Source organism: Gimesia aquarii, assembly GCF_007748195.1.
Classification (GTDB): Bacteria; Planctomycetota; Planctomycetia; order Planctomycetales; family Planctomycetaceae; genus Gimesia; species Gimesia aquarii.
Window position 1 is genome coordinate 1 of sequence record NZ_CP037920.1, and the last position, 461373, is coordinate 461373.

Genomic DNA, 461373 nt, shown 5'->3' on the forward strand with positions numbered 1-461373 from the left:
ATGTCAAGAGCCGTAAAACAACAGCAATCCATGTCTGTTAAACCATTTAAAATCTTAAAAGAATACCAATACGCGCACACAGCGATTAGCGAATTATTACACGCAATTGATACCCCCGATCCGCAATTAGTTTATCTCTATGGACCTTCCGGGTGTGGAAAAACAGCTCTGATTACAAGCATTTTACCGGAATTCAACGAACTTCATCCTGGATTATCGCTCAAACTAATTACTGCCAGCGAGTTTGCCGCTAAGTTTGCTGCTGCTTCTACGAACAATCGTATTCCTGAATTCCAAAGAAAATTCCGTTCGCTTGACCTGCTCATTCTTGAAGATATCCAAAGTTTAGCAAATCGCGTTCAAACTCAGCGGGAATTATTGAGTTTGTTAGACGAAATTATGAAACAGGGTGGAAGAGTCCTGATTTCTTCTACGAATCCACCGGGAGAACTGCTTCATTTTCAAAAGAAACTTGTGAACCGATTTCATGGGGGAGTCTGTGCATTAATCAGTCCCTTAAAATATCAAAGCCGCCTGGAATTATTGACCTTCTGGGCTAACTTCGAACAGATTCATATTCAGAAAAAAGAGCTTTCCTCAATTGCCCATAAAAAAGCGATCTCTCCACGCGAGTTATACGCACTATTAACTCAACTCCAGACCGTGAGTCATATTAATCAAGAACCAATCAACTCACAGTTTGTGAAACAGTATCTGGAAGGAAACATAGAGCCCCCCAAAACGAGCATCTCAAAAATATCAAAGGCCGTTTGTCGTGAATTTAAAACCAGCTTGCAAGAAATTCGCTCCGCAAATCGCTCTCAACAAATCGTTATTCCCAGACAGTGCGCCATGTTCTTGTCGAGAGAGCTGACAAAGGAATCCTTAGCAAAAATTGCTGATTATTTTAATCGAAAAAACCACAGCACGGTTATTCATGCTTACCGTCAAATTCAACGCGATCTTAAAAAATCACCAGGATTACGACAACAAGTATCTCGCATCAAGCAACGACTTGGGATATACCTTTTTTAACAGTCAAACAAAATTCAAAAACAAGACCGATCAGATTGCCTTTTCTTCTCTCATTTCTCCTGATTTGATTATTCCATCTTGTGGATAACGTGTTCAATCACAGTTGATATTTATCAGTAACTCAGGTGTTTATTCACAGCACCTATTGCCACTTTCACAAGGGCTATCAAAACTCACCATTCATTCCACTCTTCTTCACTGATAAACGAACAAGTTATCCACATCGACACATAGAACACATGTATTCATAAGTTGTTTAGTATCAATTAGATATGCTGCTTATCTTTTCAATATCCACATTGAAATTCCCCTTCTGATACTACTACTACTAAATAAAATCTTTTAATAGTAAAACAAGGTTGAAAATCAACTCTGTTGTCGAGATTCGATGCCCCCAGATGATTGTGAAATTCAAAGAAATTCAATAAAATAAAATCATCTCAAAATTCGCTATTTCTGCCTGTCAAAAGAGCTTTCTAAAATGACATTGGCATTCACATATTTCCAACTCGCAACCTTACAAAAGTTGATTCAAACATGAAGCTCAGTTGCTCACGGTCCACACTGCTCTCTGGTTTCCAAATGATTGGAAGCGTCATTAGTTCCCGTTCGCCGAAAGAAATCTTAAAGTGTGCTAAACTCGAAGCAGGCGATGGTAAAGCAACCTTAAGTGGAACTGACTTGGAGGTCAGCATTCGGTTTGACTTTGAAGAAGTCGAAGTGATGGTACCCGGTGAGATTTTACTGTCCGTACACGAATTGGTTGCTATCTTACGCGAAGCATCAACCGATTCTGTAGAAATTGAGCTGAAAAAGGATGATGGTGCAGATCAGGATTACATCTTGATTCAGGCAGGAAAAAGTGAATTTCGCCTTTCAGTGAATGATCCTTCTGAGTTCCCCTCTGTTGAATCATTTAGCGAATCGAACTTTTTCGAACTTCCTATTCAATCATTTCGTGAAATGATTCGACGCACGGTATTTGCCACGGATCCGGAAAGCACCAGATATGCCCTGGGAGGCGTATTATTTGATGTTGAAAATGATAAATTAACGCTCGCTGCTACCGATGGTCGGCGATTAGCCATGGTAGAGTCGGCGTGTACTTATCAAGGAGAAGAAGCATACCAGAATAATCGTCCTGTCATTCCCGCTAAGGCGATGTCACTGATTGAGAAAACCTTAATTGGTGATGAGGGAAGTATTCAGATTGCCATTCGTGCCAATGATGTCATCGTAAAAAGTGGCCGTTCTACTATTTTTGGCAGACTCGTTGAAGGAAGATTTCCCAAATACCGTGATGTCATTCCACCCGAGCCAACCTACAATATTGATCTGGAAGTGGGGACATTTTATGGGGCCGCACGTCAGGCTCAGATCGTAACGGATGTGGAAACACGGGGCGTAGATTTCATTTTTGCTAATGGTTTGTTGACGTTGAAAAGTGTTGCCGCTTCTGTGGGAGAATCAAAGGTTGAAATTCCAATTCCTTTCGAAGGTGATGAAATCGTGATTACGTTTGATGTGCGTTATCTCGCTGATTTCCTCAAAATCTTAGATTCGGCAGCACATATTCGATTGCAATTGATCGATTCAGACAGCGCTGCTGTTCTTAAGACAGACGACGGTTACACATATGTTATCATGCCTCTATCACAAGCACGGTAATTTATGTCACAACAGTATGAATTCAAATCGACTCATGCGATTCCCAAAGCGGTTCCTCTATCTAAAGCGTTATCAGAGCTGATTGCGTTAAAGGGTTTAGGTCGTATCCAGGGGGACCAGCGCTTAAAGGCTGCCTGGGAACAGGCGGCGGGTGAAAAGATTGCCGGTCAAACTGTGGTTCTTGGGATTAAAAATCGAGTCGTACAGATTGGTGTCGAAAACTCAGCTTTATTAAATGAACTCAATTCATTTCATAAGACATCATTGCTGCAAAAATTACAGACAGAGTATGGAAAACAGGATGTCCGCGATCTTCGATTTCGGTTGAAATCAAAGGCAAAAAAATAATTCAAATTAGTTCGATTCAAGGAATAAGAAAGAACTGATTGAAGCCGACAATTAATCGGTCAACGTTTCTCAGAGTAGAAACAATTTTATTAATTCACGGGAGTGATTTAGCGTGAGTGAGACAGAAGAAAATCAAGTAGATACAAATCAAACAGACTATGATGAGTCTAATATTCGTGCTTTAGAAGGTGTAGAAGGAATTCGCACACGACCGGCAATGTACATTGGTGATACGACATTGCGAGGACTGCACCACCTCGTCTATGAAGTTGTTGATAATTCGATCGATGAATGTGTTAACAAATATGCCTCAGTAATTAATGTAAAAATCAATGCTGATGGCAGTGTCAGTTGTAGCGATGATGGTCGTGGCATTCCAATTGGTGTGATGCCGGATATGAATAATCGTCCTGCACTTGAAGTTGTTTTGACAGAGATTCACGCCGGAGGAAAATTCGATCGAGAAGGGGGATATAAAACAGGAACCGGTGGTTTACATGGTGTTGGTATTACAGCCGTCAATGCACTTAGCGAGTGGTTGGAAGCTGAAGTCCGTCGCGAAGGGCATGTTTGGACGATGTCATTCGCACAAGGTGCTCTCAAAACGCCGTTACAAAAGTTGGGAAAAACCGACAAACATGGTACAAAAATTACATTCAAGCCTGATGGAACGATTTTTCCAGATACTAAATTTCTTTATGACACTCTCACTAAACGACTTCAGGAACTCGCATTCTTAAATGCCGGAGTCAAAATTCGGATTACTGATGAACGCTCTGGTCAGTCCGACGAGTTCCATTATGAAGAGGGCCTGGTTGAGTTTGTAAGACACCTGAACCGCACAGAAAATTCTCTTTACGAAGAAATCATTCATATTGAAGGAGAACAGGAAGCAGTTCAGGTCGATATTGCTGTCCAGCATAATGATGGCTCTCATGAGAATGTCCGTTGTTTTGCAAATAACATCTATAACCTTGAGGGGGGAACCCACTTTTCCGGTTTTCGTGGTGCGTTGACACGAACGATTAATGCATATGGTAAAAAAACAAATTTGTTCAAAGATTATACACCCAGTGGTGACGATTTCCGTGAAGGGTTAACGGCTGTCATTACCGTCCGTGTGCCTGATCCCCAATTTGAAGGCCAGACAAAAACAAAACTGGGTAACAGTGAAGTTGAAGGCATCGTGCAGACTGTCGTTAATGAAAACTTGACAAAATTCTTCGAAGAAAATCCTGCAGTTGCTAAGAAAATCGCTCTTAAAGGACTATTGGCTGCCGAAGCACGAGAAGCGGCAAAAAAAGCGCGTGAGATGGTTCGTCGAAAAGGGGCACTCACTACGGGAGGTTTGCCGGAGAAACTGCGTGACTGTCGTAGTCGTGAACTCGATATTACCGAGCTGTACCTGGTGGAAGGTGACTCCGCGGGAGGGTCTGCCGATACAGGTCGGGATTCTAACATACAAGCTATTTTGCCACTCCGTGGTAAGATTTTAAATGTCGAAAAAGCACAATTAGTCAAGATTTTAGACAACCAGGAAATCTCTAATATTTTCAAAGCCGTTGGCGTGCCTCCCGGAGCAGCTCTGGAAGACGTCACAAAACGTCGCTACGGCAAGATTATTCTGATGACCGATGCCGATGTTGACGGCAGTCACATTCGGACATTGCTGTTAACATTCTTCTTTCGCCACATGCGGGAATTGGTAAATCATGGCTGTGTGTATGTGGCACAACCACCATTGTATCGTGTGACTCAAGGCAAAAAAGTGCGGTATGTTCAGACTCAAGAGGAGATGATGAGTCAGCTGGTTGATTTAGCTCTTGGTGGTTCGAATTTAGAACACGAAGATGGAACCATCTTTGAAGGTGAGATGTTAGAGAAACTGGTCGACTTAATCTCTGAACTGGAAGAGCCACTAGACACCCTTGATCGGCGTGGAATCGATTTGAAATTCATGGCAAATAATTTTGCCACTGAAGAAGGATTACTTCCTCAATATCGAATCTTTCTGGGTAAGGAACAGTTCTGGTTTTCAACTCAAGAGGAAATGTCTGAATTTCTCAAAGAAGAAGAAGCGAAGCGAGGCGATGAATTGCAGATTGCCGATGACAACGGCAATGGTGAAACGTCAGAAGCAGAGCCAGCTAAAGAGAATGGTGAAGAAGAGTTCGAAAAAGAAGGCGCGCTGCAAGTCACTGACTTACATGAAATCCGTACTATTAACGAACTGCTGAAAAAACTGAGAGGATACGGAATCAAATTGAAAGACCTCTACTCTCCGGGAAATCGGAATGGCGAACCAATCTTCCCTTTTTGTATTCATAGTGGAAGCAGCGACGTTCGTCTCACCAACCTCAGACAATTACTTCCTTCTCTCAGAGATATCGGCGAAAAAGGTCTAAAATTAACCCGCTTCAAAGGACTGGGCGAGATGAATTCGGAGGAACTCTGGGAAACCAGTATGGACCCCGAAAAAAGAGTATTACTCCAGGTGGGAATGCAAGACGCCGCTGCTGCCGATGAAATCTTCCGTGTGTTGATGGGCGATATCGTTGAACCACGGCGGGACTTTATTGAAAAGCATGCATTGGATGTGAAAAACCTCGATGTCTGATATCGTGAGCGACTGAACCGGATCAAACTAAATCTGAGCCTTCTAAAGAAGCAATAAATGGCAAGTGTCGGTACTCATTGTTAAAGTCCAGGCCATAACCGACAACGAAATGGTTGGGGATTTTAAAACAGTGATAATCGGGAGTGAGATCGACTTCGGTCGCTTCTTCTTTCCAGAGAAGCACTGCAGATTTCAGTGAGAGTGGTTCGCGTTGACTGACTTGTTCCAACAGTGTTTCCATTGTTCTTCCGGTATCAAAGATATCGTCAACGAGTAACACATCTCTCCCGGTGATGTCAGGCAAGTAATCTAAATTGATTTTCAGCGAACCAGCCGTCATCTTATCTCGATAACTGGATGCTTGAATCAGACCGACCTGATGAGGCACATCGATCGCGCGAATCAAGTCTGCCAGTAAGACCAGACTACCAGTTAAAATACCAATAATAGTCAGTTGTCTGTTTTGATATTCATTAGCGAGTTCACGTCCCAGGTTAACGACGCGTGAGTTGATCTGATCTTGATCAATGAGAACTTTCACAGGAAAAAACCTTTCAAAGCGAATCACTGGATGGCAATACGGAACTTTCCTGTTTCATAAATTCCCTCAATAACATCGTCGCATACACGCCAGAGGGCAGAACAAACTGGAATAAAATGCCATCGTCTGTCTGCTCTATTTTAAGTTGATCGGGCCAGATAAGAAATGGTCGGCGGGCACCGGAAGTCAGTTTTTTATAACGCGAAAAATGAGAGAGTTCGAGAGAAAATTCATCAAGAATCTTCTGCTCGCGTTCTAGAACTCCGTGCGTAGGCTGTTTCATCTTAGGGCCCATAATGGGCCCGGTGATGACGGTCTCATGAAGTGAAAACCGTTCTTGTTCCCGTTCCACATCATCTTCCACAACGAAAATGCCGCCCGACTCACAAACCTGCATCACGTCTCCCAGCAAAACCATGTGCAACATGTGATCGGAAATACGATCAGAGAGAACGCGATTAAACAGACAAGACTGCGCCGCCGACAATGCAAGACGTTTTAAAGATTTGTTGCGAACATATTTCCCGGGTACACGTTCATTTCTTAATAGCTTCAACCCCATCAGCAGAGTTTCGTTTTCGCGGCCCATTCGTTGGTTACCATAATAATTGGGGAAACCCTCTTGTTGAATTTTCTCTTGAATGGCTTTTGCTTTCGGGAATGCCTCTTCACAAGGGTTTCTGATCAGAATCGAAAAGCGATTTCCTCTAAGATGACCAGTTTTCAGCTTCCGTTCATGTCGCTGAGTCTCCAGAATCGTGATACCTTCAAAGGCAAATTCAGACAGCAGCGGTTCACATTCCGCCGGCACGGAGACCCATTGGCGTGTCACCGCATAACGATCCTTCATCCCCGCCACGCCAATGTCGCGAGAATTGATTTGTAATTGCCGGGCTAATGTCTGTACGAGGAATTGTGCAGAGTGATTGCGTTTTTCAATCCAGAGAAAAAGATGATCGCCCTTTCCTGACGGAGCATAAACAGGGATTTCCTCAACAATAAAGTCTTCCGCAATACTTTTTAATATTCCACCTATTCCCGGTAAGCCTGCTGTGAGGTAAGGCAGCACTTCGCTGTTGAATTCAGACATATCGGACTTCGGGTTCTGTTAACGGTTTGCAATTGCTAATGAAATGAGCCGTATAAAACCTTCACCCAATTCCAGATTGAGACTGGCTCGATTGGCTGTGATTTTAGGGTAAAACGTCATCAAGTCGCCACCCGGGGCGAACGCGACTTTCGCAGATTCAATAAATTCCCGGTTTTTAGCAGTGTCCTCGACGAGAGGAATGATCGAGGCGAATTTTAATGAAAGTAGAAAAGAGGCCCCCGGTTTCTTATCACCGGAATGATTTTTTCGATCAGAAATATTTTTCTTTAACAGATCCAGAGACTCTTCTTCTCCCATTGCCAGCCAGCATTCATCAGGACCACAGCCAATAAATATGACAGGGTTTTCTCCAAAGAAGTCTTTTGCGTTTTTCTTTAAATCCTTGGGAGCAACTTTGTGAATGGTGACTCCTTCCACTTCAGCAACATTACCTTCCATTCCATTTGTATCTTCTGCTTGTGCAATCAGTTCAAAAAAGTCCTGTACGCCTTTTTTGAACACATCTCCTTCGGAGAGCTTTACGCTGGCAATCAGAGCCGGCTTTTCTTTTGAGGTCTGTAACATCTGAATCTGACTATCAAGCTTTCCCGAACGAATGGTGGCTTTGACCGATTCCATGATTTTGTAAACAGGTCCCGGGTTCGATTCATCGCCCAGTAAAACCGGAGGAATATTGACTTGCGATTGTTCTAATAAATCAAGGATCGTTTTCTGTTCGACATCTTTTCTCAATGGAAGTAGACTGTACCCCAGAAAGTCCGCTGATTTTGCATTCAAATAAGAATACTGACTGGATGCCTGAGAAAGTGCTTTTAATTCATTGCTTAGCTTAGAGCCCGGCTTTGCATCGACTCCCATATTGAGCAGAATCTGCTTTTTATCTTTCGAAAGCGTATACCCTATAGTCAGGTTATCACCATCTTGGGCAATCATTTCGAATTGTTTTAAGAGAAACAACGTCGTTTCTTTGCGGCCGCGGTATTGAATGTCATTTTCACCTGGCTTACGAGGTAAACTCTCATCCATTTTGGCGTTCAAGAGATCTACGGCCATCATTCGCATCGGTTCAGGAACGTTGCTCAACAACAGTGATCCCGCGATGTCGTACTCTTTTGCTAAAGCACGTGTGTAATCATCGGGATTATAAAAATCACGATCCAGAGCCTCGCTTTTCAGTTGGAAGAACGCATATCCGTGAGCCATTTTGAGATGTACCGAGAAATTCGGTAATGCCAGTGTGTAACGATCTTTGCTTCCCTCAACAGGTGCCAATACAAAACCGACTTCGTCGAGTGTTGCCGTTAATTCATCCAGATTTTTAATCGGAACGAATCCGACCACCGTGGGTTGTGGGGAAACACCCTCGTTGAGAAATACAAAGACTCCCAGCGGCTTGGTTTTGTCCAAACCTTCCAGGTCTCGATATTGAGCAAGAAACCCCTTGATCATGGCAGGGTATTCTGGCTTATCCACGGTTCCAAACAAATAATCGATGTCTTCCAGTACCCGGTCTATGCTGGCAATCGAAGCCACGGCGATCGGCTTGTTCCAATCCAGTTTTGCTTTGCGGGGTTCTTCAGCAGAACTTGACTGCAAACAGGCAAATGTGCCTGTCACCAGAACGCAGAGTGTGAGTATCGAACGCTTTAGATAGGAATTGAAAATTATGGTCTGCACGAAAAATCCCCTTCGACTGGAATTTAAGAACGAGTGTTCGTATTACTTGATTGAAGATTGGCAAAGTCAGTGTACCAATATTTTACCCGGTATATCAGGTTTACCTGTCTGAGAGTCATCAAGTTGCAAAATTTTTCAAAATTGACACAAACAATGAAACGGCAATTGTGTTCAGCACAGACGATGCCAGTTTGATGAGATTACAGCAAACCTCCTTGTTTCCAGGTGTTATTAAAAAAATCCGTCATCATTCCCATCCCGATTTTACCACTGAAAAAACACCCCTTGACGTCAACACGCCACTCGCGAAACTCTCTGATCTGCGTCGCGCGCGCGTAGGAAATTTTTCTTATCGGTGAATACTTTCTCTCCTGTCGATCCTGTCACTATAAAACCCTCTCGTTTGAGCAAGGTTTCAACCGGCAACACAGAAACCGGTTCCCAATCATCACTACTTTGGGTACTCAATCTGACCCTGCCAGAGCCTGATTTCGCAATCTCCCCGTCACGAAAATGCCAACCCTCAGACAAAACTGCGCAAAACTCAAACTTGACCACCTCCCGCCATTCACGATGATGATGACACCACAAATAACATGCCTTAATCAAAAGAAACAATTTAAGAACCAGACACCGCATCGCAAACGTCCTCCCCTCAAATGCAATCGAAAAATACAGGCACCCATTCAGCAACCAAACCAAAGCAGTCAAAAATGAGCGGCACGGCGCTAGCCGCCATTAGTATTCTGAGCAGACACACAAAAGGGTAGACGACGCAAGGTACATCCAAAACGATTTTACCTAATATCACCTACTTACTGGAGATGAAAATCTGGCTGTAGTGAAAAGGACACTAATTGCTTTGAAAATGTGATTTGTCCTAGGATACAATTGGCAATGAAGTGGATTTATTTTCGATGGATCTTATGCTCATCCTTATCACTAAAATATGATGAACTAATCAATGTCCCGAACTATCACAGAATCTGTTGATGATGCTTTGAAAGAGATTGGTTCCACTAAGAGCATGCCTCCGTGGTTAGAACGTGATCACCATTTGCTACCTTTTTCCAAATTGACTGGTGACGAGTTTGAGGTTCTTTGTTTCTTATTACTAAAAGCAAAACATCCTCATGACCGTATTTATTACTACGGTAAGACCTCAGACATGGGGCGGGATATCATCCATACTTCAGTAAGCGGTCACATCAGACTAATCCAATGTAAGAACTTTGCTAAAAATGTGAATCTTTCTGATATCAGTTCAGAAATGACAAAAGTTTATGTCAATGTTTTATCAGGTAAGATTCCTAAGAAGCCAGATGAGGTCATATTCTTTGTAGCGAGTGATCTGTCCGCTACCGTCCAAGATTTACTTGAGAATCAATCTGAATGGATCAAAATAGCAGACGAACGACTCGAAAAATATTTAAAAAAACCTCCTTCTGAAGAGTTAAAACAATTTGCACGGGACTGGTGGCCCTTTGGAGATCGGCAGACTGGAATTGCGATTACTGAAGATGTCAAAAAATATTGTCCAGAATTGATTGAGGAATTTTTTAGTGTTCATAAAGTGATAGATGCAAATCGGGCAGACGTCCGTCAAGATGTTCATGAAGAAATATATTCTGCTTTTGATCACTTCTTGCCTTCATCTAATGACGGTGAGCCAGAGAACTCTCTTTTTTCACCACCCTCACTTTCAAATGATCAAATCCGTTCGCAATTTGTATTAGCCTCGAAGTCCCTCACAAATTGGCCAAGAACTTTGGCTGATTCACAGTGGATTGAACGGCCAGAGATTAATACTCTTTTGAATCTCATTGAATCAAATCCTTGCTATAACTGTGTTCTGCTTGGCGAGCCTGGTAGTGGCAAATCAGCATTACTTGCGCATCTGGCTAATTGCGTTCATGAAAAAGGGGTAGTCTGTTTGGGAATCAAGGCTGATACCCTTGATGTAAATATTGATTCTTTAGGAAAACTTGCCGAACGTCTCCAACTCCGCGCGACTGTAGCAGACTGTGTAAAGACAATAGCTCATGAGCATAAGGTTGTCATGTTGATAGACCAGCTTGATGCCCTTGCCGATCTAGTGGATTTGCACTCGGAACGGCTTAACGTCTTGCTGAATCTGATTCATGAACTAGCGGAAACTCCTAATGTCTACATTATTGCATCTAGTCGAGTATTTGAATTTAATCATGATACAAGATTCCAAACGATTCAAGCAGAAAAATTTCAATTGGAATTACCATCTTGGGAGTCAGTAAATGAAGTCCTCAAACAATTGAAAATAGATGGATCGAACTGGTCTGATAGTTTCAAGGAAATTTTACGCACACCTCAGAATCTGAAAATCTTCGTCGAACACCTTAATGGTACGACCGAACAAAAAGTATTTGCCTCATACCAGGAAATGCTAGAAGAGTTATGGAATCAAAAAGTAATTCGTTCCACAGAAGCTGTCGTAAAGAAGGAATTACTTGGAATGGTTTCTGAAGAAATGTCAGACAAAGAAGTACTTTGGCTTCCAGTTGCTCGTTTTGATGACCATCGTTGTGTGCTTGATCAACTGGTTGCCGATGGCATTTTTAAACTGTCGGAAAATGGGTTGAAATTCGGCTTCCAGCATCAGACTCTTTTCAGTCATGCACGAGCTCGCGCTGTTGTACAAGGCGATATTGACCTCTGTGATTTTGTAATTGCAAGACAGCATGCTTTATTTGTACGTCCTACTCTCTGGAGCACACTTGGGTATCTCCGTGAGGCTTCAAGAGAAACATATACTGACCAAATGAGGAGATTGTGTACGGAACCATTACGGCTTCATATTCAGCATCTTCTACTGGACTTTCTTGGAAGACTTGAAGATCCTGATGATCTCGAAGAAGTGTGGTTGGTGAAATGGCTGGAAGACGATGACTTTAAAAAACGCGCAATAAATTCGATCTCAAACAGCACTGGTTGGTTTCTAAGGCTTAAGGACAGTCAGATTACTGCACTGATGCAAGACCCAACAGGAATAGAATGGCAGTTAGTTGGTCTACTATCAGTCATGATTAGTCGAATCCCAGACGATACACTAGCGTTACTGAAACAGAATTGGTTTAACGACTCCGATAAAGATCTATTCACATTTCGTATATTTGATCAATTTACTCATTGGTCTATGGATACAGTTGATACCATTTGTCAGATAATTGAAAGATCGCAAATCGAAGAGTGGTACATCACGGATATTGCGACTAATGTCGCAAAACACAAACCTGAATTGGCCCCCTGTATCTTAGCAACGGAATTTAGGAAACAATTGAAGATTGCCCAATCATCAGTTGATTCTTCAAGGGAAGAATTATCACCAGAAGCTAGCTCTGAAGAGCAAATATTCGCTCAGTGGAGGTACGAATCTAATAATCCATATAGACAGATAATAGAGAATAGTTCTGATCGCTATGGAATGGATGCGATTGCTGAAGCTGCACCATTTGAATTTCTCAATGAGATGTGGTCGTTATTCTTAGAAGCACTGGAACCAACACTTGACTTACCACATTATATTGTTAATGAGTTCCGTGATTCCAGCATTCTTCATTATGAGTTTGACCGTGAGTATTCTTCTAAGAGACCTCTGATTGAAGCGATACGAATAGCACTTAGGGAACTGGGAAACAACGATCCAACTGCATTTGAAGAATTTGTCCGTAGTACTATGGATGTTGATGCTATGTTAGTGCAGCGATTGATCTGCCACTCACTTATTGAACTAGATATTACGTTAGTCAAATTGTCGATGGATTTTTTGACAAGTGACCCACGAAGACTTCTGATTGGTGATTTTGATGATTACCACAAGGAGTCACGTAAATTGATTACCAAGCTTACTCCGAACCTAAGCACTGAGCAGCTTCAACAACTGGAGCAATTTATCAATAATTGGACAAAATACCATGCAAATATTTCGGATGAAACGGTAGAACTAAGACGCGATAGAATAAAGTGGGACCGAGAAAGTCGACTTCGATTACTTATGGCGATCCCGAAGCATCTGCTTTCAGAAAAATCAAAATCGATCATGGAAGCGGAAGAACTTGCCTTACCAACGGTAAAAGCTCGATTAAACTCCAGTGATTCACGCATCGAGATGACGGAAGTCAAAAGTCCGATGTCAACAGAACAAATGAAGAAAGCCAAGGACTCTGACATTCTCAATCTGTTTGATGAACTCACTGATGACACTGATTGGGATCATCCCAGACGAGCATTCAAGGGAGGAACTATTGAAGGCTCTCGCGCTTTAGCTGAACTTGCCAAAGAATATCCTGATCGTGCAGTTGGACTGGTCAAACAATTTCGCAACACTGATCAGCAAACTCCCGTATACCACATCATAAATGCAATTAGTAAGAGCGATTATTCTACCGACAAACTATTTGATTTGATTCGTGACCTTGCCAAGCTTGGTTTCAATTCTCACCATTTTCAGGATTCTGTTGCCAGTGCCTGTTCGAGTAGAGTCGATCAACTAGATGGGTTACCTGATGATATCTGCGATCTGTTAAAATCATGGCTTGATAACTGGAAGTTTCCAACTAAAAACAATTCCGATGAGGAACAAATTGAAGAATCGAAAAAGGATAATGAAAAACATAGCATTCTATTTGATCAGCAAGGATTAATTCAAATCCCTCACGGAACCTATTCGATCTTGTCCGCAATTGCCTTCGGTTTGATCAGAAAGAAACCGCCGGCGGCAGAAGACTGGCTCTCAGTTCTTGAACGACACCTGGAACGCCCAGAAAAACAAAAAACTTGGCAAGTTTTTTGTCGTGAATTACGAATGTTGCATTACTGTGATCAAACTCAGGCCGTCGACTTTCTTGAAAGACTATTTTCAAAATATCCAACGGTTCGTGATTCTTTTCATGGTGTGCATTTAATTGTATCTCTTCGTAAATTTATTGGAGAAGAAACGTTTACAAACTTCAGTGATCAGATTGCAAATAGCAACTGGCCATTTGCACATCAAGTCAAAGGTGAACTCTATGGAAGTAGCTATCTCGCTAATGATGGTTTTAATTCAGTTAATAAATATGTCGAAAATTTTAGCTCTCCAGAAACTGAAGTTGATAGTCAGTTACTAAAAGGATTTGCTTATGCTATTGCCAACCTCTGGAAAGAGAGTGATAGTCAGCTATTGGCAACCGAATCCTTCGAGAAATTAGTAAAGCGAGAGATCACACAAATTAATGAAGCTCTCGCTGGTGTGTTCTTGTCTAATAGATTCGTTCCAAACAGGAACTCCAAGAGAATTCTGAGCGCAACAGCCGAATATCCCACAATACTTCAAAATGTCAGTGTCTATCATTTTGCCGAAATGCTGGAATTGTTCATAACTTCAGAGCCTGAGTTAGTTTTGAAACTTTCAAACTTACTTCTGGATCATTTGGAGTTAAATCCTAAAAATGAGTCATCTAGAGACTATTACTTATCTGATCCTGCATTGACGAGTATTGCTATGACCCTACAGCGCATGGGGTCAGATTTTAGAAGTGCAGGCCTTGATCTATTCGAACGTCTTTTACGATTAGGTTTTTCATCAACGGTTCAAACCATGAATGAATTGGACAATCGACCGCTCAATATTATTCATCGTGCTCGACGAAGAAAACGACGGAGGAAACAGTGAGTGGGTTTGCTCCTATCTATTCTTCCTACACCAGACTTCATATAAAAAATAAAATTTCAGCTATTTTAACTCCAAAGGCTCACCAATCACTTGAATACTCAACAGGTGATGCGAGGGCATTTTTGTGCCGCGTTCTACAATGGGGACTTTGCCGTCTTTCTCAAGATCGTCTTTCGTTAAGGTCCAGAGTACTTTCTTTTGGCGGTTGATTTCAAAAGCCTGTACGTCGTTATTCATTCCTTTTTTATGATGATAGTCGGAGTTGATGACAACCAGGTTTCCATTTTTGCGCACGTGAACTCCGACGGGGTACAAGAGTTGAAAGCCCAGATCGTCTTTCGTATTTAACTCCCAGGTGATCTTGCCCTCCGGGTCGATTTCAATAATCCGGTATGACGTAATGCAGGGCACCAGAGTGCGACCATTCTCTAAACGTATGGCTGTGAAGGGGCGGTCGTTTTCCTGAAGCGCGTATTGCCAGATGATTTTGCCTTTCGCATTCAGTTCGAGGATTTTCTTGTTGTCACGGTAAGAGATCAGATATGTGCCTTGTGGCGTTTTGCGTGCCTGCATATAGCGGTTGTGGGGGTTCTTGCCTCCGTCGGGCAAATCAATGGCTAAGGTTACCTGCTGCCTGCGGTTGACTTCCAACAGCCTTTGATTGCCGCAGTCGAGAATTAGTACCTTACCGTCCTCCAGAGGTTGGCAGGAGTTGATTTCCTGCTTCCCTTTCTCCCGGGGAACGTTGAACTCCCAGACCGTTTGTTTGGCGGGATTGACTTCCCGCGCGCCGAATCGATGGGAAAAGAGGATGTTTCCGTTCTCTAATTTCCAGGCATCATAGACGAGCTCGATTTCGGGATCCTGATAATGCCAGACGATATTGTTCGCTTGGTCCAACTCCATCAAACCTTCACCATATCCGATGAGCAGTCGATGCCCGGGACTTTTATTCGCGGGTGTCTTCGAGAGACTTTTGTCTTTCAGCAATGTTCCGGCACGGCCGGCGAGTTTGAGATAGTGGTCGCTCGGCAGACCTTCAAACGTACTAAATTGGGCTCCGTTGGCGGTCGGCGGAGTGTTAGTGCATTTGAAGATCGCGGTGCCTTCATCGACTTCGTCGAACATGGCGACGTAAATCATCTTACATCCGACGCGCTTCGCGGCACTGACCTGTGACCAGAAGAATTCGCCCTTGAGCCGTGGAATCTGATTCAGTTTCCCGCCGTGCAGGTTGTGCCAGCTGAATCCGGGAAACACCACAGGCAGAAAGTCGAGTTCTCTCTGTTCGCACCACCGTTGATCGGGTTGCCAGACTCTGGTCGCGTGACGAACCGCTTCCTCGGGACTTCGATAACGACCAATCGTCCACGGGCTGATGACATCAGCGGTTTGAACGATTTCATGCAGTAACGGATCGTTGACGGCATCGCGGGTCCCTTCACGCCAGAACGAAGGCACACCCAGCATCACTGCACAGCCACTGGATTTCAGCCACTTCACCAGTTCAAAACATTCCTCCAGTGAATAGGGGCGATTGTCACTGAAGCCGATTCCCCAGACCGCTACCAGCGGTTTGCCTTCGTGATGCAGGTAGGTTGTATCGCCAGTGATCTTCTTCTGTTCGCGGAGCCGAGTCCAGTCTTCGCGCACGCGCTTGACCTGCCCGGCTTTCAGGCCGCTGAGGTCATACATCACTGCAAACGCCCGTCCCAACTGGTTTGCTCCCGCGCGGACATGAGACAATACGGTGTTATTGTTTCGTAACAGGGCCGGTGCCGACAACCCCAACGCAAATCGCTGCAAAAACGCACCATCGATTCCGTAATCACGCATCCAGCGAAAATGTCGCTGAACCGTTTTACGGTTCGCACTGCTGAAGACTTCCGCCGTGCTGCCATCGGCGTGTTTGAATCCTGTCGCAAATCGTTCATCGGGATCCAACTCCGACACATCGGGCCACAAATCGACGGTGACGTTTCCTGATGCGAATGGTTTCCTGCGATTTCGCGCCCAGTGTTTCCAGCCCAGATTGGCTCCATCGTCTGCGCAGTTGAACCAGCCCTGATATCCCACCATGACTTTGCCGGTAAGCGTGCTGCAATCAACGGGATCTGACGCAGCCTCTGTTTGTGCGACAGCGGGCTGAGCAAAAAACACCGATACAATGATGATGAGCAGCGTGAATATAAAAGTGGTTCTTTTCATGGATTGATTCCGCGATGGTGATGTCGTCAAAGTGAGTTAGGTCTCGGGGACCAGCTTCACCGGATAGGTGTTTCCGGAAGCAAATTGTGGTACATAGATCGCGCCGTCGGAGGCAACCACCAGATCGTGCGGGTGACGGAAAAAGCCCCCTTGCTGTTGCATGGGTTGCAGCTTGCCGTTCACATAGCGGGGTGCGGAGCCGCCGATGTTGGATACGATTTGATAATCGCGATCCAACACAGAGATATAACCGCGGCTTTGACGGTCTTTGGGCCAGTTGTCTGCCAGATGTGGCACGAAAATATAGTCGCCGACAATCTGGATCATACGCGGATTCGAGCCTGGCAGCGAAATTTCTTCCATCAGTTTGCCATCCAGAGTGAGACGCTTGATCGTCTGCTGATCGCTCATCGCAATGACCAGCTCAGGTTCACCGGGGCCGCGGACGTCGATGATGCCTCCATGCGGTCCCCAGTGCGCGATGCCTCCCTCTGGGCCGCCAAAGTAATTTAAAAGCTTGCCGTCTCGGTTATAACGCATGATGTAGTCTTTGCCATAACCATCGAGAACGAAGAAGTCACCATTGGGTAAGTGCAGCGTCCATGAAGGACGAAACTCTTTCTCGCTGGCATATTTTCCGATGGATTTGGGATAGGTCAGCTCCATCAGGATCTCACCGTCGAGTGTGGTCTTAAAAACCCGATGCCGGTTGAGGTCTGTGATAAACAGGACCTCACGATTCTCTTCTTGTACGATCTCCAGACCGTGTGCGCTGGGAAATTGAGTGCCCCACTTATTCAAAAGCTGACCGTCTTTGTTATAAATGATCACATTGTTCTTGAGATGATCGGTTAACAGGAAGATCCGGCCTTTGGAGTCGACAACCATCGCGCTGCAGTTCTTCACAGGCGTTTTGGCATCCAGCACACCCCAACCCGCGACGAGATGATACTGAAATTTACCCTGTCCCAACACAGGCAAATTCTTTTCCTGTGCTACCAACTCACGGGCTCCCAGCGCGCAAGCTCCAGTGAGCAGCGATTGATATAAAAAGTCGCGTCGATGAAGCCAGTGGTCTGACATGGAATTTTTCCTGCGAAATAGTGATTGGGATTTATTTGCCTGCAGCGCGCCAACGCTTCATCAGTTTAATATTCGCTTCCAGGATAGCAGCCTGATCGGGGTTTCTTTTGCGGGACTTCTCGAAGTAGGGAGCCATATCGCTATCGTACATTGCTTCCGATTCGGGGAAGCGGCCGCGGTCGTCTGTTTCGAGTTCCCAGTTCGCGAGCAGGCCTCGAAATTCGGTGAGTTGCTTATCGTAGGCAGGATCGCCGGCCAGGTTATGAATTTCCCAGGGATCTCTGGTGAGGTCATAAAGTTCTTCTTCGGGCCGTGTCTCAGCGAGATGCAATGATTGGGCGGCATTCAGTTTTCCAGCAGCATGTAATTCGCGCAATACGGGCATAAAGGGTTTCGCGTCCTTGTACTTGCAGGGCTGTAGATAAGGACGTTCGGGGAGGTAGTTGCGAATGTACTTGAAGTGACCCTTGCGGACGCTACGGATATGATCGACGGTTTCATCGCAACGGTCGCGGGCCGAGACCACATATTTACGGGGTTTGGCCTGCGGTCCGAACAGGGGGCGTCCCTGCATGTTGGCAGGAATCTTTATCCCGGCGAGTGCCAGACTCGTAGCAGAGAGATCAATGTGTGAGATCAATTCATCTCGCACTGATCCCGCAGGTTCATACTTCAGACCCCAGACGACGAACGGAATCTTCAGTCCCTCTTCGTAGAGAAACTGTTTGCCGCGCGCGTGGCTGATTCCATGGTCGGTCAGAAAAAAAACGACTGTGTTCTCGAGCACATTTTCTGCTTTCAAGCGGGCAATGATCTGCCCGACCTGCCTGTCGGTGTACATGACAGAATTGAGGTATTCGGCCCAGTCTGTGCGAATCACGGGATGATCCGGGTAGTAAGGGGGCAGCGTTACTTCCTCTGCCGTGACCAAATCATCCAGTTCGGCCTTTACTCTTTCGTAAGCCTTTTTCGAATTACGCAGCTTTCCCCCTGACAGTTGGTATTGCGCGAAGAACGGTTGGCCAGCGGCACGTTGAGTCCAGTCAACACCGTCATAGAGGTCCCCTCTTTGATAAACGAAGTTGTAATCCTCTTTTCCGGGTCGGGTCCCATCCGCGTTCGCGTTGGTTGTAAAATAACCTGCTTCACGAAACAGTTCGGGGATGGTGCGGATTCCATCAGGTAAGTGAATTTTTAACGCCCCGCGGGAACTGCGATGATGGTGTGCTCCGATTGTGGTCTGATACATGCCGGTAATCACGGCCGAACGAAATGTAGAACAGACCGGTGCCGTCACGTAGGCGTTGCTGAACGCGACACCCTCCCGCGCGAGTTGATCCACGTGGGGTGTCTTGACGAGTTTCTCTCCCTGATAGCCGAAGTGGCACGACATATCGTCGACAACAATCCAGACAATGTTCGGTCGCTGCTTTGTGCTCGCAGATGTCTCTGCTGCCTGTACCTCTGCGGAAAGAACCAGCGCCATGGCTGACAAGAGGGCTACTATTTTCAAATGTGTCTTGTTCACGTTCTCTTCTTTCTAATCCGATGTTCGGGACGAAGGCTAATCGTTGGGATTCACGATATTTTTCCAGTCCGGATAAACGGGGCGTATTTTTTTATCTTTACCACCTTGTACCGGTGGGGCAGGGGGGACTAAATTAAACGTCTGCTGCAGCATTCTCCGGGCCTGTTCGCCGCTGTTACCGGCTTGTCCCTCAGCCAAATTCTGGCTCTCTTTGAGATCCTTTGTTACGTTGATAAATCGACCGTCACGATACAGTTTGAATTGAGCCTCGCGTACAAATTGACTGCCTTTAAAGCGTCCCCAATAGGGTTGGTAGTGGCAGAGTACCCAGTCGCGTGGATGGCCTTTTTCCCCATTCAGTTGAGGTAGAAAGCTGCGGCCATCGATGGGATCGTCTTTTCCCAGGCTCACACCTGCCATCGCAGCGAACGTGGGATAGAAATCGGTGAAGTCAATCAGGTCATCCAGTACCACGCCTTGAGGTGTGTGCCCTTTCCAGTAGGCAACCAGTGGCACGTGTGTGCCCATGTCGGTGGTGGAACCTTTGCCCCCACGAATCTTTTGTCCGTTCCATAGCGATGTGATGCCAACATTCGTGCCATTGTCGGCGGTAAACAGAATGAGCGTGTTATCCAACTGTCCCGCCTGTTCCACTCGTTTCACAATTTTGCCGATGATCTTATCCAGATAGTTGACCATCGCGACAAAGTTGGCTTTCCTGGCTTTTTTACTTTTTGGCTGTTTGTTCGCATCGTGAGTTCGCGACGCGGAACCGATGGTGTCGGGCGTCGGTACAAAAGGATTGTGCACCAGTGTCGTCGGATAGTAAACGAAAAAAGGTTGATCCCGATTCCGGTCGATAAAGTCGCAGAGAAAGTCAGACATGATATCCGGACCATATTTCCCCTGGTTGTGTTCGATCGACAGGAACTTACCATTTTGCTCCAGAGCCGGACTCCAGAAACGCTCGCCGCTACCATCTTTCATGTTCTTGCCGCGGGTCACCTGCCAGAGGCAATATTCATCAAATCCCGCTTTGAAGGGGCGCGTGTTGTCCAGGTATCCTTCCGCTTTGTGATAAATTCCGTTGAGCTGCCACTTGCCGGCGACGGCGGTTTTGTAACCCGCGGCCTGCAGCATCTGGCCGAATGTTTTCTCTTTCGGATCGAGATAGCCGAAATGCGTGTAGTTGCGGAAATTGTATTTCCCCGTCATCAGCTTCACCCGCGAAGGGGTACAGATGGGGGTCGAGAAACAGTTTTTAAATCGTATGCCCTGTTTTGCCAGCGCGTCGATGTTTGGTGTTTTATAGTCTTCTGCACCATAGGCGCCGAAACATTCCCAGCTCACATCGTCGGCCATGATCAGGATGATGTTGGGCTTGCGGGTCTCTTTTGTTGTTTTCGTTGCGGCATCGGCCTGAACCATACATGCCGAGAAAACGATTAACAGAATCAATCGTGGAATCATAATTGCTTCTTCCTGTTCTTTTTCTTCTTGCCGCCTCTGGTATGTTTATCAGCATCAATTTCGGTCTGCTGCCCTTTGTCGCCGCAGTGTTTCATCCAGGCATCCAGTTTCGCTTTCAGCTCAGCCTGCACTTTTGCGTATTCCGGTTTGTTGGCCAGGTTATTCCACTCGGTCGGATCTTTAGTGATGTCGTAAAGTTCGATTGCAGGTCGATTTTTATAGCGGCGTACCTTCTCGGCAGCGTCCGCATCACCGGCGGCCGCTTTTGCTTCCCAACTCTTGAACTCGGGCGATTTCATGCAGATGTTGCGAAATTCGATTTCCGGCGTAAAGTTCCAGATGTACTTGAAGTTTTTGGAACGCACAGAACGGATGCCAAAGGTATCGGAGCCGTTGATGATTCCACGTGTTGTCATTTCACCAAATACAAATTCCTTGTGTTCCTGTTTCCCGGCGAAAACAGGCAGCAAGCTCTTGCCGTCGAGTACCGGATCGGGCGTGCCACCCGCGGCCTCGACATAAGTGGGAACCAGGTCGACGTATTCAATCATGGCGTGGTTGATGCTTCCTGGCTGGATCTTACCGGGCCAGCGAGCAATCAAGGCAGACTGCAGACCGGAATCATAGCAGGTCCATTTGGCAAAGGGCATACTGCTGCCCTGTTCGCTGACGACGATAACGAGCGTATTTTCGCGGAGACCGTTTTTATCAAGTGCGGCAAGAATACCGCCGACCTCACCGTCGAAATAAGTAATTTCCGCCAGGTATTGTGTCATGACTTCGCGCGTTTTGGGAGTATCAACAAAGTAAGCCGGTAACTTTAGTTGACTCGCATCGTAGCGCGATGGATCGCCTTTGTTCCAGGGTGTGTGTGGTTCTCTTGAACAAAAGAAAATACAGAAAGAATCGTCGTCTGCCTTGCAATCGGAAAAAAAGGATTCAGCTGCTTCGACGAGGTCTGCCCCTTTTGGTTTTTCAAAGGGAAACACCGACCTGGAGCCCACATGACTTTTGCCACTGAGTGCCACGCGATAGCCCAGCGGTTTGAGATAATGCACAATACTTTTGACACCGGGGTTGGCATTCGTGTGATTGGGATAAGCGCCGATCTTAACGGGATACTGACCAGTATAAATGTTATGACGTGTGGGGGAGCACATCGGCGCCGCCTGAAAGCAGCGCGTAAAACGCATTCCCTCTGTAGCCAGCCGATCGATGTGTGGTGTGTGCGCCTGACCGCCGTAACAACCAATGTCGCGGAACGTACAGTCGTCTGCCATGATAAACACGAAGTTGGGCTGCTTCGCTTCCATCCATCCACAATGGATAAAACAAACGATGACTATCACTAAGAAAGTAAAAAGTCGGACAACCATGAGGTTTCTCCTGACCATCAATGCAATTTGGATTATGGAACGAACGACATTGGACTTGGACGAATTGGGGTTAATACTGTTTATGCTACCTTGATGAGCATCTCACGAACAGCAAAATATTCGATGCGTCCACATTTCTCTGTGATCACATGTCTGGTGTGACTTAGTTAAAAAGGTTCTTCAACTAGGAAGACAGTTAAAGATCTCGCGCCGTGGGCTCCGATGACTAGAGATTGTTCGATGTCGGCGGTTTTAGATGGTCCCGCCATGAAGGTGCCAAAGCTCCGGTTTTCGAAACGGAGTTTTTCATAGGCGGCATGCATGTGCGGTACGACTTCTGAAGCGGGTACCAGCAAGGCCACGTGTTGCGACAGGAAATAAAGGGTCCGCAAAGGGCCGCCATCATTGGTGATCCAGGTCGCACCATTTTCGGCTACGCAGAATTCACCGGGTAAAATGGCAAAGTCGATGTCCTTGAAATCGTGTGGATCAGTGATGTCATTCACATTGACCGTCGGTTGACCACAATCAGGAATCAGTGAGCAGATATTGTTTGACTTTTGATAGACGGGCAGTTCTGCCAGTCGCTGATTGACTTCTTCGACATTCTTTACCTGCAGACAGAGACCTTTGATCGAAGCCAACAGGTCAGAAAACTGCTGACTTGGATCGGGGTAGGTGATCCATTGTTGCGTCAACTCTGGCTGTTGCAGGTCGGGCAATTCGGTTTCTGGAATGGATTGTTTCCGGAGTTTGTTTAAAATATGCTCTCTACTTGCGGTCATGATTTTGCTTCATCCACTCTCGGAAACTCTGTTTAGGCATGTCAGGCAGTTCGCGCTGTTTCCCCCAGGCATTAAAGGGATTGTAAACTAAAAACCGTGGTAAATAGGGCACAATCTTGCGAGCCATCTTTCCTACGAACTGGTACAGTCGCGGTGCCTGCATCATCCAGCTCATCATTTTCATTGAAAGACGTTTTGAAAGCGGAAGGAGACCTTTCAGACGAATTTCCTTCCGCCAAGTCAACAACTGATGATGCAGATCGATTTTGACAGGACATACATCGGTGCAGGAAGCACACAAACTGCAGGCAAACGGCAAACTGGAATTAGCTTTCGTATCATGTGCGGCCCCCAGGATCGATCCAATAGGCCCGGGAACAGTGTTGCTGTAACTATAACCGCCGCTGCGTCGATATACGGGGCAGGTATTCATGCAGGCGCCACAACGTATGCAGTTCAGAGAACGACGGAATTCATCGCTGTCTGCAATTTCACTGCGACCATTATCCAGCAGAACAATATGTAATTCGCTATCAGGGGCGGGACCATGAAAGTGGGAGGAATACGTGGTGATTGGTTGCCCTGTTGCCGAGCGTGCCAGGAGTCGCAGGAAGACACTCAGATCAGAGGCGCGGGGAATAAGTTTTTCAATTCCCATGCAGGCAATATGCAGTTTGTTGAGCGACGTTCCCAGGTCGGCATTGCCTTCGTTCGTGCAAACCACAAATCCGCCCGTTTCAGCAATCGCAAAATTCACACCTGTGATGCCGGCATCCGCTTCGATAAATTTTTGCCGTAAGCGTTGCCGGGCAGATTCCGTCAGGTATTGCGGGTCGGAAGCTCCTTTTTCGGTGCCCAGTTTCTCATGAAACAGCTCGCCAATTTCTTCTTTTTTGATATGAATGGCGGGCATCACAATATGACTGGGGGGTTTGTCCTGCAGTTGAACAATCCATTCGCCGAGGTCGGTGTCAACAATTTCAATTCCATGCCGCTCCAGATACGGATTGAGATGACATTCTTCAGTGAGCATCGACTTGCTCTTGACGACGCGCTTAACCTGATGTTTCTCTAAAATGCTGTGCACGATTTCGTTATGCTCTTTGGCATCCCGTGCCCAGTGAACGTGAACGCCTTTGGCTTTCGCATTCTTTTCGAATTCTTCCAGCAGATCGGGTAAATGCGAAACGACATACGATTTGATCTTCGAGGCTTGCTCTCGCAGCAATTCCCATTCTGGTAATTGGTGGACGGCTTTATCACGTTTCGAACGTACGAACCAGAGTGACTGGTCATGCCACTTGGCGCGCTCTTTATCTTTGATAAATTCATCGGCTAATTTTGGATGTGAAGGCATGTTATAAACACTCAGCAAAAATTTCGGAGATATGCATCACCCGAATCGGTTTCTTTTGTCTGCGGATGATTCCATCCAGATGCATTAAGCAGGACATATCGAGGGCAGTCAACACTTCTGTTCCCGCTTGTTCATGGTCATGAACGCGGTCTTCTCCCATCATACAGGAGACGGCTTCCTCAGCGACGGCAAAGGTGCCACCAAAACCACAACATTCATCGGCTCTTTGAAGCTGGGTCACTTCAAGTCCTTCAATACTCTCGAGTAATTCCCGTGCGGGACCAAATGGTTCTTTTACAAGTTCGCTGGAACTGGCCAATCTGAGTTCACGAAGACCGTGGCAGCTTTGATGTAATCCTACTTTGTGCGGAAAGCGTCCAGCGAGTGTCTTGATCTCCAGAACAGTGGTCAGATAGTCGCAAAGTTCATAGGTCTTTGCTTTGAGTTCGTCGTATTCCTTGTTTTCAGAGAAATATTCATCGTAATGGTGTTTCACCATGGAAACACAACTACCCGATGGACAAACAACGGCATCATAGGACTTGAAAATTTCCAGAAAGCGCTTGGCCAGGGGTGCGACTTCATTCGTGCAACCGGTGTTTGCCATGGGTTGTCCACAACAGGTTTGGCTTTCGGGATATTCAACATCGATGCCAAAGTGTTCCAGAATCTTCAGCGAGGCAATGCCTACCTGCGGGTAGAGCTGATCAACGTAACAGGGAATAAACAGACCGACTTGGGGTGCCATTTTCAGAACTCAAACGGGGTATCAGGGGAGGTATAGAAAAATTGTTATGAACTCTTCTCCTTTATAGTCCGATCAGTTCCGATTGCCAAGCCGACGCCGATAGAAGAGGCATTGATGTGCACCTAAATGAGTCAGATCCCTAAAAATAGGAATCGATCATAATACTAAAGTTTGTTGATTTATTGTCGTCTTCTTGGAGAAGCGGCGGTCGATAGCCTTTCTGGATCTACCAAACCGGAATCGATCTTGTAAACCGCGAAGACGCACAGATTACGCGGCAGGTCTGACAGAAGCAGCGGTATGCCAGTTCGTCTGAATATGCTTCAGACTGAGCCCGCCTACGACCAGATTACTGACTCCGGGGTTACTGAGCACAAATGGAATGGCTTCTTCTGCTGGCAGCTGTCCTGAAGCAAGTCCTTTTTTGATAATGACGCCGATTCCCTGTTGGGCTGCCTGACGAATGACATCTTCGAGAGAACGATCCTCAAGATGATACTCAAGCATTAAAACATCCGCCCAGGTAAGTGCCGATGTGACTCCGGAAACGGTTTTTCCTGAAAGACCAATCCAGCGAATCTGGCCCGCTTGTTTTGCCGTTTGTAAGACTTCGACGGCATCCGTTTCTGTTAATATCGATTCATCATCGCCGTTGGAATGGATCAGTACGATGTCGAGTACGTCAGTCTTTAATCGCTGCAGACTTCTCTCGATACTGGACTGCAAGCTGGCACGAGAAAAGTCGTAAGTAGATTGCCCGTTTTCGAATGTTTCACCGATTTTGGTGGAAAGCAAAAATTCTTTGCGACGATGCGCAAGAAACCGACCAATTCGTTCTTCACTGATTCCATAAGCGGGAGCGGTATCGATATGATTGATTCCGAGATCAAGAATGGAATTCAACAAATGGTCGGTTGTTGCATCATCGGGCAGATCGTAGGACTGGCTATATTTGATTTGCTGGTTTCGGCCAATCTTGAAAGCGCCGAAACCCAACGCGCTGATTGAAAAACCCGTGTTTCCTAAAGGTCGATATTGCATGGTTCTCGGAGTTTCATTGTGTCGATGGAAAAATCAGGCTACATCTTCTAGAAGGTTAAGATTGCCAAGCGTCACCCAGTTTTCTGCTGTTTCCCAGAGAGGCTGGGCAACCAGTGGTCGAGGTAACGCGGAAAAGGATTCCTTCCAGGATGAATCCTCAAGCGTGGGTTTCACATTCATCTCATCCAAATGTTGAAAGATGTCTGTCGCCAGACGGGGCGCCAATGCTAATTTTGTCGGCCAGGAGGTCAACAAGTTGCCTTCTTTCAGTATCTGTGGTGTCTCAGGCCTTAAGCCTGATTTCGTTGCGCCTTCTGCCCGGTCTACGGAGTATGTATTCCATTCCAGACCGGATAGATTAATACCGGGGATCGAAGCTGACAGTTCTCGGGCTGCGTGCTGGATCAATTCAAGGCGATTCAGTTTAACACCTGTTTCAGAAACTTGACCGCCTAGCTGCCAGACAGTTCGGCCTTGTGAATCCGTATCCGATGTGATTGTGATTCTCGTCTTCGCGCCATCGACGCAGTGTCCGTTAAATTGAGGAAGCGCGCCACGCACCAGTATCATATGAAGTGGGCGTTTTTGCATGACCTGATTCTCAGAACCCGGTTGCTGTCTCGCCAGAGTTCTGAGCGGCTCGTTTCCCCTGCCTGCCGTCAATAAGACAGCCGCCGTTTTAATTGTCAGGGGGTCACCGTCTGGACTTGGAATCTGAATCGAAGAGATCTGTTTGTCTTCATCCAAAAGAAACGAAAGCTGCTCCGGGTCATATTTAATAATCTGATCTCTCAGAGTAGCAGACAAATTGACGACGAGACTTTGTGGCGAGATGACTTGCTCTTCCATTACAGCGATGGAACCGGGACATTGAGCGAGTAATTCGGGAGTCTCTTCCGCAGAGAGCTTTTGGGGCGCAACCCGTAATCCCATTTTGGCCCCAAACATTCCCAATCGGGAGGAAACAGAATCGGTGCGCCAGAGATAACAATGATGGGATCGTATCTCAGTGTCCGATAAGTCAGGCTGCGCTTCGCCCTTTAACGCGTTTCTCCAGATGAGAGGCATCTCTCGAATTCCGCGCGCGGATCCGGTCATCATTCCCTGAAGCGTATATTTCAAACCTCCGTGAATGATTCCTTGAGAGGCAATGGTCTGGCCGCTTCCCAGTTCGAACGCTTCAAGAAGAATGCAACGATATCCCCGCCGGCTGGCCTCGTTTAAAGTCCAGAGTCCGGCAACGCCGCCTCCAAAAATAATCAAATCGACTTTAGGCACTGGGAGAATCCTTCCTCTGATAAAGATACATGCAAATCTTTATCACCCATACATCAAAAAGTAATTCCGAATGACCTCCGGTTTTACTATGTCTGACTCGATTCGAATAGACGAATCCGGCCTAAAATACTGATCAGAGTAGCAGTGTTGAAAAAAATGGCCGAAACAGTCTGTTTTCCGTATATTGTCGCATGATGACAGCGAAGACCGTGTGCGAAGCAATCTTCCCTCTAATCAGCTTTTGATTTGAACGATTGCCTCAACTTCGACGGCGATGTTTCCGGGAAGCGAGCCCATGCCAACAGCACTTCGAGCGGCACGACCGTTTTCTCCCAGGATCTGAACGATCAGATTACTAAAACCGTTAATCACTTGTGGGTGTCGTTGAAAATCTGGTGCTGCATTCACCATGCCGAGGACTTTGACAAATCGTTCAATACGATCGAGATCGCCCAGATACTGCTTGAGTGTAGCCAGCATCGTCAGTCCGACCGCTTCGGCGGCTTCAACACCTTGTTCTTCGGTTAAATCGTCGCCAACACGTCCGGTGTGCATGGTGCCATCCAATTTGACTGGTCCATGCCCGGAGACATACAGCATGTCATCTACTTGAACCACAGGATTATAAATGCCACCTGGTTTTGGAGCTTCGGGAAGTTCCAACTGCAGTTCCTGAATTTTTGCTTCAACGCTCATGATTATTTCCTGATTCTTTTATAGTTTCAAAACAACATTGAGGGCAGGTCACCAGAAGTCTTGTTGTTACAAGGCATTTTTGTATTGGAAGGCGAAAAAACGTTCCCATTTAGCAGCAAAACGTATTTAGTGGGCTTTTCGAACCAACATGACAACTAGAATAAATACAGGAAATGTGATTTCCAATCGTGGGAACAACTCTCTTTTGAAAAACAGAATGATCCAAACCGAGACTCATTTCGTTTTCCTGATATAATCACAGTGAAAAAATACGAAAAGCAGACAAAAATACTTTCGGTTTTTAGCCCGAGGTAGTTATGATATTTGAGAGGCATTCGTCTCAAAACAAATACTCGTAAGGGAGTTAAGAAGAATATGGATGAGCTTTGGCCAGTTGCGGCGTTTGCGATCGGCGGGATCTGTGTCTTATTAGGCATTGTCTTTCTTGCACTATTCGCCCGGTATTTCAAACTATGGATTCAGGCGTTTAGTTCGCGTGCCCGAATCGGCCCTTTTTCCCTGGTATTTATGTCACTGAGAAAAGTGAAGCCCTCGGTAATCGTCGACTCGAAGATCATGGCTGTTCAAGCAGGTCTTACAGATGTCCACACACAAGCACTCGAAGCTCATTATCTGGCAGGAGGTAACGTCCATCGTGTTGTGCATGCCCTGATTGTCGCGCATCGTGCGAGCATCGACCTGGATTGGGATACCGCATCAGCCATCGACCTGGCTGGACGTAACATTATTACCGCCGTCGAAACAAGCGTGGATCCCAAGGTCATTGATTGTCCCGATCCGAAGAAAAGTGGTCGACCAACGCTGGATGGTGTCGCAAAAGACGGAATTCAACTCAAAGCACGCGCGAGAGTCACGGTAAGAACCAACTTGAAACAATTAGTCGGGGGTGCGACAGAGGACACCATTATTGCTCGGGTGGGTGAAGGAATTGTCTCTGCCATAGGTTCGTGTGAAAGCCATAAACAGGTGCTGGCGAATCCCTCAGTCATTGCGCGGGAGGTATTGAATCGAGGTTTGGACTCACAAACCGCTTTTTCCATTGTATCGATTGATATTGCTGACATTGATGTGGGCGAGAATGTAGGAGCCCGTTTGAGAGCAGATCAGGCGGAAGCCGATGTGCGTGTTGCCCAGGCCCGAGCAGAAGAACGAAGAGCGGAAGCCGTGGCGTCAGAGCAGGAAATGTTAGCCAGAACTCAGGAAAACCAGGCAAAAGTTGTTTTGGCCGAAGCAGAGATTCCGCTGGCAATGGCAGAAGCCTTCTCAGAAGGAAGCCTCCGGGCAGCAAAGTAACGAGGCTTATGTTCAGTGTTAAGAAGGCATAGCGATCGAGTCAATCAATCCGTCTGTAAGGGATTGAACAGCATCAGAAATGCTGTCAAAGCTAATTTGTAGCGTCAGTCGATGATAAAAAAAGCCAGACAGGATGTGTTTTTGTAAATACTGGTTGAAATTTTGGTTGGTGATTGACTAATATTATGTCAGTAACAGCAGCAGGAGGTTGTTGTGGACTGAATTCTCCGGACCACCTCGAGAGAGTTTTTGTTTACTTATGAGTGACTTAGCAACAATAAATATTACGGAAAAACAACTAAACCTCCTGTTATCAGGTTTGAAATACGTACGTAGTGCGGAAAAGTTACGAGTCGAAGAGCCTACTCCCGAATACGTTCGGAGTCGCACAGAGAAGCTCAGCGAGATTGAATCCCTGGTTGACACTCTGAAAGCTTCACCCCGCAAACAAAGTGCTTCTCAGGTTTAATATTTTAGAGCACTTAGGTTGAGTTTGCTTCCCTGATTCAATTCAATAGGTATTTCTTTCTGCGCGCAGATGATTCATTGTCTGTCGACCGCTTAGTTAATGTACCTGTTGAATGGAAATATCACGCCGTCTATGCGTTATGAGCATGTTTGTGTTGAAGGTGTTAGTTGTACTCTGCCTCCCAACATCGTTACTTCTGATGAAATCGAAGCGCGGTTAGCTCCCGTCTATGAACGGCTCGGTTTACCCGCCGGTCGATTGGAATTGATGACGGGGATTCAGGAGCGGCGGTTTTTTGATCCCGGAACTCTACCGGGTACGGTCAGCGCGCGAACCGTCAACCAATTACTGGAAGAAAGCCAGCTGGATCGTAAATATCTGGGTGCATTGATTCACGGTTCTGTATGTCGAGATCAGTTGGAACCAGCTACTGCCAGTGGTGTGCATCATAGAGCGGGTCTGCCCCATGACGCTTTAGTACTCGACATCAGCAATGCCTGCCTTGGTTTATTGAACGGTATGGTTTTTCTGGCAAATATGATCGAAATGGGCCAAATTCGTGCTGGAGTAGTGGTCGGTACGGAAGTCGGTCGCGATTTGGTCGAAGGAACAATCGACGATCTGTTACATGACACGACTTTGACCCGCAAGTCCATTAAAAACGATTTCGCTTCTCTCACGATTGGTAGTGGATCGGCTGCGATTCTGCTCTGTGATCGCAGTCTGAGTAAAACAGGCCATCGCTTATTAGGTGGAACTTTTCGAACGGAAACTTCCAGTCACGAACTCTGTGCGGGAGGTGTCGAAGCACAAAAGCATGGGGATCATCGTCCCCGGATGCAGACAGACTCAGAGTCACTCTTAGTTGCTGGTGTGAATCTGGCGATCCCCACCTGGGAAGCGACAAAAAAAACACTGGGATGGAAAAATGAGGACGTCGACCGCGTTTTCACACATCAGGTTGGAAAAGCCCATCGTAAGTTACTGCTGGAAAAGCTGGGGCTTGATCCGGGTCTGGATTATCCAACGGTCGAAACGCTTGGCAACACAGGAGCTGCCGCCTTGCCAATGGCCTGGGCGCTGGGAATTCAAAACCAGAAGTTGCAGAAAGATGACCATGTTGCCTTATTGGGAATCGGCAGTGGACTCAATTCTTTAATGCTGGGTGTCCAGTGGTAATTTTGGGATAGACTAAAAAAGTTTATCTCTGAAGCACTCTCTTATTTCCAACATTTACTCCTAAGTCAAGGCTTGATTAGGGAGACTTTGTCGATTGGGTGTTTTGGTGAAAAAGATTGGCTTGCGTTGTCAATTTGGATTTCGACTTAGTTATCACTCTCTAATTCCTAAGTTCAACCAGTTACTTCAAAACCGAACAAACGGGATGATTATTCTGAACGCTATGATCCGATCCAAAGGAAAGGTTATCCATCAAGAGGAGGATTTATTGCGCGCGGTTCAGAAATTTCTGGTGATTCATTCCAACAATTGATAGAACCTCAAATTCTTCAACTCACTACGTATCAGCAAGGAATGCGAAATGCGTCCAAGCGTCATTTTATCTCTGAGTCTTGTTACTTTGTCTGTGACAACAGGAACGGTATCAGCAGAACCAGTTCAAGCTGAGCTTCCACCATCTCCGAACGCGCAAGCGAAATACGATGGAATTGATGCGGAAATCAAAGAACCTGAAGAGGTCTTTCAACCAGTTTCACAAGATGAACCGAAAGTAGATGTAACAGAGACAGAAGAAGAGATCATCGAAAATGATCCCCTGCCACCGAAGCCTGCAACGAATCCTTACAAGGCACTTTTTTTTGATAACACGTTTGAGGCTTATATTAATAATCCGTCGAGTCCCCCACTGTTAGGGGAGAGACTGAAAATGATGTGCTTTGGTGACGAATGTGCGCCCCACATCGTATCAGTGGGAGGTGAGATACGGCATCGTTGGATGCACGAGCAAAACCGTCTCAGACCGGGTGGCCCCGCTTTAACGGATTATAATCTCTGGCGTTGGCGTCAATATGTGGATTTGCATCTCAACGATACATTACGGTTTTATGTTGAGCTGTTGGATGGTTCTATCTTTGACAATGACATTGCACCAACACCCATTGATATCAATCGCTGGAATCTACAAAATGCTTTTGTTGATATTAAACTGAATGAGTGGGGTGGGGACCCTGCCTATTTCCGTTATGGTCGACAGGAATTGCTTTATGGTGCGCAGCGGCTCGTCTCTCCTCTGGACTGGTCAAACACGCGGCGCAACTTTGAAGGCTTTAAATATTTTCATCATTCTGATTCCTTGCATATCGATGCATTTGTGACGAACCCTGTAAATAGTGCAGCAGGAAATGGTCCCTTTACCGAGCTCGACAGCGGAAGAGATAAGCCGGATACCTCGGTCACTTTCAGTGGAGTCTATCTCACATTTTTATCAGACTCACCACAGTTACTCGATCTTTATTACCTCTGGTTGCGCGATGAAACGGTAACACCAAATCGTCCCGATGGTTCGCGGCATACTATCGGAACCAGATTTAGAACCACGTCTGAAATTCAGAATGAGTACTGTGAAGTTAGCCGAATCTGGGAATTCGAAACAGAAACCGCCTACCAGTTTGGAAACGACAATGGTCAAAGAGTGTCTGCAGGATTCTTTACCTCGGTTTTAGGACATACATGGAAAACACTACCCTGGCAGCCACGTTTGAGCGGACTCTTCTACTGGGGGTCAGGTAACCAGAATCCGAATGGTGGCACCAACAACACCTTCAATACACTCTTTCCATTAGGACATGCTTATTGGGGGATTATCGACAATCTCTCAGGACAGAACCTCTATGATTACAGCTTACAGATGAATTTGAAACCAGCAAAAAAATTAGACTTTGTGGGTGCGTTTCACTGGTTCGAAAAAGCCACCTCCAACGATTTTCTTTATAACGTGGCTGGTGCTCCTGTTGGAACTTTGGGTGGAAGTCGGGATATCGGTCAGGAACTCGATATGATCGCGACATATACTTTTAACCCGAATTTCAATATTCAGGCCGGATATTCCTGGTTCTGGTATGGGTCATTTGTGGGTACGAACATTCCGCCACGAAATACGGCAACACAGTTTTATGTGCAGACCACTTTGAGATTTTAGGATGCGAATTTTCAAAGTGAATCACTCAAAGTGAATGGATCAATGTTCGATTATTTTAATTGTTCATCGATCCAGTTCGCCATTTTTTCTACCTCTTCATGAATGGTCGGCCAGGGGTGGCCACCCCCTTCTTTAACGATTAACGTGACGGGGACATTAGCCTTCTCCAGTGCGGCGACCATGGTTCGAGATTGCTGAATGGGAACCATAAAATCGGCTGTTCCATGAATGAAGAGAAAGGGAGGTAATCCGGGTTTGACGAGTCTCGCGGGCGAAAAGGCTGTCCGCAATTCATCAAGCTTATCTTCGGCGATGGTCTCAGAGCCTTTGGGTGTGATCAGCCGCCGAATGGAATTTGCGAGTGGGTCGTTACCCCGAATATCGATTTTCAAGCCACCATAATTCATCAGATCGGTTGGCGGGAAAAAGACACCCACTGCTTTCACACGGGTTTTTGCATGTGGATCATTGGCGGAGACTGCCGCCATACATGCCAGATGCCCTCCTGCTGAAGCTCCCAGTAATGCCAGCTTGTTGGGATCGATTTGGTATTCTTTGGCATGTTCTTTGACCCAGAGAATGCCTCTATTCAGATTCTCCAGCATTTCGGGGCCATTGAATTTTTTGATCGAACCGGGCCGCACAGCAAAGACCGTGTACCCTCGACTGCAAAAAATATCGAACATTTTGGCCCGCTTGTGGTCTCGGATTTTCCCGCGATCAGAATGGTAGGCGCCCGATGCCACATCAACAATGGCTAATCCGTTTGGCTGACTTTGAGGAGTGAAAATATCCAATAAGAGACCCACGCCATGTACTTCCGCATACACTACGTTTTTTTGTTGTTGGTAGGGAAGGTTAGATGCCTCATTTGCCGTAACGGTTTTGATGGAAAGGGTTAAGAGGAACAGGCAAATAAGCGGAAATCTACAGCCAGTCTGCGGAGTCAACATGATGTCACACCTGATCTTAGGTTGAAATCGGCAAAAAAACGATACGAATCGGAATTCATTAAAAAAATCACAAGCCTGATGGTATCTTAACGAATAGTTTTCATGAACTGAAATAAAAAAGGAGAGCGACATGATCATAGTAGGCTTTGATCATGGATTCTTACCAGAAAACTCTCGCAATTGTTTCAAAAATCCATCTAAAATAGGAATAGAGGCACATTTCTTTAGGGACGCCCGTCATGAGTCGAATAAATAAAAATCGAAATCTATCCCGGCGTGATTTCATGCAGCTTTCTGCATTAGGAGTTCTCGGTTCGGGGATGTCCGGCTGGTTACAACGCCTGGCGGCGGAAACAGCCGATGATCCGCAGAGAAAGCGTGCCTGCATCCTGCTTTGGATGTCGGGGGGGCCCAGTCAGTGCGATACGTTTGACTTAAAGCCCGAGCATGAAAACGGGGGACCGTTCAAACCCATTGATACCGATGTGCCGGGCATTCAAATTTCGGAGCACCTGCCCAAATTGGCGAGCGTGATGAAACACCTGGTTCCTATTCGCTCGATGAGTACCAAAGAGGGGGACCATACCCGTGCGACTTATTTACTGCGCACCGGTTATTTGCCTTCCGGTCCTCTCAGCTATCCCACGATGGGATCACTGTTGAGTAAAGAGTTGGGCGCTTCCCATTCGGAGCTACCCAATTTTGTCAGCATTGCCCCGAACAGCACATTGAGTCCGAATGCCTATGGTCCCGGCTTTCTCGGACCACAATATGCGCCTCTGGTCGTGGGGGAAGGGACCGGCCTGATCCAAACAGATGACCAAAATGTAGACACCGCTTTGAAAGTGAAGAATCTGGCCTTGCCGCAGGGAATCACACGCAAGCAGGCTGATAGCCGGTTATCGATCCTGAAAGATCTGGAAAATGATTTTATTGCCACGCATCCGGGCATTCCCACTAACAGTCATCGCAGTGCTTACGAAGCAGCTGTAAGGATGATGCGTTCCAAAGCCATCGAAGCGTTTCAACTTGATCAGGAACCGGATACGCTGCGGGATGCCTACGGCCGGAATCGGTTTGGTCAAGGTTGCCTTTTGGCACGGCGTTTAATTCAGCAGGGAGTTCCTTTTGTTGAAGTTTCATTAAATGGAGTGCAGGGAACGAATGCCTTTGGTTGGGATACCCATCAGCAAAACTTTGAAGCGGTCAAAAGTTTAAGTGAAGTCCTGGACCCTGCCTGGGGAACATTGATGACCGATCTCGAACAAAGGGGACTTTTAGATTCAACGTTGATTGTCTGGATGGGTGAATTCGGGCGTACCCCGAAAATCAATCAGAACACAGGCCGCGATCATTTTCCAGCCGCCTGGACGACCGTTTTAGGAGGGGGCGGTATTCGCGGCGGACAAGTCATCGGAAAAACAAGCGAAGACGGCATGAAAGTCACCGATCAACCCGTTGCGGTTCCCGATTTGATGGCGACCATATGTAAGGCATTGGGCGTTGATCCGGAAAAACAGAATATGTCCAACATCGGGCGGCCCATTCCTCTCGCCGATCATGGTGCTAAGCCGATTGATCAGATATTGAAAAGCTAAATCAAAAATCAAAAGACGCTGTAAATCACAATTTGAATTGCCAGCGCCAGACAAGCCCAGATTTTCAGATTCTGATACCAGTGGGTCGCATTCTCCGGTGTCGTTGTTTCCCGTGGTAACTGTAAGACCCACAATAAAACAGCAACCAGCGTTCCGATAAAGAGCACTCTTACGCACCATAGCGGAACCTGAAGTACAAGGTCGCGAATGAAATTACCAATGTGATGTAAGGGCGTCATGCTTGCCTCTTTTGTGATTTGGTTCCGAAGACCAGGCCTTCAATTTTTTCTACCGGCTCTGGCTTCGTTAAGAAACTGATAATGACAATCAGAGAGAACGCGACCACAAAAGCCCAGATCGAGAAATAGAGGAATGGTTCTGAAATCTGGAACAGAGGGTCGATCCCCAGAGAGGTATAGACGACCTCATGGTTCAGTGTGAATAAGGTAATCGAAAAACAAACGCCGACTACGAAGCCGACAAAGGCGGCAATTCCCGTCGCCCGTTTCCATAAGAGTCCTGTGAGTAGAATGGCAAAGGCGGGTCCCTGGAAGAACGCCATCAAAGTCTGGAAAATCGTGTAGATCCCTTCACTCCGCGTCATCAGAAAGAAGGAAAAACCAATGGCCCAGAGCACGAGAATGAAAGTAACGATTCGCCCAATTTTCAGTAAGGATTCATCACTGGCATCTCTGCGAAAAAAACGTTTGTAAAAGTCGTTGGTTACAATTGTTGATGCCGAATTCAGATAGGAATCGATGCTGGACATTAAGGCTGCCAGAAACGCTGCCAGAAATAACCCCTTCAAACCGATGGGGAGCAAATGTGAAATGAGTTCAGGAAACGCCTGATCTCCGTCGGTCAGCTCAGGAAATTTCACAAACGCAATGAGTCCCGGCACAGCTACGACGACCGGTATCAAATTCTTTAATAACGCGCCCCATACATAAGCGGCTTTGGCATCAAATTCCGTTTTTGCGCCCAATGATCTCTGCACAATGGCCTGATTACCAATCCAATAAGCGGGGCTCAAAATCAAAGCCAGTCCGAAGAAGATTCCCGTCCAGGGGAAGGGCGTATCCGCGTCGGCAGGTAAAATCAAAGAAGTATGTAGCTCATCTTGTGCGGCATCAAGTGTTTGCTCTTCAGCAGCGACTTCTGCTTGTTTCGCTCTTTGGACTTGTTCCTGCTTTTTAATTTCCGCATGGAACTGTTCAACCCCTCCGATGTCAATGATGCCTAAGACCAGCACCAGTAAACAACCACCAATCATGATGACGCATTGAATCATGTCGGTATAGACGACGGCTGCCAGGCCACCTGAAATCGTATAAACGCCCACCAGCAATGCAGTCAGATAAATGCAATAGTTCTTGTCGATTTCCAGGAGAGGATGCATCATTTCTGCAGAAGCGAGTAACATGATGCCCAGGTTGCAGGCCATAAACAAAAGCCAGCAGATTGCCAACGCAGAGCGAACGGCGACATTAAATCGGCGTTCCATATATTCGGGAATCGTATAAACACCACTCCGCCAGAAGAAGGGAATGAAAATAAACGCCCCGATGATCATAGCCGGTACACAGCCGATCCACTCGAAATTACCGACAGCCAGCCCATGCGAAAAAGCAGCACCTCCGGTCCCCACAATATCAACGGCACCGATGTCGGTTGCCACCAATGACATGCCGATTGCCCACCAGGGAAGTCGCCGTCCAGCCAGAAAGTAATCGGCACCGGTCTTGATTTTAGAACCGATATAAAGCCCCAGGGCCAACGTCCCGACCAGATAAGCTACAATGACGGCATAATCGAGGGATGCCAAAGTCTGCATAGTTGATTCACCCTTGAATGCATCTGAGATCACGAAAGACCGAGAGATCTCTGACAGAAAATAACCAGAATGTCAGAGAGAATTTTCCCTACGATACAATCAATGAATCAATAAATCGACTCTTCCCGTCTCGAAATCAAGCCAGACACACGTTTCAGCGATGAGAATGCTACGCATATTCAGATATGGACAATCATTTTTTCTTTTCGATCAGAATCATTTTTATTCGCGGGATCAGCAGGTCAGCCACCATTTTCTGACCTGCCGTATTGGGATGCACACCATCCAAAAGGAGATCGTGGGCGGAATGTCCTTCCGCTTTTGCATAGTTTTCAAAGGCAGCATAGACATCGATCAGTGGCACCTTTTCTTCTTTTGCAATGGTTCTGACGATCGCCGCATACGATTTGAGAAACACGTTGAATCCATGAGGATCGTTGGGATCATAGGGCGGCTTGCCATAGAGTGTTTTCATTTTTTCGTTCCAGCGCATCGAATTGGGTGTCATCAGAATCACTTCGATACTTTTATTCCGAAGTTGTTTGATGAGAGATCGCAGGTTGGCTTCGTACTTTGCTTTTGAGACACGCGACTGCGTTGCCGGTGGTGTTCGCCAGACATCAACAGAGGAATCATTGATACCATACTGAATGATCACCAAGTCGGGTTGGTGCTGCAATACATCTTTTTCGAAACGGGCCATCGCCTGTGAAGTCGTGTTTCCCCCAATTCCGGAATTGATCACTTTGACGGGAAACCCTGACTGAGGAAGTTCCCTGGCAAGTATCTTCGAATACACAACCAGTGGTCCCCGGGGCGCGGTTGTAGAATCACCGAAGGTCACAATAGTAGTCGTGTTCGATTTGGTTTGCTTCGCTGACGGCTTTTGATCCGCACTGAGACTCAATTGAGAAAAGAAAGCACAGGTCAGAATACAGACGAATTTACAGAGCAGGCAAGACGTGCGGTCTTTCATCTGGAATCGCTTTCTCTGATGAAGTTCTTGTCAACTGATTTAAGAGACCGTTAAAGTTCAGGGATGGGATCTCCGTCCTTGATATCGACTTCTTCCCAGTTTGCTTTCCCGTTTTCATAACGCAGGATGCGATGCTTACTGCCGGGGGCAGGTTTTTCATTGATGGTAGGTAACCAGGCACGGTGTTCTTTGATTAACGCAGCGAACTTGGGATCGTTACTGAGATTCTTCCATTCATTGGGGTCCTGTTTCATGTCATAGAATTCTTCCGTACCATCAGCATAACGGATGTAGCGATAGTTCTCGGAACGCACCGCCGTATTGTTACGATTGTGTGAGGTAATGGCGGGCCACTTGCGGGGTGTGTTCGCGTCTTTTAATTGAGGGACCAATGAGTGGCCTTCCAACCCTGCTTTGGGAGGTAACTTACATAGCTGCAACAATGTGGGATAGATGTCCAACAGTTCGACTGGCTTGCTGCAAACAGCGCCTTCCGTAATGCCTGGTCCGGCAAAAATTAAGGGTACGCGAGTGGAACGATCCCACAGTGTGTTCTTGCCGGTGATCAGCTTCTCGCCGAGATGCCAACCATGATCGGACCAAATGACGATGATTGTGTTTTCAGCGAGATTGTTTTTCTCCAGTGCGTCCACCACACGGCCAACCTGGCTATCGACAAAACTGGTCGATGCGAGATAGGAACGAACCAGATTTTTCCACTGATTGGCTTCCTGCAGAAACTTGAATCGAGGTTCGGGGAGTTTCCAATGCAGGTACCAGGAAAAGCGAGGTGTGTCATCGCGGTCGTTTTCCAGGAGTGGTGGCAATTGCAAGGTCTCTTCAGGGTAGAGATCAAACCATTTTTGAGTCGCGTAGCAGGGAACGTGAGGCAGGAAAAAACCAGCCGAAAGAAAGAACGGTTCTTGAGGTTTTTTGTTTAACTGATCGACGGCCCAGGTTGCGACTTTCCAGTCTCCTTTGTCTTCATCTTTATGAGGAAAGGTACCCCAATCGACAAGCGGATGTGGGTTCGGCGTCTTGACCAGTTTTTTCGGAGGTTTGACACCAACTCCCGCGGGTGGACCCAGCACATTAAATTCCTGGTCTTTTTTCTTCCGTCCATAACCGCCATGATAAATCTTTCCTGTGCTATATGTTTTATAGCCATGCTGCTGAAGGTATTGAGGGAGCGTGACATGGTCTTTGAATTTATCAATCGTGCGGAACCAGGGGGCCAGTCCATACACTCCGGTTGTAGAAGGACGTAGCCCTGTCATCAGGCTGGTGCGCGAGGGATTACAAAGCGGTGATTGACAGTGTGCGTTATTAAACAAGGTACCTCTCGCCGCCACCCGATCAATATGCGGGGTTTTGATTTGAGGATGTCCCTTCAGACAACCAATCCAGTCGTTCTGGTCATCAATGGCAATAAACAGAATATTCGGCTTCTGTGCCGCCCAGAGCGGCGAACAAACAGACCAGATTACAACCATCGTCAGTAGCCATCGCATCAGAAGTACCTTTCAATGAACCTTCGAATATTCAACGCAATTTACTCATTTTCATCATACTGTGTCCCGTAGGAGAATGAAATCACCAGATTTATTTTCCATTCGGAGATCGTTTCAACGGGAAATTTTATCTGGATAACATAAACAAATATTGATATATTGGACGATAATCAAAGCAGACAATATCCTCAGGCTCAGGTAAAATGATGCTTTCGTTCACCGACCACCACAAGATTCATGGTCGACGCGAGTTCCTCCGGGTGGGAGGCTTAGCGTTGGGGGGGCTGACGCTGCCGGAGATCCTGTCGGCAAAAGCGCATGCTGCCGGTTCGGGGACGTTGCTGAAAAATAAATCGGTCATCTTCCTGTTTATGCATGGCGGACCCAGCCAGATCGAGACGTTTGATCCGAAGATGGATGCCCCCGCAAATATCCGCAGTGCCACTGGTGAAGTGACAACCAAAATTCCTGGTGTGACCTTTGGCGGGACTTTTCAGAAGCTGTCTCAACTGGCGGATCGAATGTCAATCGTGCGTTCTTATCGCACGGGCGACAGTCGCCATGACATCAAGCCGATTGTGCATAAAGACACGCTCGATGCAAATCTTGGTTCACTCTACTCGCGAGTGGTTGGTGCGAATCATCCCAAGAATGGAATGCCGACCAACGCAGTACTCTTCCCGCGGGCCATTGATGAGAAGATGATGCCCGCCATCACGAAGTTCGGTAAATTTGATTCACATGGTTCGATGGGCAGCGCTTATACGCCATTCGTTCCCGGTGCAGGTGGTGACCTGCAATCGAACATGAGTCTTTCCATTCCTCAAAATCGGCTCGATGATCGTAAATTGTTATTGTCAAACCTGGATCGTGCTCGCTGGGCAGCAGACAAAAGTGAATCCTTTACCGCGTCTTCGCATCTACAGCAACAGGCCTTCGATGTGATTATGGGAGGTGTTTCCAAAGCCTTCGATTTATCTAAGGAAGATCCCAAAGTCGTCGCACGTTATGATACCGCACCACTGGTCAAGCCAGATCAAATTGACAAACGCTGGAAGAATTATGAACGCTATGTCGTTAATGCGCAATCACTGGGAAAACTGCTATTAATGGCACGTCGCCTTTGCGAAGCCGGTTGTGGTTTTGTAACGATCACGACGAATTTTGTGTGGGACATGCATGGAGACAAAAATAATGCTGGTGTTGCAGAAGGTATGGACTACATGGGAGTTCCCTTCGATCATGCCGTTTCTGCTTTCATGGAAGATGTACATGACCGCGGGCTCAGTGATGACATTCTGTTGGTCTGTTCTGGAGAAATGGGGCGCACTCCGAAGTTGAATAAAAATGGCGGCCGCGATCACTGGGGAAATTTATCACCTTTGATGCTGTCAGGCGGTGGTTTAAATATGGGGCAGGTCATCGGACAGTCCACACGTCATGCCAGCGAACCACAGACCGAACCGATCGAACGTAAAGATCTCGTCACGAGTATCATGCATACTCTGTTCGATCTGGGTGAACTTCGCATTACCCGTGGCGTACCAAGCGAAATTATCCAGGTTGCCTCTGCTGGTAAGGTTATTCCAGGACTTTTTTAGTAGCCGTGCTATTTTTTGAGTGCGGCACTCAACTTTTCTTTCATGCCCAGCCATTTTGTATCCGAAGCGACAAGCAGACCATCAGGGCCGATGAGGAAATACGTGGGAACCGAGCTGATCGCCAGTTGGCGTGCCATGTCAGATTCGTCACCAAGGTAGTTTTGCGACCAGTTCCAACCACCTTGCTCTACGAGGGTCTTTGCTTTAGAAGGATCTTTATCGATATTCAATCCTACGAGTGTAATCGGCTTATCTGAGAGACTGTTTATGGTGGCCTGAATATCTGGCATCGTTTGGAGACAGGGTACGCACCAACTAGCCCAGACATGCATCAAGACGTAGCGTCCTTCCATATCTTTGATAATATGTTCTCGACCGGTTGTGTCTGAGAATTTGTAAATCTGCATGTTCGCACCTACGCGTGGACCGACCCGACACGCCACTTCAATATTGCCAAGATCTTTCATTCCCGAAGCAATATCGGATGAAGTAACGTTGATCGTGACAACTTTTTCACCAACCGTTTCAACAAGGCACCCCGCGGGCTGTTCGTATAATCGCAACACAAGGTCATAAACTCCCGGGGGTACTCCATTGATTTGGAGCCGACCATTGGGTGCTAACTTTACAAAGTAATAAGGCCGAGTTCTCAACCAATCGTAACGGTTTGGATCCAGGAACCAGGATGCCTGGACGGGTCCAGTCGGGTTAAAGCTCAGATTTAGAAAATCTTTTGGTAATTTGAGACCACCATCGCGTCGAATCAGATAATTAAGTGACCAGTTCTTATTCAGAACTGCTTCGCCACGGCCTGTTGCTACAACTTTGCCAGTGACGGTAGTTCCCTTTCCACCTAGAGTGAGCGTTTTATTTTCGCCCGGTTGTAGGTCCAGAGGAATTGCCTGACTGGATGTTAATAGTGAATCTCTCCAGGGACCGAGATATGCTTGTATGCTTCCCGCGATTGGGGGCAGACGTTTGAATTCAAATCGGCCATCTGCATCTGTACGAGCACTATAGGAATCCTGGAATCGGGGTTCCCCCAGCTTTCCATCCCGCACTGGACGAAAATAGATCCATTGTTCGGGGACAGGCTTCCCATCTTGCAATAACCTGCCCGAAACTTTGGCCCAGGGTTGCAACTGAATCGTGCCGATTTTCTCATCTGGTTTTCGAAGCACTTCAGCGAAACCAATGTCGTGAATGACGCGAACGCGGATTGGTTCGAATGTAGCCGCCAGTTGAAATCGCCCCTCGTTGGATGTCTTGATTTGTTGTCCACTCCATTCGAGCTTGTTGTTGTTTATATGCGGCACGATGCTAGGTGTGCCCTGGACCACGATCGCAGAAGGTACAGGATTTCCATTCTTGTCTACAACATAACCTTTGCGTGCTTTAGCTGGTTCCAGAGAAAAGTTTTGCGTAACGCGACTATCTCCCAGAGCGAACGAGTTTTCACTCATCGCCGAACGATAACCGTCGGCATCAATTCGAATTTGGTGACGACGATCATACATACCATCATTCAGCTTGATTTCATAAAGGCCATTATCACCTGGAACCGAGCGATCAAACGAGGTAGATAAAAATTGGGGACGGAAGACGATCACAGGAACAGCACGAAATTCTTTGATTGGTTTTCCAGTTTCAGCATCTGTGACTTTACCGGAAGCGATCAGGAGCGGAGCGAGTTTGATAACATGTTCTGCTTCCGTGGCAGCTAATGTCACAGTTTTTGAAGCATTTTTCTTTGCATAAATCTCATAAGTTACAGCATCGTCGGGAGCCCAGTCCCACTCATACACACCCTTCTCATCAGAATGAACGGGTATCCGAGAATTGAGAACATTGGGGTGTCGGTGATTATAAAGCGATTCGACACCGCGCCACTTCCCCAGGCTGATCCTGGCCTTGGGAACGGGTTTTCCGTTGGAGTCCACGATCTTCAGTGTAAGACGTTTTCCAGGTTTCATTTCGAAAGAAAGTGGTTCCATCGATTTGGTGGCATTGACGATTTGGCGTACCGGCATAAATCCCGGAGCGACGACTGTGATGGGATGTTTTCCTGGTGGGAGCGGAATGGTTTCGAAATGTCCTTTGTTATCAATCTCAACTTCATGAACTGTGGAGCCATAGTAGGGTTCGTCGTGCCAGATAATCAATCCCTTTGTCACCGGATCACCGGCAGTGTCGATGACAGCACCACGAATCGAAACGCCAGGAGACAGCACTATTTTGGCACTTCCGTCTCGCAGCATTGCCGATGTCAATTTTTGCTGGTCCTGCAATTCTCCCCATTCTGAATCACTAATGTAATCTTGATGTGTAAATTTGAGGCGGAACTCATGGTCTTCACCGGCAGGTTTAACTGGAGCATTTCTGATGTTCCATTTTCCCATTTTATCTGTGATCGCCGTTGTCTCTTTGTAATCGTTATCAGTCAAATATGTACTAATGATGGGTTTTGGGTTTACCGTCCACTTTGGTTCGGGTGATGTTACTTTGACATCGACGAGCACATCAGGAATTGGCTGATTATTTTCGTCGACAACGGTGCCACTTAATTCGGTTCCTCGAGCCAGTTGAAATTCAAAATGGCTGGGAATCCGCTTGCCTTGATCATGAGTGCCTTGAGCGAAATTAACAAATTCAGGTACATGACCAAACTGACCAGCCCACAGTCGAAGGATGTGTAGCCGACGTGGAATATTGAGATTCACAACACCGTCTGAATTCGTAACATGGTCTGAGTTGGGTGAACGTGCCCCCTTAAAATCATCGAGATACCAGAGAGACCTATGTAACTTGGCGCCTTTAAGTGGTTTGCCATTTTCGTCACGAATCGAAATGGTCATTGTGCGGGTTTCTTTATCAGTGCTTTCTTGTGGAACGACTTTCTCAGAAACCGATTTTGACTCGTCTGGTTCGATTTTTGCTACTTCTGCCACTTCGATTGACGTTTCGTTGTCCACGACGAGGGAATTCTTTGATGGCTCATCCTGAGATCGCAGACGCATTGATCCAATGATCGCGACAATGACCATTGCCGCTACCAAAAGTCTGCGCGCTGCGTTTGGTGAAAGTGAAATATGACTGCGCGCAAGATCAAGGAGTGCTAAAATGCGATGTTCTACGTGGGCACGGTGTGACATCCCAATAGCTGTAGTGCAGTTTTGATGCTGATAAGATCTTGCGACATCTAACAAAACATCGGCATAGTCCGTCGGTCGCTGTCCACTGGCAACCACAAGGTCATCGCAGGCCAGCTCCTGGAGTTTACGCATTTGAAGCAGGCCAATCCAGCAAATGGGGTTAAACCAGAATAATGCACAGACGAAGCCCGCGATGGATTGAGTCAGTATGTCATGTCTTTTCGCGTGTGCTAATTCATGTAACAAAACGAGTTGGCAACGCGCCGAGTTCCAAAGAACGGCATCTTTTGGCAGTAAAACAATCGTGCGAAAGATGCCGGTCACCATTGGTGATTGTGTACCGTCGAGTCTTCGTAGTTCAATACTTCTGTGGAATCCGAGAGATTGCGCAGCATCCGCCGCGGCGCGTGTCCACTCTAGCTTGTCAACCAGAGTGCTACGACGCAGGGTACGCGCCAGTAACCATTGAAGCCAGACAGTTCTCAACAGACAGAAAAAAATACCGCCAACCCAAACGAGGATCATGACTAGATTCCAGGAAATTTCAAACGTACCAGGTTCTTTTACCGGTATGGAATGATTTACGTGTTGCAATTCGGTTGAAATTACTGCTTTCTGTGGACGAACCGGTTCCCACTCCGATGGAGTTGGTGCAGCATGAGAAAATTGAAAATTGTGCGGCTTCATCGGTTCATCAGAAAGCACAGTGGTGTCTCCACTGGCTGGATTTACGTTACGATTGAAATTCGCGGTGTTGCTGGTCGCGGTTCCATCATAATTCAACTGAGCAACCCAGGAACGCGGCAGAATGGCTAATGACCATGATGGTGAAAAAACAGTGATGATGGGAATCACAAGGCATCCGCAAAATGCCAACGTCCATAGTCGATGGAGTACCGCTGCGGATCGTGTTTTCATCAGGCAAGCAAATACCAAAGTCGCCATGAGTAACACAAAACACTTGATAGTCGTATCAATCAGCAAGAACGAAATCACGTTGTCGGTGAGACCGAAAATAGAAAAACCATTACTGCTCATTAGAAATAGACCGTGATTCATATTATCTGCCTTCTTTACGGGCGCGTTTGATGGCCTGCTCTAATCGATCCAGGTCTTCCTCAGTCAGAGTTTTTGCTGAATCGTCAATGAGTGCCGCTAAGGCATTGCCAGGCGACTTCGGAAAGAATGTTTCCATTACACTCCGTAGTGCAGAACGGCTGGCTGTGCGCTTGGACTTTACAGGAGAATAGATATGCTTCACACCACTGCGATCACGGCGTACGAAGCCTTTACGTTCAAGTTGCCCGATCATGGTTCTGACGGCTGAATAACTTGGAGGGTCTGTCAGTTTTTCGCGTACTTCAGCCACAGATGCCTTTTCGAGTTGATATAAAACATCCATGATTTGTTGTTCGCGCGCTGCCAATTCGCGTTTTCTCTTCTTTTCCATAAGCTCGAATTACCTCAGAATTTTAGTGCCAATTCATTAACATGTGTTATTTTATTGACACTAATTTCGTTTGTCAAGAAAAAATTAGCATGAAGTGCATGTTAGAGATCATTACATGGCTAAGCAGTACCTCAGACTTAGAATAAGACCTAATTAGCAGGGGATTAAATTGTCATACCAGTTGCTAATTCAACAGGCAGACACAAAAATCGAAATATGATCTGCTAATTTATTCAAATGAAATGAGACGCATTTGGAAATGGAAACATCATGGCGGAAATGATAGATATTTTGCACGCAGCCTGCTATTCCTCAACCACAATTTCTACACCTGATAACAGAGTTCTTCCCTTGATCGCTTTCAGTTCGATATCCAGGCTGTTAGAGGCCAGAACGCCTTTGAATTCACGAACAATGGCGCGGTTAGCACCATTGGCTTCTTTGACGATATCCAATTCTCGCAGTACTGGTTTGCCTTGCAAGCTAACATCGAATACACGTTCACCCGGTTGTTTCTCATCTGGTTCCAGGAAGTAGAGGCGGACAGAATAGGCTTTTTCTTTTGTTGGTGTTGAAGAGAGCGTGGTTTTCAGAGAAGAGGCCCCTTCAGCTCCCGAAGCGGCGACCCACTTCAGGTCGCCTTCTTCCACGAATGCTGAATGCTTGTGGAAGTAGCTTGGGCTCTTGCCACTCAATTTTATTGAGACCACCGGCGATGAGCCTCCCACGTTGGGATGGTCGAGCCAGAGTGTGCCGTTCTCTGCTTGTCTGTCACCAGGGGCCCCCAGGTTAACCCCCAGTTTTTGCACTTGATCTTTCTTTGCGTTAAGAGCCAGTGCGCTGTAACTCCAGACTTCGGATTCCGGCACGTGTGTCAGTGCCATCGATGTGAAGAGTGAATAACCACAACTGCAACCATGGGCCATGTTGGGTGAGTTGAGTACACCGTTCGCGGGAATCAGACTGTTTCGGCACCCACTGCGGAAACCTTCCAGCCGGGAAGTATTGGTACTGTCAATGTCACAGAATCCCGCGGAGGCCGCACGGAAGGTCATCAAGTGTGGACTGGCAATGGCATAGTTACAGTGATGTCCATCCTTTGTAAATTCCCAGGGAATCGGTTTTCCCGTGATGGGATTGGTGCGGAGAATCGGTTCACCAGTTTCCAGATCGTATGACATACCTGGACCTCTCTGATCCAGAATACGATCGTTCCAAACGATGATCTTGTCCCACAATGTTTCAGGGTGTCCGCGAAAGCCTCGGCCTTTGGCGTACTTTTTCCAAAGTTCTGAGCCATCTTTGCCTCGGAATGCAGAAATACTGTCACGATTTGTAATGAGCAGCACATCTTTCTTGTCGCTATATGATAACCAGGTACCCACAACGTCGGTCTGGTGTTTCCATAATTCTTTCCCCGTTTTTACGTCAATGGCTTTGATGTATCGCTCTGACAGTGCTTCGGGAATTTCGCCTCGTCGCTTCCAGTCGGTATAGAGGTCTTTCAGGGCGCCATCAAAGACATAGATGCGGTCGCCACTCAATGAGACCACAGGAAAACTTAGATCGGCCTTGTGTGTCCAGACGACCTTACCGGTGTGGCGATTCATCGCTACTAATTCCAGTGGTAGCTTACCGTATTTCTCGCCAATTTTTTTGGAAATTCGAAAGGCGGAAGTCAACATGAGATCTTTATGGATACGAATCCGTCCCCATTTGTCTTCCGGGTTGGGTAGTTTCATCACAGTTAAAGTTTTACCGGTTGCCGGATCGATTCGCCGACACGTATTCTGGCTTGTCACCAGATAGAGACCGTCTTTGATGGCAATAAAATGATGGCCGACCACTTTTTTATTGTAACCTTGTCCACGACGTCCGGGGTTATCTTCGGATGTTTCTTCCAACGGAATTTGCCAGAGAATGCGACCGGTATAGACATCAACGGCCGTTAATTTTCCGGGACCCTGTAGAAACATGCGGCCTTCGATCACCGCCATACTGGGCCCCCAGTCATGACGATTGTAAAACAAATCTCCATGCCCGGCAGGTCCACCGAACCAAAGCACTCCCAGCGGCGCTTTGACCAGCTCATCGCGCGACATCAGCGTGTTAGATGCATCGCCGTACTCGTGTGTCCAATTAGCGGCTCCGGGCAATGCGCCGATACGCGACAGGAGCGCGAACCCATTAGCTCGTTTCAGGTCCGCTTGTGGTAGTTGTTTGTTGGTAACCATTGTCGAAAGTTGAGTGTAGGCGTTGTCAGCCAACTCAAGACACGCTTTACCACCATAGGGGCGTAGCGATTTAAAGATCGTTTGCCAAACTTTTGAGTCTGGTGTTTTGCCAAGTATGGATAAATCCTCTGAAAGGATTAATTCAGCCATATAGGCAGGCAGTTCAAACTTTAGAGGATCCCCGTGATGCACAACGACGCGCGATCCATAAACGCCCACGGAATCAAATTTGGTTCGTAATTGTTCGACTTTGGTTTTGTCTGGTTCGACGGCAATGATGGTCAGCTTTGATTGCTGAATCAGTTCCTCTATCAATTGCCCGCTTCCGGTTCCCAGCACGAGGCAATATCCGTTATCGGGTTTCGTCAGTTGCAGTAACTGTTTGGTTTTGTCTGTCCAATCGCTTTGTTTCGTAGCCAACTCATGATTGTCTTTAGGGAAGGATTGTGGTTCAGCCTGCTTGTCACTGAAACAGATCAGGTTTCCCCCTTGAGTGACAACCACCAGTTTACCGTTGGCAGCAATCATCGTTGCGGGTTTGCCTTTCACAGTCTGACTCCAGCTGACCGTAGCCCCTTTGCCATCCTCAGACAGATCAAGGGCAAAAACCTTGTCGGCTTGATGACCGTAGAGTCGATTACCGGCTTTCAAATCGAGCTGCGCTGGGTGTGTTTTGATCCATTCAGCGTATTGTTCTTTGGGGATCTCATGCAGCTTTTGTAGAGGCAGATTCCAAAGTTGATTGAGTACGGTGTTGGTGACATCCTTTCCCCGTCGGTCTTTCGATTTTACAATCTTCGGGTTTTTTAAATCATAAGCGACGATATTTCCACCAGTACCAAAATATACAAAATCGTCAGTCAACACCGGATGACGGGCAGAAACTTTATACTCTTTTTTGGTGTCCATCTGGAATGTGGAACCGCCATGAAAAATGTAGGGGCCAATGGAGGAAACATGATAATTAGTGGCACGGCTGCCATATGAATGTGAGATAAATTGATCGGTCTTAAGATCGAGGCAGGCTGCGATGGAGCGTCCACAGGGGATCAACAGTCGATCTTGATTCTTGACAAGATACCCCTGAGGTGTGAGATCCTTAAGTGTTTTGATTTCCGGTTGAGGTGCTTTGATTGCTTTGCCGGTTTGTGCGTCCAATGTGTAAAGGAAGGTGCCTTCGAAAGGCCAGACACCACAAGTGAAATAAATCTTACCGTCTGACAGTACGGCACCACCGCGGATAGGCCAGACGGAAGAGAGACGTTCGTTTGCCAGAGCTTTTCGATTGTTGGGCGCCGCACGAAACTTCCATTTCAACGTGCCATCATCTGCATTGAGACAATAAAAATGACCATCGTCGGCGGCAAAGTACACATTCTTTCCGGAAACGATGGGGGCGAATCGAACCGGGCCGTTGGCGTAGAACAGCCACTTCTGCTTTCCGGTAGCAAGGTCAAAGGCTCTTACGGAATCATTTCGAGATGATCCGACGAACAATGTCTGACCGACGATGACTGGTTCATAGTGTGCGTCAAATTGAATGCGCGGATCTTCCGGCCAGGCCGGCTTGAGCGGTCCCAGATCCCGTGACCATTGCAGATGCAAGGCATCTGGTAGTTGTTCGGAAGTCACCGCTGTACGCTGCGCGTTTTTCCGCCAGGTGGGCCAGTCTTCGGCTTGTACCGGAGCTGTGGTGACGAGAATACTCAAAAAGCAGAACCATACAGAATGAGTCACACGCAAAACAGTAGCAGACATCCACAAACTCCCTGGAAGAAATAATTCGGTCTGTCGATTTAAAAACAGTTTGAAACACACACGGCGGGAATGCAGTTGAAATTGTGGGATACAAAGCCTGATTAGGTCATTACCCATCAGTGGTCTCTGATCTATTAGACTACCTGACAAAGTACCGTTTTAACAGGGAAGTTTGCCAACTTAATCATAAATTCATGAGCACAGGCAAACCTAATCATCTCGCCGGTTTTGGACATCATCAAACCAACTAACCTGATCTTCCATTTACGTAGGCATCAGTTAAAGCTTCTTGTGGGGTATCAAAAATTTGATTGCTCGGGCCGTGTTCGACTAATTGTCCGGTGCCGTTTTTCATCCAGAAGAAGGCCGCATAATCTGAGATGCGCCGTGCTTGTGCGAGATTATGGGTGACAACAATGATTGTAAAACGACCGCTGAAGCTGGAGATGAGCTTTTCGATGACTTCGGTTGCCATAGGGTCCAATGCGCTACACGGTTCGTCCAGCAACAGAACCTGTGGTTGCAATGCCAGGGCACGCGCAATACACAGACGCTGCTGTTGACCACCGGAAAGTGAAAGGGCTGGTGCATCGAGCCGGTCTTTGACCTCATCCCATAACCCGGTGTCCTGCAGTACCGATTCCACAACTGCGTTACGTTGTCTGCGATTGCGCATGCCTTGCTCGCGCAGTGGCAACTCAATATTTCGTTGGATCGAGAGAGGAAACGGGTTCGGTTTTTGAGAAATCATACCGACTTGCAAGCGAAGTGCCATCACATCAGTAGAAGACGCATACACGTCAAGAGAGCCGATCTTGATACTTCCTTCGACATGACAGTTGGGAACCAAATCCGACAAACGATTCAAACTGCTCAGGAAGCTCGTCTTCCCACAACCGGAGGGTCCGATCAAAGCGGTGATACAACCACGATTGATGATGAGCGAAACATCTTCTAAAACTCGCTGATTACCGTAGCTCAGAGATAGATTGTTAACGTAGATGAATGGCTCCGGGACACAACAGGGGGGGCCAGCCTGGAGAGGACTCACTGTAAACGCACTCCGATCACACGTGTGTTCCTTTTTGTCTCGCTCTCTGGAATCATTCATATGGTGAATATTCTCCTGTGCAACCATCGACTTGCTGTCCAAGATGCAACAACATTAATCACGATCAGCATGATGATGAGAATTAACGCAGAGGCATAAGCGTTGGGATCTCCGCCGGCGACATTCATGGAAAGATCGAAAATGTGAATCGACAGCGAACGGCCTGAGTCCATCAGTGAACTTGGCATGCGATCCACATATCCGCTTGTAAAGATCAATGCCGCCGTTTCAGCGAGTGCTCGCCCGATGCCCAGGACCAGACCCACAATCAATCCCGGCATGGCTGCTGGCAAAAGTAAGTGAATCAGTGTTGTAGTGCGCGAAATTCCAAGCGCTGCCGCTCCCAGACGATATTCATGGGGAACAGATCGCAGTCCTTCTTCAGTCGAGCGAATCAATATCGGTAGCACCATGCAGGCTAAAGTAAGTCCGCCAGAGAGGATTGAAAACCCCATCCCTAAATAGACACAAAAGAATGCGTTGCCAAACAGGCCGAACACAATCGAAGGCACGCCAGCCAGTACGTCAAGACTGCGACGAACCATACGACCGAACAGATTTTCTATCGGCGTGAACTCCGCCAGGAAGACAGCAGTACCGACTCCCAGTGGCAAGGCTGCTGCCATGCAAACAGTAAGAATCAGCAATGTCGAAACAATGATGGGGCCAATTCCACCAGCTCGCCCGGCATTGCGAGGTGGTTCTGTCAAAAACCCCCAGGAGAGTTGGCCAATCCCGTGCCAGAGAATGTCGCCGAGCAGCCACACAAACAGGCTGCTGACGAGACCCGCCATCAACCAGACAACCACGGTTGCGCACTGATTCTGAAGACGTGACTGTGGTCTGAAAAGGGGCTGGTCTGGCGTTTCAATCATAAACATGCCCTTTGCTGATGAATTCAGCTATAGCGACAAGGGCCACGATCATTGCCATCAGTACCAATCCGCTGACGAACAATGCCGAACGATGGTCGTCCATAGCATAAGCCATTTCTAGCGCGATATTTGCTGTCAACGTACGAATCGGATCAAAAATGCTGTTTGGGATTTGAACCACGTTACCACACACCATCAGTACTGCCATCGTCTCACCGATGGCACGTCCCGTTCCTAAAATTACGCTGGTAAAGATTCCCGATTTGGCAGCGGGGAATACAACGCCTCGGATGGTTCCCCAGCGTGAAAGCCCGAGCGCCGCAGCGCCTTGAAGATATTCTTTAGGTACGTTCGACAACGTGGCGTCAGTCAACAGGGCGATTGTTGGCAAGATCATGATACTGAGAATAATAGTTCCCGCCAGTAGACTGGGACCCGGCGGATGGAAGTCGCCAATAATGGGAACAAGCACGACAAGCCCCCAAAGTCCATAGACCACTGAGGGAATACCAGCAAGCAGTTCAACCAACTTACGATAGGGACCGGCAATCGTAGAGGGTGCGTAGAAGTGACAAAACAAAGCCGATCCGATCCCCAGCGGCGTCGCTACCAGAACGGCACCAGTCGTGACGAACAGCGTGCCCCACAGCATGGGAGTCAAGTTGAACTGTCCTTGGGCTGCACCCTCTGCCGGATGCCAGGATTTATCTCCAAAGAACCGGGAGGGGCCCACATCGCGCAATGCCGGTAGGGCTTCGTTAACGAGAAAGACGAGGATCAGCAAAACAATTATGCCCGCCAATGCCGCGCATGCTCGTAATGCCCAGACGAGTAATGTGTCACTTTGTAGTCGGAACAAAATACTGCTCCTTGACAAGGTCGTGAACCTGGTCTGATTGGGCAAAGTCAATGAATTCTTTAATCAGTCCTTCAGGTTCTGTTTTCGTAACGAAGTTGAGTGGACGTGAGATGGGAAATGTGCCCTTGGCAAGGTTGTCTGTCGTTGCTTTCACACCACCAGCTGGCAGCAGCTTAATTGGAACCCCGTTCTGTGAACCGAACTCTGCTGTTCCGATCGATACGTACCCAATCGCGTTGCGGTTGCCGGAGATGGTTTTGATGCCTTGTTCGTTGTCGCCGATGACCACATCTGCTTTGATTTCCGAATTCTTTAATTTGAAATATTTCAGGAACACTTCCAGTGTGGCCCGTCCTTCCGATTTGTTTACGACGGTAATTGGCGCATCCTGACCTCCCACTTCCTTCCAGTTATTAATCTTGTCAGAAAAGATGCCTGCAATCTGTTCATCACTCAGTTCATTAACACTATTATCGCCATGTATAATCACGCAGACACCGTCTTGCGCTATGGTGAACCCGAGTAAATCCTCTTCTTCCGGCTTGAGAGCCCGCGATGCCATACCGATATCAGCCAACCCCCGCCGGGCATCGGCAGTGCCCCGCGATGAACCACCGGTCTGCACATCAATTCGTATGCCTGGATGGAGTGACTCGAATCGTTTGCCGATCTCGACCGCTAAAGGAGCTACAGTACTGGAGCCTGTCAGAACGAGTTGCTCTGACTTCGATGTTGGCCCACTTCCAGCGTTCCCGGACGATGAGCAAGAGTATCCAGCGCATGTCGATATAAGAGACACGAAGAATATGATAAGTATATTTTTCTGTGGCATGTGTCGGACTTTCAAGTAGTCAGTTTCTGAATTCGAATCGTGATGTTTGTTGGGAATTCAAGATTCAAACGAAATCAAGCAGCATCCGAGATTAATCGCATCTTTCATACGAGAACCTTTGAATTCAGGTGCAAGGGAATAAAGCACCGCCTTTCCATCACGATCACCGATCACGAGACCTGCTTCACGCAGCGTTTTCAGGTGGTGCGAGAGCAAACTTTGTTCAAGCCCCAGTGATTCGTTGATCTCGCCAACGTGTTTGGGGCCATCCATCAATTGCCTGACTACTGCCAGTCGGGTTTCATCCGCTAATACTTTGAGCAGGTTCGCACATGAGATCTGCTCATGATCATTTTCCACCATCTTTGAATCCTCTATTGAGCCTTTATTTTGAGTTGAATCAATATTGACATGAATGAATATCCATGTCAATGTCCAGGGCAAATTCAAAAATGTGATTCAGCGAGTACGGAGGCCCTGGATCTCAAATGGTTGAGACATTCAGTGAAATTGAAAGCACAAGACGACAGATTCGTCAATCGATTATGGTGTCAATGCTGAGAGCTTCTTGCGCACCATGGCAGATTGACTGTCATCGAGAATCTGCCAGCAAGCGAGACCATTGCCCACCAGATCGTACTCATCAAATTCCCAGACGATCTTCTTGTTGCCATCGAGCTCAAAAATCTGTGGATTGTCTGGCCCTGCATGGCAGTTACCAATGATCATGTTGCCGTTATCCAGCTCCTGCAAGCATGTGGTCCATTTTAATTGGACATCAGTCTTCGGTACCCGGCCCCTGATTTCCCAAACAACCTTTTTGTCCGGAGACACTTCTACCACACTATTGCCGCTACCCGAGGCGATGAGCGTATTCCCGTTTTTTAAGCGGATCGCACCGTAAACACGCGTCTTAATCAAGTAGTCCCAGACGACCTCACCTTTGCGATTATATTCGGTGACAACGCCAGGTTGTTCTGAGCAAACGAGGTAATTGCCTTGCGGCGTAATGCGAACCAGCCGTGTCGACTGTGTGCCTCCTTTTTTCAGCGGGAATTGATGCATGATCTTTCCGTCCCGATCCACTTCGATAATTCGTCCGACCCCACTCTCTGTAATCATGGTGTTACCGTTGGGTAATCTTGCAAACGCGTGGACATCGACGCGTTTTCCGTTGTTCCCATTCATGGTTGCCGAATCGTAGCTCCAGACGACCTGCTTGTCCAAAGTCATCTCAGTGGTTTTAGTCCAGCTGTCGTGATAAAGGATGTTCCCATTGGGCAGCAGGTGGATGTCATGATGACCTGCATGGCCCTTGGAGGGACCAGCGGTTTTTTGAGACCAGATCACGTTGCCTTGCTGATCGCAGATGGCGATGATATTTTTTCCATAGGATGCACTCACCAGTACCAGCCGTTCGGCGTATGCAGATGCATTGACAAACAGGCACGTGAGGATCATTGCGAAACAGGTAAAGCGCTTCATAGTTTGTTCAAATTTCTAATAGAAGTGAATTCGATTGTGAAAGGACACCGATCTCTGACATTAGTAACATGATATCGTCGGGTTTCGTTGGATGAAACTTAAAAACGTGTGTTAGTTACGGTGATAGACGTGTATCGCGCAACGTGATATTATGATGGAGTGGCATATTGAGTTGTTTTCCTTTAATCGTCTGCCCTTAGAGACTCCCCCCTGATTCACGAACTGAGCGACAATAGACATTGGTCGGCAGTTTTATTTCCACCGAGGTTTGACATCGATGAAACTGAAGACCGTACTATTCGAATTGTTGTTACTGCTCCTGATCGGTTCATCTGCCAGCGCTCAAAATCAACCAGAGCCTGAAGTTCAAGCCAACACAGAAGTCACCTTCTATGTTATGGGAGACGTACCCTACAAACCGCATGAAGATGCACGGCTTCCTCAACAGATTGCCGCCATTCCGAAAGATGCCGAGTTTGTGGTTCACCTGGGCGACATTAAAGGGGGGAGTGCTCCTTGTGACGAAGCCGTTTATAACAAAGTGTTTGGCATGCTAAGCCAGTCTGTTGTGCCGGTATTTATCATTCCCGGGGATAATGAGTGGAACGACTGCACACATCCGGAGCAAGCCTGGAAGCTTTGGGAAAAATATTTTATGCGATTTGATCGTCGCTGGCAGCATTCCCTGCCTGTTTTCCGACAACTGAAACGCGAAGAGAACTTTTCATTTGTGAAAAGTAATGTCCTGTTTATCGGATTGAATATCGTCGGTGGCCGCGTTCATGATCCAAAAGAGTGGAAACAACGACACGTAGACAACCTCGATTGGGTCCGTCGTAACCTGCGTCGCTTCGGTGCGGATGTGAATAGTCTGGTTATTTTTGGACATGCTAAGCCGATTGCAGTTCACAACGATTTTTTTGGCCCCTTCAGTGAAATAGCGAACGGTTTCAAAAAACCGATTCTTTACATTCACGGCGACGGACATGTTTGGATCTATGATCGGCCCTTTAAAGCGAAGAACATTTTGCGAGTCGAAGTCGATCAGGGCGGCATTGCTCCGCCACTGCAGGTCACCGTTACGAATGACAAAACGATGCCGTTCCAATTTGATCGACGCAACGGTAAGCCTTTGAAATAACAGTCGCCCCAAAGAAATCTGACAATCGTTTTAATAAACAAGCTTGTGTCGGTTCTCATTATTCGGAGTTCATTAAAAAAATGATCCTTCACCGAAGTACCAGGCGATGATAAACATCACAACTGCAAGGATTCCAGCACCAATTCCGATTTTGCCAATCATTTTGAATGCGATTGCTTTTGACTCTTTCTTCTTGAATACTTGATCTTCGTGAATCTGGCACAACGTATCGATCGCCAATTCTAGTTTTCCAGAGTCAAACTGACGTAATGAAAACTCCAAAGCTTCTTGTACTTTTTCTGTAAGCATCGCTGGAGTACTTTCGTTCTTTGTTAATTCTTTGATTGCTTTTGCATCCTTCGCATGCATAAATGCTTCGCAATGTCCTTGTTGGTCGATAACAACTCGCGATGAATAGAATTGCGATGGTATCCACTCTTGAAGTATGCGTGGCTTGGCATGAGGTAGAAAGAGCTCTAAATGCCGATTAGTCAATTGGTAGTCGCGAATCAACCAGTGACTCCCAAGGAATTTCGCGAATTGTTCCAGCTTTGATCGGCTGAATTCATGTTGATCATCCATTTTCGTTTCAATGATCGACAATCCATCCGTGGCAGCCCTCAGAAACAAATTATAATCCATTCGAAAAGGCATTGAGTCACTTGCTCGATAAAGCACCAGATTGGCTAAAGTCATCGCCGCAAGGAATGTGACGAAATGGAATTGGAAAAAGCCAATGAGAAAAAAAGCGAGTAGCTGAAGCGCTGGAACGATTACTTGTGCCTGAGCATATTCGGAGCGGTTGACTTTCAATAGTTGAAGTCCTTGCCACACTCCAAACAGACACAATAAGCAGAGCAATTGAAATAAAGTATGGAAACTGAAACCTTGTAGAATCATGAGAGCAACGACAAGATTGATAATGATAAATAGCAGAAAGACATTCAGAGGATGTTGCAATATAATTTTTCGTCGAAAGTCGTGCTCTTTGCCATCTTGATAAGTTTCCGCCTGCCGTTTGGAGTAATGGTACATGAGGAAAAAGAAAGGTATCGAAGAGAGTAAATTCAACCATGCAAATGCACCGAGTTTTGTCAGATACCCTGAGGTCTTTCCAAGTGTGGCAAGTTTTGTAGTGGCACCCAGTGGGGCTGCTGTTGGAAGACCACTCATGACCAGAGGCACGAGGCTGTGCGCAGGAGTGAGATCATCGAGTGTATTGCCCATTCGTTTTTCAAGTTCCCCGCGCAATGCTTTCCGGGCACGACTCAAACGGGTCTTGACTGCCGATTCGCTTAGTGCAAGCGTCGCCGAGAGTTCCTTGATATTGCGGCCTTCAAGATAAAACAGTGTTAAAATTTGTCGATGATCGTTTTTAAGATCACCAAATGTTTCGCGTAGTTCATGTTTAAGATCGGGAAGTTCGTTAGAACTGTTTTCTTCTTTTTCAGCAGGGAGCAGGTCCCAGCGATCGCTGTTGCTGAGTTCCTTGGATCGTTTCCTGCCCAGCGACACGCTAATATTTCGCGCGATTTGTGCTAGCCAGGGACGAAACTTATTCGTATCGCGCAATGTGGCCAGATAACAGTAGGCTTTGACGAATGTCTGCTGAGCGGCCTCCTCAGCCAAATCCCTATTGCCTAGTTGACTCCAGGCAACACCATAAACCATTTTTTGGTACCGCTCTACAAGTTCCGCGAAACGACTCTGTTCGCCACCAAGAATTGCGACGACAAGTGTAGAATCAGAATCTGCTGGTATGTCTGAGGAAGCGTGCATGAGGGTACTCGTCATAAAAATAAATGGTGCCTATAGCTTATGACGCGATAATTCGAAAAGGTTACCGAAAAAATTCCGGACTTTGGTAATTTCACTTAATTAACAAGGTAAGACATCAAATTTCTACTTGTTATTGTAGTGAACGTTAACCACCGAACCACTGTAACCCTCTACCAGTTAGTAGTTCTGACGCAGTCTGTCGCTCACTGTTTACTTTTCTTGATGTGCGGAATGGAAGGTTCGATTTTCGATACAGCAGCCAAAGAAACCTTGACTTACATACTATGTCACACATAGTATTGTGATAGACGAGTGATTGGTTGATAAGATCTGTTGAAAGGAACTGCGATGCGTGTCGAACGAGAATTGATGAGAGGCGCCGGTCCGGTAGCTGTTCTGAAACTGCTCGAAGAGAGTGCGAAATACGGCTATGAACTCGTGGAAGCCCTGTCAGAACAGACGGGCGGCGTGCTTGATATGGGACAATCGACACTCTATCCGCTACTTTATAACCTGCAGTCTCAAGGGTTGATCCGCCCCAGTTGGCAGGAATCGGACAGTGGCCGCAAGCGGAAGTATTACTCACTCACAGCAAAAGGCAAGAAGCGTTTGGCAAGTGATACCGCCCAGTGGATGGCTGTGGCAACCGCGATGCAGAGCCTGGGAGTTCTACCGACTGCACCACCGAGGTTAAGAGGAGGTGAGGTATGAAGACTCCTCAATCTCGATGGAAGAAAATGTTGCGCACACCGGTCTCGCATCTTCTGCGCGGGCGGATTACTGGCCCACAAAACCCGCTAGAAAAACTGGATACTTCATCATTTTCCCACAGTCTGGTGGAAGCGATTCGCGCTGTTACACAACAATTGAGTGGGCACTTTCAAATAAAGGTCACTCGGCAGCTCGTGAACTCATGCAGAACACTCCTGCAAGAAGGCTGTGATGAGAGGTAACTGATTGAACAACTTAGTGAACCGGAATGCATAGCTTCACTCATTCGAGTGACGCGAAAAACAGATTGGGTTCTGAATTCTCCACTTCCAGCCAGCTTGTGGCCGACCGTGAAAACTATAGTCGGGCAAAGTCGAGTTCAAACGGGTGCTGCTCGGAAAATGCTCAGTCGTGTTTGTCGGAGCCTGCGATGGCAGTTGGATGCTGGTTCGACTCCGGAAGAACTGGCGTCAAAATACGGCAACACAATTGCGATGGGTGGATTAATCTACGAAACGCAATCGCTGGAGTTGCTACAAGATTATAATCTACCTGAGAGTCTTACTTCTGTCGTGCGCAATGTGGTGCACCGGACGCATCTTTGGCCTGATGAGAAATTAGACACAGCACGGGAATTAAGTGCACATTTTGCGGATGGCCTGGAGAAAGGTAGCACACCGGAAGAACTGATTAAGTTGTTCGGCTCACCGAAGACAGCAGCGCGACTGATTCGCCGGGCCTCTCTCAGAAATCGCCCCTTCGCTTGGCGAGCGACGAGAAGGATAAGGCAGGCAACGATTTTTCTCATGGTTGTTTTAATACCGTCGTGGATAGTTCTCAATATGAGATTCATGCGCGCTATACCAACCGTCAAGTTCGATTTGGTCCAGGAGATTGATGATCAGAGCCGCGCGATTCCCAAGCAGGAACGCGCATGGCCCCTCTATCGTCAAGGTCTGGTAGAATTGAATCCTGATGTGAAGAAAAATTATTCTCCAATCCAAGATGGATTGAACAAGGGGCCTAAGAGTAAGCATTGGACTGAAGCGAAAGCATTTCTGGCAAAGCATTCGGACATACTGACGATCTTCCTCGAAGCAACAAGTCGCCCTAAATTGGGATTTATTAATCGCGATCCGGGAAATAGCGTCTGGTTGCTGAGTTACCATCACGATAAATGGTTTGACTTAAATCCACCTAGTCTGACTGAAACTGGTTTTAGCATTCTTATACCACAGATGCAGGACCTGGGCTCTTATGTCTTGCCGATGTTAACCGGAGCACTTCACCTCGCGGTTGAGCAAGGAGACAGTGATCGTTATTTGCAACTTCTGCGCGCACGACTCAGATTAGCGGAACATTATAGACAGATTGGCCCCTTTCCATTCTGTCAGATCAACGCCAACGGTATCACTGGCCACATGGCACAAGAGGTTGGAAAGCTGGTCATTGAACATCCTGACCTTTTCGATGAGGAACAGCTCGCAATGCTCCTTCAGAGCCTGGCTGACGCACAGATAAGAAAGCCCGATTTCCGGCAAGATGAAAGAATTTTTATCAACGACTTTTTGCAAAAAACTTATACTGATGATGGAACAGGAAACGGTCGGTTCACTCCACATGGTTTCCAGCTTCTAGAGGGTTTGGCAGAACATTCGAAACAGAGCCGGTCTTTGTTTGCGTCGACATTTGCTGTTCCCGCTGATCCCAGGGAACAGCAAACTCATGTGACACAGGCTAATACTTTTCATCTGTTAGCAGCTCCCGTGGCAACAATGATTGCAGGCAGAAAAGAGATGCAGGCCGAACTGATCCATTTGAATAAATTGCTGTGGAAGCAACGAACAAATGCGCTCACTGCCGACCCTTCGGTTGATTCTGAATACATCACTGAATATCGGCGGCTCTTGGATTCACCAAGCCTGCGACTGAAGTATCTACCGGCATTGATTATGATGCCAAATGAGGAGGCACCGACCTTCTGGTCACAGACACCCAGACATCAGGTTCAACGTGATGCGGCTCTGATCATGATCGCGGCAGAACGCTATCGACAACAGCATGGACAATTTCCGAAAACGGCAGAAGAACTGGTTCCTGCGTTTCTACCTGCGGTGCCAATCGATCCCTACACCAACAAGCCGCTACGTTATTCCATCAAAGAGGGACATCCGATGATTAACTCTTTCGGACTTAATTCTCTTGAAGAAGAAGTGCACTGAGTATATTAGAGAGTGATTCACCTGTCACTGCGCAAGTTTGTTGTCAGAGAAGTCATTTCATCGTGCCAAGATTTGCCAAGATGTTCTCTTGCAGTACAGCAGTACCAGCCATGATCAATTCCCACTCGGTACTGTTGCGTCCTTATTAGTCGTACATTACTATTGGCCAACCACTCTCATCAACCATAAGTTTTACAGGAGGTACTTGAGCCATGATTACTGTCGGCATGAACTATCACGTCATTGAGGGCAAGCAACAATCATTCGAAGACAAATTTGCTGGCGTGATTGATGCGTTAAAAGCAGCCGAAGGTCATGACAGTTCGACTTTGTGGAAAGATGTCAGCGATGGCGCCTCGTATTTGATCACCAGCGAATGGTCCGATGAGCAAGCCTTTAAAGACTTCATCCAAAGCGACGCCTTCCGCGCCGTCACCAACTGGGGAAAAGAAGAGATTCTCTCTGGCCGCCCACAGCACAAAGTTTACAAGCATTAGGGTTCGGGGTATTCCGCTACAGACGATGTCGTTAGCGAAATATTTTACGCTCCGGTTTCCTCAATATAGTTAAATGGTTTGCAACCTATTTTTCCTATCGCTTTTCGCTGCGCGCTTTCTCCAGTACATGTTGGTGCAGCAGGTAACCGAAGCCGGCGTTTTCCAGACGGAAAATGAATTCGTTTCTGGTACAGTTAAGTTCCTTTGCACAGGCTTCGAGAGACCAGTTAGTGTTTGCCAGTTGCATTAGCAGGTAAGCGCGAAGACATTGTGCTGCTGACAACCGATAGGATTTTAAATACTCCAGCGTACCATTTTTTCTGACGATGGCCTCGCCAATATGGTTTTCTGCTTTCGGATTCAACTCCGTCATAAAACGGTGTAGCTGAAAGGGACCCATATTGTAAACCATCTCCGAGCGAACGGGGCACTCCAGCAGATTGTTCGACATCAGAGAATGCAATTTTGACCAGTCAGAGCGCACACGAGTCACTTCCGCGCGCAGATCTTTCAGCGAATGAACGGCATTGGGATCAATCGAATCCGGAAGAATCGTGTTTTCCTGCGCGTACAAACCGTAGTAATAAAGTAATTCACCATAGTCATCGGTCAGAAGTGTTGCATGTAACGCACGATAGTCATCTGGATGAGGTACGATAAATGCTGAAGCCAGTGCATCGGCGACAAAAACCAGTGAGCCCACTTGCGTAGAATGGATTTCAAAAACTCGTAATGCGTCTTCCAGCCCTTTAATCCATCGACCTGGGATAGAGCTTTCGCTACGCGGACTCAATCCATCACGGATGGCTGCCCGCGAATACTCCTCCCATGCAACATCCGGGCCGCCAAAATGCAGAGAGAGGAATCCTTCCATAGAAACATCCATCGGCAGGAATCGCAGACGATTTTTGTCTTCGCGCGCTCGCATTTTTTTCATCACTCGGGCGGTCATAAATCCAAGATCATGGACTTTGCCGTCACTCGTTTTTGTCGACTTGTTTGAACGAACTTGCGTACCATAGGCGACCGCTGGCGATCCGTCGTTGGACCAGTCTGCGATGAAGGCGTGTGGGATATAGGAATAATAGGCAGTATTACTGCTGAGCTGTACTGCTGCCAGATCTTCATCGTAAGATCGCCTGGTCAGACGCAAATCTTCGCGTACGTCTTTGCGCAGCACAGGTACCAGCCGCACGCCACCAAACACTTGAGAGGGTGCTAAAGTGAGGCCTTTGAGAGCGATGTTCTCCAATCGTGGTTTTGATTTTGAATGGTTATGTCTCATCTGAATTTAACATCCTGTTCACGCGAATGGCGAGATACTGTTCCAGATCAGCCAACGTTGCTGTTCCGGCAGTGAATCTGGCAAACCCGAGCATCGTCGGAATATCTTCCGCATCGCGCAGGCCGACCGTGGCGATGGTAGGTCCCAATCGACGTGGGGCGAAATGATCGGCATCAAAGACCGGATTCATGTGAACGATTTCAGGTGTGCTTTCTTTACCAATTTGTTCTCGATAAATCTGCGCGACCTGATCTACAATCATGGGCGGATCATTTTCGTAGCCATCGGAGACAATGACGATCAAATCGGGTTGCCACTCCAGGGCATCAATCAATGGATTCGCCAGTGTCGTCTGTCCTGCCGGTTGGGTTAAGAATTCAAACGCATCGTTGTCGATGGATGGAGTCCAGAACGCCCGATATTCGGTAGCCGCTCCGCGCAGCAGGTAACTGGATGCGAGTGCCACGGCCAGAGGACGGTTCCGCTTTTCACGACTGCCCATCGTTGATCGACTACGGTCGAATACTGCGGCAACTCGGTTGAGTGACAAAGGTGATCGGGCAAGTGTCTGCTGTGTAGCCCGCTCAAATGCGGCATGCAGTTCATCGGCTCGTTCGAGACGTTCGTTTTTGTGCAATGACAACACATACAACGCAAGTCGAGTCAGTGATGCACGGCCCAAATCGAAGTCCAGTTTTGCTCCTTTAGTGCGCGCAGCCGAGCTTTGGTAACGCAGCTTTTCCGCTGCTGTCATCTTGTGTTCGATCTTTCGCAGGAACACATCGCGGGGGACATCGTGCTTTTGAGCAAGTGATTCCGCAACGGTAAACGGTAGTTCGTAAATCGCAGTCGCACTGTAGTGTGCCTGGCGATACTTGTCCAACAGTGGTGTCTGATACTTGTTATGCTTTTTGAGATCGAACAGAAACATTCCCAGCTCGTCATCAAGTTTTGTGTGTGCGTGAGCCGACGCAGCCCGATATTTGTTGCGATACTTGATCGCATCGAAAGCTGGTTCGCTTCGCCATTCTAAATAACGTTTGATAACGGCGCGGGTTCGTCGATTGTTCACGTGATTTTTCTGTAAGCGTTCAAAAAGTGCATAAACCCGGTTAGCCGGTAGTGCGCGCAGTGCAGCGGCAATCAATGCTCCCTCTTCAGAGCGCTGAGTAAGATCAGCTGGAGAACCTGCCTGCAGCAGATTGAAGATAATCTGTAGCTGATTAAAATGATTGATCCCCGCGGCAATCGTGCGAGCGTAGAGGCGTCGGTAATTGATCATCACATATTGATGTAGAAATTCAATCGAGACCGACGTTTTATACTGGTCCGTGTAATACTCATTCTGACGCGTCGCGGCAAAACAGGCATTCACAAACATTACCAGGTCTTCGCGCTCACAATGTTCGCGAAGCTGTTTTTTGTCGTCATTCAGTGATTCCGGAATTCGATGTGTCACAGCAGAACTTATAACCAGAAGAAGAAAAGTCCGTTCGGGGAATACAAGCAGCGATAGGCTGTTAAGCTTCATAAACTCACGCGGAAATCACTCCAAAGTCCCACGAACGGATATAAGAGTATCGCTAACTAAATCGTCTATAACAAGCCTTCTTTGAAAGACAATTTTGCGGAAACAAAGTTCGCACTCGATTTCAATAGAGATTTTTTTCTTGAAATGGCGTTTGATGAAGATGGTTTTATTTAAGAGGATTTTGCAGTGAAGTCAATTATCAACTTACACATCCGGTTGATTGTTGCGTCAGTCATTTCGGGGTAGCAAGGGAGAAACACAGTTCGACTCAACAGTTCCGTTGCCGTGGGACTGCTGAGTTCTGGACGATCAGAAGGTGGCGAGACAATCTCCATTCGTCCTCGCTGTGTCGTGTCAAAGCCATGCTCCTTTAAGAATTTGATGAGTGCTTCAGGTCGATCAGTGATATAGGGGAACAACCAGAAAGAGTGTTGGCTGTAGAGTAGTTCCGGTTGTAAGTTCTCGAGTCCCAGCTTTGCGATGATAAGTTGCGCGTGTTTGATACGTCGAGCGATGCGTTGAGAATCGTAGGTTTCCAGGCGACGTTTTAGTAATCTGAGAGTTCCGATATTTGGTTGCTTTCGTAACTGAAGTAACAGACTATCACCAGAGAAGCCGCGCGTCATTCCGCCGAGAATGTCATCGACACTGTTTCCAAATTGTTTGCCAAAGTTAACGATGACACCAAACAGAATTCTAGTAGAAATGATTTTGAGAAAAGTAATCTTGAAACAATGCAATGCCAACTTCCTGGCAGGACTTACAGGCTCTTGGCTTTGAATGTCGCGCATCCGTGTCAGAAATTTCAAGTCTTTCACGCGGCAGAGCGCGCCTCCCAATGCGGTGGCTGTTTTAATGGTTCCGAAGCTGAACAGACTGGCGTCTGCCTGTTCATTACCCCGCCAATGTGGTTCACACCAGGCTTGTGCGCAGTCTTCAACTACAAACAAATTGTGCTCGTGAGCAAAGTCCAGCACTTCCTGCATGTCGGGACGCGCACCAAACAGATGAGCGACTACTAGAATTCGCGACTTGGTAGTGACTGCTTGCTGCAAAGAAGCCATGTCAATGTGGTAGTCGCTGCCACAGACATCGACGGGCACAGGAACAAGGCCATGCGCTTCTGCAATTTGCGGCATATCTCGAATTGTGACGGCAGAGAACAGAACCTCCGATCCTTCAGGTAGCGCGAGCGCCTGAAGCAACAGGTCAAATCCGCTGCGGACGGAGAGACAAGCCAAAGTGTCATATCGTTGCTCTGACCAGAACGATTCCAACTGTTGCTGTGTTGTTTCTCTCTTGTCAGGCGCGATCGAGCCGAAGAATCCATAACATAAATCTCGCCACCCGATGTCAAGCCTTAACCGTATCCACATTTCTTTACCTTACTCAGGCCGGACAACTCTGCATTGATGATCAAAGTGAAACTCATCGCTTCTCACTCTACTCCGCAGAATCAGGAAGTCTACCATATTTGAGATAAAATTGATTCTGAAACAATTCCTGAGGATCGTAAGTTCTCTTTAATGTAAAGAACTGTTTCGCTTGAGGGTAGGCAATGTGAAACTGTTCGGTCGTCGCATGCAGTCTGTAGGGAAGGTAGTACCGACCACCTGCCTGGAGCACTGCATCAATGAGTTCTACGGTCATGGCTTGCATCTGAGTATCACCTTCCTCTGACCGCGGTTGATGAAACAGCATGACAAATGCAAACAGGGGCTGGTCAGCATAACGTAGAAACGTGTCTTCGTCTGTATCAATACTACCAATGGTGACGTTTAACAAGTCTTGCTTGTGGCGTGGAACGATCGTGCGAAGATCTTCGACAAACGGGACAAGACCTTGTCGCGGTACAAAGTACTCATGCAGGATGTCTGTATAATCAGCGGAGCGATTCTCGAAGACTTCCACTCCTTCGTTAAGCAGTTGATTTCTTGAAAAGTATCGTTGAATCAAGCGCGGCTGCAGTTTTGTCTTGGCATCCCAACGTAGTTTTTTTCCATAGGCACTGTCGGTAGAGCCTCGAAACAGGATGGCATTTGGCGTTGAGTCCTGACGACCTACATCAACTGGACCTCAAGAATGCTACATTCCTGGCACTCAACTGCAAGCCGACCGTCTCTTAGTCGCTCACTCGTTCCAGCAGGCAAGGATCATCACCGTCTTATTCAGGCGTCGTACATTGCTCGACAATTGTGGCATAAACTGAAACAATTCTCTCAGTCATCCGGTGTTGCGCCATCATTCGCGTGGTCGGGCGCGCTGATAATACAAGCCAATGTTGATCTGTTGTTGAACGTGCATGTAGGGTCAAAAAACTCAGCCGACATGTATAATTGCATAACTATTCGGTACTTGCTCCTCGTCTAATTTACGGATCTCGGTTGTTTGAGGTTCCACGAACCCATACCAATTCTGGGATTTCGATTTAATCACCGTTATGCGGCGATTCGTAATTCGACTTTTTTGAGTCACGGCTGCTACAATCGATTCACCATATCTATCGCGATCCAGCCTTTACGCCCTTTGTTGAGTATCCAGTATCCTGAGTTGCCGGATGTGTCTCCGTCGTTGATATTACTGGGGACAAATCTTGGATCATTTTGATAAAAATCGCTTGCGAAAGCCGAGCAGTTTTTGGCGACATTGATTGTTCCATCGAAGACTTCCAGTTCTCCCAATCCACCACCAAGCCCCACAAATCTTGTAATATCAACGCGGATCTGATCGAAACGCACATCCGGCGGGTGCACTATTCGAGAGGATGGTGCATCAGACTTCCAGGGAACCTGTACGACCTGGCGCCAGACTGATTTTCCACTGTACAGCAGAGCCACTCTACAGGTAATAGTTCCATAGTTGAAATGAGGTCCATTATGCTGGTTCCAGATTACAATTTTGTTGGCTATTAAAGGGATTTGCTGCAAGCGTTTGTCAAAATTCAATCGCATCGCGAGTGTTAAATTAGGACGTGCCAGGAGATACCAGTACCGTCCGCGCAACTGACAGGCTTTACGAAACGGTCCCATCGTTCCGTCAGCCAGTTTCCACCAGACATCAGCCAATTTCACACGTTCAGAGTGATCCACGGGCCGTTTCAGATCAGTGCGGGCAGTCCGTTGAATCGTGACATTTTTCGCCCGAGAAAGTAGCTGCAGGCCTATTCCCCAGTCCCCTTTTACGGCACAATAAAATATGCCAACCTGTTCGTTCGCCTGGGGATCCTTTGGATTTTTTTTGAGAGTTTCATAATATTTCCGAACATTGTCAAATTCCAGTTTCAGTCGATTCACTTCTTTTTTGACAACCAGAACTTCCTCAAGAAGAATTCGGTTTTTGACTCTCACCGCTAAAGCATGCTTCTTGGACAGCCGTTTTTCTGCCAGATCATAATCATCCTTTTTCATTGCCTGATAAATTTCAGCAAATTCTACAGAGACGTCAACATCAAACGGATCGGTCTGAGACTGCGTTTGTGCGGCGATTTCTGGTAGGCAAAGAAAAAGTGCAAAAGACATCACCAGTATCTCTGCAGACAATCGAAACAGAGCATGTTTATCAGTAGATTGAGTTTCATCGGACGCAGACATCAGCGAGCCATTCTTTCATCAGGACAATTTAGTTTGAGTAAATTTGTAATCAGTTAATGAATCTGTTTTCGCTTCCCCGATTTTGACAAAAATGAAAATGATAGAGTGTCCTTAAATGCTAATGAATAAAGCGCACAAAAGTCAATTCTCCTGTGTTAAGAATCACTACTGCTCAGAAGTTTCAACGCAGATATCCAGTAATTCGACCCAAAACGCGGACTCTATATGTGTGCATAGAAGCCATAAGTATTCACGGATTCATCGGGAAACAGAAAACTCTGGTCAGAAAGGCTCTTGGAGTGTTAGATAAAACCAATATTAAAACGGATACTGTGTCTCTGCGGAAAACTCATACCTTTTCGTGAAATCGAGAACTTCCAGACGAAGTTAAGAAATTGTCACGGGATGAAATCTAAGTAATTTCACACATCGGTGGCTTGGTAAAATCATTTAAGCGGAAAGTGGCTTGAAGTGGCCGGGAACGAGGTTTCAATTGTTCAACCATACGCTTCGTAGTGCGCGATGCCTGACATTTTTGTGACCGCTGATAGTGAATCGCAACATGCGACAGTTTTAGACAACTGAAATCCATTGACCTGATACATGGAAAACTCAGGAAAAGTATGAGAACCCATGAAAACAAGCCAATAATCCATCAGTCGAGACTATGATTAATCAAGCTTCACTTCGATGTCTCGCATTTCATATCGCTCTCCAGGTTGGAGGACGAACTCATGGGTTATATTAGGATGGCCATCGACAATCGTTACGTTCCGGTAGATTGCTCCGGGGATCAGTGCCGGAAAAGTCATTTCTCCCTTTGTGTTAGTTGTGTACGATGAAGGCGATCTATAATTGACGCGATCAAGATTAACCACGAGCCCTTCATCCGCAAGAATATCTCCGCGTTGAATTGCCTTCCAATCGTATTTGGGCTTACCAGGTGTAACAACCAGATACAAGCCGACTAGCATTTGGTTTGCAATTGGTTTTCCGTCCGGATCAACGAATCTTGCTTTGGCAGAGCTGCAGGGTTTGAGTACGATCTTTGGCGAAGGATTTTGTGTACTGATGATGGCTTTGGCTCCCAGCCGATTGTGAGGGTCGAGGAAAAAGACAGGATATTCTTCACCTTCACGAAGTCCATGGAGTTCAAACTTTCCGTTGATCGCTTCGTCAGGAAAACCACGCCATTCTGGTGATGATGGTTGTATTTTCAGTCGCGAGATTACATATGTGCGATTGGTGATAGGAATGCCTTTTTCATCTACAAGAGTACCGGCGACGGTTGCTCCTGACTGTAGCTTAATTTTTATTGGCTCCAGCATTTCTCCAATCACCGGATTGATTTTTTGAAAAGCGTGAGCATAGGTTCGCGTTCCACCCGGTCTTCCAGCGTTTAGTTCTTCCGAATCCACTTCTTGCAGGATGTAGTTTCTTTCGGCTGCATGCACGAGTAATGTACCCGGACCAGGTAACACGGGAATGCTGAACTTGCCTGCGGCGTCGGTTCTTTTAATGCCTTGCCATCCAGTGATCATCTTATCTGCCAGGTTTTTGTTATTGGCTCTGTCCGGGTAATACTGAATCGAAGCACCACGGAGCGGTTTTTCCGTCTCGGCATCCAAAATGGTGCCTTGTGCGAGCACCACTTTGTTGAGCTTGATCTCAATATTGTTCGATTCTGCTCCCGTGCTCCAGCGAATGTCTTTCAATTCTTGAGGTTGATAGGGGGCGCCTTCCGGCGGATAGGCGATGATGCCAAAACGGACTCCCGGTCTCGGATTCAACCGAAATCGTCCTGCATGATCTGTCTGACCTTCGATTGAGACCATTGAGCCCCAGCGTTCCTGCTGACTGGCCCACATCGTGATTCGTGCGTTTGCAGCAGGCTTCCCGCTGTCTCCAAGTAATACTCTTCCTTCAAAGAACTGAGCCGGTGCAAGCACAATGGTCCCGACTTCTCCCGGTTTGATGTTCTTGATAATAGGACGATAGGTTCCATCGTGTTTGCCACGTACTTCGGGCATACCAGAATTGAGGATCAGTGTCTGAGGCGCGAATTTCTCCGTGCCAGCGATCTTCAGGATGACTCTTTCCCTGGGATTGAAATTCATCAGTTTCAATAATCCTTGATCATCAGTCTTGAATGATCTAGACAAGTTGAGTGCTGTGACTGAATCCGTTGATGTAATCACAAATCCCCCAACTCGTTTTAACTTCTCATTCGGCAAATTAATCATGTCCACATCGACAACTGGTAACTGAGCCACGGGCTGCCCTTCGGGATCGACCAACCGCACTTGAATGAGTTGCGGTGGTTTAAGCTGAAGGTCTATAGTGGTTTGGCCATCGTCCAAATATAGTCGCTCCCAGCCGGTCCCTGAATTTTCTGTTCGAGCGGTGAGGTTCATGTACGTATAGATTTTCGATGAGTCACCATCCAACGACAGTTTGTATCGGCCAGTTTTGTCTGCGATCGTTTCTCCCAAAAGTTCCTTTGGTTGTAGCATATTGTCTACAGTTTTCGACCCAGAGACTACCACTATTGCACCTGCTGCCGGGGTCCCATTGGATTTTGTAATTGTGCCACGAATCATAATTTTGTTTGCTGATATATCGGATTTTGTCTTCGTTGATTCCATTTGATTTTTATCTTCCATTCGATTCTGCTTTGGGAGATCATTTGGTTTTGCTTTGTCTTCGTTCGTTGCTGAGTTGTTGTCAGTTTGTGCGACGGCTAACGTCATTGTTCCGAAGGCAATGATTGTGGTCATGAGCAATGACAGTGTGAGAACAAAAGTCATCCCTTTGATTGAAAGATGAACCATATGACTGCGTTTTTCATCAAGCAGTCCGGCTATACGATGTTCGAGCTTCCAGCGAGATGTGAACAAGCCGATGGCGCCTGGTAAATGATGTTCCGCTTGCGTCAGTTCGGCAAGTACGAGTAACGTTCGGCTATATGATGAAGCGTTCGTAGCAGCTAACACGTAGTTATCGCAAACTTCTTCACGTGCTTGAGCAAGTTGGTAGTTCACCGCTTTTACAAAAGGATGTAGCCAAAATAATGCGGCAACCAAGTTTTGCATCAGCAGAACGACTTGATCTCGTCGAACAATATGCGCTACTTCGTGAATGAAGAGATCTCGTAGCTGTTTGGGAGTGACTTGGTCAATGATCTGTTCTGGTAAAATCACTCGCGGCCGAATCAAACCAGTAGAAACCGGTCCTGATATGTGTTTAGACAGAACCAATTCTGGCATTCGGGTCAGTTGCAGCACTCGCCGCACTTCTTCATATGATTCTGTAAGAACAGGATTGGTGTTGGGCGTTGCCAAATGTAGGATTGTTCTGAGCCGATACCAACCCATTGAGAGTCGTATCAGGCAGACCACAGATCCAGAAAGCCAAATAAATAGCAATGCAGACGTAGCGATATGCAGAAAGTCTCTAATCGAAGCTGTTATCGTTTTTGGTGTCAGAAGAGCAACAGTTCCATCTGCTTGTGGTGAAGTCAGTTGATGTAACGATCCAGCGTGAAGTTTGCTTTCCAGTGCGCTGCGTTCTGTCAGATCGGGAATCTCGACAGCTACTTGCCCGGCGGTATCTTGTGTTTCTATGAATTTTTCGAACGAGTCATGTTGCCAGGAAAATGGTATTTCTGCTGGTGGCTCTGTTAAGGTAGCGTCAGAGGTGGAAGTGGACGTTTCACCGATGTTTGGTAGTATCAGTATGCTTTTTCCCGACAACTGCATGAAGACCGTAATCGCGGGGCTCAGTAGTACCAATATTAATGAAGAACACAAAAGGCCATATCGAACGACCGAGTTACGGCGCAGGAACATGGCCGTCACCAACACGATCCCCAATACCAAACTGACTTGCAGGAGAATATTGACTCCCCAAACCAGGATCTGGTCAGTGGGATTCCAGAAAGAGAGTAGAATCATGGTGATTTCCTCCGCTACTTGGAATTACGTTTCTGTTTTGTTTCCGCTTTGTCGATCATTGCTCGAATGCGTTCGATTTCTTCAGGCGAAATGTCTCTGTAGTCCAGCAACGCAGTGACCAGTTCTTCTGGTGAACCGGCAAAGAGACGGTCGACCATCTGCGAAACCTTGGCCCCGAGTGACACCGTTCGCGGTCGTTTTGCTGAGTAGACGAAGGTCCTTCCCTGCTCGCGGTGTTTCAGCCAGCCTTTTTCTTCGAGCCGTACAATCATGGTTTGTACAGTGTTGCGGGCCAGTTCGCGTTGTTTCGCTAGTGCGTCGCGTACTTCGCTAACGGTGACTTCACCGCGTTCCCACACGATTTCCATAATCTCCCGCTGCGATTCTGTCAGCGGTGAAGAATCTGCTTTCGCCATCTTGAACTCCTGAAAATTCTATTGCCTACAAAGTGTCGGCAAATTATGCCTACAAAACGTAGGTATGTCAAGGGGAGCTTTTAGATTCAAACGGAAGACGGCTTTGAGTCGGTAGAACTGAACTCATACATCAGTATTGTGAGACTGACGGAGAGCATAAACTGCGGTTGCTGAAGCCTTTTAACCAGGTCAAAATTCTCCGATGAGTTCTCCGCCGTTGGGAGTACTGAGTGCTTTTAGTACTTTAGGGTCGATCTTATCTGAAAGAAAGCGGGCGCTGCCATCAGAGAATAAAATGTTTGCACCTCCTTTATATGGTCCGCCAAATCCCTGCTGGCTCTGGTTGATGCCTAATGCCGGGTCGCGAAAGTTACGCGGATCTCCCCAGGGTTTAATGTTGGATTTGATTTCGCCTGCCAGGATCGTGTTTGATGCTCCATCTTTGATCTGGCTCAAACTGATTTTCGAATTATTGGATAACAACCGACTGTTGGCAGCATAATGGGTGGGTTGATATCCTTTGGAATTTTCTTTGTCGCTTTTTCCATTATCATATTGGAAGTGTAAACCCGGATTCATAAACATCGACAGCACTGTTTCAAAAGGCCTTCGATTCACTTCTGCATTCCAGGGTTGATTAAAATCGATCTCCTTATAAAGAATAGGTTGATCCAGATAAGGCAACATGTGAGAAATCCAACTGTGTTGTGGCTGCCCTATTTCATTAATAATTCCTCCGCTGGGAAGTTGGTTAAACGAGTCATGGTAATGATGCAATGCAAGACCAATCTGCTTGAGATTGTTCTTCGATGTACTATTCCTGGCAGCCTGACGCAAATCATGATTAATCAGAACGTCATCGGTGGTCGCCATCCAGTAAGCTTGATGTGTCATACTAATCACACAAATGCCACTCACCAACAACATCAACAACATGGCGACCAGGGTCAGTGTCCAGCGTTTTTGCCAGAGAATATCTGGCTGTGCAGATACCGTTTCAGTATGCGTCTGATGATTTCGCTGGTACCATTTTCGACATGCGAAGTGAATTCCCACTGTGAATACAATCAACGCGCCCAGAAACCAGGTTGTACGTTCCATAGAAATGGTTAAGCCTGATAACAATCGGCTCAGATGGCTTATCCAGCCTGCCAACAGATAAAATATAACTTTGAATGGCAATACAAGACCCAGGAAAAAAGTGAAGACACACAACACGAGAACGGCAATCAGATCTATCGTCTTATTAGGCTTCTCTGGTTCATTGGGGATACTGGATTGTGTGGTCATCGATCTGCCTGGTTTATTGAATGCATTTTAAAATTCATTTACAGTTTCACCGCCGGCGGGAGTACTGAGTGCCTTGAGCACTTCCGGGTCGATCTCCTCTGAAATAAAGCGGACGCTGCCATCGCCAATTAAAAAGTGTGCCCCGCCAGTGAATGGACTCCCAAACCCGTGTCGGCTTTGGTTAATGCCTAATGTCGGGTCGCGAAAGTTACGTGGATCGCCCCAGGGTTTGATATTCGATTGAATTTCGCCTGCCAGGATTGTGTTTGATGTGCCATCACTGATTTGTTTAAAATTCATGTTTGAATTCGCGTTTAACACCAGACTATTAGCGGCATAATGGGCTGGCTGGTATCCTTTGGCATTTTGTTCGTTCGTTTTTCCATTGTCAAAAAGAAATTTCATCCCGGGATTCTCTAATGCGGGTATTTTAGTCTCGAAGACTTTACGATTTGTCTCCGCGTCCCAAGATTGTTTGAAATCGATCTCATTATAGAGAGCAGTATGATCCAGATACGGTAACACTTGCGAAGTCCAGCTATGTAGCGGTTGGCCGGATTGACTAAAGATTCCACCATTGGGAAGTTGGTTGAACGTCTCATGATAGTTGTGCATTGCCAGACCAATCTGTTTGAGATTATTCTTGGACGTACTACGTCTGGCAGCACCGAATCCACTTTTGTAAATGAGAGCGTCGTCGCTGGTTACCAGCCAGGACGTCTGGTGGGCAATTCCCACAACGGCAAAGCCACCGGTAAAAGAGATACCAACTATAACGATCAACGCGAACGTCCAGCGCGTCTGCCAGTGTTTCGGAGAAACAGTTGTGTTATGAGTTTGCAAACGTCGGACAATAAAAGCACCCAGGAGTTGAATGACAACAGCCATCAAGATGAGTAGAACCAAAGCGCTCACAAGACCCGAAACGGAAACCGTCATTTGTGGAATCACGCGTTTTAAAAACGGGAACCAACCCAGAGAAAGATAGTAGAGGGATTGAAGGGGAAAGAGTATTCCGGCACACCCCAGTACAAATGCGAAAATCACACAAAGTGTCAACCAACCCACTATGGTGTACTTTTTCTGTTTTGGTGGTTCCCCGGGTTCATTTTCCATCTAGCAACTCCTTTGCTTTGTCTAGAGGGAGTGCCTTGATGGATCCATCAACGAACAAAACAAGCTGTTGCCCATCCTCATAGATAGCCTGTTCAAATGCGAGAGGTTTTGAGGTATCGCTTGGTTTTTGACCGTCGATGTATCCGTATTTCGCATTCATGTGACCGGGTTGAATCCAGAACTCTTCAGCAAAAGTCGCAGCTTCCGGATTTTCAGGCAGTGTACCTTGATGTGACGCCACATGCATGAACAGCGCAGAGCGTAAATCACTCAATTTTGCTCGACGTTCATCCAGCGAAAATTCAGGAGTTTCTACCTGTTTCGGTTCGGAATCGACCAGCTGATAAGTGCGCCCTGTTTTTTTCCAGGCACCAGGTGTTAATAGTTCACGGGCTCCTGAAATCATAGTCAGCACAAACAGGAACATGATTCCCCAGAGCACAGTTCCCGCCAAAGCTGCTTTGTAAGAGAGCACTGGCATTTTAGGAAAATCACGCGCCAATACATTCCAGAGCAGTTTAAATATCAAAGCACTTCCCAGAAGGATCAGCAGGAAAAACGAAATGCTCTCTAATCGCAGGGTGGCGGTTTCTGTCAGGTCCAGAGAGGCACTGGGCATTCCCGCTTGTGTCACTTGATTTGTTGAACAGAGAATGAAACTGGAAATCAAAAAAATACGAACTTGCATGGATATGTACTCCGCTTAAAAGAAGAGTGAATGAATACTCTCTATAATACACGAGTTTGTGTAGTACGCGAATCTAATATTCGTAATCCAAGTCGTTTCGTCACATCAGAAATGAAGGTTAGAAAGGGAACCTATTTTAGAGAGACCCAGGCCATATAAATTTGTGCGAAGATCTTCTGAGAAATCCAAGTTTCTCAAAAAAAAGACATTCTAATGTTAAACAGGTAAGGCATTAAGCGCAGCGATGGTGCGTAAATTATGGAAGCTTCAAATGAAATGACTCACTATTTCAGTCGCTTAATGATATCCTGGGCTCTGGTTTCAAAAATGGCCTGCCATTCGGGGGCCAGCATGCAGTCGCTGTCTTCCTGGGCGCCGCCCACATTTTTGAGTTGTGCGGCGGTGGGGGCGTAGTAGATGTAGCCGTTGGTGTAGCCGGCTACGAACGTATTTTCGTGTGGTGATTTTTTCTTGATGTTGAGGCCGATCCCGACAGTCAGTTCAGCCGGGAAGGTAATCATCCGGAAATCACCCACTTTGATGCCCAGCACTTCGACGTCCACCGTTTTCTTCTTAGCGGTGGTATTGCGAGCCTGATGTTTATTTAACAATCTCAAGTTGGTCTGACTGATGGAGAGTTTTTCCATCGTGTAGATGTTGCGAATGTATCGTTCCAGATTGGTGCGGTTTTCTGCATCGAGTTGCTTCAGATCATCGCGGCCCAGCTTTTCTTCCAGCAGATAGCGATGTGAATAATAGGAGGGAAAATCTTTGTGCAGATTGTATTTCACAACCAATGGAATAAAGGTTTTCAGGTTGAGACTGGTTCCCCCTAATGATTTCATCAATTTTTCCTGTTCGACTTTAATCGCGGCGATACGTTTCGCGTTATTGGAACGGGGTAATGCCAGTGTTTCGTTGATGACTTTCAAATCTCCTACATCAGTGCATTTGATTTTTCGTAGTGCCTTCAATGTGCTGAGGCCGAGCATATTTCCCAACGTTTCGGCATCACGGGGGTTGTCGACATCTTTATACATCACCGGGTTAATATCACCACCACAGCCTTGCACGAACAGGGCGATTGTGCCGTTGCTCAGATTGTCTTCAATCACTTGTGAAGCAAAGCCAGACATGTCGGCAGTGTTTCCCTTATTGGGAACGCCCTGTATAGGATGGCAGGCGAAGTTATACACAACGGCCAGAGTCTCTCCATTTTTTTTGTCGAGTTTTAAAATGCCGATTTCCGGATCAATGGGACCAACTTTGGCGACTTCTTCATCGGGCGGTAGTGAATAAGCATGACGCACGTCCGCTTCTTTGCCGCTTTTCAAGATGAGTCTGCGGTTCTCCATGACACGATCTTCATGTCCGGTACCTACGCCGACATTGACGGGTACCAGTTTTTTTGCGGCTTCTTTTACAGCTTGAACAGTCCGTTGCTCCACGTCAGCACAGACGACTCCATGACAGTGGCTGGCATTGATCATGACGTTGGCGGGTTTGATCTTGAGGTCTTTTTCCAGTTGAGTTCGCACATTGTCCAGATATTCGTTACGGATCGAACCAATTTCGGCGATGGCCACAGCGTCGACTGTTACGATCACGGCAGTGGTATCACCCTCTTTGATGACCAATGCTTTCACATACAAGGGGTCATTCACCAGTTTGACATCGCGATTCGTAATATCTACTTTCGCAGCTCCCGCCATCAGTTGGCCTGCGTAGGCAGTCGTTTGATGTAATGTACCGACGACAGTGAGCAAGAGCATGCAACCTGCCAGTTTGAAAATCGATCGAGTATTTGTTGAGTCAGCTAAGAGTGAGTTCATGGTGTTTGATCTTTGTATATCTGGTAATCGTTGTCGCGGAATATGTTGTACCTCAGACGGTGAAAAGATTTCTTATGATCGTTTCAGTTTACCTGAGGCAGTGATGTTCAAGCATCTGTTCTTTTGGAAAAAAGTCGGATAAAGATAAAACTTCCCAAGTGACGGTCGAGAATAGCTTGTGAGAATATCTATGGTCTGTGCCGGTGGTTGAACACTATTTTAAATCGAAATTATATTCGCTCTCGCCTTCTTTGACTTTCGCGGTGAGACCACTGGTTGCTTCGCCACGGTACTTTGCCGGCACACTGGTCAAGCCGCTTTTGGCCTGGGCTTTGGCAGGAGTGAAATCGCTGGGGGGCGTGATGAATAGTATGTAATCACCGACAGGAAGAGAACCTTCCAGGGTATAAGAACCATCTTCTTTCAAGTCTCCTCCAGCACCGACTCCGGTTTTAGCGGAATTAAAATTGATGCGACAATCGGCTAGCGGTTTTCCATTGAGCGTAATTTTTCCAGAGGCGGTACCCATTTTGGGGGTATCGGCATTACTGCCTGTACAGCCGGCGAAGGTAGTCAATGCGAATAGAGTGAGAAAGCAGGGTTTCCAGCAACAGAATCGGGTTAATGCAATATCAGAACTGCGAATCATAGGCAACATGTAAGCTTCTCCTGGTGGTTCATAACGTTAACATGAACACAGTCTCTAGTTTAAAAGCAGACACACACAATCGGTCGTTATCCGACTGTGTGTATCTGGGTTGAAACAACATCGTTTAGAACTCACCGACAACCAGTCCGTCATTCAATGTGCCCAATGAGAGCAGGGTCGTGAAATTGAGGTTATCCGAAATGAATCGCACCGCTCCATCAGCCAGCAGCACATGCACGCCTCCTACGTGATATGACGTTAGAGGACCGTTATTAAATCCTGCGCCCGTATAGGCAGGTGCAGTTTTGGGATTCGATGCATAGCGGATCGTAACGATTCCCCCACCTCCGTAACCATTGCCTCCGGAGGTTCCCGGGAATCTCATGCCGGACCAGCCACCGGATAAATTCTTTCGGCGGTCGTCTCCTGCAATAGAGCCAGAGTCTTCGCCCACGATAATTGTGTTTGATGTTCCATCGGTACAGTCTCGGATCCGCACGACGTTTCCGATTTGTAACATACCATTCTGAGCCATCGTTCCATAAAACGTATTAACCTGAGCCCTGGTATTGCTGGCCGCATCGAAAGGAACAATGGTCTCGCTAAACGCACCTCCGATACCCACGTAATCCATTGTCATTCCGACTTGCGAGCCGCTTGGAGTTGGATGCCGGCCTCCTACTGTTCCCACATAAAAAGAATCTAATGGACTGGAAGGGCATTTATACACATTCACGAATGCTTTATCTAACGCTTCATTGGATCCCGGTCCGGTTCCATATCCACCGCCACCGGTCCAGGTATTTGTTGTGTTGTAGCCGCGACCATCGGCGGGAGTCTGAGTCAGTTGATTGTAAAGGGGAGCCTGGTCGATGTATGGCAGGATGCATGATCTCCAGTTCGCTTGCCACATGTTGTATTGAGAACCGATCGGGAATGTCGTAAATGCATCATGGTAATTATGCATTGCCAAACCGATTTGTTTCATGTTGTTCTTGCAGGCACTCCGTCGCGCAGCTTCACGTGCTTGTTGAACGGCGGGAAGCAGTAATGCGATGAGAATGGCTATGATCGCTATCACAACCAGTAATTCTATCAATGTGAAAGCTTTACGCTTCATGAGGGATTTCCTTTTACTTAAGCTAAGAAAACAATTAATCGATTAAAAAATATATGGTCCACAAGCCGTTTTTAGAGCACATGGCTTGGAGAATTTTTTTGTTCGTCGCTGGTGAGCGATTGAGTTTGGTTTGTCCTATCTGGAAACCAGTTCTGGCCAAAGTTTTCGACGGTCATCTCTACTCGTATGGTATTCAGGAAGGGATTTGTGTTTTTGGTATTGAAAAGACAAACTCGATAAACCTCTAATTTACAAGTAGTTATCGAATCAGAAATGCCTTATCAGACCTAAATTCAGCACTATCGGACATTCTGCGAGTAAAGCTGGTATTATGACTTAAGGAATCGATGTCATATTTTTAACGTGGATGAGTCAAGGTCAGCGTGTTCAAAAAGTCACGTTCTGTTTTTAGATGTCCGCTGATCTGAGATCAGTAAGAAACTTGAAGCTTAATGAGAACGCGCTCGTGAAATATAAAAACCAAAATTTTCAAGCCGATCAAAAATGAGTCGTAAAACCTCACTCAATCAACAAGAAGAGTCGGACCATCTCATCCATCCTGTGAATAACGTGGATGCCAATAAGATCGATCTCTCATACTATTTGCCCTCTTCCCAACCTCAGAAGACTTCTTCGCTGAAACAGAGCTGGAACTATCTCTCTTATTATCATCCCACGCCGGGACCGTTTGCCCGGTTTACTTCCGGACATTTTCCTCCTGGAACTCGCACTCAGAAGCACAACCATTCTGTCATTGCCATGCATGGTAGTTTGCAGGGGCCGATGACGTTGTTGACGCCCGAGGGAGGGTTTGAGTTAGATTCCGGAGACTTTTGTATGATTGGACCGGGAGTAGATCATCATTGGTCCAACAAAGGTCCGCATACAGCATCGACGATTGCATTTGTCGTCGATCTGGATCGTTTAGGTCACTGGCCTGAAGAATCTGGGATCGCCGACGCGTGCCATGAATTGCAGACGTTGGTTAAAGGAGTGCAGCGTGTCAGCTCAGCAGAAAATCCGGATCTGCAACATGCCTTTTGGAGAATGGCAGACCAGTTGATCTCAGAACATCCCCATCGCATGCTGGATGTAACGAGTCGGCTATTAGTATTTCTCACACTGGTACTTGATCATCTGGCCCCGGTTTCGAAGACCAGCGAACAAGATGATCTGGCACTGCAAATTCGCCGCTTGCTCCTCAATCGTGTGAATGACCGTTTAACAATTACGGAAGTCGCCCGAGAAGTCCACGTTAGCCCGACGCTTGCCAAATCGGCGTTCCGCAAAACATATGGTTGTGGGATTATGGCTTATTTCAACGAAATCAAAATCTGGCAAGCCAAGCGGATGTTAGGCGATCCCACAATGACCGTTGATCAGGTGAGTCGTAAGTTAGGGTTTTCATCACCCGCTTATTTCACGCGCACGTTTCGCAAACTGACAGGCGAAACTCCCAGCAGTTTTCGGAGTAAACGGTCGCAACCTGCATAGTTCATAGCACTTCAGATTCACTCTGTTTAAACGATTCGACTCTACCAGCAGAGACTTTTCTTACTCAATGACAGTTAACGGAATGACTTGTTTGGCGAACTGATCATAGGTGGTAGTCAAAATTCCTCGTGCCTCGTAAATCAGGCCATTATGCGTTCCCTGTTGAATGGTTACCATGCGTTTCGGAATGCCAGTAGACGACGTGGGCAACGCAGCCTCAAATAATTTTTCCCCCAGGGCATAGGGAACGATGTGATCTGCCGTCCCGTGAATCACCAACAGTGGGCATTGAATTTCCGGTATGACTTTCAGGCTGGGGTATTGATCCCACAAGAGCCAGGAGACCGGAACCCACGGATAATGATGTGAGGCGGCATCGACCATCGAACTGAACGTAGATCGCAGAATCAAACCCGCGGGCGGTGTTTTTTTCTGACAGAGTTCGCTGGCGAGTAGCGTTGCCACACCTCCGCCCAGGGATTCACCCATAAGAATAATTCGCTGTGGGTCAATTTTGCGATCTCTGACAGCATATTTCCAGAAAGCGCGGGCATCGTTGAGTAAACCTGTTTGACTGGGGCTGCCCGGGTTTTCGGCATAGCCTCGATAATCGAAGGCGAAGACATGCATATTCAGGCTGGCCAACAACCGACAGGTTTCAGTCCGGTGCAGACGATTTCCCCCGTTACCATGCAAGAGAATCACAACAGGCCGTCCTTTGGCAAGTTCAATATCACAGGCAGCGCGGTCAGTACAGCCAACCTGACCAGCGAGAAAATGCCAGCCCTTTAGATCCAGACCATCGTCGGTTCGTGTAGAAATGTCATGTACCACTCCAAACGGTGCACCGGCTTGGTCTACAGACAAAGTAGAAACGCGCGTAGGTTGATAGATAAGCCAGCGTTGAAGCACCATTAGCAGAATCAGCAACAGAATATAGAATGCGAATATCCGACAAAGGTAATAAACCAGAATCTGTTTTCCCGTTTGAGGTTTGTCAAATATCCCGCGCGGAAGGGGAACCAGCCACGGCAACACACGTTTTAGTAGTGATTTGGATTCCACATTCATGAGTTTTTGAGTGGGTTCAGATAAAGTGAGACAGGGCCGTTTCTCTCATTCTATACGAGGAACTGACAAATACCAGAGGAGAAAATTCTCTGATAATACTTTCGGAACGATAAGGATCGAGAACGATCTGTCATGTTCAATTTCGTGATTCCTATTTGGAATCAGAATCATTAAAATCAAAACTTCACACGACACTTTGTCTTAGATATCAGAGGCTTATAATGGTAAATCGTCGAGGGAAATGGAAATTGCTAAGCGTGCGGATTGTTTTATTGCTATTTTTCAGTGTAGCGATATCGATTTCCAGCCGGTTACAAGCCGAAGAGTCTCCTCAATTTTACGATCCCGTTGAAAAACAAATCGAAGGTTGGACTGTGGCCGTCGATCCCTTGCTGCTTTCCCAAGAACATGCTGAGACGGGAAAACGCGCATTAGAGGCCTTGGCGAACCATCTGCAAAGAGTCAAGTATATTGTTCCGGAAGAGCGCGTCACAGATTTGCAAAAATTGCGGATCTGGGTCGAGTGGAATAACAAGAAACTGAACACAATGGCTTATCATCCGAGCAAAGCCTGGTTGATCGCACATGGGCATGATCCACGTCTCGCCAAGCACATTCATATCTCCTCTGTTCAAAAACTGCTGGATCGAAAGATGTGGGCCAAGCACCCTTACTGTGTCTTGCACGAACTGGCGCATGCGTATCACGATCAGGTCTTAAGTTTCGATCATGCCGATATCGTGACCACGTACAATGCAGCAAAAGAAAAAGGGATCTATGAGAAAGTATTGGTACACACTGGTAAAGAAGCCCGGCACTATGGCCTGAACAACCACAAAGAATACTTTGCAGAGTCGACCGAGGCGTATTTTGGCGTCAACGATTTCTACCCGTTTGTACGGGCAGAACTCAAAGCCCACGATCCAGCGATGTACGCATTGATGGTCAAGCTTTGGGGCCCGATTCCTTGATGGTCTCAGTGGTGAATCTCAGATTGAAACTATACGTTGCTGTCTTTCAAAGTCCTCTCAAGGAGCAGATCGTAAACGGGTCTGCTGCCGATTGACTGGGCAACAACACTCGCCGTCATGCAGGTGACGATCATTGCTGGCAGTAAATTGAAGCTGGCGGTCATCTCTGCCACGAGCACAATTCCAGTCAGCGGTGCCCGAACCGTCGCTGCGAACAAGGCCCCCATAGCAGCGATGGCGCAGCTGCCAGGATGAATATTTGCGTGGGGCATCAAATCTTGAGCCAGATAACCGAAGCTGGTTCCAATCAAGGCGCCCAATGCCAGCATGGGTGCAAAAATGCCTCCCGGGACTCCCATCGAATAGCTCAAAAACGTCAACGCCGCACGCACGACGAGCAAAGCCAACAGGAAACTAAGCATGGGAGATTTGTCGAATAGTTCTTTCACCAGGGCTTCGCCGCCTCCCGCAAATTCCGGCGCGATCAGCATCAGCACTCCGACGACAGCACCAACAGAACACACAATCATCAACATCGTGCGTCGACTCAGTCCGTCAGAAATGCGCAAGCACTTGAGCAACACTGTGTTGAAACCACCACCCAGGACACCAATCAGTGCTCCCAGCGTCAGATAAAAGGGTAAAGAAATCAGCAGATTCCCCGGCGGAGGAAACCTCGGTAGCCAGGTCTGGAGCTGAACCGGCAATTGAGGTAGCGTTCCGAATACCTGATCGTTCACAGTATTTGCGGTAATGCTGGCTAGAATCACTGCGTGCAGAGAAACGAAGTTGTAATTGAACCGCCGCCGCATCTCTTCGATCATAAACAAAATCGCCCCGAGCGGTGCACTGAAGGCGACGCTTAATCCTGCGGTAGCCCCCGCTGCCAGCAGCGTATTCATTGTGGCCTCATTCGATCGTGCTTTTTCACCTACGATCTGACCGATACAGCCACCCAAATGAATGGTTGGTCCTTCACGCCCCAGAACCAGCCCCGCGCCCATCGACAGGATACCGCCAATAAACTTAATGGGGAGCAGACTGCGCCAACGCAGCGGCCGCAATCCTGACATAATGCCTTCAATTTCCTGGATACCGCTTCCCGCTGCTTCCGGTGCGTAGCGCCGAACCAATTCAGCCGCAGTTCCCACCATCACAGCCCCGACAACCGCGGCGATGACAATTGCCAGCGTTCCATTATCGGAGAACACGGAACCGATCACGTTAAATAGCTTAGTCGTTTTTTGCACCGTGTAATGAAACGCTGACCCCACCGTTCCCACGCCCAGTCCAATGATCAGCGCCAACAGGTAAACCCACATCGCATTTCGAAGTTCTGACCGCCGACTCAGCTCCGATTCATCCATTTCGATATCCATTCTCCTGGTTTCAATGAATTTCGTGCACCGCCATGTTCACGATTGAGAAAGATAACAGGTTTCAGCCTCGAATGGTAGCTTTTCCAGCAACTCTTTAATAGAGCCATGTAATGGGAATTCCTCTTCCGAAGACGATATACCCCACCGTCAGTGCGTAGCAAGCGAAAGCTCCAGCGATGATTCCCCAAGGAGTTTGTTTCAATAAGGTGCCGACAACCAAGATCAATAAACCAGAGACAATCCCCAAACCAAAAGCCCATTGAATGAGACCGAATGGCAAATGAAGATCTAGCGCACTGACATAAAGATGACACATCGCTGCGACGAAAATACTGCCAAAGCACAGAAACGCAGGGATGGCGAATTTCTTTGTCACTAGTTTAGTCATGTGATCCATGTTTCATCTCGAATCCAGATGTGAATCGCATTCCATTTTATAACACCAGCATTCCTACATTTTATAATGTCGTTGAAGCCATTCAATCGATTCATTAGCGATAGAGGAAACCGTACCAATACCAGGGCAAGTTTCAATGGTGAGAAAGTTATGAAGCATCTGTTATGGTAGGAAGTGGGTCTTCTTGCGTCGAAGTAGGCACTATGACACAAAACAAGGCAACTCCCGCACAGAAAAATCCCAGTAACGAACCAATGCCCAGCGTCGCTTTGTCTGAAAACAGAGCCACGCAAATGCCGATACCAATCCAGATTACCCCGAAAATGGAAGTCACCCATCCGGCGAACCAGGGTATCGCAAACTGCCTGGAATTTTGCATGAGTTGTATCACATTGGCAGAAATTGCGATACCTACGATAAACCAGATTGGTGATTTGAATAAGAAGGTAATGGTTCCATTGACTCCGGTCACGTTCAATTGACCAATGGGCAAGTGAACCGAATTCCCTAAGCCGGAAAGAAGCAGTGGTTCACGAATCGTCATCCACGTGAGTGGAATCGAGATCAGCCCGGTGAGAATGGCAAACACGGAAGCCGTATTTTTTTGCTGTTGTGTGATCGTCATACTCAAATCTCATCCCTTACGAAGTTCAGTGAACGCGCTCTGCATCGCGTGCTGCAGCATCAAACCATCGTTGGCATACACGACGAGCCGGGCACCCTGCCGCATGGTGCGAAGTGCCTGCTTCGCTGTACCGAACCAGCAGCCAGCAGCGACATGCTGTTTGTTGGCTGTGTCGATCACCTTTTGAATCGCGGCGATCAATTCCGGGTGATCATATTCGCGGGGGATTCCCATATTGGCCGTCAAGTCGCCTGGCCCTACAAACACGGCATGGACTCCCGGAATCGAACAGATCTTTTCCAGATTCTCAATCGCGGGCACTGATTCGATCATCGGAATAAACAGGGTTTCTTCGTTTCGCTTTTCAATATAGTCTTCGGTCTTTTTGCTGGGCCACTTGCCAGTCTCTAAGACCCGATCCAATACCATTCCTTTCAATGGGCGATACACGGCGGCCGCCGCCAGTTGCTGGGCCTGTTCGTATTCCTCCACATAAGGCACGACCACACCATCAAAGGTATCACAAACGCGGGCCACATCCGCAGGGTCACGACTATGTGTGCGTGCCAGACAGACAATGCCCTTCGACTTCAGGGCATATCGCAGTGGCAGGAATTCCGCCAGATCCAGGGTCGTATGTTCGGGCGTGACGATCACAAAATCGAGTGAGTTATCAGGAATCGACTCCACCATCGCCGGCACCACCGCATGCTGGAACAATGAACCATACACGGTTTCGCCTTTGATCAGTTTGTCCTTCAGCTTTTTAACATGCATAGCCGCCTCACAATATCAGATAAAACAAGAAAGTTTTCTCATAAGCCAACATGTTCCATCATGCCCACCCATCGCAAAGAAGTAAAGAAAAACTGACTGATTATGAGGGTTCATAAGCTCGAAACGCTTTGTAGTCTGGCTTTTTAATCCAAAGATCCAACAGTTTTTTTAACTCAACATCATCCAAAGACCTTGTTGTTCCGAACTGACTAAATCCAATACTCCAGCCGCCAACTAATTCATCAAGATAAATAGAGTGCTCCCAACCTTGAATGTCTGTGCTTGATTCGACGGGGATCGAACCGACTAAAACACAGATTGTTTCTGAGTCTTGAGAGGCACCAAACTTTCTCAAAACGACATTTGCACCTCTGGCAGTTACATATTCAATAATCTCAGATTGGTTCATTCTTTTACATGATTTCAAAAAATGTCGTAATTAGAAAAGGATTTCGAATGTACCTACGCCTCAAGTACCGAAATTTACTTACTACCTGTGATGCTCCAATTTGAGAGACAATTCTTGATAAGCGTCTCTGGCCTCTCTGATATTTGTTCCTTTATTCAAGTTACGAAAGATCTTTATTGCATCGACTTCTTTTTTTTCTTGAACGGCCTGTATGAGTTCTATGGTTACTAATTTGCCAGATTCGAGCCCTATATTCGGTATCTCTGGTGACCAATGCCCCCAGTCAAGTGTTTTGCCATAAGCCCCCCATACATCAGCGTCTTCATGACAACGAAACCCCAAAATCGTATGGTACTCCAGGAATGGACATTTTACGCATTTCGCAGGTACATACACCTTGCTTTTAACAAACTGATCTTCGACTAGAACGGGATTGCAGTCACCGGTTTTTCGACATGCACCATAGTCCAGAGACAGGTAGTCCTCAACCTGTTCCATCGCGCGTACGCATTCACCTTCAAACAAATTAGAGCATTCATAGCACTTGTGAGGTATATTTTTTACATACCCACCATGATTGAATTCGATCGGATCTAACGGTCCTGCAACTTCACATTTTGGAAATGCTTTGCGATACATTTTGCAATCACCACATTTAGGATACATTGATTCCAGGGCTTCTTCGCGTAGTTACTTTAGCTAATGCGAACCCCCATAAACACTAGACACAAAATAATCGATGAGGATACACAAAGGTCCTGGTTCACAATCATCAAAGACTCCCTGAAAAGCAAAAATTGCTTCTTCACATGTTGGAAACAGCCACGTCTAAGGCAGGAACCCCTGATTCTTTAAAAACGATTCCACCTCGTTCGTGCTTGGTTCCATGAATGCGGGTTGCAGCATGAAGCTGTGGCCGGCTCCTTTGAATATTTTCAGTTCGAAGTTTTGGCCTTGTGCTTTTGCTTTTTCAACGAACGCTTTCTGGTGTTGAAAAAGATGGTCTCGATCGCCAAACATGATCAGGGTGGGCGGAAGTGGTTCCTTGGTTAGAATTCGAGAAGCGGACATTTTCAGCGCATCTTCGACGGGATGCAGCAACTGCCAGTCCCGCTGATTAAACAGTTTGAGAATCTCCTGAAAGTGCTTGATTTCAGATTCGTCAATCTTCTGCTCTTTGCCCAACTTTGCTGCGAGTTCAATCAGTTTCGCGCGATGATCCAGGGGCGTCGCGTAGTCGTCGGTTGTATTCTTGATGAACTGTAAAAGGTGAGGAGTAAACGAAGGGGCTTTGGCTTTGGTATTGTTCAACAGCGTTTCCATTTTGACATACCAGATGTCGATCCCGTCAAAGGCAGGGCAATACAGGACCAGCGCATTAGGACGATGCGAAACCGAGCGATCATCATTAGGGTCTTCAAATGCAGAATTGAGGTAAGACTGCAGTGCGAGATCTCCACCACCGGAAGTTCCTGTCGCGACAATGCGTTGCGGATTCACACCAAGTTGAGAGGCATTTTTTCTCACGAAGCGGATGACACTTTTGGTGTCTTCCACTTGAAGTCGTGGCTTCGGCAATTTCGCGATCTCGTTTAAACTTAAACCAGGCAGCTTCCCCGAGTTCACACCGGCGAGCTGCGGCTTGATGATCACCATTCCCCGCTGCCTGAAATACTCACGTTGTTCTGGAATACGACAACGAAAAATCACCAACGCCGACCGTTTATCTGTTGGTTTCCAACCGTCCGGATAATAAACCGTAAGCGACCGCCGCGGCTCCTTTTTGTAGACCATGCTGATGGTTTTAACTTGCGCACTTTTTGTGTTCGCTTTCAAGTCTTCGTTTCCGAAAGCTTGAGATATTCCAAAGCCAGGAACGCAGAACAAAAAGAAATACAAGAAAAAGCGAACCATCGAATGTTCCTCAAAACAGGAAAAGATACCATAGACATTTTCAAATCGTGTCGAAGAATTGACACAAAATCATTTTCATTCTGTCGAACAGATGAGAGATCGGCAAGGAAAAATATGAAATGAAACTTCATTTCACTGTGATCACTCCATATCTACAGGTACAGAATAAACGGCGAAGATGCGAGACGGTCCGGGTTCGCAGTTATCAAAGACTCCCTGCGTCAAGAGAGACTTTGCCTCTTCAAATGTGGGGATTAAACAATGCCGATTCACACTGATTTCGGCTGCCATGTTATTGCAGGATAAATATGAGCATCCTGGAGCAGGGGATATAAAGATGGATACAACATCGTAACCTTCCAGCGTCTTTTCTTCAGGAATTTGTACGTCGGTGACCATTAACGGCTCTGGTTCGAAGGGTTCCCAGTTGGAACGAATTTCATCGTACTGATACTCGTATACTTCATAGTAAAACAGCTTCGTGTCTGACAGATTGATATTGTGCTCTTTCGCCAGCACACTGATAATTTCGGGAGAATCAAAGAACCAGTGGCCATTGTGTTTCCAAAAAAAATATAATCTGCGAAGTCTTCTGACATACAACTACTGACAGAGTAAATATCTCCAACCAGATCGTTTTGGATCCAATCACATTTCCGCATCACACGTTTTGCCATATAACCTACGGAAATCATTTGATATCCTCAATTCGGCAAGAAACGACTCGTTAAACATTATTTGCAGTACAGCTCGTTTTTGACGCCTGCTATTCTCAAGGGTTCGACCTATGTTCGTCATTTCCAGAAGAACGAATGAATCGGTTTTCATCGATGAACTCGAAGTTACGGTCGGCTGGATTCGATTCAATAAAGTACAACTCATCATTGGCTTTGATGATGAAATCGCACCCCTGGAAGACATTTTGTATGAGAATACGAAAATGGAAATTAGCGATGAGATCTCAATCATCGCGGTTCGCATCACCGAAGACAAAGTTCGCCTTGGTATTGACGCACCAAGGGGAACGCGCATTGATCGCAGTAAAGGCCCTGAGCCATAGATACTTCTATTTACGACTCCTGACACCTGATAATTCCCCCCAGTATCTTAATGCCCTAAACCGCCCCGTTGTTTCCAGGCCGAGCTGAAACAAGGGTATTGAGGCCCCAATTCAATATTTCGAATACCAAAACGAGGATTTCTCGATTTCAGGTAGCCACTAGAAAATTCCACACAATCGGCTCCCTTTTGTGAATTTTTGTTGCTATTCATGGTTTTTGATTTTTAAAATGGGCAACATGGGCAATATTTAACGTTGATTGAAACAGGATGTTAGCGGCTCAATCTGCCCGAAATCAAAACCATCCCACATCAATTGAGGTGAGCCAAATGTTTGTCCTGGCAACATTAAGCAGCATCTGTCTGCTGAGCTTTGCGCTGCTATATGTGTATTGGGGGCAGCGATGCATCCGCTTATACCAAAACCAGACTTCCAATCCTGACTACACGCCTGTTGCGAGCGTTATTTTATCAGTCCGAGGAAATGACCCATTTCTCACAGATTGTTTAGAAGGATTGTTGAATCAGGATTATCCAAACTACACTGTTAAGATTGTCGTCGATCACATCACTGATCCGGCTTGGAAGCTTGTCGATCAATACTTACAAAACCAGAGGCACTCGCACTGCGAGGTGACTGTTCGTGAGAACCATTCCGGAGGCTGCGGCTTAAAAAATGCCTCGCTCGTCCAGGCATTGAGCGAATTGGATGACGATGTGGAAGTGGTCGCCTGGTTGGATTCCGATGTGGTGCCGCATCAAAGCTGGCTGAGAGATTTAGTGGCACCACTTCAAGATCCACAAGTTGGCGTGACATCAGGAATCCGCTGGTATGCACCCCGTGATACAAATATAGGAACTCTAGTCCGGCACGCCTGGAATGCGGCAGCAGTGATTCAAGTGTTGTCACTGGAGATCGCCTGGGGAGGCTCGATTGCACTCAGCCGTGCGGTTTTCAAAAATCCACACCTGCAAAATTCCTTCTCAAAAATGATGTGGGAGGACTCTGGTTTGAAATCCATTGCTTCCGAATTAAACAAAGAATTAGCCTTCGCGCCTGCCGCCACAATGGTCAATGCAGAATCGACCTCCTTTTCCTCCTGCTTTCAGTTTATCACACGGCAATTATTAAATGCCCGATTCTACCACGCCAAGTGGTCGTTCATTGCAACCGTCGGTTTGACGACTGCCATTGCACAGACGATGCTCATACTGCTGGCAATGCTTTTTCTAACTCAGGGAAATTTACTCTGGGCAGGAATTTCAGCAGGTGTGTTGGTTTTTACCGGCGTTTGTGTGACTGCGATTATTTATCGCATGAGTTCGCTGATTCATCAACTCGTGCGCGACCGGGGAGAAGAATTTCAACGCCGTCCTCTCCGCACGGCGGCCGTACTGTGGTTAACGATTTACGTGTATTGCGCTGCATTGATTACAGCCATCAGAACCAAAACAATCGACTGGCGCGGCGTGAGCTACCATGTGCCTTCCCCATTCGAAGTTCAGATTACACATTACGAACCGTATCGGAAACCCATTGCGTTGACGGAACAGCTCGAACTGGAAAATATCTCGCTCTAAACATCAAGACTTCGCAGCTTATCATTTGGTTCCGAAGACCATACTTCTAACAAACAAGTTGCTTTTCTGTGATTTTGTTGGTGTTTTAAAATGGTTTGTAGTCAAATGTGTTCTTGGTGTTAATTTCGATCTTACATCTGCTATTCCAGAAAGTAGGGAAGTCATCATGGCAGCACCCGATTTTCCACGATCGTTCCAATTCGATCTACCATTATTTGCGAACGATTCCGGTCCTGTGAGCCCCTGGAACCAAAACGTCAAGGAAAAGAAGCCTGTCGAAATCAGTGACCCGCAGGCTCGTGCCGCTTATGATATTTTTCGAAATTTCAGCGAAGACCAACTAAATAAAGACCGGGCACGACTCCAAACTATGATTGACAATGGCGAGCAGGGAACACCCGCTTTTGAAAAACTTCAAAACAGCATCACTAAACAGGAAAAGACATTTGAAAACGGTGGTGGAGGAGGGGCTCAATTTCCTTTTGTTAACCACGACGAGTTCTCCTTTCCGATTTACAAAGTGAAACGGAATATGAATGGGAAACTTCCTACCAAGGAGGTTTCTTGTTTACCTTATGAAATCTGTCCGTTTCCGCCGCCTTGGTTTCCTCGAAAAGGAAACAAAAAAAACGGGTTCACTGCTTTAGAAGTGCCAACTTCTGAGGGGCAAATCCGTCCATCCGGACCCACAGATCTTGGCTCTGATGGAGCTGTTATCCTCTACGATGTAGAGACAAAAACCGAGTACGATTTTTGGCAAGTCACTACACATCTCGATGCGCAAGGAAAGTCCACTGGAGGGGGAATTGCAGGAGATGAAATTTTGAGCACAGGAACTGTTTCTCGGTTCGATGTAGCCGGTATTGGGGCGCGTCATCCAGAGGTCGATCCCAGTGGCAGCTCGCGTGCATCAGGTCTCCCTTATTTAGGCGGTCTCTTGTTACCGGAAGACTTTGCGGATGGGATCAAATCGAAAATTAAACATGCTCTGATATTTGCCATGCCACAACTTCGTTATTTCCCCGATCGGCATCCAGATCATCCTCCAAATTGGGTTTATCCGGCTACTCGAACAGAGTTTTCAAATAGCATTGCCAACCCCAATGCACTCGCTGCCGGACAGCGTATACTTCTGGGAGACGTCTTACATGGTCGTGGTCATTTCAAGGATACGACATCTGATCTCATCGAGGATGAAAGCCTGCCACCCATTGTCCGTATCTTTCTGGAAGTGCTCCACAATTTCGGCGCCTATCTTGTTGACGGCGCTGGTGGCTTTGCCTTCGCCGCAGAAGATATTCACACCGCAAATATGAAAGAACAGCAAGCGAAAGATTTAATATCTCCCCATAAGCTCGACGAACAGGCAACACCCTGGCAGAATGTCATTGAGATACTAAATCACTATCTGTGTTGCAAATTACTCGATGGAGCAGGGCTGGCTTTTGCCTATTTCGACGAAACAAACGGATTCCGTCCGAATTTCGCCGTCGCCGAAGATCTCACTTCGTTTTACCGTGAACAATGCTAATTGAATGATAGATGACCGAACAAGACGCCATTGAAATTGCCTCTGAATACGCACAGGAACAGGGTTGGACATGGAGAGAGCCCGTTAGCTGCAAACGGCATGTACCCTGGTTTCGAACAACTTATTACTCCGTTTACACCAATTCAAATCGCAGAGGTTGTAATATTCGCATCAGTATTGATGAAGCTTCCGGAACGATTAAATCAGCATGTTTCCTTCCGCGGTAGAGCATATTTAAAACAATGTACCACTACCCATTAATCAACGGCAGTAACAGTTTCACAGCTGTTCTGAGAGCCAAAAAGACAGACGAGATCAGGCCCACAAAGCCCAAAATTTTCATCCAGGCGGGAATCGCGTTTTTGCCTTTCATATCGGCGCGAGTCGCCAACCAGAGCATCGCAATTGCTAACATGGGAATTCCTAAGACCGTTAGAGACTGAGCGAAGATAATTAGGCCGACCGGTTTTTGTCCCATTGTTTTTGTATAAATGGCAACAGCCATTCCCACCAGCAAAGCGAACACGGTGAATAACTTGGGCCACTTTTGATCAATGTAGCCACCCAATCCGAAACCATCGGCCAGAATCGAGCCACCAATCATGGCGTTCACCAGAAAGGAACTGAAGGCACCCGCGAAAATCCCCAGCGAGAAAATGATCATAGCCGATTTACCAAACGCGGGCTCCAGACTCTTCGCCACGTCAGAGACAGAACTCAAAGCAGTCACATCCGGATTTTGATACAAAACTTTCGCAGCCGTGATTAGCACCATCATCGTAATCAATCCCAACATACTAATACCGAGTGTCGAATCGATTAAACCCTGTTTCAGGTTGTCTCTGGTCCAGCCCTTTTGTCGTACCAGATACGATTGATAAAAGGCACCCGCTACAGAAAAAGTCGTTGCATACAAGGCGACCAGGGGTGTCATTTGATCGGTAACTTTATCGGCTCCCGCATCCCACTTTGGTAGAATCGTATCAAATGTCCCTTCAGGAATTGATGGAATGAAACCCGACAGTGCCGCCATCCAGTCCGGCTTGACCTGAAACAGATTAATGGCAAAAGCAACCATCATGATGCCGACTAACAACTTCATCAGTTTTTCAATCAGACCGTACAGATGTTTGAAGCCATATAGTGCCATGATAATGAAGGCATTCATGCCGACGATAATTCCTAATGAGAGATTACTGCCATCGTCAATGAAGGGCTCCACCGCGGCCAGTACACCCAGGTTATTACTGAATTGGAAACAGGCGGCAATCAAAAATAGAATAATGCCCGTCGCTATCGCAATCGGGCGACCGGCGCGCTTTGCCAGTTCGTCACAAATGGTCCCTTCCAGTTGGATACCCAATCGGGCCGACAGCGCCGTCATCGCAATCATCATGATCACTGCGATTACCAACACCCAGATCATTTGATAAGCGTAGGTATGGCCAATCTTCGAGGCAGAGAGAATACTTCCCGGCCCCAGAACTACCGAAGCAGTAATAATCGCCGGACCGAGACTTCTGAGAATGCGCTTGAAGGGATTAATGGGCTGTTGATCGTTCATAAATGGCCTGCGTATTTTCTAAACATAAGTTAGTAATACGCGCCATCTTAACAAACATGGACTCAAAAGAGAGGTTCCGTAGCGAAAATTTACTCAAATCGATCGTAAATCGGGTGGTAGACATGGAAGGGGGAGCAACACTAAGATGAGTCAAATCAGACCACACTATATTCAAATCGAACAGGCAAAACGTAAATGCAAAATGTTACTATTATCGCGACCAGTTTAAATCCCAAATCGAAATCTCAAATTCTTGCGCGTCAAATGGAGTCACATCTCATTGCCGACGGGGTCGAGTGCCAGTTATTTGATCTACGTGATTTGAATATCGAAATGTGCGGTACGAATGAGAGTTGGGGAAATGAGGACATTGCCAAGATCGCTGAGTCGGTGAAGCAGGCTTCCCACGTTGTATTTGCCGTACCGATCTATTGTTATGACGTGAACTCCGCAGCCAAAAATATCATAGAATTGACGGGCCGTTCGTTCACAAACAAGGTCATCAGCTTCCTCTGTTCTGCCGGTGGCGGCGGGAGTTATATGTCGGTGATGTCATTTGCCAATCACTTGATGCTCGATTTCCGTTCGGTGATTGTACCTCGTTTTCTGTATACACAAGACTCAGACTGGTCAGAGGAGGGAACGCTCGATGAATCAATCCAGGAACGGTTTGAATTATTGATCAACGACATGCGGATGATTCAAGTCGACGCGTCACTCGCGGAATGATCTATTTGAAATCATCAAAAGTGGTATAATCCAAAAATTTACGAAACATGATAAGCTGACAGCCATCCATTGACATTCGCTTATATAGAATTGAATACCGAAATGGATTATTGACAGGGTGATAAACCACTATTTCAGGGAACGAACGTCCAATCTTGCTGGAAATCACGTTGTCGCTGTATGAAAAACTCCATATAGTTATTTGTGGGCTCACCGATGACAAACAGGGATGAGAATTTGTTTCCTGCACAAAGGAATTGAAACCGGAGAATTAAAACCGGAAATTGAAAACAGGATTTGCTATGGCCCAGTCAAACACAACTAAGCAGCAAGCTTCCCCCAAAAATGAAAAGGCGCAGCGAGGCTCGTCAGGCCGTATTCTATTTGTCCTGTTTCTCGGTCTGTGTGTGTTGATCTGGTTCGCCCCTCTGATTGTTTCGCGCACCTCACTCAAAAATTCGATTCTGCCGCGGATTCTCAAACGCTATCCTGGAGAGATCAGTACAGGAGAAGTCTCTCTAGGCTGGACGCAACCTGCTATCTTTCAAAATGTGGCCTTACAGGATTTTGAAGGTCGGGACATTGCGCGAATTCGTCAAATCAAAACACAAAAAACACTTTGGGATCTTGCCCTGGACCGTAAGCATGTTGGCGAGATTGACATTGAGGGCGTAACCAGTCTGACTTATGTCGACGATCAGGGGATTGCCAATCGTGACTTGCTCACCGCGATTCTGAATAAAGGAACGAAAGAGCACCCTGAAGGCGAACCGGGACAGGAAGACTCAACATCAGCGGGTAATCAACAATCATTGAAACTGCGTCTGACCGATCTGGATCTGATTGTCGTCAAGCCAGATTCAGAGGAAGTCCCTTATCTCACAGGGATGGAAGTTACAGTCACCAAACCTGAGCTCCGCACAGAACCGGTTTTGGTAGAAGGAAACTGGGATCAACCGTCTGCCGAAAATAAAGAGCTGAAAAATCCTGCAGAGATTGCTTTCATAGTCAGCTTCGTTAACGCGGGTGAGGTTGACCAGTCACGGTCAGGATCATTGAAGTTCAAAACACGATTTTTTGACCTGAATCATTTAACGCCACTCGTAAGTGCTCTCTCACCAGGAGCAAAGATTAACGGCATTTCAAACTCCAATCTGCAGGTGAAATGGTCGGGAACAAAAGAAGAACCCCGGTTCGCTGTGAAAGGGGACTGGGAAGCGGCTCCCTTCCAATTCAGTGCCCCCGAGTGGATTGGTGATGATGAAATCGATACCGAATACGCCAAAGGAAATATCGACGCGTTAGCTGCAAACGGCGTATTGCATTTCAAAGACGCCCACGCGCATTCTCAGTTAGGGGATCTGACATTAAAAGGCAGTCTGAACTGGGCCGACCTGCAAAACGAAAGCAAGCGAGAGAAACTGGCGGGGTTCCTCAATTCGCGCATGAAGTTCTCCGGCAATCTGGATCTGGCAGAAGCAGCGCGGCAGTTACCACAAACGATCCATTTAAAACCGGGAATGGAGATTACATCGGGTACCATCGACTTTGAAATCTCCAACCACGACCCAGATCAAGCTGAAAAGACAGCGGAAACCATCTGGATGGTCGGACTGAAGACATCCGATTTAACGGGCCGAAATCAGGGACGTGAAATTCGCTGGGAACAGCCGATGTCATTGTTGATGCAGATTGCGAAGGAACCGGAGTCCTATGAAATTCAATCCTTACGATGTCAGTCAGACTTTTTGAAATTATCCGGAACGGGGAATGCCAATCATCTGGCAATCAATCTGGAAGCGAATCTGGATCAGCTCTCCCGTCATCTCGATCAGTTTTTCGATCTGCAGGCCGTTTCCTTGCAAGGAAAAATGAATGGGGAAATTGGGTTTGAGATTAAGGATCAGGCATGGGAAACGCGATCTTATTTAAACTTCGACAATCTGCAGATGGCATTACCAGACCGGCGTGATTGGCGGGAACCCAATCTCAAACTGACCGTAGAGGGAGCGGGTAAGAACGACCCTGAACAAATTCACGTCGATCGTTTCATCGTCACTTTGATTGCTGCTGAAGATGCTTTCCAGGCGAAACTGGAACAGCCTACGACAATCAACAGAAATCGGGAAGCTTCCATTGAAGAACAATTGCTGCCGTTCAAAATTCAATTGAAGGGCAAACTTGCTTCCTGGGCAGATCGTGTACGTCCTTTATCAAAACAAGATCTGCAACTCGGCGGTGAAGTTCAATTTGCCTCTTCAGTTTCAATCAGCGACCAATATATCGTTCACGAAGATACGAACATCAATCTCACAGACGCCCGTATTTATACTCCTACCCTCTGGATTGATGAACCACGGGCCGCAATTACAACCTCGGGTAGCTGGAATCGATTACAACGAACACTCAAGGCATCTTTGTTTTCTTATCGTAGTACGACGATTAATGTGAATGGAAAAGAACTGGAAGTCCAATTACCGAATGCAGAAATCGAAACACCTTCGTTCATGGGCTCCCTTGCGTTTAATGGTAATTTACATCAAATTTCCCAATGGTTTCAAAATCCTGCTGAGCCTCCGGCTCAGAAATATTATGGTGCTCTTACCGGTCAGGCAAATGTGGTCGTCACCGAAGAGGCACGCCTGGCAAACTGGCGCACCACTATCTCCGACTTTGCCATCGAAGCACCGGCTAAAGAAAATTCGAATCCACAGAAAAAAGTGGTTCTCAGCCAGCGCAATCCGGGTTGGGCCATCAGTTGGCAGGAACCGGAAGTGCGCATTGAGGGCGACACGCTGCAGGATCTGAAATCAGACACGCTCACGTTGAATCAGATGTCGGTGCAATCAGAAATGTTAGATCTGGCAGCAAAAGGTGAAATTCGAGAATTCTCGACTCGAAAACAAGTTCGTCTTACAGGTGAAGTTACTTATGACTGGCAAAATTTAACCCCGCTCCTACGCAGCAAATTAGGACCCGATGTCGATATCGTCGGCCGTGAAACTCGACCGTTTACTTTAAACGGGCCTTTGGGAAGTTCTGAGTCTGATCAGCTGCGAAATGTTTCTTTCAATGTACGACCGCGGCCTTTACTGCCTGACACACGACCGTTATTTACTCCGACAGACCAGTACAACGATCTGAGAGGGGAAGCCGGTATCGGCTGGGACAAAGCGAATATTCGTGGTCTCACCAGTGGAAAAACCAATATCGAAGCCCGTATTGAAAATGGTCAAATCCGATTTTCACCTCTTAACATGCAAGTGAGTGGTGGACAATTCACGCTGGCTCCCGTGATACGCCTGGATGTCAAACCTGCAGCGCTCGTACTCGAACGAGGAGCCGTCATTCAGAATTTTCAATTCACGCCTGAGATGACTCGCAATTCCCTACGCTTCGTCGCACCGATGCTGGCCAATAGCACGAGTATCCAAGGACAGTTTTCCCTGAATCAGGACTTCGCCATCATTCCAATCAACAACCCTTCAGAAGGAGAAGCCAGAGGCACATTCATCGTAAAGTCAGCTCGTGTACGACCAGGCCCACTGCTTGATGAGCTCTCGGAGAAGATCACTCAGATTCTTGCCATTGTCAAACTCAATCGACCTGGAGGTATTCTCGCCCCGGATTCGGTACTGGTCCAGGTTGACAATCAAGTGGTTCAATATCACATGGTTGAAGGTCGCGTTTATCATTCCCCATTCGAAGTTCATATGAAAGGTGTGACTGTCAAGACGACTGGTTCGGTGGGACTGGATGAATCGCTCGACTTGATTGCCGAAGTTGGATTTACAAATCTGCTTAGAGAAGACAGTGGAAAACCAGTCCTCAAATCGCTTCTCGGTCGCCCTTTACGATTGCCCATTAAAGGGACTTTGAAGAAGCCGAAGATCGATATGCGTCAGGTCGGTAACTATGCCAAACAGATGGGTGTGAATGCGCTCGATGCTGTTTTAGGAAGCGGATTTGGACAACAGCTTCAAGGTCTGTTTCCCGAACGAACGCCGGAAGAAATGGAGCGAATTCAAAAAGAACGCGAAGCGCGCAAAAAAGAACGGGATAAACGTCGCGAACTAAAACGACTGGAACGCCTCAAACGCAAACAGGGCTTATGATTCCCTCTGATTCACACAATATCTAAGCGGTATGGCGCTAGCCACCGGTTACAAATATGATTCGCAACACCGGCGGCTAGCGCCGTACCGCTCACGTATTTGGTAGTGAGTTGAATGATGAATGGCCCATTCACGTATTTCATTACATGGACTACCTACGGGACATGGCTTCCCGGGGATCAACGTGGATGGAGAAAAACGAGTAAAGGCAATCAACAACCTCAGCCTTTGCTTGAAGAATGGAGTCGAAATCAAATGAACGAACCACCCGTTCTATTGAATCAACTCCAGCGTAACAAAGTAGAAACTGTTTGTTATGAACATGCCCAAATTCGTGGCTGGCTGGTACATGCTATCAATGTACGTTCCAATCATATTCATGTAGTTGTTACTGCTAATTTGCCACCGAAAAAAATTCGTGATCAATTCAAGGCAAATGCAACACGTGTCTTACGTCAACATCCGGACCCTATAAAAAGTGGAAAAGTATGGACGCGAGGAGGAGACATTCAGATTGTAGATGCAGGAGAAAACAGCCTGGAACGTGTAATAGCCTACATCGATGAAGCACAAGACCGAAAAAATCGAGACAAATGAGTGTCAGGGTGATTGCCTCGTAAATTTGATAAGCCAGTATCTAAGCGGCACGGCGCTAGCCGCCGGTGTTGTGGTTTTGGATCCTGGTTGTGACCGGTGGCTAGCGCCGTACTGCTCAAAGTGATAAAAAAGTTTCTAGAACGATTGCACGTCTCTTTTTTACCGAGTCAGCACCTCGTTCAGTTCGCCCATCATTTCTTTCGAGCGGGTATTGACTGTGTGCATGGCTCGATTGACTTTGGATTTTGCCAGTTTTGGTTTGGCGTCGATTTTTAACAGCGCTGTTGTGAATTGTGACGCGGGGTCAGCGTCGATATCGAATAACCATTCGGAGAGGCCGATGTCGCGAAACATCCAACGTTTCAGGCCGTGGCGGGGGCTGGCCAGATGCATTGTCGGTGTGCCCATGGCGAGGGCTATGATGCAGGAATGAGGTTCCATCGAGACGACGGCGATGGCCTGGGAATAAACTGAGGCGGCTTCGTCAACATTCCAGAAAGGATCGCGGTTGACAACATATGGCTTCACGTCTTCGGGAAGTTTGTCCAGAATCATCGTTTTGGCATGGATGATTTCTTTATTGACTTCAGGGGCCAGAAGTACTTTCTTACCGCTCTTGCGAACCCAGTCGGTGATGAGTTCACGCAGCTTTTTTGTCCAGAGTTCATTCTGAGCGAGGTCTGCTTTGCTCGGTTTGGTGGGGTTCATCACAGTTCCCTTCTTCGCCCCAATTTTGGGCGTATTGCTGCGGAGAGTGACAGTGATGAATTCTTTGGGAGCCAGGTCGTGGGCTTTGAGGTAGGCGTTGGCTTTTTCATCGTCGCGGACATCAATGCCAAAACAGCCGTCCGGCCCGAACGCAAGCGATGGGGATGTGACACCAATTTTACGAAGGTAATAGAACGATTCCACATCGCGAGTATAGATTGCCGCGGCGCGGGATAGAAGCTTACTCATTTCGTCTTCCTGTTCGGGAGCAAAGCCATCGAAGGATTGACCGTACAGACAGAATGGCTTGTTCGTCGCGGTGCAGGCTTCAATCACATAGGTCGGGGGTTTCCAGAATTGGTTGAAGTGCATGCCGGAATTGTAGAGAAAGAGGTCGCTTTCATCGAAGGCTTTCTGAAATTCCGGATTGTTGGCTTTGCCGCGTGAGTTGAGTCTGCCTTGTACGATTTGCACATTAGGAAAACGTTTCTGGAGCATGGCAGTGACATCGTCAGTTGTCTTATGTAACCAGAGAATGACTTTGACGTCTGGCAAATATGTTTCCAGGTAACGGAGTGTGCCGGGTGTGTGCCCGATATCTCCGATGTTGACAGTTTGCCATCCGGAGCGGATCAGAATGGTTTTTTGTTTGGGTTCGGCTGCCTGGGTTGATGAGAACGATAGCAGGAGTGCGAACAGAGTATAAAAGAGACGACGATGGATTGCAGTCAGGTCAAACACGGGAAGGATACTCCAGGTGGGACATCTTTGGTGAAGAACTTTGAAGTCAGCGTATATAATTATCATATCTGGTATGTTGACCTGTGAAAAATCATTCTCACTTTTTTAAGTTTGTTTTTTAGGAGATAAACGCTACCTGAATTATTGGATTGCGTGTTGCATGTTCATCTCAGCAGACTTAGTTATATGGCATACAATATCTCTGAGTTTGTACGGAGATTTTTTCATACTAATTGGGTAATACGGGATCGCAGGGTATGAATATTCTACTACTTCTTTACTTGTTCCAGATTGGCTTACCCCATGATGCTAATCGGCGTGAGGCAGTCAAGCGGTCTTCAAATGACTTTTGCGCATTATTGTCTCGAAGATGGTATTTGCGTGACGAGACATGTATTAAAACGATGCAAATCAAAGGGTGAAAAGTAGTGCTCAAGGAGAATCAATGTCAGCAGCGATGTGTGAAATACGGTTATTTCGCTTGATTTTTGTAGTGCAAAAATCAACAGGGGGTCGATGAGTTCAGATAATAAAAAAATGCCCTCGCGCGCGCGACGCAGATCTCAGAGTTTTGCGAAGTGCGACAGGCAGTCTAGTTCATTTTATTCATTGATGAGAAAAGTATCGTAATGAAGATGTAGAACTAACTGATGCCATATTTTTTGAGCTTGCTGAAATAAGTACTGCGCGGCATACCCAGCATGCGGGCAGCCTGTGCTTTGTTGCCTCGACATTCTGATAATGCCATTCTCAATTTTTCAGGTTCGGTTAGGTTGTCATCAAGCTGGTTTTGACTGCCGGGGAAGGTGATGACTTCCACGTCAGACAAGGGGAGTCGGCGCGTTGTTTCTGATACCACTGGTTTGGTTTCGATGACGCGGGTTGGTAACCGTTTTTTCCCTTCTATTAAATCTGCGGGCAAGTCTTTGAGCGTGATGACTTCTTCTTCAGCAAGAACGACAGCACGCTCGATGACATTTTCCAACTGACGAATATTTCCAGGCCAGTGGGCACGTTCGAGGACTTCAATGGCGTCAGGATCGATGTGAGTAATCCGTTTGCCGATACGATGTGCAGTGCGTTGGAGAAAGTAAAACGCGAGTTCAAAAATATCTTCACGTCGTTCCCTTAAAGGGGGAAGCGTGATACTGATGACGTTGAGACGATAATACAAATCTTCTCTAAACAAGCCGTCAGTAATTCGTTTTTCCAGATTTTGGTGAGTTGCGGTAATGAGACGAACATCTACGTGGATTGTTTCCGATCCACCAACTCGTTCGAATGCACGTTCCTGCAACACACGTAAGAGTTTGACCTGGGTATCGAGTGAAATATCACCAATCTCATCAAGGAACAGCGTCCCTCCATGCGCCATTTCAAAGCGACCGATTCGATCTTCGTGTGCGCCGGTAAAAGCACCTTTTTTATGCCCGAATAATTCACTTTCTAACAAACTGGGAGAAAGTGCGGCACAATTAACCCGCACAAGCGGGCTTTCGCGCCTGCCACTATTTTCATGAACGGCTTGTGCCAGGAGTTCCTTACCGGTTCCACTTTCGCCTCGGATGAAAACCGTTGATTCAGAATTAGCCACTTTGCGGACGGTTTCCATGACCGCGCGAATGGCCGGACTGTTGCCTTTAATCAGCCCACGCTGGATATCGTGAGTCGTAGCGCTACGCTCGGAAATCTCTTGTGAATTGGTTAACTCGGATTGCAAGATCGATACGAGCCTGCGTTGATCATCAATCTTTTCGACTTTGATTCTCATTTCTTCATTAAGACGTCGCAAGTCTTGATGGATTTTTGTGCTGTGTAGCGCGATGCTGGTTATCTGCCCCATGGCATTTAGAAATGTCAGGTCTTCAGCAGAGTAGGGACTACCTGATACTCGTTGGCCCAGCGCTACGAATCCGGCAAATTCTCCATCTAACTCAAGATTGTATATGAAATCAAAGCCCAGCAAACGCAACAAATGTTGCGCTGGAGAGACTTCTTTTAAAAGACCAGTTGCGATGCGCTGGAAAGCGAGTTCGCCCTCCAGAGCTTCCAACAGCTCAGAATTACAGGGGACCGATGAAGGTGCATTTTCGATTTGAAAACCGGTCAGTAACTCGAACTGTGTACGATCGGGGTTGAGTAAATAAATGGCAGCGTTTTTTACCTGGAGCACTTCACGGCAGGAGGTGAGCATTCGATCGGCAATGGATCGTTGATCGCCTAGCCGTCCGACTGCGCGATTCATGCGTTTTAACGCTTTATCAAGCTGATATTTCTGTCGGAAGAAACGTCGGTCGATGAAACGTTGAATTCGGTCGCGAGACCATAACAATAGTGAAATGGCAAGTAACATCACCAGGAAAACAGACACAGCTTGATTCGTACTGGGGGCTCGATTCAATTGTGTGCCTAGAAGTGAACCGAGAGAGATCACAGTGGCGTAGACGATTGAGATACCCGCACTCACCACATAAAACAACATGCCCCGGCTGATAATCTGTTCGATCAACATGAGTCGATATCGAATGATTCCCACGACGAAGGCAACCATAAAGGAAACGCTTGCCAGAAACATCGGAATTCCCGCACCACCCAAAGCAAATTGAGTGCGGTCAAATTCAGCCAGGTAAAGTGAATATCCTACGGGGATTGTTGAGATCAATCCGGCCAAGGCGATCCATTTCAACTGGTTCCGTTCGTAGGCATTTTGGCTTTTGAGATAACCATAAAATAATGCTGCAAGAGTGGCGAGGTAATAGAGCCCGGCGATACTGATATACGCATAAACGGTCCAACGCAGAACATAAACGACTTGAATCACATGTTGCGGATATTCGATGGGAGTCGATTCATTGTCGCCAATATTCGAAGTACTCCACAAATATGTCAGGCATCCTACGAGCAAGAGGGTTGTGGCAACCGGGATTGAATAAACAGTGCGGAGTAAACCGACAGGATGTTGTGCTAACCATGGGATCACACGGGGATATGTAATAAAAAAGTGAAGTGTAATTGCAGGGATCAAAACCGCTGCAATTACAAAAGGAACATTGAGAGCCAGAGTTCCAGCAATAATCCACCAGTTGTAACCTCCGATGAAGGCGACGAGTGTGGTGGTTCCCATGATAAAAAAGATACGTGTTGTTCGGTCAAAAGGGCGCATCCAAAATGCAAACGCACCAATTGCCAGAATCACAATTTCCAGCGAAAACCAAAGTAGTGAAATGGCAACATCCGCTGCAGGGATGGATTGGATTTTTATCCAGGCAGACTTGCCCAACTTCTGTTCGGTGCTCCAGTAGTCAATTTTGATATACCGGCCACTATCTTGAATTTCGACCATAAAAGGAACATCGAGTTCGGAAGGGTCTGAATTGGGTCGTAACTGACCGCCTGGAGGAAGGTCAATACTCCTTAGTTCGTTAAGTGTTTGCGAGAAATCAAGAAACGTACGGATAGGTTCATTACCGATTTTGGTAAGTATGTCTGTCGGTCTTGGAGCAGGTGCAGAACCGGTCTTTTCAATTCCCGGGGTCGCTTTGATTTCGATTCCTGCAGGAACGGATTGTCCTGGTCCAGCTTCGACACTATCCAACATGGCTCGCAGACGAAGATCAGGACTGGTGGTTACGAAGCCCAAAACGATCACGCTGTAGATGATGGCCAAAATACCGCATGTGAATAAAACAGCTCGTTCTAGAATCCCTTGTTTGTTCATTGCTCTTCATTCCAGAACCGAATTTCGCTGTCTCTAAACGAAATAACGGAAAGTGTTGAACTCCAGAACAGCGCCGATTTTTCGGCGCTGATACGCATTGGCTATCAACAATAGAGCATTTCGGCGCCGAAATTTCAAGTATGAGTATAAAAATCGTCGAAACCGAACACATCCTATATTATCTAAGTTCTTAAAAACAAAGATGAATCTGAGAGTTCAACGTTTTATCCAACATATTTGAACAAAAATTTGAAGATATGAGGGCAAGAGCTTAAAACGACAGGGATTGGCACAGAGTATGCTACAGCTATCTATAGAAAGTGTTATTTCAATCAAAAAACGGAGTTTACAGGTTCATTCAGAACCGTTGATTGTGAATGCTTTCTGAACCCAGCCTGGCCCTTAAAAAGGAATTTGGTCTGGACGGACATTCTCCAGATGGTCCCCCTGATTAGCTAGTTCTGACCCAGCCTGCTTATCAGTTTCTGTGAAGTGCATAAAATAATTTTTTTCCGTCCACAATTCACCGCCTTTTTAAGGGCTTTCTTTATGCGCTGAATTATTCCTGCGCGTGATTTTATAGATGGTTGCAAGTTCTCAACCTGGTGGAAATGTCCACTTGAGTTGAATGAGATCGTTCTTCTTTAAGGAGGACGAAGAGTCTTGAGGTCCCCAAACTCCATCACTTATTTAACATGGCCGAAATACAAAGTTGTTTTGTATTCGAACATGATTTTTCCTTCGGTTTGATTTTCCTCAAAAATTTCCTGCAGGCGTTTCATAATCTCTTCATAACCCGCTTCTCCGAGATTCGGGCAATAGGAAGAAGAGAGCAGACGTCCTTTGAGAGCAGGGAAATCGAAGATTTGGTGATTGGGAAATGTCCGATGTTCAATCGGATGTGGATCAAAGAACTGTTCAAGTTCAGCCAGGGTTATGTTTGTGTGGTTGATTTGCTGATAATCAGTAGCAAATTCAAGAAGCATCTTTTCGTATGCGATCAGAAAGGGAGTTGTGTCAACAAGCCTTTCGTTCCAGATTAATACGACCCAACCCTGGGGTTTGAGAATTCGTTGAAATTCCTGTTTTGTTCGATCATGTTGGAACCAATGAAACGCCTGGCCTGCGATGATGAAATCAATAATGTCAGCTGGCAAATGAGTTTGTTCTGCAGTTGCGTCGATGCTGTGAAATTGAGGATAGTCTTTTAAAAATGCTTCTGCCGCCGCTCGCATTTCTGCATTTGGTTCCACGCCATAGACGGTATTGTGATGGTCGAGAAAAAGCCTGGTTGAAATTCCGGTACCTGATCCGATGTCTGCAATCAGCGAATCTGGAGTGAGTCCACATTCTGTTTTTAACAGCTCCAGTACCTGTGGGGGATATCCAGGTCGATATTTGGTGTAATTTTCAACACGGTCAGAAAAGCGGGTTTTTGAGTCTTTCATGCCGTTACCCTGAGCGGAGAGAGGGGATGATACAAAATACTTGCGATAGTATAACGCCTGAGTTTTCAATCACACGAAAAATCGCTGTATTCAAAGGCTGGTTGAGCGGACTTTTTTGATTTCAGGTGGTTCTTTATCAAAGGTCCAGTAGTTCATACCAAGATAGCTTTTAGAAATGAGCCATTTTCGATTTGAGGCCGAAGTATCTTGTTTGATCAGTGAGAAGAGGTCGCTTAATACAGCGCGGTTACTGCCGTAATAGGAGTGACTCATAAAGCTGGTATCAACTGCAGAGACATCAATCGTTTCGATGCCATCCATAACGAGCGGCTCACGGGAATCTCCTGCCCTCCGCTCCTGGTTGACTGCTTTGGACGCTACCAGCGCGACATCCCCGGAGCCTGAATAGAGTGTGACACGGTTTGATTGCGCGATAATGGTAGGGGCCAGTTCTTTGAATTCAGAAACACCGACGTCAGGCGCGGCTAAGATTACATTTTGAAATGGTTTTATTTTTGTGAAGTGTTCTGGTAAACGGTTCAAGGCGCGCATCACAACACGGTTTCCCATACTGTGCACCATGAGATTGATTTTTGTTCCCGGTGGTACCGAATTCACTAATGATTCCAAAAAATGAGCCATCGGTTCAACGCTTGCGTTGGCGACCTCTCCGTCGAGTAGATATTTTTCTACCCCTCCCTGTGAAGGCCAACTGTAACAGATAATAGCGCCATTGAAGGGGAGATCATTGGCAATTTGAGCGGCACGCGTGATAGAACTTGAAAAGTTGACGTTAAATCCGTGGACGAACAGGAAGACATCTTTTTGGGGCGAACGTTCTATCAGCGTGTTTAAATTTTCAAAAAAAGGCGCTTCATTTGCGGGAGTTAATGAAGCGATTTCGACTTGCCCTTCCGGAGCAGGTGCTCCCTGCCATAATGTTTGAATGACTTTGGTTTTCAGGTCACTCTTATTCGTTCGAGATATTTGCACATGGCCTGTACCGTATGCCAACTCAGTCCCGTATTCATTTGCGTAACGTGTCATGCCTTCTGAATTTGTTTCGGGTAACCGATTTGTAGCATACAGGATTTTCCAGCTCGTAAATTCATCTGTTTTTTCCGCGGCGATTGGATCTTTGAGAGAATCAGCATAGGTTTCTACCAGTTGTTGGGACAAAGCCCCCGTTACTTTTCCGGTATAGATCAAATCCATTTTGGACCGCATTGTTTGACAGGAAAAGCAGAGACTTGCGCAGAGACAGAACAATACCACCAAACTTATAGGGGAAGGTTTCATTTCAAATGTCTTTGAAGGGCTGGGATAGGAAAGAGTTGAGAGAGTGAGGAAGAATAGCTGGTTTTCGAAATCAGGTGAACCCCAATGAAAAAAGTGGTCATTTGGCCATGTTTTTGTCTTAGGCGATGTTAGCTGGGACTTTGCTGATTTGCCAAAGCAAACGCAAGATTGATTCCATTAAATAGAGCATGCGTCATAACAATGGAAGCATAGCTCCGACGGTAATAAAAAAGTGTTCCCAGTATGAAAGCTAATGGAAATAAGGGTATGCAATCAGGGAAGCCATGTACAAAACTGAAGACCATTGAACTGATTGAGATGGCAACGATTGGATGTAGAAAATTTTCAAGCCAGCTTTGAAGGATGATGCGATAGATCAATTCCTCAAATAAAGGCGCTACGACAACGGCGGAGATAGAAATCCATGCGATGGTTGAAAATTCCGGGTGTTCTTTCAGCAGGAGTAAGAAGGGATGCATTGTCTCTTCCGTTCGAAATGAATGGGTCACCAGGAGAAGTGACATGACGGGTATCAATAATAGTAGAAACCCGATTGATCCATCGCGAAGCTGGCCCCTTTTATCATTCGCACGAAATCCTAATTTTTGCAGGGAGTGATGGTGGGATACTGCCAGAGTGCATAAGATTACCACCCCAAAGAAAAACGTGATCATGCAGGATGCAATGACCGTTTCCAGAGAAATGACGTTCGGTTTAATGCTTGTTGTCTGCCATTGACTCCATTCTCTGGTGATCGAATTGATAAACTGAAAGGAAATCCAGAGAAGTGCAAGCATAACCGGCAATGAGATTTCCAGTTGGCAACGATCTGGGTTTAACTGAAAAAGGGCCGTCACACTCTTTGCTCTCAAGAGCAGAAACCAGTAGCGCATGCTCAGCAACGTCAGTAGTAAAGTCAACAGGATTAGCGATGTAGAAATCAACCTGAGGAGCCTTAAATAACACATGAAAAACGGTTAAGGGACCATCGTCGTAATCGGAAACAAGAATTACAAGCCGAATCAGCATTGGTTTTGCCGACTCTGTGGTACTTCGTGTCTTTGGTGGTTATGCTACGTGTTAGATCATTGAGCTATTGAAACCGCTTTCTAAGGTACGAAATCACAGTCGTGGATAATATTCTCGAAGAAATTATTGCCACAAAACAGATAGAAGTCAGTCAGGCAAAAGCGAGACTGCCTTTCGAGCAATTGGCAGAGCAATTGACAGATGCGCCCTCCATACGGGATTTTGTGAACTCATTGAAAATACATGCTCCTGTGGGAATGATTGCGGAAGTAAAAAAGGCTTCCCCTTCAGCAGGTTTGATTCGCAAAGATTTTCATCCAGTGGACATAGCCCGGACCTATGAGGCATCGGGAGCTGCCTGTATCAGTGTGCTAACAGACGAACATTATTTTCAAGGCCATCTTGATTACTTGAAAGCAGTGCGCAGGGCTGTTTCGATTCCGGTGTTAAGAAAAGAATTTATCATTGATCGTTATCAGATTCTGGAAGCCCGGGTTGCAGGTGCTGACTCTGTTCTCCTGATTGCTGAATGTCTAGATGACAGCCAGTTGGAAGATTTGTATGCTTACGCGATGGAACTGGGGATGTCAGCTTTGGTGGAAATTTATGATCCACAGAATTTGGAACGAGTATTGAAATTGTCTCCTCCGATGTTGGGCATTAATAATCGTAATTTAAAGACGTTCGTCACAACGCTCGACCACTCGATTCAATTTAGTTCTGAAATCCCTCAAAATTGTTTACTTATTAGTGAAAGCGGAATCCAAAACCGGCAGGATGTTCTTCGCCTGCAAAATTCAGGAGTAGGAGGTATCCTGGTCGGAGAAACTCTCATGCGCGCTCCTGATATCGGAGAAAAAGTGAGCGAACTGCTCGGCACCAATGTCTAAATCAGCTTCATTTTCAGCAATTAATCAACCTGTCAACAAAGCATAGAAGGATCAGCCATGTCAAATACGGAACAACAAGTGGAGCACGTAATGGTCGTTCCCACACTTCTCTTCCATGAAGTTGGTTATTTTCAAGGGTTTAATGGTCAGGTGGATTCTTATCTCAAAACCTTATTCGATCCTACTTACATCAGTTTCAGACCTCGCGATACAGTTGAAGAAGACCCCAGTTTCAAACAGTTAATTCCGTACTGTATTTTTCGGCATGAAGGAGAGATCTTTTATTATACGCGTGGTTCCAAAGGAGGCGAACAACGGTTGCATGCTAAGCGTTCAATAGGAATTGGCGGGCATATTTCTTCAGAAGACGATGCGAAAGCGGGATCTACTTACCGAGAGGGGATGGAACGTGAGATTGATGAAGAAGTCGTAATGGAAACTGGATATACAGAACAGTGTGTAGGCCTGATTAATGACGATGAAACGGAGGTCGGAAAGGTCCACTTGGGAATAGTTCACATATTTGACCTAGAGTTGCCCAAAGTTCTACCCCGTGAAGAGTCGATTATAAAGACAGGGTTTGACTCACCGGAAAAATTGTTACAAGAGTTAGATCAGTTCGAAACATGGTCTCAGATCTGCCTCAAGGGGTTATTTGAGCCATCTTAACTCTTCTCGGCAAGAACTGCCGGTAGAAACGTAAATTTGACTCAACAGTGAAATCAACCATTGCAGGGCTGCTGTCTAATACGCGGTGCAGTCCAGTTTGCTCAACGAAGGAATGTGGGCAGATAGTGCGTATACAAATGTTATAATGAGACTTTCAAAGTGACAAAGGAGTGTCTTCAAATGAAAATCACGTTTCGTGGATGGATCGTCATTGGCTGTTTTATGGCTGTGTTATCAGTGATGGCAATCCTGGGAGCCGGAGTGCAAGCTCAGCAACCAGCATCAAAAAAAACAGCGATGACAACCAGCCAGAAAAACCCAGGACAAATCTCTGAAGCGCAGCTGGGAAATCTACTGAAAGCGATGGGTTTAAACACAACCAAGAAGAAAAAACGTTACGACTTTCAGTTCAAAGCAAATCAGAATAAGGAAGAGTGGGAACTCTCGATGTCTGCTGTTCTCAGTGAGAATGGCGAATGGGTTTGGGTGATGGCTTGGCTGGACCCACTTCCCAGAAGTGCAGCTGATGTGCCTCGTACGGCAATGCTGCGGTTGTTGTCTGATAATGACCGCATGGGGAATGGCAAATTTTTCGCTTACATTGCCAGCAATCGACGATTTGTTTTGCAGCGAGTGATTCCCAATCAGAATATGACAACGAAAAGATTCCATGGTATTCTGAGTGATTTGGGGAGCAGTGTAGTTCAGTATTACCCACACTGGTCAACCGATAACTGGAAACGTTCTTCTGCTCCACAGTCTCAAGGCACTGCTCAGAAGTCTGTGGTTCGTCCGACTCAGACGGCATCGGGGGCTTCTAATTTTACTCCAAAGAAGCAGAATTAACTTTATCTTTTTAGAGTCACTTAATTCGATTCGAATTTGATTTTGAAGAACAACTAACAATCCTTGCTACCTTGATGGCGGCAAGGATTGTTTTATATATAGCAGAACGAAAATTCTGCTTGAATGTTGTTTTCTGGGCTGCTTGCTTGTCCTGTCTACGACCTGCTAAACTCTCAGTTCAACGATGCCCTCCGAAAAGTGAAAGAGACAGTTTATGCGAGCGATTCGCTTTGAACAATTTGGTGAACCAGCTGAAGTTCTTAAAGTTTGTGAGGTTGAAGAACCAATTGCTCAGGAAGGAGAGGTCCTGGTTCGAATGTTGGCGAGTCCTTTGAATCCCTCTGATTTATTAAATATCAGAGGTGGTTACTCAACTCGACCTGACTTGCCTGCTACTCCAGGATTTGAAGGTGTTGGAATTGTAGAGGCGAGTGGGGGTGGCTTGCGCGGGACCCTTTTGAAAGGGCGGCGGGTGGTTGTGTTAAATCGAAAAACTGGTAACTGGGCTGATAAAATTGTGATATCTAATCAGTTCGTTATTCCTGTTTCTTCAAAATTATCATTGGAAGAATCCGCCACTTTCTTTGTTAATCCAGCAACGGCTTATATTTTAGTGAAGCAAATTCTTCGTATGCCGAAAAATCAATGGTTACTTCAAACGGCGGCAGCATCCGCAGTTGGCAAGATGGTCATTCGACTGGGAAATTATTATGGCTTCCAGACACTCAATGTGGTCAGGCGTCATGGACAGGCTGAGCAGTTGAAAAAGCTGGGAGCCAAACATGTGATTGTTTACAATTCAGAACATGACAACGAGCGTATATTAATAGATCAAATTCGTAAAACTCTGGGGAGCAGTGAAATTCACTTTGCCATCGATCCTATTGGAGGTCCGACGGCTTCATCTATTGTCAAGGTGCTCGGAGAGCGGTCGAAATTCGTTCTTTATGGTTCTTTGGGAAATGCACCTTTAGAATTTCTGTCACGGGAATTAATTAGAAATGGCGGGAGCATTGAAGGATTCTGGTTGGCCCGTCAGATGGAATTAATATCTTTACCAGCAAAAATAAAACTAGTTGCCAATCTGACCACACTGATTCGTAAAGGAGTGTTGTCTACAGAAATTGGAAATATATTCCCTCTTGAGCAAATCAGTCTGGCAGTTGAGGAAGCCGAGAAGACGGGAAAATCTGGAAAGGTATTACTTTCTATGCAACAGAAGACCTGAGTTTACTAAAAAAGAGTCTTAAAACATGGTTCTTGTTTGATTGTAGATTTTTCGAATGTTCAATAATCTTTTTTTTCTGGCCATCAGCTTTGAACTGAGTTTGTATCTTATTACGCTGTTTGCACTCAGTCGTATTCAAGTAGAGTCTCGAGAAGAAACAGTATTGCTACGTTTCAAATCTTCATTGCCTATGTCAGCAATTTTGTTCTCTGGCGTTATCTTGTTATCTGCCTCTATCGGATCAACTAACTTAAGTGTGATTCATGAATCACTGCAAAGAATGGGCCAGGAAAGTGATTTGTCATTGAATCTCTCCGCTCCGGCGCTAGGAATTTTTCTAATTATGACTGGTGCCGCTTTTCGAATGGGAACTGTTCCGACCAATTTTTGTGTGAGATTTATCCAAAAGGAGATGCCGTATTGGGTTTCAATTTTATCTGCTCTTGCTTTTATCTGTTTGGGGCTGATATTTTTAGTTCTGTTTGTCAATAAAATCACTGTAATTTCTTTCGTAGATGCAGAACAGATTCTGTCTTTACTTGCTTTAATTGTGCTTACTACAACAGCGGGGCTTTTGTTAATTGAGAAAGAACTGAAGGCCATTTTGGTTTTATTCATGATGCAATTCACTGGTGTTTTCCTTGCACAACTTTCATCAACTTGTTGGAAGTGGCGCCATGATTCAAGTGAATTCGAAGCGAGTTCTATTCTTGATGCTATAAAAGAGTTTTTTCCTGAATTGCTATTATCTTATCTGGCAATTTTGGGGCTGGCCTGCTTGCTGGATAGTTTGAGTGATCGTCAATCAGAAGTTAATTATCCGAATCAGATACAAGGCCTGATTGGTGATCAACGTTTTTTGGGAAGTGCAGCGATTTTTTTGTTAGCGATACTGATAGGATTTCCAGGTTTGTCTGTGTTTCGAATGCGATGGCAGACTTTAATTTCACTGTTTGAAATTCACCAGGAATCACCGGTGGGAATGATACCAACAGTGCATTTAGGATATCTGGGGCTAGGGACGGTGATCGTCATTTCATCAATGATAGTAAGTTTTGTCTGTGCTAAATTGATGATACAGATTTGCTTTGTAAAACCTTTGGCCCGCTACCGTCAAATTGCGCATAAAGGTATGGCATTGATATGTTTTTGTAGCGTGATCAGTCTGTTGATTTTGAATCTGAGGATGATCGTTAAGTTTTAAACAAGCTTCAAAAGAATAGAAAATTTTAAGAAGCTCTTTTGTCTTCCTGATAGACCTTATAGATAAAAACATGCTTACAGTGTGGGCAATCAACAGAACAACCAAGCCGTTTGGATTGATATTCCAGAGAAGCTTGCTGTCTGAACTGATTGATTCCGTATTTTGGTGTGATTTTCTTTTCACAGGCCGGACATATTACTGCGGATTCGTTATGAATCATCTGATTATTTCCCCATACATCGAATTTTGTACAAAAACCAAGCTCTGTACTCTATTATTCTCAGGTTTTAAAGTCAAAACGAATCTGATGCTTTATACGAAACAATCATACTTAGCAGTTAAACCCCTTCAAATATTCTCAGCTTAGTGAATGCTATTTTCAGATGGCTTGCTATGGTGTAAACTCGTACTCTGATGATGAATAAATACAGAGGGGCGGCAGTTCCATGCAGGCAACCCCGTTCAACTCCATCTCAGTCCCTGAACGGGCTAGACGAAACTGCCGCCACCTGTTTTAAATTATTCAATCATAGATAAATGATATGTTTATATAATACTATTTTAAAAAATGGGTATGACAACTGTTTGGCACACCACACAATTTTATCAAAAATAAATAAAGATTCAGGCCAGCATTTTATCGTATTTTTTAACTCACAGAAATAGCACACAACACCACGTCACTTATGACCACTGTTTCGCTTGAAACAGTAAATGCACTTACTACTTTTAGACAGATGCTGGAATGATTCAACAGACCAAGGTAAGCTAAATACAGAATTTTGTCCAATAATTTTTTCTGTATAGCAACGAAGGTTTAGTGTGAGAGTCGTTACTTTTGGTGAAGTCATGTTGAGACTGGCCCCTCAAAATTCTTTGCGAGTCAGGCAATCAATACCCGGTACTTTAGAATCTACATTCGGTGGTGGTGAACTCAATGTCGCTGTTTCTATTGCTCTTCAAGGAGGAAACTCAGCCTTTGTTACTGCTTCTCCTGATAACCTAATAACAGATTCGCTCGTTCAGGAAATGGGGAAAATAGGAGTAGACTGCAATCTGATCCACCGGAGTAAAACAGGTCGATTTGGTATTTACTTTGTCGAAACGGGGGCCAATCAGCGGGGAGGTACGGTAACTTATGATCGCGAGTTTAGTTCGATTGCTTTGGCCTCTCCTGAGACGTTTGACTGGGATCAAATATTCGAGGGAGCAACCTGGTTTCATATCACAGGGATTACCCCCGCAATTAGTGAATCTGCGGCACGCTTATCTCTGAAGGCTTTAGAGGCGGCTCGTCAGCGCAATGTGATGGTCTCTTGCGATTTAAATTTCCGAAAGAAACTCTGGAACTGGAAAGCAAATACCAAACCACAAGAGTTAGCGAGAGAGACGATGCATTCTCTGGTTCAATATGTCGATTTCATTATCGCCAATGAAGAAGATGCAGATTTGTCACTGGGCATCAGGGCGCCTGAGTCAGATGTCGAATCGGGAGAATTAAGTATTAAAGGTTATATTTCGGTTGCAAAACAAATCACCGAAAAATATCCCAATGTAAAACAGGTTGCAATCACATTGCGTGAAAGCATTTCAGCCAGTCATAATAACTGGGGAGCGATGTTATATAATCAGTCACAGCAGCAAGCTTACTTTGCTCCATGTGATGCACATGGGCAATATACCAGTTATCAAATTCATAACATCATCGATCGGGTTGGTGCCGGTGATTCCTTTGCAGGCGCTTTGATTTTTGCTCTGAATACACCAGAGCTTTCTTCTGCAGAGACTGCAATCCGTTATGCTGTTGCCGCCAGTTGCCTGAAGCATAGTATTCAGGGAGATTTTAACTATTCAACTCGTGCAGAAATTGAAGCACTGATGAATGGTAGTGGATCAGGCCGTGTTCAAAGATAGATGGCAGAAGTATTTTGAGTTGTGTTGGACGATTCTTTCAATGAAGTGTATTCCGTAGACAGATTGAGATCATACGGGAGGTGCTGATAAGTATGAAAAAAGGAACAGGACGCCATACTCGTCTGGAAACTCGTTTAAGTTCTCTCGATACGCCTTTGTTTCTGATTGATGCTTCACGAAAAGTTCTGTTCTTTAACCAGGGTTGTGAAAAAATATTGGAATGGTCAGCAGATGATATTATTGGACAGACTTGCGATTATGCGGTAGACACCGATCCCGATGAGTGCGAATCTGTTTGTAATTTGCTGTGCCCTCCTCCCGAAGTATTTCAGGGAAACAGGTCTGAAGTGCCCCGTTATCTACTAACGCATGGCGGCAAAACGTTGCCTTGTGTAATTCATTACAACCCCTTGCTTGATGAACATAGTCAAACGAAGCTGGTACTGGGAATCATAGACCAAATCGAAGAGCCTCATACTCTGCCGATTGCATCTCCATCTCAACAATTACATGCGGAATTAGCGGCGCTACGCCTGTCTTTAAGAAATCGGTTTCGTTTTTCGACGGTCGTTGCACAAAACGATGCCATGCAGCGTACTCTGCGGCAATTGGAACTGGCAATACACAGCAATCAACCAATCCATTTTTGCGGGGAGTCGGGTACCGGGAAAGAACACTTGGCGAGAGTCATTCATTTTGAAAGCGATCAAAGGAGAAAAATATTTATCCCTTTGGAATGCGATAAATTACCACCACGCGAATTGAAGCAAACGATAGGGAAAATTTTTGAAAGAGACTATGAAGAGACAATGCCCTTAGAACCAGGTGTGCTTTTTCTTTCTCATGTTGAGTCCCTGGCGCGAGACATTCAAGAATTGATATTATCAAAATTTCAATCGACAACTGTCAAAGACAACGTTCGGTTAGTAACTGCTAGTTCTTTTTCATTGTCTGAACTCTTAGATCAGGAATTGATCCTTCCTGAATTTTACTATTTAGTTACAACGATGGAGATCCATGTGCCTCCCTTACGAGAGAGAAAAGAAGATCTGGAACTCTTGGCGCAGCATTTCCTGGAAAATGAAAATCGATATCAAGAAAAACAGGTGAGCGGATTTGCTCCCGGGGTGCTGTCTTTATTTCATAATTACTTTTGGCCTGCGAATCTGGACGAGCTAACAAAGATCATTCAATCAGCATTCCAATCGACATCAGAAGTAGTGATTACCCAGGAATCGTTACCTTTGCGACTTAAAACGGGGATTGATGCTCGTCGGCTCGGGCCTTCTTTGTCACCCGTCATCAAATCACTGGAAGAGACTCTTCATCAGGTAGAAGTGGAGCATATTCTTCGGGCTTTGGAGCAATCTAAAAATAACCGAACTGAAGCGGCTAGACTACTTGGGTTAACCAGGGCAAAACTGTACCGTCGTATGGATGCACTAGACATTAGTTGTGGTGAGGAACTTCAGTCGTAGCTGTTTTCCCAGTTTTGTTAAATATAGGTAGTTTACGATAAATGGTGGCGATGAAAAAACTGACTTTCTGGGCTTGATTGCGTGTCTGAGAATTGGGATTTGCATAGATCAGAACATGACTACAATTCGCAGTTCTACAATGTTCAATAGCATACGCAGCACAGGAGTAATCGGTTGAAAATTCGGAGTCGAACTTTATTAAGCGTTCTCAATTCTTTTATTGTCATCATAATTCGATTGATCTTCAAGACCACGCGTCTTGAATTCGTCGGTGATAGTATTGATCGTTGTCCATTTGCTGATACAGGGAGCGACCGGTACTTATACAGCGTCTGGCACGACTCTGTCATTCCACCACTTTTTTGTGCTGTGGAACATAACAGTGTGGCGCTTATCAGTCAGCACCGTGATGCTGATACGATTGAAGCAATGTTGAAGGCCGCTGGAATGGGAGCAATCCGTGGCTCCACAACTCGGGGGGGAGCCAGTGCGATCAAAAAATTAATCAAGTTGGCAGAGGGGAAACATATTGTCATTACCCCTGATGGCCCACGAGGACCTCATCATAAGATGAAGCCTGGTATTATTTTTTTAGCGTCTCATTCAGGGCGATCAGTCATTCCGACTGCATTTACAGCGACACGCTATTGGAAATTCCAGGGAAGTTGGACAAGTATCTGGATTCCTAAACCATTTTCAAAAGTCTATTATCTTGTAGGACAACCCATCCCAGTTCCGCAAAACATTTCGCGTGAAGAGATGAACTACTACACAGAACTAGTTCAGACAAAAATGGAAGATCTGGAACGCGAACTAAATCAGCTTTTTTCAGACAAGAAAGATGATGAAGACTGCGAAACCGTTTCTTTCAAGAAAGCTGCCTGAGCCATTCTTTTTGGGGCAGCTTTTCTAAGTATTTTCTGCATTTATAACTGTTTCCGAGCATCAAAATTGCATTCGCTTACCTTAGCAGTATAACATTCGAATTGCTTGACATGATCTCGCGTCTTGCTTCCGCGTTTGTTTGATTCCGGTTTCAGTTCTATGTCACTTAAAGTAACTAATATTCGTTTGCCAGTAGAAATACCCGAAATAGAGCTTGCCACTCATGTTGCTCAAAAATTGGGGATCAATACTTCAGATGTCCAGAGCTACCGAATCATTAGAAAAAGCCTGGATGCGCGTTCGAGTCACGATTTGTGTTTCGTGTATTCTGCAGAAGTGAGTGTGCCAGACGAATTAGGAATACTCAGAAATCTTCGTGAAGATTCATCGATTCAAAAATATTCAGCAGTTGAATTTGATGATCCCCTCTGTGGCAAGCAGCCTTTTTCTGAACGGCCTGTTATTGTCGGTTCTGGTCCTGCCGGGTTACTTGCGGGATATTTTTTAGCTTTAAAGGGGTATCGCCCGTTAATTATTGAGCGTGGTTTTCCTGTCAAAGAACGTGTACCTGAAATCAGACGTTTTGATAAAGGGGGCGATTTTCAGAACGAAAATAACTACCTCTTTGGAGAAGGTGGGGCAGGTTGTTTCAGTGATGGCAAACTGACCTGTCGGCTTAGTGGGCCTGATGTCCAGTGGGTTCTCGAACGTTTTGTAGACTGTGGAGCGCGGTCTTCAATCATTTATGAACACCGCCCTCACTTAGGAAGTAATAAGCTTCCAATGATATGTCGAAACTTTCGTCGTAAAATAGACGAGATGGGAGGAGAGTTTCGATTTGAATGTCGTTTGGAAGGAGTCGATGTTGTTGATGGCCAAGTACAGGGGGTGATGACATCTTCAGGTTATCTTAAAACAGCTCATGTGATTTTAGGAATCGGCCATAGTGCCCGCGATACTTATCAGATGCTATACGATCTTGGAGTTCCCATGTTTCGTAAAGCATTTCAGTTGGGGCTCAGAATCGAACAGCCTCAAAATCAAGTAAATGAACACAAATACGGTCGCCAGGAGTACTTTTCACTTTTGGGGGCTGCTGACTATACGATGATTACGAAAGGAAAACGTGATCTTTATACTTTTTGCATGTGCGCTGGCGGAATTGTAATGCCCAGTGTTTCAGAACCAAATATGTTTTGTACAAATGGAATGAGTAATTCAAGGCATGATACCGGATATGCTAATAGTGGGATCATGACGACCATCTATCCCGAGGAATTCGGGAGCGACCATCCTCTGGCAGGTGTAGAACTCCAGAGAAAATATGAATCGATTGCTTTCGAGTTGGGAGAAAAAAATTATTTATGTCCCATTCAAAGTACGCGTGATTTTCTTAATCAGCGAAAAACAGAATCAGGTTTTCGATATCAGGGTACATATCAACGGGGAGTGGTCACTGCGAACTTGAATTCAGTACTACCCCCGATTGTGATTTCGCAAATTCAGAATGGATTGCCGATTATGGATCAGAAATGGCGTGGTGCATTTCTGAAAAATGCCGTTTTAGCTGGTCCTGAAATGCGCGGCAGTTCTCCTATTCGAATTGATCGTGACCGTCAGACGTATCAGGCTCCAGAGTTCCGAGGTTTATACCCTGTAGGCGAAGGGGCAGGATATGCCGGCGGTATTGTATCTGCGGCAGTCGATGGCCTTTTGAGTGCTAAAAAAATAGTGGAAGAGTTCGAGCCTTTGGAACTGAAAGCTTCATAATAATGGGGAAGAAACTTATTCGCCACTAATGATCTGGCTCACAGATTCATCAATGGCTTTCAGATATTCATCCAATTTTTCGAAAAGTTCTTGCGTAAAATTCTCGCTTTTCAATAAATCTGCAGCTTGATTGCGTACACTGACATCTTCCACGCGTCGTTTTTCTATCCCATCAGGCACAACCCGAACCAAGCGAATTAATTGCTCATTCATGGGTATAAATCCCAAATCCAAATGTTCGATTAGTTCAGAGGCAAGTCGCTCGGTATCAGAAAACATTTCTCTTAATGTGAGTTGCCCTGGAGCGCGTTTCACGATTCCTGTCTCCCTTCCAAAGATCAAAGAACATTGATATTAGACAGGCTAATCTAGCAGAGGGTCAAGAGTTTTTTTCATTCAGCTTTCATTAAGATTGAACCAAATTATTTTGTGTTCAAATAGGCGCTGAACAAAGATCTGAAAGTGCTCGTTTTCAGAGTAACGAAGAAACAAGAGACCAGATTTCGTCTCCTATCTCTTCAATGGATCGCAGTTGATTTTCATTCAAGCTATTAATTTTTCGCCAATGCTGATTTACTTCAGCCAGGTGCAGGTAGACCTGTCTGACGTTTGCTAAGTACGATTGATCAGCTTCCTGTAGGTCGGCGACTTTTTCGGTATAAGAGCGAGCCTGCTTTTCCGCTACGAGTTTTTGAGCGTAGTCTGCGGGCAAATCCAAAAGAATCGCCAAATCCAATCGAGGCAAACCAAAAATCTGATATTCGATTTGTTCAATCCATTGAATAAATTCGCTCCGCTCTTTGCCAGAGAGCTTTGCCCCCTGATGTGCGATATTAGAAGGTATGTAGCGGTCAAATATAACGACCTGCGTGGATTCAATCATTTTGAGAATATGGTCTCGAGATTCAAAACGATCTCCGGCATACAGCAGTGATGCAAGGAACGGATTAACTTCATCAAGTTCTCCGAAACGTCCATTTAAAAAATCTCCAATGGACTTACCAAATAGTGTTTGATCGTAGCGGGGAAAACCGACCAGGCTTGCAGCGATTCCTTCTTGCTTTAATTTTGCAAGCAGTCTCTCTGCCTGTGTTCCTTTGCCTGAACCATCAATGCCTTCTATCGCAATTAACAATGACACTCAAAATCTTTCTTTTTTATAATCGTTGATGGTTATTAAACAAACGGAATTCAATTTGATGGAGGGTTTCGGCCACAAATTCAAATCAATCTTCTTAGAAAATTCGTTCTGCTTCGAGGTATTCACGATGCGCTCTGGCACCACATGCATTCACAAATTTGCCAATGTCAACCTTAGAGCCACGGCATTCTACGGGAGCATACCAGCGGTCAGTACCACGCACCCATCCTGAACGGTCTTCAGATTCTCGTTCAACAAGGACTTGTAGATTTTGATCGATTAACGTTTGATAGAAATTTTTTGCTAAGCTCCGTTCGACTTCTGCTAATTGTTGACAGCGGTCCTGGCGAACTTCAGGAGAAATTTGATTTTCATAAGTCGCAGCAGGAGTTCCCTTTCTTGCACTGAAAGGAAAAATATGGATTTTCATGAACGCTGCTTCCTGACAGGCGTGAATGGTTTGCTCGAATTCTGCATCTGTTTCACCAGGAAATCCTACAATCACGTCAGTCGTGAACGACGGATTATCTAAGCGTTCGCGCATCATTTGCAATTTTTCCAGAAATCGACTGACATGGTATCGCCGTTTCATACGACGCAGGACTGTGTCTGATCCGCTTTGAAGTGAAGGATGAAACTGGGGGCAAAGGTGTTCACAATCAGCGGCTGCTGAAATGAAGTCATCATTGATTTCCGCGGTTTCTACACTGGAAAGTCGCATTCTCCAATCACCAGGAATTTGGTCAAGCTTTCGAAACAGGTGCCAAAGTCGAAATGGTGGCAAACCTGATTTTCCACGTGTTGTGTCTACACCAAAATGACCAACGTGGATACCCGTGAGAACTATTTCTCGGAAACCATTTCCCACCAGACGTCGAACTTCTTCTTCGATATCTTGTGGAGAACGACTTTGCAAACCGGGCCGTACTTTGGGAATGATGCAATAAGTGCAACGTAAAATGCATCCGTCCTGAACTTTTACATAAGCTCGCTTTCGCCCTTCGAATTCAGAGATACCTGTTGGCATATCGACAATCCCATGCCGTTCAAGGACATCTGGCAGCTCTCGTTTGTCGGTGACGACTTCAAATACATCTGGTAATTCTGAGACCGTTTTTGGATCTCGAGTTGCATAACAACCCATAACCAGAATTTTCGTCCCAGGATTATTCTTTGAGAGCTGACGAATTAACTTACGTCCTTTGGAATCCCCTGTTGCCGTAACGGTACACGTATTAACAACGCAGAGATCTGCTGTTTCGTTTTCTGATGCTTCGCGATAGCCATTTTTTTCCAGAGTTTCTTTTACCAGCTGAGTTTCGTATTGGTTCACCTTGCAGCCAAGAGTTACCAATTGGCATGTTTTATCAGCTTTTGGAGTTGTGAGTGTCATGAATAATCAGCTGTTACTTGGGAAAAGGGATTCTTATATGTGATTAGATTGATCTTCACTGTGACGATAGATATTTTAAGAGTGTTTGTTCAGAGACTTTCAAAATAAAATTCGTATTAATTACCGACTGAAAAGATGTTCCAAGGTTCAATCTGGAATTCAATCAGGTCAGATCGCATAGTATAATCAGAGTGAAACCAGACTTCGAGTGGCAGTACTAGATTGTCTGCATCGTTTATTACAATTACTACCCCACTGCGAATAGATGCTCAAAGGGTATTACATGTTTATAAAATTCTACGGTCGTAAATCTTTTACGAATATCATGTTAAGTTTTACTTTGATCATTGCTGTTTTCTGCAATCCTCAACTCGGATTTTCAGAAACTCCAACTACAGATCAACAGGAACGAGTATATCAAAAGGCGGTTGTCGCCGCAGATCATCCTTTGGCGAGTGCGGCTGGTATTGCCATTCTTAAAGCAGGTGGCAATGTTGTGGATGCAGCCGTTGCTACTTCTTTTGCGCTTTCTGTTCTCAGACCGGCCAGTTGTGGTTTGGGGGGAGGCGGCTTTATGGTGATCTGGGATGAAAAGCAGCAGAAGTCTATCGTCATTGATTATCGGGAACGAGCTCCTGCTGCCGCGACTCCAGACATGTATGCTAACCTACCAGGCAGTGATGAGCAGCGTAAATTAGCCAGCCGTCAGGGACCTTTGGCAGTGGCAGTCCCAGGCACAGTGGCCGGATTATGTTATGCCGTCAAACAATATGGCACATTAGATTTAAAGACCGTGATACAGCCAGCAATTTTGATGGCGAGAAAAGGAGTACCTATCAATGATCACATGAGGTCAATTCAAAATACCATGTTAAGGCGAGTTAAAAATGGAACTTTGAATCCTAAACGATTTCAAATACTGTTTGATGAGTATTTGAATCAAGGTAAGCCCTGGAAAGAAAACGATCGTTTTTTCAGTCCGCAGTTAAAGTCACTCGAATTAATTGCAGAAAAAGGTTGGTTTGGTTTTTACGAGGGCCCCGTTGCTGATGCCATGGTTAAAGCTTGTGGAAAGCAGCATGGAGGCATATTGACGCTTGAGGATTTGATGAAAACTCAGCCAGTCATTCGAAAACCTCTTACTACAAACTTCAATGGATATACAATCTTAACAATGCCTCCACCTTCCAGCGGAGGCATTGCCATAATAGAGTCTTTCAACATGATCAAATCTTTAGAAAAGGAGTTATTAGGGCATTCGTTTGGAAAACTACAAATTCACTCTCCTGAGCAAATTCATTTATTGACAGAAGTTATGAAACATGCCTATGCAGACCGTGCAGAGTACTTGGGAGATGCTGATTTTGTTCCCGTGCCAATTCAACGATTAACAAACCAGAACTATGCAAATCAGCTAGCTTCACGCATCAATGCTCAGCGAACCAAGCCATTGAAAGAGTATGGTCGCTATATTCCACCCCAAGATGCTGGGACCAGTCATTTTTCGGTGATGGATGCAGCTGGAAATGCGGTGGCTTGTACCGAGACAATTAACTTGACATTTGGTAGTAAAGTGGTGATTCCAGAATATGGAATCGTGATGAATAACGAGATGGATGATTTTGCAGCGATTTCTGGCAAGCCCAATGCCTTTGGGTTGATTCAAAGTAAAGCAAATGAAATCGAACCTGGAAAAAAACCACTTTCCAGTATGTCACCTACAATTGTAACTAAGGATGGGAAAGCAGTATTTTCAGCGGGTGCCTCTGGAGGCCCCAGAATTATTTCCAGTACACTTCAGGTTTTACTGAACATGATCGTATATGGATTACCCCCGGAACAGGCCGTCGAATTTCCGCGCATCCACCACCAATGGATGCCAAATGATTTAGTGCTCGAATCAAAACTTTTTAATCAGAATAGTTCCAAGTTGAAGCGATTCGGACATCGTATTAAAGAGAGTTCCGGAATTGCCGCCACTCAAGCAGTATCGCGTCAATCAGATGGTCTACGTGGCCAGAGCGACTCTAGAAAACATGGTGCCGCTGCCGGCTATTGAATCGCCTCACTTTTCTGGATTTGATAATTTCGTTTGAATGCCAGCTTGCGTTTCTGACAGGAGCTGTTTGACGACGTTGGACTCTTCAACTTCAGCGCGTATTTTAAGAGCTTCGACTGCTTCCTGAGTGCCTATGGATTGCAGTATTTTGCAAGCTTCAATCCTCAGTGAGGAGTCGGGGTGGTTCAATAACCGAATTACCGGTTTTTCTGCAATTTGCCCCATGATTTTAAGAGCCTGCCGAGCATCTTTCAAATCTTCTCGATTTGAGAGCCGGCCTGCGAGAACTTCAGCAGTCGTTTCCGAGTTAATTTTTGGTAGAAGTTCGATGATTTCTTCACGTACCAGTACTGATTTTTCATCAGCGAGTAGAACTGCAAATGCCATTGTTGCTTCTTTGGTGTACCAGACAGCCATGGCATTGACGTGCTCCTTCATCCGAAAACCTTCTTTGGCTAAAGGTAATGTCGCAGCTAAGACAGATGAAACACGCTGAAGTTGACTATCGTCTGGTTTCATTCTAGCCAGTTCTTTGCAGGCAGTATCGTGTGCAAACGGGCTGGAACCGGCAATCACACGCAAAGCCCAGTCGATAGTCTCTTCACCAGGGCGAGGTTTTAAGTCACGATCATTAGAATTCGTAGGCTTCTTTTCAGGAGTTTTCATAGTCGGTTTACTAGGATTTTCTGCTGCATTACTTTTTAAGGAATTCGTGTTCGCAGATATCTTGACTGGAGGCTCTGACTGCATAGGAGCCGTTTTTTTCTTAAGTGCTGTAGAATTGAGCTGCTGAAGTTGTGTCTCCACGGTAATAATTCGATTTTGTAAATCGATATCTTTCACCTTTCCCCAGTTGAGCTTCTGAGCAAATGCAAATAGATCATTTGGAACGGGACGTACAACCACAACGAGTTGTTTGTTAAAAACAAAATTCTCAAAATCTTGTTGAGAGGACTCTGTAAGAGCGCCCTGTTTTTGTAAGTTGTTAGTTGACGGGTTCAAAATCGATGAGCGAATCTCTTTTTGAAGAATTGGCAATGCCACAGGCTCGTCTCCACTAACACCACGTACAATGATGGCAACTCCCGGGCTATTACTATCTAAAGTTCGCTTACTAGTCTCTGTAATAATATTAGTTTGATTTGAAGTCCCGTTGACTTCCGGTTTGGAAGTTTTTTTAACAGTATCCGTTTTGTGCTTCGAAATGGTGTTGCTGTTCTTGCTTGGAGATTGTTGCCCCTGTTTGGTTTTTGGCCGCTTTATTGACTGCGGTCGTGCCGGTGCAAAATTACCATTTGAAGGGGCAAATGGATTCGATTTAGCCGAACGTTGGTTATTCGAATTGGATCCGCCACATCCCGATAGAATGAGTGTAAAGCTAATTAGGAAAGTAAAAAAAATTGCTTGATGAGGTAAGGCGAGCATAGGCGTTTTATTCTGTTTCTTCAAAGAATCAATACGTTTGTGGACTACTGCTATAGTATAGCGTGCACTTAATAGGTAGAAGATCAGGTGGGCAAGGTAAATTTGTCTGGTTAAGTAGAGAGATTATTATTAAATTTTAATCATAACTTAGTCCAGATGTATATACGATATCTATGTTTTATCGTAGATGCAACGCTGATTGGGCTCTCTATTTTACCGAAATTTTCTATTTGCTGGTGTAATTGATACTATCCCCAATATTGAGACACTTTTGCCCTGAGAAAAGTTGCACTTTTTTGCAATTCTTTTATTCCATTGATTCCATCTTCGATACTAATCCAACTGTCAAAACCGACTTCCTTCAGTTGGGAGAAGATTGCATCATAATCATTGAGTCCTTGACCAATGACACCATGGCTCAATCGGCTTGCATATCCCAGGCTATTTTCTTCTTTTCGTAAATCTTTAATAGTGCCCTCAATTAAGTAACGGTCGCTTGCATGCATGGTGACTATCCGATGTTTCACTCGCGCAAGTAACTCTAATGGATCTTCTCCTGCCAGGATGGTATTACTTGGGTCGTAATTGACGCCGAAATATGGAGAATCAATACGGGACACAAGCTCACAGAAAACATCGGCCATTTGTGCAAATTCTGGATACTCCCAATAATTGTCTTTGTAGTGATTTTCAATAATTAATATGATCCCCAATTTTTCAGCCAAAGGAAGACAAGCTTCAATTGAAGAAACCGCATACTGAATGCCTGCTTCACGCGAGACTTCCGGACGTCTTTGACCTGAAAGGACTCGGCAATATTTCCCTCCCAAGGCTGCCGTCATTTCCATCCAGAATTTTTCAGCTTCGATTTGTTCGTTTCGAAATGATTCATCGGGATGAGTAAAGTCGGGTGAGCAACACATCATGGGGATTTCTAACCCTTGATCCATCGCCATTTTTTTCGCTTCCGACCAAAATTTCTGGTCCTTCATTTCCAGGAAGCCGGCATAAAATTCCAGTCCATCAATATCAAGAGTGGCTGCCAGATCAATCCACTGCCGAAGTGTCATTTCTCCGGAAATGCATAATTCATCCATAAAGGCTTTAGGAAACGCAGCTAATTTTGGCATGAAATATTCAATCGAGTCAAAGTTGAAGAAACAAGAAATAGATGGAGGTACTTTTCCTGAGATAACGTAAGTCGTATAAACTCTCTCATTAGTTTATGGTGTTAGTACTGCTTTCACAATTTCACCGGAATGCATGGTTTCAAAGGCGGTGTGCCATTCATTTAATGACCAGGTTCCACCAATGATCGGCTCTATGTTTAACTGGCCGGTTGTCAGTAATCGAATGACGCGTTCCCAAATGGGCCAATTATGGCTGAAGCTGCCTTGCAGCCGGATGTTTTTTTGTACTAAGGGATCTAAAGAAAAACCCAGGGGTTGAGGACCCCAACCCACTTTGCTGATCCAGCCACCCGGTCGCACAATGTCCAAAGACTTTTTTAGTGTTATAGAGACACCGGCTGCATCGACTACACCGTTCACGCCTAGGCCATCTGTTTCCATAGCCCACTCATCGAGTCCGTCAACGATGGGTTGGCAACCGTAGAAGCGTTCGGCAATTTCCAAGCGTCCTTTGTCTCGTTCCAAACCAACAACAGCAACTTCAGCTCCCTGCAATCGTGCCATGGCGGCACAAAGTAAACCAATAGGCCCAGGTCCAAACACGACAACACGGTCGCCCGGTTGAATCTCTCCATTCAACACCACGGCATTAAAGGCGACACAGCAGGGTTCAGTAAGTGCCGCTCTTTCTAATGGTAAAGGTTCGGGGACGCGATGAAGACAACGTGCTGGAACGCGTACAAATCGAGTCATTGCACCGTTAACACCATATCCAAAGCCTTTTCGTGTTGGGTCCAGATTATAGCGACCTTCTCGAGACATAGGATTATCCAGATCAATCACCGCTGCTGTCTCACTGACGACGCGATCTCCTTCTGACCAATTTTTAATCAGGCTCCCTGTTTTATGAACGGTCCCTGCAAATTCATGTCCGAGTACAACAGGATAATTCACAGGCCAACTATGATCGGCCGTCCATTGATGGAGATCGCTGCCACAGACTCCAACGGCAGAAACTTCCAGCAACACTTCATCTGCTCCGAAATCAGGAATTGGAATCTCCTGTAACTCAACCGAATTTGCCTCAGGGGCAAAATTAACAACCGCTGTTTGTGTCACTTCTGCCTGACTCATTTTTGTACTCCAATCGGAATATCACCATAAGCATGTACTCTTTCGCAGATCAATTTTAATGAGTCTTCCAGATTACCGGAGGCAGTTTTGAACGAATCGGCGTCAATGGTAAGCGGTGCTCCCAATACAACAAGTGGGGCACCGTATTCTGGTGTTGTGATGGCTTGTTCCAATGAGAGCCCTCCTACTGCCTGGACAGGAATATTGGTGGCTTCCACGACTTCTTTTAATTGATCCAATGGGCTTGGCATTCGTTCTCCCTTTGCAGCAATTCCACGACGTTCATCGTAGCCGACATGATGAACCACATAGTCACAGCCCAGGTCTTCCAACTTCCTGGCTGCTGAGACCATGTCATCAGCCAAGTTGTCTCCCATGACTTTTACACCATGATCTTTACCGGCTTTCACGACACAATGTATGGTTTCTTCATGAGCACGCGACATCACAACAACATGTGTTGCACCTGCCTGTGCCATCATTTCTGCTTCAAGATAACCACCATCCATTGTTTTTAAATCTGCAACTATGGGCGTTTCAGGAAATTGTGCTCTGAGTTCCCGAACACAATTCAAACCTTCGGCAAGAATTAAGGGAGTTCCTGCTTCCAGCCAATCTACGCCAGCTCGTATCGCCATCGCCGCTGTTTCCAGGGCTTCATGTATATTTGTCAGATCTAATGAGATTTGTACGATCGGCTTCATGAATCCTATTTCACTTTCGTTACCATTGTGTTTATAAGTACTTGTTTTATTAACAATTTGACAATTACTAAAAAACGGTTACGAATCATCCTAACGGAAGAATTCTGGAATTGCGACCACATAAACATTGTTGTTACTGAACTTGATGATTGCCTTATTCAAAGTTCAAAGAGTGACTAATAAATCAACTTCAATTGATGGAATCCAATCTGATGAGGAATTCTTACTAGATGGATAATGAACCATTCTGACAGTTTTGCGATGCTCAAGAAATCTGAGAATGTATACAGATGGCAACTTTCCTTGGGTGGTTGATTACACCACAAATTTCGTAGGCGTTAAAGTTTAACAGAAATGTCTAGGGGAGGATGTATTTTGCTGGATTTGAGGTAAATTCTGGTTGCTTAGTATCCGATTCGATAAATGGCGTATTGTGTAGCGCGAGCGATACCACTGAATAAATCTGGATGATTTTAGGACAGCCAGAAATGCCTTCTGAATTATTGGATGACTATCAAGTTCAAAATGATTTGCACGAACATTCCTCTTCATTTGGGCTTCGGGCATTGATTATTTTAATGCTTGCATTGGCTGGAGGAATCTGGTGCTCACAATGGGTGAAAGGTGTTCGCGTTGAAACCTATATTGGCTCTTTGCAAGCTCCAAAAACGATCATCACAGCTAAAAATGACGCAGTAATTCAGGAGATCTATGTTACGGAGGGGCAGGCAATCTCCAGTGGAGAACGGATTCTGTCTCTCTTTGATCATTCTTTAGATAGAAGCTGGAACCGAAAACAGCAGGAATTAATTACACTTGAAGCCGAGCTTGAGCAATCGAAGGCAAAATCAGAAGTAGAATTAGCATTGCGAAATAAGGACATTGAATCTGAAGTATTTAATGCCAAGTTGAAATCTTCCCAGTATCTTAAAGAGCAATACATCCACCAGATAACCAATTTGGCATGGCAGGATTTTTTACAAGATTATAACTCCGTTTCCAGCAACGGTTCCAAGGAAGAAGTTTTTCGGTCATTGGTTTATGAGAGCCGATTACCTGATGAAAACCGAATCACGGCGATGTTACGTCAGGAGTCTGCTCGTAACTCTGCGGAAGTGTTTGCTGCTCGGGTCAAACTCTGTGAAGAGCAGATGGAAGAGTTGAAGGCGATTCAGAAAAAACTTCCCAAACAGATCCGGCTGGCAATGGGGGTTGAAGTTATCATGAATCGATTGGACCGAGTCAAAAGTGAGCTGAAAAACTTGGAATCACAACGGGATGCGTTACAACTGAATGCGGACCGATTTGGCATCGTTGGAATCTTCAAAAAAGAAATCGGAGACTCCGTACAGAAAGGTACTCCGATCGTAGAACTATTCGATAAAGAACGCCCATTTTTGCTTGTGGATGTTCCTTCTCGTAAGCTAAGTCTCTTCAAGGAAGGGACGGAAGTCAAAATCGTCTTTTCTGGAAACATTAAAGGAAAAGGAACTGTTAGCAAAATTTCAGAGCAAGCAGTTTCAAAGCCGGGATTTCGTGAAAGCGTTGTTATGGTTTACATTGAGCCATCAGGACGCCTTTGGCCCGATTTGCCTATGGGTAGTACAGTCGATGTCTCTTTAGCAAAATAAAGAGGTCTATGGGCAGAAAACATTATTAGACTTTAACGGCGCCGAAACTCTAACTCTAATTATAATTTGATCTTCGGTCATTAATGTTCTTTGTTACTGAATTTCGGCTTGAAATTATGGCAGATTAGATACAATATGTGACAAATCTGGTGACGAATTTCAGGATTGGTCTTCACCGGAAACCTGAATCACTCTCTCACAGCCTGATGGAACCAAATGAGGGCTTTCCTTAGTTTGAGAGATCATTCAGGCTTGTTCTTTAACAAATAGGGTCTCGCGGCTGCAGGAAGCTGGTTCGACGAGTTTCATTCTCAAGATTATGTGTGAGGAGTAGACCGTTGGGTATTTCAGCTACGATTTCTTTTTCGGCACAAGAAACAAACAGACTTTCAGTCGATGCCATTGAGGAGATGCGGCTGCGCACCTGGGCTAGAAAGAATTACACAGAGCAATCGCAGCGCGACGATCTCTGGCACCCTGTCATATTAGATGAAATGCTTCGTATAGATCAGGAATAACAAAGATCAAGATAACTTGCACGAGTTTCGTTAATACTCGCTCAAGATTGATAGAATCTTTGTTTGACGCTCTCCTGCAGTTACGTGAACTATATTTTGTCCATCAATATAGACATTCACTTCGCTTCGAACGCCAAATTCTGGAAGATAAATTCCTGGCTCAATTGAGAAACAGGTTTGAGGTAGGATTAGGCGCTCTTCGTGTGTTTCAAGGTTGTCCATGTTGGCGCCATTGCCGTGCGTCTCCTGTCCGATGCTATGGCCAGTACGATGCACAAAATACTGGCCGTAACCTGCTTCTTGAATAACATCTCTACAAGCCTGATCGACTTCCCAACCTTGAAGTGGAGTGCCTGATTGAAACGCCTTTTCAACTAAAGTGATTGCCGCGTCCCGGGCGTTGGTAACAACTTGAAAAATTTGAGAATATCTTTCGGGAACCTGTTGGCCGACAAAGCCGACACGAGTCATATCGCTGTAAACGCCTCGCGGAACGTCCAATTTGGCCCACAAGTCAATTAGTACAAAGTCGCCTTCTCGGATGTCAGTATTCGAACCGGTTCCCGTTTCGTAATGGGGGTCACCGCTGTGTGACTCACGTGCTACAATCGGAGGGTGATAGGTTGTTAATCCACTCTGCTTAAAATGTTCCATAATCACATCTGAAACGGATTGCTCTTCAACGCTTCCTTGTTTTCGAATTTGAGTCGCTATGAATGACCAGGCGATTTCAAAAGCTTTGTCTGTTTCTACACCCGCTTTTTGATGTAATTCCCATTGCTCGATATCCCACACTGCTTCGAAGAGTTGAACTAAATCTCCGGAAGGAACGATGGACTCAACTGATTCACGAACCAGTTCTACAGTTCCCGCATCGACACGAGAAATGTAAGGATTCGAATTCCGAGGTGAATATTCCATAGCGATTCGATTTGCATTGCGCAAGATTGTTTCAATCCCCGCTTCCAATTCCTGCCATTTTAGATAGACAACTTTTTCCCCCGGGAGGTGGTCCAGTGCTTCTGATTCAATTCGGTGAACCAGTTTCGTAGGCAGGCCTGACTTAGGGACAAAGTAGAAAAAGCGTCGTGATCCCATCGCATCTTCAGGGATATCGAGGATTCGTCTCGCCAGAACATTACTCCCTCGAAAATCATAGAATAACCAACCATCAAGCGAGAATTGTTCTAATGCTGCTTGCACCTTTGTGAGCTCGAACATATCGAAAGCACCTGAATAAAAAGAGGGAACTGTGTTAGGAGAAATCGTCGTTAAACAAATCAATGTAAGAGGTTAGAATCGCAAATTCAAGACGAGGTGTGTAACGTATTCCTTCAAATTAAGGTGTTCTCCAGGAAAAACAGTTTGAATCAATCAGCTTTCAGTTGCGATTCCTTGTGAGTGTCTAGACAATGAATTCCTAGTTCACTGATTTTAAATCTTCAATGATCTAACAAATGAGAAAAATAGAGGAGAAACTACGATTTCCACTGTATCGACTGAAATTGCTTATCAAAAGTGCATTTCACCCTGTTGCCAGTCAACTTATTCACTAAATGAAGTTTTAACAAGCTGCCCTAAATGTGGCGAGCTCCTGGATATTTCTTATGACTGGGATCAGGTTCCAGTCCCTCAGTCATTACGAGATTTTGAAAAACGCTGGGGGAATCGTAATCGTCCTATCGACTTCAGTGGTGTGTGGCGGTTTCGTGAACTCTTGCCTTTCGCTGAAGATGATCAGATTATTACGATTGGTGAAGGGCAGACGATGCTAAAAGCTTCTCAGCCTGTCGCTCGATATGCAGGGCTGAATGATGACTGTCTTTTTCTACAATATGAGGGGCTGAATCCCTCTGGTAGCTTCAAAGATAATGGTATGACGGCTGCGTCGACGCATGCTGTGATGGTGGGGGCTAAGGTTGCCGCATGTGCCTCTACTGGTAATACCAGCGCTTCCTTAGCAATTTATGCAAGTGTGGCCCAGAAATTCAAAGTGGTTGTTTTTGTAGGCAGTGGAAAGATTGCATTTGGGAAATTATCACAAGCACTCGACTATGGCGCAAAAACCGTTCAAATTCAGGGAGATTTTGATGATGCGTTGGCGCGTGTTCGAGAAGTATGTGCCTCAGAAGGAATTTACCTGTGTAATAGTGTGAACCCATTTCGACTGGAAGGGCAGAAATCAATCATGTTTCGTGTCCTTGAAAGTCTGAATTGGGAAGTACCCGATTGGATTGTGGTTCCGGGTGGAAATTTGGGAAATTCCAGCGCGTTTGGTAAAGCATTTATGGAATTGAAAGCGCTGGGACTCATTGACCGAATTCCCCGTTTGGCAATCATCAACGCGCAGGGAGCAAACACGCTTTATCAACTTTACGAACAACAAGGGCTGCGATGGAACGGTGGCCATTACGATAAATCTAATTCTTCAGAATTCTTTTCTCAGATGGATAAAGAAGATCGGCGGGCATCAACTCTAGCAAGCGCGATTGAAATAAACCGTCCGGTCAATTTTTCTAAGTCCTTGAGAGCACTTGATGTATGTAACGGTGTTGTACGCGAAGTCAACGACCAGGAGATCCTTGATGCGAAGGCACAGATTGGGGCAGGCGGATTTGGATGTGAACCAGCGAGTGCAGCAAGTGTGGCTGGAGCAAAGCGATTAAGAAACGAAGGGGTCATTGCCTCCAGTGATCGCGTTGTTTGTATTTTAACCGGTCATCAGTTAAAAGATCCTAATGCTACAGTGGCTTATCATTCTGCAACTAATGAACATATGGACGAAAAACTAACAAGCCACGGCGTAAGCGAAGCCCTTTTTTCAAACGGACCTATTGTCGTTGAGAATGATTTAGATAAAATAATAAGAGTGATTCATTCTTTTTAACTATGATTTCTAAAGTTGTATTTCTTGTTACAAATCACAAAACATTACGGTTTTTCAACCTCAAAATTAAAAATATTATGATTGCAGCGTCGGTTGGAATTGAGAAAAGGGGCAGGGAATGAGTACACCCTTTGAAGAATTGGAATATCTAGCTGATTTTCTTCCTGATGAAGGAGAGTCAGTTATAGTTTCACGCAGTCATGGCGAATTGACTTGTGAAAATTTCCAGAAAGAACGGTCACTTGATGAGATGGCGAGCCCGGAATTTTATGGGCACTTAGTTCATGCGAATGAGAGGCTAAATTCATTGATCGCGCGGCCAGTCTGGATCTCTACTCTTGCTTGGTTCTGGGCTTGTGTTTTAATTCACAACTACTTTGGCTTGGGTTGGGAAAGCTGGTATTTAGACCTGGGGCTAGCACTTGTTGCAATGGCAGCTAGCTTTGTGGCAATACGACTTCGTCAGGATTTTTATTTCAAGAAAGAAGTTCGTCCGACATTGAATCGGCAAATGTACGGCAGCAATTTGAGTAAGTATGCACTTGTAGGAGTGATTAGACAACGCCCCGAGCTGCGAACACTGCTTGATACACTTTCTCGCTCATTGCATTAAGTCTTTAAAATCTATATCAAGTCAAAATTATCTCTCATAATTTAACAGGCCATGTACATAGATATCTGAGTCCAGTAATTGAATCTGGTGTTCAATGATATTTTGAAATTGTGGAATCATTTCTAATCCTTGTCCTGCAATAGGAGTAATTGCTGTTTTTCCTCCTATAATTTTTGGGGCGATGAAAGCGTGAACCTCATCGATAAGTTGTGCATCAAAACAGGATCCCAGTAAACTCCCTCCGCCTTCGATGAAGATATTGGTCATTTCCTTGTGTCCTAGTTCCAGCAGACATTTCTCGAGGTCAGGATGGGCTGTGTTTGATCCTGGGGCACTTTGAATCTGCAAGACTTCGACACCCGCGTTTTCAAGACCTTTGATGTTTTTGCTGGGAGCCGATTTGTGTGCGATGACAATGACAGGCGCATCATTAATGGATTGGACTAATTTTGATTCACTTGAAAGTCTTGCCTGCGAGTCGATAACAATTCGTGCGGGGGTTCTTGGTCCTGCAGGACGAGCGGTTAGAAGCGGGTTATCTTTTTCTGCAGTGAGATGACCAACCATAATCGCGTCCATGCGACCACGAAGCTGATGTACCAGCTCGCGCGAACGTTCGTTGGAAATCCATTGTGAATCACCTGTTTTTGTAGCAATCTTTCCATCAAGTGTCATTGCCCACTTAGCATGGATCCAGGGCAACCCTTTAGTGACTCGCTTTACAAAAGGACGAACCAATTTTTGTGCATCAGATTCCAGTAGTCCAACTTCAACTTCAATTCCGGCCTGTTCCAACTCAGCAATTCCACCTCCATCAACGTGCGGTGCAGGATCACGCATTGCGATGACTGCTTTCTTGATATCAGCTTGAATAATTGCTTGGGAACAGGGGCCTGTTTTGCCTTGGTGACAGCATGGTTCCAGAGTAACATAAATGGTCGCGCCGTTCGCTTTTTCTCCGGCGCCGTTCAAAGCATGAATTTCAGCATGAGGTCCGCCATATTTTTGGTGATAACCTTCACCAATGAGGTTCAGGTTGTTGTCAACAATCACTGAACCTACAGCTGGATTAGGTTCAACAAATCCTTGCCCTCGACTGGCTAATTCGAGGGCTCGTTGCATCACAGCTTCTGAATTGAAAAACTGCTTGGTCGTATCCACTGACTGAAGTACTTTCCTGAACGGGCATGCCCGAGAGTGGTAGTTCTTAATTAAAAACAGCGAGTTCAACGCGAGGAAAATTCATTATTACAATTATTCACCTGGAAGCCAGAGTTTCTGTCCTGAGCTGGAACTATCGTCAGGTGTTGTATCCCCAGGAGACCAAATGCCTTCCCCGGAAGAATTGCCTAGCTCTCCTAAAGTTGATTCGGTCATCCAGGATACATCAAGATCAAATGCCTGCGCGAAAGCTTTGAGATAGTCTTTGATTTGTGGGGTCTTTTTACCATACTGATCCCAAATCTGTTTCATAAATCCTGAAAGTCCGGGATCGGATGTATCTTCCAATCGAAATGAGAGTTCTCGCATTTTCCATTGCAGCTCACTTTCAAAAGCGTTGGTTGGTTGTGATTGAGCATTTTCCTGACCTTTATGAATCCAGGAGAGTGTCTCATTTCGATGGTTACGTTTATGGCAAATTTCAGTCAATGTCGAATATACCCGGTCTAGGTCGACTTCTTTTTTACATTCTTCACGCCCCAAGATTTCAAGTAAAACATCATACAGAAAACGTGGATGCCTTATGAGTAATGCGCGGTTGAATATATACATCAATTGCGCATCGCTTAGCTCTTTCGCTGGAATTCTGTTTTGAGTCATAGATGAGCAGGTGTTAAAGCGGGAGGACTCATCAACATCAAAATGGGGAAGTTCTGAAATGCCGAGTTTGGGATCGAGCTCGGCAAACTGCAGGAAATGACCTAATGAAAGTGATTGTGCATCGAGTACATAAGCCGCCGCAGTTAAAGCGACTTTCAGATCATCTTCACTCGCAGCTTCCCAAGGAGTTTTTTCATTTAGGCCTGCTAACTTTGTATTAGACCAGACTTCAGAGAGAAGTTTTTTCCATTGTTGTGCTTCAAGTTCTCTACGTTTGATAATAGGCATTTTCTGTGGAAAACTCCACCGAAAAAAGAGAGGCCATTGTTCTGAAGGGATGGGAGAGAGCGGGTTACTGGACGCTTCGTGATCTTGATCTAATAATTTTAGACCACAGTCTTTTTTGCCTTGTTCATCTAAGGCTTCATCAAGAATTTTTTCTGCTAAAGAGATTTGCTCCCCTTCGTAAGCATACAGTCGAACGATCGCAGGTTGATCCATCTGTCGGTCAGCATCAAAGACATCAATATCGCCAATCACGACCGGCACATTATCAATGTGAATCTCTTCTCCCTTTGATTCTGCATTGACGGGAGAGCTTACAATTTGAAAGTATGCGGTAGGTATATTTTCATCCGAATCCTGGTCTTGTTCTGAGGGAACATTTCCTCGCAGTATCTGATGGTGTTTTTCTAATAATGTGAGGAACTTGGAAAGCGAATCAACTTCGTAAACTTTTTCTATGGAATCAATGACTTCATCTGTGTTGTTTAAATCAAGCAATTGTGCCAGAGTTTCGAGTTCTACTGCTTCAGCAAAGTCGTTCTCTAGTTTCGCAGCTTCATGAAATAGTTCAGCTGATTGTGTTTCATCGGTTGCCCAGGCGTAACAGAATGCGGCATTTTTCCATAAAGTTACCTGACCCGTTGCTTCTGCAAGTTGTTTGAACAAGCCAGCTGCTAATCGGTAACATCCCAAATTAGCAAGTCGTTGTGCGCGTTCAAATGTTTCTTGATGTTCAGAATTTTCAATAGGGCATCGTTCCAGGACATGTACTCCGCGGAACTGATAAGGAATTTGATCGTCACCGTCAAATTCTAACAGATTCATAAACAAGTTCTGTTGATACTCTTGTGAAGCAACGCGCATTGCCAACGCGAAATGCTCACGTGCTGCTAAATAAAAACCGCGCATTTGTAACGCGATCGCGATGCTGATCGCCAACGGTGTTGCCAAACTAACATCGACGGCAGCGCACTTTTGCAACGCGGAGTAAATAGTTTTTTGTGCTTGCTTGTAGCCTTGAGCAAGAAAAGTTGAGGTGGCCAATAAGGAATGGGCGGCGGGATGATCCGGGTCACGTTCCAAACATTCTTCCAGAGGCTTGCAGGCATCTTCAAACCGTCTTTCAGCCATTAAAATTTGGGCTTCTGTTATGAAACTCAAAGGTTGTTCAGGGTGATTCTTCTTGAGTCGATCCAGCAACTGCAGTGCAGTTGCTGTCTGGTGCGTTTCATGCAGGTGTGAAATTTTACTGATTTCTTCGCCAATCGAATGACAACAGAATTTGTATTTCTTTCCGCTATTGCAGGGGCAAGGATCGTAAGAATCGATACTCATAACCTCGGCCTTCTTTGTTTTCAGGAGGTTGTATTGTGGAATTGTATCTCTAAGTGAAAACAGAGTTCTCTTGTAGAATCGAAGCAGCATTACGCTTTTTTGAATTACAATAGAGTTCAACAAAACATCATATCATAAAAGAAACGTAGATTGCACGCGCTTAACGATTCCATCTGAGAGAAATTACATACTCCCTTACCAAGATTAACATTTTGTTCAATCAGGCGGGTTTATTCTACAAATCGATGGGAGTGCGATGGTGGTCAGATTAGCTATCCAAGGCTTGCTTCATGTCAGCAATCAGGTCATCACTGTTTTCGATTCCAACTGAGACTCGAACTGTTTTTTCAGTAATTCCCGCCGCGCGCCTTGCTTCCAGAGTCATTGAGGCATGGCTCATGCTTTCCGGGTATTCAATCAATGATTCCACTCCCCCCAGTGATTCTGCCAGGAGAAACAATTTTGTATTTAACATGACTTTTTCAGCAGCAGGTCGGCCTTCTTTCACATCAAAACTCAGCATCCCTCCGAAGCCATCTTGCTGACTCTTTGCTAATTCATGATCTGGGTGTGACTCCAAGCCCGGATAGTAAACATGTTCTACTTTGGGATGTGTTTCCAGCATTCGAGCTAAAGCCATTGCCCCATGCTGATGCGCTTCCATACGAGGCCCCAGAGTTTTGATGCCACGTAAGACCAGCCAAGCATCGAAGGGAGAGCACCCCAGTCCGAGTGAATTCGAATTATAAGCGACTCGTTCGGCGAGTTCTTCAGTACGTGATATGACACAACCACCGACGACGTCTGAATGCCCATTCAAGTATTTTGTTGTCGAATGTATAACAATATCGACACCATATTCAATCGGTCGTTGAAGATAAGGAGAACAAAATGTATTGTCAGCGATTGTGGTAATATCGGTATCTGCATCAGAGGCAACTTTGACTACGGCTTGAATATCGACAAGGTTCATTAAAGGATTACTGGGAGTTTCGATCCAGATCGCTTTGGTTTCTGGTGTCAATGCTGATTTGACATTCTCAATATCTCCCATTTTTACAAATGAGAATTTGATTCCCCATTTTGTAAAAACATCTGCAAACAAACGATACGTTCCACCATAAATGTCATCTCCTGCGATGATATGGTCACCAGGTTTAAATAAATGCATAACCAGAGTGATCGCAGACATTCCAGTTGAAGTAGCACGGCAAGACACGCCACATTCTAATGCAGCAATGTTTTCCTCCATGGCACTTCGAGTTGGATTTCCACTACGTGTGTAATCGAAGCCCTTGTGGTTTTCCAAGCTATCCCAGTAAAAGGTTGATGTTGTATAAATGGGGGTTGTACAGCTGTTAAATGTACCGTCTTTGTCGACTCCAGTATGAACACACTTCGTTTCAAAACGCATGGCAATACAATCCAAATGTTAGTTGGTTACTCGAGAAATCCCCGTTCTTGTCTGGAGACTCACACACTTCTTCAGGAGACACGAGACAGAACTTGGGGTTCTACATTATTTTATGTAGTGAAGAATACAGTCACCGGATACTGGTCGCTACTGTTCTGAGTTCAGATTTTACACTAAAGGTGATTCTGCATCTCATTCATGTCGATACAGTTTTCTGAACTTGTGATTTTGTAATAACTTGTGGCGTTATAGTATGGTCAGCGCGCATCATCAAACAGCGGTGTTGACAAGTAACGCTCTCCCGAGTCAGGTAGAACGACCACGATTGTTTTTCCTTCTGCTTCCGGGCGTTTAGCAATATCCATGGCAGCGTGCATCGCTGCACCACAGCTAATTCCACAAGTGATTCCTTCCTGGCGAGCGATTTTTCCTGCCATTTCAAATGCTTCGTCATCTGTAACCTGAATAACTTCATCAATGAGTGATGTGTCACAGTTCTTCGGGATGAATCCCGCGCCGATTCCCTGAATCTTGTGCTTGCCTGGTTCTCCCCCTGAGAGAACAGGACTGCTCGTTGGCTCGACAGCGACGGACTTGATGTTAAGGCCTTTTTCTTGTTTTAAATAACGTGACACTCCTGTAATGGTACCACCAGTCCCAACGCCAGCTACAAAGTAATCAATGTTGCCTTCTGTATCGTTAAAAATTTCGGGGCCAGTGGTCTTAAAATGGATTTCCGGATTCGCAGGGTTTTCAAATTGCTGAGCCATGAAATATTCAGGGCTGGCAGCTAATTCTTCTGCTTTTTGGATTGCTCCTTTCATGCCATCAGCGCCTGGAGTAAGTACCAGATTGGCACCAAAGCCTTTCAACATCAAACGACGTTCTACAGACATCGAGTCTGGCATCGTTAGTGTTAACTTATATCCTCGAGCAGCACATACGAACGCGAGTGCAATTCCAGTGTTACCGCTGGTCGGTTCTACAACCTGCATACCTGGTTTCAGTTTACCGCTTTTTTCTGCGTCCCAAATCATATTCGCACCGATTCGGCACTTCACGCTGTATGCGGGATTCCGTCCTTCAATTTTGGCAAGTATTGTTGAACTAAGCCCCTCAGTTAAATGATTGACTTTCACTAAAGGAGTTTGACCGATTGTTTCCGAGTTGTCTTTGTATATTGACATGTCTCTTTCTTTCAGCGAGAGGTAATTCTGGGAGAATCATCAAAGTATAGCCAAAGGCTTGATGAGTATGTTATGTGGTAAAGACGACTAAAGGGCTAAATCTCAACACCTCTTCGTCAGATTACCAGTATTATGTAAAATCATTGAGAAAGTGGCAATCCCTTTATTGAGCTGTAAAAAAGTGGCATGCATCAATGTGAATCGATATTAGTGCCTATTTTAACATGCTGAAAGTTGTCTAAATTGAGGGATTTGTTTAAGAGATTTGATGATTTAAAATTCAAATCAAATTTTCAAAATGGATTCAAAATAAGGAATAATTTGTACTTGAAAAGCCTGTAAACTGAAATAACCGAAGAAAGCGGCAGCCCAAACCATTAAAACAAATCTCAAGGGACTGGTGCTGATGCTACGGCTCAGTATTTTCGTATTCATATACAACAATATCATTGAATAGAGAAACATCACTCCACCGTTCATGGCGGCGGAAGTTTCAATCAGAAATAATGGTTGCTTGAATAGAGGGTTAATTGAGCCATAAAGCAGGATTGCAGAACCCAGCAAAATTTCGCCCCAAAGAAAGACGTAATAAAGTTTACTCAATGACCAATTTTCATTTTCTCTTAAATAGTTCACTTTCAGGATATCAGCAGAGATACGGGCAGTTACGTCAAGGACTCCCAATTCAGTTGTGAGCAGTATGGCAGTACCCATAAGGAGGAAAAGCAATTTAAAGGTTCCGCCGAGCTGGTCTTCAAGAAGAGTTGCCTGTCCCCAGATAAAATTAAGGCCGGAACTAAACTGGGCCATGCCTTCTTTCAGTTGTCCATTTGCGTCATAAAACAAAGAATAAGAAATAAGTGATAGTAAAACCAAACAAGCCAGACAGGTTAGAAAAAAGCTTAAGAAGTGTTCAATATTGGCGGCACGCCACCATTGTTGCCAGCGATTTCGATTTTCATCAGTATGTTTAAAGTGATATCCGGCTTCACTGGCAGCTTCATCTTGTCCGGTTATCGGGCTGGTAATTCGACCGATGTACTTGCCCATTCCATAGCCTTTATCTTTGATGAAATTACTTTGGCCAAGGTTCATGGTTCCGCCAGCGCCGGCAAATGCTAATGCCCCGAGAAGTGCCATAGTTGACAGACCACTGGATTCGTCAGGCATCTGCCCAATACTCACAGCTCCTTGCATCATTGATGTAATGGCATATGGCTTAATGAGATAGATACCGAGAATCACTGCGATGATAAAGATTGACCCGACCAGAAAAATCTGTATTTTTTCAACGGTGTTATAAACCACTGGGCCAGTCGTTAAGACAATGCCTACTAAGAGTAAGCCAGCAATTCCCAGAAACGAACTATACTTGGCCTCATATTGCAGGTCGTATCCTTGATTAATTTTGTTGAACAGTTCATTTGAACGATCTGTGCTCTGATTCTTAGTGAAAGCGCTACTTAAGCTATTTCGTTCAGATTCATCCATGGATCCACGCCACTTCAAAGTGCTTGTTTTGGGAGAGTAAGAGGCTTTGCTAGGTAAATCTTGAAGTGAGAATTGAGACGCAGTTGGTTCTACTCGAACACTGGCGATGGTTTCTGGACCAAAAAAAGTCCAGCTTAGCATGGTGCCAGCACCGGTTGCCCAGCCCGGCCATGCCCACGGAATGATATTTAACAGTAGCATGATCCAGGCCCAGTGTTTGTTCATGCGACAGAAACCGATAATAGCAGTTTCTCCTGTTGCTAAAGTCCAACGCTCAATTTCCATATTCAAAAAAAACTGAGTGATCACACCCAGTAGGCAAGCCCAGAAAAATAAAAATCCAGCTTTGTAAGTTATGTAAGGCCAAAGGACAAATTCACCTGAACCGAGTGAGAGACCTGCCAACATAATGCTGGGACCGATCATTTTTTTCCAGGAGATGGCTGGTGGTAGGTCTTTGTACTTCAGAGGTGGTAGCGATTGGTGTGGAATCACCTCATCAGGGACTAATTCTTCATTGAGATCAGAGTGGATTTGATCTGCCATGGAAACCTCTTTTATGAACGGCGAGCTGAATTCAGAATGGTTTCATTCTAAGTCTGGAACATTCTATCCGCCACTCAACTTAAGACAGGATTGAGGGGAATAAGGAAATGCTTCTTGGTTGATGATAACTCGAAAATTAGTCAGAATGGATTTTCTTAATCCAGGAGACTTGTGTGATCAAATGATTTAATGAGGCAAACGAAATATGCGCATTTGTTGCATATTTCGGTGAAGAGTTGGCAGGAAATGTGGCGAGGCTTGCATCACCTACCAGGAATACATTGAAATCGCGTGAGAGGTTTTCATAGCCGGCAGTGGTTTTACAGAAGCACATATCTGTTGCATATCCTGTTAAGAGGACATGTCGAATGCCCTCTTTTTTCAAAAATTTCTTTAGTGGCTCATATCCCTCTTGGTCAAAGATCAAGACATCATCATCATGAACAGTAACATCGCTTGTAACGGGAACAGGTACATTCCAGAAACCTTTACCATTAAATCGATCACCTGCGCTCAGGCCAGAAAATTGTTTGAAATAATCGATCACTGGCTGTTCTTTGGAAAGTGTCAAGCGATTCGGTAATGGCTCTCCTTGATAAGGTAAGCTCTTTAATTGTTTTGCGAGATCCTTTCGAGCCTGTTCTCGCTCCGTTTTTGTAGGATTATAGTCAAACGTGCGGTATAATTTTTTTCTGATAGGATCCACTTTACCGATAAGACTATACATAACCAGGGCAACATCTTTTCTGGAACGCTTTAAAAATGGATCAATGACCTCGCGTGTATGCCGTCCTGCAAGATGATTTTTTTCGGGCGTACAAAAGTCAGCAGCGCCAGCAGGTTCAGGAGTTTTCCAGCCTTGACCATCATCAATTCCCCAGGGATGGACCATGATCACGGCAGTTTTGTCAGCGCGAATTTTATTAGGAATTTCAATGATGCCTCGTGCATTATATGAAAATCTCCAGGCCCTTACACTCAAGTCTGCCCCTTCGTCATCAACTAACAATGGTGCTTCAAATCGTCTAAGCTCTTCAATAGGTTGAATAAATTCGGGGTGATCAGCCAATAATGGAGAGGGAGCTTTCAGTTTTTTTAATGTATTATGATAAACGCGTATTTCTTCACCAGCATTAGTGAGTTGTGAATTTAAAATTAAAGAGAATGTAAAGAACAAGCCAAAAAGTAAATCACGTGAACCAAACATCTTTACTGTAGCTCCCTTGATCTCTAAAGAATTGTGATATGGGTGGATTAGTTCTGATTCTAAGAAACGCGTTTTGCAATGTCGCTCACGCCCACAATTTCAGCTTTGTCCTTTTCTTGGTTAACAAGATTACAAATCAATTTGATAGTTTCAAATTTTGGGTCTTCGACATACATAATGGATGGATGACACAGAAAATCAAATACACCCCCTTGTTTTATTGCCTGTTGCACGCATAGTTCAACAGATTTGAGAAAGTATTTTAATTTCCAGTATCCAGATCGAAAGGCCCCTACATCACTAATGGGACTCATTGGAATTTCAATCAGGCCAGTTGGATAGACGTAAGGTTGTGCTTCTTGTTGTGCGAGTAAGATCGATTGATAAATTTCCTCTGTGGGCTTTTCCTTAGGTTGGCTGTATTTATGTTTTGGGTACTTCGAGCTGACCCATTTAAACCCCTCCACAAGCAACATTTTTTGCAAATCTGCTCGATTGTTAAGTGCATTGCTCGAGCCACCGGGCGTTCTGAATCCATCAGGCACGATTCCTAATCGTTGTTTCATTGCTTCCGTGGTCAATCGAATATTTTGACGAATGACTTCTTCTGCCGATTTCCCACCGAGTAACCAGGGAGAACGTTGAAAACGAAATTGTGTTTTTTGAGGTTCATTAGCCCATACATTGACATGGTCATAAGTATGATTTCCGATGGGATGGCTCATTTCTGAGATACTTTTAAGCCAGGTAATATCTTTTTGTTCCAGGACACGACCCACACAAAAAAAATGAATCAACCCGCTTGATTGCTTCGCAATCTCAGCTGCTTTCAATGAATAGTCTTTAGTTTCTTTGTTTAGATTACCTTTTTGAAAGTCCCATTCGAATATATTCCTCTGCGGATATTGGCGGCTCATTTCCAGATCAAAGGTAATCGCAATTTGTGCTTTTTTCGGAGCATGAGTTTCTGCAGATTGTGCGAATACTGTTTGTATTCCTAAGGCCGAGCCTGTTAGTGAAGTCAGGAATGACCGGCGAGAAATTACAGCTTTTGAGTCTGACATCAGCGTTTTTCCAATGCTATAAGTGATTTCAGCCGAGCAAAAAATCAAATCTAGTGGCTTTTTTAAGCTTATTATATAAAAATCTATCGATGTTTCATCTGGTATCACTCGAGGCAATCATCAAATTAAAGGCCGGATTGGCATTGCCCTGCAAATAAAGGGTTTTTGACAGAAGTTGGAATGAATAAATTTCAGAAAAAACAAAAATGTATATTGCTTTGTTCACTGTTTGGCGTTAAGATGATTTCTGTTGTTTTGGGGTGGTTTTGCCACAATTCCACATCTGCCAGGAGGCAGCCGCGTAGTGACCGCTGTAGGTGTCACTGAACTTTTTCTCGCGTTGTTTCTTTCCAAATCTAAATAAACATCGGACATCTTTGCATCCGATTTAATCAGTCTGAAGTAATTTTCCTGATGATGAATTGCGCACAGTGTGCGCGCTTTATAGAGATTTGAAAAACGGTGCTTGAAAAATTCTGGTAAGGTTTGGTCTCATGACGGAATCAAACAAATACATTGAGTCAGATAAATTTGCATTTGATCTTGTTGCAAATATTGTAAGTTCTCCGGGTGCTTTTCCTCAGACAGGAAAATACAGTAGTAAAATTTGGGCGCAGCTGTTTGGAATGACAGAAAAAAATTTTAAGGAACTTTTAAAAGAATCTGGCATCCCTTATTTTAAATTTGGGAGCAATGTTATTGTTGATGCACAAGATTTTTGGAAAAATCAGGGGCAGAAGGAATCATGAACGAGCTCAGATCGTTTGATGGAGCGGGACAGATGGTAAATAGAATTTGATTTACGCTTAGAAAATGAGCATGATTTACTCAGTTGTCGAAAAGGCGTTTAAAGATAAGAAATACTAAAAAATTTCTGATCTTAGCTCACTATCTATTATGCCCCAAGCTAGAATTATTGGAGACCTTTAGTGATGTTTAATTATCAGTAAAGTACTTTTTTCTCTTGATAGAAATTATATAATTGAGAAGCTATGGCAAAGTGTGATCAAGGTTATCTCTGCGTTGTGTGTGGTCGAGAGGTCGAGAAGATCGAAGACAGCGCGCTCTATCTGCGTTATATTATTGGAGAAGTAGACGAAGATGAATTGAACTCGCAACCCGAGCATCATATTCGATGCAATCCTATTTTAGCTCAATTCATTACCGATGATCACTTTGAACCGGTTTTTGTAGAGGGACCATTTGATAAACGTGAACTTGATTCGTCTGAGGCTTTGCTAAGAGAGAAGTTAATCACTGATGGCTGGAGAAGACTATGCGAGGTAAAAAGCAAAAATATCACAATCAGTGAATTTCCATTAAAAGAATAAAGAATCCTACGATGATTAGTAGCTAAGTCGATTCCTGTCGCCGACTGTCTTTGAGACTAAATTTATCTGGTTCTATTTAAGCACCTGTCGTTCTGTGCAACGACAGGTGCTTTTTTTTGCAAAATAACGTTGTGCGACTCACGCCATTAACGAGTATTAGTGATTACAAATGTTGCATCCTACTTCTGCTGATTACCGAGATCATAATGCCTGAAACAATACGCAAAGGAATTTTTATTCCAGCATGGGTGATTGCATGTGTTTTTTCTCCCATTATTGCTGGAGGTGTTGGAGCTGTTACGTGGACTGCCAAAACATTGATCGAACATAGTCAGCGACTAATAGAAATTGATGAAAAGCTCGATTCCAATAAAGAGTTACTCATCGAAATGGTGAATTCGCATGAGAGGCGGATCAGTCGATTAGAAGACAAGGCTTTTGGAGAAAATTGATGATTGAAATCACGACTGACGATCTGCCAGCCAAGCTTATCCAACTAATGGAAGGTCCCACACCTCCCGTTTATTTTGTTTCGAATGGTTGTAGTTTCTCTCCAGATCGGTGGGGAGGTGTTGACATCAGGGCAGCCTGCCACTGGCATGATTACGCCTATCAAATAGGCGGTTGCAAGCAGGATCGCCAAATAGCTGATTCGTCATTTTATCGAAATCTCAGACGCTGCGACTTAGGAAAGTTCATGGCGAATATTTATTACCGCCGTGTGCGGTTGTTTGGAGTTGCCGCTTTTAACTGGGCTGAAGGGAAAGTCCCTTTGAATCCCTGGCATTACTGTTTACTGTTTTTTGAAAGGTACATTCAATGGTGAGGGTAATCACTATTATCGTTGTGCTGATATTGGCCACTATTGTGCAGGCTCAGGCATTGGTTCTCCGAACGGTGGGAAAGCAATGTACTGCTTATGGTTGCCACCAAATCATTGGTACGGGAGCTTGTGCCTACATCGGAAACATTGATGACAGGTCGATTTATTTGACAGCTGCTCATAACCTGGAAGGGAACCCGGCAGTGTTTGTTGGCTATGCAGGCAGGTGGTGGCAAGCCAAAGTCATCCATAAGCGATATCAAAAAAATATCGATTATGCTGTGATCGAAACACAGAAAATATCAGCCAATAGATGTTTTAAAATAGCAGAGCATCAACCCGACAATGGTGTTGATGCAGTGGCTTATGGCTATGCAAATGGTATCTATAACATGAAGACCATCAGAGCAAAAATTCGAGTGAACAGAAATGGGAGATTCTTTTCGAAGCTCGTTGCCAAGGGCGATTCAGGTGGACCAATTGTCGTGAATGATCGCATTGTGGGAATAATTAAAGGTCACGATTACAAGAACACACTCTATACAGAATCGGACCTGATTAGAGTTGAGTTATTCAGAATTTATGGAAGGTTGCCTGCGTGTGGGGGATCAGTGATTATTGCGGAAAACCCACCAAAGCCTGATACTCCCGTTCCAAAATATGATGAAGAAATCGCCATATTGGAGGGGGAAATTTCAAAATTACGAGGGCAGTTAGATCAGCTTTCAAAAACAAAAATACCAGTTCAAATCATAGGTTCAAACAATAAGGTCTTAAGCGAGCAAAAATACCTGCTTGGCGACCCTATTAAACTACGTTTTAAAGCCGTTAAAAAGTGAGGCCTCATAATGCCAGGCGGCGAGATTTTAGATGTTGAAATCCCTATTGAGGATGAAGGAGAAAAGGAGATGGCTGCTGTGGATTTATCGGAAAACGTTGCGAATCACATGTTGACGCAACTCATGCAAACCGGGACTGTGGCACAGAATAACTTTGTGACCGTTCAAAAAATTGTTGATTATGACTATTTGGAAAACAAGCGAATGGTAACCCTTGATGAAGCGGTTGGTATTCGTGAGGTTCAATCCAAAGTCAATCCAGGTGGGCCGGCTGCTGCATAATGGACGATCCTCTGGAAGAATTGATCAGGCAAAACAATGAGTTTCATAACAGCTTGATTGAACAGAACAACGAGTTAGACCGAGCGTTTCAAAACGGAACGTTCGGTCAACTTGTACAATTATGGAGCGAAAAAAATGATGGAGGAGACCCAACCGAAGACGTGGCAGGAGAAGGTAGCGAAACAGTTTTGGTCAATCAAAGCAGGGGAGAGAGCGGAGAATTTGCGGCAAGCGAGCCGCCGATTTAACAATGTCGAATCGTTGGTGATGTCCACACGAGAAAAACTACTCGGGAAAGAGATCACAAACAATAATCGCCCAGAGGGTGAGGATATGCATATCGGAGACGACAATAGTGTGATTCATCAGTATCTGTCAGCAGAGAAGAAAGGAACTGCAGGTACAATCGCCAAGCTAACATTGGGTGCGGGAATGCTCGCTATGGGTGCAGGTGTGCCGATTGGTGGTTGGTTGATTGCAGAGGCTTTGAAAAACAATTCCGTTAAAGAGGTCGTAATACCCATTGATAGCGATACTTTATTTGATTTAGAGCTGGTGAAGTAAGAATATAAATTGTTGTTCTGTTTGAGCACTCATGCTTAAATGCACCTCATGACAGCGCTGGGCTTTCCTTTAGAATGAGCATTGAACTTCGTTTAAGACTCATGTATCCCCGCTTGAAAAGGACTGTGACAATGCCTCATTTTATTGTTTATCTTGCTCGTGAAAAAAATCAACGTCCTGTAAAACGTCTTGATTGTGAAGCGCAAACACATGTATTGGCGGCGAAATTGATGGAAGCTGAATATCCTGATTTGGTAGTCAATTCTGTACTGGTAAAGCATGAACCGATTTCGTCTTGTTCACGATGCGGAGCACCAATTTTTAAAGGCGATTATCACAAAGATCAGATACGCCAGCGCTATGGAGCCAATCGCTGTTTGGACTGTATGTAATAGAACTTAAAACGAGTGATTATGTAAAATGAAAGACCGCGTAAAAAGCTTCCGGCGTATTAAAGCTTCACAACTCAAACGCAATGTGAAAAACTGGCGCGTTCATCCTCCATCACAAAAGTCAGCATTAAGTACAATTCTAAGAGATGTAGGGTTTGCTTCGGCTTGCCTTGTAAGAGATTGTAACAATGGGACGTTCGAATTAATTGATGGTCATTTACGCGCTGATCTCGCTGAAGATGAAAAAGTCCCATGCCTGATTTTGGATGTGACAAAATCTGAAGCCGATAAAATATTGGCAACATTTGATATGGTTACATCCATGGCAGACGCTGATCAGATTGCATTAGATAAATTGATTTCTTCGATTTCTACCGAATCAAAGGAACTACAGAATTTACTGAATACTCTGATAAGTCATGATTCTGAATTGTTGGAAATGGTAACCGGTAAAGACGAGTCACATCTCTTAACAGACTCTTTCAGTATTTTGATTGATTGCAAAGATGAATCCGAACAGGTAATGCTTTTACAGCGACTGAAAAAAGAAGGTCTGACATGTCGCGCGTGGATATTATAAAGGAAAGTAATATCGTACGGACTCCTCGTGTCATGCAACTAGAGGGGATATTTGGCATTGCAGTTGAAAAAAAGAGCCGTGTTGAGTTTTCTGTAGAACTACCTCTAAATGATCACACATGGAACATTGGTTTAATTGTCGGTCCTTCTGGATGTGGAAAGACTACCATTGCCAAAACGCTTTTCCATAAAGAGTTGATTAGAGACTTCAAATGGTTTGAAAACAAAAGTATTCTGGACTCTTTTCCTAAGGATATGGGAATTAAAGAAATCACAGGCCTCCTTTCTTCAGTTGGTTTTTCTTCACCTCCCAGTTGGTTAAGACCATTTCGTGTACTTTCCAATGGCGAACAGTTTCGTGTGACGATAGCACGGGCTTTAGCCGAGCAACCAGAATTTGTGGTCATCGATGAGTTTACGTCAGCCGTTGATCGGACTGTTGCCCAAATCGGAAGTAGTGCCATTGCAAAATCAGTTCGGAGAAGGCAGCAAAAATTTATCGCCGTTACGTGCCATTACGACATTATCGACTGGCTTAATCCTGACTGGATTTATCAACCAGCGTCTGAGGAATTTCAATGGAGGTATGAAAGGCAGTCGCGACCCCCGATTTCCCTCAAAATTATTAACGTGCATCGAAGTGCGTGGTCACTATTCCGGAAACATCACTATTTAGATTCAACAATTCATAAGTCTGCTAACTGTTTTATAGCATTAGTCGACGATAAGCCAGCAGCTTTCACTGCAGTGATTCATTTTCCACACAAAACAACCCCATCATTCAGAGAGCATCGAACAGTCTGTCTCCCTGACTTTCAAGGAGTTGGTATTGGAAATGCCATGAGTGAGTATGTGGCATCTCTTTACGTTTGCAAGAAACCGTACACAAGTGTCACAGGACACCCTGCCATGATTCGCCATCGAGCGAGGTCAAGTTTATGGAGAATGACTCGCAAACCATCTACAGTTCAGCATCAATATGGCTTAGAGCGAATCAGAAAAAGTCGAGTTTCTGGCAGTGCGGGAAGAATTACCGCCAGCTTTCAATTTATCGGCGCGGGACGAAAGAAAGAAGCAATGAAATTTGGCCTGATTTGAATAGAGCGAAAGCCTTCTGCCTCACAAGTATTACCATGCAGAACAGCGTTTCCAGGCGATATGGCATTGAAAGGCCTCTGCAGACGGGACACCCGACTGAGTGCCACGAACCCTGCATTGCTGGAGCATAAGGTCTTGAAGAGGTGAGAAGCTCGAGTCCTTGCCGCGTTGTAATTGGCTTTGGTGGCAGTTGAGCATGTCCAGTTTTGTGCTAACATATTCACTTATATCGATGTATAAGTGTGGCTCAAATTGTGTCATGTTAACAGTATCCATCCACCAGAGAACAGGTGGCTGGTTCAAAGCCGATGACTGTGTCTGGTTTCCAGTAGAGGCACTGAACCACGTAGCCGCTTCCGTGATAGCTGAGGCTGCACGGTGGTCGGCGTGATAGTCTGTTTGTGAATGTGCCAATACAAGCGTCGGTGAAAACTGCCGCATGATCTCTGTCAAATTACGGCGCTGTTCTAAGCTGTCAAATAGGGCGCCATCCGGATTTTCACCAAAGAAGAGATCTGCACCAAGTAGTTTCGCTGCTGTTTGCATTTCTTGACGTCGTACTTCGGCTAGTTTCTCGATAGGTGGTTCTGGCTGTCCTTTGTCTCCTTGACAGAGTACGCATATTCCAACGGTAGCGCCTTCATGATGGGCACGCGCCAAAGTACCCGCGCATAATAATTCTGCATCATCGGGGTGAGCTACAACAGCGAGAATGCGTTCTTGTAGGAAGTTTAATTTCATTTTGCTCAACAGAGTTCATTGCAAGTGGATTAAAATATAAAATTAGCGTAGCCGAATGTCGGGGAGATCAGCAACGTATTCCGCAACTGTGAGAGAAACATCAGTATGCGTTCGCAAAAGCGAAGCCGGGCAGTCGCCAGTAATGGGGCCTTGAAGGACTCTGCGAATGACCGAACTTTGCCAGATGCGGTTACAATAGAAATGCTGTTCTTTAGCAGCAAGAATTTCTTTCATTCCAATCGTAACAGCGCGCCAGGGGATTATGGAAATTTCACCACCTACGGTTACAGAGTTAATAGTCCTTGTTTCCCGGGTTAAATTGAGGTTACGGGTAGGGAGCTGTAAGAATTCTTCCGTTGGGATCTTATGCCCTGGTTCGGGTGGTTCATTGAAGGCGATATGACCATTAATCCCAATTCCACCAAAGCAGGCATCCACTCCTTCCCGTTGATCAATCAATTGTTGGATAGCACCAACATTATTTGGATCGGGACAGATGCGATTTTCGGGTAAAGGTGACAATTCCGGATTCAATAAGTCGTAGAATTTACGATTCATATAGCCGCGAAAGCTGAGTGGGTGGGAGATATCGACCCATTGATCGTCGTCTGTCAGATATTCATCCATATTGATCAGCATGACATCTCTAATTGAGTATTGGTTTTGATTCAACATGTCAGCCAATATAGGGTATTGATCGACGGGGCCAACAGGAACGATCAATGTGGCAGGGTGACCATTTTGCTCTGCCACTTTGATAGCCTTAAACATTGCCGTTGCCATATGTTGAGCAATCTCAGACATATCTTTAACTATAGAAAGTTTAACTGCCGTTCCTTTAGCTAAAGCGTCACGATTGATTTTAAGGTAATCAGGAAATTCAGTCGTCATTGTATTGAGAGTACTTTTGCTTTGAGGCATGATTTAGCTTTGATAACTTATTTCGGTGTGAAATATTCATGGAATAAAATCGCAGGATAGAATTATCAAATCAGATGAACTTATAATAAATGTATTAGAACACAACAGGTCTTCGCGACCAATTGATTTCAAAAGTTTATGTTACGATTTTCAAATCATTTTTCTCTTGAGTAATGGAATTCACAATGAAATTGTTTCTGGATAGTGCAATCACAGATGAGATTAAGCACAGCCTTGAATATTGGGACTTGGATGGACTTACAACAAACCCCAAGCATATCAATAATTCTGGTAAGCCTTTTTTGAAAGTAATTGAAGAGATCGCAGAATTGTTCACTGGCACTGATAAACCTGTGAGTGTGGAAGTGGATCCACATGTTACAGATTGGGAACAGATCGTAGAACAAGGAATCCAGCTTTCCAAAATGTCTCCTAATTTTGTAGTGAAAGTGGGCGCCAGCGAAGAAGGGTTTAAAGCGATTCGCGAGCTGACTAAGCAGGGAATTCGGACGAATGCCACTTTAATTTTTTCAGTTGCTCAGGCATGGCATGCGGCTCGAGCGGGAGCGTACTTTATCAGCCCCTTTATTGGATGGAAAGAAAATTATGGCGATTCGACAACAGAATTTATTCTGGAAGTCGCCGAAATGCTGGAACGACATCAATATGATTCACAAATTATTGCGGCTGCGATTCGTAATGCTCGGCAGATTGCAGATGTTGCTCTTGCGGGAGCCCATTGTGTGACTGCAGGTCTTGTTGTGTATCAGGATAGCATGCAAAACCCTTACACAGTCCATGGAGAGAAAGTATTCCAGAATGCATGGGACGCGACGCCAAAAAGTTAGCTTTAGGCATTTTTAAATTCATGAATCTCTTCGCTTCAATGTTTCGATCAAGTCAGGACTTAGTATGTTCATTATCAGTGGTATTTGCTCTGGAATAACGCGGTTTGGTTTTCTCTTATATTTTTTGAGTGTGTATCTATGCTTAGTATTATTTTCTACCAACAAGGCGTGTGCATCAGAGCGTTCAGAAAAACCGAATGTAATTATTATTTTTACAGATGATCAGGGATCTATTGATCTCAATTGTTATGGAGCGAAAGACTTGATTACACCCCATATGGATTCGATTGCCAATAGGGGAATTCGGTTTACACAGTTTTATGCCGCGGCACCTGTTTGCTCCCCTTCTCGTGCAGGTTTGTTGACAGGTAAGTTTCCTCAGCGAGCGGGTGTTCCCGGAAATGTTTCATCGCAACATGGCAAAAGTGGAATGCCTGCCGAGCAGGTTACGATTGCCGAAATGTTAAAAGATGCAGGATATCGAACAGGGCATGTGGGTAAGTGGCACTTGGGTTATACAAAAGAAACAATGCCAAATGGACAAGGATTTGATGAATCGTTTGGCCATATGGGAGGCTGCATCGATAACTATTCCCACTTCTTTTACTGGAATGGTCCCAATCGACACGATTTGTGGAAAAACGGAAAAGAAGTATGGCATGATGGTACATATTTTCCTGATCTGATGGTTCGGCAATGTCAAAACTATATCAAAGAACACAGAGATGAACCGTTTTTTTTATATTGGGCGATCAATGTTCCTCATTACCCCTTGCAGGCAACTGATAAGTGGCGAAAGAAATATGCACATCTTCCTAGTCCACGAAATAAGTATGCTGCGTTTGTTTCTACGATGGATGACTGTATCGGCGAAGTATTAAAAACACTTGATGAGTTCAAACTTCGTGAAAATACAATCGTCATTTTTCAATCTGATCATGGGCATTCACAGGAAGAAAGAACATTCGGGGGGGGAGGTAGTGCAGGACCTTTCCGTGGCGCCAAGTTTAGTTTATTTGAAGGAGGAATTCGTGTCCCTGCCATGATTTCCTGGCCTGGAACAATTGCAAAGGGAGAAAAACGTCATCAAATGGCAACAGGCTGTGACTGGCTACCGACCATCGCAGAACTAACTGGTACACCTCTTCCACAACAAAAACTAAACGGGAAAAGTCTAAAAACAGTCATTGATTCATCAGAAGCGCAGAGCCCCCATCGTGATTTCTATTGGCAAATTGGTAAAAGCTGGGCCATTCGAGAAGGTGATTGGAAGTTATTGGGGAATCCCCGTGATACGAGTCAGCAAGGTCAACTTACCAAGCAGGATCAACTTTTTCTGGTAGACTTATCGAATGATCCTGGCGAAAAACGCAATCTTGCTGCCAGCAATCCTGCGAAACTAGAACGCCTTAAGCAAATTTATCGTCGCTACCAAACATCGCTCTCGAAATAAAACTGATCCTTCTAAAAGCAAAAATAAGATACGAACTATGAACCAGCCAAATAAACGACCTCGAACAAAAATTAGCTCGTTGGGTTGGACAGTTACAGTGGTTCTTTTTCTGATTATCTACTTAGTGATACAGGGCGAGAGAAACCATACGAATGATCAATCGGTTTTAAATTCTGAAGAGTCGAGAGCACAAAACGTTCTTGATCCTTTTAAAGAAGCAAGTCGTCAATCAAATCTTGAAAAAGAGTTAGAGGCTCAACAATCGGATCTGGTTCAGCAAAATGAAACTGATATTTCAAAATCAAAGAACTATCCGGTTACCTCTTCACAAGTATCTAAAAAACAGACTCCAGCGAATTCGAACCGACCACCACCACGAAACTCTTCAAAACAATCAAAAACTGCAAAGCCCAGTCTAGAATTAGGACAGCTTCGAGATTTAGGCAGTAAAGTCTGGGAGTCAGCTGCCGGCTTAAAATATGGCCCCGGTAGCCGAGAAAAACATCGGCTACTTCATGTTATGCGTCATGCTGAAGATCAGCCTAACCGTCCAGGGAAACATGGAGTTTTTGCTGGGGAGGGCAATAGAAAAAAGGTACTTGTATTAATTGATGAGGCCTATCTTCAAGCGAACAAGGGGGGAAAGAACGTAGAGAAAAAAAAGGAAAGGAATCGAATCGTCTATACTGTAGACATGGGGCGTCGTATTGGATTTGTTGGAGGTCAGGTTGGGAACAAACAGGGGAAACCTCCTGCCTTCAAAATACGATTAATACTCGAAGGAACCAATGTGATCACAGCATTTCCTTTGTGATGTTTTGAGGGCAAGGTCAAAATTTATGTACTACGTTGGGACTTGTCCCTTTTGTGAACAAGGGAACTTAGGAATCCGCATCTGTAGCAAAGAAAGTGACGTGCTGATTTTGTGCGATGAATGCGACGCGGTTTGGCTTTCAACTAATTTAGACAGTAAGCCTCTGTTTCCTGAGCAACCACTTCTTCCTTGTCCTTATTGTCAAGGAAATCTTTCCGAAGGCTCTGCACACTGGGCCAACTTTGGGGAGATTTATATGAACGATTGGATTCATATTATCAAGGGAGAGGCCGATGAGTTTTAGAGTGAATTATTTTAAAAGACAATTTCTAATGTGTGTTTCTCTTTAAGAATTTTAGACTCGATTTTAATAGTGTCACGAGTTGCAGGAATTTTTGAGCCTGGGACTTTTACGATTAATTGTGAGACTCGCTTCTTTACTGGTAAGTAACCCCCTTTTTTGACAGGCCTGACTTGGCCTTTGAGCTGGGGTGTAAAGGTCGAGTTTGGCCAACGGACGTCCCAGGGTATTGATTGGCGGTGCTTATCTGTTCCAAGTACAATTCCCGATAAATCTGAAGCGCGATAACGGGTTGATTTGTAACTATAGGGTAGTTTGACCTGAATAATAATCAAGTAATCTTCGTTGAGGTCTGGATCCTTGGGGACTGTCCAGGCTGTAAAGCTTCCTACAGTAACGGCATTTCCCATGGGTTTGAATTTAAAATCGCCTCCCCCATTTCCTTTTCCGTCTCCGTCTTCTTCTCCTTCACCTTTTCCGAGATGCATAGAGAAATCTTCTTCAATTTCCTTTAGTGTCGAATCATTCTCACCTGTCAACGTTTTTACCGGCTGCATAACATTGAATTCGGTCGTTTTTCCACCTGCTTCTTCATCAATGCGTGTGTCCAATGGGTCGTTTAAGCCAAAGTTATCTTTGTCATCGAGGCTGGCAAGTGTCGAGAAATCATCATTTCCCTGGATGCCACCCACAATGACTATCGCCATGATTGTCAGAGCGGTCGAATGAAAAAGAAATGAAATTAAGTATCCCGTCGCTGTGAAACTGGCAATCCAAATAACTGCCTTTTCTTTAAATGAAAGGACAGGCTCATCATCCTCTTTGGCTAGTGACTGAGGTTGAGCAGAAAAACTCTGTCTCTTCATTTGTGATGACTGAGATAAATTCATCACATCTTGAGTTGCAGAATTAGTTTGATTCGACATGGAAATCGTAGCCGACTGGGAGAAAACTGTCTGGAGATTCTGAGAGAGTTCTTTACCAGACATTTCTGTTTTGTTTAAATTCATTGGACGCGATCTCACATCAAACTGCATTGAACAATGGGAGATGGCCCGACCGATAGATCTTAGATTTGAATATACTCCTAATTGTAATTATATATCGGACCGATTAGAATTGAATTCTTTTTTTCTTAAGAAGTAAGAGATAATCGGCAAAACCGGAAGCAGAATGCAAAAAATCCTTTTTTACTGTACAAACAGGTCGAGTTAGACCTCGAAATTCTAAATGGATGCTACTTTTAGTCGGTTAGACTAAACAAGAACACGATGAAGTTCTTGTACGGTCGTAACTCCTTCAAGTATTTTTGCTTTACCAGAGTCTTCCATGGTGGTCATTCCCGAGCCAATTGCCATCTTTTGGATTTCTGTTTGTGATGCTCCTCTAAGAATGGCATCTCGCAATTCACCTTGAATTCCAAGCGTTTCAAAAATACCTGTACGACCTACGTAACCAGTCTGAAAACAATGCTCGCAACCAGCCCCTTTTGCTATTTTAGAGTCTGGCAATTGATCTGAGTTGGTTCCAAGATATTCACAGGCTCCCGCATCTAATTGATCAGGTATTCGGCATTTTTCACAGATACATCTAATTAAACGTTGAGAAATGATGCCTTGGAGACTATCCGTAATGAACATTGAAGGTATTCCAAATTCTCTGAATACGTCAATTGCAGCAACGGCATCATTGGAGTGAAGAGTCGAGAGCACACGGATACCAGTGAGTCCTGCTCTGACGGCAATATGTGCCGTTTCAGAATCACGGATTTCTCCTACCATGATTACGTTAGGATCTTGTCGAAGAACTCCCCTTAAGGCTTCGGCAAAACTAAACCCAATTTTGGGGTCTATTTGAATTTGATTGACACCTTCGATCCGACGTTCAACTGGGTCTTCAATCGTTGACAGACTCATTTCGGGTTGGTTTAGGTAGTCGAGACAACTATAAATGGTTGTGCTCTTTCCCGAACCTACGGGCCCAACACTTAAGATCATTCCGTAGGGAGCATGGCAGTACCCGGTAATCTCGGATATCTGATGATCGCTAAGTCCTAATTCGTTAAATTCTGTAAAACGCTTATGGTCTGGCATTAGTCGCAAGACAAGTCGTTCACCGTGAATAGTTGGCCCTGAACCAACTCGAATATCACGGCGATTTTGAAGTGTCTCATTATTAATGTGACCATCCTGAGCAAGGCGTCTCTCAGTGATATCCATATTTGCAGCTAGTTTGAGCCGTGAGATGACTGAGGCAGCGGCTTCTTTGGGAAGCTGTATAATATCATGCAACATACCATCCACTCTCAAACGAAGTCGCAGACCATCCTCGAGAGGGTCCAAGTGGATATCAGTCGCCTGTAACTGAAAAGCTCTTTCCATCAATAGATCAACGAGTGGTCCTGGACCTACGACATCGACTAGTTCTCTTAGCTCTGCCTGTAGTGCCTGCTGGCGTCCCTCTTTCTTGTTTGCATTATCTGGTTTCTCTGACATCACTTTGACTCTTTCTGTCCTAACATTAATCGCTGAATTGGGTTTATCGAATCTAGAAATCGTTTATCATCAACATTTAGATAAGTTTGACTAAACCGATTCCTCCTAAGATGATGCTACAAATCAGAACTACCACTCCCATAATTCTCAAATTTTTTCTTCGGTCTTTCAGAGCGGTTGCTCCAAGAAGTACTCCCGCAACTGAGAAGGAGATCGTAGCAATTAATGTGGATTTTGGATTGAGATTTAGGGAGTCACTTATATAAAGAGCAAAACAAGCAGCGGCAGACAAGAGTGCAACAATGCCCAAGAGTATCGGCATAGAGAAAATACGTCGCCTTTCAATCCGTTCTTGTTTTAAAGCCTGACTTAAATGCGCAATTGCTTCTTCTTCATTAGAGTAAATACGCCAAACTTTTTGGAGCCCGGAAATCTTAAGCACCTCTTCTACCATATCACTGGTGTTGAGAATCGCCGTTTTTCCACCTTGTTCATCAACCAGTTTCCACACTTGAATAACAACAGCAACCAACGAACTGCTGATGTAAGTCAGTTTTGTTAAATCAATGATAACTGATGGACTCTTTTGGTTTTTGAGTTCCAGAAGGAGTAGGTCCCCTAAAGCCTCCAATTCGTTCCAGGCAGATTCATTAAGTTCTGGAAGGAGTTGAACCTTGAGGTGGTCTTTGACAGTGGTAATGAGGTAAGGAACTTCTTGGGTAGCCATAAACCAATCTCCAACTAATCTCGATACAGACTGTATCGGGGCCCTGCATTAGCTCAATGTTTCATCATTGCATACTGGTTTTGTGTCACTGCTTTAGTGATAGCAATAAATTTCTGAATCTGATTCAAAATAGCAATGCAGTTAGATTTTACCTATCTCAATTCGGACCAAAGTACAAGATTTAATAAGTATTTCTAGAGAAACGAGTTTGCTTAATTACATATTAACAAATGCGAATTACAATTTTTATATAGTGTGAGTGCATAAGGGTTCAATTGATCACTTTAAGGCTGTGTAGACTGAGTTGAGATGATGATTTCAACACAAATTGCGATATATCCATTAACAATGTCATCCTGAAAGCCACTTTGACAGTCTGGATATTATGTCAAGTTTTCTGAAGGTAGGGATTGTATCTGCCAGCCAAGTTAGAAAGGTCAAACAGTTAAATACCAAACAGTTAGCTGAAATTCAGTTTGACTATGGTTTTTAGGCGTACTTATAATCAAAGAATGACCGATTTCACAAAATAGGTTGTTTTTGCGCACAAGTTGTGGGTAGTATTTTACATTACACGTCTGAAGAATCGTGATGAATTCTGAATATTGGCTTCTATTTAAAGCCAAGCGATGATGAAAACGGATTCATTTCAAGCTTTTATTCAATGAAAACAATTATTATCTCGAGCTTAGATCGAAGTAGATAGATAAAAGTCAAATTATAAATCATAATTAGTTTGAACCAGTTAATAAGATAAAGGTCTCTTTAGAGATCCAGGAATGAATCAATGACCCGTTTTAGTAAAATCCTGTTAGTACTAGTGCTCTTTGCTAGTATCGCTTTTATGGGATTTGCCGCAGTTAGTTCAGTGGGAGGCCCCAACTGGCAAAAAGAGGCAGCGAAAATGACGGACTACCTGTTTGAACCTCAGCCAGGCGAGATATTGACATGGTCAGTTAAAACCAGACGGGGGGGCGAGCAAATTTCAACGTCTCCTGTTTTAGCAAAAGTGATCGTTGCTGCTCAGAAGCATAAGATTCAACAGCAAAACGAAAAAATTGATCAAATCACAAAGACAATACCACCCTTAGAAAAAGCAAAAGCGAATTGGAAAAAGATCAATAAATTAGATCGTGAGGCAATGGACTTAATGGCAGCAGAGTTGAGTCAAAAAATTGCTACCTTGGATACTAAGATCACTCAACTTGCCAATGACGGCATTAAAATCAGCCAACAGACATTAGAAGTAAATCAAGAAGCAGCGGAACGAAGGTCTGATATTTTTCGGTTACAAGATCAGATTGATGAAATTCGGAATGAAAACTATTTAGCACAAGAGCAACAAAAAACGCTACGTGATTATATTGCCAGGATCCAAGGTAAAGTACAGCGTCTTCAAAGGCAGAAAAAATTGCTGCAGAAGGCAGTTAAGGGTACTAACTATGAAGAAAATAGTATCTCACAAAAATAACGGAATTTTAACTCAAGTGCTATCAAAACAAACTCGTCATTAAAATAAGTATTTAGGAGCGATTAGATGTCGTTTGTCGGCAAAATACTGGTCGTCGTTCAAGTTATTCTCAGTGTCTGTTTCATGGGCTTTGCAGGGGCTGTCTATACAGCCCAAAATAATTGGCGCGCAGAGAGTAAAAAACTTGAAGGTAATTTAAAAAACGTACAGACAAGTATGGCTGAATTAGAATCTGAGTACAGTAATTATAAAACTGAAACGACTCAGAAAGTAAATGATGCTCTTAGTGAAGCACAAAAAGCTAAGGCTGCGAATAAGCTCCTAGAGCAACAGAGTAAGTCTTACCAAAATCAGTTAGAAACAGTACGTGCTGAACGAGATACTTCGGTGGCACAGGCAGAAACGACTGGTGAGGAAGCAAAGTTTCGACGTCAGGAATCAGGCAGACAACGAGTTGTCAATAAGACACTTCACAATACCGTCAACGACCTGCGAGCAAAGATCAAAAATTTAGAAGATACAATTTTTACTCAATCGATTCGAGAAAAGAATTTGGTCGCTAAGCAAAATAAGCTGCTGAATGAACTCAAATACTTAAATAAAATAGTTTCTAATCTTGGAGTCGACCCTAAGGATCCGGCGATTGCTGGTATGCAATCACCTCCACCTGCTGTGGAAGGTTTGATTCTCAATACCAAAAAGGATAAACGAAATGGAACTAAGTTTGTCGAAGTTTCATTAGGAAGTGATGATGGTCTCAGCAAAGGGCATCAATTGTTCGTTTATCGTTTTGGTACTGAGGCCAATGGAAATCGTCCTAAATATCTTGGTAAGATTGAACTTGTATATGTAGATCCTGATAAAGCTGTCGGGACTGTTATTGACGCTGCTAAGAATGGCGTAATTGAGAAAGGTGACCATGTCAACTCGAAGCTCTAAATCAAAAGGAAAAGCTGCCTCAGGTGAGTCGGGGGGGCCCAATATCTACGTAGGACTGCTTTTTGTTTCATTGGCTGCCTTGTTATTTGGGATCTTGTTTCTTGTAATGGAATTAAGCAGCTATAATTGGGAGTTAGGCGGCTAAAATTATTCAAAAAATCGACGATAAAAAGCACTGTGCCTAGTAAGGCACAGTGCTTTTTTAGTGTGATTCAATATTATTAATAGAATCATTATTTAATTCCAATGATTGGCATTTGAGAGGTGATATTTACGCTTCAGTTTCAATTTCAAATCCCGCGGCTTTCCAGCCGCTAAATCCTCCATCCATAGAAATGACTTGTGTATAGCCCATTTTCTGCAGATTGTCTGCCGCCAGAGCAGAACGAAAACCACCTCCACAGTAGAGTATCAAAAGTGAGGATGTGTCTGGTATCATCTGTTCTACATCTCGTTCAATGATTCCTTTACCAAGATGTTTGGCATTTGGTATTCTTCCTGCACTAAACTCATGATCCTCTCTTACGTCGATGAGATGAAACGCTTCACCTTGTTCTCCACGCCTTTTTACATCATGAACTGTGCATTCAAGAATGCGTGATTTTGCATCCGCAACGATGTCCAGAAAACGTTTAGAATGATCTTTAGCCATCTCATGCCTCTAAATTTAGGGAGTAGTTATATTATTTTGAGCATAAGAGTCTTAGTAAAGACTCAAATTTATTATGTCATATCTCTGTTTAAAAAGCTGGTGAAAAATTGATTCACTCAAAGACTTGCATATTAACAGGAATTTAAAAAATCTTCTATTCCCTGATTCACAGCGCAAGGTGCTTCCATCGGTGCCATATGACCCGCATTAGGTATTTCAAGATATGTTGCAAATGGTATTTGAGCATACATTGATTTCATAACGTCTGGTGGCGTTAATTGGTCTTCACTTCCGACGATGACTAAAGTAGGAACTTGTATCTCGGACATCATATGAGTGTAATCTTTTCGTTCTGCCATTCCACGTTGGCTGGCAGCAATTCCTTCACGGTCCGTCGATTCAATCGTCTCAATAAGACTTTTGGCTATCTCAGGTTGATCACGTTGAGAAGACTCGCTAATTAGATTTGGAACCATAGACGATGCAATTGATTTTGATCCGTGTTTCAGCACAAGGTCAACCATTTTTAATCGATTGTTGATGCCTTCCTCTGAGTCCGAACCCGGACGTGTATCACAAAGAATGAATGCACGTAAACGCTGCGGGAATTTTTTCCAAAATTCCCAGGCGATATACCCTCCCATGGAAAGACCACAAAAAATGATTGGCTCTGCAAAGTTCAGCTGATTCAGTAAAGTATTCAAGTCCTCAGCATGTTGTTCCATTGTGACAGTTCCATAAGTCACTTCGGAATGTCCAAAACCACGTAAGTCAGGAGCGAGTACTGTGAAGTCCTTTTTAAAATATTCTGTTTGTGCCTGCCACATTTTGTGATCTAATGGAAATCCATGAACAAAGAGCAGCGGGGGGCCTGCCCCCTCCTTGAGTACATTCATTTTGATCGTATTGACATTTATCTCAACGAACTGGTGACGCATTCGTCTATCCTTTTGTATGCATCGAGAAAAAATTGATTTGTAATAATCAACAAAGAACGAAGATAAGCTTTTTGAATTAACTGCTTATTGAACCTGAGTCAAAGCACGGGTGATACCCTGTTCTAAGGATTCTTTAGGCTCAGAATCAACATTCCATACGATTTTCCCATCAGGTCCGATCACCCATACTTGCGGAATAAAATCTGCATTGAAAGCAATGAGCGTATCGAGAGCTCCGTATCCGTTTGACCAAGTAATCCCGGTTTCTTCGAGCCACTGTTGAATTGCAGGGAGCATTTCTTCACCTTCAGCAGTGAGCCCAATGAAGACGACATCCTGGTCTTTGAATTTTTGGTACGTTTCGACGATGTGAGGCGCTTGTAGTCGACAAGGTAAACACCAGGTTGCCCAGGCATCTACGACGATGACTTTGCCTTTCAGATTGCCTTTTTGATAAGGGTCGCCGTTTACCCAGCCTGCGGCTTGAATGGGAGGAGCGGTTTTTCCTACCTTTAATTCCGCACGGTTACTCGTTGCTTGAGGTGTACCTAGTATTTTGAAACCAAACCAAGCAGAAAATAAAATTGTTCCAGCAACGACAAGTGCAAGAGCCAGTAAGAAATCTTTTTTAACACTTTGATTGGCCATAATAGCACTTTCTGCAAATATGATTCGTTTCTGAATTAGATATTATAAATTGTAGAGTTCACTGTATTTGCTTTGTAATTGACTAATTAAGGGCTTATGAGAGAGTGATTCACCTGCAACGACTTCAACTAAGCGATTTGCCCGATACAGTTTGCCTCGTCGATGAATATTTTCGTTTAGCCAATCTTTTAAAGGTGAAAAGGAACCTTTTCTAATGAGCTGAGTGATGTCCCCCAGCTCTTTTTCTGCCGCGTTGAAAAAATGAGCGGCGTACATGTTGCCCAAAGCGTAAGTAGGGAAATAACCAATCAATCCAGCACTCCAATGAACATCTTGTAGACACCCGTTTGAGGAACTATCAGGAGTGATTCCAAAATATTCTGTGAATTTCTCATTCCAGACAGCCTCCAGATCGACTGGTTTGAGGTCACCTGAAATTAATGACTTTTCTAACTCAAAGCGTAACATAATATGCAAATTATAGGTCACTTCATCTGCTTCTACGCGAATAAATGAAGGGCGGACATCGTTAATAGCTCGATAAAAATCTTCTTGATCAATGTCCGAAAGTGCTTCTGAAAATAGATTCTGGGCGGGTTTATAAAAATAGTCCCAGAATGCACGACTTCGCCCGATAAGATTTTCCCACATTCTTGATTGTGATTCATGAATACCAAGCGATGTTGAACTGCCCACCGGAGTTCCAAAATGCTCCTGGCAAAGCCCTTGCTCATAAATTCCATGTCCTGCTTCGTGAAGAGTTCCAAAGAAAGCTCCGGGGAAATGGTATTCGTCATAACGTGTTGTTAATCGACAATCCCCTGGTCCGAAACCGCTACAGAAAGGATGAGCCGCAATATCGAGCCGGCCAGCATTGAAATTAAAGCCAATTGCTTTGGCTGCTGAAATGCTAAATTCACGTTGCTTCTCAACGGGATACTTTCTCGTCAGGATTGAGATATCAGGGGTAATTCCAGAATCTTTGATCGCCGAAACCAAAGAAACCAATTCATTGCGTAAAGGAATAAAAGCCTGCTCTATCATTTCAGAAGTGGCACCAGGTTCATAACCATCAAGAAGAGCGTCATAGGCGGTCGTCCCCTGATAGCCTATCGCGGATGCCTGTTCTCGTTTGAGGTCTATCATTTGCTCTAGCCAAGGCAAAAAATCCTGAAATCGATTTTTTTTGCGTGCTTCAACCCAAGCATGATGTGATAGAGTAGCTACTTTCGAAAGTTCTTCGACCAGCCGCCGTGGTAGCTTCGTGGCCCGGTCATATTCATGACGAGCTTCTCGAATGTTAGCGCTTTCCATGGACTCTTGATCAAAGATCGAATCTGCTTCCAACTTATGAAGCAGAGCCCCTATTTCGGGATCTGTGGCCTGCTCATGAATTATACCAGCCAGCAACGCAAGCTGATCAGCTCGATGTGAAGTTCCATCAGGAGGTAGATAAGTTTGCTCGTCCCATTCCAAAACGGCGGAACTGGAAGCCAATAAAGCAGTCTGCTTTAGTCGTGTAACTAATTCATCGTATGCTTTGATTGAAGCATTCATTGGTTGGTTCTTTCTTAGGGAAATGACTGATTAAAACAGTCATCGTTTTCAGTGTGATATTTTGATTATTGTGAAATGCAAACTATATCACAGTGTGATGTACAGGATGTGAAAAAATAAATCAATTTGATCAGCGAATGCAACAATTTTTGATTCTATTGTTTCTGCTTTGTTTAATCTTCATATCGGCCTCCCATTTGATAGAGAGGTAAAAAACGATAATAGACTTCAAGGCAGAGGGTGCTTAACGTCGTTGAGTAGAGTCGCCCTCCATATAGTCCCCACGGTGGTCTTGGATCCCAACTTCCTGCATTTTCTCCATGTGTAATTTGTTCAGAAATTAGTAATTCACGCAAATCTTCGTTCCATTCTCTCCAGGGAGTACCACCGTACTGATACATTGCTAATGTGCCATAGTACCAATAATAGAGATTGTATTCTGAACGGCGTGGAGGACGCTCTGCGATAAACTGGATGGCTTCCTTACAGGATGGATTATCTCTTCTGATTCCCAGCATCTGTTTACAAAATAATGATTCCGCGGTCATAGCTGGTGTTGGTGGCGTCGGAGGCTCAACCATCCTGTATGTTGCAAGACCATTGTTTTTACCCAAACTTCGATCTTTCAAAAACTTAACCATTAGTTGCTTCGTATTTGCTGGAATTGGAATGCCTGCAATTTCTGCACTTTTGAGAGCCATTAATTGCCATCCGAACATGCTCATGTCACTTTTCTGACCTTTTACGTACCGCCAACCACCGTCATAGGGATTCTGGTTTTCTACGATATACGAAATAGCCCGCGCAATCGCCTCACGCAACTTTGGGTTTAATTTGGGATTGTTTTGTAAACCATACGCTTCGGCTAAAGAATAGGTTGCCATCGCGTGTGAGTACATACGGGCATAGTGAGTTGCTTCACCTCCAAGGAATCCGTCGGGCCTTTGATGATCTATCATCCACTGGATGGCGCGATTGATATTATCGGAATATTGTCCTTCTTCCTGGGTATAACCTGCGCCTAGAAATGCCAGAATTGCTAAAGAGGTCAATCCAGCATCGGCTTGAGCACCCGCATTCCGTCGGTCGATTCCCTGTTCATCAATTCTCACTTTTCCTGCACCAAACCGATCTGCATCCCAAAAACCGGCTTGATCCTGATGAGTTGCCAACCATTTCAAGCTGGCTTCAACAGCTCTCTCAGATTCTTGTGTACCTCCAAACCGCTGAGCGATCTCTTTACGCTTGGAGAGGTTTCTTAGTCGATATGTCGCTGGAATATTTGCTTTCGTTCGATTTGAGACTGCGTCGAAGTTTGGGCGAAATGCATCAGGCTGAGGCCCTTGCCTACTCATTGAGAGTGGAAGACGGCTTCGCTCAGCCAGTAAACGCTCTGAATTCGGATTTGCTTTTCCTGATGGAGTTTGCGGCGCAGAACGCTGAATTACGCCCTCAGACGCAGACCGCATTGTTTTAGTTTTCCTCCTCGTAAAACGTGGTTTGGTTGGTGCCACATTCGAATTACTTGATGTTGAGCTCCCTGACTCAACCCCGGTTGTATTCAACTTCAAATTGGAAGGAGCAGGGCCTGTTCTTTTTCGGAGCATACTACCTTGGGTTCTACGTTCCAATGTAGACTTGGGATCAGATTGTGCATTGAGTGCAAGAGTTTTCTGTTCGTTTTTAAATGTAGGTTGTATTCGATCAACGGTGCCAAGGGCCGATTGTCGTTCAACATTCTGATTTTTTTGGCCTGTACGTACCATTTTGCTTCGAATTGTTGACGTTGAAGGAACAGAAACCTCAGCACGTGATTCAGCTGTAATGTCTGTAATTTCGAGTGGGGCCTGAGATTGAATTCGTTTTTGGCTTATACTTTCGGCTTTAACTTTCGAAGGGGTAATGGGTAGCTCAGTTTTAGAAACGACATCGGGAATTGGTGACTCAGAGATTTCCTGAGGACGTTTTTTTTCAGGCGGAGCCATTAAAGGAGTGAATTCTGGTCTTGTTAGATCGATTCGTGACAGTTCCTGTTTTTTAGGATTGGTAATCTTCTCCCAGACCGGTGTGTTTCCAGTTTGTTTACTTTCTGTGGTTTCTGTACTCTCTGCCAGAATTTGTTTAATTTCAATTTCCTCTTGTTCTGGTTGAGTTTCTGCCAAAGATTTTGGTGCATAATCAGGCCATAATGTTACAACGCCCAAAGATAATGACAGATGAACAATAATTGAAAAGAGTAGCGCTTTTGACGATGCATTTTTGTCTCCCCATCGTGTTACCAGCATGGATAATAAATGAATCGAGGCGAAGATTGCCGCCAAAATTAAGACGCCCCAAAGAACCTGGTCAAAAGAAACGTTTCGACCAGCTAGAATTTTCTCTATTAGGTTGTCGATTCGATTATTCATAGTACTACTTACTCGTCACTCAAACGATTTGCCAAAGAGACAGAACGTATTTTTACACGGTGACAAATCTCTAGAATATTCATTACGTTCTGATAAGGTCCTGTTGCATCACCTCTGATCACAACAGCTTGACCTGGAAAATTTTGTCTTGCTGTTTTTAAGGTAACTTCTAATTCCGAAAGAGTTTTATTTTCACCATTTACGGAAACTTCTCCATCCTGTTGTACATTTACTACAATATCATCAGGCAGGTTCGTTAATGGTTTAGCATCAGTTACCGTTGGTAGTTTGATATCGTATTGACGTTCCATTTCCGTAAATTGAGTTCCAACCATAAAAAAAATGATCAGTAAAAAAACAATATCAATCATGGGTGTTAAATCGAGCTTAGGCTCTTCAACAGTACCCGTTTTTAACGGCATGCTTACACTCCTGAAATGTGCTATAGTAGTCCGCAAAAGTTCTTTTGTTCTTTTTATGTAACTTGACCGGGGCGTATACTGTATGCGAAGTTTTGTATGTGATTCAATAGGTGAATTTTATGCAGTAGACGACTGGTTTCGATGTATTATATCACTATTATAGCTAAGAGGCTGCCAACAAGAATCGTTCATTAGAACACAACGATATTAGAATATAACAATCATGTTGCTAATTTCTTATAAGGTTCAATCAATTAAAATAGACAAAAGTTGTTTAGGTTGTTGATGTTAAGTAAAATGTATTACAGAATGTTTGGGAATTCCTCAGCGATAGATGTTTCATACTCAGATGCAGGTGCACATTCAGAAAGTGGCTTTCGAGAATTCTCAAAAAGGGCAATTCTGCTCATTAATTCAACAAGTTTTGATGCTCCTTTTGTGGGAGTAGTCTGGCTTTGGTGTTTTTCCTCTATATACTCAGTTGATATCCACTTCCATCATTATTTGATCTTATTTAGTGTCACCTGGTTATCTTATTCTGGTGATCGCCTGCTAGACAGTCTTCGGATGCCTGCTGTTTATTGTAAACTACCGCGACACCAATTTGCCACAACTCATTTTAAACCATTGATATGTATCTGGGCATTGATTGCTACTTTTTCAGTCCTGTTTTTATTTCATGCCTTGAGTCTCACTGAAATCGTGTGGGGCTTTTGTTTATTGGGGTTATTATCAATTTATTTCCTGGGTTGTTTTTGTTTTCCACGCCAAATAAGAGGGATAGTTCCTAGAGAATTTCTAGTGGGGTTGTTCTTTACCTCGGCCTGCCATTTTTTTGTACTACTTCAAATAGGTTACTGGAGTTTGAATTCAGTCTGGACTTTTTTTTGTTTTTTGGGTCTGTGTAGTTTGAACTGTCTTTCAATTTCTCGCTGGGAGTATTCAGCGGATGAACAAGTGGGAGAAGTCTCTTTTTTTACAAGAAACCCAAGACAAATTCATCACTTTCAGTCTATTTTACTTTGGTTTGTTTGGTTCCAAGTCATTGTCTGTTGTTTTGTGGTATTAATGGGTCGAACTCCAGTATTTGAGTTCTCGGTATTGTTGAGCGCATTTTTATTATTAATGCTTGACCGACGCTCACTAAGCACTCACATAAAACCTGTTTTGGCAGATTTTTCGATGCTCACACCGTGTATTTTTTTGAGTTTTTCGTGATGAGTTTCAATCGGATTGCTCCTTATTTTGAACGGCTGGAAAAAATAGCCTTTAACAACCAAATGCAATGTTGTAGGACAGCATTCCTTTCTGAATTACCCTGTGTAAAAAAAGTTGCATTAATTGGTGAAGGGGATGGTCGATTCTTAGTAGAGTTGCTCAAAGAGAACAAATTCGAAAAAATTCATTATATTGATTCCAGCGAGAAGATGTTGGAACTCGCCCGAAAACGGCTACAGAAATTTTCATCGAATGAGTTGAGCCTTGTTGAATTTTTTCATTGTGATTTAATGTCTGAGTCAATGCCTTGTCAGAATTATGATTTGGTTGTGACCAACTTTTTTTTAGATCTTTTTAATGAACAGGGATTGAAAAAAAGTATCTCTAAAATTGCGGCAGCCTGTGAAGAGACCGCTATTTGGTTATATGCTGACTTTCAGATCTCCAGTGGATTACTTCCACGAGTAAGGTCACTCGCATGGATGAAGGTTATGTATGTATTTTTTAGAGTTGTAGCTAAAATTCAATCGCGCAGTTTGATCGATCCAGCTGAAATTCTTGAAAGCAAAGGCTTTCAACTGAGAGCGCTAAGAGAGTTCCAAAGAGGTTTGATGAAGGCTGAATTAAGGCAACGGATTTAAGCAATGGCTAAGCAGTTTTTAACCTATGCTGATAATTTATTTAAAAAAGAATAATCGATCGTACATACTAGAAGAAACACGATTTGAAAGAGAGATGCAAGTCCTTCGAGGTGAGTATCTGTGACTTCTTCGTCATGGTCAACTAGTTTTCTCATAATCCAATACAATAGTAAGCCAGAGACTAAGAGTGCTGGGAATAAACGATTCAACGAAGCCCAGGTTCCCAGCAGAAGCAATCCGATTAAGAATGAACTGCCGTAGATCAGTTGTTTCTTAGATAATGGACGGTTGGGATTAACCCATCTGGCTGATTCGTCGTGAGATATGGTAAAGCTGATAGAAAAAGGGATAATCCAGGTTCCTAAAGAAATCGAAGTTAGAATCAGGATACAAGCTGTGAGCATCGAACTAAAATCAACAATAAGCTGATAAATGAGGCCCATCCGCAATAGCATGAAAATGATAGTCAGAACAAAAATGTTGCCAGATGAAATAGATGATTTTTGAGGAGCTAACAGCTCACGGCATTGAGGGATCGCTTCAGGAACGAAAGTACGCAGAAATAGCAGCTCTAGTGAGCCAAGTAACAAAACAGCAATTCCTAAAGGCCAAAAAAACTGTAAGACAGCCAATAGCAAAGTTAGTAACAAAGCTAAACTAGTACCTGCTAAAGGTAAAAAAAGAGTGCTTCTTTTTTCGATGGTTTCTTTTCGATCAGCCTGAAGATGTAACAGTGGGATTCGAAAAAATCGTTGCAATGCCACGATATAGGCGACAATATAATCTACCCAATCGGTTTCGTTAAAAGCATTTGGGGCATGCTTATTAAAGTGCGATTCGTCTTTCTCAGGCATGGAAGAATTCATCGTATGATCAAATTACCCAGAACGAATTATAAATATTAATGAGTTATATTACTTCGTGTTTGCTTACAGAAGAGATGGTTAATCTATTTCTATTCCTTTGCGCAAAAACAAGGCCCTCAATTTATATGAGGGCCTTGAATCTAAAACGGTTTAATGTCTCTCCTATTTTGTTGCATACCGCAGGTCCATCAACATTTGGGTGATGCGAACAGCTGTTTCTTGAAGTTGATATTTTTCACGAGTTTCACAACGGGAAATTTTTTCATGTACTCGGAACCAAATTTCAAATAGCTCAGAACTCTTAGTTCGCATGAGTGCCATTGGAACTGGTTGTCTTAAGGAAATTCGATGAAGTTCATGTGCAATTGCGCTGAATTCACGAATGGCATCTTGGGTTGATCTCCTGAAAGAAGGTGATTCTGTTGCCAACCATTGCTCAGCAACTATAGAAAGTTGAGCACTCTGTGCTTCAAGTCCAACAATTAATTTGACGGTATTAATGCTGTCTGATGGTTGTTCGATACGGAGTGAAATTCGTAAAGCGTCAATTGAATCATTCACCTTATCTAGCAATTGTAAAGCAGCTGGGCTCTCTACACTGTGAAATAAGGTGGAAAATTCTTTCCATGACTGATCAATGTACGAGAAGGAAGTAATGAGATCCTGAGTAGATTCATTATGATTCACTGTATCAATTAGATTTTCTACAGTCCCATAAAATTCGTCGGAGGTTGAAATATAATTTGCAGGAGGCAAACTGATCAAAAGACGAAGTGTCGCTCTGCGGTAAAATTCATCCACATCTCTTTTTAAAGCTTCGGTCAAGTGGGCAATTTCCGGCAGATTTACTCCATCTTGAGGCAACCACAAAAGTTCTTGTATCGAACGGTCTTGTTGTACGATGCGTTGGATTCCACGGCTTAAAATGCGATTATGATATGGACGCAGTCGAGTCGCAAAAGAATTCCAGGAATCACGAAAACTCAAATACTCACGTTTAATGGAATTGTAACTTTGCCGATCAATAAGCAGATTAGAAACCTGAATAATTCTTTGTTCAACTCTTTGTCCTTCTCGCAATAGTTCAAATTTTTTGGGTTCTCGCGAGAGTTCGATATCAATATCTTCCAGCAAAATGCTCATTGCATTGGTCATGGCTGAAGTTTGTCTTAATAGATCAATTCTCTTAAGTTGAGGGCCCGTTTGCAGCAATTCGACTAACTTTCGATCGAGTTGTTTCATACGTGCAATCAAGTTTTTTGATTCTCGATCTAAGCCACGTACTTGGTCTAACTGATGAGAGACGACTCTCCATAATTGATCAATTTCACCATACTCTGCTGCAATCAAAGCAAAGTCACTATCTCTACGAACTTTGTCAGCAAGGATTGATGAACGAGCTCTTACTTTTAACACATCAGCGATATAGCTTCTAACCCCAGGGATTTGATACATTACGCGATTGAGATTTGTTGCGAGCGAAGAGCTGTCTCTAGAAAATTTATCAAGAGTGTCTCTTACTTCGCTGATCTTATTCCTCGAAATCTCTAATTGTGGCGTCGGAGGAAGTTCTAAGCCTGATGGTTTGTATTCACGATCGCGTGTTGCTAGTTCCGACTTTTCCAACAGATGAAGTAAATCATTAATTAACTTGCTGTTACTATCGTTAGGTGATTGTGCTTGTATATTTGCGCTAAAACAAATAGTTGCTAACCCAGAAATCAAAAGCGCGATGAGAAATTTTGGGGAAGAGGACGAGAAGTTCCTCTGATTTTGGGAATAACAAATGGTGTGGCTGGAGCGGGAATACATTCACACAATCCTTTCTTGTGAATTCTACGGCTTGAATAACCAGTGTTTTCAATAACGCGCACGCTGTTAAGTAACAGAATGAGCAGTAAACTATGATTGATACATTAGGCCCGTTTTAAGTAGCTAACACGTCTTAAGTTTCAAGAGTGATGAGGGAGTATCGTCTTTCCATAAACAGAACTTCCACTTTTAAACTTATCATACAGGCGGCGAAGTTTACTCGTTTTGCAAACTACGTCAAGACCATGCTTACGGTCGTTTTATGCAAGGTCATCTGATCTCTGTAAAAATGCCTGTCATCGAAATGAGTAAATAATTTTCCAAGGACAAACAGATAACACGTCTGTTGGTTTGGGCTACCAGCGTTGAATTGATGGTTTGCGGCGAGATTAACGATTTTTCTAGGTTGTTGAATCATTTATGTGTAATCATAAAATGGACGATTGGTCGTTTGATCCATTGTAAAATTGGGGACGTTAATAGAGATGTTGTCAATGTTACACTCAATAAAGTGATTCCCGGATCGATCAAAAATTTTTTAAAAAGACGGAAGTCATTTTAAAACAGTAAGATACATTTTAAAAAAATGTTGTCATATTTAATTGGCACAGTGAATGCTAAGTATCTCTTTCAGCCACTTAACAATAACAAAATGACATCAATATGATTGTTTTGAAGAAGAAATATTGATGGCCAGTGATAACAGGAGATGTTGTGATGTTAGTTTTAACTCGAAAACGAGATGAAGTGATTCAAATTGGTGACAATATTGTCATTAAAATTTTAAAAACCGGCAAAGGGGCTATCAAAATTGGCGTCGATGCGCCGGGAAATATTCGAGTGATACGAGGAGAACTACTCGAAGAAGAAGCGCAACCAGATTCGATTGACACTGCCACCTCGACTCAAATTGAACAAGCATTAAATACTCAGTGTGCTTAATTCTCGAACGTGGAACGGGACATAATATGTGATCCGTTAATTATTTCATTCACTAGTTTCCGTTGAGCCATCACAGAGGAAGTTGATTGGCCGGACTTAGGAGTCGCCAGGCGACTTATATCGGAGGGGATCATGAACCGATCACAATTTAAAAATAGTCAAAACGAAACCGTAAATTCTGCTCGACTTTTTGTTTGGGGAATGGTTGTACTGATGACAGCTGTGTTCTTGTCTGGATGTGCGACCCTTTCACATGCAGCAGAGAACGAGTCATACCAAGAGGATGTCTATCAATGCATTAACAATCGATCTTTTGATCGTAACTTCGGTCATTCATCTGAAGGGTTTCTGCCAGCTTCCTATTCCGAAGATCGTCGTTATCAAAGACAGCACCCAGTGGGAAGTAGTTCTCGGTTTGATGAATATGAGATCAAATTGCGACGGTTATTGTCTGGAAATGATCAGCGGTTTGACCAATCGCACGATCGTTATCCTCGAGAAAGAAGTGATTTTAGATCAAGAAGGCAGCCTCGAAATTCTTTTGAAGACAACAGCAACAGTCAGAAACTAAGAGAACTGATTCGGGAATTACGAGAACGCGTCTTGCCTCAGTATGATCGTGAGCAATATGAAACCGAATTTCCGAATAATTATCCAATCGATCCTAACCAAGAACTAAAAAATAAGTTATCGCAACGGTACTCTAGTGCTTCGGTTGTAGGAACTCTACAGAATCTTGACCCTCAGAGAGCTTACGCATTCTATCTGGAAGTAAACCGGATGATAGATTCACGTCATGTTCAGCCCCCATCTTATGATGTAAGAACTAAGAAAGGTCTACAGAATTTGATATTTGCTGTGGAAAACAGAAAATTTCTGAGTGTCAATCGTATTTCGGCATCGCCCGAACAAATTAGGATGGCACAGCAAAAGTGGCAGCAATTGATAGATCAACATCCAGCGCGTTCACCTCAAGATGCTGTAGTAGTACTACGTCAAGCAGCCGACATCGCTGGGAGTCATCTACGAATGCAGGCGACGGGAGTGATTTATGAGTTTGCCTATGGTTCATTGTATGCTCTCGATAAACATTCACGATTTGAATTTACCCCCAGTGTTTCTGGCCCACGAGTCGATGTAGGAGGCGAAAGCGTAGTAGGTGTCGGAGTACAACTCAAAGTACATCGCGAAGGTGCTGTGATTCTACGTACTCTCAATGGGGGTTCTGCACAAAGAGCAGGGCTTCAACGAGGAGACTTGATCGTGGGTATTAATCAGCGTACTTTAGCTGGACTTTCTCTCGATGAAATTGCAAATATGATTACAGGGCCTCTTGGTTCAACCGTTTCTCTTGAAGTTCGAAGGGGAAGTAGGAATGCCAGGATCAATCTAAGTCGTCAATCTGTTCGAATCACAAATATCAGTGAAGTGAAGATCGTTGATATGCAACAAAAAGTAGGTTTGATTCGATTGGAAAAATTTGGCGAGGGAGCAGTCCAGGAGATAGACCAGGCATTGTGGAGCCTGCATCGACAAGGTATGAAGTCCCTGATTTTCGATTTACGTGGAAACCCAGGAGGTTTATTAACTGAAGCTATTTCAATCTCGAATCGGTTTGTTCCCTCTGGTCAAATCGTTTCTACGAGAGGAAGAAACCAAAGTGATAACACCGTTGAATCAGCTACTCATGAACGAACTTGGAAGTTACCTCTTGTTGTATTAGTTGATGGAGATAGTGCCAGCGCTAGTGAGATATTCGCTGCTGCTATTCAAGAGAATCGACGAGGGTTGGTTGTCGGTAGAAAGACCTATGGAAAGGGAACTGTTCAAACACATTTTCCTTTACAATCAGTCTCTGGAACGTTTTGGCTTACGACTGCCAAGTTTTATTCACCGACAGGTCGCGAAATGGCAGGAGTGGGTGTGAAACCCAATGTTCCAGTAAATATGTCAGAGCAAGAATTGGAAGAGGTTGGTCCTGTTGATCGAGATCTTGAGGCAGGTATAAATACGATTTTAAGTCAAAAACCTGCCGAACTCGTAAATAATTTCGCATCACAACAGCAGGTAACTCCTCTGAGATTCAATTTTTCAGGATAAATGAAACCCCTTCGATAACCAAGTTTTCACTTGGTCATGATAAAATCAAGACTCTTGCTTTCTTACCAGTTTCGATACTAAGCAGTGTGCTTTTCCGGTTGCCCCGGGTATTGAGGTTGGTATGATGCGAGAGTCTTTTTTTAATCTTTCCAGGGACTCATTCGCTAATGAATTTGGGAAGTGACGATTTTTGTTTGTTAATTTCTTAAGATGTAAAATGAAGTGCGTAATCAGCCAGGATATCAAAGCCGGCGCAAAGTTGATTCGTGATGGTGAGCTTGTTGCATTTGCAACGGAGACGGTTTATGGTCTCGGAGCAAATGCCCTCAATCCAGAAGCAGTGGCTCAGATATTTGAAGTGAAACAAAGGCCTTACTTTGATCCATTAATCGTTCATATTTCTAATGTCGCTCAGCTTGAAAATATAACTTTAGGGTTGTCAGAGCACGCTAGAAAACTGGCAGACCGATTTTGGCCTGGACCTTTGACGCTGGTACTTCCTAAGAAGAAAGTGATTCCAGATCTTGTCACAGCAGGTTTAGAATCAGTTGCTGTTCGTATTCCTGCCCATCCCGTCGCTCGAGAGCTATTAGAAACGACAAACTTACCTATTGCAGCACCCAGTGCTAATAAGTTTGGCAATCTTAGTCCCACTCAAGCCAAGCATGTAGAAGAACAACTTGGAAGCGAAATTAAACTCATTTTAGACGGAGGTCCGTGTTCTGTGGGAGTTGAATCTACAGTAATTCAATGTGCCGAGGGCTCGCCTATTTTACTCCGACCAGGAGGAGTTTCGCTTGAAGAAATTGAATCGTGTATCGGGGAGGTGCAAATTGCAAGGATCGAAGATCATGCAGAGACGAACTCTCCTCTCAGCCCTGGCATGCTGCCTAAGCATTATGCCCCAAAGACTCGCTTATTCATCGTGAATAATTCGGATGAGATCCCTAAAACTGGTAGAAATGGATTGTTAAGTTTATACCCAATAGAGGAAACATGCTTGCGAGGATACCAATTTTCAGCTAAGGAAATACTCTCTCCAGCAGGTGATTTGAAACTTGCTGCGTGCAAATTTTTTACAGCGCTGAGAAATCTTGATAAAGCAGAAATTGATAATATTATTGCATTACGTATGCCAGAAAAAGGATTGGGAAGAACGATCAACAACCGTTTGGAGCGTGCGTCGTCGTCCTGATCAATGCGTCGTTCCCATATGTTCTCGATACTCTGTGATACTTTTCTGAATTGTTGTAAAGAATTGGGTACGATTAATGGGCTTAGTCGCATAATGATTGCATCCTGCTGCGATGCATTCTTCTTTTGCTCCGTTTGTTGAATGGGCCGTTAAAGCAATAATCGGATACTCAAAGCCTTTTGATCGAAGTACTTTTGTAGCAGCATACCCATCTAGTTCCGGCATTTGCATATCCATTAATATTACGTCGAAAGGATTGCCTTTCTCTATTGCCTCTAGTGCTAAATTGACTGCGATTTGACCATTCTCAGCTAAAGTGACTTTTGCTCCTGATTTCTTAAGTAAAAAGCTAATTAATTTCTGATTATCCAAGCCATCCTCGGCCAATAATATGTTGTAGTTCATCTCGAAGTCAGATGTAGTGCCAGTTTTGCTTAATGCCTTTTTGACTTCGTTTTTGAAAATCTGATCATCAAAAGATTCTTTATCAGAAATCGGTCTCATTTTTATAGTCACAGTAAATGTTGTTCCAATTCCGTATTCACTGTTGATATAAATCTCCCCACCCAAAATATTGGAAAGGCGTTTGCATATAGTTAAGCCTAAACCTGTTCCCCCGTACTTACGAGTTGTAGATGAATCTGCTTGAGCAAATGGTTGAAAAAGTCGAGAAATTTGTTCTTCTGTCATGCCGATTCCAGTGTCTATGACATCAAACTGTAAGCACGGACTTTTAGAATCTTCTTCAATGGTTCTGATAACAAGCTGAACACTTCCTTGTTTAGTAAATTTAATCGCATTACTCAGCAGATTTATAAGAATTTGACGAAGCCTAATAGGATCACTAAGAATAAATCTTGGGACTTTTCCATCGATTCTTACGAGAAGTTTGAGTCCTTTGTCGATTGCTCGAATTTCCATCAATGTTTTAACATCTTCAATTAGTTCTATAAGTGAACATTCGATTTCTTCTACTTCAAGTTTATCTGCTTCAATTTTTGAAACGTCTAGAATATCATTGATCAATTCAAGTAGATACTCACCATTCTTTTTAATGGTATCAATATGCCGAATTGTTTCCGGGTCTTCATTTCTTTGTCGCATAATTTCTGCAAAACCCAAGATTGCAGTCATAGGTGTGCGAATCTCATGGCTCATGTTAGCCAGAAAAGCGCTTTTGATGTGGCTGGCTTGTTCGGCCTCCTGGTGAGCAATCACAAGGTCATCTACCATATGGTTAAATGTTTTTGACAGGCGTCCTATTTCATCCTGAGAATCAACTTCTATACGATGTTCAACTTTACCAGCTGCGATAAGTTCTGCGCTCTCTGAAAGTTCTAGTATCGGAGACACAATTCCACGTGAGATTATCCAAGCTGAAAACAAGCCAAAGACAGTACCAATGATGGCTAATAAGCTGATTACTATTTTAGCTGATCGAATTGAAGAATCTGCATCATGGGTTGCTTGTACTGTTTTAGCATAGATCAAGGGATGTGCTTGATTATGCAGCAACTCGTCAATTGAATCCAGATTCTGCTCGAAACTAGCAAGTAGCTGGTCCAATTCAATCGTGATTTTCATGACTTGATTGCCTTGAACGCTTGCTTTTTCGAACTCATTACCAATGTCTTTTATCCGTTGTTTCTCAATGTGATCAGACATCGAATTTAGATATTTTCGCTCAAAAAATTTGAATTTTTGTTCTGCATCAAAAATACGAGATAATAAACTGTGATTTCGCTGAACGATATATTCCTCAACTGAGCCAAAAGCAATATTGAGATATTTTTCCATATTGTGAGAAGCATCGGCTCTTACAATCTCACCATCAGGCGTATCGACGTTTGTTTCCAGTCTTTCACTTTCAATGAGCTTATTGATATGCTTTACTTGCTTCATAAATTGAGCTAAGGCAGCATCTCTTTGGTCGACCAAACTGGTAATTGAAGTCGCCATTTGGTTATAGTTCGAGTATCTTGTACCAATTTTTTGGCTCAAGATTTTTTCTTGTTTCGTTGATGCGAGGTTTTGGTATTGGATATGACTTTTCGTAAAACCATTTCTAGAAATATTCAGTTTACTGAGGTCCTTTGGGTTCCGATCCCGCACATAATCTAGAACAGCTCGCGCAATTTCTCCTGCTTTAATTTCCATCTCAAGAATTGATTCTTCGAGTGGTTCTTCGACATTCACAAGCCGTGAAATATCTTGATTTATATTTGAGATCTGATAGAAAGTCACCAAGCCACTTACAACTTGTACTAACACCAGTAATCCAAAGGCAATTTTAAGCCGATTTGAGATAGGCCACTTTCTCAATTTTGTTGTGAGGTGGTGAAAAGGTCTTTGCTTTTGAATGGATTGATTGTTCAATTGATTCTGTTTCATGAAATCTGGTGTGTTCAAAAATGAGATGTTTTCACTGAACAGGGGAATCTACTGCTGCAAGGATAGGGCATATACCTCCTGCAAACTATATCTTTCAAAAGGATAGTGATTGATGTGGTTGTGGTAATCGTTTAAAGATTATGAGAATGATTTAAGGGAAATGTTGAGGGTAGGGAATGCAGCGATCATAGCAGGCAAAAGCTGTCTCATTATTAACAACTGAGAATTAACGAAATGTTGTCGTTAATATTAAGGTAGGGATAATTCTTAATTTGAGATTGAAACTAATAAAAAACGCCAGCACCGTTCAGAGGGGGGTGAACGATACTGGCGATCAACAAAAATCTGGTTTTCTAATTGAAAAACTAGGGCGATCTAAAAGCTACTTTTTCAATTCGGCATGGATGAAATCTAAGTAGAAGATCGTGTAAGCTTCACATCCAACCAGACAGATTCAAAGCTGCAATCTCTTGAGTGGGTAATATAGTCGTGAATCTGATAAGTTTTGGCTAACACTAAATATGAAATAGCCTTTATCAGGTCATTTTAGAGTATCGTAATGCTCATGAGTATCACACTAGGTGAATCTGAAAATCGACTTTTAAAGCGATTTTCTTAGATTGCCGGGTCATTACAGGATTATCGATTGTGACGATATTATTCTCTTGAGAAAAGCTCTTTTTAGATCGAGGCGTAATTATGCTCGGATTAAACACTGTGACTTTATTTCTGCTGCAATTTGAGAAAGGGGTAAGATTTTATCAGCTAACCCAGCCCCAGCGACTGCTGCTGGCATACCCCATACAACACTACTTGCCTCGTCTTGCGCAATAATTGTACCGCCTGCACGAGCAATATCATGGGTACCTTCAATCCCATCTTCACCCATTCCAGTTAACATCACGGCTAAGGTTGTGTTTCCAAAGTGCTCCGCAGCAGATCGAAACAAGGGATTCACAGAAGGTCTACAGAAATGCTCGGGAGGTGCTTGGTTTATTAGAGTTACCTTTTGACCATTTTGTTCACCGATCAGGAGATGGCTGCCTCCTGGTGCAACGTAAGTTTTATGGGATTCCAGCGGTTCATTATGCTTAGCTTCTACGGTCGTTCGTCCAGTATCTGTTTGGATATGAGACGCCAGCATTTCTGTAAATCCTGGTGGCATATGCTGGACGATCAGAATTGGAATTGGGAAATCAATTGGTATTTGAGGCAATAATTCTGCAAGCGCTTTAGGCCCACCTGTACTTGTACCGATTACTAAAACTTCAGGTTGTTTATAGAACTTTAAGTTTTTGTTATATACATCCTTGTTTTGTGAGTCAGAATGAGCCAATTGTGATTGATGACTTGAGCGATTTTGCTTTAGATCACTAGATGAAGAAGGCGTTGTTTTCTTAGATCCGACAGCTTTTATCATCATTACCAGTTCGCGTGAGAGTACACGAATACTCTCAGCAGCACTACTTGTCTGTGGCTTCGCAACACAACCAACTGCACCTAACGAAAGGGCCTTAACAGTGGTTTCTGCTCCTTTACTAGTCAATCCACTGGCCATGATTACTGGTACACCTGGGTAATCTTTTTGGATCTCTTGTAAAGCAGTCAACCCGTCCATAACCGGCATTTCGACGTCAAGAATTACAACGTCAACAGGATTGGAACTCATCCAGCTTAACGCACGCTCACCGTTCATAGCAGTGCCTACAACAACAATTTCAGTCTCTTGTTCGAGGGATTTCGAAACCAAACCTCTAATTACAGCTGAATCGTCGACTACTAAGACGCGAATGGGATTGGGACTCATTTTTAAACTTCCCTGTGTGAATTGCATTTTTGGATGAATAGATTTTCAACTGTATGTTTAAAATTTGACAAAAAAACCTACAGACTTCACTATGATTACTATAGTTCAAAAAAACGTCCGTTGCCGAGAGCGCTTTTTTTTGAAACGAATTCTATTAGACCATTATCGGGATAATAGATGTATTTGTTATAATTGGCATGTCACGTATTCAACTATTGATAATTAAAAGATACTTACTTAGTGAATCAAGCAGATAAATCCCTCCAAGGAATTTCAAATGTCGGTCCACCCTCAGGTTAGTAGATACCTTGATGAGATTTCAAAAGTAGACATACCTCCATTTGAAACGATCACTCCAGAGTTTATACGGTCCACCCTAACTCCCTCCCCTGAAGCTCACATTCCAGCCAAAAAGATTGAAAATCGAGTGCTCTTGGTCAATGACACAGAAATACCAATCCGAATTTACACACCTGCAAGTATCTCGGAAGTTTCTAATTCCAAAGCTCCTGCTCTTGTTTACTTTCATGGTGGTGGTTGGGTAATGGGAACATTGGACGCTTATGATGGATTGTGCCAGGATCTAGCAGGTACGGGAGATTGTAAGGTTATCTCAGTCGATTATAGAATGGCTCCAGAAAATCCCTATCCACTGCCATTCAAAGATGCATATTCTGCAACAGAATGGGTTTCAAGTAATGCCAATGATCTAGACATCGATCAAAATAGAATCGCGGTTGGTGGTGATAGTGCTGGAGGGAATCTGGCAGCTGCGGTTGCTCTTAAAGCAAGACAGTCGCAACAGCTGAATTTATCCTTTCAAATGTTGGTTTATCCTGTCACCAACTATCGGTTTGATACAGAATCATACCAAAAGTATGGAATCAATTACTTTTTAACTAAACGCGCTATGCAGTGGTTTTGGGAGCAGTATCTTCCTGATGAATCCGCTGGCCGCGAAGTTTACGCTTCTCCATTGCGTTGTAAAGACTTAACCGGGTTACCTGATACGATAGTAATTACAGCGGGATACGATCCCCTTTATTCTGAAGCGGTACAATATGTAGAACAAATGCTGCATTTCGGAAACAACGTTGAGCACATTAATTATGAAGATATGATCCATGGTTTCTTTAGACGTTCGGACCTATATGATCGGGCATTTGAAGCGGTTCAGTTAGCTGGTCTTAAATTAAAGCAGGCTTTCTTATAAAAGTAAGCTCAGCATATGTAACTTGTTATTCTTCTGAAGCAATCTGATTCAAACGCTTTCCAATCAATATTTGTAATACAAAGCAACTCAAGAGACTTAAATAGAATAAAGGCAAGAGAAAACCCGTTTCGCCAAAAACCTTACCAAATAGAAGATACGTTATTTGTAAAAACGGTGTCGCACAAGATGCCATCAAAATCATAGTGCCAGCTGCAAATGCAAGAGCCCCCCAACGCACAACGATAGAAAAGTAAGTCAGGAAATGCAGGAATAGAACTAACTGGATTAAAAAGACAATAAATAGAGAGTGATATCCTGAGTCAAAAAGATTAAATGCGCTATCTGGTGAAATAAGTACAATGATACAAATCCCAATACAAACTGGCATCAAAGCAAGTAAGTAGCCCCCTATTTTTTCATAAGCAATACGCATTATTGACAGGGGGAGAATCGAGAGCAACGGGATCATTTTTTGTGTTCTTTCTTCACGAAAGATTCTGGAAAAATAGATAGTGCATTCTACTACAAAGCCAGAAACTAATAATATTAGGGATGTATTCATTAACTCCTTCCATGAATATGAAAAAACAAAAGTAGGACTGGAGTATTGGTCCAAGATCATTCCCCCTCCTACGATCGTCAGAATACCAGACAAGTAAAGGGTCGACTTGAGCTGTAATGCTCTATTACCCCCAGATAAAAAGTGAAATTCCCTCCAGGAAATAGCCAGTCGTCCCGGTCTCGATTTTCTTCTTTTTCGTTTATACCATTTTATCCTGCTTCGTTTTTCTAAAACCGGTTTCGTTTCTGTGCAACGCTCAAAGATTAACCAGGCGATGAAAAAACAACTCAATCCAATCAATAAATTATTGATGACCTGAGTAGTCATCACTGATTCTGAATAACCTGTCGTCAGAATTGTATTGAGACTATTGGTCACCGAAATTTCTTTACAATAATTAACACAAAATAGGATGCCCTGATAAAGAGAATCATTCGTTGTCACATATCCTCGTGACTGAAGGTCTGTTAAGAATTCTGTCATTAGGAAGGGGAAGAAGAAAAAGAGGAAAAATGCAGTCAATACAAGAGCAATTGCTGTTCCAGAACGTTTTGCGTAAACAGAACAAAGTAAGGAAAAATTGGCTACTAGTAAGACATAAGCAACCATCGCTCCAATTGCGGCATAAATCTGGTGAGATGTAATTCCTCCCAAAGCAACGGCGATCATCAAGAAAGGGAGTTGTCCAATCAACAACAAGATCACTCTAGAGACTCTGACGGTTGATTTCCCCAAAAGTAATGCGAGTGTATTAATACCAGCTAATTTCAACAATGGAAGTGTTTCTTCTTCTTTTTCCTCAGTGATGGCCGTTGAAAAAAAACCAATTCCCGTCAGTGTAACCAGCCAGAAGTTAAGCCAAACAATTTTTGTGAAAAAATCGAGTCCTGGAGAACTTGTACTTGAGCTGGTTAACCAAGAAGAAAATAGAATTAAAAAAACAAGCCCAACACACGCAAAACGAAGAATGTGTGTTTTTTTGAGAAGGATATCCTTTTTTAATGAGAAGCTGCAAAAAATCAAAGATCCTCGAAACATATTCAGCGACTTTCAAAAAAATAAGACTCTCAACCAGCTTGGCCTGTCAGTGGAACATCGAGACAATAGAGCACCAGACCCTCTTTTCGAGAAAGGTCAGGAGATTCAGGAAACAATTTATCGGGAATTGAACTGAAAACCAAAAGCTTTCCATGGTTACTAGTAAGTTGAAAATTAAGTCCTTGTTTTCTTGATGAAAGTTTCAACGCACGTTGCAGTAAAATTGGGGCTAAGTGTTTTATAGAGAGACTATTTTGCAGGTCTTGTGGTTTGACAAAAGAGCTAATTCCCTTTGGAGTGAAACGATACTCATCATGGAGAGGGTTTACGCTGAGAACTGAACGCAGATTTCGGGAAGTACCTCGATATTTTAACTGATCCTTTTCTTTCTTTAGCTCGTATAACTTTGCACCATACAGGAAATGGATCTGGTCAATCTCCTGGGGAAAATCGTTATCAATTCCCAGTGAAAGCACTTCTATTCCGAGGTCATTCGTTAGAAATGAATTGATTTTTACACCAAAAATGGTTTCTGTAGTTTTCCCTCGATGAAAGAAGGTGCGAGATGAGTTTGTCGGAATATCAACCTGTATTCTCCCTTCCCTTCCACTGATGGCAATACCATTCACTTTTGAGTATTGTTGACATGTAGAATAGATGTGTGAGTCACCGAGATGGGATATTGTAAAATTCCCCCCCGATGCAATCCCCAGGCTCGACCATTCTGTGATATCGATTTCATTTTCTGGCAATATATTTGCGATGATTAGCGAATGTATTTTGGATGTGCGATTTGCGCTGTATTGTCCAATTATCAAGAAAATGAAACAAAAAATAGCTGTGCTTAATAAGTAGACACCATAAAAAGTGAAGTGGTTATTTGAAATTTTTGTAATCAAATAATAGCCTGGTCCAGCAACAATTAAGTAAATGAACGAGAGCAAAAAAATGAAGTACCAAATTTGTTTTGGTTTACTTAAATCATTCAATGTCGCTAAAATTTCTTCGTCATTCGTTGGTGGATTGTATGAGACCGCAGAAAATTCATCATAAGAGAAATTCGAATTTTGCGAAGAGGTAGCTCTCTCTCCTTTCATGAATTGGCTTTCTAAGGAACGATTGTTTCTCATAATTAATTGCTTAAGTTCCAGCGATGGTAAGTCATCCAAACGATTCTGATGACGGTAGATAATTCCATTCCCAAAATGAACAGTTGATGTAGTACTGTTTAAAGGTAAAAAGGAATCGGGAAACGTAAGTGGGTTCCCATTCGAATTTTGGAAAAGATGTACGGTCCCTCCGGTAAATATCCATTGCATAAACGCTGTTCTGCGAGATTTTTCCCACTTGGGAACATGGTCCAAAATAATTGTGTCTAATGAATCAATTGCCCCTAAAAAAGGTGGAAACAGGTCTTCAGGATACTGTTTAATTCCTGGAATGGCTTTGCTTAAACTATTTGGTGTTACTAATTGAACCGTTATGAGTTCTTTCGAAACCTGAGGTGACAAAAAAGACTGAGAATGTTGCTTATTACCACTTTGCCAGCTTAGGTTCCAATGACTGTTAGACTCCATGAGATAGGGATAGAACTGGAGCCATTTTTTTTCAAAAGGCGCGATATAAGTTGAAGTCGAAAGTGTGATATCAATTTGCTGTCCACGAAAGGTCTCTTGGTGAAAAATGAAGTCACTCTCAAATGGTACCGGGTCAGTATTTTCAACTAAGATCGTAACGGGGTTAATTTTAAAAGCCACTGGACTGCCATTAAATCCCCAGCGGATATCATGAATCTCAATTGCTTCAACAAACTGAGGAAACAAAAATGTGGCCATCAAAAAAAAGATGCTCCACGCTAATCCAAAATTTGCTAGCTTCATCTTCAGGAGGGAAATGTTAATACTCTCCAATCAAGTTGCTATCGTGACGATTGGCAAGATTCCTTAGAATTTCAAAATCAGTTTTTTGTCCAATATATCTTACCGAACCATCTCCCATGCAAAAGTGAGCTCCTTCCGCATGAAAGCTTGAAAATCCACCTACTTGAAGCAAAAGCTGTCGTTGTTTGGGTGTCAGGGGTACTTTCTCTTTTTTGATGTCTAAGTCGTCTGATGGTGAATCAGACATCTCATATTCTTCGTCATACAGTTCTTTTTCGAAAGAAAAACCACCAGCTCTTCCAAATGGAGAGCTTTGCTTGAAAATATTTCCATTTGACATGACAGTGTTAATTTTAGTTCCCATATTGCGGAGTGTAGATGAAGTTCCAGAAGTCCAACTCAAAAAACCTCCATCACAGGCTTCTCCGACAAAAATCGTATGTGAACGTCCATCTTTAAGATCTTTTTCACGAATGCTGCTGTTTAAAAATAAGGCTCCGTTATTGCCAGTGTCAATTGGTACTTTTGTGTCATTGTGGCAGCCGACATAATTGTATGCTTGATTAGAGCTGGATGGGCATATAAAGCCGGAGAGACGATAATTTGCCGTTGTTCGATTGATGGGGGCATAAACGCCATAACGAAAGTCATAACTATGAAAAGCGGCTCTTTCATCTAAAAATGGTAGAATCTGAATGACCCAACTTACATGATAGCCTTTTGGATGATTGAGAATAGGTCCTTTTGAATTGACAGATCCCGAAGGAAGGACTAAGTGAGCCATTTGATAATGATTGAGTGCTATACCAATCTGCATCAAGTTGTTTTTGCAATTTGTGCATCGTGCTGCTTCACGAGCCTGCTGAACTGCGGGAAGTAAAAGCGCAATTAAAATTGCAATAATGGTAATAACTACAACTAGCTCAATCAGTACAAATCCGGATTGAACCTGGGAAGCTCTATGCTTAGAAAACATAATATTAAGTTTTTTCATGATTGATCGTTTAATACTCGGAGATTAGTTGTCCATCGTGTCGATTAGCTAGCGCTTGATAAGTTTTGGTATTGATATTCTCACTTAGAAAACGTACTGAGCCATCACCTGACCCGAAGTGAGCCCCACCAGTGTGGTAACTGGAAAATCCGCCAACTATCAGTGCTTCATTTTCATTGCCGGAAGATTCAGGACTTTTTTCTTCATTCTCAGTGTCTTCTTCAACATCTTCCGAGTCAAAACGTTGTTCAAAGGAAGTTTGTCCCGCAAAAAAATTAGGAGAATTAGAATTAATAGGTTCACCCGCGTTTCTCAGCGTTGATCGAGTTCCCGAAACCCAGCCCAGCTCATTTCCTTGTGTAATTTCTCCCACAAAAATTGTTTTTGAGCTTCCGTCTAAAATCTCATCATAGCGAACACTGCTATTCAAGAATAAAACACCGTTATTATTGACATCAATGGGTGTTTCTATATCGTTCTGCATTCCAGCGTAACAATGCCCACGATTGGGGTTTGAAGGACAGCGTAAAGTCGAAATACGGTAGTCGGCCACTTCTTTATTAATGGGGTCATAAACGCTTTGGTTAAAGTCGAACTTATTAAAAGCAGTCTGTTCATCTAGATACGGTAGAATTTGTATAATCCAACTCACATGGTATCCCTTAGCCTCGTTTCGAATCGGGCCTGTTGGATTAACCGTGCCAGAAGGTAAAACGTTATGAGCCATCTCATAATTTTGGAGAGCAACGCCAATCTGCATCAGATTATTTTTACAAGAAGAGCGTCGTGCTGCTTCTCTTGCCTGCTGAACTGCCGGCAGGAGCAAAGCAATTAAGATTGCAATAATGGCGATGACAACTAGCAATTCAATGAGCGTAAATCCACGACGGGATCTCATTTCTGTCAATTGAAAATGGGAATGTGACATAATGATTCTTTCGATGTAATATTGTTATAATCAGAAAAAGAATTTAATTATTAGTTGCGATAATTCTTAACTGAAATGGCCATTCACGTATGACACGGACCCGTTCTGTCGACTTTGCAGGATAACTGGCTGTGGTTCGAATTGTGATCGAATTGTTTTTTTGAATGGAACGATCAATTTCGATCAGAACTTCGCCGGGAAATTCTCCACCAATGTCTTCAGGTGAAAGCGACCACATTTCTCCATCATAGTCGGTTTGATTATTAAGTTTTGTGATTGCGCGCTGTGCCGCAGCATCTGCTAACCAAATAGATTGAAGACGGTATTGCTCTTTTTTTAACTGCTTGATTTCGGTGGATGATTGCTTCAGTAGTTCTCCAATGATTGTCAAAGACAGTATGAGACAAATCATGGGGATCAGAGCAACTGAACCGCCCCGATTCGTTTTACCTCCTTGTCGCTTTTCCGAAATGTTTGACCTTGAATGATCCGTTATTTGTTTCATCATTTTCTTCAATTCTATTTTATTTTGGAATTCTTTTTTGAATTGAAAATTTACGGTTTACTTGAGACTCTACTTTGAAGGAGTTACCAGGTTTGTTGAGCGTTTGGTTTTCATGTAGTACTTCTGGAAGTATTCTAAAATTCATAGAGACCATTAGGATTGGGTTTTGTTTTTCAATTTCAAAGTAAAGCGTATCTTCAGAGATCGGATATTCAGTTCGAGTAATGGTTTTATTTGATTGCTTTTTTACACGCAGAATCCCATTTCCCTGGTTATTTTCTGAATAAAGAATTGAAGTTTCGGGTTTCATCTCGAATTTGAGAATTGTAGCTTTTTTGTTATCCTCAGGAACAATTTCTACACTTTGAGCGCTTCTTGCATCCTCTCGAAATTGATAAGAAAGTCTTTGCAGGTTGAAAGTCTTTTGAATCCGATTTGTACCTTCCATTTCCACTCGCATCAGAAATGCTAGAATCGAAGCACCTAAAGTAAAAATAACGGATATCAGAGCCATAGCCAGCAACATCTCGATTAATGAAACTCCTTTAGGTAACACACTTGTACTGTTTAATGTGGAATTTGTTCGTACCGTCTTAATCATTCTTAGCTTATTCATTGCTATCTCTCCTGCCGTGGAACCAGAGAGAAAGTAGAATCGGATCAACCTTTTGACCATGGGGGTTTTTCCACGAAAGCTGGAGACGCACTTGTCGAATATTCAGGTCAGATTCTTTTTCAACAAGAGCTACTTTTAATTGAGGTTCTTTTAGATCAACTTGATTAATCAGTTTTGATTTGTATTGATTCAATCTCTCTAGATTAAGACTATTCCAATTATTTTCAGCTGTGATCCTCTCCCCCAGATTCGCTAATGCTGTTGTGGCCAACAATCGCTCGTCAATTGATCTTCTTTGTAGATTAACAACTCTAAATGCGGGAATAGAAATAGCTAGAGTAGCACTTACGAGAATCATTGATATGAAAGCCTCGAAAATCGTAAAACCTTTTCGCTTCTTAATAAAAGAGGCTGATCGAGATTTGATGAGATGGTATTGCTTCATTTTTCATGTAACTTAAATGAGGTCACGTAGTATCTTGATGAGTGGCATAAATATTGCAATCACGAATAAGCCTACAAATATACCCAACAGACTAATTAATACTGGTTTGATTATTTCCGTGAGGTATCGTAATTTTCTTGCTCTACGTTGTTCTATGGTGTCTGCCAAAGTCCTTAATACATAAGGTAGGTTGCCCATCTTCTCAGCAGTTGCACATAGCGATGCTTCTGCGCTGTTAATCACTTTATTTTGTCTTAGAGCGATCCAAATATTTTCACCCTGATTAATATTATTATTAATCAAGTGTGTTCGCACTCTTACATCTGACCAGCGATGAAATTCAGATACAGTCTCCAGTGCTAGTAAGGGAGGTGCTTCGACTGAGACTGACTGAGCTATTTGCCTGAGACAGTGAGGTGTGTTTAAGCGAGGGAACCATTCAGTGATAAAGGGAATCCGAAGATTAAACCATCCATAATAATTTCCAAAATACATTAGGAACAGCACAATAAATGGCAAGGAGCAAAACGGTAAGAACAAGTAAAAATAGGATATAACAAAATCACTTGTATCCATTAGAGACAACGTCAATGGTGGAAGTTCAACACCGAAGTCCAAAAAGATTTTTTTGAATTTCGGAATAATCCAATACATGATAAAGCCGGTAATCAGGAATTGAATTGAAACGACGATAGATAAATAAAGGATAAGATTTGCGATATTTGATCTATCAGATAACTGTTTTAAATTTTTTGTAGTCTGGACGGCTGCATCACGTAGAGCAATTCCCAGACTGTTACTCTTTTCTCCAATGCGCGCTGCAACGATAGTTGATTGTGGCACCAGTCCTGGGGTGGCTGACAGAGCTTCTGTAAGGGAGAAACCTGAATGGAGGAAACTACTTAGTTCTTGAATTTTTTCTCGATATTTACCAGACAATGTCTTGGAATATGTGTCAAGTTCGGTTGCGAGGGGAATATTTTTTTCTACACAAACAGTGAGTAACCAGAGTAATTCAGATTCGTTTGCTTTTTTATTTACAAACGCGATTCTTAAAAGGGATACAATTATCGTAAAACCCAAAAATAAGATTGCAAATAGAACTAAAGAGACGATTAGTGACAAAGAGGCTGTAATTGCCACGGGGGCAAAAATCAACACGGGAACAAATAACATGAGAGGAGTTCCCAATGATATCCATCCTAATGCCTGGATTTTCTGTGTCAGATTTCGTAGAGATTCAGGTAGAACATATTCGGCACCTTTGTTCAGAGCAGAAGCGGCTCGATAGCAGTTTATTTCTAGAATAATTGGAATTGGGAAAAAGAGAATGACCGGTAGTATCAGAAATAGAGAGCCAAGAATGGAATGATGATGAGTGATTACCAGAAGAAGATAACATACCAGAAAAGCTAAACTCATAAAAATCATAATCATAGTAAAAAGGAGCCAGAACGATTTTATCAATGGGTTCACAGCTTGATGACCATAGTCTTTAATCCTGCGCGCAAGGAGAATGGAAGAGATTCCAGCAATAGGGAAATAGACAAAAAATGCCAAACAATAAATGAGTCCAAGTATTTCCACAGATTCGATGACTTTCCTGCACAATATTATGAAAGGTCGTTCAGTAATTTGATTAAGGGCATAACAAGAGCAAAAATCAGCATGCCTATGGTGAGCATGACACCTGCTAAAACAAGGGGCTTAAGTGCGAAAACGAGGGAGCCTGTTTTCATATTTGCTTTCGCTTGAAATATATTGCTACTGGCACGCAGAGAATCAATAAATATTTCGGGTTGATCTTGCCAGCGAAATAAATGCGCAAAACTTTTATTGAAGTTAGGAATTTCTGAGGTTGCTTGAGTCAGGTTAGACCCATCTGCCATTCGTTTTTTTAATATTTGGCAGCCTGCAATGAGATTAGGATCTCTAGTCGAATCTGCAGCTAATTCTATTGCCTTAGGCAGTTTGATGTTGGCTTCGATAATCGAGGCTAGCATACGACAAAATTGAGCAATTGAAGTATAGTTTAAAATGCTTCCAAAAATAGGTATCAGGTTGAGTAGCCTTCTGCGTGTTGCTTGCAACTTGAGTAGATCAAAGCTAAACCAGAATCCCAAAGCAAAGACGATGGGGTATGCAACAATTGGAAATCCAAATTGGGAAAAAAAGTCAGAAATGCTAAATGCTAAGATGGTGATGCCAGGGAGTTCTGTTCCGAAGTCCAAGAAAATGGATTTAAAATTACTAACAACTGTCACTAGCAGAAAGTAAAAGAGCAAGAACGAACCAAAGACTAAAACACTTGTATAAAAGACAGAGATCAAAATTCTATGTCGAGTTTGAGCCATAAGCCTTTGGCTTTCGATATAATCTTCAATAATGGATTCCAATTTTCCGGTTTGTGCGCCAGCTCTGATAAGCGATTCTAAATTTTGAGGAACATTTTTTAAATGTTGTTCAAAACTATCTTCCGGCGTTTTACCATGCTCTAAATCTTCAGCAATTTTTTGTAACTCACGCGTAAGTTTTTTAGAAGGAGTTTCTTCTGCTAAAGTGCGTAAACTCGCTGAAAGTGGTATTCCATATATTTGAAATTCCGAATCTCTAGCAACGAGATCAATAAATTCCGGCTCAGTATTCCAGGCAGCTTTTCCATATTCGGAAAGGTGATTACTTTGAAAATCGATGATTTCCAAAGGTTCGCCTGCGACGGAAGTTTCTTCGATAGTCGATGATGTATCACTGGAACAGTGATCCACACGAATAATCTTAAGCCCTTGCTCCATGAGTTTTATGCGTGCAGATTCATCATTAACTGCTTCCAGGAAACCTCTCGTTTCCTGGCCATCATGGTTAATACAAACATAGGAATACCGGTTCATTATAGGGTAGGACTCCCTAGCATTTTCAAAATTTCTACAAACGGTAGAAATACGATGATTGTATAGCAGGCGGTAATTCCTCCTGCGACAATGATCAACAATACAACAGGAATGATGTTTTTAAGCCAATCAATTCGATTTAAAATGCGGGTTCGATAAACTCGCGAAATTTCGGACAGAATATTGGGGAGATGATTTTGGTAAGTTTTTTCCATGATCATCGTTTTGATAAAAACCGGAAAATGACGGCAAGATTGGATTCCTTCTTCCAGTGATACTCCTTGTTCCAGCAAATTGGTAAGTGATTTGGTGTCGGCTATGACTTTAGAACTCCCCGTTGATTCAGCAGCAAGCGTAAACGCTTCAGTAAGAGGTACATTATAGGAAAGAAGCAAGCTGGTCATTTCAGTAAAAGTAGAATAATTCATTTCCCGAATCAAATTCCGATAGCCGGGTATCCAGCCATAAGCGATTGTAGAAATTATTTTACCTCCCAAGGGGCGTTTCTGATCTCGAGGTACAAGAAACAAGGAGCGACTGGATTTCCAACAAAAGAGTAAAAAGCAAAACGCAAAAGGGATGATGAGATACCAGATTTGGTAGAATTCGAACAATCGATAGACAAATTGCAGTAAAGGAGTCGTTTCGAGTTGAAACATTTTGTGAACAGTAAGCAATTCTGGAAATATCACAAAGCACACGAAAAGTGAAAGCAAAAAGGCCATGATTAATACAAAGGCTGGGTATAACAACGCATTACCTATTTCCTGGCGTAATTCGATTCGAGAACGAGAGAACGAAGTATACGCTGTGAGTGCTTCTGGGAGACGTCCCATCCGTAGGCCTGACTTAATCAGTGATAGGTAGGCTAAAGGCAATTTCTTCGATTCTAATTCGATTGCTTCTTCAAGCGTGGATCCTTGTTCGGTTCTATTAATGAGTCGTTCAACGAAATCACGAGAATCTTTTCTCAAATGTTTGGCTGCATTTCGTAAGCCTTCGTCTAAGGGAATTCCTGCATTAATCATTGCTGAAAGCTCATCATTCAAGTCTGAAAGACTTGCAGTTGATATTTTCTGGCGTGAAGAGATATCTACTTTAGCCATTTGTGTGTTCCATAGGTTTATCTATAAAATATGTGGGCGCATGGCCACTTTTTGTTGAAGTGAATGATTGGTTATTTTCTGTTTGACAACTTTAATTTAGGTATAGAGTGAGAGGCTAAGATGAATGATTAATGAAAAAATCTCCTATTCTATAGTCTCAAATTAGACCACTTATCATAGCCCTTTTGTTTAAAAGATCTAAAAGAAAGTTATTTTCGGAATTTCTACTTTAGATATGACCGCGGTATCATGTCACGGTTATTTTATGGTGTTTAACATGTTTGCACGATTACAGTTTACAGAATCAAAGTTGCACATTACAAAAGAAAATCTTTTCATAATCAATTGCGTTTTCATTCAAGTAAAAATTTCTTAAATAGAGTTTGACCTACAGTTAAGATAGTGTTCTGTACTCTGATCTCAAAACAGGAAAGTTCCTTTTAATGGTTCGTACAAAAATAAAATCAGCTTTAAGCGCATCTCAGCCAGGAGAAACGATTAAGGTCTGCGGTTGGGTGCGAACTCGTCGTGATTCCAAGAGTGGTTTTTCATTTGTTGAATTAAACGATGGTAGCTGCATGGCCAATTTACAAATAGTGATTGACCAGAGTGTTCCCGATTATGAGTCCACAATCAAAGATGTCACAACAGGTGCCAGTATCACAGTGATTGGAAAAGTGAATGAATCACCTGGGCAAAAGCAACGGGTTGAATTACATGCGGAATCTTTTCAGTTGTACGGTACTGCAGACTCTGAATCTTACCCACTACAAAAAAAAAGACACAGTTTTGAGTTTCTGAGAGATATTGCGCATTTACGTCCTCGAACGAACACATTTGGAGCGATTACACGTGTTCGCAACGAAGCTGCTGCGGCAATTCACCGTTTTTTTCAGACGCGAGAATTTCTTTATATTCAAACTCCCATCATTACTACCAGTGATTGTGAGGGAGCGGGTGAGATGTTTCAGGTCACAACCCTGAATTTGGAACATCTTGCGCAAATTCAAACAAAGCTTGATTTTTCACAGGACTTTTTTGGTAAGCCTGCATCATTAACAGTTAGTGGGCAATTAGAGGCTGAGATATTTGCCACATCGATTGGAGAATGTTATACGTTTGGCCCCACATTTCGAGCAGAAAATTCAAATACATCCCGTCACTTAGCTGAATTTTGGATGGTTGAACCTGAAATGCCATTCTACGATCTTAATGATAATATGGCTTTAGCAGAAAGCTTTGTCAGAACTGTGATTGAAGATGTCCTTGAAAATTGTTCGGAGGACATGGAATTCTTCAATCAGCGGATTGACAAAACGACCCTTGAGACATTGAGAAATATTACAGAAAATGAGTTCATACGTGTTCCTTATACAGAGGCGATTGAAATCATTAAATCCAGTGGAAAGAAATTCGATTTTCCCATTGATTGGGGAAGTGATATGCAATCGGAACATGAGCGATTTTTAACTGAAGAACATTTTAAACAACCAGTTATTGTTTATAATTATCCAAGAACAATCAAGCCGTTTTATATGAGATGCAATGACGATGACAAAACAGTATGTGCCATGGATGTGCTTGTTCCGGGGGTTGGTGAAATTATCGGTGGAAGCCAGCGTGAAGAACGTTATGATGTGCTGATTGATCGCATGAAAGAGGGGAAATTAAATCCGGATGATTATTGGTGGTACACTGACTTACGCAAATATGGAACAGTTCCTCATTCGGGATTTGGACTAGGGTTTGAACGTCTGATACAGTTAATTACATCGATGACTAATATTCGTGATTGCATACCATTCCCAAGAACTCCCAAAAATGCAGAGTTTTAATGAAAAATCAGATACATTATGGTTCCTTTCATTATTTCAATAAATGCAGTTTGAACCATTTCACGACAGCTTGGCTCGCGCGAATTTTATCTTCTCCTTGAAATCCATGAGCTGCATCTTTGATAATTAACAATTCTGCTTTAACTTTTTGCTCTTTAAATTGTTTCATGATTTTTTTGCTGTGACTAATTGGAACGAGTTTGTCCTGATCTCCATGAATTAATAATGTTGGGGGATCATCTTGTGTTACATGTAGTACTGGAGAAAAATCATCTGCGAGGTCGGTATTAAATTGTAGAGCGGGAAAACGGTGATAATAAGGGGACTTCTCGTTAACAAATTCCCTTAGATCTGTCGGAGGATAGTAGGCAACTACAGCAGCCACGCGGTCGCTGCTTCGCAATACCACGTCTTTTTCTTTAGGACTTCCTTCATCAGAAGTTGTTCCTAGAACAAGTGATAAATGACCGCCGGCACTTCCACCCCAAACACCTAACTGATTAGGACTCACTACATAATCTTTAGAATGCAGTCGGATAAATCGGACACTCCGTCGAACATCCTTAACCACTTCTGGGATTAAGAATTTGGGACTGCTTCCATGCCTAACAGAAAAAACTGTAAACCCTTCTTCAAGAAGTGGCTTAAACATATCCAGCATGTTGTTTGGGTCAGTCCATCTAGAATACCAGCCTCCACTTACCATAAATAGAATACCTGCTCCATTAGGCTCCTTTGGTGGTTGAAAAACATCAAAAGTGAGCGCCATTCCAAACTTATGGCCATAGACGACGTCTGGAATAATTTTCACATTTTCATTTGCACTAGAAGTTTGTACTGATATCAAAACAGAAACAAGCATAATTACAGCGAAAGCAAACCTCATAATATATCTCCCAGATCGTGTAACGACTATTTTCTTTCAACAAAACTGTGATATGAGTTAGTAGTACCGGAGGGTGGGGTTGAGTAAATCTTGATCAGTCATAGGGTGTTTCTCAATGAATAAGTTTACTACTGCATTCTGATACGATGTTATCAGAAAAATCAAGTACAAATTGATCATCAAGAAAGCTCTGTTGTCAACAAATCACTGTGGCATTCTATGATTTGGCTTGGTCATTATTAATTCACGATAAATTTTGAAACAAAGAATTTGATGCAGTTAGTAAAATCAAATATGTAATTATTGTTTATCTTGACTTATAGGTGCCAGTTACAAAGATACTATACTGGTTTCTTGAGCTGGGTTTTGGAAATCAAAGTGGTTTTAAGGGCAAGAGTTCGAATTAAAAATAAGTTCTGAGAAAATTTTCCAGCAAAAGGATACAGAGTAATTTTCTTATATTTGACACATATCTGAATGGTGATGAGTTTGAATCCATCTACAATAACCTCACTAATCACTATTGGACGAGAACAGAGATTTCGAACTCAGCAAATAATTAAGGCGGAACTGAATACGGTAATTGGACAGGCACGTCTTGGAAACATTCGCCCATTTATCAAACTTCAGTGGCCGACAGTTCATTTAGATGATTGGCAGTGGGATATTCTTGAGTCGTTATTTGATCCAACGATTCGCCGGGTATTTGTAAAAGGAAACACCGGTTGTGGAAAAGGAGCTGCCGCCGGGATTGCCTGTTGCATTTATTACCATATTTGGAAGGATGCCAAAATAATCATTACCCGCGATTCCATGAAAATGGCACAGAAGATTGCCTTCGGAGAAGTTGATAAATGGTGGCGTCAAATGTCTATTAAGCCTCCAGGAAATCTTCTAGTTTCTGGAGTATATGAAAACAAGCAGCACTCTATTTCTCTCGCAAATCCAAAGCATATAGAAGGATTTCGTGGGTCTCATTCACCACATGTCTTTTTTTGGTTTGATGAAGCAACAGCACCGAATCTTGAAGATAAATATAAGTTAGCAAATACCCAGGCGAAAAAATTTCTTGCACTTTCAAATCCATCCACACTAGCTGGTACATTTCGGGATTCATTTCCAATCGAAGGTCCTGACAAAACGCAGACGATTGTTGATCAATACGGTAAAACACGTTGCATTACAATTAGCGGTTGGGACTGTACTAACGTTAAACAAAAGTGTCTTGAGCAACCGGTTTCACCGATAGGTGGAATCAAAATCGCGGGAACATTTTATCCGCACGGCGCTCCAATTTCGAAAGAACATTTTAAACAATGCCAGCAAATTATCCCGGGACAGACATGCTATGATGAATTTATAGCATTACTAAACGATTCTGATCCACTGATTCGGAATGTTTATGCACTTGGTAAGTTTCCTGATCAGGATCCCAATAAGCAGATTATTTTACCAGAATGGCTCGTCGCACCTACAAAATTTTGGAATCGCTGGCATCATCTATGGATACGTGCTAATCAGGATAGACACCAGTTAGCATTGAAATTATTAGAGCGTGTTTTACCAGTGGAAGGGTTTGGTCTTGATGTAGCAGCTTCTCGATATGGAGATACTTCAGTACTGGCTGTAGGAGGGCGTAATGGAATTCGCGCAATACATGAATGTCAGTTTTCTGATACTCAGCAAACCATGTGGTGGGTTTTAGAGACTGCGCTTTCTTACGGAATCGATTTGAAGCAAGGGCATGTTCCAATTGCCATAGACTGGGGAGGCGGATATGGCAATGCTGTCGGAGATCCATTAAAGCGACTTAATGTGCATGTGATCGAAGTTCACGGAAATACAACAAGTAATCTCAACCCGCAAAAATATGCAAATAAACGGGCAGAACTCTATGGTGAAGCTGGAAGACGTCTTGACCCAGCGGGTGACTTTCGCATGATCCCTTTTAGCTTACCCGATAACCAAACTTTAAGAGCAGAATTAATTGCTCCGATAAAAATATATTCAGGTCATGATGGAGAAAAGTACTACATTACTCCCAAGGATCGTCGTGGGGCTGATGAAAATTATATGGGAAAAACCTTGCGTGAGATATTAGGGAGATCACCGGATCGCGCCGATGCAGTCGTATACTGCTTATACGCTTTGAGAGATCAGCGTCGGCGTCGATTGATTGTTGCATAATAATGTTAATTGAGGCTAAAGATCAATTAAAATATTTCGATGGAATAGGAATGACCAATAATGTGGAACCCTTTTCGGCAGCTTGCCACACTTTTTAAATCCAATCGTTTTGCCGTAGCACTTCGAACGGCTCTTGGGTCAGGACAACCTGGATCATGGAGTACTGACCATCGTCAGGAATCAGAACAATTTATCGGTTGGACTTTCGTCGCAGTTAAAGCGATTTGTCTCCAGGCAATGCAAGCATCTGTCTTTGTTTATGATGATTCGTTAAACGGGTCAAAACAAAAAAGAATGAAGCAACGAGCTCAAAAGGAATTTGAATATATTCAAATAAAGAGTTTATATGCAGGAGAAAACGGAGACTCAATTCCACTACCAAACAATCATAGTTTATGTATGATCTTAAAACGACCTAACCCAACTCAATCGGGAGCATCTTTTCGTTATGAGCGTGTTTTACAGTTGCAGCTTACAGGTACAAGTATCGTATGGAATGTGCCTAATAAATTTGGTAAAACCGTCCAACGATATGTGATTCCCACAGCCATTGCTTCACCAGTTTCTCCAACTGAGGATTTGCCAGAAGGAGGATATAAAATACAACCTGCCTTGTTACGTTACAATCATGCAGCTCATGGTAGCAGGTTTTTAGAGTCTGGAACTTTTCATCAGATTGCTGGAAAAATTATTCCTCTCGCACAGTTACAAATTACGCGCTGGCCACATCCTGTTTACAAGGACGATGGTCAATCTCCTGTAAGTGCTGGTGCTAAATGGATTGATTCAGCAAATCAAATTGATGCAGCACGATGGTCTCAAATGAACAATGGAGCCGATCCCTCAATTGTTGTTACATGTGGGAAAGAGATGAATCCAACTCGAGAAGAGCTCGAAGCAGCTGCTGCTATGTTTGAACAAAAATATGGTGGTACTGAAAATACTGGCAAAGCGATATTTACAACAGGCGAACAGGTCGTTTCATTGACGGCGACTCCCAAAGACATGGATTACAATCAGTCGTTCCTTCAATTTAGAGACGCAATTCTTGCTTTACATGGTGTGCCAGGAATTGCCGCTGGTATTTCAGATGGAGGAAGTTATGCCGCTTTTTATGCTAGTTTAAAGCAATTTATTTCCCTTACGGTACAGCCAATTCTGGACCTGTTGGCGGAAGATGATACAGAACATTTAGCCCCTCAATTCGGTGAGAATTTGACGATTGAAATAGAAGCAGCTCACATAGATGATCCTGATATCCTCGAAAAACGTCTGGCAACAGATATACGAGCACAAATAATAAAAGTGGATGAATTACGCGCAATTAGAGGATTACCTCCTCTAGGGTCGGAACGAGGAGGAGATCAATTAGTGATGCAAGAATCAAAACAACCGATTTTTTCTGAGGAGCAGGAATCAAACGGTTCCAGTCCTCCTACTTTACCAACAAGTAAAGTTTTTCAGAATCCATCGAAGCTGCAATCGCTAAATCGTTTCGTCAGGTGCTCACACAAATAAAACTTTTCATGTTCGAGTTCGATTTTTTTCAGCACAGGCAATCAAATAACTTACTAGACTACCACTTGCAATGTTCACCGTGACTGCTGCAGTGGGAATCCATTGAAAACTAATTGGGTCTAAGTCATTCGAATTAAAATTGGGAACAAAAATTGGTCCAGAAAAAGCAATCAAAACAGCGGTTGTCGTTCCAAGTATTGCACCTATCAGAACGCCCATCGGTCTGGCAAAGGGAATGAATAGAGCAAAAAAGAACAAACAGAAGATTGGGGTTGTTAACAAATTTGCTGTTTTATTTGTGACCGCAGTAATATTTCCTGGTATTTCTCCCATTACCGAGCTTGCTAGTACAACGAACGCTCCTATACCTAATGCAAGAAATCTTGCAGTAAGAACATGCCCTTTTTCTGTTTTGGGTGTTCGGCCAAAACGGTCTAGAAAGTCTGTCATTACAACAGCGGTAATTGAGTTAACTCCAGAATCAATGCTTGACATAGCGGCCGCAAACATGGCAGACACGACACAGCCAGAAACTCCTACCGGGAGATGGTATGCAATAAAATGTGGAAAGAATTTATCGGCGTCTTTTTTAAGGTCTATGCCCGCTGGGATCTCATTAGGAAATTCTTTGAAATATCCTAATAATGCAAATCCAACTAGTGCTAATGTGATTGAAACAACTACCGACACAATTAACTGAATCGCTAATGACTTTCGAGCTGTTTTTGCATCTTTCGTAGACATAAATCGTTGTACAGAAACCTGGTCCCCGCATGAAGTGGCTATATACCAGATTAAAACAGACAAAAACGTACCGACATAGGTGATACGGGTTGATGGATCAAAACTAATAAAAGGTTGTGTATCCCAATTCGTATCCCACTCTGTCGGAAACCAGCTAATACCACCCAAGTGGTAAGATATCGTTGCAATTACTAACCATGCACCTCCAAATAAGAGAATCGTCTGGATTACATCGGTGATTACCACGGCCCGTAACCCACCTAAAGATGTATAAATGATGGCTACAGAACCCGTTCCTAATACGATGAACGGGATCCAATCTTCGCCCACGTTAAGCATAGTGGTAATTGCACTAGCAGTTAAATAGACTAATAGTGACATCCATACTAAGCGAAGGCAAATGAACATAATCGCTCCGAGTAGGCGAATACCCAACCCTAATTTTTCTTCCAGAAGCTCGTAGGCGCTTGTTACGCGCTGTTTCATATAAACTGGCAACATTACAAATCCTACGATGATAAAGATGAAGGGCATAGCTAAATCTTTGACTAGATACACTGGCCCTTTACCGAGGATTTCTCCAGGAGTAGAGAGATACGTTATTGTGCTGAGTAGTGTAGCGAATAAAGAGACACCGATCAAAATCGGGTTCATTTGGCCGCTTCCTATGAAATATTCCGAAGTGTCATTTTGCCTTCTACTAAAATACCATCCCAAAAAAATCGTTGAAACCGCATAAAATGCAATGATGACCCAGTCTATGTAATGCAATCCTTTATTCAGGGTGAGAGGTTCTGGATGAAGTGAGGATTGTGATTCCGCCGCTGAGAGAGGGGTAAGTAAAAAAAGAAAGACTAACAGAGAAAAATAGAATAGTATCGATTTCAAAATACGTTTTCCTGTTTGGTTTAAATAATTAAAGCGATATGCTGGTATTTGTGACTGAAAGTTGTATTCAGTATGCTCACTTCAGATCATGATTTCAATTCTGTTGTTCCAAAGTTAGAGAAAACAAAATCATTCGTGTTCAACATAGCTATAATATGGTCAAGATTCTTGTTTGAAGTGCTTTGATTTCTAGTAAGGCAATTATCTAGGAACACGTTGTGGTCTTGAATTTTTTGAAAAAAGTAAATCGAACTCAATTTTATATAATGTGTCATTCACAATGAATCAAAGTCTGTGATAAGTCCAAGCTCGATTATATGATTAGATGGTCAACGTTAGTGTCCGTTCCATTCGTGATTTGAAAGATTGTAAATATCATGCCGATGAATAGTAAAATTCGCTTCAGTAAAAAAAGGGCATGGAGTCACGACTTACCGATCAGTTTTCTGATGCAACAAGGCGTAGAAAATCCAGGCGTCCTATCCTTAGCTGCTGGACTAGTTGACCAGAACAGTCTACCGGTTGAACTGACCAAGAAATCGTTCGATCACCTTTTTTCCAATCCAAAGGCTGCTAGAGCAGCCTTGCAGTATGGCACTACTGCCGGCTCGTTATCATTAAGGTCCCTGCTACTTTCACATGTGTCTAATTTAGAGGAAAAGTCAGCCAGAGAATTAGGGATAACGGTTGATAATATTATCGTAACGACTGGTTCTCAGCAGTATTTATCACTGCTTGGTGAAGTACTACTTGATCCAGGTGATATTTGTCTGGTTGCTGCTCCTACATATTTTGTATTTTTAGGAGTCTTACAAGGATTAGGTGCAAGAATTGTATCAATTGAAACGGATGAATTTGGAATGCGTATGGATTCTCTTGAATCGACCCTCGGCATACTAGAGTCTCAAGGGCAATTAGAGAGAGTTAAGATGATCTATCTGGTGAGTGATTATGAAAATCCATCTGGTATTTCTCTTTCTCAAGATCGTCGTGGACAGGTTGTAGAAATCGCGCAAACATGGTCAAAGCAACAGAAAATTTTCATCTTAGAAGACTTGGCTTATCGTGAACTTTGTTATGACGGACCTGTAGTACCCAGCATCAGAAGTTTTGATTCCACCGGTGAAACAGTGATTCTGACTCAAACATTTTCCAAAAGTTTTTCTCCAGGGTTAAGAGTTGGGTTTGGAGTTGCTCCAAAAGAAGTCTGTGCCGCAATTTGTGATAAAAAAGGTAACGATGATTTTGGTTCTACGAATATGAGTCAACAGGTTCTTGCTACTGCCTTGCGCGAAAATTTTTACTACGAGCACGTGGAAAATTTAAGAGAAGTATACCGTGAAAAAAGGAATTGTATGTTAGAGGCCGCTGACACATATTTTTCGAACATACCGGGCGTTCGTTGGGTTCATCCAAATGGCGGACTGTATGTTTGGATGACATTACCTAACAACATAGAAACAGGCTTTGCTAGTCCCTTGTTTCAAAAAGCAATTCACGAGGATAAAGTAATGTATGTGCCGGGAGAATTATGTTACGCAACCGATCAAAAACTTGACTTTGATAAGCAGCCTCCCATTCAAAAAAATCATATGCGTCTTACATTTGGTGTACAAAACCACGAAGGAATTCAAGAAGGAATGAAGAGACTGGCAAAGGCGGTTAAATCTTTCATTTAATAAAGGTTAGATCGACATGTGTCAGAACCAAAATATAGAATGCTTCGTATTTGAAGAATCGATTAAAGAGAGTTTGGCGATTGTGACGATAGGGCAGATAGGGTTTGGTGGTTCGATTTTCCAATAAAGAAAGGCTGATTTCTGGTCGCCGATCTAAGTTTTAAATCGCCAAACAATAACGACTGTCTTCCCTCTCATAGTAAGAATCGTAATGGGCATTTGTGATTCATGCCATTCAGGATGTTGCCGATCATTCGCAGTTCCTATTTCTGGTGCAGACATTCATCGATTTACTCATCATCAGAATAAGTCTTTCTGGGACTTTGCCTGTAGGTGGGAAGATTCAGAGGGACTTATTTCGCGAAATCTTGCGCCACATTTCTTCTTTGCAGACGATCCGACAATTCCTTTCGTGGTCTGTTTAAAGCATGTTCCCAGTCACTCATTCCCAGGAACTACTAAGTGCCGTTTTCTGATGGAGTGCCTTCCAGATGAAGAATATCCCAAAGGGCTAGGGCGTTGTAGTATTTATGGCGATCGTCCGCATACTTGTCGCAGTTTTCCTGCAAAACTAAACGATTCGAATGAGCTGGCAATTCTTTACGAGATTCCAAGTAATGGACGCGATGGTGAACCAGCTTACGACTTATGTCCGCGACAGTGGAGTGCTTCAGATTTAGAACCGAATGATACAATTCAGAGTTTAGTGATCGCTCAATATGAAATGACTTTCTTTAAGAAAATTGCAGCGATTTGGAATCAAGATCCGGGAGAATGGAATAATTTCCCAGAGTTCATTGATATCATCTATTCAAATCGAATTTCTTCAGAATCAAAAAATCACTCTGAGCCGATTCCACATGAAATCGAAGAAAAAGAATCACATTCGGATCAGGACTCTGGAAAATTTCGCAAAGCGGCTTAATTAAGGGGCCAATAGAGAAATTCGATTCTATTGTTGTAGTTATGAATTACAGCATTGTGCTAAAAAAGCTTGATTTAGACGTATTGTTTCTTATCGATTCCTATTGAGTTTTCTGATTCAAAGTTTGATAGGTAGGGTATGAAATTTCTATTTCAGACTTGGTGATAATCTATTGCAAAGTAAAGCACAATAGATAAATTGCCACATTCCTGATAATACTCGCTTACAAGAGTATTAAATTTCTCAATAAGTCTTACAGACTTGAAATCCCAGAAATTCATTTTCTTTCGATACGCTTTATCATACCGCTAACCCGATGGCTTTCTGAGATTCAGGCATATGAGTCTGGGATTTCTAGCAGACTCTTTAGATTGTATGATTTAATAAATCAATTCCTGAATTGTGTGCATGCTATACTTCCATTGCCACTAAGTGGCCGATGCTTGATGATGAAAAAATCTGCAGTACTTCACGTATTAAAACGTAGAAAATAATTTCCAATCAGCTTGACCTGTATGTGCCGAATCTTAAAACACTGCCCTGTCACAAACATTAAATGTTTCCTTTAGGGGTAAAAAGTGAAAACAAAAACAACAGATTCGCTTCAGGACATTCTCAAAAACCGAACAAAAAAATTCGGTACTTTTTCTAGAGTTGCTGAAAAGTCATCTGATCTTTCTTTGACATGCCAGTCACAACCGATGATTGATGAACGGTTAATGTCTGCACGTGCAACCATTAATACTTCACGAGAGGATCGTGAAGGTGATATTATCGTACCAAAGGGAGTACACCTCGAAAATTTCAGTAAAAATCCAGTTGTGCTTTGGGAGCATGGTTTGGGAGAGATAACTCGTCCCATTGCCAAATGCCAGCATCCCGATGGAAAAATAGCTTTGTCAGTTGAAGAGGATCAAATAACAGCAACTTCCTACTTTACTGATAAAAGTTTAGAGTCTTTACAGATTTTTCATCTCATTGCTGAAGGGCTAGTTAGGGCAACATCAGTTCGCGCTGTTCCAATCAAATCATTTACCAGAAAAACATCAAATGATGGAATAGGAATTGTTCTTGAGGAATGGGAATTGATTGAATGGTCTTGGGGGGCGTTAGGTGTAAATCCTGATGCGATTGCACGAACTCTAAATCAAGGGATAATTGAAGGAAAAAAAATTTCGGACACACTTCTAAAATCTCTCAAAGCCGTGCTTCCTCCGACGAAATCTCTGACAATACCAGGGTGGACACAATCAGATAATAATTTACTACACGAAAATCATGAAGTAGGGATAAAAGAAGATCAAGTTAGTCCTAACAAAAATTCCATTCTTAAGACTAAAGCCACAAACGCGGTGCCATTTGATTTAAATGATTTTATTCGTTTAGAAAAGCTATCTCAAGCAAGTAATTTAACTCTTCCTCAGCGCCAAATTTTGACTGGCATTTTAAAGCAATTAAATCCAATTCCGTGCAGTCAATTCTCTCACGATGAAAAAAAACTCGAACAGAATGTTGAAGAACTTACACATGCCGTAGAGGAACTTCAACAGAAGATATCTGATCTACTACCTGCTTGAATGAAATCATTACGGGTTATTCTCAGAGCTCTAACTAGAAAATTCCAAAGTCGCTGGACAAATCGTAGGTCTATCGAAATATCAAGTTCAATTTTTAGAAAGAATATTTTTATGTCTGAGTTACTAGAAGAGAAAGTAAAGTCTTTGTCATCAAACATCGAAGATTTAGTGAAAAGTGTCGACCAGTTAAACAGCCCTGATATGAGTGGAATTCATCATGACACACAGGGCAGACTTACTAGTTACTGGGAAGCCGAAGATAATCAAACACCGCAATTTTCATTAAGTAAATCCCACGTTAAAAACTTCCGAACTTTTCCAACTGGGTATAAGCCTTTTTCTCAATTCAACTCTTTTGGAGAATTTATTCGATGTGGTTTTAAGGACCGAAGTGAAGTGATTGCGAAGACAAAAAAATCTTGGGGTATGTGTAAGGCGATTCAAGGTATGTCAGAAATTGTAGGCGCTGATGGAGGTATCTCTGTTTTACCAGAATTTCATCAGGAGATACTGACTCGCATCTATCAAAATGACATTTTCAGCCGGACAGACCATTATCAAGTGGCTGGGAATAATATGACATTCCCGACTGATTCTGAAACCAGTCGTGCCAATGGATCACGCGCTGGAGGTTTACGTGCTTATTGGGTTGGAGAAGGTGATCCACTAACTGGAAATTCACCGAAACTAGGCGAAGCGACACTAAAACTACATAAATTAGCAGTGTTAGTTTATTTGACTGAAGAATTAATAAATGACAATGGAATGGCACTCGAATCCTATGTCAATAAAAAAGTAACTGAAGAAATAGAGTTTACTTTGGGTGAGTCGATCTTTAATGGAAACGGAGTGGGGAAACCTTTAGGGGTTATGCAGTCAGCGGCACGTGTAACAGTTCCAAAAGAAGCAGGGCAAGCAGCCAATACGATTGTAGCTGAAAATGTCCTGAATATGTGGAGTAGACTAAAAGCTTCTTCGAGACTGAATGCAGCCTGGTTTATTAACCAGGACACAGAACCTCAACTCCATCAAATGAGTTTGGGAGTATCTACAGCTGGTGGTCAATTAGTTTATATGCCACCAACAGGTTTGTCAGGTGCTCCCTATGCAACTTTGATGGGGCGTCCAGTAATTCCAACGGAGTTTAACGAAACATTGGGAACAGAAGGAGATATTCTACTAGCTAGTCTCGATGATTATATCACTATCAGTAAGGGGGGAATCGAACAGGCAGAGTCAATGCATGTCGAGTTTCTTACTGATCAGTTAGCTTTACGTTTCATCATGCGTATTGATGGAAAACCTTGGGAAACTCAACCATTAACACCTTATAAAGGCACTGCCACTCAGTCTAGTTTTGTCACTCTGGCTACCCGTGCATAGTGACCAATAGCGGAGAGCAGCTATTCGCGCTTTATTTTTTCTTCCCAGAAGTTTAACCAAAAATGATAAGGAGATTATCCTATGTTCAATAAAGAATTCCTCGAAAGTCACGATATCATACCTGCTTTGATGCCCGCTGATTTATCAGCGGCAGCAAATACAGGGGATCGAGTAAATTTACAGAACTATGATCGATGTGTTTTTGTCTTATTGGCTTCGATTGGAACTGCAGGTGATGATCCCGTGATTTCCGCACAACAGCACGATGCCGCATCTTCTGGTAATTCGAAGGCGCTCAATTTTACGCGCATACGGCATAAAGTTGGGGCAACGGGAATCGATGCAGTTGGGCAATTTACTTTGGTAGAACAATCGGAATCGGATAGTTATGACACTACTACCGTCGATGGCGCAGAAAATGAAGCCATGATTGTCATTGAAGTCCTAGCTGAAGACTTAGATTCAGAAAACGGTTACACATTTGTTTCATTTAATGTTTCTGATGTTGGCTTGAACTCACAGTTGGGAGCAGGATTTTATATTTTACAAGGAGCAGGTTATGTAAATGAAATCAAACAGTCGGCCCTCACGTAGAACAGTTGTATTTTCTGTTCCCCATTTTTTATCAGGAATCAATATGATGAATCAGAGAATAAAACAATCAGGAAAAACAGCACAAATTAATTCGATGGCAGAACAGATATTCCTCCGAATGTGTACCACAGCACAGCATGGTTTTGATGCATCGCACTACGTAAGAAGATCTTACGAACTTGCAAAAGCCTTCTATCAAAATATTGATAAAGTAAAAACATCATCAGATAGCGGTGAAAAAAAATAGACAAAAAATAATCCAGACCAAGCTTTGATTATTAAGAATTGGTTCACATCGTAAGCGATAGTTAGAACTCGTATGGAGAAACTGATTGAAGATGGCACTCACTTCTAGAGCGAACATCAAAACAATGATTGGCGTTGGTGATACTTCACTCGATAACGTGATCGATTTGTTGATACCTCAGGCTGATGCCATTATCAAAGGATATCTTCAGCGAGATGTTGAACAGGTGACTTATACTGAATTTTATAATGGGACAGGTAATCAGGCCCTCATCTTAAACCAAGCACCCGTCCAAGAGATCATTTCGGTTCACGAAGATCGAGATGGTTATTATGGGGATGGCATGGATGCTTTCCCCGCGTCTGCAGCTTTGACTCAGGGGATCGACTTTGTGTTAAGAAAAGACGAAATCACAGTGGCTACAGTAAGTAAGAGTGGCATTCTCTATCGTATTGGTAAGACCTGGTTTCGGCCTCGTTATCGACAACACAGACAGCTTTCCAATGCTCCCGGAATAGGAATCGGTAATATTAAAGTCTCATACATTGCGGGTTGGTCTGTTGTACCTACAGATATTCAGTTTGCGGCAAACAAACTTGTGATCTCCATGCTTGAGTCCCGTAGTAAAGCAGGACGATTACAGTCTGAGAACATTGAGGATTACTCATACAGACTTGCAAATGGAGAAGATGAAGTACAAGCATTAGATTCAGTCAAAACATCACTGGCTCGATATAAGAGGATTGTGATCTGATGGTAATAGTAGAGCAGCTAAAAAACTTGTATTTGAAAATGCCAGGTACAGAGCCCGTGACTGTAACGACCAAACGAGGTGTGAATCAGGATATTACTGAGACTCAATCAGTTTCCCACGCTTGGCAGAGAGCAATCTCTCGTGATGATGTGACAAATGGCGTGGTAAATTCAGTTGTAGAATCCATTGTGTGGAATATTCCCGACATTTTACTGGTTGGAAAAAAAATTGAAACAGGAGACACGATTACAGATTCAAATAGTGCGGTTTGGACCGTGTTGTCTATTGATCTAGTGCGGCTGCGAACTCATTGGCGTTGTATTTGTCGGAGAGAAAAATAATGCCTGCGATTCTTGAGAATATTCTGACAACAGTACAAGCCGAGATTCAGGCTCTCAATCTGACAGATATACCGGATAGTCACATATATTTACAGAAGGTACCGACTACCAGAGATTTTACAAGTAATGACTTTCCGGCAATTTTAATTACTCCGATGGGGGTGCCAAAAATAAACCCACAAGAAGGTACGAATTTACGAGATCAAATCGAATACCCGATCGGGGTTTTTATGGTGGATAACGATAATCAGAACCAAACAATCAACCGGGATAAATACCTGACCTGGTATGAACAGATAATGAAAAAATTCCGCACACCACGATTGGCTGGTGTGAGTTCAATCGTAAACAGTTTTGTTGCACCTGGGACCGTCGTCGATCAGGACTGGTTTCAAGTCGGAGAATATCATGCTGGTTTAACCCTGTGGTTTATTAGTTGGGAGACGAGATAAATGAATAAAGAAGAAAAACAGGAAATCTCAATATATGAAGTGCCCGTCATTTCGGTGCACACGGCTTATGGTCGGTTAATGTTCAAGACGGAGGATGAAGAGAAAGCGCTTGAGTTGTATGCTGAGTCTATGGGCTGGAGCCTCGATAAATTGAAGATTTTAAAACCCACGGTCAAAGCAGAGAAAGTTGTTCGGCCATGCCTAAAGAAATCAGAATCGAGGAATTATCCAGATTCCTCAACGAAACAGTCAACGTTACCAAGCAGCCCCAAAGCAAGCATGTGATGACTGAGATTATTGAGCAGTCGAAAGAGCAAATCAGGATCGGTTTTGAATCTGGAACAGCTCCTGATGGTTCGAAATGGTTGCCGTTAAAGTATCCCAGACCGCCACACAGGAATCAGAACAATAAGCCGTTGATTGATACGGAGACTTTGATGGATAGTGTGACGGTCAACCACGAGGAACACGTTGAAGGAGTCACAAATGAGGCACTGACATTGGGAACTTATGTTGAATATGCGGGAGTTCATCAGGAAGGCTCAGGGAATATTCCTCAGCGTCAATTCTTGGGATTCAATAAAAAAGTAATGGATCATGCCACGGAAACGGTGGCTGATCATGTAATCAACCAAATCGATATCATATGAGGTTTTAATCATGACAACTCCATCTATCGGAACACTGGGTGTAATGGCCTTCGATACTGCACTGCCCTTCGACGGGAGCTCTATTGCACTTGAGATTATTCTTCCAGAATCCTTAAAAGAGACTGCCGAAATCATCCAGACAAGTGGATTGACTGGTACGGTGGAGCAAAACAAGGAACGCACACGTGAAGGTCTCAAACGAATTAGTGGTTCGGTCAAGTTAGCTTGCTCTCGACTCATGTTGGATACTCTGCTTCCTTACATCTGTGGTACCGCTGAGGCTGCGAATGTATTCATCCTGGCTGATACGATACCTGAGTTTTACCTTATGATTGATCGAGGGGCGAAAGTCTTTACCTATTCAGGGTGTCGGATAGCGAAAGCAACGTTCTCAGGTACAAAAGGTGATTTTCTCTTTCTAGACCTCGAGATCGAGGCGGAAACGGAAACAGTTGGAAATGCTGGGACTTATCCTGCATTGACGGTACCCACTGAGAAACCGTACCTGTTTGCCGATGGTATTCTGACTCTTCAAGGCAGTACTCGTGTGTTTGAAAACTTCAGTTTGACGATTGAGAATCAACTCAATACGGAATTGTTCGGTAACAATCTCACTCGATACGACATCCCACTGGTCAATCGAGTGATCACGTTAGCCACCGATCATCCGTGGGATACGGACAACACAGACCTGATCAAGCAGGATCTTAATGGAGCAGCCGGCACGCTGGTCTTTACCAATTCTACGGTAGTGACAGATGTGTTGACTTTCGCAATGGCGGCCATTCAGTATGCAAATGTGTCACCAACACTACCAGGCAAAGATGTAGTGAACTTACCGCTCGAAGGAATGGTAAAAAGTTCTGGTACTACAAAACCGTTGATCATCACCAACGCTCACGCGGTTTGAAGGAAATCTTATTTTCGTTTAGATCTGCCGCTTGATTGGGTAGAGCATTTTTTTAAGTGACTGATTCGGGTTTACCCTATTGACGAATAGTGCGGAATTTACACATGTCAGTTTTATCAATTACTGTTTTTAAAAAGGAATTATGATGGCAACACGAGCATACATTGAAGACGGGTATACTGAAGAAGGTTTTATAAAAGAAGTGCCAGGTATTCATGAGGAGGTACGATTCAAATTTCGTCCAGTACTGGCTTCGAAACAGAGAGAAACTCTCGATCGTTGGCATGAAATTAAATCTGAAGTTAAATCGGAACGGATTAACAATTTGATTAAAGAGCAACTAGTCGAATGGGATCTGACCTTCAATAAGAAATTGCTTCCTATAGAAACTAAGATACTCGAACGATTGAAACAGCCTGTTGTAGATAGGATTTTTAACATCATCACATCCACCGATAAGAGTGATGAGGAATTAAAGAAAGTACTCAAACAAAGAGAGGAAGATGCAAAAAACTAGCGGATGGGGTGGAACTGATTTTGTTCCACCCCGCGGTTGCGTTTCGCGATTGTAATCACTGCCTAAAATACATCTACGATGAAAAAACGGGGAAACCGAGGGAACGTCATGGAGAGTATTTTGAACGATTACAAACGGTGCCAGCTCCCTGCCAGAGAGGAGGCTGCCCGAAAGGAACTCCCGAGAATCCTAAGGTACTCAATTGTAAAAACTTGTTGGCTTACCAACATTGGAAAGAGTGTAAAGCAGTGAATCAGTTCCCAGATGATTCGATTGTGAGGCAGAACGCAGCAATCATTCAGGAGATTCATGATCTCGCAGCAGATCGAAAACAGGCGATGCTATTTTCAGCATTAGCGGGAGTAGGAGTCATAAGATAGATCCGATTAGGAGCCCGGTCAGAATGTACTCGGTAGTTATCAAGAGAATAACAAGAAGCAGTGCGATGTTATCAGTCAGGGTCACATACTTGGCCAGTTTAATTTTTTGTTTAATCATATTGATGCCTTCGGCTCATTTAACCGCTTTCCTGTAGATAAAAGCGATAGGACTGATCATGTTAGAAAGACCAAAATAAAATACGAGATATCTGATAGCGCCATCTAACATCATTGAATAGATGGTTCTGGTGTTATTTTTTCTTAGCCTATTTTTCAGACACTTGATGAAGTAAATATTGTTCGGGAGTCATCTTTGCATATTTATTAGCATCTTCGAATTCTTTGCGTTGCCTGGTTTTTTAAGAGTCTCGACAAGGACGAATCTGAAAACAAGAAAAGCTCCGCTTGATGAGGTGGTTGTCAAAGTAATCGCACTACCCGGAGCATAAAACTCGAAGCAAACAAATTAGGAAGATCACACTTTAGGAATATTTCATAATGGCAACCGAAGCAGAACGCAGTGTAATCATTGCACTCAAACTGGTACCAGATCCAAAAAATCAGGCCACTGCAAGCCTGGTCTCAAGTCAAGCACTATCGGTTTCTAAAGCTGGAGAAGGTGCTTATGAGAAACTATTAACAATTGCGGGCCAGTCTCAAAAACAGATCTCTGAGATTCAAAAGATCCAAGCTGGTAACAGAAATGAAATCGATCAACTGGAACAAAGTGAGCGAATCAAGCTAATGGAGGAAGCAGTTTCACATCTGGCTAGGATTGATGAGAACTTAACGAAAAAGGCTGAAATTGAATCCGAAAAACGAGAAAAACAACGACTGTCAGATCATGATAAACAGATAAAAGAAGCACAGGAACTTGCTGAAAGAATTCAGGAAGCAGAACAGACGCGGATTGAAAGTTATCAGAAGGCAGGAGAATCAGCGATTGGAGCGGTTCAAGGACTGGCGGACATGGTCGAAGGTGCAGCCAAGCTCGGTCTGGTCTCAGAAGAAAACGCTGAAAAGTTCGCAAAAAAATTCAGCTTGATTAAGGACGGTATTAGCGTTTTTAAAGGTTTTAGTGATGTGATCTGGAAAGGTCGTGAAGCGCTAATCGCCCTCAGTACAGCGAGTAAAGCCCAAACCATGGCAAATGAGCTAATGGCGGCGTCACAGGCAAAAGTGGCGACGACTTCAACGGTCGCCAGAGTCGCGGGAGCAAGTTCCGTAGGTACGACTACTCTCGCTGCTGGTGGCGGTGCGGCGGCAACGGGTGGAACTGCTGCTGGTGGAGGGTCAGTTGTTGCCGGTACAGTTGTTTTGGCGAAAATCACTGCTGTAATGACTTTACTCGTTGCAGCGGGTTTAGCGTTACATGAAGGGTTTACTTTTCTTTTACGAAGCTTTGGTCTCGTTACAGACTCAACAGAAAGTGCGACAGGAGCGCTTTGGGGGATGTGGGAGGCTCAGGAGAATTTGGCAAAATCAGAAGAGAAGCTTGCTAAAGCTGAAAAGGCACGTCAGCGGCTTCTAGATGCACGAACACGTTTCGAAGAGGAGGAAGCCCAAAAATCTCAGTTTGAGACAGACCTGCGTAATGCTCAAACTGATGTGGATGATGTAAAGCGAATCGTCGAAGGTGGAGGAAATCAGTCTGAATTGGAACGAGATAGGCAGAAAGCCTTAAAAGAGATTCGTGTTGCTGAGTTGGCGATACTTGAGGATCGTAGGGTTCAGGAAGAACGCATCGCAGCAGGTCATTTTATGAGTGTGAAAAATCGTGAGCGGGTGATGAAGAGTCTTGAGGAAGCACAAGGCAGATTGCTCGACCTTGAAAAGAACCGATTGAAAGTCATCACCGATCAGAAAAAACAGATTGCCGAGCAGCTTAAATCTGAGCAGGAAAAGCTTCAGGTAGCAAAGGATGCCCTAAAATCCGAAGAGCAACGACTGCTTGAAAGATTCGGCCGTCTAAGTAGAGTTCAACGTCATCGAGTTGAAGCGGTCGCAGGTAAACGAGCAGCGGGTCAGCGATTAACTAAACAGGATATCAAGGATCTTGAGGACGCTGGTTTAGCAGGAGATATCGCTTCTCAGTTTTTTGTGCAACGGGGAATTCAGGCTGGTGGGATCTCAAGGATCAAAGAACTTGGATTGTTGACTCAACGACAATCAGCAGTCGATAAATTCGGAGTGGCTCAAGAAAAAGAACAGCGAAAATTGGCACGACTATCGAGCCCAGAGGATCAGATCCGGGCAGCACTTTTGGCAACCGCAGAACGACGACAACAAATCGTGAATGCACGTGTGAAAGAGAGTATTGATTTGACGAATGTCCGCTCGGAAGATGTCAAAGGATTTCAGCAAGACCAAAAGCTGTTTATTAATGCAGTCCAACAAGTCACCGCTGATGGAAACGACAACATTACTCAGCAGTCGATGGAAGTCGTCAAGGCATTGGGGACGAATCTAAGAGCAATGACTGAAGGCCTTGAAGACATGAAAAAAGAAATTCAGGAAAACCGTTTTAAAAAGGATTTGTACAAATAGTGACTAAGCTGTTCTACGGTGATTATTCACATGATGAAAACGAATGCAATGTCTCAATCAGCAGACAGGGGCTGATTGCTGATGATGGTTTCGTGTATGGCTTTACAGAGCGGTGGCAAGTCACTGGAATTCTTCATGGTGACACGAACACAGATCTCATAAAAGCAATGAAAGGTCTCGAGGCTGCTTATGCGGTTCAGGGAAAAGACCTCATATTCTTAAAGGGGCAAGACCCGATGCACTCACTGATTGATGATTTATCACTCAGTGGAACACGTGTTACAGCTCTCCCTCAATTCTCAGTCAGTGGCAATGGGGAATTAACTACATTTCGAACTTATTCGCTCGTTGTCGAAGCCGATTATGCTTTGTCAAACATGACCTATCGTCTGGCAGATGGTGCAAATCCCGAAGATGATAATTCAGAAATCATCATTCTTAAATACGAGGAATCTATTGATTTCACAGGAACTGGAGGCCCTCGGTTCGGATTTTTGCCCACACTCAAAGGGGCTTATCAACGACAGCAACTTTCAGAGAAAAGTCTCGTCGAAGCAACTCAGACCGGCATGGCGGTTGGACTAGGTAAAAGACCATTATTACCTGATCCACTGTGGCCACTCGATGAGCATTTAGAACGTCGTATTGTTAGAAAACCTCAGCCGCGAAAGCGTGGAGGTTATCAAATTGAATACCCAATTCATTGGTCATACACATTCGAGAGGAACGATGTGTTTCCCGTACCCAAACAGCAGTAGTCACTTAGGAGAAATTTATCATGGCGTCACATATATGGATTGGCGGGGCTCCTGCCGTAGCACAAATCGATTCTGTCACGTTTCCTTCGGACGCAGCAGCGGGACAGATCGTCAACTTTGTAATCGGTGTAAAAACCCTCTCAGTTACACTGACTGGTGCGAATCAATCGGAGATCATTACTGAGGTTGTCGCAGCCTGGAATGCATCCACGATTCCGGAATATGCAGAGATTACTGCATCAGTTGGACTTGATTCAAACGATATTGAAGATGGCACGATGAAATTAACTGCGGACACCGCTGGTAAACCGTTTGCCGTTACAGTTTCAATTGGATCTGGTAACAACGAAATCCAAGTTATTACTTTGGGTGGTACTACTGCAACCGGGGGCACGTTTACACTGACTTATGATGGTCAGACAACCGGTAACATTGCTTATAATGCGGACGCTACCACAGTTGATACGGTTTTGGAAGCTCTCAGTAATATTGGTGTAGGTGATGTCACCGTGACAGGATCAGCAGGAGGTCCGTGGACTGTCGAATTTACGGGAACCTTAGCAGGCACTAATGTCGCTCTGATGACCATCAACGTCGAGAATCTGACAGGTGGCGTAAATGAAGTTCAAACAATTTCGAGTCCCAGCAATCCGACAGGTGGTACATTCACTCTCAGTTTTGGTGGTCAGGCTACTACAGGAATTGCCTACAACGCATCGGCTGCGACTGTCCAAGCTGCTCTGGAAGCATTGAGTACTATCCCCACAGGTTCAGTCGCTTGTGCAGGAGGATCATTGCCAGACACTCCTATTACGGTCACATTTCAGGATGAACTTGCCTCAATGGATGTTGCTCTTCTAGAGGCTGATGCGAGTGGTCTGACGGGAGTGACCGGCTCTGCTGTTGAAACGCAAACAGGGGGAAGTGATATTGCAGATAAAGCAGTCAACTCGTGGAAGTTCGAAAGTGGCACTCAAAACGGAACTTCATACGATGTAACTGATACAATTAATAGTAAAGTTTTAACCGGTGGTTCTTTTTTTGTAATAAATAATCAATTAGTCGCTGGTGGAATCGATGGTAAATGCGTATCAGCAGGCCAATTTGGTTTTTCCATGGATGATTCTGCGGTCGCATCTTTTGATGAGAACGAGCCATTTTCAATTGCACTATGGGTTAAACCATCCTCATCAGGGGAACGCAGTGTGCTAGCAATTCGTCATTCGAACAAGAATGAAAGTAGTGACGCATCTACATACCCTTCTACTCTTAATTCCGATTATGATTATGCCCTAACTATGGAGCCAGGGTCTGTTGTTAAATTTGATGTAAAGAAGCAAGTAGGATTCCATACATTAACAACTATTGGAACATTAACTACGAATGCTTGGAATTTAGTCGTAGCGATCTGGGACCCTGCTAACACGACTCTAAGTATCGGAATCAATGGTGGTGCACTAGAAAATGCAGGCGGATTAACCGTGGGGACAGCCACATCAAGTAATAACCGCTATCTATCAGTATTAAGCCAAAACGTGCAAACACTTTCTGGATTTCTAGATGAAATAACGATTTTCAGAGAGGCTTTGACGCTTGCCAATTCACAGACGATTTACAACAGTGGAAATGGAGACTTCTACCCCTTCCCCACTGATGGAAACAACGAAATTCAAACACTCACTCTCACAGGTTCACCCACTGCGGGAAGTGTCACAGTTCGATATCAAGGTGAAGGAGTAAATGTTCCCCATAACTCCACAGCAGCAGCAGCAGAGGCCCTGCTGGACACGGTTTCAACCATCGGGTCAGGTAACACGAACGTTACTGGAGGTCCGTGGCCTGGTACTCCTTTAGTCGTGGAATTCATCAATGACTTAGCTTTGACCAATGTCGAACTATTGGAAATAGACACATCAGCATTAACGATGTTTGTGTCTGAAACAACTCCTGGAGTGACAGCACCGACAGGAAAAGTAGAGACCACAGTGTCGCCTTTAACCAAGTCAACAATAACTGCCAGTGAGGGACCGAATCATTGGAACATACCGGCGAATTGGAATACTAATACGGTTCCAGTTACGAGTGATACGGTTTACATTTCAGATTCTGAGATCAGCATTCTTTACGGTTTAGATCAAAGTGCCGTCACATTGGCCGCTTTACACATTGAGCAAACCTTCTCCGGATTTATTGGACTGCCTCGTACCAACAGTGATGGATTGTCCTACTTTGAATACCGTGATCTGTATCTCAAGATCGGAGCTACTAATCTGTTTATTGGGGACAAAGAGGGTGATGGTTCAGACCGGATTAAAATTGATCTGGGATCGGTACAAAGTACGGTCCTGATTACCGACTCCGGTGATGGCGAAGATGCCAACACGCCTGCCATCCTTTTATTGGGCGCACATGTCAGTAACGTGATCAACATCAACCGCGGTAGTCTGGGAGTTGCTTTTTATCCTACCGAAGAATCGACGATTGCTACATTAAGGCAGGCGTTCTTCGATGACGCAGCAGATGACACGACTGTCTATTTAGGTGATGGAGTGACGATTAATGACATCATCAAAAGTGGCGGTGTCTTAGATATTAATTCAAACACAGCATCATTAGAGCAAACAGCGGGAACTACCACGATTCACGCAGGAACTCATACCCTCTTGAATATTCTGGATGGATCATTGAATTATAACTCCGTTGGAACTGCATCTGAGATTAATCTCTCCGGTGCATCCGTCCTGATATTTGATCAGGACCGCAGGCCAAAAAATGTCATCGTTATTAATAAGCTCAGCGATGAGTCTGAAATCTTTGACGAATCTGGAAGTATTGCGAATCCCGTAATCGATATGGAAAACACGGGAGATTTGAGCACACTCAATATGGGTAAGAACTTCAAACTCACCTTTGGAGCGACTACATAAAATGGACGAAAAAGACAACGATTTTGATCTTGGAATTGGCTCGGTATTCTATCCCGGAATTTTAAAAATTCAGAGTGCCGAGTATATCCGATCGCATGGCATAGCTCCCGATGTCTGTACCATCGATATGGTTCCGCAGTCACTCAATCCGAAAGATAAAGATTATGTAAAAATCGAACCGGAGGGCTATCTGATCTTTCAGTTTGATACTGAAAAACTGGAAAAGGATGGAATCACTGTAACAAAAAAACGCAGACAAATTGTATTGCAAGGATGTCGTGTTGACCTCGCCGCTGTAAGTCGGTCTGAGAATTCTGAAGTATGGAAGATTCCTGTTTTTGATCGTCGTTGGCGATGGAAATTTGGTAGTTATTCAGGGCACTGGAACATTAAGAAAAATGGGATCATCGAAAAGAGAAAAGAGAAAACTGTTCGCGAATTGGCAGACATGTGTCTGGAAGCAATGGGGGAAGTAAAATATGAAACCAAAGCACTCGACGAGTTAGAGAAGAATAAAAAACTCCCCTACCGCAAGAAAGTGCGGCCAGAAGTCCATTGGGATCGAATACCTCCTGCCCAAGCCCTTCATGACTTGTTGACACCTCTGGGATATCGCATTTGTTTAGGTTGGGATGAGGTGGTGCGAATATGCAAATTTGGCGAAGGTGCCTTACTTCCTATCACCGACGATCTGATGACCGGTAGTTTTGAATTGAATCTGCCAGAGACACCTTCATCTATTTCGGTTATCGGTAATATTACAATGCATGAAGCGGCTTGGGAACTTGAAGCGGTTGGTCTTGACATCGATGGTGAATGGAAGCCGATCAACCATCTTAGTTATATACCTATTGATCAATTCAAAAATGTTGGATGGCATCTTACGCGGCCTCCAAATTTTGGAGGACTTGAGACTACGCTTGATGAGATCATCAATAACAAAACGATAAAGCCAGAAGTCAAAGAGCGAAGAAAGGAACAGCTCAAACTAGCGAGAGAAACCGTATTCCGCTGCTATCGACTTAAATATCCAGTTGGTACTAAAGAAGATAAAAAGCAACGATTGGTGTACGATAGACTCGGGTTCCGAGTTGGTGTTGGACTTACAAATGGAAAGCGGCGCGGAGAAGATAAGGCGTTTGACAAACTACTTGAAAAGTATGAAGCAGCAGGTCGTAAATTATATGAGAAACAAAAACCGATTCTGCCTGGCCCCAAACAGAAAAACCCTAAAACAGGGAAACTAGAAGACTATGAACTCAAAGAATTCGAGCAGGTACTTCCCTGTTTTGAAACGAGAGCAGAATTGGGGATTGATCCTTTTACTGGAATGCTTGCTCGTAAACCGACCATTATGACGGGTTCATTTTACTCTGGGCGAAAAGAGTATAACACGTTGATCACTGAGTTCATTCAGCGTGATTTGTATGAGATCATACCTGAGTTTGGGATCATTAAATTTCAACAACCCATGATGCGAATGGGGCAAGCAAAGCTCAAAGTAGGGAAAAAAAATAGGGAGCCTGAAACTTGCTTGCCATTTCCAGCCGATCTCAGAATTCTGATCGCTGTTCCTCTCAAGTCTGTTGAAGGGGAAATTTCCCGTTTCGTTTATGAACATGAGATTCCAAAGAAATTTCGAAACAAGCCAATTTCTATTCCGTCTGGACTTGAGGATAATCCCAGAAAGATTGATCTCAACGTCGGCACTAAGGTGGTCGTTGATGAGCAAATCACCCTTGCATATCAGGCAAAATATAAATTTCAGAAAAATACAAAAACAGACAAAATAGAGATCGTGCAGACAGACGTTCTCACGAATTTTAAAACCGAAGAACTCGAGAAACTTGCATTAGCTCAGGCGGACGTGGAACTAATCAATCTGGAACTTGAGGATGGTGGGTCAGGAACCTATGCCGGTCTAATAAAGGTAAACTTGGACGGTGCTCTCCAGCAGGTGGCTATCAGGTTAGACACACAGGGAGGGATGAAAACAACGCTGTCCCTCAATCGTGAAGTCAACATAACCGTTCCTGATTTCAATGAGCGGCAAAGAAATCAGCACCTCAAAGAGATGATCAAAATATATAATCAAACTGTGGACAAAACGAAAAAAGTGAAACCAAAGGGGTAGCCATGTCAAACATGTTTAATGATGCTTTGGATAGCCCTGGCGAATGGTTTGATTGTTTGAATGTGGGTGACGATCAAACCCAAGAAAAGGACGACCGACGAAAGGATGAAGATCTGGTGATCCCCGGTTTTTCATTAGTGGAAATCGTCGGTATTAGAAAGCTCAACGATGATCATTTTGTGCATGAAGTGAGGTTGCCACTTAAAAAAGGTGCAATAGAAAGTACTACGACAGAGAAAAATGGAGATCAAACAGTAGATTATTTCGTAGGCTCTGATACAAATTTTGCATTCACTGGCCCGGGTGATTTATTGAAAGATTACATAGGGCGTATGAAGTTCCCTCCTGCTCTCTGTCGCTATGCCGGTGATGAAGACGACACGGCCAAAATCTTCGGAAGATATAAAGCTCCCGAGAGACAATTGGGCGGTAAGTTCACTGATGTGGAATATGAAGCTTTTAAAAGACAAGAACAATTATTTGGCCGTGGTGTAAAACAACAATTATTGGGAGATCCTGCAGGACATCTGAAGCTACCAAAAGAAGGTAGTAACAGAGCTCAGTTTTCCGAAACGGGATGGGATGTCTTAGGGATTTATAAATATAATACGGGTGAAAAAACCAAAGGTAAGAAAGACGATGAGGATTCCACCAAGAATTTGCTAGCTTACGTTGCTCCTCCCTCTCCATCAGCTCCTCCCAGTGTTGTATTCTTGACGAAAGAAGATATCACAAATCAGGTGTTTCAAACGGGTTCCGTTGCTGTGGATTTACTGGAGTTTGTTGACCCCAGATCTGATGCGTGGAATCATAAGTTTCTGATTGATTTCTCAGGGGTATTTGGCCATGAATACGAATTCGAAATCATAGACAATTTTGGACTATCGATTGGTCCGTTTCTCATCTCTACAGATGGACAAGACATCAAGGCTGCTTTTGAAAATTTGTTCTGGGTTGGAAAAGGGAATGTCGAAGTTTATACACCCGGACCAAGAACAGGTCGATTTATTATTGAATTTGTAGGAGATCTTGCAGGAACTCGTGTTGGCCCACTTTACTGGCAAAGAATTATTCGGGTTGATCCCAATCCTCCTGGTAACATTCTTAGTACACCGGAAGTACCACCAATCGTTCAATACGAAGTCTTTGAATACGATTATAAGCCACTATCGGGGGGATACAGAGTTCAGATTACACCTGCTTCAAGGCCGTTGAGTCCATACCAAAGGTGGTTCGGCTCTACTGGATTTATTCCGGACTTTGATGGTTCCGACTGGAATTATGGCTACGGTTATTATCCCGGTGGTGATTACGGGTTCTTTGGTGGCTGGGGGGGCGGTCCTCTCGGGTATTTCGGCGGGAATTATTACGGCGGAGTGGGATATGGCTTTTTTGGTGGAGATGGTTTCTATGGTCCGAGTGGTGTGCTTGCTGGTCTTTTGGTAGGTCCGTATGACTATGACGCCGATGGCAATCCCTCACCAACAGGGCCTTTCAACATACATGGCTACAACGTAAATGGCTTCAATAAAGATGGATTTGATCCCGGTGGTTTTGATGTCAACGGACTAGATAAGGATGGCAAAACCTGGGCCTATTATGGTGTGTGGGGGCACCTGCACTATGGAACCGTAGCTCATCAATCGGAGCACAAAAACGATCATGGGATCGTGAACTGGTTTGCGAATAATATCTTTCAGCATACGGCGGCGGGTTCATTTGGAATTGCCAATTGGAATGAGGGAGGTGGCTATGTCGTAGTTGAATTAGAGCAGCGCGAATTCTGGATGCATGTGACCGAAGAAGAACCTACAAGAATTGTTACTTATTAATTTTACTAGATCATATATAAATGCAAAAACAAAAAAATGACTTGTCGCACTGTATTAAACAGTTTAAGAAATTCGATCCTTCTGAAGTCGACCTAACTCAGTTTCAACAACGAATTTCAATTTGTAATTCTTGCCAGTTTAGATCAAACATGCATTGCCGAAAGCATGCAGGTATTTGTGCTAATTTAGCGAAGAAAAAAGATTATTGGTGTGAAGAGTGGAACGAAACAAAACCGGAAAGTTTTATCGAGTTCCCCAAACCTCAACATGAAAAACAGCCGGTAGCAAAATCACAACAGAACAGACATCCTTCTACATCCGCTAGAACGGTTCTCAGAGTGGCAGTCGTCATCACGAGCCATAACTACGGTAGATTCCTCGGAGTTTGTTTAGAGAGTGTGCTGAGCCAGTCTCATCAAGCCTCAGAGATTATCGTCGTCGACGATTCCAGCACAGACAACACAAAGGAAGTGACGGAAGAGTTTGCCAGCAAAGGTGTGAAGTATTTGCGAGTCGAAAATCGGAGTGCTCTGTTCTCTCGGCGCGATGGATATAAGCAGACTGAATCCGGAGTCGTGTTGTTTGTCGATGCTGATGACATTCTACCTTCTAATTATATCGAGTTGGGAATGAAAGAGTTTACTGATCAAGATATAGGTGTAGTTTATGCCGATCACCAGCACTTTGGCGAATCGACGCGAAGCACAAACTTTCCTGAGTATTCACAAAACAGGCTGTTTCAGGGAGAGAATTTTGTGAGTACCTGCTCTTTCGTGCGACGAGAAGCACTCAATTTGTGTGACGCCTGGGACAGAACGTTTGATGAATCCTTCATGCCGGAAGATTACTGGATGTTTCAGCGAATCTCTCTGGATGGGTGGGACTTTAAAAAGTCAAAGGCGGTCCTGAATTATCGCAGACACCCAACACAGATGAGTCAAAACAGAGTCCCAATTGATCCTAAAGAGGTATATTACCATTCACATGGTCTGGAGTACCAGACGGTGACTCTGTTTATTCCGCTTGCTGGGAGAGTCTGGGCTTGGGAGCGTTTGAAAATGTTCCTCGATCGCCAGAACTGGCCTCACAATCAAATCAAGCTGATCCTCTGTGACACCAGTCAGGATGATCGATTTTCGACGATGGTTAAATACTGGATTGGTGATTGTAACTATTCGGACGTGAGACACTTTAAATTGAACGTCGGATTGAAGGGGCTCGCAGAAAAGAATCGTCGTGATCGTGAGGTACAACTGAAAGTCAAGCAATCAATCTGCAAGATCTATAATCAGCTCCGGTTGATGCTGGAAACGCCGTACTGCTGGATTCTGGAAGACGATGTACTCCCTCCTGATGACGTGCTTGAAAGGCTGATGAAGCACTTCAACGTTGACGTTGGAGCTGTCACAGCCCCCTATCAATCGCGATTCGATGGTAAACCTGTAGTCTGGCTCGAAGAAGGGATCAGAAATATTAAATCTATCGTCAAGGCGGTTCCACCTAAACTGGATGAGCCACAGGTCACAGAGATGCGAGGTTCTGGATTTGGCTGTTTAGTGGCTAGGTCAGAGGTAATCAAGCAGCATGTTCTAGCATTACCGAAAACAGAAGATGATCTCGATCCATACTTCTTTAAGTCGATGGGAGACCAATGGCGACGTCTGTGTGATTGGTCATGTAGGGTTGCGCATTGGGAAGAAGATCAGGTGTTTTTAATAGAAGAATCCAAGCATGAAACCGTCAGAAGTTCTTAAAAAGCGAAATGGTGATTTTAGAGGGCTTTGTGGATGTGCTGAGCACGAACTACTAGCAGAATTATGTTGTGAGCAATTAGCCGAGAACGGCGATCGATCGGATATCTGCATTGACTTCGATACGTTAAAACAGGAGTTTGATCCGTCTGGTTTAGAAGATCACATATTCAATTCCCACATGGAACATGACCACTCAATTTTTACTGGAGAAATAGACGAATACGGGGAATTGGTTTATGAATCGCATCCTCACTTTTTTCAAGACTTCCACATCAGAAAGGGGAAATTGAGGGATAAGCTAATTGCAAAGCTTCAGAATATATCAGCGAGTTAGTTACAATCATGACCAGCACGAAAATCCTTAAGTGTATTTGCTTTTAGAACCTGCGTCACATTATTATCAAGTTATGACGGGCTATCACTTGGAGCCTGTGTTTTTGGGGGAGCAAATATGATTGATATTGAGCCAGAAACTAGTCAGGTGGATCTTGGTAAAATTGTAGGAGAGTGCAGTTATGGATTTGAGTGATAGTTCGTCAGTACCTCGCCTAGTACTTCGGTCGAACGTTTCCGAACTTGAAAGATCGGACGACCGTATTTCGTGCCTCAAAGGAATCTTCGGGACTACGATCGGTGTCAATGAAGACTCTTTCGAATGGTGCCCGGATGATAGACCACCAAGCCCCCAAGAGTTGCTTGGATGGCTGTGGTTTTTAGAGCCAAACATAGACGTCAACTTGAAATCGAAGGCATCAGGGCAATTATCAAAACTTATGATTGCATATGATGAAGGGAGCCTAGACTCCTGGTGGAAGCAATTAATCGAGGAAATGCAATCACTACAGTGAATTGGGAATTAGTTTGGTAAGTCCTAATGAATAACGTAGAACCAAATTGGGACGTTTACAACTACGTGCTACTCGCATTCGAAGGATGGCAAAGAGACGGCCATCGCAAAAACGAGTACTACCAGCAACTCTGTTAATTGGCAGATAAGCTCGAGTTGCCGGCAGATTCACCAGCTCACAAGATCCTTGCCACCGCAAAAGATCCCACCACAGATCAGGCTAAGCTAGTAGCTAAAGTGCTGGGGAAAAGAGCATTATTGAGGCACTTTGAGTTGGGGTGAAGGTGCCGTACAATCTCTCCAAACATCTTATTTTTCTTTTGGAGTCAGCCACTTATACTCAATAAGAAATGGTATCACCCAAGCAGAACTCGACACCAAGATTGCATTTACAGTCAAGAATGCAATTATTTCCCAATCCCAAAACGAATTATAACCACGAAAATTTCGGATGTATGTTGAATAGATCAGAATTCCAATTATGATTCCAATATCTATGGCAGAAACTATCGTAATCTTTCTCTTAACACTTTTTATGTTGAGGTAGTAGACTGTTATGGATGCAAAGCAAAACCCAATGAATAACAAAAAAAGACCCATGTATGACGAAATTCCGCATAGCAAACCCCATAAAAATCCGAGAACAAAAAGGACTCCCGTGGTTTGTAGTTGTCTTATGAGCATCTCAAGTACCTGTATCCAATAGAGATTATATGCATCTCTAGCGTACCATAATTTTCAATCTGCTCAAAATAGTGCAATAAAAAACGCCAGCGGTCCTGGGGCATGAATCCTAGACCTGTGTGCTGGCGTGGGCCGAAGGTGAAAACCAACGGGGTGGTAAAAGCCCCACAGTTAATCAGTTCTGAAGCCGGCGAATCATCAACTGGTCAGCTTGCATGACGTTTCCTGGTTCAGTGACGACATAGATTTTGGTCTGCAACTTATCTTGCCTAGAGAGTATCTCGTCAAAGTCTTCTTGAGAAACTGTTTCCGTCGAGGTCCAAAGGCTCTGCTTCATCGGCAAAAAAGCAACAATCCAGTGACTCACTTTACCATCAACATCTTTGTAGCCTTCTTTGAATTGGATTGCCCTGAAGCTTGTTAATGAGGATGAACCATTTTCAAAAAAGCCCCCCAAAAGTATAGGCATACGAAGATTTTGAAGATAAGAAGGAGTTGGCTGACTCAGGATATCATCGTATACCCCATTCATTAAGTCGTCTGGGAATGTTTCAGATAACAAAACTCTCCAACTCATATTATGTTCAAGAGCAGAATCAAAGACCGAATTTCCCTTTATTTGCTCGTAGTTAAAAAAGTTTACAGATATATATTTAAGCTTGCCCCTGGCAGCCGAAATGAGTACTTCCCGGCGGGTTTCTCGAATTTCGGTGACAATAACAAAAGTAATGAAGAGTGTGAGAAACCCCAAAATGATGTATACTTTAAAACGCTTCATAAATAGTCCCATCTGGGTTGCACCCATAAGGCGATGCTCCTAACGTTGCCACTAGATAAGCCACCCTAATCAGGGCGGCATTGTTTATTGGGGAGGTGGGGCTTCTGAGTTGTCGTCTTTGCCATCTCGTCTTTCCTTGCACCATCCACGACAACACTGCCACTTCATGTACGGAACTTTGTCGCCATTCGCTGAGACAAACAGGACACGTTTTTTGCTTCTGCGGCGTTCGTACAATTCGCCGCATCGGCATCTGAAGTAACCGAACTCTCCTTCGTGTTGTTCTGGCTCAATGTCACCAAAGTCTGCAAGCAGTCCGCTCCTGCAATTCCCGCTTCTGCACGGCGGCAGGTACGGGATTCCATCTTTGACGACCCCCTCCAGCAGAGCAAACAGAGCAATCAGCCCATACAGGACAGCAAAGGCTATAGCGCAACCCGCAGGGAACCCTGCGAGATAGCCCAACAAGCCGAATCGTTCTCCACAAACCATGGTAAACACCAAACCTGCCAACAACACAGTCAGGACGAGAAGCAATTCAAATCCCGTTGCACCCGTGCGTTTATTCCTCCAACCGGGAGTTCCCATATGGGTTGAGCCTGGGACCGATCCATAATCGTCATTGATAAAGGCGAAAATAATCATCAATTAACCAGCCTACCAAATCTATCCTCGTGTTCAACCATCAAGTGTAAAAGCGAATCTCTTAACGGGGAATTAATACTAATAAAAAAGCCGTCCAGAATAGGACGGTTTTGTGCGATATTTCTCTAAACGTCGGTATTTTCACTTAGAAAAATAAGATCGAACAATCGATTCCAAGGCACTCACGCTATGAAATCGAAATTTTCAGATATGCTCGTAATTGTACAACGGATTGCATTTCCATTTGATCTTTTGTATTGTCAGCGACATTCGTTATCTTAGTATTAGTAGCTGATCATTGAATGAGCCACTGACATCGGCCGCCCATCGGTAACTCAAGGCGGACACCAGGATGAAAACGACGATTCGCGTTTTCCAAGCCAGCCCAAGTTTATGTCGAGTCGTGTTAAACAGATTATCAAGAATCGCACTTGAAAGAGTATCAATGATATATAGTTACAAAAGTCGGAAACAGTTGGAGCGACGAAGCGGATTCACATTGATTGAACTTCTCGTCGTCATCGCGATTATCGGAATCCTTGTCGCACTGATTTTACCTGCGGTTCAACAGGCACGCGGAGCCGCGAGACGGGCTCAGTGCAAAAATCATCTGAAGCAATTAGGGTTGGCATTACACAATTTTGCGTCGACGTACGACGGCGACTTTCCACTGATTGGAATTCACGCCGGTGACCCAGGTGAGTATCGCTCGTGGGCGATCACGCTGCTGCCGTACCTCGAACAGAAAAACATTTATGAATCCTTGAAGCAAGACCCGGCATTCGATTTGAGCAACGTCACAATCCCTGTTTACACGTGTCCCGATGACGGCTCGGCATCAGGTATGCCGGGCGAATTGACATATGTGGTCAATTTTGGCTACACGGGACGCAGTTCGATCAACTCGGCCCCAATCGGAGTCGGATTCATTCAAAAACCTAGTTTTGTTCATCCCAGTGTCCCGTTTAGTGTCATCGCGACAAATCGCCATAATACGGAGACGGCCGATGGCGGATGGGTGACTGGAATGTTCTGGTCTGACAAGCATGTGAACCTCTCGCATGTCAACGTTGGTGATGGTACCTCAAACACGGTTGCGATGACAGAAAATATTTACGCTGGTAGTTTTGCGCACAATGTGATCTATTCCGGCAGCAGTCTCCCAGTTTCCGGGAGTCCCGGCTTGTGCAATGTCGCGTTCGGTATTGGTGACGACGGCATCCAGCTGCAAGGTGAATCTTCTGCCGGTAACGACACGGCATTTCCAACCTCGCTACAAATCATCTCAACCAATCTTGAACGCTATGGAATCAACGCGGCTGTTTCGCATTCCGCTGGCGGATCGCACGGTTTAATGCCAGCCCCCAATTCAAGGCACACCGGCGGTGTGAACATGCTGTGGGTCGATGGCCGGGTGACTTTCGTTAGTGAGAACATTAACCAGGAAGTTTATGCGATGTCACTGACCTGGAATGGTGCTAGCCAGGGCGAAGGACATTCCAGGGAATATTGATCCACCTCTTTGCTTTCCATAGATCAAGATCAATCACACGTTGAACCAGTTTTATCAAACAGACTTTTTCAACACGCCCAATGCTCAAAAGCATTGAAAATCGCGAAACTATGGTCGTAAAAAACAGCCGGGGAGGAGAAGTATACCACCGGCTGTTTATGTGTAAGACACCAATAAGCAATTAGTGTCAGGGATTCGATTTCAAAGCAACTTTAAGGCACCGTTTCAGCTGCCTTGATTGCCTGCTTCGTAAAATCTTTATCGACATAAAATTCTTAAAACATTGCACATAAAACCAGTGCTGGAAAAGACTGTAAAGTTTACCCAAGTTGTCGCTGGCTCTACGTGCATTTGCTGTAGAGTAGTAATATCTCAGTTCTCAAATTCTTCAGTTGACGATTACGTGTGACCCGCTGTAGGTGGTCACAATTGAACGCTTTGATTCTTCATAGCCTTTCGGCTATACGGGCCTCGCTAAATCCACGGAGAATTTAACTGTCTCATTATAAGCGTGGATTCATGCGAGTACTCAATCCAAGAAGGGAGAAAGAGGACGAGTGAGTTTCCTGACATTAAGTTGTTGACAGGTAGTAACCCTGGGAATATCTAACCATTCCATCATTTTGTTTGCTGATGGAGTTAAAGGGGTTCGAAAAGTCTTAGCAAGCATCTTTCCCTGCAAGCAGAATTTCGGCAACTCTTTTCCATGGGTTTGATTCTTTTAGAGTGAGAGATGAATCACTTATGGATGATCGGGCCCAGGCTGCTGATGAACTCAAATAACTGGCGATATCTTCATGTTCCCATCCTGTTGAATGGTGTATATCCGCCGGTTCAAATAACTCATTCGTGTCTTCGACTTGTTTATCAAAAGAGAGCGCTTCCAGGAATTCAATAAAAGAAACTTCGTCAAACACCATTCCCTGTAAGTATTCTAAATGTCGCGATCCATGCATATTCAGTAACCACTTTATCTATTTTCAAAGAAATATATCACTGGAAACATCAAAGCGGTTTAGTATACGAAATGAGCACACGTGTCAAGTGGTGATTAAATGCAGGCTACTGACTATGTCTATATGCTTGTTGAGAAACAACATAATTTTATTTGACCAGAGCCTGACTTTATGTTCCAAGTAGGATCCTCTAAATCAATTTCCAACCTTTGCGGTATTCGCGGCGGATATATTGATCGGATTCAGGAGCATTCGTCGCGCGCATGGCTTGGGTGTCCCAGTGTAGTTTTTTGCCTGTGCGATAAGCTACATTACCAAGATGGTTAGCTTCTGTTAACAGACCTGCGTACTCGAAGTTGCACGTAGTAGGTTCGCCTGTTTTGCTGGCGTGAATCCACTCGGCATGATGTCCCAATGACTTGGGAATCGAAGGTGCTGGAGGAGTGAAGTCAGCGAATTCGTTTTCTGGCAGTAAAACATGTTTTCGGTAATCAGAAAGTAACATGCCTTTCTCACCGACAAACAGCACGCCGTTGCCCCACTGAGGAATTTTCTTTTCCAGCCACAGCTTCGGTTTATTCGTACCTTGATACCAGCCGACCGTCACAGGGGGTAAATCGCCGCGTTGTCCGTATTCATAAACTGCCTGCATCGATGCTGGTGCGATTTCTTTTTGAATTGGAGGCCCTTTCGCTTCGATGGTAAGCGGGTGATCGAGTTTTAAAGCCCAGAAGGGTAAATCGATCCAATGGCTGCCTAAGTCAGACATTGTTCCATTTCCAAAATCCCACCAACGGTACCATTTTGGTCCCGGGAAATAAATGTTGTTAAAGGGACGTTCTGGTGCGGGGCCCAGCCAGAGATCCCAGTCAACTCCTTTGGGCACAGGATCAGAATGACTCGGACGTTTAGGGGAATACACGATGTCTTTGGCAGCTTTCGCTTCTGTTTCTGAAGGATGCCAGCCCCAGGCACGGGAAACCCACACATGTGCTTCCTGTACGGGACCAATGGCCCCTGATTGAACGAGTTCGACCACTCGGCGGTAATTATCACCCGCATGAATTTGTGTGCCCATCTGCGTCGCGACATTGGCTTTCCGGGCTGCTTCTCGAATCACGCGGGCTTCCCACACACTGTGTGTCAAAGGTTTTTCACAATAGACATGTTTTTTGAATTGAAGAGCAGGTAGCGTGGCGAATGCATGAGTATGTTCGCAAGTACTAACGACAACCGCATCAAATTTATCAGGATGGTCGTAGACTTTACGGAAGTCCTTGAATTTTTCTGCCTTGGGATGGCTCTGCCCAGCGCGGAACAGGTTCTGTTCGTTAACATCACAGAGCACGGTAATATTTTCAGAAGAGACAGATCTCAAATTACTGCCGCCACGGCCTCCGGAACCGATTATGGCGATATTCAGTTTTTCATTTAGGTTCCTGCCACGAACAAAGGCAGGAGCACCGAAGCCAATCGCGGCAGCAGAGGCGGAAGCAGCCAAAAATTTTCTGCGGTTCAAAGAAGAATGAGTCTTGTCTGTTTTATTGGTTTTGTCTTGCACAGTGCGCCTCCGCTCCTGAAGAAGAATTAAGTTGCATCAAGTCATGATTCTACATTATCAACTATGGCAAGATTGGAAGGGCTTGGCAAGACAAAATGCATGACTCCTGCAAAATCTTAGCTGATCCTAGGTTGCTTTAATCGTTAGATGCACTAAAACATTGAGCGCAAAGCTCCACATGACTATCATTGTCGGGAAGATAATGAGAATGGCATTCGCTACAGACAGATAACTGTCCTGGATACTCTTCAAGCAGATTTAGATAATCTAAAATCTGGCTTTCAATTTCAACCACGCCGATGATTCCCTGGCTGAGATAAATGACTTCATTGAGTAATGCCGCTGCCTCAGAGGGATAGGCCATCTGTTGCTGGTCTGGCTGTCTGCTTCCACGTGAGAGTTGTTTTGTCTGTGAGTTCGTAATGACCGACCAGAGATGTCCGGCGCGCCAGTGACCATCACTGTTTTGTTGTAGATACACTTCAACTCGATTTGTCTCTGGTGGCGTCAGAGGAATGCGGACGAGTTGAATTGGCCCATCTGAGTCACTAGCCTGTGATGTGCGTTGATTTTCCTGGATCGTGTGAGAGGGAGAAGCTTCAATTGTAGATTCTGATTCCGATTCCATCTTTTGTGAAAGTTTTTCTTCCTGTGGATAAACAGCGAATGTGTCTGTCTTAGAACGAATCGATTTGCATAACTGATGAATTAGTTGTGATTGTTGTTGAATAAACGCTTTTCTTTGACGTTTCATTTTTTTCTTTTTATGGTGCAGTTTTTTTAGAGAGTGTTCTGTCTGGTTTAATTGTGGAAATAATCGAGTTAACTGTTGAGTAATGTCTGTAATTGAATGACAGTGGTCACCTTCCTGCGAATTCGAGATACTTTCGTTTGTGAAATCGAGGGATTCGCCATGGTGCCAATGACTATAAGCTTTTCTCCAGAGGTGCCAGGCAGTGGTGTCAAATAGATAGGGATTATTAGTAATAGGGATTTCAGCTTCATAGGCATTGATGGCTTGTTCGACAATGAATTCTTGAGGTTCAGCGGACACTTCTCCACTCATTTCAAGCAATTCATTTTCCATAAACTCCGGCAGACTGGCGAACTCGGCTTGGTAAGTTCCGTCCGCATCTACACCCTTATTAATCCAGTCTTGCAGTTGGCGCTGTTGATTTATGGATAGTTGCGCCACACGGTCTTGACTGAATTCGATGCCCCATTCGGCGAGTTGGCCACTGATGGTTCGGTGTGTATTGGAATTAAGTTTCGATTGTTCTGTTTGATTTTGCATGGACGTAAAACCCTTGTGAATTTGAAGTAATATGTAAGAGATTTGACTTATAAACGCTGGACATCAACACTGTGATTGACTGCGAACGGTGTAAGTTGCATTTCCCCGCATGCAGTGCTTTAAACAGAGCTGGGCTCCTTCGGTCAAAATAGTAACTGGCAGATAATCGCCGAGAATTTCAATCGAAACTTCATCGGGGAGCAGTGACTCTGGTTTCTGGACAGACATTGATCCAAAAGAAGCATGAATTACGTCTTTTGTGGTTGTACTTTCCAACTCCATTAGAGCTTGCTGTTCTACAAGTTTCAGATCTTTCCAGGCTTCTTCCGCCATAGAGAAAGGAACTTGAGATTTAATTGTTGAGATATATAGCGATTCAAGCGATTCAATGGTTTGCCGCCAACCTGTGATGGCCGCTTCAAAAGATTGAGCCATGGAAAGACAGACTTCTGCCTCTTCTAGGTCGCCGTTTAATTTTTCTAGTTTTGATTTCTCCTGATTTATTTTTTTATTTAAACTACTGATTTCATTTTCCTTGTCGCGCACACTCTCATTGCAATGGGCGATGTCTGTCATCGCTTCGTCAGAAGTGAGTCCTTCATACTCGTCCTCAATTGTTAATAAATTGCAATAGCTGCCTTTTAATACTTTCGGAAAATCGAGCTGCGACATCTCAGAAGGACGTTTCAGTTCCGAAGTACCTTCCAACTTCTTGGAAAATGGTAAAACATGTTGCTTTCCATTGCTTTCAGGTATGTGATCCATTTCTGGTGTTTCCGATTTTGATGAGTCAATATTTGTATTACATTTTCAAATTGAGAGCACATGAGACTTCGTGAATTCCCTTTTATGTATCTTTGCGTATTTCTCCCATCGTATCGGGAGCGATCACTTCCAGTGTCACGCTTCTGTCTTGTGCGTTGACACAGCCGACGTAGATGTCGCCTAAACAAGCCGCTTCACCGGGGGTGAGTGTAAGAAGCTGAGTAATGGGCTCCGTAATCAAAGTGATGCCTCTCGAAAGATAATGATCCCGCTTGATCCAGCCCTTACGTTCCAATGCTCTTAGATGACACATGACGCCATTTGAAGATCGGATTCCGAACTGTTCGCCTATTTCCCGTACTGTGGGAGAAAGGCGTTGCTCGATAATTTCCTGCTTAATGAACGAGTAGATCGCCTCTTGTTTTTCTGTCAAAATTTGTCTGGTTGGTGTTTCTGTTGTTTTCATTTCTTTTGTCTCCGTAAAGTTGTGACTGATGTGCGTTACGTGGGAATTATAACGGTGAAAACGTGCTCTCTTTTTTTCAGAAGTGGTCTTAAAACAGTGAAAAGAGGAACGCCGCCGTATACCGACAGTTGACGATTTTTGGTGACAGGTTCCGCTGATTCGCTCCAGGAAAAGATGTAAAAATTTTCTTTTTTTGGTGTGCGACAATCAGATCTCAACACGACATGGAAAAACTCAATGATTGTGTGCTGATCGAACTGTTCTTGTAGAATCAAGAAATGAAGCTTTTGAATTTCATAGGCCAAACTTCAGGTCAGGAAATCGTGAAATCTGTGATTTGCCGTTTGTGAACTTTATTTACTTTGTTTACAATGTAAGATTCTCAGGTTCCGACGGCTTATTTGCTGTGGTCATACGAACTGTTTCTTCCTTCCTGTAAAGGTACTTGCCGTGAATCACCAATCGCCTCGCATATCCTCTTTAGGCTGCTCGATTATCTGTCTACTTTTATGTATTTCTCATGTTGGGTTTGCCCAAGCAGAAAATTTGCCGCGTGTTCCCAAAGGCTTCAGCATCGAGCGCGTGACTGATAGTGATCTGACCAAATATCCCATGATGGCTGGATTTGATGATCGAGGTCGCTTATTCATTGCCGAAAGTTCAGGAGAAAACACACGCGCTCCTCAACTGATGAAGGAGCCCAAAAGTTTTATCCGCATGTTGGAAGATCAAGATGGAGATGGTCGGTTTGATAAAAGCACTATTTTTGCAGACAAGATGACGCTTCCGATGGGGGCGTTGTGGCATGATGGTTCTTTGTATGTTGCGAGTCCTCCTAATATCTGGCGCTTAACTGATCACGATGATGATGGTGTGGCTGATGAACGGAAAATTATCGTTGATCACTTTGGGTTTTCCGGAAATGCGGCCAGCATTCATGGTTGCTTTCGTGGACCAGAGGGGCGCCTTTACTGGTCTGATGGGCGACATGGTCACGAATTTAAAGACAAATCAGGAAAAGTGACTAGCAAGGGTCTGGCGGCTCGGATTTTCTCATGTAAGCCCGATGGTTCGGACATTGAAGTTTTCTGTGGTGGCGGCATGGATAACCCGGTCGAAATTGATTTCACACCGGAAGGAGAAATGATTGGCTCGGTGAATATCTTAATGACGCGGCCGCGCGTAGATTGTCTGGTTCACTGGATGGAAGGGGGCGTGTACCCACACTTCGAAGATTGTGTCGCGGAATTTAAACGAACTGGCGATTTACTGGGGCCGATTACACGCTTTGGCCATGTTGCTGTCTCTGGTATGTTGTGTTATCGGTCCTCACAGTTTGGTTCCGGGTACCAAGGCAATATTTTTACGACCATTTTCAATACACACAAAGTGATTCGTTCTCAATTAGTGCGCAACGGTGCGACATTTGAAACCAAGGAAGAAGATTTCCTGGTTTCAGAGAATCCCGATTTTCATCCCACCGATGTAATTGAAGACGCCGATGGTAGTTTGCTTGTGATTGATACCGGCGGGTGGTTTCGGATTGGATGCCCACAGTCTCAAATTTCGAAGCCGGAGATTCATGGTGCCATTTATCGGATTCGCAAAACAGATACGCCGACGTTATCAGATCCGTATGGTTTAGCCTTGGACTGGAAAGGGCTCTCTCCAAATCGTTTAATACAGCTTTTGAATGATTCCCGTCCTGTTGTTCAACAAAAAGCGATTCATGAGTTAGCCAAAGCAGGTGATCTTGCGGTGCCTTTGCTTGGCAAAGTCGTTGCTGCTCCCTCCGGTTCATTTTACAACGATACCAGTAAACGAAACGCAGTCTGGACACTTTCACGCATCGCTAGTAAAAAAGCGCGCACAGCAATTCAGGGGGGACTCAATTCTTCTGAGACAGTGCAAATGACAGCCGCGCGGTGCTTAGGGACACTACGCGACACGAATTCCATTGCACAATTATCGCGAATTGTTAAAGAAGGGAAGCCCCCCGCGCAACGTACTGCGGCGACTGCTTTAGGTCGCATCTGTGAAACTGGTCGAAGTGGCTCCATTTCAGAACGTGAATTACAAACTGTAGTAGAAGCACTGTTTCATGCAATGAAAACAGGGGCTTCCGATCGTACATTGGAGCACGCATTGATTTTCGCCATGATTCGCATCGACCAGCGTGATCTGATGTTGGCGGGTTTGAACGATTCCAGTCCTGCCGTGCGCCGGGCTGCTTTGGTTGCTTTAGATCAGATGGATTCAGGGAATCTGACGCGTGAATTAGTGACACCTTTATTAGATACGGATGATCCCGCACTCCAGAAAGAAGCGTTGACGATTATCGGTGAACACGACGGTTGGGCCGGTGAAACGCTCACATTATTAAAAACATGGTTGAATGAAGAGAGTCTGAGTGAAGAACGGGCCGCCGTGCTGAGAGGTTTTTTGATTGCCCAGTCGTCTGACCCAAATGTTCAAGCATTGATTGCGCAGGCATTGACCAGTGACAAAACTTCGCAGTCAGCGAAGAATATTTTATTAGAAGTGATTCAACGTTCTTCTTTGAAAGAATTTCCTGTTGTCTGGCGAACCGCGTTAGAACAGACTTTGAAAAAATCGAACCCTGAATTACAAATTCTAGTCGTTCGAATTGCCCAGACTCATGATTTGCCTGATTTGAATGAATTATTAAAATTACTGGCTCTGGATAAGAAGCAGCCCGCCAACTTGCGGATTGAATCCTTATCGGCCATCGGTTCGGAATTAAAAGAAGTCGATCAAGAAACATTTGATTTTTTGATGTCGCGGATGAATGAAGAGTATCCACCACTGAATCGCTTGTCGGCAGCGCGGGCACTCGCGGGATTACCACACTCGGAAGATCAACTGATCCAGTTATCCAAAGAGTTAGATGCACCAGGGCCTCTCGCTTTACCAGTGTTGTTGAGAGCATATTCAAAAAGTAACGATTCACAAGTAGGGCACGCTTTAATCAAAGGTCTCAATCGTTCCTCTGCAGCGACAAATTTATCTGCTGATGAGTTAGCGGGATTATTGAAAAAGTATCCTGAATCCGTCCAGAAAGCCGCGACACCGTTGTTGAAAAAGTTGGGAGTTGACTTGGCACAACAGAAAGCACACTTGGAATCACTCAAGCCATTATTAACCGAAGGTCGGTTTGAAGAGGGAAAAAAGATTTTCTTTGGTAAGAAAGCGGCCTGTTCAGGCTGTCATGCTGTAGAGAATTTGGGAGGTAAAGTGGGACCCGATTTGACGCGCATTGGCGCGATTCGCACGGGGACCGATTTATTGGAAGCCATCGCATTACCGAGTGCCAGTTTTGCCCGTGGGTATCGATCCTATCTGGTAGTAACGGATGCGGGAAAAATCTACACTGGCGTAATTAGCCGTGAATCGACAGACACGGTTTACCTGAGAACAGCCGATTTATCAGAAGTGCGCATCGCCCGAGATGAGATCGAGGTGATGAAAGAATCACCTACGTCCATCATGCCGAAGGGTCTTGAGCAACGATTGACTCCTCAGGAAATCCGGGATTTGCTTGCTTACCTTCAACACCGTAAGTAAAGTAGAGTGAGAGGATCATTCTGTATTTCACTCACCGAGTTAAGGGTTGCGCTATGCTTGCTGCTCACAATGTTTTACGTACTACGTTTATTTTCTTATTATCGGTCGCGTTCTTTTTACCATCTTTTGAAACTCAGGCTGCAGAAAAAAAACAGCGTCCTAATATCCTGTTTGCGATAGCCGACGACTGGGGTTGGCCTCATGCGGGTGCCTATGGTGATCCTGTTGTCAAAACACCGACCTTTGATCGTCTGGCACGGGAAGGCGTTTTGTTTCAGCATGCTTATATTTCATCCCCTTCCTGTACTCCCTCACGGGGGGCAATCCTGACGGGTAAATATCATTGGCAGTTGGAAGCGGGAGCGAATCTGCATTGCATTTTTCCGGACAAGTTTCAAACGTATCCTGAAGTTTTAAACGAGCACGGTTATAGCGTTGGACATACAGGAAAAGCCTGGGGGCCGGGGCGAACGGAAACTCGCGGCAGAGAAATTGCAGGGAAACGGTTTAAAAGCTTTCAAGACTTTCTGAAACAACAAGAAGAGGGAACTCCTTTTTGCTTCTGGTTAGGCAGTAGTGATCCTCATCGCCCTTATGAACTCGGTTCGGGAGCAAAAAGCGGGATGGATCTTTCCAAGATCAAGTTACCGGCCTGTTTTCCTGATGCACCTGAAGTTCGCAGTGATGTGGCCGACTATTATTGGGAAGTACAACGCTTTGACAAACTGGTGGGAGATGCACTTGCATTGTTAGAGCAAAAAGGCGAACTGGATAACACAATCATTTTTATGACCGGCGATCACGGTATGCCTTTCCCTCGTAGTAAAAGTTGCCTCTATGATACCGGAGCAAGGGTTCCTCTGGCCGCCCGTTGGCCTGCTAAAATTCAAGCGGGACGGAATGTGACTGATTTTGTCAGCCTGATTGATCTGGCTCCTACTTTTTTTGAGGCTGCTGGAGTTGCTATTCCTGCTGACATCACGGGTCGCAGTTTGACGAATGTTCTATCAGACTCAAAATCGGGCCGAGTGGATACCAGTCGAGGACAGATTTATTTTGGAAAAGAACGGCATGTACCTTCGCAGGAAGCTCCCGATATGGGCGGTTATCCCTGTCGGGCGATTCGCACAGATGATTTTCTCTATATCCATAATTATCGACCCGATCGCTGGCCCGCCGGAACGCCGCATTACCAAAAGGCGGCGTTCCCGGGAACCTGGTATGGTGATTGTGACAATGGGCCGACTAAGACGTACATGATTAAGAACAAAGATAAAGATGAGAACCACCGCCGACTCTATGAACTATCCTTTGGCAAATTACCCGCTGAAGAATTATATGACCTGAGGAGTGACCCTGATCAATTGAAGAATGTTGCTCAGGGAGCCATGTATCAAACCATTAAACGGCAGCTTGCTGAAAAATTGCAAAAGCAGCTCGTAGCCACACATGATCCGCGCGCGATGGGGCAGGGGGCTGAACTGGAAAAGCATCCCTATTTAGGTGGTGGTCCTAAACATCCGAGCCTGGAAGTTAAAAGAAAAAAACGAGCCAAGAAGAAGCAGTAAAATTAAACTCGCTATGTTTCGTCTTGAAGCCATGATTGCAATTTAAATTGTATTGAACTCAACTCTTTTGACTTAGTTGTAATATGAAGAGCAGTACCACCAGCAGAGCGGAATGCGTTACAGTTTTCTTCCGTGTCATCCAGCAACAAGGCGTTTTGAAAGTCAAGTGACCTTTTATGCAACCAATCTCCAAAAAAACGCATCGGTTTTTCTCTTTTGAGGACCCCCAGCTTACTAGAGCAGAGCACGTCATCGAATAGTTTGACCGTTGACGCGAATGTCGGAAGTACCTCTTTAAAAACAGGGTTTAATTCGTGGGGACTCGTTCTTCGGCACTTAACGCGTTGAATCTGCTCAAAGAAGCAATCCATATTATCAGTTGCGAGTACTATCAAGGCTCCATTTTGTGCTTCCTGTAGAATCTTGTGCATACGCACATCTGAATGCATCAGTCGGCAATCATCGACGAGCTTACGAGCTAAGTAATCGGAGTGAAATCGCTTATCTAGTACGATTTCCATTGAATCAATAACTTCGTTTGCCTTGACATTACCCCGCATCCAATCGTGGATGAGCCCCTCATTTTGTGTAAATAAACATTTGACAGCATCAGATAGTTGTTGGTGAAGGGGATGTTGTGGATTTTGTAGAATCGAAATCCAAAACGGATCACGTGACAGAACACCATGCCAATCGACAAAGATCACCTTGTTCCACAGCGGCAACAAACGATGACTCAATATATTGTCTCCTGTCTTTCGCTCTGTTATTAATCCAGGTTTTTGGGCTTCTGGTTGGGTGGCACATCTGTTTGGGCCGACTGGTAGAGTTGCTCGATGAATTCGTCGCTCATGCCTGTTTGCTTGCGTCCTTCACGGTTAAACGTATCTCCTACGGAAAGGGCAGCACGTACCGGCCAGTGCAGGTGTTGTTCGTAGGTTTCCCAGTCCGAGAGATGATCGGGTTTCAATTGACGTAGCCAATGCAGGCCGAAAGCGACGTGTTGAATTTCGTCGTGATAGACCACCTTCATTAATGCGGCACTGCGCTGGTCTCCTGCCTCGAGAAAGTATTGTTCGAATTCGAGTGTATGATCGAGATTACGTCCTTCAAACGTGAGGGGCAGTCCTGCTAAATAGTCAAGAATACTTTCGTAGCTAAGCGCTTTTTTCCAGATATAACAATTCACAGGCAAGCTGCCGAACTCCAGTCCCAGTACAGAAGCGCGCTCTTTATGCATGCGGGTATGGCGTTGTTCGTCAGCCATGATTTTACACATCCCCAGACGAAACTCGGCTGGAGCATCAGGGAACGCACACAAAATATATGCCATCACTTCCAAGGCTTGCAGTTCATGATTCGCCATAATATGATGCGCGAGTGCCCGTTTTTCCTGCTCGACAAACGCAGATGGTTTTGGCATGGCAGGCGCGGTGCGGGGAGCTGCAAACTGTAAATTTGCAGGACGCGTTGGTTCTTTAATCTGCAAGGGTTTGCCCGGTTGTTGGTCTGTGAATATTTCTGTGGCCGCAGTCAGTTTTTCTTCGAGTGACTCGCTGAGTAGTATTCGTTCGGCAAATTTACGAATTTCCATAATGGTTTTGGTTCGCTAATGGGGATTACTGTGTGCTCGAAAGAGAGCAACGCAGCCAATGACTTCGAGTTCTACATCAGTATAACGACTTGAAAGCTGAGATTGTAACGCATCCAGATTATCAGAGACATTGCTGAAGATCTGCTTTTGATTGTAAACGTGCATTAAACGTTTGGCGACGAAGCTCCTGGGCACTCCCGCTTGTAATATAGTAGAGCCAGATATCGTAGCTCCCGGATTCAACCAGGGGGCAAGATGATCAAACAGTGTGGCTTTGGTTTCGAGATTTCCGGGTAGACAATGCAGGAGGTAGTTCAGACTGACCGAATCAAATTTCTGTGATTGCTCTGGTAGCGGTTGTAAAATATCGGCTTGATACACTTCGGGTGTATAACGGCTCGCTCGTTTGGCCGTCACTTCCAGACTGTTCGCGTTTAAATCGAGTAAGCCAAGTCTGACTTCAGTAGCGGGAAAAGTGCAATGCTCCAGATAAAAGCCGGTTCCGACACCCACATCCAGATGATTGGCGGTGAGACTCTGATTCATCCAATGTAAGATTTTTTTTGTTCTACATTTCCAGATCAAGGAGTTAGAAATACCAAGTACCCAGAAATCGTAAAAAGATAAAATTTTTTTTGAGTAAACGGCTTGGCCCGCGATACTTTTGTCAGAGGCAGTGTTCATTTTGATGGCAAATTATTTTTGGTTGTTTTTTCAGAGACTGATTAGCTTGTGGCTCTCACCAGGAATCCTCCTGGCAATCGTTTGACAACCTTTCGCATTTCCAGAATCGTAAGTGTGGAAAGGATGCGTGAGGAGTCCAGATGGCTTGATTGTACAATATCGTTTAAATGCTGTGGCTCAAGAGTGACAAGATTTAAGATGTTTTGTTCAAAATCACTCAATGACAGTTCACGGGGAGTATGAATTTCTCGGTGTTGTGTTGTGACTACGGGCGCCATCAGAGGACCGAGCCCTTCCAGAATATCTTCGATATCGCGCACGAGCATTGCTCCATCGCGAATCAGATCATGGCAGCCTGCACTCGCAGGGTGGTCAATGCGACCAGGAACTGCAAACACATCACGACCTTGTTCATAAGCATGTCGTGCGGTGTGAAGTGCGCCGCTTTTACGACCTGCTTCAATGAGAACAACACCCATTGAGAGACCGCTAATGATGCGATTGCGTTGTGGAAACAGACCGGCAACCGGAGCCTGATCGAGGGGGAACTCCGTAACCAGTGCGCCCTGGTTGGCAACTTCCTCTGATAATTCCTGATGTTCAGGAGGGTAAATATGGGAGAGCCCGGTTGCCATCACGGCGATTGTTCGCCCACCAGCTTTGAGGGCACCCCTGTGCGCGGCCTGGTCGATTCCTCGCGCAAGTCCACTCACAACGGTGATGCCGGCACGTGCCAGCGCGCCTGCGAGTTTTTCAGCCTGTTGTAATCCATAAGTCGTACACTTTCGAGATCCGACAATGGCAACGGCTAACTCGTCTTCTGGTAGCAGGGTCCCGTTACAGTACAGCAGCGATGGTGGGTCGGGCATTTCTCTTAACAGAGAAGGATAATTCTGTGTTTCTTCAGTGAGGATCTGAAATTCCGATTCTCGACAGCGTTTTAGTTCCTCCTCGGCACTTGATTTGGCAGAACGATAGATGATGGCGTTTGCCAGTTTGATTCCGATACCGGGTACATTGAGAAGCTCCTGCCGAGGCGCATTCAAGATGCGGGAGGCCGAACCAAATTGTTCCAATAAAGCATGCCGAATGCGCGGACCAACCCCCTGAATCAGATTCAGTTGAATCTGTTCGAGAAGTCTTTGATCCGATTCTGGGAGCCTTTCATCCATCTTCACAAGTACCTCTGAGCACAAAATTAAATTTGTAATTCACGAACGTACATGTTCTCATAATAGTTGTGAAAAAACAACTAAGATCGATACCAATCTCAGTGATGCTGGTGCTCACGCTTGACAGCAACCGTGTTCAGGCTCTAAACACGAAACACAACACCTAAAACTCTGCAAAGGTCAAGCATATGCTGGACAAGTTATTTTTTATTTTCGCCTGCATCATCATCCCCGTTCTCTGGGGAGTGATCGTCAATTGGATTTTTAACCAATGGCGTGATCGCTCTGATGATCGATCAGATGATGATTACATTTTCCCCGACTATCAAATCTGAGGCGAATTGAGTATGGGCTTCGGATTGATCGATTTTTTTGCGATTTCTTTAGCGGGAGGCCTGATTGGTTTCCTGGCTGGAATGTTTGGTGTCGGTGGCGGATTTCTATTAGTTCCCATCTTACATATTGTATTGGGCATTCCCATGGAATTAGCAGTGGGTGCCAGTGCCTGTCAAGTCTTGGGGCCGGCGACTACTTCGTTACTGGCACGAAAAATACGATTCCGTGACTTATTTTTCCCATTGGTGATTACTGGCGGATTGCTGTTTGGCGTCATCGCGGGAACAGGAATTCTGGAACATGCGAAAGAGTTGGCCCCAATCGGTGTCAATGGAAAGACAATTCGCATGGCCGATTTAGTTGTATTAGTTGCGTATTTTGTGATGCTGCTGGGGCTGGGAATCATTTCTTTGAAAAGTGCCCGTCGTTCTGATGACGAGCTTTCTGGAGCGCTTTTGAAAAAGTACTTTCAGATTCCTCCCCTGGCACAATTTCCAGGATTATTTGACGGAAGACTTTCGATTCCCCTCATTGCCTGGTTTGGACTCGGACTGGGTTTGGTTTCGGGGTTATTAGGGATTAGTGGTGGGATCCTGTTGATGCCGACATTGATTTTCGGGTTTGGGATTCCCACACATCGTGCGATCTCCTGTAGCCTGGTGATTGTGTGGATTGTGGCATTTCAATCGACGATTGCGCATGCCTTGCATGGGAATATCAGCATCATCATCGTAATCGCGTTACTTGTGGGGGGGACTGTCGGGGCACGCTTAGGCTCTGATTTGAATGCTCGACTCAAAGGCTTGCAGTTAAGACGACAGTTTGGCTGGTTATTACTGTCAGTGGCTTTTATGATTGGGGCGCGTCTGGTCTTTCTGTTGGCTGGATGAAAAACATAATAACAGGGAGAATATTCAATGGCTGATAAATCAATTTTGTTTCTCACAGGTGATTTTGTAGAGGACTATGAAATCATGGTTCCTTTTCAAGCACTACAGATGGTCGGTTATCAAGTTGACGTAGTTTGTCCTGATAAAAAAGCAGGAGAAATCATTCGGACGGCGGTTCATGATTTCGAAGGCGATCAGACCTATACTGAAAAACCGGGACACAATTTTGCATTGAACGCTTCATTTGCTGAGATCAATCCCGATGATTATGCAGCACTTTTGATTCCCGGTGGCAGGGCTCCTGAATATATTCGTCTCAATGAACGTGTTTTGGAGATCACACGTCATTTTTCAGAAACCGGTAAACCGATTGCCGCCATTTGTCACGGTTTACAACTCCTGGCGGCTGCAGGTGCTCTTAAAGGCAAAAGTTGTACGGCGTATCCTGCCTGCTCATCAGAAGTGAATCTTTCAGGGGGAACTTATGTGGAGACCTCCATTGATGGTGTTCACACCGATGGGAATTTAGTAACAGCACCGGCATGGCCTGCGCACCCGCAGTGGTTAGCTGCCTTTTTAGATGTACTGGGAACCAAAATCGAACTTTAGTTTTTGATGATCCAAATACGAGGAAATACTGATGTCTTGTTGTCCTTTCAACTGGTCTATGATCGGGGCGGTTCTGGCAGGATTGGCTGTGATTCTGGGAGCATTTGCTGCTCATGGAATCGACGGTTATTTCGCCGAGAAATATGATGGTCAGGTAAAGTCCATCGCCGGGAGCGAAGTTCCAGCGGCTCAGAAGTATCTGAAAGATTTTAAAACTGGTGCAGAATACCAAATGTATCATGCATTGGCTTTGATTCTGGTCGGTTTTGCGGGACTCACTTCGCAGAAGAAAAAATTATTGAACTGTGCTGGCTGGTGTTTTCTCCTGGGGATCATTTTTTTCTCAGGTAGTCTTTACGTTTTAACTCTGAGCGGTCAAACTTTCTGGGGAGCGATTGCTCCGATTGGCGGTACACTTTTCATTGTTGGTTGGTTTACGTTTGCGGCAGGAATCTGTTGTTGTGGCAGTGATTCCAACTCTGAAGTTCTCAGCGCGCCCGAAACTCCTTCCTCAACGTGATCCCAGCTATGCTGGTTTTTATTTAATCAACTGATTCTCAGGAATCAGCCCCACCTTATTTCAGGAATGATTTACTCATGCTGATTTTTGATGCACACCTCGATATGGCCTGGAACGCTTGCGAATGGAATCGGAACCTGGAATTACCAGTCAGTGAAATTCGCAAGTTCGAAAGGCAGTTTGAAAATATTATTCCTGGAGAAGCCACTGTTTCCTGGCATGCGTTGAGAAAAGGGGGAGTGGGGGTCACCATTTCTACTCTGCTACCGCGGCTACATCGTAAAGATGCAGCTTTGACCCATTATCAGTCAAGAGAAGCCTCCTATGGTGTGGCGATGGGACAATTGGCCTATTACCGGGCGTTGACAGAAGCAGGTGTATTAAGAGAAATTCCTGACAGTAACACTTTACAGAGCCACGTTGCGGAATGGGAAACAAACGAAGCCGAAGCACGTGCGGAAGGGAGTAAAATTCCGATCGGTTTTATTTTGAGTATGGAAGGCTCACCGCCGATTCTGTCTCCTGAGCAGATTGAACATTGGTTTGATGCGGGGCTGCGAATCCTGGGGCCCGCGCATTATGGTCCGGCGCCTTATTGCTATGGAACGGGCAGTGAAGGAGGGCTCAAAGAACAAGGACCGGCTTTATTGAAAGAGATGGATCGGGTTGGGATGCTTTTAGATGTCACTCATTTGGCAGATCAATCTTTCTGGGAAGCATTGGAGATTTATCAAGGTCCTGTTCTCGCCAGCCACCACAATTGTCGGGCTCTCGTCGATGCAGACCGTCAGTTGACTGATGAGCAAATCAAAGCACTCATTGAACGCGGCGCAGTCATTGGTTGTGCCTTTGATAACTGGATGATCAAGCCCGGTTGGACGATAGGTGTTTCTGATCCAGCGACGACCTCTGTAGAAGATATCGCCAATCATACCGATCACATCTGTCAGCTCGCCGGGAATGCGAAACATTGTGGTTTGGGAACAGACCTTGATGGCGGCTTTGGTAAGGAACAAACGCCTCACGATTTAGATACTATTGCCGATCTGGAAATGTACGCAGGGATTCTGGAGAAACGTGGTTATCGCCAGGAAGACATCAAAGGCATTATGTCCCAGAATTTTATTGACTTCTTTCTGAAAGCGCTGCCAGCATAATCAAAGTATGATCTAATTATAAATTGTCAAGTCAAAAACGCTGTATCCCCATATAAAACAAGGGGATACAGCGTTTTTGTGTTTTTGACCGAATTCTTTTTGAAAATGTTTCAAGAATTGAACAGGCTGTGCGAATAACTCTGTGTGACGTGGCCGATCGGTTTGGCCTACGGTTCCGAATCGAACATTTGTGAGGGAGTTTGGACAATGGCTTTTTTCTGTAAAAAATTTGTAATAGGTGCGGCAGTGTTGGCCACTCTGGGTACCTTCCTGTTTGGCCGTGATGTCGTGAGCTATGTGAAAACAGCTGGCACCTCCGTACGCGAAGCGGTCAAAGCGGAAGTTCCCGTTGATTTTGAAGTTGAGCGGGCACGAAAAATGGTAGAGGATCTGGTTCCCGATATCCGTCGATGTATGCATGTGATTGCAGAGCAGCAGGTTGATGTGGAAACGCTGCAAGGTGAAATCCAAGAAGCGGAATTGGCGATGAAACAACAAAAGGAAGCGATGTTTACACTACGATCTGATTTGGAGTCGAATGATACCGAATTTGTGTATGCAAGTCGAACCTACTCCAAAGATGAGATCCGCAACGATCTGGCGCAGCGTTTTGATCGTTTCAAAATTGCTTCTGACACAGTCAAACGCAATGCGCAGATTTTAAGAGCACGCGAAAAGGCCTTGGATGCCAACCGTGAAAAGCTGGAAAACATGCTTTCTGCCAAGATGGATATGGAAGTGCAAATCGAACAACTGGAGGCACGCTTAAAATCAGTACAAGCCGCTGAGACTGTGAGTAATCTGGAAATTGATAGTTCACAGTTAACACGAGCCAAGAGTTTGATTCGTGACTTGAACAAACAGCTCGATGTCAAAGAAAAACTGCTTGATGCAGAAGGAAAATTTTCTGGCTTGATTCCCGTTGATACTAAAACAAAGGAAAAGCGGGATGTGGTTAAGCAGATGGATGAGTACTTCAAATTGAACGTCGGCGATCGAGTTGCGATTCAGCTGAAATAGTAGTTCAAGTATAAAAAGGATGCATTGGCGCGAGTGGTGGCAGGTAGTTTTTGTTCTCGAGCGAAACTGCCTGCCCCATGCCAATTTTGTCAGAAAAAACGAAAAAACAGTCTGTTAATCAGCGAAAAATTGTTTTCTGTTAGACCATTTCCTGAAATCATACGTTAAAATAAGCGGTCAGTGTCTGGTGGTTTGTTTTCTGATAAAGCAACCGGCAGAAGGGCGTAGCATATCATGTTTTCACGGGGGGAATCACTTTGGGCTTCTTCACTTCCACATCAAAAGACGAGCAGCAGAATCGACCGGAAAATTCCGTTGCCGGTTCGAGCTATTTGTTGTGGATTGATGGAGCAGGGACCTTTCTAGTCTATTTACAAGAGACGTTAAGAATTGGTGGTCCGGGGGACCCGGGCACTGTGACTGGCTTTGATTCGACCTGGGCTGATTTATCATTGCTGGCCAACTTGTCGCGACACCATATTTCTCTGACCCGATCTGGCGAAAGCTATTATGTGGAAGCGAAAGCGCCCGTATATTGTAATCGACGTCCAGTCAATGATCGCGTCTTGCTGTCTGATCCATCAGAACTTAGACTGAATGAAGAAGTGTTAATCACGTTCAGGCAACCAACGGTGCTTAGTGCTTCGGCTTGTCTCGAATTGACAAGTCAGCATCAACCACAGCAACGCCTGGATGGAATTGTATTAATGGCCGATACCTGTTTGCTTGGTTCTTCATCCGAGAATCATGTGGTCTGTGATCGTTGGCCGGGTTCGGTGATCTTATATCGACAGGGGGATCAGATCCTGTGTCGTTCCAAACTGAAAATTCATGTGAATCAGGTCTCAGCATCAGAAGGAGCCGTCTTAACCCCAGGCTCTGTTGTGAGTGGTCCAGATCTTCGCTTTCGTTGGGAGGTTGTTGCTTAAACAAGTTGGGGTTTTACTCGCGCTAGTCAGAAATTAATTATTATGGAAGTTGGAATCATGTTCACGCTTGTTGCCTTGGTCGTTTGGTTGGTCTGTTTTGCGATCTCCTGTTTGGCATTTGTATTTTGGATTTGGATGCTCATTGATTGTCTTAAATACGAATCGTCTACCGGCAATGATAAGATTATCTGGGCACTTGTGATTGTATTCCTCAATGGGATTGGCGCCTTAGTATATTACTTTGTACGACGTCCCGAGAGAATTAAACAATTTGGACAGTAGATTTGAAGAAATAAAAAGATCCGGCACGATGTTTCGAACGTTAAGATAGAGATAGAGTAGAGAGCAGCAAATTGTTGCATGTATGAAGTTATATGTGTTGAGGAACCTTACCTCAAGTCATTAACCGTACGACAAACACGTTGTTCAGCGGATGGAATAAACGAATGAAATTCACCTTTGCACCTGAATCGAAACCTTTAGAAGGATTTACGATCAAACGCGCCATCGATCGGGGCGGATTTGGTGAGGTGTATTATGCACTGAGTGATTCCGGAAAAGAGGTTGCCCTAAAACTCCTCCAGCAAAATATGGATATCGAGCTACGAGGGGTTACTCAATGTATGAACTTGAAGCACCCCAATTTGGTTACGATCTTTGATGTCAAAACCGACCAGGATGGCGACCATTGGGTGGTGATGGAGTATGTTTCTGGTCAGGGACTCGATAAAGCTTTGCATCAGTATCCGAATGGAATGCCGATGGAGCAGGTTCGCTATTGGCTCTCGGGTATTTCTGAAGGGTTGGCTTACTTACATAGTCGGGGATTGGTTCATCGTGATTTAAAGCCTTCGAATGTGTTTCGTGATGGTGAAATCATCAAAGTGGGTGATGTCGGACTATCCAAGTTCATCACTCATAGTCGTCGCAGCGCAAATACACAGAGTGTGGGTACCGTCTACTATATGGCGCCGGAAGTGGCAAAAGGCCGTTATGGTAAAGAAGTAGATGTTTACGCTGCCGGTGTCCTGGTTTATGAAATGATTACAGGCGTAGTTCCCTTCGATGGGGAATCGACGGCTGAAATTTTGATGAAACATCTTTCCGAAAAACCGGACCTGAGTCGTTTACCTGTTCATTTACGTGCCGTTTTAGGGCGTGCATTGGAAAAGGATCCTCAGAAGCGAATTTCTGATATCAGAGAGTTTAAGCAGCAGTTTGAACGTGCATTGTTTCAGCGAGATACACACACGGAGATCCCCGAAGATTCCTTTGAAGAGACACATTTTTCAAATCGACAAACCGGTCAAAACGTTGACTCAGATCTGGCACAAACAGCGTATATTCAAAAAAGCCCTGATGGTTCTGCTTCTTCGACAGGTTTGAATGGCGTTACCACTTTCGTGTTTATATTCATTGGATTGTTCCTTTTTCTGTGTACGATTGGAAGACCTGGTTTCCTGGAATTACTGATTGTCGGTTTTCTGAGCGCGATCCTCGCAGGTATTTTTTCTGTGTTCAGCAGGTCCGGGCGCGCTTTGCTAGCTAGAGGAGCAACTGCTGTTGTGAACGGGCCTCCTCCCATCTCAATGATTTCCAAGTGTAAAAAAGCGATCGTAAAAGGCCCGCCTCCCCTGAGTGATCTTCTGGGAAAAGGACAAAACTCTAATGGACAACCCGCAACGGAAGATTATCGACAACAGAAACTGGAAGAGGCTCGTATTTTTCGAGAAAAGCAACAGAAAGAAGTGGAAGCGCATCAGAGATATGTCCGAGAGCAGCATCGACGAAAACAATGTTTTCCGCGACGTTTGACTCCCAAATCACGTCGGTCTATTTCTCTGCGAAGTCGGTTATACGATTTGTCAATCTCTATGATCAAAGCTGTTGTTTGTACGTTAGTGATCGTGGCTGGGATATTGTTTTTTACCGATGGAGCGATTTCAAAAGGTTTTTGGACAGGTTCTGACCTCACTCCCTTTGCGCTACTGACGTTTGGTTCTTTGATCGCTACCTGGAGTGTCTTATTGGTGGCCAAGATGACCGAGGGTAAATCATTCGATAACAGTACACGTCGCTTAATGTGGTTAGGAGTCGGTGCAGTGGTGGGAGCGATGATTTACCTGCTTCAAGTTGATATCTTAATGACAACGAAAAATGCCTCATTAGTATTGCATAGTGATCAGAATCCGATCTTTAATACTGTTGGTCCTTACTCGTTAGTCTTATCAGATCAGCAGCCAAGCCTGATCGGCTATGTTGTCTTTTTCAGTATGTTGTTCTGCTTCCGTCGTTGGTGGTGGCACGCCGATTCATTTCGTCCCAAGAAGTTCCGAGTTTCATCGGTCTTGTTGACAGTCTTTGCCGCTTATGTCATCACAGCAATCTGGGCATTTCCAATGACGGCTGCTCTCTGCTGGGCTGCGATTATTTCGAGTGTAGTTCAGTTGTCTGCCACTTGGATACCAGATGAAGAACGCGTCGCAGCGCTGAAAGGAGAGAGCAATGGCTGTTAGTTTTGGTTTGATATTCATTTTTATGTTACTGATCGTCTTGCCATTGGTCATTCTGGCAGGAAGCATCGTGATTCGCAGCTTATTAAAAGGGAATTATGTTCCTGTGCTGGTAACCTTTGCGATGGCAGGAGTTGCATTCCTGTTTTTGACCATTTTCTATTTGCGAGCATCACATGTGACAGTATCTCAAGAAGCTGTGAGAGAAGAAATGAATACAATGCAGTCTGTCTCAGCTCGAAGGATAAATAGAGAGCAGTTAAAACCTAATGCTGTCAAAGCTTCTACACCGGTATTCATTCCTGTTTCAGATGAACCATTGGTGGCCAATAAACCTGCTCTGCCTGATTTGAATATTCCAACAAAAGGGAACACGCCAGAAAGAATACCCGAGCAGTTACCAGAATGGGTTCTTAGCGGGCTAGAAGAAGGTATGAAGAATCGATACCCGGTATCAGGTAAAATGGTGTTTCGCTCCGGGCTCTTTGCGACACGTGATGGGGCGCTGGAGAATGCATTGGCCAAAGCAACTCAAAAACTACAATCCAATTTAAATTCCAGCAGTCCGCAGTACCGTCTTTCTGGCTGGAGACTCACCCCGGAATTGGCACGCCAAACGGCATATCGCAGAGTCTATTATCAGACTGTTGAACACGATTTTGGTTATATTCTCAAATCAGGAGAGCCATTCAAACAGGAGATGTATCGCGCTTATCTGGAAGTAGAAGATACGACTCCGGTTCGCGAGAAGATTCTTCAAAAATGGAGAAAGGATACCGGTAATCAACGGGTTGCCTGGTTGGGAGGGGGCTTTGGTCTGATTACATTACTTTGTATGGGGGTTGCCGTTTATTTGCGAGCCACGCATGCCCCGGCTACAATCAAGACAAATCCCTAATTTCCTTTCTTTAAGCAGCTGACGACTCGATCATGCCCATTGACGAAGCCGACCAACTTCTCGTGTCTCAAATTAAGGCAGGTGATCCCGATGCCTGGGCTGAGTTAATTGCGCGGTTTGAAGGTCGCTTGCTGGCATTTGTGAATAGCCGATTACGAAATGCGGCGACCAGCGAGGATGTTGTTCAGGAAACATTTATGGGATTCCTGATCAGTATTCCCAATTATGATCCTGCAACCCCTTTGGAGTCATTTCTATTCGCGATAGCCTCTCATAAATTAACAGACCTTCTGCGGAAGCAGGGCAGGCGCCCCACGATTCCCCTTTTCCCCGATGAAGGTGGTGAGCGAGAAACGCATCGGGAACCAGCCGGCCATGCACGTGTGGCCTCCAGCCTGGCACGGAGCAAAGAGCGAAAATCAAGAGAAGAGCAAATCATCAGTGAGAGTTTGCAGACATTGATCTTATCTTGGATCAAAAATGGAGAGTTCGAACGGCTACAGTGCATCGAGCAGCTATTTGTTTCGGGTAAGGCGAATAAAGAAGTTGCGTTACAGTTACAAATTTCAGAACAAGCCGTTGCCAACCATAAGCATTTTGTGGTGGGCAAATTAAAGGACGCTATCAAAACAGCTCAGATTCACGATGCAGATTTAGTCGGATTGGGATTGTCCGAGTAGTCAGTCAACTTTGATCTCATCTCAGATAAAGAGCAGCAAAAAACCTCGCAATCAAACTGATGTGCGAGGTGATTTTAATGATTTCAAATTTTAGCAAACAGAAGCAAGCTGCCCCATCAAGATTAGAACTTGATGTGCTTGCGTTTTTGCTTACGTGCTTTCGCACTCGCAGGTCGACGACCGTGGTTTGCTTTTTTCAATTTTCGTTGTGTTTTGGCCATGACGATATCCTTTAATGGTCTTCAATTTTTGCAATCAAGACCACACGTTGACTGATGAGGTCTGCAAATTGTTATCGGTACAGGGTCGAGCATTCTAGTCGAACGTCGTCCTGAAAAAAAGCCAATCAGCCAAAAATCGCTTTTTCGAGCGGAATTCTCTGAAATCAGCTTGGATTTTGGGCCAAAAGTTTGTTTGTCAGACCCTCAGTATGTGGACTGTTGTTCTTGCTCTGGTTAGCATGGTGAGGAATCTATGAATACTGGACAAATTTAAACACGAACCTGAATTGTGCTAAAGAAATTCCTCATGCTAGCCAAACTATTTACTTATTCGTTATTGGGAATTGATGCCAAACCGGTTGAAGTTGAGGTAGATATCTCTCCCGGAGCGATGCCGAAAACCATTCTGGTGGGATTAGCAGAAGCGGCCGTTAAGGAGAGTACGCATCGTATAGAACGGGCTCTAGTCAACAGTGGTTACAATCGTCCCATTGATCGGATTGTTATCAACCTTTCACCAGCTGACCTCCCCAAGGATGCGGCTTCGTTTGATCTGCCGATTGCTTTAGGTCTGCTGATTGCGAGTGGGCAATTGGCCTCAGATCGATTTCAGGATTTTGCTGTGGTAGGAGAGCTGGCGTTGGATGGTACGATTCGTCCGGTGCGTGGCGCGTTATCGATGGCACTAGCGGCACGTGAGCAGGGGAAGCAGGGGTTGTTAGTTCCGGTTCAGAACGCAGAAGAGGCTGCTGTCGTAGAAGGTCTGGATGTGTTCGCCGTGGGTACTTTGGCAGAAGCCGTTGGTTTTTATACGGGAAATTTACCCATCGAAGCAGTTGAGTTTTGCTGGGAAGATGCTCTGGAAGAACATGCCCAATACGATATTGATTACAGTGATGTCAAGGGGCAGGAATATTCAAAGCGTGCGATCACTGTGGCAGCGGCCGGTATGCATCATTTACTGATGATTGGTTCTCCCGGTACAGGCAAGACACTCTTGGCCTCACGGCTCAGTACCATTCTTCCTCGGCTTTCGCAGGAAGAAAGCTTGGAGACGACACGCATTTATAGTGCGATGGGGCGCTTACAGAGCAATCAATCACTAGTCATGTTGCGGCAGTTTCGCATGCCCCACCATACGATTAGTGAAGCAGGTTTGGTGGGAGGAGGGTCGACACCGGCGCCTGGTGAGATCAGTTTGGCGCATAACGGGCTCTTATTTCTCGATGAACTTCCTGAGTTTAATCGACGTACCTTAGAGGTATTGAGGCAACCATTAGAAGGAGGCAATGTCACGATCTCCCGTGTGATGGGTAGCGTAACTTTTCCTGCGAACGTGATGTTAATTGCCGCCATGAATCCCTGCCCCTGTGGCTATCTTTCTGACACGCGTCGAAAATGTTCCTGCAATCCGGTCCAGATCGAACGTTATCTTTCTAAAATCAGTGGCCCGTTACTGGATCGAATTGACATTCATATTGAAGTGCCTCCTGTTCCTTTTCGCGAACTTTCAAATCAATCATCGGGAACAAACAGTGCCACTATGCGCGAACAGGTATTGGAAGCGCGGGAGATTCAGGCCCGCCGATTTAAACATGAATCGAATTCCCACAACGGTCGCATGACGCCGCGGCAATTGCGAAAATATAGTCAATTGGCTGCAGACGCAGAAGCATTATTGAAATCAGCGATGGAAGAAATGGGCCTCTCAGCGCGGGCACACGATAAAATTTTGCGCATCAGCCGCACGATTGCTGACCTTGAACCTTGCGATCAAATCACGGCGGCTCATGTAAGTGAAGCCATCAATTATCGTACCCTGGATCGGCAATTCTGGTCATAAGAGCGCAGCCCATTCTACTGGTATAAGGCTTAGCCTTGATGTGATTCCAGTTCTTGTGTCATCAGTTGAGCGATGATGTTCATCAGCTTTTTTTTCTGAATGGGTTTGGTTGCGTAAGCGTCACAACCGGCATCAAGACATTTTTCCATGTCGTGTTTCATTGCATGGGCGGTTAAAGCAATAATCGGGCTTAAATATCCTGCATCGCGTAGTTTCCTGGTAGCCGTATAACCATCCATCACTGGCATTTGCATATCCATCAAAATGAAATCATAAGGCGCTCCATTTTCGAACTTTACGATTGCCTGCTCATAACCAATTTTACCATTCTCAGCGAGATCCACATCGATACCTTCCTTTTTTAACAGGAAAGAGATGAGTCGCTGATTATCCACACCATCTTCAACAATTAGTGCCTTGCGCGTTGAATTCGAGACACTTGTTTCAAGCAATTGATGAGAATTTATTTCGCTGGAAGATTTTGTGATTGAGTTTTCATCTAATTGCAAAAGAGGGACTGCCTCAAGAGATCCTGTATTCACAGTTACTGTAAAAGTACTACCTTGATTTACAGTACTTTTTACTTGAATCATACCACCCAGCATTTCAACCAGCCGTTTTGTGATCGTCAAACCGAGTCCCGTACCTCCAAATTTCCTTGTAGTTGAGTTGTCAGCTTGTGTGAAAGGTTGGTAGATCTGTGAAATCGCTTCTTCAGAAAGGCCGATTCCTGTATCGATGATATCAAATTGAAGTTGTGGTGAAGCATCTTTGGACTGAATGAGTTGTGTTCGTAATTCAACAGAACCCGATTTAGTAAATTTGATCGCATTTCCGAGCAGGTTGATCAGAATTTGTCGAAGTCGAGTCGGGTCTGAAGTAATTGTTTCTGGTATGGGATTTTGAAAAGAAATGATGAAATTCAAACCTTTCGAGTCTGCCTTAAATTGCATTAATGATGCAATATCACTCACAATTTCTCGAGTGTTGATTTGCATGTTTTCGAGAGTGATTTTCCCAGCTTCAATTTTTGATAAATCAAGAATATCATTGATGATTTCGATGAGGTGTTCACCGTTTCGCTTTACGATGGTTGCAGATTCAATGTTTTCTTCATCGTTTAGATTACCAAGTAGTATATCTGCGAAACCCAAAATGGAATTCATAGGAGTACGGATTTCATGACTCATATTTGCTAGAAATTCACTCTTTGCTTGATTTGCTGCTTCCGCTTTGTAGCGTGCTTCATTCAGTGACTTTTCATACTCTTTACGTTTGCTGATATCTTGAATAATTCCAGTGAAAATGTTCCGATCAGCCAGTACGACTGAGCTGAGCGCAAGTTCTGCTGGAAATGTAGAACCATCTTTTCTTTGGGCGATAATTTCTTGTCTCCCTCCGATGGCTTTTCGCAGTTCTGGATTGAGAGCATCAATCGTATTTTTATCTTGCCGTTGCTCCTGTTTTAGAGGAATTAATAAATCGATGTTTTTTCCTATGGCTTCATGATTTTGATAACCGAATAACTGCTCCGCTCCGAGATTAAACTCTTCAATGAACCCCCGGGGATTGATTGTGATTACGGCATCAATCACATTATCCATGATAGATCGGTATCGCGTCTCGCGATCTTTCACATTTGCTAACAACATTTCCTGGGCATCCAATACCCGGTTGTATTGATAACCAACAATACCCGCTTCCGAAAACGAATCGATATCAGCTCTTAACGCGTTTTCTCCTTTTTCGTTGGCGACCATTGTCTTCAGGAGTTGATGCAGCTCTGTTGAAGCTCCATGTTCTACTACATTGAGTCCTATTTTTTCTTCTTCCACAGTCACGCGGATGGGCTTGAATCGATTGAGAAATGACATGCAAATCCAGATCACCCCAAAACTCCACAGGAAACAGGTGACAACACCTAAGGCTTGAATTCCAAACTGTTGTACGCGAGAAACTCCATTTTGAAAGTGTTCTATATCAGCGAAAATGGCAACCGCCAATGTTCCCCAGGCTCCGGCAAATCCATGCACGGGAATGGCTCCGACAACATCATCCACCTGGAATCGCTTTTCCAGGAGATGGAGTGAAGCCAGCATGACCACCCCAGCAATGGCGCCAATCAGGATCGCACTTGTGTAAGAGACGGCGTTACAAGATGCGGTGATAGCCACGAGCCCTGCTAGTGATCCATTAAAGACTTTTTCGACGGAGATTTGTTTCGAGGTCATCATTACCCAAAATAACGCACACAATCCTCCTGAGATGCCCGCTAAGATCGTGTTTAAGAATATGACTGGAACTTCGCTATTCAAAGCCAGTGTGCTACCACCATTAAATCCAAACCATCCCAGCCAGATTAATAAAACACCCAGTCCTGCTAACGGAAGATTACTTGATGAAAAGTGAGTCTGGTTCGACTTTTGAGAAAAACGTCCGGTACGCGGGCCAAGAATCAGAACCGTTGCCATTGCAGACCAGGCTCCTACGGAATGCACAACCGTCGAACCTGCAAAGTCAATGAAGCCCAATTTTCCTAACCATCCTGAAGGATCACCGGCTAAGGTTTTTGCCCAAGCCCAATGGCCAAACAGGGGGTAAACAATGGCACCAATCGCACATGCCAGGAACAGGTATGATCGAAATTTCATACGTTCTGCGACGGCTCCCGATGAAATCGTCATTGCCGTACCGCAAAAAACGAGTTGGAAAAGAAATACAACCGTCATCCAGTGAGTGTTGCTTGAGTCTTCAAAAGCGAAATGAGATGTTCCCAATAATCCGTGAAAGGAATTACCGAACATCAGGCCGTAGCCCAGGAGCCAGAACAGTAAGGCGCCTATGAAAAAATCGACAATGTTCTTGAGTACAACATTAATGCTGTTTTTTGATCGGGAGAGTCCAGATTCAAGGCAGCAAAAACCAGCCTGCATCAGGAAGACCAGGCTGGTACATGTTAGCACCCAAATGATGTTAGTCGTTAACTCATAGGACATTAAAAAAGTGAGCCTTCGATTTCTGACTGAACGACCATAGTGCGCGCGTATGATCGTTGGAGATTTGGAGGACCTTGAAACTTTACGTTGGTTTTGACGACAGTCAAAAAGAAACTGAGGGAAAGTCCTCACTTGGTACACGATTTCATAGCAGAATAATCGATGCAGTCGTTTTATTCGGACTGGACTAAGATGAATCCAAGTACTATTGAGAAAGTCTCAAACTCAACGATTAAGTTGGTGCCTCTAGAGACAAGGGATTCGGTTCCTTAACAGGTGGGAATTCTCCTGGGCTGTTGTTTCCATACCACTGCTTTAAAACCTCTAACCACTGTTTTGCCGTTTTGACGGCAATAAATGCGTCACGAACTGCTTTTCGTTGTGGATGAAGTTCTGAATAAAAGATTCCGAATTTTCTCATCGTGTTACAGACTTTTCTCTCTCCATAGAAATCGTAAGCAATCTGAAAATGCTCTGTAATGACAGCGCGCTGCTCATAGATATCTGGTGGAGAAATCAAATGACCTTTGAGTAACTCAGCTGTTTGCTGAAAGATCCAGGGATTTCCGATCGCACCTCGCGCGATGGAAACACCGTCTACGTGAGTCACGCGCAGCATATCGATGCAGGCTTGAGGAGAGAACAGGTCACCGCTTCCAATGACCGTTTTCGTTCCCGCATGCTGTTTGACTTTTTTGAGAAATTCCCAGTTACTGGGGCCGACATATTTTTGATGCACCGTTCGTCCATGCACAGTGATTGCTGCCAGACCCCGTTCGTAAGCACCATCAAAAATATGAAAGAAGTTGTCTTCCGATTCTGCTGTATCATCAATGCCACGCCTCATTTTTAGTGTGACGGGAATGTGGTCTGGAACAACATCTCGAACGCGGGAAACAATTTCCAGTGCCACTTCTGGTTGACCCAAGTGATAGCCACCACGACACCGGCTCATCACTTTTTTAACGGGACAACCGAAATTAATGTCGATGACATCAAAGCCAGCTTCTACTAATCGCTGTGCGGCAGGGCCAAATTCTTCCGGTTCTGAGCCCATCAGTTGACCACCAACAGGGAATTCATCCTGATGGCAATACATCATTGTGTGCTGCTTACCTTGTTTGGATTGAACAATCATGCGGTCAATCATCACTTCGCAAAGTGTGTACGCTGCACCTAACTTTGCCGCGATGACCCGCATGGGGTAATCGCTATAACCGCTCAAAGCAGCTTGAAACAAGGGAGATTCTAATTGATAAGAGCCAATAGAGACCGGGGTTATCTGATGGACTAACATGATTTTGTTAAACTTATTTCTTTGTAAGATGAAAAATCAGCTTGAGAATTGTTCCAGTAATTTTTTGGTAATCTGGCCAGGCTGTTCATGACCGCAAATAGCACTACTGACAGCCACGCGTTGCGCACCAGCTTGGAGTGTCTGCTCTAGGTTGTCTCCATTAATACCACCGATTGCAAACCAGGGGAGCGTAATTTCTGCTGCGACCTGTTGAATAAACTTCAAACCAGCGTATTCATGTGCTTCAAATAATTTAGTTGTAGTCGGGAAAGTGGGGCCAACTCCCAGATAATCGGCTCCGTCCAAGACTGCTTTGCGGGCCTGTTCGATATTATGTGTAGATACACCGATCATACGACGTGGTCCCACAATTTGTCTTACTTCTCGTACTGGTAACTCATTCTGCCCGACGTGCACACCATCGGCGTCAATGGCAACGGCGAGATCCGGCCGGTCATTCATAATCAGGATCGCGCCAGTTTCTCTTGTCCACTCGCGAACACGTTTGCCATGTTCCAGCAGTTGCCGATCCGTCATTTCTTTTTCACGGATCTGCACAATTTCTATTCCTGCTGCTAATGATTCTCGAATGGCGGGACCTGAACCATGATGGCATAAGGATTCGGAGACCAGCAAATAGAGCTGACAGCCTTTCAGTTTTTGTTGGTTGTTTAGGCAACCCAGAACACTTTTTTCCAAAGTGTAAAACGAATAGCGCATTTGCTTGAAAATGGAAGCCGCTTCGACCGATATTAATTTGCTAAACTCTTCCAATGTTCGAGTTGCTTCCTGAACACGTTTTAAATTTGCCTGCAGCAAATGTTCCAGCGTTTGTCGATCAAACTCGGAAGTGGTACTGATAGCAGTACCCACATCGTTAAGTGTATCGCGACTGGCAATCAGTGATTCCTGTCCAATAAATTTCAGCGCATCTGCCAGTTGGTGACGGGTAGTTTTGAGAATACCCATCAGATGCGCATCGTCTAAAGTGAAACGGAGGTAGTCTTCTACCACACGCAGTCCTTCCCGAAGTCGATTAGCTGCGGCGTCGATGGTTCTCAAGATATGCGTCTGATCGTTGATTGTCGTAGGAACTGTCCGAAACGCAAAATCCACGTCGATTGGATCTGCCTGATGGTGCTGCTGAGCATGGATAGCTTGTCTTAGTGATTGCGCAGAAAGATTTCCTTGAGTATTCAGCCATTGAGTGTGTTTACCTTCGACGTTTAATAAACCCCACAACAGATGCTCACTTCCAATTTCGGTAGAGACATCCGCTTGACTGGCATGCTCAAGTGCGCTATTCAAAATCTCCTTGAGTGCAGGGTAATCGCGCAGCGCCTCCGATAGCTCTAGCGGCTGGTTCTCTTCCGCGTCGGAGGATGATTCATCAGGTATTTGAAGTTGGAATTCAGCTAGAATCATGACCGGCTCAATCTTATGAGTGAGCAGTATTTCTGCTGCCCGTGATTCTTCGTTGGCAAGTGCCGCCAGCAAGTGAATCGCATCCAAGTTGGTTTGGGCTGAAGTATGCGCGATTAGTTCAGCCTGATTTAGTGCGCGCTGGGCTCCTGCTGTCAGTAAGTGTTGCATGAGGATCTTTTTTAGAGGAACTAGATGATAAATGAATAAATCAATGCTGTTTCTGGAAAGAGCGTGCACAAATAGATTAACCGATCAAAGGCTTATCTTGCTACATTGAGCGTAGGGGACTAGAATTGAAATGCAGGTTTTGTCGGTCGTGTCGAATTTATGGCATTTGCGGGGTGGTGGTTTCCCCTACTTTCCTGTATGAATCTGGGTGTAGTGTTAAGAGGTGAAAGTCCCTTAAAAATCTGGCATGTTAAAATAGGTAATATATTTTGATAAGTGGTGTGTTTTCAGTGACTTCCTAGCATGGTGTTAGTGTTGTTTTTGGAAATTACTCGACGTTTTTTCGTGAGTAACGTATTATTCTTGAGAGCCCTTCTTTTTTGAATGCGATTCGATTCAAATCTGTCCATTGATACTAGAAGACACCTACTAACATCAGATAGCAAGTTTTAAGTAAAAAAGATAAAGTTACGCGATTCAATTTTAATATTGGTTTTAATATTGGTTTGAGAGAAATTGATTACTGCATTTGGGATATTTCATTTCAAGGCATAATCATACTGTTCATCCAAAAGTGCCCGACAGTAAACAGGGCCAGAGGAGAAACGAGTTATGTACGAGCGGTTTACAGATCGAGCTCGAAAAGTGATGCAGTTGGCAAATCAAGAAGCCCAACGGTTTAATCATGAATATATCGGGACCGAACATATCCTACTGGGATTAGTCAAAGAAGGTTCAGGCGTAGCAGCAAATGTGCTGAAAAATCTGGACGTGGACTTGAGAAAGATCCGCCTGGAAGTCGAAAAGATTGTGCAATCCGGCCCCGACATGGTCACCATGGGCAAGCTGCCTCAAACACCGCGTGCCAAAAAAGTCATCGAATATGCGATGGAAGAAGCGCGGAATTTGAATCACAATTATGTCGGAACTGAGCATCTCCTGTTAGGATTATTGCGAGAACAAGATGGAGTTGCCGCCCAGGTCTTAATGAATCTTGGCTTGAAACTGGAAGAAGTGCGTGAAGAAGTATTGAATCTTCTGGGCCATGGGTTGGAAGGTGGCGAAGCAGGAGAACGAACACCTGGTACTGGAAGTCAAAAAGCGGGTAAAAGTAAAACACCTGCTTTAGACAGCTTTGGTCGCGACTTAACCGAACTCGCCAAACAGAAAAAACTCGATCCCGTCATTGGGCGTTCGAAAGAAATTGAACGTGTCATTCAGATTCTCTGTCGTCGGCAAAAAAATAATCCGGTTCTGTTAGGTGAAGCCGGTGTTGGTAAAACGGCAATTGTCGAAGGTTTTGCGCAGATGGTTGTGAATGGAGAGGTTCCTGACCTGCTTCGCGACCGTCGCATTGTTGTGCTGGACCTGGCCATGATGGTTGCTGGCACCAAATATCGTGGTCAGTTTGAAGAACGCATTAAAGCCGTCATGAACGAAGTGCGTCGTGCAAAAAATACGATTTTGTTCATCGACGAATTGCATACGCTGGTTGGAGCCGGTGGCGCTGAAGGTGCCATCGATGCTTCTAATGTATTGAAGCCAGCATTAAGCCGTGGTGAATTACAGTGTATCGGTGCGACCACTTTGGACGAATACCGAAAATATATTGAAAAAGACAGTGCTCTGGAGCGACGTTTCCAGAATGTTATGGTTGAACCACCGACCGATTCACAAACGGTCGAAATTTTGCGCGGTTTACGGGAACGTTATGAAGAGCATCATAAAGTACAAATTACCGATGATGCCTTAGAAAAAGCTGTTGAGTTGTCCTCGCGATACATTACCGGTCGTTGTTTACCTGATAAGGCCATCGATGTGATTGACGAAGCAGGTGCCCGGATTCGTTTGAAATCAATGGTTCGTCCTCCCGATCTGAAAGAACTGGAAGAGGAATCAGAGCGTTTGAACCAATCGAAGGAAGAAGCTGTTGCCAATCAGGACTTCGAATTGGCTGCCAATCTTCGTGATCAGGCCGATAAATTAAAGAAACGCAAAGAGTCTTTGACTCAGGAATGGCGTGAAAAGTCCAAAGAAGTAGATGGCGTGGTCGATGCTGAAGTTGTCGCTGAAGTAGTTGCCAAAATTACCGGCGTGCCGTTGACAAGACTTTCTAGCGAAGACACCGTACGTTTGCTGAATATGGAAGATGAATTGCATGAGCGGGTCATCAGTCAGGACGAAGCCATCAAACAGGTTTCTAAAGCAGTACGCCGCAGTCGTAGTGGACTGAAAGATCCGAAACGACCGATGGGTGCCTTCTTATTCTCTGGCCCGACTGGGGTTGGAAAAACATTATTGGCCAAAACACTGGCTGAATTCATGTTCGGTGATGAAGACGCTTTGATTCAAATTGACATGAGTGAGTACATGGAGAAGCACAACGTCAGTCGTCTGATTGGTGCGCCTCCGGGATATGTAGGCTTTGAAGAAGGGGGACAGTTGACGGAGAAAATTCGTCGTCGTCCTTATGCTGTTGTTTTGCTTGATGAAATTGAAAAAGCACACCCTGATGTGTTCAACATGTTGCTTCAAATTATGGAAGAAGGTCATCTCACCGATAGCTTTGGACGTAAGGTGGACTTCAAAAATGTTGTTCTGATTATGACAACCAATGCGGGTGCTCAGGGTATGGCTCATGGAGATGCTTTCGGATTCCGGAAAGCCGACGATGATACCAGCTACGATGCCATGAAACGCAACCTGATGCATGACCTTCAGAAAGAATTCAAACCTGAATTTTTGGGACGTCTTGATGAAGTGGTTGTGTTCCGTAAACTGACTCGTGAAGAGTTAAAGCAAATTGTGGATATCGAACTCAGCAAGGTTCGCAGTCGCCTGAAAGAGCAGGGCGTTACTTTGGAGCTTACCGACGATACACGCGAGTTCATTATCGATAAAGGTTCTGAAGGTGGCGAACTCGACTACGGTGCTCGTCCATTACGTCGTTCTGTAGAACGGTACATCGAAGATCCATTGGCCGAAGAACTGCTACGTGGTAGTTTTGAGGGCAAAAACAAGGTGCTCGTCGAAGTCAGAGAAGTCGATGGCGAAAAACAACTCGGCTTTGAAGGTTCTTATGAAGCTGAGACTGAAGAACTGGAAACAGTTGGCTCAGTAGAAGGCGCTGAAGGAGACGCGTAACCTTTAATCGCGTTCTGTTTCGCTAAATGAAACTTTTATTTGTAGCCCTCATCATCCAGATGAGGGCTACTTTTTTTCTAAGTACGATGAGATTTCGATCACTTCAGAAGGGCAAGAACGATGATTCCTCGACAGCTTGAGCCGGAAGTCATGGATACTCGAGAGGAAGCTGTCGACTATAATGCAATGCATCACGGCGAAGTCAACCGTTTATTTGTGGATGACTTACTGGAATTTGTCCTTAATGGTCAGAACGCTCTTGGAAATTCTGCCAGGTCGGTATCGATAACCGTGCTTGATCTCGGAACAGGAACTGCCTTGATTCCAATTGAACTGTGTAACCGCATTGATCGAATCAAAGTGGTTGCGGTCGATATGGCTCAAGAGATGTTGAAACTGGCACAGGAGAATATCAAACAGGTTAACTTGGAGCACAGAATTGTTCTGGAGATTGTTGATGCCAAAAAACTGTCTTTTTCAGATCAGACCTTTGACATCGTGATCTCCAACAGTCTGATTCACCATATCCCCGACCCCATCACAGTGTTTCGTGAGGTCATTCGCGTACTCAAACCAGGAGGTTTTCTGTTCATGCGCGATCTGGTTCGACCAGATTTTGTTGACCAGGTGGATCATCTGGTTGAAGCCTATGCGGGGCAGGAGAACCATCATCAACAGCAACTGTTGAGAGATTCTTTACATGCGGCACTGACATTCAAGGAAGTTCAGGGATTGTTGGAGGAACTTTCCTTACCCAAAAATGCGGCACGCATGTCATCCGATCGACACTGGACCGTTTCTTTAACTCTGCCCCGTTCAACATGAGCGACCACAAAGACAAACAGGGGGAGTTGACTTCTTGCCAATCTCTCCCCCTGTTGGAGTTTCAATTAATCTTTAATTGAAAGTTGGTCATATCCTGTCTAGCGAACGTCTTCGTCGTTCAGGATGATCGCTCGCCGGCATTTTTGGAAGGCGATTGAGGTGAGGGACGGTGCTCACCCGATTCTTTGAGTGCGTTTTCTCGCTGAATCGCATCGTACACTTCCTGACGGTGTACTGGAATTTCTGTTGGGGCTTGAATTCCTAACCGTACTTTATCACCTCGGATATCGACAATTGTAATGACAATATTGTCACCGATGATGATGCTCTCGTCGCGTTGTCTCGACAAAACAAGCATCGTAGTTACTCCTTCCGTAGATCTTCGTGTTTTGGGTCAATGAGGTGATATCTGAAGAGGCGACAAACCTCTTATTTCATCTAATGTAAAATTTGTCACCCGTTGTCTATTCGTAAGTATGTAAAACAAATCAGTCCGGAATCCAAAGTGCCCTGCTTGCTGGTGACTCTCTTTCAATACGATCACGAGACATCAAATGCTGGAACACTTTGATAACGGCAATGACCCACATCCCTGTTTTCAAAAACGAGTTTCTCGTGGGTACTAACTACATCGACGTTTTGCTAATCTTTATTATATTTAAAATGGGTTAAATAAGGGCGTTGCAGGGAGATGTGGTGCAATTTTCTGAATGAGTTGGATTTGTCGATTGTGCCGGATGTGGCTTCCTGACAGTGCTTTTTGGGTTGTTTATGTATAGTTGTGGTTGTTGTTATGTTGGTTCTGAGCGATGCCTTAATTGCGAATCACAAGAGAGATGTTTAATCTGTAAATAGTATTTGGTTCATAATGTCAGGCTCATGTTACATTGATGTGAAGAAGGCCTAATCTAAGAATTAGGGCATTAATCAACCTTGGTCCGACTTGTTATAGAGAAAAATACAACCAGAAAGTTTGGTTGTTTGAAGCGTACTGGAGTGAAGAATAAATGGTCACATTGCTGATCGCTGCGGGAGCCTTCGTAGGTTACATTATTGCCTACCACACTTATGGTAAGTGGCTTTCACAAAAAATATTTAATGTCGATGCCAAGGCTGAAGTGCCCAGTAAGCAACTTCAGGACGATGTTGATTTTGTTCCTACAAAAAAAGAAGTCATTTTTGGTCATCATTTCACCAGCATCGCAGGGACAGGACCCATCGTAGGTCCGGCGATTGCCGTCTTCTGGGGCTGGTTGCCCGCACTGTTGTGGGTTTTATTTGGATCCATATTCATTGGAGCGGTCCACGATTTTGGGGCGCTCGTCGTTTCGTTGCGGAATCGTGGTCAGACGGTGGGGGAAGTCGCAGGTCGATTAATTGCCCCGCGGACGCGCATCTTATTTCTGTTGATTCTGTTGTTAGCCCTTACGGTTGTTCTGGCGATCTTTGGTCTGGTGATCGCCATCATCTTTGCCCTTTATCCGGAAACAGTGCTGCCGGTCTGGATCACGATGCCGATTGCGATTGTAATCGGGCTTATGGTGTATAAACAAAATGCGTCTTTATTAGGTCCTTCTATTATTGCTTTGGCAATTGTGTATGCGTCGGTTTATATCGGGGCTTACTATTTACCGATTAATATTTCGACGTTGTTCGATATTCCCATTATGGGCGCGTTCCCAAATACCGTCATACTATGGACTTTCGTATTGCTGGCCTATTGTGCGATTGCTTCAGTGTTGCCCGTCTGGTTGTTACTGCAACCTCGTGATTTTATTAACAGTCATCAGTTAGTATTGGCATTGGGTTTATTGCTCATCGGTGCCATTTTTGCCGGCGCCACTGGTCAAGCCGATTTAGTGGGGAGCGCACCTGCGGTTGCCTCGAATATTCCCGCTGATGCACCACCGATCTGGCCGTTTTTATTTATTACGATCGCTTGTGGTGCCTGTAGCGGATTTCACTGTCTGGTCAGTAGTGGTACAAGCAGTAAGCAGGTCGAGTCTGAACTTGATGCACAATATGTCGGCTATGGTGCGATGCTACTCGAAGGGGGGTTGGCAGTCATCGTGATTTTGGCATGTTGTGCCGGTGTAGGAATGGGAGAATTCTCACGTGTCGGAAAAGGAGCCGCTTATAACTATCAACCCACCATGGTCGAAGGCACGGATACCCAACTGGCAGGAGTTGCTGCCTGGGAAACGCGTTACAACGCCAGTAAAGGATGGGCTGCTTTCAAATTGAAAGATAAAATCGGTGCGTTTATTCATGGCGGAGCGAACTTTCTAGGCTCCATTGGAATTCCTTTAAAATTAGGCATCAGCATCATTGCTGTGCTGGTTGCCAGTTTTGCGGCGACCACATTAGATACCGCAACGCGATTACAACGCTATGTGATTCAAGAGCTTGCCGCCACGGTTCACATTAAGCCTTTAACGAACAAATATGCCGCTACAGCTCTGGCAGTCATTCTCGGTGGGATGGTAGCCATGCTGCCGGCCAGTGCCTCGCAGGGGCCAGGTAGTGGTGGTTTGATTCTCTGGCCTCTGTTTGGAGCGACCAACCAGTTATTGGCAGGGTTGGCGTTTATGGTAATCGTGTTTTACCTCCGCCGCCGTAATAAACCGATCATCTTCGCGCTGGTTCCGATGATTGTGATGTTAATCATGCCAGCCTGGGCGATGCTCTGGAACATGTTCAATAGCGAATCAGGCTGGGCCGCCAATCCTGATAAACAACACCTGTTCCTGTTTGGTATTGCCGTCATTGCCTTACAGGTTTGGATGATGGTCGAAGGCTTACTCGTCTGGTCAAAATCAAAAGGATGCCTGGAAGAGCCACTCCCCGAACTTTCCACAGTCCGACCAGCAGTTGCTACAAGCACCGCTGCCGGGGGATCGAATTAGGTTCGGGCCGGTTCATTTACCGATCGTTTCTTTTTGTTTTCTTCAAATGAGTCCCCATCTCCATAAATCTCATAGGGCGAATTAGGTTTCTCTCTGGTTAACGCTTCTAGTGCGGAGTGAATTTTAATATGTGTTTCCTGCTTTAGATTCTTTTTTTGTTGAGCCCACCTCAAGTATTCTCTCAAATCGTGAGAAATTTCAGTTTCTCCCTCAAGTATCATCATGCGATTCATCGAGACGCCGGAGCATTTTTTACCTTTGCCCAGTGAGAGCTGGTAGATCGTCTCGATAAATTCATCAACCCTATCTTGTTCTTTCAAATCGTGGAGGATGGCTTCTCGTACTTCTGCTACAGGATCGTTCAGCAAACTCTGATTAACCACTTTGGTTGACTCCTCGTCACCGATGCTCAGTAATGCTTCGTTCATATGATAACGGTCGTCCCAGTCTGATAGCTGATTGATGCTTTGGATAATAAATGCTTTGTAACCTGCAAGGTGAGTTTTTTTGTCTGCACAATATAACTGAGTGTAGGCTTCAAAGCGAAGTCCGGCATCGATCTGTTTGTCTGCTAGTAGTTTTCCCAGAAACACCTTGTACTCTGTCTGGCCTGACTCGATTGGTGGTAGATAACGGAGCAATAAGGGATCCTCATATTGCTGATACAGACTGGCAACCATGGGGCCGCTTAAACCTCTCCCTTTAAGTGTCCAGAGTACCAGATTGTCTAGCCCCATTTTAGCATGATAAACCTTCAAAAAGTCCTCTGGATTTTCAATTTTGATTTTCCTATAAAGGAATTCTTTCAATATAAATTGAATGATGGCAAACAGTAGCGGATCTTCTGTTCGTTGATAGGTTTCGACATCTAAAAAGGAAACATAACGTTTATAGCTGAGTGGTTGCTTGGGTATGCCGTAACGTCTTTTTTCTGACAGGGTCAGGTAACTGTATGTCCGGATCGAGTATGGACTGAGCCAGCCATGAACGTCTTCCCGTCTTCCCATGCTGTAAACCTGCCCTGGATTTCCGTTGTCATAATACTTTTTCGTCAGTTTGTTGACAGGAAATGCGCCCAGTTCGTACAACGTCTCTTCATAAGATTGAGGTCTGGTGCTCTGCTTGTTTGTTGCAGATTCAGCATTCGCATGTTCTTTAGGTTGTGCATGCGTAGTACAACCCATGCATAAGAGAAGAACGAGCAAGTGGATGTAACAGAGCTTGAGCATTTTAGTTCTCTTATTAATTATTTGAGGCCTGGTGCGGAATCACTTTGCCATTGGTAGCCTGAGTATAACAAATAGCATTGAGACAAAGTATATTTATTTCTAGATCGTGTTTTCGATGATTGGTGAAATTCATTATCATGTGCAGAGAATATTTGATGGATTTTGTATAAATCTAAGTGCCTCAATGAGAAAATGGCCATGTCTGACCTCAAAAGTAAAAAACTGATTTACCTCAAAGGGTTTTTGTTTTTCGTCATACTCATCTTTTCCGTGGGATTGATTATTTATCAGACACGTTCCTGGCAGATTACCATACTGCTTTTATTGGCTGTGTGGGCTTCTGCCAGACTGTATTACTTCATGTTTTATGTGATCGAAAAATATGTCGACCGCGATTATCAGTTCGCCAGTATTTATTCATTTCTTCTGTATCTATTCTCGAACAAACAAAAATAATAAATTGGTAAGACATGTTGTGTTTTATATATCAAGATTAAATACAAATATGAGGTGCTTTTCTTTAGTAATCATGGCTTGTTTTTTGCTTCCGGGATGTAGTTCGCCTGAGTATGTAACTCCTGTAAAATCAAAGCCTCAAGAAGCCAAGGGTTCTACTAAAATGCTGGATTCAGAAGTTATAGAAGAAATGTCCTGGTACGTTCGTTCTGGGTTTTATGACAAGCAGGATTTGACTCGAATATTTTGTGAAGAGATGTATGCGCCCGGTGATCTTGATGAGGCTTTGGTTTCTACCGCCATTGATTCTGAGTTGGCAAAATGGGAAGAGGAGAAGAAGTCCTGGCCGACGGTTACTGACTGTGATCGTCTCGACTCTGCTTTTACAGCTTTGAATAAAAGAGGAATTATCTCGCTACAAAATGCTGGTAATACACAGACCGATGGATTTGAGATCTTTCAAGTTTACCTGGAGGAACATCCCCAGCCGGCAACTGTCATGGGATACTGTTTTTATCATAAGCAAGACCTGGAGCGCGTTGTGGCCGGCCATGATTTGTATCTGTCTTTCGGCCCCATTGATCCAAAAGAGGAAAAAACAAAGGGGATTAAAGTGGGGCAGGTCGTCTTCGAAGAACTAGAACGTGTAGGCTTTAAGGTTGAATGGGATGGTACCTTTAATGAGCGATTGAAAGTAGTAGGCTTGGTTTGGCAGAAACGATAGTTATATAGAAAAGAACCAGTTGCTACTAGAAAAATTCTGGTGAGTCCATAACCGGTATGATCGATTTGTGTAGGAGAATTGGTTATGTGATGAATTTGAAGGAAGGACACTTGGAACAGGCCATCGTGGCTAGAAACGAATATCAGGGCAGTTTTAGCTTCAAGGCAAATCAAAAATAAACGAAGCTTGAATTCGATGTGCGTCACCTGTAGCGCCATTCACGTTTTTGCGTATGCCATATAAGTATTCGACACCGACCTGGACGCGTTCTAAGGGAGACCAGATTAAATTAGCGGCCAGATACGTGGTTTCGTCTACGTCGTTCGGATTTTGAAAGGGAGTTGTACCTAGGCTGTTTTCAGCATAGGTGAAGTTTGAACTCAGATCCTCGTTCCAGTCATGTGTCATACCGACCATCCAACCGAAGAGAGACAGCAATCCACTACGGTCTGTTGCAGTGGGAGCAGCGTCCGGCAGATCACGGTAACTCCCGATTCCTTTACCAAACACAATTTGTGAATATGCTTTGATTGAATCCGAAAGCAGGTAAACTCCCGTAAAATTGAATCCCCAGGCAGATCTGGTAATCACAGCTTGCCCTGTTGGTTGGAAACCCACGATGCGATAAAGCCCAGCTGCCTGAAACTGGCCTCGTTCCCGCATCAGGCGCAAATGCCCAACGAAGTCAGGTGATGGGTTGCGTGGTTCTCCTGTGATTCCTGTAGGAGTATCAATAATGAATCGCGTATCTTCGACTGCCAGTGCCAAACTTAAGTCATCATGAAAAATCGTTCGTGTCCATCTGGCTTGCGCTTGTCGCCGATTGACGTTGGACACTGAGCCTTCAAAATCAAGTGTTGCAGGAGCGGCTGCCACATCTGTAAATGTGGTCCATGTTTGTCCCACCAGTAGAGAACCAACTTCGCCGTAGGCATGTCGAAGTCGAAATTGATCATCTGCGCTGAAAAAGTCACCTTCCACATAAATACGAATGACTTGCTCATCAGAGATCCAGCGGGTGTCAAAACTTAAACGAGATTGTCTGGCGTGAAATCGTGTATTTGTTCGTGGCGGTGCGCCGACCGGTATGTCGGTGGTAATGAAAGAGTCGGTCGAGTCGATAGGATTGAAATCGTGAATAAAGTCCGCTTTCACGAAGCCACCAAACTTCATGGCGACATTGGGACCAAATACAATCAAACCCCCTTCGAATGCAGGAGGGGCATACAGATTGAGGCCAAGATTTTCATAAGCAAGTGACCGGGAAGTATAAGGTCCCACAAACCGTTGCTCGTCGATTTGATCAAGATTGACGTAACCAGTTTCTCCAAATTCCGGAGCAGGCTGTGTAGCAGAGTTCCTGTTTTCCGTTGCTGGAGCAGGTGGTATAAATTCAGTTTGTATTACCTGCTGACTACCGTCGATTGTACTGTGCGCAATCGCTAACTCCGGGTCGGAAAACAGGTTGTCCTGTGCCCACCCGTCAACGGGAACCAGAATGACAATCAGGATTATGATCAATCCTGTAAAGGATCGCATTGGATTGTTTTGTAAGAAGAGAATTCAGAAAAGAGAGGATTGAGAGGAAGAGAATTTTAGCAAAATGTATAGAACGAGAAAACCTCAGTCCCGAGTGATACATAGACTACAGGAAATTGTATCAGGCTGTCATTCTTGCCTTAAACTGATGAGGCTCAGGACGAGGAACCTATATTCCTGGTTGGAGTTATGTTAAATTTCGCAGCTTTTCTGGCTAGAATTTTGAGCCAAGATTACTTATTATAGCCGGTCCTTCATTGGAGTTTCTAAGAGGACTGCGAATTGAGTTCTTAAGCCATTTTTTATAGCTCATTCAGCATAACTCATTGAAATTTGATGAGATAGTAAAGAATACTCAAGCCCAAGTGGCGGAATTGGCAGACGCGCTAGATTCAGGTTCTAGTGTCCTTAACGGACGTGGAGGTTCGAATCCTCTCTTGGGTATTTTGATATCAAACGACTTACGAGCAGTCAGTAAGTTCGAATGCAAAAAAGTGATTCTAGTCACATTCATGTGACCAAGAAAAAGAGAAGTAGGGTTTTGATTGATGTTCTAAGTAAGCCCCTTGATTTTTCATCAACGAAAATTGTCACTTACTTTTCTCAATCACATTAACGCAAAAATTCATCCGAATTGTCTGCTTGGTTGTGGGTAGCGGTAACGCCCCTAATTAAAGATAGCGATGCTTTTTTTAATGGCCAGCCATGAAGACAAAAAGGCGGTTCGTCTCACCCTTTTTTGGGAGTGAGACGGCCGTCTTTTTTTCAAGGTAATAGTGCCTGCTATTACAACGCTCGCTTTACTTCATCGGCTACCTGAAGTGTTTCGCATCAATTTATTTCGAATACGAAATGAATCGTTTTTTAAATTCTTGGTTGACAAATCTGTTTCCCCCGTTAGTATCTCCGGTGCCATTAAAAATTAAGCATCGCCACGCAGTCTCTTGTGAGTCTGTTTTCCACATTTAGGAATCGATATATTTTCGTTTCTGCCGTGGGTGGCGATCGAAACAAATTCGACCGTCGCCCTACTCCATTGATGCTGAGGAGTTATGGCCGGCAAATAAACGGGGATTTTTTTATGCGCTGCCTCGTCCCGACGCGCGTATATTTGCGGACGCCCTTGGTGAATTTCCTTATTTTCACCAAGGGCGCCTTTGCGCGCATATATTCCCACACCGCCTCTATCAATTGTTGCGATCGGTCACCAGCGATGATGAGCTACGGAGAGTTATGAGTTCATCGCTGTTTGTTTTTCGAAGGAGAAAAGCATGCAGCAAATCCGCAAAGATGAATTGTACTGGCCCGTTTACCGTGACATGTATCTTCAGCGCTTGCAAGTGCATAACAAAGATAAAACGTACGTTGACAATGTTCGCCGGACCCTCGATCGATTTGGTACTTATAGCAATTTAACGATGCGCCTTCTGGTCGATGTGACTAATCACGACCTGGAATTATATTTGAAACGACGACAGGATGATAGCTGGCGCGGCAAGCCCTTGAGTAACGTCACATTGAATAATGAACTGGGTCATATTTGCACTTGTCTGGCCAAAGCCGGCCCACGTGAAAACCGAGGACCAAATCGTGGCAACTATGGGTTTCTAGAATGTCCGCCTTATATCGATCTATTAGAAGTTGATGAAACTGACCCGGAAGTCATTACAGAGGATCAAATCAAACGTTTCAGCAACGCGACGAGATACGCCCGGTCTCCAAGGGTGACGGGCTGCACGCCAGCGGAATTCTGGCAAGCGGTTCTTTTGCTGGGGTTAGTTACAGGGCTGCGCCGGCGTGGATTACTTTTGATTGAACGTCCCTCTGACGAAATGTTGATCGAAAAACGTGAATTGTTTCTACCCGCAAAATATCACAAGACGCGGAACTCGCTACGGATCCCACTCGGATCGGCGGAAGTAGTCAGCATTTTAGCAAAACTGCCATCCAAAGAGGGGGAGCCGTTGCTTCCCTGGAAGGATGAAAAAACCGGACGCAGTCTCTCGTTGGCTTATTTTTCAAACACGATGACCCGAATTCAACGTGAAGCGGGAATATCTGAAGGAGATCGGATCAAGACAAAGAATCTCCGATCTACAGCAGCGACGATCATTGCTGAACAACACGGCGATGATGTGGCGAAAAAGCGATTGGGGCATTCTCCGAACTCAAAAACGCTGTTGACAAATTACAAAGCAAAACGAGTTTCTGACGCAGATCGACAAGCTAGCGAAATGCTTGGCGAGCTTGTATTACCCCATATGACTGATCATGGATTAAAAATTTTTGGAGCATGAAATGAGATATCACGACGCGAAAGCCGTTCTGCTTTTTGCCACATGTATTAATCAGGTTAGCTCATCAATTTTCTGCATGTGGCCGCGTCGTGTTTCAACCAACGTAGGCACGTTGTCCCTAACTAACGCCCGCCGACCGTGTACTCGATCGGCGGGTGTGTTGCGTTTGTATGTTTCTTTTTCAAAGGAGAAATCATGAAAACATTCAACGTTTTGCTCTGCCAAAGAACAGATCTCGAAAACGAAAAAGCGTTTACAGAACTTGAAGATCTGAAAACACTCGAAATCAAAGCCGTGAACTATGAAGCCGCTGTCATGATTGTTCATCAAGAACACAGTCCTGAAGGCTGGGCGATCTTGACTTGTGAAGAACAGCATATTGTCGAGGGCGCTCAAAAATTTGTGGTTACTGAATGAGGTCATGTGATGGCTGATTTACTCGCAATCGAATTTTATCGAAAAAAACGAGCGAAAGCTCTGAAAGCCGTTCAGGAATTCAACACGTATCATCCCCCTGGTACGGAAGTCTTTTATTGGTCCGAGGGACGTGATCTCAAAGCGGATCCGGACGGACTGAGTAAGACGACATGGAAAGCGATCGCGTTTCTGGAAGTGGCGGCGGTCTTCGTTGAAGGTGAACAATGGCCGGTCCCGCTTTCACGAATCGAAGTGGTTTCAAAATGATTTTTATCAACCGTTTGAAAGGAGTCTGAAATGTTAGTTTTGAGTCGAAAGGTAAATCAAAAAATATTAATTGGAGAGAACATCGAAATTCTGGTTACGGAATTAAAACCAGGTAAGGTCAAGATCGGAATTGTCGCGCCTTCTGAAGTCCCCATTGTTCGAGAGGAACTGAAAGAATCGACCGAAGAGGCACCACAACCACAAGTCGCCTAAAGGCGCGAACAAGGAATGTTCGGATGAGTCGCAAACAGCTGGATCTCGATTTTAATCGAGGCCGGAAACTTTGGATTTTACATCAGGTATCGCCCCTCATGCCGTTTTCCCGTATGGCACGAGTCCTCCGGGCAATCGATGATGTCGCCCGTAATGAATCCAAAGTCTCGCTCACACATCGTGAAATCAGCGCTTATGACGGCATGAGTGTCCCCACCGTTCGCCGGGGAATCGAAGATCTCTGTCGTTACGGATTGTTAATCAAAGACTCGACTATCAATGCACGTGGCCAGCAAGCGAACTCCTATCGCATTGTATGGCCGAATCTTGATGCGATTGCCAACGGTGAACCGCTCGATGATCCGGCTCCTGTTCCGGAAAAATCGACGCAAGTCCTTAAAGCAGGGGGTGATCACCATGAGCACCCCCCTGATCACAGTGACTACCCCCCTGCTCACCATGATCAGGCCCCCCCTGATCACAGTGATCAGGCCCTCCTATATCCGCCGTTAAAACCGATTAATACTCCTCCCCCCTCCCACCAGGCGCTCGTTACCAGTGCGCCCGCCTGGTCGGTGGTGGAGGAAGTTTTAATTTCAGAAGGTGTGGGCCGGGCGTCACCTGCCGTTGAGTCAGCCAGGTCTCGTGGTTGTGTTCCCGCAGAGATTTTGCAGTTGATCGAATTTGCTCGATCGAAACCGGGAGCCTATGGGCCCGGAGCGATTTACACGCGAATTCGAAACGCCCTGCCTGGCGAAGATCCCGCCGCGGGCTGGCCTCCGGAGGATGAAAAATACCACAAGAACCAGAGGCAAGCGCAGGCAGATCGAGAATGTCGGCGATCGGCACAAGAAACAGCAGATCGCCGGGCAAAACGAAAAGTGAATCAACGCGCCCGGCAAGAGCTGGAGCGTGAATACGGGCCCCAGCTGGATCGACTGAAACGAGATGAGCTCCTCGACTTTGTGCGAGTTCATTGTGAACCGGTTATCGTCCGGGCACTGGCCCAAAATCCGGACATACATCGCTCAGCTGGTTTCTATCGCGTCACTTTGCTGGAGGCGCTTCGAGACCAGGCAACCGGATTGCCTGGTGAAGTTTAATCCGCGATCGCTGACGGAATGGCGATCGCGGATTCCTTTTTCAACCGATACGAATTAGATTTTTTAATGAAGGAAAGTTCATGACCACGTTAAACATCAAAAAGGAATATCCGGGCGAAATCAAAACCATTACATCTTCCGAAGGTGAAGTCTTTATTCGTGCCAAAGATCTCATTGCATTATCCCGGCATATGGAAATCGAAAGCCAAAAGATGAATGAGGGATTTCAAAACGTCGAGTACAAACGACAAGCCTACGTTTACCAACAGGTTCATTGCAAATACGCATTAACGCTGGAAAAGATCGAAGGCGTTCAACAACGTAAGTGGTCACAAAATCAAAAGAAACACGACCTAAATAGCAGCTCCGGTTCGGTACATAATCCAACACCATTCAAAGAAATGATCATTCCGTTTCTGGTACTTCTCTTGCTCTCGATCGCACTTGGAACTCTTGCTGATCTCATGCTTTCTTAGGACGCGAATCGCATGTCACAAGTTCAACTCGACTTTTTTAATACCCCCGACGAGCCTGCTTTGAATTCTGTTTATGTGGATCCGATGTTAGGCTGTGCTAGAAATCCAAACTGGAGATACAACGAGGCCTGCCATATGTTTGTTTCTCCGGAAACGTCTCTCGACATGCTACATGACTTCGCGACTCGCATCGGATTGATGAGAGACTGGTTTCAAAATCAATCAACGATTCCTCATTATGACTTGACAAATTCAAAACGTCGCCTGGCTATCAAAAAAGGCGCAGTTAGTGTCGATCATCGATTTACGAATGCGAAGCTCAAAGCCTGGTGTTTACCTGGGATTTCGTTTTCGATCACGACTGATCAAACCAGGATGAAACGCAAAGACGTAACCCGTCGCCTCGGTTGGCACGATTTACAGCCAGGCACGTTGCTGAAGGCCTGCGTGAAATGCATGGGACTGAAACGCGGTGAAAAGCGAGAAGTTATTTGTGTGATCCGTGTTGTTTCTGACCGCAAGGAACCGTTGAGCAGACTGGTTTTTGATCGTGAATACGGAAATCAGGAAGCGACGCGTGAAGGCTTTCCGGAAATGTCCGGTGAAGAGTTTGTCTCCATGTTTTGTAAAACGATGCGTGTCGTTCCCTCGACCAAAGTCACACGCATTGAATTTTCTTATGTTTGATTATGGTGTTGATGAGGAGAGTGGCACGTGTTTTGTAATTTATTTTCAAAGAAAAAAGTCAAAGCTCCTGTTGAGTTCGGGATTCTTGAAGATTCAACCGTTTCCAATTTTGAACGAATCGAGTTAACCGAGGGGCCGGTTGTTTTGATCTGGCCGAAAGATCTTAGTTCAGAAAGTCTCGGGCAGATGTTTAGTTGGCTCGCATTTATGGAGAGTCATCAGGAATTAAAACGTTATCACAAGTTGAATAAAGACAAACCTGGAGAAGCCAGGCTTGCAACCTACAAAAGAACTGTCAGTTGACCAGTAAAAGACTGTTTACCAGACAACATTTTAAACTCAGTTTAGAAAGGTTAAAGAGATGCAATTACTCCCACCAAAGGAAGGCACCTGCCCTGTATGTGCTGTCGATCATGAACCTGAAATGCCGCACAATCAGCAATCGCTCTACTATCAATATCGGTTCAAATTGGTGAGAGGTCGATGGCCAACATGGGCAGACGCAATTGCACATTGCGATGACGAAATGCGTGTTTACTGGAAAGAACAACTCGTGAAACTTGGGCATTGGAGTGAGCCAGAGGATGGAGATCCGATAGCTGATCCTCCTGAAGAGTCGTTTCGACAAGTCGTTGAGAACAATTCGGAATAATGTCTGGTAAAAGGTTGTTTCCCACCCATCATTTTTAATCACATTAAGAAAGTCAGAGTTATGGTTCTATTGGATAATGCTCATGCTGAGCAGACCCGAGATCTCGAGGCGCGGTCGTTACGTAAGCTGCTATGAACGTGACGCAGTTGAAGAGTCCGCTCCAGCACCTAATTGAGTTTTTTCTGGATGTCGTTTATTCATGATGAAGCGTGCCGTAAATTGAATCAGGGCATGAATTAAGCCGATCGCCAAAATCTCAATAACACCTTTGTGTACCTCCCCGCGTGAAATGGCCACCGTTCCTGGATTAAGAAGATGCAGCACTATCATTGGGAGCCAGAAGATAAATGCGATCAACCCGTTCCAAATGGGAGACCGTTCGAAGCCAAGGAGCGCTAGAAACATGAGGAGAAATATAACCGCCACCAGTCCAATCCACGGCACGCCAGCAATGCCCTTCGGCATGAGCACGGTGATCATTGTGTATATTGGTGCCGTCGTTCCAAGTACCCATAGCAGATGACTTTTGTGAAATGCATTCATTCTTTGAGCCAAACTTTTTAATAATGCAAAAATTCTACAAATAGTAACAGATACAATTCATATGCTCTTAGCTTGTAACAATCGTACTGAATTGAAATAACGCGTCAACAGACTGTTTCACACATTAGAGTCCGGGTAACCGTTGTTTCCAAGACATTATTTTTAGGGACTTTTACAAATGCGAAAGTTTGAAATAGTAGAAAGTCGAAAGAGCGATCGCCCGGAGCCAGAGTTTGAAGTTCCTCTGATCGGTGGTCCTTTAGATGGCGGTTCTGTAGTGATTGAGGGAAATAGGTTTCGAGACATCTTTATTGTTTACAAGAAGTTATTTCGGACTCATGTTTACCAACTCATGAGCGGAGTTTATCGGTATCGACACGCGCTGGTTTTAGAAAGGAAGTCGTATGAATGGAAATCCAAGCTATCAAGAGTTCATGGAGCACTTTAACAAGGTGAAAGAATTCCTAAGTTGTAAAGGTGAATGGGACCTGTTGTCACTTGGACAAAAACAGTTTTTAGTAAGCCAATTCCGTGAATTGAGAAAATCATTTTGTGAAACAAGTGATAGTATGTCATTGCTCGGTTTACCGTGGGTGTCTGGAGAGTCCGTGGATAATTTCGGTGATGGGGAAAAGTTCTTGGTTGCTATTCGTAGCTGCACTGGTGAGGGCAACGATTATTGTGAATGGTGGGACTACTCACTAATTCGTTCCCGTTGGGATTCTGATGAATCTGTTTGGTTTGAAGAGTTAAATGGTGAAAATGCAGACTTCGAATGGGAATCTGTAAGCTGGTTTATTCCTTGGGGAGATCTAGAAAACACCTTACCTGTATTGTCCGGTAAAGGGTAATTACCCGGTCAGATAACCAAAGTAACTTAAGCATATCAAGGGAGAGTGATGAATATAGTTACTTCTTATTCCTTAAAATATAAAGTGGAAGGAAACAGCCAAGTCCGCCACCCGCTAGCATACCTATTGGAATGGTAAGAAAAAGATAAAGCCAACCAACTTGCTCGAGACCATTACCAATGAATACACAAAAATAATAAGTACCAAATAATCCAATAGCTCCACCAAGTAAGATTCCAGTAATTGTAAAAAATACGGCTATGATTGGTTTCGTTACTGTCAAGAGTTCGTCTTCTGTTTCGTTTTCTTCAGACACGATAATACCTCAGGTTTCAGTCTATTCGAATAGGAATGACTCGTTTTCTCATACATTCTAAAGGCGTAGAGAGTAATCGAATCTCACGCATTTATCGAAAATAATCTTGAAAATCATCAGATAGAAGACTTAATTACAAAATCGTATTTAGCGGTCTCGAACAAGATATAAAGCATCTTACCCAGTTGAGATCAAATAAAGCTAAGTGACCGGTTAACCGTAATTTACCAGACACTTTCCAGCCCCTTCACTCAATACTGGCTCTCCAAATGTTCAATTCTTGATTTAGTTTGTTGGCACAATTTATCTCTGGGCAAACTTCATGAGCAGTCTATAGTTCTAATGCAAAAAAAATGCTTTAGGAAGTGGAGATCAATCATCGAAGATCTGGAAATTTTCAAGTTTGGGGTAATTGTATTTGCTATTGTGTTCATAGCAGCTTTCTGCATAGCCATCTCGACAGATAACCAAAGCAATTAGCCAAGAACCTCTGAGCAATTTCATTCATTTTAAAGGTAAAGGGTATTGTGAAACGAAGAAAATTAGGAAAACTCTTATTTGTTTTTGCGGCATTCATCTCATTCGTCTTTTCAGTGGCATTGTGGTTTACTGGGCAGAGAGAAGAAGGGCTATTCGTTGGGATTTGGGTACCCTCTATTCTTGCTTTTGGATGCCTCATGCTTCAAGGTAAAGGCGAAGCTAAATGACTACGATTGGAATCTTCTTACTAGGAATTATCGTAACGGGTTTAACATTTACTGCTGTCATATTAGTGGGAATACAGGAAGCTGCTGACGATTCGAATGTTCGAGTCGATGACATAAATGAAATTATAAAATAAAGATTTGTATTTTAAGATTCATTTCAAAACTAGTAACTAAACTATCGTATTCGCAATATTGAAATTTAGCTTGCAACCAATATAAACTTAAAGTGTCCGGTAAATCATGGATTTACCGGGCACTTTTCATTTTATGGGATCACTGTGATTTGTCCGGGTAACGCTTATTACCCGGACATTAATTTCGGTAGTCAGAGACCCCATGTTGACTGGCTGTTTCAGCTTGATACCATTTTTACAGATCTTATAGTGACTTGCATTTTAAAAGATCCATCAGTGCTTATGTCACCACATTAGAAGAATAAATATTTTTTGCACGTTTTGATACCTCGCGGGCATCATATTCAGTCTCGTGCAGGTGAATAACAAGTTGTGCAGCAAACGTAAGAATATACGAAGGAATAAATGTTAATGTCGATTCCACGGAAAGGTCGCCGATCACTCACTGTTGATACTGTAGAATACCACTACAAGATTGCTCTTGAGCGTTCCGAACGCGCTGTTGTACAGCTTGCGGATGGTTCTGGGCCTTGTCTGTTTGTGTTCCCCTTCGCCATCATGAAACCATCCCACGTGGCAGACGCTGTTCGCTTTGCAATTTCATGTGGTTGGACTCCAACACATGATGCCAATGACTGCTGGCTCGCATTTGATGTTGATGGCGAAGATCATTCGCTCTTCGAGTATATTCCAAACAACGATTTCCGCGTCGTAACCTTTCCGACGAACGGACGCATCCCAAAAAGTATGGACGCCTCACAATTCGAAGATACTCGCCCGTGGTATCACAGACCAAGGCCAACCACGTATACTAAATAGCTGTTACTGACCGGGAAATGATGTTTTCCCAGTCATTGAGCTTTTCTATGCGCCAGGTAATAATAAAAGTGACCGGGTAACACGTATTACCTGGTCACATTCAGCAATTGGTTGTTTAAATTAGAAAATAGTATGACAGGAAATAATTCTGCGACTCTGATTGTTGGTACTCCCGCAGCAAAATTGTGTTTTGAGTGGGGAGAATATGATCGTGACGATTGTTTCAATCGATATCTCGTTCAATATCTGGAATCAGACGAAATCATAGAGCAATTTCAATTTGGGTCATGTTCGACTCATATCATTCGAAAGATCGAATCATTTCTCAAAGGAGAGACAGATACGGTTGAATCTGGTTTTCGCATTCCACAAATCATCTATTGTGATTTGAATCGTGTTGGAGAATCATTCAACTTTCATGCATATTCGACCGAACTTTCACTCGATAAGAAAGTCGAAGTAAAATTCGAGATCATTGAATTCAAAAAGTCATTTCGCAAGTTCTACGATCAGAAATGAATTATGATTTGTATTAGTGTCCGGGTAATTATTGTTTACCAGACATACTAATTAACTATTATCTAGAAATACTCTAATGTGACCAATTTTTCAAAATTGGGTGATTGTCCTACTTGCGACAAAATTCCTTATACCTGCATCAATTGGGATTATGCCTGCGTGGGGAAAAACCCTGATACAGCCCTAATTGCTTCTAAATTACAACACAATCGTGCTCTCAAATTTGGCCATCTCTACCAATGCTCGGAGTGCAAACTACATTGGTTCCTTGATGATGATGGACTGAATATGCATGGTGTCACACTTGATAAAATAGATTTACTGTTCGAATGGTCCGACAGTAAATACATACCAACAGTTAACCAATTCAAGATACTAAATGAAATTGGAGCTACAGGTGCAGATCAATATGGTAACGGTAGGGGGACACTTTATATTCCTTGTCGCATTGATACTGTATCTGGTAATTCAATTGACAAAGCACTGGTCTTAATCACAAAAAAACCACCAATTGACGATTGGAGACAAACAATCATTTTGGGCAACGCCGTTAGCGATATAGAGCCATCGGATTATGCTTTACCATTAACTGTCCGTCTTGCTAATTTGAATGCTGATGAAATAAGAATGGGATTTGCACCAACAGCTGTACAATCTAAAGATGATAGATATTTTATTTTAAATTGGACTCCCTATTTCTTTTTCTATGGTCCATTGCTGGGCAAAGACATTTCACTTTGTAATGCAGAATTTTGTTACTCATCCGATATTCCGATATATCAAGGAATAGAATCAGATCAGATTGCTTTCGTTTATTATGATTGGTTCAATGGTTGTGAATCGTTAGACCGAAGCAGTCAATAATACAAAAATCGCTCTGAGTTTATATATGTCGATCGTCTTAAAAAATGATTATCAAATCGTCAATGAAAAGATCATTAAGTGTTTCTACGAGTCAAATAAGAATGAAAGTGTCTTGTAAATGCTAATTTACCAGACACTTTTAACGTTAACTCAAAAGGCCATATACGTATTATCCGCATATTTTTTCTCTAAGCTTGTTTCTTCTCACGCAAGAGTTCGATCTCGGCAATTAATCTATTGGCTATCGCTCGCATCAAATCCTCGCGAGAATCAAAACCTTGTTTGATGCGTTGGACTACGTGCTGTTCATGATCCTTTGCGAGTCTGAGTTGCAATTCACGGATGACAATACGTTGGCGTAAGTTCGTTGCCGACGCAAGTTGGGCATCAAGTAATTCTCGTTCCGCGGCAAACACTAAGTTTAGAGAGGAATTTCCCTGATTGTATTTTTCCTTGACGATGTCAACGAGTTTTTGGAGTATCTGCTCACGTTCTTTCATCAGTTGTTGAATCGATGTGCCTTTATTTTCAGGTTTCTGCTGCGTGGCGTCCAAGGAGGTTGTAATGAGAACCGCTACGATCAGTATCAATAAGACGTTTTTGATAAGCATTTGCATCACTTTCTCTTGTTTGTGGATCGGTTGTTATAAACTTGCACGGCCTTGCGCTGATTTGAACTTGATCGAGAACAAATATGCGCAAGATCAACGGTTTTTGTTCTCATCTAATACCAGGCCTAATTTTTCTGTTCGAGGTTTAACCTCCTTGAGATTATGTATTTACGATATTCATCTGAGAATATGAAAAACAGAAAACGTTTGATTTTCGAAAAGCTTACAGCGACTCTAATTTTTACCCGAACTTGGGACTAATATGTTTAATAAGCTTATCTCGAAAATCAAAATTTACTTAACTCATTTATTCAGTCGTTTTTAATACGATTGAGACGAGCAAATGAAAAATATCAATGACCGGGTAACGGTTGTTACCCAGACATTAATCTAATGAGTACCTTTTAAAAAAGTCAAGAATCGGCACAGTCAAGAATTCAAAGCAGGTTTCCGACGAGTTTCGGAGAAGGAGACTCGTTAACTTTCGACTTCGGTTTTAATCCCGATACGAGCTGGAGTTGATGCCAATTACAGTCGGTTTTGGTGACAGGTATTATACTGTCATTACGGATAAGCGTGCTTGGTCGTAGAACCTGCTACTCGCTGCTTCACATGGCAATGTGGGAGTATGGATCTTAGGTCTGCGATACCGCGTTCTGTGACCCGTGTGTATTTTACATAGAGAACCCGAAGCGTCGAGAATCGTGATAGTCGACAAATACCAATGTCACTCAAGTCAGTTAATGTCAGCACAAGACGCTGAATTCGCGGCATTTCCGGCAACTGAGCTATACAATCATCAGTGATTGCGGTCCGTGACAGATCCAAAAATGATGCATGTAGTGTTCGCGTGCGGGTGAAATGAATGCCTGTGATTTGACTGTCATAGAGTGAAAGCCAGTCGAGTGATTGGTGATTTTCTAAATTTGGCAGGTGCGCTGCATCTCCAGGATATGCATTAAGGGAAAGCCGTGTCACGGACGTCGTGCGTTCTAAAGCAGCAACAGCGGCACTCGTAGGAGGACAGTGGGGGACAGCCAGATGATCAAATTCACCAAACGGTGTCAATGAATGATTCCGGGGGAACAAATCTGGGGGCGTCAGTGCCCTTAGATCGTTTAGCGCCGATTCTGAGATCGAAGATTTTGCAAGCTTATTCCAAGCCTCTGCCACACGTCGTTGGTGTGGGTTTGGCTCGTTGGGAGATTGATTTGTGCTCGTAGCCACAGCTGAACCTGCAGATGCATGTGATCTAACTATTGATAGACAGAATTTGATTCTATCTAAATCTATCAGAATTTCTGACTCTTATCAATTTACGCTATGTGCTCTAGTGCTATCTGTTAGAATTATTCATCTGGAGAATCAAAACTCAATTAAGAAGTGGACGTCTTCTCCCCGCTTCGCATAAAAAGTGTCCGGCAAATGCCTATTTATCGGTCAATATTACAGAGTTTTTTTAGAACGGTCATTTGATCAAGCATTTTTGAAAGCGTTTGAGTATTTCGAACGAAGTCAAGAGTAACTCCTAACTGAGTTATCCTAATGGAGCATGGAGCGAAGCGAGCCAGCCCGGCAGTTCTGGCTCATTCGTTTGTTATCCGACGTTGTCGCCATCGGATGTTGTTTCTGTGGCGTATTTTGCCAATAATTGGTTAGCGAGTTTCCAGATGTCTTCTACTTCGTCGGCGTCAAAGTCGTCGGCTTTGAATTCATCGTATTTCTGCGCAAGCTCAGGATCTCTTGGTCGCTTGTCGAGCGTACATTGTTCGCAGAAGCTGTGGACATCGTCATCGACGCATTTTTGTTGTGAGCAGTATGCGAGGCAGTTCAAAATGTCGGATTTTGAAAGATAATCGTACATGTCAAGATATTCATTCAACGAGAGTGTGTACCAAAGAGTTTGTGCTACGTTTGCGCATGTTAGTCGCGTCCCATCAATTCGTGGGGAACCTGAATTCGTTGTCTTTGTGCTAACGATGATGCGCATGATGGTGTAACAAATGTTAGTCGGATAACGGTGGCAACGCTAGAAAGTGGTGACGATTGATAGACAGAATTTGATCCTGACTAAATCTATCAGGAATTCTATCTATTATCAATTGGCGCACAGTTAGCTGGCGATCACTTTTATAGTGATGGCCGGGAAATATGTATTACCCGGTCACTTTTCGTTAAGGGGTGTTTTGTAAAACGATGGTCCGGAAACCATTCGCGAATACTTTTGAGTAGATAGGAAAGGAGAGAACGCTGAGTTCAGCTGCGTGCGAGCGACACAGTAACAGCTTGAATCATCGAGCCACTCTCCATCTTCAGTATCGGTCGAATGATAATATGGGAAGCACGTCGGCTGCAACGACCTGGTTATGCGTCATTACCGCGATTGGTCAACCTTTTTGAGAATAGGTGTGCCCTATTCTCAAAACCGAGGCCTTCATAGAACTGATGCGCATCCGTGCGGTGTAATGCCGAATCCAATTCGATACGCTCACACCCCATGTCCCTAGCTGAATTCTCAACTTGTTTGAGGAGTTGGGTGCCGATCCCTTGCCCTCGAAATTGAGTGTCAACAATTATCTCGTCAACGTGCGCGATCGATCCCTGGCACCACAGGCTATGTTTCGTGCTCATCGAGCAATAGCCGACAATTCGTTCGTCGACTGTCGCGCAGAAGTGGCGATGCGATCCAGATCTTGCTGACTTGCAGAATGTCGCCTTCGCCTTATTACGATCAATCGCCAAATCTGGCCAAAGTTGAGGTAAGAGCTTGACAACGATATCAGCATCCGCTTCGACGCATTGACGTATTGCCGCGGTTGTAGGCATCAACTATACCTTGATTGCATAACTTGTTATTAACCTGCAAGGACTTGTTCTGATATGACACTGATATAGAACAAATACGCGCAAAATTACCAGTATTTGTTCTGATATGATGCCAACATACTGAGTATGATACTAGGCATAATTAGAATTACAAGTCGTAACTCTTTTAACATTGTTTGTTTACAAAACACATACTGTTATTGAAAAAAGAAAACAGAACTAGATGAAATTAGAATCTATTTCAGCAGAAAGTGGCTAAGAATTAGATTTCGATTGTTCAACCACACGTTTCCTAAAGCGCGATTAGTTCGAAAGTTTTGTGTCCGAAGACGATGAGTCACGACGTACAATAGTCTCAGATACTTGGAGCGCGATATAACGTGTTTTTCTAGAATAATTTTAATATCCAAACACTTTTTGAATCGAACAGGAGTAGACAGTTTTGTTTCTCAGATGCTCAAAACGGAATTTTTAACATTGATTCCGATTCAACAAAAAGACCTACTCCCCTCTAATCATCGAAGGGAATAGGTTTGGCATTTGGGTTTTTCTCTTAGCGTTCCCATGATTACGAGCGCCGTGGATTACTACTGGTTTTGGGTCACGGAGCGATTCCCCTTTTGCAGCGCGGTTTCCTGACCGAAGCGATCCAGGTTCATCACCTTGTTCCAGGCAGCTACGAAGTCGTGAATAAACTTCTTTTCAGCATCCCGGCTGGCATATACTTCTGCGATGGCCCGCAACTGGGAGTTGGAGCCAAAGACCAGATCAACAGAACTGGCAGTCCATTTAACGTCGCCCAATTTGCGGTCGCGTCCTTCGAAGAAGTGATCGCACATGGGTGACTTCTGCCACTTCGTGTTCATATCGAGCAGGTTAACGAAGAAGTCATTACTCAGAGTTCCGGGACGTTTAGTGAAGGCACCCATTCCCGGTACACCGACATTCGTATCGAGCACCCGCATACCACCGATGAGGGCAGTCATTTCAGGCGCGGTCAGAGTAAGCAGGTTGGCTTTATCCACCAGCAGTTCTTCAGCCGGCCGATCAAGCCCATGCGAATAGTAATTGCGGAAGCCGTCTGCCTTGGGTTCCAGAACCGCGAAAGAATCGACGTCGGTCATTTGCGGTGTGGCATCAGTACGTCCTGGTGTGAAAGGCACTTTGACGGTGTGTCCACCTTTTTTGGTAGCTTCTTCGACAGCAGCACAGCCCCCGAGTACGATGACATCGGCCAGTGACACTTTGGTGCTGTCGGCCTGTGCGTCGTTGAATTTTTGCTGTATTGTCTCAAGAGTCTTCAAAACTTTCGCCAGTACTTCGGGCTGGTTGACTTCCCAGTTCTTTTGGGGCGCCAGTCGGATGCGGGCACCATTGGCACCGCCCCGCTTGTCACTGCCACGGAAAGTGGAAGCGGAAGCCCAAGCCGTGGAAACCAGTTGAGGAATCGTCAGCTCTGAGGCGAGGATTTCACTTTTGAGTGCAGCGATATCCTTTTTGTCAATGAGCCTATGATCGACTTCGGGGACGGGGTCCTGCCAGATCTGCGCTTCCGGCACTAGCGGTCCGAGACAGCGCGAGACCGGTCCCATGTCGCGGTGGGTCAGTTTATACCAGGCTTTTGCGAAGGCTTCGGCGAATTCGTCTGGGTTTTCATGAAAGCGTTTTGAGATCTTCCCATAAGCTGGATCGACCTTAAGGGCTATGTCTGTAGTAAACATCATCGGCGCATGCGTTTTAGAAGGATCGTGTGCATCGGGAACAGCTCCCTTGGCTGATTCTTCTTTAGGCGTCCACTGCCAGGCACCGGCGGGGCTTTTAACCAGTTTCCACTCGTAACCAAACAAATTGTCAAAGTAGCCGTTGGACCATTGTGTGGGTGTTGAAGTCCAGGCACCTTCCAGACCACTGGTGATGGTATCGTCTGCGTTCCCTTTTCCGAACTTATTGATCCATCCCAGTCCCTGATCAATCAGGCTGGCGCCTTCCGGCTTCGGACCGACATTCCCTTCCGGGCTGGCGGCACCATGTGCTTTACCGAAAGTGTGTCCGCCAGCGATGAGGGCGACGGTCTCTTCATCGTTCATCGCCATCCGACCGAAGGTATCGCGGATTGCATAGGCGGAAGCCTGGGGGTCAGGTTTGCCCGCGGGTCCTTCGGGATTGACGTAGATCAATCCCATTTGCGTGGCTGCAAGCGGATTTTCAAGTTTTTTAGCTTTCCTATAACGTTTGCGGCCCAGCCATTCGGTTTCGGGTCCCCAATTGACATCTTTCTGAGGTTCCCAGACGTCTTCACGTCCACCGGCGAAACCGAAAGTTTTGAAACCCATGGATTCGAGTGCGACGTTTCCGGTCAGAATCATCAGGTCAGCCCAGGAAATTTTGCGACCGTATTTCTGTTTAATGGGCCAGAGCAGGCGGCGGGCTTTATCCAAGTTAGCATTATCAGGCCAACTGTTGAGTGGCGCAAAGCGCTGTGTGCCGTCCGAAGCACCGCCGCGACCGTCAGAGACGCGGTAAGTCCCCGCACTGTGCCAGGCCATGCGGATGAAGAGCGGACCGTAATGTCCGTAGTCGGCAGGCCACCAGTCCTGCGAGTCGGTCATCAGTGCTCTCAGGTCTTTTTTGACGGCTTCGAGATCTAGCTTCTGAAATTCTTCGGCATAGTTGAAGTCTTCCCCCATGGGATTACTCTTCACCGAATTCTGATGCAGGATGTCCAGGTTCAACTGATCGGGCCACCAGTCTCCATTGGTCATTCCACCAGCTGCAGTGTGTCGGGAGGTAACATTCTTGATCATGCCCATAATGGGGCACTTGCCACCGTTTGTCTGGCCGTCTTGTGTTTTGTGGATTTTCTGGGCCGGCTGCTGGTCTGATGTAGACTCTGTGGTCTGTTTCTGAGCGAAGATAGGTGTGCTGATAGATAGAGTCAGCACCGTCCAATTCGTCATCGTGCGTTTGATCCACTTTTTCATGATTTTTCCTCGTGTTTGGCTTGAACTTCGATCTTGACAACCGGGAATCACTGTCCCTGCGACAATACTTTACGCAGGTTTGACGATATATCTAATGCATTTTGTGTATATATATCATGCATCCTATGCATGAATAAAATTAAATCTGAATGAGTTGAACGTTGGTATCAAAAAGATTAGCAGACAGACCGTACGGAATATAATTAAGTGGGAAGGTAGAGATACGGCCTGCGGACGAATCCCGCAATTCAGATTCTAAGGAAACGCAATTCACAATTAAGCTCGACGATTCATTGGTTATTACAACAAAACCCGAGAAGCGCGGTGATTACTACGCTTGGTGTAGCGGAGTGCATACAAATAGAACAGGCGAGATAGTATTCATTTCAGATAGGAATTCACCATTTCAATTTGTTTGCATTTAAAAAGTATTTTAAGAATCTAAATTTAGAGAAAGATTCTTAATGACGTAAAGCGAAGGTAAATTCTTCTTCAGTGAAGCGTTTTGGTTTATTTTCTGGACCTTTTTCAAAATTTAAGAGAACAAAATCTCTTATATTTTGTATGGATCCAGAAACGGGGAGAAGGTCAGTCAGTCTCATATATCGCTGAAGGTCAGTATTCTTTGACTCTTTCAGCTCAAAAAATTTTTTTTTGCAAATATTCTGCTTCCTCAGCTTTCGCAGCGACTATAAAGCCATAGTTTCACTCAGCTCGAGAAAAAAATCGTGTACCTTATTAGTTAAAGTTTCAAAGGAGAATCTAATGTCTGACGCTGAACACACCACAAACTGGAACGATCTGGCGATCGGCCTTTATGACCGTTTAACAGGTCGGAACGCCGAGATTACTTATGAGTTTGATGACATGCATGTCAAAGTTCCAAGCGGCACGGGCACGAACGCTGAGCATGCCGAATGGGCCCTGACCGGTACAATGAAGATACGCACGCGTGACCTTGGCTCATCCCCAAACTAACAATGACCGGCCAGCTGCAAGGGACGCTGTTCGGTCGGCCGGTCGAACTAAATGCAACAGGACGCGAGCTGCTGCTTCAAGTTGCCAACCTGAAATCGGCTTGGCGACTTCGGCGCAGTGCAACAACGAGCATGCTGCCGCTCTTGCGTCTGCTGAGAAGCAATGGAATCGCTTTACGCGTGCGTATCGGCTCTCACCTAAATGTTGAAGTCTTGCCAAGACCTGGCTTCGTACTGCGGGCGTTAGTGCCTGCCCTCCACTTTAATTCCACTGGAGAATAAACCTGACTACCAAAATTTCTCGAGAATCACCAATACTGGTGACTGGGGCAACGGGTTACGTGGGGGGCCGGCTGGTTCCGGAGCTCCTCAAGCGAGGTTATCGTGTTCGCTGCCTTGCGCGCGAACCACGTAAGCTTGAAGAGCGGGTATGGTGCGACAATCCGAATGTAGAGATTGTTCGCAGTGATCTGAGCGATGTATCCGAGCTAACCGCTCAGATTCGAGACTGTTCATCGGCCTATTATTTGATTCATTCGATGATCGCCTCAGGTCGTACATACGCAGATCGCGATTCCCAACTTGCCCATAACTTTGCCAGAGCAGCCGCAGAGGCTCAAGTTGAGAGAATCATCTACCTGGGTGGTTTAGGCGAACTTGGTGAGGGTTTGAGTCAACACCTTAGCTCGCGCCGCGAAGTGGAAGTGGCTTTGGGATCGTGCGGAGTTTCGGTGACAACACTGCGAGCTGCCATGATTATCGGCTCTGGGTCCGCGTCATTCGAGATACTCCGCTATCTGGTCGAACGACTTCCCGTGATGATCACACCCCGTTGGGTACAAACAGAATCTCAACCAGTGTCCATTGTTGATGTATTGTACTGGCTGGTCGAGTGTCTGCATGTTGCCGAGACAAGCGGTCGCAGCCTCGAAATTGGTGGACCCGATGTGATCTCCTATCGCGAGCTAATGCACATCATGGCTCAAGAGCTGGGACTTCGACGACGGCTGATTATCGGTGTCCCCGTGCTAACCCCGCGATTGAGCTCGGCATGGATCAGCCTCATCACGCCAGTTTCATATCGCATCGCTCGCCCGCTCTCCGATGGCCTGCGCAATCGAGTTGTGGTCAATGACGACACTACACAGACACTAATGCCTCATCAATCGCTCGGAGTACGTGAGTCAATTCATCGTGCGATCGCGAAGACCCTGGAGGGGAAGGTACCAACACGGTGGTCCGCAGCCGGACCGATTCCTGGCGATCCAAATTGGGCTGGTGGCAAGGTCTATGTCGATCAAAGGTCGATCGAGATTGAAGCGCAGCCGTCCGATGTGTTTGCCGCGGTCTGCCGTGTTGGCGGCGGTCATGGCTGGTACTCGGGGGACATCTTGTGGCGGATCCGGGGATTGATGGACCAAATCGTCGGAGGTCCTGGGCTTCGACGAGGCCGACGCGATCCTGAGAAAGTAGAATTTGGCGAAGCACTCGACTTCTGGCGCGTGGTCGGGATCGAACGCGGCAAGTCGCTGCTGCTTCATGCCGAAATGAAATTACCAGGAACCGCTCAACTGGAGTTCTGCATGGAACCAGTGAAAGATAACATCCGTTTCACGCGACTCACAATGACTGCACGATTTCGTCCAAGAGGTCTACTAGGTATCCTTTATTGGTATACCGTGGTTCCATTACATAACATTGTTTTTGGCGGTATGTTGAGAGGGATTAAACGTGCCGCCAAGTCTCTTGAGAAGAGTCAAGAGGTATGACCTTTTCACCATTTCTTGATCTATGCAGAATGTGAGAGATTTTATTTTCTTGCATTTTGAGAAAGGTCCAGAAAATGAAAGGAAAACGCTTCACTGAAGAATAGATCGCCTTTGCTTTACATCGGGTAAAATCAGTGGCTCCGATGGCTGAAGTCAGCAGAGTTGATTTGCCTCTCGAGCCCAAGTAGCATTCGACAACTTCATTTTTCTTCAACCACTTTATGGTTTTAACGCAGTCATCCCCGAAATGCACTGGCCTTTCGATTTATACAGTTGGCTGAGAAACAGGTGGATCACTCCGTTTCGTTGAGCGCCTTGCGTCGCGTCTTTCTTACAGCAAGAGTTACAGATGACTTAGGGGCACATGTGGTCAAAGCAAAGGAGCGTGGGATCGATATCGTGCTGTCTTGGCACCTTAAGCACCCAAACTTTTTGATGCACTTTGATTTTCTGAAGGGGGACGTATTGTCAACAAGAGCGGAAACTCTTTTTCGATCTGCTATTTCCAAGAGTCCTCACCGCGATTTCCGGGGTCCAGCCTTGAAAACGGGAAAGACGACGGAAAACAACATGACATGACCGCTGCGGCAATGCACAAATATGCTCAATCATCAACAAGTAACATCGTCGCTCGGTTACGCTGGACGTTACTCTTGCCCTCATTCGATATACTCGAATATTTTTTCGAATACCCTGTTAAACGACACTCCCTAATATAATGTCTGGGTAACAGCCGTTACCCAGACATTTAATTCTCCATTCGAGTCAGGATCCTACCAAAACCCAAGATCGCGATACAGCCACGCTTCGGGCGTCACTTCACTCTCATCAAGATCAAGGCATTCGATTATATCCTGCTTGACTCCTTCAAATATTTCGAGCTTGCATTCTGGATTCTGTTCTGCCACCAGAGTTTCGACCAATGAAACAAAATCAGAAACTCGAATATCCGTCCAGCAGCCTGGGGGAGGATCAGATGTATTTCCGTTTTTGAAAAGCTCAGCAGCTTTCTCCCGCGGGATTCTTATACGAAACCGTTTTTCGACACGAAAATTCAGGTCAAGAAAATCAAGTCCCATCTTTAATTCACTTCAAACAAAATCCCAAAGTGTACCTGCTTCTAAAAATGACCAGGTAACATTTATTACCCAGTCATTAACAGTGATATAATTCCCGCTGCACAGTAACAGGATTTACTGAGTTGCATGGTTTTGTTTTACCACTTTTGGGTGTGCAGGTTCAATTCTATTTTGGGAAGTTCTCGCCCCAGTTTATACAGGGGACAAATTCCAAGAATAGGTCACGCTCAGAAGCATTTGAAAAATACCATTCATTAAACCCAAAGTCATAATCTGTTTTTACAAACCAATTGTAGGTCCACGATCCGATGTGGCAATGAGGAAGGTCCGTCGCACACATTCGGTATTCCGAGTGTTTTTGGAAACATTCGCCGTGGCTGGGACCGAAGTGTTGCCAACACCAACGATTTGCGAAATCGAATTCCGGGAATGCCAATTCGAGCATTAAGGGATATGGGAAACGATCAAGGGTCTGTTGACGTTTCGTTTGTTGGTCAAGTTGTTCTGCGGCTGTGTCGCCACCCGTTTCGAGGTATGCGTCGAAAGTCGAGAGTTTAGCCGTTTGGTGGGTCATGAGTACCTCGTGCTTATAAACCTTTTAACTCTCACATTAATGAAAAATAAGTGATTCATTTTTTCAATATTCAAAAGGATGACCGGGAAACACACATTACCCGGTCATTATTTAGTTCTGTTGCCTCACCAATAGTAATGCCTGAGTAATACAAGTATCCCAGACATGAATCACTTTTTTAAACATTTAGTCAGCATCATCTTTGGAAACATCTATGTCGTTATTCGACATTCGACTTAGATTTCATAACCTCTTCAAGACGTCGATAGGATAAGCCAGACCTTTGCCGATCTTTGCGAATCGTACTGAGGAGTTCTATAATTCGATCTAGGTTATTTTTCTCATGTGCAGGGTGATTTGGCTTTTCCGCAATCAGGTATATTGCTTGATTTATAAGAAGGGGAACGAAAATCCCACGTAAATGAGGCGATTCATGCCACAAACCTTCGATTATTGAAATTCCAATATTTCGTTTTTGTGTTCCCCCCTCAAACCATTGGAATGCTTGAAATATGGCGTTATCTCTATGCTGTTGAGATCTCTCTTTATATCCCAACCATTGCTGAAATCCTGCAAAAAACAATCCCAAGACTCCCACAGAAGCTCCAATAATTGCGGCTATTATTTTTGCATCCATTTTCTCTCCTTAATTCTTTTAGTTTTGGGGAACACGGTGTCTAAATCTAGTTCTACGGAAATATTTAACATTATGAAACCAATCATAATAATGACCGGGTAATAACGTTTATCCAGACAAGTGACCGGTAAGACATCGTTACCCGGTCATCATCGATAGATAAATCCGTCAAGCGTGAATTAATCTCTTTAATGGCGACCCGCTCAGTTCTGACGGAGCAAATTTTGAAGAGGGATTGAGACTATCTCTGATTCAATCTTCTGAATTTTAGAAAACAGACGGACCGATTGGAAGAGGCTCCCATGAATCCGACAGTTTAGGTAAAAACTTCTGAAGTCGAACAAAGCCGGGATCTGTGATTTTTGTTTGATGCCGTCTCAAGTTAGTCAGGTTTTTGAGCCCCTGGAGATGAATCAGACCTGCGTCGCTGACGCTGGTCCCTCTCAGATCCAATTCGAACAGCTGTTTTATTTTCCCTATATGAACCATTCCTGCGTCACTGATTGGAGTGTACGAGAGATCCAGGATCTTTAGATTCTGGTTCCTGACTAAATATTCCAGACCCTGATTGCCTACCTCGGTAACGCTAAGATTCAGAGACTCCAGATTTGGGAGTCCACTCAAAGAAGCCATTCCGCGATCACTGACCCCTGTCGCATCCAGTTGAAGAATCTCCAGTTTCACAAGACCTTTCAAGTGAGCCAGCCCGGCATCACTGATGGCGGTCTCACTTAAATCCATCGATTTCAGTTCTGGCAGGTTTTCCAGATGTCTCAATCCTGCATCACTGACCTCAGTATCCCAAAGTAGGATATGTTTCAGTTTCCTCAACCCCTGCAAATGAACCAGACCGGCATCGCTGATCGAGGTTCTCTCCAGATTCAGGGTTTCCAGGTTGTCCAACCCCTCAAGGAGTGTCAGGTTCTGATCCGTGATTTCTGAACTGCTAAAATCCAGGTATTTCAAACTGTGAATTCTACCGACCGCGGCAAGATCTGCTTTGCTGAACTCGTCATCAGATCCATATTGAACACTGTTTATTGAAACGACTTTCTCGAAAGCGAAACGAATCTGATCTCCCGCGCTATACTTAATCCACGTTTCCCAGGATGAGGGCATCTTGCTCATCAACCAGCCCGGTTCGGTTGAAAGCATGAAACGGTCACTGGACCACAACTGTTGCGCTGCACTTCCTTCATGTAGCGCGGTAACCACAAACACCGCCAGTCCGACAACGACCAGCAGCCCCAAGGTCCGCCAGACCCAGCGGTAGCGGCTAGGGGGTTTGGGAGTCGGTTCTGTCTGGTTCATGATGGATGCCTCTGCAAAGCAGCCGTGTGTCGACGGATTACTTGAGTGGATATTTCCCATATGGATCAGCCTGGAAGCGCTCCAGGCATGGATTGCCGTTGATTGTAAACACTGCGGTTTCCCGTGTCTAAAATGAAGTGACTTTTCTCTGCTTTTTTCGTCCCAATAAAATTTTGATCATATTTCATAAGATCACTTTCTTCAGTGTCCGGTAAATGTTCCGTTACCCGGACGATAAAATGAAGAATATCTATTAAAACGTTCGTTGTTCGCGTCAATACATAAGTGTAGACTTAACGAAAAATGGTGAGAAAACGCCGCGATCTGGGGCATACTGTAGCTTAAGTTTATTCCTAGCAAACAGTGATTTGTTAAATTGATTCTGCATTTGTTCTAATATGCTCATCATTGCTCTTCAATAGTTTTTCTCTGTATTTATTGAATAGCTCATCATTGCAACCACTAACTTTAAGTGCATCTAAACAATTTAAGCCAGCCCATTCATCATTTGTAGCCCAAAGCTCAGTAATATAATTTTCCAAATTCGGAACCCGATGTTTAGCTAACGATTCCAGCGCAAGTCTTTTAGTGTAAACAGCATCCTTTTTGAATAAGCCAATCAGTAGCTCTTCCAAATCTTTGGATAGAGAATCAAATTTATGAAAGCAGTAGGCTAGCTGATAATCACAAAAATCTTCTCCAGATTTAATCGCGTGCTTGCACAACACAATGAAATTTTCGATTGTTAGATCCGCAATATGAGATAAAGGTTTAACATTTGGGTGAAGCCATGCAATGATACGTCCCCCTTCGTCACTACGAGAAATAAGAAAGAGAATGTCGTCTAGACAAGAATCTGCGAGGGCGTGATGGTTTTCGCTCTCAAATACTTTTTTGAGAAGTTTTTCAATCCGATCCCAGTGATCATACCCAATGTCATTTTCGCCATGGAAATTGCCATATGAGTCACCATAAATCTCACGCAGCCATTTATCTAGCTCTATTCTACTTTCACAAATCTCTTGTTCTAGCGTATTCACACAATGCTTATCCTTAAATTTGTCGTTAATATCACAGGTTCGCGACTCCGTGCATTTTTTGTTATTCCACCTTTTTTTCGTCAAAGACATCGGTGTCCCATCCGTCGCGGATTGTAATCAAATCACGATTATCCACGAGTCGATGAATATCCTCAAATGTTCCCCCAGTTTTTATTACCTGTCTACCGGTTGGACGAACATCTAGTGGCCAGCCTACTATGATTTGGAAACAGTCGCCAGACGAAAAGTGGTTTCTGTTTTCCAGTATCCATTTTGCAGTTTTGAGTGCAATGCCTTTAAACAGTGAGGCAGTCTCTTTTATTGAATCGAGTGGATATGTCGTTGTAAAGAAGTTCAACAGGTCGCCATCGAAATGAGGGCGAAAATCGCATCTATGTAGACCGACATTAGACCAGATGGGCTCAGTTTTGTCATCGCGGGCAAGCTCGGTCACAATCATCGTTTTGTCGAGAGACATAATGGATTTCCGCAGAAATAGTGGGCACTGTTTGGTTATGAATCCTGCATAAACGGTTCTACCTAAGACCCTCTTTAACTATCCGGTCAGAAATGATACCGAGGCACGTTCGTTTTTTGAAGAGCTTACACTACTACAAATTATTATCGAAATTTGAGCTTAATGTGAATGAAAGCCTAATCTCGAGAATCAAAATATGCCTAATTCATTTAAACAATGGGTTTTAACACGACCATGCCAAGTAAAATAATAACATCAATGTCCGGGTAATTAGCGTTACCCGGACATTGATTTAAAGAGCATGTCTTAACAAGTCTGCATTCGACACATTTCAAAGTTTTAATCAGTCTCGCTACGAATGTGCCCATGTCTCGATAACCCAACAGTCAGGGTTATTTTCCAGCAATTGCCTATAATAACTGCTCCATTTCTTTTGAGCAGCAGCGTTTGATTCGGCAGCATTCATCATGCTGTAACCGAAATCATGGATATCGTGCCATACGCCGTCTGGTGTCACTATGGCAGCGGCTGAAACGTCAGCACGCAAACGATCCACGCGGGAAATGTAACCCGCGTAATGATGCATCTCCGAAGGAAGTTCGGCATCAGTTTCATCGCATCTTAAAGTCGCTTCAAACAAGCATAAGTAATCAAATTGCCAGTTTGGCTGGCTGGTGTCGTCATGTTTTAGGCGGTATGGAGCGAGAATTGCTTCCATTGCGTCAACAATGCCAAGCAGTGTCGTTGATGTAGGAACAAGGACGTGAAGGTGTGTCTTCATATATGCGAAAGATTCGAGATAACCGTATAACTATTGATAGAACAAGATTTGATGCTATCCAAATCTATCAGGGATTCTGACTTTTATCAATTGTCACAATGTAGTCTTGTACTCACTGTTTGAGCAGTGGGGTTTTAAAACGTCTGAGGCCTCAAGAAACATCAATACCCAAATAATATTGTTACTAGGACAATATCTTCCCCCTTGCTGCAATTAAAGAATGTCTGGGAACTTACGGTTTACCGGACACTTATTTGCCAAATCAATTTACATCTGTAAAATTAATACTGTGAATCCGTTGAAATGTTTCTTTTCAAAGTGCCGACACAAAGTCTGAAATATGACAAAAAAAACATTCAATTGGAAATGTCTACTAGGAAACATTGAGGGCTTGGTCTCGTTACTCTGTCTGTTCATTGTACTGACAGATAAATACGAACTTTACCTGCCCATTGCACTGAGAGATAAAATTGGAATAGCTTATTGGCTAGCGACTATCCTGTTTTCCCTCAGTTTCGGCTTTGGCATTGGTGCTTTGCGATTCGGCAACATATTCGGAAAATTTTGTGGGGCATTTTCAGTTATTGTGCTTTCGCTCATATTATTTCTAACGTTTTTTGTGGGACTTCCCCCAGCAGATTAAGTTTTTGTCCGGTAAATTACCCTTTACAGGACACTCTGTAAAACAAGGCCGCGCATTAAAGTGTTCGGGTAATCATCATTTACCGGACACTTTTTAGTTTGGAGAGAGCAGACGAAGTGCACATAAATAACATCGCGGGTAATGTTCCTCTTCACTACAATGTTTTATAGGCATTCCTAAATGCGGCTCATAACTCCGCTGCTTCACTTTGTTTGCCAGCGCTCTTGGCGATGCACAGGGACAGATCGCGAAACGTGCGAAGCTCACCGAATTTTGCTACATCGAGAGGACATTTACGGATGCAGTTACCATGCATCAATGCTAACAACTGCAGAGTGAAACCAATAGCCAGAACAATCGATGTGAACCTACCAGCGAATAGACCAAGAGCAAGAGTGAATACCGCAAGACATCCAATTGCGTGATTCGCGTCATGTGCGTAAGACTGCACGGAGGCTAGAGGAAGTGCACCAGGCGACAGACGAGAGATTCGAAGTATAAAGGTTTGCCAATGATGGCGGGTATATTCGTCAAGGGACGTCGAAGGGGCAATAGCGCTGACATCAACGTTGTCCGCAGCAAGACAATCTTTGATTGCAAGGAATGCAGCGCCCGGAAGACATGACGTGCCTGCGATCTGTAGAGGCTGAAGTTGCGTGCGCGTAGTGTGACGTCTCGAAGTGTTTTTTCCCGTTCTGGAGTGAGAACATTCCGCCATGCGGCGTCGGGTAGAGACAATGCCCATGACACATTGAGGCCACGACCAAGTTGTTTTGCATGAAGGTAATCCATGGCGTCCCGCCAGTCTGCAACGGTTGAATCAAATGTGAGGTCGATATCAGGATCGCACGCATCGTCGACTTGAACAATCTGGCGATGTTCGTCTTGCAATACCGAGAGAACATATTCGGGAGTAGCGTCGATCTCGCTTGAGTATTTAGTGCTCATTGATTTCCCTTTGCTGCAAAACTTGAATTAGACAGAATCATTTCAGTATAACCTAGTAACAGTAGAACTAATGAAATTTTGTTTAATCAGAGATGAATTATCAAGAGAAGATTGAGGATGTTGAAATGAACAAAGAAATGATTTCACATAAATCTTAGACACTGAGTTTCATCATTCTTTCCTCAAATAATGTCCGGGTAATTTATATTACCCGGACATTATTTGATCTCACAAAAGAAAATATCTGGATCACTCTCATTTCCCTGACACTATTTCGAATAGAATCTCTTTAAAGTGTATTTTGGGTTTTGAGTTCACGACCAAACTCGAGAGCATTCCCCAAGCCATTGATTTAGTGTTGAGACGATTTGTTTACGGTCACGTGATTCAAATACCCGTTCAGGCGAATCTGGCCAAGTGACAGGTGGGTTTAGTTCATAAGAGATTTGGATGTTATCACGTTTTTGTTTAATAGTCCGTTTTGGTGGATGTGAAAAGATGACCGGTTGCGCGTGATAAAGTCGGATGATGAACTGACCATCACGTTTACCCATCGGTGACCACTCAACATCGATGTGATAGCGACCGTCGTTTCGAGTGGACTGCCAGAGCGATGAGTGATCGAAGTAATAGAAGAGCACGTCGCTCCAAGGATCGGTAATCGTTGCTGGATCAAGGTGAAGGAATTGACGACCCGCAAGGTCATCATCAGGATCGAGTTCGTAGAAATGATTGATGATGATGTGCCAGCCGCCGGGAACCTGTAAAGGCTGGAGAGGCAGATTGGCAATTTCTGGCAATTGATGCACGTTCGGTAATCCAAATAAAGTGTCAGTCTTTCGACATAATTTATTGTTACCAGCACGCTCTTTATCAAATAGAATGTTGACCAGGTACGAAAGCGTGCTTAACCGAGCCTTGTTGAGATATGGTACCAGACGCTAAAAACATTTCCAAACAACTTTGTGCACGTTGTCCTGGTAATAGGCGTTACCCGGACACTCTCTTCAACGTCAGCATCAATATTCATTGGTTGTTCGACACAATCTGTTGACAGAAAGTATCCGCTTAGTACGATTTATCGTATCGAGCAAAATATAAAACCATGACAGAATTATTGGAAGTGTCAATCAATATAATCACAAGGTAGCCTAGAAGATGTGTAAAAACATTGATACGGGTCGAAATCCGACAGAGGAAGAGTTTTGTGAAGCTGAAAGGATTCTGAAGCTCCGTCCGGGTAAACAAAAGGATCATCCATCAGCAGTACCTGCTGACCATAAAAAACTGTCTCATATAAACACTTATGGTCGTCTTCCCGAATTTTATTTAGACCAACCATTTACATGTCGTAAGTGTGGCAAACGCGAAATTTGGAAGGCCAAAGACCAAAAGTGGTACTATGAAGAAGCTAAGGGACATATTGATGCAAGAGCTGTTGAATGTCATGCATGTCGCAAGGCTAGAAAATCAGGTTCTTGTGATTAAGTTCACTGAATAGTAGTGAGACAAAAAACAAAATAAATGTCTGGGTAATGACAGTTACCCAGACATCATGAAACAGCAAGTGTCCGGTAAATGCGTATTTACCAGACACTTATCATTAATGGGTGGCCCCAATTACGGGATACGATTTCATTTACACCCAAATTGAAGTCTCTCAGGGCCAAATGTGATCGTTTTTGACGAAATCAATGTACAATTAATGAACATCGTCGATCGACGGGGATTCGTTGACTGGTTGCCGTGGATACCGTCTTTTCAAATCGTCGATCAATGGCATCAACGTTTTTCTTGCGAGCCCTCGAATCGAGATCTTCTCTTTTGCCGCGTAACGACATAGCGGCCACCAGTCATCCCGATCAAGCTCGATCGTAATTGTCTTTTTTCTTCTCATAATCCAACTGCCCTTGACTTTTTTAAACGAGTTAATGCGAAATTGTAACTGCGAAAAGAAACTGGTGTAGAATGATGGATCGCATGAAACGCCAGTCATTTTCAGAGAGCGGTAGGGCATGGATGCATTACCGCTCTTTATATCATTTCTTAATCAGGCAAGGAAGCCGAATCAATGCTCGAATAAACTCCCTCTCAAACCGCTTGATGGTAAGACAACCTATCCCACTGCATTTCTGACAATTGTATTTTCCCTACGTGGATTCCGGACATGATCGATCAAGGTGCGCCAGCTCCCTATAACGGATCGCTCTTTTCTTTAATGAGTACGCTTCACATTGGCAAGAGGGGCCTCAACGGAAACAGATTTCGTTGTCTTCGTTGCCTTATTTACTCTGATCTATCTCGGATTGAAATTGTTGAAAGGAATCAAATATGAAAAGCCACAGCTCAAATGATCGACCAGCTGATAAATTACCGGGAGCTGATCCCATCGTTCAGTCTGATGAAGATCTCGACAAGGCTTTGAATGAGCTGTCATACCTGGACGAGTTTGATCAGTCGACCAACGAAACTTGCACGAGGTACATCGAGCAACTCGAACAGGAATCTGAACAACAAAATAATGGTTTTGATTGAGGGAGAGAAGAAAACCGAATCGTTTCCACACAGTTCGGTAAGCTTTAAAGATCAGCCTGCCGAGTACAAGCCTGGCTGAAAAAATCTCGGGTCCTCCTGTGGGGGGCCCGGGGTCGCGCGCGGTTCCCTAATCGCAATTTTTTCGTCTCAAAACGAATTTTTAAGTCACTTCTTCTTCTTCCTATTAAATTGATGGGCAAAAAATCAACAAAGCGATCGTCCACAAAAGCCAATTCCCCACAAACACCTCAAAATCGAAAAAACCAGTAAGAAAAACGATATCACAAGTCAAACGCAGATAGGGGGAGATAATAGTTTTTTCTCAATATGCTAAAAAGAAATACATTTTAAACATGTCTGGGGGAAGGGTAATTTATCGGTCATTTTGCGTTAAAAACTATATATGGCTTTGAGAATGCGAGATTATTTAGTTTCCAAAGTCAAACAAAAGTGAACCAAAACGATAAAGCAAGAAGAGCTACGAAGCTATAGGAGACATCTTGAAAATTAATGCACTCTGGGTACCATGTACAGTGTTCATTGTATTATATCTAACCATCACCAGTCATTTCGCACGTTTTTGTTACTAATCAGCTTCATTTATGAACAAGAAAATACAATTGAGTGACAAATTAGCCATTAGGAAACTATTACATGCAAATGCCCTCATTCACATTCTGGCAGCTCGTAGTTAGCCTTGGAGTTCCTGGTTTAGCACTTGGTGTATTTTACATGTTGTTTCGCACTTTCAATTGGGACTTTCCCAAAGTACCTCAAAAGTGGGTTGCTCCAATAATCATCCTTTTCATTCTTGCTACTGCAACTGTGATCTTAACTGCTCTTGTATTATGGGCTCCAAAACGGACCATCGAGCCAGATAAGACCTCAAGTAACGAGCCAGAAAAGACTGCAAGCATCGGAAGCGATAAGGCCGAAGCGTCCCTTGATGAATTCATCGAAACACTGACTGTCAAAGCCGAGGTTATTCTCAAAGAATGGAAGCACGAGAAAGAGAAACTTGAAGAAAAGAATGACGAATCTCTCCTGCCACGCATTCAGGCACTTGAAGTTGCGGAATTTCAATTCAAGCGATTGCACGAGGAACATGTGGCTGCGTTGAGAGATCGAAAATTCATGGTTGCACACGAACGATTAGTAGATATACTCCGGTTTTTGACCCTTGTCGACAAACAGATAGATTTTGCAGCAACCATGCACTACGCACAACCTCAGATCTTCTGGTGTGATGCACTGAAGCAGGGTAACAATCTAACTCGGTTTCTCAAAGACTATCCTGGGGATCTTCCCATAGAATTGCTCCCTAAAAATGGTGAAACACCAAAGGAATTAAGTGAAATCGCGCCACCAACTATTGATGAGATTGATGTGATAATGCGCCCTGCCTTTCACCTTCTTAACTCACAGTTAGAAAGACGCAAACAAAGCAGTGCTCCCTTTATTCCTAAAACTCGATATAAATAGTAAGTAACAATCATGCACTACTGAGCGACATTCAACGAGGTTTCTATCATTTACAAATCGGGACTTCGTCTGGATGTTATTACTTATGATTCAAGTCCATCCGTTTTTTGTACAATTTCAATATACAGATCAGTAGCTTAAATTTTTGATTGCTTCTATGTCATTAGCGATGTAAGAAGGTGCTCTCCGCTTTGCATTGCAGCACACAATTCTCTGGTCAGCGTTCAGGCGGGATGTAAAGTGTTGCTTCAAAATGAATTGCATCCGCATTTTGATCTAGTATTCCAACTTGAAATGTTTTCAATTCAAACTTCTTGTTTGGAGAATCTAGAGTAGCATGCTGCATAAATTACATTGACCTTGCTTGATGAACATACCAGGGAGTGCCTGAGCATTGATGTGGACAGGATGTTAAACAGTGAAAATGTTCTGGAACGTCTTAGTGACTTGTTTGTGCTTCGTGGAGTTCCAGACTATCTTCGCAGTGACAATGGACCCGAATTTACAGCAGAGCGGGTTCGTAACTGGCTTCAAAGAGTGGAAGTCAAGACCTTATTTATTGAACCGGGTAGTCACTGGAAAAACAACTACATCGAACTTTCAACGGAAAGCTGAGGGATAAATTGCTCAGTGCAGAGATCTTCGATACGTTATGAGAAGCCAAGGTTCTGATCGAACGTTGGAGAGTAGATTATAATTCCATCAGGCCGCACAGTTCTCTGGGTTACAGAGCACCTGTACCTGAAGCGAAGTTGTGTGAATGGTGTCATTCTCGGGTGCAGATCAGAACATCACTAACGTTTTAGGTCTTTACGTTTAACATCCGAAAATACTACGCACACTCGTGTAGCTCGACTATTGCTATTGATTTCTTCTACTTTGGACATCAGAACATCACGGAGTTCCTTCTCTTCTTTCTCAAACTCTTCATCGATCATCCATTCTGGCTCAATTACAATTATACATGCTTCAGCCTTGAAACGTGGAATTTCTGATTCTTCAGTGCTATCTCCACCGTATTTATCGTTCCACCAAGCTTTACGCTTATTCTCAATTGCTTCATCCATCGACTCGTACACATCACCACCCGTTTCAACGTGGGTCGTTTCCGCGTGACAGAGTACTCCAAAGCAGGAAGCATCCTTTCCTTCAAACTTTCTAAGATTTGCTGGTACGATAAGCCATTCAGCGGGAATCTGCCAATACTGCTTCTTTATATACTCTTCACCGAGAATATCGTGATTAAATACATGTGTCGGAGTAAGTCCTGAAACTCCAATTATAGCATGTTTTACATTGAATTTCCGAGTATCGAATACTGCTTCCTGTCCGACAAATGTCTCATCATCAGATTTATAAATCCCACCTGTAAGGTGGATACGAATCTTATCATTTGTCATAAATGCTTTGACAGCCTTTCGATTGTTCGTCATTACGGTAAACTGGCTTTGCTCTCCGCGGGCCATCTCTTCCGCAACTGCTTCGCATGCGCTTCCACCATCAAGAAAGACAGCTCCAAGAGTACTCATCATGTTATCGTGAATGTGCTTCGCTACCGCTCGCTTCGCTCGTCTTGAGGTACTTTTCCTAGTATCAAAAAATGAGGTATCCTTTGATCGTAACAGTTCTGCCGAGGGGTAGACACGCTGGCCTTCGAGATCTACCAAAGGTATCAGGTGCTGAATCGAGTTAATAATAACTTCACGGTCTACTTTATAACCGAGCAAATTCCTGATCAGGTCACTGATGGTGTCAATTTTCAAGCCAGACCGTTTCGAATTTTCTCTGATGACTTCCAGAACAACACCGGAGATATTAGTGCTGGTTACGTCCAAGTGTCGCAGTGTTTTTCGACGACTCACCGGAACCTTCTTTTTTAGTGATTTTTTCATTGACATCCACTGGCCTTTCGATGTGGGACTTAAATATTCCATCTAAGGTGTTTTTTAAATCGCTGTGAATATTTGGCATATAGTTCGTTATAGGTTTCTATGACATGCTGTTGCGGCTTAAACGTCATTCCCGACTGCTGCATTTTCTTGCTTGCTTCTTCAACTGAATCAAACCACCTTAACCCGGCTGCTGCGCATATGCCACAGCCCACTAGACTGCTATCTGCAAAGTCATTCACACTTACGTTCCGATTAGTAATATTAGATAACAATTGCATAAACTGCTTGCTCTTCGCTGGCCCTCCACCCGCTAGAATAGTATCGAATGCCACATCAGATACCTTCTCGAAATCCTCTATGATTGTACGTACCAAGTAACCAAAAGCTTCGAACAAACCTTTCACGTATTCATCATTTCCAATTCCTATACGGAAACCCGAATACTTACCCCCATCTTCTGAAGGATCATCTGGTAAGGTTCGTCTTCCGCCGTTGATTAACGGCAGCATCTCAAAACCGTTAGCTCCAGGTTTGATCCGACCAATGGCTTCGTCAACGAACTTTAAATCAGGCTTTCCATTGAGATCTAATATGTTGTGTTGTTCGAAAACGTATTCTATCGCACTACCGCATGATGCAAACCCATCAAACAGCATCTGCATACCAGGTATCGGAGTGTCAGGAATAGGACCAGCAGGTGTCACTTTCAGGCGTTTGGAGTTTTTTACAGTGGCCGTCACACCAAGCGAAGTTCCTAATGCTACGGCGATGTTGTTGGTTCTGTTTAATAATCCCAGGCCAATAACTTGAGCGCATGCATCATAAGGAACTGAGAAAATACGAACGTTATTAGGTAAGCCAAATGCGGTTGAAACTCGGTAGTATATCGTGCCGATATCGTCTCCAGCACTCGTTATATTACCTATCAACATCTTGTTTTTGAGCCATGACAAAATGTCCAAATTTTTTGGAGTCATTACTTTGAGATATTGTTGCAATTCCTTGGTGATCAGATTAGTGAATGTTTTATTCCAAGGCATCATTCTGGAATAACCCCATTTGCGTGACACTATAGACTCAGACTGAATGATGTTTCTTGAGAGCCACCAGTTTAAGAATGACCATTGCTCAAGTACAAAAAGGTTTTCATCCTGCAGCTGTTTGTGATGTGTTCTCAATAAAAATACTGCCTTCGCAATACCAGAATCAGCAGAGATCGGATTCATCCACTCACACGTCTTGGCTGATTTACGAAAATCTTCGAGAAGTGCAGCCTCTTCAAGTGCCTGTCGATCGTCCCATCTCATTGGTTTGGGAAGCTGACATATTCTGTTGTTCTTGATAGCTAACAGACTTGATGTGGTTGTTGTTGGAGCGATAGCGACAATTTGTACTTGCTCCTTATCAGCACGGATTACTTCCTCAAAAATATGATCACTAATATGACCGAGAAAATTTTCTGGTTCCCATTCTCGAACTAGGCGTGAGGCCCCGGCTGTGGTTGGGATTTGTGTCTTTATTGACGGTAGAGGAATAATAGTGTCGTTACTTCGGTTTTTAACCAACAATGTCGACTTGATACCGCTTGTACCGCAGTCGATTGCTAAGATAGCTTCATCCATCTGACTAGTACCTGTGGAAGACCAAAATAACATATTTATTGTTTCCTAAATGATAGACAAAATGTCACTTATTCGCAATTAACAAAGGATGAGTAATTTGTGCGGATTATCGAATAGTTTTAGAGTGCCTACACTCGATATAAGTGACTATTAAGTATAAGCTTTTACATATAAAATTAATGTGGTTCTATTTTTTTCAGAGAAGTATCTAACCTGTATAACTTACTGACTACTGGGAAGATTTAGCATCCCAGTAGTCAGTAAGTTGATAGTGTATTAGATTCGTTTATTTTCATGCGCGTTTGGGGTGTCATCTAGCTGCAGTTACGAAATACATATTTCTTGCGACTTTTATGCTTATCCTTATCTGTTTTTTTGAGAACGTCGGGTAAAGCAATGTGGTTTTGCTCATCAATATTATCAATATGTGTCACATAGTGAGCGTTTGGTGAATCACTCATCACAATATTGAGAAGTTTCTTTGCGTAGGTAACTTCCTGTTCATTCGGCTTATAAGGGTAGGCACGTATCTCCCATTTGTCTTGACTTAAAAATTCAAATGAATCATCGTTAAAAAAGTTCGCAGTAACTTCAATTAGTTCACCGTAATGTAATTTTTGGTAAATGACCCTACCAACGCGCCTCTTCGATTTGTTTTGCGACATCTCGTTTCTCCTTCATCTCTTGAATCTAAAAACTTCAAACATTGACAAAATAATATTCCTACAACAGTGAATGTCAATGTCATAAGTTGTTTCACTGAATTCACTTACGGATTATATTTTCGCATTTACGAGTTTTTATTTCACTGATTATCTTGAATTGTTTGTGATGGAGAGTAGTGACTTGTTAGAATCAGTCACTATTTGCTTATTGATTTTGAGAGATATCTATGCAATTAGGGGAAATCAGATCCACTTCCATTTTCGATGAATCTAGAAGCAACGAGTGATTCTCGAATGTCAGTGTTTATTTGAGTGACAAATTGACATAGTTAGTGCATTTTAGATGCAGTTATAAATTTATTTGAAAAATCTGAGAAATTGATCATGTGTGACAAACAGGAAGTCTCAATTGATTTACTGTTAAGTAAATTTCAAGACTATCTCCAGAACCGAACAACTCTCCCAAAAATTGCGCAAGAAATGGGGATCAAGCCTGCAAAGCTACGAGATACCATACGATTGGCGTATCTAGAGGGAGCAATCACGATCCAAACTCCAGAAGTACGGTCACTGAGAGACAAATTGAACGAGAATTGGCCAGGCCCTCGGTATCATGTTTTACGAGCTGACGATCACCGATTCTTCTTCAAAGGTGCAGCTACGGTTTTCCTACGTGAACTGGATGATGTTCTTACGCAACGTGAGGCCGATCCGGTTTTAAATGTTGGAATTGTAAGCGGTCGTACTACTGGTGGCGTAGTAGATAGCTTGTGCTCGCTAGATTGGAGTAAGTACCTGCGTCGTGAAAGGTTTCCCCCTAGAGTAAATGTGTTTGCTCTGAATGTCTCTCAGACGAGTGGGTTCACGGAACTTAGTGGAAATGCGAATGTTCTGGCATTTCAGCTTGCCCGAAAATTCGCAGATGAGTGTTCAACAGGTGCAAAAATTGAGGCATTTGGGCTATCAACAGAATTATTACAAACTCTTGACGAGCGGACTAATAGTGATATTCGGCCGCAAACCCGAAATGTTTTAATGTATACGAATCCAGAGCGATTACGACGGTCACTAGAGCTTCGTGGCGAACAAATATCAAGTGAAGTACCTTCGGAGTCGCAGCTTGATGTAATAATAACTGGTGTTGGAACAATTTGTGACTCGCTGTTTAGAGATTATTGTTCATATTATAAGGTTAATATTGACTATCTGCGAAATGTCCAACACATAGTAGGTGATATTGCATATTGCCCAGTAACACGAGTAGGTGAGCATCGGCAATTGAGCAAAAACGACTCAGAGTACCAGTTCTATAGTGCTGTTTCTCTCGACGTCTTAGGGCAGATTAGTAGTCAAAAGACAAAAAAAGTAATATTGGTAGCACGCAATGCACCTGAACGTGACAAAGTGGATCCGATTCATGCCGCGATTGCTGGTGCGACTCAATACTGTAATGTCTTGATAACGGACCATGAAACAGCTGACAAACTCCACAAGACGATGGCCCTCGGATAAGCATTTGTCGACTCAACTTACAAAGCTGCCCACTTTCTATGCTTATTCTTCTAAAGGTAAAAATTTTTCCGCGTCTTCATCTTCATGACGATCTGAGAAAGCACTGTACGGGATTTCTAGTGCTACGATTCAAATACAATGTGCTCTTTCAAATAACTCCTTTTTTTAATGCTGTCTGAGTTCTCCTGCAAATATATCAGATAATAAAATATCTTGTAATTTCTCTGGATCAGAAAACGGAGTGAAGGTGAATAGAACTATGGAGTCGAAGACATAGTCACTATTATGACATTTTCATTCTGATTGTCCTTCGATTTTAGGAGTTCTTATTCATTTCTTGTTTATACTTTATTTTATGTCTAAATTATCCGATCAGCTTATCCCTAAAATCATTCTTCACATCCTAATTTTGTTGAACATGTTTGAAATTAACGCCTAGTGAAAGTGTCACCAGTTTAACTCAACTAAAGGCCTTAAACGACCGCAAGTCCGGAAGTCGCGAACAATTAATTAACATCGTCGATCGGTGAGGATGCGTTAATCGATTGTCGCGGAAACTTCCGTTTGGCTTCCTGGATCAACGGCATCAATTGCTCTTTTGCGATTCCGCGAATGGATCGTTTCTCTTTGGCTGCATAACGACTTAACGGCAACCACTCCTCAGTATTGAGTTCTACTTGAACAATCTTGCTGTTTCTCTTCATAATCTGCCCTTGACTTTTGCGAGTTGTACCATCCTTAATTAAAACGCAATCGAAAAGCCGGAGCCGAACCATGGAGCGGAGAAGCGACGGTATATTTCAGAGCGGTAGCGCAGGGAAGCAATACCGCTTTTATATCATTTCCTAGCATGGCAAGGAAGCCGGATCGATGCTCGACAAACTCCCTCTCAAAGCGCTTGATGGTAATAAAACGTATCTTACTGCGTTTCTTACCGTTATTTTTTCCCTCAGTGGGATGCTGCTTGGTGAAATTGAGACAGCTGAAGCAATCAAGCTATTACTGGCCGCCTTCGGCCTCGTCGGGATTGGTCACAAATTAGAAAAGAGTGCGCCCCTTCAAATGGAATTGGGAGAAATCGAACCAACCAGGGAGCGGTATCACGATCCACGTCAATCTTTAGATAAGTGATCAATGGGCGGTCTTTTAAGAATCATCGCGGCCCTTTTGGAGCTGTTGCTTTTCTGGACCAGGAAAAAACACAGCAACGAAAACGAGCGTCTGGAAGAAGTGGAAAGGATTCAAAACAATGCGACCTGTCGAGACGAACAGGCGGTTCAGTCGCAGTTTCACCGTATGCGTACTCGTGGTCGTGTTCGGGATGACAACAAACGGCTGTAAAGTCCTTGATCGTTTGAAACCCAAATCGGAACCCAAAGTGATCGCCGTACCAGACAAGATGGTTCCGGACATGCTCGATCAAGGTGAGCCAGCTCCCTATGACGGATGGCTTTTTTCGGATTCTCTTTTTAACGAGTATGCTCCCTATTGGCAAAAGGGACCTTACGGGAGTAACCAAGAATGAGGGCCATTGATTCGGATCCAAACCGACCGGAATCCAAAGTGTTAGATTCCATTTCGATGTTGGTTCACTGGATTCTCGCTTTCCTGGTTCTTTTATTTACATTGCCTGGTTGTCATTCAGACGATCAAAAGCAACAGTATCGACCCTATTACGATCCCCCATCAAAACGAGTTCGGCCCATGGAAAGGATCCGGAAACCGATCCAGGGCGCTGCGGATCGTGTCGATGAGGTATTGGAAAAAACACCAGTACCGGCCGTTGCCGGGCTTCTGGCCGAAGATGCACTCGAGATGATTGAGAAAGTCGAAACGCTCCCCGTTCAGGAACCCGATCCAGAAGTCGTCGAAATCATCGCGCCGAAACCGGATCCGTTGTACGAGGTTCCGGAAGATACAAGCGGCCCGGATCGAATGAACGAGGACCCGTCAAAATCAAACAGTGGGACTGTTTTTGCGGTCTTTATTGCTTTGATGGCGCTGATTTATCTTGGTTTCAAGTTGTTGAAAGGACTCAAACGTGAAAAGCCTCACCGCCAATGATCGACCCACTGCGGAATTGCTGGGAGCGGATCCCCTCATTCAGACGGATGAAGATCTCGACAAGGCTTTAAATGAGCTCTCATTTCTGAACGCCTTTGAGCAGTCGGTGAATGCGACTTGCACCAGGTATATCGAGAAACTCAAACAGGAATCGGAACAGCGCAAATATGTGTTGATTGATGACCAAGATCCTGTCACGATTGAAAACCGGCGAGAACAGCTCAACGAGCGAGTGAATGCGTATTGTAAAGCGAATCGATCGAGTTTGATGGAAGGCAAGAAGAAAACCAAATCGTTTCCACATGGTTCGGTGAGTTTCAAAGATCAACCAGCCAAGGTTGAGTATCGATCAGGCCTGAAAGAAATGGACAGCCTCAGTCTATTAGATAAGCTGATGCAGTCAACGTTGATCGAACAGATCACAGCCTGGTTGATGTCGATTTGTATCTTTGGCAAGAACAAAGAGGCGCGCTTACTTTCCGAAGTGGTCGAGCTCAAACCAAAGCTCAGTGTTTCCAGGATCAAAAAAGCGTTCGAAGAAAAACGTTTGAATGCAAATCATCTGAAACAATTGGGATTGAAATATTCCCCAGGTAAAGAGCAGCTGACGATCAAGCCAGCTGAATACAAGCCTGGCTGAAAAATTCTCGGGTCCTCCCAAGGGGGCCCGGTGCCGCGCGCGGTTCCATAATCGCACTTTTTTTGTCTCAAAACGCAATTTTAAGTCACTTCTTCTTCTTCCTATTAAATTGATGGGCAAAAAATCAGCAAAGCGATCGCCCAAAAGAGCCACTTCAAAAAGCACCACCTCAAAAACGAAAAAAACACCTAAAAAACAAGCTCCAGTGAAAAAAACGGAGCCGGTCAAATGTGTCATTGGATTTACTGCTGCTGCCGAACGATGGGACGTTAGCGACAAGACGATTCAGAACTGGATCAAAAAAGGACTTCCGGTTAGCGGAACTCAACGAAAGAGAGTTTTCGATGTTTCTGAGTGTGATGCGTGGGTGGCATCTTATCGCGATGAGAAAGCAGACAGAGAATCCCAAAAGCTCAACGAAGAACTCAAAAAAGAGAAGCTGCTCCAAGAGAAATTGAAGCGAAAGGACCTGGAGCGTAAAGATTTAATCGCAAATGAGAAGCTGATCAGTCGGGAAGAATACGAGTTGTTTGCCGCGGAATGTGTGATCGAAGCCCGCGACCAGATGTTGACACTACCAAAAGAGATGCGGCGGCATCTCTGCAAAAAGTGCCAGTCAAAAGTGAAAGAGATGCAAACAATGATTGAGCAGACATTGCTGCGGTTATCTGAAATCGAAGAGGGACCAAAAAAATGATCGCTCAAACTCCCAATCCCTGAACTGAAGGAGGTGGCTGCCAATGGCCGAACAGATTAACAAGTCCGATAAAAAGTGTCCGATAAATCATAAAAATCCGCGTCGTGGAGATCCTTGTCCGAAAAAACTGTGCACGGGAAAACTGAGCAGCTACTCACAATCACGTACGGAAAACGGCAGGATTTACTTTCTTTCCTGCGCTCGCTGTAATTTCAAACCCAAAAATAATAAAGAATTCAAAAAAATCGGATAATTATTTTTTGCTTAAATCTGGTAGGACGATGTAGCCAAATCAATCTGGTACGACCCATCCCCCCGATAGCTCCGTCGTGCCGGATCCATTCTGGGAATCCAGCACGATGGATTAAAGCTGTTCAAATTCGAACGGACAACCGTTGTTTAAACAGGATATGAATATAGCCAATTGTATATAGGTATGTTCATCCAGATTATGCCGAATGACTAGCTTGAGGAATGAGTAGACGCGATCCAAATCAAATCTACTGATTGTCCGAATTTATGTGAATTTGGGTCATGTGACTAGATTCAGGTTCTAGTGTCCTTAACGGACGTGGAGGTTCGAATCCTCTCTTGGGTATTTTGATATCAAACGACTTACCTCAACAAGACAGCTACCCCTCTAAGAATCTCTCGATCAGCGACCAAAACGCGAACAGAGTAGTAGTTGCATGACATTTGAAGGTGATGAGATGATTTTTAGAGTCTTATTATCTAATGTTTTTGAGTATGCAGCGAAGATATCAACACCAATTGGCGTGTTGGCATTCGCGATTGCTGCATGGCTTACATGGCAGATTGTAAAAGGTAAGCAGGAAGAGCGTAAACTCAAAGCATCTCCTGAAGAAAAACGATCTCAGCTAGTAGACGAACTCTTAACTCGTTATAAGATTACGGGCGAAGATTTGAGTGGTGCGCAAAGATTTAAGCTGATTCGCGAAGAAATGCAAAAACGCTTTGCATACAGGGTGTTGAGCTTGGTTATCCTTGCAATCACTTTTGTTGTTTGCTTATTCATTGCTAGTGAGTATAGTAGTAAATTACATCAACCTTCAAAAAATAGTAGTGTTGATCACAGCAAGGACATACCTAAAATCAATAAGGTCGAACCTCATACGTCTGTGAATGTAGATTCACCTCAAAATCCTCCTCCTGCTCCCAATACTTATCCCAATGCACCATCTCGAGAAAATAAACTGTCAAAGGATCAGGTCACTGAGCCGCCGAAAGGTCCTAAACAGGAAACTGGAACAATAAAGATTAAGAATCTTACAGATCGCCCTTTGGATGTCTATTTATGGCCCCACATTTATGAAACTGGAGACCCTAAGATTCTTGAGCAATGGTCCTTTCATCCCAACATCAAATCACAGGAAGAAAAACCGTTCAACTATCTTGTCGGTGGCTACTATTACGTGGTTATCCGAGATGCCAGTGCAGAGAAAGACTTCTATATCGGATGGAAAGATTTTTTATGGAAGAAATCTCGAACTATGACGGTCTCACAGAATCTTTTTCGCAATATTGACGTGACATCCGCTGTGGAAATTGATTGATGATCGCAATGCTTTTTTATGTGAAAGCTACGCTTTTTTAGGTGCAGGTTGCAGTACAATCTTCTTTTTTGATGGAACAGAAAAGCGGCCGATTTCCTTAGATGAGCCATCACCCAATTTTAGAATTACTGCATATGTTCCGTGCTTTGATGGTAGTAGCCAGCGTTTTTTATCATTCGGCGCCAGAAACATTGGATATGAAGTAGGTGAATGTTTTAGCCACTTTGTTTCGGCAAAATCATAGACCCAAATCTCCATGATAGTCTTTTCAATGTTTTCAATCTCGAAAATGAATTCTATGTCATTTAATGGGATCCATCCTTTGACAGTTCCCTTGTTGGTTTCCGCTTGAAATAATGCCCAGTCAGGTCGTGAGTCGACTATTGTCAGAATTGTTCCTCGTGCGAGTTTTTCAATTCCTTGTGATAATATTTTCGGATTCTCATTGATTGTAATTGCTAAAACGTTGATTTTTGAAGTTGGAGGTTTCTGTGCGTGTGATAGTGAGCTGCAGAGTAGTGTGCAACAAATGATCGCTGATGTTTTTTGCAAAATATTCATGTGATCGTTTATTTGTGTAAATTATAATATGGGAATAAGTAAACACTACGGTACATAAAATATATTACAGCTATAAAGAAAGAGGTGTCAGTTTGTGCCCTATTCTACCATGAAGTCAGCAATCTATCACCTGATCGTAAATAAAACTCGGTTAAAATTACAGGAAAATCGCTGGCTAGGCGGCTCTTTTCCTACAAACCAATGAATACTCGGCAGACCAGACATCGGGCAACAACTTCTCAAGCCGGTTGATTGGCTGAGTTGGCAGCTTCTGTAAGATATCTCCCAGCTATATAAACGGACCGATGCCATAATGGCGCTTGCAACTGGTAGTCATGCTGAACAGCATACGAGATCGATATACCGATTGGACTCTTGGACAACACTCGCGGTGATTCAGGTTCTAGTGTCCTTAACGGACGTGGAGGTTCGAATCCTCTCTTGGGTAGTTTGATATTAAAGGACTTAGGGTTATTAAGCTCTAAGTATTTTTTTGCTCCAGTACAGGCGGCAACAGTGGGGTGTGCTTTGTATTGCTTTACCATTTAACTCTATAAGTTCCCAAAATCACGCCCCATAACAATTTCTGATTACATTTTCATTGACCGAAAAAATGTTTTAATTTCACGTAAGACAAAAAAGGCTCACTTTTCTACGAAATACGAATGTAGATCATTTTAGTAGTTGTTAACGAAAACAAACGCGAAAGTGAATACCGTACGTGACCTGAGAACTCAAACATTTTCTTGAAATCGTGCTTAGATGAGAGAGAATTTTCCAGATCAGCCTGACACAAAATTTCAGTCTCTAAAGATTAATGAGGGAAGTCAAAATTTGTCTATGGGCTATCGGCGCCAAAAGAAGCTACAATGAAAACTTAAATCAAATCTAATACCCATCATGATTTAGATGATGATAAATTAAGTAGAGGTGAAAATACTGGGCCATTGTATTGAATACTAGAGCAAGTGCATTTACATCATCGAGTTTGCTTTACCGTGTCAAACGTCATGATCAGCAGGCATGGGAGCGGATGGTTAACATCTATAGCCCATTGGTTTTCCATTGGTGCCGAAACGAGTCTGGATGCCCTCAACGCCATCTCTGCAGAATGGAATTCGGGAACCAGCTATCAGACGCGGATTAACAATCTTCTCACCGGAGTCGGTTCGGATTTGGTTACATTGAAAGCCAACGGTCCTGATGTCACCGATATTGACTTACTCGACTTGAGATAATCGCACGTTCGAAACTTCCATCACATTGAACTGCCCCCTGAACGACAACAGTCACAAAACTTAGTGTTCTATTGTTTTGATGCCTGTTTTGTTCCCTCCTGTTCCGAAGACCGTAGTCGCTTTAACCATGCTTTCATCAAGAAAACGTTCTACCTAACAAAGTGACAATTTGGTTGCATCTTGACTACAGCGAGCAGCATTCGAGCTTGTCTTTTACCGGCTACCCGCAATCGTGCGACGAAATAATCCAAGCGATATCATGAAGAAGATGAATCCTATTACGGCGATCATCACGAAAGATTTCCACACAATTTCCACTCCTGCTCCCCGGTAGATAATCGCTTCGGCAAAGGCAGTGAAGTGACGCGATGGTAGGAAGAAGGTAATGTTCTGCAACCATTCAGGTTGACTCTCAATTGGTGATTGGCCTCCTGACAGCATCATGATCACAAAAATTACAAGGATCACCAGCATCGAAAATTGAGCCATCGTTCTCGTGACCGTACCAAGAAAGATTCCTAGCGCGGTGGCAAAGAAGAGATAAACAGAAACCCCGGATAGAAACAGTGGAATGGAGCCCGCAATCGGAACGTTTAACAAATGGCGAATAACAACGATTAATGCAAATGATACAGCAAGTAAAATCAGAAGGCTGTTCGACCAGACTTTCGCTAAAGCGATTTCGAAAGCGCGCAGAGGCATTACCAGTAAATGCTCGATCGTGCCATGTTCTTTTTCTCGTATCAGAGCTGCGCCGGTTAAAATCATTGTTAACATTGAAATCGGTGTCATCAATGCGACAAGTGCACCAAACCAAACAGGGTCACCATTCGGGTTGAATGCACGACGGATGGATAAATTGACCGGTAACGCGGGAGCCTGGTCATGGTCGTTGACGTAGCGACTGACCTCATGATCGATGTAGGCGCTGATATATCTCGCTCCAACTCCAGCTTGAGCCATAGCAGTTGCATCGATGTTAAGTTGAATTTCCGTTGGTCGGCCTTCAGTGACATAACGCTCGAATTTGGGGGGGATGTTCAGGACAAACATAAAACGGCTTTTGTTCATCGTTTCATCGATTTCATCTGCTCTAATATACTCTGGTTCTTGAAAATACGGCGGAAAAAGCGTGTTAACGATTCGGCCAGAGAGTGTGGAACGGTCCTCGTCCACAATTCCCACCGACGCATTATTCACATCAACCGAACTACCGATCGCCTCTGTATAAACTCCATAAGTGAACGAATAGATCAGGAAGATCATCAGTACTTTGTCACCCGCGACCGAGCGTATCTCCTTGATACCAAGCCAGAAAATATTAGACAGTGATTGCATAGTAGGATTTTTCTATATGGTCGTCGTTCGTGTTGCTTCTTGAGGCAGGAAATTAAGTCTTTACCTTTCCTGTTTTTTGAGTGATATGGTGGCAAGCAGCGTTAACACTGGGATAAATATCAATAGTACCAGCAGGTTGCCAGACAATTCAGACAAGCCAAGTCCCTTGGTAAAAGCACCAACACTGGCATGCATGTAATATGTGGTGGGCCATAACAGACCCATGGTTCGGGCCGCCCCTTCTAAAGTGGAGACTGGTTGCATTAATCCGGAAAACTGAACCGTGGGCGTCATTGTTATGATTGTGGTCACAAATACGGCAGCAACTTGGCTGGTTGTAAAAGATGAGATCACCAAGCCGATTCCTGTCGTTGTAATGATATACACGAACGCACAGACCATTAGCGTCAGAGGGCTTCCCTTGATCGGTACATGGAATACAACGTACGACATCAAGGTCAGCAGAAAAAAACTGATCATCCCGATGATCACATAGGGCAGTTGTTTTCCCACTAGAAATTCAAGTTTCGAAGTGGGTGTGACATAGAAGTTGGTAATTGAACCGAGCTCCTTTTCCTTAACGACGCTCACCGCCATCAGGATTGCAGGAATCAGCATCAACAACATAGGAGGCACACTGGGTACTATGGCATAAATGCTTTCGAATGTTGGGTTATATCGGAACCGTTGCTCGATGCGAAACGGTATTGTGGTCAGTTCGGAGCGACCGGTTTCAGTAGCATGCTCATTGAGGTAGGTAGCATGAACGCCTTCTACGTATCCCTCAATAGTGGAAGCTCGTGAAGGATCTGCGCCATCGATCCAAGCTGAGACTTCCGGCTGCGACGAGCGTTTTAGGTCGAGACCAAAACTGGGAGGTATTTCAATTCCCAAGGTAATGCGATTTTCTTTGAGTTGCCTTTCGATATCGTCTTTACCGTGAATAGGAGACTGCTCAACGAAATAGCCTGAACCGACCAATGCCTGAATGTAAGCCGTGCTCTCCGGACTTTGATCCTGATCCAAGATAGCGAACCTGACTTCATTCACATCAGTCGAAATGCCATAACCCAAGACAAACATAAAAACAATCGAACCAATAAATGCGAACGCAAGCCGTACTGAATCTCGTCTGATTTCGAGTCCTTCGCGATAGCTGAATGCCAACATGCGTCGTATGCTAAAAAACGAGCGTTCATTATATTGGGGTACTTTATGATCCAGCGCATTGGTCACAGGATGAGTAAGATCGCTCTCCGATTGCGTTTCTTTCCCTGTGTAATCGACTGTATTTGCTTCATTCGCTTGAGTGATATATTCGATGAAGGCATCCTCAAGTGACGATGTATTTTGGGCACGTACCAATTCAGTTGGTTCGTCATATGCCAGGACATTGCCAGCGTGCATCAACGATATGCGATCGCATCGCATGGCTTCGTTCATGAAGTGAGTTGAAATGAAGATCGTAACCAGGTGTTCCCGCGACAACTTGACCAGTAATTCCCAAAAGCTGTCGCGTGCGACCGGGTCGACGCCCGAGGTTGGCTCGTCGAGAATCAGTAATTCCGGTTCATGAATCACTGCCACCGCTAACGAAAGTCGCTGACGAACACCCAGAGGAAGTTGACTTGCCAATTGATCCATATACTCACTAAGTTCGAATTGCGAAACGAGCTCATCGATACGCTTCTTTTGCTTAGTTTTAGGCAAATGGAACAGTCGGGCATGCAGCCAGAGGTTTTGCGAAACGGTCAATTCACTGTATAGCGAAAAAGACTGAGACATGTAGCCAACGCGTTTTCGCATTTTGAGACTGCCCGCCTTGATCGGTTTGCCAAACAGTTCTGCATGGCCTTCGCTGGCTGGCAAGAGTCCTGTGAGCATCTTCATCGTGGTCGTCTTGCCACAACCGTTCGAACCGAGAAAGCCGAAAATTTCGCCTTGATTGATTTTGAAACTCACATTATTGACGGCGACAAACTTTCCGAACCGTCGCGTCAGGCCAGTAGCCTCGATTGCCACAGTTTCATTGGTCGTTTTGCGCGGTGGAATCTCCAAGCGATGACCATCGCCTCGCGCTTCTGTGGGTAGTAATTGCACGAATGCTTCTTCAAGTGTGTCGGTGTTAGCCTGCTCGCGTAATTCTTGTGGTGAACCGGTCGAAAGAATTTGCCCGTTATGCATTGCAATCAATCGCTCGAACTGATCGGCCTCTTCCATATAAGCAGTCGAAACGAGCACACTCATTTCCGGACGACTATTGCGAATGTCTTCAATGAGTTTCCAGAATTGCCGTCGCGAAAGTGGATCGACGCCCGTAGTTGGTTCATCCAGCAACAATAAATCCGGATCATGAATGAGCGCGCAGCACAGGCCAAGCTTTTGCTTCATACCACCCGAGAGCTTGCCCGCAGGCCGATCTGGAAATGGATCGAGCCCGGTTGCCTTAAGCAAATTTTCGATTCGATAGCGGCGCTCGTCCGAGGGTTGCGCAAAGAGCCGCCCAAAAAAATCAAGGTTCTCAAAAACGCTGAGTTCTGAATAAAGGTTTTTTCCTAATCCTTGTGGCATATACGCGATCTGCGGACAAACATCCTGGCGGTGTCTGCGATTGCCGATGTCGCCGCCCAAAACATGGATCTTGCCTTTTTGAATGATCTTCGCCCCGGAAATCAATCCCATTAGGGTTGACTTGCCCACACCGTCGGGACCAATCAAACCGACCATCTGACCGGGCGACAGTCGGACTGAAACATCATTGAGGGCGCAAGTTTTTTTATAATGATGTGTTACAGACTCGACCGTGACAACCGGCGAATTGGAATCGTTCATTGTTCCAAAACCTGTTCAAGCAGCACGGTGGGATCGTCAGGGTAGATTTTGTTCAAAAATTCTGGCCATTCAACATTGGGCTGAATCCTTACATAGGCCACTCCACGAATTCCCGTTTTAATGTATTCAAGATAGGGTTCAACTCGTTTGGGATCGAACTTGGCCTTGACGCGAAACATAAGCTTGTCACGTTCTTGAGCCGTTTCGACTTGCTTCGGGGTAAACTGAGCTTCCGGCGAAACAAAAGATATGGTAGCGGGTTCGGAGTATCCATATTGAGCATCGACATCGAACACAACCCGAGAGTCGGCACCAATCGATGTTTGTGTGGCATAGCGTGACGGCAAGTAGAACTCGATGTAGATGTCGGTTAGATCAAGAATTGTCATTACTTTGCCGCCGGCAGGCAACACTTCCCCCTTTTCTGCAAGTCGATACAATACGCGACCACGGGTTGGTGATTTCAATATGGCATCGGTGATTTGCGTTTCGATTTCCCAGACACGCGCTTCGGCTGCTTTGACAGCAAACTCTTGGGTTCGCAGAGCGGCTTTATTCGCCCCTAAAGTAGCCCTTGCGACTGCTAGTGCATTCACCGCCGTATCATTCTCTGCTTGTGAGGCTGCTTTGGCTTTCAATAGCCTCTCTACTCGACGAGCTTGCTTCTCGGCGAATGCGATATCACTTTCCGTTTTGGTGATAACAGCTTTTGCTTGATCGACCGATTGCTGAACCTCAGCCAGTCGCGCTTTGGCTTGAGCCAGCGATGCGTCCAATTGTCGCGTGTCCATCCTTGCGACCACTTGCCCAGGCTGAACAAGGTCGCCTTCCTTCGCTGAGACTTCCTCGATTCGACCCGCAAACTTCGTGGCCACATCGACCTGCACAGCCTCAACGCGACCATTGCCAGAAACGATCCCATTTGGTAATGGCTCAGGTTGTTGTGACTTCCACCACAACCAGCCCCCATAAGAAGTAGCAATCAGTGCCACCAAGACCAATAAACGAGTTATCGTTTTCATTGGTTTCTCTTCCGTATAGAAAAAACTGAATCCTCTTATGTGTTGTGCAGGATTGAGCTTAAAATCTAATCGTTACCTATAAATTATAATATACAAATCATAATTGAAGGACAAGTTGACGGGACTCTGTACGAAGCTGTTTCCGGTATATCCAGGCTAAGAATCAACGAGTTCTAGATCGAAGTCATGGTGGCGAAGGTTGGCCCAAACAAATTTGCTGTCTTTCTCACTTCCGAATGAAAGACAAGCTCACTCTATTCAGTATGGATTTTGTATTACTCTTCTTCAGTGCGTATTCGCTTTTCAATACTAATACCCAAATCTTCGATCCTACTACGTAAAGTGCTTCGTGCAATGCCCAGAATCTGTGCTGCTTGAACCTGGCTACCATCAACGTGATTTAGAACACTCGGGAGTAGTATACGATCGATTCCGGCATGTACTTTTCGGTGCAGATCCTCTTCACCGGATGACAGAAGTTCTTCGACATGTTGATGGATCTCTGAAAGAGACCTAGAATTCAATTCACTATTTGCCTTCTCAGCCTCATTTACCAGGTTATTCAAGCAGCTTGAGGGGAGACTTTCTGGTGTGATTAATTCTCCCACAGTTTGTATGAGACAATGTTTAATGACACTTTGAAGTTCTCGCACATTTCCGGGCCAATCATGTTGAATCAGTGCCGTTAAAGCATCATCACTTATCCCACGAACAGAGTTCACAACGTGATTACCTGCCGTTTTAATAAAATGTTCGACCAGAGCAGGTATATCTTCAACCCGTTTCCTGAGTGGAGGTAATTCGATTGAGAACACATTTAATCGATAGTAGAGATCCTGGCGAAACTCGCCTGATTCAACCATCTTATCAAGATCACGATTGGTCGCAGAGATGATTCGCACATCAGCTCGTATTGTTTCATTGCTACCAACACGCTCAAAGCTTCCATCTTGAAGCAACCGTAAAACTTTAGCTTGTGTGGAGGGAGACATGTCTCCGATTTCATCTAGAAACAGTGTCCCACCATCTACTTGCTCGTACTTTCCTATACGTTGCCGATCCGCACCAGTGTATGCGCCGCGCTCATGGCCAAATAGTTCGCTCTCTAATAATGAATCTGGAATCGATGCACAATTGATAGCCATAAAAGGTCCATCCTTGCGCTGGCTATGGTGATAGATTGCCTTGGCTACCATTTCTTTTCCAGTTCCGCTTTCTCCTTGAATGAGAACAGTGACATCTTGGGGTGCCGCACGTCCAATTGCTTTATACACTTTTTGCATAGCTGGTGAGCGACCGATGATGGTATCTGTAGTTGAATCATAATCAACTTCGCCAAAGGTGGTTGGAACATGGCTCATGCGGCTAATTTTGATGGCACGATTAATAATATCCTGTAGCTGATCAAATTGAACTGGCTTGAGTAAATATTCATACGCTCCGCGTTTTGTGGCTTCAATAGCAGTCTCAGTTGTAGAGTGTGCTGTGAATATGATTACTGGTAACTTGGTATCAATTCGTCGAATTTCATTAAAAACATCGAGCCCCGACATATCAGGCAGACGAACATCCAAAATAACGGCATCCGGCTGGAATTCTTTGACTAAATCAATTCCAGCGCAGCCTGTTTCTGCAGTGATGATTTCAAGCTCTTCACTCTGTAAAGTCTTCTGCAACGAGTAAAGTAGATTTGGTTCATCATCAATAATGAGTAGCCTTGCCACGATTCATTTTCCATTCGTAATCAATTTATCAAGTTCGGGTCGATCCTCTTCTACAGAGACTCTACCATTAGTCATTATAGGTAAACGAACAGTTATAATTGCACCTTTCTCAAGTCCATTAGCGATAGACAGCTCTCCCTGGTGTGCTTCAACAATTCGTTTACAAGTAACCAACCCCATTCCGAGTCCCTCATTCTTAGTACTAAAAAATGGCTCAAACGCGCGATTGAGTACTTCCGGTCCTAAACCGTTTCCTTCATCCCGTATGATGAGCAGACAGTATCGTTCATCATGAGGATCGATTGATAAATCCAATTCGATAGTACCTTGTGTGGAGGTAGCATCAATTGAATTGAGTAACAGATTGAGAATCAGTTGTCGTAATTGTTTGTCATCGGCCAGAACGGTAACAGGAGCATTCGGAGTGATTACTTTGATCTCAATGCCGACCTGGGTCGCTTTTGCCAGCAGAAAGTCGGCTGTTTGCTCTGCCAGTTTACGGAGGTCAATTCTTGAAAATTCCATTTTTGCAGGACGCGCAAAGTTTAGAAATTCTTGTAGGAGTCGATCGAGTCTCTGCATTTCATCGTTGAGTACGTGCAGGTCACTCTCATCCAGTGTTCGAGTTTGATCAGTTAATGCGGATTGCACGAGTACCGTCATACACATCAAAGGATTTCTCAGTTCGTGCGCCAAGCCAGCAGACAGCTGACCCAAGGCTGCTAATTGATCAGCACGAATCACTTCACTCTGTCGGTCTTGCAATTGCTGAATTACTGATGCAACTTCATCAGATACAGTATTAAGTGCATTTTCAAGATCTTCAATCTCCGGATTGGCGGACATAGTCACTGGTCCAACAACTTCGTTCAATTGGCCTGCAACATCCTTCAATGGTAAACTTAGTTTTACAATGGATCGACTGATAGTACTTGCCACGCCATAGCCGGTAACCAGCCCGGCAATGGCACCACATGTTCCTAATAGAAGTAGTGCCAGGACTAGACGATCAGCAAACTCTTGATTTTCACGATTGCTTGCTTCCAACTTCTGCTCATTGATATTGAGATAATTTGTTGCAGAAGGCAAGATATTCTTTGACAACTCTTCTTCAACGAGAAATTCGACCTCTTTTCTAAGCTCTTGTGGATCAGATGATGGAGAGAGTTGGTTCAATTTCGTGAACAGTCGCGTCAGACCCTCTTGAATTGATGTAAGTGATTCCTGTTCTTCAGACGAATTTGCCAGCTGGCTGGCTTTGCTAAGCCATTCGTTGACTTTAGGTTTTATTTCCTTAGCATGACCTATTCTGTGGTATTTACCTTCGATCAGAAATTGATTCAATTCAAAACGGACCTGCAATAAGTACAAATTCAGTTCTTCTGCTGCACGAATGCTGGCAACATTCTGGTTCAAGACTTTAGAAGTTTGTCGCTGTAATCTCTGTACGTACCATGCTCCCGACACACCAACAATCAGCAGTAGCAAACTGATGCAAATAATAGGAGCTGCGATTCGGATAGTTGTCCTGAATTTCAACCGATTTTCCTAAAATAAATGTAGGCAGAATATCTCGATACGAACGCTCAAATCTGATCCTTCAAAATAAATATGTCAGGAGTTCATTCTATTTTGGTGACTGGAATCTTACCAGTATCAGTTCTTATCCCTCTGAGACTAAGTGCTGAGATATTATATTATGAATGTCGAATGATATGAAAGTTCGATAATACTTAAAGCAATAGTGTATCTGGGCTATCTCTGGAATCTTGACTTGGAATTATTACGTGGAGAGCCATTGATACGGCGGTGTTCTTCTAAAAAATTGATACAGCCTGTAGTCGTATCATACATTGCACCGACGATCGCTAGTTTTCCTGAATGGACTCGTTCTCTGATTACCTTACTTGATTGCAGTACAGATTCTACGGATAGCAACACATTTTGGTGACTGACCGCATCAACGAATTCGTATCGATCTCTGTCTGATGGGATTCTAGAAGCATGACAATAATCTGGGTTGAGCGACTGCGCGATTTTGTCAACAACATGTTTGAGATGTGCGCAGTCACAATTCGTGTTCGCTGGACTATTTGAACAGATACTATCAATTGTCGCACTAATCGCTCCGCACCGTGTGTGTCCCATTATGACAAGCAACGGAGCCCCCTCAATAACACAACCATATTCAAGGCTTGCCAGAACCTCGGGAGTTATTGCGTTTCCGGAAATTCGAACACTGAATGCATCGCCCAAATCGAGATCAAAAATTAACTCAACCGAGGCACGGGGATCAATACAGCTGAGTACCACAGCTAATGGAGGGGTGCCATTGGTTGTGGTATTAAGCTGCTGTTTCAGATCACGTCTGAGTGTTGATCCTGTACGAAACCTCTCATTCCCTTCACGAAGTAGGCTCAAAACCTTCTGCGGCGTGAGTTGTTCTTGTAGATCTCGTGCCGAATAATCGACATACTGAATTTCATTCTTCAATTGATAATTCAGTTGATATTTCTCGCTAAACCCACGAAGACTTAAGTTGATACCACGAGCAGGAGCCGTGATAGTTTCGAATTCACGTAACATGCTGAGAACATCTGGATCAATGTAGAAAGTGTTACGGCCGTCGATCAGAGCAAAACTACCTCTTGGGATCTCCTGTAATGCCTGCTTGATCACAGCACGATTAAGAAAACAGACTTGGTTGGCAAGTTCAATTTTCATGACTTTGCCACCGATGTGCTTTTCCCAAATGCGAGAGAGCGGGCGTTTCATATTGTTATACAAAATGAAAATGGTGCTGATAACGATGCCAACTAAGAGACCTATCACGACATCTATAAAAACGATTGCCATTACCGTAATGATAAAAGGTGCGAACTGATGCGGTCCCTCACAGTACGTTTTTTTTATCAGGGTTGGGCTAGCAAGTTTAAAGCCGGTAATCAGCAGAATCCCTGCTAGGCAGGAGAGTGGTATCAGATTCAACATTTGGGGCATCAGCAAGAAACAGATGAATAACAGAAAACCATGTAATATTGTTGAAAGCTTTGTTTGCCCACCTGCATTGATATTAACTGAACTGCGGACAATTGTAGAAGCAACTGGAAGTCCTCCAAACATGCCGGCAACGATATTGCCGATTCCCTGCGCAAAGAGTTCACGATTAGGAGGCGATTGCCTCTGCTGTGGATCAATTCGGTCTGCTGCTTCCAGGCTGAATAGCGTTTCCAATGAAGTGACCACGGCAATCAATAAAGCGGCCGTATAGATTTGCGGGTTAGACCATAGTGAGAAATCCGGAAATACGAGAAATTGCTGCAATCCTTGGAGGCCATTCGCTACCGGAACCTGAACCAGATGTGATGTTTGTATGGACCAGTCGCCTCCAAGGCGTTCAAAAAACTGACTCAGCGCGGTTCCTAGAAGAACTACGACCAATGGTACTGGGATGAATGAACGTTTCAAAAAAGATATTTGCTCCCATAAAATTAAAAGCATGATTGAGAGCAATCCAATCGTTGCTGCACCCAGATGCCATTGTCCCTCAAACAGTATGAGCAACTCTGAAAATAGTTTTTGACTGTCAATCTGCACAAAAGATACTTTGCCTTCTGGATTAGTATCATGCCCAAGAAGATGTGGAAGTTGATTCAGTATGAGAATCACACCGATTGCCGTCAAAAACCCTTTAACCACAATCGTGGGGATAAACATTGCAATGAATCCTGCCCGGCAAAGGCCAATAGCTACCTGAATCAGACCGGCAATAATAACCACCAGCAAAAATGCTTCAAACGAGCCAAATTGAGCGATCTGTGCCGCCACGATAATGGTTAATCCAACTGCTGGCCCACTTACACTTGAGTGTGAATGACTAAGCAGCCCCACTACGATACCACCAACAATTCCCGAAATGATTCCTGAAACGAGAGGGGCATTCGAGGCCAGCGCGATTCCTAAGCAAAGGGGTAAGGTTACCAGAAACAGAACCAGACTAGCTTTTACATCATGGCCTACGGTTTCTCTCTTCAGCTTTTGCCGATTCATGATTTAATTCATCTTTTAGTCAAGCAATATTGAAAGAATGAAGGGTTAATCCGAACTGAGAAGCGCTCGCCAAGCCACGTTGTCTGACTGTATATTTCAGTAAAACAGTATCGAGGCCTGTCTAGAACTCGCCAGGATGGCTGATTTTCGACAACCTTATCGCAAAAATTTCGAACATTTCTCTAAGTCTTCCTCTAGAAGTGGATAACTAGCAAACTCCATGCCCTGGAAGTCCAATTACGATCATGTTTCCAAAGACGTTGTCAAACACTATGAGTTAGCTAGCGATGATTGATCTTCTATGCATGTTTTCACAACTTGATTCTCTGATCATATTTGCTGAGAAACGTAAAATTCGTTAGCAGATACTTTCGTCTTGCTGGGAGCTGACTTATCACTTGGAATCATCGCACAAAAACTGCGGCAAAAAGCAAGTTCGACGATATTGCAGTGGGAACACTTATTGGCTTTATTCTGCACGATTGAGAAGTCTATTTACTGGCGATTATTTCGCAGTTTGGCTGAATATTAAACAGCGATTAAGCTGGAATCAGAAAACAAAGGGATGCTGATTAAAAATTTTTAAGAAAGCCAAAACATAACTTACCGCAAAATTGACGCTTAAATTCTCAATGTATTGAGCTACGCACAAGAGCACTGAATTCGGCACACGCTTTGCTTTTGCAAGCATTAGAGTCATCTAATCAAAAACAATCAAAACGCGTCATGATCGGAGTCACTAGTATGATTGCCCCAGAGTCTAATGGAAATACCGTCAATCAACAGATTGTCTTACGAAGTTCTCAGAGAACAACTGATTTGTCTGGGATCGCAAAATTCTCATTGCAGAGCCAGGAAAGACAATTTGATATGCCAGATCAACTTCAGATAACTGGCATAGACACGAAGGCTGATCGCCTTATTCATAACTTATTGATGATGCTCATCGGAGCCTGCCTTACTTCGTCAGTTTTTGTTTGGTCACAGTTACTGTGAAATCAAGAGAACATCATCAAACGATTGTGTTGCATAAATCATCGTCAGGATAATAACTATGCCAGCTCTCGTATATCAAAATAGTGAAAGTATTATGCTGGATTATGCTGGCTGAAATTCGAATGGTCTTCACGATCATCTAGGTTAGTAGGGCTGTTATCGTACCAGACAAAACAGATCGTGACACTTCCTGGCTCCTCCTCCTCATTTCGACTAGAGGGAACTAATGAAGCGGAATCCCATCCTGGTTACTACGAATAGATTTTTTTTACATGGGGTCCAAAAAAGAAATTTTAAAATCGTTTGTTCGACTCAGAAGGACACGAGAATATGAGCATCAACGGATCTAATATCACAATCAACGCCGCTTTTCTTCAGGAAATTAAAGACAATAATTTACGACTCGTTGAATTATTGAAAACTCTTTGGAAACTCTGCTCAGTCGATGACAAAAGAAACCTTGAGCCTACGAAGTTTAGCGAATTGATTAACAAATTACGAGATTTACTAGAAATGCATTTCACGCTTGAGGACACTTTAGGATATTTTGATGACCCTTTACAAATCATTCCTGTGCTCTGTAAGGAGGCAAAGCGTTTGAATGGACAACATGTAGAACTGTATTTAGAAATCAACGCGATTGCAGATCAGGCTGAAGAAAGTTTGCATTTACAAGTCAATGGAATTATTTATACGAAACTCATCAAGCGATTTCGAAAATTTCATGAAGCGCTGCTAAAGCATGAATCGGAAGAATATGATTTGATTATGATTGCCTATTATGAGGATGCCGGATTCAATGCGGACTCTCTATTTATTTCTTAGGAGCCGATCTATTTGAGTTTCACCAATCGTTTACTGTGAAACCAGACGGGCTATCGGACTCAATCCTCTTTTGCAGGAAGGAAGTAGCTTACTCAAAGTAATGTTAGACAATCCTATATCGCAGAATACTCTGTAGCAGTTTCTTAAACTCACTTTTTTCGCAGATGAGGAAATAATGCGAACCTAAATTTGAATTCATAGCCTCTCAAATTGAATGTAGAAGTGAGTTAACCCCGATTGCAACCTGCAAAAATTAAGAAATCGATTTACTGACTGATGTGAGATCTAACACTTCTATTAATCAATCTATGGCATCACAAAACTTTCGGAGAAATCTGTAGCTTTGTAACCAATGGAAGCTGCTTCTTCAGACGCTAATTACGAAAAGGAAACTGGAAATCTATATGATAAACGAACGATTTATCAGACTCACATGGCTAGTAAGTTGTGGTATCTTTCTAGCCGGAATCATGGACAGCAAACCAGTCTGTGGGTCCGATCTGAATTTGAATGATTTTAGACCGACTAACCCGGACTACCTTGCGGATACAGTTCCGCTCTTGAAATACTCACTAGCTTTAGGAGGATACGCAGAACCTGAAGTACATGAACATGACATAGCTCATGTAGAGGTTCCGGAGCCACTACTGTTTGATTTAGTCCGGCCATTAGGGGCTCGTAAAGGCGAAGTGGAGATCAATACACTTTCTATCTTTCCGTGGGCAGAATCAAATACCCAGCCAGAAAATGACGACCCTTTTGGCCCCGGTCCAACAACACTTGACAAAAAAGGAATTGAGTGGGCACCGGAACTGGAATATGCCATCGTAGATAATTTTGCAATCGAGTTTGAATTTCCTTTCGAAAATTCATCACTGGAGGAATATAAGCTGGGCCTTCAGTGGACAATAGGAACTGCTTTTGACAATCACTATATCCATGGTATTCAGATGCTCGTTGAGCCGACGGTGGCCTGGGAGCAATGGAATACCACATTATTGTACCTGGGTGGTATTCGATTCAATGAAACCTGGAGTGTACTCTTTATGATCGGAGGCCGCATGGATCTGGAGGGAGCTCAAAACTCACAAACATTTGAACGAATTCTGAATATCTCACTTTTTGCGGATGTAGCCCCAAATACAAAGCTGGGTGTGGAAACTAACGGCACCTCAAAACTCAATGGAGAGTCTAGCTTCATCGTTGTGCCCCAGATACACTACGACTTGACTGAATCGTTGCAAGTTCAATCCGGGCTCGGCTTGGGAACGTTTTCTGGAGGTTATGAGCAGTCATTCATAATACGAGCCATCGCCAGTTGGTGATACTTTTTGTTTGTGTTACTTGGTCCCGGTTTAGCAGACTCGCGATCTATTCCATAGAGTTAGCATTGGTTTCAGCCCCCCCCATACGTTCTGTTTCTGAATCCAAATCGTAAATTGATCACCAGTCAAAAAAGCAAAATTGACAAATCAACACCCTGCTGTATATTCTATTACTCTAACGTGAGAAATGGCAAACATGCTTGTTTTAAAACGCTAGTAGCCCAAATGCGTAATAACCTCTAACCCAAGAGTTCCAATATTCGCAATCACGATTTTAGCAGATCAAGTTGCATCCAATCATTCGCCAAACATATCAAGAGTTTTCCCATACTCTGCTACTTTTTAGTTGGTGCCTTAAGTTCTTTGTTTAGTCTGATATTTTATCATAGTTATGTTTAGTCGTTATATAAATCTGGCAAAAGTCATTGGGGACTGTTGTGTTTGAATCTTTTCAGCCCGATTACTTAAATTCAATGTTCGAAAAGTACTCTCAACCCGAGGTACTAGGTCGTATTGTTAAAGAGTGCAGTTCCAAAGTGGTAAAATGGCGCTGGGCAACTGACGATATGTCGCGAAATGAACCTTTTCGCGCTGAATTATATAATACGAAAATAAAATGGCTTATTGAAGGAGCTAAACCAAAGCCAGGTAATCTTCGACATGGACTTGACGAGAACGGAAAAATACAAGTAATTGAAGATTACTGGTTCAATAAAACGAGAAAGGAAAAGCCTCGTAAATCTACCTACCTGATATATGGTAAAAATTTCGCTGACGAAATCGAATTGAAAAACTCTGGACCCAAAATAAACTATCTAAGACGTAATGTATTTAAAGAAAAAAAGCTTTTAAAGTCATTCGTAAAACACAATACCATTAATTCAATTACTGAGAGTCATTTCTATTATAAATTTGGACATGTGACAAAAGAAATCTCTATTAATTGGCAAAGGCAAAAAGTTGCCGCACGAACAAAACGAAGTTATGAATATGGTCAATTCGGAGAACTTGAGAAAATCACAAAACATTATCTGAATGAGGATGGAACTATTTGTGAGGAACTCCATCCAATTATCGAATATGAGCGTCCTCAAAAAAAAGAGACACTTTCCCAACTTGCCAAAGAAATCCAATCAATGTTATTGGAGCAAATTCCAGAGACGATTTCCGATTCAAGTGCAAGGGACGTTTATTATTGCTTACTACTTTGCTATTGCGAAGAGGATTTTGGTGCAGGCTGGCCCCCCTTTTTAGTTCTGGGTAGTTTAAACGAGCAGCAGAGAATCTTAAACAGTGAGCAGGAAGAGCTATATTGCCTTTGGTCTCCTGATGAAATGAGAGAAAAAGAGACTAATGTTGAACTTCAACTCAATGATGGCAATTTAAAAAGGATGTGTGCTCTCCACTGTCAGCAGATGGATCAAATCGATAATTACGAATCTGCTAAGAAAGTTCTCCAAAAGGTTTCCAAAAAACTGAACCAATATGATTGGTCACAACACATCGAGGTGACTCCCGATTTTATTGTTGCCGCCATTGATAACACAGGGGAAATTAATCCTTATGTCGACATTAAATCGGCAGTACCCTGGAGTCGATTCAGGTCACTTAAAAAACAAGGCTTACTTTAGAATGAAACCAAAACAGCTCTGTTACCTGTTTATTCTCTATCCAGAATGTGCGTTGGTTTGCCGTCGAGGCTGAGTTGGTTTTTCTTTTTCCAGTACTCAGATACGCCTTCTTCCCCTTGCTTGATGGCCCAGCTTGTTAACAGTTCCCGTTCTTCGACATAGTCATAAAATGGGACACCCATTCCACAAGAGGTCTGGACCAGATCAACGTGCATATCAAAAATCTGTCGTGCGCCGGGCGTGTGAGGAAAGTGAGAAACTAATTCTTCCCACGCTGCATCGTGAGGATGTAGGACTTTCGCCTGTCCATACAGACGCAAGATGAGAGGCTTCCCTGTGAAGGCACAAAACATAATTGTCATTCGCCCGTCTTCCTGAATGTGTGCGGAAGTTTCATTGCCGCTGCCAGTCACGTTCAGCCAGATGACTTGTGTGGGACTCAGAACACGCAGTGAGTCCATGCCTTTGGGAGAGATATTAATCCGGCTGTCAGCCGTTGCTGTCCCGACGAAGAATAACTTTTGCTCTTTGATGAACTCGATTTGTTTTTCTGGCAATTCGGTGAAACGCTGTCCCATACTGAGTCTTTTCTAACAGAGGGTGGTTTTAAAATACTTTTTTTCTGCATTAAGAGTGTGACACTCTAATCCCCAAAAAGTTCAAGGCTGGTGGAGCTTGTGTTGAACTTATCAATATTTCTATTATCGCAGATTAATGAAACAAGACTACTGCTTTTTTGCTTCTATTGGCGGCGATATTCAGTGGGGCTGACTCCCGTATATGCCTTAAAGACTTTGGAGAAATGGCTGTGGTCGTAAAATCCGGTTTGAATCGCGATATGTGATATCGTATCGGTAGTGGAAGTCAGCTTGCGACAGGCAGATTGAATGCGAACGTGATTAATGTAACTGGCGGGACTTGTGTTGAACAGCTTGCGAAACCGGCGCTGAAACTGGCTGGTCGAAAGTTCCACCAGAGATGCCAGTTCTTTCACTGTGATTTCTCGCTGAAAATGATCATCGATATGATCGAACACTTGTTGCATTTCCAAATAGGGGGCAATCGCCAGACCGGCACGCTGATAATCGCGCATCATGCCCACGACACCTGCGACTCTGCGTTGCTTATCGAACAAGGGTTCTTTGATGACCTGAAACCAGGAGGTGGCTCCTTCACCGCCGGTCACGGGATGTACGAGATCAACCAGTGGTTCTTCCGATTTCATGACGCGTTGATCTTCACGTTGATATGCCTCGGCTTGATCTCGTGGATGGATGTCAAAATCGGTCTTGCCGATTAGTTCCTCATCAGAATCGACTTTGAGCCAGTTTAATAATGCCTGGTTGTGTTTAATGAATCGTCCTTCGTCATCTTTCACAACCAGATACACATCGGGCAAATGGGCGAACAGTCGACACGTTTGCTCAATTCCGGGGACTTTTTTGAAGAATTGTTGCTGGAGGGAGACATTCATGGAATTTATTTCTGGTGCAGGAATGCGCTAAATATACACAATTTCGCCTCGAATTTCCAAGACGGGCACTACCTTGAAGATTACAATAAATGAAATTGTGCAAACGTTGATTTGACTGTTCGCCAGGCAAAACATATTGAAAATACAAATTCAACTCACCCCCCAATAGCTTACGAGGAGAATCTGATGACGAACAAAGGTGCTCTTAATCGTCGTGACTTTATGAAAACGGCGGCTGTCGCCAGTACTGTTTTCTCGGCTCCTACAATCATTCCCGGAACTGCGCTGGGATTGAACGGAACCGTGGCTCCCAGCGAACGCATCAATCTGGGAGGTATCGGCATTCGCAGACGTGGTGGGTATGTGTTGAGTCATATGTTGGAACAACCCGATGTGCGATTTGTGGCGATTGCCGATGTTCGTGCTGATCAACGCAAAACTGTCAAAGGCATGGCCGACAAACAGAACGGTGATCAGAAATGCGATACCTATCGTGACTTCCGCGAACTCCTGGCACGGGATGACATTGACGCTGTTTTAATTGCCACGGGCGATCGCTGGCACGCGACCGCGTCGATGATGGCGGCGGAAGCGGGGAAAGATGTGTATTCCGAAAAACCGTGTGCGATTACAATGGAACTCGCCCGTAAATTACAAGAGACAATTCAACGCACGGGTCGTGTTTTTCAGGCAGGCACGCAGCGTCGTAATGTTTCAAACTTTGCGCACGCTTCCAAACTGGCTCAGACAGGACAACTTGGAAAAATTCATACCGTGCATGCTTCCATCTATCAATTGATTGATCGTCACGACTGGCTGCCGGCGGAACCAGAGCCTGATCCTGAAGTAGTGGACTGGAACATGTGGCTCGGCCCTGCACCGTGGCGACCTTATAACCGTGCGTATGTTGATGGCGCCTGGCGTGGACATTACGATTTCGATTCCGGTGCGAAACTACTCGACTGGGGCGCGCATACATTGGATATCTGTCAATGGGCGCTCGACGCAGACCATACCATGCCGGTGACATATGAACCCAAGGATGTTCCGAATGACAACGTCATTGAATGTGTTTACGAAAATGGTGTGAAACTGGTTATGCGTCGCAATGGCTGGATGGGACTGGGGACCTGTCCGGTTCGGTTTGAAGGCGAATCAGGCTGGGTCGAAACCGGTGACTCGGGTCAAACGGCAGTGTCCTCAGACCAACTAAGGGCATCACTTCCCTCACCCAGTTCGATTCCGGGTACATCACCTAAATTTCATGTACGTGATTTCTTTAACTGTGTGAAGACTCGTTCCAAACCCGCGGCCAATGAAGATGTAATGGCTCGTTCCCACATTGCCTGTCATGCGGCAGCGATTGCCTGGAAGCTGGGACGGAAGTTGCAGTTTGATCCGGTGGCAGAAGAATTCGTGAACGACGAGGAAGCCAATCGTATGCGGAGCCGCGCGATGCGAGAACCGTGGACTGTCTAAGCTGCGTTTCACATAGAAATGGTTTTTGATTTTCCCATTACTTTTTACACCTCCTTTCCCTCGAGGAATTCGTGCTCATGTTTGCTTTGAAGTACCCTGTGATCCTTTTGCTTTCTTTTTCTCTGCTGCTTAACGTAACACCCGCCAATGCCGATACGAAAAATGACTCGAAAAAAGAGACGGCACGGTTGGTGAAGGTTCTGAATTCTGATGCAGACACCCATACCAAAGCGATGGCCTGTCGCCGTCTGGCTGCCATAGGTCATAAGTCGGCAATTACTTCCCTCGCGAACTACCTTGGTAATCCAAAACTGGCAACCTATACTCGCTCTGCTCTGGAAAACATTCCCGATCAAGGGGCAGATGATGCGCTGCGAAACGCTCTGACAGAAGTGAAAGGAAATCTACTGGTTGGCGTGATCAATTCGATTGGCAAGCGTAAAGACAAGAAAGCAACCGGAGATCTGACAAAGCTTCTCTCAGATAAAAACACAAAGATTGCCATCGCTGCTGCACATGCTTTGGGTTCAATTGGTACAAAATCCGCAGCGGATGCGTTGCAGGCTGCGATTGGCAAAGGGGATAAGAAGTTACAGCGTGAAGTGGGTTTTGCGTGTTTGATGTGTGCCCGCTCTCTGGCAAAAAAAGGAGACAAACAAACGGCGATCGCCTTGACAGAACTCGTTCACAAAGCCGATTTACCGAAAAATATCAAGGTGGCGGCGATGCAACTGACGATAGTGCTTAAAGGTAAAGCGGGACTCGGATTGCTGGCAGAGGAACTCAAGTCAGAAGACCTTTCCCGGTTTCGTTCTGGTTTACAAGCGGCCCGCGATTTGGGTAAACAGTCCACTTCCACACTCATCAATGTGTTTAACGCGCTCCCTGACGAACGCAAAGCTCTCGTGATCCCCGCTTTGAGTCTTTCACACGATTCGACAGCACTACCTTTGATTCGCAAGGCGGCAACCACAGGGTCGGAACCACTCAAACTACAGGCGGTTTATGCGTTAAGTGAACTGGAGCCTGCCTTGGACGAAAACGCTCAACTTCAGGTTTTGAAAGACCTGTTTGGTCTATTGAAGCAAAACAATTCTGAAATCGTGTCTGCAGCGCAAGCTGTCATCACCCAAATCAGTTCCAGCCAACCTCCTGAAAAAGTGAAAGCTTTGATTGAGTCAAATACACGAAAACTGGTTGAGAGCGAAGGACTCCCACAGCAACTGATGGGGCTGCAATTGGCGGGGGCGTGCCGTATTGATTCTGTAACCCCAACATTGCTTTCATTAGCCAGTCATTCTAATACTGAAGTCAAGCAAGCAGCTATCAAAGCACTGGGGGGTACGACTTCTGCGGCAACTCTTTCTCAGTTAATCACACTGGCATTAAAGAATCCGAATGATAAAACAACCAGCGACGCCCTTAAAGCGGCCTGCTCGCGTTTGCCTTTAGATCAGACCGCACAAGCGCTGGCATCTGCGATGCAGGGCGCTACAACTGAGCAAAAACAGCTCTTGTTGAAGCAACTGGCGGCCATTGGAGGCGAAACGGCACTCAAGACCATTGTCAAAGCAGCGCGTTCGAACAATGACGCTTTACAAAATACCGCCACCGACTTACTGGGGAAATGGGTCAGTATTGATGTCGCTCCTGCATTGTTGGATCTCGCAAAAAATCTGGAGAACCGAAAATACAAAATTCGTTCTCTTCGCGGTTATATTCGCGTTGCTCGCCAGCTCAACATGACGCCGGAACAACGTCTGGAAGTCTGTCGCAATACGCTGGCGAATGCAGAACGGAACGATGAACGAAAACTGGTCTTTGAAGTTTTACGACGCTATCCAAATCCCCTGGCAGTGAACTATACGGTTTCTCTGCTCAAAGACAAACAGCTCAATGTGCCTGCTAGTTCTATAATAGTTTCCTGGGCAGAACGAGGTACGCCCGTTGATGCTGACCTGCTGCAAAACGCCTTGCAACAGGTCATCGCGACCACTTCTAATGCCAACCTGAAAAAACGGGCCACACAGCAACTGGAGCGTGTGCGAGTTCAAGCAGAACAGGACGAACAAGCGGCAGGCTTCCAATCTCTGTTTGATGGAAAGTCATTTGACGGTTGGCATGGCAATGAAAAGATTTTCCGAATCGAGGATGGAGAAATCGTTGGCGGCAGTCTGACTGAGAAAGTGGAGCGCAACGAGTTTTTGCGTTCCAACAAGGAATACGATGATTTTGAACTCAAGCTGGAATTCAAATTACTTGGTGATAAAACCAACGCGGGCGTACAAATTCGAACAGCGGAAATTCCCGATCATCATGAAGTCATCGGATATCAGGCGGACCTAGGTACCGGTTACTGGGGTTGTTTGTATGACGAATCCCGCCGCAAAAAAATTCTGGCTGGACCACCAAAAGACCAGCGAACTTTCCCAATTCGCATGGATGATTGGAACACGTATCGCATCCGCTGTGAAGGTCCACGGATTCAGCTCTGGATTAACGGAGTACAGACGGTCGACTTTACCGAAGACGATCCAAAGATTCCGCTCAAGGGAATTATCGCGTTACAGATTCATGGGAACCTCGTCAATCAGGTGCATTATCGTAATATTCGCCTGCGGGAACTATAAGCGATCGTTTACGGAAGAGGAAAAACAGCCGTTCATCAACAATTTTGAGATCCGCCCCTTGCGATAACTTTCTGCCCGGCGAAAATAGAGAATAAGCAGATATATATGAATTCTTTCGACCGCGGTGGGGCACGGATGTCAGACATTCCAGCAGAACTTGAAAACCTGTTTAAACAGCTCAATCCAGAACAGCAGGCAGCCGCCTGTCACGAGTCTGGTCCACTGCTGATTATTGCGGGGGCTGGTACAGGCAAAACGACGACACTGTCACACCGTGTTGCTTATCTCATTGCGCAAGGCGTCGATCCCAGTCGTATCTTGCTGCTTACATTCTCGCGGCGGGCTGCAAATGAAATGATTCGTCGCGTCGATGCGCTACTACGTACGTTAGGTGATGGTCGAGAGAGATCATCCTCTGCACGGTCGCGCAGCATCTGGGGAGGCACATTTCATTCAACGGCCGCCCGGTTGCTGAGACGTTATGGGCAAGCCATCAATCTGCCGGATGACTTTACCATCATTGATCGTAGCGATGCTGAAGATTTAATGAGCGCGATTCGCAGCGAAATGGAGTTGGGCAACAATGGTAAAAAGTTCCCCCGTAAAGGGACACTGGTGGAGATTTACAGCCGTTGTGTAAACACCTGTTTGAAGCTGGAGCCGATTCTAGAACGACATTATCCATGGTGTCTGGAGCATGTGGATGACCTCAAAAAACTGTTTCAGGCGTTTGTGGATCGCAAAGAAAAACAGAACATACTCGATTACGACGATTTACTACTCTTCTGGCATGCACTTGGAGCAGACCCTGCTGGCGGCAAATTGTTACGCGGCCAGTTCGAAGCGATTCTTGTCGACGAGTATCAGGACACAAATGTTTTGCAGTCAGGCATTTTGAAAAACCTGTCACCCGACGGAAACGGTCTGACAGTCGTGGGCGATGATGCACAGTCGATCTATTCCTTCCGGGCGGCAACCGTGCGGAATATTCTCGACTTTCCGGAAGAATATCCCGGTACAACTGTGGTCACGCTCGAAGAAAATTATCGTAGCACACAACCGATTTTGCAGGCGACGAACCAGATTATCGACGAAGCCCATGAGCGGTTTGAGAAAAATCTCTGGTCAGCGAAAATTGCAGGGGAAGCCCCGTATATCATCGACTGCAGTGATAACAATGAGCAAGCTGATTTTGTTGTACAGCAGGTCCTTGAGCACCGAGAAGCTGGAATGCCCCTGCATCAACAGGCGGTTTTGTTTCGAGCTTCGCACCATAGCCTGTCGCTCGAAGTCGAACTGGCGCGACGTAATATTGCCTATCACAAATATGGTGGTTTGAAATTTATTGAAACGGCGCACGTCAAAGATTTAATGGCCTATTTACGACTGGCAGAAAATCCGCGTGATGCCGTTTCCGGACTGCGGGTTTTGACACTCCTGCCTGGTATCGGTCAGAAGAAAGCACAACAATTATTAAATCTGCTGGCGGATTCCCAGTTTCGATTCGATGCGTGGTCAGAATTCAAACCGCCGGCGGCGACTGTCGAGCATTGGCCTTTGTTTGTGCGATTGATGAAAAACCTGTCTTCGCCTCAGTCGGAAAAGCGAGGTATTTCAGCGGAAGTTCATCAGGTGCGTACCTTTTATGCGCCGTTACTGGATCAACAGTATGATAACGCGACATCCCGTCAACGCGATCTGGAACAATTGGAACAGGTTGCCAGCCGCTTCAGCAGTCGCATGAGTTTTCTGGAAGAGATCACCCTTGATCCTCCCAGTTCCACACAGGACGTCACTGCAGCGTCAGGTCAGGACGATGATGATTTTCTTGTTTTGAGTACGATCCACTCTTCGAAAGGGCTGGAGTGGGATGCCGTGTATGTGTTGCAGGCCGCCGATGGCAGCATTCCTTCCGAAATGTCTTTGGAGAGTAATGACGAAATCGATGAAGAGCGTCGGCTGTTTTATGTAGCACTCACGCGGGCGAAGAACTGGCTCTATGTCTGTTTTCCACATCGTCAGTATTTCCAGAACCGTCGCTGGAATCAGGCACACAGTTATGCACAATTGACGCGGTTTATATCCTCGAAGACGATTCCGTTGTTCCAACGTCGACCCGCTTTCAATGCAGAAGATTTGGACACACCAGAGGACGCCCAGATCGAAACGACGGCGGAAGACATTCGCAAGAATATTCGTAATATGTGGTCTGCCTGAACGAGCAGACTTACGTCTTATTCTTCTTCGTTTACCGTTTCGGTATCGACTGGTTTTTCATCCGGCGATTTTTTACTGGCACTGGTAGCCTGGTCCCAGGGAGTTTTTTTGCGTGGAGGCGGTGGGCCAGGAAATTGGTAGTATGTGCATTCAATGCGACCATTATACAATTTTCGGCGGCGTGCTTTGCGACCAAAGATGCGTTCAAAACCGGGATGAGACGTCAGTACATAAATGGACCACATTTCTAACGGTTCGCACACACGTTTCATTTCGCGATAAATTTTTTCGGCATCTTCTTTCTCACCCAGGCGTTCTCCATATGGAGGATTGGTAATCAGGCAACCATATTTGCGGGGCGTGCTTAATTCAGAAAGCGGTTGTTCTTGAAAGTGTATGTACTCATCCATCCCTGATTGTTGTGCGTGATAACGGGCCATGCGAATCATGGCAGGATCGATGTCGTAGCCCTGCAAACGAAAGGCGATGTCATTACGCACCAGATCATGGGCTTCTTCGCGGGCGGCCTCCCATAGTTCGGTAGAAAGTTGCTGCCAGCCTTCCGAGGTAAAATCGCGATTGATACCGGGTGCGGTATTGGTTCCGATTAAGGCGGCTTCGATGGGAATGGTTCCCGAACCGCAACACGGGTCAATAAAAGGACGTTCACGATTCCAGTAACTTAATTGAATTAACCCGGCGGCTAACGTTTCTTTCAGTTGTGCTCCCGCAGTCAACGTGCGATAGCCGCGCTTGTGCAGGCTGGGGCCTGTGGTGTCGATACAAACCGATGCTTTATCTTTTAATATCGAAACGCTGACCGAATACAGGGGGCCGTCTTCCGGGAACCAGTCTTTAATGTAATGCTGCTTCAAGCGTTCGGCGATTGCTTTCTTGACTACCTTCTGTGAGTTTTTAGCGCTGTTGATCTTCGAACGAACCGTGGATGCTCTGACGGGAAACTGCACAGAAGGAGGCATCCAGCGTTCCCATTCGAGTTCTCGGACCTCCTCAAACAGATCGTCAAAATCAAGGGCCGTGAATTCACCCAGGCAGAGTAACACTCGGTCTGCACTGCGGAGCCAGAGATTACAGCGGCAGATGGCTTTCAGATCGCCTTGAAATGTGACGCGTCCGTTTTCGACCGTCTGATCTTCGTATCCCAGTTGTTTTAATTCGCGCGAAACCACGGCTTCCAGGCCAAAAGCAGAAGTGGCTATGAGAGTTATTGGCTCGGACATACTGGCGGGGTATCACTTTCGAATTCAGTAAAACAAACAATATCCGGTAGAAAAAGGGCAGAGGGATGATCATACTACTATATATGGACCCAAAGGAAATTCTACAAGACAATTGATCATAGAGAAGGTTTTCACCATGCGGAATGCTCTGCCCCCTTATAATCGGCTCCCTCGCCGTGATTTTTTGAAACAGGTCTCCCTGAATGTTTTAGCGGGTACTGCTCTAGTCAATGGCCTGTCTGAACAAAACACATCAAAGGCGGGCGAGCAGCCCAAAGCGAAATCGGGGAATGGGTACCAACTGGGGGCGTTTACAAAAAGCTTTCAGGATATGCCCATTCCCGACGTTTGCCGGGCATTCCAATCGATTGGTCTGGATGGTCTTGATCTGACCGTGCGTCCCAAGGGGCATATTTTACCGGAAAATGTAGAAAAAGAACTGCCAGAGGCATGTAGTGCGGCCAAAGCCGCGGGAGTCAAAATTCTCTTTCTGACCACCATGATTACTGAGCCTGATAAAAACGCAGAGCGGATTCTGGCAACCGCACAAGAGCAGGGGATTGATCGAATCAAAATCGGCTACTACCGTTACAAGCAGTTTGGCACGCTGGCTCAGCAGTTAAAAGCAACAAGCAAGCAAATTAGCAAGGTTGCAAAGCTGGCACAAAAATATAACGTGTTACCGTGCGTGCATGTGCACTCGAATAACTTTCTGCCTTCGCATGGAACGCAGTTGTATCAAATGATTCAAGACTATTCGCCTCAGGAGGTTGGCGCGTATGTCGATATGTTGCATATGGTCAAGGAAGGTAGCGGCGATGGCTGGCGTCAGGGACTCGATCTGTTAGCACCCTGGATTGCTCTCTGTGCCGTTAAGAATTTTGCCTGGGAACGAGGCGAGGGACGAGACAAAAAAGGGCATCAAAAATGGGAAGTCAAGACTGTGCCCGTGGCTGACGGGATTTCACCAATTCCGGATTATGTCGACGCCCTGCGGAAACTAAGTTATGAAGGAATCTTTTCACTCCATAGTGAGTTTAAAGGTCGACATAGTTGGAAACAGCTTTCAACAGAGGAGTGTCTGGCACAAACGGCCGTCGATGCGAAATATTTTCGTTCGCTGTGGTAAGGTGAGACGAACATTTTCTGAGCGGAATGGCGCTAGCCACCGGTAATAGCCAAGTTGTTCAACCGGCGGCTAGCGCCGTGCCGCTCACTTTTGAGGTTGTGACACCATGTACATGAATCGTTTATTTTTTCTAATCTGCCTGCTGAGTTGCCTAATTACGGTAACCGCGGATGCTGCGTCACAAAAACCAAACGTGGTCTTAATCATGTGTGATGATCTCGGTTGGGGAGATACTGGCTTTAACGGGAATAAAATCATCCAAACACCGCATCTGGACAAGATGGCGAAAGCGGGGGTCATCTTGAAACGGTTTTATGCAGGCGCGCCGGTGTGTAGTCCAACGCGTGGCAGTTGTCTGACGGGCCGCAATCCCTTTCGGTATGGGATTGTGACAGCCAACAAGGGGCATATGAAAGCTCAGGAATTCACTCTGGCAGAATTATTAAAAGATCACGGTTATCGTACAGGGCATTTCGGGAAATGGCATCTGGGCACACTAACGAAAACGGTTCGCGAATCGAATCGGGGGGGACCAAAAAATATCAAAGACTTTTCGCCTCCCTGGCAGAACGGATTCGAAGTCTGTTTTTCCACCGAAGCGAAAGTTCCCACCTGGGATCCGATGCTTAAGCCAGCTGGGAAGGCTCCCGGAAAAGGCTGGGCAGCGATTGAAGAGGGCAAACCTACCAAACCCTATGGTACGCATTACTGGAATGCAGCAGGCGAGATCGTCAAAGATAACTTGCGCGGTGATGATTCGAAAATAATTATGGACCGTGCTTTACCGTTTATTGAAAGCAGTACGAAAGCGGACAAACCGTTTTTCTGCGTGATCTGGTTTCATACACCACATCTGCCTGTGGTTGCAGGACCCCGTTATCGAGACATGTATCAGAAGTATGATCTTTATCACAGTAACTATTATGGTTGTATCACTGCGATGGACGAGCAGATAGGACGCTTGCGGGCGCAATTAAAACAACTGAATTCTGCTGAAAATACAATGCTCTGGTTCTGCTCTGACAATGGTCCGGAAGGCAATGCTCGTGCCCCCGGTTCTGCGGGTCCGTTTCGTGGACGCAAGCGTGACTTGTTTGAGGGAGGCATTCGTGTGCCCGCGCTATTGGAATGGCCGGCCAAAATTCGCCCCGGTACTGAAACCCGTTTTCCAATGGTGACCAGTGATTATTTACCGACGATCCTGGCGGCTATGGAGCTGCCAGTTCAAGCGGATCGCCCCATTGATGGAATGAATCTCTGGCCTGTTTTTGCAAACAAGGTAAAACATCGCCAGCAGCCGATTGGCTTTCAATTCCAGAAAAACGCAGCCTGGGTGACCGATCGTTATAAGCTGCTTCGTAAGCAGCAAAGGTCGAAAACAGAGTATCAATTGTTTGACCTGCTTGCTGATCCAGCGGAGAGTAAAGATCTATCCAAAGAATATCCTGAACTCGTTGCACGGTATCAGACAGAATTAGAACGCTGGATGAAATCTTGTGAGCAAAGTAACCAGGGCCGTGATTATCAAACCAAAAAGCAGCCTTAAGTATTATCAAATCACAAAATTAACGATGCATCTATCTGAAAGACCACCATGAATTCTATAAAGTCGCTCTTCTGCTTAGCCTTATTTCTAACTCTATTTACCTCCCGCAGTCTGTATGCAGTTGAGGCATCACGTCCGAATGTCATCCTCATTATGGTCGATGACATGGGGTTCTCAGATATTGGTTGTTACGGCGGTGAAATTGAAACTCCGAATATCGATGCGCTGGCTGCCGGGGGCGTGCGGTTTTCTCAGTTTTATAACTCGGGTCGCTGTTGTCCCACTCGCGCCACCTTGATGACGGGCTTACACCCTCATCAGACAGGCATTGGCTGGATGACCAATCCGCCTGGAAAGAAAAGAGGCGACTCAAAACCGCCCGCTTATCAGGGGTATTTGAACCGCAATTGCGTCACAGTTGCTGAAGTATTGAAGCAGGCGAATTACGCAACTTATATGGCGGGGAAATGGCATCTTGGTTACACCGTACGTGACTGCTGGCCGCTGCAACGTGGCTATGAAAAATATTTCGGTTGTGTCTCGGGCGCCACGCGGTTCTTTCACCCCATTGAACCACGGGGAATGACGTTGGGTAATGAAAATATCAAAACACCACCCAGCACAACCGATCGCCCGTTTTATACTACTGATGCCTTCACCGATTATGCCATTCGCTTTCTGGGAGAACATCAACAGGAGAACTCACAAAAAGAGAAACCGTTTTTCCTATATCTGGCTTATACCGCTCCACATTGGCCACTTCAGGCCCATGAAGAAGACATCGATAAGTACCGTGGGAAATATAAGATCGGCTGGGACAAGTTACGTAAGCAACGTTTCGCACGACAAAAGAAATCGGGTCTGATTTCTGCAGGCACCAAACTCTCTCCGCGTGACAAATCTGTTCCCGCCTGGGATTCGTTAAGTGCGGAAAAGCAAAAAGAGATGGCGCTCAAGATGGCCATCTATGCCGCGATGGTTGATCGCGTTGATCAGAATATCGGTAAGCTCGTCAATTGGCTCAAAGACCATCGGCAATATGAAAACACGTTGATCCTGTTTCTGTCCGACAATGGGGGTTGTGCAGAGGGGGGTAAGTTGGGACGCGGAGAATTTCTCAACATCGAAAAACGAAATCAAGAGACAGCGAACAGCTACGGTACTGCCTGGGCCAATGCGTCGAATACTCCGTTTCGCCTGTATAAGCATTATGCCCACGAAGGCGGAAGCGCGACTCCCTTCATCATGCACTGGCCACAGCAGATCAGACCAAGTCAAAAGTGGTTCCGTGAACCAGCGCAATTAATCGATGTCATGCCCACCATCGTCGATGTTGCCGGTGCATCGTATCCGAAAGAGCATAAAGGCAAATCGATTCATACACTGGATGGTGTTTCTTTAAAACCCGCTATGAAAGGCAAAAGCTTAGACCGCGCTGCTCCGCTTTTCATCGAACATGAAAACAACGCGTTTGTGAGAGCCGGGAACTGGAAACTGGTCGGTCGCGGCGTTTCTCCTGCCAGCGGTCTGAAGCCTGAGAAGTGGGAACTGTATGACGTACAAAAAGACCGTACGGAATTGAATAACCTCGCGAGCAGTCGTCCCGAAAAAGTGAACGAACTATCGGCCCAATGGCAAGCCTGGGCGAAGCGGGTGAATGTATTTCCGAAGCAAAAAAAGTCTGTGAAGAAATTGAGGAAGAATCGGAAGAAAGAGCCTAAAAAGTAAAACTTTACATGAACATAAGGGGGCAAAGAGTACTATCTCATGCAACTCCCTCCATTTGGAAGTTTCGCTTTTTCTAATCAATCCAATGCAGAACGTTACGAATGATGGACCAGCGCGGGGGTGTTCTCTCTTCGTTTTTGCCGAGGATCCAGTAATTATAGAGCGTTTGAAAGGCGCCTTCCTTCTTTTTGAGTTCGAGCCAGACTTCCATGAATTCTTCGAATTCCACGTCGTGTGCTCCCAGGTAATACAAGGGGACGCGAATATCTTTCCGAAAGGGATTCACAACAGAAAACTTCGGATACAAGAGTGTCCAGGCCGAACCGGTCTCGGCACTGGTGACCAGGATACTTGCATCTCCCGCTTCGCCTTCAAAAAATTCCTCTTCAGATTCAATTTGAACAAACGAGGCATTCGGAAAATATTCGTGTGCTTTTTCATCAAAAAAACTATTGGACACAACGGCGATTTTCAAATCTGTAGAATTTCGAAACTCCTCAAAATCCAAAAAGACAGCTTTGCGATAGTCGGGTAAGACGATGGCGAGTGTAACGTCCATATAAGAATCGGCCACAGGGAATGCGGTAGCGCGTTCGATGGTACCTTCCAGACCGGACATCGCCAGATCGAAGTGATCTTCATCAAGCTGTTTGATGAGGGTGTTCGGAGTGAACGGAATGAATTCGATGGCCACACCTAGATCGTCGGCCAGGCGATGTGCCATATCGATATCAAAACCGACCAGTTGATTTTGTTCATTGAAATAGGAAAATGGCAAACGTTTGCCATCAAATCCGAGTCGAATTACCCCGCGGCGTCTAATGCGGTCGATTCTGGTTTCTCCCGGCATGATGGCAACCGGATTTGGTGTTGATTTCTTGAGGATTGTATAAGGAACATCAGGAAACAATAATTGCCGATCCGCAATCATCGCCTTGGATTGATAAAGGTCTTTGAAAGTGTAATTCAAAACGGTATGAATTCCAGCAATGACAATGCCGGCAATGCACAACCAGAGTAGCGAGTAAGAAATAAATCTTTTCCATTGAATTTTGAGGGTTCCCGACAATGAAGCGGCAGCGAGGATGGCAAAGGAAAACAGATAAATCGAACGGAGTGCGTCTCCCAGACGTGTGGTATAGATGCCGACAGCCAGATAGAGTTGAAAAATATCATGGGGAATATGCATCAGGTCGAGTAGCCAGGGGATTGTAACGGCAGGTTTGGCAAAGGAACCGGCCATGCCTAAGGATAAAAATTTGGGGTATTGGTCTGGTAATAAACTCTCACCATAAAACCAGGCCGAAAAGGGAATAAAAATCAATCCGATAATCCGTCCCAGATCGGGAAAGGGGAATACGAGGGGAACTAAAACATCCGGAGAGCCACCGCTATTTTCTTTTTCCAGATGATAGCGGTCCAGAATCTCGCGAGCCGCTTCGACGATTAATGGCAGTACAGCGAAGGTGTTGCCTAACACGAATGCTGCGATGACCGCGGTTTGTGAAACCTTTAATGCGTCCCAGTATCTAACGGGAGTGCAGACTGAAATCAGCATCGGCAGAATTCCGACAGCGAGAAGCAGCGTCGCGGCAGAGAAGGTGATCAGATAAGCCTGAAGCAGTCCGAATTTTTCAAACGGCAGTGTGCCGACAGCGTACGAGACGATTGCAAAGATTCCAAAAGGAGAAATATGAACCACAAAGCGGTTGAGTCTCATTAATGCCTGCACTGCAACCGTTAGTGGATCCAACAAATGATCCCGATTCGAAAGACTGCTTAAAGCGATACCCAGTCCGATGGAGAAGATGACGACGGCAGGAACCGCGTTGTTCGCAAGTGAGAAAAAGGGATTTGCGGGTACGAATAAATCGTACAGGCTTTCGTTTTGTGTGCCCTGGATGATACTGGTGCTGAAAAACGCCCCCTTTTGCCAGAAAGGAAACGCCAGGGACATCAGGCAGACAGAAAACAGGCCAATACACCATAAAATGATCAGGAGAACAATGACCGTCAGAGCCATATTCCGTGTCTGTTTTAATGAGATACGGCCCAAATTCAGAATCAGTGAAAGTGTAATGTAGGGCAGGACGGTCATCTGCAAGAGACCAATGAACACCTCCCCGATTGACTTCAGAGGAGCGCACAGATCACCAAAGAACAGTCCACACAGAATTCCCAGAAACAGACTTGTCAGAATCCAAGTTGTTAATCCGGGTTTGAAATGTTTCTGTGTTACTTCGCCCATTCGCCAAATCCTTACGCATCAACGTGTCAGCAAAGACTTCCTTATCAAGCTCAAAGTGAAATCTGTTACTTGAAATGGATAATTCTTTGCGAAACGTGTATGTTTCCAGTAGATAACGTAACTATGAATGTGAATCGAGACAATCAATGCGTTCGATGGATTGTTGATTCTTAACAGAAAAGACCACTTTTCACCAGACTATTTGAACTTGTATGGCATTTTCTCTCACCTATCAAAGTCACTCATTCACATTCGAAACCGCTCCGGAGTTGTTTTCTCCCAAAAATCTTGACAAGGGAACGGAGGCAATGTTATCGACGGTGACATTCGGACCCGGTCAGCGTGTGTTAGACCTGGGTTGCGGATATGGTGTCGTGGGAATTCTGGCAGCGAAAATAGTGAGACCAGAAAATGTTGTGATGACTGACATTGAGCCGGCAGCGATACAGCTTGCACGGGACAACGCAGAGCAGAATCAGGTTGACGCTGTAAAAATCATGCAGAGTGATGGCCTGAATGATCACCACGAAACCGACTTCGACTGGATTTTATCGAATCCCCCTTATCATACCGATTTTTCAATCGCTAAAAATTTCATTATGAAAGGCTTTAACCGATTAAAAATCGGTGGTCGGATGGTGATGGTCACGCGTCGTCGACTCTGGTATCAGAAAAAACTGACGAGTACTTTTGGAGGCGTCGATCTGAAAGAGATTGACGGCTATTTTGTGTTTCATGCCGAGAAACGACGTGCGACTTATGCTGCTAAGAAACGTAGACGGTGAGTTGAAAGTGCTTTTTTGCTACCACGAAAGAACACAAAATTAACTATGGGTGTTCGGAAACTTAATTCTGAATTTTAGTCTTTTATAGCAGCCTGGCGAAAATTATTAGCATGAAATTGCATAATTTTGAGCCCTTGCTTTTGATAAATTTTCACGGCACTATGTGGTACTTCGAGGACGATGAGTTTTTCAAATGGGATTTTGAGTGAATCCAGGAAGTTCATGTAGGCGAGGTTATTCTCGTAATTGAACCCTTTGGTGCCGACATGAATTAAGATCCGGAGGTCTGGTTCAGGATGTTTTGCATACTCGCGGGCCAGATCGTATGTGTTATAGCCTTTGGCGAAGATTAGATTTGGGTTTTCGCGCCCGTTTTCTTCCGAGATGCGCTTCTCAGTGGCATGGCCGGCTCCCCCCGGCGCTGCAGAACAAAATAATTGTGGATGTTTAAACATGATGCGCGTGGTGCCGCGACCACCTTGCGAAAAGCCTTCGATCCCACGGCCTTTGCGGTCGGCAATGGTACGATAGGTTTTATCAATATGTGGAATCAGCTCTTTCACAAAGACATCTTCCCCCATCGCGTTCTCACGTTTGGGCAGATTATAGTGACTGACCGGTCCTCCGTTTACAAACACATAGATCATTGGTGTGACATCACCGGCTGTCATATGTTTGTTGATGTATTCGGCGAGGCGCACACTTTTTGTTTCACTGCCAGGGCGGCCACCATGCAGGTAGTACACAACGGGAAATCGTCGTTTCTTGTTTTCGGGTGCCTCGTATTGTGGAGGCAGGTAGATGCAGTAGCCGACATCAACTTTCATCGATGGACTATGAAATGTTCCATGCTGCACACCGGGAAGTTTTTGTTTTAGTTCATTCACCCAGCCAAAGGGCTGCGGCTTCTTCTTCCGTTTCTTATTCTGCCCACAAACCGGGTTAGAAATGAGTAACAGCGCCAATGCTATGGCGAAGCTTATGTTAAAAATCTGTTTGAATTGGTGGATTCGAGATGGCATGTTTGATACTTGGTTCCAGGGTTGATGTTTTCGTTTGGATGGTCATTCAATCTGCTGAACAGTTTTGCGAGATAAGAATTCCATATTGTAATCACTTCTGCTTTCCCATGTCTAAACGTATTTCCGAATTTAAAATCTTTCTTTCCAGTGGTCCGGCTTGTTCTATTTAGTACATGCGTTGCTATTGTTCGTGATTTTCAGTTAGAGTTACTGGGCGCTATTTCATATCATCTCTAACCGAATTCAATTTCAGTGACTGGGACTCATTTACATTCCTCAGTCATGCCTGCGTTGTCTGCTTACACAGGAAAGGTTTGTTATGTATGCGTTTCTCTGGTTCAGAATCAGTTTTTCATTGTTGATCTTGTTACATCATGCAAACCGGCGTGAGGCAGTCAAGAAAAACTTTTGCGCATTATTGTCTGAGAAGTGGTCAAAAATTGCGACTTTGTTTCAATTGAATTGGCTGAAAGTGAGCTCAAAAGGAGCAAAACGTTACGAGATAGAATTAACATATTCTCAAGATGCAGGTGATCATCAGCAAAAAAAGGACGTTTTTGTGGTGCGAACATTTTCAGAATTCACAATGTACACCCATCAGAAAAAAGCTCCACGCGCGCGACGCAGATCACAGAGTTTCAAAAACAGCACGCCGGTGTCAAGTACAAAATATTTAGCTAAATTCGACCAGAAAAAAGCGATTCGAAAATTTCCGATAGGGTCAATCGGGTATCCGGTTCAGGCGATGTGTGAGCCGTTTATTCAATGTCAGCCATCCAGTCCTGCAGGGCACGAACTTGAGGTGTGGCGTCTTCTGCTAAAGCCTCCAGAGCCTTGACGACTGCCAAACATCCGGGAATTGTGGTGACACACGTCACACCATACGTAACGGATGCAGAACGGATCTTACCTTCATCGGTGCGCGAACCTTTTCCGCTGGGCGTATTGAAGATAAATTGCACATCTTGATTCGCCATCATGTCTAGCAGATTCGGCCGGCCTTCTTTCAACTTCTTTACGGTGGAGACTTCGATGCCAGCCTCTTGAAGAACGCGTGCGGTTCCTGAAGTCGAGACGATTTTGAATCCCATCTCGATCAAGCGACGTGCGGGTTCAATCATGGTTTCCTTATAGACGTCAGCCATGCTGATAAATACAGTTCCTTCAGAATGCAGAGTCGTATTTGCGGCTAACTGACTTTTGGCAAACGCGAGAGCGAAGCCTTTGGAGATTCCCATCACTTCGCCCGTGGAACGCATTTCCGGGCCGAGGATGATATCGACTCCCAAGAATCGAGAAAAGGGAAAGACACTCTCTTTGACTGAAGTATGTTGGGGTACAATTTCCCTTGTCACGCCTTGTTCCAGCAGTGGAACACCGGCCATGACTTTCGCGGCGACACGCGGTAATGAGAGGCCTGTGGCTTTTGAAACGAACGGTGATGTGCGACTCGCACGGGGATTCACTTCCAGAATATAGACCGTGTATCCGTCTTCAGTCTGTTTGACGGCAAACTGGATATTCATTAAGCCACATACTTTTAATTCTCGTGCGAGCGCGTAAGTGGCGCGTTTGATCTCATCAATCACAGAGTCGGGTAAAGAGTGTGGAGGCAGCACACAGGCAGAGTCACCAGAGTGAACTCCCGCTTCCTCGATGTGCTCCATAACTCCTCCGACCAGGGTGGTGATTCCATCAGAAATGGCATCGACGTCGACCTCAATCGCATCTTCCAGGAACTGATCAACGAGCACCGGGTGATCAGGAGACGCATTGACGGCTTCATGCATATAGCGTACAAGGGATTCTTCATCGTAACAGATTTCCATTGCCCGGCCGCCCAACACATAGCTGGGACGAACCAGAATGGGATAACTGATTTCGTTTGCAACGGCACGTGCACTTTCTGTATCGGTGGCGATTCCATTTGGTGGTTGATGAAGTTCGAGTTTCTCAAGAATAGCCTGAAAGCGTTCCCGATCTTCGGCGGCATCGATCATTTCGGGGCTGGTACCAATAATATTAACACCGGCAGCTTCAAGACCACGGGCGAGATTGAGAGGTGTTTGACCGCCGAATTGTACGATCACCCCATCAGGCTGCATACGGTCGCAGATATTTAAAACATCTTCAGTCGTTAACGGTTCAAAGAATAAATGATCGGACGTGTCGTAATCAGTCGAAACCGTTTCGGGATTCGAATTGACCATGATGCTCTCAATACCTAACTCTCGCAAAGCGAACGAGGCCTGGCAGCAACAATAATCGAACTCAATCCCCTGTCCAATCCGGTTAGGACCGCCTCCCAGAATCATGATTCGCCGATTTTGTTCCGGGTTAGCTGGCGTTTCGTTTTCCTGTTCGTAAGTGGAATAAAAATAGGGAGTATATGCTTCGAATTCCGCCGCACAGGTATCGACTTGCTTGAATGTGGCTTCGATGCCCAAATTTTTACGGTATTGGCGAACATCCATTTCTGTGGAGTCCAACCAGAACGCCAGCTGTTTGTCGGAATAACCATACTGCTTCGCCTTTTTCATGAATGCGAAGTCAAGATCTTCCAGTCGAGAAGAATTACAAATCTCTTCTTCAAACTCAACCAATTGTTTGATGTGGTTCAGGAACCAGGGATCGATATCACTTAATTCATGAATCTGTTCGGAGGTCATGCCGAGTTTGAATGCATAGCGAATGAAGAAAATGCGTTCTTCGTTTGGAATCGACAATCTGGACTCAATGAAATCCTGGGAAGGTTGTTTTGGTGTTCCCCACAGATCTTTATTGCCGCCCCCCAAGCCGAAGTGCCCGATTTCCAGTCCGCGTAAGGCTTTTTGCAGTGATTCTTTAAATGTACGTCCAATGGCCATGGTTTCGCCAACGGATTTCATCTGTACTGTTAACACAGAATCGGCATCGACAAATTTTTCGAATGTCCAGCGTGGAATTTTTGTCACGACATAATCGATCGTAGGTTCGAAACAAGCGAGTGTTTCGCGCGTAATGTCGTTCCTGATTTCATCCAGTCGATACCCGACAGCGAGTTTTGCAGCAATTTTGGCAATTGGAAATCCGGTTGCTTTAGAGGCGAGTGCACTCGAGCGGCTGACGCGAGGATTCATTTCAATAATCGTCATCCGGCCGGTATCGGGGTTAATCGCAAACTGGACATTGGAACCACCCGTTTCGACGCCAATTTCCCTCATACAGGCGATCGTGGCATCACGCATCCGTTGATATTCTTTATCAGTCAAGGTTTGTGCCGGTGCGACAGTAATAGAATCTCCTGTATGAACTCCCATCGGATCGAAGTTTTCGATCGCACAGATAATCACCACATTATCGGCCCGATCACGCATGACCTCCATTTCATACTCTTTCCACCCGAGGATGGATTCTTCGAGTAAGACTTCATTCACCGGAGAAAGAGCCAGCCCGCTACGTACTTTTTCTTCGAATTCCTCACGGTTATAGGCAACTCCCCCTCCCGTGCCCCCTAAGGTATAACTGGCCCGAATGATCATCGGGAGGCTGATGTCTTTTAAGGCGGCGTTTGCCTCTTCCATATTATGGACGACCGCACTTCGAGGGCAGTCGAGCCCAATTTTCATCATGGCTTCTTTGAACTGATCACGGCTTTCGGCTTTAGCAATCACCTCTTCTTTGGCACCGATCAACTCGACTCCCAATTGATCAAGGATTCCCCGTCGTGCCAGGTCCATTGCCGCATTCAAGCCGGTCTGCCCGCCCAAAGTCGGCAGCAGTGCATCTGGTTTTTCGATTTCGATCACTTTTTGAATATATTGCCATGTGATCGGTTCAATATAAGTTCGATGAGCGGTTTCCGGGTCGGTCATAATTGTAGCTGGATTGGAGTTCACCAACACAACCTCATAACCGTCTTCTCTTAATGCTTTACATGCTTGTGTACCGGAATAGTCAAATTCACAAGCCTGGCCAATTACGATGGGACCGGAGCCGATGATTAAAATTTTATGGATATCGTCGCGTCTGGGCACTTTCTTACGTCACCTTAACAGCAAATGTACATTGTTTTTTGGCTGAAATACCTATTTTTGCGCAAATCTTCTCAACGTTAACAATCCATCCAAAATAATCAAGGAATGCAGGCCAGAAAGTCTCAGAACGGACCGGCTTCAGAGGGCTTCATAATGTACGCGGGAGTTGCATCTAAGAGAAAATCCTAGAAATTGTACTAAATTTTACTTAGCGAAACGGAGAATTTCAGATGCATTTCTGAAACAGGAAATCAAATTGACGGCTAGCTGCCTACCCTTAAAATCATCACTCGATCTTGAATTTTGAATCCGAGGTTTGCCTGTCTCAGAGCGGATAACAAAAGAAACATGATTTCCATAATTAATTCACGATATAAGTTCGGACCAGAGGAACTGAAATGATCTGCCGGTCTGTAACAATTTTACTAAGTCGTCCCTGTATCTGATGCGAGTTATAAGTTCTTTTTTATAAACCCTTTTCTAAATAGGAGGGTTTTGCATGATTACCTACGTTCACATAGACAAACTAAACCTTATACCTCCCATTCGATACAGGCTTTTCATGCACTTCGCTTCCTGAAATGAACAGCATGTGAATTTGTTGAGTTAAGGCCCCGTGTTTACTGAAAACGACATAAGCTTTTCTTACATGATGTAATGAGGTGAAATTGCCTCATTCTCTTGATTTTGTTCTTAATGAACAAAAGAGAACAAGTAGAACGTCATGACACTAACACATTTCACCTTAAATCGATCTTCATGATAAATGAGTAGAAGTTACCATGGATCTTCACCAACAAATTGACATTGTCTGGGTTCTTGTTTGCACAATTTTTGTATTGTTTATGCAGGCAGGGTTTTGCTGTCTGGAATCCGGTTTATCTCGGTCAAAAAACAGTATCCACGTTGCAATTAAAAACGTTGTAGATGTGTGTGTGGTCGGCATTCTTTTCTGGATTTTCGGATTCGGATTGATGTTCGGGACAACTACGGGTGGTTTGATAGGAACTTCTCACTTTCCGTATTTGAACCCGGGAACCGATAACTTTCTGTCAGCCTTTTTCCTTTTTCAGCTGATGCTTTGTGTCACTGCTGCCACGATTGCGTCAGGTGCTTCTGCAGAGAGAATGCGATTTACTGCCTACGTGATTCTGGCGGTTGTCCTTGGCGGACTGATTTATCCCGTTTTCGGTCACTGGGCCTGGACTAGTCACTTTGCTGGAAAAGCTCCCGGATGGTTGGAATCTCTCGGATTTAAAGATTTCAGTGGTTCGACAGTCGTTCATTCGATTGGTGCCTGGGCTGCATTGGCTTCTATTGTCATTATCGGACCACGGCTTGGAAGATTTGATAAGACGCAAAGCAAACGCAAGTTCAAAGGGCATAACCTGACATTAGCAACGACCGGTGTATTTATTCTATGGATAGGTTGGTTTGGATTTAACGGTGGGAGCGAATTTGGTTTTACATCTCATGTTCCTCAAATATTGATTAATACATTTATTGCATCAGCCTTTGGTGCCACTACCTTACTGATCTGGCAGTTCTATCAACGTAAGCAGATAGAAATTGAAAATATTCTGAATGGACTCCTGGCGGGTCTCGTAGCCAGTAGTGCCAGTTGTGATGTGATTTCGCCTATATCAGCCGCCGTCATCGGAGTCATCGCTGCGATTGTGATGGAAAGCGGCGTCTGGCTTCTGGAGCGTTGCCAACTGGATGATACGATTGGTGTCATTCCCGTGCATGGTTTTGCTGGTGTCTGGGGAACACTTGCCGTTGCGATTTTTGTTCCGGCAGAATTTCTGACTCATTCGCGATTTGAACAGTTTTTAATCCAATTGCTGGGATGTGTAGTTTGTTTCGTTTGGTGTTTTTCATTTTGTTGGGTCACACTACGAACAGTAAGCAAGTATGTGCGTCTGCGAGCCACATCTGAAGAAGAAGAGATGGGATTGAATATGGCAGATCATGGTACTTCGACAGAAATGTATGATTTACTCAATTCGATGGAGCGACATATTCAGGGTGATTCCAGCCCTATCGAGGACTTGGATGAACATAGCGATGTGGGATTGATAGCCCAACAATATAATCGTGTCTCGGAAAAACGTGATCAGGCACTGAACGAACTTCAGAGTCGAACAAATAATCTCGAATTGGTTCGCACGGAACTGGAAAAGAAAACATCCGAATTGGAAGTAAAAGCCGAACGCCTGAAGAAAGCTAATGAAGATGCAGAGGCAGCATCTCGTGCCAAAAGCGAATTTCTGGCAAATATGAGTCACGAAATCAGAACACCTATGACAGCTGTTCTGGGATACACGGATTTATTAATAGAAGAAAGCTGGGGACGTCCTGGAAGTTTGAAATTACTTGATGTCATCAAAAGAAATGGAAATTATTTACTGGAACTCATTAATGATATTCTTGATCTTTCCAAAATAGAGTCAGGAAATCTCACGGTTGAAACAATTCAATTTTCCCTGATGGAAAAAATGAAAGAAATTCAGTCATTAATGAATATTCGAGCTGAACATCAGGAAATTCGATTCAAGTTAACATTTAACGGAAAAATCCCCGAACGAATTCAGAGCGATCCCACTCGACTCAAGCAGATTCTCATTAACCTGATTGGTAACGCTATTAAATTCACACCTGATGGTGGAAAAGTCTCCGTAGAAACATCATTCCTGGAATCAGAGTCGGGCAAACCAATGTTACAGTTCAAAATTCAGGATACAGGCATTGGGATGACTCAGGAACAAATGAGGAATCTCTATCAACCATTTGTTCAAGCAGACTCTTCGACAACGCGTAAATTCGGAGGAACGGGATTAGGTTTGGCTATCAGTAAACGGCTTTCAGAAATGCTAGGTGGTGATTTGGTTTGTGATAGTGTTCCCGAACAAGGAACTGTTTTCACCTTGACCATCAGTACTGGTGAAATGGAATCCATGTCGTTTCACGATGATCCCATGGCTGCCTTGAAGGCGATTCAAGTTGGCAGCCGAGATAATTTTTCTGCTGACGGATCAGCACAACAAAAACCAAAAGGAACCTGTTCTGTACTTTTGGCTGAAGATGGAGTTGATAATCAACGATTGATTTCTACGCTTCTGAAGAAAGAAGGAGCGAAGGTCATGCTGGCAGAGAATGGAGATATTGCCTATAGATGTGCAATGAATGCGCGTGAGCAAGGTAACCCATTTGATGTCATCTTAATGGACATGTCGATGCCTGTATTAGATGGTTATGGTGCCACTAGAAAATTACGAGAACAGGGATATAATTTGCCCATTGTTGCTTTAACGGCACACGCCATGAGTAGTGATCGTCAAAAATGTCTTGATGCAGGTTGTGATGACTATACTACAAAACCAGTTAATCGGAATAAACTCAGGGAAATTGTAGAGACATATCAGTCACTGATCCCTGAAGAGGAGGTTGTAGAAACAGTGGGTTGATCGGTCTAGATTTTTTGTGCCAGCCGCTCAGAATTTTTTTTCAGAAATTCTGTGGCCCAATAATAACCATCTAACAACTTTGCTGTATCATAGCCCATCAAGTGATAGGCGATAAAAATAGCCTCAATCGTTGCCAAACCTGTTTCTGGATCATCAAACTGCTTGGATACACGTGGGTATGCGGTTTCCCAGACAGGTAAGCTTCGCACGGGCAGTTCTTCGTAAGCAGATTCCATTTTTTCAGCCAGACGCCAGGTCCCATCCAGAACCAGCAATCCTGACGTCGCATCCGCTTTACTAATTTGTGGACCTCCCATTCCCAGACGGACATAGCGTGTTAACTTTTCGGGTTCTTTTCTGGGGAACTTCCAGAAAAGAAAATCATCTCTTGAACGTAATGTCTGAACTGTGCATTTACTTTTTCGTTCTTTAGGATGTACCACTATGATCGTAGGGAGATGAGAAACTAACACGGTGCCCGGCTTTTTGCATACTATTAAAAATTTGCGAGTGTAATAAAAATTTTTGGAAAAAGATGATAACTATTCAGGACTCTTCTTGAATTTTTTTAATTAATGCTTCCTGGTTGGCAATTTCCTGCTCGAGGTTTTTTACTTCCTGAGGGTCATCCATTTGCTCTTTGGCCCCCGTCAAACGCTGACGAAAATTCTGGATTTTTTTGCGTGCGACGTCAATCTGTTTTTTCTGTTTCTTATTCAAACCCATCGTTGTGTGTATTCCCTCTCAGACAAAAAATCATGGTACCTGGAACAGGGGAGTATATCATAAGAGACTTTTTAGTTATAGACTCACATTGACAGTCACCGCAATAAAAACAGGCTCAGGCAAGACAGTAATAGTACAGCCAGAAATGAAAACGCACCGATGGGAAATCGCCATAATAATAGCTGTTCCACTACAATCAATGCTAAGACTATGAATAGAAGACATTCTGATAAACCAACTTGTGAAGTTTGATCTTCAGACAGTTCCGTCAGAATATTTTGAGTGCTAGCCTGTGTGCGGAAATATTGTGGAGGGATGAATTGCGGACCAATATGTCTCAAGTCGCTTTCCAGAGGAGTTACATTGACTGCATACAGGGTTTTTTCAGTAGTTGACGTTCCCCAGTCCAATTCGTAAATTCCTGATAGGAATGTCTGACTAAAAGAGATTGTTCTGGTTTCTGCGTTTTGATCGAGAACGCTTCGTAGCGGAAATTCTTCCTGGTTGGGGGTAATCATGCGGGGAGAAAGCGGAAGTTGATTATCCAGCATAACGACTTCCAACGGTTGTCCGACTAAAGTTTCTCTTGCGCCCCATTTTCCACTAGCAGCATAGAGCACAAACTCATTCATCATTGGAGGAAAGCTCGGCCAGATCGCCCATGTTCCCCATTGACGATCCAAGGATGTCGTGATCAGGATAATTTTTCCTCGCCCTAAAGTACTTTCCACAATGGCCGGATCATTGGTATCATAATTCAAAATCAATCGTGTGTTGGGGCCGGGTAGAATTTCCGCTTGGAAATATTCATAGAGATGGGTTGTTTCCAGACCCGCGTCCGGATTTCCCTTAAAGAGCTCGATAGCTGGATGCTGATATTTCAAAGGATCAAACTCGAAGTACTTCGCTTGTTTTTTGGCATCACCACGTCGATTTAATAATTTCAAAGGCAATAAGCCAACGTTTGGCTGGAATAGTGTTTGATTGTAATTTTCGGCATTGACCTGCTCTCCCAGACTAATAATCAAACCACCACCACGTTTGACGTATCTTTTCAATAAGTCTCGTTCATTTGCCGTGAAAAGTGCTACGTCACAAATTACGACAGCGTCGTATAAACTCAATTCGGTGTTGGCCAGTTCACCTTCATTAATTACTTGAGGTTTTATGATTCCCTGCCAGGGGTGTTCTTTCAAAGACGGTGATAATGCCAATTCAAGGTAATCAGTAGCGCGCCCCATGGATTCTCCAGATTGCCTGCCGTTTACCAGTAGTACATTGATATCCTTTTTGACAGGCATGATTTTCCAGCGATGATTATCTAAAGGCAGACGATCCTCTGCGAGTCTCACTTCCAGTCGATGGTCTCCCACTCTTGTGAATTGATGTGTGAATTCCGTCTGCGTATCTGCATTGGCAGGAAGGTCGACTGATTTCTGGTTAACAAGCTTACCGTCTACGAACAATTGGAGATTGACATTTTCCTTATTCAGAACACCAAAATTATGCAACGTAACTTCGAGTCGAATCGGTTGATTCAGTGAGGCAAATACGGATTTGCTGGAGAAGTCAGTGATTGCGAGGTTCGCTTCATCTGTGAGACCAATGTCTTTTAAAATTAAAGTAGACTTTTTAGAAATGGCTTCGATTAAAGAGAGAATGCGCGCGCTCTCCTGATCCGTTTGCGACGGAGACCAGCTTTGTGCTTGAAAATCGCTGATCACAATCACTTCTTTCTGTGCCAGTTCTTGTGATTGATCCAAAAATTCCAATGCTGTTTGCAATGCCTGACTTACATTGCCATATTCTTCAGTAGTCTGCATTCTTGTGATTTCATCTAAAACAAATGTCTGCTGTCGAGAAGGTCGAGAGATCAGAGCCTGCTGAGAGGAATTGGAAATTTGAATTAGTTGAAAGGCATCGCCCGGATTTGATTGCGAAACCAAAGAACGTGCTAGTTCTCTTGCTGACTCAAAGAGTGGCTGTTCATCTTCGATCCAGCGCATACTGAAAGAGGAGTCGATTACAATAATCCGATGTACGGGGCCAGCTGACTCCAGGAGAGAACCTTGCACGGACCAATAGGGGCGGGAAAAGGCAATGGCCAATAACAACAGAATTAAGCATCGTACCAGTAAGACTAGCAGCTGTTCAATTCTGAAACGCCGCGAATATTTTTTGGTAGCCATCAGCAAAAATTTCATCGCAGCCCAGTCGGTTTCGATGAATTTTCGCTTATGCAGCAAATGGATGAGAATTGGTATACCCGCTGCCAACAACCCCATCAATAGCCAGGGGCTGGCAAATCCGAAAGCGACTACAGGTTGGAAAATTAAATAGTTCATATATTTCGAATTCGGAATATGATTAAGAACCAACCCGCGACCGTCGATTCGACAAAAATGCGGATAACGCGACATCCAGTTGTTGGTCTGTACGTATCAGGGCATAATCCATTTTTAAATCACGACAGCCACGTTGTACCGAATTTAAAAACTTCTCGAATTCTGCCTGATACGCTTTTTTAAGTGAACGAGGTTCAGCCATCTGTTCGGGTAAATTTTCCAGTCCTCGGAAGAGAACTGGCTCTTGAAACGGAAAATCCTGCTCTGCCGGGTCAATTACCTGTAACAGACTTACATCGTGTTTGCGATGGCGGAAATGTTTCAACCCCAACATAACTTTATCAACATCATCAAAGAGATCACTGATGACAATGATGAGACTGCGGCGTGTAATTCTCTCGGCTAATTCATGGAATACATTTCCCAGACCAGACTCACCTGCAGGTTCTGTATGTTCCATCGTGTGATAAATCTGTTTTAAATGATTCGGTTGACTGGAAGGCCTGAGGAATTCGAGTACACGATCATTCATTGTACATAGCCCAGCGGCATCCTGCTGTTTGATAACTACATATGACAATGCTGCCGCCACCAACCTTGCATATTCCCATTTTGAAAGTGCAGCATTTTCAGAGCGGTATCGCATTGACTCACTACAATCGAGCAAAATATAGCAGGTAAAATTGGTCTCGGCTTCATACTGTTTCAGATAATAGCGATCCGACTTGGCAAATACCTTCCAGTCAACGTAACGCAGATCATCTCCGGTTGCATATTCCCGATGCTGCGCGAACTCGGCGGAAAAACCATGAAAAGGGCTCTTATGAGAACCCGAAACATAACCTTCCACAATCTGCCGTGCTGCAAGATCCAGATTCTGAACTTTAGCGAGCGTCTGCGGATCTAAATACTTGCGGTAATCGTCCATCAAGTTTTTCCTGAGAGGAATCGACGGAAATGAGTTCTATTAAGCGGTCCACAATTTTATCGGGAGTCATTCCCTCGGCTTCCGCATTGAAATTAGTGATGATTCGGTGCCTCAATACCGGATGTGCCACGGACTTTACATCATCTGTGCTAACATACATGCGTCCGTGTAGAATTGCTCGCGCTTTTGCGCCCAGTATCAAGTTCTGACTCGCGCGTGGTCCAGCACCCCAACTTACAAACTCGCGTATAAAGTCGGGAATCTCGTTTGAGTTTAAACTATCGCCCTGCCTGATGCGTGTCATGCGTGCAAACTGCATGGCATAGCGAATGATATGATCAGCCACTGGTACTTTTCGAACGAGAGATTGAAACGATAATAACTCTTCTAGTTCCAATACTTTCTTCACGGTATAGGAATCATCAGAAGTCGTTTGCTGCACGATCGCGAATTCCTCTTCTTCACTCGGGTAATCTACTTTGACCTCAAACATGAAGCGGTCTAGTTGGGCTTCGGGAAGAGGATAAGTCCCTTCTTGTTCAATGGGGTTTTGGGTAGCCAGTACAAAGAAGGGGACGGGGAGTTTATGTTTGCGTCCGCCCGCAGTTACCTGATGTTCCTGCATTGCTTCGAGCAAGGCAGCTTGTGTTTTAGGTGGTGTGCGATTGATTTCATCAGCTAGTACTACATTGGAAAACACAGGACCAGCCAGAAATTTAAAATCACGATTGCCAGTACTTTTATCTTCCTGAATGACGTCCGTTCCGGTAATATCAGCGGGCATTAAATCGGGGGTAAACTGCACTCGATTGAACGAGAGATTCAATGTGTCGGCCAAAGTATGTACGATTAACGTCTTCGCCAATCCAGGTACGCCTACCAACAGGCAATGACCACCGGCCAACAGAGAGATCATGAGCTCTTCGACAACCTGCTGTTGCCCGATAATGACTCGGTTGACTTCCTGTTTCAGCTGTTCGTACGCCTGATGTAATTTTTCAACGCCTTCCAAGTCGGAAGATTCCAATGTAGGGTCGCTACTCACGATATTGTCAGTTTCTATAGAGAGAAATGAAAACACTTAGTCATGGTTATTATGTCTATTGTGACGAGCAGGCACCAATCGACGCAAGGGTGTTTGATAGTCTTCTTAACTGTCAGTACCGATTGCTCCCCAAGGGGCAATTTGCGTAAGCTCTTTAGAATCCTTCAGTTCGGCGTAGCAGTCTGGCATATCAAAGTTTGTTAATACATTGGGGATCAGTGTGGATAAAGGCCAGTGATAGTGTTCCGTTTCTGCAATGTCACTGAAGGATGTTAATGCGTTCTTAAGCGTTACCTGTTTCACTTGTGGTGAGAATAAAGCAGCAAAGGTTGCTGGTAACGCTCCCCAGCCTCGGCCAATCAGATGAATTTCGGTATGTCCATTTGCTTTCAACCATTCAAGTACTCGAAGGACGTCAAATGTTTTTTGACCGATGTATGGTTCATCCAACATCACTGCATGGGCGGCATAGAAATAATCACTGCCGTATGGAGTAAAAAAAGAATTCGCATTTGTTGTGTCAGGCAGAGATTCTCCGATACCCCTCACATCACATGTATAGAGTATGGACTCTTTCTCTTTGCTGGCCTTTTTCAAGAGTGGCTCTTCTCGTAACTCGGCATCAGACGAAATATGCGAGACATATAATGTTGCCAATTTTCCTGTGTTTTGTGGAGGTCGTGAATAAAGGCGTTCATCAGAAACTCGGTACACCACAGCTTGAATTCCTGGTTCCGTCTCAACAGCATAGGTGATTGAATATTTCAAAGGGTAATTCTTTCCTCCACGGTTTCGTAATATCCGGTAATCGGGAACGCCGTCTATGTGCTTCAATCTTAATGCCTCAGCCACAACCGATTTCAGTGCCGCGCCGGATTTTGGTTTACGCTGCTTGGCCAGTTCCTGAGATCGTTCTGCAGTAAAGACATGCATTGGTTTGGAACCAGCATCAGCAACAGAACCTTTGGGGGTACACCAGAGTGTTTCATCTTTCTCGATTATCAGTTTTGGTTCTTTCGATTCATTAGAAGCTCCCGTGGCTTGATTAAACCACTCATACATCGCTTCACGATTCTCCTGCGAATACCCATGATAAGTCGGGCCGATAAACAACGAGATGTTTTCTTCTTTGCCAAGCAGTCTGTAAAGCCGCTTGAGTCGTAAATACGCTTCGCGCGCCCCACGAACATCGAAAAAATCCCGCTCCTTACTTAAGATGCGTACGGGGTTAGGAGCTTGTGCTGCTAAAAAGTCGGCATGGTCAAGTTCTAACGCTAACACTTTCGGCGGACATTGCTCTGTATCCGCGGGAAGCTCATTTTCCATGTTTCGTCTAAACGTTGTGACGAAACAACTGGGAGCTGCCATTGTCCATCGTGGCTCCACCCCACACAACCAGGTGGTCATTGTTCCCCCACCAGAATTACCGGTGACTCCCACTTGTTTTGGGTCGACCTCTTTACGCGTTAATAGATAATCCAATGCACGAATGCCATCCCAGGCGCGCCACATCGCAAGGTTTTCCCCAACTAGAAATTGTTGATTGCCACCATGTAGATGTTCGCGAACCCCAACGCCGATGGTCGATTTCAGGTCGTCCCCACTATATTGAATCCGTTCTCCTTGTCCAATCGGATCATAGATTAGCACGACGTACCCTTTTCTCGCCAGCCCTTGTGCAAACGACTGATAGGCAGTTTCGGCTTTTCCATTGTGTGAATGACCACAAGTTCCTACAACACCCGGGATTGGTTTAGTGATCCCCTTGGGAATATAGAGATTGGCTGTGACCAGAAAGCCGGGGCGACTTTCAATGATGATGTTTTCAATTCGATAAGTGTCGCGTTCCGTTGTTTTGGTAATGCGGGCATTTAAGGGAGTACGCTCAGGATTCGGTCCAAATGCTTCACGAATTCGTTTTTGTACGGACTGTACATATTCTTCTGCATCGGCTTTGGTTTTCAAAGAATCCAATCGTTTGATCGTTTTTGCTTCTTGTTCTCTAACGCGGCGAACAAAGTACTCCTGGACCATTCTTGGAAAGCGGTTCAACGTTTCGATTTTTTGATCAGCTGGGGCAGCTACTAATTCCTGTAATACTAAGTTTTCAAATAGACTCAAACTAACCAGACTAATCCCTCCGCTCTGTAAAAAAGTGCGTCGTGAGAGTTTTTCTACCTGGTCAATCGACTGTTTTGAGCCCGACATGCTGAATGATCCTGATGAAAATAATATTAATTATGGAAATTGAAAAAATACTGTGTGATTGTATTTGAACACACTGAAATCAAGCTAAATAGTAAAAATAATGATTGCGACATCCTTTGATTGTTGTCAAATCTTGGTTTTCTTTAGCATCGACTACTCTATAATGAAAGTCATTCACACAATTGTACAGAATTATTTTGTTTGTTTTTCCATAATTCCATATCAACTGTAAACTAGGTAAACTATTGGTTGAAATGAATCACAGGTTTCTGTAACTCTGAACCATTAAAACTAAATTTTTCTCCCCGCTGCTACAGCAAAAATTCCCTTCAGAAATGGATCTTAAATGGAAGTTCGTTCCCAGCAACAAACGGAAAGTCTGGTCAAAACACTTCATGACAATATTTCCCGCGTATTAATTGGCAAACCCGAGGTCGTACAACTTGCGATTGTCACATTATTAGCAGAAGGCCATATCTTGATCGAAGATGCCCCTGGTGTGGGTAAGACTTCTCTGGCAAAAGCAATTGCTAAAAGTTTGGATTGTAATTACACGCGCGTTCAATTTACTCCGGATATGCTCCCATCCGATATTTTGGGTTCAAATGTGTTTTTACCCAATCTGGGTGAATTTGAATTCCGAAAAGGACCAATTTTTTCGAATATCCTTCTGGCAGATGAAATTAATCGGACACCTCCTCGTACGCAGAGCGCTTTGTTAGAAGCGATGAATGAAGGGCAAGTGAGTGTTGAAGGGCAAACCATTCAATTACAGCCTCCCTTCTTCGTCTTGGCCACACAAAATCCGTTCGAATTTGAAGGGACTTACCCTCTGCCTGAAAATCAACTCGACCGCTTCATGATGTGTATCGATATTGGTTATCCCGAGCGTTCGATTGAACGCGATGTGTTGATTCAGCATCGTTCTGGCGAACCTGTCGATACATTAGAGCCGGTACTAACGGTCAAACAATTAAGAGAAATGCAACAAGCTGTGCTCAATGTGCGTGTCGATGATTCTTTGACCGACTACATCCTCGAAATTGTAGAGATTACTCGCAATCATCCGGAGCTCACATTAGGAGTGAGTACACGCGGAGCCATTACATTTTCACAAGCAGCCCAGAGTAAGGCGTTTACCGAAGGACGTGACTATGTGACACCGGATGACATCAAGCAATTGGCTGTTCCGGTGCTCGCTCATCGGGTCATTACCAAATCTCTCGTACGAGAAAGCCAACGTGAACGTGCCACGGAAATTATTCGACAAATTCTACAACAGGCTACGGTTCCGGGATAAAATGGAGAAACCGAGTTCCGTCAAGCTTCATCGCCGTCATGCTGAAATTTTGTGGTTCCGACATTATTAAATAGGCGTCCGTAGTCATATTAGCTAAGATACATGTACTTGATATCTGGCAGTACTGTAGTAGCTCAAAATAATTTAGAGTGGAATGGGGCACTTGTCCTTTCCTGGAGGAATAAAATGGATTTGAAGAAAAACTCAAATTGGTGGTTTGCTTTGCTTCTCACCGCTTTTTTCATCAGTTCGAGTTGGAACCATCAAATGTTATCTGCCGACGACGGATCTGGAAAAATTTCGAAACAAAAATCATCAGTGTCTACCGATAAGCATAAAGAGACGCCCACATTCACAAATCGACTGGCTAAAGAAACCAGTCCCTATCTACTACTTCATAAGCATAACCCGGTGGACTGGTATCCTTGGGGACCGGAAGCATTTGAAAAAGCGAAAAAAGAAAACAAAATTATTTTCCTCTCGGTTGGTTATAGCAGTTGCTATTGGTGCCATGTCATGGAACGACTGGTTTTTGAGAATCCTCAAATTGCCGAGTATATGAACAAGCATTTTGTGAATATCAAGGTGGATCGCGAGGAACGTCCTGATATCGACGACATTTATATGACTTCCTTAAGCGTTTACTTCCATCTGATCGGTGCGCCCTCCAATGGAGGCTGGCCGTTATCGATGTTTCTAACGCCCGATCGAGAACCGTTTGCTGGTGGAACTTATTTCCCTCCTACCGATCAGGGGGGACAAATGAGTTTTCCTCGTGTGCTCCAGCGTGTGCATCAACTCTGGTCCGAGGATAAGAAACAAGTCAGCCAGAGTGCGACGATCATCGCTCGCGAAGTCGCCCGACTACAAAAAGAACAGGCGGCGACAGAAACTATTGCAATCGAAAGTAAATTAGTCACAGCTGGTGTTAGATCGATCAATGCCAGCTATGATGCTGAATTTGGTGGCATTGACTTCTCTGAAGTGAGCCCGAATTCCCCTAAATTTCCGACTTCATCAAAACTGGCACTGTTACAGTACGATATCCAATCTCCGTCCAAAGACTCTACTTCTGTAGAGTCTGCCAAAGTTCTAAATCACACACTCGACGCGATGGCCAACGGTGGCATCTATGATCACCTCGGTGGTGGCTTTCACCGTTATAGTACGGACCGATATTGGCATGTCCCCCATTTTGAGAAAATGCTGTATGATAATGGGCAACTGGCCTCATTGTATGCGAATGCTTTTGAACAAACAGGAAACATTCAATACAAGAGCGTCACCGAAGGCATCGTTGATTTTGTTTTGCGCGAACTCACTGATACTCAAGGTGGTTTTTACTCTGCGCTCGATGCAGAAACCGATGGTGTTGAAGGAAAACATTATGCCTGGTCTCAAGCAGAACTCAAGTCAGCTTTAGGAGACGATTATGATCTGTTTGCTGAATTCTACGGGTTGAATGAACCTGCTCGTTTCGAACACGGTTATGTGTTGCATCGTGTCACTTCGTTGGAGGAACTCGCCACAAAAAAGGACATGACTCCTGAAGCGCTCGAAGGGAAATTGGCTACTCTGCGACAAAAACTACATACGATTCGAAGCAAAAGAAAACCGTTATTAATCGATGATAAAATCCTGACCAGCTGGAATGGATTAATGATTGAAGGCATGGCGACCGCGGGCCGAATTCTGAAACGTCCCGATTACACCGCGGCTGCTGAAAAAGCAGCACAGTTTATTCTCGAACATATGCGAGATGACAAGGGGCACCTGTATCGTAGCTATCGCGCAGATCAAGCACGATTGAATGCCTATCTTGATGACTATGCATTTCTTGTAAAAGGACTGCTTGCATTGCATCAGGCTACCGGCAAACAGCAATGGCTGGACCAAGCGCGTGAATTAACAGACTTGCAAATTGAGTTATTTTGGGATCAGAAAGAGCACGGTTTCTTTTTCACCACGCATGACCATGAGCAGCTAATCGCACGTACCAAAAACGCCTACGATGCAGCAATTCCATCTGGTAACAGTATCAGTACTTTGAATTTGATTGAATTGTCAGAGCGGACTCATCAATCAAGGTACCGCGAATACGCCAATCAGACACTTCAATTGTTCGGCAAAACCATCAAACGATATCCCGGTCGCTGTGCCCAACTCATGCAGGCCGTTGGGGAATATATTGAATCGCCTCTCACTCAAAATCAATCATCGATTTCGATCCCGACTGGCGACTTCGTATTGTTAGAAGACTCTTATGAAAAGGCCGATGAGCAGCTGGCCGCTATGAATCCTGGCTTAGAGTTGCTAATGGCAGCTGGTTTGGGACAAACAAAGGAAAAGAAAAAACTGGTTACCGCTAAAGCTTATCTGTCGGTTGATAGACTTCCAGCAGGTAAAACCTGCCAGGTTGCAATTGTGTTAGCGATTGAGAAGGGGTGGCATATCAACACAAACCCCGCCAGTCCCGATTTCCTGGTTCCCACAACCTTTACCATCAAATCAAACCAGAATGTAAAATTATCCGATGTCAAATATCCAACCGGTCATGCATTCCGCGTAACCGGCTTTGATGAACCACTTCAGGTTTATGAGAAACAGGCTATTATTCGCGGCACACTTGAAGTTCCAGTCAACTCTGCTGGTAAAGAGGAAACTCTGGAACTAAAGATCAAATACCAGGCTTGTAATGATAAAACCTGTATTCGTCCCACTACAATCAGCCTCAAAGGAAAATTTCAAATCGCCAAACCTGGAGAACAAGTTAGACAGATCAATCAGAAGTGGTTCCAACCTACTGCAACAAACTGAATTTGCTACCTTGCTGCAATTTATTGTGCATATGATTTTTTGTTATTGAAAGGAGTCCTTTTACAAGGTTCATTATGACCGAAAAAATCCAATACGAAGAGCAGCCGTTGGTGAAAACGAAAATCATTGCCACAGTCGGGCCAGCCAGTGATTCACGTGATATGCTTCGCCGTTTAATCATTGCCGGCGTTGACTTATTTCGACTGAACTTTGCTCATGGCACACATGATTGGTTATCAGGGATTGTCAATAACATTCATGAACTCTCTGACGAAATGGGAAAACCGGTTGGTATTTTAGGTGATTTATCAGGGCCGAAAATTCGTCTCGGAGTGTTACCTGGAGACGAAATCACTTGTCGGCATGACATGCGTTTTCGCTTCATTCGTGGCATTGAGACCAACAATCCACAAGAGTTGACATGCACTTACGAACCTTTGATCGAAGATTTGCGAGTCGGAGACCCCGTTTTGTTAGCGGATGGCATGGTTGCTATGCGCGTGGTTGAAAAACCGGATGATGGACAGTCTGTTGTTTGTATCGTTGAGCGAGAAGGAATCATTCGTAGCAAACAAGGGGTAAATTTACCTGGGGTTCAACTTAGTACTCCCAGTCTGACGGAAAAAGACATTAAAGATCTTGCCTGGGCTGTTGAGCATCGTCTTGACTATGTTGGTCTCAGTTTTGTACGTTCCGCAGATGATATCACTCATTTAAATGAGGAAATCGATAAGCTGAAACCTGAGGATCGTCCGCATATCGTTGCCAAAATCGAAAAGATTGAAGCGGTCAGTGATATCGAACAGATTCTCAAGCTGACTGATGCTGTTATGGTTGCGCGCGGCGATTTGGGAGTGGAAGTCGACATCGAGCGAGTTCCCATAATTCAGAAACGCATCATACATCTCTGTAATCAATACCGCGTGCCTGTGATCACTGCGACGCAGATGCTCGACAGTATGCAGTTTAATACCTTCCCTACTCGTGCTGAGGCCAGCGATGTGGCAAACGCTGTTCTGGACGGCAGTGACGCTGTCATGCTTTCGGGTGAAACGGCAGTGGGGGTCAGTCCGCTAGCTGCTGTGGAAATGATGAGTCGCATCGTTCGAGAAGCAGCCCGCATTCTTTCTTCCAGTTTGCATTCAGAAGAAACGACGAGCAATCGACGATTACATGCCCGCGAAGTCACGGAAGCGGTCACGCTTGGTGCCGGTATCACAGCAGAAAAACTAGATGCTGATTTGATGGTAACCTGCACGCATGAAGGAAAAACCGCGATGGCACTTTCCAAACAGCGACGGGCTGTGCCCACGGTTGCATTGACCGATCGGCGGGCTACGGCGCGCCGCATTACCCTTTACTGGGGCGTGACATCTCTCTTGACGGACGTGGTCGATAAGTCGCCTCAAGAAATTCTCAAATATATTGCCAATTACGGCAAAAAAAATGGCTTCCTTTCACAGGGAAGCCAGATAGTATTGATCTCGGGAACGGACTGGTCTTCATTGGGGCACGATATGCTTTTGGTCCACGAAGTGAAATAAATTTTACAAGCACTGTTTAAACAGCTGAGGTTACCATGCTGCAAAAACTGACCCTGATTCTAACAATGTTGTGTTTCAGTCTAATCACGCAAATTGGTTTCAGCGACGATTGGCCGCAATGGGGTGGTCCTCAACAAGATCTCGTCTGGCGAGAAACCGGGATCGTTAAAACTCTTCCCACGTCCGGCTTGCTTCCCCGCGTTTGGTCGGCTCCTCTCGGTGAAGGTTATTCCGGGCCTGCTGTTGCGGAAGTGGATTCCCGTTGGTGCGTATTTATCACAGATCGCATATTCAAGCAGCGTGTGAGTTATGAACGAGTTCAGTGCCTCGATGCGGAGTCCGGAAAGCAAGTCTGGGAATATGAATATCCTGTAGAGTATTCCGTCAGTTATCCTGCTGGCCCACGATCTACACCAGTGATCGACTCTAATCGTGTCTATACACTCGGTGCACAAGGCCATTTATTCTGCTTTGACGCGCAAAATGGCAAGGTGCTCTGGAGCAAAAACTTTGTTGAAGATTATGGTACCAGGCTCCCAATCTGGGGCATGGTAGCTTCACCACTGGTTGATGGAAAACAGCTCATTATGCTCGTCGGTGGTAAACAGAATTCGCTAGTAGTCAGTTTTGATAAGGCAAGCGGTAAAGAACTCTGGCGTTCACTCAGTGATCCCACTGTCGGTTATGCACCACCAACCATCTTTGAGTTTGGTGGGAAACGAGAACTGATTGTCTGGCATCCAACGGCCGTTTCTGCGTTAGAACCAGAGACTGGTAAGCTCATTTGGGAGGTTCCTTATGGTGTGCGCTCTGGACTCAGTATTGCAACTCCTCGGAAAGTAGGGAACCGTCTTTTCGTCGCCAGTTTTTATAATGGTCCCCGTATGATTGAAGTCTCTGATGATGGGAAGAACGCCAAAATTGTATGGTCAGGTAACAGTGACAGTGAAAAAAATACCGATGGTTTGCATCCCATCATGATGACTCCCGTTTTCAATGGAACCCATATTTATGGTGTTTGCAGTTATGGTCAACTAAGGTGTCTCGATGCGAGTAATGGCCGCCGTCTCTGGGAAACCGAAAAAGCGACGGGTAAGGGGCGCTGGTGGAATGCATTCATTATCCCGCATGAAGATCGCTACTTTTTACACAATGAACAAGGTGATTTGATTATTGCTAATTTGACTCCAAAGGGCTATGAAGAAATCAGCCGCGCCAAATTGATCGAACCCACGCGTCGCGTTCAGCGCCGAATGACTATCTGGTCTCACCCAGCCTTTGCTTTGAAAAGTGTCTTCGCCAGGAATGATAAAGAGATCGTGAGAGTGGATCTATCGGCAAAGTAGTTGCTTGGGAAAATGCAGACGGGGAATTGTCAAAAGTTTGCACAGCAGCCCCTCTCAGAGTCGAAACAGACGATCGTTAACGTTAGTCTATTATTTGAACGATCTGTTTGTCATTAACTAATTCAATTTGATATGTGTAAGCATCGCACCCTCTATTGAGAGCAAATCACTATGTCGTCGGATCATTTTGCGCCTCCTCAGGACCGATCCCAGGAAGTTCTAATTCCCTTGGAACCGCTCAAGGAATTACTTGTCAAAATTTTTGTGCGGATGGGGATGTTTGAAGTTGAGGCAGAGGTTGTAGCAGACCGATTGATTGAAGCTGATCTGCGTGGCATACATTCGCATGGGAGCCGTACAGCAGAGCGTTATCTTGAAGCGATGGATATGGGTGATATCGATCCTCGTGCACAAATTTTAACAACCATTGAAACTCCTGCGATTGCCGTTTTGGATGGTAGTAATGCCATGGGGCATGTTGCCGCGACCCGTGCGATGGAATTGGCGATTAAAAAAGCGTCTGAAGTAGGTACGGGAACTGTTACCGTTCACAACAGCCATCATTTTGGGGCCGCTGCTGTTTATGTGTTAATGGCGGTCGAAGCCGGTATGATTGGTTATTGCACGACAAATACTGGTAGAGCGACCGTGGCCGCTCATGGAAGTACACAAGGAGCTACTGCGAATAACGCCATTGCCTGGGGAGTTCCCACACGAGAAGGGGCTCCATTTGTATTGGATATGGCTTGCGCCAAAACCTCATGGGGAAAGCTGGATACACTGGCCATCTATGGTTTGCCCATCCCACCCGGTTATGCTCTGGATCAGGAGGGCAATGAAACGACTGATACGACAGCAGCCAAAACGCTTCTCCCCGCAGCTGGGCCCCGTGGATATGGATTAGCTATGATTAGCTCGATTCTTACCGGCGCGTTGACTGGAGGCAGGCTGCCTATCAACAAAACAAAAGCGCCTGAGATCGAAGGATCAGAACATTTTTTCTATGTGATTGACCTTAAACAATTTGTATCAGAAGAGCGATTTCATGAAGAACTGACTTCCGCGACAGAAGCGATCCGTCAATTGAGTCCTGCTGAAGAACATGACCGGGTCAGGTTACCTGGAGAACTAGAGTGGGAACAGACTGAGCGTGTACTTAAAGAAGGCTTGCATGTCCATCAAGACCATGCCACTCTATTGAAAGAGCTAGCTAAACGCGTAAATTATGAGGTCCCCTGGTAATCAGCATGTTTTGTATGAGTACGACTTTTGTCTGAATATTTTTGAGGTTGGAAATGATAGCTGCTTCACGACAGTACGTTACAGTTCTGTTAATTTCGTTCTGTTTCATTTGCATATTAAATACAAAATTATCGGCGGGCAAATATAATCCTGTGCTTAGTGTGGGAGATCAGGCTCCTGCCTGGAACAAACTGCCTGCTACCGATGGGAAGTTGTATTCCAGCGATTCATTTAAGAACAAAGAGGTATTGGTGATCGCGTTTACCTGCAACAGCTGTCCTTATGCCGTTGACTACGAAGACCGACTGAATCGCTTGGCCCAAAAGTATGCAGCCAAAGATTCGCCGGTCGCGGTCATTGCAGTTAACGTGAATCTGGTCCCCGCAGACAGTTTGGAGAAGATGAAAGAACAGGCCGAAAAAAAACAATTCGTATTTCCCTACTTATTTGATGCATCTCAAAAAATCGGACAGGAATTCGGAGCCACCCGCACACCTGAATTTTTTGTTTTAAACAAAACGCGGAACGTCGTTTACATGGGAGCTATGGATGACGCTACCGACGCCAGCAAGGTTAAAAAACAATATGTCTCATTGGCCATCGAGGCTGCTTTAAAGGGGAAGGAGCCGGAAATGAAGGAAACCATTGCGATCGGCTGCAATGTTCGTTACAAACGCATTCGTAGAAAAAATTAGTGATCCTAAAATTCCGCAGTCATCATTACCGCACATGTCAAACATCAATCAGATACATATTCAGGACTGCATTGAAGGTATGCAGGAACTCGAAGCGGAGTCCATTGATTTGGCATTCGCTGATCCTCCCTTCAATATCGGCTATGAATATGATCAGTATGAAGATCGTCTTGAAAGCGAACAGTACCTTGATTGGTGTTCGCTCTGGATATCTGAGGTTGTTCGATTATTAAAGCCGGATGGAACGTTCTGGCTGGCTATTGGTGATGAATATGCTGCTGAACTCAAAGTCATGATGCAGCGTGAATTGGGATTGACCTGTCGCAGTTGGGTTATCTGGTATTATACTTTTGGAGTCAATTGTAAAAATAAATTTAGCCGTTCGCATGCGCACTTATTTCACATGGTCAAAGATTCCAAGCGATTTACGTTCAATGCCGATGATCCCTCGATTCGAATTCCCTCTGCTCGTCAACTCGTCTATGGTGATAAGCGGGCCAATCCCAATGGACGGCTTCCCGATGATACCTGGATTTTAAGGCCACAAGATATTCCCGAGAGTTTTCAAGCTGACGAGGATACCTGGTATTTTCCTCGTATCAATGGGACATTTAAAGAACGTCAAGGCTGGCACGGCTGTCAAATGCCCGAACAACTCTTAGGCCGCATCATTCGAGCCTGCTCGCATCCGGAAGAAGTTGTACTTGATCCTTTTTCAGGTAGCGGGACTACGCTGGCTGTTGCCAAAAAATTAAACCGCCAGTTTATTGGTTTTGAGCTTTCGGAAGAATATGGCGCGCGAGCTCAACAACGTCTGGCTGAAATTGTGGTGGGACAACCTCTGGATGGTCAGGAGAATCCTCTAGTCAGTGCCCCTTCTACTAAAAATGGGAAACGTCTCGACAACCAAGAGTCGGGAACAGCCACGAAAAAGAGTTCTTCTAAGAGTAAGCAAAATCCTCGACAGAAGAAATTGCTCTAATCTATATGCTTGCTCAGCACCACTTTGAGCTAATGGCTTTGTGGTTCTGGCTCTTTGATTAATCCCCGCTCACTCGATTTGTCACTTCAGATGGTATGAAAGATGCCTTTTCTACGAAAAGCCGTCTGAATTCCTGAAATCACACGTCTTTCCCTCGATATGTTGCTCAAAAACCACAGGGATTTGTTGATTGCGTTGATTAAAGTCCACATATTCTGTGCATTCTTTAGCTTCCCTCAGGCTGACTGATAAAAAGGATCGAAACGGCGTTACCGGTTAGTTAGAATGTACAAATCAATTCACAATTAACTTTTTTACGAATATTAGTGGTTATTGTGGTGAATTTCATCAGCTCACTCACTGAACGGCTTCGCGGATTTCTCCTGGCCGGAGAAAATGAAATTCCTGCGCCCTGGTGGGATATCATTGAACAGATTCAAATCCTGCAACAGGATCTCTCATCCTACACCGATGCTCAACTTTTTGATGAATGGCATTCACTTCGCTATCGTGCACAAAGTGGTGAATCGCTTACAAATATACTGCCAGAAGCCTTTGCCGTTGTCAGCGAGCAAATGAAACAGCACCTGGGTATGACACCTTATCCAGTGCAATATTTGGGCGCGTTTGCCATGCATGAAGGCGCGATTGCCGAAATGCAGACCGGCGAAGGTAAGACGTTGACTGCTGCATTAACACTTTGTCTAAATGCGCTACTCGATCAAGGAATTCATATTGCAACGGCCAATGATTATCTCGCCAAACGCGATGCTAATTGGTTAAGTCCTGTCTATCACTCACTGGGAATGACAGTGGGAGTAATAACAGCTACTTCTTCGCTATCAGAGCGCCAGGCCGCATATGAGTGTGACATTACTTACGGAACCGCGCGAGAATTTGGCTTTGATTACTTACGAGATCTGCTTGCTTCTCCGGAGTTTGATACAATTATTTCTTCTCGACGTCGGCAGTTATTCGGCCAGCGAGATCAACAAAGAGAACAAAAGTTTTTGAATTCTCGTAAGCCTTACATGGTGATTATCGATGAAGCAGACAGTATTTTGATTGATGAGGCGAGAACGCCATTGATCATAGGCCAAACCAATGCAATCGAAGAAGAACAATTGGCGGTTGCCTGCGAATGGAGTGCCGATCATGTTGCTAAACTGAAAGAAGAGGTCCATTACATTGATCATGGACCACAGCGCGGAATGGAATTGACTGAAGCGGGGCGCCGTATTGTGCGTGAAACGTTATTGCAGAATGACGCACCTCCTGGCCTTGAGACTGGAACTGCTTATCTTTCATCAGAACGAGCATTGCGGGTCCAGAACTATTTCCTGAAGGGCCGCGATTATGTGATCAGAGATGAAAAAGTTGCAATAGTCGATGAATTTACCGGACGTATCTCTGAAGGTCGAATGTGGCAGAATGGCATTCATCAAGCAATTGAAGCGAAAGAGGGGCTCGATATCACATCACCCACAAAAGTGGGTGCGCAAACGACGGTGCAGGAATTATTCTCGCGTTATCCAAGGAGGGCAGGTATGACGGGTACTGCAGAGTCAGCAGCTGGTGAACTAAAGAAAATCTATGATACTTCTGTGATTAAAATTCCCACGAATCTTCCTTCGAAACGTCAAGTACTCGCCGAGCAGGCGTTTTTGACAGCAGAAGAAAAATGGGCCGCCATTGTTAGTGAAACTATTGCAATGCAACGTCGAGGAAGGCCTGTGCTGATCGGTACTCGTTCTGTTAATCTGTCTAATCAATTATCAGCACAACTTTTGCAAGCAGGACTGGACCATGAAGTTTTGCACGCGTTGAATCATGAAAATGAAGCCGCCATCATTAAGCAGGCGGGACAGCCTGGTCGAATCACTGTTGCGACTAACATGGCTGGCCGTGGTACTGATATCATTCTTGACCAAGAAGTAATCAAAAGTGGTGGTTTGCATGTGATTTGTTCAGAACTACATGAATCTGCACGTATCGATCGACAATTGACAGGGCGTTCAGCACGTCAGGGAGATCCAGGTAGCGCACGAATCTTTCTATCATTCGAAGATGACATATTAACTACTGGCTTGGGAATACAAAAATCGCAGGAGCTTTATTCCACTTATCGCGAGTCCAGCCAGGACCTGAAGACAGCCGTTCGTTATTTTTATCAAGCTCAAAAACGTGTTGAAAAACACCATGAACAGCAACGAGTTGAATTGGTGGATCGAATTAATCAACGCCGCCAAACGCTTCAGCAGATGGGGCAGCACGCCAATCTCGACGTGCATTGACGCATTTGGCTCCAGATTACTTTATAGAAAGTGGTGAAGAAGTAACGCTCAGTTTATTGGACAAGCCTTGTTTTGCGAACTGGATGTGCTTCACAAAAGGCTGTATCAACATTGCAGGCAGGAATAACAAGTCGCCAATCAATGCGGTTGTGAGCAGTGCTAACATCATCCAGGCAAAGCGTTGTGTAGGGATAAAATCGCTAAATCCAAATACAAGTAATCCCAGTCCGCAAATAAACGTTGTATGAATCATCGCCCGTCCACAGTGTTTCAAGGCAGAGCGAACTGCTTCTTCACTGGAACGGTTCAACGATTTTTCTCTACGGAACCATGCCAGGAAATGTAACGTGTCATCAATGGCAATTCCCAGGGCGACGCTGGCAGTCATTACTGCTCCGATATCCAATGGGATATCCAGCCAACCCATCAAACCAAAAACAACGACTATGGGGAAAACATTGGGTAGCATGCTCAATAATCCAGTCCAGAGGCTACGTTGTACAATTATGATGACCAGCGCCACCAGTATAAAAGCAGTCGTAAAGCTCCGGGTGAGATCTTGTAGAATCAATTGCTGAACTGTATGAATCAAAGGCATAATTCCGGTGTAATATGCCGTCAATTGCACACCTTGTTCATCATACTTTTCAAGTTCGGGCTGCAAAGTCGTTTTTAGTTTATTTAAAGCAGCCCCATAGTCAATTTTATCGAGCGCGGGAACCCGCGCACTGATTCGCCACGATTCTTTACCATCGGTATCCGACAGATATACGGAATTCACGATAGCCTTCCGGTTTTCTTCCAGCTTTTTATTTGTGACGACTTTTCTAAAGATTGATTCAAAACCATTATGTTTGACTGGGTTTGGACCAAATGTCGCTGCCGACATTGTGCCTGTATATCCATCAATATTTTTTATTGTTTTTTCAATATTGTCGATGATCCGCAGTCGCTGCAAAAATGTTTTCTTACACTCAGAACCAAATTCTATGACGACTTCAACAGGAATCAATGGTCCCATTCGATCTTCGTTGAACTGGTAATCTTTCAGGACCTGGCTTCCTTCTGGAAACAGCGAAGGAACATCAACTGAAGATCGAATAGAAAGTAAGCCATAAGCCGAAATGGTCATCAGCATTAATGCTGACAGGAAAACAGGAACAGAATACCGTTCCAGCCAGTTCGGTAATTTTTCCATCCAGGATGAGATTCTGGTAAAATATTTTGGAGTCGTCTTAGTTTGACCTTCCTGATTGTACTTCAAGATTTGCTGTGGTGGCCATAGCTGCATTGCTCCAGGTAAGATCAGCAACAGGACACCCAGCGTGATTACTAAGCCTAAAGAAGCTAAAAGACCAAATAACGCGATAGGAAAAATCTGGCTGACCATTAACGATCCCAGACCAATGGCTGTAGTTACAGCAGCCAGTAGACACGGTTTCCAACCTTTGGAAAAACCATTCTGAACCGCTGTTTTTGCTTCGACCTTAGACTTGGCACTCGTCGCAAACAGTTCATCGTAATAGTAGTTTACTAAGTGAACGCCCGCTGAAATGGTTAGTACAAAAACCAGCGAAGGCATAATAATCAAAACGGCATCCAGAGGCGCTCCAATGAAATAGACCATTGAGAGTACGAGTCCCTGACCAAACAAACCTGCCAGGAGGATCGTTCCCGTGAGCATCCAGGAACGGATACAAAGCCAGCATAAACCGGTTGCTAGGATAGCAGACAAAGCGCCAAACAGATTCACACTGTGAATACTCGCCCGATCAATGGCCACACCATCTACGGGAGGGCCTGTGATATGGAAGTCTTTTCGTGGCAAATGACAGACTTCTTCCGCTACAGTAAGTACATGTTCTATCGATTTTTTACGTAATTCATTTCCACGGTGAGTCAGAATAATTACCGCGCAACTGTCATTCAGGTTTTTACCAACCAGGACTCCCTCCAAACGCGCTACTGCTTCGTCTCGTGAGAGTTTGAGTGGAGGAGATGTTAAACTTTTTACGGTTCCTGCTCCGCTAACAATACGGTCAAACAATGAAGCATGTGTCTCGCCAAAATTCGTAGTACGCGGCGCAGATAATGCTTCTTCTAGTTTGAGGAGTCGTGGATCGTCTACAGAACATCCAGGCCAACTAATTAAGATCAGGTCGTTACTTTCAAAGTCCTTTGTAAACCGATCATAGTCCAACCGGGATTGCATGAAAGGCGGTGCCCACTTTTCAGGAGCAATGCACATGCTTTCGACACTTTGATGCGCACCATAAATGAGAAATGGTGTTAATATCACCAAAACAAGAACAGTGACGACGTAGCGGCGAATATAACGAGGATTTCGAGAACTCATGGGACCATCTTTGTGAGAGGAAACAAACACAGATCACTGGGTACGTCTGGTGCATCCAGCCCATCCGTACACAGCAAGTCTAGCTCACGACTTTCCATGCGTCTGGAAAAAAGATAGTCTTTTTGTAGTCTCTTTGGTTTGTGCAATCAGCACAATTGGTACGAGCGTGCTATTCGTCAAAGGAATGGCCAGATCTAAGTTTTGATCAGGACATAATGAATCTGTTGGAGGGAGGTTGGTCGTGTTAGAAATTGTTTGACCATTTGAAGATTTGTGCAATTCATTATGATGATGGAAGCACAAATCTCCCGAGCGTGGATTAAGCGGCTCTTTTTAAAGGCTCTTCACCATGCGTAGTATAAGTAGACTGAAATTCTGGTAGAATTCTTTGAATTTCTTGCAGAATCAGATCCGAAGGTAGCTCGGTGAGCTCAGAAAGTCGTTGAAATGCTTCATGAATGAATTGTTCGCTGAAATTGACTTTTTCAGCGACCATAATTTTGGGATGGCATGTAGGTACGTGCTTTTCTCCATCCACATGTAATTCTTCATAGAGCTTTTCGCCGGGACGCAATCCCGTAAATTCAATTTCGATATCTTCGCCTAGTTTCAAACCGGATAAACGAACCAGGTCTGCAGCCAGATCAATAATACGAACAGGTTCTCCCATATCGAGCACAAAAATTTCTCCACCGCGTCCCATAGCGCCTGCTTGAATTACTAATTGAGAAGCTTCTGGAATCGTCATGAAGTAACGTTGCATTCGAGCGTCTGTTACCGAAATGGGGCCACCATTCTGAATTTGTTGAGTAAAAATCGGCACAACACTGCCTGTTGAACCTAGAACATTCCCAAAACGTACGGTCACAAAATGACACTTTGATTGTGCAGCCAGAGATTGGACATAGAGTTCAGCAATCCGTTTGTTGGCCCCCATCACATTGGTTGGGTTGACAGCCTTGTCTGATGAAATCATCACGAAAGTGCCAACTTCAAACTCCTCTGCCAGGTCTGCCAGATGTTTCGTTGCGAGTGCGATGTTTTTGACAGCTTCTCCGGGATTACTTTCCATAAGTGGAACATGTTTATAAGCTGCCGCGTGAAATAGAATATCAGGCTGGTACTCTTGCATCACGGCTCGCATTCGCTTTGAGTCGTTAATATCCGCGATAACAACATCAAATCGTCTATCATATCCCAGTTTGGATAATTCACGTTCCAGAAAGAACTGACTGTTTTCAGTTCGGTCTACCAGAATCAGTTTCTTGGGAGAAAACTGCATTAGCTGACGGCAAATTTCTGATCCAATACTTCCTGCACTACCTGTTACCATCAAGACTCGGTTGTCCATCCAATTAGAAATATTTTGCATGTCGAGTTGAACAGGTTCTCGTCCTAACAGGTCTTCAATACAAACAGGACGTGGTTTCATTTCAACTTTACCAGACAGTAATTGTTGATAGCTCGGGAGTACTTGAACCTGAATACCGACTGAATTACCATCCTCAACAAGTTGACGAACTGTCTTACCCGGAATTTCATCAGCTGGTAGTAGAATGTCTGAAACTTCATATCTTTGTGCCAGAGAACACATCTCCTGCAAAGATCCAAGAACAGGAACCCCATTAATTCGCGTTCCAATTCGGTTTGTATGATCATCCAGAAAACCAACGACGTTCAAACATGATTTTTTATTCCGTTCGATCGTTCGGAGCAAGTAAGCACCAGATTCATTAGCGCCGATAATGAACGCAGGTCTGCAATCACTTTGCTGGCGAAAAATGCGACTGCTGTCTTGAACTAAGCGAATTCCGGCACAAAATCCGCAAACGGTCAAAATAGTGCAACCCCAGTCAATTAGAAATACAGAACGGGGAATCATGATATTGGGGAAAATCAGATAATCGACTAATGCCAGGCCTGCTGAACTCAGCGTGACTGCTTTGGCGAGATTGACCAGATCCAGAACAGTAATGTAGCGGCTTCGTATTTTATAAACACCGCTACTCCAGAATGTGAATGTTTTCAAACCGACAGCCCAGAAGACAGTCGAACGAAACATTCGAAAGCCATTTTCCCCTAATACACCATCAACATTGAGTTGGCTCTCAAAGCGCAGCCAAAACGAGAGGTAGTAAATCGCACAAAAAATCGGCAAAAATACCACCATCCAAAAGACCTGGCGATGTGTTACTCTAAATTTTTGTAGCCAATTTGGCTTTGTTTTGGAGCCCAACCTTTAACTCCTAAAGTTGCGAGTTTCTAATCAAAATACATTACGAAACAAGCGGTGTGTACAAAGGGCTACTTTCGCTTGCAGAAAGTTTGGAGATGGACAGGGTTAATAACAATTTTTAGTATTTTCAGTCAACATCAAGTTTAATAAGAACAATGCAGTAAATACCTTGTCTTTATTATTAAGCAGAATTTTCATTCGATTATCCTGATATTTGATTTTTGATGAGACTCTCACTAAACCTAAACTTATCAAGCCTTTAAATGACTTATAAGGTAGCTATTTCAAACAAGTCGCTTTTCTGATTTTAGTTAACTATGATAAAGCCTCAATCAATAGTGTGATTTGATTCAACCTCGTAACCTGTAAGGTGTACCGTGCTATTTGTTCTCGATAACTACGATTCTTTTACCTATAACCTTGTCCAACGGTTCGGGGAAATAGATCCTTCATTGGATATACAGGTTGTTCGTAACAATCAGACATCGATTGAAGAAGTGGAACAGCGCTCCCCGGAAAAGATTATTATTTCTCCGGGCCCTTGCACTCCTCGCGAGGCAGGGCTTTCCAAAGAGTTGATTCAATATTTCGCTGGAAAAGTCCCCATTCTTGGCGTTTGCCTGGGACATCAATGTATTGCTGAAGTATTTGGTGCAAAAGTCATTCGTGCGAATCGGCTGATGCATGGAAAAGTGTCCCTGGTTCACCATGATGGAACTGGTGTTTTTCAAAATCTCCCTTCTCCTTTTCAAGCAACACGATACCACAGTTTGATTGTTCCAGAAGCTTCTTTCTCAGATGAGCTTGAAATCAGTGCTTGGGTAGAAGAAGAGGGATATCCCAAAGAAATCATGGGAATCCGCCATCAAAAGTATTCTGTGCATGGGGTTCAATTTCATCCTGAAAGCTTTCTTACCATGGAGGGAGTCACACTATTGAAAAATTTCCTCCAACTTCCAGCAGAACAACTAACCAATGCTTGAACAGTATAAGGAAGAGATCTAGCATGCTGAGTGTTCAAGAGGCGTTTCACCTGATTTTGCAAACGGTAAAGCCAGTTACCCCACATCAGTGTTCATTGCTTGAAGCCTATCACTGCGTACTTGCGGAGGGAACCGTCAGTGATGTGAACGTCCCCCCATTTGATAAAGCTTTGATGGATGGGTTTGCAGTCAGAAGTGCTGATTTACCGACCGGTGAGGCAACACTGCAAATTCAGGAAACAATCTATGCTGGCAGTGTTCCAACGTTACCTCTGCAAGCGGGACAAACTTCGCAAATTATGACCGGCGCTCCCCTTCCAGAAGGAGCAGATGCTGTCGTTCAAATTGAACATTGTATAATTAATGAAAAGCAACAGGCCGTACAAATTGAAACATCTCCGGTAACTCCCGGAAAAAATATGCTCTATCGATCCTCTGTACTCGAAGCCGGTGCCACTGTGCTTGAAGCGGGGACATTTCTCAGACCTCAGGAAATAGGAGCCTTAGCAGAAACAGGTAGTCCCTTTGTTTCTGTACGGCGTGCTCCAAGTCTTGCTATTTTGGCAACCGGCGACGAACTGGTTCCACCAGAGCAACCACCTCAACCGGGACAGATCCGTAACTCAAATGAAATCATGTTACACACACAAATTGTCCAATCACAGGCAAATGCGATTCCCCTCGGAATCGCACGTGATGAACGAAATCATTTAAGAGAAAAAATTCTTGAAGGTTTAAAGAGCGATTTTCTCTTACTCTCAGGTGGTGTTTCTGCAGGTACACTAGACTTGGTTCCTTCGGAACTACAGGCAGCTGGTGTGCGACAGGTGTTTCATAAAGTAAATTTGAAGCCGGGAAAACCACTCTGGTTTGGAATTCTTGAGGAAGCAAACCGAACTCCCTGTTATATTTTTGGATTACCCGGAAACCCGGTCAGTAGCATGGTTTGCTTTGAATTATTTGTAAAATTGGCGATTCGACAATTCATGGGTTTTCCCACACCAGAAGCGGTTCCTGTGCAAGCTCGTTTGCAATTCGAATTTCAATCTAAAGGAAACCGTCCGATGTATCACCCCGCTCAGGTTGAGTGGAAAGATGGTGAAGCCATTGTTTCTCCCCTGAAAACCTTAGGTTCAGCCGACTTACGTTCAACGGTAAACGCGAATGCCGTCGCTTTGTTTCCTGCTGGAAATCAGCTTTATCAGGCAGGTGATAAGGTTGATACTTTTTTATGGTAGTAGCAGTTTCTCCCAGAATTGATCTACTCTGAAATGACTGTTTTCAGTAAAAATCACCTTGATCAGAGTCAAAATCAGGCCATTTTTCTGGAATGGCCCTATTTTGGATCATAAAAGTCGCGTAGTAAGTAGTAGAGATTTAGTTGGAACATGACGTTTCACTCACTGAGGTTTTAAAAAACCTAATTTTTAAGATCAGATTCCAAGGACGGAAATCATGGCCTTTAGCACCCTGACGTTTGAAAATTCTCACTCTGATCACTCATCGACGGAAAAATCTCCCGTGTCTGAAGATGTGCCTTCGAAAGAAGATTCGCAGAATGGTCTCCCTTTGGGGAAGGACATTCAAAAAATCATCAATACCGCGCGCACTTCTCCAGCTCCAGCTTTAGGTGCCTGGCTGATGTCGGGGCTCACTGCCTGTCTGATGTGGGCTAGCTTTACTCCTCTGGATATTGGTCCGCTGGGATGGGTTTGCCTGATTCCACTTTTGCTTCTCGTGAGAATTCCACGTAAGACACGTTTTATGTATTCGGCCATCTATTGTTCCGGGTTCTTATTCACCCTTGTGTCATTTCAGTGGATGAGGTTAGGTGACCCCACCATGTATATCGCCTGGTTTGCACTAGCGGTATATGTCGCAATTTATTTTCCTGTATTCGTTGTGCTCACACGCACTGCCGTTCATCGTTTTCACATTCCATTACCGGCAGCTGCTCCCGTCATTTGGGTTGGGCTGGAATATATGCGCGCCTACTTACTTACCGGGTTCTCGTGGTACTACATCGGACATACGCAATATCGCTGGATCGAACTCATCCAGATCAGTGATATTACAGGCGCTTATGGAGTGAGCTTTTTGGTAGTGCTGTTAGCAGCCTGTTTCGCAGATCTGGTACCTGCTTCTCTGATGAGACGATTCAAACTGTTTCCGATGAAACTTAATACTGAGGAGCAGAGTATGGATCAGACTGGCTTAAAACATATCATTCAGACTGCAGTTTGCTTGAGTCTGTTTTTTGCTGTTCTCGGATACGGATACGTTCGTCGCTCACAGGCTGCATTTCAAGAGGGACCACGTACAGCATTAATTCAAGGTAACTTTCCGACATCTGTTAAACATGACCCTGGTGAGTGGCGGTCAATCTATTTGAAGCATCAGATTTTAATGGGTGCAGCGGTTCGCTATCAGCCCGACCTAATCATCTGGCCGGAAACAATGTTCCGTTGGCCCTTAATCGAGCGTAACGGAAAAACTAATCAGGAATTACAAAAGATCGCTCCCGAAATACCTTTAGAAAAATGGAATGAACCATCTGTCCGAAAAGCACTCAGTAACATGAGTCAGGAAGCCAATGCAGCTCTGGTAATTGGACTGGATACTATTGCGGCTGGAGATTCTAAAGTAAAGCACTTTAATTCCGCCGTCTTTGTACGTCCTGACTATGGTCTCGTTTCACGCTATGATAAAGTTCACCGAGTTCCCTTCGGTGAATATTTGCCTTTGAGAGACACCTTACCAATCTTACAATATTTTACTCCCTACGGTGCATCCTTTGGTATTGATCCGGGACAACATGCTGCTAATTTCGAATATCAAAATTGGAATTTTGCTCCGATTATCTGTTTCGAAGATACGGTACCGCATCTGGTTCGCACGATGATGAACCAGTCATTTGAGTCTGATTCAGCGGGTAACTCTGTCGACTGCCTTATTAACCTGACAAACGATGGGTGGTTTCATGGCTCGAGTGAATTAGACCAACATTTGATTACAGCTGCTTTCCGTTGTGTTGAGAATCGAACGCCCATGGTACGAGCCGTGAATACCGGCATCTCGGCAGTGATTGACGGAGATGGTATGATTATCGAGCCCGATGTCTTTATAGATGGCGATAATCAAGGACGTACCACATTTGTGAATGCCAAAACAGGTCGTTGGAATAAATCAATGAATGCGGTTGTCATCGATACGATTCCACTCGATCATCGAACAAGTCTCTACACGAAATATGGTGACTGGTTTGCTGGAACCTGCTGTTTCTTTACGTTGTTCGTATTTTTTATGGCTCTACTAACTCTAAAACGAAAACCAGTCACGGTGAAGTCTTAATCACACCTCTTCTGAAATCACTTAGCCACTGTCAGGATATTGAATAGCGGTCCGATATTTGATCGATAACGTTCGAGTATTGGTCGCTTAAACCTCAATACATCTGAATACTTCTTCAATGCGCAGCTCGATTGATTGCTCCTATAGCGCTTTTTATTAGTTTTTGCAAAAAACACAGTAGAAAGCATAGAGCTGTGCCCCATCATTCCAGTTAAAATGATACTCAGGAAACGCAATTTTTTGCGTTGTTCTCAACAATATCAAACTTCAATCAACTTTGATCCAACGAAGAGTGTTTCAGAAAAATGGCATTGGACAGCTGGTATTATAAGCAATCAGACGAAACTTGTGGGCCAATCTCATTTGAAGAATTATTTGCCATGGCACATCAAGGCAAATTAAAACCTCAAATGGAGATAAAGAATGGAGAGTCTGGGAACTGGTTTCCTGCACAGGAAATCGGTGGATTATTTGAGGAAGATTCTGATAATTCTTCCTCACCAATCGATGAGATGCCTTCACTTGATGAGTTTTCCATTGTTGACTCTTCCTATGGGGTTAAGGAAGTGGAAGATCTTCCCAGCCTGGATGGATTTTCGATTATTGAAGAAGAAGACAAACTCTCTTCTGAACTCGAGTCACAACTCCCCCGCTTTGCTACACTTGAAGCCGTCAGAAGTAAACATCAAAACATTCAATGGTTTTGCCGAGTTCTAAATCAGGAATTGGGGCCCATGTCTGCAGATGACCTGACGCAGCTTCTACTTGATGGTGAGTTAGCACCTAATGATGATGTTAAATCTTCGGAAGAACCAGAATGGATTCCTGCGCGGACTGTCGTCTTCCTAAGTTCGGCTGGTAATAATGTAGATGTGTTAGACTCGGAAGATGCGGAATCCGAGAGTACGGTCGAAGCATCAACTGATACTACCAGTGAAGAACAAGTTGCAGAAATACCTTCAGAATCAACCGCAGCTAACGAGCCAGCCAAACCGCCGATTCTCAAAGTACGTTCGAGACAAAAATGGTTCTGTAAACTGGGAGGGATGGGATACGGCCCCATTGAAGCCCATAAGATAAAATTATGGGCAGAGCAAGCACGCATCGAGTCGACGGACTTACTCAAACTAGGTCGAAAAGGCGAGTGGTTTGAGGCTTGGCAAATTGAAGCACTGCAATTGAAAAAACCAGCAGATCCAGAAACGGCTGACGAAGCTGCGACTATTGAAGAATCGAAAGAGCAAGAATCTAAACTGGTTGCAGAGCCGGTGAAAGATGTAGCGGTGACTCCCGCTCCTCCGAAAGTGCCAACGAGTACATCTCCTGCGACACCTCCGGCTCCCGTACGTCCGAAACCACAAATCAAAGTTGCGCGATCCAACCCACTTGAAGCTTTAGGTCCACTGATGAAGCCAGAGATTCTCGGTGGTGCGGCCGCTGTGATCGTTTTGGTGGCTATATTCTACTTTGTACCCCTTGGCAGCTTGTTTGGACCGGGTGGGCATGCAGAATTGGAAAAATTTCAGGGCGTATACAAAGAATTTCTTGCGCTTCAACAAAAGAATGCCAGTGAATCTGAATATAACAGCTTCAAAAATAAAACAAAGACGGAACTGACACCGATTATTGAGGAACTGGAAACAAGCGCAAGTTCTGATCGCCCTCATTTGCAACACTTACTATGGGCAGGCAGAGATTACCTGTATCCTATGATCGATAACGCTAACAAAGAAGAAAATCGTGCTCAGGAAAAATTTGAAAAGCACCTTAAAGAGTCGGAACGTATTTTAAACAAATAATGTTGAGAGCGATGTTATATCATTACCGACTTTAAAATTCCTAGTTACTCAAACGTCTTGGGGCGGCTCAGGCAATTTCTTTTTCCACCAGATTAGCGTTTTCAAGGGTCTTTTATCATTTCTTAAAAGACCTTCTGCCTGGATAAATTGAGCATCTCTTACGCGGTAAACAAACGATTGAGGTGTCTTTAGTTGTTTACCTTTGTTTGGTCCTTCTAACACTTGCAGGTCATAATACGTGAACACATTCACGTCAGTCATTCGTTGCAACTGAAATTTTGCTTGATGTGAATGAATTAACTTTCCATTGCGGTCATATACTCTGAGAGTGGAAATTTTTTGTTTGAGCTCCTGTTCCACTCTGAGTGGTCCCCCTTTAGAGTCCTGGTCGTTTCTACTCCATATTCCTTCCAGCTTCTGATAATCTTCTTCCGGTGCGGGTTCTGCAGAATAGACTTTTGAACCAGATGTCAGAATTATGATTATTAAAAGAAGCTGTTTCATTTGTTCGCCTTTTCTTTGTAATCACCAGTTTAGTGAAAGACTATTTTAATCTTGTCGTTCAAAATGCAAAGGATGATCAGACTCAAGATCAGCAACACGCATGGAAATTTTACCGTCGAGCACATCCGTCAGTAGCTCGCCACAGACATCAGCGCGCCAACCAGCCATCAGGCGTGGCTTTTCCTCACTATGTTCGCGATAGACATGGTAGCGAACGAGATGCCTTAAGTCGGCTGATGTTCCGACGAGTGTTTGAGAAACATTCATTTCTGCACAGCGATTTGCCAATGCGATGCCTAATAGCTTTCCAATGACCTGCTCATCTTGATTTTGCTGAGTATTCGGATTCTCGATAAGTCGAGGAAGTTCATTATTGGGAATCTGCTGTGCCTTGGCGATACGTTCTACGACTTCTGGGGCCAGTTTGAACATGTTTTTACGATTTAAATCACGAGTGGCAATCAGATCCTGGGTTGTGGCTGGTTTCCGACGGGCCAACTCGATTAATAGATCGTCGCGCAAGATTCTGCGTGCGGGCTGATCTTTTTCCTGAGCCACTTCATCTCGCCAATCAAATAATTCCCGAATGATGGCCAGTTCGCGAGGCTTTAATTTATGAAGTCCAGAAAGGCGTCGCCAGTTTTCACGGTGGAATTCGGAATTCACTTCATCGATCATCCGCTGAAACTCGGCTTCTGCCCACTCAACTCGACCCAGATCCCTTAATTCCTTTTCCTGTATTCTCCAGATCTTCAGTACATACTTTACATCGTCTAAGGCGTATTTAATTTGCTGCTGTGTGAGCGGTCTACGGCGCCAGTCTGTGCGAGTCTCTTTACTTCCTGCTTTTTCATTGAGTACGCGCGCAACTAATGCAGTATAAGAAATGGGAAAGCTTCGAGACCTCAATCCCTCGGCAATTTGTAAGTCAATCAGTTTTTGCGGTTTGCTTCCAGAAAAATGACGACAAAATCGAACTTCTTCACGCCCGCCGTGTACGACCACGGTGGTAGACTCGTTCGTCATAATATCCCACCAGGGGGACAAATCTTTTACCTGGTAAGGATCGACGGCAACGGTCTGACCATTCAAGGCAAACTGTAGCAGAGAAAGTTCTGGACGATAGGTAAACTCTGAAACAAATTCCGTATCAAATGCAACGATGCCGGCGTCCAAAATTTGATCGCATAATGCGAGAAACTCAGACTGCTTAACAATGAGAGGGTTCGACATCCTTCGATTGTTTCCTTTTTCGGGTCAGATAGGTCAGGCTGAGAGTCTGACTGTTTTTAGAATGAGTTTTCTTATTTCGTTCTTAAATCCTAATGTTGTATATATTTATTATATTCGTCAATGAACTGAGGAACATTTTGTGGCTCTTGATTTGTTTGTTATGAGACCGGAAACACCTAGTTTTCTTCATAAAATGCCCTAGAAGTCGAGTCGTTTGGTAAAAATCCGGTAAGTTGAACTGGCAGCAGTGACGATTCAGTATATAAAGGAAACATAAATCTTTTATCCGTCGGCAATTTCTGCCGGTAGGCATCCCAACTCACAAAACCGCTCTAGGAGTACATTATCATGGAAGATGATGGTCCACCGGGAGTTCCGGAATGGGTGGTCACTTATGGTGACATGATGTCACTACTTTTGACTTTTTTCATCATGTTGGTTTCTCTGAGCGAAATCGTCAACGATGAAAAGTATCGGTCCATTCTGGAATCCATTCAGAAATACACCGGTTACCGTACGGGGCCGGTGGCACCCCCTGGCAAGTATTTTCCGATGAACTCGCTTGTTGAACAAATGAGCCTGTTAGGTGCCTATACGGATAGCCCAGAGAGAGGACGAGGTGGTATCAAGACGCGTTCCATTCAAGGAAAAGATGTCAGAGTTTACCGAACCAGAGAGGGAGTTCCTCTCAGAGTGGGAAAGCAACTTTATTATAACCAGACGGCGATTGAACTGAATCAGGAGTCTAAGGAAAAGTTAGACGAAATCGTTCCAGAGCTGGCTGGTAAACCAAATAAAATTGAGTTGAGGTCTCACACCTCAACAGAACCGCTGCCGGCAGATTCGCCAATAAAAGATAAACTTGTATTAACATATGACCGTGGTCGTCATGTAATGGCGTACTTGATTCAGAAAGGGATTGCGCCAAAACGGATCAGAATCACCGCAGCTGCTGACTATGAACCAACGCATCAGTCTGGCGATGAAAAGTCGGAGCAAATGGATCGGCTAGATGTTTTACTGCTGGATGCCTTTGTTGAAGATTACGTCGGCTCCAGAAAATGATTACTCGCCTACCAACTCATTTGACTTGCTATGAAACTGACGAGATGGTGCGTCTTTTATTTTTAAGATATGAGGAGTTGAGATTTCATTGTGTGCTTCATCAATCCGAGACGTTACATCAGGGGCTAGTGGCACATACATAGATGAAACACGTGCTTTCATACTATTCTCTTTTGTGGTATTTTCCATCTCTTGATCCTTTATTCTCATCTCATCTAATACAATGGGATTCCATGATTCTTTCCGTTGGTGAGATGGAACATAATGCATCCGCGCCCAACGTCTCAGTCTGAATTCTGCTAATAATGAGATAGCAGTCTCTGACTCCCGTTCCATTACGTGATGCCCTTCACTGATGAATAGTCTTAAATGCTTCTATTGTCTGAAATCGTCATCTGATCATATCAGCCAAAATGATTTTGAATTCAACTATTTGTTTTGTAGGAGATTTGATCCCACTGGGAGCTATTCCAGACCTAATCCGAACAACAGGGGTCTTGTGTAAAAAGGGCAGAATCGCCGAAGGTGGATTACATAGTATCATCCGCAAATTCGGTATAATGTGACTGATGACATTGCTTTGATTTATCCACTCCCATCTTCTTCAAGGGATTCTTCTGAGATTCGATACCTCGAAAGCACGCATCCGACCATGTTCCGTGTTGATCTAGTTATAGTCTCCAACTGTCGTGATTGAGATTCATGCAAGAATGTGAATGATAAAACAACAATCGTTGCAGCAATCAGCAATATGGATGAGCGAACCTTCTGATTTTCACTAAGTACTTTTAAAATTGGTAGATACCAAAACCCGTTGGTTAAAGGAATCTTATGATTCGGGTTCCATTCAGGTATATCTAATGCCAGATTTGGTTCGACAGCAATTCGCTCTTCTCCAGGACGAACTGCATCAAAATCTACACGGGCTACCTCAGAACGAAATTCAGGATCATGTTCTAAAGAATGGGCTACTTGCCTCAGGTATTCGACTTGGTTTTCTAAAGTGACTAACCGTACCTGATTCGCATGATATTCGTTACGCAAATTCAAATAGGACAAATAACGAGGAGCTAATACAATCGAAGCAAATAAGCTGGCAGCAATAAATAGAAAGATCCAGAATATTAGCGAAATGATCCAGCCAAAACTGGATTCCTCATTCTGATTTTCTCTGCCAAACACAATACTCAAACCCGGCTTTGTTCTAAATTAAAAATGCACGATGCGGCCTCACATTTCCCTCTCTTGAATAAAAATCGACATAGTGGGGTAAGACTCTTCATCAACCGATAAATTGGATCGATTGTTCTCTTTGTTACTAATTTTCCGATTGCTGAAATGCACAAAAAAACTTCCCTCCGATGACTCGAAGGGAAGCAGAATTAATTGATCAATAACTAGAGAGTTCAGGAAATTGTTCCACCAAATGTGGCCTCAGCTCCCAGAATTTCTTCGATTCTCAGTAATTGATTGTACTTACAAATACGATCTGTTCGACTTGCAGAACCTGTTTTGATTTGACCGGTGCACAAAGCCACGGCGAGATCCGCGATCGTCGTGTCTTCAGTTTCACCAGAACGGTGGCTCATTACAGCTGTGTAACCATTTCGACCCGCTAACTGAACGGCTTCGATTGTTTCAGACAGCGTTCCAATCTGATTGACTTTAACCAGAATACTATTAGCAACCCCCTCATCGATACCTCTCTGTAATCGTTTGGGATTCGTTACAAACAAGTCATCGCCTACCAGTTGGACTTTGTCACCCAGACGAGTTGTCAGAGCTTTCCAACCATCCCAGTCGTCTTCTGCCAAACCATCTTCAATAGAACAGATCGGATATTTATCAACCCATCCAGCCAGGAAGTCAACCATGCCTGCGGAATCGAATTCTCGCCCTTCCACAGTATAGACTCCCGTTTCGGCGTTAAAGAACTCAGTCGATGCGGCATCCAAGGCAATCTTCACCTGATCACCGGCTTTGTAACCCGCTTGTTCGATAGCGGTTAAAATAACATCGATTGCATCTTCACTATTAGGGAGATCAGGTGCAAATCCCCCCTCGTCTCCGACGGCTGTGCTCAGCCCTTTTGAGGAAAGTACTTTTTTCAAAGAGTGAAAAATTTCCGTTCCACAACGCAGCGAGTCACTGAAGTTGTCAAAACCCAGTGGCATTACCATAAATTCCTGCAGGTCAATTCCATTGCTGGCGTGCTCACCACCGTTAATGATATTCATCATCGGAGCAGGTAGCCGATTTGCACCGACTCCACCCAGATAACGGAACAATGGTAGATCAGAAGCATGTGCAGCGGCATGAGCTGAAGCTAAGGAGCAAGCCAGGATTGCATTCGCTCCTAAACGTGACTTATTTTCTGTTCCATCCAGATCCAACATTACGCGGTCAATCAGTAATTGATCACAGGCATCCAAATCGACAAGCACGTCCGCAATCTCTGTATTAACATTCTGGACTGCCTGTTGAACACCCTTACCGAGATACCGGTCTTTTTGATCGGCATCACGCAATTCACAGGCTTCATGCATTCCCGTGCTGGCCCCGCTGGGGACGGCAGCCCGACCTACAGTTCCATCTTCCAACTCAATATCCACTTCAACTGTGGGATTCCCGCGGCTGTCAAGAATTTCACGGGCATGAACGGAACTAATGGCAATACTCATCGTATGTGTTTCCTCAAATACTTCTAATAGACAAACTTGATCTGTTGAACTGGCGTCGTATCAACATTTATTGATGTAATTTAACTGGAGAATCACATTTTTAGCAGAAATTTAGTACAAGCTCAAATGACTGAGTTTAGATTGTATGAATCTTTCAGTGACCCAGGAAAATAACTGGTTCGATAAATCATCCAAAGCATGACCAGGCCTACAGATGCAAATTGAACACAGAATATCAATAAACCAGGAATGTCTCCGTTATTTTACGACAGCCATAGAAAAGAAACGCATTGAATGAGTTGTTTGGATTCAAATAAAGAATCCTAACGAAAACGAATTAAAAATACCTCGGATCAGAGCCCAATCTCGTCAGCCGGGATTAATCATGTTAAACTGGAGCGTTCGAGTTCCAGCCTATGCACTCAGTAAAACAACTCCTGGATCCTATTTGCACTACAAATCAACTGAAAAATCTCCTTATGAGTTCGACTTCTCCAAACATAAAACAGAATACCGATCAAAAATCGTATGTGGAACTTCCTGTGGAACCGATGGACCCCCAGCTAAAAACAATACAGCCGGGGGGGGGAATCATTATCAATTTAGAAATGTTGTGGGGAAATTGGCGCCGATTTTGGTTGAAGACGTTTCGTCGTGGCTATGTAAATCAAATGGAAAACACTCGCAAAGGTGATTTTAATCCTTGTCCACATGATGTACTTGATCCACGTGATCTAAAATATTACGAAAATCAAGGAGGCTACTACTGGGATAAGAATGATGATCCTTTCACTTACCGAAGCCAACTTCCCTTCGCCCGCGAAGGTCTGGCAGAACTGATTGTGCTTTCGATTCTGTTTTTTGGAGGTGCCCTCCTTGGTATAGGATTTATTCTAACAAGCCAACTTCCAGGATTTCTTACAGCGATTGGCTGGTTACTGGTTTTGACGTTGTGTTTATTCGGTCTGGAAATCGTCTGGTTCTTTCGAAATCCAAAGCGTGTCGTTCCTGAAGGTGACGAGCTCATTGTTTCTCCTGCCGACGGTACTTTTGATACGATTGAAGAAATAGAGCATCATGATTTCATTGGCGGGCCAGCGATTGAAATTGGAATATTTCTTTCCATCTTTAATGTCCATATTAACCGCATGCCTGTAACAGGTAAAATTATTAAACTTGCCTATAAACCAGGTAAATGCCTGAATGCGCTGCGCGCTGAATCGGCTCGTGAAAATGAGCGGTTAGAAATTTATTTACAAATGCCACATCCTGTCCTCAGACCCATGCTGGTTCAGCAAATTACCGGAGCGATAGCCCGACGTATTGTATGCCGACTGAAACCGGGAGACAAATTACGTAAGGGAGATCAGTTTGGAATGATTAAGTTAGGTTCACGAACCGTAATTGTATTTCCGAAAGAGGAAGGGTTAGAAATTCTGACAAAGCCAGGTGATAAACTGAAGGCCGGTTCTACGATTCTGGCACGATATGCATCATCTCATGACAAGAATCCGTCAGTTGCCGAGGAAATTAATGAAGAAGCGTAAACTGATTGCAGTACTTCCGACGTTGTTAACGTTGGGTAATGCTGCCTGTGGATTTGGTGCAATTACTTATGCGGCAAAAGTCGGTCCGGAATACCTCGGTCAGGCTGCCAACGGAGGTGGATTAACCCGTATGTTGGGGTCTTCCCCCGGAATATACAATTCGTTCGATAATCAGCATTTGTTTGTTGCAGCGGTTCTCATCTTTGTGGCGATGCTGTTTGATGCACTGGATGGCAGTGCTGCCCGCTGGGCCAATCAGACGAGTGAATTTGGAGCACAACTCGACAGCCTGTGTGATGCCATTAGCTTCGGAATAGCCCCCGCATTTCTGATGCTACAAATGGTTCAGTTCAGAACCGAGTACCATCCGCGGTTATTGTGGGTGATTGCACTCCTGTTTGCTGTCTGCACGATTCTAAGGTTAGCTCGATTTAATGTGGAAACGGATGAAGACGACACTCATGAAGGCTTTAGCGGGCTTCCATCGCCGGCTGCCGCGGGAACTGTTGCCTCTTTTCCCATTGCGATGCGAGGGCTTCAGAAGTTGGCTGAAGATTCCGAACCGGAATCATTTGCACAGACAGTCTCTCTATGGCTAATACCAGCTGTTGAAATGTCGCTCCCCTGGATTACTTTGGCAGTAGCTGCTTTGATGGTTACACGGATTCAGTATGCCCATGTGTTTAACCAATTGTTCACAGGTCAACGTAGTCGAAGACACGTCATTCAGTTGGTCTTTTCCTTTGCATTGATTTTCCTGGTCCGCGAATTGGCGATCCCCGTTTTATTCTGTTATTTCGCGTTTTCCGCGCCAATTCATGCTTTTTGGGGAGAAGTTATCTCTGGGCGACTATACAAATCAAAACAAATCTGAGACACTAACACGTTTTATCCCCTTATTTATCGAACCCCAAAGGTACTGCCACCGATGTTTACGGGACTGGTCGAGGATCGGGGTACCGTTCAATTATTAGAAAAGAACGGCTCTGCTATCGATTTAACTCTTGAGATTTCGGAGCTCATCACGAATGATGCCCACATTGGTGATAGTGTGGCCATTAACGGATGCTGCCTGACTGTTGTTGAAATTAACTCGGGTACTCTTAAGTTTCAGGCAGGGGCAGAGACCCTTGGGAAAACTAACTTGGGACTGTTATCACAGGGTGACCAGGTTAATATTGAACGTCCTTTGGCAGCCGATGGTCGCTTGGGAGGCCATTTTGTTCAAGGGCACGTCGACGGCGTTGGTTCGATCAAGTGCATAGACAGGGATGGTGAGTGGATCACCATGTGGTTTGAAGTACCTGAAGCACTTTCCCTGCAAATGGTACCTAAAGGATCGGTCACAGTAGATGGAATTAGTTTGACCATCGTGGATTGCCAACCGGCTGCTTTCAGTATAGCGTTAATACCGCATACACTGGAAGTAACCACACTAGGCCAAAAACAGGTTGGCAGTGTTGTGAATATCGAAACAGATATACTCGGGAAGTATGTGCAAAAACTGATTCCCTTAAGACTTGATGGTTTCAATGAAAGACAATGATAGGCAGACTCGATCATATTTAATGCAGCTTTTTGAGCAGCATGGTTTTAACCCGCGCTCTGATTTGGGACAAAACTTTCTGATTGATCTGAATATTATTGAGTACGTTGTCGATCATGGCCATATTCAACCGAACGACATCGTCCTGGAAGTCGGCACGGGAACAGGGGGAATGACGACCTTTATGGCCCAGCAGGCAAAACATGTTATATCAGTCGAATATGATCAGAATATGTATACGCTGGCGAGTGAAGCCATTCAAAACTATCAAAATGTCACATTGCTCAACTGCGACGCATTAAAAAATAAAAATAACCTGTCGCCTCAGGTGCTATCTGCGATTGATGAACAACTAGAGGCAAATCCTGGTAGTCGTCTCAAGCTTGTGGCTAATCTTCCTTACAATATCGCAACTCCTATTGTTTCCAACCTCGTGGCTTCTGATCTTCCCTGGGATCGCATGGTGGTCACGATTCAGTATGAGCTTGGATTGAAGATGTCCTGCAAACCTTCGACTTCTAACTACGGTGCCTTGTCGGTTTGGTTACAGTCACAATGTTTTGTCAAGCTTCTCAAAAAGTTAGGACCCACTGTATTTTGGCCTCGACCGAAAGTCGATTCCGCCATCGTACAATTAACTCCGAATCCACCACTCAAGAAAAAGATTAGAGATCGAGTTTTCTTCCAGGATTTTCTGAGGCGCGTGTTTCAGCACCGACGAAAGTTGATGCGTAGTACACTCGTTGGAATGTATAGCAAGCAACTCTCTAAGTCTGAAGTGGATTCTATTTTATTAGAGCATGGGATCGTGAAAGAAAAAACACGCGCGGAAGAACTCACCGTTCCTAGCTTGATTGAATTAGCAAATTCATTTCATGAGCAAGTCACACAGAAGGCAAACGTTTAAGAGTTCTGTTCTGATTCAGGATTTATCTTAGAGATCGTTGATTGAAAATTAATCTGATAGTTAAAAAATAGAATAAGAAATAAATTAAAGAGACGCGTAAGGAGAGGACCAATGGAAGATCGCATTATCTGTCAGGGAATCACATTTGATGATGTACTGTTACAACCTGCTTATAGTGAAGTCATGCCTTCAGAAGTCAGTGTTGCCAGCCAGCTCACTAAAAATATCCCTCTCAATGTTCCCATCATCAGCAGCCCTATGGACACCGTTACCGAAAGCGATATGGCCATTGGGATGGCACAAGAGGGAGGGGTTGGCATTATCCACAAAAACATGACTCCCGAACAACAGTCTATGCAGGTAGATCTGGTGAAGCGGAGCGAGCATGGTGTGATTGTGGATCCTGTGACACTACCACCGGAAGCGACAGTGGCAGAAGCTGCCGAAATAATGAAGCGAAGAAATATTGGTGGAGTACCTGTCACGAAAGATGGGAAACTTGCGGGGATTTTGACGAGTAGGGATTTAAGGTTTCTTGATTCACCTGAAACCCGAATTTCTGAAGTGATGACGAAAGAAAAGCTTGTAACGGCTACGGAAGATACAACGCTTGAAGAGGCTCAACGGATATTATTGGAAAATAAGGTCGAGAAACTTCTGCTGGTTGACGAAAATTATCAACTGAAGGGGCTCATTACGATCAAAGACATCGACAAGACGATGCAATTCCCGCTGGCCTCAAAAGATTCACGAGGTCGGCTGCGAGTGGGAGCTGCTGTCGGCGTATTTGATTTTGAGCGAGCCGCTTTATTGATTGAGAAAGGGGTTGATCTCCTGGTTGTTGATAGTGCTCATGGCCATTCTGGCAATGTAGTGCAGACTGTGAGAGAAATCAAAGACCGATGGGACATCGATGTAGTCGCTGGAAATGTGGCTACAGAACAAGGTGCCCGTGATTTGGCAGATGCGGGAGCGGATGCCGTCAAAGTCGGAATTGGACCTGGATCAATTTGTACAACTCGAATTATCTCAGGTGTGGGAGTTCCCCAGTTAACGGCCATTTCCAATGCGGCAAAAGCATTGGAAGGCTCGGGAGTTCCCGTGATTGCCGACGGAGGAATTCGTTTTAGTGGCGACATCGCCAAGGCACTGGCAGCCGGTGCTCATACGGTAATGTTGGGAGGATTACTTGCAGGTCTGGATGAAAGTCCGGGCGAATTGATTTTATATCAGGGACGTAGTTTTAAACGTTACCGTGGTATGGGATCAATGGGAGCAATGGTTAAAGGCAGTAGCGAACGTTACCGCCAAAGTTCAATCAAACAAGATGGAAAGGACTCTGCTAAAAAACTCGTTCCTGAAGGAGTGGAAGGACGTGTCCCCTATAAAGGACCACTTCAAAATCTGCTCTACCAGCTTGTAGGAGGGCTTCGGGCAGGAATGGGATATTTAGGTGTCCAATCCGTCGCGGAAATGCGAACAGAGGCCAGATTTATTCAAGTCTCTGCAGCAACGGTTAGGGAGAACCATCCGCATGACATTTCAGTCACTCAGGAAGCACCAAATTACACGGCCGAACATTTACCTATGGAATAATGCTCGGCTACGATGGCTCATTGCTACAGTACTCACGCTCGGAGTGGGCCCGTTTGCTATTGCTGATGACCCCTTCATTTCAGCAGATCCATTTTCCTCGCGACCAGGAGCGTCTGCTCAAACGTGGGAAGAGTTGAAAGGTCGCTCAGCAGAAAAACGCTGGGAGTCAATCTCACGAGAAAGCAAACGTGAGCTCAAAAAACAAAATAGAAAAGCGCGTAAAGAACAACGTAGATCAAACAAAAATTCCAACGAGATGGAATTCGTACCCGTATTTCGACAGATTCCTGATGATCTCCCTGAAACCACCTCTGAGACAGAAACCACTCTACCTGACTCAACTGACTTCAAGCCAATTCCTGATCAAAACAGTGATGCACCATTGACCGATGTTAGTACTCCGGATGAATCATTCAAAACGATCGGTCTGGAAGAAAAACAACCTGTTACTGACACATCAACTACCAATCTAAAATTCAACAGTACAGAAACAGTGGCTCCTGCTGAAAAACCTGATAATACGGTTCCGATATTTCCCAATACAAGTGGATCAGATTTTGTCACAACACAAAACCAAAAGAAATATGAAGATGCCGCAGCGGCTCCTCAGTCTGATGACCTGCTGCTTTCAACTGAAGACCTGGAAGATGAAGTACCACACTTGTTAAAAAAAATATCGGGCATCAAACCATTCTTTGATTATGAGCCAGATCCTCAAATTGCCGAAAAAGAGCCGTGTCGAAACCTCTGTCCCCGACCTGATGGGAAACCCTGTAAAATCAATGAAAACGGGGGAGAAACCATTCTGGATTGTCCCCGAGAATTTGAATTAAGTCGCGAACCTTATCAGGGACGCAATTTCTCAGAAAGTATTTATACCTGGGAAGCTTCCAACCTCAACTACAACCCACTCTATTTTGAAGATCCTAACCTGGAGCGATACGGTCTTTCACGAAAAGATTTGGTCCAGCCTTTTGTATCCATGGGACGGTTCACAGGTCAATTACTCGCACTACCATACAAAATGAGTATCGATCCGATTCGTAAAAAGATTTATCCTTTGGGATACTATCGTCCGGGTGAATACACTCCCAAACGGATCAACGGAATTCCCTGGAATACTAAAGCTGCCATTACTCAAGGACTTACAGCAACTGGTCTTGTTTTCCTTCTGCCATAAATTAACGGTGGTTGCTCAGGCATACTAATTTCGATATTCTCTAAACACACCTTGAACTAGTTGGCCAAGGTGTGTTTTGTTTTTGAATCCACTGCTAGTTTTGAGCGACAGAGGGAGTAAACTCTGAATTATGACTAATGACCCTGTCAACAATGTCTCTTCTGCTTCCCGGGCATTAGCCAATGATATTATTCAACGCGTTGCCAAACTGGTCAGCGATGCGGAGGCAGAAACCAAGCCTCTTGAGCTTGATCCCTACCGAAGTCAATTGTTTGAGTTATTTGTTATGGCTGATGCTGCTGGGTTTGTTTCTGAAGAAGCCGAGATTGATCTTACTGCTGACAATCTCTGTCGAGAACTGGCAAAACATTGGGGATTGACAGCAGCCACACAAGACGCGATGGAAGCACAATCAAAACTCCCACCGGAACATGTCAACAAAATGCGTACACTCTGGTCGGTATTGAGACTCTGGATGGAATGGGACTATGCCTGGAAACGTTGGGAAGAGTTTCATACTGGTGATACACGTCAATAGGCAATCGTCTTTTGATTTATCAGGGAATATGCGTCGCTATAATTTCTCAAACAAAACGGGGTTGACTTATCCGGGAATTCTGAAAACTCGTTTTGGCCAATAAATTTCAGTATTGATTTTGCGATTGACTCTCAGCTGCGCCTGCTTAAATTGCGTGATCTGCGTCGCGCGCGCGAGAGAAAGAATTTATTAGTTTACCCTTTTCTCCCAGTGATTAATTTTTAGTTATAACCTCACTTGTTTTTGTGAATTTTGTAGTGCTTACAGCTAACCTGTTCCTGGTTCACAGTCTCGTTTTCGTTGTTATCAAACGTGTTCATGACATATTCACTGCTTTTCATCCGCCTATCGACTCGTATCAATTCGCATTCGTGCATTATTCAAAAAGAGTGTAATCTGGCAAACCGCCTATAATTATTTATGAACGGAACGAGTTATGCCAGAATTGTTCGATTTGTTGGCTAGCTTGCTCTTCGGTAAAAAGTTCCAATGCGCGCTGTCGCCCAGCGAATGCCAGATTCTTTAATAGATCCTGATCGTTCAAGCTCTGTTCAACGGCCTTTGCTAATTGTATCGGGTCGTTTGCTGCAACGAGTAGTGCAGAATTTTCATGCTGCACAATCTCTCTGGTTCCACCAACATCAGTCGTCACGATTGGTAACCCACTGGCAAGAGCTTCCAGCAAGACTCTGCCCAGAGGTTCCTGTTTGGCCGGATGGATCAACAAATCGGCTTCGTTCATTAATCGATCAATATCTTCCCGGTATCCCAGGCGATGCAGGCGGCCTTGTAAAATTGGGGTTTCGAATGCCGTACTGACTGCTTGATCGAAGTCGATACTCTCCTGTTTTTGAGAGTGCCTCTCTCCGATTAACAGAAAATGTAAGTTTTGGTGTCCCCGCTCTGCCAGAATGGTGGCTGCTCGTGCCAAAATATCCTGGCCCTTGCGTAAGCCGATTTGGCCAATGGTCAAGCAGAGTCGATCATCATTTTTCAGTCCTAGTTCCTGTTTGAGAATTCCCGTTGCAGGACGTGGTTGAAAGCGATTTGTATTCACACCGTTATAGCAGACCGTTACTTTTTCCGGCTGAAGGCCCTGGGCAATATGAAATTTCTTTGTTGCCTCGGATACCGCGACTAAACATTGATTCTGGTTCAAATCCCGTATCGCCGCTTTGCTGAGCTTGATGATATCGCGTAAGTGTCCTGAACAGGGAACAGGAATCTGTTCAGTCAGCGCACCTGTAAGCCGCGACATGGAAAGACTGTTGGCATGCAGCAAATCAAAAGTATCTGATTTCAAAATTGGTACAATTTGTAAGGCCAACTCTTCACGCGACAGACGCTGCCCTCGTTCATTATGAAATGAAATGGGATGATGTTCTATGTTTAACTGCGCAAGCTGTGAATGTAACAAGCCGTCTGCCGGGCAGAACGCACTGAATTCAAATGAACGTTGATGCAGCTGAGAAAGTACGGCGAGCATAGAGTGTTCGCCCCCATTCAATGAACCAAACTCAAATAAGAGAGCTATGCGTTTCACGTCTCAAACAGCTTTGGTTTGTTGATCTAGTTTCGCTCGTAACACAGCTTCTTTGGTTTTTCTCAGGCCTGTCTGGGCGACGACGAGGGGATCTTGCTGCCAGTATTCCTTGTTGAATAATTCCAGCGACAAAACACCACGAAACCCGGCTTGATGCATGGAACGGAAAATTTCCGACAAGGGAGCCACTCCATCACCAGGGTAAACACGGTGCGAATCGTTCATAGTTTCACGAGGAGGATTGGCGGGATAATCATTTACATGAAAGACCTGCACGGCCGATCCACTCAATAAACCCAGGCCAGCAAAATCAGAGCCTCCCTTAAAAATGTGGTAGACATCAGGTAATAAACAGGCTTTGGGATGTCCACTTTCGATGGCGACAAACATCGATTCTCCCAGCCGCGAGAGTGATTTTGAAAATCCCCAGACCTCTACCTGAGGCACCACCCCCATCTGATCGCCTAGTTTCAATAAAGCGCGATATCGTTTGGCTGCTTCAAACAAATTGAGATCACTCTGCTTAGTGGCGCCGGTAGGAGGTGCCGCGATACGAATCCCACCAATTTGACGCAAGGTATCCATATCACGCTTGGCCTGTTCCAGACCTTTTTGACGTTTCTGATCATCGTCTACGATCCACTGTGCAAAACCGATGGCACTTTCGACAGTCAAGCCAGAATCTTTAATACGTTTTCGTAAGTCGGATAAGGAACCACCCTGTTGGAAATACACGTCGATATCACGCATCCAGGGTTCAATAGAATCGTAACCGGCTTTGGCTGTCAGATCGATTTGTTCAACAATTCCCAGCTTCTGACCTCGAATCGTACTGGTATTGAAACAGTAGCCAAATGGCTCGGCTGTACTACGTTTACGAGCAGGGCTCGTGGAAGCATAAGTGGTGGTAGAAAATCCGGCAGCCAGGGCAGTTCCTGTTGCCGCCAGTAATTCTCGTCGGTTGAGGTTGGTTTGCATGAAGATCATTCCGGTAGGTTGATAGCTTAGGTTTTTCTTTCTTCTAAGCTATCGCAACCTCTGACCATTTTCAACCTGTTCCCATCCCTCGGTCAAAGGCGTCCAGATCTCGCTGAAACAGGCTGAGTACCTTATGTAATGTTTCCCGGTTGATTTTCCAACTGGGATTATCAACCGTATAGCGATTACAGTGATCCACAATCAATCGGTAAAGAAACTTAAACAAATGACGCGGGACTCTCAATTGAGCAAATAAAGCAATTAATTCTTGCTCAGAAATCGAATCATCGAAAAAATCTCGAACGGATGGCTTACTACTTTGATCCGTAGCACACGCCCGTACGCGATCACAGGCGACGTCGAAAAGAGATTCCCCGGTCCAATCCAAAGATGTGACCAGATTCTGTTTATCAAGGCGCGAGCGTTCATAAAATTCCTTTTCCTCGCGCTGTAGATAATAAACCACATCGGAGGGTAACAGGAGTTTGAAAGCCACACCCAGATGTTTTAATAATTTGTTGTCAAACATCGGCCAAAGCAGGTCTCGCATTCGTTCAGCAGAACCATTCACAAGTTGAGGTTCATCCACACGGTCAACCAAAATAATGATGTTAGCAAAACCCAACTTTTTGAGGATTGTCTGGAATTTTGTCAGCAGTTCATAACGATCATCGCTCCGATCACGGTAGGGTATGGGTTGCCCCGCGAGTTCTCTGCGTTCAATACGTGAGAGAATTTTTCTTAAAGCATTCGGCAGATGATCAAATACTCGAACTTCACGCGTGACGCGCCACGCTTTCCACAACAAAGTGGTTTGTCTCCATAACCAAGGTGCCCAACCCGCAAACATGATCAGCCAGATCCACCATTGCCCGAAATCTTTCCAATTACCCAGATAGAACACGAGACCAACAGTGGTGAGAGTTACTAAGAATCCGAGGCCACGTTCCCATTCGGTCTTCCAATAACGGAATTTCAGCCTTCGTCTCAAACGATTCCAACGCTGTACCGCTGGCATATCCAGACTATTGTCATAAAAGGCTGCCAGTAATAACAGGTCTCGTTTTTCTAAATGAGATAACTGTGAACTCTGTGCTTTGGAAACGGAATTGATATTATCTTTTTCTGAATCTTTGGGAGCGATCATCTGGCCAATTAATTGTGTGGTCCCCAGAGAAAGAATGGCATCCATATGATCCCACATTCGCCAATATGAGAGTAGTCGTTCAGGACGTCGTTTCCTGCCCGAATAGCGTTCCCGAAAGCAGTCCAGAAAAGGATTGAAATCATCATACTCGATGACAAACACACGGTTCTCAGGATGTTCCATATTATGTTTTTGCAGCTGTTCAATCATCTGCATTCGAATGGCGGTCTTCCCCGCTCCCTTCTCGCCAAATACCACAGATGTGGAGGGGTTGGTGGGATTGGAAAAAATTTTATCCCAGACTGGATGATGAGTTCCATTCAGGCAAAATTCCTTGAAAACGTGATCGCTTTGCGCGTCTTCCTGCCCAAATGGATTTTCTTTAATGCCGTGATGATCTAAAAACTGTTGAACTTTCATAGACTTCTTACTTATCGAGAAAATACACTAAATTCTTATTTTGAATTGACTTAGGATCAAGACTCCAAACCTGCCGGGTCTTGAAAAGCCTCGCACTTGGACCTTTTGTCAAGTTGAAGAGTCTGGGAAGACATGTTGTCTCTAAAACATAGGTCATAGATCGAGGAAATGTAAGTCTTCAGATTCCTGACGGATCAAAATATCAACTGATTTTCGGATCGTGCATCAGAGCAACTCTTGCAAGAACGACTCTGAATCAAGAGAATTCATCGCAGGATACAAAACGCATCCATTGGGAAAGCGTCTTATTAATTTTTGTGTTGAAGGTTTTGATCAAAATTGAACTGGCTTCCTCTTTTTGGTGCAGTAGCATTATTTTTAATCGGCCTGCGTCTGTCGGCACTTTTCAGTGGTTCAGAAACAGGATTCTACCGTGTCAGTTTCTTGCGCTTGAATATTGACGCGAATCATGGAGATCCGATTGCAAAACGACTCTGTTGGTTTGCACAAAATCCCAGCTATTTTGTGGCGACAACATTAATTGGGAACAATCTTGCTAACGACTTAACTACGATTGCGATCTCGCTCGGTATTGCAGAATTGTATCAGCAATCGGGAGGCGCAGCCGAAATCATCACAACAATTTTATTGACACCTGTCATCTTTATTTTTGGTGAGCTCGTTCCCAAAAACTTATATTTTCGAGCTCCCTCAATGTTATTGAAACGTTATAGCCGCTGGTTTGATTTCTTTTATCTCGCATTTTGGATGATTAGTTATCCTCTAGTTGCCATCTCTCAATTTCTGGAACGTTTCTCACCCGATCGCAATAAACCGGCACAACTGGTCTTGGGACGCAAACGGTTGGCCAAGGTTTTGGAAGAAGGCCACCTGGAAGGCCTGCTGAGTAACTCACAAAAAGAATTGACACGTGGTATGTTTTACACAGCCGCACAATCAGTGAGAAAAGTTATGATTCCACAATCCAGGATCAAAGGAGTCACCCGCACGACAGATGCGGACCAGGTGATCCATGTAGCGAAAATGAACCAACTGGCGTTCATTCCGGTTCGTGCCCGTGACAATCAGAGTGAATGGACGGCTTATATTAAATTACTCGATCTAATCACGTCACCTGCTCCCATTGTTCCCGCTGTTTATAATATGCCACGTTTGCAGGCCGAGTTTAGTATGCTTGAATCCCTTTATCTGTTGAGAAATTCCTCTTCTGCCTATGGTGCTGTTTATCAGAATGGTGTGCAAGTCGGCATTGTCAGCCAACAGGATCTCGTCAGATCACTTTATTTATCCAAGGGACCTTTAATGGCAATGTCTCCATGAAAATTCACTATCCTAACTCTTAAGAGATCGCATTTGGGGGTATTTCTGGCTGGATTGCGAGATCCTGTCTGCCAACGTACAATCAACGGCCTCTGAAATACCAGCATTCTGTAAGACACAGCGATCGTTTTCAGTGGGGACAAAGTGAACATCCTCTTCTGAACCCATCCCTATTTTTAGTGTCTATCTACAACATTGTTCATCTAAATCCTTGAGTCAAATTACCGGAATGATCATGACCCAACGTCGTATTTTAGTCACCGCCGCTTTGCCTTATGCTAACGGTGATATTCACATTGGCCATCTCGTGGAATATATCCAGACCGATATCTGGGTTCGATTCCAAAAACTGCGCGGCCACGAGTGTCGCTTTTTCTGTGCCGATGATACCCATGGAACGGCGATTATGATTCGTGCGCGGCAAGAAGGTCGCTCAGAAGAAGCATTGATTGCTGATGTGCGAGAAAAGCATGTGGCTGACTTCTCTGGATTCAATATTGAGTTTGATAACTACGGTAGCACGAACAGCGAGCAGAACCGTCGACTATGCCATGAATTCTGGTCTGCGCTTCTTGAAGCTGGCCTGGTGCATGAGAAGGAAGTCACGCAATTATTCGATGTTCAGGAAAATACGTTTTTGGCAGATCGCTTTGTGAAAGGTACTTGCCCCAAATGTAAGGCCACCGATCAATACGGAGATAACTGCGATAAATGCGGCAGTACATACACCCCTGCCGACTTGACTGATCCTATCAGCACACTTTCCAATACCACACCCGAAGTCCGAACGGCCAATCATTTGTTTGTCCGCATCGAAGATCTGCACGAATTCCTCGAAGAATGGACACAATCCGGCCAGCATCTGCAAACCGAAGTAGCCAATTATCTTAAAGGACATTTTTTGGGAGACCCGCTTCGTGATTGGGATATTTCACGACCCGAACCGTATTTCGGTTTTGAAATCCCCGACAGTCCCGGTAACTATTGGTACGTCTGGTTTGATGCGCCCATTGGTTATATCGCGTCCACACTCGAATGGTGCGAAAAAACAGGAGAAGACTTCGACCTCTGGTGGAAAAATCCGGAAACTGAAGTTCATCACTTCATTGGTAAAGACATTACCTACTTCCACACCCTCTTCTGGCCGGCCATGCTCAAAACCGCCAGCTTTAATTTGCCAGAGAAAGTTCACATTCATGGATTTCTGTCTGTGGATGGTGAGAAAATGGCCAAGTCCAAAGGGACATTTATCAAAGCAGCGACCTATTTGAATCATCTCGATCCTGCCTGCCTGCGCTACTATTATGCAACCAAGTTGGGACCCAGACTGGACGACCTCGATTTGAATCTTGAGGAATTTGTTCAGAAAGTGAATTCCGATTTAGTAGGCAAAGTTGTCAATTTGGCAAGTCGTTCCGCCAAGTTTGTTGCTAAGACCGGTTTATCCGCGACTTATCCGGATGATGGTGATCTATTCGAATATGCGGCCAGTCGCAGTGAGACGATCGCCGCCGCCTACGAAATCTGTGATTACAATGGGGCTATGAGAGAAATTCTCGCTCTGGCGGATCGTGCTAATAAATTTGTCGAAGATCAAAAACCATGGGAGTTGCGAAAAGACGAAAGTCGGCAACAGGAACTGCAGGATATTTGTACGATCGCTTTAAATCTGTTCCGCCAGATTATCATCTATTTGACTCCCGTACTTCCCAGGCTCTCCGCACAAACTAGTGAATTGTTGAATGACCCCATCACAAATTGGGGGCAGGCACAAACTCCGTTGACGGGAACTCCCGTCAATAAATTTCAACATTTGTTTAAACGTATAGAAGAAAAACAGGTACAAGCAATGACCGATGAAGTAAAAGCAGAAGCTGAGGCGGCGATTCAGGAAGAAGCCGCTTCTCAATGGAATGACAGTGGAGCAGCCCTGGAGCAGGAGCCAATGTCAGAAGAATGTACGATCGATGATTTCGTCAAAGTCGACTTGCGGGTGGCACGGATTGTGTCTGCGAACTCTGTTCCCGAAGCTGACAAGCTGCTGCAGCTTACTTTAAGTTTAGGAGGCAGTGAACGTCGCAATGTGTTTGCCGGAATTAAGAGTGCCTATAATCCTGAAGAACTAATCGGACGACTGGTGATCTGTTGTGCTAATCTGAAACCACGCAAAATGAGATTTGGAATCAGTGAAGGCATGGTTCTGGCATCGGGGCCTGGAGGAAAAGATGTCTTTCTGCTGACCCCGGACGAAGGCGCCGTTCCAGGACAACGCGTTCATTAAGTAAGACGCTTCCAATGATAACCACCAACAGGCCAGTAGAATTTTTTCTGCTGACCTGTTTTTTATTTTATTATCGATACAGGACTCATTGTTATTCGAATGGATTGGCAACTTAGGGAGTTAGCTTTTTTAGCACAGGATGACCGATGAGTCCGTACCGCTTTCCCTGTTGATGTGCCGTCCAGAAAAAGGCACTGATGCGTCCGTCTTTCATGACGGGAGTAATGTGCCCGCTGTAAATAGCTCGTTTTGGCTGATCGCTCGGTTTGAGATATCTCTGGTTTTTCTGGAAAGCGCGGAATGGTCCTGCCGGATTGTGTGATGCCAAATGGGCAATTTTCACTCCCCCTTTGTATAAATGTTCGATCACAAACAAGTGATAGAGACGATCAATCAGAATCGCCCCCGTCAGTTCTTGCGCTCGAACCGTCTGCGGCCGTTCTGCAACAGGAGTTGCTTTCGTCCAGGAAGATTCTATGAGAGGGGTTGTCGATTTACTATGCACGATCTGATACCCCTTGGGTCCGGTACTGCGATGATAAAGGTGAAAGTTGGCTTCTTTTTCATCATGAATGATTGCTACGTCGTCATCTTCTCCTGGAAGATCTGAAATAGGTTGAGCTGTTTTGTTCCAGGGAATTTTTTCAGGGTCTGAACTTGAATATGCTAAACCCACACTTCGTTGGGTAAATGTTTCTGTCTTCCGCGCACTATAGGGACAGTAGATAATTCCGTTCTTCAACGTAGCCATAACGGGGCTCGCGACACCGTGACGATCAAAGTCTCCTTCCCTCTTTCCTTTCGTGATGGCAACACCGTGATGCTTCCAAATTGATAAATCTTTACTTGAAAAAAGATGGATTTCTGATTCGTAGGTATTGGGATGATGTTTGCTGCTTAAAGGGATGACATCCGCGAGCAGGTAATATTTTTTGCTTGGAGGATACCAGACGATGGTATGTTCGCGCAGACTCGCTTCACCAATTGCAGAGTCTTTCTTAAGTTGGACTTGAAATTGCCTGGTGAAATCACATTGCACAAAGGAATCAGCCCATACAAATTGCTGCGACAGTATCAAAATAATGGTGAATTTTATTAATGAAGTCATAAACGACAATCTTATTTTTTCCAATGAGTATATACGTAGGATAATTAACCTCAAACCATATAAAAATAAACAAAGAACATCGAAAAACATTATACATTATCGCGAACTAAATATGCCGGTGTTCAATAACGAATGCAATTAACACGCTAGATATAATCCAGAACTTCCCAAATACGGCTAAAGCGATGCTGTGTTTAACTACTCGTCCTTAGCCAGTATTGGCATCAGAGCTTCTTCGATGTGGCTTACAACTGCGTCCAGCCTGATGTTTGACGAATTATCCAGCACGACCAAACAACATTCACTTTCCGGATATCGAACGAAGTACGTGTTAGCACCTAGCCACGCACCATTGTGCCAGTGGCGTTTTTGCTCAACGATCCATCCAAAACCATAGTCCGACTTTGTGCCATCGTTCAGCTTAGGGCGTTTAACCGCCTGATTCAGCAGTTCATCCGAAATGAGTGGGTTGCCTCCCCAGAATTGATCCCAGATCACAAAATCATGAAGGCTACAGAAAACGGCACCGTCACCGGCAACACCGTCTATCCAAGTCGTTTCGACAGGTGTCCGATCTTCATCGACTTGATCAAAATCGCTCGCCTGATTGGAAGAGCGTTCAGATGATAACAAGTTCCACACTCGTGTGTCGTTCATACCGAGTGGCTTGAACAACTCTTTGTGCATGAATTGCTCAAAACTCATTTCCGAAACCGATTCGATGATCCCGGCGAGCAGAACGTAATTGGTATTGCTGTATTCCATCACGTCGCCGGGTTGATGTTCCAATTCACCATATTGCTTCACTAACTCAACCACGTTTGAGATCGTCATTACTTCGCCGAGTTCTTTCCGATGCTCCTCAGCGAGATCCATGTAAACGTCCGGTATCCCAGATGTCTGGTTGAGTAAATGACGAATTGTGACCTTGTCACTCACGAATCCATCCAGGTGTTTCGCGACCGGATCATCCAGATTCAACAAACCCATTTCGGCTAAACGCAGAATACCAGCCGCCGTGAATTGCTTTGAGAGGGACGCAAGTCGAAACGCTGTGTGATCGTTCAATCGTTGTGTCGCTGTGTGATCGGTATATCCACAGGTCTTCAACAATAACACTTGCCCTTCTCGAACGATCAAAACGCCGCCGTTGAACTTATGTTTCTCAAACTGCTTATCAAGCCAGCGGTCCACGGCAGCGAGACGCTCCGCCTCGTTTGCATCTGGAGCCACCACAATTGGACTGACTTGAAGCCATACGTAGACGTAATAGCCAATTCCACAAGCAAAAAGTAAAATGATTCCGATCAATATCGTAAGCGTCGACATAACGATCCACAAAGTCTTTTTTCGCATTACATCTCCATCGTAAATGTCCCGACCAGGTGACTCCACCCTTATTTATATGGGACAACACCTCGCAAATAGAATTCCCATAGCAATGTACAAGTAGGGTATAATCTGCCGAAGCCCTTTCCACCTCGAATCAGCTTCTTTGTGGTTCGTAGCACTTCAGAGACAACTGAAAGAGATATGTTCGTAAGAATTTAACATAACAAACTTTCGAAATCATTTAACTAAATAAGAAATGATTCAATTCCGCATCCGTTTTCTCACTTTTTATTCAAAATGGGCACTCAAAATCGGTTCAGTCGCTTTATCCGTTACAAAACAACAGATGAACCTCTTATTCTTCTAAAATTAAATTGACTACCTCTACAAAAAACATAGATTTTCGATGGCCGCTCAGAGTGTCCCACTGAGCAGGTCATTTTGAAGGGGGTCCGATTCATCTTTCAAAGTGCGAATTTGAAAATGTGTCTGATTCTGAAACATTCCGGGGTTCAACGGGTTTCCTAATGAGTAAGTAAAACCTGGAACTACCCCATAATTCAATAACATCAGACGATGTAGCAGGCACATTTGTTAATCTCGGAGAAGACAATGATTAAAACAAAACAACAAAATCTCAAACGGGCAGGTTTTACACTTGTCGAAGTTCTGATTGTAGTCGTGATTTTAGGTATCTTGGCTGCAACTGTTTTACCACAATTCACGTCAGCAAGTACCGATGCCAAAGAGTCTTCATTCCTACAGGATTTACAGACTTTGCGAGGTCAAATCCAATTGTATAAGTATCAACACGCCGGTAAATATCCAGCCGATGGTTCGACTGACACAGATGATTTCCGTAATGCCCTATTGCTTTCCAGTGACAAAGATGGCACCACAGGTGCTGTCGGAACAAAACCATTTGGTCCCTACCTGATTGGTAACATTCCTCCTAATCCATTTACGGGTGGAAGTGGGATTATGATTGTATCCGATGTCGCCGGGACAACTCCCGATGAATCGGCCAAAGATGGCACAGAGATTGTCGGTTGGATTTATAATCCTGCTACAGGTGAGATTAAAGGTAATAACTCCGGCAAAACTTCAGATGGACGTGCACTAGATTCCATTTAATGAAGAGACTCAGCCAGATCTGAGAATCAGGGCTATTGTCTTCTTATCTTAAAAAGTGAAACCTGAGAGCCCCTTACACAACTCATCGTGTAAGGGGCTTTTTTTATTGATTTTCTTATTAAGTTGCTTTTCTGAGTCGTTTTCTTTTAAGTATCACTTAAGGACGTAGTAAAATCGATTCTGTGTTGTCCCTTAAGTTAAGCGATACATACTGTGGATTCAGAAAGGCACCTTGATATGCAATTCATAAATTATTCCCTCGGATTTATTTTCACGCTGTTATTAACAACGAATTTACTATCAGCAGAAGCGACAGGTCAGAATTCACCACAGCAACGTCCTAATATTCTGGTCGTACTCTGTGATGACCTGGGATATGGGGATCTGGCATGCTATGGTCATCCCGTTATTAAAAGTCCGAACATTGATCGCTTTGCTAAAAAGGGGCTCACGCTGACCAGTTGCTACTCAGCGCATCCGAATTGTTCTCCTGCAAGAACGGGCTTGATGACGGGCCGCACTCCCTTCCGAGTTGGAGTCTATAACTGGATTCCCATGTACTCCCCCATGCATGTTCGCAAGCAGGAAATCACAATTGCTACACTGTTACGGCAGGCGGGTTACGCAACATGTCACGCTGGTAAATGGCATTTGAATGGCATGTTTAATATGGTGGGACAACCCCAGCCGTCAGACCATGGATTCGATCACTGGTTTGCCACTCAAAATAACGCGCTGCCCACTCACAAAAATCCCTTTAATTTTGTGAGAAATGGAAAACCGGTAGGGGATCAGAAAGGTTACGCCGCGCAGCTTGTAGCTGATGAAGCACAGCATTGGTTAACAGAATTACGAGACAAGGAGAAACCATTCTTCATGTTTGTCTGTTTTCATGAACCACACGAACCGATTGCCAGTGCAGAGCGATTTACCAAACTCTATTCCGCTCCCAAAGGCTCGACACTGCCTGCACATCATGGCAATGTCACTCAGATGGACGACGCCTTTGGTCGCATTTTGAAAACATTAGAAGACCAGAAACTACGCGAGAATACACTCATCATTTTTACCAGCGATAATGGCCCCGCAATTACGAGACGCCATCCGCACGGATCTTCCGGGCCTTTACGCGATAAAAAAGGAGCCACCTACGAAGGTGGGATTCGTGTTCCCGGCATTATCCAGTGGCCAACACAGGTTGAACCTGGCACAACGAGCGATGTTCCCGTGAGTGGTGTTGATATCCTGCCAACATTGTGTGCGGTTGCCGATATCCCCGTTCCAGATGACCGTGTACTGGATGGAGCCAGCATTTTACCCCTTTTCAAAGGAGAACCAATCAAACGCACAAAGCCCCTGTATTGGCAGTTCAATCGGTCGCGCAATGAACCAAAGGTGGCAATCCGAGATGGTGACTGGAAACTACTAGCGCGACTGGACGTACCAACTCCCAAACCCTCCGGTGGTATTTCGGCACAAGAAATTGACGACTTGAAACGTGCAAAGCTTACAGGGTTTGAATTGTATTACATTAAGAATGATATCGCTGAAACTACTGATCGCTCTGAAAGTGAGCCAGAAATCCTGAAGCAGATGAAACAGCAGATGCAGGAAATTTACAAAGAAGTTCAAGCAGAAGCACCTCGCTGGCCCGCCTGGGAATTTGCCAGATACGAGGGAAAAATCCTTTCAGAATATTACCGCAAACAAGCTGAACTTAAGAAAAAGCAGATTGAAAAGTAAACCCGGTTTCGTATCTTCTTAAGGAGCGGGCTAGAATTCCCACGCTTGAAAACTGCTACATCAATGCTTTTAGTGGTTAAACAGGAATTCCCGGCTATTACAGAGCGCCCACATCACATCCTGAAATCCTTCCCGTTTGTTTTTGGAAGCTTTGACGACCGCGTCACAGCTTGTCAGTTCCTGTTTGGTCGGAAATCTACTGAATGCTGCCAGATACATTTCGGTGAAGACTTCATGGTCGGCTGTTTTCGCTTTCAAAAACTGTTCAATACGTCCGTTCTTCACTGCGAGTTTGCTGTTAATTAATTGTCCATTGGCAACCTGCAAAACTTGAGACAGATTTGGCTGGCTCGTTCGTTCGCATTCACAAGTAATGACACGCTTTGGTCGCCCCAGAGTATCCAGAAAATAGGAAGTATAATTGGGGTCGGGTAGTTCAATCGCTCGTGTACCTTGCGGCACACCACTAAACCGTTCCTGAGCACCTGTCAAATCATCGAGGGCATCCAGCATTACTTCGGCCGATAATCGCTTTACATTAAAGTGTGTGTAAAAACGAGTGTTTGCTGCATTTTCTGGACGAGGTTCTGAAGACAACTGATAAGCACGTGAATTCATGATGACTCTCATCAACTCTTTTAAGTTATAACCGGAATCCACAAAATGATCAGCCAATGCTTCGAGCAGTTCCGGATTAGAAGCCGGATTGGTTTCTCGCATGTCATCGATGGGTTCAACAAATCCGGTCGCCATGTAATAAGACCAGAACCGGTTTACAATATTCCGTGAAAAGAGACGGTTACCAGGGCTCGTAATCCAACGTGCTAACGGACGTCGGAAATCGCGGTAGGAGGAAACATCAATTGGTTCACCCAGTAAGGGGGTGGGTTGCATAGTTTTCCTTGTGCGTGGATGGCGAATTGAGCCACTTTTTTTCACTTTAATAATGGTATCCTGGCCCAGTGCGCCAAAATCGACACTCGCTTTAATACCAACTCGTGTGAAGAATGCCGCCAGGCTGTAATAATCTTTCTGGCTGTAGACTTCAAAAGGATGATGATGGCACTTGGCACATTGCATGCGAACTCCTAAAAAGATCTGCGCAGTGGATTCCGCGAGATCTTGAGGGTTACTTGCAATTTTGAAATAGTTGGCAGGACCGTTCTGATAAATCGATCCTTGAGCCGTAATAATTTCGTTCACGAATTCATTAACAGGCTTATTTTCGCGTAGTGATTGACGAATCCAGTTGGAGAATGCCCACATTCCACCGTCGCCCACTTTATTACGATTATTTCGCAGAAGGTCACCCCACTTCATCCCCCAGTACGCGCTCCATGGTTCGACGTAGAGGTCACGCGCGGGATCACCGGTGAGACCAAGTAATTCATCAATCAGCTGGCTCCGTTTATCAGGTGCCTTCGAAGCCAGAAACGTTTTTACTTTTTCCGGTGAAGGTAATGTACCGATGGAATCGACGAACGCCCGGCGAATAAAGACTTCATCACTGCAGACAGGTGAAGGCTCAAGTCCAAGCTCATCAAACCGTTTTTTGATGTGTTCATCAATAAAGTTATGTGGCTTGAAATCAGCCAGATTGACCTTCGTTTTATACGGGGAAATAATCGTTGAAAGTTTGGCCTGACCCATATAACGGACCATGACCGCCGTCTGACCTGATCCCTGAATTTCTATTTTACCTCGTGGACTGACTGTCGCTATCATTTCCACAAGACTGTCATATTGAGCCTGCGCAGTGACATCCCGTTTTGTTCCATCACTATATTCTGCGATGACACGCAGTTGCTGTACGTCCCCTTTTTTGTAGCGTCGCGAAATAGGCGTTACTTCCATACCGACGACTTTGGCTTCCTTATCGTCAATTTCCGTGACTGCTTCCGAAATCCAGGTGTGAAGAATACGATATTCGTATGAGTCTTTGGCAAATCGTCTACCTCCACCATGCGCAATTGCCATAGAGGCCTTTTGCAATATGAGACTTTTTTCAGGTTGCAAAATAGAAATTCGACGTTGTCGATTATCACGTGCGATTTCCGGATAATCTTGTTCCGGGGCATATCCGAACAAAGATAATTTAAATCCGCCCTTACCAAACTGTGAGGCGTGACAACCCCCCAGACTGCAACCTCCTTTGTTCAATATCGGAACGACATCCATTACAAAACTGGCATTCTTTCCATTCGGTCGGGCTTTGACTTCCACGGAAACTTCATCTTTCTTGCCAGCGTGTTGAATTTGGATACGGCCTTTTCCAAAGCCAACAGGGCGCACCAGACCTTCCGTGTTGACCTCTAAAATTTTTGGAGTCAAACTTGTGTATTTGACTTGATGGGTCAGGTCTTGAGTAATTTTCCCGTTGTTCAAAATAGAGACTTGAATCTGAAAATAATCCAACAGTCCTGACAATTCTATTTTTTCGGGTGACACCTGAAGTGGTTGATCGGCTGCATATGAAATCAATGGGCAGACTGTCATTGCTGCAACAACAATCAAAAGTCTGTTGAATTTCTGTTTTATCTTCACGTGAGTCTTCCAGTCCGTCATGAGATCAACTCGCTTTTGCTAGGTAGTCTTCGGTTAGAAGGACAACAGTTTTCGCTGAAATTTATCTAATCTGAAAAGACTACAGAGTCTCAGGTCATCGCCTTATCGAGGCAGGGTTGGTAGGTCGAGTGTGGTTTCAGGTGGGAAAATAATGGCCTAACATAAATAGCCATTTATACTTAAATATACTAAATAATAGAAGGAAATCAAAAAAAACCTACGTTTTTTAGCAATATTTTTTATTTGAGTCCATTTTAAGGAAGGATCTGTTCTCTATTACACTATGGAACAAATAATGGTCTACCATGCTTATTTTACCGCTATAAGTTAATGCCTTCAAGAAATGAATTTTCTGATTGGCCATTTCCAACTTATTTATTTCCTGGATTGTAACCGATTTTATATTTGCCTACCTTATATAAACGGTTACAATTATGATAGTTAACTTACTAAAGTACTATCACGAACAATCGTCAGATTGTCCCTCCTACAAATACACCTGCCAACAACGGGATCCTGCCATAAATTAAAGGAGTTTCTGATGCTGAAGCTTTTCCCACAAAATGTTTCAAACTGTGAAACCGGTAGCCGTCGTCAATTCCTGATGGAAGTTGGTGCGTTGAGTGCGTTTGGAATCACCCTGGATTCTGTGATGCGTGGTCAGGCTCATGCATCGAACGCTGAATCTGGTGCATTGAGTGACCCTAAAAATGATACCAACTGCATTCTGATCTGGACACGTGGCGGAACCAGCCATCACGATACCTTCGATCCCAAACCCAATGCCTCTGCTGATGTGCGTGGGGATTTTTCTGCGATCAGCACCGCCCTGCCCGGCTATCAGTTTTCGGATCAGTTACCTCTGTTTGCGAAACACGCCAATGAAGTGGCCATCATGCGGAACCTGAACCCCAAAAATGGTTCCCACTCAACGGCAGACGCGTTTATGCTTTCAGGACATAAATTCAACGCCTCTGTGACATATCCCTGTTACGGTGCCGTGATTGCGAAAACCAAGGGCTTCAAAACGAATATTCCTCCGCATATTCAAATTGGCAATCATGTGGATCGTCGATTCAACGGTGGACTGGGTGGCTATCTGGGACTGCAATATAACCCGTTTGAAATTCCCGGTGATCCCAACTCCAAAAACTTCACCGTAAGAGATATTTCTCCACCATCGGGAATTACCGTCGACCGTCTAAAACGTCGACAACAAGCATTACAGGCGATCGATACTTTACAGCGTCAGGCTGACAAAAATCAAAATGCCTTTGAAGCATCGGATGCTCATTATAAAAATGCTTTTAGCATGATCACATCTGCTGATACCCAAAAGGCATTTGATCTCAATCAGGAGTCTGCGAAGACTCGCGATGAGTATGGCCGTCACTATCTGGGTCAAAGTTGCCTTTTGGCCCGCAGGCTGATCGAGTCAGGTTCACGATTCGTTACCGTCAGCAGCGGTGGTTGGGACACACATACGAATAACTTTAAATCCCTGCGTCGTTCACTGCCTCCCTTTGACCGGGCATTGACATCGCTGGTGCTCGATTTAAAGCAACGTGGAATGCTTGATAACACACTGGTTGTCTGGCTGACTGATTTTGGTCGGACTCCCGTTATCAACTCAGCCGCCGGACGAGATCACTGGGCAACCGCATCCACGATGATGATGATTGGAGCGGGAACTACAGCGGGTCAGGTAATTGGCGCTACCGATGACATCGGTTCACGCCCGGTCGGGAAAGAATATTATCCTCAAGATGTTGCAGCAACCATCTATACAAAATTGGGAGTCAATCTACACCATTACTTTATCTCCCCTGAAGATGGACGTCCCTTAGTTGTGAACGAAGGCCAACCCATTCCGGAATTGATGGGTTAATTTCCAATAAATTCACTCCTCGCATTTTTGAAAGTGATCGCCCCTTTTCACTTGAGCTTTGAGGGGTTCACTGATTTCTCTGGCAATCTGTTTAAATGATCTTATGTAGGACAAGCCGATGCGTTGCATAGCTTACTCGATACTGACTTTGAGCCTGTTTTTCTGCATGTCATCTCAGCATTCCTCAGTGAATGCCGCTGATAAGAAGACAACACCGCCGCCATCAAAAATCGGTTTTCGTCAACTGGTGGCTATGAAGCCGGCCGCTGTTCAACAGGGGGACAAACGAAAAATTCAGCTGCACACCAGCTATACACTGGATGGAACGCACTCTGTCTTTTTCGATCAGCCGGGAATTAAAATGACCTTTGCCGAACCGAAGCCGAAGGCAGCTCCCCGCCGTGGTCGAGGATCTGTAGGAACTCCTTTTGCATTTGATATCGAAGTTCCCAAAAATCAACCCACGCGCGTTTATGAATGCCGAGTTGCCACTGATCAGGCAGTTTCCAGTGTATCTCATTTACTGGTAACCCCCTACCCTGTCATCGAAGAAGTAGAAAAGAAAGACAACAATACGTTTGACACCGCGCAAGTTGTCACCTTCCCTTCTACGATTTGTGGTATTTGTGAAAAAACAGAAGATCTTGATTGCTATAAGTTCACCGGCAAAAAGGGACAGGAAATTACGTTGCAGGTCTATGCACAGCGTGTCACGGAAGCCATTCATACGATGCAGACTTCAGGCGTGTATCTAATGGATTCCATTCTGACTTTATATGGACCACAGAAACAAATTGTGGCTCAAAACGATAACTTCATTAAATCAGATTCACTCATCACTATTAAGCTCCCCGCCGACGGTGAGTACGTCTTTGAAATTCGTGACGCCCGTTATAAGGGAACTGGAAAATACGCCTACTGTATTGAATTCAGTGAGACCCCGTTTGTGTATCACACATTTCCTTTAGCCGTTCAGAAGGGTAAGACTACTGAAGTAGAGCTGCAGGGGCATGCGCTGAAAGGCAACAATAAAGTCAAGTTCTCTGCGACAGATGCCAAAGAAACGGGTTGGGTCAGGCGCACGTTCAAAACACCGGCTGGTGAGACGAATTCTATCTGGACTCTGATCAGTGAGCATCCCCAGGTCTCTGCACCCGGTACTAACATTTCATCAAAAACTGCTTTACCTCTGACACTGCCTGTTGGAGTGAGTGCACAATTTAGCGAAGCAGAGCAGACACACTTCTATAAGTTCAAAGCAAAAAAAGACCAGTATTACTTTTTTAAATTGATGTCGAACCGTATTGATCTGCCGTTAGACTGTGTCATGGAAGTGCAAGATGCGAAAGGCAAGGTACAACGCATTTTTGTCAATGGTAGCGCCACAACGGAATCTGATGATGGTTTGCAGACTAAAGACTCAGAATTCTATTTTAAAGCACCCGCGGACGGAGATTATACTGTGACGGTCCGCGATCTGCACGATCGAGGCGGAGAACGTTTCGCTTACCATTTATCTGGTGAATTGAGTGGGCCCGAATTTGAAGTGTACGGCGAATATTACTACGCACAAATTGCTCCTGGAACGAATATGATGTGGTTTGGCCGAGTCAAGCGTTTAAATGGTTTCAATGGTCCCATTGAAATGAACATCGAAGGCCTTCCCAAGGGAGTGACCTTGGAACCAGTGACACTACCCCCCGGTGTGAATGATTGTGGTCTGATTCTCAAAGCGACTAAAGATGCTCCCATTAATGCCTCACTGGTGAAAATTTCCGGAAAAGCAAATCTTCCCGGTCCCGATGGAAAAGAAAATGAGGCCGTTCGCTATGGTCGAATTACCTGTGAAATTCAATCAGGTGGAGGTGGACAGGCACGTTGGCCAATCAATACATCAATTGTGGGAGTAACGAAACCTCTTGATCTGCTCGAAGTCACTGCCACTCCCAGCGAGATCGTATTAAAGCCGGGCGAATCGGCTGAAATCAAAGTTAAAATTAAACGCAGTGAAGTTTATAAAGATCCTGTTACTCTTGCGACTTCATTTATGTATTTCACTTCAAAGTTTGGTGAACAGCTGCCACCAGGAGTGACACTTTCGAAAAAAAGTAAAACCCGCCTCGCTGGCAAAACTCTCGAAGGAACTCTCGTATTGGAAGCTTCCAAAAAAGCAGCACCCATCAAACGGTTCCCATTTGCAGCAATGGCCCGCGTAGGAATTACGTTCTCAATTACGACCAACTATGCATCAAACGTGCTTTATTTGACGGTTACCGATACTAAGGGAAAAGACAAGCTGGCAAAAAAATAGGGATCGACATTAACCCCTCTCTCCCCTATTCTGGAAGTATCCAATGATCTTCTGCGCAGAAAGACTGATATGGAGTGGAGAGACTTAAAAATAATTTTCCTGGTATACATCGCCAGAAAAACTCTGCTCATACTAATTATATGCTTCTTGCTTGGCAGTACTCTCAATAGCCATCTCACTTATGCGCAGACATCCGCCAAAAACGATTCAACTGGCAAATCAGAGCAACCCCTGTATCAGTTTACTTATCTCGATGACCAGGGGCAGGAAAACACAATTCAAGCAGCGCAGGTTTTAGAAGCCCAGGACGGTGGCGTTGTAATGTTGACCCGCGATGGTCGTTTGCTGACAGCAACACCAAAGCAGCTCAAACAAAGGCGGCAACTCGATCAAAATTTTACACCACTCAAACTTCCCGAACTCGAGCAGCAACTCGTTGCGGAATTTGGTTCCGACTTTGTAGTGACTCAAACCAAGCACTTTATCATCTGTAGTCAAGCGGGGAAACGTTACTCAAAATGGTGCGGTTCTCTCTTTGAACGCTTATATAAAGTATTGCACAATCAGTGGCACAGCAAAGAGCTCCCTCTCCATGATCCCAAAGTTCCGATGATCGCGGTGATTTTTAAAGACCGTGCCAATTTTGAACAATATGCGAGTCAGATTTTAGGTGAAGGCGCTTCGGCTGTGCACGGTTTTTATTCGATTCAATCGAATCGGATGGTGCTTTATGATTTAACAGCCGCTCCCAACGAACGACCCGCATTCACGGATGCTGACATATTGAAAAAATTACGGAAGTCTCCTTTTAATATGGCAACCATCATCCATGAATGTACCCATCAGATAGCTTTCAATGTTGGTTTGCATACTCGGTTTGCCGACAATCCCCTCTGGCTGACTGAAGGAATGGCAACTTATTTTGAAACACCTGATTTGCGGAGTAAAACAGGTTGGCGAACAATCGGGAAGCCGAATCCATGGCGACTGAGGCAATTTCAAAATTTCGCACGCTCACGTAGAAATGCTGACTCACTTCAAACCCTGATCACGACGGATCAACGCTTCCAAAATCCGGAAACGATGCTCGATGCCTATGCAGAAGCCTGGGCGTTTTCATACTTTCTCATCAAAACCAAGCGCAAGCAGTATGAAGCGTATCTGCGCCTGGTCGCAGACAGAAAACCTCTCATCTGGTCGACTCCAGAAGATCGACTAAAGGATTTCCAATCCATATTTGGTGATGATCTTGAACGCCTCAATCAACAATTTCTGCGTTACATGCGACAAATCAGTCGTTAGGTCAGGTTTTTCTCTTTGCAGCTTTTACTTTTCCGTCTATGGTGCACATACTTTGGGGCACACTCAAAAATGTTGCAGGTTCTCTGACGGTCATTTCAAAAGGATTGTGAGTGGACTTCTGCTTCAGAATCACATAGCGGCAAGGGGCACTCTTCATGTCAACTTCATTGAAACCGTCGGATGAACAGACCAGTGTGATTACGGGCTGTCTAATGCTGCTCACGATCTTCGCAATTGCCTTTGTGTTCTATATCACGAAAGCTGTTTTGATTCCGTTCGTCATCGCCATTTTTATTGCGACGATCGTGACTCCCCTGGTTGATTTGCTCGTATTGAAATGGAAGCTGCCTCATATCGTTGCGATTTCCGCCACACTTTTGCTCGTATTGTCGTCCGGATTTTTACTCTGTCTGGCTTTGATCTACTCGACACAGCAGGTGATTCAAAAAGCAGAAAGTCAATACAGCAAAAATTTAGGGATTTTTATTAGCTCGGCTTTCAATACTGCGAAAGAAGTCAGTGATTCTGATGAGCCATCCAAGATCAATAGTCAAGATTCTCGCGAGGAAGAATCTTCAGAAGCCGCTCCGTCTTCTATTGAAAATCCTCCACCGACAGTGGCAGAAAAACCGGAGACCAGTTGGTTCGATAAAATGGGCATCGATTTGAATAAGCTACAAATGGAAACGACCGCATATATGAAAGATGCTTTGAAATCAATTGCCTTTAGTACCATGCAAACGGCACTCAGTTTTACAACCACCTCATTTTTCGTTGCGATTTTTGTGATCTTTTTGCTGGCAGGACGTAATCCTCATGCTGTCATCAAGAACGTACTTTACCGAGAAATCGAACAAAAGATTCGCAGTTATATCTCAACCAAACTCATCATTTCTCTGATCACCGGTACGCTTGTCGGTATTACACTTTCATTGTTTGGCTTAGAGCTGGCGTTCGTCTTTGGAATTCTGACATTCCTATTGAATTTTATTCCTTCTGTCGGATCTTTAATCGCAACCTTATTACCAATCCCTGTTGCTTTTGCACAATTTTCCGGCAGTCCCTGGACGATTGCCGGTGTGATCTTAATTCCCGGTGCCATTCAAATGATTATCGGGAATGGCATTGAACCTAAAATCATGGGAGAAGGCCTCGAACTGCACCCCGTAACCGTTCTGCTGGCGCTTTCCTTCTGGACACTGCTCTGGGGACCAATTGGCGCCATCCTCGCTGTTCCTATCACAGCCGCCATTCGCATTGTGCTCATGCGGTTCGAATCGGGACGATCAGCCGGTAATCTCATGGCAGGCATTCTACCTGGTGAATCCTCGTCGCTTGCTTAAAGGACTAGTAACCAACTCATTTGATCGAGACATTATTGTTTGTGGCGGTTGTGCCCTCTTCAATCTCGACAGTGCCAGATACCAGATTGTCAGTGATCTGATTTTGGCCTCCTCCGTTCACGCGAATCGCAAAGTGATTAGAGCCCTCGGTGATTAAACAATCGGAGATGCGAGACTGCTTCACATTCTTAAAGAGAATACCGCCGTTCTCGCACTCGCTCAAGGAGCAGTTTGTGATGTTCATTCTCTCACAATTTTCAAGAATCAAACCCGCTCTGACTTCCCGCGTCTCTCTGATATTCAAACCGTTCAAGGTGCAATCGCTACAGTCCTGGAAGACATTGGCATCTTTTGTCTTGGCTCGGTAGTCAGGGTTGCGGTCGAGTAGATTTGCTCCCAATACGATATAGGAAGAATCTTCAATCAGCAGATTGTGTTCATAGGCCTGCCAGAGTGTATTGCCGGTAATCGTCACACCACGGGCATGTTTCAGGTGAATGTTGACAGCGACATCGCTCATGGAATTGTCAGCAATCGCAAAATTTCCAACCTTACGGGGGTCTTGTGGACCGTTGCCGACAAAACGCACGTTAGCGGAATCGGGTGCATTATGTGTGTGTTGAATCGTACAACCAAAAATAGCCCCTTCTCGCAAAGAGCCCTTAGAGACATCGAACAAAATATTAGCCGTTGGTGGGGTTTCTTGCCCCATGTTGCCTTCAATATCGCAATTTCCAATCTGAATATTACGAATTTCGCTTTCCCGAACGACAATCCCACCACCTTTGTTGTAACTGATGTGCGAATCAGAAATATTGACCTGATGCAAATTCAGCTTGTCCAGATAAATTCCGACTCCTTCATTTTCATACAGATGACAGTCGTCAATGGCAACATTTCGATTTCGTTCGTACAAATGAATTCCGTGTAAGGCACGTCGTACAACCAGCCGTGTAATCGTGATCTGCATTGTCTTCGTCGCAGCAACTCCAATTGCCTCCGGGTGTTTTCCCACGATTTCGATGCCATCCACCATCGGCGTCCTTTCTTTTTCCCAGACAACCGGGTTTACAGTTTTCGGACTTGCCGTGCCGCCATGAGTTCCTTTAAACAAAAAAGCAGGGCCGGCACCTTCCATCAAAATCGTTGCTGTGCCGTCACCCGAAATAGAAGTCGGACCGACCTTGTTTAAATCAATGACAATTGGTTTTGTTAATCGATAGCGGCCACGCGGAAACCACAATGAGCCAGCAGAGGCATTCACCATCTTCTGTATGGCCGCTGTGTCGTCTGTTTTACCATCACCGCGTACGCCGTAGTCGAGTACAGTCTTACAACTGGTTGGCTTGCGCTTCACAACTTGTTCTTGACTCAGCAAAATTCGGGAATCGTCATCTGAAAGCAGATAAAGACCGAGTAGTGAGAGCGGAATCAAACAAAGCATGGAAACGAATTTGGATTTCATGAGTAAGACTCTTGATGTTGGAGGTAATCAGGCAGGAGAGCAAAAACAGTATTGGCAGGCTTGATCATTAACAAACTTTACAAAGCAGCCTCTTTGAGTCTACGCAAGTCGGTATTAAGGATCAACTGATCGACCACAGAAAATAATTGCCTGTGTCTATGAACGGGTAGAGAGTTAGCCTCTGTCACGTTTGATGATAAACGGGCCGCGGTTCATCGCCGCTAATAATTTTCAAATAGCTTTGGTAGCGCTGCCGGGATATGAAATCGTTGGCGACCGCACGTTTTACACCACATCCGGTTTCATGTGTATGCGAACAATCCGGGAAGCGACATTGCGGGATAAAGGGACAAAAGTCACGAAAGAAACCTTCAACCTCTTCTGGAATCACATCCCACAACTCTAGCTGCCGGATACCGGGTGTATCTACAACCCAACCCCCGCTTTCGATTTCCAGTAAGACTGCTGAGCGTGTGGTATGTCGCCCTTTCCGATTCTCCTGGCTGATCTCAGCAGTTTCCAAAGTTAACCGACTGTCAATCTGATTCAGTAAAGACGACTTTCCGACACCGCTTTGTCCAGAAAATACAGATTGTTTCCCTTTGAGCAATGAGCGGAGTCGCGAAATCCCCGTCCCATCGACAATACTTGTTAACACAATATCGTAACCCATCTGAGCGTACACGCCGATCAGTGGTTGAAATTCGATCGGATCAACCAGATCAATTTTGTTGATGCAGATAATCGAATGAATGTTGCCCTTTTCCGAGCTGATCAGGAAGCGGTCGATGAGTGAGGGTTTAAGAGGAGGGTCATCGGCAGAAACAACAATCACTGCTTGATCGATATTACTGACGAGGATATGCTCCCGGCGTTTGCTACCTCTTGAGAGAGAAGAACGTCTTGGCTCTACTCGTTCGATGACAGCCTGATTTTCATCTCCTTCTGGCCTGATTAAAACATGGTCACCGGCAACCACGGCATTACGATCATCGCGTGACATGGTTCTGACGAGCCGTCGGACTGTGCAGTCATATCGAGTTCCCTCTTCTGACTGTACGATTGAGTTCAATCCTTGAGACTGGATAACCCGACCTTTGAGACAGGTACTTTCGTCAATGTCGATAACGATCGCGGTGCCGTCTTGGGTTTCCTGTTCCACTCCCATCACGGTACGGTGACGAGTCAGGTCGCCTTTACCTGATAGCCGTTCGGTTAAATCCATGTATTGAGAATCGATTTGCTCATCGACTCGGTGGCTGGAGAGTTTATTCTTTCGGACTTTCTTCTGGCGATTTTTCTTAAACGCAATCCGGATTTTTTTCCCTTTTTTCTTAGCCACAACAAACTCGGCTCCGTAGCCATCGTTGGAAATGGATCATGAATCACTCTGCTCGTCATCCAGGTCAATGAGAAATTTCAAACCGAGTTCGTCCTCGGTCATTTCCGATTCATCTTGAGGTAATTCAATCTCTTTTGGCTTCTGGGCGGGAGGTGCCATCGGTCGACGCGGTCGGGATTCAGGACTCACCAGGCCCGCTTTTTCCATCAGGCTCAATTCAAAGGGGTCATCTTCTTCAGGCGGTGGTTCATCGGATTGAGGAGTATAATTGATTTCAAATTCGTGCTTGGCAATTGAAAGTTGATCTCCAGGAAGTAACCATTTCATGTCACACCGCTCGCCATTGACTTTAATCCCGTTGCGGCTGTTCATATCCCGCACACGCCAATAGCCGTTGATAAACTCCAATTGGCAATGATGTGAAGAAACATTGGGGAACTTCAACGTGATATCACATCGACTACGGCGGCCAATCAGCAGGACTTCGGAAAGTAGCGGAATTGGGTCGCCACCTCCACAAGGGTTTAACTCACCTAACATTCGAAGTTTCCTGGAGCGTTCATTGTCTTACGATTCCGAGATGTCTTTGTTTGCCCGCACGCTATTAATCTATACCGTTGGTCAGCCATTATAAAGCCTTTCTCTCAAGAAAAGTCAGATTTTGGGGATTCTTCAAGCAACCTCAGTAGCCTATACTGGTCAATTCAGTAGCGGGAGTCGGCTGAGTGGTCGCTGCGAATTCTTCGGGATTCGTGGAGGAAAGTCCGGGCTCCACAGGGCACGGTGGTGGGTAACTCCCACCGTCCGCAAGGATAGGGAAAGTGCAACAGAAAGCAAACCGCCTGCCTGGTCTCCAGGTAGGTAAGGGTGAAACGGTGCGGTAAGAGCGCACCAGCAGGCCGGGTGACCGGTTTGGCTAGGTAAACCCCACCGGGTGCAAGACCAAGCAGGGAGCAGTGCTGGCTTGCCAGCACACGGATCGGCCCGATCCGGTATGACTCTCGGGTCGGTCGCGCGAGGCAGCAGGTAACTGTTGTCCCAGATAAATGACCACTCTCGACATAACCCGGCTTACAGGCTGGCTCCCGCTATTTAACACTCCCTCAAAGTTCTACTTTTCAGCACATCAGCCAGAGCTTTCCTGCTCCATACGGCCAAATAACCTCTGCTAATTCAACTATTTTGATCAAGTTGTCTTTATGAGGTCATTCAGGAGCATTGTGTATCAAAAAGATTGTAAGAATGTTCGTTCTGTTGAATAAAAGACAACACTCTGTGGTTTTATCCAGTTTTAATTTATTCTGTAAGCTATTTTATTTAAAAGGTTTACGTTGCTATATTTGATTTTGGCATGCGAAATGCTTTACTAATCATTTATCAAAGATAAGAAGCCACTTTCAAAAAACGAATACATTAAGGGAGATAATGATGAAAAACTTTACCATCATGTTCACTGCATTGGCCACAATTACTTTTGTTAGCAATACGAGCTTTGCAGCAACACCTTACTATCAACCAAACCAATCGCAAGCTCGACACTACAATAGCTCCAGCTATCGAAACTGGAATGACTATGATTCATACCGTAGCCGTGACTACTTAAATCGTTACCGAAACTTCAGCAATTACGACTATCTGTCAAACCGCTCAAACAGCCGCTCAAACTATTTTCGCTGTGGAACAGCACCATCCTATTTCCCTTCGTATTATCGAACGAATTATGGTTCGTTTCCACACAACGGCAATCGTTTCGATAACCGTTTTGACTATGGACACAGATATAATCAGTATCAGCGCGACTACAATTATGGGCGCTATGACTGGCGTGTAGGTCGCTAGGCTTTAAACAAAACACAACCCTTCACTCAGGTAATCATCCCCCCTGGTCGATTCATATTGGCTGGGGGGGCTTATTTATCACGGGGTTCATGCCAAACCTACTTGGGCTCCCAGTGTTTAAAAGCACTATTAGCTAAGAGATGGAGAGTCTGGTTAAGAATGGAAAATGCTTAATGTTATACAGTCAATAGACTTATGTGATTAAGTGTTTATCGATTTGTACCTTCAAATCATAAATGTCCGTCTAAAGTTCGTTAATCTGCCGCTTAACCCGCATAATCGAAACAGGTTTCGTAAACTGTATTCGCAAAGGTCTTAAAGTGAATGTGTCTGTATGAAAATTGGATTCTGCGCAGGAAATGACTCGTTATTACACCTGAGAGAAGATAGAATTAGGTGCTCAAAGCAGTTCTTTGAATTCCAGAACGAACATCAGGCGTACAAGGTGCGTCTACATGCTAAATCGTTATCGAAAACAAGAGATGTTGATCGATCGTCAATCTGTGGTTCTGTGACAGGATCAAACGACGGATTTTTTCGATCATTAAAACGAAATTTTAGAGACCATCGAAACAGAAGGGTGAGACAGTGGCCACTGCCAACGAAAAAAATACGCAAACTAAGACTATCAATGGAGCTGAGATTCTGGTTCAGGCATTGATTCGGCAGGGCGTGAAGACCATCTTTGCTTATCCTGGTGGTTGTAGCATGCCACTGCATCAAGCATTGATCAAAAATAAAGAAGACATCCGAACGATCCTTCCCCGCCACGAGCAAGGAGGCGGATTCGCCGCGCAGGGAATTGCCCGTACCACGGGTGAGGTTGGCGTTTGTATGGCGACCAGTGGACCTGGTGCGACTAATTTGGTAACGGCTCTGGCAGATGCCAAACTCGACAGTATTCCCATGGTCGCTATTACCGGGCAGGTTCCTCAGGCAGTCATTGGAAGTGATGCCTTCCAGGAAACTCCCATGGTGGAAATCTCACGTGCGATTACCAAACACCACTATATGGTGACCGATGTGAATGACGTTGCCCGTATTGTGAAAGAGGCATTTTTTATTGCCAATACGGGTCGTCCCGGACCGGTTCTAATAGACTTCCCCAAAGACTGTCAATTGGCCACACTCGATGAAGAGCCAGACTACGATCCCGAAACCTACCTGCCCGGTTATCGACCGGAATTGAGAAAGGCAGCTCCCGAACAGATTCGCCAGATTCTGGCAGCCATCAAACGTTCAAAAAAACCAATTCTCTATGTTGGTGGCGGCGCGATTATTTCAGATGTGTCTGAAGAACTAATCAAGTTCGCTCATCGTACACAAATTCCGGTGACAACCACCGTCATGGGATTGGGTGTTTTTCCGGGAGACGATCCCTTGTGTCTCGACATGCTTGGCATGCATGGGACGGTTTACGCGAACTATGCGGTTAACGAAGCTGATTTGTTATTAGCGTTCGGCGTTCGTTTCGATGATCGTGTCACCGGAAAACTGGAAGAGTTTGCTAAACATGGCAAGATTGTGCATGTTGATATCGATCCTTCCGAATTACATAAAAACAAGGAAGCACACATTCCCATCAATGCTGATCTGAAAAATGTTCTGGAAGCATTGAATGCTACCATCACCGATGATGATTTGCCTGAAGTTGATCAATGGTTGGCAAAGGTGAACGAGTGGAAAGAAAAGTACCCGCTGAAGTATCCTGAACTCGGCGATGTTCTCTCGCAGCAGTATGCGATTCACGAACTTTGTAATCAAACCAAAGCGAAAGATCCTTACATCACCGTAGGTGTGGGACAGCATCAAATGTGGGCGGCTCAATTCTATAAGTTTCAGAAGCCCCGCCGTTGGCTCAGCAGTTCTGGCTTGGGAACTATGGGCTTTGGCTTGCCTGCTGCGATGGGGGTTCAAGCGCAGTTCCCGAACGATTTGGTTGTTGACATTGACGGTGATGGATCCATGTTGATGAACGTGCAGGAAATGGCAACTCTCCATACAGAAAAGTTGCCTGTCAAAATCCTGCTGCTCAATAATCAGCATTTGGGAATGGTGGTTCAATGGGAAGACCGTTTCATGGATGGGCGTCGAGCTCACACCTATCTCGGTCCCGTGCATCACCCGGAAGCAGAGGGTAAGGGCGATGGCTCGCATGCCGAAGCGACGTATCCCGATTTTGTCTCCATTGCAAAAGGCTTTGGTTTGCAGGCACGACAGGTGCGCTCCAAAGCAGAGTACCCGGAAGCACTCGCCGAAATGCTTGCTTCAGACGGTCCTTATCTCCTGGATGTCATTTGCAGTTATCAAGAACATGTTCTGCCTATGATTCCCAGTGGTGGCACAGTCAACGATATCATTACTGAGTAAATTACTGTACTTCGGTTAAAATGTAATTTGATCCATCAGGAGTAATACTCATGCTCGTTGCGGCACAGATTCCCCAAGAACCTGGCTATCTTGTTGGCTGGGGTTCACTGGCGCTCATCAACGCAGGATTAGCACAGGGCAAAAATCGAAGTGGACTGGCATGGTTTCTCATTTCTCTGTTATTTGGTCCCGTTGCGACTTTCTTTTTAGTGGCATTTTGTGACAAGCTACCTGGCTCTGTAGAAAGTCAATAAAAAACAGCGTTCCGGGGTGGAGGAATTTCCCCTTGAAGCGATAAGATTAATAGACTCTGAGTTTTCATTCTGCACCATTGCGAGGAAATCATGAGTCAGCAGCGACAGATCGGAGTGACTGTATTACCAGAATATCTACAGTACGAAGGTATCGAGACTGTTCTTGATAATCTTACACAGAGAGCGGGAGTCACAGCGGTCTCTACCTCTCCTTATGTGATGCAACTGGCTGATGAGCAGACTGGGGTACGTGAACCACCGGCTGATGCAGGAGCTGGCAAAGTTCGCCTGCTGGATCGTCCCCTCTGGGAAGGGAAACGGGAGCTCTGGGTTAAAACGGCCCCTAGTTTTGTTCCCGATAAAACTCTCTATGCAGGTTTGCGGTACCAGCCAGCCGAACCTGATGAGCTTACACGACGTGAAGGACACGTTGTCGCTGACTTTGTGCAAGCTGCTCAGGCACGGGGTCTCGAAGTTTACTTTCAAGTCCAAGCCGCCATTCCACCAGGGTATCGCGTTCAATTTGGTGGTCCTCATGAGGAAGATATTCCCCGCTTGCCCGATGGTTCTTTGCCACGCAAACGTGTTGCCAACAACGGAAGTCTGGCGAGCCCGCATATCATTGAATATCAACATGCGTTGATTCGGGACCTACTCAACCGCTATCCTGAAATTGATGGATTACGTTTTGACTGGCCGGAATATCCACCTTACTTTCTGGACTCGGCGTTCTTTGATTTTAGCGCGCATGCCAAGCAGGCTGCATGTCGATTGGGATTTCAGTTTGATCAGATGCAAACTGATTCGCTGGCGTTATATCAAAAGTTACATGGTGGCTTAACAAACGATGACTTGGAGGCCATACTCTCCGAAGCAAATCAATCAACGAATTTCACAGCTTGGTTAAATGAGCATTATCCCGGAGCGGCTGCAATGCTGTTAATGAAAGCACAGCTTTCAAAAGAATTGCTGTCAGGTTTCCGTGCGACAATGAACGAAGTAAGTAATACGGAAGTTGAACTCGCTCCTAGTGCCTTCCCTCCCCCCTGGTCTCTCATTTCCGGAATGAATTATTCATTAGTCACAAAGTATTGTAACTCTGTAAGCGTTAAGCTTTATGGTATGCACTGGTCGATGATCTTGCGGTCTTATGGTGATCAACTACTGGCAGCAAATCCGGGACTCTCCGAATCTTTATTAGTCCGTGCGTTGTTCAAGTTGCTTGACATCGCTGATTCTGAACCGCCGGCGCAATTAAAGGATATTTATTATCCTGGGCCTGATGAACCTCATTTAACGGGGCCACATGCACAGGAACGAAAAATTTCGGCAGCCAGAAAATTGGCTAAACCGATGCCTATTTATGCGCTCGCGCATGGATATGGACCGACAGAGGACTTCCATGCCAGAATGCAGGTGGCGGCAGAGATCAGCCCTGATGGCGTCTGGATCAATCGTTATTGCTACTTAAATAACGATAAGCTCGATATCATTGGCCAATGTACGGCTGGCTGCACGACACAAAGTTTGCAGAAAAGTTGATCCTTTGTGAATTCTTCATTCAAATCCCTGCATAAGACATTACTATAACGGTTCCATTTCGTTTTTCGTTATGAAAGTCCAGTAGGGAGAGCTTCATGCTGCATGGCAAAAAGAACCTAAGCGATACCGATCCAGATTCAATGTTGACTCCTGCTTATGGTAGTCGGTCTATCAGTGAACCCGTTCCTAAGTACCGGATGCCCGAACAAGGGCTCCCTCCTAAAATTGCCTATGATTTAGTTCGTGATGAATTGATGCTGGACGGAAACTCGCGGCTCAATCTGGCCACGTTCGTCACTACGTGGATGGAAGATGAAGCGCGACAGCTTATGTCGGAAACTTTCGACAAAAATATGATCGATAAAGACGAGTATCCGCAAACCGCTGAAATTGAATTGCGGTGTACCAATATGCTGGCCAAGCTATGGAACGCGCCGCAAGATGAAGAAGCAGTAGGCTGTTCAACGATTGGGTCCAGTGAGGCGTCTATGCTGGGAGGTATGGCGTTAAAATGGAATTGGCGTAAACGGCGTGAAACGCAAGGAAAATCAGCAGCTAAGCCGAATATGGTGATGGGCATCAATGTGCAGGTTTGTTGGGAAAAATTTTGCCGTTACTGGGAGATTGAACCACGTTTTGTTCCCATGGAAGGAGACCGTTTTTGTTTGAATGCAGAGGAAGCGTTGAAACTGGTTGATGAAAATACAATCGGAGTTGTGGTCATTATGGGTAGTACCTTTGATGGCAGGTACGAAAATGTGAAAGAAGTCAATGACGCGCTCTTAGAACTGAATGCGCAAAACGGCTGGGATGTTCCCATTCATGTTGATGGAGCCAGTGGCGGCTTTGTTGCTCCTTTTTTACAACCAGATTTGGAATGGGATTTCAGGCTTCCGCTTGTGAAATCGATCAACACATCCGGGCATAAGTTTGGACTGGTTTATCCCGGCGTTGGTTGGATTGTCTGGAGAGATAAAGCAGAACTTCCTGAAGAGTTAGTTTTTCACTGTAACTATCTCGGCGGCGACTTACCAAACTTTGCTTTGAACTTTTCACGACCTGGGAATCAAGTCGTCGCACAATATTACAATTTTTTGCGACTGGGACATGAGGGTTATCGCAGTATTCATCAAGCGTCACAAAATGTGGCCTTGCATCTTTCTTCAGGAATTGCAGAACTGGGACCGTTCCAATTAATTTCAGATGGAAGTTCGATCCCTGTTTTTGCCTTCACTACGAATGAGAAAGCAAACTTCAGCGTATTTGATATCTCGAATAAATTACGAGAGCGTGGCTGGCTGGTCCCCGCTTATACATTCCCTAAAAACCGTGAAGACCTGGCAGTACTGCGTTGCGTTTGCAAAGAAGGCTTTACGAGAGACATGGCAGACATGCTACTTCTCGATATGCAACATGCCATCGATTTTTTTGCTTCTCAACCCAACCACAGACCGGAAACAAAAGGCTCGGGGTTTCATCATTAAGGAGTCCGTTACGAGAGTTTCAATCTTTTAAATCAAAAGTAAACTCATTGCTACCCGCTTTTACATCCGCTTTGAGCGGACTTTTACTGATGTCGCGATATTTTTGCGGAAGATTCGGATACTCTTTCTCGGGAGCCGGGTTATCGGGTGTTGCCAACTCAGGAGGGGCAACTGCCACATTGTAATTTCCGAGTACAACCTCTGCGAGCTCTACCTGTCCTGATTCGTTTAAGAGGCCGACAGCCGCTTCCCCTTTGCCCGTGATCATCATACGTACTTCTCCCTCAGTCACAGGAGAGCCATTATGGGTAACAGTGATTGTAACGTAACCACGTTTTTTTGTGTCTTCAGCTCCACCACAGCCAATCATCGTCAGACTGAAAAAAAGAATTGCAAATGCCAACATACTGCAACGTCGAAAGAGATCTATTTTAACCATCATTCAATTTTATCCCATCATCTAAAAGTTGTCGTATCAAAAAGTAAAGACCCCAGACGTATTAGGTCTGGAGTCCTTGCTTTGAATTTTTACGGTTAATAAATAAGTACTTTTGCACTTTGATTCATTAAAATTCACCGAGCACTTGGCCATCACTCTTGGAACAGAGATTTGCCAAAGTAGAGAAGTCAAGATTGTCAGACAGAAAACGAACTGCCCCGTCTGTCAGCAAAACATGCGTACCACCGGTGTGATAAGATCCCAGGATTGTGTTAGGACCATAGGTTCGGTACGCCTCATCGCCTGCACCCGAATTCCAAAAACTGTTGATGGAATACTTAACTGTTGTGGTACCGGAGCCCCAGGTAGAACCATCTGGTAATGACGGTACTTTCGTAGAACTTGTAATTCCACTCCAGCCACCATAGTAATTAGAGCGAGAATCCTGATTATTCACCTGGCCAGATTGTTCACCCACAATAATCGTGTTGGATGTTCCATCAGTGATATCGCGCATTCGAAACGAATCATTGGGTACTAACAGACCATTACTGCAAAATTGGCCCGCACCGTAACCGGCTGACGCTGCAGAACAAACCGCTGTTGTAGCTCCGGAAGGATCAGGAGTGGCACCTGCAATGCCCACGTAGTCCATTGTCTGACCTAATTCACTATTATTTTTGACATTCGCGCTGTCATTCGCCGCATTGGAATGAGGAGAAGAGGGACAATTATAAACGGGAACCCGTAAGGTTTTCAGAATTTCATTCGTACCCGCTCCTGTACCATATCCATAACCCGAACTTCCTGCAGAAGCAAATCCAATCGTTGAAGTACCAATTGAGAAATTCATTTGGTTATAAGCGGGGGCTTGATCCAAGTAAGGGAGTATGGGGGCACGCCAGTTGGCTCGCCAAACAGGGCTCTGTTCGCCAATAGGAAAGCGTAAAAAAGTGTCATGGTAATTGTGTAATGCCAAACCAATTTGCTTCATGTGGTTTTTACAGGTACTCCTGCGAGCCGCCTCCCGTGCCTGTTGAACCGCCGGTAATAACAATGCAATTAAAATTGCGATAATGGCAATCACCACTAATAATTCAATGAGGGTGAAGCCACGTTTGCGTAGAATGTGCCTGCTAAACATGGAAATGTCCTTCGGTAAAAATGAAAATTAAAAATCGAGCGTAAAGTTGCCTTAAGAAAAGAGGTAAACTACTCTGGAGGGATCTTGTTGGTGGAAACTCTTAAATGAAACGCTAAAACACCAATAATGCAGATTCTTAGACGCATAATAATACTCATATGATATTTATTTAGATTACTTCATTAAATGCCCAAAAGTAACAACAAAAGTCATGATATTTTTAAAATCGAGGGCATAAAACAGTGTTACTGTGTTCATTTTTTGAGCGATTTACAAAATATGTAGCTCAAAAAGATCAGTTGTCACACTTAATTTTGAATAAGAAATACTTAGTTGAACTAGTAATCTAACCACCAAACTTCGTTCAAAGTATCTCTTAATTTCTTAGAATTCTTCAAAAATTACCTTATTCTTCGATCAATTAATTCCTGTCAATGTTGTGCTCATTGCCTCTGAGTTGGAACGATTGACCTTTTAAGATCAGAGGCTTGGCTCTGCTAGAAGTGGTTTGTTCTGATCAAACAAAAACGACATAATGAGAGCTTCTATTCAACCGTCAATAATGAGGAACGATTATGCGACTCACGCCTTTTGCTCTTAGCATATTGCCATTGATTTTTGTTACGTCTTGGTCCTCTGCTTTCGCTGAAATCGGCGTTTCTGCCAAACCGCCCACCGATGCCGAAGTTCTCCTCGATGGCAGCCGGGAAAAGCTGGATCAAAAGTGGACCTATTGGAAAGGACCTCGTTTTAGTTCTTCACTTCCGATCAAGTGGAAAATTGTTGAAGACCCTGTCGATACGGGTACGGTTGTCATGACCGATGATCCTGCAGCTGCAGGAGGAAAATATGGAACAGCCGACATTGTGACGAAAAAGAAATATCGTGACTTCCGTCTACATGTTGAATTTCTAGTGATGAAACCAGGTGGCAATAGTGGAGTCTATTTACAGAACCGCTATGAAATTCAAGTTTTGGATGGTGATAAAACGAAGCATGGTATGGGGGCTGTCATTAACCGTACCGAATCACCCTATCATGCTTATAACGGAACAGGGAAATGGAACGCTTACGACATTACGTTTCGCGCTGCCCGTTTCAAAGATGGGAAGCTGGTCGAAAAGCCGCTCGTTTCAATGTACTTCAATGGTAAGAAGGTGCATGAGAACGTGACGATCAACAAAGTCTGGGGTGGTCCCAATTCTGGACTGGATGGTGGAAATAATAACGGATTTGGAATTACCGATACTCCCGGTGGAATTAAGCTCCAATGTGAAGGACATGATGTACGCTACCGAAATGTCTGGATCAAAGAACTTGATCTCAAAACGGCTGATACTGACTTTCGGGAATAAGGGCTGCTATTTCTTGCCGTGGGGTTTGTTGTGTTGGTACAACACTTTCCCTTTCTCATCGTGAAACACAAAAGAAAGTGTCGCCGGTGATTGTTTATCTGCCGGCGTTACTTTCACCAGTAAGAATCCACCGGAACGTGGATCTTGTGAGTAGGCTTGTTTGATGAGCCCTTTCGGATCAGTTGATTTGGGATCACCGGGTTTGCGACCTAAGCGAGAATTGGCATCGACCAGCGCACCACAGGAAAATTCTTCAAACCCGCTGGGGTCAGTGGCGTGATATTGCCAGTGTCGATCACCGCAGACAATAAAGAAGTTCTGCTGATCCAAACCGTTCTCTTTCAGCCATTTAAAAAATTCATCACGCTCATGACGAAATCCACCGATATCACAATGGTTGTCCGTCTTTCGTAAATCATCGGGACCAACCATTGGAGTAGGTGAAATTAAGAGTTTGAATGTCGCGTCACTCTCTTTTAATGTTTTTTTCAACCACGCTTTTTGCTCATCGCCCCAGATCGATTTTCCAGGACCGTCTTTCATCGCATTTGGACTACGATACATGCGATTTTCCGGCAGCCAGATTTGTAAATCCTTGCTGACCCGATGGGTCCTGTATGTTTTAGCGTCCTTGTCATCCATTGGTGCAACAGGTAGTTGTTCCAGCATCATCGCTCGACCTTCATCCGGAGAAGGCCGATGATCGCCCGTATTATCACCATCATCGATGCGGTAATCATGATCATCGATTTCCCAATAAGTGGGCACGGCAGCGAACAGGTCACGATAGCGAGGCTGCACGAATTGCTCATGCCATTTCTGTCGCAATTCAGGAATCGTTTCCGCCCGCGGTTTATCGGGGGTGTCATAATAAACATTGTCACCGGTGCCTATGAAGAAATCGGGCTTTAATTTCAAGATCGTCTCTAACGCCGGATAACCCAAGTGTTTATCAGGACCTGAGTAAGGCTGAGGGAGCTTTGTGTTATTTTCTATCAAATGTTGTTTTTTATCGATGCGATCGTCGCCGTGAAACTTCGCATAGTTCATTCCAGTTACAACCACAAATTCTACTGGCTTTGCCTGACTCGCGCCGGGTAGCGTTTTGAATCGGGCCGTCGGGCCAGCGTGCAACTGATCTTCTGTTGAGCCAATTTCAGTCGTACATTCGAACTCCGTTCCTGCCGGTAAATCTGTAAAGGAAGCGCGTGCGATGAAGTCATGATCGGCTATCGCTTTTACGATTTGAGCACTCCCCTTCGCCGTATCCGATTTTTCTTCTGATATAGGTCGCAATATAAATTTGACGAAGCCCGGCATCCCTTTGACATCGCGGTCGACCAGTTTGTCGGTCTCTGTTAACCGTACCTGTACTAAGGCGCTGTCTGGTGTGACCTCGCCTACCATAATTCCCATGCCAGCCATTGGGAGCTCACCATCAGATTCAGCAGGAAGAGGAGCAGTTTCTCCCTGTTCAACTTCGACCACAACGACTGACTCTTCAGGGTTCTTTTTTTCGCAGCCAAACAAAAACAGAAGACACAACAGACAGCATACTCTCATATGAGCACTCCCTCGGAATGAGCAAAATACTTTGGAAAGATATAATTTGATTCGTTCACAGTTACCGCCCCAGTACAGACTCATTTATAGTTACTTTTTTACTCAGATGCTACGATTTATGAATAATCTGAATGAAAAAGCTTGCTGATACTGATTGTAATACGTCAAAATGAACGGTTATTGTAAATTCTTAAATCGAAGATTAGCTGTATATCACTCCTTAATTTGAAGAAGGCCCACCATGAAACTCTCCAAGCTGATTCCCTTGTTCACAATCTGTCTACTTACTTTGACACACACTGTGTTTGCTGAAAAACAAGCTGAAGAAGCCTGGAAAAAACTGGTTCGATCACCCCGTTTTAATAAACGCCCTGCGTTTCAATTTGTCGAAAATAATGCCAAACTTCCGAATGTTTTGTTATATGGCGATTCGATTTCCATCGCCTATACCGATGCCACCCGCGATGCACTCAAGGGCAAAGCCAACTTATATCGTCTGTATTGTAACGGTGGTGATTCTTCGTCTTTTATCAATAAAATGAAAACCATGCATACGACAATGAAAGATAAGAATCTAAAAGGACATTGGGACTTCGATTGGGATGTCATTCATTTTAATGTTGGCCTGCACGATCTGAAGTATATGAGTGGGAAAAAACTAGATCGTGTAAATGGCAAGCAAGTCACTTCTCCCGCGGATTACGAAAAGAATCTACGTGCTATCATTGCTTATCTCAAAAAATCAGCACCCAAAGCAAAACTCATTTTCGTGACAACGACCCCTGTCCCTGAAGGTGAAGCTGGTCGTATCGCAGGCGATGCAGCAAAGTATAATCAAATTGCCATGAAAGTCCTCATGGATCATCCAGAGATTATGGTCAACGACCTTTATGCTTTGACAAAACCATACCACAAAAAATGGTGGACGAAACCGGGCAACGTGCACTTCAACTCCGCCGGCGCGACTGCACAAGGCAAAGAATCAGCTCGTGTGATTGAACAGGCACTCAAAAAACAGGATTAGAAGTTTCAGCAGTCCTATTTTCAGAATCAACATGCTAAGATTTTGCGAAACGCACGCAATAGATGGGAGGGAGTGTCGTCGAGATCGTTTGCCAGGAATCACCACCATCTTCTGAAATCCAGAGGTTACCCGTTGTGGAACCTGTAACGAGACATTCACCCGTTTGATCCACGTCCAACGCGTGCCGATAAACGATATCATATGCATACTCTTGAGGCAGACCATTCGTGAGAACCTCAGAAGTCAAACCACCATCGGTGGTGCGGGCGATCACAAATTTACCGTCAATGGGTATTCGACATTCATCTTTGATTGCCGGCACAAACCAGGCGGTATCTGGTTGTTTTGGATGGACGGCGACGGCAAACCCGAACCCGGAAGGTTGAATGGTTGTAATCTCTTGCCAGGAATTGGCACCATCAGTAGTGCGAAATACACCATTATGGTGTTGAGCCCAGTAGAAATCGGGATGTGATGGTGATTGAACGAGACAATGTACATCTTGAATATTAGGATCATAGGCCTGATCAGGGGGAACATATTCTGCCCGGATGCCATCGGCTTTACAAGTCCAACTCGCACCATCATCCTTTGTCACCCAAACGCCTCCACAGGAGATCGATACCGCCACCTGTTGGCTATTTTCGGGGTGAACACAAATAGAATGAATCCCGGGATCGTCTTTCCCACCACCAAACCAGTGTTGACGCTCGGGCAGATCCCAAAATGATTCAACCAATTGCCAGCTGGAACCACAGTCGTCAGAGCGAAACAAGCCTCCCGGGATCGTACCGCACCAGAGCCGATTTGGTTGATCTGGACCTCCTGGTTCCAACGCCCAGATTTCACTTAAACTGGCCGGCTTAGGCTTGCCGTCTGTTGAAAAAGGACCAGCACCGATTGTTGCTCCTTCGGGATAAACGGGCACGGCACATTCTTCCCAATTCTTTCCATCATCATTACTGCGATGCAGCTTCACTCCAAAGTGACCGTGGTTAAGAGCGGCATAAGTTGTACCGTCTCGATGGTCTTTTAATACCATCGAAACATGTTCGCCATGAAAATCATGTCTACCAAGTGACCAGCCCGAGGAGCTGCGATCAAGTTGAAATAAGCCTTTGCGCGTGGCAATGTGAATTTGGGAACTCATGGGATGTCTCTTTCAGTTTGTTTGGTCTTTTATAGTTCATCTATATTTATTTAGCCGCCAGAGAGTGCTTGCATTACATAAATTTCACTATTGGGTGAAATGGAATCGCTCAGGTGAACTCGATCAACAATCGTTTTGCCATCAACAAAAATTACCATATGTTGACGTAGCCGGCTCTGATCGTCGAGGATATATCCCCGCAATTGTTGATCGGTCTCAAACACAGCATCCAATGCTTCTCGCACTGAATCCCCGGAAACTGTTGCTTCAGGACAAGATAAATGACGTTCTAGATTAGGTGTAAAAACAACGCGGACCATAATGAGATTATGCTACACTGTACAAAACTGAGAGGCAAGTAAATTCAGATTTGGTGTCTTTTTTTCGACATAGTGAATAGTGAGATGGGGCATTTACATAACTGGGCTTCGAAATGATCCTTGTCTATCGACAATTGGAAAAGGGGCATAGTAAAATTAATATTTGAACATTCTCTCAATGGTGGTTCCGTTCCTCTAACTCTAAAGCGTTAATGACTATGTTAAATAAGCTTCCTCCCACTTTGGTTCACAATCAAAAATACTTTGCTTTGGTAGTCACATTACTGTTTTGTATCCCCTGTTCAATTGCCTGGAGTGCCGACAAAGCAGAAGCGACGGATAATAAAAAAGAAACAGAAGAAGTTCTGGCCGGTCATTCCTATCACGGGGAAGTTTTTAACGAAGGCCCCCGTCGTAAGGCTTACATCATGGGAGGGACTGGCGATGTGCACTTTGATGTGACGGTCAAGAACCCTGAGGCTCAGAAATTTCTTGACCAGGGATTAGGACAATTGCACGGTTTCTGGTATCTGGAAGCAGAACGTTCATTCCGACATGCTGCTTCCTTAGACCCTGATTGCGCCATGGCCTTTTGGGGGGCTGCCATGTGTAACCTGAAGAATTCAAAACGGGCCAAAGGATTTATTGAAGAAGCAAACAAACGTATTGATAAAGCGAGCCCACGGGAAAAATTATATATCAAAGCCCTCGAAGCCTATATCAAAGCCGACAAGAAAAAATCCAAACAACGGAATGAGGCGTATACCAAAGCGATGGAAAACCTGATTCTGGAATATCCGGATGATCTGGAAGCCAAGGCATTTCTGGCAGTTCATCTTTATAACACACGTTCTTCCAGTACAAGTTATATCGCAGCAGAGGCTTTACTGCAAGATATTTTTGACGTCAATCCGATGCATCCCACACATCATTATCGCATTCATCTCTGGGATTATCGGAAGCCAGAAAAGGCTCTCACTTCAGCAGCACGTTGCGGACAGTCTGCTCCCAGCATTGCCCACATGTGGCATATGCCGGGACATATCTATTCCCGACTCAAACGATATGAAGATGCCGTCTGGCAACAGGAAGCATCAGCTCGCGTGGATCATGCCCATATGATGCGCGATAGGGTCATGCCCGACCAGATTCATAATTATGCTCATAACAATGAATGGTTGATCCGCAATTTGATTTTTCTGGGCCGTGTTCATCCTGCTATTCAATTGGCGAAGAACATGATCGATCTACCACAGCACCCAAAATACAACACACTCAAAAAGCGGGGTAGCGCTAAGTACGGACGCATGCGTTTGTTCCAAGTACTAAGAACTTTTGAATTATGGGATGAACTGATTCATTTGAGTGATACGCATTATCTGGCTCCCACAGATCTGGAAGAAGAGCAGAACAAACGCCTGCGTTACCTGGGACTGGCTTACTACCAGATGAAAAAAGTCAAAGAAGGTGACGCCCAATTGGCAGAGTTACAGAAACGACTGGATACACTGAAAAAAGATCAGAAACAGGCCGAACAAGCCGCAGAGAAAAAAGCCAGGGCTGCTCTCATCAAAGGGCCCATTGTCGCACTGAAACCAGGCCAGTCTAAAGTGAGCAAATCAACAAAAGTTGATAAATCAATCAAAACCGCGATTGAAAAAGCGAGCAAACCCTTTCTATCGAAAATCAAAAGACGGGAAGGAAACATTAATGCCCTCAAAGGTCATCAGGCAATCGCCAAAGGTGATTTTAAACTCGGTCACAAACTATTGAAAAAAGCGGGCGGTGTGGATGAAGTTTATTTGATCTCTGTGTTATGGAAGTCGGGTGAACAGGAAAAAGCAGAAAAAGCACTGCGAAAGCTGATTGACTCTCACAAAAACGAAGTTCAACCTCAAGCGGTACTCGTTGATTTATTATGGCAATCAGGGAAGAAAGAAGCTGCGAAACAGGAGTTTAGAAAGTTAACGACGAAGTTAACGTCGATTGATCAGCTAGCGAAGAATTTGGCATTATTCAATCTGAAATCTTTCCTCTACGAGCGTTTAGCACTCATCAAGAAAGACCTGGGTCTTAAAGAAGACAGGGGAAGTAAGAAAAAGATTGCTACCGATGTAGGAGATCGACCTGACCTGAAAACGCTAGGCCCTTTTCGCTGGAAACCTTCGCTGGCTCCTTCCTGGAAACTGCAAGATGCCACTGGGAAAATACGTAGCTCAGATGAGTTTCGCGGCAAACCACATGTCTTGATTTTTTATCTTGGATATAGTTGTTTGCATTGTGCCGAACAGTTGCAGGCATTTGCACCGATGGTAGAGGAGTTCAAAAAAGCGGGCATTCCTCTCATGGCGATTAGTACCGATAAATTAGACGGATTGAAAACATCAATCAAGAATTATGATAAAGGCGATCTCCCCATCCCGCTGTTCTCAGATGCGAAGCTCGAAGTTTTCAAAGCCTTCCATGCCTATGATGACTTCGAAAAGCAACCCTTGCATGGCACATTCATCATAGACCACTCTGGCAATGTGCTTTGGCATGACATCAGTTACGACCCCTTCATGGATCCCAGGTTTGTCCTCAAAGAAGCTCAACGATTGCAACCAAAAAATCATCGCCCCGGATTTCAGTTGGATATCTTTTGAAAGTCAGAATAACGGTATGAAATACTTTATTGTATGAGACCGTAGCAGGTGGGTGATTAGATTACCGTCGAATGGTTAGATGCTCACGCGCAAATTGTGGCTTTTTGATGATTGACTCCTGGTCGTTAGGCGGTGGTGTCTTGACGACTTTCCAGGCCAGCCCCAGTTTTTCGAGTGTCAGAATTGCATAGTATGTCATATCGAGCTCCCACCACTGATGACCGTTCTTCGCCATGCGTTGATACTTGTGGTGGTTATTATGCCAGCCTTCTCCATACGTAAGTAAAGCGACCCACCACAGATTCCGGCTGTCATCGGTCGTTTCATAATTACGATAGCCCCAGATGTGCGTAGCAGAATTCACAAACCAGGTGGCATGTAACACATAAAACAAGCGTACAAACATGCCATAGACGACCATGCTGATCGCAGTCTCTGATCCACCTACTGCGTAACCAATGCCATACAGAAGCGCACCGAAGCCAATATGCCAGAATAGAAATGTTTTCTGCAAGAAACGCATAAAAGGGTCTTTGAGCAGATCGGGGGCGAAGCGTTCATGTGTCGCCGTGACTTCTTCAGCACTATGATGCGGAACCAGCCAGAGTATATGACTCCACCAACGTCCCTCGCGTGGCGAATGCGGGTCTTCAGGTTGATCACTATGCAGATGATGTTTACGGTGATTGGCCACCCATTGAATCGGCGGTCCCTGCCCTGCCAGCAAACCAATCAAACCAATCAGTCGAAACAGAGTGGGATAGGTCTGAAAACTACCATGTGTTAACAACCGATGGTAACCCATACAAATCCCAATGCCACCGGTCAACCAACCCAGAAACAGACACGTGAACAATCCGGTCCAGGTAAAATAAAAAGGAGCCGCCAACAATCCTAAATGAATCATCACCACCCAGCCGATCGTTGCCCAATCCCACGCTGAATATTTGCCTGGTTGCACCGACTCGGTAGATTCATTCTTAAGGTTTGCATCGTCAGTTTCAACGAGGGGAGCTGCTGTCTGCTGTGAATTCATTGAGTAGGGCCGATGCTTCCAGTGTGTGGGGAGAATAAAAAACCGGCAGATTCTAGGGGGTTTGGCTGGTTGTGTCTATAGAGATGGGGAATTTGGCAGGGGATCAGTAATTCGGAACTTTATAACAATTGAAACGCAGTTTTCATAAGTTTACGGGCGTTCTCTTTGCAAACTGAAAAAATTGAGATTACCGATACAGCTTTAATTCGTCTTACTCTTTTGATTACCGGCTTTGTTCTGATTACCGGCTTTGTTCAGTGTCAAAACGGATGTTTGTGGCCACAAAATTGTGGATGTTTCTCAGGAATCTGATGTAAACTATGTGTTGATCGAATTTGTTTGATACATCGCGAAGGAAGGTGCTCTGATGTTGCGAAAATTTTATTCTGCTCTATTCTCAATTCTCATCATCACATTTGGTTTGACAGTTACGCAAGCAGAAGTTGCCGTTCCTAACGCACGAAAACCGGCAAATGAAGAGGAATTGAAATATTGGCTGGAGAACATGGTCGTGTTCCATCACTTCACAGTGGATGAAATTCAGCAGGCAACTGGCTTGGATCAGTCAGACATCAATGCTGCTATCAAACGGTTTGATTTAAAACCTCATGCTAATACGGAGCAAAATCCTAAAACGCCTTTACTCGTCAAACCATATCCCGGTGGGCGGCATCCGCGGATTGGGTTTCTAGAAGGGGCCATCGACCCGCAACGGGAAACCAAGATTTCAGTTTTTACGCCTTGGGATCAGCATAGTTATGTTGTGCTGGACATTCCTGAAGCGATCTGGTCGAACCTGGGGCTCACTTATCTGGCGCATACACATGTGCCGACCATCTGGTCGAAGCAAAACATTGCGATGAAACCTCTGGAATGGAAACGACACGATAGTGGCACACTTTCAATGACCCGTAAGCTGCCCAATGGAATTGAATTTACGACCGTTGTTGTGCCTCGTCAGGATGCGGTTCTGATGGATATGTTGCTAAAGAATGGAACTGATCAGCCACTGACAAAACTGCGTGTGCAAAATTGTGCCATGTTGAAAATGGCAAAAGGTTTCGCGCAGCAGAGCAATGACAATAAATTGTTTCGTGCGCCTTATGCTGCCTGCCGGTCCGAAACGGGTAACCATTGGATGATTATGGCCTGGAGTCCCTGCTTTAAACCCTGGGGCAATCAGAAATGTCCCTGCCTGCACTCCGATCCGATCTTTCCCGATTGTGCTCCCGGAGAAACCACGCGTGTGAAGGGCTGGTTTTCGTTTTACACGGGAACCGACATCGAAGGAGAGCTCAAGCGAATCGATGAACTCGGCTGGCAAAACATACCAATGAAAAGCCCTTAACAGCCCTGCTTCACAATGAGCTTCAAGTCTGATAGCATGTCAGACACATTTTTGAATGAATTCAAACCTACTCTGACTTTGAGGAGTTTACCTTGCCTAAAGACGATCAAAAACAAAGTGTGCCAGAACCAAATGAGCAAGGTCGACGCGACTTCTTAAAGGGAAGTGCTGCAGCCGTCGGTGCAGGCTTGGCCGCAGCCGCCGTAACTGGTGTCTCGGAAGCGGCTGACAGTGATTGTGAAATGAAGAACCCGTATGGCCCCCGTCCTGGTGGTGGCATTAGTCTGCCTGACTATTACAAGCCCTGGCCAGCAATTAAGAACCGCAATGTTTATATGCCCGGTACGGAAATTCTTCCCAAAAACGAGATGCGTATTTCGTTCCTGGGTAGTACGCCTTGGCCACCAACCAGACTACAGTCAGGCACTTCCATTTTGGTAGAACTTGGGAATGGAGAGTCTCAACCGCGACGGTTCTTCTTCGATTTAGGCAATGGCAGTATCTCGAACGCAATCGCCATGCAGGTTCCCGCACCGTTGATTAACGATATCTTCATTAGTCATTTGCATGCGGACCATTATGCAGATCTGCCTTATATGTATCCTTTCCGGGCATTTTCCGGTGGCTTTACTCCTTTACGAGTCTATGGTCCCTCTGGAAGAACGCCTGAGTTAGGAACCAGCCATATGATCAAGCACATGAAAGAGATGAACCGTTGGCATGAGGAAAACTTTAACGCCTGTCCGATTGGTGATGGCATGGATATTGAAGTGACCGAATTCGACTGGAAAGAAGAAAACGGCATCTGTTACAACAAAGACGGTGTGGTGGTTCGTCATTGGCCGCGTTCACATGTTAAAGATGGAGCGTCTGCGTACCGACTGGATTGGGAAGATGCGGGTCTTTCGTTTGTTTGGACTGGTGATGGTCGACCCGACGAACTGTCGGCCAAGTATGGTAAGGGAGTCGACGTATTTGTATCTGAAGGTACGATCGATGTTCCTTCCCTTTCCTCGATGAAATTAGGCGCACCTGCGGAACTGTGGGAATATACCATCGATATCTATCACACAATGTATTATGCCGCTGGTTATCTCTTCAAACAGACGCAGCCGCGAATGGCCGCCATCTGCCATTACGAATATGCCGGCCCCGCACTCGAAGCTGAATCGACGGCAGAGGTGCGATCCAACTGGGATGGTCTGTTTATGTTCGGCGGTCCCGATGTGCAGGTTATCAACGTCACTAAGGACGCCATCTGGTCGCGCGAGGCGCTGCTACCTGACGGTGCGGCACCCGCGTCTATGGACCCACGCTGGTTTCTTAAACCGGGTGAGAAGCTTCCCAAAGAAATTAAACTTCCCACACCAACGATGCCACGCGAAGTGCAGCAGGAACAATTTGTGCGGGATCTGGAAATTGACCCCAAAAAATACTATCCACCCGATGCCTATCGTAAGCCGGTCCAGAAATGGCCTGGTGTCACTCTGAATCCTCGCGAGATGCTTGAAGCACGTGGAATCAAAGTCGACGATAATAAGTAGAGTTCTGTAATGACAACGGACACGTTACGAATTCATTTCTGACATGTTTCTTTTACCATTCAGAGATTAATATGAACGAAGATTCTGTTCCGATACTTGCTCCTGCTCCTAGAACCAAACCCATTGTTATCCCGGGACGTGCGCCCGTTCCCGTAACATTATTAACTGGGTTTCTAGGTGCCGGAAAAACAACATTATTGAATCGTATTCTGAATGGTGAGCATGGTTTACGAGTCGGAGTGTTGGTGAATGACTTCGGTGCAATCAATATCGACGCAGAGCTTGTGGAGGGAGTCGAGGAAAATACGATCAACCTCACCAACGGCTGTGTATGTTGCGAAATCCGTGATGACCTTGTCAACTCGCTGGAACAACTTCTCACACGCGAAGATGTCATCGATTACGTAATTCTTGAAGCAAGTGGAGTCGCCGATCCAGAAGGAATCGTGATGACCTTTCTGGATCAACGGTATGAAAAGTTACTGCGTCTGGACAGCATTACCTGTATCGTCGATGCCGAAGCGATATTTACGCATGCTGATAACGATGATCTTTCTGCACTCAAGCTGCGTCAGATTGGCTTTGCTGATATGGTAGTTCTCAACAAAGTCGATCTCGTCGGACCTGAGCATATTGAAGTTATCGGAGAGTGGATTGGCCAACATCTGAACCGCATACGAATTGTGAACGCCGTTCGTTGTGAAGTTCCTCTAGAAATTTTATTGGCTGTTGGGCGCTTTGATCCTGCACATTTAAAATCACAGAAGCAAAGTCTCGATACGAAAGGTGATCGGCAGAAACATGATGCCGCCAGTCAAATGTTTGAAACGTGGAGTTTTGAATCCGACCAACCATTCTCACTGGAAGCTTTGCGGGAGATGGTACGACGGGAATTACCGGCTTCCGTTTATCGTTGCAAAGGCATTGTTTATATCAGCGATTCTCGCGACAAGCGATTTGCCTTGCAGGCTGTGGGGCGTCGTACTGAGCTATCTGAGTTAGGTGTTTGGGGCAAAGCCACACCACGCACTCAGATTGTTGCCATTGGTTCGTTGATTAATGCTGAAGATTTAAACCAAAAATTTGAAGCATGTCTTGTGCAGGAATAGATATATTTTAAGCGAGGACAGCCAAAGCTCAGCATCACTACTTATTTTTCGCAAACATTAAAATTAATGTATTGAAAGCGGGAACGCGCTGTATCTGTGAGAGGAATCGGCTCCTTGATTCCAATATCGCACCATTTCAATTCTGTCAGGCGGGGCATTGTTGCAAGTAGGCTCAATCGCTTATCAGTGAGTGTGGTTGGATTGTTGATTTCAATCTGTTTTACATTCGACAACCAGGGCAATAGGTGCCCGGCCTCTTGACCAAATTCAAGAGAATCCACCGTCAATTTTCTAAGACTTGGCATCTGAGCCAGTTCCAACAGCGTTGCCTGATTCAGGTTTAGGTTTTTGCAATAAAAACTTTCGAGATATCTAAGCCTGGTCAGTGGTTGCAAGGCTTCTGGATCTGGCAAAAAGATTGGTACGAAAAATGTCTCCAGATGGGGAAAGCGGGCCAATTGACTTAAAGCAGTACGTGCCTCATCGCCCTTTAAAAAATTCTCTCCGCCAGACCAACCAATCGACAACGATTTCATATGTGGATGATGTTTCGATAATTGTTCAAGCAGGTAGCTTGTGTCAGACAGACTTCCAGAGGGGAAATGAAGTTCTTCCAGATTTGGTGCCAGTGCTAATGCATTTGCCAATTCTTTGCGAGGGAATACTCCATAGATTTTCCACTTCTGAAGTTTTTTATGATCTCCTTTTTTCAAGAAATCGACCATGATTTTTCGTGTCACAGATCCACAGTCGACTTCCAGATCGACTAAATTTTTACATGCTGCCAGCTTTTTCCAAAAAGAGGCTGCACTTTGAGGATCAAGCGAAACAATGAGTTTGAGATTTTGCAACTCAGGTAATTCAGTGACTTTTTCCACTGTCTTTGATGAGATTTTTTGAGTTCCGAAAGTAGTATGCAGACGGCGTAATTTCTTGTTTTGCACGATCTGATTAAACCCTGCATCATTCAGAGAAGATCGTAATATCTCAAGGTTTGTCAAATTTGGTAGGGTTCGAAGCGCGGCACAACCTCTTTCATTGATACGGCAATAAGAAAACTTGATGCCGCCCAAATTGGTAATGTCAGCTAGTGCTTCAATACATTCACCCAACTCAGGATTCGATTGATCCCGTGTCCCATAAAACCAAATTCTTACAGGGAAAGGTATCTGATTGATCAGAGGGATTGCCTTTTTAAGAACTTCCGAATGTTGATAGACTTTTTTCCCCTTAACAACTTTGTAAGGGTTGCCTACCCAGATGGCGAATGTCTCTTCGTCATAGGGAAAACGAATTGACAATTTTGAATTTTCCAATTGCTGGTAAATATCATCCAAAGCAGGATCAAGCCAGGGGGTTGCTGCTTGTTGTGCTTGTTGAGGGATACCATTGGCAATGCCAGGGACACGGCTCGCAAGAATCAGATTGATATCAATCAGTTGCTGCTCTTGCTCTTTTAAGGCTGAATCGGGTTGAAGCTCAGAGAGTGATGAGATCGTCGTTTTTTTCTCGGCGATGGCGTTGTTTGATTTCTCGGTATTCACCAGAAAAGTACCGATACCCGCCAATGCAATTACCACGACAGCAGTAGGGAGAATTAATTGACGAAACATAGAGACACTCCAACCTAACTTTATCTGTTTCCCGTTACAGGCACCAGACTATGATCACCGTTTTGACGAATTGGTTATCTCATAGTCATTCGGTTAACACCGAGAAATGTTCGATATTTCATTGTAGAGAACAGAACAGTTGTTGTCCGCTTTGAGATCCAAAAAAATCAGGGCTACTATTTTAATGGTGTGCAATTATTCATATATCTCGTTTCGAAAAAACAACTTATGGCGTGTACATATTTTACAGTCCGGTTCTCAGAACAAAGCTTGGTTTATTTTACCTATTTTTTCAAATGAACGGTAACACTCTCATTTCTTCTACGCTTGGTGAATTAGCTGGTAATAAATCAACTTTTAAAAAAGGAGCGAGTTTTAGATGACGATTGCATGCCATTTTACAATGGACTTAGAACGTACGAAGCAATTTGAGCAAACACTTCAACAGATCATCAATCAGAGTAGCTTGTCTTTGATGATTTCGGTTGGTCATCGTACCGGGCTCTTTGACACATTGGAGGGTATGGAGACAGCCACGCGTCAGGAGATCGCAGATGGAGCCGGGTTATTCGAACATTATGTTGGCGCCTGGTTAACGACTATGGTGGCAGGGGGCATTGTAGAATACGATTCGATGTTTAAAACCTATCGGTTGCCGCCAGAACATGCCTTTTGGTTAACGCAATCTGCAGATTCAAAAAACTATATGGCTAACATGCAATGGTTTTCAATCTTCAGCAAGCTGGAAGATGAGATCGTAAAATCTTTTCGCGAAGGAGATCGCATACCTCATTCACTATTTGCGAGCTTGCAGTCAGAAATAGACGAGGAACAATCTAAATCGGCTATCAACGGATTGTTTAAACATGTACTCCCATTGGTCCCTAATCTGATCATGCAGCTTTGTGAAGGACTTGACGTGTTGGAACTCGACTGCGGCAGTGGATCGACATTGATGGAACTGGCAGTTATGTTTCCAAAGAGCCGATTCGTGGGGTACGATCATTCCGAAGAGTTGATCGAAAATGCAAATCGAGTGGCGAACGAACGAAATATTGAGAATATCACTTTCATCAATCGGGATATCTCACAGATCCATGCAATTAACTCATTTGATCTGATTACAGCATTTGATGTATTACACTATCAGGAGTATCCTTTTCAGGTTTTGGATGAAGCCTTTGCTGCATTACGGCCGGGGGGAATTGTATTAATTCAGGATATTGCGACTCCAAGTAACCTCGATCAAATTCAGAATATCCCAATGGCCCTACATCGATATGCCATTTCCAGTATGCGTTGGATGGCAACTTCCAGAGAAAAAGACAGTATTGGATGGGAAAAAGAAATGACGTGCCAAACACTCGAAGATATTGGCTTTGCAGGCATCGAAGTTCACGAACTACCACATGATCTTATGAACCATTATTATGTGGCCGAAAAGCCTAACGCTTAATATTGTTACTTTTAAATTCTTAAAACAGTCTCTCAGCAAGCGTTTCATAATACTTTCGATCGGAGCCTGCTTCACCAATATAATCATTGAGAATGCCAGGGTCGATAAATATCATTGCTGGTTGATCAGCATAGTTTTCAGAAGCCACTTTGAACAAAGAGTTCGTATCAGTACGATTCAATCGGTGAGTCTTACATAGATCATAAAACAATCCTTGAGGCGTATCGGCAGTTGCTTTACGTTGTAACTGAATCTTTTCCCATAAAAAAAGAGCAAGCCAGACTACTCCAACAACAATGGCTATGGAAATAAATAACCAGTTTTCCTGTAACATTCCTCGATTCCGGAATGCCCGTGAAACTTCATCGGTATGACCTGCCGCTAGAATAGAAACGAATTCAATCATCATTCAATATTACCATTTGATTATTGAGTGGGTTGTTCTGTGTTCTTTTTTGACCTTAGTCCCTTAATCGCGATTTCCCTAATACGTGAGTTATCATCTGTGATTAAAGGGATTAAAGCTTGCTTGGCCGCGGGGCTTCCCAGTGTTGACAAAATTTCGGCGCTGGTTCTACGAACCAGGTCATCGGTGTCTTCCACCAGCGCAGCAAGTGCAGGAATAACCTGGTCATGCAATTCTAAGATTTGTACACAACGCGCTGCCTGAATTCGTCGTTTTCTTAAAGGGTGTGCAAGAGCGCGACTGAATTCTCGTGTACATTGGGGGTTCAGCTTCTGCAACAACTTACCAACAGCAGAACAGATATGGGTATTAAACTCCTCAAAATGCTCTAACACATATTCTACATCAAAACTGCCAAGTTCTTGCCGGGCTGCTTCTCTTACCTCTTCCAATGGGCTGTCTAGTTTCGTAATCAACAAATTTATCGCATCGGGAACATGTTGCGTGCGTAATTGGCATGTGGCCCATGCCTGTTGAACCGGGTCTTCCGACTCAAGACTTTCTAACACCATTTCGGTCACTTCTGAAGAATCAAGATTTCTCAAGATCCCGATCGCAGCTTCTTTAGCTTCGGGAGTACCGTTTTGTAACATCCATTTTTGAGCCTGTTTTTTGCTGGCCACATCCAAATCGAGTAGACTGATTAACCTGATCACAGCGGGTTGAAGGTTGCTTGGTATTTTCCAGAATTCCTGTTTGTCCGCTCTCAACCAGTTAATTGTCCGAATTTGCTTGAAGTTCGTATGTTGTAGCTCTGAAGGTTGTTCTGGAAGCCAGCGCAATAAATGCGCGATAAATTCCGGGTCCTCTCGCTCGGAGACAGCTTCTAATGCTTTAGGATTTGGATAATTCACTTCAGTGAAATCACAAATTAACTGCATCACACCGATGTGCTTGCTATCTTTCAAAACCTTTTCTACAAGACGTTTCGTTTCGGTATTGGAATGCCACAATACTTTTCTGATTGCTGAATCATTTACATCACCCAGAATGAGCAGACTTTCGACAATCTCTTCAGGCCGGTCGAATTCCTGAAAATTTTCAGCTGCTAATAATAGTGCATTCAAATTCTCCCTTCTTATATTCTGTGCATTTCTCAGAAATGAACGGGGATAAATTGAATCTGCAGAAGTGTCTAGAAAATATTCATACAATTTACTAACCAGAGAACGCAGAGTCTGTGTCGTCAAATCTGGTTGATGATTAATCAGGCGTTTGTTCTCAAGCAATGAAACCAGCGCTGGAATTTGTCTGAAGTCATTTGTACTCCGTACAAATGACAATCCACAATACTGAAGTTCGCGATTTCCATGCAGCAAACATTGTTTAATGGCAGCCTCGAGTGCATCAGATTGTGATTCCAGCAATTTTCGAATGTCTGGAGTAAGAGTGGCACACCGACGAATGACCTCCACTAGTCCACGTGTGCTTTGTTGTTCAAGCAACGCAGCAACTGCCAACTCTCTGATAGATTGAGCTTCAACGTCCAAAGCCAGAATTAATGCGTTCATAGCATGAGAATTTCTGCTTTGTGCCAGTAAATCAAACGTTTTAGAAATCGAAGATGTCATGTTGACTGAAGACTGAAAGAGAGTGAGAAGATCAACAGAAATCTATCTGCTTTATGCCGGAGTTCCCTTTTGCAAAAGCGTCAAACCAACAGAAGTTCTGTTATTTTCGCGGCTCTTCTTTTTATCGTAAGCCAACGTCACGTGACTGAAGAAAGACTGATTTAATAGACATAATCCCTATAATCAGCACAACGCAGAACACGCAAAGAGACTCTACTGGCAGGTTAAGACTTCTTGCATCTTTGTTCTTTGGGTTCAATGCGTTTCTAATAAATTTCGAAGGAAACAGAACGATTCTTTAACAACATCAGGCGCAATATAGCTATGTCGGCTTAATTCCACCTGAATCCCTCCAGTGTAATTGATGTCTCGTAAACCAGAGACGACATCAACAAAATCGATTTCTCCTTCACCAAAGCGTAAATGATCGTGAATTCCAAAGATCATATCTTCAATGTGGATATTGAAAATTCGATCTGCCCAAGGATTGAGATGTTGGCTAATGGGCGTTTCACCCATGCACTGTAAATGTCCGATGTCGACCGTCAAGCCAAAACACTCATGATCGACGAGCCTTGTCAACTCTTTAAAATCGTTCAGCGTTTCGATCAACATTCCCGGTTCGGGTTCAAAAGCAAGTCTGACTTGTTTTTTGGCCGCGTACTCTATTACCTCCTGGCACCCCTCTGCCAGAAGTCCTAGAGCGGCTTCACGAGAAATTTTTTCTTTTAGTTGACCTGCCCAGAAGGAGACTGCGTCAGACTTCAAAAAAGCAGCCTGATCGATACAGCGTTTTAAAAAATCGATGCGTCTCGCACGCTCTTCAGGTGCAGCACTCAGCAAAGTGGGCTCATGCTTTGCGCGTGGATTCAATAAAAAACGGGCACCTGTCTCAATCACAGAAGAAAGTTGATATTGTTTCAGCAGCGTCTGCATTTCCTGTAACTGCTCTGGAAGATCTGCTGCAAACGGATTGAGAGTATAATGATCGACTGTGATGGCGACAGATTCATATCCAGTCTCAGCAATCAGCCGAATGGCGTCATCCCAGCGATGGAAGGCCAGACCATTAGTATTGTATCCCAGTTTCACTTTACGCTTCTTTAATCAACCAAAATTGAAGAAAAAAGCCCTCGTGTTATCCGAGGGCTCAAAAATAGTATCAGGTAACTGCCAATGGTTTTAGTCAGCCAATGGTTTGACACGAATGTTTTTGTAATAAACGACACTTTTGGGATCGTGCGCCTGTAACGCAAATTTGCCTTTCTCTCCCAGAGAAGGATAACCGGTTGCGCCTTCGGGCTCAGTATAGTCGACCACAGTTTCTCCATTAATTTTAACAACTACATGCCGACCTTTGACGATGATGTGTTGCGTCCACCATTCATTATCTTTCGCGGGCGTTTTAAACAGTTTTACACGATTATAAATACTGCCAGTCTTCACGGGGTCTTTGTGTGTGACATTCACTTGTGATTCATAGCCCTGTTTAGGCCAGCCTTCTTCCTGGAATTTTGTATGGAAGAAAATGCCGGAGTTACTGCCTGGTGTTGTCATCACGTCTGCTTTGAATTCGAAGTTCTTGAACTCATCTTTCGTGAAGAGGTGTGAGCGTTTACCAGTCACCACAATTTTGCCATCCTCGACTTTCCAGGGGCCGTTCTCGGCAATTTCCCATCCTGTAAGATCTTTTCCATTAAACAGGCTAACCCAACCTTCTTCCGTTTCAGGTTTATTTTCACCGGAATGGGCAGCGCTACTTCCCAGAATGGAGGAGATCAGGAGAGCAGCCATCACTCCCGTGAAAGCATTTAAATAACTGTGATCGCGGTGTATCTTCATCTTGTTGAAAACTCCTGAAGTTGAGTGTGGTATTTATACAAAGTGATTTCTTTCTATATCCTACGTAGCCATCGCATTGTATAAAAGCAAACAGGACACTTCCCTGAAAAAATTTCCAGAAGTGTCCTCGTTTGACTTTAGAACCTTAAGTAATTGCAGCTCAGTTATAATTTTGGAAGCTTAATCTCTTTGTCTTTACCAAATTTATCATATCGCGGGTCACGAAACGACTCTTTGAAAGACATTCCAAATCCCTGGTTTAATTCAAATTGCGCTCGCTGTGCCCAGGGAGTTGCTGCATGTTCTTTGATGACTTGCTTGTATTGTGCTTCTGCTTTCTTTAACTGCTGATTCAAATTTTCCACACTGACTTTAGTCAGCTTAACTTGTGCTGGATCGGGGGGCAGCATTTTCTTACCACGTACTACATGCCAGACGTTGCTTTCTTTTTTCTTAGGGGCAGGCATATTTTTGGCGTGCTGGTCCATCGCCAGACAAAACTGGAATAGACGCACTCGATACGCCAAGCATTGTGCCAGCGTTAAATCATAAGCGGCTCTCCAACGTTGTGATTTTTCCTGTGCACGCAAAGGTTTGATCGATTCCAGAATATCAACCGATTTCTGTAGCAACCCCATCGCACGAATCGCTTTTGGTACTTCTTTACTTCCAATATCATAGAAATCTTTCTTTTGAATCGGGTAGCTATGTTCTTTGATATTTAATTGATTATCTTTATGCGGATTGAGCGTGACGATCACTTTCCAGATACCTGTGCGAAACTTGCTTGCACTGCGGGCTGCGTCATAATCACGGCGGGAGAGTAACAAAGGCTGATATACTTTCGTGTCCTGAAATCGGAAGCGACGCGCCAAACTCTTACCCGCTCCTGCCAGGTTTTTTTCTTTTCCAGGCAAGACAAAGAAAATTCCCCCAGTTTCACGAGCAATTCGCATCTGTTCATAAGGACCAAAACCAGCTGAAAAGCTATCCCAGCGTCTGTGTAAACCATCGTACTGCATTGCCTCAGGGAACGCAGTTTCCGGTCCGCGGTTCACATCAAGCCAATGTTTTAGTTTGTATTTGGGATCAATCCAAACTTGACGTGCATAAGGATACCCAAAAACCGATTCTCGTCCCAAAATATAAATCGGAGCGTCGGCACGCTTAGCACGGGTAATGGCCTCTTCGACTTTATCACCATCGTCGCCTGATTCATCCGTCACAAGTATAATACATAGTCTACGATCTGTCTTTCTTGCCAGCACGGTATACTTGTCAATAGTAGCCGCAATTGCCTGGCACATATTCTCCAGTCCAGATGCATCAACCGGAATTTTTGTAATGGCTTCTTGAATCTTCTTCAAATCGGCTGTTGGCTTCTCAGTGTGTACACGCACCGTTTTACCAAAGCTCAGAATCGCAGTCAGCAAAGCCTGGTCGCGGGAGCGAGCCTTGGCGTCTTGTTTCGTAGCAATTCCCAACTCGGCATAAATCTTATTGAAATTGTCGTAGACTTCTTTCTGGTCGTCTCTCATGCTTTCTGATTCATCAAATAACCAGACCACCAGAGCCCTTTCATCACGCATAATACGGATCATTTCTTTCGAAATACGACTCATGGCTGGGCCGTATCCATCAACGACGGCTCCCACTTCACCGGTCACTTCGCCAACGCCAAGATCTTCACCTAAAATATCATCACCGGGTGCCGTGATCTCACCAGCACTGATTTTGATTTCAGGTTCTTTCAGGCTCTCTGACTTTTCAATCTTTTGTGAGGATATGGTAGGGGCAGTCGAGGCACCTACATTGGTCGAAACCGTTCCACCGGATGTGACACTCAGGTTTTCAGAAACGGTTAAATTTGTTTCCAGAACCTGTTCAAATTCTGCCTGGTCTCGTACATCATCAAAGATGGTCTCAATCGCGACTTCGGGCTGACTATCGGTAATCTGATGATGGATCATCGCCATACCCAGCAGAATCACCGCGTGTACGATCAAAGATGTGAAAAAAGCTGAATAGTCTCGCGCGTGAGCCATCAGTAAAATCCCCTTGTGCCTGCTTTTTTCTTGCTGAGCGATCTTATTTAGAAGACGCACCAGCTTCACATCAACAGACAAAAAAAGTTGATGTGATTCTTGATAAATTGATATGAATAACGGATCTGGAGAATGGACTCCTGATCATATTACTTTAATTGTTAATACTTAAAGCTATATAATAAAAGACAATTCTGACAGTCAGATTTTGAGTGGCTGGTTCCCTTTCACCCCTCGTTTTTTGAGCGCCTCGCGTCTCTTACGATCTTCTTCAGCAAAACGTGGGCTCTGTGTTCTGACTCGATTACCACTTGAGTCGAGATTTTGTTTGAATTCCTTCCAGGTCCAACCTAAAGGTGTGTTGAGCTCTTTGGCAGCCAGATAAGCCCAGGGAGTTCCAGGATGCTCATCAATGATGCCATTCAGGAGTGCATTGGCCTGCTTGGCAATTTTTCGTACAGAGGGACTGGAACGAACGTCTTTCGCAGCGACCAATTGCCAGGAATTATTGGCTTTATCTTTGAATGCTTTGGGGTTGCTTTTCATTTCAGCCAAAACTGTATTATAGCCATGTGTACGCACACGCATTGCCAATACCCGACCTAGCGCCAGGTCGTAATTGGCACGCCAGCGTGGTTCGGTAATTTTTTTACGATCATTCAAGCCTTGCTCAAGCATGACCTGTAATTCGTTTAAACCGTAATCCAGTTCTGAGACCGGTTTTTGAGCCGCCGTGATTGCCTGTCTGAGCACATTGTCATTGTTGGCTGGGAATCTCAAAGTGGGAATTGGCAGCCTGCGTTTTGTAGCTCGGGTCGCCATCGCAGTCCGCACCAACGACGCTTTCGCCATATTCATACGCACGCGTTTATCGTAATCACGGATCGAAATATAATCGGGGTGATAGTCTCGCATATCAGCCGATTCAAATTTGACCCCCTTCTCCGTTGTATCCTGGGTAATAAAGAAGATACCATTCGTTTCTGCACAGAGTCGTGTCAAACCATAAGGGCCGTAGCCGGAGGAAAGCTGACGAATGTCAGAAGTGTTCGTCCCCCAGAAAGGCAGTTTAATTCGCTCGGGCGCGAGTGTCTCTGGTCCAGTCTCAGATACAGCTGCTACAGTAACTCCAGGCTCAATTGGAAAATTAGGAATAATCACTTCACGTTGACCAAAGGGCGCTGCGTTGCCGACCACATAACACTTAATCCCATTTCGCTTGGCATCCTTGATCGCGATTTCCAGATTGTCTTCGGCGTCAGTTCCCGCCTCATCAGTCACAACAATGATCATCATGTTGCGACGACTTTGTCTTTTGTAGGCAAGCCAGCGTTTGGTCACCATATTGACAGCACCAAATACATTTTCGTCACCCGTGATATCTTCTTTAATCGAGCGAATTTTGGAAACCACTTCCTTCACATCACTCACAGGATCTTTTGTGATAATCTCGGTTTTGGCACCAAAGGCGGCTACGGCTGTTTTCAACGAGTTTTCGTCTTCAGTGGCTTCTAGGATTCCCAACTGCTTGTAGACATTTTCGAAGCGGTCTGCGATTTCATTGCGACGCTTGGTCACTGAGGGAGAAACATCAAACAACCAGACGACAAGTAATTTTTTCTCTTTGGCAGCAGCAGCAATTTCTAATGTCAAACGGTCAATGGCTCCTGCTACGCCGCCTGGACGGTCTGTTTCACCAGTGACTTCGACGGCCGCCGTCAACTCTTCCTTGGCAGGTTGAGTCAGTGCATCGTCAAAGACAGGTTCAGGCGTTTCAATATCGTTTTCGAGTTGGCTTTTTAGCGCTTCCTGCTGCTCTCGGGACGTTTCAGGAGCGGCGGCCATCGAAGGTGACAGCATTGTCGTATCACCGGCAGTTCCAACTACATCTTGAATCGTCGGGTCGAGTTTATAAATATCAGGACTGATTTCTTCGATGGAAGAAATGATCGCATTCTCTGAATCGAGCAATGTGATTCGTGTGATGCTTGCGAGAATAAACAAGATCACCAAATGCACGCCCAAACTGATAAACCAGGCAGGCACTTCTTTCATGTTCAACCAGCTTTGGGATTCAACGTCTACAATTTCCTCGACATGAACGTCCCTGGTAGGATTGACGATACTCACGACCTGCTCCTTGGATTAGACTGAAACAGCGACCATCTCAGCACTTACTTAAGTGTGTTAATGCCCTTGACAGTGGAAGTGATGTGAGAATGATCAATTCCCACACAAACATTAATCATCATGGATTATTATAAGAATCTTCGTCCATCAATGGCTCATCAAACTTAAAATTTTACCCCTGAATTCAGACAAATACAATCAATGTCTGCTCAGTCGATCATTTGATATGTTCAAAAGTACATATTCAGCACCGATATAAAGCACTTTCTATTAAATTAACCTCGATCAAAGGGCCAACATTCGTCTTTCTTTTTGCATTCCATAATATTTCATGGCGATTGACGAAGAACGATTACGAAACATACTGCAAATCAATAAACTTCTTACAATGCTCCTTCATTTACAAAGTTAAATTTTTCGGGTTGTTCCCTATGTCATTTGAATGGCTCTATGACTTGCTGCCAGTCACCTTCTATTACCTGATGGCAACACTCTTACTGTTGGCGAATATAACGGCATGGGTTTCGATTCTGTTTTTGGTGCCAGGAAACTGGATTGTTGTCTTTCTGTCTGCGTTGTTTTACGTCTTCATGCCAGTTCAGGAAAATAACGGGATTTCGCTGACTGTGTTACTCATTGCGATCGCACTCGCCGGTCTGGGCGAACTGGTTGAGATGCTCGGCGGTTCTGCGGGAGCTGCCAAAAAAGGAGCCAGCCGGCGGGCGATGATTCTTTCGTTGTTAGGTACATTTTTATGTAGCATACTAGGCGCTGGATTAGCCACACCCATTGTACCACCGTTGGGAACAATCATGGGAGCTATATTAGGAGGAAGCGTGGGGGCGTACATGGGTGCCTATCTGGGAGAGGTCTGGAAAGGGAATCAAGATGTCGACCGCCAGGAAATTGGAAGAGCGGCGTTCATCGGTCGGATTCTCGGTGTTGTTGGAAAAATGGCCATCGGCGTAATCATCATCGTTATGATCACTGTTGACTCTTTCATTTGATGGGTATCGATCAAGTAATACGGTTTGCACTCGAATTCTCATCAATCAATTTTTGACAATAACGAATCTGTTTGACTGACCAGCCAACGGTTCTCGCAGCAATACCAATTGTCAGTGGGACTCCAATCACGAAGCAGGCCATCACGAAAATCCGAAAAAACTCCCGATCGTTGAAATTACCAAAGTACTCCCAGATTGCATTCCAGTCCATTTTGATTCATCCTTATTAAAAAATTGAAGCCTGTGCTCTGAAGATTCGATCGGTTTCGTCGGTTCTTGAAATTATTTTACCAAAAGTGATACCGTAATAAAAAAATAATATGCGGTAGTCGTATCGCCGGTTCCAGTGAAGATATTGCACTTGACGCCAACGCGCCGTTCTCGAAACTCCCTGATTCTGCGTCGCGCGCGCGAGGTACGTTTTTCTGGTAACTGCACACGGCGCACCACCTCAGTTTGTGTATCCGAAAAAGCATGATTTTTTCCACATTTTCACCTGAAACACAAGAATCGGTTCCCCTTGTCTCGTATCGAGTCACTCCTTTTGAGCACACTTTCTGAAACCATAAACGAAACCAAACGGCAATTTTGTACCACATCTCAGACAAAACCGCGCAAATGTGTTTCTTGACCGTGACGTGCCGATAGGTATGATCAGACCCATACGACAAAGGAAGTCCTAGTTGAAATACAGGAATAATGAACATGACGAATCTCTCCCCTCAAGTGAAAGCAAAGCTCAGCAAGGAACGGCAAACAACACTCTACCGAATAGCGCTCACCATCCCTAGCTGAAAATGGAGAAGTGCATAAGCGCATTCGTCTAAAGAATAAGAATCATTACTGCCACGAAAGACACAAAACTCACAAAATTCTGTGAGCGACAGTGCGCTAGCAATCGGTAACACGAAAAACTAATGAAGGTTGTCTATTCGTAGTATTTTTATGTAAATTTAGAACATAAATTTTCAAGTATAAGATTTTCTAAGCTTACGAACACCCTTGTAGATAATCTCTAGAATGACAGCGAAATTACTCGATTTTCCGTAACAATTTTGATCCTCAATCAGTATGAGTTCGTATAATTTCAATCACTGCTCATGTTATATGATAATTTTAGTCGAGGTGTTTTGAGGAATGAATCGTGAAATTCAATTCGATCTTCTATGGTACCATGTAAAACAACGATCTCAGTGCAAATCGCATTGTTTTCATGGATTCGACCACTGGATGCGTGTGTTACGCAATGGACGAGTTCTTGCCTCACGAACCGGTGCGGACAATGATATTGTGGAACTATTTGCTTTGTTTCATGATTCCTGCCGCTGGTCGGATAGTACCGATCCGGGGCATGGTGCTCGTGGTGCCGAACTGGCTCGCCAGCTTCGAGGCGATCTCTACGAACTGAATGACGAAGATTTTGATCGGCTACACTATGCCTGTACGTGGCATCAAGATCAAGACTTCAGTGATGACCCTACAATTGGTACCTGTTGGGATGCAGACAGATTAGATTTGGGAAGAGTCGGAATCATTCCTGACCCTCAACTTTTGAACACAAAATTCGCGAAGCAACTGGCTTACGAAACCAACCTGGAAGAGGCTCTGGTCACTTATTACAACAACCTTTATGGTGCTTTTAACCCCCATTCTGAATCATCGCGTGAAAATTGAAATCAACTTTCAGGAGGGTTTACACTCAAGTTTATTTCCCTGAGAATACGTTTTGTCCCCTAAAAGATGCATTCCACGAGATGTCAGATCAAGACATTCACCTTGCAGCTGAGCAAACAAAAATTGACTATTTTAGATACAGGATCAACATGATTTTTCGAACGACTTCTTTTTTAAGACGAACCAGCTTGTTACTCACAATGATCGCAGTACTCCCAATTTTGACAGCTTGTTCCCCTACCCCGGAGGATCAACCTGAAGTAGGCTTTGTAACAGGGATTGTGGTGCTCGACGGCGAACCGGTTACGGGGGCTGTTGTCGATTTTGCTCCAGCAAGCGGACGGCCTTCCTCAGGTATAACGGACAAGGAAGGACGTTACGAGTTAGCCTACAATCCAACAACTAAGGGGGCTAAAATAGGGAAACATACTGTCAGAATTTCGACCCAGCGTTACATCGAAAATCCAGATGGCTCTACCAGCGAACAAACGGAAATCATTCCCGAAAAGTATAATGACCAATCTACACTGACCGTAGAAGTGAAGCCTGGAGAAAATGATTTTCCATTCTCCCTCGATAAAGAATGAATCCAGTCGGCAGAAATTTGACTGTGATCACCGCGCATAAAACATCCCCGCTGATTACTTGGCGGGGATGTTTTACTTTTTCAGGAAAAGTAGTTTTCCGTTCTAAAATTCTCCAATGACCTGTCCATCGTTGATGACGGCCAGTTTGAAGTAGGTACTTGTAGCTGAAGAAATCGTAGTTGGATTATTGGATGCATCGATATTTTCACTGACGAAGCGAACTCGTCCGTCAGCAAGTAGAAAGTGGGCTCCACCGACGTGCAGACTGGAAGGGCCAAACTGATAACCTGATCCATTAATCATGGACCAGCCCACCCGTGCTTGAATTGTGAAGTTGCGAATATTATCAAAACCATTTGCCGGACAGGGATGTGTCACACCCGCCCAGACGCCACCACGATGGTTGGTACCGTTGCTGTCATTCACGGTGGTCCGTTCCGAAAACGCAATTGTGTTCGAAGTTCCGTCAGTGATGTCGCGAATCTTGACATTACTGTTCTGATAAAACATACCATTCGGTCTGCTGGTACAACGCAAATCCAGGTTCCCGTTAATGCCCAGATAGTTTGAGAGACCGATGGCAACACCATTCACGGGAATATCCGCATTCTGTGACGGATTCGGATCGGCGCTGGATGGACAGAGGTAGGCAGGCAGAATGGTACGAATATCCGCCAGCACTGTGGCATTCGTCACATCCATGGGGCCATTGGGACTCAGTTTATTATATAAAGGAGCCTGATCCATGAAGGGTAGTATGTATGTGGTGGAAAGCCAACCATGATCCAGTAAGAAGCCGGGGGGGAAGATTCGATGGGTCTCATGGTAGTTATGCAAGGCCAGTCCAATTTGTTTCAGGTTATTTTTGCAAGTGCTGCGACGAGCTGCTTCGCGTGCCTGCTGAACTGCCGGCAGTAACAGAGCTATCAGGATGGCGATGATCGCAATCACGACCAATAATTCGATGAGGGTAAAACCACGTTTGACGTAAGTTCTTCTAAATAGGCTCATTATGCATTTCATTTTAATTTAGGGTAAAGTGGGCGAGTAAAAAACGAACACGGAGAAGAGGTTTCGAGTGGTGGATTAAGTTGTGGAGGTATTTAACGCAAATTCCATTTAAGGCATCCTATGTCTTGATTCGAGCAAATTCAACAGTGTTAATGTGGCTTTATGTGCATATGCAGTTCTTTTAATGGAGTTTTAATAATCTCTTCTGGCTGTAATCAATGGGTCCACTTTCACTCTCGATCGTCGCTTCTCAGTCGTCGGAGAGCATTCAAACTAACGGAGGCGAGGAATATTGAAACATGCCCTGACTGCATCTTTTCAGTGGGTGTATAGGAATAACAATTCCATAGACCCTCTGGTTAACATCGAATACACTTTATGAAATGCGGAAACCACTCTGGTTTCCTGAAAAGTTCGATTGAAGTTGCCAGAGAAAGGACGAAGGGATGTCGCCTGGCCAGGAATCCGATCCAGCAGACAGATCTGATAACAGCCGTCGTAATTTTCTGGCGACCAGTGCTGGAGTTGCTGCCGGAATGTTACCCGCATTGGCATCGGCACAGGATCAGCCAGCTTCGCGTGCGAACACGCGGCCGAAATGCCTGTTCTTTGATGTCAATGAAACGCTGCTGGATCTGGAAGCGATGAAACAGAGTGTCGCGCTAGCGCTCAATGGGCGCGCTGATCTGCTGCCACTCTGGTTTACCACCATGCTGCAACATTCTCTGGTCGCGACTGTCGGCGATCATTACAACGACTTCGGCGTGATCGGCGCGGCCACACTACAGATGGTGGCGCGCAACCACGGGATCGAACTTTCTGATGAAGCCGCCAGACAGGCAATTGCCCCCATCCGATCCCTGCCACCACATCCCGATGTCAAACCGGCGCTCGAGCAATTAAAACAGGCCGGATATCGCATCGTAACATTGACCAACTCCTCTCAGGCAGGCGTCGATGCACAGATGAAAAACGCGGGGCTGTTTGATCTATTCGAAACCCGATTGAGTATCGAAGAACTCCAGATGTTCAAACCTCACACTCATGTTTACAAATGGGCGGCCCGAAAAATGAAAGTCCAGCCGGAGGACTGCATGCTGATCGCCGCCCATGGCTGGGACATCGCCGGTGCCCTCTGGGCAGGCTGGCGCGGTGCCTTCGTTTCCAGACCGGGCGCCCAGCTCTATCCACTCGCCAGGTCACCCGAAATCATCGAACCCGATCTGCAAAAGGTCGCCGCACAATTGATACAGTTAGGGACGGATTGTTGCTCGTGATTGAGATAACAAAACTGAACCAACTCAATCAAGATAGCATAAATACAG

General features: G+C 44.5%; 377 protein-coding genes, 1 tRNA gene, 1 other RNA gene and 1 pseudogene. 190 read left to right on the forward strand and 190 right to left on the reverse strand.

The genetic code is table 11. The features are described from left to right. From V144x_RS28220 to V144x_RS00020, 4 genes are all read left to right on the forward strand, one after another. Complete coding sequence (locus V144x_RS28220; RefSeq protein WP_197998688.1) at positions 1 to 1035, forward strand: DnaA ATPase domain-containing protein; 1035 nt, start codon at positions 1 to 3, stop codon at positions 1033 to 1035. A gap of 537 nt (positions 1036 to 1572) precedes the next feature. Then, positions 1573 to 2703, forward strand: coding sequence for a DNA polymerase III subunit beta (gene dnaN / locus V144x_RS00010; protein WP_144979497.1), 1131 nt, complete (start codon positions 1573 to 1575; stop codon positions 2701 to 2703). Between the two features lie 3 nt (positions 2704 to 2706). After that, positions 2707 to 3051: a DUF721 domain-containing protein gene (locus V144x_RS00015; protein ID WP_144979500.1), complete on the forward strand. Its 345-nt coding sequence runs from the start codon at positions 2707 to 2709 to the stop codon at positions 3049 to 3051. Between the two features lie 112 nt (positions 3052 to 3163). After that, on the forward strand, positions 3164 to 5668 hold the full coding sequence (locus V144x_RS00020; RefSeq protein ID WP_144979503.1) for a DNA gyrase subunit B: 2505 nt from the start codon (positions 3164 to 3166) through the stop codon (positions 5666 to 5668). 22 nt (positions 5669 to 5690) lie between these two features. On the opposite strand, the gene hpt is transcribed toward V144x_RS00020, so the two are convergent. The 3 genes from hpt to V144x_RS00035 are packed head-to-tail and all read right to left on the reverse strand — an operon-like array spanning position 5691 to position 8997. Further along, positions 5691 to 6209, reverse strand: a complete 519-nt coding sequence (gene hpt, locus V144x_RS00025) for a hypoxanthine phosphoribosyltransferase (RefSeq protein ID WP_144979507.1) — start codon at positions 6207 to 6209, stop codon at positions 5691 to 5693. A gap of 13 nt (positions 6210 to 6222) precedes the next feature. Then, complete coding sequence (truD, locus tag V144x_RS00030; protein WP_144979510.1) at positions 6223 to 7299, reverse strand: tRNA pseudouridine(13) synthase TruD; 1077 nt, start codon at positions 7297 to 7299, stop codon at positions 6223 to 6225. Between the two features lie 18 nt (positions 7300 to 7317). After that, entirely contained in the window at positions 7318 to 8997 is a 1680-nt protein-coding gene (locus V144x_RS00035; protein ID WP_144979513.1) for a hypothetical protein, read from the reverse strand. 964 nt (positions 8998 to 9961) lie between these two features. Between V144x_RS00035 and V144x_RS00040 the strand changes: the two genes are divergently transcribed. After that, entirely contained in the window at positions 9962 to 14686 is a 4725-nt protein-coding gene (locus V144x_RS00040) for an ATP-binding protein (protein ID WP_144979516.1), read from the forward strand. A 60-nt stretch (positions 14687 to 14746) separates the two neighbouring features. Here the strand turns inward: V144x_RS00040 and V144x_RS00045 are convergent, their stop codons facing one another. The 11 genes from V144x_RS00045 to V144x_RS00095 all read right to left on the reverse strand — a co-directional run bounded on the left by V144x_RS00045 (position 14747) and on the right by V144x_RS00095 (position 28256). Further along, positions 14747 to 16894, reverse strand: a complete 2148-nt coding sequence (locus V144x_RS00045; RefSeq protein WP_144979520.1) for a beta-propeller domain-containing protein — start codon at positions 16892 to 16894, stop codon at positions 14747 to 14749. A 36-nt stretch (positions 16895 to 16930) separates the two neighbouring features. Next, complete coding sequence (locus V144x_RS00050) at positions 16931 to 17977, reverse strand: NHL repeat-containing protein (protein ID WP_144979523.1); 1047 nt, start codon at positions 17975 to 17977, stop codon at positions 16931 to 16933. A 31-nt stretch (positions 17978 to 18008) separates the two neighbouring features. Then, complete coding sequence (locus tag V144x_RS00055; RefSeq protein ID WP_232102665.1) at positions 18009 to 19505, reverse strand: sulfatase family protein; 1497 nt, start codon at positions 19503 to 19505, stop codon at positions 18009 to 18011. A 36-nt stretch (positions 19506 to 19541) separates the two neighbouring features. Next, on the reverse strand, positions 19542 to 20975 hold the full coding sequence (locus V144x_RS00060) for a sulfatase-like hydrolase/transferase (protein ID WP_144979526.1): 1434 nt from the start codon (positions 20973 to 20975) through the stop codon (positions 19542 to 19544). Next, positions 20972 to 22351, reverse strand: coding sequence for a sulfatase family protein (locus V144x_RS00065; RefSeq protein WP_144979529.1), 1380 nt, complete (start codon positions 22349 to 22351; stop codon positions 20972 to 20974). The genes V144x_RS00060 and V144x_RS00065 overlap by 4 nt, the downstream gene beginning before the upstream one ends. A gap of 167 nt (positions 22352 to 22518) precedes the next feature. Next, a complete protein-coding gene (locus V144x_RS00070; RefSeq protein WP_144979532.1) occupies positions 22519 to 23136 on the reverse strand; it encodes a LutC/YkgG family protein in 618 nt (205 codons plus the stop codon). After that, positions 23123 to 24493, reverse strand: coding sequence for a lactate utilization protein B (locus V144x_RS00075; protein WP_144979535.1), 1371 nt, complete (start codon positions 24491 to 24493; stop codon positions 23123 to 23125). The genes V144x_RS00070 and V144x_RS00075 overlap by 14 nt, the downstream gene beginning before the upstream one ends. Position 24494: 1 nt before the next feature. After that, positions 24495 to 25241 carry a (Fe-S)-binding protein gene (locus V144x_RS00080; protein WP_144979538.1) on the reverse strand — a complete coding sequence of 249 codons (747 nt, stop codon included), beginning with the start codon at positions 25239 to 25241 and terminating at the stop codon, positions 24495 to 24497. 270 nt (positions 25242 to 25511) lie between these two features. Beyond that, positions 25512 to 26282 carry an aldo/keto reductase gene (locus tag V144x_RS00085; RefSeq protein WP_144979541.1) on the reverse strand — a complete coding sequence of 257 codons (771 nt, stop codon included), beginning with the start codon at positions 26280 to 26282 and terminating at the stop codon, positions 25512 to 25514. Between the two features lie 33 nt (positions 26283 to 26315). Further along, positions 26316 to 27560, reverse strand: a complete 1245-nt coding sequence (locus tag V144x_RS00090; protein ID WP_144979544.1) for an FAD-dependent oxidoreductase — start codon at positions 27558 to 27560, stop codon at positions 26316 to 26318. A gap of 234 nt (positions 27561 to 27794) precedes the next feature. Beyond that, positions 27795 to 28256, reverse strand: coding sequence for a RidA family protein (locus V144x_RS00095; RefSeq protein ID WP_144979547.1), 462 nt, complete (start codon positions 28254 to 28256; stop codon positions 27795 to 27797). Positions 28257 to 28631: 375 nt separating this feature from the next. Between V144x_RS00095 and floA the strand changes: the two genes are divergently transcribed. The 4 genes from floA (at position 28632) to V144x_RS00115 (ending at position 33196) form a co-directional block, all read left to right on the forward strand. Beyond that, complete coding sequence (gene floA, locus V144x_RS00100) at positions 28632 to 29570, forward strand: flotillin-like protein FloA (protein WP_144979551.1); 939 nt, start codon at positions 28632 to 28634, stop codon at positions 29568 to 29570. Positions 29571 to 29829: 259 nt separating this feature from the next. Continuing rightward, positions 29830 to 30039, forward strand: coding sequence for a hypothetical protein (locus V144x_RS00105; RefSeq protein WP_144979554.1), 210 nt, complete (start codon positions 29830 to 29832; stop codon positions 30037 to 30039). A gap of 132 nt (positions 30040 to 30171) precedes the next feature. Next, positions 30172 to 31218: a 3-oxoacyl-ACP synthase III gene (locus tag V144x_RS00110; RefSeq protein ID WP_144979557.1), complete on the forward strand. Its 1047-nt coding sequence runs from the start codon at positions 30172 to 30174 to the stop codon at positions 31216 to 31218. Between the two features lie 361 nt (positions 31219 to 31579). Continuing rightward, entirely contained in the window at positions 31580 to 33196 is a 1617-nt protein-coding gene (locus V144x_RS00115) for an alginate export family protein (protein WP_144979560.1), read from the forward strand. A gap of 50 nt (positions 33197 to 33246) precedes the next feature. Here the strand turns inward: V144x_RS00115 and V144x_RS00120 are convergent, their stop codons facing one another. Next, entirely contained in the window at positions 33247 to 34149 is a 903-nt protein-coding gene (locus V144x_RS00120; RefSeq protein ID WP_144979562.1) for a prolyl oligopeptidase family serine peptidase, read from the reverse strand. A 239-nt stretch (positions 34150 to 34388) separates the two neighbouring features. On the opposite strand from V144x_RS00120, the gene V144x_RS00125 reads away from it, so the two are divergent. Then, positions 34389 to 35747: a DUF1501 domain-containing protein gene (locus V144x_RS00125; RefSeq protein WP_144979565.1), complete on the forward strand. Its 1359-nt coding sequence runs from the start codon at positions 34389 to 34391 to the stop codon at positions 35745 to 35747. An 8-nt stretch (positions 35748 to 35755) separates the two neighbouring features. Here the strand turns inward: V144x_RS00125 and V144x_RS00130 are convergent, their stop codons facing one another. The 4 genes from V144x_RS00130 to V144x_RS00145 form a co-directional block, all read right to left on the reverse strand. Further along, positions 35756 to 35986, reverse strand: a complete 231-nt coding sequence (locus V144x_RS00130; RefSeq protein WP_144979568.1) for a hypothetical protein — start codon at positions 35984 to 35986, stop codon at positions 35756 to 35758. After that, positions 35983 to 37581 (reverse strand): SLC5 family protein, encoded by a 1599-nt coding sequence (locus V144x_RS00135; protein ID WP_144979571.1) that lies wholly within the window; start codon positions 37579 to 37581, stop codon positions 35983 to 35985. Before V144x_RS00135 ends, V144x_RS00130 begins: the two co-directional genes overlap by 4 nt. A 193-nt stretch (positions 37582 to 37774) precedes the next feature. Next, positions 37775 to 38557: an SGNH/GDSL hydrolase family protein gene (locus tag V144x_RS00140; RefSeq protein ID WP_144979574.1), complete on the reverse strand. Its 783-nt coding sequence runs from the start codon at positions 38555 to 38557 to the stop codon at positions 37775 to 37777. 50 nt (positions 38558 to 38607) lie between these two features. Next, a complete protein-coding gene (locus V144x_RS00145; RefSeq protein WP_144979577.1) occupies positions 38608 to 40068 on the reverse strand; it encodes a sulfatase in 1461 nt (486 codons plus the stop codon). Between the two features lie 203 nt (positions 40069 to 40271). Here V144x_RS00145 and V144x_RS00150 point away from each other — a divergent pair, with 203 nt between their 5' ends. Further along, a complete protein-coding gene (locus V144x_RS00150; RefSeq protein WP_232102666.1) occupies positions 40272 to 41669 on the forward strand; it encodes a DUF1501 domain-containing protein in 1398 nt (465 codons plus the stop codon). Between the two features lie 8 nt (positions 41670 to 41677). Here the strand turns inward: V144x_RS00150 and V144x_RS00155 are convergent, their stop codons facing one another. The 9 genes from V144x_RS00155 to V144x_RS00195 all read right to left on the reverse strand — a co-directional run bounded on the left by V144x_RS00155 (position 41678) and on the right by V144x_RS00195 (position 55401). Continuing rightward, positions 41678 to 45880 carry a M56 family metallopeptidase gene (locus tag V144x_RS00155; protein WP_144979580.1) on the reverse strand — a complete coding sequence of 1401 codons (4203 nt, stop codon included), beginning with the start codon at positions 45878 to 45880 and terminating at the stop codon, positions 41678 to 41680. A 1-nt stretch (position 45881) separates the two neighbouring features. Continuing rightward, a complete protein-coding gene (locus tag V144x_RS00160) occupies positions 45882 to 46271 on the reverse strand; it encodes a BlaI/MecI/CopY family transcriptional regulator (RefSeq protein ID WP_144979583.1) in 390 nt (129 codons plus the stop codon). A 305-nt stretch (positions 46272 to 46576) separates the two neighbouring features. Further along, positions 46577 to 50263: an outer membrane protein assembly factor BamB family protein gene (locus V144x_RS00165; protein WP_197998689.1), complete on the reverse strand. Its 3687-nt coding sequence runs from the start codon at positions 50261 to 50263 to the stop codon at positions 46577 to 46579. Positions 50264 to 50510: 247 nt separating this feature from the next. Next, positions 50511 to 51374, reverse strand: a complete 864-nt coding sequence (locus V144x_RS00170) for a phosphate ABC transporter ATP-binding protein (protein ID WP_144979589.1) — start codon at positions 51372 to 51374, stop codon at positions 50511 to 50513. Continuing rightward, on the reverse strand, positions 51371 to 52249 hold the full coding sequence (gene pstA, locus V144x_RS00175; RefSeq protein WP_144979592.1) for a phosphate ABC transporter permease PstA: 879 nt from the start codon (positions 52247 to 52249) through the stop codon (positions 51371 to 51373). The genes V144x_RS00170 and pstA overlap by 4 nt, the downstream gene beginning before the upstream one ends. Then, positions 52242 to 53108 (reverse strand): phosphate ABC transporter permease subunit PstC, encoded by an 867-nt coding sequence (gene pstC, locus V144x_RS00180; protein WP_144979595.1) that lies wholly within the window; start codon positions 53106 to 53108, stop codon positions 52242 to 52244. The genes pstA and pstC overlap by 8 nt, the downstream gene beginning before the upstream one ends. After that, entirely contained in the window at positions 53089 to 53940 is an 852-nt protein-coding gene (locus V144x_RS00185) for a phosphate ABC transporter substrate-binding protein (RefSeq protein ID WP_144979598.1), read from the reverse strand. The genes pstC and V144x_RS00185 overlap by 20 nt, the downstream gene beginning before the upstream one ends. 57 nt (positions 53941 to 53997) lie before the next feature. Continuing rightward, positions 53998 to 54303 (reverse strand): ArsR/SmtB family transcription factor, encoded by a 306-nt coding sequence (locus tag V144x_RS00190; protein WP_144979601.1) that lies wholly within the window; start codon positions 54301 to 54303, stop codon positions 53998 to 54000. A gap of 180 nt (positions 54304 to 54483) precedes the next feature. After that, a complete protein-coding gene (locus V144x_RS00195) occupies positions 54484 to 55401 on the reverse strand; it encodes an NHL repeat-containing protein (RefSeq protein WP_232102667.1) in 918 nt (305 codons plus the stop codon). Between the two features lie 301 nt (positions 55402 to 55702). On the opposite strand from V144x_RS00195, the gene V144x_RS00200 reads away from it, so the two are divergent. After that, the gene (locus V144x_RS00200) at positions 55703 to 56566 is read left to right on the forward strand and encodes a metallophosphoesterase family protein (protein WP_144979607.1); all 864 of its coding nucleotides are present in this window, start codon (positions 55703 to 55705) and stop codon (positions 56564 to 56566) included. A 72-nt stretch (positions 56567 to 56638) separates the two neighbouring features. On the opposite strand, the gene V144x_RS00205 is transcribed toward V144x_RS00200, so the two are convergent. Beyond that, positions 56639 to 58345 (reverse strand): RNA polymerase sigma factor, encoded by a 1707-nt coding sequence (locus tag V144x_RS00205; protein WP_197998690.1) that lies wholly within the window; start codon positions 58343 to 58345, stop codon positions 56639 to 56641. Between the two features lie 348 nt (positions 58346 to 58693). On the opposite strand from V144x_RS00205, the gene V144x_RS00210 reads away from it, so the two are divergent. The 4 genes from V144x_RS00210 (at position 58694) to V144x_RS00225 (ending at position 61775) form a co-directional block, all read left to right on the forward strand. Then, on the forward strand, positions 58694 to 59056 hold the full coding sequence (locus V144x_RS00210; protein WP_144979613.1) for a PadR family transcriptional regulator: 363 nt from the start codon (positions 58694 to 58696) through the stop codon (positions 59054 to 59056). Then, positions 59053 to 59298, forward strand: a complete 246-nt coding sequence (locus V144x_RS00215) for a hypothetical protein (protein ID WP_144979616.1) — start codon at positions 59053 to 59055, stop codon at positions 59296 to 59298. Before V144x_RS00210 ends, V144x_RS00215 begins: the two co-directional genes overlap by 4 nt. A gap of 108 nt (positions 59299 to 59406) precedes the next feature. Next, positions 59407 to 61278 (forward strand): DUF1700 domain-containing protein, encoded by a 1872-nt coding sequence (locus V144x_RS00220; RefSeq protein ID WP_144979619.1) that lies wholly within the window; start codon positions 59407 to 59409, stop codon positions 61276 to 61278. A 212-nt stretch (positions 61279 to 61490) separates the two neighbouring features. Then, on the forward strand, positions 61491 to 61775 hold the full coding sequence (locus V144x_RS00225) for an antibiotic biosynthesis monooxygenase family protein (protein WP_144979622.1): 285 nt from the start codon (positions 61491 to 61493) through the stop codon (positions 61773 to 61775). Between the two features lie 94 nt (positions 61776 to 61869). Here the strand turns inward: V144x_RS00225 and V144x_RS00230 are convergent, their stop codons facing one another. The 13 genes from V144x_RS00230 to V144x_RS00290 form a co-directional block, all read right to left on the reverse strand. Further along, the gene (locus V144x_RS00230; RefSeq protein ID WP_144979625.1) at positions 61870 to 63060 is read right to left on the reverse strand and encodes an ARPP-2 domain-containing protein; all 1191 of its coding nucleotides are present in this window, start codon (positions 63058 to 63060) and stop codon (positions 61870 to 61872) included. Then, positions 63050 to 64519, reverse strand: a complete 1470-nt coding sequence (locus tag V144x_RS00235) for a hypothetical protein (RefSeq protein WP_197998691.1) — start codon at positions 64517 to 64519, stop codon at positions 63050 to 63052. Before V144x_RS00235 ends, V144x_RS00230 begins: the two co-directional genes overlap by 11 nt. A gap of 242 nt (positions 64520 to 64761) precedes the next feature. Continuing rightward, positions 64762 to 65967 (reverse strand): aminotransferase class I/II-fold pyridoxal phosphate-dependent enzyme, encoded by a 1206-nt coding sequence (locus tag V144x_RS00240; protein WP_144979628.1) that lies wholly within the window; start codon positions 65965 to 65967, stop codon positions 64762 to 64764. Between the two features lie 67 nt (positions 65968 to 66034). After that, a complete protein-coding gene (locus V144x_RS00245; RefSeq protein WP_144979631.1) occupies positions 66035 to 66625 on the reverse strand; it encodes a D-arabinono-1,4-lactone oxidase in 591 nt (196 codons plus the stop codon). A gap of 446 nt (positions 66626 to 67071) precedes the next feature. Continuing rightward, positions 67072 to 68181, reverse strand: a complete 1110-nt coding sequence (locus tag V144x_RS00250) for a hypothetical protein (protein ID WP_144979635.1) — start codon at positions 68179 to 68181, stop codon at positions 67072 to 67074. Positions 68182 to 68852: 671 nt separating this feature from the next. After that, entirely contained in the window at positions 68853 to 72134 is a 3282-nt protein-coding gene (locus tag V144x_RS00255; RefSeq protein WP_144979638.1) for a M56 family metallopeptidase, read from the reverse strand. Between the two features lie 14 nt (positions 72135 to 72148). Next, positions 72149 to 72550: a BlaI/MecI/CopY family transcriptional regulator gene (locus V144x_RS00260; RefSeq protein WP_144979641.1), complete on the reverse strand. Its 402-nt coding sequence runs from the start codon at positions 72548 to 72550 to the stop codon at positions 72149 to 72151. Between the two features lie 189 nt (positions 72551 to 72739). Beyond that, a complete protein-coding gene (locus V144x_RS00265; protein ID WP_144979644.1) occupies positions 72740 to 73840 on the reverse strand; it encodes a DUF1559 domain-containing protein in 1101 nt (366 codons plus the stop codon). Positions 73841 to 73867: 27 nt separating this feature from the next. Continuing rightward, positions 73868 to 74956 carry a DUF1559 domain-containing protein gene (locus V144x_RS00270; protein ID WP_144979647.1) on the reverse strand — a complete coding sequence of 363 codons (1089 nt, stop codon included), beginning with the start codon at positions 74954 to 74956 and terminating at the stop codon, positions 73868 to 73870. Next, complete coding sequence (locus V144x_RS00275) at positions 74946 to 75644, reverse strand: hypothetical protein (protein WP_144979650.1); 699 nt, start codon at positions 75642 to 75644, stop codon at positions 74946 to 74948. Before V144x_RS00275 ends, V144x_RS00270 begins: the two co-directional genes overlap by 11 nt. A 284-nt stretch (positions 75645 to 75928) precedes the next feature. Beyond that, positions 75929 to 77476, reverse strand: coding sequence for a hypothetical protein (locus V144x_RS00280; RefSeq protein WP_144979653.1), 1548 nt, complete (start codon positions 77474 to 77476; stop codon positions 75929 to 75931). A 214-nt stretch (positions 77477 to 77690) separates the two neighbouring features. Next, entirely contained in the window at positions 77691 to 78134 is a 444-nt protein-coding gene (locus tag V144x_RS00285; protein ID WP_144979656.1) for a hypothetical protein, read from the reverse strand. Between the two features lie 115 nt (positions 78135 to 78249). Continuing rightward, positions 78250 to 79245, reverse strand: a complete 996-nt coding sequence (locus V144x_RS00290) for a DUF1559 domain-containing protein (RefSeq protein WP_144979659.1) — start codon at positions 79243 to 79245, stop codon at positions 78250 to 78252. A 504-nt stretch (positions 79246 to 79749) separates the two neighbouring features. Here V144x_RS00290 and V144x_RS00295 point away from each other — a divergent pair. Continuing rightward, complete coding sequence (locus V144x_RS00295; protein ID WP_144979662.1) at positions 79750 to 80739, forward strand: AraC family transcriptional regulator; 990 nt, start codon at positions 79750 to 79752, stop codon at positions 80737 to 80739. Between the two features lie 60 nt (positions 80740 to 80799). Here V144x_RS00295 and V144x_RS00300 read toward each other — a convergent pair whose 3' ends face one another. Further along, entirely contained in the window at positions 80800 to 81810 is a 1011-nt protein-coding gene (locus V144x_RS00300) for an alpha/beta hydrolase (RefSeq protein WP_144979665.1), read from the reverse strand. A 221-nt stretch (positions 81811 to 82031) separates the two neighbouring features. Here V144x_RS00300 and V144x_RS00305 point away from each other — a divergent pair, with 221 nt between their 5' ends. After that, positions 82032 to 82781 carry an anthrax toxin lethal factor-related metalloendopeptidase gene (locus V144x_RS00305; protein ID WP_197998693.1) on the forward strand — a complete coding sequence of 250 codons (750 nt, stop codon included), beginning with the start codon at positions 82032 to 82034 and terminating at the stop codon, positions 82779 to 82781. Between the two features lie 29 nt (positions 82782 to 82810). On the opposite strand, the gene clcA is transcribed toward V144x_RS00305, so the two are convergent. The 8 genes from clcA to V144x_RS00345 form a co-directional block, all read right to left on the reverse strand. Further along, a complete protein-coding gene (gene clcA / locus V144x_RS00310) occupies positions 82811 to 84160 on the reverse strand; it encodes a H(+)/Cl(-) exchange transporter ClcA (protein WP_144979668.1) in 1350 nt (449 codons plus the stop codon). 94 nt (positions 84161 to 84254) lie between these two features. Then, positions 84255 to 84557 carry a hypothetical protein gene (locus tag V144x_RS00315; protein ID WP_144979671.1) on the reverse strand — a complete coding sequence of 101 codons (303 nt, stop codon included), beginning with the start codon at positions 84555 to 84557 and terminating at the stop codon, positions 84255 to 84257. Between the two features lie 148 nt (positions 84558 to 84705). Next, the gene (locus V144x_RS00320) at positions 84706 to 85182 is read right to left on the reverse strand and encodes a hypothetical protein (RefSeq protein WP_144979675.1); all 477 of its coding nucleotides are present in this window, start codon (positions 85180 to 85182) and stop codon (positions 84706 to 84708) included. A gap of 9 nt (positions 85183 to 85191) precedes the next feature. After that, complete coding sequence (locus tag V144x_RS00325; RefSeq protein WP_144979678.1) at positions 85192 to 85959, reverse strand: HpcH/HpaI aldolase family protein; 768 nt, start codon at positions 85957 to 85959, stop codon at positions 85192 to 85194. 100 nt (positions 85960 to 86059) lie between these two features. Then, the gene (locus tag V144x_RS00330; RefSeq protein WP_144979681.1) at positions 86060 to 86368 is read right to left on the reverse strand and encodes a hypothetical protein; all 309 of its coding nucleotides are present in this window, start codon (positions 86366 to 86368) and stop codon (positions 86060 to 86062) included. A gap of 81 nt (positions 86369 to 86449) precedes the next feature. After that, positions 86450 to 87007, reverse strand: coding sequence for a hypothetical protein (locus V144x_RS00335; RefSeq protein ID WP_197998696.1), 558 nt, complete (start codon positions 87005 to 87007; stop codon positions 86450 to 86452). A gap of 189 nt (positions 87008 to 87196) precedes the next feature. Next, positions 87197 to 88282, reverse strand: coding sequence for an alpha/beta hydrolase (locus tag V144x_RS00340; protein WP_144979684.1), 1086 nt, complete (start codon positions 88280 to 88282; stop codon positions 87197 to 87199). A 141-nt stretch (positions 88283 to 88423) separates the two neighbouring features. Beyond that, positions 88424 to 88801, reverse strand: coding sequence for a hypothetical protein (locus V144x_RS00345; protein WP_197998697.1), 378 nt, complete (start codon positions 88799 to 88801; stop codon positions 88424 to 88426). Positions 88802 to 89069: 268 nt separating this feature from the next. Here V144x_RS00345 and V144x_RS00350 point away from each other — a divergent pair, with 268 nt between their 5' ends. Next, positions 89070 to 89342 (forward strand): carbon storage regulator, encoded by a 273-nt coding sequence (locus V144x_RS00350; RefSeq protein ID WP_144990597.1) that lies wholly within the window; start codon positions 89070 to 89072, stop codon positions 89340 to 89342. A gap of 47 nt (positions 89343 to 89389) precedes the next feature. Here V144x_RS00350 and V144x_RS28880 read toward each other — a convergent pair whose 3' ends face one another. Continuing rightward, positions 89390 to 89515 (reverse strand): hypothetical protein, encoded by a 126-nt coding sequence (locus V144x_RS28880; protein WP_261343641.1) that lies wholly within the window; start codon positions 89513 to 89515, stop codon positions 89390 to 89392. 156 nt (positions 89516 to 89671) lie between these two features. On the opposite strand from V144x_RS28880, the gene V144x_RS00355 reads away from it, so the two are divergent. From V144x_RS00355 to V144x_RS00365, 3 genes are all read left to right on the forward strand, one after another. Further along, positions 89672 to 90922, forward strand: a complete 1251-nt coding sequence (locus tag V144x_RS00355; protein ID WP_144979687.1) for a glycosyltransferase — start codon at positions 89672 to 89674, stop codon at positions 90920 to 90922. 166 nt (positions 90923 to 91088) lie between these two features. Continuing rightward, the gene (locus tag V144x_RS00360; RefSeq protein WP_144979690.1) at positions 91089 to 92453 is read left to right on the forward strand and encodes a hypothetical protein; all 1365 of its coding nucleotides are present in this window, start codon (positions 91089 to 91091) and stop codon (positions 92451 to 92453) included. Positions 92454 to 92464: 11 nt separating this feature from the next. Continuing rightward, positions 92465 to 92680 (forward strand): hypothetical protein, encoded by a 216-nt coding sequence (locus V144x_RS00365; protein WP_144979693.1) that lies wholly within the window; start codon positions 92465 to 92467, stop codon positions 92678 to 92680. A 23-nt stretch (positions 92681 to 92703) separates the two neighbouring features. On the opposite strand, the gene V144x_RS00370 is transcribed toward V144x_RS00365, so the two are convergent. Beyond that, entirely contained in the window at positions 92704 to 94017 is a 1314-nt protein-coding gene (locus V144x_RS00370; RefSeq protein WP_144979696.1) for an Nramp family divalent metal transporter, read from the reverse strand. A gap of 195 nt (positions 94018 to 94212) precedes the next feature. On the opposite strand from V144x_RS00370, the gene V144x_RS00375 reads away from it, so the two are divergent. The 3 genes from V144x_RS00375 (at position 94213) to V144x_RS00385 (ending at position 99458) form a co-directional block, all read left to right on the forward strand. After that, positions 94213 to 94746, forward strand: a complete 534-nt coding sequence (locus tag V144x_RS00375; protein ID WP_144979699.1) for an NADPH-dependent FMN reductase — start codon at positions 94213 to 94215, stop codon at positions 94744 to 94746. 302 nt (positions 94747 to 95048) lie between these two features. Then, complete coding sequence (locus V144x_RS00380; protein WP_144979702.1) at positions 95049 to 98861, forward strand: hypothetical protein; 3813 nt, start codon at positions 95049 to 95051, stop codon at positions 98859 to 98861. 114 nt (positions 98862 to 98975) lie between these two features. Next, positions 98976 to 99458, forward strand: coding sequence for a transposase (locus V144x_RS00385; protein WP_144979705.1), 483 nt, complete (start codon positions 98976 to 98978; stop codon positions 99456 to 99458). A 159-nt stretch (positions 99459 to 99617) separates the two neighbouring features. Here the strand turns inward: V144x_RS00385 and V144x_RS00390 are convergent, their stop codons facing one another. The 5 genes from V144x_RS00390 to V144x_RS00410 form a co-directional block, all read right to left on the reverse strand. After that, positions 99618 to 100907, reverse strand: coding sequence for a polysaccharide pyruvyl transferase family protein (locus V144x_RS00390; RefSeq protein WP_197998698.1), 1290 nt, complete (start codon positions 100905 to 100907; stop codon positions 99618 to 99620). 643 nt (positions 100908 to 101550) lie between these two features. After that, the gene (locus V144x_RS00395) at positions 101551 to 104625 is read right to left on the reverse strand and encodes a sigma 54-interacting transcriptional regulator (RefSeq protein ID WP_144979711.1); all 3075 of its coding nucleotides are present in this window, start codon (positions 104623 to 104625) and stop codon (positions 101551 to 101553) included. Between the two features lie 686 nt (positions 104626 to 105311). Beyond that, positions 105312 to 106073, reverse strand: coding sequence for a class I SAM-dependent methyltransferase (locus V144x_RS00400; RefSeq protein ID WP_144979714.1), 762 nt, complete (start codon positions 106071 to 106073; stop codon positions 105312 to 105314). A gap of 90 nt (positions 106074 to 106163) precedes the next feature. Continuing rightward, positions 106164 to 107288, reverse strand: a complete 1125-nt coding sequence (locus V144x_RS00405; protein WP_197998699.1) for an alpha/beta hydrolase — start codon at positions 107286 to 107288, stop codon at positions 106164 to 106166. A gap of 212 nt (positions 107289 to 107500) precedes the next feature. Beyond that, on the reverse strand, positions 107501 to 108265 hold the full coding sequence (locus tag V144x_RS00410) for a CPBP family intramembrane glutamic endopeptidase (RefSeq protein ID WP_197998700.1): 765 nt from the start codon (positions 108263 to 108265) through the stop codon (positions 107501 to 107503). 237 nt (positions 108266 to 108502) lie between these two features. On the opposite strand from V144x_RS00410, the gene trpC reads away from it, so the two are divergent. The 9 genes from trpC (at position 108503) to V144x_RS00455 (ending at position 119285) form a co-directional block, all read left to right on the forward strand. Next, positions 108503 to 109291, forward strand: coding sequence for an indole-3-glycerol phosphate synthase TrpC (gene trpC, locus V144x_RS00415; protein WP_144979722.1), 789 nt, complete (start codon positions 108503 to 108505; stop codon positions 109289 to 109291). Positions 109292 to 109348: 57 nt separating this feature from the next. Beyond that, positions 109349 to 109960, forward strand: coding sequence for a phosphoesterase (locus tag V144x_RS00420; protein WP_144979725.1), 612 nt, complete (start codon positions 109349 to 109351; stop codon positions 109958 to 109960). Positions 109961 to 110140: 180 nt separating this feature from the next. After that, positions 110141 to 110806, forward strand: coding sequence for a type III secretion system chaperone (locus tag V144x_RS00425; RefSeq protein ID WP_144979728.1), 666 nt, complete (start codon positions 110141 to 110143; stop codon positions 110804 to 110806). Positions 110807 to 111020: 214 nt separating this feature from the next. Beyond that, positions 111021 to 112034: a zinc-dependent alcohol dehydrogenase family protein gene (locus V144x_RS00430; protein WP_144979731.1), complete on the forward strand. Its 1014-nt coding sequence runs from the start codon at positions 111021 to 111023 to the stop codon at positions 112032 to 112034. Between the two features lie 55 nt (positions 112035 to 112089). Next, complete coding sequence (locus V144x_RS00435) at positions 112090 to 113238, forward strand: proton-conducting transporter transmembrane domain-containing protein (protein ID WP_144979733.1); 1149 nt, start codon at positions 112090 to 112092, stop codon at positions 113236 to 113238. A gap of 822 nt (positions 113239 to 114060) precedes the next feature. Continuing rightward, complete coding sequence (locus V144x_RS00440; protein ID WP_144979736.1) at positions 114061 to 115152, forward strand: sugar kinase; 1092 nt, start codon at positions 114061 to 114063, stop codon at positions 115150 to 115152. Between the two features lie 92 nt (positions 115153 to 115244). Next, the gene (locus V144x_RS00445) at positions 115245 to 116630 is read left to right on the forward strand and encodes a sigma 54-interacting transcriptional regulator (RefSeq protein ID WP_144979739.1); all 1386 of its coding nucleotides are present in this window, start codon (positions 115245 to 115247) and stop codon (positions 116628 to 116630) included. A 174-nt stretch (positions 116631 to 116804) separates the two neighbouring features. Then, positions 116805 to 117515 (forward strand): lysophospholipid acyltransferase family protein, encoded by a 711-nt coding sequence (locus tag V144x_RS00450; RefSeq protein ID WP_144979742.1) that lies wholly within the window; start codon positions 116805 to 116807, stop codon positions 117513 to 117515. Positions 117516 to 117674: 159 nt separating this feature from the next. Next, positions 117675 to 119285, forward strand: coding sequence for an NAD(P)/FAD-dependent oxidoreductase (locus tag V144x_RS00455; RefSeq protein WP_144979745.1), 1611 nt, complete (start codon positions 117675 to 117677; stop codon positions 119283 to 119285). 15 nt (positions 119286 to 119300) lie between these two features. Here V144x_RS00455 and V144x_RS00460 read toward each other — a convergent pair whose 3' ends face one another. From V144x_RS00460 to mtaB, 3 genes are all read right to left on the reverse strand, one after another. Next, positions 119301 to 119600: a hypothetical protein gene (locus V144x_RS00460; RefSeq protein ID WP_144979748.1), complete on the reverse strand. Its 300-nt coding sequence runs from the start codon at positions 119598 to 119600 to the stop codon at positions 119301 to 119303. A gap of 157 nt (positions 119601 to 119757) precedes the next feature. Next, positions 119758 to 120426: a nucleoside/nucleotide kinase family protein gene (locus V144x_RS00465; protein ID WP_144979751.1), complete on the reverse strand. Its 669-nt coding sequence runs from the start codon at positions 120424 to 120426 to the stop codon at positions 119758 to 119760. A 94-nt stretch (positions 120427 to 120520) separates the two neighbouring features. Continuing rightward, positions 120521 to 121819: a tRNA (N(6)-L-threonylcarbamoyladenosine(37)-C(2))-methylthiotransferase MtaB gene (mtaB, locus tag V144x_RS00470; protein ID WP_144979754.1), complete on the reverse strand. Its 1299-nt coding sequence runs from the start codon at positions 121817 to 121819 to the stop codon at positions 120521 to 120523. 283 nt (positions 121820 to 122102) lie between these two features. Here mtaB and ggt point away from each other — a divergent pair, with 283 nt between their 5' ends. Further along, positions 122103 to 123878: a gamma-glutamyltransferase gene (ggt, locus tag V144x_RS00475; protein ID WP_144979757.1), complete on the forward strand. Its 1776-nt coding sequence runs from the start codon at positions 122103 to 122105 to the stop codon at positions 123876 to 123878. Between the two features lie 6 nt (positions 123879 to 123884). Here the strand turns inward: ggt and V144x_RS00480 are convergent, their stop codons facing one another. The 4 genes from V144x_RS00480 to V144x_RS00495 form a co-directional block, all read right to left on the reverse strand. Further along, positions 123885 to 125303, reverse strand: coding sequence for a HEAT repeat domain-containing protein (locus V144x_RS00480; RefSeq protein ID WP_144979761.1), 1419 nt, complete (start codon positions 125301 to 125303; stop codon positions 123885 to 123887). 248 nt (positions 125304 to 125551) lie between these two features. Further along, complete coding sequence (locus V144x_RS00485; protein ID WP_144979764.1) at positions 125552 to 126433, reverse strand: sugar phosphate isomerase/epimerase family protein; 882 nt, start codon at positions 126431 to 126433, stop codon at positions 125552 to 125554. Positions 126434 to 126526: 93 nt separating this feature from the next. Next, complete coding sequence (locus V144x_RS00490) at positions 126527 to 127567, reverse strand: zinc-binding dehydrogenase (RefSeq protein WP_197998701.1); 1041 nt, start codon at positions 127565 to 127567, stop codon at positions 126527 to 126529. Continuing rightward, positions 127564 to 128271 carry an orotidine 5'-phosphate decarboxylase / HUMPS family protein gene (locus V144x_RS00495; protein WP_144979767.1) on the reverse strand — a complete coding sequence of 236 codons (708 nt, stop codon included), beginning with the start codon at positions 128269 to 128271 and terminating at the stop codon, positions 127564 to 127566. Before V144x_RS00495 ends, V144x_RS00490 begins: the two co-directional genes overlap by 4 nt. 488 nt (positions 128272 to 128759) lie before the next feature. On the opposite strand from V144x_RS00495, the gene V144x_RS00500 reads away from it, so the two are divergent. Together V144x_RS00500 and V144x_RS00505 are read left to right on the forward strand one after the other, a co-directional pair. Next, positions 128760 to 129902: an HlyD family secretion protein gene (locus tag V144x_RS00500; RefSeq protein WP_197998702.1), complete on the forward strand. Its 1143-nt coding sequence runs from the start codon at positions 128760 to 128762 to the stop codon at positions 129900 to 129902. 338 nt (positions 129903 to 130240) lie between these two features. Beyond that, positions 130241 to 130420: a hypothetical protein gene (locus V144x_RS00505; protein WP_144979773.1), complete on the forward strand. Its 180-nt coding sequence runs from the start codon at positions 130241 to 130243 to the stop codon at positions 130418 to 130420. Positions 130421 to 130450: 30 nt separating this feature from the next. Here the strand turns inward: V144x_RS00505 and V144x_RS00510 are convergent, their stop codons facing one another. Beyond that, the gene (locus V144x_RS00510; RefSeq protein WP_144979776.1) at positions 130451 to 131641 is read right to left on the reverse strand and encodes a M24 family metallopeptidase; all 1191 of its coding nucleotides are present in this window, start codon (positions 131639 to 131641) and stop codon (positions 130451 to 130453) included. Positions 131642 to 131903: 262 nt separating this feature from the next. On the opposite strand from V144x_RS00510, the gene thrC reads away from it, so the two are divergent. Beyond that, positions 131904 to 133307: a threonine synthase gene (thrC, locus tag V144x_RS00515; RefSeq protein WP_144979779.1), complete on the forward strand. Its 1404-nt coding sequence runs from the start codon at positions 131904 to 131906 to the stop codon at positions 133305 to 133307. 118 nt (positions 133308 to 133425) lie between these two features. Continuing rightward, positions 133426 to 133920: a hypothetical protein gene (locus tag V144x_RS00520; protein ID WP_144979782.1), complete on the forward strand. Its 495-nt coding sequence runs from the start codon at positions 133426 to 133428 to the stop codon at positions 133918 to 133920. Positions 133921 to 133947: 27 nt separating this feature from the next. Here V144x_RS00520 and ribD read toward each other — a convergent pair whose 3' ends face one another. From ribD to V144x_RS00555, 7 genes are all read right to left on the reverse strand, one after another. Beyond that, positions 133948 to 135081, reverse strand: coding sequence for a bifunctional diaminohydroxyphosphoribosylaminopyrimidine deaminase/5-amino-6-(5-phosphoribosylamino)uracil reductase RibD (ribD, locus tag V144x_RS00525; protein ID WP_144979784.1), 1134 nt, complete (start codon positions 135079 to 135081; stop codon positions 133948 to 133950). 93 nt (positions 135082 to 135174) lie between these two features. Continuing rightward, complete coding sequence (locus V144x_RS00530; protein WP_197998703.1) at positions 135175 to 137361, reverse strand: SEC-C domain-containing protein; 2187 nt, start codon at positions 137359 to 137361, stop codon at positions 135175 to 135177. A gap of 268 nt (positions 137362 to 137629) precedes the next feature. Then, a complete protein-coding gene (locus tag V144x_RS00535; RefSeq protein WP_144979790.1) occupies positions 137630 to 138775 on the reverse strand; it encodes a trans-sulfuration enzyme family protein in 1146 nt (381 codons plus the stop codon). A 257-nt stretch (positions 138776 to 139032) separates the two neighbouring features. Beyond that, positions 139033 to 139962 (reverse strand): cysteine synthase A, encoded by a 930-nt coding sequence (gene cysK / locus V144x_RS00540; RefSeq protein WP_144979793.1) that lies wholly within the window; start codon positions 139960 to 139962, stop codon positions 139033 to 139035. 285 nt (positions 139963 to 140247) lie between these two features. Then, positions 140248 to 141999, reverse strand: a complete 1752-nt coding sequence (locus V144x_RS00545; RefSeq protein ID WP_144979796.1) for an Nramp family divalent metal transporter — start codon at positions 141997 to 141999, stop codon at positions 140248 to 140250. Between the two features lie 136 nt (positions 142000 to 142135). Continuing rightward, positions 142136 to 143206 (reverse strand): isochorismatase family protein, encoded by a 1071-nt coding sequence (locus tag V144x_RS00550; RefSeq protein ID WP_144979799.1) that lies wholly within the window; start codon positions 143204 to 143206, stop codon positions 142136 to 142138. A gap of 59 nt (positions 143207 to 143265) precedes the next feature. Beyond that, positions 143266 to 144270 (reverse strand): polysaccharide deacetylase family protein, encoded by a 1005-nt coding sequence (locus V144x_RS00555; RefSeq protein ID WP_144979802.1) that lies wholly within the window; start codon positions 144268 to 144270, stop codon positions 143266 to 143268. A gap of 494 nt (positions 144271 to 144764) precedes the next feature. Between V144x_RS00555 and V144x_RS00560 the strand changes: the two genes are divergently transcribed. From V144x_RS00560 to V144x_RS28885, 11 genes are all read left to right on the forward strand, one after another. Further along, positions 144765 to 145019 (forward strand): hypothetical protein, encoded by a 255-nt coding sequence (locus tag V144x_RS00560; protein WP_144979805.1) that lies wholly within the window; start codon positions 144765 to 144767, stop codon positions 145017 to 145019. Positions 145020 to 145262: 243 nt separating this feature from the next. Next, entirely contained in the window at positions 145263 to 145601 is a 339-nt protein-coding gene (locus V144x_RS00565; RefSeq protein WP_144979808.1) for a hypothetical protein, read from the forward strand. Positions 145602 to 145807: 206 nt separating this feature from the next. Further along, a complete protein-coding gene (locus tag V144x_RS00570) occupies positions 145808 to 146053 on the forward strand; it encodes a hypothetical protein (protein WP_144979810.1) in 246 nt (81 codons plus the stop codon). Then, positions 146053 to 146427: a hypothetical protein gene (locus tag V144x_RS00575; RefSeq protein ID WP_144979813.1), complete on the forward strand. Its 375-nt coding sequence runs from the start codon at positions 146053 to 146055 to the stop codon at positions 146425 to 146427. The genes V144x_RS00570 and V144x_RS00575 overlap by 1 nt, the downstream gene beginning before the upstream one ends. After that, complete coding sequence (locus V144x_RS00580) at positions 146421 to 147263, forward strand: trypsin-like peptidase domain-containing protein (protein ID WP_144979816.1); 843 nt, start codon at positions 146421 to 146423, stop codon at positions 147261 to 147263. The genes V144x_RS00575 and V144x_RS00580 overlap by 7 nt, the downstream gene beginning before the upstream one ends. Before the next feature lie 9 nt (positions 147264 to 147272). Beyond that, positions 147273 to 147545 carry a hypothetical protein gene (locus V144x_RS00585; protein ID WP_144979819.1) on the forward strand — a complete coding sequence of 91 codons (273 nt, stop codon included), beginning with the start codon at positions 147273 to 147275 and terminating at the stop codon, positions 147543 to 147545. Next, complete coding sequence (locus V144x_RS00590; protein WP_144979822.1) at positions 147545 to 147793, forward strand: hypothetical protein; 249 nt, start codon at positions 147545 to 147547, stop codon at positions 147791 to 147793. The genes V144x_RS00585 and V144x_RS00590 overlap by 1 nt, the downstream gene beginning before the upstream one ends. A 19-nt stretch (positions 147794 to 147812) precedes the next feature. Continuing rightward, a complete protein-coding gene (locus tag V144x_RS00595) occupies positions 147813 to 148109 on the forward strand; it encodes a hypothetical protein (protein WP_144979825.1) in 297 nt (98 codons plus the stop codon). A 131-nt stretch (positions 148110 to 148240) separates the two neighbouring features. Then, complete coding sequence (locus V144x_RS00600; RefSeq protein WP_144979828.1) at positions 148241 to 148501, forward strand: hypothetical protein; 261 nt, start codon at positions 148241 to 148243, stop codon at positions 148499 to 148501. 28 nt (positions 148502 to 148529) lie between these two features. After that, a complete protein-coding gene (locus tag V144x_RS00605; RefSeq protein WP_144979831.1) occupies positions 148530 to 149081 on the forward strand; it encodes a ParB/RepB/Spo0J family partition protein in 552 nt (183 codons plus the stop codon). Then, entirely contained in the window at positions 149060 to 150178 is a 1119-nt protein-coding gene (locus tag V144x_RS28885) for an AAA family ATPase (protein ID WP_144979834.1), read from the forward strand. Before V144x_RS00605 ends, V144x_RS28885 begins: the two co-directional genes overlap by 22 nt. Positions 150179 to 150208: 30 nt before the next feature. On the opposite strand, the gene V144x_RS00615 is transcribed toward V144x_RS28885, so the two are convergent. Together V144x_RS00615 and V144x_RS00620 are read right to left on the reverse strand one after the other, a co-directional pair. Then, positions 150209 to 150919 (reverse strand): PIG-L deacetylase family protein, encoded by a 711-nt coding sequence (locus V144x_RS00615; RefSeq protein ID WP_144979837.1) that lies wholly within the window; start codon positions 150917 to 150919, stop codon positions 150209 to 150211. Positions 150920 to 150961: 42 nt separating this feature from the next. Next, a complete protein-coding gene (locus V144x_RS00620; RefSeq protein WP_144979840.1) occupies positions 150962 to 151810 on the reverse strand; it encodes a sugar phosphate isomerase family in 849 nt (282 codons plus the stop codon). A 215-nt stretch (positions 151811 to 152025) separates the two neighbouring features. Here V144x_RS00620 and V144x_RS00625 point away from each other — a divergent pair, with 215 nt between their 5' ends. From V144x_RS00625 to V144x_RS00635, 3 genes are all read left to right on the forward strand, one after another. Continuing rightward, complete coding sequence (locus V144x_RS00625; RefSeq protein ID WP_144979843.1) at positions 152026 to 152688, forward strand: transaldolase family protein; 663 nt, start codon at positions 152026 to 152028, stop codon at positions 152686 to 152688. Positions 152689 to 152752: 64 nt separating this feature from the next. Next, positions 152753 to 154141 carry a sulfatase-like hydrolase/transferase gene (locus V144x_RS00630; protein ID WP_144979846.1) on the forward strand — a complete coding sequence of 463 codons (1389 nt, stop codon included), beginning with the start codon at positions 152753 to 152755 and terminating at the stop codon, positions 154139 to 154141. Positions 154142 to 154178: 37 nt separating this feature from the next. Continuing rightward, entirely contained in the window at positions 154179 to 154955 is a 777-nt protein-coding gene (locus tag V144x_RS00635) for a hypothetical protein (protein ID WP_144979849.1), read from the forward strand. Between the two features lie 315 nt (positions 154956 to 155270). Here the strand turns inward: V144x_RS00635 and V144x_RS00640 are convergent, their stop codons facing one another. From V144x_RS00640 to V144x_RS00650, 3 genes are all read right to left on the reverse strand, one after another. Beyond that, positions 155271 to 156266 carry a hypothetical protein gene (locus V144x_RS00640; protein ID WP_144979852.1) on the reverse strand — a complete coding sequence of 332 codons (996 nt, stop codon included), beginning with the start codon at positions 156264 to 156266 and terminating at the stop codon, positions 155271 to 155273. A 246-nt stretch (positions 156267 to 156512) separates the two neighbouring features. Continuing rightward, entirely contained in the window at positions 156513 to 157751 is a 1239-nt protein-coding gene (locus V144x_RS00645) for a GspE/PulE family protein (protein ID WP_144979855.1), read from the reverse strand. A gap of 76 nt (positions 157752 to 157827) precedes the next feature. Then, complete coding sequence (locus V144x_RS00650; protein WP_144979858.1) at positions 157828 to 158478, reverse strand: STAS domain-containing protein; 651 nt, start codon at positions 158476 to 158478, stop codon at positions 157828 to 157830. A gap of 787 nt (positions 158479 to 159265) precedes the next feature. On the opposite strand from V144x_RS00650, the gene V144x_RS00655 reads away from it, so the two are divergent. From V144x_RS00655 to V144x_RS28225, 3 genes are all read left to right on the forward strand, one after another. Then, positions 159266 to 159949, forward strand: coding sequence for a hypothetical protein (locus tag V144x_RS00655; RefSeq protein ID WP_144979861.1), 684 nt, complete (start codon positions 159266 to 159268; stop codon positions 159947 to 159949). Between the two features lie 66 nt (positions 159950 to 160015). Beyond that, positions 160016 to 160888 carry a hypothetical protein gene (locus V144x_RS00660; protein ID WP_144979864.1) on the forward strand — a complete coding sequence of 291 codons (873 nt, stop codon included), beginning with the start codon at positions 160016 to 160018 and terminating at the stop codon, positions 160886 to 160888. Then, positions 160869 to 161033 (forward strand): hypothetical protein, encoded by a 165-nt coding sequence (locus V144x_RS28225; RefSeq protein WP_197993149.1) that lies wholly within the window; start codon positions 160869 to 160871, stop codon positions 161031 to 161033. Before V144x_RS00660 ends, V144x_RS28225 begins: the two co-directional genes overlap by 20 nt. 126 nt (positions 161034 to 161159) lie before the next feature. Here the strand turns inward: V144x_RS28225 and V144x_RS00665 are convergent, their stop codons facing one another. From V144x_RS00665 to V144x_RS00690, 6 genes are all read right to left on the reverse strand, one after another. After that, the gene (locus V144x_RS00665; RefSeq protein WP_144979867.1) at positions 161160 to 161540 is read right to left on the reverse strand and encodes a rhodanese-like domain-containing protein; all 381 of its coding nucleotides are present in this window, start codon (positions 161538 to 161540) and stop codon (positions 161160 to 161162) included. 131 nt (positions 161541 to 161671) lie between these two features. Then, on the reverse strand, positions 161672 to 162478 hold the full coding sequence (locus tag V144x_RS00670; RefSeq protein WP_144979870.1) for an alpha/beta fold hydrolase: 807 nt from the start codon (positions 162476 to 162478) through the stop codon (positions 161672 to 161674). 84 nt (positions 162479 to 162562) lie between these two features. Next, entirely contained in the window at positions 162563 to 163126 is a 564-nt protein-coding gene (locus tag V144x_RS00675) for a TlpA family protein disulfide reductase (RefSeq protein ID WP_144979873.1), read from the reverse strand. A 42-nt stretch (positions 163127 to 163168) separates the two neighbouring features. Continuing rightward, entirely contained in the window at positions 163169 to 164683 is a 1515-nt protein-coding gene (locus V144x_RS00680) for a carboxypeptidase M32 (RefSeq protein ID WP_144979876.1), read from the reverse strand. 173 nt (positions 164684 to 164856) lie between these two features. Continuing rightward, a complete protein-coding gene (locus V144x_RS00685; RefSeq protein ID WP_144979879.1) occupies positions 164857 to 167091 on the reverse strand; it encodes a terpene cyclase/mutase family protein in 2235 nt (744 codons plus the stop codon). Between the two features lie 8 nt (positions 167092 to 167099). Beyond that, a complete protein-coding gene (locus V144x_RS00690; protein WP_144979882.1) occupies positions 167100 to 167513 on the reverse strand; it encodes an ExbD/TolR family protein in 414 nt (137 codons plus the stop codon). 1217 nt (positions 167514 to 168730) lie between these two features. On the opposite strand from V144x_RS00690, the gene V144x_RS00695 reads away from it, so the two are divergent. Continuing rightward, entirely contained in the window at positions 168731 to 169372 is a 642-nt protein-coding gene (locus V144x_RS00695) for a class I SAM-dependent methyltransferase (protein WP_144979885.1), read from the forward strand. Positions 169373 to 169395: 23 nt separating this feature from the next. Here V144x_RS00695 and V144x_RS00700 read toward each other — a convergent pair whose 3' ends face one another. Both V144x_RS00700 and V144x_RS00705 read right to left on the reverse strand, forming a co-directional pair. Continuing rightward, positions 169396 to 170226 (reverse strand): hypothetical protein, encoded by an 831-nt coding sequence (locus V144x_RS00700; protein ID WP_144979888.1) that lies wholly within the window; start codon positions 170224 to 170226, stop codon positions 169396 to 169398. A gap of 174 nt (positions 170227 to 170400) precedes the next feature. Next, complete coding sequence (locus V144x_RS00705) at positions 170401 to 171654, reverse strand: hypothetical protein (protein ID WP_197998705.1); 1254 nt, start codon at positions 171652 to 171654, stop codon at positions 170401 to 170403. Between the two features lie 1113 nt (positions 171655 to 172767). Between V144x_RS00705 and V144x_RS00710 the strand changes: the two genes are divergently transcribed. The 3 genes from V144x_RS00710 (at position 172768) to V144x_RS00720 (ending at position 176287) form a co-directional block, all read left to right on the forward strand. Next, positions 172768 to 172992: a carbon storage regulator gene (locus tag V144x_RS00710; RefSeq protein ID WP_144979894.1), complete on the forward strand. Its 225-nt coding sequence runs from the start codon at positions 172768 to 172770 to the stop codon at positions 172990 to 172992. Positions 172993 to 173124: 132 nt separating this feature from the next. Next, on the forward strand, positions 173125 to 175092 hold the full coding sequence (locus V144x_RS00715) for a S41 family peptidase (RefSeq protein WP_144979897.1): 1968 nt from the start codon (positions 173125 to 173127) through the stop codon (positions 175090 to 175092). 190 nt (positions 175093 to 175282) lie between these two features. After that, entirely contained in the window at positions 175283 to 176287 is a 1005-nt protein-coding gene (locus V144x_RS00720; RefSeq protein WP_232102671.1) for an L-threonylcarbamoyladenylate synthase, read from the forward strand. Here V144x_RS00720 and V144x_RS00725 read toward each other — a convergent pair whose 3' ends face one another. Together V144x_RS00725 and V144x_RS00730 are read right to left on the reverse strand one after the other, a co-directional pair. Further along, complete coding sequence (locus V144x_RS00725; protein WP_144979900.1) at positions 176288 to 178678, reverse strand: ATP-binding protein; 2391 nt, start codon at positions 178676 to 178678, stop codon at positions 176288 to 176290. 697 nt (positions 178679 to 179375) lie between these two features. Beyond that, complete coding sequence (locus V144x_RS00730) at positions 179376 to 180485, reverse strand: protein-glutamate methylesterase/protein-glutamine glutaminase (RefSeq protein WP_144979903.1); 1110 nt, start codon at positions 180483 to 180485, stop codon at positions 179376 to 179378. Between the two features lie 277 nt (positions 180486 to 180762). On the opposite strand from V144x_RS00730, the gene V144x_RS00735 reads away from it, so the two are divergent. Then, a complete protein-coding gene (locus V144x_RS00735; RefSeq protein WP_144979906.1) occupies positions 180763 to 181698 on the forward strand; it encodes an alpha/beta hydrolase in 936 nt (311 codons plus the stop codon). Between the two features lie 25 nt (positions 181699 to 181723). Here V144x_RS00735 and V144x_RS00740 read toward each other — a convergent pair whose 3' ends face one another. From V144x_RS00740 to V144x_RS00780, 10 genes are all read right to left on the reverse strand, one after another. Next, positions 181724 to 183298 carry a hypothetical protein gene (locus V144x_RS00740; RefSeq protein ID WP_144979909.1) on the reverse strand — a complete coding sequence of 525 codons (1575 nt, stop codon included), beginning with the start codon at positions 183296 to 183298 and terminating at the stop codon, positions 181724 to 181726. A gap of 29 nt (positions 183299 to 183327) precedes the next feature. After that, positions 183328 to 185133 (reverse strand): hypothetical protein, encoded by a 1806-nt coding sequence (locus tag V144x_RS00745; protein ID WP_144979912.1) that lies wholly within the window; start codon positions 185131 to 185133, stop codon positions 183328 to 183330. Between the two features lie 61 nt (positions 185134 to 185194). Next, positions 185195 to 186172: a DUF1559 domain-containing protein gene (locus V144x_RS00750; protein ID WP_144979915.1), complete on the reverse strand. Its 978-nt coding sequence runs from the start codon at positions 186170 to 186172 to the stop codon at positions 185195 to 185197. A 10-nt stretch (positions 186173 to 186182) separates the two neighbouring features. Beyond that, the gene (locus V144x_RS00755; protein WP_315852406.1) at positions 186183 to 187100 is read right to left on the reverse strand and encodes a DUF1559 domain-containing protein; all 918 of its coding nucleotides are present in this window, start codon (positions 187098 to 187100) and stop codon (positions 186183 to 186185) included. A gap of 43 nt (positions 187101 to 187143) precedes the next feature. Then, entirely contained in the window at positions 187144 to 187608 is a 465-nt protein-coding gene (locus V144x_RS00760) for a hypothetical protein (protein WP_144979918.1), read from the reverse strand. A gap of 16 nt (positions 187609 to 187624) precedes the next feature. Next, positions 187625 to 188221: a PulJ/GspJ family protein gene (locus tag V144x_RS00765; RefSeq protein ID WP_197998706.1), complete on the reverse strand. Its 597-nt coding sequence runs from the start codon at positions 188219 to 188221 to the stop codon at positions 187625 to 187627. Next, complete coding sequence (locus V144x_RS28230) at positions 188214 to 188579, reverse strand: hypothetical protein (RefSeq protein WP_197998707.1); 366 nt, start codon at positions 188577 to 188579, stop codon at positions 188214 to 188216. Before V144x_RS28230 ends, V144x_RS00765 begins: the two co-directional genes overlap by 8 nt. Positions 188580 to 188678: 99 nt before the next feature. Beyond that, positions 188679 to 190253, reverse strand: a complete 1575-nt coding sequence (locus V144x_RS00770; protein ID WP_144979924.1) for a type II secretion system F family protein — start codon at positions 190251 to 190253, stop codon at positions 188679 to 188681. Between the two features lie 26 nt (positions 190254 to 190279). Next, positions 190280 to 191554: a type II secretion system F family protein gene (locus tag V144x_RS00775; RefSeq protein ID WP_144979927.1), complete on the reverse strand. Its 1275-nt coding sequence runs from the start codon at positions 191552 to 191554 to the stop codon at positions 190280 to 190282. Beyond that, entirely contained in the window at positions 191554 to 192660 is a 1107-nt protein-coding gene (locus tag V144x_RS00780) for a type II secretion system F family protein (RefSeq protein WP_144979930.1), read from the reverse strand. The genes V144x_RS00775 and V144x_RS00780 overlap by 1 nt, the downstream gene beginning before the upstream one ends. A 443-nt stretch (positions 192661 to 193103) precedes the next feature. On the opposite strand from V144x_RS00780, the gene asnS reads away from it, so the two are divergent. After that, on the forward strand, positions 193104 to 194495 hold the full coding sequence (gene asnS / locus V144x_RS00785; protein WP_144979933.1) for an asparagine--tRNA ligase: 1392 nt from the start codon (positions 193104 to 193106) through the stop codon (positions 194493 to 194495). Positions 194496 to 194526: 31 nt separating this feature from the next. Here asnS and V144x_RS00790 read toward each other — a convergent pair whose 3' ends face one another. After that, positions 194527 to 195381: an alpha/beta hydrolase gene (locus V144x_RS00790; protein ID WP_144979936.1), complete on the reverse strand. Its 855-nt coding sequence runs from the start codon at positions 195379 to 195381 to the stop codon at positions 194527 to 194529. A 483-nt stretch (positions 195382 to 195864) separates the two neighbouring features. Between V144x_RS00790 and V144x_RS00795 the strand changes: the two genes are divergently transcribed. Together V144x_RS00795 and V144x_RS00800 are read left to right on the forward strand one after the other, a co-directional pair. Beyond that, entirely contained in the window at positions 195865 to 197568 is a 1704-nt protein-coding gene (locus V144x_RS00795; protein WP_232102672.1) for a hypothetical protein, read from the forward strand. Between the two features lie 60 nt (positions 197569 to 197628). Beyond that, positions 197629 to 199086 (forward strand): phage portal protein, encoded by a 1458-nt coding sequence (locus V144x_RS00800; RefSeq protein WP_144979942.1) that lies wholly within the window; start codon positions 197629 to 197631, stop codon positions 199084 to 199086. Positions 199087 to 199092: 6 nt separating this feature from the next. Here V144x_RS00800 and V144x_RS00805 read toward each other — a convergent pair whose 3' ends face one another. Then, a complete protein-coding gene (locus V144x_RS00805) occupies positions 199093 to 200718 on the reverse strand; it encodes a sodium:solute symporter family transporter (protein WP_232102673.1) in 1626 nt (541 codons plus the stop codon). Between the two features lie 377 nt (positions 200719 to 201095). Between V144x_RS00805 and V144x_RS00810 the strand changes: the two genes are divergently transcribed. The 21 genes from V144x_RS00810 to V144x_RS00905 all read left to right on the forward strand — a co-directional run bounded on the left by V144x_RS00810 (position 201096) and on the right by V144x_RS00905 (position 223413). After that, a complete protein-coding gene (locus tag V144x_RS00810) occupies positions 201096 to 202397 on the forward strand; it encodes an aminotransferase-like domain-containing protein (RefSeq protein ID WP_144979946.1) in 1302 nt (433 codons plus the stop codon). A 211-nt stretch (positions 202398 to 202608) separates the two neighbouring features. Next, positions 202609 to 203322, forward strand: a complete 714-nt coding sequence (locus V144x_RS00815) for a YkgJ family cysteine cluster protein (RefSeq protein WP_144979949.1) — start codon at positions 202609 to 202611, stop codon at positions 203320 to 203322. Between the two features lie 578 nt (positions 203323 to 203900). Next, on the forward strand, positions 203901 to 204899 hold the full coding sequence (locus V144x_RS00820; RefSeq protein ID WP_144979958.1) for a hypothetical protein: 999 nt from the start codon (positions 203901 to 203903) through the stop codon (positions 204897 to 204899). Then, positions 204900 to 206282 carry a phage major capsid protein gene (locus V144x_RS00825; RefSeq protein WP_144979960.1) on the forward strand — a complete coding sequence of 461 codons (1383 nt, stop codon included), beginning with the start codon at positions 204900 to 204902 and terminating at the stop codon, positions 206280 to 206282. Positions 206283 to 206363: 81 nt separating this feature from the next. Beyond that, positions 206364 to 206876 carry a hypothetical protein gene (locus tag V144x_RS00830; RefSeq protein ID WP_144979962.1) on the forward strand — a complete coding sequence of 171 codons (513 nt, stop codon included), beginning with the start codon at positions 206364 to 206366 and terminating at the stop codon, positions 206874 to 206876. Positions 206877 to 206919: 43 nt separating this feature from the next. Further along, entirely contained in the window at positions 206920 to 207123 is a 204-nt protein-coding gene (locus V144x_RS00835) for a hypothetical protein (protein ID WP_144979964.1), read from the forward strand. Positions 207124 to 207214: 91 nt separating this feature from the next. Further along, positions 207215 to 207877, forward strand: a complete 663-nt coding sequence (locus V144x_RS00840; RefSeq protein ID WP_144979966.1) for a phage head-tail connector protein — start codon at positions 207215 to 207217, stop codon at positions 207875 to 207877. Then, positions 207877 to 208218, forward strand: coding sequence for a hypothetical protein (locus tag V144x_RS00845; RefSeq protein ID WP_144979968.1), 342 nt, complete (start codon positions 207877 to 207879; stop codon positions 208216 to 208218). Before V144x_RS00840 ends, V144x_RS00845 begins: the two co-directional genes overlap by 1 nt. Further along, entirely contained in the window at positions 208218 to 208670 is a 453-nt protein-coding gene (locus tag V144x_RS00850; protein WP_144979970.1) for a hypothetical protein, read from the forward strand. The genes V144x_RS00845 and V144x_RS00850 overlap by 1 nt, the downstream gene beginning before the upstream one ends. Then, positions 208671 to 208955: a hypothetical protein gene (locus V144x_RS28235; RefSeq protein ID WP_197998999.1), complete on the forward strand. Its 285-nt coding sequence runs from the start codon at positions 208671 to 208673 to the stop codon at positions 208953 to 208955. Next, the gene (locus V144x_RS00855) at positions 208868 to 209320 is read left to right on the forward strand and encodes a phage virion morphogenesis protein (RefSeq protein ID WP_144979973.1); all 453 of its coding nucleotides are present in this window, start codon (positions 208868 to 208870) and stop codon (positions 209318 to 209320) included. The genes V144x_RS28235 and V144x_RS00855 overlap by 88 nt, the downstream gene beginning before the upstream one ends. Positions 209321 to 209330: 10 nt before the next feature. After that, positions 209331 to 210230: a phage tail tube protein gene (locus V144x_RS00860; RefSeq protein WP_144979975.1), complete on the forward strand. Its 900-nt coding sequence runs from the start codon at positions 209331 to 209333 to the stop codon at positions 210228 to 210230. A 142-nt stretch (positions 210231 to 210372) separates the two neighbouring features. Beyond that, positions 210373 to 210747 carry a hypothetical protein gene (locus V144x_RS00865; protein WP_144979978.1) on the forward strand — a complete coding sequence of 125 codons (375 nt, stop codon included), beginning with the start codon at positions 210373 to 210375 and terminating at the stop codon, positions 210745 to 210747. A gap of 20 nt (positions 210748 to 210767) precedes the next feature. Continuing rightward, a complete protein-coding gene (locus tag V144x_RS00870; RefSeq protein ID WP_144979981.1) occupies positions 210768 to 211127 on the forward strand; it encodes a hypothetical protein in 360 nt (119 codons plus the stop codon). A 498-nt stretch (positions 211128 to 211625) separates the two neighbouring features. Continuing rightward, the gene (locus tag V144x_RS00875; RefSeq protein ID WP_144979984.1) at positions 211626 to 213674 is read left to right on the forward strand and encodes a coiled-coil domain-containing protein; all 2049 of its coding nucleotides are present in this window, start codon (positions 211626 to 211628) and stop codon (positions 213672 to 213674) included. After that, complete coding sequence (locus V144x_RS00880; RefSeq protein WP_144979987.1) at positions 213674 to 214432, forward strand: hypothetical protein; 759 nt, start codon at positions 213674 to 213676, stop codon at positions 214430 to 214432. Before V144x_RS00875 ends, V144x_RS00880 begins: the two co-directional genes overlap by 1 nt. 20 nt (positions 214433 to 214452) lie before the next feature. Then, entirely contained in the window at positions 214453 to 217359 is a 2907-nt protein-coding gene (locus tag V144x_RS00885) for a LamG domain-containing protein (protein ID WP_144979990.1), read from the forward strand. A gap of 1 nt (position 217360) precedes the next feature. Continuing rightward, positions 217361 to 219493, forward strand: coding sequence for a hypothetical protein (locus tag V144x_RS00890; RefSeq protein WP_144979993.1), 2133 nt, complete (start codon positions 217361 to 217363; stop codon positions 219491 to 219493). Positions 219494 to 219495: 2 nt separating this feature from the next. Further along, positions 219496 to 221325: a hypothetical protein gene (locus V144x_RS00895; protein ID WP_144979996.1), complete on the forward strand. Its 1830-nt coding sequence runs from the start codon at positions 219496 to 219498 to the stop codon at positions 221323 to 221325. A gap of 149 nt (positions 221326 to 221474) precedes the next feature. Further along, the gene (locus V144x_RS00900) at positions 221475 to 223079 is read left to right on the forward strand and encodes a glycosyltransferase family 2 protein (RefSeq protein ID WP_197998708.1); all 1605 of its coding nucleotides are present in this window, start codon (positions 221475 to 221477) and stop codon (positions 223077 to 223079) included. Continuing rightward, positions 223057 to 223413, forward strand: coding sequence for a hypothetical protein (locus V144x_RS00905; RefSeq protein ID WP_144980002.1), 357 nt, complete (start codon positions 223057 to 223059; stop codon positions 223411 to 223413). The genes V144x_RS00900 and V144x_RS00905 overlap by 23 nt, the downstream gene beginning before the upstream one ends. A gap of 1372 nt (positions 223414 to 224785) precedes the next feature. Here V144x_RS00905 and V144x_RS00910 read toward each other — a convergent pair. Both V144x_RS00910 and V144x_RS00915 read right to left on the reverse strand, forming a co-directional pair. Continuing rightward, entirely contained in the window at positions 224786 to 225415 is a 630-nt protein-coding gene (locus tag V144x_RS00910; protein WP_144980006.1) for a hypothetical protein, read from the reverse strand. Positions 225416 to 225472: 57 nt separating this feature from the next. Next, entirely contained in the window at positions 225473 to 226033 is a 561-nt protein-coding gene (locus V144x_RS00915; protein WP_144980009.1) for a hypothetical protein, read from the reverse strand. A 445-nt stretch (positions 226034 to 226478) separates the two neighbouring features. On the opposite strand from V144x_RS00915, the gene V144x_RS00920 reads away from it, so the two are divergent. Further along, entirely contained in the window at positions 226479 to 227546 is a 1068-nt protein-coding gene (locus V144x_RS00920; RefSeq protein WP_315852408.1) for a DUF1559 family PulG-like putative transporter, read from the forward strand. Between the two features lie 659 nt (positions 227547 to 228205). On the opposite strand, the gene V144x_RS00925 is transcribed toward V144x_RS00920, so the two are convergent. From V144x_RS00925 to V144x_RS00945, 5 genes are all read right to left on the reverse strand, one after another. After that, positions 228206 to 228502 (reverse strand): DUF7660 family protein, encoded by a 297-nt coding sequence (locus V144x_RS00925; protein WP_144980015.1) that lies wholly within the window; start codon positions 228500 to 228502, stop codon positions 228206 to 228208. 190 nt (positions 228503 to 228692) lie between these two features. After that, on the reverse strand, positions 228693 to 230063 hold the full coding sequence (locus V144x_RS00930) for a Gfo/Idh/MocA family protein (protein ID WP_144980018.1): 1371 nt from the start codon (positions 230061 to 230063) through the stop codon (positions 228693 to 228695). A 136-nt stretch (positions 230064 to 230199) separates the two neighbouring features. After that, positions 230200 to 231357 carry a hypothetical protein gene (locus V144x_RS00935; RefSeq protein ID WP_144980020.1) on the reverse strand — a complete coding sequence of 386 codons (1158 nt, stop codon included), beginning with the start codon at positions 231355 to 231357 and terminating at the stop codon, positions 230200 to 230202. A gap of 63 nt (positions 231358 to 231420) precedes the next feature. Then, on the reverse strand, positions 231421 to 232122 hold the full coding sequence (locus V144x_RS00940; RefSeq protein WP_144980023.1) for a glycosyltransferase: 702 nt from the start codon (positions 232120 to 232122) through the stop codon (positions 231421 to 231423). 82 nt (positions 232123 to 232204) lie between these two features. After that, positions 232205 to 232588 carry a LexA family protein gene (locus V144x_RS00945; RefSeq protein WP_144980026.1) on the reverse strand — a complete coding sequence of 128 codons (384 nt, stop codon included), beginning with the start codon at positions 232586 to 232588 and terminating at the stop codon, positions 232205 to 232207. A 450-nt stretch (positions 232589 to 233038) separates the two neighbouring features. Here V144x_RS00945 and V144x_RS00950 point away from each other — a divergent pair, with 450 nt between their 5' ends. After that, positions 233039 to 236173, forward strand: a complete 3135-nt coding sequence (locus V144x_RS00950; RefSeq protein ID WP_144980029.1) for a PVC-type heme-binding CxxCH protein — start codon at positions 233039 to 233041, stop codon at positions 236171 to 236173. A gap of 53 nt (positions 236174 to 236226) precedes the next feature. Beyond that, positions 236227 to 237741: a sulfatase family protein gene (locus V144x_RS00955; protein WP_144980032.1), complete on the forward strand. Its 1515-nt coding sequence runs from the start codon at positions 236227 to 236229 to the stop codon at positions 237739 to 237741. Between the two features lie 11 nt (positions 237742 to 237752). Here V144x_RS00955 and V144x_RS00960 read toward each other — a convergent pair whose 3' ends face one another. From V144x_RS00960 to dprA, 4 genes are all read right to left on the reverse strand, one after another. Then, positions 237753 to 238481, reverse strand: a complete 729-nt coding sequence (locus V144x_RS00960) for an HAD family hydrolase (protein ID WP_144980035.1) — start codon at positions 238479 to 238481, stop codon at positions 237753 to 237755. A gap of 29 nt (positions 238482 to 238510) precedes the next feature. Beyond that, on the reverse strand, positions 238511 to 239335 hold the full coding sequence (locus tag V144x_RS00965) for a ferritin-like domain-containing protein (protein WP_144980038.1): 825 nt from the start codon (positions 239333 to 239335) through the stop codon (positions 238511 to 238513). Between the two features lie 15 nt (positions 239336 to 239350). Next, positions 239351 to 239881 (reverse strand): class I SAM-dependent methyltransferase, encoded by a 531-nt coding sequence (locus V144x_RS00970; RefSeq protein WP_232102674.1) that lies wholly within the window; start codon positions 239879 to 239881, stop codon positions 239351 to 239353. 179 nt (positions 239882 to 240060) lie between these two features. Continuing rightward, the gene (gene dprA, locus V144x_RS00975; protein WP_144980044.1) at positions 240061 to 241191 is read right to left on the reverse strand and encodes a DNA-processing protein DprA; all 1131 of its coding nucleotides are present in this window, start codon (positions 241189 to 241191) and stop codon (positions 240061 to 240063) included. A gap of 188 nt (positions 241192 to 241379) precedes the next feature. Here dprA and V144x_RS28240 point away from each other — a divergent pair, with 188 nt between their 5' ends. The 11 genes from V144x_RS28240 to V144x_RS01025 all read left to right on the forward strand — a co-directional run bounded on the left by V144x_RS28240 (position 241380) and on the right by V144x_RS01025 (position 250743). Further along, positions 241380 to 241526 (forward strand): hypothetical protein, encoded by a 147-nt coding sequence (locus tag V144x_RS28240; RefSeq protein WP_197993153.1) that lies wholly within the window; start codon positions 241380 to 241382, stop codon positions 241524 to 241526. Between the two features lie 12 nt (positions 241527 to 241538). Next, positions 241539 to 242417: a sulfite exporter TauE/SafE family protein gene (locus V144x_RS00980; RefSeq protein ID WP_144980047.1), complete on the forward strand. Its 879-nt coding sequence runs from the start codon at positions 241539 to 241541 to the stop codon at positions 242415 to 242417. A 27-nt stretch (positions 242418 to 242444) separates the two neighbouring features. Beyond that, entirely contained in the window at positions 242445 to 243026 is a 582-nt protein-coding gene (locus V144x_RS00985) for a DJ-1/PfpI family protein (RefSeq protein ID WP_144980050.1), read from the forward strand. 31 nt (positions 243027 to 243057) lie between these two features. Further along, positions 243058 to 243546, forward strand: coding sequence for a DUF423 domain-containing protein (locus tag V144x_RS00990; protein ID WP_144980053.1), 489 nt, complete (start codon positions 243058 to 243060; stop codon positions 243544 to 243546). A gap of 77 nt (positions 243547 to 243623) precedes the next feature. Further along, positions 243624 to 244703 carry a dipeptidase gene (locus V144x_RS00995; RefSeq protein WP_144980056.1) on the forward strand — a complete coding sequence of 360 codons (1080 nt, stop codon included), beginning with the start codon at positions 243624 to 243626 and terminating at the stop codon, positions 244701 to 244703. Between the two features lie 207 nt (positions 244704 to 244910). Next, on the forward strand, positions 244911 to 245723 hold the full coding sequence (locus V144x_RS01000; protein ID WP_144980059.1) for a hypothetical protein: 813 nt from the start codon (positions 244911 to 244913) through the stop codon (positions 245721 to 245723). A 257-nt stretch (positions 245724 to 245980) separates the two neighbouring features. Continuing rightward, entirely contained in the window at positions 245981 to 246652 is a 672-nt protein-coding gene (locus tag V144x_RS01005; RefSeq protein WP_144980062.1) for an FHA domain-containing protein, read from the forward strand. A gap of 57 nt (positions 246653 to 246709) precedes the next feature. Continuing rightward, entirely contained in the window at positions 246710 to 246934 is a 225-nt protein-coding gene (locus tag V144x_RS01010) for a PLDc N-terminal domain-containing protein (RefSeq protein ID WP_144980065.1), read from the forward strand. Between the two features lie 164 nt (positions 246935 to 247098). Further along, positions 247099 to 249168: a serine/threonine protein kinase gene (locus V144x_RS01015; RefSeq protein ID WP_144980068.1), complete on the forward strand. Its 2070-nt coding sequence runs from the start codon at positions 247099 to 247101 to the stop codon at positions 249166 to 249168. Next, a complete protein-coding gene (locus tag V144x_RS01020; RefSeq protein ID WP_144980071.1) occupies positions 249158 to 250063 on the forward strand; it encodes a hypothetical protein in 906 nt (301 codons plus the stop codon). Before V144x_RS01015 ends, V144x_RS01020 begins: the two co-directional genes overlap by 11 nt. A 32-nt stretch (positions 250064 to 250095) precedes the next feature. Then, positions 250096 to 250743, forward strand: a complete 648-nt coding sequence (locus V144x_RS01025) for an RNA polymerase sigma factor (protein WP_144980074.1) — start codon at positions 250096 to 250098, stop codon at positions 250741 to 250743. A 122-nt stretch (positions 250744 to 250865) separates the two neighbouring features. Here the strand turns inward: V144x_RS01025 and V144x_RS28960 are convergent, their stop codons facing one another. After that, entirely contained in the window at positions 250866 to 250964 is a 99-nt protein-coding gene (locus V144x_RS28960; RefSeq protein ID WP_390620792.1) for a 50S ribosomal protein bL37, read from the reverse strand. Positions 250965 to 251271: 307 nt separating this feature from the next. Between V144x_RS28960 and V144x_RS01030 the strand changes: the two genes are divergently transcribed. Continuing rightward, entirely contained in the window at positions 251272 to 252807 is a 1536-nt protein-coding gene (locus V144x_RS01030; protein WP_144980077.1) for a YifB family Mg chelatase-like AAA ATPase, read from the forward strand. A 29-nt stretch (positions 252808 to 252836) separates the two neighbouring features. Here V144x_RS01030 and amt (V144x_RS01035) read toward each other — a convergent pair whose 3' ends face one another. The 3 genes from amt (V144x_RS01035) to V144x_RS01045 all read right to left on the reverse strand — a co-directional run bounded on the left by amt (V144x_RS01035) (position 252837) and on the right by V144x_RS01045 (position 258693). After that, positions 252837 to 255803 (reverse strand): ammonium transporter, encoded by a 2967-nt coding sequence (amt, locus tag V144x_RS01035; RefSeq protein ID WP_144980080.1) that lies wholly within the window; start codon positions 255801 to 255803, stop codon positions 252837 to 252839. A 232-nt stretch (positions 255804 to 256035) separates the two neighbouring features. After that, on the reverse strand, positions 256036 to 257100 hold the full coding sequence (locus V144x_RS01040; protein WP_144980084.1) for a tRNA dihydrouridine synthase: 1065 nt from the start codon (positions 257098 to 257100) through the stop codon (positions 256036 to 256038). Positions 257101 to 257136: 36 nt separating this feature from the next. Then, entirely contained in the window at positions 257137 to 258693 is a 1557-nt protein-coding gene (locus V144x_RS01045) for a thiamine phosphate synthase (RefSeq protein WP_144980087.1), read from the reverse strand. Between the two features lie 612 nt (positions 258694 to 259305). On the opposite strand from V144x_RS01045, the gene V144x_RS01050 reads away from it, so the two are divergent. Further along, entirely contained in the window at positions 259306 to 261837 is a 2532-nt protein-coding gene (locus V144x_RS01050; RefSeq protein WP_144980090.1) for an ATP-dependent Clp protease ATP-binding subunit, read from the forward strand. A gap of 120 nt (positions 261838 to 261957) precedes the next feature. Next, complete coding sequence (locus tag V144x_RS01055) at positions 261958 to 262662, forward strand: class I SAM-dependent methyltransferase (protein WP_197998709.1); 705 nt, start codon at positions 261958 to 261960, stop codon at positions 262660 to 262662. Between the two features lie 118 nt (positions 262663 to 262780). Here the strand turns inward: V144x_RS01055 and csrA are convergent, their stop codons facing one another. Further along, positions 262781 to 263020, reverse strand: coding sequence for a carbon storage regulator CsrA (gene csrA / locus V144x_RS01060; RefSeq protein ID WP_144980093.1), 240 nt, complete (start codon positions 263018 to 263020; stop codon positions 262781 to 262783). Positions 263021 to 263669: 649 nt separating this feature from the next. Between csrA and V144x_RS01065 the strand changes: the two genes are divergently transcribed. Then, the gene (locus V144x_RS01065) at positions 263670 to 265568 is read left to right on the forward strand and encodes a carbon starvation CstA family protein (RefSeq protein WP_144980096.1); all 1899 of its coding nucleotides are present in this window, start codon (positions 263670 to 263672) and stop codon (positions 265566 to 265568) included. On the opposite strand, the gene V144x_RS01070 is transcribed toward V144x_RS01065, so the two are convergent. Next, the gene (locus tag V144x_RS01070; protein WP_144980099.1) at positions 265565 to 266797 is read right to left on the reverse strand and encodes a hypothetical protein; all 1233 of its coding nucleotides are present in this window, start codon (positions 266795 to 266797) and stop codon (positions 265565 to 265567) included. The two genes, V144x_RS01065 and V144x_RS01070, sit on opposite strands and share 4 nt — an antisense overlap. Before the next feature lie 198 nt (positions 266798 to 266995). Between V144x_RS01070 and V144x_RS01075 the strand changes: the two genes are divergently transcribed. Continuing rightward, entirely contained in the window at positions 266996 to 267253 is a 258-nt protein-coding gene (locus V144x_RS01075; RefSeq protein WP_144980102.1) for a hypothetical protein, read from the forward strand. Positions 267254 to 267416: 163 nt separating this feature from the next. Beyond that, on the forward strand, positions 267417 to 267977 hold the full coding sequence (locus V144x_RS01080) for a DUF6891 domain-containing protein (RefSeq protein WP_144980106.1): 561 nt from the start codon (positions 267417 to 267419) through the stop codon (positions 267975 to 267977). A gap of 159 nt (positions 267978 to 268136) precedes the next feature. Here V144x_RS01080 and V144x_RS01085 read toward each other — a convergent pair whose 3' ends face one another. Beyond that, positions 268137 to 269516, reverse strand: a complete 1380-nt coding sequence (locus V144x_RS01085; protein WP_144980109.1) for a DcaP family trimeric outer membrane transporter — start codon at positions 269514 to 269516, stop codon at positions 268137 to 268139. A gap of 359 nt (positions 269517 to 269875) precedes the next feature. On the opposite strand from V144x_RS01085, the gene V144x_RS01090 reads away from it, so the two are divergent. From V144x_RS01090 to V144x_RS01135, 10 genes are all read left to right on the forward strand, one after another. Next, positions 269876 to 269960 (forward strand) — tRNA-Leu (locus V144x_RS01090). A gap of 827 nt (positions 269961 to 270787) precedes the next feature. Next, positions 270788 to 271813 (forward strand): site-specific integrase, encoded by a 1026-nt coding sequence (locus V144x_RS01095; RefSeq protein WP_144980112.1) that lies wholly within the window; start codon positions 270788 to 270790, stop codon positions 271811 to 271813. A gap of 195 nt (positions 271814 to 272008) precedes the next feature. Continuing rightward, a complete protein-coding gene (locus tag V144x_RS01100; RefSeq protein ID WP_144980116.1) occupies positions 272009 to 272230 on the forward strand; it encodes a hypothetical protein in 222 nt (73 codons plus the stop codon). Between the two features lie 9 nt (positions 272231 to 272239). Continuing rightward, positions 272240 to 272497, forward strand: coding sequence for a hypothetical protein (locus V144x_RS01105; RefSeq protein WP_144980119.1), 258 nt, complete (start codon positions 272240 to 272242; stop codon positions 272495 to 272497). A 30-nt stretch (positions 272498 to 272527) separates the two neighbouring features. After that, the gene (locus V144x_RS01110; protein ID WP_144980124.1) at positions 272528 to 272710 is read left to right on the forward strand and encodes a carbon storage regulator; all 183 of its coding nucleotides are present in this window, start codon (positions 272528 to 272530) and stop codon (positions 272708 to 272710) included. Between the two features lie 23 nt (positions 272711 to 272733). Next, positions 272734 to 273813 (forward strand): hypothetical protein, encoded by a 1080-nt coding sequence (locus tag V144x_RS01115; RefSeq protein ID WP_144980127.1) that lies wholly within the window; start codon positions 272734 to 272736, stop codon positions 273811 to 273813. An 80-nt stretch (positions 273814 to 273893) separates the two neighbouring features. Next, positions 273894 to 274289, forward strand: a complete 396-nt coding sequence (locus tag V144x_RS01120) for a hypothetical protein (protein WP_144980130.1) — start codon at positions 273894 to 273896, stop codon at positions 274287 to 274289. Between the two features lie 12 nt (positions 274290 to 274301). Then, positions 274302 to 274976 (forward strand): DUF4031 domain-containing protein, encoded by a 675-nt coding sequence (locus V144x_RS01125; RefSeq protein ID WP_144980133.1) that lies wholly within the window; start codon positions 274302 to 274304, stop codon positions 274974 to 274976. A gap of 27 nt (positions 274977 to 275003) precedes the next feature. Further along, positions 275004 to 275279, forward strand: a complete 276-nt coding sequence (locus V144x_RS01130) for a hypothetical protein (protein ID WP_144980137.1) — start codon at positions 275004 to 275006, stop codon at positions 275277 to 275279. 58 nt (positions 275280 to 275337) lie between these two features. Then, complete coding sequence (locus tag V144x_RS01135; RefSeq protein ID WP_144980140.1) at positions 275338 to 275628, forward strand: hypothetical protein; 291 nt, start codon at positions 275338 to 275340, stop codon at positions 275626 to 275628. A gap of 129 nt (positions 275629 to 275757) precedes the next feature. Here V144x_RS01135 and V144x_RS01140 read toward each other — a convergent pair whose 3' ends face one another. Beyond that, positions 275758 to 276171, reverse strand: coding sequence for a hypothetical protein (locus V144x_RS01140; RefSeq protein ID WP_144980143.1), 414 nt, complete (start codon positions 276169 to 276171; stop codon positions 275758 to 275760). Positions 276172 to 276349: 178 nt separating this feature from the next. On the opposite strand from V144x_RS01140, the gene V144x_RS01145 reads away from it, so the two are divergent. Both V144x_RS01145 and V144x_RS01150 read left to right on the forward strand, forming a co-directional pair. Continuing rightward, complete coding sequence (locus tag V144x_RS01145) at positions 276350 to 276619, forward strand: hypothetical protein (protein WP_144980146.1); 270 nt, start codon at positions 276350 to 276352, stop codon at positions 276617 to 276619. Continuing rightward, positions 276576 to 277022 carry a hypothetical protein gene (locus tag V144x_RS01150; RefSeq protein WP_144980148.1) on the forward strand — a complete coding sequence of 149 codons (447 nt, stop codon included), beginning with the start codon at positions 276576 to 276578 and terminating at the stop codon, positions 277020 to 277022. The genes V144x_RS01145 and V144x_RS01150 overlap by 44 nt, the downstream gene beginning before the upstream one ends. Before the next feature lie 58 nt (positions 277023 to 277080). Here V144x_RS01150 and V144x_RS01155 read toward each other — a convergent pair whose 3' ends face one another. Next, positions 277081 to 277338 carry a hypothetical protein gene (locus V144x_RS01155; protein ID WP_144980153.1) on the reverse strand — a complete coding sequence of 86 codons (258 nt, stop codon included), beginning with the start codon at positions 277336 to 277338 and terminating at the stop codon, positions 277081 to 277083. A gap of 1252 nt (positions 277339 to 278590) precedes the next feature. Here V144x_RS01155 and V144x_RS01165 point away from each other — a divergent pair. The 3 genes from V144x_RS01165 to V144x_RS01175 all read left to right on the forward strand — a co-directional run bounded on the left by V144x_RS01165 (position 278591) and on the right by V144x_RS01175 (position 280381). After that, the gene (locus V144x_RS01165) at positions 278591 to 278998 is read left to right on the forward strand and encodes a hypothetical protein (RefSeq protein ID WP_144980158.1); all 408 of its coding nucleotides are present in this window, start codon (positions 278591 to 278593) and stop codon (positions 278996 to 278998) included. Between the two features lie 132 nt (positions 278999 to 279130). Continuing rightward, positions 279131 to 279517 (forward strand): hypothetical protein, encoded by a 387-nt coding sequence (locus V144x_RS01170; RefSeq protein WP_144980161.1) that lies wholly within the window; start codon positions 279131 to 279133, stop codon positions 279515 to 279517. Between the two features lie 78 nt (positions 279518 to 279595). Beyond that, complete coding sequence (locus V144x_RS01175; RefSeq protein WP_144980164.1) at positions 279596 to 280381, forward strand: hypothetical protein; 786 nt, start codon at positions 279596 to 279598, stop codon at positions 280379 to 280381. A 188-nt stretch (positions 280382 to 280569) separates the two neighbouring features. Here V144x_RS01175 and V144x_RS01180 read toward each other — a convergent pair whose 3' ends face one another. The 5 genes from V144x_RS01180 to katG all read right to left on the reverse strand — a co-directional run bounded on the left by V144x_RS01180 (position 280570) and on the right by katG (position 286799). Further along, positions 280570 to 280998 carry a hypothetical protein gene (locus tag V144x_RS01180; RefSeq protein WP_144980167.1) on the reverse strand — a complete coding sequence of 143 codons (429 nt, stop codon included), beginning with the start codon at positions 280996 to 280998 and terminating at the stop codon, positions 280570 to 280572. A gap of 558 nt (positions 280999 to 281556) precedes the next feature. Further along, positions 281557 to 282219: a leucine-rich repeat domain-containing protein gene (locus V144x_RS01185; RefSeq protein WP_144980170.1), complete on the reverse strand. Its 663-nt coding sequence runs from the start codon at positions 282217 to 282219 to the stop codon at positions 281557 to 281559. A 370-nt stretch (positions 282220 to 282589) separates the two neighbouring features. Continuing rightward, on the reverse strand, positions 282590 to 282982 hold the full coding sequence (locus V144x_RS01190; RefSeq protein WP_144980173.1) for a DUF433 domain-containing protein: 393 nt from the start codon (positions 282980 to 282982) through the stop codon (positions 282590 to 282592). A 374-nt stretch (positions 282983 to 283356) separates the two neighbouring features. Continuing rightward, a complete protein-coding gene (locus V144x_RS01195; RefSeq protein WP_144980176.1) occupies positions 283357 to 283818 on the reverse strand; it encodes a GNAT family N-acetyltransferase in 462 nt (153 codons plus the stop codon). Between the two features lie 587 nt (positions 283819 to 284405). Beyond that, positions 284406 to 286799 carry a catalase/peroxidase HPI gene (gene katG / locus V144x_RS01200; RefSeq protein ID WP_144980179.1) on the reverse strand — a complete coding sequence of 798 codons (2394 nt, stop codon included), beginning with the start codon at positions 286797 to 286799 and terminating at the stop codon, positions 284406 to 284408. A 765-nt stretch (positions 286800 to 287564) separates the two neighbouring features. Between katG and V144x_RS01205 the strand changes: the two genes are divergently transcribed. Then, positions 287565 to 287777, forward strand: a complete 213-nt coding sequence (locus V144x_RS01205) for a hypothetical protein (RefSeq protein ID WP_144980182.1) — start codon at positions 287565 to 287567, stop codon at positions 287775 to 287777. Here V144x_RS01205 and V144x_RS28590 read toward each other — a convergent pair. Then, on the reverse strand, positions 287763 to 287996 hold the full coding sequence (locus tag V144x_RS28590; RefSeq protein ID WP_144980186.1) for a hypothetical protein: 234 nt from the start codon (positions 287994 to 287996) through the stop codon (positions 287763 to 287765). The genes V144x_RS01205 and V144x_RS28590 overlap by 15 nt on opposite strands. A gap of 100 nt (positions 287997 to 288096) precedes the next feature. Here V144x_RS28590 and V144x_RS01215 point away from each other — a divergent pair, with 100 nt between their 5' ends. Then, a complete protein-coding gene (locus V144x_RS01215) occupies positions 288097 to 289545 on the forward strand; it encodes an SDR family oxidoreductase (RefSeq protein WP_144980189.1) in 1449 nt (482 codons plus the stop codon). A 773-nt stretch (positions 289546 to 290318) separates the two neighbouring features. On the opposite strand, the gene V144x_RS01220 is transcribed toward V144x_RS01215, so the two are convergent. The 9 genes from V144x_RS01220 to V144x_RS01260 all read right to left on the reverse strand — a co-directional run bounded on the left by V144x_RS01220 (position 290319) and on the right by V144x_RS01260 (position 297845). Then, the gene (locus V144x_RS01220) at positions 290319 to 290624 is read right to left on the reverse strand and encodes an acyl carrier protein (protein ID WP_144980192.1); all 306 of its coding nucleotides are present in this window, start codon (positions 290622 to 290624) and stop codon (positions 290319 to 290321) included. A 166-nt stretch (positions 290625 to 290790) separates the two neighbouring features. Then, positions 290791 to 291198, reverse strand: a complete 408-nt coding sequence (locus V144x_RS01225; protein ID WP_144980195.1) for a hypothetical protein — start codon at positions 291196 to 291198, stop codon at positions 290791 to 290793. A gap of 220 nt (positions 291199 to 291418) precedes the next feature. Beyond that, positions 291419 to 291835, reverse strand: a complete 417-nt coding sequence (locus tag V144x_RS01230) for a hypothetical protein (protein ID WP_144980198.1) — start codon at positions 291833 to 291835, stop codon at positions 291419 to 291421. Between the two features lie 267 nt (positions 291836 to 292102). Next, positions 292103 to 293146: a leucine-rich repeat domain-containing protein gene (locus tag V144x_RS01235; protein WP_197998710.1), complete on the reverse strand. Its 1044-nt coding sequence runs from the start codon at positions 293144 to 293146 to the stop codon at positions 292103 to 292105. A gap of 371 nt (positions 293147 to 293517) precedes the next feature. Then, positions 293518 to 294186, reverse strand: coding sequence for a hypothetical protein (locus V144x_RS01240; protein ID WP_144980204.1), 669 nt, complete (start codon positions 294184 to 294186; stop codon positions 293518 to 293520). A gap of 61 nt (positions 294187 to 294247) precedes the next feature. Further along, a complete protein-coding gene (locus V144x_RS01245) occupies positions 294248 to 294664 on the reverse strand; it encodes a hypothetical protein (protein ID WP_144980207.1) in 417 nt (138 codons plus the stop codon). 352 nt (positions 294665 to 295016) lie between these two features. Then, entirely contained in the window at positions 295017 to 295445 is a 429-nt protein-coding gene (locus V144x_RS01250; RefSeq protein ID WP_144980210.1) for a hypothetical protein, read from the reverse strand. 1099 nt (positions 295446 to 296544) lie between these two features. Continuing rightward, positions 296545 to 297036: a hypothetical protein gene (locus V144x_RS01255; protein WP_144980213.1), complete on the reverse strand. Its 492-nt coding sequence runs from the start codon at positions 297034 to 297036 to the stop codon at positions 296545 to 296547. A 314-nt stretch (positions 297037 to 297350) separates the two neighbouring features. After that, positions 297351 to 297845: a hypothetical protein gene (locus tag V144x_RS01260; protein WP_144980216.1), complete on the reverse strand. Its 495-nt coding sequence runs from the start codon at positions 297843 to 297845 to the stop codon at positions 297351 to 297353. 349 nt (positions 297846 to 298194) lie between these two features. Between V144x_RS01260 and V144x_RS01265 the strand changes: the two genes are divergently transcribed. Continuing rightward, positions 298195 to 298524 carry a zinc-ribbon domain containing protein gene (locus tag V144x_RS01265; RefSeq protein WP_144980219.1) on the forward strand — a complete coding sequence of 110 codons (330 nt, stop codon included), beginning with the start codon at positions 298195 to 298197 and terminating at the stop codon, positions 298522 to 298524. A 214-nt stretch (positions 298525 to 298738) separates the two neighbouring features. Here V144x_RS01265 and V144x_RS01270 read toward each other — a convergent pair whose 3' ends face one another. Continuing rightward, positions 298739 to 298933 (reverse strand): hypothetical protein, encoded by a 195-nt coding sequence (locus V144x_RS01270; RefSeq protein ID WP_144980222.1) that lies wholly within the window; start codon positions 298931 to 298933, stop codon positions 298739 to 298741. A gap of 434 nt (positions 298934 to 299367) precedes the next feature. On the opposite strand from V144x_RS01270, the gene V144x_RS01275 reads away from it, so the two are divergent. From V144x_RS01275 to V144x_RS28595, 3 genes and pseudogenes are all read left to right on the forward strand, one after another. Then, positions 299368 to 299571, forward strand: coding sequence for a hypothetical protein (locus V144x_RS01275; RefSeq protein WP_144980224.1), 204 nt, complete (start codon positions 299368 to 299370; stop codon positions 299569 to 299571). A gap of 654 nt (positions 299572 to 300225) precedes the next feature. Next, a complete protein-coding gene (locus tag V144x_RS01280) occupies positions 300226 to 301053 on the forward strand; it encodes a hypothetical protein (RefSeq protein ID WP_144980227.1) in 828 nt (275 codons plus the stop codon). Positions 301054 to 301407: 354 nt separating this feature from the next. Next, positions 301408 to 301859 (forward strand): annotated as a pseudogene (locus V144x_RS28595) (integrase core domain-containing protein); the annotation flags it as partial. On the opposite strand, the gene V144x_RS01295 reads toward V144x_RS28595, so the two are convergent. From V144x_RS01295 to V144x_RS01305, 3 genes are all read right to left on the reverse strand, one after another. After that, complete coding sequence (locus V144x_RS01295; RefSeq protein WP_197998712.1) at positions 301848 to 302951, reverse strand: DeoR/GlpR transcriptional regulator; 1104 nt, start codon at positions 302949 to 302951, stop codon at positions 301848 to 301850. The pseudogene V144x_RS28595 and the gene V144x_RS01295 sit on opposite strands and share 12 nt — an antisense overlap. A gap of 23 nt (positions 302952 to 302974) precedes the next feature. Further along, complete coding sequence (locus tag V144x_RS01300; protein WP_197998713.1) at positions 302975 to 304567, reverse strand: FGGY-family carbohydrate kinase; 1593 nt, start codon at positions 304565 to 304567, stop codon at positions 302975 to 302977. A gap of 314 nt (positions 304568 to 304881) precedes the next feature. After that, on the reverse strand, positions 304882 to 305232 hold the full coding sequence (locus V144x_RS01305; RefSeq protein WP_144980239.1) for a hypothetical protein: 351 nt from the start codon (positions 305230 to 305232) through the stop codon (positions 304882 to 304884). A gap of 384 nt (positions 305233 to 305616) precedes the next feature. On the opposite strand from V144x_RS01305, the gene V144x_RS01310 reads away from it, so the two are divergent. Continuing rightward, the gene (locus V144x_RS01310; RefSeq protein WP_144980242.1) at positions 305617 to 306744 is read left to right on the forward strand and encodes a sugar-binding transcriptional regulator; all 1128 of its coding nucleotides are present in this window, start codon (positions 305617 to 305619) and stop codon (positions 306742 to 306744) included. Positions 306745 to 307250: 506 nt separating this feature from the next. On the opposite strand, the gene V144x_RS01315 is transcribed toward V144x_RS01310, so the two are convergent. After that, complete coding sequence (locus V144x_RS01315) at positions 307251 to 307448, reverse strand: hypothetical protein (protein WP_144980245.1); 198 nt, start codon at positions 307446 to 307448, stop codon at positions 307251 to 307253. A gap of 166 nt (positions 307449 to 307614) precedes the next feature. Here V144x_RS01315 and V144x_RS01320 point away from each other — a divergent pair, with 166 nt between their 5' ends. The 6 genes from V144x_RS01320 (at position 307615) to V144x_RS01345 (ending at position 311719) form a co-directional block, all read left to right on the forward strand. After that, positions 307615 to 307875: a hypothetical protein gene (locus V144x_RS01320; protein WP_144980248.1), complete on the forward strand. Its 261-nt coding sequence runs from the start codon at positions 307615 to 307617 to the stop codon at positions 307873 to 307875. Positions 307876 to 307993: 118 nt separating this feature from the next. Beyond that, positions 307994 to 308269, forward strand: a complete 276-nt coding sequence (locus tag V144x_RS01325; protein WP_144980250.1) for a hypothetical protein — start codon at positions 307994 to 307996, stop codon at positions 308267 to 308269. Next, the gene (locus tag V144x_RS01330; protein WP_144980253.1) at positions 308266 to 308808 is read left to right on the forward strand and encodes a hypothetical protein; all 543 of its coding nucleotides are present in this window, start codon (positions 308266 to 308268) and stop codon (positions 308806 to 308808) included. Before V144x_RS01325 ends, V144x_RS01330 begins: the two co-directional genes overlap by 4 nt. Beyond that, the gene (locus V144x_RS01335; protein WP_144980256.1) at positions 308786 to 309448 is read left to right on the forward strand and encodes a host-nuclease inhibitor Gam family protein; all 663 of its coding nucleotides are present in this window, start codon (positions 308786 to 308788) and stop codon (positions 309446 to 309448) included. Before V144x_RS01330 ends, V144x_RS01335 begins: the two co-directional genes overlap by 23 nt. A 205-nt stretch (positions 309449 to 309653) precedes the next feature. Continuing rightward, entirely contained in the window at positions 309654 to 310145 is a 492-nt protein-coding gene (locus V144x_RS01340; RefSeq protein WP_144980259.1) for a hypothetical protein, read from the forward strand. A 689-nt stretch (positions 310146 to 310834) separates the two neighbouring features. Next, positions 310835 to 311719, forward strand: a complete 885-nt coding sequence (locus V144x_RS01345; protein ID WP_144980262.1) for a hypothetical protein — start codon at positions 310835 to 310837, stop codon at positions 311717 to 311719. Between the two features lie 27 nt (positions 311720 to 311746). Here V144x_RS01345 and V144x_RS01350 read toward each other — a convergent pair whose 3' ends face one another. Then, a complete protein-coding gene (locus tag V144x_RS01350; RefSeq protein WP_144980266.1) occupies positions 311747 to 312280 on the reverse strand; it encodes a hypothetical protein in 534 nt (177 codons plus the stop codon). 998 nt (positions 312281 to 313278) lie between these two features. On the opposite strand from V144x_RS01350, the gene V144x_RS01355 reads away from it, so the two are divergent. Continuing rightward, positions 313279 to 313518 (forward strand): hypothetical protein, encoded by a 240-nt coding sequence (locus tag V144x_RS01355; protein WP_144980270.1) that lies wholly within the window; start codon positions 313279 to 313281, stop codon positions 313516 to 313518. A gap of 213 nt (positions 313519 to 313731) precedes the next feature. Here the strand turns inward: V144x_RS01355 and V144x_RS01360 are convergent, their stop codons facing one another. From V144x_RS01360 to V144x_RS01385, 6 genes are all read right to left on the reverse strand, one after another. Next, positions 313732 to 314856, reverse strand: a complete 1125-nt coding sequence (locus V144x_RS01360; RefSeq protein WP_144980273.1) for an ABC transporter permease — start codon at positions 314854 to 314856, stop codon at positions 313732 to 313734. Between the two features lie 60 nt (positions 314857 to 314916). After that, positions 314917 to 317688 (reverse strand): ribosome-associated ATPase/putative transporter RbbA, encoded by a 2772-nt coding sequence (rbbA, locus tag V144x_RS01365; protein WP_144980276.1) that lies wholly within the window; start codon positions 317686 to 317688, stop codon positions 314917 to 314919. Beyond that, positions 317685 to 318710, reverse strand: a complete 1026-nt coding sequence (locus tag V144x_RS01370; protein WP_144980279.1) for an HlyD family secretion protein — start codon at positions 318708 to 318710, stop codon at positions 317685 to 317687. The genes rbbA and V144x_RS01370 overlap by 4 nt, the downstream gene beginning before the upstream one ends. Before the next feature lie 275 nt (positions 318711 to 318985). Then, positions 318986 to 320434, reverse strand: coding sequence for a sigma-54-dependent transcriptional regulator (locus tag V144x_RS01375; protein ID WP_144980282.1), 1449 nt, complete (start codon positions 320432 to 320434; stop codon positions 318986 to 318988). A 3-nt stretch (positions 320435 to 320437) separates the two neighbouring features. Next, the gene (locus tag V144x_RS01380) at positions 320438 to 321973 is read right to left on the reverse strand and encodes a sensor histidine kinase (RefSeq protein ID WP_144980285.1); all 1536 of its coding nucleotides are present in this window, start codon (positions 321971 to 321973) and stop codon (positions 320438 to 320440) included. A gap of 216 nt (positions 321974 to 322189) precedes the next feature. Continuing rightward, a complete protein-coding gene (locus V144x_RS01385; protein WP_144980288.1) occupies positions 322190 to 324484 on the reverse strand; it encodes a bifunctional SulP family inorganic anion transporter/carbonic anhydrase in 2295 nt (764 codons plus the stop codon). Between the two features lie 1326 nt (positions 324485 to 325810). Between V144x_RS01385 and V144x_RS01390 the strand changes: the two genes are divergently transcribed. The 3 genes from V144x_RS01390 to V144x_RS01400 all read left to right on the forward strand — a co-directional run bounded on the left by V144x_RS01390 (position 325811) and on the right by V144x_RS01400 (position 329261). After that, positions 325811 to 326305 carry a hypothetical protein gene (locus V144x_RS01390; RefSeq protein WP_144980291.1) on the forward strand — a complete coding sequence of 165 codons (495 nt, stop codon included), beginning with the start codon at positions 325811 to 325813 and terminating at the stop codon, positions 326303 to 326305. 404 nt (positions 326306 to 326709) lie between these two features. Further along, positions 326710 to 327630 (forward strand): hypothetical protein, encoded by a 921-nt coding sequence (locus tag V144x_RS01395; RefSeq protein WP_144980294.1) that lies wholly within the window; start codon positions 326710 to 326712, stop codon positions 327628 to 327630. A 437-nt stretch (positions 327631 to 328067) separates the two neighbouring features. Beyond that, on the forward strand, positions 328068 to 329261 hold the full coding sequence (locus V144x_RS01400) for a hypothetical protein (protein ID WP_144980297.1): 1194 nt from the start codon (positions 328068 to 328070) through the stop codon (positions 329259 to 329261). A gap of 29 nt (positions 329262 to 329290) precedes the next feature. On the opposite strand, the gene V144x_RS01405 is transcribed toward V144x_RS01400, so the two are convergent. After that, entirely contained in the window at positions 329291 to 329839 is a 549-nt protein-coding gene (locus V144x_RS01405) for a pyridoxamine 5'-phosphate oxidase family protein (RefSeq protein ID WP_144980300.1), read from the reverse strand. A 164-nt stretch (positions 329840 to 330003) separates the two neighbouring features. Continuing rightward, entirely contained in the window at positions 330004 to 330735 is a 732-nt protein-coding gene (locus V144x_RS01410; protein ID WP_144980303.1) for an AraC family transcriptional regulator, read from the reverse strand. A 186-nt stretch (positions 330736 to 330921) separates the two neighbouring features. Here V144x_RS01410 and V144x_RS01415 point away from each other — a divergent pair, with 186 nt between their 5' ends. From V144x_RS01415 to V144x_RS01425, 3 genes are all read left to right on the forward strand, one after another. Next, positions 330922 to 332214: a Gfo/Idh/MocA family protein gene (locus V144x_RS01415; protein WP_144980306.1), complete on the forward strand. Its 1293-nt coding sequence runs from the start codon at positions 330922 to 330924 to the stop codon at positions 332212 to 332214. Positions 332215 to 332291: 77 nt separating this feature from the next. Next, positions 332292 to 334844, forward strand: coding sequence for a family 16 glycoside hydrolase (locus tag V144x_RS01420; RefSeq protein ID WP_144980309.1), 2553 nt, complete (start codon positions 332292 to 332294; stop codon positions 334842 to 334844). 105 nt (positions 334845 to 334949) lie between these two features. Continuing rightward, on the forward strand, positions 334950 to 337061 hold the full coding sequence (locus tag V144x_RS01425) for an ATP-dependent helicase (RefSeq protein WP_232102676.1): 2112 nt from the start codon (positions 334950 to 334952) through the stop codon (positions 337059 to 337061). A gap of 17 nt (positions 337062 to 337078) precedes the next feature. Here the strand turns inward: V144x_RS01425 and V144x_RS01430 are convergent, their stop codons facing one another. Then, positions 337079 to 338302, reverse strand: coding sequence for a THUMP domain-containing class I SAM-dependent RNA methyltransferase (locus V144x_RS01430; protein WP_144980312.1), 1224 nt, complete (start codon positions 338300 to 338302; stop codon positions 337079 to 337081). Between the two features lie 136 nt (positions 338303 to 338438). On the opposite strand from V144x_RS01430, the gene V144x_RS01435 reads away from it, so the two are divergent. The 3 genes from V144x_RS01435 (at position 338439) to V144x_RS01445 (ending at position 342705) form a co-directional block, all read left to right on the forward strand. Then, positions 338439 to 339431 (forward strand): sugar phosphate isomerase/epimerase family protein, encoded by a 993-nt coding sequence (locus tag V144x_RS01435; RefSeq protein ID WP_144980315.1) that lies wholly within the window; start codon positions 338439 to 338441, stop codon positions 339429 to 339431. 112 nt (positions 339432 to 339543) lie between these two features. Further along, complete coding sequence (locus V144x_RS01440) at positions 339544 to 340977, forward strand: sulfatase family protein (protein WP_144980318.1); 1434 nt, start codon at positions 339544 to 339546, stop codon at positions 340975 to 340977. Positions 340978 to 341025: 48 nt separating this feature from the next. Continuing rightward, complete coding sequence (locus V144x_RS01445) at positions 341026 to 342705, forward strand: arylsulfatase (RefSeq protein ID WP_144980321.1); 1680 nt, start codon at positions 341026 to 341028, stop codon at positions 342703 to 342705. A 73-nt stretch (positions 342706 to 342778) separates the two neighbouring features. Here V144x_RS01445 and V144x_RS01450 read toward each other — a convergent pair whose 3' ends face one another. Next, a complete protein-coding gene (locus V144x_RS01450) occupies positions 342779 to 344953 on the reverse strand; it encodes a cation:dicarboxylate symporter family transporter (protein WP_144980325.1) in 2175 nt (724 codons plus the stop codon). A 212-nt stretch (positions 344954 to 345165) separates the two neighbouring features. Between V144x_RS01450 and V144x_RS01455 the strand changes: the two genes are divergently transcribed. Beyond that, positions 345166 to 345738 (forward strand): class I SAM-dependent methyltransferase, encoded by a 573-nt coding sequence (locus tag V144x_RS01455; protein WP_144980328.1) that lies wholly within the window; start codon positions 345166 to 345168, stop codon positions 345736 to 345738. A 74-nt stretch (positions 345739 to 345812) separates the two neighbouring features. On the opposite strand, the gene V144x_RS01460 is transcribed toward V144x_RS01455, so the two are convergent. Continuing rightward, the gene (locus V144x_RS01460; protein ID WP_144980330.1) at positions 345813 to 346760 is read right to left on the reverse strand and encodes an alpha/beta hydrolase; all 948 of its coding nucleotides are present in this window, start codon (positions 346758 to 346760) and stop codon (positions 345813 to 345815) included. Between the two features lie 758 nt (positions 346761 to 347518). Then, a complete protein-coding gene (carB, locus tag V144x_RS01465; RefSeq protein ID WP_144980333.1) occupies positions 347519 to 350776 on the reverse strand; it encodes a carbamoyl-phosphate synthase large subunit in 3258 nt (1085 codons plus the stop codon). A gap of 782 nt (positions 350777 to 351558) precedes the next feature. Between carB and amt (V144x_RS01470) the strand changes: the two genes are divergently transcribed. After that, complete coding sequence (amt, locus tag V144x_RS01470; protein ID WP_144980336.1) at positions 351559 to 354243, forward strand: ammonium transporter; 2685 nt, start codon at positions 351559 to 351561, stop codon at positions 354241 to 354243. 5 nt (positions 354244 to 354248) lie between these two features. Here the strand turns inward: amt (V144x_RS01470) and V144x_RS01475 are convergent, their stop codons facing one another. From V144x_RS01475 to V144x_RS01500, 6 genes are all read right to left on the reverse strand, one after another. Beyond that, a complete protein-coding gene (locus V144x_RS01475) occupies positions 354249 to 354716 on the reverse strand; it encodes a DTW domain-containing protein (RefSeq protein WP_144980339.1) in 468 nt (155 codons plus the stop codon). A gap of 73 nt (positions 354717 to 354789) precedes the next feature. Beyond that, positions 354790 to 354969, reverse strand: a complete 180-nt coding sequence (locus V144x_RS01480; RefSeq protein ID WP_144980342.1) for a hypothetical protein — start codon at positions 354967 to 354969, stop codon at positions 354790 to 354792. Positions 354970 to 355064: 95 nt separating this feature from the next. Continuing rightward, positions 355065 to 357314 (reverse strand): BatA domain-containing protein, encoded by a 2250-nt coding sequence (locus V144x_RS01485; RefSeq protein WP_197998714.1) that lies wholly within the window; start codon positions 357312 to 357314, stop codon positions 355065 to 355067. A gap of 22 nt (positions 357315 to 357336) precedes the next feature. Next, positions 357337 to 358242: a DUF58 domain-containing protein gene (locus tag V144x_RS01490; RefSeq protein ID WP_144980348.1), complete on the reverse strand. Its 906-nt coding sequence runs from the start codon at positions 358240 to 358242 to the stop codon at positions 357337 to 357339. Then, on the reverse strand, positions 358199 to 359290 hold the full coding sequence (locus tag V144x_RS01495) for an AAA family ATPase (RefSeq protein ID WP_144990614.1): 1092 nt from the start codon (positions 359288 to 359290) through the stop codon (positions 358199 to 358201). The genes V144x_RS01490 and V144x_RS01495 overlap by 44 nt, the downstream gene beginning before the upstream one ends. A gap of 102 nt (positions 359291 to 359392) precedes the next feature. Next, positions 359393 to 361495 (reverse strand): alpha/beta hydrolase family protein, encoded by a 2103-nt coding sequence (locus V144x_RS01500; RefSeq protein WP_144980352.1) that lies wholly within the window; start codon positions 361493 to 361495, stop codon positions 359393 to 359395. A gap of 346 nt (positions 361496 to 361841) precedes the next feature. On the opposite strand from V144x_RS01500, the gene V144x_RS01505 reads away from it, so the two are divergent. The 8 genes from V144x_RS01505 (at position 361842) to V144x_RS01540 (ending at position 373715) form a co-directional block, all read left to right on the forward strand. Beyond that, positions 361842 to 362795, forward strand: a complete 954-nt coding sequence (locus V144x_RS01505) for an AAA family ATPase (RefSeq protein WP_144980355.1) — start codon at positions 361842 to 361844, stop codon at positions 362793 to 362795. A 186-nt stretch (positions 362796 to 362981) separates the two neighbouring features. Then, positions 362982 to 365612: a DUF255 domain-containing protein gene (locus tag V144x_RS01510; protein WP_197998715.1), complete on the forward strand. Its 2631-nt coding sequence runs from the start codon at positions 362982 to 362984 to the stop codon at positions 365610 to 365612. Between the two features lie 74 nt (positions 365613 to 365686). Continuing rightward, complete coding sequence (gene pyk / locus V144x_RS01515; protein WP_232102678.1) at positions 365687 to 367156, forward strand: pyruvate kinase; 1470 nt, start codon at positions 365687 to 365689, stop codon at positions 367154 to 367156. A 35-nt stretch (positions 367157 to 367191) separates the two neighbouring features. Then, positions 367192 to 368502, forward strand: a complete 1311-nt coding sequence (locus V144x_RS01520) for a PQQ-binding-like beta-propeller repeat protein (protein WP_144980364.1) — start codon at positions 367192 to 367194, stop codon at positions 368500 to 368502. 171 nt (positions 368503 to 368673) lie between these two features. Beyond that, positions 368674 to 369744, forward strand: coding sequence for an Ldh family oxidoreductase (locus tag V144x_RS01525; RefSeq protein WP_144980367.1), 1071 nt, complete (start codon positions 368674 to 368676; stop codon positions 369742 to 369744). Between the two features lie 53 nt (positions 369745 to 369797). Next, positions 369798 to 370439, forward strand: coding sequence for a thioredoxin family protein (locus V144x_RS01530; protein WP_232102679.1), 642 nt, complete (start codon positions 369798 to 369800; stop codon positions 370437 to 370439). Further along, positions 370405 to 371421: a DNA-methyltransferase gene (locus tag V144x_RS01535; RefSeq protein WP_232102680.1), complete on the forward strand. Its 1017-nt coding sequence runs from the start codon at positions 370405 to 370407 to the stop codon at positions 371419 to 371421. Before V144x_RS01530 ends, V144x_RS01535 begins: the two co-directional genes overlap by 35 nt. A gap of 338 nt (positions 371422 to 371759) precedes the next feature. Next, positions 371760 to 373715, forward strand: a complete 1956-nt coding sequence (locus V144x_RS01540; protein ID WP_197998716.1) for a preprotein translocase subunit SecA — start codon at positions 371760 to 371762, stop codon at positions 373713 to 373715. Positions 373716 to 373731: 16 nt separating this feature from the next. Here the strand turns inward: V144x_RS01540 and V144x_RS01545 are convergent, their stop codons facing one another. Together V144x_RS01545 and V144x_RS01550 are read right to left on the reverse strand one after the other, a co-directional pair. Then, the gene (locus V144x_RS01545; protein ID WP_144980373.1) at positions 373732 to 376071 is read right to left on the reverse strand and encodes an efflux RND transporter permease subunit; all 2340 of its coding nucleotides are present in this window, start codon (positions 376069 to 376071) and stop codon (positions 373732 to 373734) included. Positions 376072 to 376390: 319 nt separating this feature from the next. Further along, positions 376391 to 378241 carry a polysaccharide biosynthesis protein gene (locus V144x_RS01550; protein ID WP_144980376.1) on the reverse strand — a complete coding sequence of 617 codons (1851 nt, stop codon included), beginning with the start codon at positions 378239 to 378241 and terminating at the stop codon, positions 376391 to 376393. A 443-nt stretch (positions 378242 to 378684) separates the two neighbouring features. Between V144x_RS01550 and V144x_RS01555 the strand changes: the two genes are divergently transcribed. The 4 genes from V144x_RS01555 to V144x_RS01570 all read left to right on the forward strand — a co-directional run bounded on the left by V144x_RS01555 (position 378685) and on the right by V144x_RS01570 (position 384440). Further along, positions 378685 to 379290 carry an anthranilate synthase component II gene (locus V144x_RS01555; protein ID WP_144980379.1) on the forward strand — a complete coding sequence of 202 codons (606 nt, stop codon included), beginning with the start codon at positions 378685 to 378687 and terminating at the stop codon, positions 379288 to 379290. A gap of 23 nt (positions 379291 to 379313) precedes the next feature. After that, positions 379314 to 380528, forward strand: a complete 1215-nt coding sequence (locus V144x_RS01560) for a molybdopterin molybdotransferase MoeA (RefSeq protein WP_144980382.1) — start codon at positions 379314 to 379316, stop codon at positions 380526 to 380528. A gap of 217 nt (positions 380529 to 380745) precedes the next feature. Beyond that, positions 380746 to 382641 carry an apolipoprotein N-acyltransferase gene (lnt, locus tag V144x_RS01565; protein WP_144980385.1) on the forward strand — a complete coding sequence of 632 codons (1896 nt, stop codon included), beginning with the start codon at positions 380746 to 380748 and terminating at the stop codon, positions 382639 to 382641. Between the two features lie 305 nt (positions 382642 to 382946). Continuing rightward, positions 382947 to 384440, forward strand: a complete 1494-nt coding sequence (locus V144x_RS01570) for a DUF4339 domain-containing protein (RefSeq protein ID WP_144980388.1) — start codon at positions 382947 to 382949, stop codon at positions 384438 to 384440. Between the two features lie 48 nt (positions 384441 to 384488). Here the strand turns inward: V144x_RS01570 and V144x_RS01575 are convergent, their stop codons facing one another. Continuing rightward, positions 384489 to 384944, reverse strand: a complete 456-nt coding sequence (locus tag V144x_RS01575) for a hypothetical protein (RefSeq protein ID WP_144980391.1) — start codon at positions 384942 to 384944, stop codon at positions 384489 to 384491. Positions 384945 to 384989: 45 nt separating this feature from the next. Next, positions 384990 to 386177 (reverse strand): ribonuclease D, encoded by a 1188-nt coding sequence (locus tag V144x_RS01580; RefSeq protein WP_144980394.1) that lies wholly within the window; start codon positions 386175 to 386177, stop codon positions 384990 to 384992. 348 nt (positions 386178 to 386525) lie between these two features. Here V144x_RS01580 and V144x_RS01585 point away from each other — a divergent pair, with 348 nt between their 5' ends. Continuing rightward, positions 386526 to 387242 carry an OmpA/MotB family protein gene (locus V144x_RS01585; protein ID WP_144980397.1) on the forward strand — a complete coding sequence of 239 codons (717 nt, stop codon included), beginning with the start codon at positions 386526 to 386528 and terminating at the stop codon, positions 387240 to 387242. Here V144x_RS01585 and V144x_RS01590 read toward each other — a convergent pair whose 3' ends face one another. The 3 genes from V144x_RS01590 to eno form a co-directional block, all read right to left on the reverse strand. Beyond that, complete coding sequence (locus V144x_RS01590; protein WP_144980400.1) at positions 387243 to 387578, reverse strand: hypothetical protein; 336 nt, start codon at positions 387576 to 387578, stop codon at positions 387243 to 387245. A 249-nt stretch (positions 387579 to 387827) separates the two neighbouring features. Further along, positions 387828 to 388424, reverse strand: a complete 597-nt coding sequence (locus tag V144x_RS01595; protein ID WP_144980403.1) for a hypothetical protein — start codon at positions 388422 to 388424, stop codon at positions 387828 to 387830. Between the two features lie 224 nt (positions 388425 to 388648). Next, positions 388649 to 389923 carry a phosphopyruvate hydratase gene (eno, locus tag V144x_RS01600; protein ID WP_144980406.1) on the reverse strand — a complete coding sequence of 425 codons (1275 nt, stop codon included), beginning with the start codon at positions 389921 to 389923 and terminating at the stop codon, positions 388649 to 388651. A gap of 479 nt (positions 389924 to 390402) precedes the next feature. On the opposite strand from eno, the gene V144x_RS01605 reads away from it, so the two are divergent. The 7 genes from V144x_RS01605 to V144x_RS01635 all read left to right on the forward strand — a co-directional run bounded on the left by V144x_RS01605 (position 390403) and on the right by V144x_RS01635 (position 397237). Beyond that, complete coding sequence (locus V144x_RS01605; RefSeq protein ID WP_232102681.1) at positions 390403 to 391470, forward strand: phosphatidylserine decarboxylase; 1068 nt, start codon at positions 390403 to 390405, stop codon at positions 391468 to 391470. Beyond that, positions 391457 to 392344 (forward strand): CDP-diacylglycerol--serine O-phosphatidyltransferase, encoded by an 888-nt coding sequence (gene pssA / locus V144x_RS01610; RefSeq protein ID WP_144980409.1) that lies wholly within the window; start codon positions 391457 to 391459, stop codon positions 392342 to 392344. Before V144x_RS01605 ends, pssA begins: the two co-directional genes overlap by 14 nt. Before the next feature lie 54 nt (positions 392345 to 392398). Next, complete coding sequence (locus V144x_RS01615) at positions 392399 to 393016, forward strand: riboflavin synthase (protein WP_144980412.1); 618 nt, start codon at positions 392399 to 392401, stop codon at positions 393014 to 393016. Beyond that, positions 393003 to 393923: a 16S rRNA (adenine(1518)-N(6)/adenine(1519)-N(6))-dimethyltransferase RsmA gene (gene rsmA / locus V144x_RS01620; RefSeq protein ID WP_144980415.1), complete on the forward strand. Its 921-nt coding sequence runs from the start codon at positions 393003 to 393005 to the stop codon at positions 393921 to 393923. Before V144x_RS01615 ends, rsmA begins: the two co-directional genes overlap by 14 nt. Before the next feature lie 111 nt (positions 393924 to 394034). After that, positions 394035 to 395519: an IMP dehydrogenase gene (gene guaB / locus V144x_RS01625; RefSeq protein ID WP_144980418.1), complete on the forward strand. Its 1485-nt coding sequence runs from the start codon at positions 394035 to 394037 to the stop codon at positions 395517 to 395519. After that, positions 395458 to 396699 carry a hypothetical protein gene (locus V144x_RS01630; RefSeq protein WP_144980421.1) on the forward strand — a complete coding sequence of 414 codons (1242 nt, stop codon included), beginning with the start codon at positions 395458 to 395460 and terminating at the stop codon, positions 396697 to 396699. Before guaB ends, V144x_RS01630 begins: the two co-directional genes overlap by 62 nt. A 130-nt stretch (positions 396700 to 396829) precedes the next feature. Next, the gene (locus tag V144x_RS01635; RefSeq protein ID WP_144980424.1) at positions 396830 to 397237 is read left to right on the forward strand and encodes a hypothetical protein; all 408 of its coding nucleotides are present in this window, start codon (positions 396830 to 396832) and stop codon (positions 397235 to 397237) included. 418 nt (positions 397238 to 397655) lie between these two features. Here the strand turns inward: V144x_RS01635 and V144x_RS01640 are convergent, their stop codons facing one another. The 3 genes from V144x_RS01640 to V144x_RS01650 all read right to left on the reverse strand — a co-directional run bounded on the left by V144x_RS01640 (position 397656) and on the right by V144x_RS01650 (position 401325). Further along, positions 397656 to 398780: a glycosyltransferase family 4 protein gene (locus tag V144x_RS01640; protein ID WP_144980427.1), complete on the reverse strand. Its 1125-nt coding sequence runs from the start codon at positions 398778 to 398780 to the stop codon at positions 397656 to 397658. Between the two features lie 3 nt (positions 398781 to 398783). Next, entirely contained in the window at positions 398784 to 399758 is a 975-nt protein-coding gene (locus V144x_RS01645) for a sugar phosphate isomerase/epimerase family protein (RefSeq protein WP_144980430.1), read from the reverse strand. 70 nt (positions 399759 to 399828) lie between these two features. After that, positions 399829 to 401325, reverse strand: a complete 1497-nt coding sequence (locus V144x_RS01650; RefSeq protein WP_144980433.1) for a hypothetical protein — start codon at positions 401323 to 401325, stop codon at positions 399829 to 399831. Between the two features lie 339 nt (positions 401326 to 401664). Here V144x_RS01650 and V144x_RS01655 point away from each other — a divergent pair, with 339 nt between their 5' ends. Then, positions 401665 to 402666, forward strand: coding sequence for a CNNM domain-containing protein (locus tag V144x_RS01655; RefSeq protein WP_144980436.1), 1002 nt, complete (start codon positions 401665 to 401667; stop codon positions 402664 to 402666). 235 nt (positions 402667 to 402901) lie between these two features. Then, the gene (gene metG / locus V144x_RS01660) at positions 402902 to 404947 is read left to right on the forward strand and encodes a methionine--tRNA ligase (RefSeq protein WP_144980439.1); all 2046 of its coding nucleotides are present in this window, start codon (positions 402902 to 402904) and stop codon (positions 404945 to 404947) included. A gap of 112 nt (positions 404948 to 405059) precedes the next feature. Here metG and V144x_RS01665 read toward each other — a convergent pair whose 3' ends face one another. Beyond that, a complete protein-coding gene (locus tag V144x_RS01665; protein ID WP_197998717.1) occupies positions 405060 to 406055 on the reverse strand; it encodes a family 43 glycosylhydrolase in 996 nt (331 codons plus the stop codon). Positions 406056 to 406253: 198 nt separating this feature from the next. Next, positions 406254 to 407411, reverse strand: coding sequence for a serine hydrolase domain-containing protein (locus V144x_RS01670; RefSeq protein WP_144980445.1), 1158 nt, complete (start codon positions 407409 to 407411; stop codon positions 406254 to 406256). 588 nt (positions 407412 to 407999) lie between these two features. On the opposite strand from V144x_RS01670, the gene V144x_RS01675 reads away from it, so the two are divergent. Continuing rightward, on the forward strand, positions 408000 to 408521 hold the full coding sequence (locus V144x_RS01675; protein ID WP_144980448.1) for a prepilin-type N-terminal cleavage/methylation domain-containing protein: 522 nt from the start codon (positions 408000 to 408002) through the stop codon (positions 408519 to 408521). Positions 408522 to 408758: 237 nt separating this feature from the next. Further along, positions 408759 to 410264, forward strand: a complete 1506-nt coding sequence (locus V144x_RS01680) for a sulfatase-like hydrolase/transferase (RefSeq protein ID WP_144980451.1) — start codon at positions 408759 to 408761, stop codon at positions 410262 to 410264. 69 nt (positions 410265 to 410333) lie between these two features. Here the strand turns inward: V144x_RS01680 and V144x_RS01685 are convergent, their stop codons facing one another. Continuing rightward, positions 410334 to 412808, reverse strand: a complete 2475-nt coding sequence (locus V144x_RS01685; RefSeq protein ID WP_232102682.1) for a DUF1549 and DUF1553 domain-containing protein — start codon at positions 412806 to 412808, stop codon at positions 410334 to 410336. A 562-nt stretch (positions 412809 to 413370) separates the two neighbouring features. Between V144x_RS01685 and V144x_RS01690 the strand changes: the two genes are divergently transcribed. From V144x_RS01690 to V144x_RS01705, 4 genes are all read left to right on the forward strand, one after another. Further along, positions 413371 to 414717 (forward strand): DUF1501 domain-containing protein, encoded by a 1347-nt coding sequence (locus tag V144x_RS01690; protein ID WP_144980457.1) that lies wholly within the window; start codon positions 413371 to 413373, stop codon positions 414715 to 414717. A 118-nt stretch (positions 414718 to 414835) separates the two neighbouring features. Further along, the gene (locus V144x_RS01695) at positions 414836 to 417028 is read left to right on the forward strand and encodes a hypothetical protein (RefSeq protein WP_144980462.1); all 2193 of its coding nucleotides are present in this window, start codon (positions 414836 to 414838) and stop codon (positions 417026 to 417028) included. Between the two features lie 147 nt (positions 417029 to 417175). Then, entirely contained in the window at positions 417176 to 418330 is a 1155-nt protein-coding gene (locus V144x_RS01700) for a DUF1570 domain-containing protein (RefSeq protein WP_197998718.1), read from the forward strand. A gap of 155 nt (positions 418331 to 418485) precedes the next feature. Continuing rightward, on the forward strand, positions 418486 to 419673 hold the full coding sequence (locus V144x_RS01705) for an AI-2E family transporter (protein ID WP_144980468.1): 1188 nt from the start codon (positions 418486 to 418488) through the stop codon (positions 419671 to 419673). Positions 419674 to 419689: 16 nt separating this feature from the next. On the opposite strand, the gene V144x_RS01710 is transcribed toward V144x_RS01705, so the two are convergent. The 3 genes from V144x_RS01710 to V144x_RS01720 form a co-directional block, all read right to left on the reverse strand. Then, positions 419690 to 421138, reverse strand: coding sequence for a right-handed parallel beta-helix repeat-containing protein (locus V144x_RS01710; RefSeq protein ID WP_144980472.1), 1449 nt, complete (start codon positions 421136 to 421138; stop codon positions 419690 to 419692). A 184-nt stretch (positions 421139 to 421322) separates the two neighbouring features. Next, positions 421323 to 422480 carry a ribosome small subunit-dependent GTPase A gene (gene rsgA / locus V144x_RS01715; protein ID WP_144980475.1) on the reverse strand — a complete coding sequence of 386 codons (1158 nt, stop codon included), beginning with the start codon at positions 422478 to 422480 and terminating at the stop codon, positions 421323 to 421325. Positions 422481 to 422516: 36 nt separating this feature from the next. Further along, entirely contained in the window at positions 422517 to 423020 is a 504-nt protein-coding gene (locus V144x_RS01720; protein ID WP_144980478.1) for an FHA domain-containing protein, read from the reverse strand. Between the two features lie 173 nt (positions 423021 to 423193). Between V144x_RS01720 and rnpB the strand changes: the two genes are divergently transcribed. The 6 genes from rnpB to V144x_RS01750 all read left to right on the forward strand — a co-directional run bounded on the left by rnpB (position 423194) and on the right by V144x_RS01750 (position 429969). Further along, positions 423194 to 423570, forward strand: an RNA gene (gene rnpB, locus V144x_RS01725) — RNase P RNA component class A. 338 nt (positions 423571 to 423908) lie between these two features. Continuing rightward, on the forward strand, positions 423909 to 424319 hold the full coding sequence (locus tag V144x_RS01730) for a hypothetical protein (protein WP_232102683.1): 411 nt from the start codon (positions 423909 to 423911) through the stop codon (positions 424317 to 424319). 588 nt (positions 424320 to 424907) lie between these two features. Continuing rightward, positions 424908 to 426689 carry a biosynthetic-type acetolactate synthase large subunit gene (gene ilvB / locus V144x_RS01735; protein WP_144980483.1) on the forward strand — a complete coding sequence of 594 codons (1782 nt, stop codon included), beginning with the start codon at positions 424908 to 424910 and terminating at the stop codon, positions 426687 to 426689. 50 nt (positions 426690 to 426739) lie between these two features. Then, positions 426740 to 426943: a hypothetical protein gene (locus tag V144x_RS01740; RefSeq protein ID WP_144980486.1), complete on the forward strand. Its 204-nt coding sequence runs from the start codon at positions 426740 to 426742 to the stop codon at positions 426941 to 426943. Positions 426944 to 427033: 90 nt separating this feature from the next. Then, positions 427034 to 428485, forward strand: coding sequence for a hypothetical protein (locus V144x_RS01745; protein ID WP_144980489.1), 1452 nt, complete (start codon positions 427034 to 427036; stop codon positions 428483 to 428485). Between the two features lie 95 nt (positions 428486 to 428580). Then, positions 428581 to 429969: a glutamate decarboxylase gene (locus V144x_RS01750; RefSeq protein WP_144980492.1), complete on the forward strand. Its 1389-nt coding sequence runs from the start codon at positions 428581 to 428583 to the stop codon at positions 429967 to 429969. A gap of 19 nt (positions 429970 to 429988) precedes the next feature. Here the strand turns inward: V144x_RS01750 and V144x_RS01755 are convergent, their stop codons facing one another. Together V144x_RS01755 and V144x_RS01760 are read right to left on the reverse strand one after the other, a co-directional pair. After that, on the reverse strand, positions 429989 to 430411 hold the full coding sequence (locus V144x_RS01755; protein ID WP_144980497.1) for a hypothetical protein: 423 nt from the start codon (positions 430409 to 430411) through the stop codon (positions 429989 to 429991). A gap of 124 nt (positions 430412 to 430535) precedes the next feature. Continuing rightward, positions 430536 to 431552 carry a DUF1559 domain-containing protein gene (locus V144x_RS01760; protein WP_144980501.1) on the reverse strand — a complete coding sequence of 339 codons (1017 nt, stop codon included), beginning with the start codon at positions 431550 to 431552 and terminating at the stop codon, positions 430536 to 430538. Between the two features lie 575 nt (positions 431553 to 432127). Between V144x_RS01760 and V144x_RS01765 the strand changes: the two genes are divergently transcribed. Next, positions 432128 to 432907 (forward strand): 3-keto-disaccharide hydrolase, encoded by a 780-nt coding sequence (locus V144x_RS01765; protein ID WP_144980504.1) that lies wholly within the window; start codon positions 432128 to 432130, stop codon positions 432905 to 432907. 6 nt (positions 432908 to 432913) lie between these two features. Here the strand turns inward: V144x_RS01765 and V144x_RS01770 are convergent, their stop codons facing one another. Then, complete coding sequence (locus V144x_RS01770; protein WP_232102684.1) at positions 432914 to 434470, reverse strand: alkaline phosphatase D family protein; 1557 nt, start codon at positions 434468 to 434470, stop codon at positions 432914 to 432916. Positions 434471 to 434711: 241 nt separating this feature from the next. Here V144x_RS01770 and V144x_RS01775 point away from each other — a divergent pair, with 241 nt between their 5' ends. Further along, positions 434712 to 435494: an SGNH/GDSL hydrolase family protein gene (locus V144x_RS01775; RefSeq protein ID WP_144980507.1), complete on the forward strand. Its 783-nt coding sequence runs from the start codon at positions 434712 to 434714 to the stop codon at positions 435492 to 435494. A 34-nt stretch (positions 435495 to 435528) separates the two neighbouring features. Here V144x_RS01775 and V144x_RS01780 read toward each other — a convergent pair whose 3' ends face one another. Both V144x_RS01780 and V144x_RS01785 read right to left on the reverse strand, forming a co-directional pair. Then, on the reverse strand, positions 435529 to 436644 hold the full coding sequence (locus tag V144x_RS01780) for a WD40/YVTN/BNR-like repeat-containing protein (RefSeq protein ID WP_144980510.1): 1116 nt from the start codon (positions 436642 to 436644) through the stop codon (positions 435529 to 435531). Positions 436645 to 436694: 50 nt separating this feature from the next. Then, positions 436695 to 436964 (reverse strand): MoaD/ThiS family protein, encoded by a 270-nt coding sequence (locus tag V144x_RS01785; RefSeq protein ID WP_144980513.1) that lies wholly within the window; start codon positions 436962 to 436964, stop codon positions 436695 to 436697. A 218-nt stretch (positions 436965 to 437182) separates the two neighbouring features. On the opposite strand from V144x_RS01785, the gene V144x_RS01790 reads away from it, so the two are divergent. Further along, entirely contained in the window at positions 437183 to 439609 is a 2427-nt protein-coding gene (locus V144x_RS01790) for a redoxin domain-containing protein (RefSeq protein ID WP_144980516.1), read from the forward strand. A gap of 61 nt (positions 439610 to 439670) precedes the next feature. Here the strand turns inward: V144x_RS01790 and V144x_RS01795 are convergent, their stop codons facing one another. Then, positions 439671 to 440645 (reverse strand): acyl-CoA desaturase, encoded by a 975-nt coding sequence (locus V144x_RS01795; protein WP_144980519.1) that lies wholly within the window; start codon positions 440643 to 440645, stop codon positions 439671 to 439673. A 367-nt stretch (positions 440646 to 441012) separates the two neighbouring features. Between V144x_RS01795 and V144x_RS01800 the strand changes: the two genes are divergently transcribed. From V144x_RS01800 to V144x_RS01810, 3 genes are all read left to right on the forward strand, one after another. Continuing rightward, on the forward strand, positions 441013 to 441993 hold the full coding sequence (locus tag V144x_RS01800; protein ID WP_144980522.1) for a hypothetical protein: 981 nt from the start codon (positions 441013 to 441015) through the stop codon (positions 441991 to 441993). Positions 441994 to 442085: 92 nt separating this feature from the next. Beyond that, positions 442086 to 443537, forward strand: a complete 1452-nt coding sequence (gene gntH, locus V144x_RS01805; protein WP_144980525.1) for a guanitoxin biosynthesis MBL fold metallo-hydrolase GntH — start codon at positions 442086 to 442088, stop codon at positions 443535 to 443537. A 71-nt stretch (positions 443538 to 443608) separates the two neighbouring features. Then, positions 443609 to 444646: a CobW family GTP-binding protein gene (locus V144x_RS01810; protein ID WP_144980528.1), complete on the forward strand. Its 1038-nt coding sequence runs from the start codon at positions 443609 to 443611 to the stop codon at positions 444644 to 444646. Between the two features lie 41 nt (positions 444647 to 444687). On the opposite strand, the gene V144x_RS01815 is transcribed toward V144x_RS01810, so the two are convergent. Further along, positions 444688 to 446259 (reverse strand): hypothetical protein, encoded by a 1572-nt coding sequence (locus V144x_RS01815; RefSeq protein WP_144980531.1) that lies wholly within the window; start codon positions 446257 to 446259, stop codon positions 444688 to 444690. A 379-nt stretch (positions 446260 to 446638) separates the two neighbouring features. On the opposite strand from V144x_RS01815, the gene V144x_RS01820 reads away from it, so the two are divergent. Then, positions 446639 to 447715 (forward strand): class I SAM-dependent methyltransferase, encoded by a 1077-nt coding sequence (locus V144x_RS01820; RefSeq protein ID WP_144980533.1) that lies wholly within the window; start codon positions 446639 to 446641, stop codon positions 447713 to 447715. Between the two features lie 19 nt (positions 447716 to 447734). Here V144x_RS01820 and V144x_RS01825 read toward each other — a convergent pair whose 3' ends face one another. The 6 genes from V144x_RS01825 to V144x_RS01850 all read right to left on the reverse strand — a co-directional run bounded on the left by V144x_RS01825 (position 447735) and on the right by V144x_RS01850 (position 455769). Then, positions 447735 to 448124, reverse strand: a complete 390-nt coding sequence (locus V144x_RS01825) for a hypothetical protein (RefSeq protein WP_144980535.1) — start codon at positions 448122 to 448124, stop codon at positions 447735 to 447737. A 17-nt stretch (positions 448125 to 448141) separates the two neighbouring features. After that, on the reverse strand, positions 448142 to 449692 hold the full coding sequence (locus V144x_RS01830) for a HEAT repeat domain-containing protein (RefSeq protein ID WP_197998719.1): 1551 nt from the start codon (positions 449690 to 449692) through the stop codon (positions 448142 to 448144). 315 nt (positions 449693 to 450007) lie between these two features. Beyond that, entirely contained in the window at positions 450008 to 450844 is an 837-nt protein-coding gene (locus V144x_RS01835; RefSeq protein WP_144980539.1) for a sugar phosphate isomerase/epimerase family protein, read from the reverse strand. Between the two features lie 90 nt (positions 450845 to 450934). Next, positions 450935 to 451594, reverse strand: a complete 660-nt coding sequence (locus tag V144x_RS01840; protein ID WP_144980541.1) for a 3-keto-disaccharide hydrolase — start codon at positions 451592 to 451594, stop codon at positions 450935 to 450937. Between the two features lie 164 nt (positions 451595 to 451758). Beyond that, positions 451759 to 453639 (reverse strand): vWA domain-containing protein, encoded by a 1881-nt coding sequence (locus tag V144x_RS01845; RefSeq protein WP_144980543.1) that lies wholly within the window; start codon positions 453637 to 453639, stop codon positions 451759 to 451761. Between the two features lie 201 nt (positions 453640 to 453840). Then, entirely contained in the window at positions 453841 to 455769 is a 1929-nt protein-coding gene (locus V144x_RS01850) for a vWA domain-containing protein (protein ID WP_144980546.1), read from the reverse strand. A 431-nt stretch (positions 455770 to 456200) separates the two neighbouring features. Here V144x_RS01850 and V144x_RS01855 point away from each other — a divergent pair, with 431 nt between their 5' ends. After that, entirely contained in the window at positions 456201 to 456776 is a 576-nt protein-coding gene (locus V144x_RS01855; RefSeq protein ID WP_144980549.1) for a DUF456 domain-containing protein, read from the forward strand. A 10-nt stretch (positions 456777 to 456786) separates the two neighbouring features. Here V144x_RS01855 and V144x_RS01860 read toward each other — a convergent pair whose 3' ends face one another. Next, the gene (locus V144x_RS01860; protein ID WP_144980552.1) at positions 456787 to 456987 is read right to left on the reverse strand and encodes a hypothetical protein; all 201 of its coding nucleotides are present in this window, start codon (positions 456985 to 456987) and stop codon (positions 456787 to 456789) included. Positions 456988 to 457913: 926 nt separating this feature from the next. Here V144x_RS01860 and V144x_RS01865 point away from each other — a divergent pair. Together V144x_RS01865 and V144x_RS01870 are read left to right on the forward strand one after the other, a co-directional pair. Continuing rightward, on the forward strand, positions 457914 to 458450 hold the full coding sequence (locus V144x_RS01865; RefSeq protein WP_144980555.1) for an HD domain-containing protein: 537 nt from the start codon (positions 457914 to 457916) through the stop codon (positions 458448 to 458450). Between the two features lie 149 nt (positions 458451 to 458599). Further along, entirely contained in the window at positions 458600 to 459037 is a 438-nt protein-coding gene (locus V144x_RS01870) for a carboxypeptidase regulatory-like domain-containing protein (RefSeq protein ID WP_144980558.1), read from the forward strand. 102 nt (positions 459038 to 459139) lie between these two features. Here V144x_RS01870 and V144x_RS01875 read toward each other — a convergent pair whose 3' ends face one another. Further along, positions 459140 to 460048 (reverse strand): DUF1559 domain-containing protein, encoded by a 909-nt coding sequence (locus tag V144x_RS01875; protein ID WP_144980561.1) that lies wholly within the window; start codon positions 460046 to 460048, stop codon positions 459140 to 459142. Positions 460049 to 460494: 446 nt separating this feature from the next. Between V144x_RS01875 and V144x_RS01880 the strand changes: the two genes are divergently transcribed. Next, positions 460495 to 461325 (forward strand): haloacid dehalogenase type II, encoded by an 831-nt coding sequence (locus V144x_RS01880; protein ID WP_144980564.1) that lies wholly within the window; start codon positions 460495 to 460497, stop codon positions 461323 to 461325. The last annotated feature ends 48 nt before the right edge of the window (positions 461326 to 461373 follow it).

What these genes read in the sequence shown, in the direction of transcription:
- V144x_RS00885 (WP_144979990.1), top strand. Translation starts at nt 214,453, where the DNA reads ATGGCGTCACATATATGGATTGGCGGGGCTCCTGCCGTAGCACAAATC.
- V144x_RS01100 (WP_144980116.1), top strand. Translation starts at nt 272,009, where the DNA reads ATGAAAACATTCAACGTTTTGCTCTGCCAAAGAACAGATCTCGAAAAC.
- V144x_RS01395 (WP_144980294.1), top strand. Translation starts at nt 326,710, where the DNA reads ATGATAAACGAACGATTTATCAGACTCACATGGCTAGTAAGTTGTGGT.
- V144x_RS00115 (WP_144979560.1), top strand. Translation starts at nt 31,580, where the DNA reads ATGCGTCCAAGCGTCATTTTATCTCTGAGTCTTGTTACTTTGTCTGTG.
- V144x_RS01110 (WP_144980124.1), top strand. Translation starts at nt 272,528, where the DNA reads ATGTTAGTTTTGAGTCGAAAGGTAAATCAAAAAATATTAATTGGAGAG.
- V144x_RS00420 (WP_144979725.1), top strand. Translation starts at nt 109,349, where the DNA reads ATGTCAAATACGGAACAACAAGTGGAGCACGTAATGGTCGTTCCCACA.
- V144x_RS00205 (WP_197998690.1), bottom strand. Translation starts at nt 58,345, where the DNA reads ATGCACGCTTCCTCAGACATACCAGCAGATTCTGATTCTACACTTGTC.
- V144x_RS00775 (WP_144979927.1), bottom strand. Translation starts at nt 191,554, where the DNA reads ATGAACCGGTATTCCTATGTTTGTATTAACCATGATGGCCAGGAAACG.
- asnS (WP_144979933.1), top strand. Translation starts at nt 193,104, where the DNA reads ATGGTTCGTACAAAAATAAAATCAGCTTTAAGCGCATCTCAGCCAGGA.
- V144x_RS01250 (WP_144980210.1), bottom strand. Translation starts at nt 295,445, where the DNA reads ATGAAGACACACCTTCACGTCCTTGTTCCTACATCAACGACACTGCTT.
- V144x_RS00915 (WP_144980009.1), bottom strand. Translation starts at nt 226,033, where the DNA reads ATGATTATTTTCGCCTTTATCAATGACGATTATGGATCGGTCCCAGGC.
- V144x_RS00660 (WP_144979864.1), top strand. Translation starts at nt 160,016, where the DNA reads ATGTCGTTTGTCGGCAAAATACTGGTCGTCGTTCAAGTTATTCTCAGT.
- V144x_RS00970 (WP_232102674.1), bottom strand. Translation starts at nt 239,881, where the DNA reads ATGAATCAGAGTCTCACCGCCAATCATCTGGATGTGGGTGTCGGAACC.
- V144x_RS01720 (WP_144980478.1), bottom strand. Translation starts at nt 423,020, where the DNA reads ATGTTAGGTGAGTTAAACCCTTGTGGAGGTGGCGACCCAATTCCGCTA.
- V144x_RS01095 (WP_144980112.1), top strand. Translation starts at nt 270,788, where the DNA reads ATGCAGCAAATCCGCAAAGATGAATTGTACTGGCCCGTTTACCGTGAC.
- V144x_RS01300 (WP_197998713.1), bottom strand. Translation starts at nt 304,567, where the DNA reads ATGGATGAAGCTATCTTAGCAATCGACTGCGGTACAAGCGGTATCAAG.
- V144x_RS00145 (WP_144979577.1), bottom strand. Translation starts at nt 40,068, where the DNA reads ATGCGATGGCTACTGACGATGGTTGTAATCTGGTCTGTTTGTTCGCCG.
- V144x_RS00925 (WP_144980015.1), bottom strand. Translation starts at nt 228,502, where the DNA reads ATGCATGGATCGCGACATTTAGAATACTTACAGGGAATGGTGTTTGAC.
- V144x_RS00555 (WP_144979802.1), bottom strand. Translation starts at nt 144,270, where the DNA reads ATGTCAGACTCAAAAGCTGTAATTTCTCGCCGGTCATTCCTGACTTCA.
- V144x_RS01790 (WP_144980516.1), top strand. Translation starts at nt 437,183, where the DNA reads ATGTTAAATAAGCTTCCTCCCACTTTGGTTCACAATCAAAAATACTTT.
- V144x_RS01105 (WP_144980119.1), top strand. Translation starts at nt 272,240, where the DNA reads ATGGCTGATTTACTCGCAATCGAATTTTATCGAAAAAAACGAGCGAAA.
- V144x_RS01420 (WP_144980309.1), top strand. Translation starts at nt 332,292, where the DNA reads ATGTTTGCTTTGAAGTACCCTGTGATCCTTTTGCTTTCTTTTTCTCTG.
- V144x_RS01025 (WP_144980074.1), top strand. Translation starts at nt 250,096, where the DNA reads ATGCCCATTGACGAAGCCGACCAACTTCTCGTGTCTCAAATTAAGGCA.
- V144x_RS01615 (WP_144980412.1), top strand. Translation starts at nt 392,399, where the DNA reads ATGTTTACGGGACTGGTCGAGGATCGGGGTACCGTTCAATTATTAGAA.
- V144x_RS01360 (WP_144980273.1), bottom strand. Translation starts at nt 314,856, where the DNA reads ATGCAATCACTGTCTAATATTTTCTGGCTTGGTATCAAGGAGATACGC.
- V144x_RS00635 (WP_144979849.1), top strand. Translation starts at nt 154,179, where the DNA reads ATGAACCAGCCAAATAAACGACCTCGAACAAAAATTAGCTCGTTGGGT.
- V144x_RS01225 (WP_144980195.1), bottom strand. Translation starts at nt 291,198, where the DNA reads ATGACCCACCAAACGGCTAAACTCTCGACTTTCGACGCATACCTCGAA.
- V144x_RS01320 (WP_144980248.1), top strand. Translation starts at nt 307,615, where the DNA reads ATGCTCGACAAACTCCCTCTCAAAGCGCTTGATGGTAATAAAACGTAT.
- V144x_RS01880 (WP_144980564.1), top strand. Translation starts at nt 460,495, where the DNA reads ATGTCGCCTGGCCAGGAATCCGATCCAGCAGACAGATCTGATAACAGC.
- V144x_RS00780 (WP_144979930.1), bottom strand. Translation starts at nt 192,660, where the DNA reads ATGGCTAAAGTAGATATCTCTTCACGCCAGAAAATATCAACTGCAAGT.
- V144x_RS01055 (WP_197998709.1), top strand. Translation starts at nt 261,958, where the DNA reads ATGATTCCTCGACAGCTTGAGCCGGAAGTCATGGATACTCGAGAGGAA.
- V144x_RS00095 (WP_144979547.1), bottom strand. Translation starts at nt 28,256, where the DNA reads ATGAGCGTTGAAGCAAAAATTCAGGAACTGCAGTTGGAACTTCCCGAA.
- V144x_RS01370 (WP_144980279.1), bottom strand. Translation starts at nt 318,710, where the DNA reads ATGAAAACGATAACTCGTTTATTGGTCTTGGTGGCACTGATTGCTACT.
- V144x_RS00195 (WP_232102667.1), bottom strand. Translation starts at nt 55,401, where the DNA reads ATGATCCTCACGTGCCTGTTTGTCAATGCATCTGCATACGCCGAACGG.
- V144x_RS00560 (WP_144979805.1), top strand. Translation starts at nt 144,765, where the DNA reads ATGACGGAATCAAACAAATACATTGAGTCAGATAAATTTGCATTTGAT.
- V144x_RS01195 (WP_144980176.1), bottom strand. Translation starts at nt 283,818, where the DNA reads ATGCCTACAACCGCGGCAATACGTCAATGCGTCGAAGCGGATGCTGAT.
- V144x_RS01000 (WP_144980059.1), top strand. Translation starts at nt 244,911, where the DNA reads ATGGCTTTTTTCTGTAAAAAATTTGTAATAGGTGCGGCAGTGTTGGCC.
- V144x_RS00240 (WP_144979628.1), bottom strand. Translation starts at nt 65,967, where the DNA reads ATGTGGATACGGTTAAGGCTTGACATCGGGTGGCGAGATTTATGTTAT.
- V144x_RS01385 (WP_144980288.1), bottom strand. Translation starts at nt 324,484, where the DNA reads ATGAATCGGCAAAAGCTGAAGAGAGAAACCGTAGGCCATGATGTAAAA.
- V144x_RS00060 (WP_144979526.1), bottom strand. Translation starts at nt 20,975, where the DNA reads ATGATTCCACGATTGATTCTGTTAATCGTTTTCTCGGCATGTATGGTT.
- V144x_RS00255 (WP_144979638.1), bottom strand. Translation starts at nt 72,134, where the DNA reads ATGATTCTACTCTCTTTCTGGAATCCCACTGACCAGATCCTGGTTTGG.
- V144x_RS00165 (WP_197998689.1), bottom strand. Translation starts at nt 50,263, where the DNA reads ATGTCTGCTACTGTTTTGCGTGTGACTCATTCTGTATGGTTCTGCTTT.
- V144x_RS00380 (WP_144979702.1), top strand. Translation starts at nt 95,049, where the DNA reads ATGGCCCAGTCAAACACAACTAAGCAGCAAGCTTCCCCCAAAAATGAA.
- V144x_RS00455 (WP_144979745.1), top strand. Translation starts at nt 117,675, where the DNA reads ATGTCACTTAAAGTAACTAATATTCGTTTGCCAGTAGAAATACCCGAA.
- V144x_RS00490 (WP_197998701.1), bottom strand. Translation starts at nt 127,567, where the DNA reads ATGAGTCAGGCAGAAGTGACACAAACAGCGGTTGTTAATTTTGCCCCT.
- V144x_RS00945 (WP_144980026.1), bottom strand. Translation starts at nt 232,588, where the DNA reads ATGAAAACAACAGAAACACCAACCAGACAAATTTTGACAGAAAAACAA.
- V144x_RS01440 (WP_144980318.1), top strand. Translation starts at nt 339,544, where the DNA reads ATGAATCGTTTATTTTTTCTAATCTGCCTGCTGAGTTGCCTAATTACG.
- V144x_RS00645 (WP_144979855.1), bottom strand. Translation starts at nt 157,751, where the DNA reads ATGTCAGAGAAACCAGATAATGCAAACAAGAAAGAGGGACGCCAGCAG.
- V144x_RS00605 (WP_144979831.1), top strand. Translation starts at nt 148,530, where the DNA reads ATGAAAGACCGCGTAAAAAGCTTCCGGCGTATTAAAGCTTCACAACTC.
- V144x_RS00850 (WP_144979970.1), top strand. Translation starts at nt 208,218, where the DNA reads ATGCCTGCGATTCTTGAGAATATTCTGACAACAGTACAAGCCGAGATT.
- V144x_RS00965 (WP_144980038.1), bottom strand. Translation starts at nt 239,335, where the DNA reads ATGGAAATTCGTAAATTTGCCGAACGAATACTACTCAGCGAGTCACTC.
- V144x_RS00260 (WP_144979641.1), bottom strand. Translation starts at nt 72,550, where the DNA reads ATGGCGAAAGCAGATTCTTCACCGCTGACAGAATCGCAGCGGGAGATT.
- pyk (WP_232102678.1), top strand. Translation starts at nt 365,687, where the DNA reads ATGACCGAAAAAATCCAATACGAAGAGCAGCCGTTGGTGAAAACGAAA.
- V144x_RS00250 (WP_144979635.1), bottom strand. Translation starts at nt 68,181, where the DNA reads ATGTCTGCGTCCGATGAAACTCAATCTACTGATAAACATGCTCTGTTT.
- V144x_RS01585 (WP_144980397.1), top strand. Translation starts at nt 386,526, where the DNA reads ATGGAAGATGATGGTCCACCGGGAGTTCCGGAATGGGTGGTCACTTAT.
- V144x_RS01115 (WP_144980127.1), top strand. Translation starts at nt 272,734, where the DNA reads ATGAGTCGCAAACAGCTGGATCTCGATTTTAATCGAGGCCGGAAACTT.
- V144x_RS01145 (WP_144980146.1), top strand. Translation starts at nt 276,350, where the DNA reads ATGCGAAAGTTTGAAATAGTAGAAAGTCGAAAGAGCGATCGCCCGGAG.
- V144x_RS01280 (WP_144980227.1), top strand. Translation starts at nt 300,226, where the DNA reads ATGCAAATGCCCTCATTCACATTCTGGCAGCTCGTAGTTAGCCTTGGA.
- V144x_RS00405 (WP_197998699.1), bottom strand. Translation starts at nt 107,288, where the DNA reads ATGGATTTGATCTATACCGGAAAAGTAACGGGGGCTTTGTCCCAACAA.
- truD (WP_144979510.1), bottom strand. Translation starts at nt 7,299, where the DNA reads ATGTCTGAATTCAACAGCGAAGTGCTGCCTTACCTCACAGCAGGCTTA.
- V144x_RS01430 (WP_144980312.1), bottom strand. Translation starts at nt 338,302, where the DNA reads ATGTCCGAGCCAATAACTCTCATAGCCACTTCTGCTTTTGGCCTGGAA.
- V144x_RS28220 (WP_197998688.1), top strand. Translation starts at nt 1, where the DNA reads ATGTCAAGAGCCGTAAAACAACAGCAATCCATGTCTGTTAAACCATTT.
- V144x_RS00445 (WP_144979739.1), top strand. Translation starts at nt 115,245, where the DNA reads ATGAAAAAAGGAACAGGACGCCATACTCGTCTGGAAACTCGTTTAAGT.
- V144x_RS01045 (WP_144980087.1), bottom strand. Translation starts at nt 258,693, where the DNA reads ATGCAACACTTACTGACAGCAGGAGCCCAGCGCGCACTAAATCAGGCT.
- V144x_RS00890 (WP_144979993.1), top strand. Translation starts at nt 217,361, where the DNA reads ATGGACGAAAAAGACAACGATTTTGATCTTGGAATTGGCTCGGTATTC.
- V144x_RS00185 (WP_144979598.1), bottom strand. Translation starts at nt 53,940, where the DNA reads ATGCCACAGAAAAATATACTTATCATATTCTTCGTGTCTCTTATATCG.
- V144x_RS00690 (WP_144979882.1), bottom strand. Translation starts at nt 167,513, where the DNA reads ATGCCGTTAAAAACGGGTACTGTTGAAGAGCCTAAGCTCGATTTAACA.
- V144x_RS00800 (WP_144979942.1), top strand. Translation starts at nt 197,629, where the DNA reads ATGTGGAACCCTTTTCGGCAGCTTGCCACACTTTTTAAATCCAATCGT.
- amt (WP_144980080.1), bottom strand. Translation starts at nt 255,803, where the DNA reads ATGTCCTATGAGTTAACGACTAACATCATTTGGGTGCTAACATGTACC.
- V144x_RS01245 (WP_144980207.1), bottom strand. Translation starts at nt 294,664, where the DNA reads ATGTCTCTCGACAAAACGATGATTGTGACCGAGCTTGCCCGCGATGAC.
- V144x_RS01270 (WP_144980222.1), bottom strand. Translation starts at nt 298,933, where the DNA reads ATGAGAAGAAAAAAGACAATTACGATCGAGCTTGATCGGGATGACTGG.
- V144x_RS00500 (WP_197998702.1), top strand. Translation starts at nt 128,760, where the DNA reads ATGCCTTCTGAATTATTGGATGACTATCAAGTTCAAAATGATTTGCAC.
- V144x_RS00510 (WP_144979776.1), bottom strand. Translation starts at nt 131,641, where the DNA reads ATGTTCGAGCTCACAAAGGTGCAAGCAGCATTAGAACAATTCTCGCTT.
- V144x_RS00630 (WP_144979846.1), top strand. Translation starts at nt 152,753, where the DNA reads ATGTTCATTATCAGTGGTATTTGCTCTGGAATAACGCGGTTTGGTTTT.
- V144x_RS00105 (WP_144979554.1), top strand. Translation starts at nt 29,830, where the DNA reads ATGAGTGACTTAGCAACAATAAATATTACGGAAAAACAACTAAACCTC.
- V144x_RS00565 (WP_144979808.1), top strand. Translation starts at nt 145,263, where the DNA reads ATGGCAAAGTGTGATCAAGGTTATCTCTGCGTTGTGTGTGGTCGAGAG.
- V144x_RS01745 (WP_144980489.1), top strand. Translation starts at nt 427,034, where the DNA reads ATGAGTCAGCAGCGACAGATCGGAGTGACTGTATTACCAGAATATCTA.
- V144x_RS01605 (WP_232102681.1), top strand. Translation starts at nt 390,403, where the DNA reads ATGAGTTCGACTTCTCCAAACATAAAACAGAATACCGATCAAAAATCG.
- V144x_RS00290 (WP_144979659.1), bottom strand. Translation starts at nt 79,245, where the DNA reads ATGAAGCGTAAAGCTTTCACATTGATAGAATTACTGGTTGTGATAGCG.
- V144x_RS01040 (WP_144980084.1), bottom strand. Translation starts at nt 257,100, where the DNA reads ATGTTAGTCCATCAGATAACCCCGGTCTCTATTGGCTCTTATCAATTA.
- V144x_RS00300 (WP_144979665.1), bottom strand. Translation starts at nt 81,810, where the DNA reads ATGAATGTGGAATCCAAATCACTACTAAAACGTGTGTTGCCGTGGCTG.
- V144x_RS01530 (WP_232102679.1), top strand. Translation starts at nt 369,798, where the DNA reads ATGATAGCTGCTTCACGACAGTACGTTACAGTTCTGTTAATTTCGTTC.
- V144x_RS01705 (WP_144980468.1), top strand. Translation starts at nt 418,486, where the DNA reads ATGTCAACTTCATTGAAACCGTCGGATGAACAGACCAGTGTGATTACG.
- V144x_RS01305 (WP_144980239.1), bottom strand. Translation starts at nt 305,232, where the DNA reads ATGTCGCAAAACAAATCGAAGAGGCGCGTTGGTAGGGTCATTTACCAA.
- V144x_RS00735 (WP_144979906.1), top strand. Translation starts at nt 180,763, where the DNA reads ATGTCGGTCCACCCTCAGGTTAGTAGATACCTTGATGAGATTTCAAAA.
- V144x_RS00530 (WP_197998703.1), bottom strand. Translation starts at nt 137,361, where the DNA reads ATGAGTATCGATTCTTACGATCCTTGCCCCTGCAATAGCGGAAAGAAA.
- V144x_RS28235 (WP_197998999.1), top strand. Translation starts at nt 208,671, where the DNA reads ATGAATAAAGAAGAAAAACAGGAAATCTCAATATATGAAGTGCCCGTC.
- V144x_RS00895 (WP_144979996.1), top strand. Translation starts at nt 219,496, where the DNA reads ATGTCAAACATGTTTAATGATGCTTTGGATAGCCCTGGCGAATGGTTT.
- mtaB (WP_144979754.1), bottom strand. Translation starts at nt 121,819, where the DNA reads ATGACACTCACAACTCCAAAAGCTGATAAAACATGCCAATTGGTAACT.
- V144x_RS00130 (WP_144979568.1), bottom strand. Translation starts at nt 35,986, where the DNA reads ATGACGCCCTTACATCACATTGGTAATTTCATTCGCGACCTTGTACTT.
- V144x_RS01070 (WP_144980099.1), bottom strand. Translation starts at nt 266,797, where the DNA reads ATGCTCAAGCTCTGTTACATCCACTTGCTCGTTCTTCTCTTATGCATG.
- V144x_RS01295 (WP_197998712.1), bottom strand. Translation starts at nt 302,951, where the DNA reads ATGTCAATGAAAAAATCACTAAAAAAGAAGGTTCCGGTGAGTCGTCGA.
- V144x_RS01405 (WP_144980300.1), bottom strand. Translation starts at nt 329,839, where the DNA reads ATGGGACAGCGTTTCACCGAATTGCCAGAAAAACAAATCGAGTTCATC.
- V144x_RS01455 (WP_144980328.1), top strand. Translation starts at nt 345,166, where the DNA reads ATGGCATTTTCTCTCACCTATCAAAGTCACTCATTCACATTCGAAACC.
- V144x_RS00695 (WP_144979885.1), top strand. Translation starts at nt 168,731, where the DNA reads ATGAGTTTCAATCGGATTGCTCCTTATTTTGAACGGCTGGAAAAAATA.
- V144x_RS01525 (WP_144980367.1), top strand. Translation starts at nt 368,674, where the DNA reads ATGTCGTCGGATCATTTTGCGCCTCCTCAGGACCGATCCCAGGAAGTT.
- V144x_RS28960 (WP_390620792.1), bottom strand. Translation starts at nt 250,964, where the DNA reads ATGGCCAAAACACAACGAAAATTGAAAAAAGCAAACCACGGTCGTCGA.
- V144x_RS01235 (WP_197998710.1), bottom strand. Translation starts at nt 293,146, where the DNA reads ATGAACCAGACAGAACCGACTCCCAAACCCCCTAGCCGCTACCGCTGG.
- V144x_RS01580 (WP_144980394.1), bottom strand. Translation starts at nt 386,177, where the DNA reads ATGTCGAACCCTCTCATTGTTAAGCAGTCTGAGTTTCTCGCATTATGC.
- V144x_RS00940 (WP_144980023.1), bottom strand. Translation starts at nt 232,122, where the DNA reads ATGGATCACATACCTGAAAGCAATGGAAAGCAACATGTTTTACCATTT.
- V144x_RS01120 (WP_144980130.1), top strand. Translation starts at nt 273,894, where the DNA reads ATGACCACGTTAAACATCAAAAAGGAATATCCGGGCGAAATCAAAACC.
- V144x_RS00980 (WP_144980047.1), top strand. Translation starts at nt 241,539, where the DNA reads ATGGGCTTCGGATTGATCGATTTTTTTGCGATTTCTTTAGCGGGAGGC.
- V144x_RS28240 (WP_197993153.1), top strand. Translation starts at nt 241,380, where the DNA reads ATGCTGGACAAGTTATTTTTTATTTTCGCCTGCATCATCATCCCCGTT.
- V144x_RS00580 (WP_144979816.1), top strand. Translation starts at nt 146,421, where the DNA reads ATGGTGAGGGTAATCACTATTATCGTTGTGCTGATATTGGCCACTATT.
- V144x_RS00315 (WP_144979671.1), bottom strand. Translation starts at nt 84,557, where the DNA reads ATGGATCACATGACTAAACTAGTGACAAAGAAATTCGCCATCCCTGCG.
- pstA (WP_144979592.1), bottom strand. Translation starts at nt 52,249, where the DNA reads ATGATTGAAACGCCAGACCAGCCCCTTTTCAGACCACAGTCACGTCTT.
- V144x_RS01670 (WP_144980445.1), bottom strand. Translation starts at nt 407,411, where the DNA reads ATGCGAAAAAAGACTTTGTGGATCGTTATGTCGACGCTTACGATATTG.
- csrA (WP_144980093.1), bottom strand. Translation starts at nt 263,020, where the DNA reads ATGCTTGTTTTGTCGAGACAACGCGACGAGAGCATCATCATCGGTGAC.
- V144x_RS00280 (WP_144979653.1), bottom strand. Translation starts at nt 77,476, where the DNA reads ATGAACTCACTCTTAGCTGACTCAACAAATACTCGATCGATTTTCAAA.
- V144x_RS00855 (WP_144979973.1), top strand. Translation starts at nt 208,868, where the DNA reads ATGCCTAAAGAAATCAGAATCGAGGAATTATCCAGATTCCTCAACGAA.
- V144x_RS01180 (WP_144980167.1), bottom strand. Translation starts at nt 280,998, where the DNA reads ATGCAAATGCTTATCAAAAACGTCTTATTGATACTGATCGTAGCGGTT.
- V144x_RS01855 (WP_144980549.1), top strand. Translation starts at nt 456,201, where the DNA reads ATGTCATTTGAATGGCTCTATGACTTGCTGCCAGTCACCTTCTATTAC.
- V144x_RS01575 (WP_144980391.1), bottom strand. Translation starts at nt 384,944, where the DNA reads ATGAAACAGCTTCTTTTAATAATCATAATTCTGACATCTGGTTCAAAA.
- V144x_RS00230 (WP_144979625.1), bottom strand. Translation starts at nt 63,060, where the DNA reads ATGAGACATAACCATTCAAAATCAAAACCACGATTGGAGAACATCGCT.
- V144x_RS00585 (WP_144979819.1), top strand. Translation starts at nt 147,273, where the DNA reads ATGCCAGGCGGCGAGATTTTAGATGTTGAAATCCCTATTGAGGATGAA.
- V144x_RS01190 (WP_144980173.1), bottom strand. Translation starts at nt 282,982, where the DNA reads ATGCGCATCATCGTTAGCACAAAGACAACGAATTCAGGTTCCCCACGA.
- V144x_RS00370 (WP_144979696.1), bottom strand. Translation starts at nt 94,017, where the DNA reads ATGAACGATCAACAGCCCATTAATCCCTTCAAGCGCATTCTCAGAAGT.
- V144x_RS01230 (WP_144980198.1), bottom strand. Translation starts at nt 291,835, where the DNA reads ATGGATGCAAAAATAATAGCCGCAATTATTGGAGCTTCTGTGGGAGTC.
- V144x_RS00265 (WP_144979644.1), bottom strand. Translation starts at nt 73,840, where the DNA reads ATGACCACACAATCCAGTATCCCCAATGAACCAGAGAAGCCTAATAAG.
- V144x_RS01500 (WP_144980352.1), bottom strand. Translation starts at nt 361,495, where the DNA reads ATGTCGGGCTCAAAACAGTCGATTGACCAGGTAGAAAAACTCTCACGA.
- V144x_RS00340 (WP_144979684.1), bottom strand. Translation starts at nt 88,282, where the DNA reads ATGGTTCGCTTTTTCTTGTATTTCTTTTTGTTCTGCGTTCCTGGCTTT.
- V144x_RS00355 (WP_144979687.1), top strand. Translation starts at nt 89,672, where the DNA reads ATGTTTGTCCTGGCAACATTAAGCAGCATCTGTCTGCTGAGCTTTGCG.
- dnaN (WP_144979497.1), top strand. Translation starts at nt 1,573, where the DNA reads ATGAAGCTCAGTTGCTCACGGTCCACACTGCTCTCTGGTTTCCAAATG.
- V144x_RS00335 (WP_197998696.1), bottom strand. Translation starts at nt 87,007, where the DNA reads ATGTATCGCAAAGCATTTCCAAAATGTGAAGTTGCAGGACCGTTAGAT.
- V144x_RS01085 (WP_144980109.1), bottom strand. Translation starts at nt 269,516, where the DNA reads ATGCGATCCTTTACAGGATTGATCATAATCCTGATTGTCATTCTGGTT.
- V144x_RS00875 (WP_144979984.1), top strand. Translation starts at nt 211,626, where the DNA reads ATGGCAACCGAAGCAGAACGCAGTGTAATCATTGCACTCAAACTGGTA.
- V144x_RS01410 (WP_144980303.1), bottom strand. Translation starts at nt 330,735, where the DNA reads ATGAATGTCTCCCTCCAGCAACAATTCTTCAAAAAAGTCCCCGGAATT.
- guaB (WP_144980418.1), top strand. Translation starts at nt 394,035, where the DNA reads ATGGAAGATCGCATTATCTGTCAGGGAATCACATTTGATGATGTACTG.
- V144x_RS00325 (WP_144979678.1), bottom strand. Translation starts at nt 85,959, where the DNA reads ATGCATGTTAAAAAGCTGAAGGACAAACTGATCAAAGGCGAAACCGTG.
- V144x_RS01545 (WP_144980373.1), bottom strand. Translation starts at nt 376,071, where the DNA reads ATGAGTTCTCGAAATCCTCGTTATATTCGCCGCTACGTCGTCACTGTT.
- dprA (WP_144980044.1), bottom strand. Translation starts at nt 241,191, where the DNA reads ATGGATGAAAGGCTCCCAGAATCGGATCAAAGACTTCTCGAACAGATT.
- V144x_RS00935 (WP_144980020.1), bottom strand. Translation starts at nt 231,357, where the DNA reads ATGCAAAATCAAACAGAACAATCGAAACTTAATTCCAATACACACCGA.
- V144x_RS01010 (WP_144980065.1), top strand. Translation starts at nt 246,710, where the DNA reads ATGTTCACGCTTGTTGCCTTGGTCGTTTGGTTGGTCTGTTTTGCGATC.
- V144x_RS00535 (WP_144979790.1), bottom strand. Translation starts at nt 138,775, where the DNA reads ATGCGTTTTGAAACGAAGTGTGTTCATACTGGAGTCGACAAAGACGGT.
- V144x_RS01680 (WP_144980451.1), top strand. Translation starts at nt 408,759, where the DNA reads ATGCAATTCATAAATTATTCCCTCGGATTTATTTTCACGCTGTTATTA.
- V144x_RS00790 (WP_144979936.1), bottom strand. Translation starts at nt 195,381, where the DNA reads ATGAGGTTTGCTTTCGCTGTAATTATGCTTGTTTCTGTTTTGATATCA.
- V144x_RS01800 (WP_144980522.1), top strand. Translation starts at nt 441,013, where the DNA reads ATGTTGCGAAAATTTTATTCTGCTCTATTCTCAATTCTCATCATCACA.
- V144x_RS00275 (WP_144979650.1), bottom strand. Translation starts at nt 75,644, where the DNA reads ATGCAAGTTCGTATTTTTTTGATTTCCAGTTTCATTCTCTGTTCAACA.
- V144x_RS00765 (WP_197998706.1), bottom strand. Translation starts at nt 188,221, where the DNA reads ATGAATAAGCTAAGAATGATTAAGACGGTACGAACAAATTCCACATTA.
- V144x_RS01815 (WP_144980531.1), bottom strand. Translation starts at nt 446,259, where the DNA reads ATGTTTCGTCAATTAATTCTCCCTACTGCTGTCGTGGTAATTGCATTG.
- V144x_RS00730 (WP_144979903.1), bottom strand. Translation starts at nt 180,485, where the DNA reads ATGAGTCCCAATCCCATTCGCGTCTTAGTAGTCGACGATTCAGCTGTA.
- V144x_RS01265 (WP_144980219.1), top strand. Translation starts at nt 298,195, where the DNA reads ATGTGTAAAAACATTGATACGGGTCGAAATCCGACAGAGGAAGAGTTT.
- V144x_RS00575 (WP_144979813.1), top strand. Translation starts at nt 146,053, where the DNA reads ATGATTGAAATCACGACTGACGATCTGCCAGCCAAGCTTATCCAACTA.
- V144x_RS00860 (WP_144979975.1), top strand. Translation starts at nt 209,331, where the DNA reads ATGACAACTCCATCTATCGGAACACTGGGTGTAATGGCCTTCGATACT.
- V144x_RS00990 (WP_144980053.1), top strand. Translation starts at nt 243,058, where the DNA reads ATGTCTTGTTGTCCTTTCAACTGGTCTATGATCGGGGCGGTTCTGGCA.
- V144x_RS01220 (WP_144980192.1), bottom strand. Translation starts at nt 290,624, where the DNA reads ATGGGACTTGATTTTCTTGACCTGAATTTTCGTGTCGAAAAACGGTTT.
- V144x_RS01480 (WP_144980342.1), bottom strand. Translation starts at nt 354,969, where the DNA reads ATGGGTTTGAATAAGAAACAGAAAAAACAGATTGACGTCGCACGCAAA.
- V144x_RS00985 (WP_144980050.1), top strand. Translation starts at nt 242,445, where the DNA reads ATGGCTGATAAATCAATTTTGTTTCTCACAGGTGATTTTGTAGAGGAC.
- amt (WP_144980336.1), top strand. Translation starts at nt 351,559, where the DNA reads ATGGATCTTCACCAACAAATTGACATTGTCTGGGTTCTTGTTTGCACA.
- V144x_RS01635 (WP_144980424.1), top strand. Translation starts at nt 396,830, where the DNA reads ATGACTAATGACCCTGTCAACAATGTCTCTTCTGCTTCCCGGGCATTA.
- V144x_RS00485 (WP_144979764.1), bottom strand. Translation starts at nt 126,433, where the DNA reads ATGCCAAAATTAGCTGCGTTTCCTAAAGCCTTTATGGATGAATTATGC.
- V144x_RS00135 (WP_144979571.1), bottom strand. Translation starts at nt 37,581, where the DNA reads ATGCAGACTTTGGCATCCCTCGATTATGCCGTCATTGTAGCTTATCTG.
- V144x_RS00680 (WP_144979876.1), bottom strand. Translation starts at nt 164,683, where the DNA reads ATGAATGCTTCAATCAAAGCATACGATGAATTAGTTACACGACTAAAG.
- V144x_RS01550 (WP_144980376.1), bottom strand. Translation starts at nt 378,241, where the DNA reads ATGGTGGTATTTTTGCCGATTTTTTGTGCGATTTACTACCTCTCGTTT.
- V144x_RS00750 (WP_144979915.1), bottom strand. Translation starts at nt 186,172, where the DNA reads ATGAAAAAACTTAATATTATGTTTTCTAAGCATAGAGCTTCCCAGGTT.
- V144x_RS00155 (WP_144979580.1), bottom strand. Translation starts at nt 45,880, where the DNA reads ATGAATCACGGTCTATTTCTAATGAGCAGTAATGGTTTTTCTATTTTC.
- V144x_RS00825 (WP_144979960.1), top strand. Translation starts at nt 204,900, where the DNA reads ATGAAATCATTACGGGTTATTCTCAGAGCTCTAACTAGAAAATTCCAA.
- V144x_RS00225 (WP_144979622.1), top strand. Translation starts at nt 61,491, where the DNA reads ATGATTACTGTCGGCATGAACTATCACGTCATTGAGGGCAAGCAACAA.
- V144x_RS01630 (WP_144980421.1), top strand. Translation starts at nt 395,458, where the DNA reads ATGACATTTCAGTCACTCAGGAAGCACCAAATTACACGGCCGAACATT.
- V144x_RS01740 (WP_144980486.1), top strand. Translation starts at nt 426,740, where the DNA reads ATGCTCGTTGCGGCACAGATTCCCCAAGAACCTGGCTATCTTGTTGGC.
- V144x_RS01645 (WP_144980430.1), bottom strand. Translation starts at nt 399,758, where the DNA reads ATGCAAACCAACCTCAACCGACGAGAATTACTGGCGGCAACAGGAACT.
- V144x_RS01325 (WP_144980250.1), top strand. Translation starts at nt 307,994, where the DNA reads ATGCGACCTGTCGAGACGAACAGGCGGTTCAGTCGCAGTTTCACCGTA.
- V144x_RS01825 (WP_144980535.1), bottom strand. Translation starts at nt 448,124, where the DNA reads ATGATGATTGAATTCGTTTCTATTCTAGCGGCAGGTCATACCGATGAA.
- V144x_RS01785 (WP_144980513.1), bottom strand. Translation starts at nt 436,964, where the DNA reads ATGGTCCGCGTTGTTTTTACACCTAATCTAGAACGTCATTTATCTTGT.
- V144x_RS00360 (WP_144979690.1), top strand. Translation starts at nt 91,089, where the DNA reads ATGGCAGCACCCGATTTTCCACGATCGTTCCAATTCGATCTACCATTA.
- V144x_RS00830 (WP_144979962.1), top strand. Translation starts at nt 206,364, where the DNA reads ATGTTCAATAAAGAATTCCTCGAAAGTCACGATATCATACCTGCTTTG.
- V144x_RS00920 (WP_315852408.1), top strand. Translation starts at nt 226,479, where the DNA reads ATGATATATAGTTACAAAAGTCGGAAACAGTTGGAGCGACGAAGCGGA.
- V144x_RS01830 (WP_197998719.1), bottom strand. Translation starts at nt 449,692, where the DNA reads ATGAACGCATTAATTCTGGCTTTGGACGTTGAAGCTCAATCTATCAGA.
- V144x_RS00675 (WP_144979873.1), bottom strand. Translation starts at nt 163,126, where the DNA reads ATGGCCAATCAAAGTGTTAAAAAAGATTTCTTACTGGCTCTTGCACTT.
- V144x_RS01750 (WP_144980492.1), top strand. Translation starts at nt 428,581, where the DNA reads ATGCTGCATGGCAAAAAGAACCTAAGCGATACCGATCCAGATTCAATG.
- V144x_RS00520 (WP_144979782.1), top strand. Translation starts at nt 133,426, where the DNA reads ATGAGTACACCCTTTGAAGAATTGGAATATCTAGCTGATTTTCTTCCT.
- V144x_RS01865 (WP_144980555.1), top strand. Translation starts at nt 457,914, where the DNA reads ATGAATCGTGAAATTCAATTCGATCTTCTATGGTACCATGTAAAACAA.
- V144x_RS00410 (WP_197998700.1), bottom strand. Translation starts at nt 108,265, where the DNA reads ATGCGCTACTGGTTTCTGCTCTTGAGAGCAAAGAGTGTGACGGCCCTT.
- V144x_RS01425 (WP_232102676.1), top strand. Translation starts at nt 334,950, where the DNA reads ATGAATTCTTTCGACCGCGGTGGGGCACGGATGTCAGACATTCCAGCA.
- V144x_RS00075 (WP_144979535.1), bottom strand. Translation starts at nt 24,493, where the DNA reads ATGCCTTCACATCCAAAATTAGCCGATGAATTTATCAAAGATAAAGAG.
- V144x_RS01450 (WP_144980325.1), bottom strand. Translation starts at nt 344,953, where the DNA reads ATGGGCGAAGTAACACAGAAACATTTCAAACCCGGATTAACAACTTGG.
- V144x_RS00650 (WP_144979858.1), bottom strand. Translation starts at nt 158,478, where the DNA reads ATGGCTACCCAAGAAGTTCCTTACCTCATTACCACTGTCAAAGACCAC.
- V144x_RS00640 (WP_144979852.1), bottom strand. Translation starts at nt 156,266, where the DNA reads ATGAATTTAAACAAAACAGAAATGTCTGGTAAAGAACTCTCTCAGAAT.
- V144x_RS00835 (WP_144979964.1), top strand. Translation starts at nt 206,920, where the DNA reads ATGATGAATCAGAGAATAAAACAATCAGGAAAAACAGCACAAATTAAT.
- clcA (WP_144979668.1), bottom strand. Translation starts at nt 84,160, where the DNA reads ATGGATATCGAAATGGATGAATCGGAGCTGAGTCGGCGGTCAGAACTT.
- V144x_RS00190 (WP_144979601.1), bottom strand. Translation starts at nt 54,303, where the DNA reads ATGGTGGAAAATGATCATGAGCAGATCTCATGTGCGAACCTGCTCAAA.
- V144x_RS00050 (WP_144979523.1), bottom strand. Translation starts at nt 17,977, where the DNA reads ATGTCAGACCACTGGCTTCATCGACGCGACTTTTTATATCAATCGCTG.
- V144x_RS00270 (WP_144979647.1), bottom strand. Translation starts at nt 74,956, where the DNA reads ATGGAAAATGAACCCGGGGAACCACCAAAACAGAAAAAGTACACCATA.
- V144x_RS00125 (WP_144979565.1), top strand. Translation starts at nt 34,389, where the DNA reads ATGAGTCGAATAAATAAAAATCGAAATCTATCCCGGCGTGATTTCATG.
- V144x_RS00685 (WP_144979879.1), bottom strand. Translation starts at nt 167,091, where the DNA reads ATGAATAATCGAATCGACAACCTAATAGAGAAAATTCTAGCTGGTCGA.
- lnt (WP_144980385.1), top strand. Translation starts at nt 380,746, where the DNA reads ATGGCCTTTAGCACCCTGACGTTTGAAAATTCTCACTCTGATCACTCA.
- V144x_RS01560 (WP_144980382.1), top strand. Translation starts at nt 379,314, where the DNA reads ATGCTGAGTGTTCAAGAGGCGTTTCACCTGATTTTGCAAACGGTAAAG.
- V144x_RS01345 (WP_144980262.1), top strand. Translation starts at nt 310,835, where the DNA reads ATGACATTTGAAGGTGATGAGATGATTTTTAGAGTCTTATTATCTAAT.
- V144x_RS01350 (WP_144980266.1), bottom strand. Translation starts at nt 312,280, where the DNA reads ATGAATATTTTGCAAAAAACATCAGCGATCATTTGTTGCACACTACTC.
- floA (WP_144979551.1), top strand. Translation starts at nt 28,632, where the DNA reads ATGGATGAGCTTTGGCCAGTTGCGGCGTTTGCGATCGGCGGGATCTGT.
- V144x_RS01485 (WP_197998714.1), bottom strand. Translation starts at nt 357,314, where the DNA reads ATGAACTATTTAATTTTCCAACCTGTAGTCGCTTTCGGATTTGCCAGC.
- V144x_RS01590 (WP_144980400.1), bottom strand. Translation starts at nt 387,578, where the DNA reads ATGGAACGGGAGTCAGAGACTGCTATCTCATTATTAGCAGAATTCAGA.
- V144x_RS01490 (WP_144980348.1), bottom strand. Translation starts at nt 358,242, where the DNA reads ATGGACGATTACCGCAAGTATTTAGATCCGCAGACGCTCGCTAAAGTT.
- V144x_RS01710 (WP_144980472.1), bottom strand. Translation starts at nt 421,138, where the DNA reads ATGAAATCCAAATTCGTTTCCATGCTTTGTTTGATTCCGCTCTCACTA.
- V144x_RS01460 (WP_144980330.1), bottom strand. Translation starts at nt 346,760, where the DNA reads ATGCCATCTCGAATCCACCAATTCAAACAGATTTTTAACATAAGCTTC.
- V144x_RS01820 (WP_144980533.1), top strand. Translation starts at nt 446,639, where the DNA reads ATGACGATTGCATGCCATTTTACAATGGACTTAGAACGTACGAAGCAA.
- V144x_RS00215 (WP_144979616.1), top strand. Translation starts at nt 59,053, where the DNA reads ATGAAGACTCCTCAATCTCGATGGAAGAAAATGTTGCGCACACCGGTC.
- V144x_RS01505 (WP_144980355.1), top strand. Translation starts at nt 361,842, where the DNA reads ATGGAAGTTCGTTCCCAGCAACAAACGGAAAGTCTGGTCAAAACACTT.
- V144x_RS01730 (WP_232102683.1), top strand. Translation starts at nt 423,909, where the DNA reads ATGAAAAACTTTACCATCATGTTCACTGCATTGGCCACAATTACTTTT.
- pssA (WP_144980409.1), top strand. Translation starts at nt 391,457, where the DNA reads ATGAAGAAGCGTAAACTGATTGCAGTACTTCCGACGTTGTTAACGTTG.
- V144x_RS28230 (WP_197998707.1), bottom strand. Translation starts at nt 188,579, where the DNA reads ATGATTCTCGTAAGTGCTACTCTAGCTATTTCTATTCCCGCATTTAGA.
- V144x_RS00905 (WP_144980002.1), top strand. Translation starts at nt 223,057, where the DNA reads ATGAAACCGTCAGAAGTTCTTAAAAAGCGAAATGGTGATTTTAGAGGG.
- V144x_RS00040 (WP_144979516.1), top strand. Translation starts at nt 9,962, where the DNA reads ATGTCCCGAACTATCACAGAATCTGTTGATGATGCTTTGAAAGAGATT.
- V144x_RS01140 (WP_144980143.1), bottom strand. Translation starts at nt 276,171, where the DNA reads ATGAATGCATTTCACAAAAGTCATCTGCTATGGGTACTTGGAACGACG.
- V144x_RS01770 (WP_232102684.1), bottom strand. Translation starts at nt 434,470, where the DNA reads ATGAGAGTATGCTGTCTGTTGTGTCTTCTGTTTTTGTTTGGCTGCGAA.
- V144x_RS01795 (WP_144980519.1), bottom strand. Translation starts at nt 440,645, where the DNA reads ATGAATTCACAGCAGACAGCAGCTCCCCTCGTTGAAACTGACGATGCA.
- V144x_RS00435 (WP_144979733.1), top strand. Translation starts at nt 112,090, where the DNA reads ATGTTCAATAATCTTTTTTTTCTGGCCATCAGCTTTGAACTGAGTTTG.
- V144x_RS00080 (WP_144979538.1), bottom strand. Translation starts at nt 25,241, where the DNA reads ATGGCACCCCAAGTCGGTCTGTTTATTCCCTGTTACGTTGATCAGCTC.
- V144x_RS00550 (WP_144979799.1), bottom strand. Translation starts at nt 143,206, where the DNA reads ATGTTTGGTTCACGTGATTTACTTTTTGGCTTGTTCTTTACATTCTCT.
- metG (WP_144980439.1), top strand. Translation starts at nt 402,902, where the DNA reads ATGACCCAACGTCGTATTTTAGTCACCGCCGCTTTGCCTTATGCTAAC.
- V144x_RS00725 (WP_144979900.1), bottom strand. Translation starts at nt 178,678, where the DNA reads ATGAAACAGAATCAATTGAACAATCAATCCATTCAAAAGCAAAGACCT.
- V144x_RS01030 (WP_144980077.1), top strand. Translation starts at nt 251,272, where the DNA reads ATGCTAGCCAAACTATTTACTTATTCGTTATTGGGAATTGATGCCAAA.
- V144x_RS01170 (WP_144980161.1), top strand. Translation starts at nt 279,131, where the DNA reads ATGACAGGAAATAATTCTGCGACTCTGATTGTTGGTACTCCCGCAGCA.
- V144x_RS00285 (WP_144979656.1), bottom strand. Translation starts at nt 78,134, where the DNA reads ATGTTGCCTATGATTCGCAGTTCTGATATTGCATTAACCCGATTCTGT.
- V144x_RS00545 (WP_144979796.1), bottom strand. Translation starts at nt 141,999, where the DNA reads ATGGCAGATCAAATCCACTCTGATCTCAATGAAGAATTAGTCCCTGAT.
- V144x_RS00745 (WP_144979912.1), bottom strand. Translation starts at nt 185,133, where the DNA reads ATGGCCACATTTTTGTTTCCTCAGTTTGTTGAAGCAATTGAGATTCAT.
- V144x_RS28885 (WP_144979834.1), top strand. Translation starts at nt 149,060, where the DNA reads ATGTCGCGCGTGGATATTATAAAGGAAAGTAATATCGTACGGACTCCT.
- V144x_RS00710 (WP_144979894.1), top strand. Translation starts at nt 172,768, where the DNA reads ATGTTAGTTTTAACTCGAAAACGAGATGAAGTGATTCAAATTGGTGAC.
- V144x_RS00365 (WP_144979693.1), top strand. Translation starts at nt 92,465, where the DNA reads ATGACCGAACAAGACGCCATTGAAATTGCCTCTGAATACGCACAGGAA.
- V144x_RS00160 (WP_144979583.1), bottom strand. Translation starts at nt 46,271, where the DNA reads ATGGAAAAGAAGAGAAAACGCGAATTGGCAGCGCGCGAACAACAAATC.
- V144x_RS01810 (WP_144980528.1), top strand. Translation starts at nt 443,609, where the DNA reads ATGAACGAAGATTCTGTTCCGATACTTGCTCCTGCTCCTAGAACCAAA.
- V144x_RS00200 (WP_144979607.1), top strand. Translation starts at nt 55,703, where the DNA reads ATGAAACTGAAGACCGTACTATTCGAATTGTTGTTACTGCTCCTGATC.
- V144x_RS01445 (WP_144980321.1), top strand. Translation starts at nt 341,026, where the DNA reads ATGAATTCTATAAAGTCGCTCTTCTGCTTAGCCTTATTTCTAACTCTA.
- V144x_RS01840 (WP_144980541.1), bottom strand. Translation starts at nt 451,594, where the DNA reads ATGAAGATACACCGCGATCACAGTTATTTAAATGCTTTCACGGGAGTG.
- V144x_RS00620 (WP_144979840.1), bottom strand. Translation starts at nt 151,810, where the DNA reads ATGACGACTGAATTTCCTGATTACCTTAAAATCAATCGTGACGCTTTA.
- V144x_RS00595 (WP_144979825.1), top strand. Translation starts at nt 147,813, where the DNA reads ATGTCCACACGAGAAAAACTACTCGGGAAAGAGATCACAAACAATAAT.
- V144x_RS00815 (WP_144979949.1), top strand. Translation starts at nt 202,609, where the DNA reads ATGGGCATTTGTGATTCATGCCATTCAGGATGTTGCCGATCATTCGCA.
- V144x_RS00760 (WP_144979918.1), bottom strand. Translation starts at nt 187,608, where the DNA reads ATGATGAAACAAATAACGGATCATTCAAGGTCAAACATTTCGGAAAAG.
- V144x_RS01330 (WP_144980253.1), top strand. Translation starts at nt 308,266, where the DNA reads ATGAGGGCCATTGATTCGGATCCAAACCGACCGGAATCCAAAGTGTTA.
- V144x_RS01020 (WP_144980071.1), top strand. Translation starts at nt 249,158, where the DNA reads ATGGCTGTTAGTTTTGGTTTGATATTCATTTTTATGTTACTGATCGTC.
- V144x_RS01870 (WP_144980558.1), top strand. Translation starts at nt 458,600, where the DNA reads ATGATTTTTCGAACGACTTCTTTTTTAAGACGAACCAGCTTGTTACTC.
- V144x_RS00120 (WP_144979562.1), bottom strand. Translation starts at nt 34,149, where the DNA reads ATGTTGACTCCGCAGACTGGCTGTAGATTTCCGCTTATTTGCCTGTTC.
- V144x_RS00425 (WP_144979728.1), top strand. Translation starts at nt 110,141, where the DNA reads ATGAAAATCACGTTTCGTGGATGGATCGTCATTGGCTGTTTTATGGCT.
- V144x_RS01570 (WP_144980388.1), top strand. Translation starts at nt 382,947, where the DNA reads ATGGCATTGGACAGCTGGTATTATAAGCAATCAGACGAAACTTGTGGG.
- V144x_RS00385 (WP_144979705.1), top strand. Translation starts at nt 98,976, where the DNA reads ATGATGAATGGCCCATTCACGTATTTCATTACATGGACTACCTACGGG.
- V144x_RS00655 (WP_144979861.1), top strand. Translation starts at nt 159,266, where the DNA reads ATGACCCGTTTTAGTAAAATCCTGTTAGTACTAGTGCTCTTTGCTAGT.
- V144x_RS00955 (WP_144980032.1), top strand. Translation starts at nt 236,227, where the DNA reads ATGCTTGCTGCTCACAATGTTTTACGTACTACGTTTATTTTCTTATTA.
- V144x_RS00170 (WP_144979589.1), bottom strand. Translation starts at nt 51,374, where the DNA reads ATGAATGATTCCAGAGAGCGAGACAAAAAGGAACACACGTGTGATCGG.
- V144x_RS00570 (WP_144979810.1), top strand. Translation starts at nt 145,808, where the DNA reads ATGCCTGAAACAATACGCAAAGGAATTTTTATTCCAGCATGGGTGATT.
- V144x_RS01080 (WP_144980106.1), top strand. Translation starts at nt 267,417, where the DNA reads ATGCTGGATTCAGAAGTTATAGAAGAAATGTCCTGGTACGTTCGTTCT.
- V144x_RS00495 (WP_144979767.1), bottom strand. Translation starts at nt 128,271, where the DNA reads ATGAAGCCGATCGTACAAATCTCATTAGATCTGACAAATATACATGAA.
- V144x_RS01535 (WP_232102680.1), top strand. Translation starts at nt 370,405, where the DNA reads ATGTTCGTTACAAACGCATTCGTAGAAAAAATTAGTGATCCTAAAATT.
- V144x_RS01390 (WP_144980291.1), top strand. Translation starts at nt 325,811, where the DNA reads ATGAGCATCAACGGATCTAATATCACAATCAACGCCGCTTTTCTTCAG.
- V144x_RS01275 (WP_144980224.1), top strand. Translation starts at nt 299,368, where the DNA reads ATGAAAAGCCACAGCTCAAATGATCGACCAGCTGATAAATTACCGGGA.
- V144x_RS01015 (WP_144980068.1), top strand. Translation starts at nt 247,099, where the DNA reads ATGAAATTCACCTTTGCACCTGAATCGAAACCTTTAGAAGGATTTACG.
- V144x_RS01050 (WP_144980090.1), top strand. Translation starts at nt 259,306, where the DNA reads ATGTACGAGCGGTTTACAGATCGAGCTCGAAAAGTGATGCAGTTGGCA.
- V144x_RS00110 (WP_144979557.1), top strand. Translation starts at nt 30,172, where the DNA reads ATGCGTTATGAGCATGTTTGTGTTGAAGGTGTTAGTTGTACTCTGCCT.
- V144x_RS01665 (WP_197998717.1), bottom strand. Translation starts at nt 406,055, where the DNA reads ATGACTTCATTAATAAAATTCACCATTATTTTGATACTGTCGCAGCAA.
- V144x_RS00375 (WP_144979699.1), top strand. Translation starts at nt 94,213, where the DNA reads ATGCAAAATGTTACTATTATCGCGACCAGTTTAAATCCCAAATCGAAA.
- V144x_RS00350 (WP_144990597.1), top strand. Translation starts at nt 89,070, where the DNA reads ATGTTCGTCATTTCCAGAAGAACGAATGAATCGGTTTTCATCGATGAA.
- V144x_RS00795 (WP_232102672.1), top strand. Translation starts at nt 195,865, where the DNA reads ATGAGTTTGAATCCATCTACAATAACCTCACTAATCACTATTGGACGA.
- V144x_RS00755 (WP_315852406.1), bottom strand. Translation starts at nt 187,100, where the DNA reads ATGTCACATTCCCATTTTCAATTGACAGAAATGAGATCCCGTCGTGGA.
- V144x_RS01690 (WP_144980457.1), top strand. Translation starts at nt 413,371, where the DNA reads ATGCTGAAGCTTTTCCCACAAAATGTTTCAAACTGTGAAACCGGTAGC.
- V144x_RS01675 (WP_144980448.1), top strand. Translation starts at nt 408,000, where the DNA reads ATGATTAAAACAAAACAACAAAATCTCAAACGGGCAGGTTTTACACTT.
- V144x_RS01065 (WP_144980096.1), top strand. Translation starts at nt 263,670, where the DNA reads ATGGTCACATTGCTGATCGCTGCGGGAGCCTTCGTAGGTTACATTATT.
- V144x_RS00480 (WP_144979761.1), bottom strand. Translation starts at nt 125,303, where the DNA reads ATGCTCGCCTTACCTCATCAAGCAATTTTTTTTACTTTCCTAATTAGC.
- V144x_RS01510 (WP_197998715.1), top strand. Translation starts at nt 362,982, where the DNA reads ATGGATTTGAAGAAAAACTCAAATTGGTGGTTTGCTTTGCTTCTCACC.
- V144x_RS01135 (WP_144980140.1), top strand. Translation starts at nt 275,338, where the DNA reads ATGCAATTACTCCCACCAAAGGAAGGCACCTGCCCTGTATGTGCTGTC.
- V144x_RS00665 (WP_144979867.1), bottom strand. Translation starts at nt 161,540, where the DNA reads ATGGCTAAAGATCATTCTAAACGTTTTCTGGACATCGTTGCGGATGCA.
- cysK (WP_144979793.1), bottom strand. Translation starts at nt 139,962, where the DNA reads ATGTCAATATACAAAGACAACTCGGAAACAATCGGTCAAACTCCTTTA.
- V144x_RS00065 (WP_144979529.1), bottom strand. Translation starts at nt 22,351, where the DNA reads ATGGTTGTCCGACTTTTTACTTTCTTAGTGATAGTCATCGTTTGTTTT.
- V144x_RS00910 (WP_144980006.1), bottom strand. Translation starts at nt 225,415, where the DNA reads ATGGGTGCAACCCAGATGGGACTATTTATGAAGCGTTTTAAAGTATAC.
- V144x_RS00845 (WP_144979968.1), top strand. Translation starts at nt 207,877, where the DNA reads ATGGTAATAGTAGAGCAGCTAAAAAACTTGTATTTGAAAATGCCAGGT.
- V144x_RS00395 (WP_144979711.1), bottom strand. Translation starts at nt 104,625, where the DNA reads ATGAACAAACAAGGGATTCTAGAACGAGCTGTTTTATTCACATGCGGT.
- V144x_RS01860 (WP_144980552.1), bottom strand. Translation starts at nt 456,987, where the DNA reads ATGGACTGGAATGCAATCTGGGAGTACTTTGGTAATTTCAACGATCGG.
- V144x_RS00330 (WP_144979681.1), bottom strand. Translation starts at nt 86,368, where the DNA reads ATGAACCAATCTGAGATTATTGAATATGTAACTGCCAGAGGTGCAAAT.
- katG (WP_144980179.1), bottom strand. Translation starts at nt 286,799, where the DNA reads ATGAAAAAGTGGATCAAACGCACGATGACGAATTGGACGGTGCTGACT.
- V144x_RS00840 (WP_144979966.1), top strand. Translation starts at nt 207,215, where the DNA reads ATGGCACTCACTTCTAGAGCGAACATCAAAACAATGATTGGCGTTGGT.
- V144x_RS00600 (WP_144979828.1), top strand. Translation starts at nt 148,241, where the DNA reads ATGCCTCATTTTATTGTTTATCTTGCTCGTGAAAAAAATCAACGTCCT.
- V144x_RS00015 (WP_144979500.1), top strand. Translation starts at nt 2,707, where the DNA reads ATGTCACAACAGTATGAATTCAAATCGACTCATGCGATTCCCAAAGCG.
- V144x_RS00625 (WP_144979843.1), top strand. Translation starts at nt 152,026, where the DNA reads ATGAAATTGTTTCTGGATAGTGCAATCACAGATGAGATTAAGCACAGC.
- V144x_RS01765 (WP_144980504.1), top strand. Translation starts at nt 432,128, where the DNA reads ATGCGACTCACGCCTTTTGCTCTTAGCATATTGCCATTGATTTTTGTT.
- V144x_RS01775 (WP_144980507.1), top strand. Translation starts at nt 434,712, where the DNA reads ATGAAACTCTCCAAGCTGATTCCCTTGTTCACAATCTGTCTACTTACT.
- V144x_RS00995 (WP_144980056.1), top strand. Translation starts at nt 243,624, where the DNA reads ATGCTGATTTTTGATGCACACCTCGATATGGCCTGGAACGCTTGCGAA.
- V144x_RS00715 (WP_144979897.1), top strand. Translation starts at nt 173,125, where the DNA reads ATGAACCGATCACAATTTAAAAATAGTCAAAACGAAACCGTAAATTCT.
- V144x_RS01780 (WP_144980510.1), bottom strand. Translation starts at nt 436,644, where the DNA reads ATGAGTTCCCAAATTCACATTGCCACGCGCAAAGGCTTATTTCAACTT.
- ggt (WP_144979757.1), top strand. Translation starts at nt 122,103, where the DNA reads ATGTTTATAAAATTCTACGGTCGTAAATCTTTTACGAATATCATGTTA.
- V144x_RS01205 (WP_144980182.1), top strand. Translation starts at nt 287,565, where the DNA reads ATGTCTGACGCTGAACACACCACAAACTGGAACGATCTGGCGATCGGC.
- V144x_RS01760 (WP_144980501.1), bottom strand. Translation starts at nt 431,552, where the DNA reads ATGTTTAGCAGGCACATTCTACGCAAACGTGGCTTCACCCTCATTGAA.
- V144x_RS00045 (WP_144979520.1), bottom strand. Translation starts at nt 16,894, where the DNA reads ATGAAAAGAACCACTTTTATATTCACGCTGCTCATCATCATTGTATCG.
- V144x_RS00865 (WP_144979978.1), top strand. Translation starts at nt 210,373, where the DNA reads ATGATGGCAACACGAGCATACATTGAAGACGGGTATACTGAAGAAGGT.
- V144x_RS00670 (WP_144979870.1), bottom strand. Translation starts at nt 162,478, where the DNA reads ATGCGTCACCAGTTCGTTGAGATAAATGTCAATACGATCAAAATGAAT.
- V144x_RS01255 (WP_144980213.1), bottom strand. Translation starts at nt 297,036, where the DNA reads ATGAGCACTAAATACTCAAGCGAGATCGACGCTACTCCCGAATATGTT.
- V144x_RS01150 (WP_144980148.1), top strand. Translation starts at nt 276,576, where the DNA reads ATGAATGGAAATCCAAGCTATCAAGAGTTCATGGAGCACTTTAACAAG.
- V144x_RS01435 (WP_144980315.1), top strand. Translation starts at nt 338,439, where the DNA reads ATGCGGAATGCTCTGCCCCCTTATAATCGGCTCCCTCGCCGTGATTTT.
- V144x_RS00430 (WP_144979731.1), top strand. Translation starts at nt 111,021, where the DNA reads ATGCGAGCGATTCGCTTTGAACAATTTGGTGAACCAGCTGAAGTTCTT.
- V144x_RS00900 (WP_197998708.1), top strand. Translation starts at nt 221,475, where the DNA reads ATGCATTGCCGAAAGCATGCAGGTATTTGTGCTAATTTAGCGAAGAAA.
- V144x_RS00295 (WP_144979662.1), top strand. Translation starts at nt 79,750, where the DNA reads ATGAGTCGTAAAACCTCACTCAATCAACAAGAAGAGTCGGACCATCTC.
- rbbA (WP_144980276.1), bottom strand. Translation starts at nt 317,688, where the DNA reads ATGAACGATTCCAATTCGCCGGTTGTCACGGTCGAGTCTGTAACACAT.
- V144x_RS01310 (WP_144980242.1), top strand. Translation starts at nt 305,617, where the DNA reads ATGTGTGACAAACAGGAAGTCTCAATTGATTTACTGTTAAGTAAATTT.
- V144x_RS01125 (WP_144980133.1), top strand. Translation starts at nt 274,302, where the DNA reads ATGTCACAAGTTCAACTCGACTTTTTTAATACCCCCGACGAGCCTGCT.
- V144x_RS01650 (WP_144980433.1), bottom strand. Translation starts at nt 401,325, where the DNA reads ATGAAAGTTCAACAGTTTTTAGATCATCACGGCATTAAAGAAAATCCA.
- V144x_RS00740 (WP_144979909.1), bottom strand. Translation starts at nt 183,298, where the DNA reads ATGTTTCGAGGATCTTTGATTTTTTGCAGCTTCTCATTAAAAAAGGAT.
- V144x_RS01755 (WP_144980497.1), bottom strand. Translation starts at nt 430,411, where the DNA reads ATGATGGTTAAAATAGATCTCTTTCGACGTTGCAGTATGTTGGCATTT.
- V144x_RS00320 (WP_144979675.1), bottom strand. Translation starts at nt 85,182, where the DNA reads ATGACGATCACACAACAGCAAAAAAATACGGCTTCCGTGTTTGCCATT.
- V144x_RS01695 (WP_144980462.1), top strand. Translation starts at nt 414,836, where the DNA reads ATGCGTTGCATAGCTTACTCGATACTGACTTTGAGCCTGTTTTTCTGC.
- eno (WP_144980406.1), bottom strand. Translation starts at nt 389,923, where the DNA reads ATGAGTATTGCCATTAGTTCCGTTCATGCCCGTGAAATTCTTGACAGC.
- V144x_RS01415 (WP_144980306.1), top strand. Translation starts at nt 330,922, where the DNA reads ATGACGAACAAAGGTGCTCTTAATCGTCGTGACTTTATGAAAACGGCG.
- V144x_RS00305 (WP_197998693.1), top strand. Translation starts at nt 82,032, where the DNA reads ATGGTAAATCGTCGAGGGAAATGGAAATTGCTAAGCGTGCGGATTGTT.
- V144x_RS28225 (WP_197993149.1), top strand. Translation starts at nt 160,869, where the DNA reads ATGTCAACTCGAAGCTCTAAATCAAAAGGAAAAGCTGCCTCAGGTGAG.
- V144x_RS00810 (WP_144979946.1), top strand. Translation starts at nt 201,096, where the DNA reads ATGCCGATGAATAGTAAAATTCGCTTCAGTAAAAAAAGGGCATGGAGT.
- V144x_RS01845 (WP_144980543.1), bottom strand. Translation starts at nt 453,639, where the DNA reads ATGGCTCACGCGCGAGACTATTCAGCTTTTTTCACATCTTTGATCGTA.
- V144x_RS00150 (WP_232102666.1), top strand. Translation starts at nt 40,272, where the DNA reads ATGATGCTTTCGTTCACCGACCACCACAAGATTCATGGTCGACGCGAG.
- V144x_RS00085 (WP_144979541.1), bottom strand. Translation starts at nt 26,282, where the DNA reads ATGCAATATCGACCTTTAGGAAACACGGGTTTTTCAATCAGCGCGTTG.
- V144x_RS01165 (WP_144980158.1), top strand. Translation starts at nt 278,591, where the DNA reads ATGTCGATTCCACGGAAAGGTCGCCGATCACTCACTGTTGATACTGTA.
- V144x_RS00070 (WP_144979532.1), bottom strand. Translation starts at nt 23,136, where the DNA reads ATGACCGCAAGTAGAGAGCATATTTTAAACAAACTCCGGAAACAATCC.
- V144x_RS00590 (WP_144979822.1), top strand. Translation starts at nt 147,545, where the DNA reads ATGGACGATCCTCTGGAAGAATTGATCAGGCAAAACAATGAGTTTCAT.
- V144x_RS00140 (WP_144979574.1), bottom strand. Translation starts at nt 38,557, where the DNA reads ATGAAAGACCGCACGTCTTGCCTGCTCTGTAAATTCGTCTGTATTCTG.
- V144x_RS00615 (WP_144979837.1), bottom strand. Translation starts at nt 150,919, where the DNA reads ATGAAATTAAACTTCCTACAAGAACGCATTCTCGCTGTTGTAGCTCAC.
- V144x_RS00400 (WP_144979714.1), bottom strand. Translation starts at nt 106,073, where the DNA reads ATGAAAGACTCAAAAACCCGCTTTTCTGACCGTGTTGAAAATTACACC.
- V144x_RS01075 (WP_144980102.1), top strand. Translation starts at nt 266,996, where the DNA reads ATGTCTGACCTCAAAAGTAAAAAACTGATTTACCTCAAAGGGTTTTTG.
- rsmA (WP_144980415.1), top strand. Translation starts at nt 393,003, where the DNA reads ATGAAAGACAATGATAGGCAGACTCGATCATATTTAATGCAGCTTTTT.
- V144x_RS00700 (WP_144979888.1), bottom strand. Translation starts at nt 170,226, where the DNA reads ATGCCTGAGAAAGACGAATCGCACTTTAATAAGCATGCCCCAAATGCT.
- V144x_RS00210 (WP_144979613.1), top strand. Translation starts at nt 58,694, where the DNA reads ATGCGTGTCGAACGAGAATTGATGAGAGGCGCCGGTCCGGTAGCTGTT.
- V144x_RS01520 (WP_144980364.1), top strand. Translation starts at nt 367,192, where the DNA reads ATGCTGCAAAAACTGACCCTGATTCTAACAATGTTGTGTTTCAGTCTA.
- V144x_RS01875 (WP_144980561.1), bottom strand. Translation starts at nt 460,048, where the DNA reads ATGAGCCTATTTAGAAGAACTTACGTCAAACGTGGTTTTACCCTCATC.
- V144x_RS01315 (WP_144980245.1), bottom strand. Translation starts at nt 307,448, where the DNA reads ATGAAGAGAAACAGCAAGATTGTTCAAGTAGAACTCAATACTGAGGAG.